This window comes from Sphingobium sp. B10D7B (assembly GCF_025961955.1).
In the GTDB taxonomy this organism is placed as follows: Bacteria; Pseudomonadota; Alphaproteobacteria; order Sphingomonadales; family Sphingomonadaceae; genus Sphingobium.
Map to the genome: position 1 here is coordinate 1,299,172 of NZ_JAOQOQ010000001.1, position 454,511 is coordinate 1,753,682.

Here is a 454,511-nt window from a genome sequence, read left to right on the forward strand (position 1 = left end):
TCGATGTCGCTGGGGCCGCCGCGAACGCGCGCGGCAGGACCTTTCAGCATGCCTCTAGGGAAGGTCGCGGCGATGATCAACTGCCCTGGCCACGCATGAGAGGCTGATGTCGGGCGATTTATACCGCACGGCAGGCCTGTTTGGGCCGGCGGGGATTGTGCCCGGCGGCGGCTCACCCTAAACAGAGCCCATGACAACAGAATTTTCGGGCACGCAGCCGGTCGCGCCTTCACGGACAAGCGTCAAGTGGAGTTTCCCATCGGTTCACCCGGAGGGGCGGCGCTTTGGGGCGATTGCCGCTGCGATTACCCTCATTTTCGCCTTGATGGGCTGGTCGATCCTGGCCTGGCTGATGGTTGGCTTGACGCTTTGGGTGTTCGCCTTCTTCCGCGATCCCATCCGCGCCGTGCCGCAGGACGAGCGCGCGATCATCGCGCCGGCGGATGGGCTGGTGACCCTGATCCAGGTGGTTCCGCCCCCGCCGGAGATGCTCGGACCAGACAAGCTTGGAACCGAACCCATGACACGGGTTTCTATCTTCATGAGCGTGTTCGACGTCCACATCAATCGCACCCCGATCAGCGGCACCATCAAGGATGTCGTCTATATCAGCGGCAAGTTCGTCAATGCGGACCTGGACAAGGCCAGCGAAGACAATGAGCGCCAGCACATTCTGGTCGAGCGCAGCGATGGCGTGCGGGTGGGCTTCACGCAGATCGCTGGGCTGGTCGCGCGGCGGATCGTTCCTTTCGTCAAGCGCGGCGATATCGTCGCGGCAGGCCAGCGCGTCGGGTTGATCCGCTTCGGCAGCCGCGTGGACGTGTATCTCCCTGCCGGCACGGCGCCGCAGGTCGCGCTGGGCACGCATACGGTGGCCGGCGAAACGATCCTGGCGCATCTGGGCGAGAATCAGTCCGCTACGGCTGTGCTGCAATGAGGCCTCGCTCGGTTGGCGCGCCCATTGGCGGACCCGCGCCTGTTTCGGATCTGATATAATGGCGCGACCGCGTCCCATCGCCCGGATGAGCCGCGGCATCACGCTGCGTCAGGTCGCACCGAACGCCATTACGGCGATGGCGCTCTGCTTTGGTCTCACCGCCATTCGCTATGGCATTTCCGGTGAATGGCAGCTTGCCGTCGCGGCGATCATCTTTGCCGGCGTGCTCGATGGCGTGGACGGACGTGTCGCGCGCCTCCTGCGGGCGGACAGCCGCTTCGGCGCAGAGCTTGATTCGCTCTCGGACGCGATTGCCTTTGGCGTCTCGCCGGCGCTTCTTGTCTATCTCTGGTCCTTGCAATCCATGCCGCGCTTTGGCTGGATCGTCGCGCTGGTGCTGGCGCTCAGTTGCGCGCTGCGCCTCGCGCGCTTCAATGCCAGCCTTGATGTGATCGATCAGCCGCGCAAGGCTGCGGGTTTTCTCACTGGCGTGCCTGCCCCGGCCGGCGCCGGCATTGCTTTGCTGCCGCTCTATGCCTGGTTCATCACCGGATTGGACGTGTTCCGCGACTGGCGGCTTGTCGCCCCGTGGATCGTCATTTCGGCCTTCCTGATGATCTCCAGCCTGCCGACGCTGGGCTGGAAGGGGCTGCGCGTGCCGCCGGCCTGGCGCCTGTTCGCCATTCTGCTGGCCGGCATCTTCGCCGCGAGCCTGATGGTTGCGCCGTGGCACGCTTTGCTTCTGCTGTCGCTGGCATACATCGCGCTGCTGCCGGTCGGGCTGGTCAGCTACGCTCGAGTCAAGCGGCGGCTCGTGGCGGCATCGCTATCGCAAGGCTGAGGCCCGTCGCGGCGACGGGCTGTGCCGTGTGCCGCTGGCCGGCCCGCTCGGGCGTCCAACCTTCCAGATCCAGCGTCCGCAGGGCGCGCATCATCGCGCCATGGCGCAGGCGCAGTTCATGGACCATGATCGTCGCCGCCAAAGTCGCCGCAACCGCAAACAAGGCACATCCCAGAATATAGAACATCGTCGTCCCTTTCCTGTGTCCACAGCATCGCCATGGCTTGATGTTCACTATTTGTTCTTGTTCTCGCCGCCTGTCAAGCGTGATGTGCAGACTTGTGCTCCTGTCGGGCTTGGTCTAAGGGCGCGCGTCTAACCCACATGGGATTCGCCACATACCGGTGCCGCTTCGCGGTCACTGAATCCCAGAGGCTCAACCGGAAGGAGATATATTATGGCGGCACCCGTCGTCACCCTGCACCAATTGATCGAGGCCGGCGCACACTTCGGCCACCAGACGCACCGCTGGAATCCCCGCATGAAGCCGTACATCTTCGGCGAGCGCAACGGCATTCACATCCTCGATCTCTCGCAGACCGTTCCCCTCTTCGCCCGCGCGCTGGACTTCGTGTCCGCGACGGTCGCCGCTGGCGGTAAGGTGCTGTTCGTCGGCACCAAGCGCCAGGCGCAGGAGCCGATTGCCGAGGCTGCCCGTCGTTCGGGTCAGCACTTCGTCAATCACCGCTGGCTGGGCGGCATGCTCACCAACTGGAAGACCATTTCCGGCTCGATCAAGCGTCTCAAGACGCTTGAGGAGAAGCTGTCGGGTGACACCCACGGCCTCACCAAGAAGGAAGTGCTCCAGATGACGCGCGAGCGCGACAAGCTCGAGCTGTCGCTCGGCGGCATCCGCGACATGGGCGGCATTCCGGACGTGATGTTCGTCATCGACGTTAACAAGGAGGAGCTGGCGATCAAGGAAGCCAACACGCTGGGTATCCCGGTGGTCGCGGTTCTCGACTCGAACGTCGATCCGTCGGGCATCGCCTTCCCGGTTCCGGCCAATGACGACGCCAGCCGCGCCATCCGCCTCTATTGCGAGGCTCTGGCCCAGGCTGCGACCCGCGGCAACCAGAACGCCGCAGCGGCATCCGGCATGGACCTTGGCGCCATGGACGAGCCGCCGGCTGAGGAAGCGCTCGCGCAGGCCTGATCGGCGCCGTCAAACGCACGCAACAATGTGCGGGCAGGGCGCCGGATCGGGAACGATCCTGGCGCCCGCCTGACATCTGGCAACATTGAATTCGAGATTTGAGGAACAAGAGACATGGCAGAGATTACCGCAGCCGCCGTCAAGGAACTGCGCGAGCGCTCGGGCGCTGGCATGATGGACTGCAAGAAGGCGCTTGCCGAAACCAATGGTGACGTGGAAGCCGCAGTCGACTGGCTGCGCGCCAAGGGCCTTGCCGCCGCACAGAAGAAGTCGAGCCGCACCGCAGCCGAGGGCCTCGTGGTTGTGGCCGTCGATGGCACGCGCGGCGTTGCCGTCGAAGTGAACAGCGAGACGGACTTCGTCGCCAAGAACGATCAGTTCCAGGGCTTCGTCCGCACGGCGGGCGACGTGGCGCTCAAGAACGCCATCGGCGATGCCGAGGCCCTGCTGGCCGCGCCGCACCCGGCCGGCGGCACGATCAACGATGCGCTGGTGACCAATGTCGCCACCATCGGCGAAAACCAGCAGCTGCGTCGCGTGAAGGCTGTGTCGGTCGATCAGGGTCTGGTCATCGATTACATGCACAACGCCGTGGCGCCCTCGCTCGGCAAGATCGGCGTGCTCGTCGCGCTGGAGAGCCTGGCCGGTGCCGACGTGCTCGCCCCGCTCGGCAAGCAGATCGCCATGCACATCGCGGCGGCTTTCCCGGTCGCGCTCAAGGCTGAGGACATTCCGTCCGAAATCCTCGACCGCGAGCGCAAGATCGCGGCTGAGAAGGCTGCCGAGTCGGGCAAGCCCGCCGACATCGTCGCCAAGATGGTCGACGGTGCCGTGGCGAAGTTCGCCAAGGAGCAGGCGCTGCTCTCGCAGATCTTCGTGATGGACAACAAGACGCCGATCGCGGACGTCGTGGCCAAGGCCGCGAAGGATGCCGGCACGACCATCGTCCTCAAGGACTATGTGCGCTTCCAGCTCGGCGAAGGCATCGAGAAGGAAGAGAAGGATTTTGCGGCAGAAGTCGCAGCCGCCGTCGGCGCCTGATCCTTTCCTTCATTTATTACGCACCGGGCGCGCTCGGTGCTTGGCATGGCGGCGCGGGCTTACTAAGGTCCGCGCCGTTCCCGTCTCTGGAATTTGTTAGGCATTCATGACCACCACCGCCCCCAAGCGCATTCTCATCAAGCTCTCGGGCGAGGCCGCGATGGGGGCTCAGAGCTTCGGCATCGACCCGGGCACTGTCGCGCGCGTGGCCGGGGAAGTGAAGGAAGCCAAGGAATCCGGCTTCGAGATCTGTCTGGTGATCGGTGGCGGCAACATCTTCCGTGGCATGGCCGGGGCGGCGCAGGGCATGGACCGCGCCAATGCCGATTACATGGGGATGCTGGCGACCGTGATGAACGCGCTCGCTATGCAGGATGCGCTGGAGCATCTGGGCGTCGCGACGCGCGTGCAATCCGCCATTCCCATGGCCAGCGTCTGCGAGCCCTATATCCGTCGCCGCGCGCAGCGGCATCTGGAGAAGGGGCGGGTGGTGATCTTCGCCGCTGGAACCGGCAATCCCTATTTCACGACGGACAGCGGCGCGGCGCTGCGTGCAGCCGAGATGAGCTGCGATGCGCTCTACAAGGGCACGTCGGTCGATGGCGTCTATGATGCCGATCCCAAGCTCGTCGACTCCGCAAAGCGTTTTGATCGCGTGAGTTACGATCAGGTGCTCACACAAAATCTCAAGGTGATGGATGCCAGCGCCGTGGCGCTGTGCCGCGATAACGCCATTCCCATCATCGTGTTCAACATTCGCGAGCAGGGCAACCTTGCCCGCGTGCTGCGCGGCGAGGGTGTCTCGACCCTGGTCGACAGCGGTCGCTAGGTTCATCGGAGAGGCAAGATGGCAAAATATGACAAGGCTGATCTGGAGCGCCGCATGGCAGGCGCCGTTGAAGCGCTCCAGCACGATCTGAACGGGCTGCGCACGGGCCGCGCCAATGTGGGCCTGCTCGATCCCGTGATGGTCGAGGTGTATGGCGCCAAGATGCCGCTCAATCAGGTCGCGACCGTCTCCGCGCCGGAACCGCGCCTGCTCTCCGTGCAGGTGTGGGACAAGTCCAATGTCGGTCCGGTCGACAAGGCGATCCGCTCGGCGGGCCTTGGCCTCAACCCGATTGTGGATGGGCAGAATGTCCGTCTGCCGATCCCCGATCTGACCGAAGAGCGCCGCAAGGAACTCGCCAAGCTGGCCGGCCAATATGCCGAGAAGGCGCGCGTCGCTGCCCGCAACGTCCGCCGCGATGGCATGGACAATCTGAAGACGGACGAGAAGAAGGGCGAGATCAGCGAAGACGAGCGCAAGCGCGCCGAAGCTGACGTGCAGAAGCTCACTGATTCGACCATAGCGGATATCGATGCGGCAGCGCAGGCGAAGGAAAAGGAAATCCTTGGCAAATAACCCCTCCTTCGACTGCCGAGGGAGAGGCCGGGGGCATCTATGAGCCTTTTGAGGTCCAGGATTAAGCGGAAGATCGCACCGACCCCCGCCCAGACCGGCGGGGAAGGGGCGGTGCCGCGCCATGTCGCGATCATCATGGATGGCAATGGCCGCTGGGCGAAGGCGCGCCGCTTGCCGCGCGTCGCCGGTCATCGCGCCGGCGCCGAGGCCGTGCGCCGTACCCTGCGGGCTGCATCCAAGCTCGGCATCGAATGCGTGACGCTCTATGCCTTTTCGTCTGAGAACTGGAAGCGGCCCGAGGACGAGATTGCCGACCTGACCGGCCTGATGAAGCAGTTTCTCCGCTCGGAAGTGGACGATCTGCACGAGGCTGGCATCCGGCTGAAGATCATCGGCAATCACCATGCCTTCGAGCCGGAAGCGGCGGCCATGGTGGATGCCGCCGTGGCGCGCACCGCCGGAAACACTGCGTCCACGCTGGTGGTTGCGCTCAATTATGGATCGCAGGACGAACTAGCTCGCGCCATGCGCGCTCTTGCCCAGCAGGTGCAGGCCGGCACGCTGGCACCAGAGGCGATCACGCCCGCTGTCATCGCGGCGCAGCTCGACACTGCCGACCTGCCGCCGCTCGATCTGTTGATCCGCACCTCGGGCGAAGTGCGCCTCTCCAACTTCCTTCTTTGGCAGGCGGCCTATGCCGAGCTGTATTTCACCGAGACGCTCTGGCCGGACTTCGATGAGGCGGCGCTGGCAGCCGCGGTGGAAAGCTACGCCTGCCGCGAACGCCGGTACGGAGGGCGATGATGGCCGAACGCGCGCCTCGCTCCGATCTGGCGGTTCGCACCGGCTCGGCGATCGTGCTGCTGGTCGGCGCCGGGCTCGCGCTATGGGCCGATGGCGCGGTGCTGATCCTGCTGGTGGCGCTGGTGAGCGCGCTCGTTTTCTGGGAATGGCGCGGCCTCGTCCGGCGCTTTCCCGATGGCACGCTCGCCCGGATGCTCTGGCTGCTCTTCGGGCTGATCTATATTGGGGGCGCGGCGCTTGCGTTGCTGTCTCTGGGCGCTGCGACCCGCTGGCTGCTGATCGGCATCGTCATCGCGACGGATGTGGGCGCCTATTTCGCCGGGCGGACGATTGGCGGACCGAAGATCGCCCCGGCGATCAGTCCGTCCAAGACCTGGGCGGGGCTGGGTGGCGGCATGACCGCCTCCGGGCTGCTGGTGGCGGTTGTCGCCAGTGTGAGCCTGCAGCCCGGCTTCGTGCTGGTCAGCGCCCTGCTCGGCGCAGCCATCGCAGTGGTGGCCCAGGTGGGCGACTTCTTCGAAAGCTGGATGAAGCGGCGGGCGGGCGTGAAGGATAGCGGCAATCTCATCCCCGGCCATGGCGGCATGTTCGATCGGGTGGACGGCCTGCTGCTGGCCGCCATTCTGGCTGCTCTGGCCAGTGCAGGAGGAATGCTGGGATGATCGCGCCGCGCACCGTTTCCGTCTTCGGCGCGACCGGGTCGGTTGGCACCTCCACGCTCGATCTCATCGCGCGCGAGCCGGAGGCGTTCGAGGTTCTGGCCGTGACCGCCGGGGACGATGTCGACAAGCTCGCCGCGATCGCCGTCACGCACCGCGCCCGCCGCGCCGTCATCGCCAATGAGAGCCGTTATGGTGCCCTCAAGGCTGCGCTGGCCGGTAGCGGCATCGAGGTCGCCGCTGGCAGCGAGGCACTGATCGAGGCGGCGCAAATGGGCGCGGACTGGACGATGGCCGCTATCGTCGGCTGCGCGGGGCTGGCCCCCACGCTCGCGGCGGTCGCCGGGGGCAAGACGGTGGCGCTGGCCAACAAGGAGGCGCTGGTTTCGGCCGGTGACGTCATGATGGCAGCGGTCGCCCGCAGTGGCGCCGCGCTGCTGCCGGTCGATAGCGAGCACAACGCAATCTTCCAGTGCCTCGCAAGCGGCGGCCTCGACGCCGTGCGCAAGATCACGCTCACCGCCAGCGGCGGTCCGTTCCGCACGCTTAGCCGCGAGGCCATGCGCGCGGTGACGCCGGCGCAGGCGGTCAAGCATCCCAACTGGTCGATGGGTCGCAAGATCAGCATCGACAGCGCGACGATGATGAACAAGGGGCTGGAGCTGATCGAGGCTTATCACCTCTTCCCCATCGGCCTTGAGCGCTTTTCGATCCTCGTTCACCCGCAATCGGTCATTCACTCGATGGTCGAATATCGCGATCGGTCGACCATTGCGCAGCTGGGTTGCCCGGATATGCGCATCCCCATCGCCAGTGCACTGGCCTGGCCGCAGCGCATGGAGACGCCCTGCGAGCCGCTCGATCTGGCCACGCTCGGCCGGCTCGACTTCGAGGCGCCCGATGAGGAGCGCTTCCCCGCGCTGCGCCTTGCGCGCGAGGCGATCCAGGCCGGCGGCGGCGCACCGGCCATTCTCAATGCCGCCAACGAGATCGCCGTTGGCGCGTTCCTCGATGGGCGGATCGGCTTTCTTGATATTGGCCGGATCGTCGAAGACGTGCTAGCCCGCAGCGACGCCGGCCGCATCGCTACGCTCGAGGATGTTCAGGCCATCGACAGGTCGGCGCGTGCAATGGCCGAGCAGCTGACGGCGGAGCTCATCAATTGACCGATAACCCCGGTTTCTTCTTCACGATCCTCGCGTTCCTGCTGGTCATCGGCCCGCTCGTGTTCGTTCATGAGCTGGGACATTATCTCGTCGGCCGCTGGTTCGGCGTTCATGCCGAGACCTTTTCCATCGGCTTCGGCAAGGAGGTCTTCGCCTGGCATGACAAGCGCGGCACGCGCTGGCGCGTCGCGGCGCTGCCGCTCGGCGGCTACGTCAAGTTCGCCGGAGACATGAACGCGGCCAGCCAGTCCGACCCGAGCTGGCTGCAACTGCCGCCGGATGAGCGCAACCGCACGTTCCAGTCCAAGTCGGTCGGCAAGCGCGCGCTCATCGTGCTGGCGGGGCCGCTCATCAATCTTCTGTTCGCCGCGATCATTCTGGGCGGCTTTGCTTATGCCTATGGCGAGAATGTCACCCCGGCCGATGTGACGGCGGTGGAAGCCAATTCCGCGGCGGACCGCGCCGGCATCCTGCCCGGCGACAAGATTCGCGGTGTCGATGGCAAGCCGGTGGAGCTGTTCGGTGAGCTGCGCCAGATCATCGTGACCAAGCTGCCCGGCGAGGAGGTGACTCTCGCCGTCGAGCGTGGCGGGGCGGCGCGCCAGATTCCGGTGAAGATCGGCGAGGTCGTGCAGGTCGATCGATTCGGCAATGAGTTCCGTTATGGCGCGCTCGGCGTGCGTAGCCTTGAATCGGTTTCGCGCCCTGTCGGGTTGCTCGAGGCGCCCTGGGTCGGCGTGCGCCGCACGGGCGAGCTGATCGGCATGATGGCGAGCGGCCTCGCCGACATCGTCACCGGGCGACGCTCAGTCGATGAACTGGGCGGGCCGCTTAAGATCGCGCAGATTTCCGGCGAGCAGGCGGCATTGGGGCCGGAGGCGCTGATTGCCTTCGTTGCGCTGGTCTCCATTAACTTGGGGTTCATCAATCTCTTGCCAATTCCTATGCTCGACGGGGGTCATTTGTTCTTCTACGGAATAGAAGCTATTCAGCGCAGGCCGGTCAGTCCACGCTTTCAGGAAATGGCGTTTCGGTCGGGCCTCGCGCTTTTGCTGGGACTGATGATCTTCGTGACTTTGAACGATCTGGCGTCGTTTGGCGTCTGGCGAGGGCTGAGCGGCTTGATTGGCTGATCGGGTTGGGGCAGGGGAGGCAGCGCGGATGCGGCTTCCCCGGATGAAGTGCATTCAGGACATGTCGAGGAATCTGAGTTTGAGCGAAGCAGCACGCATTTCATCGACACAGGGCCGCCTCGCGCCGTTGCTCCTGTGTGGCACCATCCTGGCGGGCTTCGGGTCCGTGCCGGCGATGGCACAGGCCACCGGAAGCGCCACAGCGCAGCCGGCCCCCGCGCTGCCTGCCGCGCCTGCGGTTCAGCCGGTGACCGCCGAAGAGCGCACCATCTCCGCCATCACGGTGGAAGGTGCCCAGCGCCTCGAGGGGGACACGGTCCTCTCCTATACCAAGCTGCGGATCGGCAACAAATACACCCGCGAGACGCTCGACGAGGCGCTGCGCGAGCTTTACGCCAGCGAACTGTTCTCGGATGTGCAGATCCGCGACAATCAGGGCGCGCTCACCATCCAGGTGACCGAGAACCCGGTCATCAATCGTATCGTGCTGGAGGGCAATAAGCGCCTCAAGGACGACAAGATCCTCCCCGAAATCCGCATGGCGCCGCGGCAGATTTACACCCGCTCCAAGGTGCGCGCGGATGTCGCCCGGATCATCGAGCTGTATCGTCGCCAGGGTCGGTTTGCAGCGGTCGTCGATCCCAAGCTGGTCCAGCTGGACCAGAACCGCGTCGACATCGTCTACGAAATCACGGAAGGGCCGAAATCCAAGGTCCGGCAGATCAACATCATCGGCAATGACAAATTCTCCGATGGGCAGCTGCGCAGCGAGATGGCGACCAAGCAGTCGCGGTGGTTCCGCGTCTTCTCGTCCGGCACTACCTACGATCCCGACCGTCTTGCCTATGACCAGCAGAAGGTCCGTCAGTTCTACCTGACGCAGGGCTATGCCGATTTTCGCGTCGTGTCGGCCGTTGCCGAGCTGACGTCGAACAAGCAGGACTTCATCATCACCTATGTGGTGGAGGAAGGCGACCGCTACAAGTTCGGCGACGTGACCGTGCAGAGCGATATTCGCGACCTCAGTTCCGAGGGCCTGTCCCGCTCGCTGCGGATGAAGAAGGGCGACTGGTACAACGCCAAGGCCGTGGAAGACACGGTCGAGCAGCTCAACCAGACCGCCGGTCTGTTCGGCTATGCTTTCGCCGACGTGCAGCCCGAGTTCAATCGCAGCCGCGAAGACCTCACCATGGGCATCACCTTCCGCATCGCCAACGCGCCGCGCGTCTATGTCGAGCGGATCGATATCAACGGCAACACGCTGACGCAGGACAAGGTGATCCGCCGGGAGTTCCGTCTGCACGAGGGCGACGCGTTCAACACCTTCCAGGTCCGCCGCTCGCAGGACCGGATCAACTCGCTGGGCTTCTTCCAGGAGCGTCTGGAGATCGACCAGAAGCCGGGTTCCGCGCCCGACCGCATCGTGCTGGAAACCAATGTCGAGGAAAAGGCGACCGGTGAGCTTCAGCTTTCCGCTGGTTTCTCGAGCCTTGAGCGCTTCATCCTCTCGGCATCGGTCACGCAGCGCAACTTCCGCGGCATGGGCCAGGAACTGCGCACTTCGGTCAATTATTCGAGCTACTCAAAGTCCGTGAACGTCGGCTTCACCGAGCCCTACTTCCTGGACAAGAACATCGCGCTGGGCGGCGATATCTTCCGGCAGGATACGAACTCGTTCAACTACCTGTCCGGTAATGACCGCAACACGCTGTACAGCCAGGTCCGCACCGGCTTCCAGCTGCGCGCCGGTCTGCCGATTACCGAATATCTCTCGCTGGCGCTGCGCTATGGCCTCTCGTTCGAGGACGTGACGCTGGACAAGGCCAACTATTACTCCGACCGTGAGCAGGCCGGCAACTTCCAGTGCGACCCTCTGCGCGCAAGCCAGTATCTGTGCGATGCCATCGGCAAGCGCACCACGTCGTCGATCGGCTATTCGCTAATTTATGACATGCGGGACAACCGCATCCGTCCCACGCGCGGGCACAGCATCACGTTCAGTCAGGACTTTGCCGGTCTGGGCGGTAACGTCCGTTACCTGCGCAACCGTCTCTCTGCCGATAAATACTGGCCGCTCGGCGGCGGCTTCATCTTCTCGGTGAAGGGCGAGGCAGGCTACATCCATTCGTTCGAAGATGGCGCGGGGCCGAATTCCGACCCCGTCCGCCTCGTCGATCGCTTCTTCCTGGGTGAGCCGCAATTGCGCGGTTTCGATATTCGCGGCGTCGGGCCGCGGATCGTGCGCAAGCCTTATCTGTACGACGAGAACAATAACGTCATCGGGCTCAGTGAAAACCGCGACCAGTGGTCCGACGACGCTCTGGGCGGCCGCGCTTACTATCTCACGCACTTTGAGATCGAGATTCCGCTTGGTGCCGGCGCGCGCGACATGGGCCTGCGTCCGTCAGTGTTCATCGATGCCGGTGCCGTCTTCGGCGTCCGTCGTCCGAACTTGATCGACCTGCCCCAAAACATCGATTTCCCCATCCGGGATGCCAGCGGCTTGAGGCAGTGCATCACGCCTGCGACCGACACGACCGCCAGTTCGCTTTCGTCCATTCCCGATGGCGCTAGCTGTCCTTCCGGTACGACGCCTTACGTAACGTCGATTGGCGGCTTCAAGGAAGTCTTCCTCGGCGACAGCCCCAAACCGCGCGTGTCGGTCGGTTTCGGCGTGAACTGGAATTCGCCCTTCGGTCCGTTCCGGATCGATATCGCCAAGGCCCTGGTGAAGGTCGACGGCGATGATACCAAGCTTGTAACCTTCAACATAGGGACACAATTCTGATGCGTAACTCCATCTTTTCCGCTGTTGCGCTCGCAACGGCATCGGTCGCGGCCCTCAGCGTTTCTGCGCCGGTTTCCGCACAGGTCAAGCAGGCGATTGCCGTCGTCAACATCGACGAGGCGATTGGCCAGTCGAGCGCGGCCACCACGGCCAGCCAGCAGATGCAGGTGACCTACAAGTCGAATATCGACCAGATCAACACGCGTCGCACTGCGCTGCAGACCGAGATTCAGCAGAAGCAGACTGCGCTGCAGACCGCAGCGCAGGCCGCTGGCCAGAACCCGCCCGCTGCCACGCAGACCACCCTGCAGAACCAGTATAACGAGTTGCAGCGTCGCGCGCAGGAAGCGCAGGCCGAACTGCAGCGTCTCGAGCAGCCGCTCCAGCTCGCCCGCGCCTATGTGCTCGAGCAGATCGGCGCCAAGCTGCCCGAGGCCATGCGCAACGTGATGACCAAGAACAAGATCGACCTGCTGGTGAAGGCTGAAGCTGCAGAAGCCTTCCAGCCCACGGCGGACGTCACCCGTCTGCTCGTGCAGGAGATCAACGCGCTGGTTCCGTCCGTCAGCATCACGCCGCCGCAGGGCTGGCAGCCCGGTGGTCAGCAGCAGCAGCAGCAGCAGCCTGCCGCTGCAGCGCCGGCTGCGCGCACGCCGACGGCTGGCGAAGGGCGCTAATCACCGATGAGCGAAACGGAAAGCGCAGAGGCTGAACAGAGCGGCGGACTCGATATCCGTGGCGTGCTGGCAGCCTTGCCGCATCGTTACCCGTTGCTGCTGGTCGACCGTGTGGTCTCGATGGTTCCCAAGACCTCGATCCACGCGGTCAAGGCCGTGTCGATGAACGAGCAGTTCTTCCAGGGGCATTTCCCCGGCCGGCCGATCATGCCGGGCGTGCTCATCGTCGAGGCGATTGCCCAGGCTGCCGGCATCCTCGCCGTCGAGTCTCTCGGGCTCGCCGGCACGGGCAAGCTCGTTTATTTCATGACCATTGAGGGCGCGAAGTTCCGTGCGCCTGTCGAGCCGGGGCATCTGCTGGACCTCCATGTCGAGTTCACGCAGCTGCGCGGTTCGGTCTGCAAATTCTCCGGCAAGGCCAGCATCGACGGCAAATTGTGCGCAGAAACAAATTGCGTCGCGATGATCGCCGATCCGCCGAAGGACTGAGCGGGACACAAACCCCGCAGAGCCTTGCCAAGCCGGCCCTTTCCCGCTAAGGGCCGCGCTTCCCTAACGCCCCGGACCGGTCGGAAACCGGTCATTTCAGGAGCCGACACATGAAAAAAGACACGCATCCCGAATATCACCTCATCACCGTGCAGATGACGGACGGGACCAGCTTCCAGACCCGCTCGACCTGGGGCAAGGAAGGCGACACGATGACGCTGGAAATCGATCCGACGTCGCACCCGGCATGGACCGGCGGTCAGCGCCAGCTCGATCAGGGCGGCCGCGTTGCCCAGTTCAACAAGCGCTTCGGTGGCCTCACGCTCAAGAAGAACTGAGCGGGCTCAACCCAAGGTTTCAGAGGAAGGCTCCGGTTTCCGGGGCCTTTTTCTTTGTCAGGAGCGCCGACGGAGGCCTGGCCGCGCCCCCATCATGCTGACCGTCAGCGCGCTGCATCCATCGGGAGCGGCTCGGGCTGGAAAGCTTCCCTTGGCGTCCCATCGACAGCGTACAGGCGCTCGGTCGGCAATTTGATGATCACGCCGGATTTGGGCAGTTCATGATCGTAGATCGCGCCCAGGAGCCCCGCCATCCTGCTGCCTTGCACGCGCGCGCCTATGGCATGCAGGCCTATCGCCAGGCCTTCGCCCATGCTCCCCGTCCAGCGCGACACGCGCACGAGGACCGGGCCGGCATGATGCTTCCCAGCCCGTGGCAGCACCTGCTCGATCCACTGCCGCGCAATGCCGGTCTCGCGCTGTTCGACGGGCAGGTTGTGAATTTGATAGGCGGTGGGCTGGGTGACGAACCAGCCCATGACCGCCCGCGCCACCGTGGTATTGCCGCCGCTGGCTGTGTCAGTCAGGTCGAGGATGATCGGCTTGCCCGGCGTCAGCGCTGCCATGGCCGTATCGAAGGCCGGGATCGTGTCATCGCGCCCGAGGGAATCGTGGAAGCGGATGATCGCCGCGCCGCTTGCGTCCTCGGCAACCGAGAGCGGCGGCATGTCCTGCTGCTTGAGGGCGTACAGGTTGGGTAATTCCACCGTGCGCGGTGACCTGCCGCCGGCCTTCACGGTCAGCTGTCGCGGCCGATCGCGACGGCCCGCGGCGAGCATGCGCGCGGCATAGCCGGCATCGCCTTCGCCCGGCGCGATGCCGAGGTCGGTCCAGAACGCGTCGACCGCTGCCTGTACAGGCGTTCCGGCAATGGCGATCAGCTCGTCGCCGGCTTGCACACCGGCCTGTTCCGCCGGGCTGCCGGCCCGGACCTGCTCGATACGATAGCCAGCGCCGCGCCGCTCGATCCACAGGTCGCCATAGCTTGGGAAAACCGCCCAGCTGTTGGAGAAGGAGGCTCCCGTGATTGCATGATGGTCGGCGAGAACCATGAGGGCGCGTTCTGCAAGGCGGATGAGGCCATCCTCATCGCGCACCGCCTCGGCTTCCGCCTGGAGCCGGGAGGGCAGGCGATATTCGCCGCCTGCAAGGCGCTCGGGATAGGCATAGGTTTCCGCGATGATCCCCGGAAGTGCGCGGGCATCCTCCTGATAGGGATTGGTCTGGCCCCGCGCGCCACTGGCAGAGAGGGCGAGGGCGCCCAAGGTCAGGGCAAGGCAGCAGAGCCTCAGTTTCAGCATCATGTGTCCTGCGGCCAAGGGAGTCGATGCCACAGGATATCGCGTCGGACATCCAAGCAAAAGGCCCGCCGGATCGCTCCGGCGGGCCTCTCTATTTTCTTCCGAAAAGGACCTGATGCTTAGTTCATGTCCTCGGTGGTGAAGTCCTCACCCTGCACCTTGCCGAGCGGATCGTCGCCGATGGCGGCTTCCACGGGCTGGCGCAGCTCGGCCTCATGCTCTTCGGCGGCCGTTTGCGGCGCGACGAGGTGAACCTCGTTGGCGGCCCGCATGGCGGCGCGGAGCGCGGCATCGCGGCTGTTTGCGGCGATCCGCATCCGGTTCATCGAGGAGCCGGTGCCGGCCGGGATCAGACGCCCGACGATCACATTCTCCTTGAGGCCGATCAGCGTGTCCTTCTTGCCCTGAACGGCCGCCTCGGTGAGGACGCGGGTCGTTTCCTGGAAGGAGGCAGCCGAGATGAAGCTGCGGGTCTGCAGCGACGCCTTGGTGATGCCGAGGAGCACGGGCTTGCCGAAGGCCGGCTGCTGGCCGGGCGCGAGGCGGGCGTTCACTTCGTCCATTTCCTCGCGATCGACCTGCTCGCCTGCCAGCAGCGTGGTGTCGCCGCCGTCGGTGATCTCAACCTTCTGCAGCATCTGGCGAACGATCACCTCGATGTGCTTGTCGTTGATCTTCACGCCCTGCAGTCGATAGACCTCCTGGATCTCCGCGACCATATATTCCGAAAGCGGCTCGATGCCGAGCACTTCGAGAATGTCGTGGGGATCGGGCGAACCGCCGATCAGGTTGTCGCCACGCTTCACGTAGTCGCCTTCCTGAACGTCGATCACCTTGCTCTTGGGGATCAGATACTCGACCGGCTCGCCGCCATCCTCGGGGAGGATCGCGATCTTGCGCTTGGCCTTATAGTCCTTGAGGAACTGAACGCGGCCCGAGACCCGTGCGATGATCGCATTGTCCTTGGGCTTGCGCGCCTCGAACAGCTCCGCCACGCGCGGCAGACCGCCCGTGATGTCGCGGGTCTTGGCAGCCTCGCGGGAGACACGGGCCAGCACGTCACCGGCCTGCACCTGCGCACCATCCTCGACCGAGAGCGTTGCGCCCGGTGCCAGGAGGTAACGCGCTGCCTCGCCGGAGGCATCGTCCAGCAGGGTCAGGCGCGGACGCAGATCGTCCTTGGAGCGGGACGGGGCACGATATTCGGTCACCACGCGCTGCGTGATGCCGGTGGCCTCGTCCGCCTGTTCGGTCAGCGTCTTGCCGTCGATCAGGTCCTGATACTTCACGATACCCGGCTTCTCGGTGATCACCGGCTGCGTGAACGGATCCCACTCGGCGATGCGGTCGCCCTGCTTCACCTTGGCGCCATGCTTGAACAGGATGGCGGCACCATAAGGCAGGCGATGGACCGCACGCTCGCGGCCTTCATCGTCGATGATCGCCAGTTCGCCATTGCGGGCCAGCGACAGGTTACGGCCATGCTTGTCCGTGATGGTCGGCATGTCGCGCAGCTCGATCGAACCGTCGGAGACGGCCTCGAGGTTGGACTGCTCGTTGAGCTGGGCGGCACCGCCGATGTGGAAGGTCCGCATCGTCAACTGCGTGCCCGGCTCACCGATCGACTGGGCGGCGATCACGCCGACAGCCTCACCGATGTTCACGGGCGTACCGCGGGCGAGATCACGCCCGTAGCACTTGGCGCACACGCCCATCTTAGATTCGCAGATCAGCGGCGAACGGATCTTGACCGCCTGAACGCCGATGGCCTCGATCTTCGCGACCATCGCCTCGTCCAGCAGCTCGCCCTCGGGGACGATGACCGAGCCATCCTTGCTGTCCACAATGTCCTCGGCCGTGGTGCGACCGAGCACGCGCTCGCCGAGCGATGCGATCACGCTGCCGCCCTGGATGATGGCCTTCATCTCCAGCGCCTTCTGCGTGCCGCAATCCACCTCGACGATGGTGCAGTCCTGGCTCACGTCGACCAGACGGCGGGTCAGGTAACCCGAGTTCGCCGTCTTGAGCGCCGTGTCGGCCAGACCCTTACGGGCGCCGTGCGTCGAGTTGAAATATTCAAGAACGGTCAGGCCTTCCTTGAAGTTCGAGATGATCGGCGTCTCGATGATCTCGCCCGACGGCTTGGCCATCAGGCCGCGCATACCGGCCAGCTGCTTCATCTGCGCCGGGGAACCACGGGCACCCGAGTGGCTCATCATGTAGATCGAGTTGATCGGCTTCAGGCGGCCCGTATCGGGGTCCTGCGGCATCGAGCGAATCTCGTCCATCATGGCGTTGGCCACGCGGTCACCGCAGCCCGACCAGGCGTCGATCACCTTGTTGTACTTTTCCTGCTGGGTGATCAGGCCGTCCTGATACTGCTGCTCATAGTCGGCAACCAGCGCCTTGGTCTCATCGACCAGAGCCACCTTGCTGTCCGGAATGATCATGTCGTCCTTGCCGAACGAGATGCCGGCCTGGAACGCGTGGCGGAAACCCAGCGCCATGATGGCGTCGGCAAACAGCACCGTGTCCTTCTGGCCGGTGTGCCGATAGACCTCGTCGATCACGTCGCCCACGTCCTTCTTGGTGAGCAGGCGGTTGACCGCGTCGAACGGCACCTTGTGGCTCTTGGGCAGGCACTCGCCGATCAGCATACGGCCCGGCGTGGTTTCCACGCGGCGCATGTAGGTCTCGCCATTCTCGTCCGTCTGCGGCACGCGGCTGATGATCTTGCTGTGCAGCGTCACCGCCTTGGCGAAGAGGGCCTGGTGGACCTCCTGCATGTCGGCGAGGATCATGCCTTCGCCCGGCTCGCCGGCCAGTTCCATCGACAGATAATAGATACCCAGTACCATGTCCTGCGAGGGCACGATGATCGGCTTGCCGTTGGCGGGCGAGAGGATGTTGTTGGTGGACATCATCAACACGCGCGCTTCCAACTGGGCCTCAAGGCTCAACGGAACGTGGACGGCCATCTGGTCACCGTCGAAGTCGGCGTTGAACGCGGCGCAGACCAGCGGGTGGAGCTGGATGGCCTTGCCCTCGATCAGCACGGGCTCGAACGCCTGGATGCCGAGGCGGTGGAGCGTCGGGGCGCGGTTCAGCAGCACGGGGTGCTCGCGGATCACCTCATCGAGGATGTCCCAGACTTCCTTGCGCTCCTTCTCCACCCACTTTTTCGCCTGCTTGAGGGTCATGGAGAGACCCTTGGCGTCGAGGCGGGCGTAGATGAACGGCTTGAACAGCTCGAGCGCCATCTTCTTGGGCAGGCCGCACTGGTGCAGCTTGAGCTCCGGACCGGTCACGATGACCGAACGGCCGGAATAGTCGACGCGCTTGCCGAGCAGGTTCTGGCGGAAGCGGCCCTGCTTGCCCTTGAGCATGTCGGAGAGCGACTTGAGCGGACGCTTGTTGGCGCCGGTGATGACGCGGCCACGACGGCCGTTGTCGAACAGGGCGTCAACGGCTTCCTGCAACATGCGCTTTTCGTTGCGGACGATGATGTCCGGCGCACGCAGCTCCATCAGGCGCTTCAGGCGGTTGTTGCGGTTGATGACGCGACGATAGAGATCGTTGAGGTCCGAGGTCGCGAAGCGGCCGCCATCCAGCGGCACCAGCGGGCGCAGTTCCGGCGGAATGACCGGCACCACGTCGAGGATCATCCATTCCGGGCGGTTGCCGGAATCGATGAAGCTTTCCACGACCTTGAGGCGCTTGATGATCTTCTTGGGCTTCAGCTCCGACTTGGTCGTCGCCAGCTCTTCCATCAGCGCCTTCTGCTCGCCCTCGAGATCGAGGTCCATGAGCATCTGCTTGACCGCCTCGGCACCGATGCCGGCGGAGAAGGCGTCCTCGCCATATTCGTCCTGCGCCTCGACCAGCTCGTCCTCGTTGAGAAGCTGATACTTCTCCAGGGGGGTGAGGCCCGGCTCGATGACGATGTAGCTCTCGAAGTAGAGGACGCGCTCAAGCTGCTTGAGCTGCATGTCGAGCAGCAGGCCGATGCGCGAAGGCAGCGACTTCAGGAACCAGATGTGGGCAACCGGCGCGGCCAGCTCGATATGGCCCATGCGCTCGCGGCGGACCTTGGAAACGGTCACTTCCACGCCGCACTTTTCGCAGACGATGCCCTTGTACTTCATGCGCTTGTACTTGCCGCACAGGCACTCATAGTCCTTGATCGGGCCGAAGATGCGCGCGCAGAACAGGCCGTCACGCTCGGGCTTGAACGTGCGATAGTTGATCGTCTCCGGCTTCTTGATCTCGCCGAAGGACCAGCTGCGGATGCGCTCGGGCGACGCAATGCCGATCTGGATCTGGTCGAAGGTTTCCGGCTTGGCCATCGGATTGGCGAAGGTGGTCAGTTCGTTCATGTCTCAATTCCCTGCAGAGGGCTGAAGTTCGTAAAGGGGCGAAGGGGAGGGGCGCCGCGCGAGCAGCGCCCCTTGTCCCATTATTCCGCCGCCTCGGGCAGTTCGTCGTCGCCATCGCTGTCGGAGAGGTCTTCCAGCGCCGCCAGCTCCACATTGAGGCCGAGCGAGCGCATTTCCTTCACGAGCACGTTGAAGCTTTCCGGAATGCCGGCCTCGAAGGTGTCGTCACCCTTGACGATCGCCTCATAGACCTTGGTACGGCCGACCACGTCGTCGGACTTGACCGTGAGCATTTCCTGCAGCGTGTAAGCTGCACCATAAGCCTGCAGTGCCCAGACCTCCATCTCACCGAAGCGCTGACCACCGAACTGGGCCTTACCGCCCAGCGGCTGCTGGGTGACGAGGCTGTAGGGGCCGATGGAACGGGCGTGGATCTTGTCGTCCACAAGGTGGTGCAGCTTGAGCATGTAGATGATGCCCACCGTCACCTTGCGGTCGAACGCGTCACCGGTCCGGCCGTCATAGAGCGTGGACTGGCCCGACGTATCGAGCCCTGCCAGCTGCAGCATAGCGGAAACGTCGGCTTCACGCGCACCGTCGAACACCGGTGTCGCGATCGGAACGCCGGTCACGAGGTTGGAAGCGAGCTCGATGACCTGCTCAGCCGAGCGGGACTTGATCTCGTCCGCATAATCCTCGCCATAGACGGTCAGCAGACGCTCCTTCACCGCTTCCGGCATTTCACCGCCGGTTGCGTTCGGGTTGGCCTCGCGCCAGTCGCGCAGGGCATGCTTGATCTGCTGGCCAAGGCCGCGGGCGGCCCAACCAAGGTGCGTCTCGAAGATCTGCCCGACGTTCATGCGCGACGGCACGCCCAGCGGATTGAGCACGATGTCGACCGGGGTGCCATCCTCCAGGAACGGCATGTCCTCGACCGGCAGGATGCGCGAGATGACGCCCTTGTTGCCGTGACGGCCGGCCATCTTGTCGCCCGGCTGCAGCTTGCGCTTCACCGCGACGAACACCTTGACCATCTTGAGCACGCCCGGGGGCAGCTCGTCGCCGCGCTGCAGCTTCTCGACGCGGTCCTCGAACTTCTCGACGATGACCTTCACGGCCTCGTCATACTGCGTTTTGACCGCTTCGAGCTGCGACTGGCGGGCATCGTCCGCAACCGCGAACTTCCACCACTCGTGACGCTCGACCTCGGAGAGCAGCTCCTCGGTGATGTCGACGCCCTTCTTGACGCCCTTGGGCGCTGCCGTGGCCGTCTGGCCGATCAGCATCTCGCGCAGGCGGTTGAAGGTGGCGCGATTGAGGATCGCGCGCTCGTCCTCGCGGTCCTTGGCGAGACGGTCGATTTCCTCGCGCTCGATGGCCATCGCGCGCTCGTCCTTGTCGATGCCGTGACGGTTGAACACGCGCACCTCGACGATCGTGCCGGCAACGCCCGGCGGCAGACGGAGCGAGGTGTCGCGCACGTCGCTGGCCTTCTCGCCGAAGATGGCGCGGAGGAGCTTCTCTTCCGGCGTCATCGGGCTTTCACCCTTGGGCGTGATCTTGCCGACGAGAATATCGCCCGGCTCCACCTCGGCGCCGATGTAGACAATGCCCGCCTCGTCGAGGTTGCGCAGGGCCTCCTCGCCGACGTTGGGGATGTCGCGGGTGATGTCTTCCGGCCCGAGCTTGGTGTCGCGGGCCATCACCTCGAACTCCTCGATATGGATCGAGGTAAAGACGTCGTCCTTCACGATCCGCTCGGAGATCAGGATGGAGTCCTCGTAGTTGTAGCCATTCCAGGGCATGAACGCGACGAGGCTGTTGCGGCCCAGGGCCAGTTCGCCCAGCTCGGTCGAGGGACCGTCGGCGATCACGTCGCCAGCCTTCACATGCTCGCCCACCTTCACCAGCGGACGCTGGTTGATGCAGGTATCCTGGTTGGAACGCTGGAACTTCATCAGCGTGTAGATGTCGACGCCCGACTTGCCGGCCTCGATCTCTTCGGTTGCGCGGATCACGATGCGGGTGGCGTCCACCTGATCGACGATGCCCGAGCGCTTGGCCGCGATGGCGGCACCGGAGTCGCGCGCAACCGTTTCTTCCATGCCGGTGCCGACGAACGGCGCCTCGGCCTGAACGAGCGGCACGGCCTGACGCTGCATGTTCGATCCCATGAGCGCGCGGTTGGCGTCATCGTTTTCCAGGAACGGAATGAGCGATGCGGCAACGGAGACGAGCTGCTTGGGGCTGACGTCCATCAGCGTGATGTGGTCGCGCGGCGCCATCAGGAACTCGCCGGCCTCACGGGCGGAAATGAGATCCTCGGCGAAGGTGCCGTCCGGGTTCACTTCGGCGTTGGCCTGCGCGATCGTGTGCTTGGCCTCTTCCATGGCGGAGAGGTACACGACCTCGTCCGTCACCTTGTTGTCGATGACCTTGCGATACGGCGTCTCGATGAAGCCGTACTTATTGACGCGCGAGAAGCTCGCCAGCGAGTTGATCAGACCGATGTTCGGGCCTTCCGGCGTCTCAATCGGGCAGATACGGCCATAATGGGTCGGGTGAACGTCGCGAACCTCGAAGCCGGCGCGCTCGCGGGTGAGACCACCCGGGCCCAAGGCCGAAACGCGACGCTTGTGCGTGATTTCGGAGAGCGGGTTGGTCTGGTCCATGAACTGCGAGAGCTGCGAGGAGCCGAAGAACTCGCGCACTGCGGCCACAGCGGGCTTGGCGTTGATGAGGTCGTTCGGCATCACCGTCGAGACGTCGACGCTGGACATGCGCTCCTTCACGGCGCGCTCCATACGGAGCAGGCCGACGCGATACTGGTTCTCCAGCAGCTCGCCAACCGAACGCACGCGGCGGTTGCCGAGATTGTCGATGTCGTCGATCTCGCCCTTGCCGTCCTTGAGGTTCACCAGCTCCTTGACCACGGCGAGGATGTCCTCGCGGCGCAGCGTCGTAATGGTGTCCTCGGCGTCGAGGCCAAGACGCATGTTCAGCTTCACGCGGCCCACGGCCGAGAGGTCATAGCGCTCGCCGTCGAAGAACAGGCCTTCGAACAGGGCTTCGGCAGTCTCGCGCGTCGGCGGCTCGCCGGGGCGCATGACGCGGTAGATGTCCGAGAGCGCGTGGTCGCGGTCCTCGGCCTTGTCGACCTTGAGCGTGTTGCGGATCCACGGACCCGTATTCACATGGTCGATGTCAAGCAGTTCAAGGCGGTCGATACCGGCCGCATCCAGCTTGGCGAGGTTCTCGGGCGAGACCTCGTCGCCGGCTTCGATATAGATCTCGCCGGTGCTCTCGTTGATGAGGTCATAGGCGCTGTAACGGCCATAAACTTCCTCGGTCGGAATCACGAGCGCTTCCAAGCCGTCCTTGGCGGCCTTGAGCGCCGCACGCGGGCTGATCTTCTGCCCGGCTGCGAACACCACTTCGCCGGTCTTGGCGTCGATGATGTCGAAGGTGGGCTTGAGGCCGCGCCAGGCGTCCGCCGTATAGGGGATCTGCCAGCCATTCTCGCCGCGCACATAGGTGACCTTGTTGTAGAACTCGCCGAGGATTTCCTCGCTGTTCAGGCCAAGCGCGAAGAGCAGGGCAGTGACCGGCAGCTTGCGCTTGCGGTCGATACGCACGTTCACGATGTCCTTGGCGTCGAACTCGAAGTCCAGCCAGGAGCCGCGATACGGGATCACGCGGGCGGCGAAGAGATACTTGCCGGAAGAGTGGGTCTTGCCACGGTCATGGTCGAACAGGACGCCCGGCGAGCGGTGCATCTGGGACACGATGACGCGCTCTGTACCATTGACGATGAAGGTGCCGTTGCCGGTCATGAGCGGCATGTCGCCCATGTAGACATCCTGCTCCTTGATATCGAGAACCGAGCGGGTCTCGGTGTCCTGATCGACTTCGAAAACGATCAGGCGGAGCGTGACGCGCATCGGCGCGGCGTAGGTGATGCCGCGCTGACGGCATTCCTCGGTGTCGTATTTGGGATCTTCCAGCTCATAGTGGACGAAGTCCAGCTCGGCCGTGCCGGCAAAGTCGCGGATCGGGAAGACGCTGCGCAGCGTCTTCTCAAGGCCGGACACATAGCCGATTGCGGGATTGGACCGCAGGAACTGCTCATAGCTTTCGCGCTGAACCTCGATGAGGTTCGGCATTTCCACGACCTCGTGGATGTTGCCGAATACCTTGCGGATGCGCTTGGTGGCGCTTTCGCCGGGCTTGATGGGGAGAGCCTTGGTTGCCATGCCAGAGATACCTGACCTTCCTGCGTGTTGTGGTCCCGATAATATTTTTCGCATTGCAGCGAAAATTCAGCCTTTTGCTGCGTCTGCGCACCTCGATTCGAGGGCTGCGAGCACGCAAAAAAGTGCGGGCCGGGGCTGTCCGATCCGCACTTGAGCGTCATATGAACCTCGCCGTCACCCCATATGTGATGCATGTCGTGCGCAACGCGTCATGCTTGCCCGGGTAACGGCAGGCGACTGGCGGGCAGATGCCCGACCAATCCGAATGACCAGCGATATAGGGCCATCGCGCGGCATTGCAAGGGGCTTGCGGCCCGCTGCAATGCCTTTGCGGCGCAGGTCGGAGACGAACCCAGATCTGCGATCAGGATTCCTTGCGGTAGAACACGCCGCACATCACCCGGCCGCCACTATTGCCCGTGGGGTCGGTGCGCATGTCGTCGGCGTCTGCGTGGATCACCAGCGCCGCGCCATCGTCGTCTAGCAGGGTCGCCATGTTGGTGTGCGCCATGAACGCTACCTTGGCAGCGCCGCGTGCGTCAGCGGTCACCATGGGCAGGTCCCCGGCATGGGGGCCTTGCGGGTTCTCGGTGCCGTGCTGCTTGCTCTCGGGGTTGAGATGACCGCCGGCCGATACGAAATCGGGCAGGGTGCATTTGCCAATGGCGTGAATGTGCATCCCGTGCGCACCCGGCGTCAGCCCGCGCGTCACCTCGACGCTGCCGCGCATATGGCCGTCTTCCGGCACCAGCGTCGCGACACCGGTGCGGTTGCCCTGGCCATCATAGAGGATCGCTTCAGCGAAGGGCTCGGGCGTGGGCATCGGCCCCGCCGGGGCCTTGGCGCCGCAGCCCTGCAAGGCCAGGCAGAAGCCGGTGGCGGCGAGGAGGAGGGGGGAAGCAGCAAAATGAGCCATCATGTCTCTCTGTGTTGGGGCGATGCAGTCGGCGCAATCTAGCGTGTTGTCCGGCGAGGTCAAAGCAGGTCGAGCACCCGTTCCATGGCAAGCCCGGCCCGGCGGGAAGCGGCGCGGAGGTTGGCGTGGAAATCCCCGGCACTGTCGGGATTGGCATCGTCCGTCGTCGCCTTGATGCCGCCCCAGGGGAGCCCACTCTGGGCGGCATATTGGGCGAGCGCGCCGGTTTCCATGTCGACGATGTCGGCATCCAGCGCAGCCACGAGATGGGCGGCATAGGCGCCATCCTCGATGAATGCGTCACCGCTGGCGATGCAAGCATGGGGCAGGGCGCTGCCGGGATCGGGCATGGCCGCATAAGGCGTGACATTGGCCGGCCCCATTGGCCAGGCGCCAGCGGGGTAGTGCACGAAGGCATCCGGGCGACGCGCGCCATAATCATGCTGGACGGCGCGGGTGAGCCAGAAGCAATCACCGGCCAGAGCGCTCAGCTTGCCGGCTGTTCCGAGGATCATCAGCAGGTCTGCGTCATGGAGCGCGTGCAGCCGCGCGGCGGCGGCGGCGATGTTCACCTTGCCGATGCCCGTCGTCGCGATGTGGACCACCTGGCGCCCGGTGTCGACGCAGCGCACCAGCGGCCAGTCGCCGTCCAGCCTGTCGCCCACGTCCGGCAGAAAGGCATCGGCCTCCTCGGGCAGGGCGGCGAGCATCAGGATGCGCATGCGGCTCAATGCCCTTCAAAGGTGATGAGGGAGAGGGGCGTGATGCCCACGTCCCTGAGGCGCGCCGCACCGCCCAGCTCGGGCAGGTCGATGACGAACGCCGCCTGATCGACAATGGCACCTTCGCCCCGCAGCAGGGCAGCGCCGGCTAGCGCGGTCCCGCCGGTCGCCAGCAGATCGTCCACCAGCAGCACCCGTTGCCCCGGTCGCACGGCGCCCTGATGCATCTCGATCCGGTCGGTGCCATATTCGAGCGCATAATCAATGCCGACCGTCGCGCCGGGCAGCTTGCCGGACTTGCGCAGCATCAGCTTGCCCTTGCCGAGCTTGTAGGAGAGCCCGGCTGCGACGATGAACCCGCGCGCCTCGATGCCGGCGATGAGGTCGACCTGGGCCGGATCGACCATTGCCGCGATCCGGTCAATCGTCGCCCGGAAGCCTTCGCCATCCAGCAACAGGGTCGAAACGTCGCGAAACTGGATGCCGGGAATCGGATAGTCCGGGACGGTCCGCACCAGCGCTTTGAGGTCGTCATTGTTCGTCGTGGTGAGAGAAGATGTCTCGGCCATGAGGATGGGTCCCTTCGATAATCGGCTGGCGCAGGCCGCACGTGTCGGCGCAAGGATCGGGCGGCACAGGGCGCCTTTTGTCCCTCACGCTTTACATTGGCGCGACGATATGCTGATCGCAGTCTGTCCCGAAATGGGTCGGTGGGGTCATAATGAGATTGCCTGTTGTCTTTCCAGGGATGGCGTCGATCGCCTGCCTTCTCGCCGTGAGTCCGGCGGCAGGGCAAGCGGAAACTGCGTTTGCCCGGGCAAGCTCCAGCCTTCTCGATTTCCAGAAGCTCACCAGCCTGCTGCTCCCGCCTGCCTTCGGGCAGGATAATCAGGTGCGGGCACCGATGCTGATCGCCAATGAGGTGCGGCCCGAGAGCCGGGACCGTCTGGCGCAGCCCTCCGCGCGGCCGGAGTCGCGCGACCGCCTCGCGCGGCCGGTGAGCGAGTTGCCGGCCTATCGCCCGGAGAGCCGCGATCCCTTGGCGCGCTCCTATGAGGATGTGCGCAAGGCGCGCCCGGAGTTGCTGGACTCTGGTTCAAAGGCGGTGGCCCTGGCGCAGGATGTCGCGCCGGCGAATGAGAGCGCTGCCACGGCGCCTTCCATGAATAGCGCAGATGGGCCACCCGTGCCGATCGCGCTGTCAGCAGTGCCGATGGGCGCCGGGCCGGCGGGGCCGACCTTGCAGCGCACGCAGGGCAAGGCCGAGGGCCTCGGTCTGGCGCAATATCTTTCCGCGCCGTGGCAGCAGATCGGCTTCATCGCCGGCCTGGTGCTGCTCGCCAGTCTGCTCTTCTGGCGGCTGGGAATGCGCGGCCGCCAAGGACCATTGGCCCTAACGGACTATGGACGGGCCGAGCGCTCCTCTGCCCGAGAGGAAGGTGACAGGGCACGCTACCCGACGCTGCGCGAAGCCATCGAGGCGATGAAAGCCGAGGCTGCCACACGCCGTTGATCGGCCTCCGGGCGCTCATCGATCACGCCTGATCCACGCGACGATCCCTCAAAGGCAAAAAAGAAGCGCGCCCGGATCGCTCCGGACGCGCTTCTTTTTGTCGGGCGGGAACGGCCGGGCCGCTCCCCTCCCATCAAGCTTACTTGATCTCGACGGTCGCGCCGGCTTCCTCGAGCTTCTTCTTCAGCTCTTCGGACTCCGCCTTGTTCACGCCTTCCTTCACAGCCTTCGGCGCGCCTTCGACGAGCGCCTTGGCTTCCGTCAGGCCGAGACCGGTGATTGCGCGGACTTCCTTGATGACGTTGATCTTCTTGCCACCGTCGTTGACGAGGATCACGTCGAACTCGGTCTTCTCTTCAGCAGCGGGGGCATCGCCACCGGCGCCACCGGCGGGCGCAGCAACCGCGACTGCGGCAGCAGCGGAAACGCCCCACTTCTCTTCGAGAGCCTTCGACAGCTCAGCAGCTTCGAGAACGGTCAGCGCGGAGAGCTGGTCGACGAGCGAGTTGATATCAGCCATGTAATTCACTCCATTTTCTAGCGGGGCCGGGTCTGGCCCAAGTCAATTGATTGCAACTGTCTGCCGGGAGGCGCCTGAAGATCAGGCAGCATCCTTGGTGGCATAAGCGTTGAAGACGCGCGCGAGCTGCGCGGCCGGTTCCTTGGTGACGACTGCGAGCTTGGTCGCCGGGGCCTGAATGAGGCCGATCAGCGTTGCGCGCATCTGGTCGAGCGACGGCATCGAAGCCAGCGCCTTGATGCCATTGGCGTCCAGGAGCGTAGTGCCCATGGCGCCGCCGACGATCTCCAGCTTGTCGTTCGTCTTGGCGAAATCGATCGCAACCTTTGCAGCCGCAACCGGATCGGAAGACGTCGCCAGGCCCACCGGTCCAACCAGCATCTCTTCGATGCTGGCATAATCGGTGTCCTTGATGGCGATCTTGGCAAGGCGGTTCTTCGTTACCTTGTAGGTCGCACCCGCATCGCGCATCTTCTGACGGAGCTGGGTCGACTGAGCCACGCTAAGGCCCAGATTGCGGGTCACGACGACCACGCCCATTTCCTTCAGAGATTCGTGAAGCGCGGAAACGACCTCGGTCTTTTCATTGCGATCCATGCCATTCTCCTCTGCGGCAAGGCCCGGAAGGCCCGGCCGCGTTCACACATGTACCGCGCACGACCCGAGAGGGGCCGCAAGCGGCGAAGCAGTCCGAGGGGAAGGGTTGACTGGTCCAGCACGAGAGTGCGGACAGACCCGGATTGAGCTGCGCATCGAAGCGGAGCGCCGTCCGGCAAGAACTTTTCCCCGTCTCGGCTGGGCATTAAGATGGGCAGATCCCATCACCAGCTGTCTCGGACGGTGCACCGGGACGGACCCGGTGAGCGAAGGCCCGATAGGCGGGGCGGCGGTGAAAAGCAAGCCGTTTCCAATTCCGGCCACGGCGAGGGAGCCGGGGAGGGCGGTGGACGCCTAATTTGTGACCCTTTGGCAACGTCTGTCGGCCATCTGCGCAAAGGTGGTTAAGACGTGGGAAAAGAAGGTTAAAGCGCTTTAATTCTTTCCATCGCAGGTTTAGCACGGGTTCATGGAAAGCTTATCGACAGACTCGCTCCGTTGGGCGCGCCGTGAAATTGAACGGCACCGGGCTTTGATCGGTCTGGCCGTGGTGGCCAGCGCCTTGATCGCAGCCGCGCCGCACAATGAGCGCCGGATGTTCACCATCCCTGAGTTCGCCTCGGCGTTCGTCGCCGTGCCGGCGCCGGAAGAGACGTCGCTGCGCTCTGCGATCATGGGCTATCTTCGCGATGGCTGTGCGCCCGAGTTCGTCAATTCCAAGGGTGACCTGACCCAGCTGGTCAATCGCGCCGATTGCGGTCCTGGCCGTTCGCGCAACCAGGGCAGCAGCCCGTTCGCGCAGAAGCCGACCGCGACGCCGAACAAGTCGCCGGTCGCGCCGACCGCCTTCTTCGCCGAGCCGGAAGCTGCCGATTTCGTATCGAACCTCAACAGCCCGCTGATCGTGACGCAGCCGTCGCTGGAGCCCTCCATGGCCTCCTTCACGCCGCCCACAGGCGGTACGGGCGGTGGCGGCGGGTTCATCCCCGGCATTCCCATTCCCTTGCCCGATTTCGTGCCGCCGGTGTTCGGTTCGGTTCCCGAGCCGTCGACCTGGGCGCTGATGATCGCGGGCTTCGGTCTGGCCGGCACGATGATGCGCCGCCGCAATCCGGTGAAGGTTACCTTCGCCGCCAGCTGATGGCCGGCTTTACACGCGTTTCCCGCTGAAAAGGCCAGTCCGGGGGGACTGGCCTTTTCTTTGCCGATTGCGCGGTGTTGATTGGTCTGGTTGGGCAGCCCGGTTCAGTGGATCGTCAAGGTGTCGCCGCTCAGGGTGACGGTGCCGAGTTGCTGCAGCGCATTCTGGCCCATGAGCGAAACCGGCAGGGCGCCATCGACCACGGCGGCGCTGATCTGTTCGATGCGCTTGCCGGCCATTTCCATCCGCTCGATCTTCGCCCAGCGCATCGCGGACGATCCGTTGACGGTGCGCATCTGCGCGCGACCGGGCAGGCTCTCATAAGTCAGGCCGAGCTTGGCCGCGTCGGCGCGATTGAGCACGACGACCGTCGCGCCGGTATCCACCACGAAGCGGATCGAATGGCCATTGGCCTTCGCCTCGACATAGAAGAGACCGTCGGCATGGCGCTGCACGGTGTTGGCAGGCAGTTGGATGGCCGAGGCGTCCAGAACTGCGGCCTCCGGCACGGCGATGTTTGCGGCGGCTTCCTTCTGGATGTTCTGGTGATCCGTGAACGGGTTGCTCAGCGCGACGGCAATGGATGCCATTGCCGCCATGATGCTACCGAATTCGAGATGGATGCCGATCATGCCGCATCATCACCCCGACTCACCCAAGAAGCCGTTTCGAGATTGAGTTAGCGTGGCATTAAGAAAGGCGGTCAGGCGGGTGCCTGTGCCGTACGGGAGGCCTCGATTTCATCCTCCATCCGCTGCTTCACCCGGCGGCGGCGGCGACCGAAGATGAAGGCGGCAAGGCCGGAGATGAGCGCCGAAATCCCGAATTCGGCGGCAAGGACGTTGTAGCGCCAGGTCAGCTTGTCGAGCCCACTGAACAGTACGAAGTTATCATCCTCGACGTCATAGCCTGCATGGCGATAAAGGTTGACGATCTCGCCCGGCAGGGCCTCGCGCCGCAGAACGCCGTCGAGATAGGGGGTGAAAACGAGGTGCGAGAGGCGGAACCGCCAGACGCGCACCAAATCCTCATCCTTGGGGAAGGTGATGGGATGATAGCCTTCCGGCACATCGTTGCGCCGCACCTCGACAAAGTAGCGCAGCGGCGAGCGGTCGTCCGGCCCGGAGCGAACCGGCGCGAAATAGAGCGAGCGCTTGACCAGCAGCAGATCCTCATTGAACTGCGCCGTCTCGCGCAGATCGATGCTGCCGGTGATGACGGCGCGGCCTTCCACCGGCGCGATCGCATCGGGCGACCCGACGACGATGCTGCGCGGGGTGCCTTCATCGGACGGCAACTGCAGCCGCAGGATCAGCACAATCACCGCCGCAAGCAGGCTGCCGACGCAAACGCCGGCGAAAAAGCCCTGGAGACGGGCGAGGCGGCCCTTCACGATGCGCAGATCGTCCTGCCGGGCAGGGCCGAAGGATTCGGTGCGGCGCTGCCGCGTGCGCAGCAGCCACACGGCAGCAATCAGCGGCGCAGAGAACAGCGCCGTCACTGCGACGAAGGTGAGGGTGGGCCAGTAACGATCGAAATGAAGAAACTGGTATTCGGCCAGTCGCGCGATCAGCCCGCGATAATCGAGCGCCTGAAAGAGGAAGAACAGGCTGACAAGAGCGATCCAGAAGCCGAGAAGGCGAACCGCCAGATTGAGCTGTTTCGACACCCGGTCATAGGCATCCTGTCCAGCAGTTGGATGTCGCTTCTTCACCCCAATTTCCCTGTTTTTCATCTGAGTTCTATCGTCGCGTGCCTCGCCAAGCAATGCCATCGCAGGGTTAACAGGCGCTTTACGAACAAACGCCTAATCAGATCGCCAATTCAGATCACAACATCGGGCAATAAAAAAGCCCCGCCGCGGTGGATACCGGGCGGGGCGTTTTTAGAATTGGGTGAGATCAGGCCGAGGCGACCTGAGCCACGTCCACCTTCACGCCCGGGCCCATCGAGGACGACAGAGCGATCTTGCGGACATACTTGCCCTTCGAGCCCGAGGGCTTGGCCTTCACAATGGCATCGACGAAGGCGTCGAAGTTCTTGCGCAGGTCGGCTTCGGTGAAGCTGGCCTTGCCGAGACCGGCGTGAATGATGCCGGCCTTCTCGACGCGGAACTCGATCTGGCCGCCCTTGGCAGCCTTCACGGCTTCAGCGACGTTCGGCGTGACGGTGCCGAGCTTCGGGTTCGGCATCAGGCCCTTGGGACCCAGCACCTTGCCGAGGCGACCGACCAGACCCATCATGTCGGGCGTCGCGATCACGCGGTCGAAGTCGAAATTGCCGTTCTGGATGTGCTCGAGCAGATCCTCGGCACCCACGATCTCGGCGCCGGCTGCCTTGGCGGCATCAGCCTTGTCGGCGCGGGCGAAGACGGCAACGCGCACATCCTTGCCGGTGCCGGCGGGCAGGGTGACGACGCCACGGACCATCTGGTCGGCGTGACGCGGGTCGACGCCCAGGTTCATCGCGACTTCGACGGTCTCGTCGAACTTGGCGGTGGCGTTCTTCTTGATGAGCGCGATGGCTTCATCGACGCCGTGCAGCTTGTTCGCATCGACTGCGGCGGCCATCGCCTTGGCCTTCTTGGTCAGCTTTGCCATGTTCTTAGCCCTCCACCACGGTCAGGCCCATCGCGCGGGCGCTGCCTTCGATGATCTTCGTCGCGGCCTCGATGTCGTTGGCATTGAGGTCGACCATCTTCGCTTCGGCGATCTCGGCGAGCTGGGCACGCGTGATCTTGCCGGCGGAGACCTTGCCGGGCTCCTTGGAGCCGGACTTGAGGTTCACGGCCTGCTTGATGAGATAGGTTGCCGGCGGCTTCTTGGTGACGAAGGAGAAGCTGCGGTCAGCGTAGACGGTGATGATCGTGGGCAGGGGCGTACCCTTCTGCTCCTTCTCGGTCGCCGCGTTGAACGCCTTGCAGAATTCCATGATGTTCACGCCGCGCTGACCCAGAGCAGGGCCGATCGGCGGCGAGGGGTTGGCGGCTCCAGCGGGCACCTGGAGCTTGATATAGCCCGTAATTTTCTTGGCCATTACACTCACTCTGTAGAAGGCGGGGCCAATGGCGCCGCCCGGTTCAAGCTTAGCGGTCAAACGGCTGACCTTGAGGGGTCGTCCTCCCGCAATGGGCTTCCATCGGGCCTGCAAGACCGTCCGGAAGCCGGCGCCTATAGCGGTGACAGGTGCAAAAGGAAAGAGCGGTCTTCTCGATTCACTTTTGCCCGGCGGTACGCCGCGCCAGCGCATGAAGCTCCGCCTGGGAGAGCAGCAGGGCGAGATCGTCGCGGCTGATGTCGAAACTCTCGTCCATATCCTCCAGCGCCTTGTCGATATCCTCGCTGTGCAGCCCTGAAGCCTCTCGCATCTGCGCGCTCTGGATTGCGGGCGCAGCCGGCTGATGCGGATAGCTGTGACCGGTCATGCGATGGAAGAACATGGCGAGCGACACCAGCGCGATGGAATTGAGGCCAACGGGCGCGAAGGCGAAGGCATAGCCGGCATCGTGAATGCCTTGGCTGCCGATCACGGCGGTCAGCGCCGCCGCCCCGCCGGGCGGGTGCAGGCAGCGGCAGAGCGACATCACGAGGATCGCGCCGCCGACAGCCACGCCGGCGGCCAGCGCCATTGGCGGAATCCAGCGGGCCGCCGCCACGCCCACGAGTGCCGAGAGGATGTTCCCGCCCACCACCGACCAGGGCTGGGCGAGCGGACTGGTCGGCACGGCAAAGACCAGAACTGCCGAAGCGCCAATGGGCGCGACGATGATCGGCAGATCGGCGTAAGCGATCGGGAATTGCAGGCAGAGCACGATCGTCAGCCCGATCCCCGCCGTCGCACCGATCACCGCCAGCAGGCGCGGCATCAGCCGGGCGCCGGCGAGGATCGGTTTGAAGAGGCGCTCTGTGGTCATGGGTTTCTTCGCACCGACTTGGAAGAGAGGCGCGCTATTGGCGCGGCCTCACCCAGAAGACCAGCGAGCATTTCCCCTTGCCGATCAAGCCGGGCTTTTAGGTCGTCGCGCCGCCGCTCATTCCGCCGGCGCGGGCTGTGCCATGTTGAGCACGTCTGCTGGTGCTTTGCGGCGCTTCACGATCATGCCGATGCCGAGCGCGCACAGTGCCAGAACGGCAGGGCACAGCGCCAGAATGGCAAAGCTGCGCACGATCGGCAGGCCGCTCGCCAGCACGAACGCGCCGATGATCGGCCCTGCAATGCCGCCGATCTTGGCTACGGATGTTGCCCAGCCGGCGCCGTTCGCCCGGATTGCGGAGGGATAGAAGACGCCGGCAATCGACAGAATACCGAAATGCGCGCCGCCCACGAAGCTGGTCGCGGCGACCGAGACGATCAGGAAGAGCGTCGGCTCCATCGGCACCAGGCCGACAAGCAGCAGCAGCGGGAAGGCGACGGCCGGATAGACCGCCACCGCCAGCGGCCCCTTGCCATCGGTAAAGCGCATGAGCAGCAGGCCCAGCACCGCGCCGGCGATGCCGCCGATGGACGAAACATAGGCCGCCGTCTCGCGCGAGAATTTGAGATCCTCATAGACGATCGGGCCCCAATTGGCCTTGAAATAGACCGCCAGCGTGCTCGCGATATAGGCCAGCCAGAGCAGCGGCGTCAGCCATTTTAGGTCGCCCTTGAACAGCTTGGCGGCGGTGAAGTTGCTGGTGTCCTGCTTCTCGTCGCTGAGCACGAAACGGTCCTGCGCGGTCGCGCCGAGCGTGGGATCGACCTTGTTCAGCGTCTTGGCGATCAGGTCCGGCTTGAGGTTCTTGCTGGCGAGGAAGCGCACTGATTCCGGCAACCAGAACAGCAGGGCGAATGCGCAGACGATCGTGCCGAGGCCCCCGAAGACGAACACGCCCTCCCAGCCATAGGTCGGTGCGAGCCACACGGTCACCGGCCCGGCCAGCGAAGAGCCGAGGCTGTAGCCGACCATGATGACCGTCACCACGGTCGAGCGGTATTTGGTCGGCACATATTCGATGTTGAGCGCCCAGGCGAGCGGCAGCATGCCACCAATGGCAAAGCCATCGAGGAAGCGCAGGATGAGAAGGGCTTCATAGCTTTGCGCCAGCGCGGTGGCGGTGGTCAAAATGCCGAATGCGAAGGCGGCGCCGATGATCGTCTGTCGCCGCCCGATCCTGTCGCCAATATATGCGAAGGCAAAACCGCCGACCATCATGCCGAACAGGCCGGCGGAAAACACATTGCCCAGCTGGTGCGTGGAGAGGCTCAGCTCATCGCGCATCCAAGGCGCGGTGAAGCTGATCAGCATCATGTCGAACCCGTCGAACACCGTGATCAACCAGGAGAGAACGATCAGCCGGAAATTGAACGGGCCGAGCTTCCGCTCATTGATGAACGTGGCGATATCGATCGAGCGGGGCGCGCTGGCCATGCTGGCTGTCCTCTCCGGCTGTGCCTCGAATCGTTCGTAAGGCAACTATTCTTTTAATGGTTAGCAATCTATCGGGCGGCGGCAAGCGATACCTGCTGCGTCGCCCGGTTCAGATATCGGTCGAAAGCACGAAGCCACGCAAGGCGCGGGCGTCGTGAAGGGCATTATGCGGCACCTGGCTGTTGCGCGCGCTGCTGAACCCGGCGGCATTGACCAGCTCGAAGCGGAGGCCGCGCACGTCGATCATCTCGCCGGGCCCGGTCATCAGCAGGGTGGCGAAATGGGCGATGTCCTCGGGCCAGTCAGCGACGATCATCGGCTCATTGTCGCCGGCGAGATAGGTGGCGACCAGTTCGGACGCATTGGCCCGCTCCACGGCATAATCCAGCCCGGTCGGCACATGGCGCAGATAAGGGATCACATTATGCTCGACCCAAGGGTGGAGCGGTTCTGGAAGCGGCAGAAGCGAGAGATACAGCTCCTGATCGCCATATTCGGGCACGAGGGCCAGGCTGATCAGGGCACCACCAAAACCATTATATTCGGTATCGAGAAAGTAACGCATGAAGCTCCGGGGATTGGATTGGGGGGAGAGTCGCGCCGAGGCATACAGTGCCGGGACCGTTTGCGCGATGCCTCCGGGTCTGCCAGAGGGACGGCTCGGTTGAAAGGAACGATATGAAGCCCCGCGAACATCTCGGCACGGCGAAGGTGCCCGGCGGCGAGGATTTGCGCCTGTTCCGACGCGGCGATGATTTCATGATCGTGCTCGATCGCAATGAATTGATGAACAGCCGGATGAGCGGATCGGAAAAGGCGCTGGCGCTGATGACGCTGGAGCGTCTGCCTTCCCGCGCGGGGCGGCATCTGCTGATCGGCGGCTATGGCATGGGTTTCACCCTGCGCGCGGCGCTGGGCGCGCTCGATGCGCAGGCGAAGGTCACGGTGGCCGAGCTGGTGCCGGAGATTATCGAATGGGCGCGGGGGCCGATGGCCGAATTGGCGGCCGGCTGCCTGGATGATCCGCGCGTGGATCTCGTTCACAGCGACGTCGCGGAACTGATCGAGGACGGGCAGGGGCACTACGATGCCATCTTGCTCGACGTCGATAACGGCCCCGACGGCCTCACCGTGCCGGCCAATGACCGGCTCTATTCCGCGCGCGGCCTCTCCCAGGCGATGCGGGCGCTCAAGCCAGGCGGCATTCTCGCCGTCTGGTCCGCCGGCTCGGACGAAGCCTTCACCCGCCGGCTGAAAAGCGCCGGGTTCATTGTCGACGAGGTGGCGGTGAAGGCGCGGGAGAACGGCAAGGGGCCGCGCCACGTCATCTGGTTTGCCCAGCGACGGGGCTAGGCCGCACGAACTAGCCCCTCATTGCCGCACGGCATCGTCCTGCCAATCCTCATTGCCGCGCGCGATGAGGTAGGCGTGGATCGCCTCCGCCTGTGTCTTGTCCAGCACGCCCTTGAAGCTGGCCATGCCTAGATCGGCCTTGGTGCCCTCCAGCACGATATCGAGGAAGTGCGCGCGCGTGTCGGGCGTCATGTAGCGCAGATCCTTGAGGCCACCGCGCGCATTCTCGCCATGGCAGCGGGCGCAAGTCTCGCCATAAAGTTGCGCGCCCAGCCGCACCTGCGCTTCGGTGGCGCGGAGGAAGGGCGGGCGGGGCAGGGCCGTCGGCGGCGGCAGGGGCGGCAGCGTCACGCCTTTGGCATCCAGCCTGAACACCAGCAACCGCGCCGGTGACACCCGGAAGCCGCCGGGAATCTTGCTCAGCCCCGCGACGATCGATCCGCCCCAGCCGACATTCACTGCCACATATTGCACGCCGTCGATGGCGTAAGTGACTGGCCCGCCGATGGCGACATTGTCGACATTCATGTCCCAGAGCATCTGCCCGGTGTCGGCGCGATACGCTGCGAAGGTCTTCTCGATGGTGCCCTGAAAGACGAGATTGCCCGCCGTCGCCAGCGTGCCACCCGAGCCGGGGAGTGAATAGGGCACCCGCCAGGCTTCCTTCTGTGTCACCGGGTTCCAGGCGAGCAGATAGCCTTTCTCCATGGCGTCCGCCTCTGCCTGCAAGGCCTTCCGCTGCGCGGCCCATTCCGGCGTGGCGCCGGCATAATCGAAGCCGGCATTGTTGCGGAACGGCACGAAGGCGAAATCCTCGTCCCGCTGCCGGGCATAGACGATGGATTGTTCCATGGCCGGGAAATAGACCAGCCCGGTCTTCGGGCTGAACGACATGGGATGCCAGCTATGCGCGGCGAGCAGGCTCGGCGTGATGCGCTGGGGCGTCGTCGTCAGGTGCACGCCCGGATACAGCACCGGCCGCCCGGTCTTTATGTCGATATGGCTGGCCCAGTTGCTTGGCACGAATTTCTCGGCCGAGAGCAATTCCCCCGTCTTGCGGTCGAGCACGTAGAAAAAGCCGTTCTTGGGCGCCTGCATGATGACCGGGCGGGTCTTGCCCTTGATCTTCAGGTCCGCGAGCATCATCGGCTGGGTGCAGGTAAAGTCCCAGTCTTCTTCCGGCACCGCCTGATAATGCCAGCGATAGGCGCCAGTGTCGGCATCCACCGCCACGATGGAGCACAGGAACAGATTGTCACCCTTGCCCGCGCTGCGGAAATGCCAGCTGATCGGCGATCCGTTGCCGGTGCCGATATAGACGAGGTTGAGCGCCGGATCGTAGACGAAGCTGTCCCACGCAGTCCCGCCACCGCCATATTTCCACCACTCCCCGTGCCAGGTCGGCAGCGCGATCTTCATCGCCGCGTCCGAGGCTTCGCCGTCGGGGCCATCGGCGGGGTTGCCGGGCACGGTGTAGAACTTCCATAGCTGTTTTCCGGTCTCCGCATCCCAGGCGCTGACGAAACCGCGCACGCCATAGTCGGCGCCGCCATGGCCGATCACCACCTTGCCATCGAACACGCGCGGCGCGCCGGTGATGGAATAGGGATGCGCGCGGTCGAAGGTCTGCACCGTCCAGACCGCCTTGCCGGTCTGCGCATCCACGGCGATCAGCCGGCCGTCGAGCGCGGCGACGTAGATCTTGCCGTTCCACGCCGCAATGCCACGGGTCGAGGGGCCGCAACAGGCCAGCCGCGCCCATTGCCGCTCGACCTGCGGATCATAGGTCCACAGCTTGCGGCCGGTCCGTCCATCATAGGCGGTCACGATGTTGAAGGCGGAGGCGTTGTAGATCACGCCATCGACCACCAGCGGTGTCGCCTGCACGCCGCGGTAGGTGTTCAAATCATCGTACCAGGCCAGTCCAAGCCGCTGGACGGTCTTGTCGTTTATCTGGGTGAGCGGCGAATAACGCTGCTCGTCATAGCTGCGCCCATAGGCCATCCAGCTGCCGGCGCTGGCGGGTGCGTCCGGCGCCCGCATCCGCTCGCTGGTGACATGGGCTGGCTGCATGCCGCCTGATCGGGCGTCCTGTCCCGCGAGGAGCAGCGGCGCCGTCATCAGCGCCATGCCTGCGATCCACGATCTCCTGCTCCCTGCCACGTCTAATCTCTCCTGATGCGGCACCGTTGCGGTGCTTGCGCAATCAAGGGATTATTCGCCGCGCCAACGCAATCGCCCTGCGCGATGGTCAGGTTGGATGAGGTGGAAGAACGGCTGAGACCGGCGCGGCGCGTTTGTGCCTTTTCGGCGTTTCCTGCCCGTCATTCCCGCGTTCGACACAAGAAAAGAGCCGCCGATCAGGGACCGGCGGCTCGAAAAATTGGCTGTCGAAGGCCTTATTTGGAAAGCTCGACTTCCTCGAAGTCCAGTTCCACCGGCGTCGCGCGGCCGAAGATCGAAACCGAGACCTTCACGCGGCTCTTCTCGAAATCCAGTTCCTCGACGGTGCCGATGAAGCTGGCGAACGGGCCGCTCATCACCTTCACGCTGTCGCCGATCTCGTAATCGACATTGACCTTGTGACGCGGCTGGGCGGCGGCTTCCTCGCGCGCGCCGAAGAAGCGGGCGGCTTCCGCCTCGCTGATCGGCTGCGGCTTGCCGGAATTGCCGAGGAAGCCGGTGACCTTGGGCGTGTTCTTGATGAGGTGGTAGATATCATCGTTCATGCTGAGCTTGGCGAGCACATAGCCCGGCATGTTCTTGCGCTCGACCTGAACCTTCTTGCCGCGCTTCACTTCGGTCACGGTCTCGGTCGGCACCTCGACCTGCTCGATGAGCTGGGCCAGACCCATGCGCTCGGCTTCGGACAGGATGGACTCGCGGACCTTGTTCTCGAAGCCCGAATAAGCGTGGATGATGTACCAGCGCGCCATAATTTTATCGTTTCCTCAATTCGTCTTGGTCGGGAGAGCGGCGATCAGCTCTGGCCCGCGGCCAAACCCAGCAGCGTGCGAACGATCCAGCCAAAGAACGTGTCGATGCCAAAGAAGAAAAGTCCGAGCACCGTGGTCAGGATCACCACCATGATCGTGGTCATCACCGTCTCGCGCGAGGTCGGCCAGGTGACCTTGTTCCACTCGGCCTTGACCTGGTTCACGAATTCGATGGGGGAGGTTTTCGCCACGCTCAGCCTGCTCTTTCAGATGAAACCAGAACTCTTTGAAACACAAGAAAGCGGACCGCACCCGGAGCTTTCTCCGGCCGGCCCGCCGCCTGCATTTCGCAACCGTCCTTGCCTCTACGCGCTCGGGCGCCTCGGGGCAAGTTTTGGCAGGGGCGATAGGATTCGAACCTACGACATTCGGTTTTGGAGACCGACGCTCTACCAGCTGAGCTACACCCCTGTGCCGGTGAAGGCGCTGCCCTTAACGCGACCCGAAGGCGGGCGCAAGCGGTCAACAGCGCTTTCCGCAACTTGTCGTCATTCGTCCTTCGCCGCGTCCTCGAGGAGGATGCGAGTGATGCCGGGGAGATCGTCGTCCCACATCATGTGGCTGGTGGGGAGTTCGTGGACGTCCCAGGCCGGGTCTGCGGTGCAGCGCGCGCGGAACGGCGCGAACGAGCCGAGCGGGCTGGCGGACGCAAAGACGTACGTCCGCCGCGCAACCGCGTCCTCCTCGCCACCAAGCTTGACCGGTTCGAGCAGGGTGAGGAGCGGGTGGCCCGAGACGCGCCCGGCCCGCCCCGGCGGGATCGGGAAGATCGGCTGGACGAGGCCCGGCGTCTGCCGCTGATTCTCGATATACATCGCCCGCGTCCCGTCATCGACGATGTCCCAGAGCATTTCGCCGTCCTTCGGCAGGAAGGCGTCGAGATAGATGAGGCTGCGGATGCGGCTGCCGCGCAGGGCAGAGACACCGGTGATGACCATGCCGCCATAGCTATGGCCGACGAGGATGATGTCGCGCAGGCCCTCGCAATCGATGAGGCCGACAACATCGGCGATATGATCGCTGAGCGTGATGCCGCCATGCGCCAGATGAGCACGCTCCCCAAGGCCGGTGAGCGAGGGCACATGAACCTCATGGCCGGCGGACCGCAGTTCGCGGGCGAGGGGGCCATAACCCCAGCTGCCGCCCCAGGCGCCATGAACCAGCACGAAAATTGCCACAGGCTTGCTCCTCTCCAGACTGTGCCGGATCGCTATCGCCTCCCGGTGGCGCCTGCCAGCCCTTTTTGCCCCAAGGGACGGGCGCGACAAACGCCGGTGGGGATGCTAAAGGCCGGGAATGGCGATCGATTTACCGATCCTGTTGCGCGCTTATGCGGTCGGGCTGTTCCCCATGGCCGACGACCGTGCCGCCAATTCGGTCTTTTGGGTGGAGCCTGAGCGGCGGGCGATCTTGCCGCTCGATGGCTTTCACCTCTCCAAATCCTTGCGCAAGACCGTACGCGCCAACCGGTTCGAGGTCACGGCGGATACCGCGTTCGAGGAGGTCATCGCACTATGCGCGCAGAGCGCCAGCGATCGCCCGACGACGTGGATCAATCGGGACATTGAGGAAGCCTTTGTGCGCTTGCACCACGGCAAGCTGGCGCACAGCGTGGAAGTGTGGAGCCACGAGGATGGCGAGCGCCATCTCGTCGGCGGGCTCTATGGTCTGGCGCTGGGGCGGGCCTTCTTTGGCGAGAGCATGTTCAGTCGGCGGCGCGATGCCTCAAAGGTGGCGATAGCCTGGCTGGTCGCCCGGCTGCGGGTCGGCGGGTTTACGCTGCTCGATTGTCAGTTCATGACCCCGCATCTTGCCTCCCTGGGCGCGGTGGAGATTGACGCGCAGGCCTATTCGGGATTGCTAGGCGCAGCGCTTTCGGCCGGGGCGGATGGCGTTGCGGGTGCTTCTGCCGCGTTCGATGCGCTCGATTCGTTGCCGGATGCGCCGGCCGACCGTGCGCTGCGATCCGCCACGCGCACCGTGTCTGGCCCGGTCTCCGGCCAGCTCATCGCGCAGCTGATCACCCAGACGTCGTAGATCGGGTGCAGCACTACATTACGGTCAGGCCGTTCCTTGAACAGCCAGCCGGAGAAGGTGCGGTGCCATTTGTTGTCGCGGCTTTCGAGCACGTCGAGCTGCACGAATGCGCCGGTTTCCTTGTCCATTTCCCACGGCGCGGTGGTTTCGCAGGCGCGCAGGCGGATGATGGCATTGCCCGAGCGCAACGCCACGCCCGGCTTCATCGTGAATTTCTGGGTGATCCCGTTGCGCTTGTTGAGCAGGCCGATCTCCGCGACGCGCTCTGCCATCGGCGTTCCGGGCAAGCCGGTCTCGACCTTCACGGGGCGCTCGTCCTGCGTGCGCTCTTCCGGCACAACCGCGACATTGCGGGCAGCCTCGGGGTCTCCGCAGGCCGTCAGCGGTCCAATGATGCCGAGCGCGAGCAACCATCGGCCCGGCCGCGCGGACCGGAGAATCGTCACGTATTCGGCGTCCAGGCTTCGTAATCGCCCGTCGCCATCTGGCGGCGACCGCCGGCAGCGATGGCGCCGGAAGGCAGATGGGCCTGCGGCGTGCCGGTCTGGTTGGGCGTGAATTCGGTTTCCCAGATGCGGGGCGGCGGCAAATGGCTCTCAGGCGTGCCGTCGATGCTGTGATGCAGCCAGCCATGCCATTCTGCAGGCACGCGGCTGGCATCATTGGCGCCCTTATAGATCACCCAGCGGCGCGTGAGGCCATTCGGGTCCGTGCCGCCTTCATAATAGACATTGCCCTGATGGTCCTCGCCCACTTTCGTGCCTTTGCGCGAAGTGAACAGCGAGGTGCCGATGGTGGCGCCGTCCCACCAGGTGAAGATCTTGCCGAGCAGTCCCATGGCCAGAGCGCTTAGCCGCACTCACGGGGGATTGGCAACGTGGAATCGAATGAAGACGGCTCAGCGCTGCGACGAGGGGCAGAAGCGATCCGCTCGCCACACGGGCGCGCGACCGGCACCGGCGCCTGCATCCGTGGTACAATCGCCCCATTCGATCCGGTCACCCTTGGCGATGCCGAGCGCCTCTGCACGTCCCTGCCGGATTTCCAGCACCGCCGTCACCGGCTCATTGGCCGCGAGCGGGCGCAGGCTGTTCGGCTCGCCCTGCAGGATGTCGGCAATCGTACCGTCGGTGCGGATGAATAACAGGTCCAACGGCACGCGCGTGTCCTTCATCCAGAAGGATGCCATGTTAGGATAGGCGAACGGAAAGATCATGCCGGCATCGGCGGCCAGCGTCTCGCGGCCCATCAGGCCGTGCTGCTGCGCGTCCTTGTCCACCGCCATTTCCGCGACGAAGCGATGGGTCTGGCCGCTGGACGTGCGAATGCGAACTTCGGTGCTGCCAGCGGGCAGGGCCGCGCTATTGGCAACCGCTGAGGTGTTAGCGCTGTCCTCCGGCGCCGCATGGCAGGCGGACAGTGCGAGCGCTGTCGCCAGCGCGCCGATGTTCAGACCATGCCCGATCCGCCGCCTCTTCGTCATTCCCAATCCTCTGCTGACAGGGTCTCCGGTCGCTCCGGCAACTCGCCGGGCGCGCTTTCGATCCAGTTGCGGGCGGTCTGCATGCTGTGCCCCGCCCGCAAAAAGGTCGCGATCTGCTTTTCCCGCAACGGCCGGTCGGCCGGCTCGGCCGCGAACGGCCCGATTCGTTTGCGGCGGGCGAGGCGCTCGGCCGCATCCCATTGCGCGGCAGCGTCGGGGGCGGCCTGCTCGGATGTCGTCTCGTCGATGCCGTCCTGCCTCAGCGTCTGCGCGATGCGGCGTTGCCCGAGGCCCCGCCGCTGCATCGCCCCGGATTTCATCTCGGCATAGGCCCGGTCGTCCACATAGCCGAGATCGACCAGCTTTTGCGTGATCCGCTCGGTCGGGGGCGGGGAATCGCCGGCCCAGCCACGCTCGCGCAGCTTGCGCGCAAGATAGGCGGCGAGCCGGCCCCGGCTGGTGGCGAAGCGCCCGACATAGTGGATAGCCAGCGCCTCAAGGCTCGCTTCGACGAGCGGTTTTGGCGGCGATTTTTGCGGGCGCGGCGTCATGCGCCATTTTTGTGCCACACTCCCTGTCTTAAAGTAAACGCGCCTAACTCGCGCAAGAACGGGGTAGGGCCAGGCATAGAATGCGGCTTTTCGGTTCAGACAAGCGCAAGCCAGCCAGGCGTAGACGCAAGAGAACAGCCGCCATGCCTTGACTTAAGGGGATGATATCTGGCGGAAAAAGAAGGGTCATTTAAGATGCAGCCAACACCGACGGAAGATCGGCTTGAGCGGCGCTTTGCCGATTTCGATACTTTGGGTGCCGCGCTTGATTATGCGGCGCAGGGTGTTCGTGGAGTTAACTTTCACGATGCCCGCGGCAATCTTGCGCGTCCTTATCCCTTTTCGGAGATGCGCGGCGATGCACTGGCCTGCGCCTATCGGCTGATCGCGCGGGGTGTCCAGCCCCAGCAGCGGATCGCCCTGATCGCCGAGACCGGCCCCGAGTTCGCCCAGTTGTTCTTCGGCATTGTCTATGCCGGTGCCTGGCCTGTGCCGCTACCGTTGCCCACCAGCTTCGGCGGCAAGGAAAGCTATATCGACCAGCTTTGCGTCCAGCTCGACAGCTGCGACCCGATCATGCTGCTCTTCCCTACCGAGCTGAGCGAGATGGCCGGTGAGGCCGCGCGCCGCAAGGGCGTGGAACCGCTGAGCTTCGATGACTTCCTCGCGGCACCCGTTGCAGCCTGTGCGCTGCCGCAAGCCGGTCCGGACGACATCTGCTATCTGCAATATTCCAGCGGATCGACGCGGTTTCCGCATGGCGTTGCGGTGACCCACAAGGCACTGCTCAGCAATCTCGCGGCGCACAGCCACGGCATGGAGCTGATCGCGAGCGACCGCTGTATCAGCTGGCTGCCCTGGTATCATGACATGGGTCTGGTGGGCTGCTTCCTGTCGGTCGTCGCCAATCAGGTCTCGACCGATTACCTCAAGACCGAGGATTTCGCGCGCCGCCCGCTGGCGTGGCTGGATATGATCTCGCGCCATCAGGGCACCGCGATCAGCTATTCGCCTACTTTCGGCTACGATATCTGCGCCCGTCGCATGTCCAGCCAGACGCGGGCATCCGAGCGCTTCGACCTGTCGCGCTGGCGATTGGCCGGTAACGGCGCGGACATGATCCGCCCGGATGTGATGCAGCAGTTCGTCGATGCCTTTGCGGAAGCCGGCTTCTCGCCGAAGGCCTTCCTGCCGAGCTATGGCCTGGCTGAAGCGACGCTGGCCGTGACCATCATGCCGCCGGGTGAAGGCATCATGGTGGAGCTGGTCGAGGAAACCGAACTGTCTGGCGGCCATGCCGTGGAGGATCGCCCGCAGCGCTTCCGCGCGATCGTCAATTGCGGCAAGCCGGTGATGGGCATGACTGTCGAAATCCGCGACGAATTCGGCGGCCCGCTGCCCGAGCGGACCATCGGCAAGGTGTGGACGACCGGTCCCTCGCTCATGGTCGGTTATTTCCGCGATCAGGAATCGACCGATGCTTGCATGGCCGATGGTTGGCTGGACACCGGCGACATGGGCTATCTCTCGGATGGCTATCTGTACATTGTCGGCCGCGCCAAGGACATGATCATCATCAACGGCAAGAATCACTGGCCGCAGGATATCGAGTGGGCGGTGGAGCAGCTACCCGGCTTCAAGCAGGGGGACATTGCCGCCTTCGCCATCACCACCGCTGGGGGCGAGGAAGCACCCGCCGTCCTGGTGCATTGCCGCGTCTCCGACAATGTCGAGCGCGCACGGCTGCGGGAAGAGATTCGCGAGCGCGTCCGTTCGATCACCGGCATGAACTGCGTGGTTGAACTGGTGCCGCCGCGCTCGCTGCCGCGCACGAGCTCGGGCAAACTCAGCCGCTCGAAGGCGCGGACCCTGTATCTGACCGGGGAAATCGTGCCCTATGACATCGCAGCCTGATCGGGGGCGGTTGACGCGGTAAAAGACTGCGAGCGCTTGCTTACGGGTTGATAACCTGCGCGCGATATGACCGCGCCGTGACCAAGCGTTCAACCGTCCCAGACCAGCGCGCAGCGCCCGCCACGGAAGTCGTTTCGCTCGGCTTGTTGTGCGGATTCCGCCCGCTTCCCGGGGCGCAGGGGCGCCTTGTATGCGGGAGCCAGTTGCGCTCCGCCGACCGGATGCTGGGGCTCTTCACCACGATCACGGCCATCTCGGCCATGCTCGTGGGCGCGCGGTTTTACAACCATATCAATATCTGGATGTTCGTTGTCTGGATGTTGGTGCTCGGTATTTCACAAGCGCAGTTGCTGCGGTTGCGCCGGGTCAATGTGGCGTCAGATTATGCCGATGCGACGCGGGCCGCATTGTTGCGACATGGCGCGATCTGCTGGCTGCAGGGCGCCATATGGGTCGCCGCAATGGTGCTCTTCACCGGCGAAGCCAGGCCGGAAGAAGTGGTCACATTCTGGACCATCGCCTGCTGCCTGATGGCGTCGGTGGCCATTTCGTTCCAGTCCACCCCATTGTCCGCCAGTGGCTTCATCCTGTCGATCGGCACGGGCACCGTCTGGATGATGCTGCGACATGCCGATCCCTTTCTGGCGGGTGTCGTGGCGATCTATGCTCTGCTCGCTTTGGCGACGAGCCTCTGGCAGGCGCACCAGTTCGGCGTGCAGGTCTCGACCAGCAAGGCGCTGGCCGAAAAGCGCGAGGTCGTCAGTCTCCTGCTGCGTGAGCATGATCGCGACGGGGCAGATGTGCTGTGGCAGACCGACACCGCCCGGCGTCTGACCGGGGTTTCCCCGGCTTTTGCACGGATGCTCGGCAAGACGGTGGAAGAGGTGGACGGCCAGTCCATCCTCCAGGTGCTGGCAGGATCGACCTGGACGAACGGGGATTTCGACCCGGCCCTTCATGTGCTGGCGGAGAAGCTCAAGGACCGTGTGTCCTTTTCCGACCTGTGCCTGTCCGGCACGGTCGATGGTGCGCGCCGCTGGTGGTCATTGTCCGCATCTCCCCGGCTGGATCAGGCCGGCAATTTCCTGGGCTTTCGCGGCGTCGGCTCCGACATCACGGTGCAGAAGGAGACGAACGAGCGCATTTCGCAGCTTGCCCGGCTGGATACGCTCACCAATCTTCCCAACCGGCTCAATCTGGGTGAGGAACTGGCCAAATCCGTCGAAGACACGCAGACGTGGCAGACACGATGCGCCTTCATGATGATCGATCTCGATCGGTTCAAATCGGTGAACGATACGCTCGGTCATCATGTCGGCGACCAGCTTCTGGCCCAAGTTGCCGAACGTTTGCGCGGCGTCTGCTCGCTCAACGAAGTCTGCGGTCGGCTCGGCGGCGATGAGTTTGCCGTAGTCGTGCGCGAGGTGGCCGATCCCATCTATGTCGACCGGCTGGCGAGCGCGATCATCGAGGTCGTGTCCAGACCCTATGTGCTCGATGGGCAGACGCTGTTCATCGGCGCCAGCATCGGCTCGGCCATGGCACCGCAGGACGGGACGGATGCGGACATGCTGATGCGCAGTGCGGATCTGGCCATGTATCGCGCCAAGGAGGCCGGGCGCGGCAAGCATCTGCGCTTTACGGCATCGATGCACGCCGATGCAGAGGAGCGTCGCAATCTCGAACTGGCGTTGCGCAACGCAATCGAGGCCGGCGAATTTCACTTGGTCTACCAGCCCATCCTCAACGCGCGGTCCCGCCATGTCATCGGCTTCGAAGCGCTCTGCCGGTGGACGCACCCCCAGCTTGGTCCGATTCCGCCCAGCCGCTTCATTCCTATCGCCGAAGATACAAGGCTCATCTCCCGCCTCGGGGCTTGGGTGCTGGAGACGGCGTGCAAGACAGCCTGTCACTGGCCCGACGCGGTGAGCCTCTCGGTCAATGTGTCGGCCCAGCAACTATGCGATCCCGAGATCGTCCCACAGATCAGCGCAGCTCTGGCGCAGTCCGGGCTTCCCGCCAGCCGGTTGGAGCTGGAGGTGACCGAGAGCGTATTCATGCAGGAGGAGACGGGCGCGTCGCAGGCGCTCGATCGGTTGGCGAAAATGGGCATCCGGCTTTCGCTGGACGATTTCGGGACGGGCTACTCGTCGCTCGGCTACCTTTCCCGTGCACGGTTCGACACCATCAAGGTCGATCAAAGCTTCATTCACGGCGCCGCTCGCGGCCAGCGTGAGAGCCTCGCCATCATCAACGCGGTGGTGGCCATGGCCACCAGCCTTGGGCTGGAGACCACCGCCGAGGGTGTAGAAACCGAAGGGGAATATGACATCATCCGGGCGCTGGGATGCTCGAAGATTCAGGGCTATTATTTCGGCCGGCCCATGTCGCGAGACGAGAGCATCGGCCTGTTCGGGCGCTCGGCGACGCAGGTCGCCTAATCCTTTCGCCTCACCCTTTGGCGAGACGGCGCTCGATGGCTTGCCAGATCGTCGCAAATTGCTCGGCCGGCTGGCTCTGGGCGGCATAAGTGGCGAGCGGCGCACGCCGGAAGCCCATCTGCTCGACAAGGCTGGAGTAGCTGACGATCGGCCAGTCTGGATGGGCTTCGAGCGCCTCGGCATGGAGCTTGCGCCGCCGGTCCACCATCGAGAACACCGGCAGGATCGGGGGATGCCATCCGCCGCGCCGGATCAGGATGCTGGCCAGATCATCGAGCGATTTGCGGGCGAGCGGTGAGGGGATCACCGGCGCCACGACAAGATCTGCGCCCCGCAGCACCTGCTCGGCTGTCTCGGTGAGCCCGGGCGGGCAATCCAGGATGACGCGGTCATAACGCTGCGCGAGGCCCGAGAGGAGCTTCGCCAACCGGCGCTTTTTACCCAGATCGAAGAGCAGCCGCTCCAGACCGTGAAGGGACATGTCTGCGGCCAAGAGATCAAGGCCGGGGATGGCGGTGGGCTGGCAGATGTCTTCCGGTTCCAGCTGCCGCGCGAAGACAGCGCGGGCGGCGTCGCGCGTTTCCGTCTGCGCGGCCAGGAGCCAGGTCGCGGCGCCCTGCGGGTCGAGATCCCACAGCAATGTCCGCCGCGCCGAGAGGCTTGCCGAGGCCCATGCCAGATTGACGGCAAAGGTGGATTTGCCGACGCCTCCCTTGAGGCTGAACACCGCGATTGTCTTCATCTCGGGTTGCGCTGCCATGATCCTGTGATGGATCGATGACAGAAATGTTGCAAATTAAAGTCATGCGATGGGCCCGTCCGCGCCATGCGCCGAGCCCTCGCACGCGATCCCCGCTTGCAAGATCGCCCGCCGCTGCGCAAAGGTCACCGGCGAAACAGGAGCAGAATGTCCATGCAATGGCAGTTGCCGGCCCTTGTCGCGCTTGTCGGCTATCTTCTGGGGTCCATCCCCTTCGGCATCATTCTCACGCGGCTGGCCGGGGCAGGGGACCTGCGCGCGATCGGCTCCGGTAATATCGGCGCGACCAATGTGCTGCGCACCGGACGCAAGGGCCTCGCGGCTGCGACGCTCCTGCTGGATGGCGCGAAAGGTGCCGTGGCAGCGATGGTCGGCGCATGGCTGATGCCGGTCGGTGATATGGCCCTCAGCGGCGCCACTATTGGCGGCGTCATGGCCTTTGTGGGGCATTGCTATCCGGTCTGGCTGAGTTTTCGCGGCGGCAAGGGCGTGGCGACGATGCTGGGCGTATGTCTTGCACTGTCCTGGATCGCCGGACTGGTCTTTGCGGCGGTCTGGCTGGCCGCGCTGGCCCTGTTTCGGATCAGTTCGGTGGGCGGCATGAGCGCGGCCATCAGCGCGCCGGTGGCAGCGTTGCTGATTGGCCGGCCCGATCTGGCGGCGCCCATCGCCGGCATGGCGCTCGTGGTGCTGTGGCGGCATCGGTTGAACATCGCGCGCCTGCTGCGCGGGGAAGAACCGCGCGTGGGAAGCTCCCGCGCCGCATGACGACGCTCAACGCAGATCGGTACGATCGCCTGCGGCTCATCCGGACGCCGAATATCGGCCCGGTCGCCTATCGGCAACTGCTAGCCCGCTTCGGCACGGCGGGACGCGCTCTGGAGGCGCTGCCCGATCTCGCCTCGCGCGGGGGAAACCGGCGCTTCAAGCCCTGTGATCGCCACAGCGTCGATGCCGAAATCGCGCAGGTCGAGCGGGTGGGCGCGGATTATCTGTTTCTGGGCGAGGCGGATTACCCGGCTCTGCTCGGTCAGGCCGAAGGTGCCCCGCCGGTGCTCATCGCCCGCGGCAATGCGGCGCTGGGCATGGGGCGCTGTGTGGCCATCGTCGGTGCGCGCAACGCCTCCGCTGCAGCCTGCCGATTTGCGCGAGAACTGGCCCACGCGCTGCGCGAGGCCGGCATCGTCGTGGTCTCCGGTCTCGCACGCGGCATCGATACTGCCGCGCATCAGGGGGCAGGGATCACGCGGACCGTTGCGGTCATCGGGTCTGGCATCGATGTCAATTTCCCTCCGGAAAATGCCGATCTGCAGGAGCGAATTGCCCGCGAGGGCCTGCTGCTCACCGAGCTGCCGCCCGGCGCTGAGCCGCTTGCCCGCCACTTTCCCGCCCGCAACCGGATCATCGCCTGGATGAGCCTGGGTACGGTGGTGGTCGAGGCTGCGCCGCGCTCGGGCTCGCTGCTGACTGCGCGGCTGGCGGGCGAGGAGGGGCGGGAGGTGATGGCCGTGCCCGGCTTTCCGGCCGATCCGCGCGCCCATGGCTGTAATGCCCTTATTCGCGACGGCGCCACGCTGGTGCAAAGCGCGCAGGATGTCGTGGAGGCGATCGCGTCGCTCGATCCCCGCGCGCTGCGCTCGGGTCAGCGCGACTTCCTGTCGCAGCCGCCGTCCGACGATCTGGGGGAGGCGGAACGCCAGCGCGTGACGGGCTTGCTCAGCCTCAGCCCGGTGGCGGTCGACGAACTCATCCGGCAGAGCGGCCTGCCGCCGGCGAGCGTGCAGACGGCGCTGCTCGAGCTTGAGATTGCCGGTCGTTTGCAGCGCCATGCCGGGGGACGGGTGAGCCTTGCCTGAGGTGGCACCGCTTGACATCTTGCCCGCCTGGCAGGCCCGAGGATTGCCCGGTGCGATGATGCGCCGGCTGCTGTCCTTGTTGCTCCTTGCGCTCATCGCGGTGCAGGCATGGCCGGACGGTGCGGCGACGTTCCAGCCGCGCAACGGCTCGGCCTTCAGCGCTTCGACCGTCGACGTCGCGCTGGTTCCGCCGGGGCGGAGCGAGTTTGCCAAGACGGGGCTGCCTCACACGCTGCCGCCGCTCCCTTATGCGCCCGCTGTCGTGGCAGCAGGGCGCACAGTGGCGGTCCCGGAATTCTTGCCGCGGCTGGGCCGCGCAGACCCAACCCACGATCAGGCGGCGCGCCGCAATCAAGGCCCACGCCCGCCTCCCTCTGTCTGAAGCTCGGTAATCGCGCCTTCTCGGCGCCCTATCTCACCCGAACTTCGGACAATTATCATGAAACACCTGACGACCCCCGACTCCGGGGCTGTCGCTGCGCAGGCGCGCATCGACGCATTGATCGCCGCATATCCTGACCTGAGCGAGGACGATTTGAAGCGTCTTCTCCACTGGTATCGCAAGGAGGCCTCCTCCTATGATGTCGCGATGCTGTCCGCTCGCGATGATCTGCGGCCCGGCTATGAGCGCTTCTACAAGGATCATATCGAGCGAATTTCGCCCTTCGGCTACACGGTGATAGCGATAATTGTTCTGCTCTGCGCCATCGGCGTTTATGCGATCATCAACTATTTGCGCTGATGGGTGTTGGGGCAGGGCGGGTCTGCGGGTTGCAGATCCGCCCGTCTTCTAACGCTAACGCGCGCTGGACTGGAGTTTTCAATGCAGGATTGGGTGTTTGATATCGTGGAGAGCACCGGCCTGTTCGGCGTGTTCCTGCTCATGCTTCTGGAGACCGTGTTCCCCCCAATCCCATCGGAGGTGATCATGCCGGTCGCGGGCGTGCTTGCCGCGCGGGGTGGCATGGGGCTGGGCGGTGTGATCCTGGCCGGCACGGCGGGCGCGATGGTCGGCAATCTGTTCTGGTATGCGCTAGCGCGGATGATCGGCCTGCATCGCTTCCGCCCCCTCATCGAGCGATATGGCCGCTGGCTGACGCTCGACTGGCCCGAAGTCGAGCGCGCGCAGGGCCTTTTTCACCGTTTCGGTGGGCCGATCGTGATGATCGGCCGGGTCCTCCCGACCATTCGCTCGGTCATTTCCATTCCCGCCGGCGTTCTGCGGATGCGGCTGGTCCGCTTTTTCGTGTGGTCGACAGTCGGCACTGCGGCATGGAGCTCCGGCCTGGCGATTGCCGGCTGGGTGCTCGGGCGGCGGTTCAGCAACATCGAGCAGTTCCTCGGGCCGCTGTCGACGGGCATCGTCCTGTTGATCGTGCTGATCTATATCTGGCGGCAGGCGACGTGGCACCGTCGGCATGTGGCAGCCGACAAGCCCGATGTCGGCGGGTAAGCATTTCGCTTGACGTTGCGGCCGAGCCGTTTCCAGACTCGCGCGTACACGTAAGGATCGTTAGCGGAACTCTATGCAACTCGTCATCGTCGAATCACCGGCCAAGGCCAAGACCATCGAAAAATATCTGGGAGGCGACTTCCGGGTATTGGCCTCCTACGGCCATGTTCGAGATTTGCCGGCCAAGGACGGCTCGGTCGATCCGGACGATGGTTTCTCGATGGCCTGGGAAAATTACGGCGACAAGGCCCGTCAGCTCAAGGCGATTACCGACGAGGCCAAGAAGGCCGACCGTCTGATCCTCGCGACTGACCCTGATCGCGAGGGGGAGGCGATCAGCTGGCATGTGCAGGAGGTGCTGCGCAATAAGAAGGCGCTGCCCAAGCTGGTCGATCGCGTGACGTTCAATGCCATCACCAAGGCCGCCGTGACGGAGGCCATGAAGGCGCCGCGCGCCCTCGATGAAGATTTGATCGATGCCTATCGCGCCCGTCGCGCGCTGGATTATCTGGTCGGCTTCACGCTCTCGCCGGTGCTGTGGCGCAAGCTGCCCGGCGCCAAGTCTGCCGGGCGCGTCCAGTCGGTCGCGCTGCGCATTATCGTCGAGCGTGAGCGCGAGATCGAGGCGTTCACGCCGCAGGAATATTGGTCCGTCACCGCCGATCTGGAGCAGGCCGGGCAGAGCTTCGAGGCGCGGTTGGTGCGCTGGCGCGGCGAGAAGATCGACCGTCTGACCATCGGCAAGGAAGGCGATGCCAAGGCTGCCAAGGCTGATGTGGAGGCCGGGCGCTTCACGGTCGCCTCGGTCGAGACCAAGCCGGCCACCCGCAATCCACCGCCGCCCTTCACCACCTCCACGTTGCAGCAGGAGGCCGCGCGCAAGCTTGGTCTCTCAGCCAACGAAACCATGCGCGTTGCCCAGCAACTCTACGAAGACGGCGCGATCACCTATATGCGGACCGACGGCGTGCAGATGGATGGCAGTGCCATTTCCGCCGCGCGCAAGGCCATCGCGGACCGCTATGACGGCGGCTATCTGCCGGACAAGCCGCGCATGTACCAGACCAAGGCCAAGAACGCGCAGGAAGCGCACGAGGCGATCCGCCCGACCGAGTTCACGCGCGAGAGCGTGGGTTCGGGCGTTCATGCCAAGCTCTATGATCTGATCTTCAAGCGCGCGCTGGCGAGCCAGATGGCCTCGGCGCGGCTGGAGCGCACGGCGGTCGAGTTCACCGACGGCACCGGCCAGCACGCGTTGCGGGCGACCGGGCAGGTCGTGCTGTTCCCCGGCTTCCTGGCCCTGTACGAGGAAGGCCGCGACGATGTGGCGGATGAGGACGGCAAGCTGCTGCCTGCCATGTCCGCAGGCGACCAGCCGGCCAAGCGCGATGTGCGCGCCGAGCAGCACTTCACCCAGCCGCCGCCGCGCTACAGCGAGGCGAGCCTGGTCAAGCGCCTGGAGGAACTGGGCATCGGGCGCCCGTCCACTTACGCCTCGACGATCCAGACGCTCAAGGATCGCGATTATGTCCGTGTCGAGAAGAACCGGTTTTTTGCCGAGGAGAGCGGGCGGCTGCTGACGGCCTTCCTCGAGCGCTTCTTCGAGCGCTACGTGGCCTATGAGTTCACCGCCGGTCTTGAAGATGAGCTGGACGAGATTTCCGGCGGCCGGGCCCAGTGGCAGGCGGTGCTGGAAGCCTTCTGGCGAGACTTCAAGCCCAAGACGGTCGAGATCATGGATCGCAAGCCGTCCGAGATCACCGCGGAGCTGGACGAATTTCTCGCGCCGATGCTCTTCCCGGAGAGGGCCGACGGCAGCGATCCGCGCGCCTGTCCGCTGTGTGCGGACGGGCGCCTGTCGCTACGCGGCGGGCGCTTCGGAGCATTCATCGCCTGCTCCAATTATCCCGAGTGCAAGTTCACCCGCAAATTCGGCCAGCCTGGAGGCAGCGGCGAGGAAGACACCGGGCCCGAGGAGCTTGGCAAGCATCCCGAGACCGGTGAGCCTATCCTGCGCAAGTCGGGTCGCTTCGGGCCTTATGTCGAAATGGGCAATGGTAAGGAGGCCAAGCGCGCCTCGATCCCCAAGGATCTGCCGGATGGCGAACTGACGCTCGACTGGGCGGTCAAGCTGCTCTCGCTGCCGCGCACGATTGGCGATCATCCCGAAACCGGCAAGCCGATCGTCGCCAGCCTCGGGCGCTATGGCCCCTATCTAGCGCATGAGGGCAAATATGCCCGGCTGGGCTCGACGGTCGAGATTTTCGAGACGGGCATGAATGCCGCCGTTGCGAAGCTGGCCGATGCCGCCAATCGCGGCGGCGCCCGCAAGGCCGCCGAGCCACTCAAGGTGCTGGGCGCACATCCCCGCACAGAGGCCGAGATCAAGCTGATGGAAGGCCGCTATGGCCCCTATGTTACCGATGGCACCACCAACGCGACGCTGCCCAAGAGCGTCGCGCCGGATGCGCTGACGCTGGAGGAAGCGGCTCAGCTTATCGATGCGCGCGCGGCTGCCGCGCCGGCCAAGAAGAAGGGCAAGAAGGCACCGGCCAAGAAGAAGGCCGCGACCGCCAAGGCGCCAGCCAAAAAGGCCGCAGCCAAGAAGCCTGCCGCGAAGAAGGCACCGGCCAAGAAGAAGGCGGCAGAAGAGGCTTAAGGGCCCGCTTCCCACGGGGCAGTCGCAGACCCAGGCGCGACTGCCCAAGCCAAACTGTGGCGGATCGTAGGAAAAGCTTGCTGCACCACCTCTGGTGCTGGGCTAGCAGCGGGACCAGATTAATCGGCCAAGATTGATCGACAATGCCACCGGCCCATCCAGTCCAGGACTTTCCATGACCCGTACGCTCACGCATCTCGAACGCCTCGAAGCCGAGAGCATCCACATCATGCGTGAGGTGGCGGCCGAGGCGGAAAAGCCGGTGATGCTCTACTCGGTGGGCAAGGACAGCGCGGTGATGCTGCATCTGGCGCGCAAGGCCTTCTATCCCGCGCCGCCGCCCTTTCCGCTGCTCCATGTCGATACGACATGGAAGTTCAAGGCGATGTACGAGCTGCGCAACCGCATGGCGGAAGAAAGCGGCATGGAACTGCTCGTCTACCAGAATCCCGAGGCCAAGGAGCGGGGCATCAACCCGTTCGATCATGGCCCGCTGCACACGGACATGTGGAAGACCGAGGGCCTCAAGCAGGCGCTCAATCTCTACGGCTTCGACGTCGCATTCGGCGGCGCGCGCCGCGATGAGGAGAAGAGCCGCGCCAAGGAGCGCATCTTCTCTTTCCGCACCGCCAGCCATGGCTGGGACCCCAAGAACCAGCGCCCGGAGTTGTGGAACCTCTACAATGCGAAGAAGGCCAAGGGCGAGAGCATCCGCGTCTTCCCGATCAGCAACTGGACCGAGCTGGACATCTGGCAATATATTCAGCTCAATCGCATCCCCATCGTGCCGCTCTACTTCGCGCAGCCGCGCCCGACCGTCGAGCGTGACGGGATGCTGCTGATGGTGGACGACGAGCGCTTTCCGCTGCGCCCCGGCGAGGAGCCAGTGATGCGCTCGATCCGCTTCCGCACATTGGGCTGCTATCCGCTCACCGGCGCGGTCGAAAGCGAGGCGAGCACGCTGTCCGAGGTCATCCAGGAAATGCTGCTCACCACCACCAGCGAGCGGCAGGGCCGCATCATCGACAAGGATGGCGGTGCCGCCAGCATGGAGAAGAAGAAGCAGGAGGGCTATTTCTGATGGCCGACGCCACCCTCGAGACGCCGGTCTACCAGACCGATGCCCTCATCGCGCAGGATATCGATGCTTATCTGGAGCAGCATCAGCACAAGTCGCTGCTGCGCTTCATCACCTGCGGCAGCGTGGACGACGGCAAGTCGACCCTGATCGGGCGCCTGCTGTATGACAGCAAGATGATCTTCGAGGATCAGCTTGCCGCGCTGGAGGCGGACAGCAAGCGCGTCGGCACGCAGGGGCAGGAGATCGACTTCGCGCTGCTGGTCGATGGTCTCGCCGCCGAGCGCGAGCAGGGCATCACCATCGACGTCGCCTATCGCTTCTTCACGACAGAAAAGCGCAAGTTCATCGTCGCCGATACGCCGGGTCACGAGCAATATACCCGGAACATGGTGACGGGAGCCTCCACGGCGGATCTTGCCGTGATCCTCATCGACGCGCGTAAGGGCGTGCTGACCCAGACCCGGCGGCATAGCTATCTCGCCAAGCTGGTCGGCATCCGCCACATCGTGCTCGCTGTGAACAAGATGGATCTGGTCGGCTACGACCGCGCCGTGTTCGATAAGATCGTGGCGGATTATGCCGCTTTCGCCAAGGAAATCGGCATCGAGCAGTTCGTGCCTATGCCGATCTCGGGCTTCAAGGGCGACAACATCACGACCCTCTCGGCCAACACGCCCTGGTATCAGGGGCCGACCCTGGTCGATTATCTGGAGACGGTCGAGGTTGATAACAGCGCGGATCAGGCCCGCCCGTTCCGTATGCCAGTGCAATGGGTCAATCGGCCGAACCTGGATTTCCGCGGTTTCTCGGGCCTGGTCGCCAGCGGCGCGATCAAGCCGGGTGATGCCATCCGCGTGCTCCCCTCGGGCAAGACCAGCACCGTCACGCGTATCGTCACGCTGGATGGCGATCTGGACGAAGCCGTTGCCGGCCAGTCGGTGACGCTCTGCTTTGCCGATGAGGTCGACTGCTCGCGTGGCGATGTGATCGCGTCCGCCGAAAACCCGCCGCAGGCGGCCGATCAGTTCGAATCCACCGTCGTGTGGATGTCCGACGATGCCCTGATTCCGGGCCGGGCCTATTGGCTCAAGATCGGCACGCAGACTGTCTCCGCGACGGTCCAGCCGCCCAAATATGTCGTCAACGTCAACACCATGGAGCATCTCGCAGCCAAGACTCTGGAGCTGAATGCCATCGGCGTTGCCGAACTGACGACCGACAAGGCTATCGTGTTCGAGCCTTATGCCGAGAACCGCACGCTGGGCGGCTTCATCCTCATCGACAAGATCACCAATTCCACCGTCGCGGCGGGCATGCTGAACTTCTCACTGCGGCGGGCGCAGAATGTCCACTGGCAGGCGATGGATGTCAGCCGCGAGGCCCATGCGGCGCAGAAGGGCCAGCAGCCTGCGGTGCTGTGGTTCACCGGCCTGTCCGGCTCGGGCAAGTCGACCATCGCCAACATCGTCGAGAAGAAGCTGTTCGCGCTGGGCCGCCACAGCTTCCTGCTCGATGGCGACAATGTCCGCCATGGCCTGAACAAGGATCTGGGCTTTACCGAGGCCGACCGGATCGAGAATATCCGCCGTGTCGGTGAGGTGACCAAGCTGATGGCCGATGCCGGGCTGATCGTGATCACCGCCTTCATCTCGCCCTTCCGCGCCGAGCGGGACATGGTCCGCGCGATGTTGCCGGCGGGCGAGTTCATCGAGGTGTTCGTCGACACCCCGTTGGCCGAGGCGGAGCGCCGGGACGTCAAGGGCCTCTACAAGAAGGCGCGGGCCGGGGAGCTGAAGAACTTCACCGGCATCGACAGCCCCTATGAAGCGCCCGAGAAGCCGGAAATCCGCATCGACACCCAGGCCCTCACGCCCGAGCAGGCGGCGGACCTCATCGTCGAGCGCATCGTGGGCGTGTGGAGCCCGGATCTGTGACGGACGCAGAGCTGGCCGCGCACCTCGCGGAGGAAGCGGGCCGGCGGCTGCTCGCCTTGCGGGATGAAGCGCGCTTCGACGGAAAGGCGCTGGGCAATGAGGGCGATGCGCTCGCCAATGCCTATCTGTGCCAGGTCCTCGGACGCGAGAGACCCGACGACGGCCTGCTCTCCGAAGAGAGCCGCGACACAAAGGATCGGCTCGCCAAGTCCCGGGTCTGGATCGTCGATCCGGTCGATGGCACGCGCGAATATGGCGAGGCGCGGGCGGACTGGGCGGTCCATGTCGCGCTCGCCGTGGATGGCGTGGCGACCCTTGGCGCCGTCGCCCTGCCGGACATGGGGCTGGTGATGCGCTCGGACCGGCCGATCGCCGTGCCGCCGGCACCTGCGACGCCCCGCATGGTCGTCAGCCGCACTCGCCCGGCGCCCGAGGCGCTGTCGGTCGCGCAGGCGCTGGGTGCCGAACTGGTCCCGATGGGCTCGGCCGGCGCCAAGGCCATGGCTGTCGTGCGCGGCGCGGCGGATATCTACCTGCACAGCGGCGGCCAATATGAGTGGGACAGTTGCGCACCGGTCGCTGTCGCGCTCGCTCATGGCCTGCATTGCTCGCGCATCGACGGGACGCCGCTGCGCTACAACCAGGCCGATGTTTACATGCCCGATCTGCTGATCTGCCGCCCCGACTATGCCGACCGGGTGCTGGCCCTGGTCGGCGCGAAGGCGGGGTGACGGGCGGGCTTACCGCTTGATGATCAGCGATTCCGGGCGCTTGCGGGGCACCCATTCGCCCTTGCCGGGGAAGTTCTTCAACACTTCGCCATCCCAAAGGCGCACGGTGCGGCGATGGAACAGCCAGCCCCCGTCCGCGCCCTTGACGGCATGGTCATCATACCAGCCGGCAAAGCGCAGCAGATAAGGCGGCTCGCCCTCGCATTCGGTTACGAAGGCGAAGGAACGCATCTTTACCGATCCGTCCGGCTGCGGCATGAACTGCGTCTGGGTGACATGATGCTGCCGGCCCGGAAAGCCCGGCGCATTGCGATAATGCTCGGCAATGCCGCGAATGCCTTCATGGCCCTCCCAGATGTCGGGATCTTCGAAGACCTCTTCCACCATGCGCGCATCGGGCGTGAAGCAGGCGACCAGCCCATCGACATCGCCGGTATCCAGCGCCCAGCTATAATTGGCGATAAGATCCTGCAGGCCGAGCCTGTCTTCGATCGGCAAAGTCATTGCGCGCCTCTCCTCTTATGTGTGCCATCCCCGCCACGGACGGGGTGACATTTTAGTACAAATTGCAGGATTGAAGGCGGCGGCGGCATTTTGCAATGCGGTCTTGGCGGACACGCCAGAAATGAAGCCGTTTCGCTGTTTGCCATCCTCATCCGGTCGAGCCTCGGCTCTCCCTCGTTCTGAAGGTTTCTATGCCCGCCAACCGACGCACTGCCGCCGCACTGTTCCTGGCGACCTCGTCCTTTGCCCTGATGCCCGCAGCGGGAGCGCAAGAAGCGGATACCCACCTCGATGAGGGCGTGGGGACGGATATCGAGGAGATCGTGGTGAGCGGTCAGCGCGAGCGGGGCGCGGTCATCGGCAATGCCACCCCTGAGTTGCAGCTGCGCCCTGCGGACATCCGGGCCCTGGGCGTCAGCACGATCAGCGACCTGCTGACCGAACTCGGTCCTGAGCTGCAGAGCGCGAGCGGGAAGCCGCCGGTGACGTTGCTTGAAGGGCACCGCATTTCCGGTTTCCGCGAGATCGCCCGCCTGCCGGCCGAAGCCATCGCGCGGATCGATATCCTGCCGGAAGAAGTTGGGCTTCGCTATGGTTACGGCGCCGACCAGAAGGTGATGAACATCGTCCTGCGCCAGCGCTTCCGCGCGGTCACGGCCGAGGTCGACGGCCGGGTACCGACCGCTGGCAATGGCGCTTCGCTGGAGCTGGAGGGCGGCCTTTTCCTGATCCGCAACAGCCAGCGGGTGAACATCAGTGCCGAGCATGAGAGCGTCGATCCGATTCTGGAGAGCGATCGCGGGCTGGACCGTGCAGAGAGCCCGGCGCGCAGTCTACAGGCCGCGCAGGAGACGCTCACGCTCAATGCCAGCTATAGCCGTCCCCTGGGCGAACGCACCAAGGCGACACTGAGCGGCGAGCTGGTCACCAATCGGCGGGACAGCCTCGTTGGCCTTACCCTGCCGGGCGTGACGATTCCCGCCGGAACGCCTTATGCGCCGGGCGCGGACGATGTGCTGTTCTACCCGCAGCTGGCGGGCGCCAGCGCTCTGGGGCGCGCCTCCAAGAGCCAGACGGGCACGGTCGGCCTCACGGTCAATGCCGAGCGCAGCACGGGGCAATGGACGCTGACCGCCAATTATGCGCGCGCCGAGAGCCGCGTCATCACCGGCCGCCCGTTCGATTTGTCAGATTATGCTGACGCGCTGGCGGCCGGCGATCCGGCGGCCGACCCCAGCCTGCCGATCGATGCCGCCTTTCTCAACGCGCCCGCTGCGGACCTCACACGCAGCACCTCGGACACGGCGGATGTCACCTTCATCCATAACCGGCCGCTGTTCAGGCTGCCGGCCGGTGAGGTCATGGCCACGATGAAGCTGGGCGGCGCGCTCACGCGGATCGAGAATATGCGCGAGCGCGATCTGATCCCCTCGGTTCGCGAGCTTGGGCGGGACAGCGCGACCGGGTCGCTCACCGTTGATATTCCCCTTATGCCCGCCTCCTCGGGCATCGGGCGCATGTCCGCCAATGCCACGCTCGGGCTTGATCATTATTCGGATGCCGGCACGTTGCGGAACTTCGGGCTGGGTCTCAACTGGTCGCCTCTCGGCTTCCTGTCCCTCTCGGCCGGTTACAGCGATGAAGACTCCGCCGCGACGGTGGCTCAGATCGGCGATGCGCAGACCTTCACGCCCTTCGTGCCCATCTTCGATTTCGCGCGCGGCGAATCCGTGCTGGTGACGACGATCACCGGCGGCAATCCCAATCTCGACAAGGCGCGGGTGAAGACGTTCCGGCTCGGGGCGGACATCTCGGTTCTGCGCGAGCCGCGCCTGCGGTTCGACATATCCTACAATCATCGCGCGACCGAGGGTGGCGTGTCGGCCTTTCCGGGCGTGACGGCGGACACCATCGGCGCTTTCCCGGAGCGTTTTCTGCGCGATGAAAGCGGCCGCCTCACGCAGGTAGACCTGCGCCCGATCAACATCGCCGAGCAGACGCGGCAAGTGCTCCGCTGGGGTTTCAGCTTCAGCAAACGCCTTGCCACCCCGCAGAGCCAGATCGATGCCATGCGGGCTGCGTTCCAGCGGCGGCAGGCCGAGCGGGCCGCGCGCGGGGAAACGGGCGGTGCGGATCGGCCGGGCAGGGGCGGACAGGCCGGAGCCGAGACGCCACCCGGCGCGGATGGACCCCCTCCGGGCGATGCACCCGGTCCCCGGCCGGGCGGCTTTGGTCCCGTTGGTCCCGGTGGACGGGGCGGTGCAGGCGGTGGCGGCGGCGGACGCGTCGACTTCTCCATCCATCACGAGTGGGCGCTGACCAACACCACGCAATTGGCGCCGAGCCTGCCCGTGCTCGATCTGCTGGATGGCGATACGCTGGGCGACACCAGCGGGCCGTCGCGGCATCTGATCGAGCTGCGCACCGGTGTTTCGCAGAGCGGCTATGGTCTGCGGCTGACCGGCAGCTGGCGCAGCCCCTCGCGCGTGAACGGCACCGCAGGGCTACCGGCCAGCCAGCTTCGGTTCGGAGCGCTGGCCAAGGTGGACGTGCGGGCGTTCGTGAACTTCAATCAGATGCCCGGCCTGATCGAGAAAGCCTCATTCCTGCGCGGTGCGCGGCTCCAGCTTGGCGTCGACAACGTCTTCGATGCGCGCCAGCGTGTCACGGATGGCAATGGCGCAGTGCCCTTCGCCTATCGGCCTGCCTTCATCGATCCTCTGGGCCGCACCGTCCGGTTGAGCTTCCGCAAGCTGTTCTAGGATTACAGGTCGCGGGACCAGAACTGCATCGGGTGGCTGGTCTCGTCCGTCTGGTCGATGTCCTTCCAGCGATATTCCGCCATGATGCGCTCCAGCGGCTGATAGCCCCGCTTGCGCCAGAATGGGCCAAGGTCGCGGGCCTCAGCGGGGCGGAGCGGATGATCGGCAGAGCGAATGACGCCGCAAAAGCAGGTCGCCGTCGCGCCGGCCTCGCGTGCGGCGGCTTCGCGCGCATCGAAAAAGGCGTGGCCAAGGCCGTGGCCACGATAGGCATCGAGCAGCACGGACTCGCCGAAGTAGAAGAGCCGATCCACCTCGATGCCCTGTGCGCGGAATGGTGCCTGCAGCGGTTCGTCCTGCCCATTCATGGGCGAGGCGGTGGCGGCGCCGATGATGGCGCTGCCATCCCGTGCGATGATCAAAGCCGCATCGGCGCCGTCGAGAAACGCGCTCAGATAGCGCTGCTCGTAATCGACCGAGCCGTCATAGAGATAGGGCCATTCGCGAAAGACGGTGATGCGCAGGCGGGCGAGATCGTCGATGGCGGCATGGCGTGCCTCGCGGTCCCGTAGCGTCTCGACGGTCAGGTTGCTCACGCTGGCGCGTCTTCCCGGCTGACCTGCGCGATCCAGTCGGCGAGATTATAATAGACGGTGACGCGGCGGATCAGATTATCGCGCACCTCGAAGAAGGCCGCAGCCGGCAGCACATAGCTTTGGCCATGCGCGGGAGGCAGGCCGTCCTCGCCGACCAGATATTCACCATGGACCACGAATTCCGCCGCAGCGCGACTGCCATCCTCATTCACCATCAGCGCGATGTCGGCGAGGCGCTCGCGATAGGCGCGGTCCATCCGGCCTAGAAAGGCGCGGAAGGCGTCCTTGCCGAATTCCCGTTCGCCCTGATTGATATCATGCACCACATCGTCGGCGAGGCAGGCCAGCATGGTCTCGGCATCGCCGGCATTGAAGGCGTCATAATAGCGCGCGAGGAGGGCGCGGGTCTGGCTTGCTGAGGTCATCGCAGGTCTTTCGTGATCCATGGGAGGCGGATCGCAAACCTATTCACGGTTCAACAATCGAGCGCAAGACATGGCCGAACTGGGTGCGCCTTGGCGTCAGTGGCAATAAGTCTGCTTGAGGGTCACGCCATCGATCATCAAGCCGCCCACGATCATCACCGCGCTGCAGCAGCTGGCGTAGAGCAGATAGCCCGGAAAGCCGGGATAGACCTCGAGATAATGGGCGCCCCGCGCGGTCGCGCCCATCGCGACGCCGAAGATCGCGAGATAGGCCTCGAACTTGGTGCGAATGGTGAAGAGGCGGGCGATCTTGCGCATCTCTGGTCCTGTGCATCGCGAGTCCGAAGGGCGAGATGCAAAGGTAAGGATCGCGTTAACCATGCGCAATCGCAGGCGGCGGGCGCGTGCTGCAGTTGTTTCAGGATGGGACGGTGCCGGCGTGCCTGCCGGCCCCGATTTTTAGAGCAGGTGCGCAAATTCCTGCACGACGGCGCGATAGACCGGGCGCTTGAACGGCACGATCAGATCCACCAGCCGGTCGGACGTGACCCACTGCCACGCCATGAACTCCTGATGCTCGGTGGCAATGTCGATATCGCTATCCTCGCCCTTGAAGCGCAGCAGGAACCAGCGTTGCGTCTGACCGCGATATTTGCCGCCCCACAGCCGGCCCATCAGCTCTTCGGGCAGATCGTAAAGATGCTCTTCGGTCGAGCGGGCGATGATGTCGACGAGATCGGCCGCAATGCCGGTTTCCTCGCCCAGTTCGCGCAGCAGTGCCTGCTCTGCCGTCTCGCCCTTGTCGATGCCGCCCTGCGGCATCTGCCAGGCGTCGCCTTCCTTGGAATCGAGTCGCTGACCTACGAACACCTCGCCCTGACGGTTGGCCAGCATGATGCCGACGCAGGGGCGATAGGGGAGAGAGGCGGGGTCGATCTTGGTCATGACGAGGTCGCGATTTCATCCGTTAAAATATGTTCACGGCCGCGATGGCAAGCCGGAGAGAAAAAGGCAATGCTCTGTCGCGCGCAGCTTTTCTACTTTGCTCGGCTGGGCTCGACGGACTAGGGGCGATGCAACCACTGCATTACTAGAGTCTGAGCATGGCATCTGCCGCACCCACATCGACCATAATTCACAGCAGCGAAGAGGCTGCGCCCGAAGCCGTTGTCGTCCGTTTTGCCGGAGACAGTGGCGATGGCATGCAGCTCACCGGCGGGCAGTTCACCCTGTCTACCGCGCTGGCAGGCAATGACCTTGCGACCTTCCCCGATTTTCCGGCGGAAATCCGCGCGCCGCAGGGCACGTTGTTCGGCGTTTCGGCGTTCCAGATCAATTTCGGCTCGTCCGAGATCACGACGGCCGGCGATGCGCCCGATATCCTGATCGCGATGAACCCGGCCGCGCTCAAGACCAATGTCGTGGATTTGAAGCCGGGCGGCCTCATCATCGCCGACACCGGCGAGTTCAACGAGCGCAATCTTGCCAAGGCGAAATATGAGAGCAATCCCCTGGAGGATGGCTCGCTGGCGCGCTGGCAGGTGCTGGCGTTCGATATTTCCGCGCTCACGTTGGAAAGCGTGAAGCCCTTCGGCCTTGGCAACAAGGAAGCGCTGCGCTCCAAGAACATGTGGACGCTGGGCCTGGCGTTGTGGATGTTCGACCGCAGCCGCCAGCCGATCATCGACTGGCTCAAGGCCAAGTTCGCCAAGGCACCGGAAATTGCCGATGCCAACATCGCCGCGCTCAATGCCGGTCACGCCTATGGCGAGACCGCTGAGCTGGCCGCGCCGCTCAAGCAGCTCCATGTCGCCCCGGCGCCGGCCCCCGAGGGGCTGTACCGCACGGTGACGGGCGCCGAGGCGATCTCGCTCGGCCTCGTGGCCGGTGCGCAGCTGGCCAGCCTGCCGATGTTCTTCGGCGGCTACCCCATCACGCCGGCCAGCTCGATCCTGCATCATCTCTCGCGCCTCAAGGAATATCGCGTGACGACGTTCCAGGCCGAGGACGAGATTGCCGCGATCGCGAGCGCGATTGGCGCGAGCTATGCCGGTTCGCTGGGCGTCACCAGCTCGTCCGGCCCCGGTATCGCGCTGAAGGGCGAGGCGATGGGCCTCGCGATCATGACCGAGCTGCCGCTGGTGATCGTGAACTCACAGCGTGGCGGTCCGTCCACGGGCCTGCCGACCAAGACCGAGCAATCCGACCTCTATCAGGCCGTCTATGGCCGCAATGGCGATGCGCCGATGCCGGTCATTGCCGCCCGCTCGCCCGCCGATGCGTTCGATTGCGCCATCGAGGCCTGCCGGATCGCCATCGAATATATGACGCCGGTGATGCTGCTGACCGATGGCTATATAGCCAATGCGGCCGAGCCGTGGAAAGTGCCGGATATGAGCGGCTACACGCCGTTCGCCGTCAAGTTCCTCGATACGGTGCCGGAAGGCGGTCTCAAGCCTTATGCCCGCAATGAGAAGCTGGCACGGCCGTGGATCAAGCCGGGCACGCCCGATCTCATGCACCGCATCGGCGGCATCGAGAAGGAAGTGAACACCGGTCACATCAACTACGCCCCGGCCAATCACCAGGCGATGACCGAACTGCGCCGCGACAAGGTGCTGGGCATCGCCAAGGGCGTGCGGCAGGAGGCGTCGCTGGGCGAGGAGAGCGGCAAGCTCGTCGTCGTCGGCTGGGGCTCGACCTACGGCCCGATCCATCAGGCGGTCCGGCGCGCCCGGCGCAAGGGGCTGGATGTATCGCACATCCACATCCGCCATATCTGGCCGCTGCCGGAAAATCTGGGCGAGCTGCTCGCTGGCTACGAGAAGATCCTCGTGCCGGAGATGAACACTGGCCAGCTCAAGACCGTGCTGCGCGACCAGTATCTGCTGGATGCCCGCCCGCTCAACAAGATCTCGGGCCAGCCTTTCCGCATCGCGGAGATCGAGGCGGCCATCGAGGGGATGCTCGCATGAACGACATGACCACATTGACCAAGCTGCGCGTCGAGACCAGCCTCAAGGACTGGGAGACCGATCAGGAGGTGCGCTGGTGCCCGGGTTGCGGTGACTACGCCATCCTGAAGGCCGTGCAGCGCACGCTGCCGCAGCTGGGCGCGGACCCCAAGAACACCGTGTTTGTCTCGGGCATCGGCTGCTCCTCGCGCTTTCCTTATTATGTCGAGAGCTACGGCTTCCACACCATCCACGGCCGCGCGCCGGCGGTGGCGACCGGCGTGAAGCTGGCCAATCCCGAGCTGGACGTATGGATCGTCACCGGCGACGGCGACGGGCTCTCGATCGGCGGCAATCACACGATGCACATTCTGCGTCGCAACCTCGATTGCCAGATCCTGCTGTTCAACAACGAGATCTACGGCCTCACCAAGGGGCAATATTCGCCGACCAGCCGGGAGGGGACCAAGAGCCCATCCACGCCCTTCGGTTCGGTCGACCATCCGGCGCGGCCCTGCGCCTTCGCGCTCGGCTCGGGTGCCCGGTTCATCGCGCGGGCCTATGACGTGTCCAAGCAGCTGCCGGACGTGCTCAAGGCCGCCTATGAGCACAAGGGCGCGGCGTTCGTCGAAATTTTCCAGAACTGCATCGTGTACAACAAGGATGTGTTCGCCGACTTCACCGAGAAGAAGAATGCCGATGTCGGCCAGCTCTGGGTAGAGCATGGCAAGCCGCTGCTCTTCGATAAGGGCGCTAAGGGCATCGCACTCGACCGTGACGCGCTGACGCTCAAGGTCGTGGATGTGGTCGATGGGGACTGGCAGGCAGCCGGCGTGATCGTCCATGACGTCACCAACCGCGCCGTTGCGCATATGCTGGTGGAAATGCCCTTCGGCCTGTTCCCGATGGCGCTGGGCGTGCTCTACGATGCCCCCAAGGCGAGCTTCGAGCAGGCCGTGGTGGAGCAGAATGCCCTGCTGGCCAAGGGTAAGACGCCGGACCTGCAGAAGCTGGTGAGCCAGGGCCAGACCTGGACGGTGACGAAGGACGGCCCGGCGCTCTGAGGGCGCCGGTTCCTTTTCTTATCCGGCCCACGCCAAAGAAGGCGCAAGCCGACCTTGTCTCAGGGTGGATTGGCCCGTAATCCACTCCCGTGATTGCCAATGTCCCGTTCTTTCCGCTGATCGTGGGTGCCGTGCTGGCCGTGTGGCTGGTGCTGGCGGTCTGGGCGCTGTTCAACGGCCTCTCGATGCGGCGCAAGGCGGCGCTGGCGCGCACGCACGCCGCGCAACTGGTCGATCTGCTGAATTCCGCGCCCGCGGTACCCTTGCTCATTCGCCCCGATGGCAAGCTGGATGCGCCGGACAGGCTGGCCGCATGGCTCGGCCGTGAGACGGCGCCCACCGACCTTGATGCGCTGCTGGAGGCTGATGGCGGCCTGGAGCCCGATCATGCCCGCGCGCTCGGCACCGAAATTGCAGCGGCGCAGCAGGGCGGCCGCCCCTTCACGCTACCGGTGCGGGTCAACGGGTCGGACCGGATGCTGCTGGTGCGCGGCGGCCCTGTCGGCACGCGGCTCGGCAAGGCCGGCACGGTCGTGCTCTGGGTCTTCGACGCGACCGACAGCTTCGCGCAGATCCAGGAGCTGCGCGGGCAGGTCGGGCAGTATCGCCAGGCCCTCGATGCGCTCTCGGGTGTGATCGAGGCGGCGCCCATGCCGGTCTGGCATCGCGGCGCCGATCATCAGATCAGCCTGGTCAACAGCGCCTATGTGAAGGCCGTGGACGGAAAGTCCGCGCAGGATGTGATCGAGCAGGGCATTGAGCTTGTCGAAGCGGTCGACGGCATTTCCCCGCGCGCATCCGCTGCCAATGCCGCCGCGCGCAAGGCCCCGACCGCCCGGATGCTGCCGGTCACCATCGATGGCAAGCGCCGGTTGATGAAGGTCGTCGATGTCCCGCTTGGCCCCTCGGGCGTTGCAGGTTACGCCATCGACATGCAGGAGCTGGAAGAGGTGCGGGCCGAGCTGCGCCACCTCTCGCAGGCGAACCGGGACATGCTGGACAGGCTGTCGGCCGGCGTCGTCCAGTTCGGTGCCAATCAACTGCTGCAGTTCTGCAATCAGCCCTTCCTCAGCCTGTTCGGCCTGACGCCGGAGACGGCGGCGTTTGACACCCATTTCGACCGGGTACTGGATGCCATGCGGGACAGCGGGCAGGTGCCCGACACGCCGGATTTTCGCGCATGGCGGCAGGAGCGCCGCAACTGGTTCCTCTCGCCCTCCGCGCATGAGGAGCAGTGGCGTCTGCGTGATGGCGTGCATCTGCGCGTCTACGCCCAGCCGCTGCCCGATGGCGGCCTGCTGGTCATCTTCGAGGACCGTACCGAGCATGTCCAGCTGGCCTCGGCGCGCGATACGCTGCTGCGGGTGCGCACGGCCACGCTCGACAATCTGTTCGAGGCGATTGCCGTGTTCGCCTCCGACGGTCGTCTGCATCTGTGGAACAGCCGCTTCACCAAGATCTGGTCGGTGCCCGACACAACCATGGCGGCGCATCCGCGCGTCGATGAACTCATGTCGGCGCTGGCGGATCGCCTGGCGCGACCCGAACAGGCAGGCCTTGTCCATCAACTCATCCGCGCGGCGACGATGGAGCGCCGCCAGCGGGGCGGACGCATCGCCTTTGCCGACGGGCGCTTCTTCGAGTTCGCGGCCATCCCGCTGCCGGACGGCAACGCGCTGTTCACCATGCTCGACACCACCGACAGCCGCCACATCGAGCAGGCCCTGCGGGACCGCAATGAGGCGCTGGAGGATGCGGACCGGGTGAAGACCGCGTTTGTCTCCAACATGAGCTACGAGTTGCGCACGCCGCTCACCTCGATCGTCGGCTTCGCCGAGATGATGGAAGCCGGCTATGCGGGCGAATTGAGCGCCCAGTCGCGCGATTATGTGAATGCCATCATGACGGCAACGACGCGGCTGACGCGGCTGATCGATAATGTGCTGGACCTGACTCAGGGTGCAGCGGGCGGCTTGCCTATCGAGAGGCGCGATATCGATGTGGCCGCGATGGTGCGGCAGGTGGTCGAGGGCCTGAGCGACAAGGCGGACTCGCGCGACGTGACGGTCGACATGTCGTTCGAGCAGGAGCCGGGCACCGTGTCGGGCGACGAGCGCCGGTTGCGGCAGGCTCTCGCCCATGTGGTGGATAATGGCGTGAGTTTCGTGAGCCGGGGCGGGCGCGTGCTTGTGCATGTGCAGCCCGCGCCGGACGTGGTGCGCATCATCGTGTCCGATGACGGCCCGGGCATCGATGCCAAGACACAGGCGCATCTGTTCGATGTTTTCGTGCGGTTCGGGCGCCATGGCGATGGTGCCAATCAGGGGTTGGGATTGCCGTTGGTGCGCCAGTTCGTGGAAGCGCATGGGGGCAGCGTCGATCTCGTCTCCGAGCCGGGGCAGGGGACCAGCGTCACGCTCACTCTGCCGCGTGGAGAATGACGGCGTGTCCGATCAGGCCCTTGTGTTCTCCTCAGCAGACGCGCTTACCGATTTCGGTTCGGCCCTTGGTGCGAAGCTGCGGCCCGGCGATGTGATCACGCTCACCGGCGGGCTGGGCGCCGGCAAGACGACGCTCGCCCGCGGCCTGCTCAGGGGCCTTGGGCATGAAGGCGATGTGCCGAGCCCGACCTTCGCCATCCTGCAGGGCTATGAGCCGCCCGAGACGCGTCTGCCTGTGGGCCATGTCGATCTCTATCGCATCGAGGACACGGGCGATCTCAGCGAACTCGGGCTGGACGAATGGCTCGAAGATGGCGCGCTGGCGATCGAATGGCCCGCCCGGCTGGCGGGGCGCTACAATGCCATTGCCCTTGCCCTGCAGATCGACATTTTGGCGGACGGCACGCGCCGCTTGACAGCGCGGGTGCCGCGCGTTTGGGAGAGCCGATGGCCAGTCACATGATCCCGCCGCCAAGCGCGCGCCCGTTTCTCGATCAAGCCGGATGGGGAGGGGCCGAGATCCTGCCGCTTGCCGGTGACGCTTCGTTCCGGCGCTATTTTCGCGTGGTCGAGGGTGATCGTCGCGCCATTTTGATGGACGCCCCGCCGCCGCATGAAGATCCGCGCCCGTTCATCAGCGTGGGCGAGTGGCTGTGCGAAAGCGGATTCGCGGCGCCCGCCATATTGGCGCGGGATCTGACGCAGGGCCTCGTTCTGCTCGAGGATTTCGGCGATGCGCGGGTGCGCGAGCATCTCGACGCCGCGCCGGACGAGGAAATGGCGATCTACACCCGCGCCGTGGACCTCCTCGCCGATCTTCATGAGCAGCCGGCCCAGAGTGGCCTCGCGCCTTATGACCGCGCCGTCTACCAGCGCGAGGCAGCGCTGTTGACTGAATGGTTCGCCCCGGCAGCCGGGCTTGCGGTCGACGCGGCGGGCTACACCGCAGCATGGGACAAGGTTCTCCCCATTGCCGAGCAGGATGTGGCGCCGTTGGTGACTGTGCTGCGGGATTATCATGCCGAGAACATCATGCTGCTGCCGGACCATGCGCGCTCGCACGGGCTTGGCCTGCTGGACTTTCAGGACGCGCTGGCCGGCCACCCGGCCTATGACCTCGTCTCGCTCCTGCAGGATGCCCGGCGCGATGTGAGCCCCGCTGTGGAGCAGGCAATGCTGGCGCATTATCAGGCGCGCGCGAAAGCTTCGCCGGATTTCGAGGCGGCTTATGCCGTGCTGGGTGCTCAGCGCAATGCCAAGATCATCGGCATTTTCACGCGGCTGTGGAAGCGCGACGGAAAGCCGCGCTATCTCGATTTCCTGCCGCGCATGTGGGGGCTGCTGGAGCGCGATCTTGCCCATCCCGCGCTCGCGCCGGTGGCCGACTGGTTCGCGGAGAATGTGCCCGCCTCGGCGCGGGGCCAGCTGGATGCGGGGCAATCGGCGCAATGAGCACCACGCTTGAGACGGCGATGCTGATGGCCGCCGGCCTCGGCAAGCGGATGCGTCCGCTCACGGCCACAAGGCCCAAGCCACTGATCCGCGTCGCCGGCCAGCCGCTCATGGATCATGCGCTGGACCGTATCGAGGATGCGGGCATTCGCCGCACGGTGGTGAACGTGCATTATCTCGCCGCGCCCATCGAAGCGCATCTGGAGTCGCGCGCCCGGCGGACAGGCGCCAGCTATCCTGTCTCGGACGAGCGCGCTCGGCTGCTGGAGACCGGCGGCGGTCTGGTTAAGGCGCTGCCGCTGCTTGGCGACAAGCCGTTTCTCTGCGCGAACAGCGACAATCTGTGGATCAACGGGCCGTTCGACTCCATCCGTGCGCTGGCGGACCGCTGGGACGATGACGCGATGGACGCGCTGCTGCTGCTCATCCCGCACGCCCGCGCCACCGGTCATCGTGGCCTTGGCGATTTCCACATGGAGGCCAATGGTCGCCTGAGCCGGCGCAAGCCCGGCCGCGTGGCGCCGTTCGTCTTCACCGGCGTGCAAATCCTCTCGCCGCGCCTGGTGCGCGATCCGCCGGGCGAGGTCTTCTCGACCAATATTTTCTGGGACCGTGCGATCGAACAGGGCCGCGCCTTTGGCCTCAGCCATGGCGGCCAATGGTTCGATGTCGGCACCCCGCAGGCGATTCCGCTGGTCGAGGCTGGATTGGCCGATGGCTGAGCGCCGCGCGCCGGCCCTCTTTACCATCCCCGCTCACCGGGCATTTTCGGATGCGCTCGCCGCCGGGTTGCTCGCCCAGCATGGCCGGCGCGATGGCGGGCTGGCGCTGGCACGCGGGATCATATTGCTGCCGAACAATCGCGCGGTGCGGGCGGTGCGCGATGCGTTCGTGCGCGCCTCCGGCAACGGGTTGCTGCTGCCGAGGCTCGTGCCCATCGGCGATATCGATCTCGATGAAGCGCTGGGCAGCGCGCTCAGCCCGATCGGGGCGGAAGCGGATATCCCGCAAGCCATCGCGCCGGCCGAGCGGCTGATGATCCTCACGCGGCTGGTGATCGACCAGCGCGCGCGGCGGGGCGAGCGGCTTGAGACGGGCGAGGGCTGGCGACTGGCGACGGCGCTGGCGGCCGCTTTCGATCAGCTCACCGTCGAGCGCAAGGCGCTGGCCGATCTCAAGGCGTTGCAGCCCGATGACCTCTCGCACCACTGGCAAGCCGCGTTCAGCGATTTCGATGCATTGGCGGCCCAGTGGCAGCAGGAACTGGCCGCGCGCGGGCTGATCGACATGGCCGAGCGGCGCAATCGCCTGCTCGATCATGTTGCGGCCCGCTGGCGCGAGATGCCGCCGGAGCGCTTCGTGGTTGCCGCGGGTATCGTCACCAATGCGCCAGCCGTGGCGGGACTGCTCAAGACGGTCGCCGGCCTGCCGCGTGGTGCGGTGGTGCTGCCCGATCTCGACCAGAATCTCTCGGATGAGCAATGGGATGCGATCGGCCCCGTCGCGCGCCCTGAGCCGGGGCGCGATCTGCCGCCGCCCGCCAATGAATCGCACCCGCAATTTGCGCTCAAGCTGCTGCTGGAGCGGATGGATGCCCACCGCGCCGAGGTGGCGCTCTGGCGCTGGGGGAGCGAGCATGATGCCCGCGCCGCGCGCGGCAAGGCGATCAGCAACGCGCTGCTCCCGGCTTTGCTGACCGGCGGCTGGCCGGATGTGCCGACGGCGCAGCGCTCGCTCAAGGATGTCCGCGCCATCGAGGCGGCGAACCCGGCGGAGGAGGCGCAGGCCATCGCCATCGCCCTGCGCGAGGCGGTGGAGACGGAAGGGCGCACGGCCGCGCTCGTGACGCCGGATCGTGCGCTCGCGACGCGCGTGTCCGCGCATCTGCGCCGCTGGGGAATCGAGGCGGATGACAGCGCCGGCCGCCCTCTCTCCCAGCTTCCGCCCGGCACGCTGCTGCTGGCGCTCGTGCAGGCCGGGGCGGAACAGTTCGCGCCGGTGCCACTACTCGCCCTGCTCAAGCATCCGCTGGTGATGGCTGGTGACGAGCGGCTGGCATGGCTCGAATCCGTGCGCCGCCTCGATCTGGTGCTGCGCGGCCCCCGGCCGGCAGCGGGATTGGCCGGTGTGACTGCCTTGCTCGCGGAGAAGGGCGGCCGGCAGCAGGCGATGAGGGAATCGCTGCGGCCGTGGTGGGCGCAGGTCGTGGCACTGCTGGCGCCTCTGGAGGCCGCCTTTGCCGGAGAGCAGAGTCTGCCCGCCTTGTTCGCCGCCGTCCGCGAGACGGCCTCGGCCCTGACGGAGGAGCGCGCCTGGGCAGGTCATCAGGGTCATGCCGCCGCGCAATGCCTGGGCGATGCGGAAGCGGCCGCGCCGCAAGGGCCGGCGCGGGCGGATGGCGCCGGCTTCGTGGGGATGCTCGCGCAGATCCTCGGCGGGCAGGCCGTGCGTCCCCCGCAGGGCGGTCACCCGCGCCTGCAGATCCTGGGCTTGCTGGAAGCGCGGCTGCAGCAGGCCGATCTGATGATCCTCGCCGGACTCAATGAAGGCGTCTGGCCCGGCCTGCCATCGCCCGACCCTTGGCTCGCCCCGCGCATCCGCCGCGCGCTCAGCCTGCCGGGGCTGGATTATCGCATCGGTCTCTCCGCACATGATTTCGCCAATGGGCTAGGCGCGCCGCAGGTGATCCTCTCCCGCGCGCGGCGGGATGCCTCTGCGCCAACCATCGCCTCGCGCTTCTGGCTGCGGCTCAAGGCCATGACCGGCGCGCGCTGGGTCGAAGATGACAGGCTGATCGCGCTCGCGCGGGCCATCGACCGGCCCGATGCTCCGGCACCGGCCTATCGCGCGCCGGCGCCTCGCCCACGCGCCGACCTGCGCCCGCGCGAGATCGCCGTCACCGATGTCGATCGCTTGCGGGGCGATCCCTATGCCTTCTACGCCGCGCGCATTCTGCGTCTGGCGCCGCTGGACGTCGTGGATGCCGACCCCGGCCCGGCCTGGCGCGGCACCCGCGCGCATGATGTCCTCCAGCGCTGGATGGAAGAAGGCGGGCACGATCCCGCGCGGCTCTCCGCTCTGGCGCAAGAGATGATCGCGCAGGCGCAAGCCCATCCGCTGCTCAAGACGCTCTGGCAGCCGCGTTTACTGGCCGCGCTGGACTGGGTGGCGGGTGCCGTGCGCGATCAGGCCGGGCAGGGGCGCGAGGTGCTGTTCGGCGAGAAATGGGGCCGCATCGAGCGGGCGGGTGTGACGTTGCGCGGCAAGCCGGACCGGATCGACCGGTTCGCGGACGGCACACTGGCCATTGTCGATTACAAGAGCGGCGCGACCGCCTCGGTCAAGCAGGTCAAGGCCGGCTTCTCGCTCCAGCTCGGTTTGCTCGGGCTGATCGCGCAGGCCGGCGGCTTCGCCAAGGAAGCGGGCCTGGCCGCCGGATCGGATGTGAGCGCCTTTGAATATTGGAAGCTCGGTAAGGGCACGGATGGCAATTTCGGCTTCAAGCGTCCGTTGACCGACCCCAAGGGCAGCTACAAGCGGATCATGACGGCAGATTTCCTCGCAATGGTCGCCGGTTTCTTCGATGATGCCGCGACGCGCTGGCTGACCGGGGACGAGCCGTTCGCCGCACGCCCGCACAGCGATGCGCCGGTGTTCACCGACTTTGACCAGCTCATGCGGCTGGATGAGTGGTTCGCGCGGGATCGGCGGGCCGAGCCGCAGCGGGAGGTGAGCCATGGCTGAGGCGGGCGAACTCAACCGGCTGACGCACGAGCAGGCCAGCGCCTCGGACCCCGCTGCCCACCGTTGGGTGCGCGCCTCTGCCGGCACCGGCAAGACCGCCGTACTGTCGGCCCGCGTGCTGCGGCTGCTGCTGAGCGGTGTCGCGCCCGAGCGCATCTTGTGCCTGACCTTCACCAAGGCTGGCGCGGCGGAAATGGCCGAGCGCGTCCACAGCCGGCTTGCCCGCTGGGTGCAGGGGCAATCGGTCGATGTGGCGCGCGATCTCGTGGCGCTTGGCGAGGATCCGCGGCCGGAGGCGATCGCCCGCGCCCGCCTGCTGTTCGCGCGCGTGCTGGATGCGACCGGCGGCGGGCTGCGCATCCAGACCATCCACAGCTTCTGTCAGGCGCTCCTGGCTGCCTTCCCGCTGGAGGCCGGGCTGGTCCCCGGGTTCCGCCCGCTTGACGAGCGCGGGCAGGGCGAGCTGGCCCGCCGCGCGTTGATCGCGATGATCGAGGAGGCGGGGCAAGCGCAGGACGATCCGGTGCTGGCGGCGCTGGAGATGTTGGCCCTGCGGCTGGGCGAGGAAGGCACGCAGGCCTATCTTGCCCGGTGCGTGCCGACGGGCCGGGCGCTTGAGGCATTACCGGACGATCTCGAGTCGGCGTTGCTGGAATTTCTCGACCTGCCGGATGGCGACATCGACGCCCATTTGGCGGATCGCTGCGCCGAGGGCGTGTTTCCGGTGGCAGCGCTGCAGGCTGTTGCGCGGGCCAATGCGGGTTGGGGTGCCAAATCCGGCCTCGCATGCGCCGATATGATCGCCGCCTGGCTCAGCGGCTCCGAGGTCCAGCGCGCCGAGGGACTGGCGGACCTGCTCGGCGTGCTGCTCACCAAGGAAGGGGAGGTCAAGAACCGCACCAACAAGAACCTGCTGGAAGCCGAGCCGGATTATGTCGATCTCGCCGGCACCTGCGGCGCGGCGATCAAGGCCTTGCTCGATCTGCGCAAGCAAGCCGCTTTCGCGCGCACGGCGGCGCAGGGCCTGACGGCGGGCCGTGCTTATGCCCGCGCTTATGCCAAGGCCAAGCGGCAGGCCGGCGCGGTCGATTTCGATGATCTGATCGGCCGCGCGAGTGCGTTGCTCACCCAGCCGGGCATGGCGGACTGGATCCGCTACAAGCTCGATCAGCAGGTCGACCACATCCTCGTGGACGAGGCGCAGGACACCAACGACGCGCAGTGGGACATCGTCTGGTCCATCGTCGAGGAGTTCCTTGAGGTGGAGCCCGACGAGCAGGCGCGGCTGCGCACGCTATTCGTGGTGGGGGACACCAAGCAGGCGATCTTCGGCTTTCAGGGCACCAGTCCCGAGGCCTTTTCCAGCGCCCTGCAGCGTTTCCGCGAGGCAACCGAGCGCGTCGGCCACCCGTTCGCCGAGTTGCCGCTGGCCCGCAGCTTCCGCTCCATGCCGGCCGTGCTCGATGTCGTCGACGCCGTGCTGGATGCGGTTGGGCATGATCGCCTCGGGCTGGAGACGCCCTCCGCGCCGCATCAGGCCGCCCGCCAGCACCCCGGCGAGGTTCTGCTGCTCCCGCCGACCTCATTGCTGCCGAGCCAGAGCGACGAGGACGGCGAGGCCGACGAGTCCGCCGGCGACGGAGAGGAAGACTGGCTGGCCGATCACCAGCGTCGCCACGCCGAAAAGATCGCGCGGCTGGTCAAGAGCATGATCGGCACGCCGCTGGCTACTCAGGGCCGCCCGGCGCGTGCTGGCGACGTGCTGATCCTGCTCCGCAGCCGCAGCGCGCTCTCCCGCCTCATCGTCGCGCGGCTGTATGAGGCGGGCGTGCCGGTAGCCGGCGTGGACCGGTTGCGGCTCCAGGCCCCGCTCGCCGTGCGCGATCTGCTGGCGGCCCTGCGCTTTGCGGTGCAGCCCGAGGACGATCTCAACCTCGCCAATCTGCTGGTCTCGCCGCTCATCGGCTGGACGCAGGATGAATTGCTGGCGCGCGCGGTCCCGCGCGAGGGCTCGCTGTGGAGCCACCTGCGCGCGACGCTGGCGGCGGAGCTTCAGGCCCCGTTGCGCACGCTGCTGGGGCAGGCGGATTTCACGACGCCCTATCGCTATCTCGAGGCCATCCTCTCCGGCGCAATGGACGGACGGCGCAAGCTGATCGCCCGGCTCGGCGAGGAGGCGCGCGATGCCATTGACGAGCTGCTCAATGCCGCCCTGGGCTTCGAGGCGGACGATCATCCCTCGCTGCAGCGGTTCATCGACTGGTTCGACCGTGGCGACGCGGACATCAAGCGCGAACTGGGCGAGGGCGGTGACATGGTGCGGGTGATGACCGTGCATGGCGCCAAGGGGCTGGAGGCGCCCATCGTCATTCTGGCCGATGCCGCCTTTGATCCCAGCCAGCGCCCGCGCGCCGACGCCGTGAGCCTGCCGGTGACCGAGGCCGCCCGCTTGCCGCTCATCCGCCCCGCCAAGGGCGAAGCCGCGCCGGCGATCGAACAAGCTATGCAATCCGCTGAGCGGCTCGACATGGAGGAGCATTGGCGCTTGCTCTATGTCGGCCTCACGCGCGCAGAAGAGCGGCTGATCGTCACCGGATCGCTCGGCAGCCGGGCCAAGGGGGAGCCGCCCAGGGAAAGCTGGTATCAGGCCGTCGATCTGGCGATGCGGACGCTCGGGGCTGCCGATGCGGAGGTGCCCGACTGGGGCAAGGCCCTGCGCTGGTCCGGCCCGGCGGGTCTTGCCCCAGCCAAGCCCAAGAAGGTACGCGAGTCAGACGCCAGCAGCGCAGAGCCCGCGCTGCCCGCCTGGCTGCGCGCACCGGCGCCGCAGGAAGCACGGCCGCCGCGTCCGCTGTCTCCTTCCGCGCTGGTCGAGGATGATGTGCCCAATCCGCCGCCGGATGGCGCCATGCGTGCGGCTGCAGAGCGGGGCCGGCAGCTCCACGCGCTGTTCGAGCGTTTGCCGGATCTGCCCGCCGCCGAGCGCTCTGCCGCCGCCTCGCGCTGGCTGGAGCGGGCCGGCGTGGCCGACGCCGGGATGCGCACCGACCTGCTCGCGCATGTCAGCGCCGTGCTGGACGATCCCGACCATGCTGCACTGTTCGGCCCGGATGCGCTGGCAGAAGCGCCCATCGCGGCCGTCGTAGCCGGGCAGGTGATCGCGGGAACGGTGGACCGGCTGCTGGTGACGGATGACCTCGTTCATATTGTTGATTTCAAGACCGGGCGGCATGTCCCTGACAATGCAGTGGATTTGCCCGTAACCCATGTCCGCCAGATGGCGGCCTATGCCGCTGCGCTGGCCGAGATTTTTTCGGGTCGTCCGCAACGGGTCAGCCTGCTCTACACGGCCGCGCCCCGGCTCATCGATCTGCCGCCAGCCCTGCTTGCCGCGCACAAGCCCGGCTTGCTGGCACAGGAGCACAAGTTGGGCAGCACCGACCTTGAGGCCGACGCTTCGGCAACCTAGATAGACGTTCGATAGAAGGAGTTTCGACGATGGCTACCAAGGCAATTTCCGACGCCAGCTTCCATGAGGACGTGATTGCGTCCGACAAGCCCGTTCTGGTCGATTTCTGGGCGGAATGGTGCGGCCCGTGCAAGATGATCGGACCCGCTCTGGAGGAAATCAGCGAGGAGTTGGGCGAGAAGGTGACCATCGCCAAGCTCAATATCGACGATCATCCCGACGCGCCGACTCGCTATGGCGTGCGCGGCATCCCCACGATGATCCTATTCAAGAATGGCGCGCCGGCCGCGACCAAGGTTGGTGCCGCCCCCAAGAGCGCGCTTAAGGGCTGGATCGAAGGCGAGCTGTAAGGCAATCGCCCACCATTGGCGGTGAGCCAAAGAAAGGGCGCCAAATGGCGCCCTTTTTCTTTCATTTATCGTTATAAAACAGCACGTTATATCGGTTATTGATTAACCGTACAGAACCGCTGCCGCACGATCCCACAGAGCCGGAGACGCCGCCGCAAGCAGGCCGCGGCCCGGATCGGCCGCCAGCCGATAGGGTGAGCCATCGGGGCGCGCGACACGGCCACCCGCTTCGTTGACGAACAGCGCCCCGGGGGCGTGGTCCCAAGGCAAGGTGCGCTCGAACGCAGCGAGATCATGCACGCCCAGCACGATGCGGGGATATTGTTCCCCGGCGCAGCGCGGAATGTCGGCAATGGCGAACTGGCCTTCGACGCGGTCGATCATCGCCTGCCGGTCGGCGGGGTTCAGGAACAGCACGGACAGTCCGGCAACCGGGATATCCGCACCGCTCTCCCTGGCCTCGACCCGTTCGCCATCGATCCACGCCCCCTGTCCGAGCGAGGCCTCGCACAGGCGCCCGGTCAGCGGATCGAGGATCCAGCCCGCCTGGATCACGCCGGCATCGGCCAGCGCGACCATGATGGCAAAGGGCGGCTTTCCGGAAGCGAAATTCGCTGTCCCATCAATGGGATCGATCACCCAGTTGAGACCGGTTTCGAGCTTTGCCGTGAGGCCGGGATCGGCCGCGCAGGCTTCTTCGCCGACCAGGCCCGCCTCGGGCAGGATGCGGCTCAGCCCTTCATTGAGGCGCAACTCGGCTTCGCGGTCGGCAATGGTCACCAGCTCGCCGACCGTCTTTTCCTCCACCTCGTGATTGGCGAGGTTCTGGTAGCGCTGCAGGACGACGTCGCGCGCGACATCGCGCAGGAGCGCGCTCACGGCGCTGCTGAGGCTGTTCATGAGGCTTAGCTCCGGTAATCGGCGTTGATCGAGATGTAGCCATGGGTGAGATCGCAGGTCCACACGGTCGCACTACCCGTTCCCAGCCCCAGATCGACGCCGATGCGGACATCCTGCCCCTTGAGATGCGCTGCCACCGGGGCTTCGTCATAACTGTCCACGGCAAGCCCATCCTGCGCCACCCATTTGTCGGCGAAGCGGATTGCCAGCTTGTCGCGATCCGCCGGCTCGCCGGCCTTGCCGACCGCCATGACCACGCGGCCCCAATTGGCATCTTCTCCGGCGATTGCCGTCTTCACCAGCGGGGAATTGGCGATGGAGAGTCCGATGCGCCGGGCGCTCTCGTCGCTGACGGCACCGGTCACCTCCACCTCGATGAACTTTTGCGCCCCTTCGCCATCACGCACCACCAGCTGCGCGAGCTGGGTGCAGATGTCATTGAGCGCTGCCTGAAACGCGTCGGCGCCGGCATCGTCCATGCTCGTGAGGGGGGCGTTGCCGGCCTTGCCGGTCGCGAAGAGCAGCACGGTGTCGCTGGTGGAGGTGTCGCCATCCACGGTGATGCACGAGAAGCTGCGCCGGTTGGCGGCGCTCAGCATCTGCTGGAGCAAATCGGGCGCGATGGCGGCATCGGTGAAGATATAGCCCAGCATCGTCGCCATATCAGGCGCGATCATGCCCGAGCCCTTGATGATGCCGGAGAGGCGGACGGTCTGGTCGCCGATCACCGCGCTTGTCGTCGCACCTTTCGCAAAAGTGTCGGTGGTGCCGATGGTCTCGGCCGCCTGCTCCCAGGTGCAGGGCGTAGCGGCCAGTGCCGCCTCGACGCCAGCGCGGGCCTTGTCGCGGGGCAGGGGCACGCCGATCACCCCGGTCGAGCTCACAAACACGTCGCTGGCGGCGCAACCCAGGTGCCCGCCGACCTGATCGCGAATCTGGTCCACGGCTTCGCGCCCCCGAAAACCGGTGAAGGCGTTGCTGTTTCCGGCATTGACGATCAATGCGCGCGCCTTGCCCTGCGCGGCGCTTTCGCGGCCAAGCTCGACCTCGGTCGAGCAGCAGACATTCCGGGTGAAGACGCCGGCCACAGCCGTGCCTTCCGCCAGTTCCACATAAGTGAGGTCGTAGCGATCCCACTGCTTGTACCGGGCACGGGCGACGCGCGGGGTCACACCGGCAATATCCGGGAGGGCGGGGAAGGGGCGAGCGAGAGGCGATTGATCAGTCATGCCGCGCGATTAGCGCAAGATGGGGCAGGGGCCAATGCTTCTGGTGCGGCTATCGATGAAGCGTACCCGGCCTGTTGCGTTGTGACGCACCGCCCGGGCATGATGCTGGAACGGAGATGGGGGCATGAACCGCAAATCGCAGGATTTTATATTGGCGCTCGTCGGTGTGACCGGCCTTGGGGCCTTGCTGCTATGGGCTGGGAAAACCGTGCAGATCGACGTTGATTATGCAGGGCATTTCGAGCGAGCCGAGGCGGCGTTCGGCGCCTTGGCGGAAGCTGTGGTCCTCGGCGTGCCCGAAACGATCGAGGACGACTTTGCGCATGTCGAGGTTCCGCCGCCTTATGATCCGGCAAAAGATGCCCTGAAAGCGCCAGCAACGCGGGCGAGGCTGCAGGGAGCCGTGCCAGCCGTCGACTATCCTCTCCTCGCCCGCCGTAACGGCTGGGAAGGCGCGACCATCATCCATTTCACCGTCGATGAGACCGGCCAGCCTTTCGATTGCAGGCTGGTGGAAAGCAGCGGTCATGATGTGCTGGACAAGGCCTCATGCAAGATGATCACGACGCGTGCCCGGTACACGCCGGCGCGCGATGCGCTGGGTCAGCCCGTGATGAGCGGCTTTAATCAGCGTATCCTCTGGCGGCTTGAGGAATGATGCGGCGCGAGGGGCGGCCAAAAAAAGCGCCCGGGTCTCCCCGGGCGCTCATCTCTCCGACTGGTGAGAGAGGGTTGAAACGGATCAGGCGGCGTTCTTGTCGCTTGAGAGGTCGATGACCTCGCCCTTGCCGTTAATGGCGATCTTGCGCGGCTTCATCGCGTCCGGCACCTCGCGGACCAGCTCTACGATGAGCAGGCCGTCGGCGAGGTCGGCGCGCTCGACGCGCACGAAGTCGGCCAGCTCGAACCGGCGCTCGAAGCTGCGGTTCGCGATGCCGAGGTGAAGATAATTGGCGCGCTCGCTCTCCGCGACCTCAGCCTTGCGGCCAGTGATCTGGAGCAGGTTCTGCTGCGCCGTGATGTCGATTTCCTCCGCCTTGAAACCGGCGACGGCGACCGTCACGCGATAGCGATCCTCATCGAGGCGCTCGATGTTATAGGGCGGATAATTGTCCGTCTGCTGCAGGCGCGCGCTGTTCTCGATAAGGTCGAACAGGCGATCGAAGCCGACAGTGGAGCGGCGATAGGGAGTCAAATCAAAGCCACGCATAATCAAATCCTCCATTGGAGCGTGTTTGAACTGCGATGCCAGGCCCGAAGTCGGCGCCCGGTGCATCAGCCGATCCCCATCATGGGCGACCGGACAGGGCAGAGATATGCGCGCGCCATGCCCTTTCAAGAGGGGCAGGTGAGGCGACTGATCATGATTTTTGCACAGCCAAGCGGTGCCGCTCGCGCTGACATCATCCGGCAACAATCCGGTGCTAGGCGTGCAGGGAAGATCGCCACAAAGACTAAGCGCCCAGATCGTTGCCGATCCGGGCGCCCGTGGACGATTAATCGTCTCCCCCTTTGGCGTCGCTTCCGCTCACCTGTCCGGCCCCCTCAAGCGAGTCAGGCGGGATGCGACATCCCTGAACCACGGCCTGCTATGATTGCCTGTGTTTCGCCGCTGACGCTAGGATGACGCACGGCGGCTGTCATCAGGCAAGTTGCGACGCTACGAAATTGTTAAGCACCCTGTGCCATATCCGCAACAGGCGCGCCATGCCCCCGGTCAGGCCGCAGGGCCTTGCCACTCCCTCCCCCGCACCATAGAGGTGCGCAGACTGTCCCCCCGCGAGGCTTCTGCCCCTGCCATGATCCTCAATCGTTACGAACGCATGATCGCCCGGCGCTACCTGCTGCCTGGCAAGGGCGAGGGATTCATCTTCCTCGTCGCCTCCATCAGCCTCGTCGCGGTGATGCTGGGCGTGGGCGCGCTGATCGTGGTGATGAGCGTGATGAACGGCTTCCGCGCCGAGCTGTTCGACAAGATCGTGGGTTTGAACGGCCATGCGGTGGTTCAGGGCTATGGCGGGCGGCTGGACAATTGGGAGGAGATCGCGCGGCAGTCGCGAGCCACGCCTGGTGTGACCAGCGCGACGCCGCTGATCGAGCAGCCGCTGCTGGCGACGTTCAACGGCCGGGTTGAAGCGGCCCTGATTCGCGGCATGACGGAAGCCGATATTCACGACAATGCGTCGCTCTCCGGCAAGGTGCTGGCAGGCTCGCTCAAGGATGTGCGTGCCGGCAGCGGCAAGGTGGCGATCGGCTCCCGCCTGGCCGAGGCGCTTGGCGTGGGCGTTGGCCAGTCAATCAGCGTCATCAATCCGGCCGGGCGCTCGACGCCCTTCGGCACGGTGCCGCGCCAGCTCCCCTATGAGATCGGCGCCATCTTCGAAATCGGCATCTATGATTATGACAAGGCGTTCGTGATCATGCCGATGCAGGATGCGCAGACGCTGCTGCTGATGGGCGACAAGGTCGGCATGGTCGAGCTGCAGACGGAAGATCCGGACCGCGTCGGCGAGATCCTGGCGCCGCTGACCAAGCAGGTGGCAACCCAGGGCCAGGTGATCGACTGGCGACAGATGAATGCCAGCCTGTTCGAGGCACTGCAGGTGGACCGCGTGGTCTCCTTCGTCATCCTCTCGCTGATCATTCTGGTCGCGGTGTTCAACATTCTCTCCTCCCTGATCATGCTGGTCCGCGCCAAGACGCGGGACATCGCGATCCTGCGCACGATGGGCGCGACGCGCGCCAGCCTGTTGCGGATTTTCGTGACGGTGGGCGTGACCATCGGCACTCTCGGCACTGGCGCGGGGCTTGTCCTCGGCTCGGTGATCCTGTTCTTCCGCCAGGGCATTGTCGATGGCGTGCAGATGCTCACCGGCCAGCAGCTCTGGGACCCGTCGATCCGCTTCCTGACCTCGCTGCCGTCCAAGCCCGATCCGGTCGAGATCGGCGCGATCTGCATTATGGCGGTGGGCTTCAGCTTCCTCGCCACGCTTTACCCGGCCTTCAAGGCTGCTAATACCGACCCCGTACAGGTGCTGCGCTATGAGTGAGGTGCTCTCCGTTCACAGCCTGTCGCGCAGCTTCACGCAGGGCGGCGCCAAGATCGACGTGCTGCGCGGCGTGGACCTGAACGTTCAGGCCGGCGAGATCGTAGCGCTGCTCGGCCCGTCCGGCTCCGGCAAGTCGACCATGCTGCAGGCGATCGGGCTGCTGGAGGGCGGCTTTGGCGGCTCGATCCGCCTCTGCGGCGTCGAAGTTGCAAGCGAAGGTAATGATGGCCGCACGACGCTGCGGCGGGAGAAGCTCGGCTTCGTCTATCAGTTCCATCATCTGCTGCCCGATTTCAGCGCGGTCGAGAATGTCATCCTGCCGCAATTGATCCTGGGCAAGAGAAAGGCTGAGGCGCGGGCCCGGGCGGAAAGCCTGCTCACCAGCCTCGGTCTCGGGCATCGGCTGGAGCATAAGCCGAGCCAGCTTTCCGGCGGCGAGCAGCAGCGCGTCGCGGTGGCGCGTGCGCTCGCCAATCGACCGGCGCTGGTGCTGGCCGATGAGCCGACCGGCAATCTGGATGAGCGTACGGCCGATGTGGTGCTGGACGAATTCATCCGTCTGGTCCGCGAGCAGGGCTCAGCCGCGCTCATCGCAACGCATAATGAGCGGCTGGCGGCGCGGATGGACCGGATCGTTCGGCTGCATGACGGGTTTCTCGATTAGCGATTTGTGCCGGCGCGCCATGGTGGCCGGCGGCACGCGACAGGAGACGACTCATGGCAACCATCGTGATCGCCGGCGCCAATCGGGGCATCGGCCTGGAACTGGCGCGGCAATATGCGCAGGACGGGCATGATGTGATCCGCGCCATGCGCGGCGAAGACCGGGCCGACCCCATCTTCGGCACCACCATGGCGCTGGATGTGGCGGATGCCCAATCGGTCAGCAAGTTCGCTGCGGCGCTCGATGGCAGGCCGGTCGACCTGCTGCTTGCCAATGCCGGAGTGATCGGCCCCGAGCGTCAGAGCAGCACGGACATGGACTTCGATGGCTTCCTGCACACGCTCGATGTGAACGTGCTCGGGCCGTTGCGGGTGATCCAGGCACTGCTGCCCAATTTGCGCAAAGCGGCTCATCCGCGCGTGGCGGTGACCTCCAGCCGCATGGGGTCGATGGCCGCGCCGCAGTCGGGCCATCTCGCCTATCGTGCCTCCAAGGCGGCGGTCAACAAGGTCGTCCAGTGCCTCGCCGCCGATCTGGCAGGCGAGGGGATTGCGGTGGCCTCCCTCCACCCCGGCTGGGTGCGCACCGATATGGGTGGCCCCGGCGCGGACATCGACGTCGAGACCAGCGCGGCGGGGCTGCGGCAGGTGCTCGATGGCCTGAGCATGGCGAACACGGGCCGCTTCTGGGCCTATGATGGCGAAGTGCTGGACTGGTAATCGCCGACGCTTTCAGCCTCGCGCCTGAACCGCTCAGGCGCAGCCTATTTTTGAACGGATCGGCGCCTGATTAGCGCCCCAGGCCTTTCAGCTTGGCCATGTCGATGGCAGCGACGGCGGCCTTCAATTCGTCGATGCTGCCCGCGTCGCCCTCTGCCTCGACCATGAAGCGCTTGTCGACCGTGGTTGCGAACGATCCGTTGCCGGCGCCGCGGTCCCACCGCTCGATGACCATATTGTCGTCCACCGTCGTGGTGCGCTCGTAGCTGTCGCCATCCTCACGGTTGGATTCAACGCCCATGGCGCTCGCCATGCCGGCAATCGCGCCCATCGCCGCCATATCGGAGACCTTGAGGGTGAAGCGCTTGCCACCTGCCTCATAGCTTGCCTCGGCCTGGCTGGTGGGGCCGGCCTTGACGCTGCTGATCGCCGTGCGCTGATAGACACCGATGCTGGCAGGCAGGAGCGCCTGCAATTGCGCCGGCGCGACGGCTTCACGGGTCTGCGCGGCTTCCATGTCGCGCGCTGCCTGCTCGATCTTGCCGGTATCGATGTTGCCGACGCCGGGCAGGGTAATCGTATCGCCATCTTCGGTCGTCACCGTGCCGCCGCCCAGGCTTCCCGAGGGCGAGAAGCCGAAGGTGCGGCCCACCGTGGCGGTGATCGCGCCGATGACGATATAGATCACCAGCACGCACAGCACCGTCACGATCGTGTAGGTCAGCGCCTTCTCGGGCGGCACTTTCATCAGCGGGGCCGCGCCGACAAAGAAGAGATAGAAAGAATAGAGGCCGAGAATTCCAAGGAAGCTGAGTGACGGCACGATACTGAAGATGCCGGCTAGCCAACTGGCCGTCATCGAATAGGCGACGAGCTTGAAGGCGTTGCGAGAACTGCCGACGCCGCCGAATTTGGGCGCGAGCTTGTTGGCGATGAAGCTGATGAGGAACAGGCTGACCAGCGCCAGAATGAAGCTCGTCACCGCCATGGAGAGGCCGCCCATCAGCGACGGGCGATAGCTGAAGCCGAACGCGCCGAAGCCGAAGAGCTGGCCGCCGACGAAGGCCGCGATCGGGCTGATCGCCGCCAGTGGCAGGGCGTAGTTGGTGAAGATGTCACCGCTCGGCGTCGTCTCCGCCGCAATCACCGGCCATTCCGTCTTGGGCGTGAGAATGATCGCCTTCGCGCGTTCCATGAGCGATGGCGCCGTGCCACCCGTCGGTTCGATGTCCATAATCCCGTCCCCTGTTTCTGCGACTCATTGAACCATCTTGGGTCCGGGGCGCAAGTCCTTGCAAGATCGGGCGTTCAGGGGGATTGCGGGGATGACCCAGTGCTGGCGGTCTCAGTGGTGCAAAGCCTGTGGGTAACTTGCGCGCGGCCCTTTCCAGATGGGCGCCAAGGCCCCATAACAGCGGTCATGCCGCACCAGCCCTATGTTCCGCTTCGTAACCTGTCGGCCTACACCCTGCTGGAAGGCGCGATTGCGCCCAAGCAGCTTGCCGCGCGGGCCAAGGAGCTGGGCTTTCCTGCCGCCGCGCTAACCGATCGGAACGGCCTCTATGCGGCCATGGCCTTCTCGGATGCGGCGGCGAAGGCCGGCGTGCAGCCAATCATCGGCACGACGCTCGCGGTGGCGCGCCCCGGCCGGCCGGATAATGCACCGGTGCAGATCGACTGGCTTGTCCTGCTAGCGCAGGATGATGTCGGCTACGGCAATCTCTGCGCGCTGGCGAGCCGCGCCCATGTCGAACGCCCTGAAATGGAGGAGGCGCATGTCTCCTTCGAGGCGCTGGAGCGCCATGCCGATGGGCTCATCTGCCTGACGGCCAGCGGCGAAGGCGCACTCGCCCGGTTGCTGGCGGAAGGCCTGCCGGAGGAAGCCGGTCGCTATCTGGGCCGGCTCTCCGCCCTCTTCGGCGATCGCCTCTATATCGAGCTGTCCCGCACGGACGATGCGATCATGGCGGCGGCGGAAGACGCGCTGATCGACCTCGCTTATGCGCGCAATCTGCCGCTCGTCGCCACCAATCCTGCCTGTTATGCCGATGCCGGCTTCCATCCGGCGCATGACGTGCTGCTCTGCATCGCCAACAGCAGCTATGTGGAGAGCGACGACCGCCCGAAAAGCTCGCCGCAAAGCTGGATGAAGCCGGCCGATGCGATGCAGCAGTTGTTCGCTGATCTGCCGGAAGCCATCGCCAACACCCTCGTCGTGGCACAGCGCTGCGCGGTGATGGCGCCCAAGCGCAAGCCGATCCTGCCCAGCCTTGCTGGCGACCGCGACGGTGAGGAGGCGCAGTTGCGCGTCGATGCGACGGCGGGTCTGGTCGGGCGCCTGCGCAAGATCCAACAGCACACGCATGGCGAGGCGGCGGCCGAGCTTGATGAAGCCGCGCTGCGGGAGAGCTATCCGGACTATTTCACCCGGCTCGATTTCGAGCTGGATATCATCATCCAGATGGGCTTTCCCGGCTACTTCCTGATCGTGGCCGACTTCATCAAGTGGGCCAAGGCGCAGGATATTCCGGTGGGGCCGGGGCGTGGTTCGGGCGCTGGCTCGGTCGTCGCCTGGGCGCTGACGATCACCGATCTCGATCCGCTGGCCCTGGGCCTGCTGTTCGAGCGCTTCCTCAATCCAGAGCGCGTCTCGATGCCGGACTTCGACATCGACTTCTGCGAAACCCGGCGTGGCGAAGTCATTCGCTACGTGCAGGGCAAATATGGCCATGATCAGGTCGCGCAGATCATCACCTTCGGTACGTTGAAGGCGCGCGCGGCGCTCAAGGATACCGGCCGCGTGCTGCAGATGGGCTATAATCAGGTCGATCGGCTGGCCAAGCTGGTTCCCAATCACCCCACCGACCCATGGACGCTGGAGCGAACGATGAACGGCTCCGCCGAGTTCGTGGCCGAATATAAGGCGGACGGGCAGATCAAGCGGCTGGTCGATCAGGCGATGATGCTGGAAGGCCTGCCGCGCAACAGCTCCACCCACGCCGCCGGCGTCGTGATCGGTGACCGTCCGTTGTCGGAGCTGATCCCGCTCTACCGTGATCCGAAGTCCGACATGCCGGTGACCCAGTTCGACATGAAATATGTCGAGAGCGCGGGACTCGTGAAGTTCGACTTTCTGGGCCTCAAGACCCTCTCGGTGCTCCAGCGCGCGGTCAAGCTGCTCGCCAAGCGCGGCGTTAGCGTCGATCTGGAAGGGCTGAGCTGGGACGATGCGAAGGTCTACGATCTGCTCAAGCGCGGCGACACGGTCGGCGTATTCCAGCTGGAATCCGAGGGCATGCGCAAGACGCTCGCCGCGGTGAAACCGACCAATTTCGGCGACATCATCGCGCTCGTCTCGCTCTACCGGCCCGGCCCGATGGACAATATCCCGCTCTTCGGACGCCGTAAGAATGGCGAGGAGGCGATTGAATATCCGCACGATTTGCTCGAGCCGATCCTGAACGAGACCTACGGCATCTTCGTCTATCAGGAACAGGTGATGCAGGCCGCGCAGATCCTTGCCGGCTACTCGCTCGGCGGCGCCGATCTGCTGCGCCGCGCCATGGGCAAGAAGGTGAAGGCGGAGATGGACGCCCAGCGCGCGACCTTCGTCGAAGGCTGCAAGGCGCACAACCAGATCGACAAGAAGAAGGCCAACGAGCTGTTCGACTTGATCGACAAGTTCGCCGGCTATGGCTTCAACAAGAGCCACGCGGCCGCCTACGCGTTGCTCGCCTATCAGACCGCGTGGCTCAAGGCGCATTATCCGGCCGAATTCTACGCCGCCTCCATGGCCTTCGATATCCACCAGACGGACAAGCTGACCGTGTTCGTGGATGATATGCGCCGCATGGGGCTGACCTGCCTGCCGCCGGACATCAACGTCAGCGAGGCCGATTTCTCGGTGGAACCGGACCCGGAGGACGCCAGCCGCCATGCGGTGCGCTATGCGCTGGGCGGCCTCAAGGGCGTGGGCGAGAAGGCGATGGAGACGCTGGTCGAGGAGCGGGTCCGGGGCGGCGCGTTCCGCGATCTCGATGATCTCGCCGGACGGATCGAGCCGCGCCTGCTCAATCGTCGGCAGCTTGAGAGTCTGGCGGCGGCGGGCGCCTTCGACAGCCTGGGTCTGGACCGCGCGGTGGTCCATGCCGCGGCCGAGGCGCTGCTGGCGGTTGCCGCCAAAGCCGCCGAGCAGCGCGAGAGCGGGCAGGGCGGTTTGTTCGGCGGGGAGGATGTTTCCCATGCGGATGTGCCGCTGCCGGATGTGAAATGGGCCGCCGTCGAGCGCATGGCGCAGGAGAAGGAGGCGTTCGGCTTCTATTTCTCGGCACACCCCGTGGACCGCTATCGCATCCTCGCGCGCGGCAAGGGCGTGCGCAGCTATGCGGAGCTGTGCGGCCAGTCGGATGGCATTGGCGGCGGCGACCGAACCGGCGCGATGATGGCGGGGCTGATCGAGGATATACGCTGGCGCGAGACCAAGCGCGGCGCCCGCTATGCCTCGGCGACCTTCTCGGATTCAAGCGGGCAGTTCCAGGCCAGTTGCTTCGATGAGGAAAGCTGCAAGCTGCTGGCAACCCTGCACGAGAGCAACGAGTGCGCCCTGCTGACCGTGGAGCTGGATCGCCAGCCCGGTGAGGAGACCCCGCGCGTCACCGTGCGCAACGTCCAGTCCTTCGCGCGCCTCGCGGGCACGGCGCGAATGCGGATGGTCATTTCCGTCGAGGAGCCCGGCGCTATTCCTTCGCTCCGGCAGATGCTGGGCGAACGGCGCGGCGCGCGCTCGACGGTGGAGCTGGACGCGGCGCTACCCGATGGCGGGCGGGCGCGGGTCATCCTCGGCGAGGATTTCCAGCTCGATGCCGAGCTTGGCGAGCGGGTCGAAACGGTGCGCGGTGTGACCAAGGTGGTGCTCGCTCAGCACGGGCCACAGCTGGCGCTGGTCGCCTCCCGCTAGACCGTGCCTGAGGCGCGACGTGCTGCACTGCACCGCGCGGGAGCGCGAACCAACGCGGCTTTCCTCGCCTCGTGAGCACAATTGAACGCAGCGCTATTGTGCGTTTGCGAAATGTTAACCATCGCAGCGGCGGGGGTGCCATCCCGTTCATCGGGTGGCGCCGGGGGCGACTCTTAGGACTTGGGAGTTACCGATGAAAACTATGTACAAACTGCCGCTTGTCACAGCGGCGCTCATGGCCGGAGCCGCCTTGGCGGCACCATCACAGGCCGCAATCATCAGCTTCGATGGTCTCTCCGGATCGGGTGATCCGTTCACCAGCTACACGCAGGATGGGTTTACCTTCGCCAATGTGCTGGGGTCTTCCGTGGTCGATACCGGCTCGGGTAATAGCGCGCCCAGCGTCGGCTTTGGCGGCGGGACGGCGCTCAGCCTGTTCGATCTGACAGCGGGCGGCGCAAGCTTCACGCTCGATAGCTTCGATCTGGCAACCGTGGACAGCAACCTGCTCTACAGCGTGACCGGCTTTGCGGGTCAGGTGCCGGTGTTCAGCCTGCTCTCGACCTTCTCCGGAGATTTCTCCACCATCGCCGGCGCCAGTAATCTGGTCGATCGGGTCGTCTTCGGCTTCGTCGTCGGTGGCGCTTCGGCGAACATCGACAATATTGCCGTAAACGGAACCAACGCTCCGCCGGTGCCCGAGCCGGCTGTCTGGGCCATGCTGGTCATCGGCTTCGGCGCGGTTGGCTACACGTTGCGGGGCCGCAAGGCGACGATGCGCGTGTCCTTCAACTGATCTGACATAGCCGAAGGGCGGTCTGTTCATCGCAGCATGCTGAACAGATCGCCCTGATCGGACGGCGGCACGAACAGATCGCGCCGCAGCGCAAGGCGGCCCTTGCCAAGGCCATGGCGTGCCTGAGCGACACGGAAGCGCGTGCCGATCAGCTCCGCATAAGCCCCGGACCCACGCATGCGCGTGCCGAAATTGGGATCATTGTCGCGCCCGCCGCGCATCGACTGAATGAGGCTCATCACCTTGGCGGCCCGGTCCGGATAATGCGCATCGAGCCAGTCCCGGAACAGCGGCGCGACCTCGAAGGGCAGTCGCACCGGAATAAACGAGACCGATTTCGCGCCCGCCTCTGCGGCCGCCGCGACAAGTGCTTCGATCTCATGATCGTTGATGGCCGGGATCATTGGCGACAGGCTTGCGTGGGTCGGCACCCCCGCCTGGGAGAGCCCGCGGATCGCCGCGAGCCGGCTGGCCGGCGAGGGCGCGCGCGGTTCCAGCTTGCGGTGCAGCCCGGCATCCAGTGTCGTCACCGAAATCGCCACCGCGACAAGCCCCTGCGCCGCCATCGACCCCAGCAGATCGAGATCCCGCAACACCCGGTTGGATTTGGTGGTGATCATCAGCGGATGGCGGCAGTCGGCCAGCACCTCGATGCACGCCCGCGTGATGCGATACCGCGCCTCGATGGGCTGATAGGGGTCGGTGTTCGTCCCCATCGCAATGGTCTTCACCACATAAGCGCGCCTGGCGAGTTCCTGCCGCAGCAGCCTGGCCGCGTCCGGCTTGGCGAACAACCGGCTCTCGAAGTCCAGCCCCGGCGAGAGATCGAACCGTGCATGGCTCGGCCGCGCAAAGCAATAAATGCACCCATGTTCGCAGCCCCGATAGGCATTCACCGATTGTTCAAAGCCAATGTCAGGGGAATTGTTGCGGGTGATGATCGTGCGCGCCTGCTCCAGCGTCACGGTGGTGAGCAGGGGTGGCGCCTGGTCCTCCTCGTCCGCCAATCGCGCATCCAGCCAGTCTCCATCCACCTCGCGCGCGGGCAGGTGGAAACGGCTCGATACTTGATTGGCCGGGGCGCCGCGCCCCTTGATCGCAGTCATGCCTCAATAGAACATATGAAGAACATATCTTCAATAGGCTTTGCGGTGTGGCGATGTCGGCTTCATCGCGATAAGGCCGTGGCCGTAACGAGCAAATGGGGACGACGATGAAGACGACCGCTTGGATTTCGGCTGCAGCATGTGCGCTTCTGATGATGGCGGCGCCCGCTCATGCGGCCGATGAGGAACCGTGCGGCAAGGGGCTCATCTGCGCCAATGCGCCCGAGACGGTGGTGAAGGCGATCCAGGACGCCGGCTACAAGGCCAGCCTGAGCAAGAGCGAGTCGAGCGGCAACCCGATGATCACCAGCGCGGCGAGCGGCTACAACTTCAACATCTATTTCTACGAATGCGAGGATGGCAAGGACTGCGCCTCGCTCCACTTCTCGACCAGCTTCGTGGACGACGGCAAGAACACGCCAGAGCTCGCCAATTTGTGGAACCGCAAGAACCGGTTCAGCCAGATGGCGGTGGACGAGGATGGCTCGCTCGACCTGACTTATGACGTGACGACCTATGGGGGCCTGACCCAGCGCAATTTCGCCGATGTCGTAGACTGGTGGCAGACGATGCTCGGCGCCCTCAACAGCTTCTTCCGCGAGCAGGGCCATATCGAGTGACGGGCTTGCGCTTGTGAGGCGGGGGCGATAGGTTCTCATTTCGTTCCTGTTTTGCCGCGAGTTGCCGTGACCGTCGAAAGCCTCGTTCTTAGTCTGATTCTTCTGCTGGTCGGGCTTGCCGCTGGCTGGCTGATGCGCGCCCGCATGGCTGCGCCGGTTGAGGCTGAGCGCAAGGCTCTCGCCGACCGACTCGCCACCCTTGAGGATATGCGCAACGCCGCGCTGCGCGACCTCGCGGTGGCGGCGAGCCGGGCGGAAGAGACCGACGCCTTGCGCGCGAAACTGGAGGACACCGATCGCGCGCGGGACGAGGCCGAACGGATGCTCGCAGCGGTGCAGGCCGATCAGAAGGCGCGGATGGAGGGCTTCGAGGCCCAAATTCGCGCGCTGGGTGAGGCGCGCGAGCAATTGTCTGCGCAGTTCAGTGAGACCGCCGGCAAGTTGCTGAACGAGGCGCAGCGCATGCTCATCGAGCGAGCCGACCAGCGCTTCCATCAGGCTCATGAGAAGAGCGAGGCGAGCCTCAAGGCGCTGTTGCAGCCCGTCGAGACGACGCTCAAGCGCTATGAGGAAGGCCTCGGCAAGGTCGAGAAGGAGCGGGTGGATAGCTACGCCGCGCTCCGCGAGGCCGTTGAGCAGGTTCGGCTGGGCAGCGCCGAGGCGCGGGTCGAGACGGCGCGACTGGTGAATGCGCTGCGCTCCAGCCCCAAGGCGCGCGGGCGCTGGGGCGAGCAGCAATTGCGTAACGTGCTGGAAATGGCGGGGCTCAGCCAGTTCGCCGATTTCCGCTCGGAGGTCTCCGTCGACACCGCCGACGGCCGGCTGCGCCCGGACGTGATTGTGCGTCTGCCCGGGGGGCGGCAACTCATCATAGACGCCAAATGCTCGCTCAACGCCTATCTGGAAGCGGTCGACGCTGTGGACGAGGTGGTGCGGGTCGGGCATCTCAAGGCCCATGCCGGCGCGATCCGCAACCACGCGCAGCAGCTTGGCGCCAAGGATTACTGGACGCGCTTCGGCGATGCGGCGGACTATGTCGTCATGTTCATCCCCGGCGAGCACTTCCTCGCGGCGGCGCTGGAGCAGGATGACGGCCTGTGGGAATGGGCCTTCGAGAAGCGTGTGCTGCTCGCCACGCCGACCAATCTGGTCGCCATTGCGCGCACGGTCGCAAGCGTCTGGCGGCAGGAGAAAATGGCCGAACAGACCCAGCAGATCGCGGCCCTCGGCAAGGAGATGTATGAGCGGCTGGCAAAGGCAACAGAACATCTCGCTGCGCTCGGGAAAAGCCTCAATGGCTCAGTTACTCACTACAACAAGTTCGTCTCCAGCTTCGAGAACCGCGTGCTGGTCACCGGGCGCCGTTTCAAGGATCTGAGTGTCGAAACCGGATCGCGGGAGATCGACGCGATCGAGCCGGTCGAGGCGCTTGGGCGGTTACCTGCACCGGCACCGGGCGAGAGTGCCCCTCAGGAGGCCGATGCGATGGCCGACGAGCGAGTCACAGGGCGCGCGGACTAACGCCGTTCGACCAGGTGGCCTTCCGCAAGCGAAGCCAGCACGATGTCGCGCACAGCGTGCAGATCCTCGACGATGTGGGCGCACAGGCCCTGCATTTCCGCTGTAGGTGCCATCAGATCCGGCACCATCACCGTCATCATGCCTGCCGCGGCTGCCGAGCGCACGCCATTGTGGGAATCCTCAAGGGCAAGGCAATCGGCCGGCGAGACGCCCAGCCGATCGGCGGCGAGGAGATAGGGATCGGGCGCCGGTTTTCCCGCCTGATAATCGCCAAACGCCACGACATGCATGAACCGATCCGCCAAACCATGATGCGCCAGATGATGCCGGACCTGCTCATGGCCGGAGGATGTCGCGATCGCGCGGGGCAACCCCGCCGCATCGAGCACATCGAGCAGCGCTTCCACACCGGGCTTGAGCGGCAAATCCCGCGCCACGAACTGGTCGAAATGGGCCCGCACGCGATGCCGAAAATCATCGGCCGGAAAATCGCCGCCGAAATGGTCGAGCAACTGCTGGCGCGCCGTCGGCCATGGGCATCCCAATGTGGCATTGAACAGCGCTTCGGTGATCGCATGGCCGCCCTCATCGCGGGCGGCAAACATCGCCGCGCGATAGAGCGTCTCGGTGTCGAACAGCACGCCGTCCATATCGAACACCACGGCTTTTGGGGGTCGGTCCAGCTTCATGCCCGCCTCATAGGCAGAGAGCAGGCGGGTTGAAAGCGCTGCGGTCTCACCGCCCTTCCAAGGCGCGCAAAAGCGCCTATGATCGTGACCATCAAGGGCAAAAGGAACGTCCATGTCTTTCAACGAAGCGTCTAACGAAGCCATTGCGGCCTCCCAGATAGACGCGACCATCGATGCGGCGCTGCCCGAACTGCTGGAGATCTACCGCGACCTGCACGCCAATCCGGAACTGAGCTTCCAAGAAGTGCGCACTGCGGCGACGCTGGCGGCGCGGGTGCGAGCGCTTGGCTTTGCCGTCACCGAGCAGGTCGGGCAAACGGGCGTGGTGGCTGTGCTGGAGAACGGCCCCGGCCCGGTGGTGATGATCCGGGCCGACATGGATGCGCTTCCGCTCGAGGAAAAGACCGGTCTGCCCTACGCCTCAAGGGTCCGGGCGACGACGCGCGACGGCATCGAGAGCCCGGTGATGCACGCCTGCGGTCACGATACGCACATGACGGCCTGGACTGGCGCGGCGCAGGCGCTGATGGCGCTGCGGGCGCGATGGTCGGGGACGCTGGTGATGATCCTGCAGCCGGCCGAGGAGATCGGTCTGGGCGCCAAGGCCATGCTGGCCGACGGGTTGTTCACGCGCTTCCCCAAGCCAAGCCATGTCCTTGCCTTCCATGACAGCGCCGAGCTTGCATCCGGCACCATCGGCTACACGCCGGGCTGGATACTGGCGAATGTGGACAGCGTCGACCTCACCGTGCGCGGTCAGGGCGGTCACGGTGCCTATCCGCACAAGACCATCGACCCGATCGTGATTGCGGCGCGCATCGTCACCAGCCTGCAGACGCTGGTCAGCCGCGAGTGCGATCCGCAGGAGGCGGCCGTGGTCACGGTCGGCAGCTTCGTCGCCGGCGCCAAGCACAATGTCATACCGGACGAGGCAAAGCTGCTGATCACCGTGCGCAGCTATTCCGATGAGACGCGCGGGCGCCTGCTGGGCGGCATCGAGCGGATCGCGCGGGGCGAGGCGATGGCGGCCGGCTTGCCGGAGGACCGGATGCCGATCATGGCGGTGGAGCAGGATTATACGCCGGCCACCTACAACACCCCTCAGTTCAGCGATCATGTCGCGGGCGTGCTGCGCGCCCATTTCGGTGCCGATCGGGTCCGACAGGTGCCCTCGGTGATGGGCGGCGAAGATTTCGGCCAATATCACCGCGCTGACAACAGCATCGAGAGCATGATCTTCTGGGTCGGCGGGGTGGACCCTGACAAGGTGGCCGCGGCGCGGCGCGGAGAGATCAGCCTGCCGTCGCTACACAGCCCGCTCTGGGCGCCCGATCCCCATGCGGTGATCGGCACCGCGGCCAAGGCGCTGACGGTGGCGGCGCTGGATACTTTTGGGAAGTCGTAGCCTGACTTTGCGGGGGCGTGGCTTATGCTTTTCGGTTCGAAACAAGTTGGTCCGAAACAGCAAAATGTGGGCCTTTAGGTCAGACATCAAAATGCTGACCAACAAGCTACTCGTCCCCCTGCTGATTATGGTCGCCGCGGCTTGCTCTAACGCGCCGGCAGATGACCAGCCCACGACTGATGCGCCGTCTCACGCCGCCCAAACGCAGGCGGAAGTCGCACCTATCGGCCGCGTCAATGACTTCGCCAACATCATTCCAGACAAGCAAGAAGCGGCACTTTCCAAGCGTCTGGCGCGGTTTGAGGAGACCACCCGTCATCAGATGGTTGTGGTGACCGTCAAATCTCTGGGCGGGCGGGATGTTTCAGATTTCACCCGTGACCTTGCCAATGCATGGGGGATCGGCCGCAAGGATTATAATGACGGCGTGGTTCTTCTTGTCGCGCCTCACGAGCGGCAGGTGCGGATCGCGGTTGGCTATGGGTTGGAACAAGCGTTGCCCAACTCACTTTGCAAAAAGATCATCGTCGAACGGATATTGCCGCGCTTCCGAGCGGGGCAGATGAGCATCGGGATTGACGCCGGTGTGAGCGCCCTGATTGACATTTTGACAACGCCGCGCTGAGCGGCCGGCCTCCCGCCTCGTCCGTCAAGATCACGCGCGCCTCAATAATGCGGCTTGCCGTCGTCGCCGCCAAAACCGGACTGCGGCGAGAAGTTTTCCGCGTGGGGCGGGGGTGGCGGTGCGGGAACATTCTCGGCGACCGGCTCGGGCAGTGAGACGCGGGCGGACTCCGCGTCCAGCGTCGGGTTGGCATCGAAGAAGGGATCGGTCGATCCGGGCGCCTGTTCCACCATCGGCGGGGGCGGTGCCTGCGCGTCCGGTTCGGATTGAGCTTCGTCCACCAGCGGTTCTGGGGCCTGCCCGCCGTTCGCCACCATCTCTGCCGCCGGGTCTGAGGGCAGGACATTGCTGATGCCCATCACAAGCATCGGGCCACCGATGATGAAGGCGAGGGCGATCAGCAGATAGATGCGGTTGGGCATGAATGGCTCCGGCTCGTCCGGTCTTCGCGGACACGGGCATGATAAGCAAACAGGCTTAGCATCCGGTAAAAATCGGCATCGCGCATCGGCGGTCTGCCGCGTTCAGCATATTTTTGCTATTTCACCATAAGCCGGCTGGGTGTCGGATCATCTTACACTGACCTGTAAAGCGGGATGGCCTGGCTGCGGCGTGGGCGGCGTGGTCTTCACGGCCGCGCGGTCGCCTAGCCGGGGGAGATGCGCATGACTGTCTGGCTGATTGCCGGCCATCTGGGTCACGCGCTCGCGGCGATCCTGTTCGCCACGCTCGCGATCCTGATTTCGCGGCAGCCCCATCGGATCGCCGCGGCGCAGTTCGTCATCGTCGCGCTGGCGCTGACGGCGCTGTGGTCGCTGCGGCACGCCTTTGTCGGCTTCAGCCCGCTCGGCCAATTGAGCGATGGCGTCACCGAGACCATGCGCAACGCGGCGTGGCTGGCAGCACTGGCCAGCCTTTCGCGGGTCTGGCGACCGGGCGGGCGGGCCGGCCCCAAGGTCGTGGTGCTGGCTCTGGCGCTTGTGCTCGCTGTTCAGCTGATTTTCGATCTGCAGATGGGCGAAGGCATTCGGTTTGATCGCCGCATTCTCGTTTATTTCGAAATGACCTGGATGTTGCGCGCCGCCTTCGCTCTGGGCGCGCTGCTCCTCCTGTTCCGCTGGAATACCGGGCGCGGTGACCCGGAATCCGCCCGCCGCGAGGGTTGGCTGGCCGCGGCGCTGGCCTGCATGTGGGCCTATGATTTCAACCATTATCTGCTGGTCTGGTTCGCCGAAGGGAGCATGACCCCGCTCGCGCCGATGCGCGGGTTCGTGATGGCGGTACTGGCGATCATGCTCGCATTGGGCCTGCGCAGCGATGGCACACGCGCCTTCGCGCTCTCGCGCACACTGACGACCCGGCTCGTCTCGGCCGGTCTCGCGCTGTTCTATATTTGCGTCATCCTGCTGCTGGTCGGCTTGCTAAGCGGCATGAGCGCACCCATGGCGCGCATCGTCCAGTTCGCGCTGCTGTTCACTCTCGCCGTCGCGGTGCTGGCGTTTCTGCCGTCGGCATCGATGCGCTCCTGGCTGCGGGGCGAAATCTCCAAGCATGTGTTCGCGCATCGATATGACTATCGCAGCCTCTGGCTCCGCTTCTCCGCCACGATGGATGGCGGAGACACGGATGACACCAGCCTCGATTGCCGGATCGCGCGGGCGATTACCCAGGCGGTCGATGCGCCTGCCGGTGCGCTGTATCTGAGGCAGGATGAGCGTCTGGTCCGCGTCTGCGCCTATGCCTGGCCAGAGGCTAGCGCTGCGCCGCTGACCCTGCCCATCGCCGTCACCGGCCGGATGGTCCCGGCCGGAAAGATCCTCGACATCGCGCGTGAGGGGCATGATCTGGGCGACCTTCTCCCCGCCTCGATGCTGGAGAGCCGTATCGCTTGGGCACTTGCGCCGCTCATCTGCCGCGATGAGATCATCGGCGTGATGCTGCTCGCGGCACCGCCACGCTCTCGCGCGCTCGACTGGGAGGATTTCGACGTTCTGCGCGTCGTCTGCGGTGAAGCTGCCGCTCGCGTCGCGGAGGAGCGCCATCGCGAGGCTTTGGCTGAAGCGCAGCGGTTCGAAGAGTTCAACCGTCGCTTCGCCTTCATCCTGCACGATCTCAAGAATCTGGTCAGCCAGATGACGCTACTGGCCGGCAACGCCCGCCGCCACGCAGACAATCCGGCGTTTCGGGAGGATATGATCCTGACGCTGGAAGAAACTTCATCGCGGATGAACGACCTCATCCAGCGCCTTGGGCGTGGCGGGCGGGCGCGCCCATCCGAGCGCGAGGAACTGCTGCTGGGGCCATGGCTCGGCGATCTCGCCCGCGCCTGGGCCGGCGGCACGCGCAATGTCGTCGTGGAGGGTGCGCTTGACCAGCGGGTTATCGTCGATGCGGACAATCTGCAGCGCGCGCTCACCCATCTGGTGCGCAACGCCATCGAGGCCAGCCCGCACGGAGCCCTGGTGCGGATCGTCGTCGAGCAAGGCGATGCCGGGCTGGATCTTCACGTGATCGATCGGGGCAAGGGGATGAGCGCCGCCTTCATGCGCGACCGTCTGTTCCGCCCCTTCAGCTCCACCAAAGCCAATGGATTTGGCCTTGGCGCACATGAGACACGCGCGCTGGTCGAGGCAATGGGCGGCCGGCTTCTCGTCCAGAGTGTCGAGGGGGAAGGCAGCCAGTTCACGATCCGGCTGCCAGTCACCAGCCCAAGTGAAAACGCAACAGACATGCCGATGCGGAGTGCGATGTGATGGGGGATAGCCGCCCGAAATTGCTGATCGTCGAAGATGATCCGGGCCTGCAGCGCCAGCTGCGCTGGTCGTATGACGGTTATCACATCCTGATCGCCGGCGACCGGGAGGAGGCGATGGACATCCTGCGCGCAGAAGCGCCGCCGGTAGTCACGCTCGATCTGGGGCTGCCGCCGGACCCGGATGGAATCACCGAAGGCATGGCCGCGCTGGCGCAGATCCTTGCCGAAGCCCCGGCGACCAAGGTGATCGTAGCATCCGGTCAGGGCGACCGCGCCAGTGCCCGGCGTGCAATTGCGCAGGGGGCGTGGGACTTCTACCAGAAGCCGCTCGACATCGATTCGTTGGGCCACATCGTTGCCCGCGCCTTCCACGTCCATACGCTGGAGCAGGAGAACCGGCGGCTTGCCGAGGCGGTCCCCGCCGATGCGCGGGTGCTCGGGCATATGATCACGGCATCGCCGGAAATGCTCAAGGTAGCGCGCATGATCGAACGGGTGGCGAGCGCCAGCGTGTCCGTGATGCTGCTTGGCGCCAGCGGCACCGGCAAGGAGCTGCTCGCCCGCGGCCTGCACGAAAAGAGCGACCGCGCAGCCGGGCCTTTCGTTGCGATCAATTGCGCCGCGATCCCCGAGACGCTGCTGGAGAGCGAACTGTTCGGGCACGAGAAGGGCGCCTTTACGGGTGCGGTGAAGACCACGCCCGGCAAGATCGAGCAGGCGCAGGGCGGCACGCTGTTTCTCGATGAAGTGGGCGATATTCCGCTGGCCCTGCAGGTGAAGCTGCTGCGCTTCTTGCAGGAGCGGACCATCGAGCGGATCGGCGGGCGCCAGCAGATCGCGGTCGATTGCCGGATCGTCTGCGCGACCCACCAGAATCTGGAGGAGATGATCGCCCAGAGCCGCTTCCGCGAGGATCTCTATTATCGTCTGGCAGAGATCGTCGTGCGCATCCCGGCTCTTGCTGAGCGAACCGGCGATGCCGTGCTGCTCGCGCGCCGCTTCGTCGCCCGCTTCGCCCCGGAACTGAATGCACAGGTGCGTGGCCTGGCCAGCGATGCCATTGCCGCCATCGATGCCTGGCATTGGCCGGGCAATGTGCGGGAGCTGGAAAACCGCGTCAAACGCGCGGTCATCCTGGCCGAGGGCAAGATGGTCACCGCAGGCGATCTTGATCTGGATGGAGCAGCTGGCGAGGATGGCCCGGTGGTCAATTTGCGCGCGGTCCGCGAAGCGGCCGATCAGGCGGCGATCCGGCGGGCGATCGCCCGGTCCGAGGGCAATATCTCAGGCGCGGCACGCATGCTGGGGGTGAGCCGGCCGACGCTCTACGATCTCATGAAAAGCTATAATCTCCAGAGTTGAGCGGTCAGTGCCGGAGCGACCTCATGGCCACTCTGGCACGTCCAAACTCAAGCGGCAATCAGCGGCAGCGCGCGCCGCTGCGTTCGATTTCCCGACCGAGCAAAGCGCCACCAGCCGCACCGAGCACGGTGCCGAGCGTGCGGTCGCCGCGCGTATCGATGGTTCGGCCGAGCAGTGCGCCACCGGCCGCGCCGATGATCAGGCCCGTCGTACCGTTCGCGCGCTTGCAATAATAGCGGCCATCGTCGCCGCGCCATGTGCGCGTGTCGCGAGTGATCGGGCGGGGCTCGCGATAATAGCCGCGGTCGTCATACATACGGCTGGCGCCGTGCCCGTGCCGATGCTTGCTCTTATGGGCTTCCGCAGGGGCTGCGCTCATCATCACGCCGACAGCGGCGAGGGTAGCAAGGGCGGTCTTGATCATGTCTTGTCTCCGTTCAACCTGATGCGACAAGTCTGGCGAGGCCAATCGCAACGGCAGATGAACGAGGGATCAGACGCGATAGGTCGATGGGCTGGAGCGATGGGCCGTGGTCAGCCGGTGGTCACGCGATCTCGTTCGGTCAGCTCTTCCAGCGTGATTCCAATGCGATGCATCTGCTCGGAGACACCTGGCCAGACCGCACTGAAGAAGCGTTCGCGCTCCATCGCCCGCAAGCGACGCGATGCGCCCGGCGCGACGAACATGCCGACGCCGCGGCGGACCTGCACCAGCCCTTCATCCTGAAAGCTCTGATAGGCTTTGGCGACGGTCAGCGGATTGGCGCCCTGCTGGGCCGCAAAGGCCCGCACGGATGGCAAGACATCGCCATCTGCAAAGCGTCCATCCAGAATGGCGGCGGCAATTTCGTCGCGCAGGCGCAGATAGACGGGCCGGCTCTCATCGATCATGCTGCATCAGTGACATAATACAGTGGATCGGTCAAGGCGCCGGCCAGGAAGCGTGCGGTCAGCCGCCCGACCAGATCGACAACACGTCGTCCAGCTCCGGCCGGGGGCGCTCGTCCAGATCCCGCGAGGGCGTGCCGATGAACACGAAGCCAGCGATCCGCTCCTCGCGCATGGCAAACGCATCGCGCACGGCCTCGTTGTAGGACGGCCAGCCGGTCAGCCATCCTCCCGCAAAACCCATCGCATGGGCGGCGTGCAGCAGGTTCATCGTGGCCGCACCGACGGAGAGCTCCTGCTCCCACACCGGAATCTTGGAAGGCTTGGGCGAGGACAGGACGACGATCAGCGCCGGCGCCTGATGCGCGAATTGATGCATTGCCTCGATTTCCAGCCGGCCGGCCTCGGGCTTCTCGACGAGATAGGCTCGCTCGAGCAGGGCGGCCAGCGCCGCGCGGTGGTTGTCGGGCACGATCACGAACCGCCACGGGGCGAGCTTGCCATGATCGGGGGTCCGCGTCGCGATCCGCACCATCTCGCGTTGCTCATCGAGCGAGGGGCCAGGCGCCGCGAGGTCGCGCGGTTTGCCGGACCGGCGGGATGCGAGATAGGCGGGGATGGAAGAGCGGTCGTTGAACATGCCGCATCGCTAGACAAATCCGGTCGATCCGCCAAGCGCCTTTGCGAATTGATCGCAATGTCGGCGCGGTAGCGGCGGTTTTCGCTACGGCAGGGCCGATGGAGCGGCTCCCATCGAGGCCGGCAGAAAAAAGCGCTTTTCTCAAATGTCAGACTCTCTAAGTCTCGTGGGCATATTGTCGCGGCCGGCGTCTCGCCGTTGCCCGCACCAGGAGACTTTATGGCGACCATTCCAGCCATCGCCCTCATCGCGCTCGTCGTGCTTCTTGCCGGCGGCGCGGTTGGGCTTGTGAGCAAGAAGCAGGAGTTTATCGGCCATCCCAAGGGCCTCTACATTCTGTTCTTTGCCGAGATGTGGGAGCGCTTTTCCTATTATGGCATGCGCGCCCTGCTGATTTTCTACCTCACCAAGCATTGGCTGTTCAGCGACGGGCAGGCGAACCTCGTCTACGGGGCCTATACCAGCCTCGTCTACGTCACCCCGGTTCTGGGCGGCTATCTCGCCGACCGTTATCTCGGCCAGCGCAAGGCCGTGCTGTTCGGCGCGCTGATCCTCACCGCTGGCCACTGCCTGATGGCATTCGAGGGATCGGGCGGACAGGATGATCCCACGATCAACATCTTCTGGCTGGCGCTAAGCTGCATCGTTGTCGGCTCGGGCTTCCTCAAGGCCAATATCTCGGTGATCGTCGGCCAGCTTTACGGGCTTACCGATCCCCGCCGCGACGGCGCCTACACGATCTTCTATGTCGGCGTGAATGTGGGCGCGGCCATCGGCACCATCATGGCCGGCTGGCTCGGCGAGACCTACGGCTGGAAATATGGCTTCGGCGCGGCGGGCGTTGGCATGTTGCTGGGCGCGGCGGTGTTCGTCATCGGCAAGCCGTTCCTGATGGGCAAGGGGGAGCCGCCCAAGCCGCTCACCCTGCGCACGGAATGGTTGCTGTATGCCATCGGCGTCGCCTCCATCGGCGTGATCTGGTTCCTCGTCCAGTATCAGGACATCATCGAGACGCTGCTTATCGTCGCGGGCGTCGCCCTGCTCGGCTATGTGCTCTACGCCGCGATGAAGCTGCAACCCGATGCCCGCGATCGCATCTTCGCGATCGTTTTCCTCGTCGCCCTCAACCCAGTCTTCTGGGGCCTTTTCGAGCAGGCGGGCGGCAGCCTCAATCTGTACACGGATCGCTATGTCGACCGTGGCGGTTTCCAGACCACCTTCTTCCAGTCGCTCAACCCCATCTATATCGTGCTGCTCGGGCCGGTCTTCGCCTGGCTTTGGCTGTGGCTGGGCAAGCGTGGCTGGGAACCGTCAGCCCCGGCCAAATTCGGTCTGGCGCTGGCGCAGGTCGGCTTCTCCTTCCTCATCTTCGTGTGGGGCGCCCAGTCCGCGGGCATGGCGGCGCTGACGCCGGTACTGTTCGTGTTCCTGGTGTATCTCTTCCAGACCACTGGTGAGCTATGCCTTTCGCCTGTCGGGCTCTCCGCGATGAACCGCCTGGCCCCCAAGCATCTCGCCAGCCTCATCATGGGCGCCTGGTTCTACATGTCGGCGGTCGGCAATTTCGTCGCCGGCAAGATCGGCGAGGCGACCGGCGGTCATGATGGCGAGATGACCAAGGAAGCGACGCTCTCGGTCTACAACACCATCGGCTGGTGGACGATCGGCATCGCCGTTGCGGTGCTGGCGGTCTCCCCGCTGGTCAAGCGCCTGATGCACCTCGACACGCTGAAGGAAGAGGATGAACCGGTCGATGACCGCCCGGAGGAAGGCCTGCGGGACCAGACGGCGCCGGTGCGGTGAGCCTTCAAGGGGCTGGCGTTGCCGGCCCCCGATCCGCTAAGCACTGGCGATGACCAGACGCTTCTTCGGCACGGATGGCATCCGGGGCCGCACCAACCAGTCCACGATGACGGCCGAAATGGCCATGCGAGTGGGCATGGCCGCCGGCCGCCACTTCATGCGCGGCAGCCATCGCCACCGCGTGGTGATCGGCAAAGATACGCGCCTTTCCGGCTATATGATCGAGAATGCGCTGGTCGCGGGCTTTACCAGTGTCGGCATGGACGTGGTGCAATTCGGCCCGATCCCGACCCCCGCTGTGGCGATGCTGGCCGCATCGATGCGCGCCGATCTCGGCGTGATGATCTCCGCCAGCCACAATCCTTATTATGACAATGGCATCAAGCTGTTCGGGCCGGATGGATACAAGCTCTCCGACGCCGATGAACTGAAGATCGAGGCGCTGATCGAGGGCGGCGAGATACCGCTGGCTCCGTCCGAAGGCATCGGGCGCGCGCGGCGGGTCGAGGATGGGCGGGGGCGCTACATCCACTTCGTCAAATCGACCTTCCCGCAGCATCTGCGGCTCGATGGGCTCAAGGTCGCGCTCGATTGTGCCAATGGCGCCGCCTACAACACCGCGCCCTACACCTTCTGGGAGCTGGGTGCTGAGCTAGTCCAGATCGGCGTGACGCCCAACGGCACCAACATCAACGATGGCTGCGGCTCGACCGCTCCGCTGCTGCTGCAGGAGACGGTCGTGGCATCCGGCGCCGACATCGGCATCGCGCTCGATGGCGATGCCGACCGGCTGATCGTGGTGGATGAGACCGGCACCATCGTGGATGGCGACCAGATCATGGCGCTGATCGGCACGAGCTGGGCGCGGCAGGGCATGTTGAAGGGCGAGGGGGTCGTCGCCACGGTGATGTCCAACCTGGGGCTGGAGCGAAAGCTCGCTAGCGAGGGCATTCCCCTCATCCGCACCAAGGTCGGCGACCGTTATGTGCTGGAAGAAATGAAGGCGCGCGGCTGCAACGTCGGAGGCGAGCAGTCCGGCCACATGATCCTCTCCGATTATGCGACGACGGGCGACGGCACCATTGCCGCGCTCCAGGTACTCGCCGCGCTGGTGCAGAGCGGCAAGCCGGCCAGCGCCCTGCTGCGCCAGTTCGAGCCGGTCCCGCAATTGCTCAAGAATGTCCGTTTCGCCGGCGGTAAGCCGCTTGAGGCGCAGAGCGTCCAGGCCGTGATCGCCCAGGCGGAAGCGGAGCTTGAAGGGGTGGGGCGCCTCGTCATTCGGCCGTCCGGCACCGAGCCGGTGATCCGCGTGATGGCCGAAGGGGACGATGGCGATCAGGTCGTCCGCGTGGTGGACCGCATCTGCGATGCCGTGGCAAGCGCGGCGGCCGCCCATGCTTGAGATGCGCCCGGATTGCGAGCGCTGCGGCGCCGATCTCCCCGCCGATGCGGGTGGTGCCTTCATCTGCTCGTTCGAATGCACCTTTTGCGCCGAATGCGCCGAGGATCTGGACGATCGCTGCCCCAATTGCGGGGGCGAGCTGCTGGACCGGCCGAGCCGGACTGGCGACGCGCTCAAGCGAAACCCCGCTTCGACGGAGCGCCGCTTCAAGGGCTGAGCGCCCGCGCGACCGGTTTGATCTGGCGCATGGATTGGCGCGCATCACTCCCTAGACTGGCATCGAGCAGTCGGACGGAGAGGTGTGACCATGGATATGATGGACGCAAAGGCACGGCTTCTGGCTATGCGCGATGATTTGAAAGCCCGGCAAAAGCGGCTTGCGGTCGATCTGGACGAACCGCTGAATGCCGATTCAGATGAACAGGCAAGCGAAGTGCAGGATGATCGCGCACTGGAGCAGCAATCTGCACTGGTGGCGCGCGAAATCGGCTCGGTCAATCGTGCGCTCGCGCGGATCGAGGCGGGCGTATACGGCGCCTGCGTGCTGTGCGGCGAGCCCATCGCGCCGGCGCGTCTGGCGGCCCGGCCCGAGGCATCGCTGTGCATCGCCTGCGCCCGTAAGGAACAGTGAGGCGCAGCGCCAGCGGCTCGACTTCCGCGCCGGCAAGGGGCAAAAGCGCCTCATGAGCTATCCTCGAATCCTGATCATCGCCGGCTCGGACTCCGGCGGCGGCGCCGGCATCCAGGCGGACGTCAAGACCGTCACTATGCTGGGTGGCCACGCCATGACCGCGATTACCGCGATCACCGCGCAAAATACGCTGGGCGTGCAGGCTGTGCATCCCGTGCCGACGGAGATGGTGCTGGCGCAGATCGACAGCGTGGTCAGCGACATCGGCGTGGACGCCGTGAAGATCGGCATGATCGGCTCCGCGGAGACGGCGCTGGCGGTCGCCGACCGGCTTGAGAGCATCGGCGCGCCGGTGGTGCTCGATCCGGTGATGGTCGCGACGAGCGGCGGCGTGCTGGCGGACGCAGCCACCATCGAAAGTCTGCACGAGCTGATGGGCTGGGCGTTCGTCACGACGCCAAATCTCCCCGAGCTGGCGGCGCTTGGCGGCGAAGCGGACCTGACCGCGCGCGGCGAGATGCTGCTCATCAAGGGCGGCCACGCCCCCGGCGAGATCATCACCGACCGGCTGGTCGGATCGGAAGGCGAAATCGCCCGTTGGGAAGGGGCACGCATCCATACCGAGGATACCCATGGCACCGGCTGCACCCTGGCCAGCGCCATCGCGACCGGGCTGGGGCAGGGGCTCGATCTCCCGGAGGCGATTGCCCGGGCGCGGCTGTTCGTGCGGCTGGCTCTGCGCACCGCGCCGGGCCTCGGCGGCGGGCATGGCCCGATGGCGCATGGCGCGGTGCGGCTCGATATGGGGGCGAGCGCCCGCCTCAACCAGATTTCCGTGCCGGTCAGCGACTATGCCGCCTCCCGCGATTTTTACGAGGATCTGGGTCTCACCCTGATCGTGGACAGCCCGGATCAGCCCTATGCCCGTTTCGAGGCGCCGGGCGGTGCGACCCTGTCGCTCCATGGCCAGCAGCATGGTGTCTATCTAGAATGCGACGATCTCGATGCCCGGGTGACCGCTTTGATCTCGGCCGGGCTCGTCTTCGATAATGAGCCGGTGGATCAGGCATGGGGCTGGCGCGAGGCCTGGCTGGTCGATCCGGCCCGCAACCGCGTCTGTCTCTATTCGGCGGGCGAAAACCGGCGCTATCCGCCCTGGCGGGTCGAGGGATGATCGCGGGGCTCGACGAGGCCGGGCGCGGGCCACTCGCCGGGCCGGTGGTCGCGGCGGCGGTGGTGCTCTGCAAGCCGCGCCCGTCCGGACTGGATGACAGCAAGAAGCTGAGCGCCGCTAAGCGCGCGGGTCTGGAAGCCACGATCAAGCGCCGCTGCCACTGGGCGGTCGGCGTGGTCGATGTCGCGGAGATCGACCGGCTCAACATCTTTGGCGCGACGATGCTGGCGATGACGCTCGCGGTCGAAGGATTGTGCGCCCGCCTGGGGTGCGACCCGCGCGAGGTGCTGGTCGACGGCAATCTCACGCCGCATGGCCGGCGCCCCGAGTGGCGCTGGTCGGCGCGGGCGATCGTCGGAGGGGATGCATTGGAGCCCTGCATTTCCGCCGCGTCGATCATCGCCAAGGAACATCGCGACGCGCTGATGCGGGAAGCCGCGCGCGACCATCCGCATTATGGCTGGGAGCGGAACAAGGGATATGGCACCGCCGATCACCTTGCCGCGCTGCGCCAGCATGGCCCGAGCCCGCTTCACCGCCGCAGCTTCGCACCGGTCGCGCAACTGGCCTTTCTGTAAGGCGCCCGTTGACGGGAGACGGCCGAGCGCCTAAGGCGCTGGAGTCATCTGGGGAGTAGCCAGCTGCCGGTTTCCGGCAGGCCTGCCCGTCAACATACTCGGTCGAGAGGCCGTGGCGGCAGGGAATCCAAGCATTCTGGCGAGACCAATGACATCGAGCTTCCGTCCAGGCCGGGCGGGAGGCGCGATGTCATTGTTTGTCTTGTTGCCCGGCTGAGGATTTTTCATGGAAGCCCTGTTCACCTCCACCGCCGTCGTCGCGCTCGCCGAAATCGGCGACAAGACGCAGTTGCTGGCCATTCTGCTCGCCACCCGGTTCAAGAAGCCGGTGCCGATCATCCTCGGCATTCTCGCAGCGACGCTGGCCAACCACTTTCTGGCAGCCCTGCTTGGCGCGAGCGTGGCGTCCATCTTTCAGCAAAATTGGTTCCACTATCTGGTCGCAGCCGGCTTTCTCGCCATGGCGATCTGGACGCTGATCCCCGACAAGATCGATGATCTGGAGGACAAGCCGGCCCGCTTCGGCGCGTTCGTCACCACTACGATCGCCTTCTTCCTCGTGGAGATGGGAGACAAGACACAGATCGCGACGGTCGCGCTTGGCGCGCAGTTCCATCAGGTCGGTCTGGTGACGATGGGGACGACCCTGGGCATGCTGATCGCCAATGTCCCGGCAGTGTTCCTCGGGCATGAACTGCTCCGCCGCGTGCCGCTCAAGGTGGTGCGCATCGTGGCGGCCAGCCTGTTCGCGGTCATCGGCCTGTGGTTGCTGATCCAGGGACCGGGCAGCCTCTGAAAATCGATAATGCCGGAGGCTCGGTTAAAATATTTTTCGGCCCATCGCGCCCCTGAGTCTTCGGCGCAACACCACAACATGTTGAGTCCTGCCTGAATCGCAGGACTCCATCCCTCGTGTGGGACTCGTTTCGTTCTCATTTCCGGCGCGGATTCTTCGCGTGACTCCAGTCCGTTACCGCTCTTGACGGTGGACTCGTCGTGACTCACACCGGGCGCACAAACGGGGGTGAGACGACATGAGCGTGATGGAAAAACTGACGAAGCGACCGGTGCGCGCAAAGGTCCTGCCGGCCAACACGCCGCCGATCCTGCCACTCGACACGCTGCTGCAGGGCGACTGCATCGCCATCATGCGCACGCTGCCGACGGCAAGCGTGGACATGATCTTCGCTGATCCGCCATATAATCTCCAGCTCGGCGGCGATCTGTTCCGGCCCGAGGGCGGCCGGGTCGATGCCGTGGACGATGCCTGGGACCAGTTCGACAGCTATGCCGCCTATGATGCCTTCTGCCGCGAGTGGCTGGCCGAAGCGCGCCGCATCCTCAAGCCCGATGGTACGATCTGGGTGATCGGCAGCTATCACAATATCTTCCGCGTCGGCGCGCTGATGCAGGATCACGGCTTCTGGATCCTCAACGATATCGTCTGGCGCAAGGCCAATCCCATGCCCAACTTCAAGGGCACGCGCTTTACCAATGCGCATGAGACGATGATCTGGGCCAGCCAGGGCGAGAAGGCGAAATACACCTTCAATTATCGCGCCATGAAGACCCTGAACGACGAGCTGCAGATGCGCTCGGACTGGGTGCTGCCGATCTGCGCCGGGCAGGAACGCCTCAAGCGCGGCGGCACCAAGGCGCATCCCACCCAAAAGCCGGAGGCGCTGTTGTACCGCGTGCTGCTCTCCTGCACCAACAAGGGCGATGTGGTGCTCGATCCCTTCTTCGGCACCGGCACAACCGGCGCCGTGGCCCGCCGCCTGGGGCGCCGCTGGATCGGCATCGAGCGGGAAGACAGTTATTGCGAGGTCGCGCGGGAGCGTATTGCTGCAGCGCTCCCGCTGGATGAGAGCGCGCTGACCATCATGCAATCTCCCAAGAGCCAGCCGCGCGTGGCGTTCGGCACGCTGGTCGAGACCGGCATGATCGCACCAGGCACGGTGCTCACCGCCAGCAAGGGGCGCTTCAAGGCGCATGTCCGCGCCGATGGCTCGCTGGAGTGCAAGGGCCAGACCGGCTCGATCCACAAGATGGGCGCCACGCTGCAGGGCGCGCCAAGCTGCAATGGCTGGACCTTCTGGCAAATCGAGCACGAAGGCGCCGTGAAGCCGCTCGATGCCATGCGCCAGCTTTACCTGCTCGCGACGGAGCCATAAGGCACGTCGTTGGGGCCCGGACGGCGCGCTCCCACCGCGGGTCGGGGCTCCTGCTTCCGCTTTTGTGCCGGGCAAGCTAAGGCGCGCGGGATGCACAAGGATATCGCCCGATGATGATGGAAACCCCGCCGCCGGACGCCCGCCTCTATCTGCGCCCGATCTGGTTCATCGACACGCCTGTCGGGCTGGACACGCATGAATTCCGCAGGCTCGCCGGTGGATTGATCTGGTTCCAGGGCCTCGAGGTCCGTTGGGCGGGCGCGGAAGGCACCGCCGGCAAGGCCATCGTCCCCGTTGCCATGTTTGAGGACTGGCAAAGCCGCCTGAGCGATGCGCAGGCTGAGCGGATCGCAACGCAAATGCAGGGGCTGACGGCGCCTCGCGCACCGTTGACGCTGGGCGAGCGCGTCATTCGCTTCGATACGCCGCAGGTCATGGGCATCCTCAACATGACGCCGGACAGTTTCTCGGATGGCGGCAAGCTCATCGGCGATGCCGAGCGCGCCGCCGATGCCGGCTTTGCGATGCAGCTGGCCGGCGCCTCGATCATCGACGTCGGCGGCGAGTCCACCCGGCCCGGCGCCGCCACCGTGTGGGAGGGCGACGAGATCGCCCGGACCGTGCCGGTGATCGAGCGACTGGCCAAGAACGGCATCGTGGTCTCCATCGATACGCGCAAGGCAGCGGTGATGGAGGCCGCGCTCGCGGCCGGCGCCGGCATCGTCAACGATGTGACCGGCCTCACCCACGATCCGCGCGGGCTTGAGGTGGTGGCAAAGGCGGGGTGCCCCGTCATCCTGATGCACAGCCCGTCCGCTGGCGACGATCCGCATGGTGGGGCGGTCAAGTACAAGGCCGGCGCCGTTGCCGGCCCGACAGTGGACATGGCCGTGTTCGACTGGCTGGAGGCGCGGGTCGCTGCCTGCCTCGATGCCGGCATCGCGCGGAGGAGCATCATCCTCGATCCCGGTGTCGGCTTCGGCAAGGCGTTGCAGGACGACACGCGAATTATCAACAATCTGGCCATGTATCAGGCGCTCGGCGTGCCGCAGCTGTTCGGCGCCAGCCGCAAGCGCATTGTCGGCGCGCTGACCGATGGTGCGCCGGTCGAGGAGCGGCTCGGCGGCTCGGTCGCCTTGGCGCAGGTCGCGATCGGGCTGGGCGCGCAGATCGTGCGGGTGCACGATGTGCAGGAAAGCGTGCAGGCCGCCCGGGTGTGGCGCGCCTTGCGCGACGCCGCCTTGGTTGCTGCCTGATCGCTGGGGAAGCGGAGGCGCCTCTCATGTTGAACATGGCCATGATCGGCGGAGGCGGGCTCCTGTCTATCGGCCAGACCCACCGCATCGCGGCGGAGGCAAGCGGGCAGATCAGGCTGGTTGCGGGCGTGTTTTCATCGGACCCGGCGCGATCCCGGCAGGCGGGCCTTGCTTATGGCATCGATCCCGCCCGCGCCTATGCCGATGTCCCCGCCTTGCTGGCGGGCGAGCGGGACCGGGTGGATGGCGCCGATTTCGCGACCATCGTCACGCCCAATTATCTCCATTACCCGGCTGCCGTGGCCGTTCTTGAGGCTGGCCTTGCCGTGATGAGCGACAAGCCCATGACCGCGCGGCTCGATGAAGCCCGCAGGCTTGCCGCGCTTGTGAACGAGACAGGCCGCCCCTTTGCGGTCAGCTATCCTTATGGTGGCTTTGCCGCCGTGCGCGCCGCCCGCGCGATGATCGCCGAGGGAGAGCTGGGCGCGATCCGCAAGGTCAGCGCAACCTATGCGCAGGGCTGGCTGGCGGGCGCAGCCGACCATGCGCAGGCGGCCTGGCGGGTAGACCCCGCGCGCTCCGGCGCGGGCGGCTGCATCGCGGATATCGGCGTCCACGCCTTCCATCTCGCCGAGTTCGTCTCCGGCCTGCATGTAAGCCGGATCATGGCTGACCTTGGCAGCGTCGTCCCGGGGCGCACGCTGGACGATGACTGCGCCGTGCTCCTGCGGTTCGAGAACGACGCACGCGGGACGATCCTGGCCTCGCAGATCGAGGCGGGGGAGGGCAACCGGCTTCGCCTGCGGTGCGATGGGGAGGTCGCCAGTCTTGTCTGGACGCTCGATGATCCGCATGCCCTTACGCTGCATCCGATCGACGGTGCCAGTTTTCGGCTCTCATTCGAAGAGGGCGAGCCGGCGATCGCCTGTCCGCCGGGCGTCCACCATGCCGAAGGTTATATGGCGGCCTTCGCCACCCTCTATCGCGATTTCGCGGCGGTTCTTCAGGGCAATGCGGCGCCTTTGCTCCCCGGCGTGCAGGAGGGGTCGCGCGGCATGGCGTTTATCGAGACGGCCGTCGCCGCCTCTCGGGCCCAAAGCGCGTGGGTGGATCTGGCGCTCTAGGCCCGCGCTATCGCCTCAGCTGCTGCAGGTCGAAGCGGTGACGCCTTCATTATTGTAGACGCCCGTGCCGCCATTGCCATTATAGTCGCGGTCGTCGCGCACAGTCATGGCGGCAGTGTCTACAATGACGGTCGTCGGCACGATGCTCGCCGAAATGAGCGGCGTATAATCATAGGCCACTTCAACAAAGATGACCGCGCCGCCATCGGGCGCCGTCACCTGCTTGCCGGTTTCGCCCATCGCCGGCAGATCGGTGTCGCCCTGCACGCCATGGGTCGAAGCCCAGCTTTTGGCGCCGAAGCAACGCTGCCAGTGGATGTGGAATTTTTTGGGTTCGGGATTGGGATTGGCGACCGGCTCCAGGCTGGAAATGATGATCCGCCCATTCGTCGCGAGATCGAGCGCGCCGGACTGCATATTGGCGCCGATCAGTAAATCGTTGATCTGCGCTTCGCTGATCTGCGGCGCGGTGAGCAGGCTGTTGGTGCCGATGCGGGAGGCATTATCGGCGACATGCAGGGCGATCTGGCTCACCTGCATCCGCGTGATCGCAAAATTGGTGAGTTCCGCGCCGGCGAGGAACATCCCAAGGATCACTGGAGCCGTGAGTGCGAATTCCACGGCGGCTACACCGCTCTGGGCGTGCCCTACACGCGCGACGTTGCCAAGCCGAACACCGCAGAGCGCGCTTTTGCGCTTGAGGAGCCTCACCGCACTCATGAGCAATACCGCACAGTTGGCGTGCCATCGGTGCCCTGGTCGCCATAGGGCTGGTTGGAGAGCACGGTTCTGGCCACGACATGCGTGGTCCCATGCCCGCCGATCAGTCTGTCGATCGGGAACAGGCGCGGATAGGAGACCGTCACCGTGAACACGACATTGTCACGCGCGCCCGCGGCGTTGATGGCATTGCCACCGTCGGCATCCCAAACGCCGTTGTTATTGTTGTCCACAAACGGCTCGCCGCCGTCACAAACGCCATTCTTGTTGGGGCCGCTGGCACTGTCCGTAAAGGGTTCGGCCTGGGCAGCGGCGGCTTGCGAAAAGCTGCGATAAAAGCGCCGCTGGACGGAAACCTCCGCGTCATTGTGCAACTGCTTGATCTGACTTTCCACGACGGCGTCGATCGCATCGCGCGAGGTGGCATTTGTGCCCGCGGATGTCTCCAGCGTGCCGTCCCGCGCGGCCTTCTGCACGGCGCCCTGCACGACGCTCTGCATGTAGAGCGTGTGCCCAACATCCAGCGCGCCCAGCAACATGATGAGGAAGCCCGGCAGAATGAGCGCGAACTCGATGATCGTCACGCCGTCCTGCGCCCGCGCGAAACGGCGCAGGACAGGCAGGGCGCGTGCGCCGAACAGATGAGGCGCGCGCCTCATCTCAGTTGGTCAGTCTCAGATCGGCGATTTCAGATGCGATCTGCTTGAAGTTGCTGATCAGCGTTGGCGTATCATCGGCTTTGAAATATTTGCCGGGCGTCGCGCAATTCTCCAGGCGCGCTTCAGTCTCGGTGTCGACACCGCCGCCATAGGAGACCACCCACAAGGTGATGTTGCGGTTGCGGATCGCGGTGCACAGTGCGACGAGCCTGCTGTTGAGGATGTTGGTGAGCTGCGTGTCGTTGGGCGCATAGGTGGTCTGGCGCCGGTCCCACCAGGGAATGCCATAGGCCGTATAATTTGTGTTGTCTGTCATCGTGGCGCCGTCGGTCATGAAGATAATGTGCCGCTGGATGGCGCCGCCAGTGGGGGTCTCTCTGTTTTCGTCAGCAAAGATACCGGTCGGCGAAATGAACCGGGCGCCCCAGATCATCCCGATGTCGTGGTACGTGTTACCGATGGCGCGCAAGGAGTTGACATAGGTTTCAAATCCCCCTGGTGTGTACCAGGTCTGGAGCTTCTTCGCTTCGGTCGAGCAATAATAACTGAATCGGTCCTTGCGGGGATGATAAGGATTCGGATCCGAAGTCACTACAGGAGGATCTACGGTCCAATTGTAGTTATAATTGGTACCCGTGTAGCGCGCCCAGACTACACCAGGCAGCATAGGTTTCCACTGCGTGTCCGGGTTGGAGGGATCGGGCACCGCATCGATGTTCATATCGCGCGCGCCAGTCGGAATGGAATTCCATTCATCGCTCGCATCGCCGTCGCTGTTTAGAACGGTCTTGCGCTCCTCAATACACCCATCCCAAGTGACCTCGGCATTCGCGGCAATATAGAGCGTCGTGTCCGCGTTGGAGCCGGATAGTTTGACCGCTGGAACGGTCGATGTCGCTACCGGCAGTGCGACGCTATTATTCCAGTTTGTACCACCAGCTTTCAAAGCGGAAACGTCGAACGACATTTGTTTATATGTCCAGCCGGTTACGCGTTGCCGGTGTGTAGTCCAAGTGATGGAGCGTGTGCCAGTCGCCGTCTTTGAGCGCGTGTATGTGCGCGCGTTGCTGCTCTGAAGACGGCAACTGCTGTTTGACCATGAGTATTTGTATGCGACGACGACATGGTTGTCGTCCTGCCGATGGGTCCGAACTTGTGGATCTTCCGGATACACCGGAGCTACGTCGGTGGGGTCCTGTAGGCTGCCAGTATCCGTGTAAGTAAGTACCGTCCCGTTCGAGTTGAGGTTGGAGCAGTTTGAAGAGTTCCTGTCGGTGCGCCGATTGCTGTATGATGTGCCGTTGATAGTAGTTGAACTGTTGTTGTTGCTGTTCGTAATATTAGACCAGCCGGAATAGGTGCTGGCATTATTCAGATTCGTCGGAGAACCTGACCAGTTTGTCCACGGGGTCATTGTTTCGGTGCCCGCTTGCCATGAGTAAACTGTTTCAGTTTTTGGCTCGCGCGACTGGTAGATCGCTGTGCTAGCCATCCAGTCATTGTTCAGAAGCTTGCCGACGTTCACGTTTACCGAATAGGGCATGAACCCTAAGCGGATTTGCGCCGTGCCGGCATAAGTGGTGGCTGCAGGGTCGTTGCCGCAGGTCTCCGCGGTGTTAACCCGCAGCAGAGCTTCGTAAAAGCATTTGACGGCGCTCTTCAACCCAACAAGGCGGGCATTACTTGCCGGGCTATTGTTATTGTTGCCGCCCGGGCAGTAGCTGCCATCGGCCGGGCAATTCATCGATCCCGTCACGTCCAGCACGAACATCACGTCGGTATTCGGGATTTCCATCTTGGCGGTGCAGGTTACGTGCATGGTCCGCTCGGTGATGCCGAAGATGCGCATGATGGTCATGGGCACGGAGACGTCCGCAAAGCCGGTGACCTCGCCGTCATCCTCCGAGAAATCGTGGTCGAGCAAGGTCGTGCCGTAGGCGCCATCCGTGAAATTGGCGTTGAACAGTTCGAGCGCGCGGCTGCGGGTGCTGGTGCTGCCCTCTTCGGTCCAGCTCCCCGATCCCATCGCGCGCCGGCCGGCCAGCACGCCGGCGTCACAAGCCTGTTGCAGTCGCGTCTTTGTGAGGTAGAGACGGCTCATGTCCACGCCGCCGCCAATCAGCCCCGCCAGCGGAATGAGTGCCGCTGCCGAAATGGCGATGACGTTGCCGCGCACGTCGCGGCCAAGCCTGGTCATGAAGCTTGCGCCTGCCCGGTTGCGCATTCCTGTCCTCACTGCCCTTGAAGCCACCCATCCGGCGAACGATTGCACCGCCACCGGCCCGATCCTCGCCTTATTCAGAAGTGGTGGACAAATGCCTAATTTGGTTGGTTGATCGTTGGTGAATGCGCCGCCTACCGCGCTCGGTGCCGATCACGAGCCCGCCCCGTTGCAGCGCCTGTTGCTCGCGCACACGCCTGCTGGGGAGCGCTCATGGCATGCGCTGTGCTGGCAATTGGACGCCCGGTTGGCCGAGCTGATCCGTCGGCGGGCCGATCCGACCATCGCCGCCATTCGCCTTGCCTGGTGGGATGCCGTGTTGGTGGAACGGGATGATGCCAAGGGGCGCGGCGAGCCTCTGGTCGATGCCTGGCGCCAGCAAGCGGACGCCGGCGCCAGCGCGGCGGCAGAACGGCTGATCGACGGATGGCGCGTGCTTGCATCGCCCGATCCTCTCAGCGACGAGGATTTGCGGGACTATGCACTTGCCCGGGGCGGCGGGCTGTTTGCCCTGCTGGCCGGAGGAGAGAGCGAGGCGTCCGATCGGCTCGGCGCGCTTTGGGCCTTGTGGGATCTGGCCGGTCACGCCAGCGAGGACGCGCTTGCGCGCCGGAGCCTCGCACTTGCCGCGGATTTTCTGCCTCGGGATGCGCGATCGCCTCGTAGCCTGCCGCGCCCCCTGCGTCTGCTCGCCGCTGTCGCAATGCCGGACGTCCGCGCCGCGCGGCTGCCATCGCGCGGCTTCACGCCCCGCCAGTACAGCCGCTTGCTGATCGCCGCCCTGCGCGGTTAATCTCCCTGCAGGGGGCCTGCGATGGGGCGATTCTTTGCCGGTGTACTTTCCGCGCTGCTGTTCGTGGCGGCGGGGCTGTTCTGGTGGCAGTCCGCCGTGGATGCGGACATGCAGCTGCGCGTCGCCAATGGCGGCCTGCGCGCCGAAGCGCCGCCTTTACCCGCGCCAGGCGATCCCAACGCACGTGGGGCGCCGCCGCCCGACGTCCCGGAAGCCACCGCGCGGACGCGCGAGCAGAAGCGCTTCGACCGCTATGATCGCAATCGCGATGGCGTCGTCACGCGCCTGGAGATGATGGCAAGCCGAACGAGCGCGTTCCGCAAGCTGGATAAGGACGGCAACAACCTCCTCTCGTTCGAGGAGTGGGCCGTGGCGACATCGACCCGGTTCGCGGGCGCCGATGCAAACCGCGATGGCCGTCTGGTCCCAGTCGAATTCGCGACGACCGCACCCCGGCCCAGCGCGACGCGCGCCGGGCCGGTCTGCAAGTGCGAAGAGGATTGAGCGAGCGGGAGCGGGAAGGGGGCCGTAGCCCCCTTGGCCTTACTTGGCGGCGTCAGTCTGCTCGACCAGATCGAGCAGGCCGTTGACGATGCCGCTTTCCGCGCAACCCGGCTTCAGGCGCGAGGACACCACCTCAAAGGTATATTGGCCAAAAGCCGCATCGTTCGGGATGTAGCCCGATGGGCCAAAGCCGTTCGTCAGCGTCGCCATCATCGTGCGGCGCGAGGGCGCCTGCGCCTTGAAGCTGGTCGCGATGGGATTGAACACCTCGCCATTCACGCCGCCGATGAAGACATCGCCGATCTTCAGCATGCTGAGGTGAATGGGGATGTCTGCCGCATCGACATAGGTGCCGGCATAGCCTGCGCGGCCCTTGTCGGTACGCTCGCGGCCGGGGCACACCAGCGTCTTGCTCGCGCCGGCGATGCCATCCACCTTCTCGGGTCGTTCGAGGCGCAGGCGCATGGTCTGCAGCACTTCCTCACCGAGCATCTGGCCCATGGACTGAGCCATCTGCTTTTGCTGCTCCATCAGCTTGGCGACCTGCGGGTTCTTGCGGTCCATGCCGACGCCGCCGGGCGGCATGGCATTGCTGATGTCTTCGCCGCGCTTGGCATAATCGGCGATGCGGATGGCGCGCAGATCGTAGGTCTGCTGGAAGAAGATGGGGTTTTGGTCGCCCGCAGCACCCTCGGACCATACGGCCACCACATCATCGCCCATCGCATTTTCGATATAGCGGGAGGCGGCGCCGGGCAGATCGCCGCTCACCAGATCGAGATTGCCGGTTAGCACGGCATGGACGGCGTAGTTATAATAGATGGCGACCGGCTTTCCGGCCGCATTCTCGAAGCGCAGCACGGCCACGGTCTTGTCGGACGGGCCATCGACATTGGGGCCTTCCCACCAACGACGGTTGTCCGGGTCGATGATGTTGCGGTTCACGTTGATGTAGGATTTGCCTTCGCCGAAGGCGACCTTGCCCGGCTGCATCTTGCCGACCGCTTCGCGCACGGCCTGGACGATCTGGTCCTCCAGCTTGGGGTGAGGACCCCAGGGCACGCTGTGGGTGTGGGTCGCGGTGAGCATGACGCGCTCCGGCGCAATTCCGAGATCGCTGCTCAGGCGAGCGGTGACGCCGCTCCACAGGTCCGTCGGGATTGCACCCACATCTACCGTCACGAGCGCGGCGCGCTCGCCATTGCTCTCCAGCGCGATGGCGCGGACGTAAATGGGGTCGAGGATGCCGGTATAGGGTTCCTTAAGGCTCTTGGCGGCCGGGGTCCAATCAACCTTGGCGGCGCCGACTTTCAGTTCTGCCTGAGCAGGGGCGGCGAGCGCCGTGCCCATCGCCAGCATGGCGGCGCCGGTGATCAAAAATCTCTTCATTTCAAAGCCTCCTCATCCTCGTACGGCTGCGGCGAGTCTCGCATCCAGCGGGTCGATGGGTGGGAGGGGTAGCGAAGCGAGGCGGGCAGGGCCAGTAAAAATGCAATCGATTGCCGCGGGAGTGTCCTCCCTCAGCAGGACTGCGGCGGCGCGATGCCCAGGATCAGGTCAGCAGCCTTATCCGCGATCATAATCACCGGCGCATTGGTATTGCCGCCGACGATGCGGGGCATGACAGAGGCGTCGGCCACGCGCAGGCCGTCAATGCCACGGACCCGCAAGGTCGGGTCGACCACCGCCTGCTCATCGGCGCCCATCGCGCAGGTCGAGGAGGCATGATGGGCGAGCACGCTGCTGCGGCGATTATAGGCGTCGATGTCCGCATCGCTCTGCACGCCACTGCCCGGCATGATCTCGCCTCCGGCAAGGTCGCGCAGCGGCGCGGTGGCGAAGAACTCCCGCAACATGCGCACCGCCCGGCGCATCGTCAGCAGATCCCGCTCGTCCTCATACATGTTGATCCGGATCTCGGGCGCGTCCGCCGGGTTCCGCGAGCGCAGGCGCACGCTGCCCCGGCTTTCGGGCCTCAGCAGCACGGCGAACGCGCTCATGGCATGACCCGCGCCCTTGCGGATGCCGGGGAACCAGACGCGGGCATCGAGCCGGGTGGGGTAGATGTTGGCCTTGATATCCGGCCGTGCCAGCCCGGGCCTCGTCGGCATGAAGCCAAAGGCGGTGACCGGCAATTGCGTCGCCCGGTTCCCCAGGCCGAGGAAAAAGCGTCCCACGTTCAACAGCAGCCGGTCAAAGCGCAGATTGCTCTCGAAGCCGATGGGCTCGGTCAGCGTGTAGCCTATGCCGGTGAGGGGATGCTCCTGAAGATTGCGGCCAACCCCGGGCAAATCGGCTACGACATCGATACCGAGCGCGCGCAAGTCGTCCGCCGGGCCGATCCCGGAAAGCATCAGCAATTGCGGCGAGTTGTAGGTGCCCGCGCACAATATGACCTCGCGCCGCGCGCGCAGCAAAGTCGGCCGGCCTTCCTCCATGATCTCGACGCCCACCGCGCGCCCGGCCTCGATGACGATCCGGGTAACCGTGCAGCCCGTCCGAATGGCCAGATTGGGCCGGTGCGTGACGGGATGCAGGAACTGCCGCGAACTGCTGGCGCGGCGGCCCTTGTCCACCGTTACTTCGGGCGGTGCGAAACCGTGACCGCTATTGGGTCCATGCTGATCGTCGAGGATGGGATGGCCAAGGGCGCGCGCGGTCTGCATCACCGCATCATGCAAAGGCCCAGCCGTTTCGACCGCGCTGATGGTCAGCGGCCCGTCGGCGCCATGATCCGTGCTATCGCCGCGCCAGCTCCGTTCGGAGCGGCGGAAATAGGGGAGCACCTCGTCCCAACTCCAACCGGTGGCGCCGAGTGCCGACCATTCATCATAGTCTGCTGGATGGCCGCGCGCGTAGACCATGCCGTTGATCGAGGAGGTGCCACCCAAAACCTTCCCCCGTGGTAGCCACAAGCGCCGGCCATCCAGCCCCGGCTCCGGCTCGCTCCAATAGGGCCAGGTCAGCGACGGCATGAATTGCAGCTTCATGAAGGCAAAGGGCATGCTGATCAGCGGGTGGCGATCGCGCCCGCCCGCCTCCAGCAGAAGAACGTGGTTTTCCGGCGCGGCCGACAGGCGGTTGGCGAGGACGCATCCCGCCGAGCCCGCGCCGATGACGATATAATCTGCGCTTTCCGATTGCGGCACCGGCGCCTCTCTGAAATAGTATATTCTCGTGCTATACAATCCTCACGCCAAGGTGTCACGACTTTGAATGCTCCGCTGTATCAGGATCGTCTCTTCATCGGCGGCGCATGGGTCGAGCCGCACGGCCGAGAGATCGCGGAGGTTCGGTCTCCCGCGGATGGAACGTTGCTCGGACGCGCGGCGCTCGGCGATGCGGTCGACGCAGATCGCGCCGTCGCCGCTGCCCGGCAGGTGTTCACCTCATGGTCCCAGAGCAGCATCGCAGAAAGGCTGGCCGTGCTCGCCCGGATGCGCGCCGCCTTCGAGGTGCTGGCACCCGCGCTCGAGGATCACCTCATGCGGGAGATCGGCCTGACGCGCATGGTCGCGCAGGGGCAGAGCATGATGTGCCGAGCGCATTTCGACAGCATGGCCGAGATCCTCGCGCACTATCCGTTCGCCCAGATGATGCCCGGCGGCTTCGAGATCGTGCGGGAGCCGATTGGCGTGGTGGTGGCAATCACCAGCTGGAATGCGCCGGTCAACCAGATGCTGTGCAAGGCCGTGCCGGCGATCGCTGCGGGGTGCACGGTGATCGTCAAGCCGAGCGAACATGCGCCATTGTGCGGCGGGCTGCTCGCGGAGGCGATGGCACAGGCGGACCTGCCGCCCGGCCTGTTCAATCTCGTCAATGGTCGCGGCGCGGATTGCGGGCAGCGCCTCGCCGCGCATCCCGATGTAGACATGATCTCGATCACCGGATCGGTGGCGGGCGGCGCGGCGGTCGCGGCGGCGGCGGCACCGACGATCAAGCGAGTGCATCAGGAACTGGGCGGGAAGGGCGCCAACATCCTGCTGCCGGATGCCGATTTTGCGGTGGTCGTCCCGCGCAGCGTGGCGGCATGCATGATGGTGGCAGGGCAAGTCTGCGCCGCGCCGACCCGGCTGATCGTCCCGGCCGACCGCTTCGAGGATGTTGCCGCGCTTGCCGTGGCCGCAGCGCAGGGCCTTGTGGTGGGGCCGCCTGATGATCCCGCGACGAGCTTCGGCCCGCTGATGAACGCGGCGCAGTTCGATCGGGTGCAGGGCCTGATCCGGCAGGCGATCGATGGCGGGCAGCCGCTATTGACCGGCGGCCTTGGACGACCAGACCATCTGCCGACCGGCTATTACGCCAGGCCGACGATTTTCGGCCCGGTCGCGCCGGATGCCGCCATCGCCACGCAGGAAATCTTCGGCCCGGTCCTGTGCATCCTCACCTATCGGAATGTTGACGAGGCCATCGAAATCGCCAATGCCACCGACTTCGGCCTCGCCGCCTATGTGCAGTCGGCTGATCCCGCGTCGGCGCGGGCCGTCGCAGCCCGTGTGCGGGCAGGCTATGTGTCGATCAACTTTCCGCCATGGACGGCGGCGGCGCCGTTCGGGGGATACAGAAGGTCCGGCAATGGCCGGCAATATGGTGTCTGGGGACTGGAAGAGTTTCTAGAGACCAAGACAATCATCGCAAGCTGAGAGGGCAGGAGCAATCATGGGTGTGGTCGTACAGAATATCGAACGTGCTGATCCTGAGGTGATTGACGGTTTGGCGGCGTGCGGTGTTGCGACGGTTCATGAGGCGCAGGGACGCACGGGTTTGCTGGCCAGCTATATGCGGCCGATCTATGCCGGCGCGCGGATCGCGGGCAGTGCAGTGACGATCAGCGCGCCTCCGGGTGACAATTGGATGGTGCATGTCGCCATCGAGCAGTTGAAGGCCGGCGACATCCTGCTGCTGGCCCCGATCAGCCCCTGCGAGGATGGCTATTTCGGCGATCTGCTGGCCACCTCGGCGCAGGCGCGCGGTTGCCGTGGCCTGATCATCGATGCCGGCGTGCGCGATGTGCGCGACCTCACCGAGATGAACTTCCCGGTCTGGTCCAAGGCCGTCTATGCGCAGGGCACGGTCAAGAACACCCTGGGCAGCGTGAACATCCCGGTGGTCTGCGCCAACGCGCTGGTCAATCCCGGGGATGTGATTGTCGCTGATGATGACGGCGTGTGCGTCGTCCCCCGCGCCAACGCCGCCAAGGTGCTGGAAGCATCGCGGGCCCGTGAGGCGAACGAGGCTGGCAAGCGTACGCGCCTTGCAGCCGGAGAGTTCAGTCTCGACGTATTCGATCTGCGCCAGCGGATCATGGACGCCGGGTTGCGCTACGTCTGAGCCAAAGATTCGCTCGGATCGCCCTGCATCCAATATTGGCCTTGCGCGTTAGGCTATCGGGTTCCCGATCAAGCGTGGAGGCAATTGTGGCCGATCTCAGCAACGTCAAAGAGCATATGTCCATCATCGGCGCCGATGGCGTGCATATCGGCACGGTCGACCATGTCGAGGGTGACCGCATCAAGATGACGCGCGCGGACAGCGGCTCGCATGGCAAGCACCACCATTATCTGTCGGGCGGGCTCGTCGCAGAGGTGGAAGGCGACAAGGTGCGCTTGTCCGCAACCGGAGCAGCGGCCCTGCTGTTCGAAGAGGAGCAGGACGGGAAGCCGATTGCGGACATGAATCCCTGAGATGGCGAGCCGCGCGCAGGTCGCCGAGGCATGTTCTGCAGACCTGGCTGACCGCTTCCAATCTGTCCGCTCGCTTTCTGTCGATCTGGCGGCGCCGCTGAGCGACGCCGACGCGACGGTGCAGTCGATGCCCGACGCCTCGCCGGCCAAGTGGCACCTCGCCCATACGACCTGGTTTTTCGAAACCTTCCTGCTGCGCGACCATGTGCCGGGCTATGTCGCGCATGACGAGCGCTGGGCCTATCTCTTCAACAGCTATTACGAAGCGGAGGGGCCGCGACATCCGCGCCCGCATCGAGGCCTGCTCACGCGTCCGACGCTCGCGGAGGTCCGCGATTATCGTGCGCGGGTCGATGAGGCGGTCCTGAACGCGATGCCTCTGCTCGCGGAGGCGTGCCCGGACTTGCTCACCCTCGGCCTCCATCATGAGCAACAGCATCAGGAACTGATGCTGACCGATCTCAAGCATCTGTTTTCGTGCAACCCGCTCGATGTCGCCCTGTGGCCTGCACAACCGCGAGGACATAGCGAGACCCCGGCCGTGCGCTGGATCGAGCGGCCCAACGGCCTTGCCGACATTGGCCACGCAGATGGCGATGCCGCCTTCGCCTTCGATAATGAGCAGCCGCGTCATCCCCATTATCTCGCGCCCCACGCGCTCTCCAATCGACCGATCAGCAATGGCGAGTGGCGCGCGTTCATCGAGGATGGCGGCTATCGCATGGCATCCCTGTGGCTGTCAGACGGATGGGATTGGTGCAATCGGGAAGGGATCGGCCACCCGCTTTACTGGCGGGAGTCGGATGGCGCCTGGGAGCAGTTCAGTCTTTCGGGCTGGCAGGCCGTGGATGATGCCGATCCTGTCACGCATATCAGCTTCTACGAGGCCGAGGCCTTTGCGAGCTGGTCCGGCGCGCGCCTGCCCACCGAGCAGGAACTGGAAGCGGCGGCGCAGGTTGCCGATCCTCACGCTGGTATCCAGCTTGACCGGCCGGGACCAGTCGCGCCGCGATGCCCGGAAGACGGGCCAGGCCTGCTCTCGCTGTTCGGCAATGTCTGGGAATGGACCGGTTCGGCCTATCGACCCTATCCCGGCTTTCGCACCGCAGAGGGCGCGGTCGGCGAGTATAATGGCAAGTTCATGAGCAGCCAGTTCGTTCTGAAGGGCGGGAGTTGCGCCACGCCGCGCGGCCATATTCGCGCCTCGTACCGGAATTTCTTTCACCCCCATCAGCGCTGGCAGTTCACCGGACTGCGGCTCGCAAAGGACTGCTGACCATGGCGACGATGCCCAAACTCGATCTGCTGGACAGCTGCGCACCGGATGAAGGCACCAGTGCATTTTGCGAGGACGTCCTGTCGGGGCTTTCGCAACGGCAAAAGGCCATCCCGGCGCGCTGGTTTTACGATCTTGTCGGCTCGGAACTGTTCGAGGATATCACGCGGCTGCCCGAATATTACCCGACCCGCACGGAAGTCGGCTTGCTCAAGGCCCATTGCGGCGATGTCGCAGACGTGATCGGTGAGGGGCGGGTCGTTGTGGAGTTCGGCTCCGGGAGTTCGCTCAAGACCCCGCATCTGCTGCGGCAGGTCAATCCTTCGGCTTATGTGCCCATCGATATTTCCGGGGAATTCCTCCTCCAGTCCAATGCCGGTCTCGCGCAATTGCTGCCGGATCTACCAATCTATCCGGTCGAAGCCGACTTCACCAAAGCCGTGGCGCTGCCCTCCGCGCTGCGGGGCAGTGCGATGCTCGGCTTCTTTCCCGGCTCCACCATCGGCAATCTCGCGCCCTTCGCCGCGACGGACCTCTTACGCTCGATGCGCGACACGCTCGGCCATGGCTCGTGGCTGCTCATCGGCATCGACCGGGTGAAGCCAATCGATCGCCTGATCGCCGCTTATGACGACGCGCAAGGCGTGACCGCTCAATTCAACCTCAATCTCCTGCACCGGATTAACCGGGAGCTGGGCGCGGACATTCCCGTGGACGATTTCCACCATGTCGCCCGTTGGAACCCCTCCGCGAGCCGGATCGAAATGCATCTTGAGGCGCATCGGGACGTCGCGTTCCAGGTCGAGGACCGCCTGTTCTTCATGCGCGATGGGGAAACCATCCATACTGAGAACAGCCACAAATATACCGAACAATCTGCGCGCGCTCTGCTGGCAGCGGGTGGCTGGACCCCTCGGCAGGTTTGGACCGACGCGAGGGAAGACTTCCTCCTGATCCTCGCCGAGGCGGAGACGATTCCCCTCGCTCCCTGACCTCGCTGGGGGTTCTGGTGCTCAGAAAACCCCATCCGAGTGGACTTTTTCAACGCAAAGCACCGGTTTTGTGACGGATATGTCACACCTCGCCAATGAGGCAGTTAACTCGCGCTAAAGGTGTTGAGGGATCAATTCTCCCTTGATAGTCCGTCATCGTTGTTTTTCCAGCATGTCGAATGGGGGCGGGCATTGTCTTTGCGCGCGCGTCGTTCGGCAATGCTTGTGCCTAGTGCCTGATCAGGAGAGGAGATTGTCCATGTCCCCATTCATTACACGTTCGCGCGTTTTGAGGGCCGGTGCCGGTGCCAGCCTGAGCGCTCTCGCGCTCGGCATGGCTTTTGTCGCCACGCCCGCTTTCGCCCAGGACACCGCGCAGCCGCAGGATGATGAGGCTGGTGAGGCGATCATCGTCACCGGCTCGCGCATCGCGCGCACCGGCTTCGATCAGCCCACGCCCGTCTCCGTCGTCGGCGGTGAGCAGATCGCGCGCCAAGCCGCCGTCAACGTCGCGCAGGTGCTGAACGAGCTGCCGTCCTTCCGTCCGCAGGCGACGCCGAGCACCAACGCGATCTTCGCCAACAACATCGGCGCCTCCACCGCCGACTTGCGCGGCCTGGGCGCCAACCGCACGCTCGTGCTCATCAATGGCCGCCGCGTGGTGGCTTCGACCGTGCAGGGCAGTTCCTTCGCCAATGCCGGCGCGGTTGACCTCAACATCATCCCGACCTCGCTGGTTGAGCGCGTCGACGTGGTGACCGGCGGTGCCTCGGCCGCTTACGGCTCGGATGCCGTCGCGGGCGTCGTCAACGTCATTCTCGACACCAACCTGACCGGCCTCAAGGGCTCGGCGCAGTACGGCATCAATGATGCGGGCGACGGCAAGGAGTATCAGTTCGCGCTCGCCGGCGGCATGAGCTTCGCCGGTGGTCGCGGCCACATCATCGCGGGCGTCGAGTATTCGGACAATAAGGGCACCGATGGCTGCTATTCGCGCGACTGGTGCTCGCTGGCTTACAACACGGTTGCCAACCCGCTTGTCAACCCCGCCAATCGGAGCCTCGGCCGCGTCGGCGCGGGGCTGCCCGCCACGCTGATCCTGCCGAACACGCGCACGGCGACGGCGTCCTACAATGGTCTCATCGTCTCCGGGCCGGCTGCGAACGCGGCAGCCTTCAATGCGTCGGGTCTGCGCGGCATGGAATTCCGGCCGGACGGCACCCTCGTGCCTCATGATTATGGCACCTATTACGGCGTGCCGATCTTCCAGAGCGGTGGTGGCGATGCGCGTCAGGCTTTCTACGAAAACTTCCCGATCGCCGCGCCCGTCGAGCGCCTCAATGGCTTCACCCATCTGAAGTTCGAAGTGGCTGACGGCGTCGAGTTGTTCGCCGAGGGCTCCTACAGCCGCGTCAATGGCTCCACCATCGGGGCGCAGCGTCGCGACCTGGGTTCGCTGGTGATCCGCGCCGACAACGCCTTCCTGCCGGATTCGGTCGCAGCCACCATGGCGAGCGTCGGCCTGCCGTCCTTCAACATGGGTCGCGTGTGGAACGACCTCGGGCCGCAGCGTTCGACCGTGAAGCGCGACACCTACCGCGCGGTCGTGGGTATCAATGCCGAAATGTGGGGCGACTGGAAATTCGATGCTTATTACCAGTTCGGCCGCACCGACTACTGGCAGCGCGGCTACAACACCTCGATCACGCCGCGCCTGCAGTTTGCCATCGACGCCGTCGATCAGGGCGAATTCAACGGCGGTCCTGCCAACGGCAACATCGTGTGCCGCGCAACCCTGCAGGGCAACCCGGCGGCTGCTGGCTGCGTTCCGCTGAACCCGTTCGGTGAGAACAACTTCTCGGCCGCCGCCAAGGCGTGGACGCATGGCACGGTGGAGCAGGACACGCGGATCACCCAGAACGTCGTTGCCGCATCGATGAACGGCACGCTGTTCCAGGGCTGGGCCGGTCCGATCAAGGCCGCAACGGGTGTCGAGCTGCGTCAGGATATCGCGCGGGGTAATGCCGATGCGATCTCGCGGGCGCTACAGTTCTACACGGGCCCGGGCGCGCCGATCGACGGCAAGGTCGATGTGTTCGAGGCCTTCGGCGAACTCGACGTTCCCGTCGCGCCCGGCGTCTATCTGAACGGCGCGCTGCGTTACACGGACTACTCGACTAGCGGCGACGTCATGACCTGGAAGGTCGGTGTCGAGGCTTCGCCGCTGGACTGGCTGCGTGTGCGCGCGACGCGCTCGCGTGACATTCGTGCGCCCAACCTCTTCGAGCTTTTCGGGCCGCTGCAGACCAGCTTCCAGAACGTTCGCCCGAGCGAAGGCGGTCAGGTGCTCACCTCCGTGCTGCTCGGCGGCGATTCCACGCTGGTGCCGGAAGAAGCCGATACCTTCACGGTCGGCGTCGTCCTGCAGCCCGATCTGGGCAGTGCCGGTCGCCTGCGCTTCTCGGTCGATTACTTCGACATCAAGCTTGATAAGGCTGTGTCGCAGCTAGGTGCGCAGGTCATCGTCGATGGTTGCGAGCGCGATGGCATCCAGGAATATTGCAGCCTCATCACCCGCGGTCCGGTCGCTCCGGGGCGCCGTTTCGGTGATATCCAGTCGATCGTGAACACGAACGTGAACCTGGGTAGCTTGATCACGCGCGGTTGGGACATCGAGGCCGCTTACACGCTGCCGGTCAACCTGTTCGGGGGCAGCATCTCGCTGCGCGGCATGGCGACGATCATCGACGACCTGATCACCAACTCCGCCAGCGGTACGGTCGATCGTGCCGGCATGAACGGCTCGCCGGTTTCGCAGCCCTCGGGCATGCCGCGCTACATCATCAACGGCTATGTGACGTTCAATGCGGAGCCTGCCACGCTGCAGGTGCAGGTCCGTCACATCTCCAGCGGCACCTACAACAACTCGCTGATCGGGCCCGGCCAATATGGCTATGACCCGAACCTCGATAACAGCGTCAACGACAACTACATCGCGCCCTGGACCTATGTGAACCTGAACGGCAGCGTCGCGGTCTGGAACCGTGGCGACCAGAAGATGGAAATCTTCGGCGCGATCAACAATCTGTTCGATAAGGATCCGCCGGTGGACGCACCGTCCAGCTTCGGTCCGACCAACAACGTGCTGTATGACGTGGTTGGCCGTTCCTACCGCATCGGTGCTCGGTTCAAGTTCTGATCCGTTAATGATGTGCCCGGCGGTCGAACCGATCGCCGGGCATTTTTAATTTCCAGACGAGAGGATAGTCGATGAGCGATACGGCCGGCTTCACGCTGATCATGCAGGACAGCATTGATCCCACGACAGCACCGGGCAAGCCGCCGCTGCCGCCGATTGCCCATGAGCAGTGGGAAGAGGACGGCCTCCTCATCGACCGCAATATCCAGGTGACGCTGCGCGACGGCGTTCACATCTATGTCGATCTTTATCGTCCCGCCGATGCCGCCCACGGCCCGCTGCCCGTGCTGCTGGGGTGGAGCCCTTATGGCAAGCATGGCCTGTCCGATAAGCTCTTCCCGCCCCATTCGGGCGTGGAGGCCGGTTGGATGTCGCGCTTCACCGCCTTCGAGGCGCCCGATCCTGCCTTCTGGTGCGCGCATGGCTATGCCGTGTGCAATGCGGACTCGCGCGGCATGTGGCAGTCCGAGGGCGAGGTGCGCCACAACGGCCTGGGCGAGGGAGAAGATTGCTACGATCTCATCGAATGGCTTGGCGTGCAGGATTGGAGCAATGGCAAGGTCGGAATGACCGGAGTCTCCTATCTCGCGGCGATCCAGTATCTCGTCGGTCAGCTCAAGCCGCCGCATCTCGCCGCCATCAATCCTTGGGAGGGCTTCTCGGACTGGTATCGCGAGTTTGCCTATCATGGCGGCATTCGCGAGACGGGCTTCCTGCCGCGCGGCAGCAGCAATCTGCGCTTTGGCCATCAGCGCTACGAGGATACCAACGCCAATGTGCAGGCGCATCCGTTGTACGATGCCTATTGGGCGAGCAAGGAAGTCGACCTGTCGGCTATCGACATTCCGGCGCTGGTCGTGGGCAGCTGGGCGGATCAGGCGCTACATACCCGCGGCACCTTCGAGGCCTTCCGCCAGTTCTCCTCGCCGGACAAATGGCTGATTGGCCATGGCCGCAAGAAATGGGCGCACTATTATATGCCCGAGAGCAAGGAGCTGGCCCGCGTCTTCTTCGATCGCTATCTCAAGGGCGTCGAGAGCGGCCTTGCCGACTGGCCCAAGGTGCTGCTCGAAGTCCGCGAAAGCGCGCAGACATGGACCATGCGCGGCGAGCAGGAATGGCCGCTGGCACGTACGGTCTACACGCCGCTCTATCTCGATGCCGCGACCGGCACGATGCAAGGCGAGCCAGTGGGCAATGCAGCCAGCGCCTCCTACGATCCGCTCGATGAAGCCGGCGAGGCCCGGTTCGACATCCGCTTCGACAAGGATACCGAGCTGACCGGCTACATGAAGCTGCGCCTGTGGGTGGAAGCGCAGGGCGCGGACGACATGGACCTGTTCGTCGCGCTGCAGAAGCTCGATGCCGATGGCAATCCGGTGGGCATGACGTTCTACGCCTTTTTCGAGAACGGCCCTGTGGCGCTCGGTTGGCTGCGCGCCAGCCATCGTGCCATGGATGAGGCACGCTCGACGCCGTTCCAACCGGTCCACAGCCATCTCGTTGAGGAGCCGCTGGAGCCGGGCGTTCCGGTGCCTGTCGATATCGAGATCTGGCCGTCCTCCACGCTGTTCCGGGCGGGCGAGCAATTGCGCGTCGTCGTGAAGGGCATGGATATCTATCGCGAGGGCCTGCCGATGCTGCCCTTCGCCCGCCACGAAGAACTGCGCAACGCCGGCACGCATATCATCCACGCCGGTGGTCAGTATGACAGCCACCTGCTGGTGCCGGTCATCCCCAAGGCATGAATGCGAACGCCTGCGACGTGGAGTTTTTCACGTTGCGGGCGCGCTCGCGCACCTAAATGCTAGCGGAACTGAGAGGGTAGGCGGCTGCGCGTTGTTCAGGCTGCCGCGCCCTGATTGGCGGCGCGTAGCGTTTGAATAGCGGGCTGCTTCAGAGGTAGCGTTCCGACCAATTAAATGCCTCCATGCCTTGAAAGACATGATATACCATATCATAATAGTGGCATGGAATTGAACCACGCAGCCACCGCATCTCCCCTCACGCAAACCCGGAGCAGAAACGACTGGCTGGACGGCTTTGCCGTCTGCGCCTCCGTCGCCTGCATGATCCACTGTCTGGGACTGCCGCTGCTGCTGGCAGCCCTCCCGGCCTTCGCCGATCAGATCGATCCGGGCGAGAGCTTCCACGCGATCGTCCTCGCGCTCGCGGTGCCGACCAGCGCCTTCGCGCTGGTGAGCGGTTGGCGCAGGCACCGGGCGCCCGTGCCCTTGGCGATCGGCGCGGTCGGCCTGGCGCTGATGGCGGTCGGCATCCTGTTCGCCAGCCGGGAGATTCTGGAAACGGCGATCACGGTCTCGGGCAGCCTGCTGCTCGCGGGGGCGCACATCGCCAACTGGAGGCTACGGCGTGCGCGGAACCGGTGATGTCCTTCACGACACCCGCAGTGGCTCCCGCCCGACATGCGCAAGGTCGAACGCGGTGGTTTGATAGGCCTCGTTGATCCAGTTGGCGAACAGCAGATGGGCGTGACTCCGCCAGCTGTTCAGCGGTGGACGCGTTGGGTCATTCTGCGGGAAATAGTCGACAGGCAAACAGGCCCCGCCATCGCGGGCATATTCGCGCGCGAGCGTCTCGGTATCATATTCCAGATGATTGAACATGTGGAGCATGTGCCGGGCCTCGTCATAAACCAGACCCGCGCCTGTTTCGGGCGCATCGGCCAAGACCTGCACATGCGGCGCCGTCTCCAGTTCGACCTGCGCCACCTCGGTCCATCGCGACACCGGCACGTCGAACTCGTCGGACATACCCCGCAGATATGGCGAGGTCGGCAGGCGATTGCGATGCGGGAAGATCCCGAACGCCTTCTGCTCCAAGGTGCGCTTGCGCAGGCCATGGAAGTGATAAAGCGCCGCCTGTGCCGCCCAGCAGATCGTCAGGCTGCGGTGAACATGTGTCTGCGTCCAGTCGAAGATGTCGGTCAGTTCCGGCCAGTAGCGTACATCCTCATAATTGAGCCGCTCCACTGGCGCCCCGGTGATGATGAAGCCATCGAACCGCTCATGGCGTACCGCGCACCACGGGCGATAAAAGGCGGCCATATGATCGGCGGACGTATTGCGGGTGGCGTGATCCGTAATCCGCACAAGCGTCAGTTCGATCTGGAGCGGCGTGGCGCCGAGCAGCCGGGCGATCTGCGTCTCGGTGCTGATCTTGTCCGGCATCAGGTTCAGCAGGCCGATCCGCAATGGCCGGATGTCCTGCCGCGTGGCGGTGCCTTCGTCCATGACGAGGACGCCTTCCGCTTCCAGGGTACGGCGGGCGGGGAGGTGGTCTGGTATCTTGATCGGCACGGTGCATCGGTCCTTGTCCGGGTCGACGCTGAGTGGCTTGATCCGCATAATTGCCGTTCGGCCACATCCTCCTTGCGGAGTGCCACCTTGCCCGGATTGGCAGGTTGGCGTTGGGCGTCGCCCCAACTCTTGATGTAACGATTCTGCTAGACGCTCGCGCAGGCTTTGGCAACCGCGCCTGCTATCAGTCTGTGAGATCGATGCCGAAAAAGGCCTCGCCTTCCACCTGCTTGCTATCGACGAACCGCATCGTCTCCAGCGCGCGCCGGGATCGGCCGTTCCGCTGCGCGAGATAATGCACGTCCAGCACCTGTGCCTCGACATCGCACACCGCCGCGATCAGGGTGAAATGCATGTCCGTCGTGGCCGCAAGCGCATCGGACCAATAAGCCCGCAACGCGGCCTTGCCCTCGATAATGGGCGAATTGGCAACCTCCCTGGCCAAGGGACTGATGAAGCGCGCGTCCTCGGCGAAGTGCGAAAGCACCGCCTCCAGATCGCGCGCGTTCCAGTTGGCGATCCACTGGGTCGCAAAGCGCATCATCTCGTCGCGGGTCATGCGCCTATCTCCCTAAATCAGAAACAGCAGGGCGGTGAGCGCCGTCATGATGGCCATGGTCCGCACGAAAAGTGTCATGGCCTTGCGACTTTCGAGCAATTCGCGCGCGCCGGCGCCCATGGCCGCCCAGCCCGCGATGGAGGGCAGGCCGACCAGCGAGAAAGCCGCGACGATCACCGCAAGCTGCAGACCCAGCGGACGGTCCGGCACGGTAAAGGTGGCGATGGCAGGCACGGTGATGGCCCATGCCTTGGGATTGATGAACTGGAAGGCCGCCGCCTGCCAGAAAGTCATCGGATGCGCGCCTTCACGCCGGGCCATGCCTTCGGATTGCCAGAGTTTCACTGCAAGCCAGGCCAGATAGGCTGCGCCCACGATGCGCAGCACCCAGCGCAGGATCGGCCAGGCTTCGAAGATCGCGCCAAGGCCCAGCCCGCTCAAGGCCAGCATCGCCGCACAACCGAAATTGATGCCGAAAATATGGGGCAGCGTCCGCCGGAATCCGAACACCAGCCCGGATGAGGCGAGCATGATGTTGTTAGGCCCGGGCGTGGCCGTGCAGACGAAACTGTAGAGCGCCAAAGGCGCGAGCAGGCTGGTATCCATGATAATCTCCCGCTTGCAGAAATGATCTCGATTGACCCATGTGTCAAATGTGATATTGAACCGGTTCAATCGTATTGAGGATGGTAAATGAAGGGCTGGCGGCCGGAAGTGTCGGGCGACGATGCACCGATGTACGAGCGCCTTGTCGCAGCGCTGGAGCGTGACGTGCGCGAGGGGCGGCTCGTCCCGGGGGATCGCCTCCCGCCGCAGCGGGACCTTGCTCATCGTCTGGCGTTGAGTGTGGGGACGGTCAGCCGCGCTTATGTCGAGGCGGAACGGCGGGGCTTTATCTCCAGCCATGTCGGGCGCGGTTCCTTCGTCGCGGACCGGGCGCGGCCGCAGTCGCCGTCCGAGGCTGGCGGGCCATTGGACATGGCGCGGAACATTCCGCCGCTCGCGCCTGCCGCGCGCTGGATCGGCGAGGGGTTGAGCCGTGTCCGCCAGCGCGCGGATCTGGCGACAGCCGTAAACTATGCGCCGCCCGAGGGGCTTGAATCCATTCGTGAGGCCGGCGCCTCCTGGCTCAGCCGCCGCCATGGCGTTCAGCGCGCCACGCGGGATCGCGTGATCCAGTGCAATGGCGGGCAACACGGCCTTGCGCTGGCCTTCGCAGCGCTGGCGCGGCCCGGCGATACGATCTTGTGCGAGGCGGCCACTTATCCCGGCATCCGGACGCTGGCCGATCATGCCGGCTATCGCTTGCGCGGTGTCGCCATGGACCAGCGCGGGCTCGAGCCTGAGGCACTGGCCCGGGCCGCCCGCGAGACCGGTGCGCGGGTGGTGGTGCTGATCCCGACCTTGCAGAACCCCACCACCATCACGCTCGATGCCGCGCGGCGCGCAGAGATCATCGAGGTGGCGCGCGCGCAGGATCTGATGATCGTCGAGGACGATGCCTATCGTGTCTTCGCGGATCGGGACGCCCCGGAGAGTTTCGCCGATCTGGCGCCGGAGCGCACGCTCATGGTCGCCGCCGTGTCCAAGGCCGTCGCGCCGGGCCTTCGCCTCGGCTTTCTGCTGCCGCCGGAGGATGGCGGGATTCGCGACCGATTGCTGCTCGGCGTCCGCGCCTTTGGTTATACGCCGCCGTCCTTGGGCGGTCTGGTGTTCAGCCAGTGGGAGCAGGATAGCACGGCCGATCGCATCGCCGACGAGCTGATCGCCGAGACGGATGTGCGGACGCAGCTCGCCCGCGACATTCTCGGCAAGGCCATGGCGGTGCCCGGCGCGTCGCGCAGCCTGCATGTGTGGATGCCAATGCCGATGCTCGATGCCGAGCGCCTGAGCGCCCGCGCTCTGCGCGCCGGCATCGCGCTCACCCCGCCCGATGCGCCGGCCGTCGATCCCTGTGCACCTTCGGGCGTGCGGCTGTGCCTCGGCGCGATCCCGTCACGGGATCGTCTGGAGCAGGCGCTTCACGAGGTGGTGGAGATGCTGACGCCGGCCGGCGACAGCGCCGCGCGGGGGCTTGTGTGAGGGGCGATCGTCGTCAGGCTGACGCGTTGGCGCTGATCCTGCGCAGCACGAAATCCGCGCGCTCGTCCGGAGTCGTAAACGGTAGCGGCACGAGATTATATCCAAGGTCGGAATAAACCCGGGCCATGACCTCATGGGTCGTCACGGCTTCTGACCAGTCCTGTTTGCGCTCGGCATCCTGCGCATAAATGTCCGCCCAGGGCGGGGCGATGAAGACGTCGTTATTGTAGCGGCGCGCGCTAGCGGTTCGGTGCAAATTGTCGGGAATGGGAAGGCCGCACAGAGCACGATAACCGATGACATCCGGGATGCCTCGGTCGAAGAGGATCGGGCCGGGCCGTGTCTTCGCTGCCTCATAGGACTTCACGTCGAACGCAAGCATCTTCTCCGCAAACGCCTCCCGGTCGGCCCAGGGCAGGGCGCTGCCGCCTGCGGCCATCTGTTGCTGGATGATCGCGCGCCCGGCCTCGGCCATGGTCGCGATGCCGTGCCGGGCCAGCGCATCGAGCAGTGTGGTCTTGCCCGATCCGGGGCCGCCGGTGACGATGAAGAAGCGATCCACGCCGGCCGCTCAGCGCCCCGCCGCATTCGCGAAGGTCAGGACCAGCGTATCTCGCCACGCCGGCAGATCCCCGACTTCCGACTGGATCGGCGTGGTTCCGTGGCGCACCTGCCCGTCATCGAGGAGCAGCGCCTCGCCGGCGTGCGCGAGCCGGTGTTCGAGCAGGCATGCGCCCGAAACAGTTTCGACGCGGGTCGTGCCGCCGGAATAATTGCTGCCGCCGACCAGCAGGATCAACACCCAATCGCGTCCATCCTGATGCATCCCCTCAGGCGTCGGAAGGCCGGGGAGGTCGGGCAGGGCCTCGATGCGAAACTGATGGGCTTCGACCATCCATGCGTGCTCTTCGCAACCGCTGGCCTGCGAAATGCGCGCCGCAGTATTCCGCATCAGATCGCGCAATAGCGCGCTCTCAGCCTGTTCGTCCGCCATTGGTGCAAACCAGCGTTCGACGCCGCCATTCAAGGGATTGTGATTGCGATCCTGATAATGGGCGCGATGCGGCAGGCGCCCGCAGGCGTCGCCATCGACCTCAAACGCTGCGTAGCGGCGGCGGCGATAGGTTCCGCCATCGGCCATCCACATGTCGTGGGGCAGGTCATCCCAACTCTGCGCGAACGAGCGCCATTCGGGCCGGGTAGGGAGCGCCAAGTCGCCGGGCTGCAGCAGCAGCGCTGTTGGACGAGTCAGGGTCTCGGTGCGTGGCCTCATAGCGTGAGACCGGCGTTGTCGCGAATGCGCATGATTGAACCAATACATTAGTTCGTTTGGTCGGCGGACCTGCTGATACAATGATGCCGGCCTGTGGGCAACCCTGCCGCGTTCGCTCAGCTGGAAAGATTGGCCGCGCGTTCAGTGGGGTCGGTCAAACGGCCTTGTCATCATCTTCCTGCTTGGCTGGCCCGTCATCCTTCTTCGCGATGAAGCTCATTTTGCCATTGGGTTCGAGAATGGCCCAAGCGACCTCGGATATGTTGGCGATACCAGCCAGCCGCATCTCGATTTCAACCTCGGCCCGGGTCACGCGATCGCGGCGCATGTTGGGGGTAATCAGTTCCCCATCCTTGATCAGCACGCGCGGCACGCCTTCCAGCAGCCGTTCGGCGCGCGGGGAAAGATAGGTGATCCAGCTCAGCGCCAGCGCCCAGAAGGCAATAGTGCCAATGGCGAGCGCGGCGCCGGTCATGCTGAGATCATTATGGGTGATGCCCTGCTGTACGAGATCGCCCATCACCACCAGCAGCACCAGTTCGAACGGAGTGACCTGGCTAAGCTCGCGTTTGCCCAGCAGCCGGAGCAGCATGTACATGATGAAGAACATCACGCTGGCGCGCAGGATGATATCCATCAGGGCAAGACCTTGATGTGGACGGGCAGGGCAGCAAGTTCGCGCTCCCCGTCTAGGGCGGCGATCTTGCCGCGCGTGCCGGCGAACAGCGGCGGGTTGATCTGCCCGTCGATCTTGAAGCGGAAGGTCTCGCCGGGCTTCGCCTCGCCGAACGAGAACTGGCGAGAACCGCCTTTATAGCGTTCCTCGCTTGCGGCCGGGATCATCGTGTTGATCGTCATCTCCCGCCAGAGGTCATCCGACACGGCAATCACCAGCTCACCGACCGGTTTGCGCGGCGTCACCTCGACGATGGTCTCAAAAACCATGCCGTTGCGCAGCGTTTCCGGCGTTTGCACGACGAGGGTGATGCGGTCGTTCGAGGTTTTGCGCACGACAGGGGCCTGCCCTGCAAACAGGCCGGTCAGGCCGGCGCCCAAGATCACCGTGAGCAGGACCAGCGGCCAGGGATTGGCCCGCCGGCTGTTGCTCTCATGCTCTTGCGTGATGCCATCGGGTGCCGGGGTCGCCATGGGCGGCCTCACGCGACCTGCTGCGGATCGGCGGCCACCTCGGCGAGCATCTCGCTCAACATGGCAAGCGCCGCGCGCAGGCATCCGATCCTGGTCGCGCCGCGCCCGATGTCGCCGAAGTGATGGACGCTGTGGCGCGTCTCCGCCCGATGCGCGGCGCAGGCGAAATGGACCAGCCCCGGCTCATCGTCGGAGGCACCGGGGCCGGCAAAGCCGGTGATCGCAATCGCCAGTCGCGCTTTGGAGCGGCGCAAGGCCCCTTCGGCCATCGCGCGCGCGACGGGTTCACTCACCGCGCCGCAATCCTCGACAAGCTTATGGCTGAGCCCGAGCAGATCGCATTTGGCATCCTTGTTGTAGACGACGAAGCCCCGGTCAAAGGCGTTGCTGGTGCCCTCGATATCGGTCAGCAGCGATGCGAGCAGGCCCCCGGTGCAACTTTCTGCGGTGGCGATCCCGATCGCCGCCTGCCTAGCGGTTTCGAGCACGGCCATGGCTGCCGCAATGATGTCATCGGGTAGTGCCGGGGATAGGATCTCGGCATAAGCTTCTGAGGGTTTCTCCTGCGGAAACATCATCTCTCGACCTGTTATCCTCATCGCTGGAGAGAAACTTCCATCCGTTCGACATCGTTCCCGGCGCCGGGGGGCTCCGCGAAGAGGCGACCGGCGGTCGCCCCGTCCCTTGACCGTTCCAGTCCAAGCTTGCGTTGCATCTGAGACCGCGCAGTTATTTGGTCTTCTGATGCCTTTGCGCTTCCTCGCCGGCTTCGATCAGGCTCTCGCCCGTGGCAACGGCTGCGTCCGCCGTCATGGTTACAGCGATCCCGCCCGGGCCCTCGAGGATGACATGATCCTCCTCAGCCGTGGCGACGCCGGGTTCGGCATAGGGCTCGATTGGGGAGTGGACAGTCATGCTGGTCCTCCTTGCTGGATATCTGCGCAGGGGGCGAGATACAGATAATCTGATGAAAAATTGCCCCGGCGGGCCAGACCGGCATAATCGCTGATCTGGACCAGTGAGGCGTGCCTCTCGCACAGTCCGGCTTCTCTTAATTGGCGGAGCACCCGATTGGTGTGAACGGTGGTCAGGCCGCAAATCTCGGCAATGTCGCCCTGCGTCAGGGTCAGCACGAAGCGATGTCCGTCCGATAATCCCACTGCATAGAGTCGGGCATTCATCTCGCACAGGAAATGGGCGACACGCCCGACCGCGTCGAGCCGGCCCACCCGGAACAACCAGGCACGATGAAGGGCAGCATCGATGAGCGTCGAGAACCACAGCTTGCGCGCCAGATCGGGTCGCGGGTCGAGCACTTCCTTCAGCGCTTTGTGCGGCACGATGGCGATGCTCGCGGTCGTGAGCGTGCCGATAGCATGGTCCAGCTCCCGCATGGGATAGGCATGGAGATCGACGAATTCGCCAGGCACATGGATGGCGACGAGTTGCCGCAAGCCTTTGCGATCATCGATGTAGCGCGACATGATCCCTTCGACCAGGAAGCTGCTGACATCCACAATCTGACCCGCTTCGACGATTGTCGTGCGGGGCTCAAAGGTGCGAACCTCGAGAATCGTGTCTTCGAGCGCGGCTCGTTCTTCCGGCGTCAGGGCCACGCCGCGGCGGTTTGCAAGGAGGCGATCCATCAACATCGAGTGGCTAACGGATAAGCCGCGCTGGCGATCCAGCCCCGATCGGCTTTCACTATGATCAATGTTAATTCCTAGCCTTAACAGGCAACTGTCATCCGGACGGCGTGTTGGTGAAGCACGAGACGAACTCGTTCACATCCCAGCAATGACAAGGAACCGCGATGGCGAAACAGGCAACGCGTGCGGCGAAAGGCCGTGCGCCGATGAAATCCGATCAGCAGCGGTCATCGGCAAACAGCCCTTCTGCAGATGCCGCCTTTGAGGACATGCCTGTTTTTGAAGGACCGATGGGCGAGGGTGGCGAGACGCGGCAGACCGCTGGCGGTGATGTCGCGACGCTGACGACCGCGCAGGGCGTTCCTGTGTCCGATGACCAGAACAGCCTCAAGCAGGGCGCGCGCGGCCCCGCGCTGCTGGAAGACTTCCATTTCCGCGAGAAGATGTTCCACTTTGATCATGAGCGTATCCCGGAGCGCGTGGTTCATGCGCGCGGCTATGGCGCCCATGGCTTTTTCGAGCTGACCGACAGCCTGTCCGACATCACCCGTGCCGATCTCTTCCAGCGGGTAGGCGAGCGGACCGAGGCTTTCGTGCGCTTCTCGACCGTGGCGGGGTCCAAGGGCTCGTTCGATCTCGCGCGCGATGTGCGCGGCTTTGCGGTGAAGCTCTACACCAAGGAGGGGAATTGGGACCTCGTTGGCAACAATATCCCGGTCTTCTTCATCCAGGACGCGATGAAGTTTCCCGACCTGATCCATGCCGCCAAGCCCGAGCCAGATCGCGCCTTTCCGCAGGCCCAGACGGCGCATGACAATTTCTGGGACTTCATCAGCCTGACGCCGGAATCGATGCACATGGTCATGTGGATCATGTCTGACCGGACGATCCCGCGCTCATTCCGCTTCATGGAAGGCTTTGGCGTCCACACCTTCCGGCTGGTCGATACAGAAGGAAAGTCGACGTTCGTCAAGTTCCACTGGAAGCCCAAGCTGGGCCTTCAGTCGGTGGCCTGGAACGAAGCGGTCAAGATCAACGGCGCCGACCCCGACTTCCACCGGCGGGACCTCTGGGCCGCCATTGAAGCCGGCGATTTTCCCGAATGGGAACTGGGTCTCCAGCTCTTCGATCAGGAATTCGCCGACAGCTTCGATTTTGATGTGCTCGATGCCACCAAGATCATTCCCGAGGAACTGGTGCCGATCCGCGTCGTGGGTCGTCTGGTGCTCGATCGTCTGGTCGATAATTTCTTCGCCGAGACCGAGCAGGTCGCCTTCTGCACCCAGAATGTCGTGCCGGGCATCGACTTCAGCAACGACCCGCTGCTGCAGGGGCGCAATTTCTCGTATCTGGATACCCAGCTCAAGCGCCTCGGCTCGCCCAATTTCACGCATTTGCCGATCAACGCCCCGCGCTGCCCGTTCGCGCATTTCCAGCAGGATGGGCATATGGCGATGCGCAATCCTGTTGGTCGCGCCAATTACGAGCCCAATAGCTGGGGCGCGGAAATCGGCGGTCCCCGTGAGGATCCGCAGCGCGGCTTCAAGAGCTATGCGGAGGCGGCCGACGGCGACAAGCTGCGCATCCGCCCGGAAAGTTTTGCCGATCATTATAGCCAGGCCACGCAGTTCTATGCGAGCCAGACTTTGATCGAGCAAAAGCATATCGGCGATGCGCTGGTGTTTGAGCTCTCGCGCGTTGAGCGCCCGGACATCCGCTCACGGATGGTTTCGCATCTGCTGAACATCGATGCGGACCTCGCGGCAACCGTCGCAGACGGGCTGGGGCTTGCCATGCCGCAGGCGGCGACCGCAGCGGTCCAGCCGCGGACCGACCTGGCCCCATCCGACGCGTTGAGCATCATCAAGCGCGGGCCGCAGAGCTTTGCCGGCCGAAAGCTGGGCCTGCTGGTGACGGACGGCGCCGACGCGACGCTCGTCCAGGCGATCATCAATGCGGTCGATGAAGCCGGTGCGATGATCGAGTTCATTGCCCCCAAGATCGGCGGGGTCACATTGTCAGACGGTAAGATCCTTGGCGCCCACTACAAGGTGGATGGCGGGCCTTCGGTCCTGTTCGATGCCGTCGCGGTCGTCGCCTCGGCCGAGGGCGGGCAGTTGCTCGCGCTCGATGCCACGGCGAAGGACTTCGTGACGGACGCTTTTGCCCACTGCAAGTTCATGGGCCTGAGCAAGGAAGCAGAGCCGCTGCTGACCAAGGCCGGTCTGATGCCCGACCTCGATGAAGGCTGCTTCGCCCTCAAGAGCAAATCCGATGCGACGGCATTCGTCGCGGCGCTGGCGCCGCTGCGGTTCTGGGCACGCGAGCCGCTCGTCGATCTCGATGCCGTTGCCTGAGTTCCTTCGAAAAGGAGATTAATCATGTCCATCATCGATAAGGTCATCGCCGCTGTCACCCCGCCCGAAAGCGAGGAGGCGCGGGGCGAGGCCCGGGCCAAGGCCGAGGAGCTTGCGACGCGCGGCAGCTGGCTCGCTCATATTCTCGATCATCATCGGCAGATCGAGGCTCTGTTCGCAGCCGTGAAGGCCGCAACCACGGCCGAGACGCGTCGCGATGCGCAGGAGCGGTTGGCGCTGCTCCTCACGGGCCATTCCATCGCGGAGGAAGCGGCGATCTATCCCGCGCTGGCCGCGGACAAGCAGGTCGGCCATGCCGAGCTTGCCTATCAGGAACAATCCGCCGCCAAGATGGAGATGGGTCTGCTGGAACGGCTGGACCCGATGAGCCAGGATTATCTCGACAAGCTCGAGCATATCCGCGGCGCGGTCGCCCATCACATCTATTCCGAGGAGGGAACCTGGTTCCCCAAGCTGATGGAAGACGTCTCGTCCAGCGAGCAGGCGATGATCACCCGCCGCTATTCTGAGGAGTTCGTCCGATATGTGGGCAACGGTCCCAGCTGAGACGCGTTGACTGATCATACGCTCACTGAGCCAACCCGCGACAGGAGAAGTAGAATGCCCGATGCGCGCGACGACGCACCGCTGACGACCTCCAAAGATCGCCACGCGGTCGATGAGGCCGCGGCGACCCTGATCGAACCCCACGGCGACAGTCTGGTCGGCCGCTCCGTGACGATCAATCGCTCCCGTGCGGAGTTGTACGCTTATTGGCGCGACTTCACCCTGCTGCCCACCTTTATGGATAATGTCGTGCGGGTCGACATGATCGATGATGTGACCAGCCATTGGGTGGTGAAGGCGCCTGGCGGCCGGACCGTCGAGTGGGATGCAGTCATCACCGAAGAGCAGCCCGACGCGTTTATCGCATGGGCCTCGACCGAGGGTGCCGACGTGCCAAACAGCGGTCGCATCGATTTTCGCGATGCAGGCGCGCGCGGCACCGTGGTCACGGCGACGATCCTCTACGATCCGCCCGCAGGGTTCATCGGCAAGGTCATCGCCAAGATGTTCCAGCGCGAGCCGGCCATTCAGGCCCGGCGCGACCTGCGGCGCTTCAAGCAACTCATGGAAACCGGCGAGATCGCCACGTCGGCGTGGACGCACAAGCAACTGGAAGAGGAGACGGCCTGATGCGCGCGCTCACCTGGCACGGCAAGCATGACGTCCGCGTGGACACCGTGGACGATCCCGAAATCATCAATCCGCGCGATGCGATCATCAAGGTCACATCCACCGCAATCTGCGGCTCGGACCTGCACCTCTACGATGGCTACATTCCCACGATGAAGTCCGGCGACATTCTCGGCCATGAGTTCATGGGCGAGGTGGTCGAGACCGGACCCGGCTCGACGCTCCAAAAAGGGCAGCGGGTGGTGGTGCCGTTCACCATTGCCTGCGGGAGCTGCTACCATTGCGGCAAGCACCAATATTCCGCCTGCGACAATTCCAACCCGGCCGACAATCAGGATATCGCCCAGACGCTCTACGGCCAGCCGATGAGCGGTCTGTTCGGCTATAGCCACATGACAGGCGGCTATGCCGGCGGGCAGGCGGAATATGTCCGCGTGCCATTCAGCGACGTTGGCCCGATCGTCATTCCCGACGGGATCGACGACGACAAGGTGCTGTTCCTGTCCGACATTCTGCCGACGGGGTGGCAGGCCGCGGAGTTCGCGCAGATCGAGCCCGGCGATACGGTCGCTGTCTGGGGATGCGGCCCGGTCGGCCTATTCTGCGTGCAGGCGGCTTTCCTGATGGGCGCCGAGCGGGTGATCGCAATCGATCATTTCCCCCGCCGCCTTGAGCTGGCGGCAAAGTTTGGCGCAGAAACCATCAACTTCGAGGAGAGCAAGACCTACGAGGCGCTGATGGAGATGACCGGCGGCATTGGCCCAGACGCCTGTATCGACGCAGTCGGGCTGGAGGCGCACGGTCTTTTCGCCGACAATGTCTGGGACCAGATCAAGGTCTCCACCTTTACAGGCACCGACCGCACCCATTCGATCCGCCAGGCGATCATTGCCTGCCGCAAGGGTGGCCGCGTGTCCATGCCGGCGGTCTATGGCGGCTTCGTCGACAAGTTTCCGCTCGGCGCCTTCATGGAGAAGGGGCTGACGCTCAAAACCGGTCAGACCCATGTGCAGCATTATCTGCCGGGCCTGTTGAATGCGATCATGGAGGGGAAGATCGATACCACGTTCCTCATCAGCCACCGCATGCCGCTGAGCGAGGCCCCGCAGGGCTACAAGATGTTCCACGATCACCAGAACGAAGTGACCAAGGTGGTGCTGAAACCAGGGCTCGACCGGGTCGCCGCATGACTCATGCAAGGAGACGGATGATGAAACTCTATTTTGCGATACCGTTGGCGGCCTGTGTATTGGCTGGGTGCAGCCAGGGCAGCACACCGGCAAATGATACAGCCATGACCAACAACGACATGGCCATGACGGGCAATGCCACGAACATGTCCGTGGGCGCGCCGCCGCCGGGTGAGATGTCCGCCACGCCAAACGACGCTACGGGCTATGACGCTACGGGCTATCTGGCCAAAGCAGGCGCGGGCGACCTGTTCGAGATTGAATCGTCCCGCGCGATCCTGGCGAAAAATCCGGACAAGCCGGTTGCCGACTTCGCAAACATGATGGTCGATGCGCATGGGCAATCCACCGCCAAGCTCAAGGCAGCGGCTGAGAAGGCTGGCCTGACCGTCACGCCGCCGGCGCTCGACGCCAACCAGCAAGCCAAGCTGGACGCCATCAAGGCTGCAGAGGGCACTGCCGCCACTACGGCTTACCTGACGGCCCAACGCGAAGCCCATGCAGCGGCGCTTGCGCTCCATCAGGGTTACGCCGCCAACGGCGACACGCCCGCGCTCAAGGCTGCTGCGGGCGAGATCGCTCCGGTCGTCCAGAAGCATATCGACATGCTGGCAAAGATGCCGGGCGCATAAGGAGGCATGGGATGGGCGAGAAATTCGCAATCGTCACGGGCGCGTCTACCGGCATCGGTTTCGAACTCGCCCATCTCATCGCGCAGGATGGCTATGACCTGCTCGTCGTCGCTGACGAGCCGCTGATCGACGCGGCCGCGCAGGACTTCAGGCGCCATGGCGGCGACGTGCGATCGCTGGAGGCCGACCTCTCCACGCTCGACGGCGTGGATCGGCTTCTGGCCGCAGCGGAAGGCCGGAGGATCGACGTGCTTTGCGCCAATGCCGGGGTCGGCACGGGCGGACCCTTTCTGGAGCAGGATGTCGCCATGTGGCGACGGTCTGTCGACACCAATGTCACCGGCACCGTCTATCTTCTGCAGAAGGTGCTGGCCGACATGGTCGCGCGCAATGACGGCAAGATTCTCGTCACCGGCTCCATCGCGGGCTACATCCCGGGCACCTTCAATGCCGTGTACAACGCGACCAAGGCGTTCATCGACAATTTCACCGAAGCGCTGCGCAACGAGATCAAGGAGGCCGAGGGCGTTACCCTCACCACATTGATGCCCGGCCCCACGGACACCGAGTTCTTCGAGCGCGCCGGTCTGCTGGATACGCAGGTCGGCCAGCAGGACAAGGCCGATCCCGCCAAAGTCGCACGCGATGGCTGGAAGGCGCTGCTGGATGGCAAGGGGCATATCGTCTCGGGCCTCTCCAACAAGCTGCAGGTCGCCGCCGCGGGCGTCGTCCCGCAGGCCATTCTTGCTGAACAGCATCGCAAGCTGGCTGAGCCCGGCAGCGGAAAGGACTGAGCCATGGCCGACAAGAAATGGTCTCAGGATGTGACCGAACATTCAGACGCGCTCGATCTGGATGAGGGCGTCTTCAAGCAGGACGATCCGGCGAAGATCGCAGCCTCGCTCAAGCGCTCGGCGGAGCATAGCAAGCGGCGCAAGGGCACCGCGCTCCAGTCCGCGATGAGCATGCTCACCTTTTACATCAACCGCGCAGGCGACAATCTCGGCAAGGAGCAACGCCAGATCCTTGAGAAAGCCAAGGATGAGCTGCGCGAGGCTTTTGGCAAGGAGCCAAAGACTGCTGGAAAGGAGCAAGCCCATGGATAAGGATCGCGAGGCGAAGGCCAATCCTCCCAAGGACAAGGGCGAGAAGGGCAATCCAACCGAGATGCCCCGTGGTCCCATGGGCGATGCCCGGCCGGACGCTGCCGAGAATGACAATCGCACCGGCGGTGGTCAGTCTCAGGAGAAGGTGGAAGACCGCCCGATGGTCGGCTCGGTCAAGCCAGAGGATTATCCCGAGCAGCAATAGCCTGTTGCGGGAGGGCGAATACATCGCCTCACTTGGCATTCTGAAGCATTTGCGCCATCATCGCGGGATGAAGATAGCACCGTGTACCATCTGCATCGTGCTTCCGCGTCATTGACGTGAGAAGCTGACGGCGGGCGATCCAGCGATCGCCCGAGCACGTTGTCTTGCGCCAGCGGCCGTCTCAGGCCCTCGAAGCTGGCGATCAAATCTTCAGGCCAGACCAACCATGCAAAATATATTTGAAAGCCCCTTCAAGGGCATCACGCTCGATCGTCTTGTCACGCATCCCAACATCCGGGTCGGACGCCACAGCTATTATTCCGGCTATTATCATGGCCATGGTTTCGACGATTGCGCCCGCTACCTGCTGCACGATGACGGCGCGGACAAGCTCATCATCGGCTCGTTCTGCTCCATCGGATCGGGCGCGTCCTTCATCATGGCGGGCAATCAGGGCCATCGCAGCGACTGGATTAGCACCTTCCCCTTCTTCTGGATGCCGGACGTGCCGGCATTTGCCGGTGCGGACAATGGTTATCGGCCGGCAGGCGATACGGTCATCGGTCATGATGTGTGGATCGGGTCGGAAGCGGTGATCCTGCCCGGCATCACCATCGGGCATGGCGCGATCATCGGCACGCGCAGCGTCGTGACGAAGGACGTCGCCCCCTATGCCATCGTCGGCGGCAACCCCGCCAAGCTGATCCGGCAGCGCTTCGCAGAGGCGGACGTCGCCCGCCTGCTTGAGCTGTGCTGGTGGGATTGGAGCGATGACGACTTGCAACGCGCCATGCCCATCCTGACCAGCGGCGATATCCCGGCTCTCTACGAACATTGGCGCACGAACATCGCTGACGACAGATAAGGGAGAAGCCTCGAGCCGGCGCTGGCGTCAGGGAAGGCGGCAGGCTAGATCACAGCTTGCCGGCGCCGGGGCGCCGCGCTGTCCGCTCGGATGATGGGGGAAGGAACATGGCGGGGCTTTTTACGGCATCCGATGGCGTGGCCCGTTGCGGCTGGTGCGCAGCGTCGGAAGATTACATCGCCTATCATGACGATGAATGGGGCTATCCCCTGTCCGACGATCGGCGTCTGTTCGAGAAGCTGAGCCTGGAAGGCTTTCAGTCGGGGCTGAGCTGGCGAACGATCCTGACCAAGCGCGAGAATTTTCGGGCGGCGTTTCACGGCTTCGATTTTCATCGCGTCGCGGCCTTTGATGAGACGGATGTCGAGCGCCTGCTGCAGGATGCCGGCATCGTCCGCCACCGCGGCAAGATCGAGGCGGTGATTAACAACGCGCAGCGGGTGCAGGATCTTGTGCGCGAAAGCGGCTCCTTCGCAGCCTACGTCTGGAGCTTCGAACCCCGAGACGAGGTTCCGCATCTCGCCTCAACGTCGCCTGCGTCCATCGCCATGTCCAAGGACCTCAAGAAGCGCGGCTGGAAGTTCGTTGGCCCGACCACGGTCCATGCCTTCATGCAGGCCATGGGGCTGATCAACGACCATGCCGAAGGCTGCGCGATCCGGGCGCGGGTCGCCAACACTCGCGCCGGGTTCAAACCCCCGCAGGGCTGAGAGGCCGTGCGGGGCCGGGGCGATCAGTCCGGCGCGCGCCTGTTGGCCTCGATCGCCGAGACCTCAGGGCCATATTCGTTGATCGTCGCGCGGCGCATGTCGCGCTTGTAGCGATAGCGCTCGAATGACGTCGCGCTGTGCATCGTGCAGCGATTGTCCCATACAACCATGTCGCCCGGCCGCCATTTATGCGCGTAGACATAGCGCTCCTGCGTGGCGAAGCGGTAGAGCTCGTCCAGGAAGGTGCGGGCCTCGTCTTCCGGCCACCCTTCGATGCCCACGCCGTGCCAGCCCATGTACAACGCCTTGCGCCCGCTGGCCGAGGTGCGGACCAGCGGATGAGCCATGCGCGGATAATTTTTGCGCATCTCCTCGTCCTCGAACTTGACGCCGTTCAGCTGCAGCGCGCGGAAAAGGTCGTGGTCCACCTTGAGGTCGGCGACCTTTGCCTTCATGTCCTCCGGCAGATCGTCATAGACGGCGCGGGTGTCGATGAACTCCGTATCGGCACCCTGTGGCGGGGTGACATAGGCCAGCAACATCGACCATTTCGTGGGCCAGGAATTGAACGGGCTGTCGGTGTGGAACAGCTCGAAATCGGCCGGTTGGGCGCCATCCGGCTTGGGCTGGATGATCTCGCCCTCGGCCGTGAGATTGCTGATGTCGTAAAGCTCCGGCGCGATCCGCTTGCGCCCGGGCGGTGCCAGTTCCAGCGGGCCGAAGGACCGGGCGAAGGCGATATGATCCTCGTCCGACATGCTGGCATTGCGGATCACGCAGACGGCATATTGCGCCATCGCCGCCTCGAAGAATTCGACGGTCTCGGGCGAGAGGGGGCCGGAGGTATCCAGATCGGTGATCTCGCCCACGAACCGGGGGTGCAGTTGGTTGATCGTCATCGCTCCGCTCATTCCTCATCCCACTCTTTTCTCAGCCTGGCGCGAGCAGGTGCTGCCTGCGCGCCATGCCATTCTTCCTCGATCTGGCATGAGCGCCGGCCCTCAAAATAGTGTGTTCTTTTGCGGGACCGCTTCATGCCTGTCGGGAGGCTGCTTTCATGATGCTTTGGGACCGCAACCAATTCACAGCACTATTTTCGTCCCGCGTGCTTAGCCCAAAGGCAGGTGGACAAGAGAGGATGTCATCGACCGGACCTCGTCTGCGACACGCGAGCAATGCGGCGCAGTACCGGATCGTGCATCCCGAAACAGCCGCAAGGCCGGGAGGGTGAACATGACTGCAGGCCATCGTCTTTCATTCACGTCGCGCGCGCAATTCGCGCTTCTGCTGCTCAGCAGCGCCTCGATGCTGGGGCTGGCCCAGCCGGCCAGCGCGCAAGCTGGCTCGGCGAGCGCGGATGTCGGGGCGCAGGATAGCAATGGCGATAATGAGCGCGCAATCATCGTCACCGGCACCCGCATCGGCGGCGAAGCACCGGTCGGCACGGCGCTCGTCCAGCTGGGCAAAGAGGAGATCAGGGCAACAGGCCTCTCCAGCACTGCCGACATTCTGGGCACGGTGCCCTCCATCCTGCGTCTGGGCGGCGGCGACAATTATGCCGGTGGGCAGGCGCAGCAGGCGAACACGATCAACTCCTTCAACTTCAACAAGTCGCCCAATGTCCGCGGCCTTGGCGTTGGCGCGACGCTCAGCCTCGTGAACGGGCACCGCGTGCCGTATGAAGGCGGCAACATGAACTCGTTCGACGGGGATAATTACCCCGCGCAGATGATCCAGCGGATCGACGTGGTGCAGGACGGCGGCTCGGCCCTCTACGGCGCGGACGCGATCGCGGGGACGGTCAACTATATCCTGCGACGGCCGGAGGACACGCTTGAAGTCCACGGCGGCTATCGCAAGAATGACGGTCAGGATGGCTGGTATGTGACCGGCATCGGCGGGGTGCGCTGGGGCGAGGGCAGCGTGGGTGAGGGCGGCATTATCCTCTCCTACCAGCACTCCTATCAGACCGCCTTCGCGGCCTCGGCACGCCCGGATCTCTATAATGACGATCTCTCGCCTTATGGCGGGGCGCCCTCATCGCTTTACTCGGCGCCGGGCAATGTCGTCATCAACGGCATCTATTACGGCATCCCGGCGGGTCAGGACGGGTCGAAGCTGACTCTCGCAGATCTCAAATCCACGCCCAACTATTTCAATACCTGGAGTGGCATCGAGGTTATTCCGCAGGTTGAGGCAGACCGCTTTGCGATGAACTTCGAGCAGAATGTTACCGATTGGCTCCGTGTGTTCGCGGACGCGCTCTATGTACGGCGCGACTTCACCATTAACGGTCCCAACTCGTCGACCAGCAACCGCGTCACCAATCTTGGCCAGTTGCCGCGCATTCCCAACAGCAATCCGTTCAGCCCGTGCAACCCCAGCCATTATGCGGGCGGCGTCGTCACCGGTCCCGCCAACCTCCTCGCCGCCTGCGCGACGGGCGCGCTCTCCGTGGCCTACAGCACCGTCTACGACATCGGGTCGCCACGCCGCTTCGGCAAAACCGAAACCTGGACCTATGGCGGCGGTGTCGACATCAAGCTGCCCTATGACTGGTCGGTAACCCTGTCGGCTTTCGCCGGCACGCATGATGCGCCCTCGACCACCACGCAGACGGGCGGCGCGCCGGCGCCTGTCTTCGCGACGTTCAACTTTTTCTGCGATCCCACCGCCTTCCAGTGCACCGATCAGGCGACGGCCGATTCCATCAACGCGCGCGGCACCTCGCTCATCAACCGGACCAAATATGACATGCAGGTCTATTCGGCGACCGCGGACGGCCCGCTCTTCTCCCTGCCGGCCGGGCAGGTGAAGCTGGCCGTGGGCGTCGAGCGCTATGAAGGCTCGCTGCTCAACGAGAATAATTTCGGCGGCAACAACTTCAATCCCCGCAGCGTCTCTTCCGTGTTCGGCGAATTGTTCGTGCCGGTCGTGAGCCCGGATGCGGAAAGCCGCCTCATCTACAAGCTCGAGCTCAATGGCTCGATCCGCTATGATGATTATAGCGACGCCGGCACCACGACCAATCCGCGTCTGGGCTTCAACTTCTGGCCGACGCGCGGCCTCAAGATTTTCGGCAGCTGGGGCACGTCCTTCCGGGCGCCGGGCCTTGCCGATAATGATCCCTTCTCGCAGACCGGCGTTATCCCGCTGGTGACGGCGGGCAACCAGCTCTCGCCGGCGATCTGCGCGGCGTGTCAGGGCGTGCCTATGGGCGCGATCTATCAGTCGATCGGTGGCGCCAATCGCGATCTCGCGCCCGAGACCTCCGAGACCTATGCCATCGGCGTCGACTGGACACCGCCCTCGCTGCCGGGCCTCACCATGTCCGCCAAATATTGGTGGCTGAGCTATGAGGGCCAGATCACCACGCCGGCCTTCAACGTCGGCAGCGTGCCGGCGATCAACCAGCAGATCTACAACTCGCAGATCATCTACAACCCGGCCTATTTCCCGACACTGGCCGCGAACAACCCGACTGCCTTCTTTGGCGATTTCCCGACCATCAATCAGGCAAACCCTTTCTGCGCCGCAGCCTTCGGGAAGAATGTGACCACGCAGGCGCTCTACGATGCGATGATCAGCTGCTACAACACAGGCGGGGAGCGGGGCGGTCTGTTCGGTCCGCCGACGGCGCCGGGCAATGTGTTCGCGCTGGTGAGCGGCCGCCGGATCAACGCGGGCAAGACGGTCGGCCGGGGCATCGATTTCAACATCGATTACGCCTTCGATAGCAGCATGGGCCGGTTCAACCTCGGTGCGGTTGCCTCCTACACGATGAGCTGGAAAGTGTCCCCGCTGCCCGGCGCTGAGCTCGTGCAGGAAGTGAACCAGCTCGGCTTCCCGCTCACCTTCCAGGCGCGCGGCCAGCTTGGTTGGCGGCGCGATATCGGGATGGGCGATCTGTTCGCCAGCACCTTCGTCAACTTCCGCAATTCCTATGAGATCGATCAGGCACAACTACCAGTCGGCGTCGACCCGTCCTATGCCAAGATTGGCTCCTACACGACGTTCGACCTGACCATCGGCTTCGACACCGGCGACCGGGGCGGCTCATGGCTGACGGACAATTTCAGCATCGTCCTCAGCATGCAGAACGTCTTCGACAAGGATCCGCCACTGGTCGTCAATCAGGCAGGCCTTGCCGGCAGCGCGATCCGCTTCGACCCGACTTATGGCAGCGCGCTGGGCCGTGTGATGCAGATCCAGGTCGGCAAACGCTTTTGACGCGCGGTTCGCTGGGCGGGGTGGCGGCCTGCATGCTGCTTGCGGCATGCACGGCCTTCTCGGGCGACGGGTCGCCCTCGCTCGCACCGCCCGTGGCTACCGCGAGGGAGGGAAGCGTCGTGCCGGTCATGGGTCACCCTGCGCCACTGTCTCTGCTGGAGGACAAGGACCCGCGCCTGGCCCAGAACAAGCGCCTCGCGTTCGACATGTGGCGCAGCATCGTCAATGCCGGCCATGTCGAGCGGGCAGACGATCTTCTGACGGAAGACTATATCCAGCACAGCCCGGTGCTGCCGAGCGGGCGCGCGGCCTTCAAGCAGATTTTTTCGGCCGTCCCACGCCGCGATATCCCGCCGCTGGTCTCCCCGCCGCTCGTTACCATGGTCGCAGAAGGCGATCTGGTGGTGATGGCCTTGCGGGAAGAGCTGCGCGAGCCGGAGGGGGCCGGGCGCTATACCAGCACGCACTTCAACCTGTTCCGGGTGGAAGGGGATCGTCTGGCCGAGCATTGGCACTCGGTCGAAGCCCCGCCCGGACCAGATCTGCCTTCGCCGGAGGAGGGTGGTCCGCAGCCGGTGACGGGCGCGACTGGGCCGGCCCAACAAGCGCGGCTCCAATCGGACGATCCCGCACTGGCAGCCAACAAGCGGCTCGTGTTCGATGCCTGGCGCCATCTGGTTGATGCGGGTGGCGCGGCCGCCGCTAAGAAATATCTGGCCGGCGACTTCATCGAACATGATCCACGCGCCACGCACGGCGCGCCCGCGATCATCGCCGCAGCCAAGGGTCGCACTGCGGTACCGCTTGCGCAGGCCATGCAGGCCACACTGGTCGCCATGGTCGCGCAGGGCGATCTCGTGATCGTCGTCACCGGCCATGAGCATCCGCATCCGAGCCGGGTAGGGGCCAGCTACACGACAACCCAGTTCAACATGTTCCGCATCGAGAAGGGGCGCCTTGCGGAGCATTGGACCGGCGCGATGAAGCCGGGAACCGTGCCCGGCCCCTATACCGATTGATGACATGCTGCGTGGAGAGACAATTTGACTGACATCGCCGCCGCGCAGCCTGATCCGGATCGCGCCGCCAGCCCCGTTTATCGCCCCCATTATTCGGACGAAGCCTGGCCCGCCGCGCGTCAGGCCTATCATGTCGCTTGGGTGCTGGCCGCCGTGCAGATGTGCGCCCAGCTCAATAACGGCGTCATGACGCTGCTGGTGGAGCCCATCAAGCGCGACCTGCAATTGACCGATATGGAGATGAGCTATCTGCTCGGCTTCTCGGTCAGTCTCTTCTACGTGCTGATCGGCATTCCCGCCGCTCGACTGGTGGACCGGCATAATCGCAAGCATCTGCTCGCGGTATCCGTTTTCCTGTGGAGCCTCGCCAGCGCGGCGTGCGGCCTTGCCCAGAATTTCTGGCAGTTCTTCGCGGCACGCTTTGGCATTGGCGCGGGTGAATCGATCAGCGGGCCGCTCTCCTATTCTCTTATGGCCGACTATTTTCCGCCGGAAAAGCTGCCCCGCGCCATCGCGATCTACAATGTCGGCTTTCAAGGCGGCACGGCGCTCTCGCTGCTGCTGGGCGCGGTGATGATCCATCTGCTTTCCGGGATGCCCGCCATTCACCTGCCCCTGCTCGGTGCCGTGCGCGAGTGGCAGGTGGTGTGGGTGGTGACCGGCCTCATGGGCATTCCGATCCTGCTGCTGGTCGCCACGATCGTGGAGCCCAAAAGGCGCGGGTTCAGTGCGGCGGCGGTGGTGGGGATGCAGCCCCGCAAGGTCGGTCTGCGCGAGACATTGCGCTATCTGCTCGCCCATTGGCGGCTCTACGGCCCGATGTTCCTGGGCCTGTGCTTCACCGCCATGCACATGTTCGGCACGGCGGCGTGGAGCGCGGCCTTTTATGCACGGACCTATGGATGGGCACCGGCGAGCACGGGCCTCTACACCGGGCTTCTCAGCCTCGTCCTCGCCATTCCAGCGCTGTTCGGCGCGGTCTGGCTCAACGATCATTTCCGCAATCGCGGCCATGCCGATGCGAACATGCGGGTGCTGGCCATCGGCTTTACCGCATCGGCGCCCTTCATGATCGCCGCGCCACTCATGCCCAGCCCATGGCTGGCGCTCGGAATGGGCGGCATCGGCACGGCCTTGATGCTGATGGCGGCGCCATCGCTCAACTCGGCCTTGCAGGTGGTGACGCCCAACGAGATTCGGGGGCAGATCACCGCGCTCTATCTGTTCACCATGACGGCGGTGGGCGGCGGGCTCGGACCGACCTACTTCGCCTTCCTCACCCAATATGTGTGGGGGGACGAGGCGCTGTTGCGATATGCCATCGCCACCTCTGCGGCGATTTCTTTCCCGCTGGCGGCGATCACCTATTGGGCGGGGGTGAAGCCCTACCGCCGGCACATCCTGGAGATGCGGGCCCATGGTGCGCCGCTCTGAACCGGTCTGCCGCATCTGCCTATTGTCGCCACTATTTTCGCGCCCGGCGCAGCGGCACTCGCTGGGAAATCAACGGCATGCCTCTTCGGAGAGGCCGCGCCGGCCAAGCTGACACATATCGAGGGAGAGAATGATGGCGGACAAGCGTGGAACGATCGTGATCGTGCATGGCGCGTGGGTTGGCGGGTGGCGCTGGCGCAAGGTGGCCGATCTGCTGCGTGATCGCGGCCATTATGTGTTCACGCCCACGCTGACCGGGCTGGGTGAGCGCGCCCACCTCAGCAGCCGCGACGTCAATCTGGCGATGCATGCGCAGGATATCGCCAATGTCATCCGCTATGAGGAACTGGAGAATGTGCTGCTGGTCGGCCACTCCTATGGCGGCATGCCGATCTCGCAGGCGACCGAACTGATCCCCGAGGGGGTGATCCAGTCGATCCTCTATATGGACGCTTTCATGCCGGAGAACGGCCAGTCGCTGAACGATCTGGTGCCCGGCGAGCCGCACCTCCCGCCCGAGGAAGGGGATTATCTTGTGCCGCCGCCCCGGCTGCTGCTGCAGGGCTTCAATGCGCATATGGACCCTGCGTCCCGCGCGTCTTACGAGGATCGGCGCACGGCGCAGTCCGTTTACTGCTTCTCGCAGAAGGCCGAGCTGACCGGTGCCCGCGACCGCATCCCGCAAAAGACCTATGTGATCGCCACCGGCTACAAGAACGATACGTTCGCCCCCGTGGCCGAACGGTTGCGCACTCAGCCGGAATGGCGCGTGGAGGAAATGCCCTTCACCCATGATCTCCAGCACGTTGCCGTGACCGAATCTGCCGACATGATCGAATCCGCGCTGCCCTGAGGCCACTCGGCTCGGCTCAGCCTTGCAATGTAGGCACTATTTTCAAGCGGGCCGGTCCGCACACTGGCTCGAATTGAACGAAAGGCGGCCCCAGAGGCATTGCCAGACCGGACGGATAGCCCGCCGACTGCGATGCCCCGGCCGCCATGAGGAGAGAGAATCGTGAACAATCAGGCTGCCGCCGTCGCCTCGCGCCCGACCTCGGTCGAGAGCTTCATTCGCTATTCGGAGCGCGCTGCCGATGGGGGCTGGATCGAGAAGAACGGCTCTTATTCCTTCTCGATGGAAGACCATGACGTGACCGTGCACAACGCCCGGCTCGCGGACATCTCGTTCGATGCGCAGGGCTTCACCCTGGTGAAGCACGCCACAGATGTCGATTTCACCGACAAGGATGATTTCGAGCGCCGCTATTATCCCGAGGTGGCGCGTCTGGTGAAGGATCTGACCGGCGCCAGCGAAGTCTTCGCCTTCATGGGCATTTTGCGCGGTGGCGAGGATGCCAAGGGCGGCGGCCCGGCGCTGAGTGCCCATGTGGATTTCAACGGGCCTGCGCTGCAGCAGTGGATCGCGCGGCTCGTGCCCGATCGGGCCGAGGAACTGGCGGCCAAGCGCCTCGTCAACATCAATGTCTGGCGCGGCACCAAGCCGGTCGAGAATTATCCGCTGGCGGTCTGCGACAGCCGCAGCGTCGAGAAGCGCGACTTCTTGAGCGTATCGCTGGGCAAGCCCGAGGGCGGCTTTCGCCAGGGTATGCCGGCCGGCCTCAACATGGCCTACAATCCCCGGCATCAATGGTATTATTATCCGGATATGCAGCCCGATGAGGCGCTGATCTTTCGCCTGTACGATACCGGCAATCCCGATTGGCAGATGACCGGCCATACCGCCTTCGAGGATCCGACCAGCCTGCCGGGTTCCCCGCGCCGGGAGAGCTTCGAGGTCAGGACCATCGCGGTGTTCGACGCATGATGGCGCGGCGCTCTCCTGTCCGCTCCGCCATCCTGCGCGCCGGATCAGCCCGAGGCTGCGCCGGCCGGCGCGCCGATGCGGAAATGGCCTTCCTCCAGCCGGGTCAGCTTCGCCTGTCCGCTCTGCTGCCAGGGGTCCTTCGCCAGTCGATCGAGCACTTCTTCGCGGCTGTCGGCCAGAAACACGAACAGCACATCCTCGGACTCGGCCAGCAGGCCCGCCATGGCGATGAAGCCCTCCTTTTCGAGCGCGCCCATATAGCCGGCATGATCCGCAAAGCCGGGCTGCTCATGCGCTTCCTTGCTGGGGTCCCAAAGGTCTGTTCGCTCGACCAGAGCGACGAATGTCTTTTTCATAAGAACGCCTTTCAAGATTATCGGACTGTCACAGTATAAGTTCAGTATAATAATATATTCAAGAGTTACGTTGGAGAATTAATCATGAAGGTCTTTGTATTCGACTGGACCGCTTATCAAGAGAATGTTGATAAGTATCGCGAGGATGGTGTTCTTCCGCGCTTGGGTGCAAGTCATTTTGACCCGAATGCCGCTGCAAAGACTTACAAGAACCATCTCGAAGCATGGGCGGAGATGGACAAGCAGGGCTTTGATGGCATTGCAATCAATGAGCATCATGGCACGCCCTTCGGTCTGGGCAATTCGCCCAATCTGATGGCGGCAGCGCTGTCGCAGGTGACTGAGCGCCTGAAGATCCTCGTTTACGCCAATCTCCTGCCCATCCACGAGCCGCTGCGTCTGGCTGAAGAGATCGCCATGCTCGATTGCATGAGCAACGGACGGCTGATCTGCGGCGTGGGTCGCGGCGCGCCCCGCGAATATAAAATCTTCAACGTGCCCATGAGTGAATCACGCGGTCGCTTCAATGAGGGCTTCGAGGTGATGCGGCGCGCCTGGACGCAGGACAGATTCTCCTTCGACGGGGAGTTCTACAAGTTCGAGGACGTCTCGCTGTGGCCGCGCACCTTCCAGCAACCCCATCCGCCGATATGGGTGCCGCTCACCGGGTCGAAGGAGTCCATCGAATGGGCCGCCGAGCATGATGCGACCATCACGCCGGGTATCTTCCGCGGGTCCATGCGCGAGGATACCATCCGCTATTTCGCCGAATGCCAGGCCCGCCATGGACGCGAGGTCCAGTCGGACAAGATCAGCATCATGGTCGACTGCTACGTGGCCGATTCCAAGGAGCAGGCCATCGAGGAATATGGCAGCCATCTGATGTATCTGTTCAACACGCTGCTGCGCTACGATCAGGTCTGGCAGTCGGATGTGCGCAAGACGAAATACTATAGCTCCACCGCGTTCGAACATCTGCGCGAGGGCGCGAAAGGCACGCTGGCCGAGGATGACACGGTGTTCAACGAGTGGACGATGGACACGGTCCGTGGCGCAGCCCAGCACATGCCGATCGGCACCGCCGACGAGATCGTCGCGCGCATCATCGATGAGTGCAACGATGCCGGCGCCAACAATGTGCTGCTGGTCTGCAACCGCGGCGACATGCCCCACGACATGTACATGAATCAGGTGCGCCGTATCGGCAAGGAGGTCTTGCCACGCCTGCAGGCGCACAATGTCACCTTCGTTCCCCATGCCGAGCGGCAGCAGGCAGCGGAATAGTAGTCGGTTAACAATACAGTAGAACCGACCGACGAAATGGGGGGTGACGATGGCGACGACGACACAGCATGATCCGGCAGAGCCGCTCGCAGACGAAACGCATCCGCTGTTGCGGCCCGGCTACAAGAAATGGGCCGTGTTCGTGCTGCTGCTCGTCAGCATCTTCAACTTCGCCGATCGCGCGATCCTCGCGGTGCTCGCCCAGCCGATCAAGGAAGACCTCGGGCTCACCGATACCGACCTCGGCATTTTGCAGGGGCTAGGTTTTGCGATCATGTATTCTGTGCTGGGGGTGCCGCTCGGCATGTTGGCCGAGCGCGTCAACCGGACGCGGCTGATCGCCATCTGCGTCGCCGCCTGGTCTGCCATGACCGCGGTCTGCGGCCTTGCGACGGGTTTCACGACCTTGTTGCTGGGGCGCATCGGCGTGGGTATCGGCGAGGCGGGGGTGCAACCGCCGACATCATCGCTCCTGTCCGATCATTACCGGGCCAATCGTCGCGCCTCGGTGCTGGCCGTCATCTCGCTCGGTTCGCCGTTCGGCTTTCTGCTCGGCCAGTCGCTGGGCGGTTGGGTGGCAACGCAATGGGACTGGCGCACGGCCTTCTTCGTCATGGCCGCACCGGGCATCATGGTCTCGCTGCTTGTCTGGTTCACCCTGCGAGAGCCGCCGCGTGGATTGGCGGATGGCCGCATCACCCGCGCACCCGTGCCCTCGCTGTGGACAGTGCTGCGCTTCCTGTTGGCCAAGAAGACCTACATCCACTTGCTGGTGGGGGTGACCATTGCCGGTTTCACCCTCAACGCCATCGCCAACTTCGTGCTGCCCTTTTATCTGCGCAGCTTTGAGATCAACCTAGCGACGCTCGGGGTGATCTTCGGCATCGTCACCTTCACCTCCAACGGCATTGGCATGCTGCTGGGCGGGTTCGGCTTCGACTGGCTGTCGCGTCGAGACATGCGCTGGGTGCTCTGGGGGCCGGCGCTGTGCATGGCGCTGTGCGTGCCCATCTATTTCGGCGCCTTCATGAGCCGCGAACTGTACGTCTCGCTCGCCTGCATCTTCTTCGGCAATATGGCCCTCATCACCTTCATGGCCCCCACGATGGGCACGATGCAGAACCTTGCCGGGCCGCAGATGCGCGCCATGACCGCCGCGATCACCGCGCTGGTCGGCGGTCTGCTGGGTGCCGGCCTCGGACCGACTGTCACCGGGGTGCTCAGTGACTTCTACGCTAGGCGCGCTTATGGCGCGGCTGATTTCGCCACATCTTGTCCGGGGGGCAGGGGGCCAGATGGCATAGGCACGGCTCTCGATGCCGCCTGCCTCACGGCGTCATCGACCGGTTTGCGGTACGCACTGGTCACGGTGCTGGTGCTGTTTTTCTGGGCCGCCCTGCACTATGTTCTCGCCGCGCGCGATCTGCGCAAGGATGTCTACAGGCCCGAGGATGAGGCGGGGGCGGTGTAAGATCGCCGCCTCGCGCGCGATCAGATCGGGCGCGTCGAACTCATGGACAGCATGACGCGTGAGGCCTCTGCCTTGGCCCAGCCCAATTGCGCATCGCCCCCCATCGGCAACCGGTCGAGGAGCATGCGCAGCAGCGCGAAATACTCCGCCTGCTTGTGCGCCGGCAGGCGCTCCAGCAGGAAGGGATGGAACCGCGCCTCATAAGCCGCGAGGCAGCGCGAGAAGAGATCGATGATCGGGCTTCTCGCCAGCTTGGAGACATATTGCACCAGCGCCAGCAGATCATAGCGATCGATGGGGTCGCTGCTCTGTGCGCGGTCGAGGAGCTCCCGCAGTCTTGCTCGCTCCGTCGCACTGGCGCGGCTCACGGCCAGCGCGGGTACGAAGCGGTTCAACTGGAACAGCGTCGTGCCAGCGGTCTGCGGATCAACCTGCCGGCTGATCAGGAAGGCAAGGACAAGCCGGATGCTGCCGGTGCCGCGCAGATCTCGCACGATCAGGCCATTGCCCCGACCCCGGCGGCACTCGACGAGCCCGCTATCCTGCAACTGCCGGATCGCCTGACGCAGCGTGACGCGGCTGACGCTGAAGCGTTCGCACAAGTCCCATTCGGAGCCGAGCCGCTGGCCGGCATTGCCGCTCGGCAGGATTTCGGCCGCCAGCCTGCGGGCGACGAGGAGGGCGAGCGTCCGGTCGGCATCCTGACGGGACGCCTCGATGGTCGGCGGCGAAAGCGGCGCATCGCGCGCGGCCAGCCAGTCGCCAAGGCGCCGGTGAAGCCTGTCGGCCTCTTGCTGTGCGGCCGTCACGTCGCGGTTGGCGACGGCCTGGTTGATCGCTTCGGCTTGCTGCTTGGCCTGCCCAAGCCAATCGCCGTCATGCGATTCAACCCCGGTAAACAGCATCGTCAGTTCGTTCAGGCACTGCACGAACAGCGGCAGGACAGGGTCTCCGCTCATCGCCGCTAGATCGGACCGCACCCGGACATGCCATGCAAGGCCGCCCTCGCGTTCATCCGGCGCGTCCAGTCGCATGCCATGTTCTGACCGGTCGGTCGTGGAGGCCGCTAGCGTCGCCAGCAACGGGTCGACAGCTTCGCGCGCATCCAGCACCTGCTCGCACGTCACGCCAGCCAGTTGGAAGTAATTGGCGAGCTCAAGCCCGATCCGGCCCACGTCGGGCTGCGCCACCATGAAGCCACCGCTCGGTCCGGGACGTAGCCGGCCCAATCCGCGGCGCTCGAGCAGGGCGACCGCTTCGCGCATAGCTGCGCGCCCCACGGCATAATGCTCGCACAGACCCCGCAGTGACCCCATCACGCCACCGACGGGCAAAGGGCTGGAGGCGATATCGTCCTCGATCCTGCGGGCCAGCCGCTCGGCCAGGCGGGCGGTGCCGGCATCCTCGCTGGTGGACGCGCTATATATCTTTTCCGCTGTGTTCATGCGATCCTCTACGGACCGATTGAAACTGTCTGATCCTTGTTATGCAAGCGAAATTCAGCCAGCGACAACTATATTTTCGCTCGGAATTGTTGCCACTATTTTAGTCTGCCCAAGTCCGCCAAGCTCTGGCACACTCGTATCTGTCATACGCATGATGGAACTCAGGAAGATATCTTGAAAAGGCAGCTGCTCGGCGACCTAAGCGCCAAGGTCGTGATCTCTCCATTTCGTCGCAAGCTGCCCCCGCCGCCGGTGATGACCGTCCAAGGTCGCCTCGCGTGACCATTTCCATGCCTGCCCCGGACCCACACATTCTGGGTCGTCGCGCGGATATCGTGCGGGCGATGCAGGCGATCGTGCCGGGGGAGGGCGTCGTCTCCCATCCCGATGGCCTGCGCCCGTTCGAGACCGATGCGCTCACCGCCTATCGGCAGATGCCGCTGGCCGCTGTTCTGCCGGAGACGGTCGCGCAAGTCTCGCAGGTGCTGGCCTGGTGCCACACCCATGATGTGAAAGTCGTCCCGCGTGGGGCAGGGACGTCGCTTTCGGGCGGCGCGCTGCCGCTGGCCGATGGCATCCTGCTCGGCCTCTCCCGCATGAACCGCATCATCGAGATCGATTATGCCAACCGGGTCGCCGTCGTGCAGCCCGGCGTTACCAACCTTGCGATCACCAAGGCGGTAGAAGCGCAGGGCTTCTATTATGCGCCGGACCCCTCCAGCCAGATCGCCTGCTCCATCGGCGGCAATGTCGCCGAGAATAGCGGCGGCGTGCATTGCCTCAAATATGGGCTCACGACCAACAATGTGCTCGGCGTCGAGCTGGTGCTGATGACCGGCGAGATCATCCGCCTCGGCGGGCGCCATCTCGATGCGGCGGATCTGGATCTGCTGGGTGTGGTGACCGGATCGGAAGGGCTGCTAGGTGTCGTGACGGAAGTCACCGCGCGCATTCTCCCCAAGCCGCTGCAGGCACGAGCAATGCTGATCGGCTTCCCGAGCATCGAGACGGCGGGGCGCTGCGTGGCGGATGTGATCGGCGCCGGCATTATTCCGGCCGGCATGGAGATGATGGACCGCGCCGCCGTCGGCGCTGCCGAAGCCTTCGTGAAGGTCGGCTATCCGCTCGATGTCGAGGCCTTGCTGATCGTCGAGATCGATGGCGTCGATGCTGAATGCGATCATCTCGCGGCGGAGATCAGCGCCATTGCGACGGCGAATTGCGCCGTGAGCCTTCAGGTCTCGCAGGATGAGACGCAGCGCCTCGCCTTCTGGGCGGGGCGCAAGGCCGCTTTTCCCGCCGTGGGCCGCCTCGCGCCGGACTATTATTGCATGGACGGCACCATTCCCCGCCGCCACCTGCCGCATGTGCTGCGACGCATCTCCGAGCTGGCCGCAGCGCATGGCCTTGCCGTCGCCAATGTCTTTCACGCCGGTGATGGCAATCTCCATCCGTTGATCCTCTACGATGCCAACCAGCCCGGCGAGCTCGATCGCGCGGAAGAGCTCGGCAATGAGATCCTTCGCCTGTGCGTCGAGGTGGGCGGCGTGCTCACCGGCGAGCATGGCGTTGGAATCGAGAAACGCGATCTGATGCCGGAGATGTTCAGCGGGACCGATCTCGCGCATCAGCAGCGGGTGAAATGCGCGTTCGATCCGGCCTTGCGCCTCAATCCCGGAAAGGTCTTCCCCACTTTGCATCGTTGCGCGGAACTCGGCCGGATGCATGTGCACAAGGGGCAGGTGCCCTTCCCCGAACTGCCGAGATTTTGATGAAGAGCCACATGGTCAGGCCGACCGACATCGCCGAGCTTTGCGCGGTCATCAGCGATGCGGGTCGCGATAGCATGCCGGTGGAACTGCGCGGCGGCGGAACCAAGGCGGATATCGGCCAGCCACACCGGCAGGCGCTGATGGTGGATATGTCGGCTTTTACAGGGATCATCGATTATGATTCCGCCGAGCTTGTGCTCACGGTAGGGGCTGGCACTCGCTTGTCCGCGATCGAGCACATTCTGGCAGAGCAGGGCCAAATGCTGGCGTTCGACCCGTTCGATTATGGTCCTGTCTTTGCGCGCCCATCCGGCGCCTCGACCATCGGGGGTATCGTCGCAGCCGGCGTCTCCGGCTCGCGCCGCCTCTCGGCCGGGGCCGCGCGCGATCATATGCTGGGCTTCGAGGCCGTCTCGGGCCGTGGCGAGGCCTTTATCGGCGGCGGCAAGGTGATGAAGAATGTCACTGGCTACGACCTGCCCAAGCTGATGACTGGCAGCTGGGGCAGGCTGGCCGCGCTCACCAGCCTCACCGTGAAGGTCATGCCCCGCCCGCAGACATGCGCGACGCTGCTGTTGCGCGGACTGGACGACGAGGCTGCCGTCGCGGCAATGGCCCGCGCCATGGGTTCGCCCGCCGATATCGCCTGCGCCGCCCATCTGCCTGAGGCGGGTCTCACGCTGCTGCGCATCGAAGGCTTCGCGCCATCGGTCACTGCGCGCGCCGACATGCTGCGGGCGCTGCTGGGGCAGGCCGATCTGCTCGCTGACGGTGCCGACGAGCCTTTGTGGGCGGCGGTGAGGGGCGGCTGCACCCTGCATGACGAGGCCGTCCTCTGGCGGATCAGCACTGCGCCGTCCCGTGGGCCGGAGGTCTTCAGGGCGCTCCAGCATCTGGGCGCGCGACGCTGCTATGATTGGGCCGGCGGTCTCATCTGGCTGAGCTTGCCGGAAGATGCCGATCAGCACTGCGTGCGCCAGGTCGTCGCGCAGACGGGCGGGCACGCGACGCTGATCCGCGCGCCAGCCGCGCTGCGCGCCAGCATGTCCGCGCTCCATGTCGAAGAGCCTGGCGTCGCCGCACTTTCCGCACGGGTGCGGGCGGCGTTCGATCCGCTGGGCATCCTATCACCCGAACGGTTTGGAGCCGCCCATGCGCACTGATTTCACGGCCGAGCAACTGGCCGATCCTGCGATGGCGAGCAGTGAGCGCGCGATCCGCAAGTGCGTCCATTGCGGCTTCTGCACCGCGACTTGCCCGACCTATGTGCTGCTCGGCGATGAGCGGGATTCGCCGCGCGGGCGCATCTACATGATGCAGGATATGCTCCAGAATGAGCGCGTGCCCTCCAGTGAGACCGTGCGCCATATCGATCGCTGCCTGTCCTGCCTGTCCTGCATGACGACCTGCCCGTCGGGGGTGAACTACATGCACCTCGTCGACCATGCGCGCAGCTGGATCGCGACGCATTATAGGCGCCCCTGGCACGAGCGGCTGATGCGGCGCCTGCTCGGCGCGGTCCTGCCGCACCCGCGCCGCCTGGCCTTGGCGCTGCGCCTCGCACCGTTCGGTCGCCCCTTCGCACCGCTGCTGGCGCGATGGCCGGCCACGCGCCCTCTGGCAGCGATGCTGCGACTGGCGCCGTCCGAACGCCCAACGGCTGCTGGGGTGCCGCCAACCGCGACCGGCAATCTGGGCCGGGTCATTCTCCTGCAAGGCTGTGCAGAGCCGGTCCTGAAGCCCAACATCCGCGCTGCCACGCACCGACTGCTATCGCGCGCCGGCTATGAGGTCTTGTTCGCCAAAGGCGAGATTTGCTGCGGCGCGCTGGTCCGGCACATGGGGCAGGACGCCGAGAGCCTGAACGCCGCGCGTCGGAATGTCGATGCCTGGACTCCTCATATAGACGCCGGCCTGAAAGCCATCATCATCACCGCCTCGGGCTGCGGCACGACGATCAAGGATTATGGTTCCATGCTGCGCGACGACCCGCTTTATGCGGAGAGGGCCGCCCGCCTATCGGCGCTGGCCTGCGATATCAGCGAGTTTCTCGCGAAAATCACGCTTCCGCGGGGACGTCCGCAGGGCATCCGCGTCGCCTATCAATCGGCCTGTTCGCTCCTGCACGGGCAGTCGGTCGACCACGAGCCGCGCGCGCTGCTGGAGCGTGCTGGTTATGAGGTCGCGACCCCCGCCGAGCCCCATTTGTGCTGCGGCTCGGCCGGCACCTACAATATCCTTCAGCCGGAAATCTCCGCACAGCTGCGCGATCGCAAGGTCGCCAATCTGCAAGCTTTGCAGCCAGATGTCATCGCCACGGGCAATATCGGCTGCGCGATGCAGATCGGCAGCGCAACTGACATTCCCGTTCTGCACGTCGTTGAGCTGCTGGATCAGGCGTTGGGCGGGGCGGACGCCAGGTCTATCACCTGACGCCCAAGCCCTTCATTCGCCGCAGCTTCGATCAGTGCGGCGCAAGCCCCATTTCTACGCCGGTTTTGTCGTGCAACGCGAAGCGGTCGACAATGTCGGCGCTGGCGCGGTTATAGCCCACGACCTCGACCTCGCGTCCATCGCGCCGCAGCCGCGCCACGATCTTGTCCAGCGCGCCGACGGCCGAGATGTCCCAGAAATGTGCGCCGGTCACGTCGATGACGACGCGCGTCGCTGTGCCTTCCGATTGGAACGCGCGGGTGAAGCGGTCGACCGACGCGAAGAAAATCTCGCCAGTCACGCGGTAGATGGCCTGCGCGCCGTCCGCAGTTTCGTCACGCTCGACGGCGAACATGCGCTGGACCTTACCGGCGAAGAAGATGCCGGAGAGCAGCACCCCGGCCAGCACGCCAAGCGAGAGATCATGCGTGGCGACGACCACGATGACCGTGGTCAGCATCACCACTGATGATGTCGCAGGATGGCGGCGCAGATTGGGGATGGAGTTCCAGCTGAACGTGCCAATCGAGACCATGATCATCACCGCGACCAGCGCCGGCATTGGCACCCGCCCCACAAATGGCCCGAGGACGGCCAGAAGGAAGAGGAGGAAGGCACCGGCGACGAAGGTCGAGAGGCGCCCGCGGCCGCCCGACGTGACGTTGATCACCGACTGGCCGATCATCGCGCACCCGCCCATGCCGCCAAACAGCGCGGCGACGATGTTGGAGCCGCCCTGGCCGGCGCATTCGACCCGCTTGTTGCTGTCGGTGTCGGTCATGTCGTCGACGATCTGCGCGGTAAGCAGGGATTCCAGCAGGCCGACCGCCGCCATCGTCAGGGAATAAGGCAGGATGATCCGCAGGGTATCGAGGGTCAAGGGCACGTTGGGCAGCGCCAGGCTGGGCAGTCCCTCGGGCAGCTTGCCCATGTCGCCTACCGTGTTGACGGGCAGGCCCATGCTGATGCTGATTGCGCTGAGCACGAGGATGGCGACGAGCGGCGAGGGGATGGCCTTCGTGATCCGCGGAAAGCCATAGATGATGACCAGGCCGCCGGCGACCATGGCATATGTCTGCCACCCGACATTGGTCAGCTGGGGCAATTGAGCCATGAAGATGAGGATCGCCAGCGCGTTGACGAAGCCCGTGATGACCGAACGGGACACGAACTGCATCACCAGATCGAGGCGCAGCAGTCCGGCGATCATCTGGATAAGGCCCATCAGGATGGTCGCCGCGAAGAGATAGTCGACCCCATGCTCGCGGACGAGGGGCACGACGAGGACGGCGACAGCCGCCGTGGCCGCTGAGATCATGCCCGGGCGGCCGCCGATCAGCGCGATGGTCATGGCGATCGCGACGGATGCATAAAGGCCAACGCGCGGATCGACGCCGGCGATGATCGAAAAGCCGATCGCTTCCGGGATGAGGGCGAGAGCGACGACCACGCCCGCCAAGATGTCGCGACGGGCGGTCGGTCCGTCAGTGAACCACTGGCGGCGGTAAGATGTCAGATGAGAGCTCATGCGGATTCCACAACAAGGCACATGGCGCACATTGGGCGCAGAGAAGGTTGCATGTGTGATGTTGTCCGGCGGATCGGCGGCCGGAATAGCCACCCGGGGTTTCACCGGGTCCTTGCGATTGCCCGCCTGCTACACGGCAGAACGCGGTCGGGCAAGGGACTGTTGGGTATCAGCAAGAACCACCGCTTGGCATCGCCTTGGGATCGGCTGCATAGTCCTGACCGCCCTATCGGCGCTCATCGCCCATCGGTCAGCGCAGCCGCGGCGCGGTCAGCGGAAGGATCCACGCTGATTCCCCGCGCTTTGCGTTCGGAATAGCGATCGACCAGTTGCGCCGCATGCGGTCGCATGAGCACGGTGATCCGCACCAGTTCCTCCATCACATCGACGATGCGGTCATAATAGCTGGAGGGCTTCATGCGGCCGGCCTCATCGAACTCCTTATAGGCCATGGCCACCGACGACTGGTTGGGGATGGTGAACATCCGCATCCAGCGGCCCAGCAGGCGGAGCGTGTTGACCGCGTTGAAGGACTGCGATCCGCCCGACACCTGCATGACCGCGAGCGTTCGGCCCTGTGTCGGGCGCAGGCCTTTCATCTCCAGCGGCAGATGATCGATCTGCGCTTTCATGATGCCGGTGATCTGCCCATGCCGCTCCGGGCTGCACCAGACCTGTCCCTCCGACCACAGCGACAGCGCGCGCAACTCGTGCACGGCCGGGTGATCGTCGCCGGGCACCTGATCGGGCAGCGGCAGGTCCGAGGGATCGAAGATGCGGGTTTCCGCGCCGAAGAACCGCAGCAGGCGCGCGGCTTCTTCGACCGCGAGGCGCGAAAAGGACCGCTCCCGGAGCGACCCATAAAGCAGCAGGATGCGCGGCGGCGGCTGATCCTCGCCAATCCCGAGGGCGGGCCTGGGTATCGCATAGGCACGGTCGAGCGCGGGAAGATGGTCAGGCTCGGGCAGGATGCGCACACGGCTCACGAAACGAGGTTCCTTTCATACCAGGGCCGGCTGCGCTTCACGATGGCGACCACGGAGAGCATCACCGGCACTTCGACCAGCACGATCATCAGCCAGATCAGCGCGGCAACGATGAGGTTCACTTGTGCCACTTCGGCCGACGCGATCGCGGCGAAGACACCGGGCACGGCCGTGGCAAGCAGAATCCCGACGACGATGCACAGGGCCACCCAGAGCGAGAGATAGCACTCGAACGTGCCCATCAGCTCACCCGCTGCCCCGCGGCATCGACGACCGGCTCGCCATCCTCCTTCGTGAAGGCGCCGCGCTGCGCATCGGGCAGGATATCGAGAACAAGCTCGGACGGGCGACAAAGCCGCACGCCCAGCGGCGTCACCACCAGCGGGCGATTGATGAGGATCGGGTGCGCCATCATGGCATCGAGCAGCGCGTCATCGCTCAGGCGCTCATCGTCCAGCCCGAGTTCGGCAAACGGCGTGCCCTTTTCGCGCAGCAACGCGCGCGGCGTCAGCCCGGCCCGCGCGATCATCTGGGTGAGCAGCGCCCGTGTCGGCGGGCATTTCAGATATTCAATGACATGCGGCTCGACCCCGGAATTGTGGATGAGTGCCAGTGTGTTGCGCGAGGTTCCGCAATCGGGGTTATGATAGATGACGATGGTGGTCATGATCCCGTCCTTCAGCAGCAGGAGAGTTCGGCAAGCAGCGGCTCGCACAAATCCGCGCGGCCCTGGCAGCAATCCTTGGCAAGAAAGAGCATCAAATCGCGCAAAGCCGCGATATTGGCGCGCTGGATTTGCTGGCGCCCCCGCTTTTCGGAGGTCACCAGCCCTGCCTTCGCCATGACCGCCAGATGGGTCGAGAAGGTGCTCTGCGTCAGCCCGCTCGCCTCGACAAGTTGCCCCGTCGAAAGGCCCTCCGGCTCATGCCGCACGAGCAACTGGAAGGTCGTCAGCCGGGTCGGGTGGGAGAGGGCCGCCAGAATGCCGAGGGCGTTATCGGTGTTCATCCATCGGGAATATTCGATAGAACGGGCGCGCGTCAATATCGAACGGGAAAACCCGATGCTACTTCCAGATGACGAACGGCGGCCGGCGCCGGACGCCTGGAATCTAAAGCGGAAGCAATGTCTCGCTTCGCTCTAGAGACTGAAATTTAGGAGAAAAATGGTGGACGCACTTGGGCTCGAACCAAGGACCCGCTGATTAAGAGTCAGCTGCTCTACCAACTGAGCTATGCGTCCACTTCGGCGGCTCGTTGATCGTTTGATCAACATCCCGTCGGGAGGTGGGCCGTTAACATGGTGTTTTCAGGATGCCAACAAAAAATCCGAGGCGCGGCGAAAAAAGATGCTGCTTTGCGAGAAAACCGCGTGCGGTTCAGTCGGTGTCGCGGGTGCCGGGGCCGACGGGGGCATCGATGTCACCATCCTCGCTTGTATTGGCGCCGTCTTCGCTCCCGGTCTGCGCCGGGGTGGCGGGAGTCGGGGCGGCCGGGGAGGCCGCATTGCCGGGCTCGGGCATGAGGGGCGCAGACTCAAGGCCGCGCGCAATGCGGAAGGCGTTGAGCTGGCGCTCCATGCGGATCTGCGGCGTGCCGCCCCAGGTCGCTTCGAAGCGCTGCAGCTTCTCCATCGCCTTGGCGGGATCGTAGAGATAGGTGATGCAATCGCCCGAGATCATCGGCGCGTCCTGCACCCGGTCCATGTGGCCGCCATGTTCGATGATCGTGGCGATGGCGTAGCGCGGATTATCATGTGGCGCGAAGCCCTGGAACAGGGCGTGATCGCGCAGGCGGAAGGGCTGGCTTGCCGCGCGCTGGCCGCGGGTGCTGATCGCCCCGACCTGCGCCGTGCCGGTCTTGGCGGCGAGCATCACGCCGGGAACATCCAGCCGCGCTGCACGGCCGGTGCCGCCGCCGTTGACCACATCCTTCATGGCATTGCGGATGACCGTAAGATGCTCGAGCGACACGCCCAGCGGCTCGCCCTGATGGCGCTTGCCGTCGACGATGAAGTGCGGATCGAGATCGAGCCCGGTGGCGAGGCGCGCGGCCATCACGCACATCTGCGTCGGGTTCACCAGCATATAGCCCTGGCCGATGGTCGCGTTGACCGTGTCATAGGTCTGCCAGGGCTGGTTGTATTTCTTCATCTTCCAGGCTGGGTCCGGCACGGTGCCGTAGCTCTGGTTGGGGAAAGGCAGGTCGAAGCGCTGGCCGAGACCCAGCCGCCGCGCCATCATGGCGATGGCGTCCATGCCGATCTTCTGGGCGAAGTAATAGAAATAGATGTTGCAGCTCTGCTCGATGGCGCGGTGCATGTTCGTCGTGCCGTGGCCACGGCGCGCATGGCAGTGGAACAGGCGATTGCCCACCCGCAGCGCCCCGGTGCAGTTCACCGTCGCATCCGCTGGCAACCCGGCTTCGAGGAAGGAGAGGGCGATCATCGGCTTGACGGTCGATCCGGGCGGATACAGCCCGCCCAGCGTCTTGTTGCGCAGCGGCACATGGTCGTCTTGCGAGAGCATCTGCCATTCGTGATGCGAAATGCCCTCGGAGAAGCTGTTGGGGTCGAAGCTCGGCATTGAGGTCGAGCAGAGAATGTCCCCGGTTTGGCAATCCATGATCACCACGGCGCCGCTCTGCGTGCCCAGCCGGCGGCCGGCGAATTCCTGCAGGCCAGCATCGATGGTCAGCTTGATCGAGCGGCCCGGCGTATCGGGCCGGGTTTCGAGGTCGCGCACCATCGCCCCGCGCGCCGTCACTTCCACGCGGCGAGCACCGGGCTTGCCGGTGAGAACCGAATTGAGCGACTTCTCCAGACCCTGCTTGCCGAGCTTGAAGCCCGGCGTGATCAGCAAGGGGTCGCGCGATGCATTATATTCCTCGGCTGACGGCGTGCCGACATAACCGAGTAGATGGCCGACTGGCGGCCCAGCAGGATAATAACGCGAAAAGCCTTGCGAGGGCACGACGCCGGGAAAATCGGGCAGCCGCACGGAGAGCGCCGCATATTGCTCGTAGCTCAAGTCATCGGCCACCTGCACGGGCTGATAGCCCGCCGCGCGGTCGAGATGCTCGTTGATGCGGTCCACATCATTGGGCGTCAGGGCCAGCAGCGTGGCCAGCTCGCGCACCACCCGCTCCCGGTCGCGCAGGCGATCCGGAATGATGTCGACACGGAAATTGGTGCGGTTCGAGGCCAGCGCCTGCCCGCGCCGATCCAGAATCCAGCCCCGCCGGGGCGGGGTGATGGTTAGGTTGATGCGGTTGCTGTCGGAGAGGAGCTGGTACTTCTCATTCTCCGCAATGGCGATCCACCCCATGCGTCCCACCAGCAGGCCGCCCACTGCCAACTGCGCCCCACCGAGCACGAAGGTGCGGCGGTTGAAGCTGTAGGCCTGGCTGGCGGGGGTGACGACTTTGTTGGGGAACAGGATCTTGCGGAAGGAAATCACGGAAGCCGCCATTTGTCCAACGCGGCACAAATGCGCACGATGAAGGGGAACAAGGCGACACTATAGAGGAACTGGGGAAGGATTTGAATGATTTCCCCGCCATGGCCGGAGAGATGCACGGCAAACCAGCCACCGGCCAGCGCGAAGCCGATAGCGAGGGAGCCGAGCAGCCAGCCATGCCAGTAATCGCGCCACAGGTTCCGCTGCCCCTCAAAGTCGAAAGCGAGCAGCAGGATCGTCCACAGAAATACCGCGCTGCCGACGGGTTGCCCGTTCATCAGATCATCGACCAGCCCCAGTGGCACGCCGATCCACAGCGGCCAGATGTCCGGACGCAGCACGCGCCAGGCGATCAGCATCATCAGGCCGAACGGCGGGAGCAGGGGGGTCTGCGCGATGACCGGCATGAGCGGCGCCAGCATCGAGCCGAGAATGACGGACGCGACCGGCACGCCGCGCAGGTGCAGCCAGGTCCGCTTGCGGCCGATCCGGTTGCTGTAGCGGCTGTTCATGGCGCGGCGGGCGGCTGCGCGGCATTGCCGGCACGCTCGGCTTCTTCCGGGCGGAAGGGGGCCTGCACGACGACCAACTCCACGCGCGAGGGGTTGGCGAGTGGAATGGCGATGGCCTTCTCGCCTTCGCGCCGCGCGACGATGGCCACAGGGATATTGGAGCGATACAGACCGCCAATGCCGGATGTGACCAGCACGTCGCCGGGCTTGAAGGGATTGCGCTCGGCATTGAGCGCGCGGATTTCGACCGTGCCGTCACCCCGACCGGAGCTGATGCCCGGAATATTGTCGCTCGTGCGCCGCACCGGCACGATATTGCCTTCATCGATGAGCAGCAGCACGTCGGCGGTGTTCGGCCCGGCACGCAGCACGCGGCCAACCAGGCCCTCCGGCGCGCGCACCGGCATGCCCGCGCTCACGCCCTCGCTGCGGCCCATGTCGAGACGCGCCAGGCGGGCGGCGCTGGCCGGTGTAGAGGAAATCAGATGGCCGGCAGCAACGACGCCCTGATCGGTTTCGGTCAGCTTGAGCAGGTCGCGCAGGCGGATATTCTCCTGGCGGATCGCTTCGGCCTCGATGAGGCGGGTGCGGTTCGCTTCTACCTGCCGGCGCAGGGCGGCGTTTTGCGAGCCGGCGTTGATATAGGCCGCAAACTCTTCCTCGATGTTGCCGACGCCGACGACGACCGAGCGCAGGTTGCTGGAGATGGGGCGCGTGACTTCCGCCGCCGCCGACCGCAGGCCAGCAAAGCCAGCGGGATCGGCAATGGAGACGATCAGCATCAGCAGGCCAGTGACCGCGCCGAGCAGCGCGATCACATAGCTGGCGAACAGTCCATATTGCGCTTTCCGGTTGAAGCCGGGGCGCCTGTTGCCGGGTGGCGCCATGCGAACAACCTCGGGCTTAGGCGGTCTGGAGCACGCCGCGGAAGACCGGGTCCTCCATCGCGCGCCCCGTGCCGATGGCGACGCAGGTCAGCGGGTCTTCCGCAACGGTCACGGGAAGCCCCGTCTCGTCGCGCAGTTCCTCGTCCAGCCCCTTGAGCAGCGCGCCGCCGCCGGTGAGGACGATGCCCTGATCGACGATATCGGCGGCCAGCTCCGGCGCGGTGTTTTCAAGCGCGATGCGCACGCCTTCCACGATGGTGCCAATGGGCTCGGCCAGCGCATCGGCGATCTGGCCCTGATTGATCGCGATTTCCTTCGGCACGCCGTTCACGAGGTCGCGGCCCTTGATGTGGATCGTCGCGCCCACGCCGTCGGCCGGCTTCTGGGCGATGCCATATTCCTTCTTGATCCGCTCGGCCGTGGCCTCGCCGATCAGCAGATTGTGGTGGCGACGGACATAGGAGACGATGGCTTCATCCATCTTGTCACCGCCCACGCGCACGCTGGTGGTGTAGGCCAGGCCGCGCAGCGAGAGCACGGCGACCTCGGTCGTGCCGCCGCCAATGTCAACGACCATTGAGCCGATGGGCTCGGTCACGGGCATATCGGCGCCGATCGCAGCGGCCATTGGCTCCTCGATCAGGAAGACCTGGCTCGCGCCGGCATTGCTGGCGGCATCACGGATCGCGCGGCGCTCGACGCTGGTCGAGCCGGACGGCACGCAGATCACGATCTCGGGGAAGCGGGGGAAGCGGCGGTGGCCATGGACCTTGCTGATGAACCATTTGATCATCTGCTCGGCAATGTCGATGTCGGCGATCACGCCGTCGCGCAGCGGGCGGATGGCCTCGATGGATTCCGGCGTCTTGCCCATCATCAGCTTGGCGTCTTCGCCGACGGCCTTGACGCGCTTCACGCCGTTGATCGTCTCCACCGCAACCACGGATGGTTCATTGAGGACAATGCCGTGACCGCGCACATAGACCACTGTGTTGGCCGTGCCGAGGTCGATCGCCATGTCCCTGGAAGTGAACTTGAACCAATTGGAGAAGAACGCCATTGACTGTCCTGTTCATGCCGGTCGCGCCGGTGAGGACGCGGCTTTCAGATGCTCCGGGGAATGCCCGCCCTGCCGACTCCAGCCACCGGAAAAAGGGGTGGCTTTCGCTCGCGTAGGAGGCTCGCTTGGTCTAGTCGCAATCCAATGTCAATACGCCGCCTCCCCGAGTCCCTCGTTAATCGAATTGCCGCCGGAGAGGTGGTCGAGCGCCCTGCGAGCGCGCTCAAGGAGTTGCTGGAAAACGCGCTGGATGCGCAGGCCCGCTCCGTTGCGATCTCGCTGCAGCAGGGCGGCCGCGGTGGCCTGAGCGTCACCGATGATGGCCATGGCATGAGCCGCGACGATCTGCCCCTCGCGCTGGAGCGCCACGCCACATCCAAGCTGCCGGACGAGGCCATTGAGGCGGTCAGGACGCTCGGTTTTCGGGGTGAGGCGCTGCCCTCCATCGGCAGCGTCTCGCGCCTCAGCATCGCCAGCCGCCAGCGCGATGCGGATGGCTGGCGCGTGGTGTGCGACAATGGCGTGCTGGCCACCGCTGCCCCCTGCGCGATGGCGCCCGGCACGAGGGTGGAGATGAATGGGCTGTTCGAGCGCGTTCCGGCGCGCCGCAAGTTCCTGCGCTCGGCCCGGTCGGAATATGCCGCCTGCCTCGACATCGTCCGGCGCCTCGCCATGGCGCGCAACGATGTCGCCTTCGTGCTGGAGCATGACGGACGCCGGGTGTTCTCGTTGCCGGGCGGGCAGACCCGCGAGGATCGCGTCGCCCAGCTCATCGATCGCGAGCTGGCCGACAATCACGTCATCGTGTCGCTGGAACGGGAGGCGGTGACGATCAGCGGCGTCGCCTCGTTGCCCACCTATCATCGCGGCTCGGCCGATCATCAGTATCTCTTCGTCAACGGCCGCCCGGTGCGCGACCGCCTGCTGGTGGGCGCTGTGCGCGGCGCCTATGCCGATTTCATCGCGCGGGACCGGCATCCGGTGCTGGCCTTGTTCCTGAATGTGCCGATGCCGGACGTGGACGTGAACGTGCACCCTGCCAAGACAGAAGTACGCTTCCGCGATCCCGCCTTCATGCGCGGGATGATCGTCAGCGGCCTGCGCCGGGCGCTCGATGATGCCGGGATGCGCGTCGCCAACCGGCCCGAGGCCAGCGCCGCCGATCTGTGGCAGCGCGAAGAGGCGCCGGCACCCGAGGCTCCCACAACTTGGCGGGCGCCGTCATCCGGCGGTGCTTATAGCGCCGCGCCGCTGTTCGCGGACCGCCAAGCCCGTTTCACCGGTTTCGCACCGTCTGGCCGGGCGGAAGCGCCGGTCGCGCAGCCGCCGGCCGAGCATCGCGAGTTTCCGTTGGGCGTGGCGCGCGGGCAGGTGGCGCGAACCTATATCGTCGCCGAAGCCGAGGATGGGCTGGTGCTGGTCGATCAGCATGCCGCGCACGAACGCCTCGTGCTGGAGCGGATGCGGCGGGCTTTGGCCGACGGCGCGGTCGCGCGGCAGGCGCTGCTGTTGCCGGAAGTGGTCGAGCTGGATGAGCCGGCCTGCGACCGGATCGAGGCGCGCGCCGCCGAGCTGGCCGAACTCGGTTTGGAGGTCGAGCGCTTCGGCCCGGCCGCAATTCTCGTCCGCGCTGCACCGGCCCTACTTGGCGCCAGCGACGTGCCCGGCCTCGTCCGCGATCTCGCCGACGATCTGGCCGCGCTTGGCGATGCCGCCTCGCTCAAGGCCCGGCTCGATCTTGTCGCGGCGACCATGGCCTGCCACGGCTCGGTTCGGGCAGGGCGGGTGCTCTCCGTGGCAGAAATGAACGCGCTGCTCCGCGAGATGGAGGTCACCCCCCATAGCGGGCAATGCAACCATGGCCGGCCGACCTGGATCAAGCTGGCGCATGGCGACATCGAGAAGCTGTTCGGCCGGCATTGAGCCGGCGCGGCTTGTTCGCTCTGCTTATTCGCTCTTGCCGGCCGGGATGAATTCCCGCCGGAACACCGCCGAGCGGATGTTGGTGAAGACGTCGCCCACATATTCATACAGCGCGAAACTGTTGATGTGGATGCGGTCGCCCTTCTTGAGTGGGCCGGAGGTGAAATCGGGTGCATCGACCGTGGCCAGAAACTCCGATTCCAGCTCGGCGACCAGCCGCTTGCCATCGGTAAAGACATTGCGGACCTGAATGATGCGCCGCGTCTGCTCGTTCACCTTCTTGTAGAAGGCGACGATGGCATCGTGCCCGATCAGCTCCGTGCCATTGCCGATGACCAGATGCACATCCGGCGCGTAATTCTTCACCAGTGCGGGCCAGTCCTGCGCATTGAACGAGGCGATATAGGCCCGGAAGCGATCTTCCTGTGTCATGCGCTGCGCCCCTTCTGCGGACTGAACCGGGCCGAGCGGACCCGCGTGAACCGGCCATCCTTGATGTCGTACATGACGAAGTTGACGCTCGAGCGCGTGTCGCCCGCCTTGAGCGCGCCGGTCGGCATGTCCGGCCAGTCGGTGTGCGCCACCAGCGTCGTGCGGAGCACCGCGAGGATATGCGCGCCGGACGGATCGCCCACATAGGTCAGCAGATCCACCTTCTCATGCAGATGCTTGCGCACGCCGCGATAGAAATCGATCACCGCCTGTCGGCCGGTTACCTGCGCGGCCTGGCCGAAGAACTGCACGTCATCGGCATAATAAGCGCTGAACACCGCTTCGTCGGCGCGGTTGAACGCGGCCAGATACGCCTCGAACCAGGGCTGCGACGGCACGGTGCCCTCCTGCGTTGCGGCTCTTGCAAGCGCGCTGGTGCTGCCGATGCCGAGTGCTGCCGCCCCGGCGATGAACGTGCGCCGCGATGGTGCGAGCGCTACCGGCACAGCCTTGTCATCCTTCATGATCCTCTCCTTGCCGCCCCCATGGCCGACGCGCGCAGGGTGCAGCAAGGATGTTGAGAGATCAATACATCTTGTGCAGCATTTGTCGCATCAGGCCTGCGGGCGGCGACGATGGAGCACGACGGAGACAAGGCTGAGCACTTCCTGATCGTCCTGATTGAGCAGGCGCGTGCGCCATTTGAGGATGCCCGTCTCCGGCCGGCTGCGCGATTTCAGCTTCTCGACCAGTTCGCTCGATCCGCGCAGCACGTCGCCCGGGAAGACCGGGCGGCGCCAGCGCAGTTCGTCCAGACCCATCGCACCCAGCGCATTGGCCTGCCAGCCGCCGCTATTCTGCCGCGCCCGCACCATCGCGCCCATCATCATCGCGCAGGTCTGCCAGCCGCTCGCCGCGAGGCGACCGAAATGGGTCTTTGCAGCCGCCTCCTCATCGAGGTGGAAGGGCTGCGGATCATAGCGCTCGGCAAAGGCGATCACTTCATCGCGATCCACTTCGAACGGGCCGAAATGCTCGGTGAGGCCAAGCTCCAGGTCTTCCCAATAATAGTCCATGTCTGTGCCTTCGGTTCAGGGATCGGATGGCCGTTTGCCTAAGCGGGGCGGGCGAGAAGGGCAAGCGGTGCTCACCCGGCTTGAACAGGGCGCGAATATGTAACATAATATGTTGCATGAGTCGCAACAGCAGCAAATTGTCCGGCGTCCTCCACGTCCTGCTCCACATGGCCGAGCAGCAGCGTCCGGTTACATCGGAGATGCTGGCCAGGATCATGCAGACCAACCCGGTGGTGATCCGCCGGGTCATGGCCGGCTTGCGGGACTCCGGTTATGTCCGCTCGGAAAAGGGCCATGGCGGGGGCTGGTCCATCGCCTGCGATCCGGCGGCCGTCACGCTGCTCGATATCTATCGGGCCATCGGGGCACCGCCGCTCTTCGCCATCGGCAATCGCAGCGACAACCCCGGCTGCGCGGTCGAGCGGGCCGTCAACGCCGCGCTCGATGCACCGCTGCGGCAGGCCGAGGCATTGTTGCTCGACTCCTACGCCACCGTCACGCTCGCCAGTCTCAGCGCCGGCTTCCACCGTCTCTTGCCGTCCGATTACGGCGCCCAACACAGGATCGAAAATCCATGACCACGCACGACACCGCACCGGACGAGACGGTGGACCCGGACATGTTCATCAAGGCCTTCGATGATCCGGCAGCCACGGCGCGCTATTGGGACGGCCCGCGCCGCTTCGTGCCGGGGCTGGATGCGCTGCACCGGATGACCGGACTGCTGCTTGACGAGCACGCCCCATCGGATGCGCGGGTGCTCGTGCTCGGCGCGGGCGGCGGCATGGAATTGAAGGCGCTCGCGGAGGTACAACCAGATTGGCGATTCGTGGGCGTGGACCCGGCCGGTGAAATGCTGAAACTGGCTGAACGGCAGCTCGGTCCGCTGATGGAGTGCGTCGAGCTGGTGCACGGGCTGATCGATGATGCGCCGGACGGGCCATTCGATGCGGCGGTCTGCCTCCTGACCCTGCATTTTCTCGATCCCACCGAGCGGACGCGCACCGTGCAGCAAATCCACCGCCGCCTGCGCCCAGGCGCACCCTTCGTCGCTGCCCATAGCAGCTTCCCGCAGGACGCGGAGACCCGCAATGTCTGGCTGGACCGCTATGCCGCTTACCCCAAGGCGATGGGCGCGGACCCGGCCGACACCGCCAAGGCCCGCGCCGCCGTCGCCGCCAGCCTCCACTGCCTCTCGCCTGAAGAAGACGAAGCCATTTTGAGAGCCGGCGGCTTTGCGGACATGGCGCTGTTCTACGCTGCCTTCACATGGCGGGGCTGGATCGGCCACGCGTGAAGGGCCACTTTTAGCAGAGGAGGGGTTGGGGTGGTGCAGCAACGCTACGGACGCGCAATCGCTTTCCGATGCTGACGCATCGCCACCACCCCCGACCCCTCCTAGCAGGAGGAGGGGAGGCTGATGTCAGCGCCCCAAGGAAAGCCGCGCGAACAGCGTACAGCCCCAGGGATTATCCCCATAGACCGCATCCAGCGCTGCCGGCTTGGCGTAGAGATTGACGCTACCGCCAAGCGCGAGGTGGACCGGGCCGTCACCAATCGGGGTGTTCCACGCATAGCCGGCCTGCATTTTGGTGATGCGGAACGGCACGTCGTGGAGCGGATCGTCATGATCGGGGATCAGCTCATCATTGGCGACATTCTCGACCCGGCCGAACAGGCTGTGGCGCGGCGTCAGATCGTAATTGATCTCGCCGAGCCAGGCGGTCAGCGTATCGCCGGGGTCGCGGTTCTTGGCGGAGAAGGCCGCGGTCGCCGAGAGGGCGCCGTCCGCATAATGGACGCTCGCCGTGGTACGATGCTCGTTCTGGTCGCCATGAAGCGTCTCGGGATTTTTGAGAAAGCCATGGCTGACCTGCGCGGCCCAGTTTGGCGTCGGCGTCCAGCTCAGCCGCACCGACCAGCTATCGAGCTTGGACGTCTCGATGCCCCAGCGCTCCTCATCCGGCTCACGCCCCCGGAAGGCCGAGCCTTCGAGCTGCCATTGCGGCAAGGCGACGCCCGCAGTCACCACGCCATAAGTGATATGGGTGGAATCGAACCAGTGGTGCGTGATCGGCGGCTCGGGATTATAATGCGCGCTCGCCCGGTGCATGAAGGCCGATGGCCCCAGCGCCGGCTCGCCGACCGGTCCGCCATAGAGGAAGACGCTCGCGCCGGGCGCGATGTCCACGTCCAGCCGCGCGGCCAGCTCCATGAAGAGATCGTGCGGATGCTGGCGGTCGACCAGCGCCGCGCCGCCCGCCGTCTCGCCCGTGGCAAAGAGATTGGGGTAGCCCCGCGCTGACATGGTCGGTTCAAGGCTGAGCATCGAGCGGAGCGCGAGCCGCGCGCCGCCGAGATCCCGCTCCGCCGCCAGCATCAGCATGGAGGTGGCGTAGACCAGATCGTCGCCGCGCGGCCCCTTGTGGTCGGTGTAATTGAGCTGGACATTGCCGTGCGCCATCAACATCCAGTCGCCGCTCATCGCATGAAGGCCGCTCATCGGGCCTTGCGCCGCCGGGAGCCGCGCCGTGCCGGAGCCATCGACATAAGGTTGGGCGGTGTCGGTGGGGTGGATGTGGTTCGGCGCCGAGGCGGGCGCTTCGGCATTGTGCTGGGCGTGATCCATCCCCGAATGATCCATGCCAGAGTGGTTCATGCCGGCATGATCCATCGCGCCATGATCCATGGTCGAATGGTCCATCGTCTCGCCAGCATTTTCGGCGGACGGCGTCACCGGGCTGGCGCTCTGGTGTCCGGCATGGTCACGCCCGGCCATCGGCGCCTGCGCGAAGAGGGCAACGGGCGAGGCTGCCGCGAGCAGGCTCGCAGCCACGTTCAATCGAAAACTCATGATATAAAAGTCCTGTCTGAGGCTGTGTGGGAAAAGCGTTCAGAGGACCTGTCGGGGAGGGGGCGTGTCGGGCGAACCCAGCCAGTCGGTCAGCCGGGCAGGGTTGGGGGACCAGTTCGCCTTGCCCGGCAGCAAGGACAGTCGATCGACCGGGCGGTAGCTCCGGCTGTCGATCGGCGCGACGCAGCCGATGCAATCATGATGCGCCACCGCCGGCTTGGAGCCATCCGGGATGGACGGAGCATGGCCGCTATGGGCAGCGTGATCGCCATGCGGCGCGGCAGTCTGGGCGCTCGCATGGTGCGCGACGCCCGTCCCCTCGCTCCCCGGCGCACACGCGCTGGCCTGCATGGCCGGCAGAGCCAGCAGCAGCGTCAGCAGCGCGCAGAGTAGTCGGCGGGGCAACGGCATGATGGCGAGGTTATCGCACCGATCTAGCTGTGAAGGAAGTGCATCACGTCGCCGTCCTGCACCACATAGGCTTTGCCTTCGGCGCGCAGCTTGCCGGCCTCGCGCGCCTTCGCCTCGCCGCCAAGCGAGATGAAATCGTCGAAGGCGACGGTTTCGGCGCGGATGAAGCCCTTCTGGAAATCGCTGTGGATTTCGCCCGCTGCTTCCGGCGCGCTGGCGCCGCGATGGACCGTCCAGGCACGCGCTTCCTTGGGGCCGACGGTGAAGAAGGTGATGAGGTGCAGCAGATCGTAGCCGGCGCGGATCACGCGGGCCAGCCCGGCTTCCTCCAGGCCCATGGCCTCCAGAAACTCGGCGCGATCCTCGATCGGCATCGTGACGAGATCGGCTTCGATCGCGGCGGAGACCACCACGGCCTGCGCGCCCTCGGCCTTGGCTTTCTCGAACACGCGGGCGCTGAAGGCATTGCCCTCGGCCGCGCTCTCTTCCTCGACATTGCACACATAGAGCACGGGCTTGGAGGTCAGCAGCTGCGCCTGCTGGAAGATGCGCGCTTCCTCCTCGTCATTGATCTCGACGAGCCGCGCGGGCTTGCCCTCGCGCAGCAGATCGAGCGCACGACCGAGCACGGCGGCGGCAATCTTGGCTTCCTTGTCGCCGCCGGTCGCCTTCTTGGCGAAGGCCGGCACGCGCTTTTCGAGGCTTTCAAGGTCGGAGAGCATCAGCTCGGTCTCGACGGTCTCGGCATCGGCAATGGGATCGACGCGATTGTCGACATGCTGGATGTCGTCATTCTCGAAGCAGCGCAGCACATGCACGATGGCGTCCACTTCGCGGATGTTGCCGAGGAACTGGTTGCCAAGGCCCTCGCCCTTGGAGGCGCCGCGCACCAGGCCCGCGATATCCACAAAGGCCAGCTGGGTCGGAATGATCTTCTGGCTGCCGGCAATGGCCGCGAGCTTGTCGAGCCGCGCATCCGGCACCGACACCTGGCCGACATTCGGCTCGATGGTGCAGAAGGGATAATTGGCAGCCTGCGCGGCCTGCGTCTCGGTCAGCGCATTGAAGAGAGTCGACTTGCCGACATTGGGCAGGCCGACGATCCCGCATTTGAAACCCATGGAAATCTGTCCGTTCGATCTGGAAGCACGTGATGTGGCCCCTTAGCGCCCTGTCGCTGCCATGGCCAGCCGTCTCAACCGTAGCGCCCAACAAGAAACCGCCGCGCCGGGGTGGGCGCGGCGGCGATGCATGGTCGGATCGTGAACCGGTCAGGCGCCGACGGGCTTGCCATCCGTCCGGGTGATGACCACGGTCGAGGAGCGGGGTTGCTCCCCGGCGATCGGCCAGTTGCCGGTCGGGTGCTGGATGTTCACGAAGAAGGTCTTGAGATCCGGCGTATAGGCAAGGCCGGTAATCTCGCAGCCCGTCGGGCCGATGAGGAAGCGTTTGCTCTTCTTGCTCGTCTGGTCGATGTAGAACATCGCATTGTGGCCCACGACCTGCTCGATGGTGACGCCGCTCGCGCCCGATGTGCCCGGCACGCTATGGTCTGTCTGCACCCACAGGCGCCCCTGCGGATCGATGCGGATGCCATCGGGGCTGGAGAAGGTGTCGCCATTGATATTGCCGACCAGATTGGTGCCGCCGGCGGCATAACCGGGGTCGCCGGCCAGCAGGAAAAGCTCCCAGGTGAAGCCGGTCGCCAGCGGAGAATCGCCGCTCTCGCGGAATTTGAGGATGTGGCCGTGGCGGTTGGTGACGCGCGGGTTCGCCGCATCCGTGACCTTGCGGCCACTGTTGTTGGTCAGCGTCACGAAGATCGCCTTGCCATCGGGCGAGACCGTGATCCACTCCGGCCTATCCATCACGGTGCCACCCGCAACCCGCGCGGCCGAGGCGCAATTGATCAGCACGTCGGCCTGGCTGTTGAAGCTCACCGGCGTCGGCGCAGGGGCCGTCGTGAATTGGCTGACATCGCCCGGATCGGACGCATTGGCGACAAGACCGTTCTGGCCCTGCACCAGCGCTTTCCACTCGCCCGAGCCGTCCGCATTGAACTTGGCGACATAGAGTGTGCCATAGTCGAGCAGGTTGCTGTTCGCCGCCCGGTTGGTTGTGCTGTAGGCCTGATCCGGCACGAACTTGTAGATGCAGCCCGGCGTCGAATCGTCGCCCATGTAGAAGGCCACGCGGCGATCGCTGTTGGTGAGGTGAGCGACATTCTCGTGGCTGAACCGGCCCATGGCGGTCCGCTTAGTCGCCGGAGCCAGCTCCTGCAGTGGGTCGATCTCGACCACCCAGCCATAATCCCGCTCGGGGCGCGTGGGGTCGAGATAATTGTCCGTCGTTTCCTCGCAGGTGAGGTAGGTGCCCCACGGCGTGCGGCCGCTCGAACAATTGTTGAGCATGCCCTTGATCGTGCCGGAGAGCAGCCCGGCGGCCGGGCCACCCGCGCGGTAATTGGAGTTGCCGGTATAGCGCTTGTTATATTGCGAGCCGGCCTTCACCGCCCAGTTGCCATCGCTGCCCTTGGCGACTTCCACCACGCCGATGCCCACAGCCGAGAGGGCGAGCGCCTTCTGGTCGGCGGTGGCGGTGGCGGCATCGTAATTGCCGTTCATCAGAATGTTGAAGTCGGGATATTCAAAGTTGATCGCCAGCAGGCCGCCCTTGTTGGGGTCAACGCCGGACAGCTCGAAATATTCCATGCCATCATGATTGCCGCCGGCCCATTTCTCGGCCGTGGCAGGCGTCGGGAAGCTGCCGGCATAGCCGGTCACGCCGGCCTCGATCGCGTCGCCCGCCTTCAGCAGGACCTTCACGTCATAGCCCGCCGGCACGGTCACCTTGTCATCCTGATTGGCGGCGACGGAGGTGAACTCGATGGCGTAGCTGACTGCCGGCGTGGGCGTGGGAGTCGGCGTCGGGCTGGGTGTCGGCGTGGGATTGGGAATGGTCACCATCCCGTCCTTGTCCTCCCCGCAGGCCGAGAGCATCGCGGCGATCGGGAAGATCGACAGGCCGAACAGGCCATTCTTGATGATCGTGCGGCGCGAGGGATTGGCCTCGACAATCGCTTCCAGACTGTTGGGATTGGCCTCGTCAGACATCGCGGTCCGGTAGGGCGCGCGGGCTTGGTCGGTAAGATGTGACATGATTTCCCCTGATTTGGTTCCGCCACGGCTCGCGGAAGGTGCATTCGCCGCTCAGGCGAGGCCTGATCGCAGAGGCGCATGACATGATGATTGCGAGGCGATGGCGAGGGGATGAAGATTGCAAGTCAGTTCTGTGACTTAGGTGAGGTGAGAGATGGGGCTGAAAGGGGTGTCGACAGCTTAGAGGCACAAAACGCCGTCATTCCCGCGCACGCGGGAATCCAGATCGACGCTTACATTCGGGACCAACGCTCCAGCTGGATTCCCGCGTGCGCGGGAATGACGAAGGGTGAGCGGCTTGGATAAAATTCAGGGGCATGCGACGTCCGATTTCAGACACAGCCTAGGAGGGTCTGTACGGCTGATTTGGCGTAGAAAGCGGCCGTTGCAACAAGGGCCAAATCCTCTAGGCTGTAGGCGTGGAAATGGACGAGCTACGCAGCCGCTTAGCGGTCATTCTGGCTGTCGAAGAACGAGAGCCAACAGATTGGCTTGAGGTGGAGCGGCTAGCAAGCGAGCTTCAGCAGGAACTGCCAATCGACGCGACGCCGGAGGCCGTTCACCACTATCTTGATGATGCTGACATTCGATCCCGCGACGGCGCATACGGGGCGCGTCAAAGGCAAGCGGTGCAACGGTATGTCGACTTGGGAGATTATGACGATGGCACCCCCATCCCGTGGTGGGGATGCGGTCTGGTCCTCTTGGCTGGCGCGTGCGTCGTGAAGTGGCTGCTGCTATAGTGAGCGATGTCGGCAATGTTGTCGTGTCCGGAATATCTGCATCGCGACGAAAATGCAGGATAGCCGACACTGCCGGAAGCGCCCAGCTTGTGCCCGCCGCCTAGCACGCGACTCATCTCTTCACCGTGGCGGCGCAGTGGGTTAGGGGTAAGGCGATGCTTGCGATCCGCTCTTCCATGCCGCGCGCCTTGCCGGGGCGCTCTGTCTGGCTCGCTCTCCTGGCGGTGCCGGCCCTCGCCGGGTGCGCCAACAGCACCAAATTTCGGCCGGTCAGCGATACGCCGATGCGCATCGGCCCGCCTTATGTGGTGCGGGGCGTCACTTACACGCCGAGCGATGATCGCACGCTGGATATGCTGGGCGATGCGAGCTGGTATGGCAGTGAATCCGGTAACCAGACCGCCAATGGCGAGCGCTTTGTGAAGCACGGCATTTCCGCCGCTCACAAGACCTTGCCCTTGCCGAGCTACGTGGAAGTGACGGCGCTGGATACAGGGCGGACAATCCTCGTGCGCGTCAATGATCGTGGGCCGTTCGCCCGCAACCGGATCATCGACCTGTCGGAGGGCGCGGCAGAACTGCTGGGGATCAGGCAGCAGGGGACGGTGCAGGTGCGGGTGCGCCGCGTCGATCCGCCCGAGGCCGATCGGGCGCGATTGCGGGCTGGCAAACCGGCGATGGCGCGGCCGGACGTGCCGCAACGAACGCTGGCGCCCTGGCGTGCCCGCCTTGCCGCCTATCGCGCCGCGCAGGTGCAGGATGGTGGGAGCCGGTAACCGCGCGCTCGCTCGCCATCAATCCTGCAAGCGGCGCGCGACCTCGTTCATGAAACGCACGTCGTCACCCGCAGCCAGCCATTCCGCCTCGCGCGACATGGCGCCGAGCAGGTCGGCCAGCGGATCGATCTCGATCTTGGCATAGTTGCCGAGCACATGGCCGGTCACGCGGTCCTTGTCGCCGGGATGGCCGATGCCGATGCGCACGCGGCGAAAGTCCTTGCCCAGATGCGCGTCGGTGGAGCGCAGGCCATTATGGCCGGCGGTGCCGCCGCCGCGCTTCACCTTCATCTTCATCGGCGCAAGATCGAGCTCGTCGTGGAAGACGGTGACGTCCTCGACACCGAGCTTGTAGAAATCACAGGCGGCGCGGATAGCGCGGCCGCTCTGGTTCATGAATGTCTGGGGTTTGAGTAGCAGCAGCTTGTGCGGGCCGATGCGGCCTTCGGAAACGAGCCCCTGAAACTGCTTCTTCCACGGCGAAAAGCCGTAGTCTGCGGCGATGACGTCCAGCGCCATGAAGCCGACATTGTGGCGGTGGAGCGCATATTGCGATCCGGGATTGCCGAGGCCAACCCAGAGTTGCACAGATGCGCTCCCCCCGCGCGGAGAGGCTTACGCCTCGCCGGCCTCTTCGCCGTCCTTCGTCGTGTCGCCTTCGCTCGACTTGAGCGCGGACGGAGCAACGATGGTGGCAATGGTGAAATCGCGATCGGTGATCGCCGGCTCGGCGCCCTTGGGCAGCTTCACCGCGCTGATGTGGATCGAATCGCCCACATCGAAGCCGGTGAGGTCAACCGTGATGCTGTCCGGAATCTCGGCGGCATCCACGATCATTTCCAGCTCGTGACGGACGACGTTGAGCACGCCACCGCGCTTGAGACCGGGAGCGGCCTCTTCGTTCTCGAACACCACGGGCACATTCACATGCACCTGGGCGTGTTCGGAAACACGCAGGAAGTCGGCATGGAGCGGACGATCCGTAACCGGATGGAACGCCACGTCCTTGGGGAGCGTGCGGACCTTCTTGCCGCCCACTTCGACCATGACGACCGAATTGAAGAAATGGCCCGTGCCGAGCAGCTTGTTGAGGATCTTTTCCTCAACGTGAATCGACTGCGGCTCTTCATTATTGCCATAAATGACGGCGGGAACGCGGCCCTCACGGCGGAGAGCGCGGGAGGCTCCCTTGCCTGCCCGATCGCGTGCCTCGGCCGACAGCGTAAGCGTATCGCTCATGTGCGTGTCTCCAGAAGCTTAGTGCTAGAATCTCCGCCACGCCTCCAGGGATGACCATGACGGAAGCCGGGGCGCTTAGCGGCAAATTGCGGGGAAAGCAAGCGAAGCGACCGAGCGCGCGTTCATTGCACCCGATCGATGCGCCATCCGCGCGCGGCAAGGCGGGCCTGCAGGCTGGCATCGCCAACCAGATGCCCGGCGCCGACCGCGACGAAGGCTGTGCCGGGTTGGGCCGTCATGGCCGCATCGAGATGCCGCGCCCAGCGCTCATTGCGCCCATCGATCAGTCTTGCGCGCAGAGCCGGCGCGCGGGCGAACGGGGCGATGAACTCGCGCTCCAGCCGGGCCACGTCGCCGCCCGCCCAGGCGGTAAACAGGCTGCGGTAGAGGGCAGGGGCCTGCGCCGCGTCGGTGAGGGACTGGCTGAGCAGCAGCCGTTGCTCGCTCTCCGGCATCCTGTCGAACAGGCCGAGTTGCTGGTCGATGGTCTCCAGCCCCAGAACCGGCCGGGAGGCCTTGTTGAAGCGCTGCTCCAGCACCGCTTCGCCCGCCTCCGCGGCGGTGAGCGAGAGGCCGGAGGCGGCCGCAGCGTTGAGGAGCAGCGCGGCGGCCCAGCTCTCATAGCTGTCCAGCTGATCGAGCGCCGCGCCGTGGTTCGCCTGCAGCGCCCGATAGCGCTCGGCATCCTCAGGCGAGAGGCGCGCGGCGATGGGCGGCAGGCCGGCGCGCCGCCCCAGCCGCTCGAATACCGCCCGGCTCTTGCGCTCACCTTCAAGCCCGGTGACCTCCAGATACAAGCGGTCGCTTTCGTCGGCCGCCTTGGCGATGGCCGGCGAGAGCCAGGCCTCGCCGCGCGGCACGGCATGGATGGTGCCGAACAGCCAGAGCCGCGCCTCGCCCTTGCTGGCCTGCCACAGCGCCGGGCGCGCCGTGACGGCGGCGGGATCGGGCTGCGTCGGCGCGCCGATCCGCCAGCCCAGCCACAAAAGGGCTGCCAGGGAGGCCAGCGCGAGCAGCAGCAGCGGCGCAAGGCGGCGCTTGTTCAAGGCTGGGTGCGGCGCACTCATCGATCAGCCCTTATGCTGCCCCGTCCATCACCGGGGCCATTTCACCCGCTTGGCGGACAGACCGTGCTTTTCCAGCATCGCCTGCACGCTCTTGTCTCCCGACAGATGACCCGCGCCCACCGCCATGAAGACCGTGCCGGGCTGCTTCATCCGCGCGGCGATCCATTCGGCCCAGCGGGCATTGCGGTCGGTCAGCAGGATGCGCTCGATTTCTTCGCTGCTCTCGGTCGTCTCGTTCATCAGCGCCGCGAGCCGTTCTTCGTCGCCAGCGCTCCACGCGGCGACCATGCCGTCGATGGTTTCGGCCAGGGTCGGCAGCTCCGCCAGCGTCTCCTTGAGCAGGGTCAGCTGCACGCCCTCGGGCATCTGGTCGAAAAAGCCGATCTGCTCGCTGGACGTTTCCAGCCCGACCAGCGACTTGCCCGCGCTGACCGCCGCGGCCTTCACCGCCTTGTCGACGCCGCTATCGGGCGAATAGCCGAGTGCATCCAGCGGCAGCACGGTCAGGGTCGTGGCCGCGAACCAGGGCTTCACATGGTCGAACAGCAGGGTCGAGACGCCATATTTTTCCAGCGCGGCGAAATAGGCGGTGCGGGTCGCCTCATCGAGCTTGTTGGAGAGCGGCAGGCCCGGGGCCACCGCCCGCTGCATGATTGCCTCCCGCGTGGCGCCCTGATCCTGATCGATGACCTCCAGCACGACGGTATCCGCCTTGTCGAACGCCTTGCGCACCGGCCCCTCGAACCAGCTGATGCCGGGCTTGAGCAGATGGATGGTGCCGAAGAGGTAGATCGTCGTGTCCCTGTCCCGCACCACCCAAAGGGCCGGGCGCGCCTGAACGGTGGGCGCCTCCGCAGCGGCGGCCGGTGTGGCCGGCGCCTTGGGTTGCTGGGCGAGCGCGGGGCCGGTGAGGGCCGGGGGCAGCAGCAGCGCCCAACCGAGGATCAATGTTTTCCAGTTCATGCACGCGCTCCTCAAATCACCGCCTGCATTGGGCAAGTTGGCGCGCGGACGCAACCCCGCCCGGCCCGGCGCCACCGCGCGGCTTGACCGCGTTAGCCCCATGGGCCAAAGCGCGCGCGTTCAGACGGGCGGCGCACAGCCGCTCAAGCTTAGACGTGAAACGGTTGAACCATGCAGGATAAGGCCTCCAAACCGCTGAGCTTTCAGCAACTCATCCTGACGCTGCATGACTATTGGGCAGCGCAGGGGTGCGTGATCCTCCAGCCTTTCGACATGCGGGTCGGGGCGGGCACCTTCCACCCTGCGACAACGCTGCGCAGCCTTGGGCCGAACCCGTGGAACTGCGCCTATGTGCAGCCCTCGCGCCGGCCGACGGACGGCCGTTATGGCGAGAACCCCAACCGGCTGCAGCATTATTACCAATATCAGGTGATTATGAAGCCGAGCCCGCCGGATCTGCAGGATCTGTATCTCGGCTCGCTCAAGGCGATCGGTATCGATCCGCTGCTGCACGACATCCGCTTCGTCGAGGATGACTGGGAGAGCCCGACGCTCGGCGCCTGGGGCCTGGGCTGGGAAGTCTGGTGCGATGGCATGGAGGTGACGCAGTTCACCTATTTCCAGCAGATGGGCGGCTTCGACTGCAAGCCGGTGGCGGGCGAGCTGACCTACGGGCTTGAGCGCCTCGCCATGTATATCCAGGGCGTCGACAGCGTGTACGACCTTGTGTTCAACGAGGCGGTGGGGGATCGGCCCGCCGTTACTTATGGCGACGTGTTCCTCGAAAATGAGCGCCAGCTCTCCAAGTGGAACTTCGAGGTGGCGGATACGGACAAGCTGTTCCGCTGGTTCAAGGATTGCGAGGAAGAGTGCAAGGCGAGTATCGCGGCCGGCGTTCCCCTCGCGGCCTATGAGCAGGCCATCGAGGCGAGCCATGTCTTCAATCTGCTGCAGGCGCGCGGCGTGATCAGCGTGCAGGAGCGCGCCAGCTACATGGGCCGCGTGCGCGATCTCGCGAAGGGGAGTTGCGAGGCCTGGATGACGCATAATGGGTGGGTGGAATGATGAGCGCTGACTTCCTTCTCGAGCTGCGGTGCGAGGAAATCCCGGCGCGCATGCAGGCCAAGGCCAGCGAGGATTTCGCCCGGCTGTTCAGCGACGCACTGGCACAGGCTGGTCTCAAGCCCGAGGGCCTGACCGTCCATGTGACGCCCCGCCGCCTCGCCCTCATCGCCCGCGCTCTGCCGCTTTCGACGCAGGCCGTTAGCGAGGAATTCAAAGGCCCGCGCACCTCGGCGCCGCCGCAGGCGCTGGAGGGCTTCCTGCGCAAGACCGGCCTGACGCAGGACCAGCTTGAGGATCGCGATGGTGTGTGGTTCGCCACGGTCGAGAAGCCTGGCCGCGCGACGGCCGATGTGCTGGCCGAGGCGATCCCGCAGTTGGTGCGCGCCTTCCCCTGGCCCAAGTCGATGCGCTGGGGCGATGCCAGCCTCTCCACCGAGAGCCTGCGCTGGGTGCGTCCGCTGCAGGGCATTATCGCGCTGCTCGGCAATGATGTGGTGTCCTTCGCGATCGAGGGGATTGCGACCGGGCGGACGACGCGCGGCCACCGCTTCCATTCGAGCGGCGAGATCACCATCGAGAGTGCCGCAACCTATGCGGATCAACTGCGCGCCGCCTATGTCATCGTCGATCAGGAGGAGCGCAAGGCGATCATCGACCGGCGCGCCAACGAACTGGCGACGCAGGCCGGTCTGGAGCTGATCCCCGATGCCGGCCTCGTCGCCGAGAATGCCGGACTGACCGAATGGCCGGTGCCGCTGCTCGGCCGCTTCGACGCCGCGTTTCTGGAGGTGCCGCCCGAGGTCATCCAGCTCACGCTGCGCATCAACCAGAAATATTTCGTGCTGCGGGATAGTGCTGGCAAGCTCGCCAATGCCTTCATCTGCACGGCGAATATCGAGGCGATTGATGGCGGCACGGCGATTGTCGAAGGCAATGGCAAGGTGCTCGCCGCGCGCCTCTCCGATGCCCGCTTCTTTTGGGAGCAGGACAAGAAGACGAAGCTTGAGGATCACGCGAAGAAGCTGTCGCGCATCACCTTCCACGAGAAGCTGGGCACCGTTGCCGACAAGGTGGAGCGGGTCGCGAAGCTCGCCCGCTGGCTGGTGGAAGAAGGCATTGTCCGCGCCGATAACCAACCCGGTGTTCCTGCGAAGGCAGGAACCCAGGGCGATGTCGCCCAGGCTGGCCCTGGGCTCCTGCCTTCGCAGGAGCACAGCAAAGCGCAACTGGCCGACCTTGCCGAACAGGCCGCCCGCCTGTGCAAGGCCGATCTCGTCACCGAAATGGTCGGCGAGTTCCCCGAACTGCAGGGTCTGATGGGCGGCTATTATGCCCGCGCCGAAGGTCTGCCGGATGCGGTCGCCGATGCCATCCGCGATCATTACAAGCCGGTCGGGCAGGGGGATGAGGTTCCGACTGCGCCGGTGACGGTGGCGGTATCGCTGGCGGATAAGCTGGATACGTTGGTTTGTTTTTTTGCAATCGACGAGAAGCCTACGGGTTCAAAAGATCCATTCGCCTTGCGCCGCGCTGCGCTGGGCAGCATCCGTTTGGTTCTAGGGAACCAAATTCGGGGCTCACTTACAATCGCACTTCTGAGCGCTTCCTATAATTGGTATCTCCAAGCCAGAAGTTCAGAACGACGTAGCGCTTTCGCAGAAGCGTATTTTGGATTGGAATCTGCTCTCGGAAAGCCCGCGACATTTCAGCAGGTTGTTGCTTTTGCAGAGGCACGGCTTGGCGTTGATGATCGGCAAGCGGCTCCGGGACATCGCGCTACCAGAGAGCTTCTTGAGTTTACCGCCGACCGCCTCAAGGTCCAGCAGCGCGAAGCGGGCGTGCGCCACGACCTTATCGACGCCGTGTTCGCGCTCGGTGGCGAGGACGATATCGTTCGCTTGCTCGCCCGCGTCCATGCGCTCCAATCCTTCGTCAGCACCGAGGACGGCAAGAACCTCCTCGCCGGCTACAAGCGCGCAGCCAATATCCTCAAGAAGGAACAGCCCGAGGGCGGCAAGCCGCAGAGCCAGCTTGGCGAGGAAGACCCCGGCGAAGCGCTGACCGATCCGGAAATGGCCGATGCCATGCGCGCCCACGAGGCGCAGTTTGCGGCTGAGCCGGGTTACGCGCTGGAGCCGGCCGAGGCTGTGCTGGTCAATGCGCTGGACGAGGCGGAGCCGCGCGCCCAGGCCGCGATCGAGGCGGAGGATTTTGAGAGCGCCATGGCCGCGCTGGCCACACTTCGCGCGCCGATCGATGCGTTCTTCGAGACGGTGACGGTGAACGATGCCGATCCGGTCAAGCGCCAATCACGGTTAAGTCTGTTGACCCGTATTCGCGCTGCGGTGCACAAAGTTGCCGACTTCTCGAAAATCGAAGGTTAGGTTCGCGAGCAATAATCGCGCGTCGGCGGCGAGACCATAACGGCTGCTTGCGCGCGCATTCCAATGCAGGTGGAGTGTCTGAATGACGAAATATGTGTACCGTTTCGGTGGTGGCGTCGATGATGGCGGCAAGGGCGACAAGAACCTGCTTGGCGGCAAGGGCGCCAATCTGGATGGCATGGCCGCCATCGGCCTGCCGGTGCCGCCGGGCTTCACCATCACCACCGCGATGTGCACGCGCTATTATGAGGATGGCGAGACCTATCCCGAGAGCCTGAATGCGGAAGTCGCGGGCGGCATCGCGCATATCGAGGGCGTGACCGGCAAGCGCTTTGGCGACAAGGCCGATCCGCTGCTCGTCTCCGTCCGCTCCGGTGCCCGCGTCTCGATGCCGGGCATGATGGACACCGTGCTCAACCTCGGCCTCAACGATGAAACTGTGGAAGGTCTCGCCACCGTATCCGGCGACGCGCGCTTCGCGTGGGATAGCTATCGCCGCTTCATCCAGATGTATTCGGATGTGGTGCTCGGCCTCGATCACGGAAAGTTCGAGGAAGCGCTGGAGATCGCCAAGGAGGACAAGGGCGCCTTCCTGGATACCGAGTTGAGCGCCGAGGACTGGCAGGCGCTGGTCGCTGAATATAAGGCGCTGGTGCAGCAGCTCTGGGGCAAGCCGTTCCCGCAGGATGTGCATGAGCAGCTCTGGGGTGCCGTCGGCGCCGTGTTCGGCAGCTGGCAGGCGGATCGCGCCAAGGTCTATCGCCGCCTCAACAATATTCCGGGCGACTGGGGCACGGCGGTCAACGTGCAGGCCATGGTGTTCGGCAATATGGGCGAAACGTCCGCCACCGGTGTCGCCTTCACGCGCGATCCCGCGACCGGCGAGAACGCTTATTATGGCGAATATCTCATCAATGCGCAGGGTGAGGATGTCGTCGCCGGCATCCGTACGCCGCAATATCTGACCAAAGCCGCGCGCGAGCGGGCCGGGGCCAAGCCGCTCAGCATGGAGGAGTCCATGCCGGAGACCTATGCCGAGCTGGCCAAGGTCTTCCAGATTCTCGAGACGCATTATCGCGACATGCAGGACATCGAGTTCACCGTGCAGCAGGGCAAGCTGTGGATGCTGCAGACCCGCTCGGGCAAGCGCACCGCCAAGGCCGCGCTCAAGATCGCGGTCGACATGGCCCATGAAGGCCTGATCAGCAATGAGGAAGCCGTGGCGCGCGTCGATGCCGCCGCGCTCGACCAGCTGCTGCACCCGACGCTCGATCCGCAGGCGCCGCGCGATGTGCTGACCAAGGGGCTGCCGGCCTCGCCGGGCGCGGCATCCGGCCAGGTGGTGTTCGATGCCGAGACCGCCGAGCGGCTCAACGAGCTGGGCGAGGCGGTCATCCTCGTGCGCATCGAGACCAGCCCCGAGGATATTCACGGGATGCATGCCGCCAAGGGCATCCTCACCGCGCGCGGTGGCATGACCAGCCACGCCGCCGTGGTGGCGCGCGGCATGGGGCGCCCCTGCGTCTCCGGCGCGGGCAGCATCTCCATCGATACCGCCGGCAAGCTGATGCGGATCGGTGACCGTCTGCTCAAGGAGCGGGAGATCATCACCATCGACGGCGCGACAGGCGAAGTGATGGCCGGCGAAGTGCCGACCGTGCAGCCCGAACTGGCCGGCGATTTCGGTACGCTGATGGAATGGGCCGATCAGGTCCGCCGCCTCAAGGTCCGCGCCAATGCCGAGACGCCGCTGGATTGCCGCACCGCGCGCGAGTTCGGCGCCGAGGGCGTGGGCCTGTGCCGCACCGAGCATATGTTCTTCGATGCCGCGCGGATCACCGCCGTGCGCCAGATGATCCTCGCCGAGACCGAGGCGGGCCGTCGGGAGGCGCTGGCCAAGCTGCTGCCCGAGCAACGCGCCGACTTCACCGAGATCTTCACCGAGATGGCCGGCCTGCCGGTCACGATTCGCCTGCTCGATCCGCCGCTGCACGAGTTCCTGCCGCATGAGGATGTCGATTTCGCCGACGTGGCCGAGGCTGCCGGGGTGAGTGTCGATCTGCTCAAGCGTCGCGCGGCCGAACTGCACGAGTTCAACCCGATGCTCGGCCATCGCGGCTGTCGTCTGGGCGTCACCTATCCCGAGATCTACGAGATGCAGGCCCGCGCCATCTTCGAGGCGGCGCTGGATGTCGCCAAGGCCAGCGGCGATGCGCCGATCCCCGAGGTCATGATTCCCCTCGTCGCCACCAAGCGCGAGCTGGAGCTGATGAAGGACATCGTCGACAAGACCGCCAAGGCCGTGTTCGCCGAGCGCGGTACCTCGGTCGAATATCTCGTCGGCACCATGATTGAGCTGCCGCGCGCCGCGCTCAAGGCCGGCGAGATTGCCGAGGCCGGCGAGTTCTTCTCCTTCGGCACCAACGATCTGACGCAGACGACCATCGGCATCAGCCGGGACGACGCCGGGCGGTTCCTCACCCAATATGTCGACAAGGGCATCTTCGCGCGCGATCCGTTCGTGAGCCTCGATGTCGAGGGCGTGGGTGAGCTGATCGAGATCGCCGTGGAGCGGGGCAGGGCGACGCGCCCGGCCATCAAGCTCGGCATTTGCGGCGAACATGGTGGCGATCCGGCCTCCATCGCCTTCTGCGAGAAGGCCGGTCTCGATTATGTCAGCGCCTCGCCCTACCGGGTGCCGATTGCCCGTCTGGCGGCCGCACAGGCGGCGCTCGCCGCGCGCGGTTGAAAGGACAAAAAGAATGCAAAAAAGGGGGTTGCCACGGACGGCGCCCCCGACTATCTGCGCCTCTCCCACGGCGGCCAACCGGCACCGTGAGATTGGCAAGCGCCCGTAGCTCAGCTGGATAGAGCATCAGACTACGAATCTGAGGGTCGGACGTTCGAATCGTTCCGGGCGCGCCATTTCTCCCCATCGCAAGCGTGATGACCCGCACGGCCCGGCGCCGACGGATGGGGTTAGAGGGCGGTCCAGACCACATAGCCGCCGACGCCGATCACCAACATCGCAAAGCCGCGTTCGAGCAGCTTCTTGTGCGCAGCAAGCGCCGTCCCCGCGCGCATCCCCAGCACCGAGCCCGCAGCACCGCCGGCGATCAGCAGCGCCGTCAGCGGCCAGTCGACATAGCCGGACAGCGCATAGGATGTCGCAGTGGTTAGTCCCAATGCCGTCACCACCACCAGCGAGGTGCCGACGGCCGTGGCGAAGGGCATGGCCGTCGCCGCGATGAGCGCCGGGACGATCAGAAACCCGCCACCAATCCCGAAGAACCCCGCCGCCAGACCCACGCCGGCGCCCATGGGGATCAGCCGCGGCAGCAGCCGCCCGGCGGATTGGCGGGTGAGACGCACGTCGGGATCGTCGGCGCCCTTGCGCCTGCGCAGCATCGCGATACCGACGCCGATCATCAACAGGCCGAACAGCGCGAGCAGCCGCCGGCCGTCCACCGCCTTCCCGATCTCTGCCCCTAGCGCTGCCGCCACGACGCCCGACGCCGCGAACACCAGCGCGCAGGGCCATTTGACCCGCCCCGCCCGCGCATGACCCGCAAGCCCCGTCGCCGCATTGGCCGCAACCGCTACGGCGGCCGTCGCAATCGCGGCATGCGTCGATCCTACCCCGACAACATAGACGAGCAGCGGCACGGCGAGGATCGACCCGCCGCCGCCCACCAGCCCGAGCACGATGCCGATGAGGCCGCCCGAGAGCAGCGCGAGGAGGATCTGCGCGGTCGTCATGGCGTCAGGCCGCCTTGCGACGGTTCCAGGGCATGCGCTGGAGCAGCGTCGCCATGCCGCACCAGCCGGTCGCCCCCGCGAACATCAGGCCCGCGCCGACAAAGGCGGAAAGGCCGAAGAATCCCGGCGCGACGAGGAAGCCGAGCAATACGCCGATGAGCACCAGCCCGCCGGCGGTCAGTTGCACCTGCCGCATGATCTCGAGCGGCTGCCCGCTGTCGATGTGCACATCCAGCCCGGCCTTGCGCCAGGCGTCGATGCCGCCCTCCAGAATGAAGCAGGGGGCATCGCTGGCTGCGGCCAGACGGTCGGCATTGGCCTGTGTCCGCATGCCCGAGCGGCAGTGAAACACGATGGCATTGTTGCCGGCGTCGACCGTGTCGATGCGCTCCAGCGGCACGTTGACGGCCCCCGGAATGCGCTCGCGGGCATGTTCGTCCGCCGCGCGGATATCGATGAGCTTGGCGCCACCCTCAATGAGGCGCTTGGCGTCGGCGGGGGAGAGTGTCTGGATCGTCATGGGGTCATTCCCCTGTGCAATAGAGTTGATAGAGCGTGGCAAGCAGGGTCTCGATCCGGGGATCGGCAATCCTGTACCAGATGGTCTGGCTCTCGCGGCGGGAGGTCACGAGGCCTTCCTCGCGGAGCCGGGCGAGATGTTGCGAGAGGGCCGATTGAGAGAGGCCGACATCGTCCGCCAGATCGCCCACCATGCGCTCGCCATGTTCGACGAGCTTGCACAGCAGCATCAGGCGGCGCCCGTTGCTCAATTCCTTCAGCACCTGCGCAACCTCTCCGGCGCGCGCCTCGAACGTGTCGAGATCCATGGCAGCTTCTAACATCAGTATCCTCTAAATTAGATATTGCTAATGTATAAGGCGTTTCTATATTGTCAAGCATCGAATGGAGGCACTTATGACCCAACCCATCATTGAGGCATTTTTTGACGAGCCCACCAACACGGTGAGCTATCTGGTGGTCGATCCGCAGACGCACATCGCGGCCGTGATCGATCCTGTGTTGGATTTCGATCCAGCCAGCGGCGAGGTCGATACCGGCTCAGCCGAACGCATTCTTGCCCGCGCCCAGGCGCAGAACTGGTCGATTGCCATGGTGCTGGAAACCCATGCCCATGCCGATCACCTCTCCGCCGCGCCCTTCTTCAAGGCGAAGACGGGCGCGAAGATCGGCATTGGCGAGCACATCCGGGACGTTCAAAAGATCTTCCGCCCCGTCTTCGCGCTGGACGATTTGCAGACCGACGGCTCGGATTTCGATTGCCTGTTCGCCGATGGCGAGCGGTTCTCGATGGGGTCGCTGGAGGTCGAGGTGCTGCATCTTCCCGGTCACACCCCGGCAGACATCGCCTACCGGATCGGCGACGCCGTGTTCGTCGGCGATACGCTGTTCATGCCGGATTACGGGACCGCGCGGGCCGATTTCCCCGGCGGGGACGCACGCACTCTCTACCGCTCGATCCGCCGCCTGCTCAGCCTGCCGGACGAGACCCGCCTCTTCATGTGTCATGATTACAAGGCGCCGGGGCGGGATGATTATCGTTGGGAGACCACCGTCGGCCAGCAGCGGACAAACAGCGTGCATGTGCGCGATGATGTCAGCGAGGAGGACTTTGTGGCGATGCGCACCAAGCGGGACGCCGGATTGTCCGCGCCGCGCCTGTTGCTGCCCTCGATCCAGGTCAACATCCGCGCTGGGCGCTTCCCGAAGGCGGAGGCCAATGGCGTGCGCTATCTGCGCATTCCGGTGACGGTGAAGGGCGACGCTGCGATAGGTTGACGCCCGGGAGGGGAAGGGCCGTGCCCCCGCTCAGCCCAACGCTTCCAGCGCGGCGAGCAGCGCCTTCTCTTCGATGGTCAGGCGTTTCTGGAACTTGCGATTGCTCGCCTTCACCCGCTTCATCGCCTCGCGCTGCAGGGCTTCTCCCTGCGGCGTCAGCGTCAGGCTAAGCGATCGCCCGTCAATGGGCGCATCGCTGATGAGGTCGCGAGCTTTGAGCCGGCCGATAAGCGGCGTCAGGTTGGCGCGCTTGATCGCCAGCGCCCGCCCGACATCGCTCTGCCGGCACCCGGGATTGTGGCCGACGAGAATCAGCAAGGAGGCCTCGCCGACGCTCAGGTCAATGGCACGCAGTGCGGCGATGACATCGCCCATCATCGCCATGGAGGCGCGGCGCAGTCGATAACCGAGCGTCCCGTCGAGCGGGCTGGCGAGCGTATTGGCGACCGGGGGTTCAGCCGGTGAATCCAGCGCCTTGTCGCGTCCCTGCCTCTGGTCCCTTGCCATCATGCCCCCGGATGAAAACCAGTCGCCAGCCCCTTGTGAGCCATGGTCGATAATGCTATGGCGCATAGCATAAATTGCCTTGAAGGGAAATCAAATGGCTGAGGAAAATACGTCCATCGAGCGGGAAGAGGATACCGTTCGCGTCGAGATCGAGAATAATATCGCATGGGTCTATTATAATCGCCCCGCTAAGCGGAACGCGCAGAGCCCCAAGCTGAACCGCCAGATGCTCAAGGTTCTGACGGATCTCGAATTCCGGGACGATGTCGGCGTTGTGGTTCTGGGTGGCGAAGGTCCCGCCTGGTGCGCCGGCATGGACCTCAAGGAATATTTCCGCGAGACCGAGGCGCAGGGCCTGGCCGGCACGCGCAAGGCACAGCGTGAGGCCTATACTTGGTGGGAGCGTCTGCGCTGGTTCCAGAAGCCGACCATCGCCATGGTGCATGGCTGGTGCTTCGGCGGCGCCTACGGCCCGCTGTTCGCCTGCGATCTCGCCTTTGCGGCTGACGAAGCGCAGTTTGGCCTGTCGGAAGTCAACTGGGGCATCCTCCCCGGCGGTGGCGCCACCAAGGTGGCCGTGGACCTGATGCCGATGCGCGTCGCCATGTATCACGCCATGATGGGCGAGAACCTCTCCGGTCAGGAAGCGGCCCGTTACAATCTCGTCAACGAGTCGATGCCGGTCGACCAGCTCAAGGCCCGCGTGAAGCAGGTCGCCGAGACGCTGATCGCCAAGAACTGGGCGACGGTGAAGTACACCAAGGACGCCGTCCGCCGGGTCAAGGAAATGACCTACGACAATGCAGAGGATTATCTGATCCGCCTGCAGGAAGGCCTCAACTGGTTCGACAAGTCGGATGGCCGCCATGTCGCGATGAAGCAGTTCCTCGACGACAAGACCTTCAAGCCGGGCCTGGGTCACTACGACAAGACCAAGACCGACGTCTGAGTTGCCGGAGGGGTGGCCTGAACAGGGCCGCCCTTTCTCATGTTTTATCCTTCGCCCCGGCAGCATCGGCCGCCGGGGCGAAAGGTCTGATTGCCACGAGCTGGTTTCGCGAAGGAGAGTTGAGTTATGACGGTTGAGGCCGGAGAGCGCCCGCAGGCGGGAACGCGTGACATCAATCGGTTGCTGCGTCCGCGGTCCATCGCGATCGTCGGAGCTTCCGAAACGCCGGGTTCGCTCGGTGCCAGCGTTCTGGCTAATCTCGTTCGGAACGACTTTGCCGGTGACATCCACCTCGTCAACCCCAAGCGCGAGACGATCAGCGGACGCCCCGCGGTGCCCAGCGTCGAGGCGCTGCCCGAGGGCGTGGATTGCGCGATCCTCGCCATTCCGCGCGTCGCGGTGCTGGATACGATGCGCCAGCTTGCCGCGCGCAAGGCCGGCGCCGCCATCATCTTTGCTGCAGGCTTTGCCGAGGGCGGCGAGCAGGGCATGGCCGACCAGCAGGAAATCGGGCGCATCGCGCATGAAGCCGGCATCGTGGTCGAGGGGCCGAACTGCCTCGGCTCCGTGAACTATCTGGATCGCATTCCGCTGACCTTCATCGACACCGAGATCAAGGCGCCGAGCCCGGGTGGGGTCGGCATTGTCTCGCAGAGTGGCGCCATGGCGGCCGTGCTCGCCGTGATGCTGGAGAGCCGCACGCTCGACCTGACCTACTCGGTCTCCACCGGCAATGAGGCCGGCAGCGGCGTCGAGGATTATGTCGAGTTCATGATCGCCGACGAGAAGACGCGCATCATCGCGATGATCGTCGAGCAGTTCCGTGATCCCGCCCGCTTCCTGGCACTGATGGACAAGGCCCGTGCCGCCGGCAAGCTCGTTGCCTTGCTGCACCCCGGCAAGAGCAGTGCGGCGCGCGAGTCCGCCGCCACGCACACCGGCGCTATGGCTGGCGACTATAAGCTGATGCGCGCCAAGGTGGAGCGAGCAGGGGTCGTCGTCGCCGAGACGCTGGAAGAGCTGGGCGACATCACCGAGATCGCGGCGCGTTGCCCGGCGCTGCCGAGTGGCGGTACCGCCGTGCTTGGCGAATCCGGTGCGCTCAAGGCGCTGACGCTGGATCTGGCTGAAGAACTGGACCTGGCGCTGCCGACCCTCGATGACAACAACGCCCCTGCCTTGCGCGCGGCGCTGCCCGAGTTCGTCCCGGTCAGCAATCCGCTCGATCTGACCGCACAAGGCCTTGTCGATCCCGACATGTATTACCGCACCCTCGCGGCGTTGTTCGAGGATGATCGCGTCGGCACCATCTTCGCCGGGATCATCCAGACCAATCCGGCGACGATCGGCATCAAGCTGCCGCCGTTCCTCAAGGCTGTCCGCGAGCTTAAGGCGACCAAGCCGGTGATCTTCGGCGGCGTGGATGAGGGCGCGCACGTGCCGGCCGACTGGATCGAGCAGCTTCGCGCCGAGGGCATTCCCTATTTCCCGACGACAGAGCGGGCTTTGCGGGCCATCAAGCGGCTCTCGGCCGCCGGTCAGCGCGATGCGACCAAGACGGACGCAGCGCCGGCAAGCGTGCCTGCGCTCGCCAGCGAAAAGGGCGTCGTGCCGGAATACAAGGCCAAGGCCTTGCTCGCGCCGCTCGGCATTCCCTTCCCCAAGGGTCAGTTTGCCGCGACCGTCGAAGAGGCGATTGCCGCGGCCGACGCTATTGGTGGCCCAGTGGTGATGAAGGCGCAGGCTGCCGCGCTTAGTCACAAGAGCGATGCCGGCGGCGTGGCGCTCAATCTGGTCGGCGCCGACGCGATCCGCGCGGCGTGGGACAAGATGTTCACGGACGTGAAGCGCTATGACGCATCCATCATTCTCGATGGCGTGCTGATCGAGGCAATGGGCGCGCGCGGTATGGAACTGATCGTCGGCGCCAAGAACGATCCGCAATGGGGTCCGGTGATCCTCGCCGGCTTTGGCGGCGTGACGGCGGAAATCCTGCAGGACGTGCGCCTGCTCTCGCCGGACATGACCAAGGCGGCCATCGTGGCTGAACTCGGCAAGCTCAAGCAGGCCGCGTTGCTCAACGGCTATCGCGGTGCGCCCGCGCTGGACGTCGAGGCGGTGGCCGATCTTATCGGCGGCATCGGTCGTCTGCTGCGCGGTGAGCCGCGCATTCAGGAGCTCGATCTCAACCCGGTGGTCGTCTATCCCAACGGCCAGGGCGTGGTCGCACTCGACGCGCTGATGCTCGTCGACTGATACCAGCAGGTCCATTCGTCCCGCAAGGACACCGCCTTATAGTAGACCCTCCCGCGCCCGGCGTGGGAGGGTTGCTTGCATTGGGTGCCTGTGCATTCCTGACGTGCAGCAAAATTGCCGTCTGAACTTCGAATTGGTCTGGCCTTGCGCGGCGTTTTCGGGTAGATGAAGTTTTCGTATATACGAACGATTGGAAGCGATGAACGACTCGCCCTCTCTGGCTGTGCCGGTCTTATTGTTGCCGGGCCTCATCTGCGATGCGCGCATCTGGGCGCCGCAGGTCGCCGCCTTGGGGCAGATCATGCCAGTCGCAGCAGTGGATGGATATGGCGAGGCGGACAGCCTCACCGCCATGGCCGATCAGGTGATCGACTCAGCGCCCGCGCGCTTTGCGGTCATCGGCCATTCGATGGGCGGCCGGGTCGCGCTCGAAATCTTCCGCAAAGTGCCCGAGCGGCTTGCCGGCATCGGCCTTATCAGCACCGGTGTTCATCTGCCCAAACCCAATGAGGCGGACGGGCGCTTCGCGCTGCTTAACCGCGGCGTGGAAGAGGGCATGGACGCCCTGATCGATTCCTGGCTGCCGCCGATGGTGTGGGAGCGCAACCGGCTCAAGCCGCAGCTGATGGACATGCTCTGGCAGATGTGCAGCGATGCCGGTATCGACATGTTCGAGCGGCAGATCCGCGCCCTGCTGGCACGCCCCGAAGTCGAGAGCCTGTTGCCGCAAATCCATTGCCCCGCGCTTGTCGCGACCGGCGCGCATGATGCCTGGGCGCCGCCGGTGCAGCATGAGCGAATTGCTGCAGCAATTGCGGGCGCGACTTATGCTGTGATCCCGGATTCAGGGCATATGCTCCCGGTCGAACAGCCCGATGCGATGTCCGCCCTGTTGCGCACCTGGCTCGACCGGGTCGCGCAGCAAGAAGCTGCGGCCACCGCGAACCCCTGACCAATTATAACTGCGTTTCTAACTTCAGTCCGAAGGAGAGTATCATGGCGAAGAATCTTCAAGACGTGCTGGATGGCGCCGGCAATGCCGTCGACTTCCTGCGCAACCAGCAGACCGGTCCGAACGTCTATCCGGGCGTGCCCGCGGAATATTCGAACTGGCGCAACGAGCAGCGCGCATGGGCCAAGACGGCCGTGCTGTTCAACCAGAGCTACCACATGGTCGAGCTGATGGTCGAAGGCCCCGACGCTTTCGAGTTCCTCAACTATCTCGGCATCAACAGCTTCAAGAACTTCAAGCCCGGCAAGGCCAAGCAGTGGGTCCCGGTGACGCCTGAGGGTTATGTCATTGGCGACGTGATCCTGTTCTATCTCGCCGAGAACCAGTTCAATCTCGTCGGCCGCGCGCCGGCCATCGAGTGGGCCGAGTTCCACGCCTCCACCGGCAAGTGGAACGTCACGCTGACCCGCGACGAGCGCACCGCGCTGCGCACGGACGGCAAGCGTCGCCACTATCGCTTCCAGCTGCAGGGCCCCAACGCCATGGCGATCCTGACGGACGCGATGGGCCAGGCCGCGCCGGACCTCAAGTTCTTCAACATGGCGGACGTCCAGATCGCCGGCAAGACTGTTGGCGCCCTGCGTCACGGCATGGCCGGTCAGCCGGGCTATGAGCTTTATGGTCCCTGGGCCGATTACGAAGCCGTGCACAGCGCGCTCGTCGCTGCCGGCAAGAAGCACGACCTCGCCCTCGTCGGCGGTCGCGCTTACTCGTCGAACACGCTTGAGTCGGGCTGGATCCCGTCCCCGTTCCCGGGCTATCTGTTCGGCGAAGGCTCTGCGGACTTCCGCAAGTGGGCCGGCGAGAACAGCTATGGCGCCAAGTGCTCGGCGGGCGGTTCGTTCGTGCCCGAGACGCTTGAGGGCTACGGCCTGACGCCGTGGGATGTGGGCTATGGCATCATCGTCAAGTTCGACCATGACTTCATCGGCAAGGAAGCCCTTGAGAAGATGGCGAACGAGCCGCACCTCGAGAAGGTGACGCTGGCGCTCGACGACGAGGACATGCTGCGCGTGATGAGCAGCTACTTCGCCGAGTCCGGCCGCGCCAAATATTTCGAGTTCCCGAGCGCGGTCTACTCGATGCACCCCTATGACTCGGTGATGGTCGACGGCAAGCACATCGGCGTCTCCACCTGGGTTGGTTACTCGTCGAACGAGGGCAAGATGCTCACGCTCGCGATGATCGATCCGAATTATGCCAAGCCCGGCACGGAAGTCTCGCTGCTATGGGGCGAGCCCAATGGCGGCACCTCCAAGCCGACCGTCGAGCCGCACGAGCAGACCGAGATCAAGGCGATCGTCGCACCGGTGCCTTACTCGGCCGTGGCCCGCACCGGCTATGCCGACAGCTGGCGCACCAAGAAGGCCTGATCGGTCTCAAGAGTTCAAGAGCGGGGCTGCCGAAAGGCGGCCCCGTTTTTTATGGGCTGGACGTCAGCTCAGTGAATAGCGATGAGTTTTGCGCGAATGCCGGCCGTGGAATGACGCGGCGGGCTGGGCAGGCAGCGCGCAAGGGGCGAAGATGGTCGAAGACGAGAAACTCCCGCCATTCGAGCAATCGCTGGCCGCGATCCTGTTGAGCGCCAAGGAAGCGGTGATCGCCCCGATGCGCACCAAGCTCCGCGACTTCGACATCACCGAACCGCAGTGGCGCGTGCTGCGGGTGATCAACGACCGGGGCACCACCGATGCAACCGACTTGGCCGAAGTCGCGCTGCTCCACGCGCCGAGCGTCACGCGCATCCTGCGGGAACTGGAAGGGCGCGCGCTGATCGTTCGCACTGCCGATCCCGATGATCGCAGACGCTCCACCATCGCGCTCTCGCCGGCAGGCGCGCAGATCGTGACAGCGATTTCCGCCCATGTCGCGGCGATGATGCGGGTCTATTCCACCCGGTTCGGCGCGACCCGCCTTGAGGGGCTAGCCGCTGAGTTGCGCGCATTGTGCGCAGCAATCGATGAGGATTGAGCACGCGCGTTGCCGCTTGCGCTTGCGACGATATGCTTATCATGTTAAGTGATTTCGTATGACGCGCGCGATGGTCCTCCAGGGATCTTGTCGCGCGACCAGCATGATCCTTGGGAGATGAGTGAACGATGACCGGCTTTGCGCTTCGCGACCTGATCGACGACCGCCCGGAAGACGGCGTGTTCCGCGTCAACCGTGCCCTGTTCCGCGACCCCGATCTGTTTGATCTGGAGATGAAGCACATCTTCGAAGGCGGGTGGGTGTTCATCGGGCTCGCCACGCAAGCCGAGGATCCCCACGATTATTTCACCGGCTTCATCGGGCGAGTACCGATCATTGTCAGTCGTGATGGCGAAGGCGTGCTGCACTGTTTCGTCAATGCCTGTCCGCACAAGGGCGTGCGCCTCATCCAAAAGCTGTGTGGCAATGCGCGCCGGCACGTTTGCCCCTATCACAGCTGGACGTTCGACAGCACCGGCGCGAACAAGAACATCAAGTGGCAGAAGAGCGGCTGCTACGGCGCCGGGTTCGACGATGAGAACCACGATCTGGCACCCGTTGCAAAGTTCGGGGAGTATCGCGGCTTCCTGTTTGCCAGCCTGAATGCCGACGTGCCGAGCCTCGATGAGCATCTTGGCGAGGCCCGGAAGTTGCTCGATCTGGTGGTCGACAAGAGTCCGGAAGGCGTGGAGCTGGTGCCAGGCCGCGTCACCTTCACTTATGCCGCGAACTGGAAGATGCAGCTCGAAAACTGCTCGGACCAGTATCACTTCACCTCCACCCATCCGAGCTACATCCGCATTCTCGATCAGCGCGCCAAGGAGCAGGCGGAGGATGTCGTGCAGTCCTCGCTGGGGGCCTCCGACTTCTGGCAGGAGGAGGCCAGCGGCACGAGCGGCGGCACGATGAGCTTCGATCATGGCCATGTGCTCAATTGGGGCATCATGCCCGTCTCCTCGGCCATTCCGGAGTTCGAACGGGCCGAACAGCTCGCCCGCGATCATGGCGAGGCCAAGCGCAACTGGATGTTCAACATGCGCAACCTCACGATCTTCCCCAATCTGCAGATCGCCGAGAATGCCTCCAGCCAGATGCGGGTCATCCGCCCGTTGGCCGCCGGCCTCACCGAGATGCAGACCTGGTGCATCGCGCCGCGCGGCGAGAGTGCGCAGGCGCGGACATTCCGCATCCGGCAGTATGAGGATTTCTTCAATCCGACCGGCATGGCGACACCGGACGACACCGTCTGCTATGAGGAAGCCCAGCTGGGCATGGCCGAGCAGGACCGTCCCTGGCTGCAAGGCCACGCCCGCGGCCTGACCGCCTCGAAAGAGGGCGGGAACATGTATGCCGACATGATCGAGCTCAAGCCCGCGCGCAACGTCGTCGCCGATGCGCAGCTGTGCGACGAAAGCCTGTTCGCGAGCTACTATCGCGCCTGGGCGCAGCGCATGGCGGAGGTGATCGCATGAGCCAGCTGAGCCACGCCGACGCCGCGCAACTGCTTTATCGCGAGGCGCTGCTGCTCGACCGTCTCGATCTCGAGACCTGGCTAGAGCTGTTCACCAAGGATTGCGTGTTCTGGATGCCCGCCTGGCGCGACGACGGCACGCAGACCGAAGACCCTGAGGCTGAACTCTCGCTGATCTATTATCGCGGTCGCCGAAACCTGGCGGACCGCATCCAGCGCATCCGCTCGGGCTTTTCGGTGGCGTCCGCGGTCATGCCGCGCGTGTCCCACATGATTGGCAATGTCATCGCCGAGCCGGCGGGCGAGGGGATGGCGCGCGTGAATTCTACCTTCATCGTGAATGTGCACGATGTGCGCAGCAATCGCTCGCACGCCTATTTCGGGCGTTACGAGCATGAGCTGAGACACGAGGACGGCGCGTGGAAAATCTCCCGCAAGGTCATCCGCCTGCTGAACGACCGGGTGCCGACGATGCTGGACGTCTACGGCATCTGATCGTCCTGCAGACGCCCGCTTACATCGCCCGGTAGAAGCGGATGCGGACGGCGCTCACCTTGCCGTCCGCCATCACCGGCTCCAGCGTGCCGAGAAACGCGCTCTGCCCCAGCCACTCATATTTGCCGAGCGGTGCCTCGAACACCGGGTGGGTGCGACCGGGCCGAGGCTTGCCGTCCTTGTCCGGCCCGCACAACGTGCCCTTGTTGACGACGTTGATGATCACGCCATCATCGGTGCGGATCATGTAATCGGCCTTGATGTCCGTGCAGCCATCGCTGCGCCGCAACTGCCAGTCCCATCCGCCGGGGATGATCGTGCCCTTGATGCCCGGTCCCTCAAACGTCCCGCCGGTGATCGGAATGATCAGGCGCTCGCCATAGGGCGTCTTCCCGGCCGGCATGGCCGGCGAGAGCGTGACCATCTCTTCAAAGGCGAACTCCAGGCTGGGCTTGCTGGGGTCAGCGTCGGCGGCTTGAGCCGGGAGCGCCAACACGGAAATCAGCGCGACTGCACAGAGGCCGCGGCTCATGGCTTTTCCTCCACGTCAGGTTGGGTGCAGGTGAAGCTGCTAGCCTTGGTGGCATCGCCGCCGGTATAGCGCGCATATCCCGGGAACGGACAGAGCGGGCGACTGGCCGATCCATCGCGGCGGCTCGCGGTCACGCCTTCCGGCACCTTGCCTTGCTCGACCCAATCCACCACGGCGCCGAGCAGATCGAACTGATCGAAAGCATTGCCGCCGCCGCAATGCGCCATGCCCGGGACCATGTAGAAGCGGCTCGCCTTGTCCCACGCCTCGCCATTGGTTTCGGACGCGCGCAGCCAGTAATCCCACGTATCCCAGGCCGAGAACCAGGGGTCACTCACGCCGTGGAAGAAGAGGATCTTGCTGCCCTTGTCGAGGAAGGTGTTGAGGTTGGTCCAATAGGATGTGTCGGTAAGCCGCTGCTGGGCGTTGTTGCGCACCTCGTTGATGCGGGCATCGAGATCGATCGTGAGGTCGCGCAGTGGTGGGCCGAACACGCCCGGCGCGCCGGTGGTGATGTAGCCGGATACCGGCCCGGAGGTATCGACGATGCCGGTATCAAAAGGCACCGGCGCATAGAGCGGGTAACCGGACTTGTCGCGCGGCCCGGCAAAGGCGCGCTCAAGGGCCTCGACCTGCGCCTTGCTCAGGCACGAATCCGCCTTCGTGCCGGTGCATTGCAGCCGGGCAGGCTGGAAGCGACACTGGCCGACATTCTCGATCATCCCGTCCTTGAGGCCATCGAGACCGTCGCACTGGTTGAGCAAGCCCTTGAGGATGAGTTGGCGGTCCGCCGGCGAGAAGGCCCTGTCGATCAAGGGCGAGCCCTTGTCATCCTTGGGCGCGGCCTGGTTGAACATCACCTGCGCATAGCTCATGCCAAGATTTGAGTTGCCGGTCCGCATGGCCGGCGCGCCGACCACGATTCCATCGAACAACTCGGGATAACGCTGTGCGGCGAGCATGCCCTCCCGGCCGCCGGTCGAGCATCCGGTCATGTAGCTGCGCGTGGCCGATTTGCCGTAGAAGCCCTGTGCGATCGCCTTGCCGGCGAGCGTGACCGTGCGCACCGAACTCTCCGCAAAGTCGAGCGTCGCGCGTTGATCGACCATGAAGGCGTTGTCGAACACCGCGCCTTTGTGGCCGCTGTCATGGCTGAGCACGGCAAAGCCGCGCGCGAGGGCAGGACGATTGCCGGCAGCGACAGGGCCGATCGGCTCGCGAATGCTGCCATTCAGACCACCACCACCCATCAGCAGGAAGCGGCCGCTCCAGTCCTGCGGCAGCGCGAGGGCAAAACCGATGCCATAGGTGTTGCCGCCAGCACCTGTGCGCTGATTGATGACGCCTTCAACGCGGCAATGCTGGGGCAGCACCAAGGTGGCAGGCGGCTCACCTGGTGGCGGCGGCGCCTTGGATGGCCCGGCCGGGACCAGCACGGCGCTGGTGATTTTCACCTCGGCGCCGAAATTCTGGCTGGTGAGCTCCGCACAGCGCTGGGCCGCGTCCTGTGCGGCTGCAGGCGTCGGCGCAAGGGCGGCGCCGGCCAGCAAGGCGGCCAGAGAGGCGATGGATTTGCCGTTCATATATTCTCCCCTGTCTTTGCGTCTTATTGGATCGTCGCCGTCGCGCACGCAAGGCGCTCCGCCTTAGTTAGGTGAGGTCGCTCAAGCCGATCTTTGCGCCTTCCAGCGCGGCCTTGTTAGCGGCCCGGCGCATCCGCTCGACCTCAAGGCGCTCCGGCGGCGCGACTTCATCCGGCAGGGCGGCGAGGCTGGTTTCGTAGATGTCCTTGAAGTCTTCCGCAAATTCGGGGTGGGTGAAGATCAGGCCCCGGTTCTCGACCATGCCGGCAAAAATCTTCTCACCGGCCTCCAGAGGGTCCATGCCATTCTCGAAAGCGGTCGCGAACTGGCGGATTTCCGCCTCGTCCACCGGTGCGAAACCGCTGCCCGAAAATTCGGCCGGGCGCTTGAGCGCGGAGAGCGCCGCATCCGTCGCGACCAGCGCCGGGCAGACCAGCGAGACGCCAATGCCATAGGGCACCAGATTATAGCGCAGGCACTCCGTCAGGCCGCGCACGGCGAATTTGCTGGCGGTATAGATCCCGGCCTGCGGTCCGGAGAGATAGGCCGCCATGCTCGCGACGTTGACAACATGGCCGGCTTCGCCGCTCGCCTTGATCTTGGGCAGGAAGGACACGATGCCGTTCACCACTCCGCCAAAGTTGACGCCCATGATCCAGTCATAGTCGGCAAAGCTGGCTTCATCGGTGGGGCCGAAGACGGAGACACCGGCATTGTTCACCAGCACATGGCAGGCGCCGAAATGGTCGACGACCTGCTCTGCCGCCTGTTGGAACGCCGCCCGGTCGGTCACGTCGAGCTTGATCCAGAGCGGCACTTCCCGCCCGCGCTCCTCGAACCATTTGGTACAGCGCGCGCGCTGCTCTTCATTGCGGTAGGAGAGGGCGAGGCGCATGCCGGCGTTGCTGAAAGCCCGCGCGATCCCGAAGCCGATTCCAGTGCCCGCGCCGGTGATGAACGCGACTTTTCCGGACCAATCCGTGCTGCTCATGATGACTCTTTCCTCTCGCCGGCTATTTGTGCTTTGTTAGCAAAACATACAGTCAAAGAGAGAGGAGTCGATAATGTCTGAGGTGGAATCGCGCCTGGCCAAGCTGGAAAAGAAGGTCCAGGAACTCGAAGATATCAACGCGATCCGTCGGCTCCAATGGGCCTATGGCTACTATATCGACTATAACCGCCCCGAGGAGGTTGCCGGTCTCTTTGCCAAGGAGGGTGTGGTTGTGTTCCTCTCCGGCGAATATGTCGGATATAAGGGCGTGATGCGGCTCTATGGAACATGGTTCCAGAACCTGTTCACCGGCGGACGGCGCGGACCGGTTCATGGCCTGTTGCTCGACCATTTCCAGCTGCAGGATGTGATCACGATTGGCGAGGACGGCCAGACCGCCAAGGGGCGCTTCCGCGGCATTCTTGCGGGTGGCTGGCATGACGACGCGCTGCACGAAAAGCCTGAAGGGGTGCCGCAGCAGTTCTGGGAGTCCGGCATCTACGAGAATGACTATGTCAAGGAAGACGGCGTCTGGAAGATCAAGCGCCTCGACTATATGATGCAGTGGCAGGGCGACTATGAGAAGGGCTGGGCGCACACCACCGCGCACCTGCAGCCGGCGCAGAAACCTTATCCGGAAGATCCCAACGGCCCCGACCGCATCCTGCCCGAGAAGGAAGTCCGCCAGACTTGGCCGCACCGCTACGAAGTGCCGATGAGTTTTGCGCACCCGGTGCTCGGACGCGACTTCATTGTCGAGAATTTCACGCCGATGATGACCAAGCAGCCGCGGGGTAACTAACGGCCCGACACGTCGCCCGGCGGTTCACTCTGCTGGGCGATCCTGCGGGAAATGCACAGCCAGCCAGACGGTCGGCGGTGCCGCCTGCGTCCAGACGACCCGATGACGGACATGAGCGGGAATGAGCAGCGCATCGCCGGGTGACAGCGGGCATTCGCCACGGTCCTCCAGCCAGAGCCGGGCCGCGCCGGCCAGCAGCAGCACCCACTCGTCATGGGGCTGATCGTATGGCGCGACCTCGGGCGTCGTCTGTCCCTGCGACACGATCCGCTCGATCCGGGTGCCGGCCTTTTCGAGGATCAGATCGAAGACTTCCTCCACGCTGGCATCGGGAAGCGGTGCGAGGAGGTTGAGAACCCCCGGCGCCTCGCCCTCATTCGCCGCCAAGAGCCTGCGCCGCCTGCGTGAGTAGAACGGCGGCGCGCTGCTCAAGGTCCGGGGTTGCTCGCGCGACGGGGATGGCGGCGCTGATCGCGCCGACCAGACTCCCGCCCACATGCACGGCATGGCCGATACCGATGATGCCGGGGGTGAACTCTTCAGCAGTGCGCGCAATACCGGTTTGCGCGATCTGTGCCAGTTCTCGGCGCAGCTCTGCTTCGGCAGTGCGCGTCTGTGGCGTGAATGCCGCGCGACTGGCCGCCGCGAAATAGGCGTCCAGCTCCTGCGGATCGAGCGCGGCCAGAATGGCCTTGCCGGCGGCAAAGGCATGGAGCGGGACGAGACGGCCAACCTCGATGGTATAGCGCAGCGCTTGGGGGGCCACTTCGCCCGCAATCGCCTCCATATTCTCGCCATGGCGGACGAAGAAGGAGACGGTCTCGTTGAGTTGCCGCGAGACCGATCGCAGCACCGGATAGACCCGGTCCTTGAGCGGGATAGCTTCCGGGGCTGGGTTGAGACGGGCGAGCGCTGGCCCGGGCGAATGGAGTCGGCCGCTGCGCAGCAGATAGCCGCGCTCGACCAGAGTCCCGAGCAGATAGGAGAGGCTGCTAACGGGAATCGCCAAGGAGAGCGCAATCTCGGCAGCACTGACCGGCCGGCCACTGCTGACGACATATTCCAGAATGTCGAGCGTCCGCGTGGCCGATTTGACCGACGAGGACTCCGCCTTCGCTTCCATGCCGCGATCCCCCAATAGCCGTCGGCGGGCCTGCCCTATTGTGCCCGCCTCACTGCTTAAGCCCGAGCATCTGCCGGGTCTCACCCGGCGTGGCAAGCTCACCGCCGATCTTCTCGAGAATCTCGACGCCCTGCCGCACCAGATCGGCATTGCTCTGCGCCAGCACGCCCTTGCGCAGGTAAATGGTATCCTCGAACCCGACGCGCATATGCCCGCCCAGCAACACCGACTGCGCCGCCATGGGGAAGCTGTGGCGGGAAATGCCGAAGCCGGTGAAAGGCGCACCGCGCGGAATTTGGTTCTTGGAATACATCATCGCCTCCGGCGTCGCGGGCAGACCATATTTGGTGCCGAGTACGAAGGTGAAGGGTGCATTCTTGGGAATTAGGCCCTTGGCCATCAGATCGTCCGCGAAGACGAAATCGCCGGCCTCGAAGCATTCGATCTCGGTCAACACGCCCGCGTCCTGCAACATGGTACCCATCTTGCCGACGATCATCTCCAGATTCATGGCGATGCCGCCCCACAGATTCATGGTGCAGATATCGAGCGTGCACATGTCGGGCTTGAGGTCGAGAATATGCTCGATCCGCCGCTCCGCGGTGAACATCAGGGTCTTTTCGAGGTCCGGCATCGCCGGCTCCTCGGCGCTCTTGGGGAACCACATGCAGCCTGGGCCGGTCGTGACGTTGAGGATCACGTCCGTGTTCTTTTCCCGGATGAGGCTCACGACCTTGCGATAGTCGTCCATCTCCTGGCTCGGCGTGCCATCTTCGCCATTGCGGACATGCACATGGATGATCGACGCGCCGGCCTCGGCCGCGTCCAGCGCTTCCTGCGCCACATGCTCGGGGCGGAAGGGAAAGTTGGGATGCTTGGGCATCGGCGATGCGCCGGTGATCGCGCAGGTAATGAATGTCTTGCTCATCTTTTTCTCCTATCGGACACCGGCGCTCGCCGCTTATGCTGAGCGCAGCATAAGCCTCAACGCGCCCGTTCCACCATGACTTCCAGCAAGCGGGGGCCGCTGCCGGCAAACAGATCCCGGATTGCATCGTCCAGCGCTGCGGGGTCGGAAACGCGCGCACCGGGCACGCCCATGCTCTCACCAAGCTTCACGAAATCGATACCCGGCAGCTTGCTGCCCACCACCTCGATGTCGAACAGCGCACCGAACTGGTCGAGCGCCGCATAGCCGCCATTGTTGACGATGAGGAAGCGCACGTCGAGCTTAAGGTCGCCCGCCGTCCAAAGGCCCTGAATCGAATACATCGAAGACCCGTCGCCCAGCAGGCACAGCACCGTGCGGTTCGGTTGCGCAAGGGCAGCGCCGACCGCAGCAGGCAGCGCAAAGCCCAGCCCGCCGCTGGCGGTGGCCATGAACTCATCCTCGAGCCGGATCGGGAAATGATCGTGCAGCGGTCCGCGCGTGCTCGGCGCTTCCTCGCTGATGATGATGCCCTTGGGACGCAGGGCATCAAGGCGCTGCATCAGATAGGGCTCGAAAATGGCGGCGCCATCGGGGCTTTCGGCGGCATGGCTCGCGGGAGGTGCTGGCGCCTTCCGGGGTGCAGCATGAGATGCAGCATACAGGCGCGCAATCGCGTCCGCGACATTGCCGACGATGGCCGTGCCGACAGGCGTGCGAGCGGCCGTGGCTGGATCATCGACAATCTGGATGATCTGCGCGCCCTCGGGCACATAGGGGCCGAAGCCCTCGACATGATAAGTAAAGACCGGCGCCCCCAGCACCAACACGAGATCATGGCCATCCAGTGCGTCCACAATGGCTTCACGCGAGGCCGGGAGGAAGCCGGCGAACAGGGCGTCATCTTCCGGGAACACGGCGCGGGCAGCCATTGGCGCGACCCACACCGGCGCCTGATGCGCTGTCGCCAGCGCATGGAGCGCGGCGCGCGCATTCTCGCGGCCGACGCCAGCGCCGGCGACGATCACCGGCGATTTCGCGGCGTTCAGTGCGTCCGCGGCGGCACCGATGAGGGCAGGGGACGCCATCGATTCCTGAGAGACAGTCGAGGTGCTGATCGGCTGGCAGGCGCGATCCCAATCGTCGATGGGCACCGAGACGAACACCGGACCGCGCGGCGCCTGCATCGCCATATGATAAGCGCGCAGGATGGCCAACGGCACATCCTCGGCGCGCGCAGGCTCGCAGGTCCATTTGACGAAGGGTTGCGGAAACTCCGTGGCGCTCTCGGCATAGAGGAACGGGTCGTAAGGGAAGATGCTGCGGGCCTGCTGCCCTGCGGTGATCACCAGCGGCGTCTGGTTGCGGAACGCGGTGAAGATGTTGCCAAGCGCATGGCCCGTGCCGGCAGAGGAATGCAGGTTCACAAACGCAGCATTGCCGCTCATTTGCGCGAAGCCGTCCGCCATACCGACGACGACGCTTTCCTGCAGCCCCAGGACATATTGGAAGTCCTGCGGCATGTCGCGGAACAACGGCAGCTCCGTGGAGCCGGGATTGCCGAACAATGTCGTCATGCCCAGATCGCGCAGCAGGCTCATCACGGCATCACGCACCGTCGGTCCTTCGACTGCCTTGGGCTTCTCGACTGCCAGACCCCGCGCCGTCATGCCGCCGCTCCTATCACGTTTGTTGCTGCCGTCATTGTCATTCTCTCTATATATGAAATTATCACATACGCGAACGCATAATCGCGCCTGCGGCCGGGCCGTCAGCCCACGCAAAGTAATTAACATGTTCAGCAAAAGATGGAAGCGGCAACGCTAGCTCGTCACCGCATGGCCGATCCAAGCCACACCCGAAGAAGAACGGGCGCGGCTTGTCGAGGATCAGGCCACCGGTCAGGCGTCCATCACAAGGACGGGCTTCACCACCGCGCCGCTCTCGCCGGCATGGAAGGCTTCATCGATCTGCGCGAACGGGAAGGTCTTGATGAGCCGGTCATGCGGGAAACGACCCGCAAGATGATGGTCGATCAGCTCGGGCAGGAAGCCGAACAGATCGGAATCGCCACCCAGGATGCCCATCAGCCGCTTGCCGCCACCCATGAATGCCGACTCATTGAGTGTCAGATTGGCGGCGGGGTCGGATGCACCGACGATGCCGACGATACCCAGCGGCGCAATCAGTCCGGCGGCGCTCTCGATGATCGCCTTCAGACCCGTCGTATCGAACGCATAGCCCAGCCCCTGCGGGCAGAGTTTGCGGATTTCCTCCTCGGCATTGCTGGTCTTGCCGTTGATCGTGTGCGTCGCGCCCAGTTCGCGAGCCAGCGCGAGGCGATTATCGTGGATGTCGACGGCAATGATCGGGTTCGCGCCCGCGATCTTGGCTGCCATGATCGCGCCGAGGCCGACAGCGCCCGTGCCGAAGACGGCGATGGGCATGCCGGCGCGCACCTTCATGCTGCGCAGCACGGCACCGGCGCCGGTCATGAAACCGCAGCCGAGCGGCGCGAGGGTCGAGAGTGGCACATGCGCGGCGCTTTCGGGCACCTTCACGACGTTGCGGGCATGGCCGATGGCGTGGGTGGCGAAGGAAGACTGGCCAAAGAAATTCGCATTCACGCCCTCGCCATCACGATGCAGCGTGTGGCTGCCGTCCGGCCTCGTGCCGATCCAGTTCTCGGGCACGAAATTGTAGCAATAAGTGGGCTTGTCGACTTCACAGCTCGGGCAGGTGCCGCAGCTGTTGAAGCTCATCAGCACCCGGTCGCCCGGCTTCACATAAGTCACCTCGGACCCGACCTTCTCGACCACGCCGGCGCCTTCATGGCCCAGCACCATGGGGAGCGGAGTCGGGAGTTGCCCATCGCGTGCGGCCATATCGGTGTGGCAGATGCCGCAGGCGTGGATGCGCACCAGCACCTCGTCAGCGCGGGGCTCGTCCAGCGTCACGGCTTCGATTGCGAACGGCGCTTCACCGCCCTTGCAGATGGCGGCCTGTGCGGATGTGGTCATGCGTGTCACTCCTGTTCTGGTCTTGGCTTGAGGCAGCGCGATATTGCTCAGCCGAGCCGGCCGAGCGACATGCCGCCATCGATCATCATTTGCGCCCCGGTTACATAGCTCGATGCATCGGAGGCAAGGAACAACGCCAGCGGCTTGATCTGATAGGTCTCGGCAATCCGCCCCATCAGGGTCGCGTCGTCCCACGCCTTGCGGACGACGGGATCTTTGAGCGATCCGTCCGCGATGTTCGTGACGAAAGGCCCGGGCAAGATGGCGTTGACGCGGATCTGATAGGCCCCCAGCTCCAGCGCGAGGTGGCGCACCATGTGGCTGACCCCGGCCTTGGACGGCATATAGGGCATGGGTACAATCGGCTCGCAGATCACGGCCGCATTGGACGAGGTGGCGATGATCGAGCCGCCTTTACCCCCCTTCTTCATCAGCCGCGCAGCATCGCGCATCGTATTGTAGGCGCCGGTGAGGTTGATCGCGATGATCCTGTCCCAGATCGCCGGATCGTAGGTGTCGATCTGGCCCTGCGGGTCGCGGCCGCCTTCTGGCTTCCAGAAGCCGGGGCCGATGCCGAGCCCGGCATTGGCAAAGGCAATGTCCAGTCCGCCATAAGCAGCCTCGTGCGCATCGAACACCTGCGTGGTGCGGGCGCGGTCGGAGACATCGAGCTGGTCGGCGCGCGCCTCATAGCCTTGCGCGCGCAGGCGTGCTGCTTCCCGCTCGGCGGCGGCACCATCGACGTCCGTCAGCGTGACCTGCGCTCCGGCTTCCGCCATCGCCTCGGCATAAGCGAGGCCGATGCCGTAGGCGGCGCCTGTCACGAGCGCGCTGCGCCCCGCGATGTCGAACTGCTCAAGTGCCTTGGGGGGCTGTCCCGTGCCAGCGTCGGTCATTCTGTGCGGTCCTCTCCGGTCAGGCGCGTTCAGGCCGGTTCTTCGTCGAACACATTCAGTTCGATCTGCACGCCCGTGGGATCGTGCAGGAAGACCTGTGTCATCTTGATCACCTCGACCCGATTCTCCCGCCAGGGCACGCCATGCGCCTCGAGCCGCTCGACTAGCGGTCCAAGGCCGACACACTGGAACGCAACATGATCGAGGCCGCCAGTCGTCCCAGTGATATTGTCGTAAACCCCATGTTCGGACAGCGCGCCGGGCGTGCTGATATGAACGATCGGATCGTCCTTGTGATCGTACATCCACCGGACCATTGTCCGGTCCAGATTGGACGGCGGATCGCGCTCCTCAAGCAGCAGAATGTCGCGGTAGAACGCCACCACCGGCAGCAGGTCACGGGTGCGGATATTGACGTGGTCGAGCCGTTTGATGAGCATGTACGAGTCCTGTTCGTGGGGAGGCAGGCGGTTGGCTTATTGATAGTGTCCAAAGTATCTGCGGCGCAACCGCTTCTGGCCTTTTTGTGCGGCGATTGTGCGCACAATAAGATCGGGAGAGGCGACGGCGCGCGCCTCCCGATCCATTGGCTTGACGAAGCGGTCAGAAACTCCGGCGCACGGAGACCGCCCAGGTCCGCAATGGCGCAGGCACACCCGTCACGACGCCGAGCGACGCGCTGACATCGCTCTTGGTCAGGAAGTAATATTTGTTGAACATGTTCTGCACTTCCAACGAGACGCGCCAGTCTTTGTCCGTCGTGGTGAAGGACAGGCGACCATTGGCGAGGAAGTTGCCCTCCACCCGGCTCCACTCAGAGTTGGATGTCTCGGTGAAGACATCGGACTGATAGGAGCCATCGAACCGCACGCTCACCGTGCCGGGCGTGATCTCATGATCATATTGCAGGCCGAAGCTGTAGGTCCATTCCGGCGTGTAAGGCGTCACCGCATCCAGTGAAATGCCGGACGTGCCGACTTCCTTATACTGGAAGTTGATGTAGCTGAGGCTTCCATCGACGGTGAATCCCGCGAACGGATGAATGGTCGTTTCCAGCTCGAAGCCCTTGACGTCCGCCTTGCCGACATTGGTCGGCTTGAGGCAGGGCACGGATGGGCAGGCCGAGAGCGTGAGGATCATGTCATTATATTTGTTCAGGAACACCGCGCCGTTCAGCCGGACGCGCCGATCGAACAGGTCGGACTTGAACCCCAGCTCATAGGTGGTGAGCGTTTCCGGGTTGAAGCTGCCGAGCTGGTTGCAGGGTGCCGGAGCGACATAGCCCGGTGCCGTGCACGAACCCGCCGAGGGCCCGAAGAACGGCCGGGGATTGACGCCGCCGCCCTTGAAGCCGGTGGCGACCGAACCATAAACCAGCAGTTCCGGCGAGAAACGGAAGTCGGTGGAAATCCGCCAATCCCAGCGATCGCCCTTGAAGCTGTCGCTGACATTGTAGAGGCCGGAGAGCAGGCAGTTGGGCGTGTTGCCGATGCCGGTCGGTCCTGCGGTCGGTGCGCCCTGGAAGAACTCGCAGATTGGGAGGGACGGCAATTGCGCCGGCGTCCAGTTGCCGAACGGAACCGTGCCGTCCGGGTTGCGGCGGAAGTAGGTGTAGGTCTTTTCATCACGCGTGTAGCGCAGACCGCCCGAGATGCTCCATCCTTCCAACGGCCGGATCACGCCATTGGCGAACAGCGCTTTTGAGGTGGACGGCGTGGTGTCAGGACCATGCAGGAAGTCAATGCCGGCATAGTTGAGGTCGACACGGGCGGAGTAGGTGCCCTTCTGATCGAAGTAGAAGCCGCCGAGGGTGAAGTCGGCGAACGTGCCGACCTTACCGTTCAGGCGCAGCTCCTGGCTCCAGGCATGATGGTTGAGCTGGTTATCCAGTTGCGCGACGGGCACTGGGGTCGCGTCCTGATCCTGCCCGAAGTTCGACTGATATTCGCGATAGGAGGAAATCCACACGACATTGAGGCTGTCGCTCAACGTCCACGTCACATTGCCGTGAATGCCCCAGCCCTTGAAGTTCTGGTTCTGTAAGGCCGTGTAGGGCTTGTAGGGGGACTGTGACGTGGGCAGCATTCCATCCACGAAATTGGCGTAGCTGATGAAGCGGCGATCGCCGCCATAGGCCGAGCTGGCCAGGGAGTCGCAGCCATAGGCCCCATAAGGCACGAAGGCGCAGCCTACCGGCACGGGACTGCCATTCTTGCCCGGCAGCCAGGCACCGCCATTGGCATTCGTACCGGGGTTGGGGATGGCCGGGTTGAACGGATTGGGGTTGGTCGAGGTCGGCCCCGGCAGACCGGCCGCGATCAGCACGGTTGGCGCCGGCTCCGACTTATCCGACGTATAGTCCCCGGACAGGTTCACTTCGAGCGCATCGGAGGGCAGCCAGCGGAGCGCGATCCGCCCGGCGACATAGGATTGGCCGCCCTGCGTCCCGACAACGGGATCGGCGCCCCGGTTGTTGCTGGCCGGCACGTTGGAGCCGGGGTGGGTCGCGCCATAATCCAGAAGTTTGAGGTAGCCATCGCGGCTCTTCGCGGCGCCAGACAGGCGGACGAACAGATTGTCCGTCACAGCGAAGTCGGCCATGCCGCGCAGATCGAGACGGTTGTAGGAGCCGTAGGTGGCCTCGAGCGTGCCGCCGCCAGAACCATCGGGCTTGGCACTGAACAGCTTGATGGCGCCGCCGATCGAGTTCTTGCCCGCCAGCGTCCCCTGCGGGCCGCGAAGGATCTCCACCCGGTCCAGATCCATGAGGTCCAGCAGCGAGCTGGAGAGGGTCGGAATGTAGACATCATCAATATAAACGCCCACGCCTGGGTCGAGGGCATAGTTGAAGTCGGTCTGCCCTACGCCGCGGATGAAGGCGATGAGGCCGGCGCCGCCATTTTGCGGTTGTGGCCGCAAGGTCACGTTGGGTGACTGGTTGGCGATGTCGGCAATGCTGGTCTGTCCGCGCTGCTCCAGCAGGGCGGCGTTGACCGCGGTGATGGCGATCGGCGTATCCTGAAGCCGTGTCTCGCGGAACTGGGCAGTGACGACGATATCGCCGGTAACGTCCGTGTTCTGGGTACTTTGGGGCTGTTCGCCACTTTGGGCGTAAACCGGCGCGGCTAGCGCACAGGCCAGGGCATAGGACGCAACGGATCGCGCGCAAAATCTGCGCATGGGCAATCTCCTCTCCATGTTGCCGTTGCTGATTTTCATGTCTCGTAGCGGACATGCAACGGCGTGGCGGCGGCATAACATGAGGGTTTGGGGCCAGCAATATGTGCAATAGTGTGAACAGCGGCGGGCCGGCGGCTGCCCGGGTGATGCTGAGACATCATTGGATATTGTCAACAATGACTGTCTCCGCAAATGGCGGTAAGCCTTGCGTTTTTGGCCCGGCCTCTCTCGGGCTTGCCTGATTGCATCGGTCGTGCGAGGGGCGGCGGCATAGCGTTGAATTGAAGAAAGGGTTGAGTACTGTGATCGCAACGACACATGTCGGAAGTCTGCCGCGCGGGCCGGAGCTTGTTCCCTTGCTGCTCGCGAAGGATCATGGCGAGCCCTATGATGCCGCGCAGTTCGAGACGGTTGTACAGCAGGCCATCGACGATGCCGTTGCCAAGCAGGTCGAGGCCGGAGTCAGCATCGTGTCCGATGGCGAACTCGGCAAGGTCGGTTACTCAACCTATATCATCGAGCGTCTGGAGGGCTTTGGCGGCCACACCGATCGAAAGCCGGCGCTCGACCTCGCGCCCTTGCCGGAGCTGCGCAAGAAGCTCGCCGCGATCATGGGCGATCAGGAGTTCACCCGCGCCTCGTGCATCGCACCGGTGAAGCTCAAGAACCTGCAGCCCTGCCATGACGACATTCGCCGTTTCGATCAGGCGCTCAAGGCGCAGGGCAAGGGCGCACGCGGCTTCATGAATGCCGCGTCGCCCGGCCTGATCACGGCCTTCCAGCCCAATGCCTATTATCCCAGCCACGAGGCCTATCTCGCGGATCTGGTGACGGCCATGCGCCCCGAATATCAGGCGATCATCGATGCGGGCTTCGACCTGCAGCTCGATTGCCCCGACCTCGCCATGTCCCGCCACACCGGCTATCAGGACGTGAGCGACGCAGAGTTCGTGAAGATTGCCGAGGCCAATGTTGAGGCGCTGAATGCCGCCACCGAAGGACTCCCCCGCGACCGGTTGCGGATGCACATCTGCTGGGGCAATTATGAAGGCCCGCATGATTGCGACATCGATCTCGCGAAGGTGCTGCCGACGATCCTGCGGGCCCGCCCCGGCGTGGTGCTGTTTGAATCGGCCAATCCCCGCCACGAGCATGAGTGGACCGTGTGGCGGGATGCGAAGCTGCCCGACGATCTTGTGCTGGCCCCGGGCCTCATCGATAGCTGCTCGAACTATGTCGAGCATCCGGAACTGGTCGCCCAGCGGATCGAGCGCTTTGCGGGCATCGTCGGCGCTGAGCGCGTGATCGGCAGCACGGATTGCGGCTTCGGCACCTTTGCCGGCTATGGCAAGATCGATCCCGCCGTCACGTGGAAGAAGCTGCAGGCCCTGCGGGAAGGCGCCGATATTGCAGCCAAGCGCCTCGCGAGCGTGCCGGCCTGATTTAAAAGCTCCATGCCGGGCCGCGCTGTTCAGATGCGTGGCCCGGCATCGAATCCTGTCAAGGCGCGGCCGCCATCCTGGCGCGTTGCGAGGGGGCGGTTTCGGTGAGGAATATCGCCACAATCCCGCCGAGGATCGCCAGCACCACCATGATCCACAGGGGCGCGGCGAGGCTGGTCGCGTCCGCCGCTACACCGGCCAGCGAAGGCGCGAAGACCCCGCCCAGGATTTCCGCTGATCCCATGGTGAGACCCAGCGCCGTCGCGGCTTGGCGCGGATCGGCGCTTTCCGACGGCACGGTGGCCATGAACAACGGGAAGATCCCGTTCAGCCCCCAACCAAAGAAGAAGATCGGGACCAGTCCCCAGATCGACCCGCTCCAATAGAGGGCGCCCAGCGGCAGGATGATGCCGAGCAGAGGCATGGCGATCATGACGGGCCGCCGCCCGATCCAGTCCGACAGGCCCGAGATCGCGAAGCTGCCGATAGTCGCGGAAATGCCCAGGGTTGCGATCAGCCAGCTCATTTCCGTAGGGGTGTAGCTTCTGACGCTGGTGAGGTAGATCGGCAGGAAGGTCAGGCAGATGACGAAATAGCTGACCATCAGCACGCCCAGCAGCACGCAGACCAGCACATTGCGGGTGCGCAACACACTGAGGACACCTTGGGCTTGGCCATCCTGTGCCTGCGGCCGGGCCGGAGCGGCCGGCTCTTCCAGCGTGAACCAGATCAGCAGGGCACAGATGATGCCGGGAATGGACGCGAGGAAGAAGGCGTTGCGCCACCCGAACTCCAGGCCGAACCACACCAGCAAGACAGGCGCGAGAAAAGACCCCAGCAGGTTGGACCCGAAATTCTGGGCGATCCCCTGCGCGAGGCCGCGACGGCGCGGGTCGACTTCGCTGGCGACCATGGCATGGCTGATCGGCATCACGCCGCCTTCCGCCGCGCCCATCAGCATCCGTGCGCACAGCATGAAGAGGAAGCTTGTCGCCATGCCGCTCAGAAAGCAGCAGAGCGAGAAGCCGAGCGTCGCGCCGACGAGCAGGAGCTTGCGATTCCCTATCGTGTCCGACAGGCGGCCGATGGCGAAGGCCGCAATCGCCCAGGTGAAGGAGAGGCCGCCCGCGAGCAGGCCGATCTGAGCGTTGGACAATCCGAGCTCGGGCTGGACGAATGGCATCAGCACGTTGAGCGCCTGCCGATCGAAAAAGACGATGCCGAAATTCAGGCTGAGCAGTCCGACCAACCATGCCTGATAGCCGCCACTACGCAGACGCGGCGTGCCCGCATCCCCCATCACCATAAGCCCCTCCATGAGTCCTCTTGTTGAGGGCATCATGGCGCAGGCTCTGGCAAATGGATAGCCCTCTATCGAATGGCTGTGCGCCCTCGATAGGTTGGGCAACCTTACGCTCCCGGCAGCGCGAACCGCGCGCGAATGTCATCGGGCACGCGCTCGGCGCGCATCCCGCCCGGGCGTTCGCTGTCCCGCACGGTCCACACCCGCTTCTCTGTGCCGCTCACGCAAACATGCCCGTCTTTGAGCAGGCGATGCCGAATGGTGAAGCTGGAATTGCCGAAATCGGGCGCTTCCACCTCCAGCACCACATCATCGCCATAGGCGGCGGGGCGCTGGAACTTGGCCGACACATCGACCATCGGAAAGCCGACCACGCCCTGGGTTTTCAGCATGTCCCGCTTGCGCACGCCAAGCGCCTTCTCGAACAGCATGATCGTGCTCTCGCCGAACATCTCGAGGAAGCGCGGCGCATAGACGATGCCCGCCGGGTCGCAATGTCCCCATTCGATGCGATAGGGCCGGGAGAGGAACGCCTGGAAGTCATCCGGCTGTGATGCAGGGGCGCCGGTCATGCCGCGAAATCCAGACCGCCGCGCCGTTCTGCAAAACGCCATCCCTCCGGCGTCTTGCGCAGGCGATCGGTATAGGTGCCGATCAGCGGCCCCTTGGGATCGCGCACCGGCAGGCCTCCAGTTTCGCTCGCGACGCCCTGATACAGGACGATGACCGACAGCGCCGTCGCTTCGGTCTCGCTCAAGACGTCCACGACCACGTTGGAAACCACATGGCGCGCCGCACGGGCCGGCCTGCTCTTGAAGGTCGCAAGAATGGCGTCACGTCCCTTGATGGGCTGATCCGGTGCGCTCGGCCGGGCCATCTGGCCATCCTCGGTATAGAGGGCCGCGACGGCATCCCAATCGGCGGCATCGTTCAGGAGCGTGTAGCGATTGATGAGCGTGGTGCAGTCCCACTCGATCGCCCGCCGCATCGCGTCGTCCAGTGTCACGCTCATGCCGCGTCCGCCTCTTCGGGCAGCAATTCGGTATCGATCTGCTTCTGCACCGGTGCGGGATAACGCGCGCCGGCAACGGCGCCAGGCGCGAAAATCGCATCGACGGCCGCGACGGATTCGGGCGTAAGGGTGATGGAGGCCGCTTTCACATTCTCCTCGAGATGCGCGATGGACCGCGTGCCGGGGATCGCGATGATCTGCGGCGCCCGCGCCAGACCCCACGCGAGGCTGAGCTGTGCAGGTGTGATGCCGAGATCGGCCGCTACCGCATTGAACCGCTCGGCCAGCTTGAGGTTATGGCTGAAATTCGGCTCTTGAAAGCGCGGCATGGGGATGCGGATGTCGCCGGGCTTGAAGTCGATGCTGCTGATCGCCCCGGCAAGCATTCCGCGCGCGACCGGCGAAAAGGCGACGAAGGCGATATCGAGATCGCGGCAGGCGTCCAGCACAGCGACTTCCGGATTGCGCACCCAGGGCGAATATTCGGACTGAATGGCCGCAATGGGATGCACGGCATGCGCGCGGCGGATGCTCGCTGCGGACATTTCGGAAAGGCCGATGGCACCGATCTTCCCGGCTTCCTTCGCGCGCACCAAAGCGCCCATCGAGTCTTCGATCGGCACGTTCCGGTCGAGCCGGTGCATGTAATAGAGATCGATAAAATCGGTATCGAGCCGCTTGAGCGAGCGTTCCAGCGATCCCGTGATCGTCTCCGGCCGCCCGTCCAGCACACGCTCGCCATCGATCAGATCGAGCACGCACTTGCTCGAAAGCACATAATCCTTGCGACGATGGCCGACAGCGCGGGCAATCAGGCCCTCATTCTTGCCGCCGCCATACAGCGCTGCGCTGTCGAGATGCGTCACGCCGATGTCGAGCGCATGATTGAGCAGGCGCGCGCCTTCCTCCTCGCTCGGCGGGGCATCATAAGCGTGAGAGAGGTTCATGCAGCCCAGACTGATGGCGGAGACGGCCATGTCGGCGATGCGGCGGGTGGGGAGGGGTGTCGATGGCGAAGTCATGGCCCGGCTTGTGTCGCCCCGGGCATCAAAAATCAATCCTCGCGGCGCTTTTGGCGAGGATTGCGTGCCTATCGCCCAAAGCCGAGGGTGGTTCCGATCCAGCCCCAGAAGTCCCGGGACGCATCCTTCACATGCTGGGATGCGTCGCGATAAGCGATGGGATCGTCCCGAACACGGATGACCGGCCAGTCCGCCTGATTGATGGCATTGCGTGAGCGGAAAGCCGCGAGCAGACGCATAGCCTGCGTCATCAGAGCTGGCGAGGCGAGCAAAAGGGGTTCGCGCTGGAGCGCGGCGCTTACCAGCCCGAATTGCTCGACGAACTGCCGACGGAGCTGGAGCAATTCATGCATCCGCGCCGCTTGCGCGATCGTGCCTAACTGCACGATTTCAGTTTCGGTGGCAGAAAACGCGCGCAGCAGGTCCGCGAGATCTGAACTTAGCCCGGTCGCCACTGACATGCATCTCTCCCGCCGCCTATGGTCTGACGGTAGAGCGGCGCCTTAAACGGCAAAGCTTGAGAAATGACTACGGGCATGACGCCGATGATTGAGCGTCGCCGGAAATGAAGCGGTGTGCAGCCGCGAAACAGGCCGCACACCGCCAGTCTTTATCAGCCGGCCTTGTTGAGCTGAACTTCCAGATCGCCGAGCACGCGATAGCAATCGAGCACCTGTGCGACCGAGCTGTTTGGCTCGCGGCCCTCGCGGATCGCGGCGATGAACTCGCGGTCCTGCAGTTCAATGCCGTTGCTGGAGACGGCGACGCCGCTCAGGTCCACAGGCTCTTCCTTGCCGGTCACCAGATCGTCATAGCGCGCGATCCAGGTGCCATTGTCGCAAATGTAGCGGAAGAAGGTGCCCAGCGGCCCATCATTGTTGAATGAGAGGGAGAGGGTGCAGATCGCGCCGCTCTCGCTCTTGAGCTGGATGGACATATCCATCGCGATGCCCAGCTCCGGGTGCATCGGGCCTTGCACGGCATTGGCCTGCACGATCTTGCCGGCCTGATAGGCGAACAGGTCGACCGTGTGCGCGGCGTGGTGCCACAGCAGATGGTCCGTCCAGGAGCGCGCTTCGCCCTTGGCATTCATGTTCTTGCGGCGGAAGAAATAGGTCTGCACGTCCATCTGCTGGATCGCGAGTTCACCGGCCGTAATCTTGTTATGGATATACTGGTGGCTCGGGTTGAAGCGGCGGGTGTGGCCGACCATGCAGACGAGGCCGGTTTCCTTCTGCGTGTCGATGACCGCCTGGGCGTCGGCCCAGCTGTCCGACAGCGGGATTTCCACCTGCACATGCTTGCCCGCCTTCATGCAGGCAATGGCCTGCTGGGCGTGCATCTGCGTGGGCGTGCAGAGGATCACCGCGTCCACGTCATCACGTGCAAGCGCTTCGTCCAGTTCGGTGCCGCTGTGCTTCGCGCCATATTTGGCGGCGACTTCGGCGGCCTGCTCGGCACGGCGGCTGATGATCGAGACGATCTCCACGCCATCGATGTTCTTGAGGCCGTCGAGATGCTTTTCGCCGAATGCGCCGGCGCCTGCGAGTGCGATTCTCATGAGGGGGAGTCCTTTCTCCAGCTAACCCCTCCCTTTCAAGGGAGGGGCAAGGGGTGGGTGAGAGGTATCTAAACGAACGGCGGGGGCTCAATGCCCCCGAAGTCACTTCAAAAGGGGTGATGACCAGCACCACCCGAACCCCTCCTCTGAAGAGGAGGGGCCTTTGCGCGTGTCAGGCCTTGGCCATGCTGTGGCCGCTCATCACCTTGCGCGGCTCCAGCGGCGCTCCAGCCGTTTCTTCCGGTTGCAGGATCATCGCGCCGAGCGCGGTGTTGGAGGCCGGGATGTGGTAGAAGGTGTAGAGGTCACGCACCTTCTCCGGCAGCGCGCCGCGCATGATCAGCCACATGACCAGCTCAATGCCTTCCGATCCGCTTTCGCGCAGATACTGGATGTGCGGCATCTTGCTCAGCTCTGCGGGATCGCTGATCAGCTTGTCGATGAAGTTCAGGTCGAACTCCTTGTTGATCAGGCCGGCGCGCGGACCCTGAAGCTGGTGGCTCATGCCGCCTGTGCCCCAGACGTGGACATTGAGGTCTTCCGGGAAGCTCTCGACCGCGGCGCGGATGCTGTCGCCCAGGCTGAAGCAGCGCTTGCCCGACGGCGGCGGATAGGTGACCACGTTGACCGGGAAGGGAATAACCTTGCACGGCCACTCTTCCGGCTCACCGAAGATCATCGAGAGCGGCACGGTGCAGCCATGGTCGACGTCCATCTGGTTCATGATGGTCATGTCGAACTCGTCCAGGATCAGGCTCTGGGCGATGTGCCAGGCGAGATCGGGATGGCCCTTCACGTCGGGCACGGGCCGGGGGCCCCAGCCTTCGTCCGCCGGCTTGAAGCTCTCCGCGCAGCCAATCGCGAAGGTCGGGATGATGTTCATGTCGAACGCCGAGGCGTGGTCGTTATAGACGAGGATCACAACGTCGGGGGTGTTGCCCGGCTGCTTGATCCACTCCCGGATCGGCTCATAGCCCTTGAAGACCGGACCCCAATAATCGTTGTCGCTGGTCTTGGTCTGCATCGCCGCGCCGAGCGCGGGAATGTGGCTGGACGTAATGCCCGTGGTAACGCGTGCCATGATCAAAATCCTCCCTTGATCGAGCGCACGCCCTCAGGCGAACGACCACCGTCGATCATCATCTGTGCATATTCTTCCTGCGTCATGCCGGTCATCGATCCGGCAGCGAACTGGAAGCTCTTGCCATCGGTCGAGAAGAGCTTGGAGAGGAAGTAAACATTCCCGCCCTCGTCGATCATGGCATTGTAGTCGCGGGCCAGCACGGCCGCCTTGGCGGCGGGCGTCAGGTTCCACTCGTCGAGATAGGCGCTCTCGTCCGCCTTGAACCGCTCGCGATTCTCGGCCTTCATCAGGCTCATCGCGAACTGGTTGAGATTGTAGCCCCGGCGCGCGCGCTGGGCCGTGAACACGCGGGTGCCGGGAATGTCGTCAAACTCGGCAAGATAGGCGTGAACGTCGATTCTTTCTTTCTTCTCGGTCATGATATCCTCTCTTAGAGCCCGCGGGCGTTCAGCTTGGCGTCGAGACGCGGGAAGACGCGGCGGGTATTGCCCTCAAAAATCGCGTGACGCTCCTCGTCAGAAATGTCGAGCGCATCGATATAGCGCTTCGTATCGTCGAAATAATGACCGGTCGTCGGGTCGATCCCACGCACGGCACCGACCATCTCGCTGCCGAACAGGATGTTCTTGTTATCGATCACGTCGGCCAGCAGGTTGATGCCGGGCTGGTGATACACGCAGGTGTCGAAGAATACGTTGTTCATGAGCAGCGTATCAAGGCTGGGTTGCTTGAGCATGTCCGCGAGGCCCCGGAACCGGCCCCAGTGATAGGGCACCGCGCCGCCGCCATGCGGGATGATGAAGCGCAGCGTCGGGAAATCGGCGAACAGATTGCCCTGCAGCAGCTGCATGAAGGCGATCGTATCGGCCGCCAGATAATAAGCACCCGTCGCGTGCATCGCGGGATTGCAGCTGCCCGAGACGTGGATCATCGCCGGGACGTCCAGTTCGACCATCTTCTCGTAGAAGGGATACCAGAATTTGTCGGTCAACGGCGGCTGCTTGAAGTGGCCACCGCTCGCATCCGGGTTCAGGTTGCAGCCGATGAAGCCCAGCTCGTTAACGCAGCGATCCAGCTCGGCGATCGAGCTGGTCATGTCCGCCTCTGGCGACTGCGGCAACATGCACACGCCAGCGAAGGTCTCGGGATAGAGGTCAACCACGCGGGCAATCAGGTTGTTGCAAGCCTGCGCCCACGGGACCGCCACCGACTGATCGCCGACATGCGGCGCCATGGCCGAGGCGCGGGGCGAGAAGATCGTCATGTCCGCGCCGCGCTCCTTGATGAGGCGCAACTGGTTCTGCTCGATGGTCTCGCGAATGTCGTCGTCAGAAATCTCGGGATAGGGCGGGCAGGGCGTGCCATTCTTGAACGCCGCCTTCTGCTGCTCGCGCCACTCGTCATGCGCCTTGGGCAGCACGGTATAGTGGCCATGGCAGTCGATGATCATCGTCATTCCGTCACCTTCCAGACTTTTCTGTTTCTGTAATTTTGGGCTGCGCAGCGGACACGGGCTTCGCGATCATTTCGGGATGCATGGCATCCAGAAAGGCCAGCTTTGCCTCAAGCCCCTGCGGCATCTCGACCGAACCGAGCAAGGCGCCCATCGCCCGCTGGCGTGTCACTGTCCCGCGTGTCATGGCCGGTTCGATGCCCAGCTCGGTAAGCGTCACGACCACCTCGTCCATCTCGGCGGCGCGCCGTGTGCCGTGCGCCAGCATCCGGTCGAGATTATAATCGATCTTTTCGGGCCAGTCTCCGCCGAGTGAGGCCAGCACATTCTCGGTCACGCCCGCGCGGCGGGCCGCGAGGATCATCTCTGCCGTCAGCGCCTCGATGCCCTTGATCATGACGGAACGGACCATCTTCGTCGCGCTGGCGGCGCCGACCTGATCGCCCGCAATCGCAACCTTGCTGAAGCCGATCGCGCGCAGCGCCGCTTCGCCCTGCGCAGCGTGCGGGCCGCTGATCAGCAGCGGCACAGTCATCGCGGCGGGCTGCACGGGCGACATGACCGCTACATCGACGTAACGACCGCCAGCCTGCTCGATCGCTGCGGCATTGCGCATCTTGGCGCCCGGCGACACGGAATTCATGTCGAAGAACAGCGCGCCGGGGGACAGGTGCCGCGCGGCTGCGGACGCTGCCGCCTCGGTCTGATCGGCGGTGACGAGGCTCAGGATCATTTCCGCGCCGGCTAGCGCGTCCGCCAGAGACTCGCAGCCCGTGACGCCCGTTTCGGTGTAAGCGGCGCGGATTGGGGCGGCCGTCTGCGGTTCGATTGCCTTGAGGTCGAATGCGCGCGCGTCGCTGCGCCATCCGGCGGCACCGGCGAAGGTTCGGCCCGCTTCCCCGAAGCCGATAAGGGCAATTCTCCCGCTCATGATCGACGCTGTGCCGCCTATCGAGCAGAATCGCAAATTTGTTCCCGCTCCGTGCCATAAGCAGAAGCGAATGGTTCCGTCGCGGCCCGGTCCAGCTCGGCGATGAAGGCGGCTTGTGCCGGGGCCGGTCGCCACTGCGCCCGGGTGGTGAGCGCGACCGCGCGGGAGAAGCCCCCGGGCGGGGCGCCAAGCGAGACGAGCCAGCCCGCCTCCTGCTCGACCGAGACCTGATCGGGCGAGAGCAGGGTCAGAAAGTCGGTTTGCATCAGGATCTCGCGGATCATCATCACCGAACCGCATTCGATCGGAACGGGCGGCGGGGCAAGTCCGGCCGTGCGGAACATCTCGTCGAAGCGCGTCCGCAGGGGCGCGCCGGGCGACGGCAAGATCCAGGCATAGCCCGCGAGATCGCTCAACGGGCGATCCCGTGCTGGCCCTGCCTCGGGATGGCCCGCCCGCGCGATGATAATCACCTCATCCTCGAACAGGGGGCGCTGCATGAGGTCCGGGCCGGGCGGCGGATCGCGCATGGCGCCGACCATCATGTCGATGCTGCCGTCGCGCAGGGATTCCGCCAGTTCGCCATGCGATCCTTCCACGATCACGATTTCGATGGCCGGAAATGCAGCGTTGAGACTTGCCAGCGCGCGCGGCAGCACCCGAGCGCGGGAGAGCGGCATCGCCCCGATGGTGATCCGCGCCGGCACGCCGCCGGATTGGCCCAGGGCTTCGTCGAGGCCTGCTTCAAGCTCTGTTCGGGCAAGACGAAAGTTACGGGCGGTGCGCCGGCCCGCGTCGGTCAGCGCGATCCCCCGTCCGCGCCGCTCGACGAGCGACCGCCGGAGGATCAGCGACAGATCGCCAATGGCGCGATGCAGGGTCGGCTGCGAGAGGCCGCTCTGTGCTGCTGCCGCTGCGTAACTGCCGCTGTCCGCCACGGCGAGGAAGGCACGCAGTTGCGCCATGGTCACCCGTCGCGAGCCGATCAGTTCAGAGGCCTGCTCAACGCGCTCAGCCAGCGCCATCGCAGGAGGGAGGGGCGTCATGCCGTCCGTGCGCCGCTCGAATAGCTGCACGTCCATGATGCTTTCCACGCGAGCAATGGCTTGGGTCACAGCAGGCTGGGTCAGATGGAGCGTGCTCGCGGCGGCGGACACGCTTCCCTTGTGCGTTACCGCCGCAACGGCGGCGAGGTGGCGCAGATTGAACGAAAAGGGTGAGAGGCCCGATGCCATGAGGGCCAGACTTAGCAGATGCTTATGATCTGCGCAAAGTTCGGGGTGGATTGACCGGACGCCGTTCCCCTATTCTATACGGGAGCAAGGCTGTTGCCAGTTAATGTTGATCGAGAGGAGCAATCATGGGTGTGGTCGTACAGAATATCGAGCGTGCTGATCCTGAGGTGATTGACGGTCTGGCGGCGTGCGGTGTTGCGACGGTTCATGAGGCGCAAGGGCGCACGGGCTTGCTGGCGAGCTACATGCGGCCAATCTATGCCGGTGCGCGGATCGCGGGCAGTGCAGTGACGATCAGCGCGCCTCCGGGCGACAACTGGATGGTGCATGTCGCCATCGAGCAGTTGAAGGCGGGCGACGTGCTGCTGCTGGCCCCGACCAGCCCCTGCGAGGATGGCTATTTCGGCGATCTGCTGGCGACCTCGGCGCAGGCGCGCGGCTGTCGCGGTCTTATCATCGATGCCGGCGTGCGTGACGTGCGCGACCTCACCGAGATGACCTTCCCGGTCTGGTCCAAGGCGATCTACGCGCAGGGCACGGTCAAGAACACTCTGGGCAGCGTCAACATCCCGGTGGTCTGCGCCAATGCCCTGGTCAATCCCGGCGATGTGATCGTGGCCGATGATGATGGCGTATGCGTCGTCCCCCGCGCCAATGCCGCCAAGGTGCTTGAGGCGGCCCGCGCGCGCGAAGCCAATGAGGGCGAGAAGCGCGAGAAGCTGGCCTCCGGCGTGCTGGGCCTCGACATGTACAAGATGCGCGAGCGCCTGGAGAAGGAAGGCCTGAAATATGTGTGAGGCACGTCGGCCTCGGAATGCATCTCCGTTCGCTTTGAGCAGGAGGCTGTGATGGACGGCATTACCTGCATGTGGATGCGTGGCGGCACCTCCAAGGGCGGCTATTTCCTGGCGGACGATCTGCCCACGGATACCGCCGCCCGCGATGCCTTCCTGCTGCGCGTCATGGGCTCGCCAGACCCGCGCCAGATCGACGGCATGGGTGGCGCCGATCCGCTGACCAGCAAGGTTGGCGTGGTCAGGAAATCGAGCCGCGAAGGGGTCGATGTCGATTATCTCTTCCTGCAAGTGTTCGTCGATCAGGCGATTGTCACCGACGCGCAGAATTGCGGCAATATCCTCGCGGGCATCGGTCCGTTCGCCATTGAGCGCGGTCTCGTGCAGCCAACCGGCGATGAAACCCGCGTCGCCATCTTCATGGAGAATACCGGCCAGGTCGCCGTCGCCACGGTGCAGACGCCCGGCGGCCAGGTTCGCTATGATGGTGACGCCTCGATCAGTGGCGTGCCTGGTACATCGGCGCCCATTCCGCTGTTGTTCCGCGATACCGCTGGCTCATCCTGCGGGGCTCTGCTGCCGACCGGCAATGGCGTCGACGAGATCAATGGCATCAAGGTCACGATGATCGACAATGGCATGCCCTGCGTGGTCATGCTTGCCAGTGACGTCGGCGTGACCGGCTATGAGGATCGCGACACGCTCGACGCCAATGCGGAAATGAAGGCGAAGGTCGAGGCCATCCGCCTCAAGGTCGGCGAGATGATGAACCTTGGCGACGTGACCGAAAAGTCCGTCCCCAAGATGATGCTGGTGGCGCCGCCGCGCGAGGGTGGGGCCGTTACCGTGCGTTCGCTCATCCCGCATCGTGTCCATGCCTCCATCGGGGTGTTGGGTGCGGTGAGCGTGGCGACGGCATGCCTTATCGAAGGCTCTCCCGCCGCCTCCGTCGCCAAGGTGCCCGAGGGTGCGACGAAGACGCTGGGGGTCGAGCATCCGACCGGCGTCACCGAATGCGTCGTGACCGTGGACGCTGACGGACAGCCGGTGGAAGCCGGCATGTTGCGCACCGCCCGCAAGCTGATGGACGGGGTGGTGTTCGGCTGAACATCCCATGCGTCCATGGCAGGCTCCCTGCACCTCGGAGCAAGTCCGTTCGCCCTATACTTGTCAAAGGGCTGTTTCATCTGGAACAACCGAGCGGAAAGTGAGAACCGGGCTTCGACAGGCCCAGCCCGAACGGAACCAATGAGATGATCGAACGCATCCTTTCCTGGCATAGCAACCCGAGCAAGCCCGCCTACACGCCGCCGCCGGGCGCCGTGGATGCGCATTGCCACGTGTTCGGGCCGATGGCGCAGTTCCCGTTCAGCGCGAAGGCCAAATATCTGCCGCAGGATGCAGGCCCGGACATGCTCTTTGCCCTGCGCGATCATCTGGGCTTTTCCCGCAACGTGATCGTCCAGGCGAGTTGCCATGGCACCGACAATGCCGCGACCCTGAACGGCATTGCCGTTTCTGACGGGAAGGCGCGCGGTGTCGCCGTGGTCGATCCCGCGATCAGCGAGGCCGAGCTTGAGGCGCTGCACGCCGGCGGCATGCGCGGCATCCGCTTCAACTTCCTCAAGCGCCTGGTAGACGATGCTCCCAAGGACAAGTTCCTTGAGGTCGCGAGCCGGCTCCCGGAGGGCTGGCATGTTGTCATCTATTTCGAGGCGGACATTCTCGAAGAACTGCGCCCGTTCATGGACGCGATACCGGTGCCGCTGGTGATCGACCATATGGGCCGGCCCGATGTGCGCCAGGGACCGGACGGTGCGGACATGAAGGCCTTCCGCAACCTGCTCGATAGTCGCGATGACATCTGGTTCAAGGCGACCTGCCCGGACCGGCTCGATCCCGCCGGTGCGCCTTGGGATGATTTTGCCAATGCCGTCGCCCCGCTTGTCGCCGATTATCAGGATCGGGTCATCTGGGGCACCGACTGGCCGCACCCCAACATGCAGGATGCCATCCCGGACGATGGCTTGCTTGTGGACATGATCCCACGCATCGCGCCGACGGAAGCGTTGCAGCGCAAGATGCTGGTGACCAACCCGATGCGTCTATACTGGCCTGAAGAACTTCGCGCTGGGTCATAGCCAGTTCGATAACGAGAGACCAAACAGGCCCGAAACCGCAAGCTGACTGGAGAGAAGAATGCCGTTTCCCGCAACGCCGGACTATATGGGCCTCAACACGCCAGTCCGTCAGGAAGTTTCGCTCAAGGGCCTCACGGCATCCGAGGGCACCATTCCGGCGGATGTGCGCGGCGCTTTCTTCCGGGCAGTGCCCGATCCGCAGTTCGAGCCGTTCTTCCAGCCCGATACCGCGCTCTCCGATGATGGCATGATCAGCCGCATCCTCTTCAATGAGGACGGCACGGTCGATTATGACATCAAATATGTCCAGACCCCGCGCTGGAAGGCCGAGAACGCCGCCGGCAAGCGTCTGTTCGGCCGCTATCGCAACCCCTTCACCAATGACGCGTCGGCCGAGGGCGTGGAGGGGACCGTCTCCAACACCACGCCGGTCTGGCATGCGGGCAAGCTCATCATGACCAAGGAGGATGGGCCGGGTCATCAGGTCGATCCGCACACGCTGGAGACCATCGGCGCCTATGATTTCGGTGGCGCGCTCAAGTCGCAGACGATGACGGCCCATGTCCGCATCGATCCCGAGACCAAGGAGATGTTCGTCTATGGCTATGAGGCGGATGGCCTCTGCTCTAAGACCATCGCTTATTGGTGGACCGACAAGGACGGCAAACTTGTCAAGGAACAGTCGTTCGAGGCGCCGTTCTGCAGCCTTGTCCATGACTTCGTGATCACCGAGAACTACGCGATCTTCCCGCTGCAGCCCACCACCGCCGATCTTGAACGCGTGAAGGCGAAGGGCGCGCACTGGGTTCACCAGCAAGATCTGGAATATCACATCGGGGTGATGCCGCGTTATGGCGATGTGTCCGAGATCCGTTGGTTCAAGGGACCGAAGGGCGCCTCCAGCTTCCATATGATGAATGCGTTCGAGACGCCGGACGGCAAGGTCCATATCGATCATCACATCACCGACACCATCGCCTTCCCGCACATCCGCGCGGACAGCGGTATCGATATACAGCCTTGGGAGCTGGGCGGCGGCTTTCAGCGCTGGACGGTCGATATGAAAGGCGACGGTGATGGCGTGGAGGTCACGCCGCTCGGGCCTCCGGGAGACATGCCGCGCATTGCCGATGCCGATCAGGGGCGCCCGTACAAGCGGGGCTGGTATTGCAGCATGAACCCGCAGCCCATGGGGCCACCGCTGATGGGCGGTGTCGTCGGCGCCATGTTCACCGCGCTCCTGCGGAAGGATTTCGAGACCGGCGCAATCATCGGCTATAATCTGCCGCCGGCGCATGGAATGAGCGAGACCGTGCATGTGCCATCGAGCGAGCTCGGTCATGAAGGCTGGCTGGTCGGCGTCGTCGATCATGAGACCGCGCCGGACCAGTTCGAGCACGCGGTGTGGATCTGGAACGCGGGGGATCTTCCGGCCGGGCCAGTCGCCAAGGTGCCCGTGCCCACCCGGATGCGGCCGCAGGTCCATGGCTGGTGGGTGCCGATGGCGGCCTATCAGGCGGCGAAAGCGGCCTGATCCTTTCGCACGCCCAAGGGCGCAGGTGTTAGAGCCTGCCCCCTTGGACGGCGGTGATGTTTCGTCCTACCACCTTGGCGATCAAAGCGTGCTGATCATCCGCACAGTCTCGGCAAACCGTCCCTCGCGCTCCGCCGAGCGAAGGAAGCGGACATTCTCGACGAGAATTTCCTCGGGCGTGGGCACTTGCTGAAAGAGCGCCATCACTTCCGCAGCATAATCATCGAGCGGCATATAGTTTTCCCGGGTGGACTGGCCCGGGGTTAGCTCGGTGCGCACAGCTGGCGGGGCCAGCTCGATCACCTCCACCTTGCCGCGCAGCTGTTCCCGCAGGGAGACCGTCCAGCTATGCAGGGCCGCCTTGCTCGCGCTGTAGCTCGGCGTGCCGATCAGTGGCACGAAGGCGAGGCCGGAGGTCGTGTTGACGATCGCGGCGTCTTCCTGCGCCGTCAGATGCTCGATCAAGGCATTGGTGAGACGGATCGGCCCCAGCACATTGGTGATGAAGGTCTGCTCCGCCACAGTCGTGTCGCCACGTCGCGTCAGATCCTCGCGCTGCATGATGCCGGCATTGTTGAATAGGATGTTGATCGCCGGAAAGCGGGCGATCGCTTCGGCCGCGAATGCTTCGATGCTTCCCGGATCGCTCGCATCGACAGTGAGCATGTGCATGCCCGCGCGACCCTCGATGGTTTCAGCCAATGTCGCTGCGGTCCGCCCCGCGACGATCACCGTGTTGCCGAGCTCGTGGAAATGGCGCGCCAATGCGCGGCCAATACCCGAGCCGCCGCCGGTGATGAGAATGGTGTTGCCAGTGGTCTTCATGCCGTCTGCTCCAAATTCTGCTGGTGGACGACTGCTCATTTAAGTCCTAGCTTTCAGAACGAAAGAAGGCACCGGAAAGATTGATACTCACCGGAAAGAGAGTGTGAATGACAACTCAAGCGAAGCGCCCAAGCGTGCCAGCCAGCCCCGATCGCTACGATCAGATCGATCCCCGCGTGGAAGCGCTGGTCAATGACCTTATCGGCCAGGTCGCGGACAAATGGACCATGCTGCTGATCGAGGTGTTGCATGACCATGGCGAGCAGCGCTTTACACGCATCTTCGAGAAGATGCCCGGCATCAGCCAAAAGATGCTGACGCAGACCCTGCGGCAGATGGAGCGCAACGGTCTGGTCCACCGCACGGTGCATCCGGTCGTGCCTCCTCATGTGGATTATCGGCTGACGGAGCTGGGGGCCAGTCTGGGCGAAGCATTTTGTGGCGTGTGGACCTGGGCGGAGGATCATCTGCAAGACATCGACGCCGCTCGCCTGAGATTTGATGAGGCCCGCACTCGTTAAGTGAGCCGGGCAGGGCGACCGCTAACTCGCCGCATTCTGTTTTCACGAACGAAGTGGCAACGAATCACGCATTCAAGTTGGGGTCTTAGCCGGCCTCCGCCTCCATCGCGGCGGCCGTTCGCCTTTGCCGTGCTTCAAAGATGCACAACCAGACATGTTCCTGCGCTCTTGAACAAGCGCGCTGATGCATAACTCCCACGCCGGGACCAAAAGTTCGGCCATCGCGCTGCCGCCGTCTCCTTTAAGTTGATCCTGTCCGGAATTCCTGCCTATATCAACGAGCCTAAAAAACGGCTCCTGTATGCTCTGCGAGAGGTCGCAAAGACCCGCGCAATGTGAGGCTGCATCGAGCCGCACAGGTGAGGAGAAGATGTGATGAACAGGAAGTCCAGAATCCGCCCATTGCTGTGCGCCGGTTCGGTTACGGTGATGGCCATCGCGGCGGCGACGCCCGCTATCGCGCAGCAAGATGCCGCCCCGCAGGCCGACAGCACCCCCGATATCATTGTTACTGCACAATTTCGGTCTCAGCGCCTGCAGGATACGCCACTGGCGATCACGGCGGTGGATGCGGCGCTACTTGAAGCGCGCAATCAGGATGACATCGCTGCGGTCGCCCGGCAGGCGCCCAGCGTGACCCTCACCCCCATGGGTGGCGCGTTCGGCGATTCCATGGGCGCCTCCATCCGCGGCATCGGGCAGTTCGATTTTAACCCGGCTTATGAGCCGGGCGTCGGCCTTTATGTTGATGATGTCTATTATCCGACCCTCACCGGTGCCAATTTCGACCTGCTCGACCTGGAGCGCGTGGAAGTGCTGCGGGGCCCGCAGGGAACGCTCACGGGTCGCAACTCGATTGGGGGCGCGATCAAACTGTTCTCGAAGAAGCCGGAGGCCGATCCGAGCGGTTTTGCCGAAGTGAGCTACGGCTCGCGCAACCGCGTGGAAGTTCGGGCGGGGGCGAATTTCCCGATTACGGATATGCTCTTCGCCCGCGTTTCCGGCGTCCATAAGAGCCAGCGGGGGTATGTCCAGCAGATCGATTATGGCTGCGCCAACCCCGGCAATCCCGAGGGCATCCTGCCAGCCGTGCCGACCAACACCGACTGCGTGGTCGAGGATCTGGGCGGCATCAATTATTCAGGCGTACGCGGCGCGCTGCGTTATGCCGGCGAGAAGCTCGATATCCAGATCATCGGCGACTATCAGTATTCCGACCGCCCGAGCGCTGCGGAAGTGCCGATCGTCGCGCAGGGCGATGCCTCGAACTTCCTGTGCGGACCGTGGTGCACCTATGCAAGCTGGGGGCTGCCGGCGGGCGGTCAGGCCGGCAACTGGAATACGGGCAATCGTAACAAGTTCCGTGGCTGGGGCGTGTCTGGCCATATCGATTGGGATGTGACCGACAATCTTCAGGTCCAGTCGATCACGGCCTATCGCTCCTACAACAACCGCTGGGGCACGGACGACGATTTCACGCCGACGCTGACGCGGGCCGCTGGCGGCTTCAACGATCTTGATTTCTGGTTCGTGAGCCAGGAGCTGCGGGTCAACGCCAAGCTTGGCGACATGGCCGATTTGACCGTGGGCGGCTATTATTCCGACCAGCGCAGCACCTACTTCACCATTCAGGATATCCGCTACATCATCCCCGGCGTGCCGCTCCAGTTCCTCGGCAACGATCCGATCAATGCGGACAGCAAGGCCGTGTTCGGCACCGCGATCGTCCGTCCGGTTGATGGCATGACGATCACGGGCGGTATCCGCTACACTGAGGAGCATAAGGACTACACGTTCATCCGGCGGAACCTCGACAATACCGCGCCGCTCTTCCCCGATCCGTTCGGCCTCTCGGCTCTCAATAACCTGAAGGCCGTGTACGACGGCAGCCGGGTCGACTGGCGCTTGTCCGTCGATTACCGCTTCTCGCCGGAAGTGTTGCTCTATGGAACCGTGGGCACGGGCTTCAAGGGCGGCGGCGTCACCGCGCGCCCGTTCCTGCCGACGCACGCGACCCAAGGCACGTTCGGGCCGGAGACCGTCACAGCCTATGAGATCGGCCTGAAGACGGATCTGCTGGACCGTCGCCTGCGGGTGAACCTCGCCGGTTTCTACAACGACTATAAGGCGATCCAGCTGCCGCTCTCCGACTGTTCGGCTTATGGCGGCGGGCCCTGCGCGGTCATCGCCAATGCCGGCGACGGCAAGATGTGGGGCTTTGAAGCCGAGGTTTCGGCAACCCCGGTCGACAATCTGATGATCGACGCGTCGCTGAGCCTGATCGGCTCGGAGTACAAGTCGATCTCGCCCGCCGTCGGCAGCACCATCACCGCCGGCAGCCCCATCGTTTCGCCCGAAACACAGTGGAGCGCAGGCATTCAATATGAGATCGACATGGGCGGGTCCGGCTCGATCACGCCGAGGCTGGACGTTGCCTATCGCGGCCGGCAGTTGGCCAGCAGAACGCTGAATGCGGTCAACCCGGACTTCGAATATTTTCCGTCTTACGTGCTCGGCAGCACCCGGCTGACCTGGCGCAATCAGGATCGCGACCTCGCCGTGTCGTTCGAAGTCACCAACCTCTTCGACGAATATTACTACACGTCGCGGTTTGACGCGGTCTACGGCTTCGCGGGCACGGCCTATGCCAATGTCGGCGCGCCGCGCGAATGGCGCGTGTCGATCAAGAAGGACTTCTGAGGCCCTAGGGCGAGATAAACTTGAGGAGGGCGGCCGCGTGGTCGCCCTCATTTCCTTTGACCGCCCCATGATCCCACAATAGCAATAGTCGCCAGAGCGAGAGGCCGCACAGGCCCGCAAGGAGAGGTGAGCGCATGAAGCTAGTTTTACCGCCTGGAATGTCACCCCAACGCTTCGATGCCGCCGTCAAGGCGTTGCAGGCTGCGGTCGGTGCGGGCTGGGTGATGACCAGCGATGAAGATCGCGATGCCTATGCGGATATCTATGCGCCGGGTCCTGAGACACTCTGGACCGCATCGGGCGCGGTAGCCCCGAGCACGGTCGAGGAAGTGCAGGCGGTCGTGCGCATCGCCAATGAGCACAAGCTGCCCCTCTGGACGGTCGCGCGCGGCAAGAACCTTGGTTATGGCACGGCAGCGCCGCGGATGCCGGGCTGTATGGTGCTGGATCTCGGGCGGATGAACCGCATTCTCGAGGTCGATCCGGAACTGGGCTATTGCGTCATCGAGCCGGGCGTCGGCTTCATCGATCTTTATGAGCATATCCAGCGCGAGAAGCTGCCGCTGATGATGTCCGTGCCCGGCAATGGCTGGGGCTCGGTGCTTGGCAACGCGCTCGATCATGGCATCGGCTACACGCCTTATGGGGTCCACGCCAGCAACCTGTGCGGCATGGAAGTCGTGCTCGCCAATGGCGATGTGGTGCGCACGGGCCTTGGTGCCATGGAGAACAACAAGGCCGCGCATCTTTTCCCGTTCAGCTATGGCCCGAGCTGGGACCAGATGTTCACCCAGTCCAACTTGGGCGTCGTGACCAAGGCCGGCATGTGGCTGATGCCGGAGCCGGAAACCTCCGTAGAGCTGAACCTTGAAATCCCGCAGGCCGAAGACATCGGCTGGGTGATCGACACGCTCACGCCCTTGCGGCTTAATCGGATCATCGATCAGTCGATCTTCATTCCGAGTTGGCTTGGCAAGATGACGATCCTGGGGCAACGCAAGGACTTTTGGGACAAGCCGGGCGCCATTCCTGACTGGCGCGTGCAGGAGCTGCTCAAGGAGCACAAGCTCAGCTACTGGAACATGCAGCTGCGCCTCTATGGCGAGGAATCGGTGACCAAGGCCAAGGCGGCTGTCGTGAAGGCGGCTTTCGCGCCGCACCTCAAGACGCCGATCGGCGAGCGCTGGTGGCGCAAGGGGGATGCGACCAATGTGATGGACCTGACGCTCGGCGTACCTTCGGCCGTTCCGCTGCAGATGGGCGATTGGGTCGGCGGGCGCAGCGCGCATATGGGCTTCTCACCGGTCGTCCCGGCCACCGGCAAGCATGTGCTCGACCAGATGCGCCGCAGCCGCAAGATCATCAACGATCATGATGTGGATTTCTATGCCAGCTTCACCATTGGCGGTCGGTTCTGCAACAATGTGAACATGCTCATGTACGACCGCGACAACGACAAGCAGGTCGAGACGATCAAGACGCTGTTCAACGCGCTGATCGCCGACGCTGCCGCCCATGGCTATGCCGAATATCGCACCCATCTCGGCTGGATGGACGCGATCTCCGATACCTTCGGGTTCAACAACCACGCCATGCGGCGGATGACCGAGCAGGTTAAGAACACGCTCGACCCGAACGGCATTCTCTCTCCCGGCAAGAACGGCATCTGGCCCAGCGCCTATGCCGACCAGCGTGGAAAGGCTCTGGCATGAGGATAGGGCAGGTAACGAGCCTCATGACGCTGATGGCAGTCGGCGTGCTGATGACGACCTATGATCTGGGGACAAGGGACGCGCGGGCTGCCCAGCCCGGCGGTGCTCCGGTAGGCGGCCCGCCGCCCCCCTCCGCTTACGGTATGCGGGCGCAAATGGCGCCAGGGGACAGGCAGCATAATGCCAATAGCGGTGAAGCGCTGTTCTCCAATCGGTGCGGCGCCTGCCATTTCGATTGGGGGATGGGCACCAATCTGATCACCAAGCAGCAGGTAATGATGGGGAACCCGCCCGCCATGGGCCTGATCGCCAACCGGGACGATCTGACCGCCGATTATGTGAAGGCGGTCGTGCGCATGGGCAAGGGCGCGATGCCCCGCCAGACGCGCGTGGACATCACCGACTCCGAACTGGAAGCTGTTGCGGCCTATCTGGGGAAGGGTAAATGAGCGGCGTCTCGCGGCGGCAATTGCTGGGCGGCGCGGCGGTGGCAGGGGCTGTCGGCTTATTCGGCGCCCGGGCCGTCGCTGGGCCGGAGAAGGCCGCACGCATCGTTGTCTATGACAGCCGCAGAGCTGCAAGCCGGTCTTTCGCCGGGCAGTTCTTCGGCGTGCAGCAGATCGATCTTGCCGGAGAGCACAGCCGCAACTGGGCCGGCGTCCGCGCGATCCGCCGCAGCGGAGCAATGTCTGGTCCGGTAGCGGGTCTGACCGGGTGGAATGACTATGTCGCCGCCCGGACCTGGCTTGAGGATCGCGGGCTGCGTCTGCGCTCTGAACGGCGCGACGCGACGCATGACCTCATCGTCTGGACGATGGCCTGAAACTGATCGAGAGGAGAGGGCAGCGGCCCGCGTTACGATGAGCAGCAGCAACGACGTCACTTTGTACCATTGGGAGCCCAACGCCAATTCGGGCAAGCCCATGCTTACCCTCATCGAGAAAGGCGTGGCCTTCAACAGCCATTATCTCGACCTGCTCTCGTTCGATCAGCACAAGCCGGACTATCTGGCGATCAACCCGATGGGGACGATCCCGGCGATGACCCATGGCGGCCGGCTGCTCAATGAATCGACCGCCATGATGGAATATGTGGAGGAGGCCTTTCCCGGCCCCTCGATGATGCCTGAAGACCCGGTCGATCGTTGGCGCGTGCGGTGGTGGATGAAATATCTCGACCAGTGGCTTTGCCCGTCGTTCAGCATGATCGGCTGGAGCATCTTCATCGGCCCGCAGGTCCGGGCGCGCGATCCTGAAGAACTCAAAGCGGCGATCGACCGCATTCCCTTGCCGGAGCGCCGCACTGCCTGGCGCAAGGCGATCTACGGCTTGTTCAGCGAGGCCGAGCTGGCAGAATCGACGCGGCGGGTGAAGCTGGGCATCACCAAGCTGGAGGAGGCGCTGGGGCAGCGCGAGTATCTCGGCTCGGATCAATACTCGCTGGCGGATATCAATTGCTTCAATTCGGCTTACGGGCTCCCCTCCATGCAGCCCGACGACGTGAACGACGCAGAAACCCCCAACATCATGCGCTGGCTGCGCGCCATTGCGCGGCGCCCGGCCGTGCGCGAAACCTGGGCCTATAGCCGCGTGCCCCGCTTTGCCGAGCGCATCATTCCCTTGATCGAGGAGGCAGCGTGATGGCGATGACCCTGTATCATGGCGAGCCGACCGGCCCGTCGCTCACAGTGCTCGCCGCGCTGCTCGAGAGCGGTCTGGACGCGGAGCTGCGCCCCATCGATCTTGGCATGGCAGAGCGCCATGGCGGGACCGTGCCGCGCGCATTCGAGGTGGATTACAGCGTCGAAGGGGAAGGCCCGGTGCTCGTCGTCGACGGGCAGGCGCTGTGCGACAGCGTGTTCATCGCCTGCTATCTGGATGATGCCTCGCCCGGTTGTGGCCTGCGCCCGACCGATCCCTATGCGCGGTGGGAAATGATGGCCTGGTGTCGCTGGATGATCGAGCGCGTCGCGCCCGGCGCGGCCGCCCTGGCCAACCTGGCGTGGACGATGCCGCGCTTGGCTGCGCTCGATGAGGCGCGCTTCGATGCGCTGATTGCCCCCATTGCCTCGCAGGATCTGGCCGAGCGCTGGCGCGAGACGCGTAGCGGCCAGCTCTCGGCCGAGCATCGTGCTGCCAGCGAGGCACGGGTCCGTGAGGCCACGCAGAAGATCGAGGGCCGCCTTGAGGCGCGTGACTGGCTGATGGGCAGCTTCTCCATCGCCGATCTGGAAAGCTACGCCTGGGTGGCGCCGATGCGCGACCTTCTTTCCGATGCCTTCGCCGGCAAGCCGCGCCTGGCGGCGTGGCTGGCGCGGGTAGAGGCGCGGCGCAGCGTGCAGCGGGCGCTCGCGCAGGCGCGCGGCGCGCTGCCGGCTCACGTCTTTGCGCCCGGCCCGGAAATCAATCGCTGGGGCTAGGACGGAACGTCCCCCGCGCTCTCTCGTTGGATGATCGGCGGCGCCTCTCGCGCCGCTGAGTCATCGGAGAGGAGCAGCATGAGCACCCAAGCCCGCGACCTGATCAGCTTGCTGACCGTCTGTCTGGAAGACCTGTATGCGGGACGGGTTCTCGCCGCCGAGGCTTTGCCCTCAATCGCCGCTGCCGTCGGCCTGCCGGTCTCCCAGCTTGTCGATGCCCTGGCGCGCAGCTGGGACGATCAGGCGCGTGCGATCAACGCGCTCGAGCCGATCGAGGATCCCGCTGAGAACCTCTGGATGGGTGGCATCGTCAAGGATGCCCACCGCGATACCGAGACGATCCCGCAGGGGTCGTTACGCGACATCGCCATCATTGGCGCCGTGCGAAAAGCCGTGGCGGCCGATGCCGTCTCCCTGGAGACCGCCATCGCCGTTGCGAACAGGCTATCCCATGAGCGTGCGCAGGAGGCTCTGACCGCGATGCGCACGCATGCCCACGCCACCGATGAGCAGTTCCGCACGCTGCTGCTCGATGTGACGCGAGCCGCCGGTTGAACGCTTCTCTCATCTGAACAGCTGGCAGAGGCTGAAAGGCGGCGATGGCATGGTCCTATGTGGGAGGCGTTTGGCCGGTCTTGCCGTCGATCAGCACGGCCTGCTGCCATCGCCCGGGGGCCTTGTCCGTCCGGTGAATGCACCCGGCCCAACAGCAGGGCCGCTTCTTGCCCTCGCGCAGTTCCTCGCAGGTTCGCTGGATCCGTCTTTCGCGGGTCTTCGCCTGTTTAGCGTCCTCCACCCAGCAGATGAATTCGTTCCGGCCGAGCGGAGTCAGCTTCTCCCAGAGAGCGAGCAAATCGGCATCTGCGGTCAGCGCGTGCCGAAGATCGTCTGCGGCCCGATGGACGGTGCCATGCGGAAATGCGTCTGCCGTGTCGCGTGCCAAATCACCCATGGCCGCATGGTGCCCGTGCTGACCGGACAATTCAATGGGATGGAAGGGAAGCGCTGGCTGCGTAGGCGGACGCGCATTTGCGCTGCCCCGGCGCGACCTCGCAATGCGTAGTTTGACGTATTCCCTCCGAGCCCCTCGCAGCGCTCAATCATGGCACTTTCCGGCCGGTTTCGGAGTGCCTTATGACCCAGACTTCCCCCTCACGCCGCCAGTTTCTCGCTGCCGTCGGCAATCTGGCCAGCGCGGCCTGGGTGACCTTGAACTGGCCACAGATCGCATCCGCCGCAGAGCATGTCGGGCATGGTCATGGCGGCGCAGGAGCGGGCGAGGGGCATACGAGCTTTACGACGCTGAACCCTGCGGAAGCGGCTAATGTCGATGCGGTCGCCAACCAGATCGTGCCGGGCGGCGCCATGCCGGGCGCGCGGGATGCGCATATCGTCTACTTCATCGACAATGCGATGGGCAGCTTCTTTGCTGAGCAATGGCCGTCCTTCAAGGCTGGCCTGACCGAGTTCAACGCTGGCTATGCCGCGAAATATGGAACGCAGGCGCCATTCTCCGCCGCGCCGGACGCCCAGCAGATCGCCTGGCTCAAGGAGGTCGACAAGACGCCCTTCTTCCTGGCGGTGCGGCGGCTGACGGTCCTCGGCCTCATCGCCATGCCCAAATATGGCGGCAATTTCGAGGGGGTTGGTACCAAGCTGATCGGCGTGGTCGACAGCCATTATTGGGAGCCGCCCTTCGGCTATTACGACAAGGATTATCCGGGGTTCGAGCCCTATCCCGGCACCAAGCCCTACATGGCCTGACGGAGGCGCCCCATGGATCGCAAGACATACAAGACCAGCGAAACAGTCGATTTCATTGTCGTCGGCTCGGGCGCTTCGGGCGGCATCATGGCGCGGGAACTGGCGCGCGCCGGCAACAGCGTCGTGGTGATGGAGCAGGGGCCTCGGCTGGAGGCCTACGAGTTCGAGCATGACGAACTGAAGTACCGGCACCTGTCCGGCATCACCAACAGCCCGACGGCCAATCCGCAAACCTTCCGCAGCGACCCGAGCAAGCCGGCGCAGCGCATGGATCGTAATGCGCTGACCTATGCGCGCGTCGTCGGTGGCAGCAGCGCGCACTTCAACGCCAATTTCTGGCGACTGCACGAGATCGATTTTATCGAAGGCAGCCGGTGGGGCTCCATTCCCGGCGCCGATCTGGTCGACTGGCCGATCACTTATGCCGAACTCGAACCTTATTATACGATGGTGGAATGGGAGGTCGGCGTGTCCGGCCTCGCGGGAGCCAGCCCGTTCGATCCACCGCGCAGCAAGCCTTATCCCATGCCGCCGCTGCCGGTGAAATCCTCCGGCGTGCTGTTCGAGCGCGGGGCGCGCAAGCTCGGCCTGCATCCGTTCCCGGCGCCGCTGGCGATCAATTCCGTGATCTACAAGGATCGGCCGCCTTGCGCGCAATGCGGTCTGTGCGGCGGCTTTGGCTGCGAGGTGATGGCCAAGTCCTCGTCGGTCTGGACGGTGATCCCCGAGGCCGAGGCGACAGGCAATTGCGAGATCCGCTCGGAGAGCTACGTGTTCCGCATCGGCATGAACGATGCCGGGCGCGCCACCGGCGTCCATTATTTCGACAAGGATCGCAAGGAGCAGTTCCAGAATGCCCGCGCCGTGGTCGTGTGCGCCAATGGTGCGGAGACGCCGCGGCTGCTGCTCAACTCCGCGACCAATGCCTTCCCGGATGGGCTGGCCAATTCCAGCGGCAAGGTCGGTCGCTATCTGATGTGCAACAAGGGCGGCGGGGCGATGGCCCGGTTCGCGCAGCCGCTCAACGAATATAAGGGTGCGAACGTCACCCGCATCTTGCACGATTTCTATGACGCCGACGAGAAGCGCGGTTTCTACGGTGGCGGCGGGTTCGACGCGCGCTCGGGCGGGCCGCTCACCTGGGGGCAGAGCGTTCCCAAGGGCACGCCGACATGGGGGCCGGAGTTCAAGGAATATCTCGAATCCTATACCTATTGGATGAACTGCTCGGGCCACGGCACGTCGCTGGCGCAGGAGACCAACCGCGTCGACATCGATCCCGAACTCAAGGACGAGTGGGGCATTCCGGCCATCCGGGTGACCTACAGGGATCACCCTGACGACACCAAGCATGCGAACTGGCAGGCCGATCGGGCGGTGGAGATCATGGATGCCGCCGGCGCGACGCAGGTCGTCCGCAGTGAAGTGGGCGAAGGGCGCGGCGGCGTCCACCTGCTCGGCACCTGCCGCATGGGGAATAACCCGGAGACGTCGGTCATCGACAAATATCACCGGACCCATGACGTGCGGAACCTGTTCCTGTGCGATGGGTCGAGCATGGTGACGTCCGGGCGCGGTCAGCCCACGCAGACGATCGAGGCCCTGGCCTTCCGCGCGGCTGAACATATCGCCCGGTTCGCGCGGACCAATCAGATTTGATCGCAGCCACAGGGGCCGTCTGACACCAATCAGACGGCCCTGAGCTGACCTAGTAGATGCGTTCGCCCGGCATGAATGGCGGCGATTACGGTTATCGCCAGCCTCCCGCAATCACCCCATCGACTCTCATCATGACTTTGTCCTAAACCTGTCGTCGAGATCGATGATTTGGGTCATGCGCGTTCCTTCGCCGCCAAGAAGCGTCGGAGCGCTCTGGGCAGATGATATGCCCGGCACGCTGAGCCGGGTTCAAAGAGGAGCTGGATGAATGAACCAGATGAGCAACGTGAAGCTCGAGCAATTCCCCTATTCGGAAGCGGCCAAGAAGGCGCTCGCCCGCAAGCCGCAGCTGTTCATTGACGGGCAGTGGGTGGATTCCACCGGCGGTGAGACGCTGGGCGTGATCGATCCCAGCTCCGGCAAGGAAATCAGCCGCTTTGTCGATGCGAGCGATGCCGACGTCGATCGGGCCGTGGCAGCCGCCCGCCGCGCGTTCGACGATGGCCGCTGGTCCGACCTGCCGCCCATCGTCCGCGAGACGATGATGCGCAAGCTCGCCGATATTCTCGGCGCCCATGCGGATGAACTGGCCGAGCTGGAAGCCATCGACAATGGCAAGCCCAAGGGCATGGCCGGTGCCATCGACGTGCCCGGTGCCATCGGCATGATGCATTATATGGCGGGCTGGGCAACCAAGCTGGGCGGCGAGATGATCGAGCCCATGTCCGCGCCGCGCGGTGCTTTCCACAGCTATGTCCGCCGCGAGCCGATTGGCGTCGCCGCGCAGATCGTGCCGTGGAACTTCCCTCTGCTGATGGCGGTGCTGAAGATCAGCCCGGCGCTGGCCGCCGGTTGCACGGTGGTGCTCAAGCCGGCCGAGCAAACCTCGCTCACCGCGCTGCGCCTGGCCGACTTCATCGCCGAGGCCGGCATTCCGGCCGGCGTCGTGAACATCATCACCGGCAACGGTCATACCGCCGGCGATCGGCTCGTGCGGCACCCCGATGTCGACAAGGTGGCCTTCACCGGCTCGACGGAAGTGGGCAAGATCATCAACCGTACTGCGACAGACAGCCTCAAGCGCGTCACGCTGGAGCTGGGCGGCAAGTCGCCGGTGATCGTGCTGCCAGACGTCGACCCCAAGGTCGTCGGCCCCGGCACCGCGCAGGCGATCTTCTTCAATTCCGGCCAGGTCTGCGTCGCTGGCTCGCGGCTCTATGCGCACAAGAGCGTGTTCGACAGCGTCCTGGAGAACTTCGTGGAAGCCTCCGCATTCTGGCAGCCGCGCGCCAGCCTCGATCCCGATGCGCATATGGGGCCGCTGGTCAGCGACGAGCAGATGCAGCGCGTGATGGGCTATATCGAGGACGGCAAGAAGGCGGGCGCCTCTGTCGCCGTCGGCGGCGATGCGCCGGCCAGCGAGGGCGGCTATTATGTCAACCCGACCGTGCTGGTGGACGTGAAGCCGGACATGCGCGTGGTGCGCGAGGAGATCTTCGGCCCCGTCGTCGTGGCCCAGCGCTTCGATGATCTGGATGAAGTCGCGCGGCAGGCGAACGACACGAGCTTCGGCCTTGCGGCGGGCATCTGGACCAAGGATCTCTCGGCCATGCACAAGCTGGCCGCGAAGCTGAAGGCCGGCACGATCTGGGGCAATTGCCACTCGATGATCGACCCCGCGCTGCCGTTCGGCGGTTATAAGGAAAGCGGCCTTGGCCGCGAGCAGGGCCGTCAGGGCGTCGAGGCCTATACCGAGCTGAAATCGGTCATCATCGCCCTTTGATCCACAAATGAGCGCCCCCTCCTCAGCCGGGGAGGGGGGCGAGATCGGTCGAAGGACATGGCGGACCCGGACGACATCCGGAACTTTCTGCGCGTCGATGCGCGGATCACGACGTCCGGGCGACTTCAGTCGGGCGATCCTGCGCGCCTTGCCGAGATTGGCGTGCGCCATGTCATCAATCTCGCGCTGGATAGTCACCCGGAGGCCCTGCCGGATGAAGCCGCGGAGATGGCCGGGGCAGGGCTGCGTTACACGCATATCCCCATCCCCTTCGATGCGCCGGCCGAGCAGCATTATCAGGCGTTCGTCGCGGCGCTGGAGGCCGATGACGCGCCGGTGCATATCCACTGCATCATGAACTGGCGCGTTTCGGCCTTCGTCTATCGCTACCGCCGGGATGTGCTGGGCGTCGCCGAGGAACAAGCGCGGGCGCTGATGACGCAGATATGGGATCCTGCCGACGCGGCGAAGGCCGGGAGCAGCCCGGGCCTGGGGCCGTGGATCGAGATCATCGCGCCGCGCTAGACGGTGCGCAGGGAGAGGAGAGAGGCCATGACAGACTTTGCGGGGCGGCATGTGATCGTCACGGGCGCATCCAGCGGCATAGGACTGGCGACGGCGCGGATGCTCGCCGCCCGTGGCGCGAGGGTTTCCATGCTCGCGCGGCGCAAGGACGCGCTGGCCGATCAGGCCCGGGCCATTGGCGATCATGCCGCTGCCTTCGCCGCCGATGTCGGTGACAAAGCCGCGCTTGAAGCCGCGCTGGCAGAGGCCGTGGGGCATTTCGGGCCGGCTTATGGGTTGTTCGCCAATGCCGGGCTCGCGGGCAACTTCGCGCCGGCGCTGGCCTATTCGCCCGGGCTGTTCGACGAGGTGATCCGTGTCAACCTCACCAGCGTCTTCTGGGCGATCCAGGCGCTCGCGCCGGGAATGGTGGAAGCGAGCGAGGGCAGCATCCTCGTCACCGGATCGATGGCCAGCAAGCGCGGCATGGCGATGAACCCGGCTTATGTCGCGTCCAAACATGGCGTACTTGGGCTCTCGCGCGCCATCGCCGTCGAACTGGCGCCGCAGGGTGTGCGGTGCAACTGCATCGTCCCCGGCTTCATCGAAACGCCGGCCTTTGACCTGATCCCGCCCGAGCAAGCCGCGCGCATCAATCAGCGCGTGCCCCAGCGCCGGATGGGCAGCGCCGATGAACTGGCGGAGGTCGCCTGCTTCCTCCTTTCACCGGCTGCCAGTCATGTGACGGCGCAGAACTGGGCAGTCGATGGCGGCGTGCTCGATACGCTCGAAGTTTAAGGAACCCTCAGGATGACGCTCAAATATTACCACGCCGAGCCACTGGCCAATTCCCTCAAGTCGATGATCCCATTGAAGGAGAAGGGGCTGGCTTATGAGTCGATCTACGTCGATCTCCACAAGTTCGAGCAGCATTCGGACTGGTTCAAGGCGATCAACCCGGAAGGGCAGGTGCCGGTGCTGCTCCATAATGGCGCCGTGATCACCCACACGACCGTCATCAACGAGTATCTGGAAGACGTCTTTCCCGAAGTCCCGCTGATGCCCTACGATCCGCTCGGCAAGACCAAGGTGCGCTACTGGAACAAGTTTGTGGACGAGCATGTCATGAACTATGTCTCCATGCATGGCTGGCACCGGCTCGTCGGCGTGATCGCGCGCAACATCGAGAATGGCGAGTTCGAGAAGTTGCTCGAGCATATTCCGCTCCCCGATCAGCGCAAGAAATGGGCGACCGCGCGCTCTGGCTTTTCCGAGACGGACCTCGCCAACGCGACCGATAAGATCATCTATGCACTGCGCAAGATCGAGGCCCAGCTTGGTGAGACGCCCTGGCTGGCCGGCGATATGTACACGACGGCGGATATCAATTTCTTCAGCCATTGCGGCGCGATGGTGGAGCGGATGTTCCCGGAGCTGGATGTTACGACCAACTATCCGCGGATCGTCGATTGGCGCGAGCGGGTGAAGGCGCGCCCGGCCGTCGCCGAGGCGCTGGCCAGCGAAGACCGTACCGCGCCGGGCCTGCGGACCTGGTCTGGCGACCGCTAGACGCTGTAGCCGGCGACACAGTGAATTGAGATGATTGAAGGAGTTTGACGATGCGTGCATGGCAACTGGCGTCGGGGGCCACCTCGATCGACGATCTTCATCTGGTCGAGCGCGATCAGCCCGCGCCCGGTCCCGGCCAGGTGGCGATCCGGGTTCATGCCTGTTCGCTCAACTATCGCGATCAGGCGGTGGTGCTCGGGCGCTATCTCGGCGGTCCGGTGCCCAACCCCACCATTCCCTTGTCTGACGGGGCGGGCGAAGTCATTGCCGTGGGTGCGGGCGTGACGCAGTTCAAGCCTGGCGACCGGGTAGCCGGCACCTTCTTCCAGAGCTGGGACGATGGCCCGCCCAATCCGGCTGCGGGCCTCGCGCTCGGCGCGGCCGGCGCTGACGGGATGCTCGCCGAAGTGGTCGTTCTGCCGGAGCAGGGCGTGGTCCCCATCGCCAAGTCGCTCAGCTATGCCGAGGCGGCTTGCCTACCCTGCGCCGGTGTGACGGCCTGGAATGCGCTGTTTGAAGGCCCACGGCCGGTCAAACCCGGCGAACGCGTGCTGCTGCTCGGCACCGGCGGGGTGTCGATCCTCGCCCTGCAGCTCGCCAAGGCGGCCGGCTGTGAGGTTATCATCACCTCTTCCAGCGACGCCAAGCTGGAGCGCGCCAAGGCGCTGGGGGCCGATCATCTCATCAACTATCGCGAGATCGAGGACTGGGGTCAGCATGTCTCCACCACGATGGGCGGCGTCGACAAGGTGGTGGAGGTCGGCGGTGCAGGCACGGCGCAGCAAAGCATGGCCGCACTGCGCCACAATGGTGAGGTTGCGCTGATCGGCGTGCTCAATCCCATTGGCGGGCCTAACCCGTCGGGCCTGATGTTCGTCGGCGGGACGCTGCGGGGCATTTTCGTCGGCTCGCGCGGCATGGCGCGGCGACTGGCTGCGGCAATTGACGTCAACGGCATCAAGCCGGTCATCGGCGCCCGTTATGCATTCGAGGATGCCAAGGCGGCCTTCGCACATGGCAGCGGTTCGGAACATTTCAGCAAGGTGGTGATCGACGTTCGCTGAGATCGCGTGGCCCGCTTCATGTTCATACCCGGGGCCTGGCATAGCGGGTCGTGCTTCGACCGCCTGCGCGCGCCCCTGGAGCGGGCCGGGCACAGCATGATCGCGCCGGACCTGCCGGGTGCCGGTGGCGACGCGCGCGCCATGGCGCAGGTCTCGCTGGAGGGCTGGGCGCAGTTTATCGTCGGGGAGGCCCGCCGCCAGGCTGAGCCGGTGATCCTGTGTGCCCATAGTCGCGGCGGCATTATCGCCAGTCAGGCCGCCGAACTGGCGCCGGAGGCGTTCGCGGCGCTGGTCTATATCAGCGGCGCGCTCATCCCCGACGGGCAAAGCCTTTATGACATGATCGGGCGCTCGATGGAGACGGGCCGCTTCGGCGCCGCGCTCAGCCCGGTCCATGCAGGCCTTGGCTTGCGGTTCGATCCAGCGGCAGCGGCGGAATTCTTCTACCAGCTGTGCAGTCCTGAGGACCAGCGGCAGTCGGCCGTGCAGCTCATTGACGAACCGGTGAGGCCATTCGGGACCGCGCTGCGCCTCACTGCGGCTCGCTTTGGCCGCGTACCGCGCCATTACATCGAATGCGCGCAGGACCGGACCTTTTCATTGGACGTGCAACGCGCGATGCAGGCCGTGCTGCCTTGCCGCAGCGTGACCGCGCTCGAGAGCGACCACAGCCCGTTCATGTCCATGCCGGAAACCCTCGCGGGTGCTCTGGCGACCATCGCAGAACAAGAATGAAGAGGAGAGACGGATGACCAGGAAATTTGGCTTCGGCGGCGACATCGGTACCATCTGCCAGATGGCCTATGTGGTCCGCGACATCCATCAGGCGATCGACTGGTGGATCGAGCGGACGGGCGTCGGTCCCTGGTTCGTCCTGCCGAGCTTCGGGGGACCGGATCATGTCTATCGCGGCGAGACCTGCAAGAGTAGCAGCGCCATCGCGATGAGCTTTGCCGGCTCGACCAATATCGAGCTGATCCAGCCTCTCGATGACCATCCGTCGGTCTACAAGGAGACGATCGATCGCGTGGGCTACGGCTTCCATCACTTTGGCGTCGCGCGCGAGGACATCGAGGACGAGGTAGCGCGCCGGATAGCCCGTAGGGAAACACTGGTCCAGCGGGCGCCGGTTCCGACCGGTGGCTCTGTGGCGTTCTTCGAGGGTGGGCCGGGCGCGCCGGGCTTCGTCGAGCTGATTCCGGCAACGGCGGGCATGGATGCCGGCTTCACCGCCTTTTGGGAGCAGACGCAGGATTGGGATGGCCGCGACCCCGTCCGGCCCTTCCTGTGAGCCGGTTTAGGCCCCGCGCGGCCTCAATCATATTGCGCAGCAACATCGCGGTGCCTGATACCGCCCGCCGTGGAAATGGCATGAACCGGCGATCCGTGGGAGCCGGCTCCGATGGGGCCGGAAACTGGTTCGCTGCTGCAGCATGAAGGCGTAGTTTTTTGACGCCGTTGCGAGGTGATAAATCCCTATCAATTCGCTAATTTCTGCGCCGGAGGGTCTGGGCGGCCTTCCAATTTTTCGTTTGTGTAACATACAAAATTTCGTATGTTCCGCCCGTCCATCGATTCGACGTTCTCGTCGAACGCAGACCCTTGTTTCTCGCGATCCAAATGGAGAGGCTCTCTGATGTCCAACCCTACCAATCTTGAGCAAGTGCTCAACGCCGCCGGCAATCCGGTGGAAATGCTGCGTAACAGCCAGATCGGCGCCTATGTGTATCCGGTCGTTGCTCCGGAATTCTCCAACTGGCGCTCCGAACAGTGGGCCTGGCGGAACGCTGCGGTGCTGTTCGATCAGTCGCACCACATGGTCAACCTGTTCATCAAGGGCAAGGACGCGCTCAAGCTCCTGACCGATACGATGATCAACTCGCCCAAGGGCTGGGAAGTCAACAAGGCCAAGCAGTATGTGCCCGTGACGCCTTATGGCCACGTCATCGGCGACGGCATCATCTTCTGGGAAGAGCCCGAAGTGTTCTGCTATGTCGGCCGTGCGCCGGCTGCCAACTGGCTGCAGTACCATGCCGAGACCGGCGGCTACGACGTCGAGATCGTCTATGACGACCGTTCGCCTTCGCGTCCGATGGGCAAGCCCGTCAACCGCAGCTACTGGCGCTTCCAGATCCAGGGCCCGAACGCCTGGGACGTGATCGAGAAGCTGCATGGCGGCAAGCTCGAGCAGCTCCGCTTCTTCAACATGTCCACCATGAACATCGCTGGCCGCTCCGTGCGCACGCTCCGTCACGGCATGGCCGGTGCGCCGGGTCTCGAAATCTGGGGTCCGTACGAAGAGATGGAAGACATCCGCGGCGCCATCGTCGAGGCTGGCAAGGATCTCGGCCTGGTGCAGGTCGGTTCGCGCGCTTATCCCTCGAACACGCTGGAATCCGGTTGGATCCCGAGCCCGCTGCCCGCCATCTACACCGGCGAGAAGCTGAAGGCCTATCGTGAGTGGCTGCCGGCCAAGAGCTACGAAGCCACCGGCGCGATCGGCGGTTCGTTCGTCTCGAACAACATCGAGGATTACTACACCAATCCTTATGAGATCGGTTACGGTCCGTTCGTTAAGTTCGACCACGACTTCATCGGCCGCGAAGCGCTTGAAGCCCTCGACGCTTCGACGCAGCGCAAGAAGGTCACGCTGGCCTGGAACGGCGACGACATGGCGAAGATCTACGGTTCGCTGTTCGATGCCGACGCCGACTCGCACTACAAGTTCTTCGACCTGCCGCTGGCCAACTATGCCAACACCAATGCCGACGCCGTCCTCGACGCCGCTGGCAACACGGTCGGCATCTCGATGTTCACCGGCTACTCGTACAACGAGAAGCGCGCGCTTTCGCTCGCGACCATCGATCACGAGATCCCCGTCGGCACCGAGCTGACGGTCCTGTGGGGCGAGGAAAATGGCGGCACGCGCAAGTCCACCGTCGAGCCGCACAAGCAGATCGCTGTTCGTGCCGTCGTGAGCCCGGTTCCCTATTCGGTGACCGCGCGCGAGACGTACGAAGGCGGCTGGCGCAGCGCTCGCGTCGACGCCTGATCCTGATCCGTTGCGGGCGGCCATCCTCCGGGGTGGCCGCCCCGACGACCTTCTAAAAACACAGTAAGCCCTAATCGAGGCGAGGACTTTTCATGGCTACGGCAACCCTGGACAAGACCGCACTGGCGCGGCTGTTTGAAGACTACTCGCTCGAAATCACGCCCAAGGACGTGGAAGCGCTGCAGAATGCCGCGCACATGATCCCGCAGGGTACGCTCATTTCCTGCACCTTTTTGCCGGGTGCCGAGTTCGAGGATCGCGTCCGCGCGGCTCGGGCCATTCAGGACCTCGGTTTCAAGCCGGTTCCGCACATTTCCGCACGGCGCCTGCTGGTAAAGGAAGACCTCAACCGCTTCCTCGACATGCTCGCCGCACAGATCGACCTCAAGCATGTGTTCGTGATCGCCGGCGATCCCTCCGAACCGCTTGGGCCCTATGATGACGCGCTGGCCGTGATCTCCTCGGGCACGCTCAAGGACTATGGCATCCAGCATGTCGGCATTTCCGGCTATCCCGAAGGTCACCCCGACATCACCAACGAAAAGCTCGTCAAGGCGATGCATGACAAGGTTGCCTCGCTCAAGGAGCAGGGGATCGACTATTCGATCATGACCCAGTTCGGTTTCGATGCCGATCCGGTGCTCGACTGGCTCAAGCAGATCCGCGCCGAGGGCATTGACGGCCCCGTGCGCATCGGCCTTGCCGGCCCGGCCTCGATCAAGACGCTGCTCCGCTTTGCCGCGCGCTGCGGCGTCGGCACCTCCGCCAAGGTCGTCAAGAAGTACGGCCTCTCGATCACCAGCCTCATCGGCAGCGCCGGTCCCGATCCGGTGATCGCCGATCTCGTCCCCGCGCTGGGCGAGGAACATGGCAAGGTCCACCTCCATTTCTATCCGTTCGGCGGTCTGGTGAAGACCAACGAGTGGATCGTGAACTTCAAGGGCAAGCAGGGCATCTGACGCTCCGGCGTCCGCTGCCGCTCAATTAATTCCGGACAAAGACGGTCGGCCCGTTCCGGGCCGTATCATGGAAAGGCTAGGAGAATCATGGCTCAAGGCTCCGACATCGAAATCGCACGCGAAGCGAAGATGCAGAACATCGCCGAGGTCGGCGCAAAGGTCGGCATCCCGCAGGACGCGCTGCTGAACTACGGTCCGTACAAGGCGAAGCTGTCCTGGGACTTCATCAACAGCGTCCAAGGCAATCAGGATGGCAAGCTCATCCTCGTCACCGCGATCAATCCGACGCCGGCAGGCGAGGGCAAGACCACGACGACGGTCGGCCTTGCTGACGGCCTGAACGCCATCGGCAAGAAGACGGTTGCGGCGCTGCGTGAGCCGTCGCTCGGCCCGTGCTTCGGCGTCAAGGGCGGTGCTGCCGGCGGCGGTTATGCGCAGGTCGTGCCGATGGAGGACATCAACCTCCACTTCACCGGCGACTTCCACGCCATCACCTCGGCGAACAACCTGCTTGCCGCGCTGATCGACAATCACATCTATTGGGGCAACAAGCTCGGCCTCGATCCGCGTCGTATCGCATGGCGTCGCGTGCTGGACATGAACGACCGCGCCCTGCGTTCGATCGTCAACTCGCTCGGTGGCGTGTCCAACGGCTACCCCCGCGAGGATGGCTTCGACATCACCGTGGCGTCGGAAGTCATGGCGATCCTCTGCCTCGCTTCGGACCTCAAGGATCTGGAGCGTCGCCTCGGTAACATCCACGCCGGCTACACCCGCGACCGCAAGGCCGTGCTGGCGCGCGAGCTGAACGCCTCGGGCGCGATGACCGTCCTGCTCAAGGACGCGCTGCAACCCAACATCGTGCAGACGCTCGAGAACAACCCCGTGCTGATCCACGGCGGACCGTTCGCGAACATCGCGCATGGCTGCAACTCGGTGCTCGCCACCAAGACGGCGCTCAAGATCGCCGACTATGTGGTGACCGAAGCCGGGTTCGGCGCTGACCTTGGCGCCGAGAAGTTCTTCGACATCAAGTGCCGCAAGGCTGGCCTGAAGCCCTCGGCGGCGGTCATCGTGGCCACCATCCGCGCGCTCAAGATGCACGGCGGCGTCGACAAGGCCGATCTTGGCACGGCAAACCCGGACGCGGTGCGCAAGGGCGGCGTCAACCTTGCCCGTCACATCGAGAACGTCCGTCAGTTCGGCGTGCCCGTGGTCGTGGCGATCAACCAGTTCGTCACCGACACGGCCGAGGAAATGGCCGTCGTTCAGGAGATCGCGGAAGCCGCTGGCGCCGAAGCGGTCGAGTGCAGCCACTGGGCCAATGGCTCCAAGGGCACAGAAGAGCTGGCCCGCAAGGTTGTCGCCCTGGCCGAGGGCGGTTCGTCCAACTTCGCGCCGATCTATGAGGACGGCCTCTCGCTGTTCGACAAGATCGACACGATCGCCAAGCGCATCTACCGCGCCAGCGAAGTGACGGCCGACAGCAGCGTGCGCAACAAGCTCAAGGGCTGGGAAGCCGATGGCTATGGGCATCTGCCGGTCTGCATGGCCAAGACGCAGTACAGCTTCTCGACCGACCCGAGCCTGCGCGGTGCGCCGACCAACCACGTCGTGCCGGTGCGCGACGTGATCCTGTCGGCAGGCGCCGAGTTCATCGTCGCGGTGTGCGGCGACATCATGCGCATGCCCGGCCTGCCCAAGACGCCGTCGGCGGACTTCATCCGTCTGGACGACAAGGGTCAGATCGAAGGTCTGTTCTGATCAATTAAGATGAAGGAGGCTAGCGGCCTCCTGCTTTGAGATTGGCCCGTCGGCGTTGCTGGCGGGCCATTTTCTTTTCCGGTTAACAAGTATTTACCGCGTATTAACCATCGGTTAGACAGTCCTTGTCTGTGGGGGGCAAGCGAACGATGGTGCGCTATAAAGTGATGCTGGTTTTCGGCACGAGGCCCGAAGCCATCAAGATGTTTCCTGTCTATGATGCGCTGAAATCTCTACCGCAGATCGAGACAAAAGTCTGCGTTTCCGCACAGCATCGGGCGTTGCTCGACCAGGTTCTCGATCTTGCCGGGATTGTGCCGGACTTCGATCTCGACATCATGGCGCCGGATCAGACGCTCGACACGTTGACGGCGCGGCTCATCCTCGCCTTGGGCGCCGTGTTCGACGCCGAACGGCCCGACAGGGTGCTGGTCCACGGCGATACCAAGACCGCAATGATGGCTGCCCTTGCGGCTTATTACCGCCGCATTCCGGTTGGGCATGTCGAGGCGGGCTTGCGCAGCGGCGATATTTACAACCCATGGCCCGAAGAGGTGAATCGCCGCATCATCGCCTGCGCGGCCAATCTGCACTTTGCCCCGACGGCGGGGGCGGCGGCAGCGCTGGAAGCCGAGCATACCCAAGGGCGGATCATCGTGACGGGCAACACGGTGGTGGATGCCTTGCTCGCGACTCAGGGCAGGCTGCGGGAGCAGCCTTTTTTGGCGGGCTCGATCGCACCCGTGCTGCGGCGTTTTTCAGGGTGCCGGATCGTTATCGTTACCAGCCACAGGCGGGAGAATCTGGGGCAGGGGCTCTCGAACATTGCCGCCGCCATCCGCGCCGTCGCCCAGCGCGACGATGTGGCTATCATCTGGCCGGTCCATCCCAATCCACAGGTCCGCGCCACATTGGAGCCCGCGCTTTCCCACCTGGAGAATGTCGCGCTGATTGAACCGGTGGATTATCCAGGATTTGTGGGCCTGCTCGATGCAGCCTCCCTGGTGTTGACGGATAGTGGCGGCATCCAGGAGGAAGCGCCCACATTTGGCAAGCCCGTGCTGGTCATGCGGGAGACGACCGAACGGCCAGAGGGCATCGAGGCAGGCACCGCGCGGCTCGTCGGCACCGTCCCCGATCGCATCGTCGCCGAAGTCGCGCGGTTGCTGGACGACCCGCAGGCCTATGCCGCCATGGCCCATGCCCATAGTCCTTTCGGGGATGGCCAAGCCGCCGCGCGCATCGCGGCAGTGCTGGCCGAAGAAGCCGCAGCGCGATGGGTGGTGGTGCCCAGCCTCGGAAACCTGCAATCGGTTTCCCACGTGCCCAGCGCGCCATAGAGCGCGGCTTGGCATCATGATCTCGCCTGCGACCGGGCAAAAACCCGGCGGAGTCTATGCCGTGCGAGTGATCGTCGAAGCCGGGCGAACGGCCTGAATCGCGTTTATCGGCGATTTCTACGGGCTTGCCAGAGCAAGACTGATTAGAATCGCCGACATCTCCTTTCGACGCAGTTCGATTTGTTCTCCTTCGCTCAGTCATCAGGAAAGAGCGGATTACCCAACGATCGACCAGCAGAATCCGACCTAATCTAAAGCAGTTGCATTTGTCTGAGCAATCGATTGCAAAAATGTTTAGACAAAGTGTATTCATTTTCGTAAGCCGATATTGACGATCGACAGTAGGGCCGATCGCGCTGTCATATTGGGGAGGATCATGGCCAAAAATGGCTTCCGGCGCGCATCTGCGCTTGGCTTCGTGTCGTTTGCTGCGCTTGTTGCGTCGCAGGGTGTCAGCGCTCAGACGGGCACCGCACAGACCAATCAGTCCGAGGATGATGCCGCGAACACCGCTGACATTGTGGTGACCGGCACCCAGTTGCGCGGGGTTGCGCCGGTGGGTTCCTCGGTGATTGCAGTCGGTCAGCAGGAAATCCGCGATACGGGGCTGGCCACGACATCGGATATCCTCAAGACCATTCCGCAGGTGTCCGCCTTGGGGCCGGGCGAAGCCACGCTGGGCACCAACGTCAACAGCGCGACGCTCAACAGCACCCGCGCCAACGGCGTTAACCTGCGCGGCCTCGGCACGCAGGCGACGCTCACCTTGCTCGATGGGCGCCGCGCCCCTCCGGGCGGTGTTGCCGGCCAGCTCTTCGATGCCTCGGTGATCCCGGCCATTGCGCTCGAACGGATCGACATCGTGGCGGACGGCGCTTCGGCCACTTACGGCTCGGATGCTGTCGCGGGCGTTGCCAACCTCATCCTGCGCCGCAACTTCGACGGTCTGGAGGCCAGCGCGCGTTACGGCTTTGCCGATGGCTATGACGAATGGCAGGGCAATGCCATTCTCGGTAAGAAGTGGGACACCGGCTCGGTGATGATTGCCGGTGACTATTATTACCACAGCCGCCTGCGCCAAGAAGATCGCGCCGAGCTGTTCCAGTGCGATCAGCGTGCTTTTGGCGGCTTGAACAATTGCGCGTTCACCAGCTCGCCGGGCAATGTGATCGATCCCGCGACCTTCACCCGTTATGGGCTTCCGGGGGGCAGCGGCGAGAATCTGACACCGGCGAATCTGTCTACGACGCCCAATTTCCAGCAAAGCTATGTGAACAATGATCTTCTGCCCCAGCTCACGCGCTGGAGCGTCATTGGCCGCCTCGATCAGGAACTGACGCCCGGCCTCAAAATGTGGGCCAGCGGCTTCTACTCCAAGCGGACCCTGAACCAGCGCGCGGGGTCTCTGACGCTGGGCGCCGCGACGCCCGTACCGAGCAGCAATCCCTATTTCATCGAGTTCGCGCCGGGGCAGACCTCGCAGATCGTCGAATATGCCTTCAACGAATATGGGCCGATCCAGGGCAACATCTACGAAAGCTCATACCAGCTGGCGACCGGGTTCGACTATTCGCTGGATGGCAATTGGCAGCTTTCCATCTACGGCTCCCATGGCGCCACGGAAGGCGGCGCCAAGACGGACGGTTTCCTGAACACCGCTTTGCTCTCCGCCGCGCTGGCTGATTCCAACCCCGCGACGGCCCTGAACGTCTACGGGACCGGGCAGAACAGCCGCGACCAGATCGAGAAGCTCGTCGCCTTCTTCGATGTGACCGGCCTCTACACGGTCGATCTCGTCAACGTGAAGACGGACGGTGCGCTGTTCAACATCGGCGGCGGCGCGGTGCGCATGGCGGTGGGCGGCGAGTTCCACCATGATTATTACCGCAACACCGCTGCCGAGAATATCAACGGGCCATCGCTCTCGCAGATCAACCTCTTTGGCGATACGGCCAGCTCTCGCGACGTCTGGTCGGCCTTTGCGGAGGTGAACGTGCCGCTGGTCGGTGCGGCCAATGCCATGCCGGGCATTGATCGGCTCGAACTCAACATTGCCGGCCGCTATGATCACTATAGCGACGTCGGCGGCACGACCAATCCGAAGTTCGGCATCCGCTACGATCCGGTGCCGGGCGTCTCGGCTCATGCCAGCTACGGCACCTCGTTCCGGGCGCCGACGCTGTCCGATACTAATCCCGCCAGCACGGCGACGGTGTTTTCGATCCCCAATTTCGGCCCGTTCGGCAATGTGATCGAATATGTCGGCGGCAATGCCGATCTCAAGCCGGAGAAGGCCACGACCTGGTCGGTTGGCGTGAAGTTCACCCCGCCGAACAGCGGCTTCACCGCGTCACTGGACTACTTCAACATCGATTATAAGGACGTCATCGAGACCGCGCCGGTCTTCAGCGTGCAGGTCTTCACCGACCCGGCCTACGCGCCGTTCGTGACCTTCAACCCGACCGTCGCGCAGGTGAACGCGATCTACAATCTGCCCTGGGCGCCGCCGGCGATCATTGCAGCCTCGGATGTCGATGCCATTGTCGATGCCCGCCGCAACAATGTTGGCCGCATCAAGATGGACGGGCTGGATTTCATGGCCAACTATGCATTCGATCTGGGCGGCGGATCGGCCAATATCGGCGTCTCCGGCACTTATCTGCTCGGCTATGGACGGGCGACCGGCCCGACCTCACCGACAGTGGACCGGCTGAACCTCGCCAACTTCCCGCTGCGGTTCCGGGGCCGCGCCAATCTCGGGTGGCGGGGCGACAATTTCGGCGCCACGATGTTCGTGAACTATACCAATGCCTACACCAACACGGTGGGCACCATCGCGCCATCGCAGTCCGTCGACTCCTACACGACGGTCGATCTGACGCTGACCTACGACGTGCCCAAGGCGGATGGCGTGCTGAGCGGCCTGTCCTTCTCGCTGAGTGCGCTCAATCTGTTCGACGCCGCGCCACCCTTCGCGGCGATCGCCAACAATCAGGTCTATGACTCGACTGTGGCGAACCCACTCGGCCGGTTTGTCTCGCTGACGGTCCGCAAGGCATTCTGACCCGATGTCACCCGCGCCCTCCAGTAGGGCGCGGGTGGCCGGATTGCTCTCGACGGGCAGGGGCGAGCGCGCTACCCCGCCGACATGATCGACTGTCCCTCATCGCCGCTGGCCCTGCATCTGGATCGTGACGCGCTGATCGCCAATTGGCGCTGGCTGGCAGGGCAGAGTGGGGCGGCAGCCTGCGGGGCAGCCCTTAAGGCCAATGGCTACGGCCTGGGCGCGACCGAGGTTCTTCAGCATCTGCTGGCCGCCGGGTGCCGGGATTTTTTCGTCGCGACATGGCAGGAAGCGGCGGCTCTGCTGCCATTGCTGGAAGGCGCATCGCTCAGTGTGTTGCACGGGGTGCGCGCGGAAGATTTGGCTTTTGCGCTGACAGCACCGGCAAGGCCGGTGCTGAACAGCGCCGCGCAAGTCGCCCGATGGAAAGCTGCAGGCGGCGGCCCGTGCGATGTCATGATCGATACCGGCATGAACAGGCTTGGCCTGCGCCCCGATGAGCTTGGCTCTGGCGTGCTGGATGGGCTGGAGATCGAGACACTCTGCAGCCACCTTGCCTGCGCCGATGAAATGTCCGATCTGAACGCGGTGCAGTGCGCGCGCTTCGAGGCCGTGCGGCAGCAGGTGCCTGCGCGGCGCTACAGCCTGGCCAATAGCGCCGGCATTTTGCTTGGGAGCGACTACGCTTTCGATCTGACCCGGCCCGGGCTCGCGCTCTATGGCGGCCTGCCGACACCAGCTGCGACCGGCCATATCCGCCCGGTCGTGCGTCCCCATGCGCAGATCCTCCAGCGGCGCCGGGTCGAAGCTGACGAAACAGTGGGCTATGGCGCGACCTTCACCGCGAAGGCGCCCGTCGAGACGGCGATCGTCAATCTTGGCTACGCAGACGGCTATCTGCGCGCTTTTGCCGGGGGAGGGGCGATGCTCCATGGCGGAGAGCGGCTGCCGCTGCTGGGGCGCGTCTCCATGGATCTGATCGCCGTCGATGTCAGCGCGGCACCGGATCTGGAGGAAGGGGACTGGCTGGAGGTAGCGTATGATCTGCCCACCGCCTCAGCGCACACCGGTCTGTCGCAATATGAGTTGTTGACCGGACTGGGCCAGCGGTTCGAGCGGCGCTGGGTCTGATCATGAACCGCCCGCCAGCGCGCTCAAGGCAACGCTGACGGGCCTGTTCCTCATTCTGCGGTGTCGGAGGCCTCGCCCTCGGCCGCCGGCATGTCCGCCTCGACCTCGTCCGTGCTTTCCTCAATCCGCGCGGCACTCACGACATGCTCGTTCTGCGCCACGTCGAACAGGCGCACGCCCGCAGAACCACGGCCGATCACCCGAAGGCTGCTCAGCCCCATGCGGATGAGCTTGGCCTGATCAGTCACCAGCATGAGCTGATGCTCGCGGGTCGCCGGGAAGCTCGCCACGACCGGGCCGTTACGCTCGATATTGTCGATGTTGGTGATGCCCTGGCCACCACGCCCGGTGCGGCGATACTCGAAGGCCGAGGAGAGCTTGCCATAGCCATTGGCGCAGACGGTCAGGATGAACTGCTCGCGGGCGCGCAGCGCCTCGAAACGGTCGGCGGCCATCTTCGGCTCGCCCTCCTTCTCGCCCTTCCATGGCGCGAAGCGCAGATACTCCTCGCGCTCTTCCATGTCCTGAATACCGGCACGCTGGAGCACGGAGAGGGAGATGACCTCGTCGCCTTCCTTCAGCGTCATGCCGCGCACACCGGTGGAGTTGCGGCTCTGGAACTCGCGCACATCATCGCCGCGGAAGCGGATCGCCTTGCCCTGGCGGGAGGCCAGCAGCACGTCATCTTCTTCGCTGAGGAGCGCGACGCCGATCAGGCGGTCGTCGGCGTCCTCACCCTCAAACTTCATCGCGATCTTGCCGTTCGAGGGGATATTCGCGAACGCATCCATGCTGTTGCGGCGCACGCTGCCCTTGGCGGTGGCGAACATGACATGGAGCTGCGCCCATTCATTCTCATCTTCCGGCAGTGGCAGCACCGTCTGGATGGTCTCGCCCTCGGCCAGCGGCAGCAGGTTGACCATCGGACGTCCGCGTGTGGCCGGCCCGCCTTCCGGCAAGCGCCAGACCTTGAGGCGATAGACCTTGCCCAGCGTCGAGAAGAACAGCACCGGCGTGTGCGTGGAGGTCACGAACAGCTCGGTAACGACATCCTCTTCCTTGGTCGCCATGCCGGCGCGGCCCTTGCCGCCGCGGTTCTGGGCGCGGAAGGTATCGAGCGGCGTGCGCTTGATGTAACCGGACATGGTCACGGTCACGACCATGTCTTCGCGCTCGATCAGGTCCTCATCCTCGATGCCGTCGGCAGCAGGGGCGAGGGTGGAGCGGCGCGGCGTCGCGAATTCGGCTTCGATCGCGTCGAACTCTGCGCGCATCACTTCGAACAGGCGAACGCGGCTGGCGAGAATCTCGAGATAGCCCGCAATCGCGTCAGCCAGCCCCTTGAGCTCATTGCCAATCTCATCGCGGCCAAGCGCCGTCAGCCGGTGCAGGCGCAGATCGAGAATGGCGCGAACTTGGGCGTCCGACAGATGATAGACGCTGCCCGAGGGCTCATCATCTGCCGCTTCGACCAGCTTGAGATAGGGCGCGATGTCCCCGATCGGCCAGGCGCGCGCCAGCAGCGCCTCGCGGGCCGCCGCCGGGCTGCTGGCCCCCCGGATCATGCGCACGACTTCATCAAGATTGCTGACCGCAATGACGAGGCCGAGCAAGATGTGGGCGCGGTCCCGTGCCTTCGCCAGCTCGAACTTTGTCCGGCGCGTGATCACTTCCTCACGGAAGCGCACAAACGCCTCGATGATGTCGCGCAGCGTCAGCAGCTCGGGCCGTCCGCCACGGATGGCGAGCATATTGGCCGGGAAGCTCGACTGGGCGGGCGTGTGCCGCCACAGCTGATTGAGCACCACATCCGCCGTGGCATCGCGCTTCAGCTCGATGACGACGCGAACGCCCTCGCGGTTGGATTCGTCGCGAATGTCCGAGATGCCCTCGATCCGCTTGTCCTTTGCCGCCTCGGCGATCTTTTCGACGAGGCCGGCCTTGCCGACCTGGAACGGAATTTCGGTGAGGACGATCTGCTGACGGTCCCCGCGCAACGTCTCGATCACATGGCGCGAGCGCATGATGATCGATCCGCGCCCAGTCGTGTAAGCCGAGCGGGCACCGGACTGGCCGAGGATGAGCGCGCCGGTCGGGAAGTCCGGACCCGGCACGATTTCCATCAGCTCTTCAGCCGAGATCGCGCCATTATCCATGTACGCCTTGCAGGCGCGCAGCACTTCGCCGAGATTGTGCGGCGGGATATTGGTGGCCATGCCGACCGCGATGCCGCCCGCGCCGTTGACCAGCAAGTTCGGGAAGCGGGCAGGAAGCACCTGCGGCTCGCTCTCGCTGCCATCATAGTTCGGCAGGAAATCGACCGTGTTCTTGTCGAGATCGTCGAGCAGCGCATTGGCGACCTTGGCAAGGCGCGCCTCGGTGTAGCGCATGGCCGCGGGTGAATCCGGGTCCATCGAGCCGAAATTGCCCTGGCCGTCGATGAGCGGCACGCGCATCGACCAATCCTGCGTCATGCGTGCCAATGCGTCGTAGATCGAGCTGTCACCGTGCGGGTGATATTTACCCATCACGTCGCCGACGATGCGGGCCGATTTGCGATAGGGCTTGTTATAGGTGAAGCCCATTTCGTGGGCGCCGAACAGGATGCGGCGATGCACGGGCTTCAGCCCGTCGCGCACATCCGGCAGCGCGCGGGACACGATCACCGACATGGCGTAGTCGAGATAGCTCGACTTCATCTCATCGACGATGTTGATCGGGCTGATATCCGAGGGTTCGGCGAGGATTGTCTCGTCGCTCAAGCGTTTTCTCTTATGATTACGTGGTGGGAACTCGAAGCGGTGTGACTAGCCCGCGACTGCAGAAAAGGCCAGAGAAAAGGGCAAAATTGCACGCTGCCTCGAACCGGTCGAAGCCGAATGGGGGCGGGAGCGCGACGGCTTGCGGATTTCCCATGCCAACCGGCATCGCGCCCTCATGACAAGCTCCGGAACCGTGGTTATAGCGACATTCAATTCCCGTTCACGCGTGATCCTGCAGTGCAGGGCCATGAAGTCAGCGGGATCCGCGACTTGGGGGCCGAGATCTTAGTTCTGGAGGAATATTTGATGCGTCTGTTCAATACCACTGCTCTTACGATCACCCTGGCCGCGTTTGCGGCGGGCGCCTTCGCAACGGCTCCCGCATCGGCGCAGAGCCGGGATGGCAAGCAGGCCGAACAGAGTTCGGCACCCAAGATTTCGCTGAGCCGCGGCTTCCAGAAGGGAGCGGTCGAAGCCCAGGAGCTGGTCAAGAAGCAGGATTTTGCGGGCGCAAAGGCGAAGCTGGATGAGATCCAGTCCACGGCGACGAAGCCCGACGATCGCTACTTCTTCGGCAGCCTGCTGCTGCAGGTCGGCATCAACCAGAAGGATGAGGCCATCCAGCGCCAGGCTCTGGAAGCGATGATCGACTCCGGCATGACGCCAGCGACCGAAGTGGCGAAGTTCCACTATTTCGTCGGCCAGTTCGCCTTTAACGCCAAGCAATATGATCAGGCCCGCACGCACTTCCAGTCGGCGATCGACGGCGGCTATGGCGGCCCCACGCCGGACGTGCTGATCGCCAACACCTATTTCAACGAGGCGCAGGACCAGATCGTCAACAACCAGTTCACCGATGCCGGCAAGGCGAAGGTGGAGCAGGGCCTGCCGCACCTCAAGCGCGCGATCGAACTGCAGAAGGCATCCGGCCAGCCTGTCGATGCAAGCTGGTACAACAAGGGCCTGAGCATGGCGGTGTTCGCCAAGTCGCCCACGCTCTCCGACTGGACCAAGCTGGCACTGCCGGTCAGCGGCACGCCGGACAACTGGGCGCTGGTGCTGCGGATGTTGCAGGACGAATATCCCAATGCGACCCGCGACGAGAGCATCGACATCATGCGTCTGATGGCGGCAACCAAGTCGCTCAAGAGCGCCTATAACTACAATGAATATGCAGAGGCCGCCAATCGCCTCGGCCTGCCCGGCGAGGTCAAGGCCGTGATCGATCAGGGCCGCTCCAGCGGCGTTCTGAGCGGCACCACGCTGTCCGACCTCTATCAGGTCGCGACCAGCGGGATCACGCAGGATCGCGCATCGCTGGCAACTTCGGAGAAGAGCGCAGCGTCTGCCGCCACCGGCAAGCCCGCCGCAAACACCGCCAGCGCCTTCATGAGCTATGGCGACAATGCCAAGGCCGTGACCCTGTATCGCCTCGCGCTGCAGAAGGGTGGCGTGGACGCGGACGAGGTGAACACGCGCCTCGGCATCGCGCTGGCACGTTCGGGCGACAAGGCCGGCGCTCTGGAGGCATTCGGCAAGGTCAGCGGCACCGGCGTGCGCAAGCGGACGGCCGACCTCTGGACGGTGTGGCTGAACAGCCCCAACGCCTGAACACCTGCGGTTTGATCAAAAAAGTTAGAATGCCGGCGGCTCTGTCGCCGGCATTTTTATTGGGCGTTGGACGGATTGCCTCAGCTCTCGGCCATGCGCGCGCTCAGCGGCCGACCGGCACGCCTGGCAGGTTCTTGGACGTGCGGATCGTCAGCGACGTCTTCACGCTGGCCACATTGGGCGCTTGCGTCAGCTGCGAGGTGAGGAACTGCTGGAAGCTGCGCAGATCCTGCGCCACCACCTTGAGGATGAAATCGATCTCGCCGTTCAGCATGTGGCATTCGCGGACTTCCGGCAGCGCCGCGACATGGGCCTCGAACGCCTGCAAATCCTCTTCCGCCTGACTTTTCAGGCTGACCATGGCGAACACTGTCGTCGTGTAGCCCAAGGCGACCGGATCGAGATGGGCGTGATAGGAGGCGATGAAGCCGCGATCCTCCAGGCTTTTCACCCGGCGCAGGCAGGGCGGGGCGGTCAGGCCGACGCGCCGTGCCAGCTCGACATTGGTCAGGCGGCCATCCTCCTGAAGCAGGTCGAGCAATTTGACGTCGGTCTCATCCAGCGAACTACCGGGCATAGGGGACATTTCCTTTCACGGTAGATGTTCTTGCAGACATATAATGTCGCTGCAACGTAATTGTCCCACAATGCAACGTCCCATTTTTTAACGCTAGGCGGGTCGGTTTACCATCAGTACACGCGGTTCCGTTACAGGGGCCAACTGAATGCGTTTCAACGATCTTCTGCGGACGGTGCTGGCCAATGGCGGCGAGGGCACAGGTGCCGCCGTGACGCGCTGGCGCCAGTGCATGGATCTGCTTGCCCAATATGATGTCTCTGGCGTGGAAACCCAGAAGCTTTCGCCGGACGAGGCGCATACCATCCTGACGATCCTGCAGGAGGCCCGCCCGAAGGTGAGCCTGGAAGGCCGCATCGCGTCCGTCGTGGAGCTTGGGTCCAGACTTCGCTCGCCCACGCTGGTGCAATGGCTGGCGGGCGACCATCCTTCGGTTGTCGTGGCGATGATGAAGTCTGTCCGTCTGACGGGCGAAGACTGGGCCGCGATCATACCCCATCTGGGTCCGCTGGCGCGCAGCGTTCTGCGTCGCCGTCCGGATCTGCCGGATGCCGCAATGGCCGCGTTACGACGCTTCGGCGAAGTCGATCTGTCGCTGCCCGCAGCTGAGGTTCGGCAGGCGGAAGCCGGGACGTCGAGTGCGGACCGGGTTGTTGGGACTGAGGAGCTTGATCGCCCGGGCAGCACGGACGAGGCAAGCCAGATCGGCCGTCTCGTTGCGCAAATCGAGCGGTTCAAGAAGGCAAACCCGTTCAAGGCGGCCGGCGCCGCTGAACCGGTGCCGGATGCGGTCCAGCCAGAGTCTCGGGTCCAGAATACGCCGGACGCCGATGTCGACAGCTTTCAGTTCGAGACCGATGCCTCGGGCCTCGTCCGCCTGACCGACGGCGCATTTCCCGAGGCGATCATTGGCCTGAGCATTGCGACGCCGGGCGTGGATGTCAGCCATGGAGTGGATGGCGCCACGCTGGGGGCATTTCGGCACCGCGCAGCTTTCGAGAATAGCCGCCTGACCTTGCAGGACGGTGCGCTGGCGGGCGAATGGCGCATCTCCGGCGAACCGCATTTTGACCGGCAGAGTGGCCGCTTCCGAGGCTATACCGGCATCGCCCGGCGTGAGCGGCGGTTCGAGGCGCCGGTGCGCCCCATTGAAACGCAGGCGAGCGAGGAGGGCGCCACGCTCTCTGCCACCAGTACGCGGCAACTGATCCATGAGTTGCGCACGCCGCTCAATGCCGTGCAAGGCTATGGCGAAATGATCGAGGCGCAGATCCTCGGTCCGGTCCCCGAGGTCTATCGCGACATCGCCCGCGCCATTCTGGCCGATGCGCGCGCATTGTTGACGACCTTCGACGATCTCGACGCGGCGAGCCGACTGGAGCGGGGAGACCTCTCTGCCCAGCAGGATGATGTCGATCTGACCGCTGCCCTTCACAGGGTGGTGGACGCGGCCGGCTTTGGCCAGACCGTCAATCTCTCGGTCGAGAGCGGTTCCAGCCTTGTGCATGGCGACCGCAACCAGATCGAACGCATGTTGAATCACCTGATCCGCATCGGCCATGCCGGCTTGGCTGCGGGGGAACAGCTTGTCCTGTGCGTCTGCCCGGCGCCGGAGCGCGCCTCCGTGAGCTTGACGATGAGTCGCCCGACGGCCTTGCGCGGCATTGAGGCGCGCGCCTTTCTCGAACAGGGTTATGTGGTCGAGCAGCGCCTCTATGGCGACACGCCGCCGCTCGGCCTTGCGTTCACCCTCAAACTGGTGCGGGGAATCGTCCGCCATCTCGGCGGGGAGTTCGCCATCACGGCACAGGCCTTCGGCATCGTGCTGCCGACCGCGCCCGAGTCCTATCGCGAGCAGGGCCATAACGGCTGATCCGACGCCTGTTCGCTCCGCTCGCCACCATGCATCAAGACTTGCCAAGCAGGATCGCCGCAAGCTAACGCGCCCAGAGCCGGCGCCATGTGCGCTGCGGTGGAGAATGGGGCCTGTAGCTCAATGGTTAGAGCTGGCCGCTCATAACGGCTAGGTTGCGGGTTCGAGTCCTGCCGGGCCCACCATCCATCGAAGAGCCGACGTTGCTGCGCCTTGCGCTCCTCGCCAGAGACGGAGCGACCGCCCGGCTCGGCCGTGGCAATGCCGATCACACTATTCAGAAAATAAGGGAAAAGTGGTCGGGGAGACAGGATTCGAACCTGCGACCCTCTGCTCCCAAAGCAGATGCGCTACCAGGCTGCGCTACTCCCCGATCCAGGGCGGGCCTTAGCTTTCGCTTTGCCCTTGATGCAAGCACAAAGGCCGCGCCGATCCGGATGTGCCCGGTGGAGGCGCAGGGATGATCGCAAGAAGATCACCGGTGCCTGTAACTGGCAGGCACGATCCAAACGGCATTGCCGGTGACCGTACCACCAAATGTAAAGGCGGCGCCGATGATCGACGCCGCCCTTGAACAATGCGCAGAAGCGCAGTCGCAGATTACTCTGCTGCGTTCGCCGCGTTGTTCGAGACGTTGGCGAGGTTGTCCATCGCGTTCGCAGCATTGTCAGCAGCGTTGGCAGCGGCGTCCAGCTCGTTCACAACCAGCTCGTTGGAGACGTTGTTGGTCTCAGCAGCCGGCTTCTCGCCGCACGCTGCAAGGCTCATGAGCGCGATCGCGGCGCCGGCCACAGCAAACTTCTTCATATTATTAGGCTCCCATAGCAAAGGTCGTGCACAGCAAAGGGCACGAGCGGCCCAATTAACGCATGCCGCAGGGAAATCAATAGCCTTATCAACCAAAGTGCTTGGCAATAAGGGACGGTTTTTCGTGTGGGACAGCGCTTTGATAATGATGGCGCGAAGAGCGGCGGAGCGGGACAACCCGGGATTTGCCAATGGACCCGCCGTAAGCTAACCGGGCGCCAATTCAAAGACACTCCATTCCGCTCAAGAGGACCGTTTCCCAATGGCCGTCCAGTACAGCTTCGTCATGAAGGGTCTGACCAAGACCTTCCCCGGCGCAAACAAGCCGCTTTTCAATAACATCCACCTTCAGTTCCTGCCGGGAACAAAGATCGCGATCATCGGCGTCAACGGCGCCGGTAAATCGACGCTGATGAAGGTGATGGCCGGCTTCGACAATGATTATACCGGCGAGGCTTGGGCCGCCGAGGGGATTCGCGTCGGCTATCTGCCGCAGGAACCACAACTCGACCCCGACAAGACGGTGATCGAGAATGTGAAGGACGGCGTGCGGCCAGTCGCCGATCTGGTCGACCGGTTCAACGAGATCAGCGCGATCATGGGCGATCCGCCGGAAGATTGCGATTTCGATGCGCTGATGACGGAGATGGGCGAGCTTCAGGAGAAGATCGACGCGGTCGACGGCTGGACGCTCGACAACCAGCTTGAGATCGCCATGGAGGCGCTGCGCTGCCCGCCGGGCGACTGGAGCGTCGACAATCTCTCGGGCGGTGAGAAGCGCCGTATCGCCCTGTGCCGCCTGCTTCTGGAAAAGCCGGACATCCTGCTGCTCGACGAGCCGACCAACCACCTCGATGCCGAGAGCGTCCAGTGGCTGGAGCAACACCTGATCAACTACACCGGCAACGTGATTCTCGTCACCCACGACCGCTACTTCCTGGACAATGTCGTCGGCTGGGTGCTGGAGCTGGATCGCGGCCGGGGCATCCCGTTCGAGGGCAATTATTCGAGCTGGCTGGACGCCAAGGCTAAGCGCATGGCGCAGGAAGAGCGCGAGGATGCCGGTCGGCAGAAGGCGATCAAAGAAGAGCTGGAGTGGATCCGGCAGTCGCCCAAGGCGCGCCAGACCAAGAGCAAGGCGCGTATCCGGGCGTTCGATGAGTTGGTCGAGAAGCAGGAGAATCGCGCGCCGGGCAAGGCCCAGATCGTCATCCAGACACCCGAGCGCCTTGGCGGCAAGGTGATCGAGGCCAAGAACCTCACCAAATCCTATGGCGACAAGCTGCTGTTCGATGATCTCTCCTTCACGCTGCCGCCGGGCGGCATTGTCGGCGTGATCGGCCCGAACGGCGCGGGTAAATCTACGCTGTTCCGGCTCATCACCGGGCAGGAACAGCCCGATTCGGGCAGCATCGAAGTCGGGCCGACCGTGCGCCTGGGCTATGTCGACCAGAGCCGCGATGCGCTCGATCCGAATCATAACGTCTGGGAAGAAATCTCCGGCGGGCATGATCTGATGACCATCGGCAAGCATGAGTTGCAGACGCGCGCCTATGTCGGCGCCTTCAACTTCAAGGGGCCGGACCAGCAGAAGAAAGTTGGTCAGCTCTCGGGCGGTGAGCGCAACCGCGTCCACATGGCCAAGATGCTCAAGGAGGGTGGCAACGTCCTCCTGCTCGACGAACCGACCAACGACCTCGACGTCGAGACGCTGCGCGCGCTGGAAGACGCGCTCGAGAACTTCGCCGGCTGCGCCGTGGTCATCAGCCATGACCGCTTCTTCCTCGACCGCCTGGCGACTCACATCCTCGCCTTCGAGGGCAACAGCCATGTCGAATGGTTCGAAGGCAATTTCGAGGCCTATGAGGAAGACAAGCGCCGCCGCATGGGCGATGCGGCGGATCGCCCAACCCGACTCGCGTACAAGAAGCTGACCCGCTAACGGAGTCTTGTAGGGAGGGGCAGGGGGCTCGGTGGGTCAGAGACTCATCGCCGCTCCCGCCAGGCCGCTCGGCTGCCCCTACTGCAGCGTTGGAGCCGTTCTGGTGCTGCGGGGGATGGCGTTGACGGACAAAGGGTCACCACCGTTCTGGCGCTTCAGGCCAGCTGGGTCACCAGCGTCCGCCGACTCGGCGCGGATCAACCCAATGTGGCGAGGGCGCGGGATGTCAGCGCGACGCCGGGCTACGCGTTGCGCCACTGGCCGGTGGCGATAACCGGCAGACCCTCGACGCTGCGATTATACTCATAGGTCCAGACCCGGCGCCCACTATCCAGCAGGTCGACCTCGATGCGGCGATACTCTGACGCACTGGGCTTATCGGGATCGTACAACTCATAGACATCCATCTTCTCGAGCAGCAGCGGATCGCGGATGCCGATCAGTTCGCCATGCACCACGCCGGACTCGCCCGTTACCAACCCGGGATACTCCCCCAGATGATAGAGCCGCCCGACCACCCGGTCCGGCCCGATGCGGCGAACGCCGCCCTCCATGCCGAGCGCGGCGAAGCCCGGTCCGCCTGTCATCAATAGTCCGTAGACGAAGAAGGCGACTTCTGTGTCCATCGCCTATTCGAACGGAGCGAAGTCGCCGCTCTGCTCATCGAGCACGTGCAGGACGCCATCCGATATGGCGAAGAATGCGCCTCGGAGCGCCAGCGCGCCGCTGGCTTCCTTTTCCGCGATCCACGGGAAGGTGCGCAGATTGGCGAGGCTGACCTTGACGGCGGCCAGTTCCATCGCCCGGCCTGCCGCGCCGCCATGGTCGCTGCCATGCGTCGCGACGACCTCCGCCCGCGCGTCGTCCAGCAGGGATATCCAGTTCGCGATGAATCCGCCTTCGCCGGGCGCCGCATCGTGCATGGCACGGGTGAGCGCCGCGTTGCAGCCGCCGCACATGCCATGGCCCATCACAAGAATTTCGCCCACGCCAAGGAACTGCACCGCGAACTCGACGGCAGCGGAGACGCCGTGCCGCCCCGGATTGGTCTCGAACGGCGGCACCAGCGCCGCCACGTTGCGGACGACGAAGATCTCCCCGGGACTGGTGTCGAAAATCTGGGTCGGATCGACGCGGCTATCCGAGCAGGCGATCACCATCACGCGCGGGCTCTGGCCCTCACTCAGTTCCGCCCAGCGCGTGCGCTGTTCAGACCAGTCCTGACCGCGAAACCGGCGATATCCTTCGAGCATGTCTGAAAACTGTACCATGGCAATTTCTTTGCCGATGATCGTGGGGGCTGGCAAGCGGGCTTTGCGGTCGCTATCTGGGCGGCATGAACGATCTCTCGTCCGATCCCGCAGGCTTCCGCCCGCGCAAGCCCGACTGGATCCGCGTCAAGGCGCCGGTGAGCGCCGGTTACGAAGCCACACGCAAGTTGATGCGGGACAAGGGGCTGGCGACGGTCTGCGAAGAGGCGGCCTGCCCGAACATCGGCGAGTGCTGGACCAAGAAGCACGCCACGGTGATGATCCTGGGCGACACCTGCACCCGGGCCTGCGCCTTCTGCAATGTGAAGACCGGGATGCCCCGGCCTGTCGATCCGCGCGAGCCGCAGAACCTGGCGGATGCCTGCGCCGAAATGGGTCTTGAGCACATCGTCGTGACGTCGGTGGACCGCGATGATCTGGCCGATGGCGGGGCGAGCCAGTTCGTGAAGGTGATAGAGGCGTTGCGCCGCACGACGCCGGAAACGACGATCGAAATTCTGACGCCGGATTTCCGCAACAAGCATGAGGCCGCCGTCGAGGCCATCGTCGCGGCGCGGCCGGATGTCTATAATCACAATCTGGAGACCGTGCCCCGGCTGTATCCCACGATCCGCCCGGGCGCGCGCTACTATGCTTCGCTGCGGCTGCTGGAGACGGTGAAGCGGCTCGATCCCTCCATCTTCACCAAGTCCGGCATCATGCTGGGTCTGGGTGAGCAGCGCCTCGAGGTCCATCAGGTGATGGACGACATGCGCTCGGCGGATATCGATTTCCTGACCATGGGCCAGTATCTGCGCCCGACGCCCAAGCACGCCGCCGTCGCGGAGTTTGTGACCCCGCAGGCGTTCAAGGCTTATGCGGCTATCGCGCGGGCCAAGGGCTTCTTGCAGGTCGCTTCCAGCCCGCTCACCCGCTCAAGCTATCATGCCGGCGACGACTTTGCCCAGATGCGCGCCGCGCGCGAAACCGCGCTCGCCAAAGCCGCGATGAAAAGCAGCCTCTGAACCCCCATGCCCAAGCATAACGAAACCCGCCATCTGCCTTACTCACCGGAACAGATGTTCGATCTGGTGGCGGACGTCGCGTCTTATCCGGAGTTCCTGCCCTGGGTCAGCGCCATGCGCGTCCGTTCGAACAGCGACACGGAGATGCTGGCGGACATGGTCGTGGGCTTCAAAGGGCTGCGGGAGACCTTCACCTCGCGCGTCGTGAAGGAGCGGCCGCACCATGTGCATGTCGATTATGTCGACGGGCCGTTGCGCCATCTTTCCAACGACTGGCGTTTCCGGCCGGACGGGGAGGGCGGGGTGCTGATCGACTTCGAAGTCGATTTCGCGTTCAAGAGCCGGATGTTCGAGATGTTGGCCGGCCAGGTGTTCGACCGGGCATTGCGCAAGATGATCGGCGCTTTCGAAGAGCGCGCGGCAGCGCTTTACGGCGCCGATGCCTCGGGCAGCAGCAGTTCGAGCGCACATAGCGCCGCCTGAAGCCGCACTTTGGCGCGGCCTTCATCCTCGAATTTCCGCAGGTCAGCGACCGCATCGGCATCCTGCATGCCCTTTTCGGCGCGGGCGAACACGACCGTGCCCACCGGCTTCAGCTCCGTTCCCCCATCGGGACCGGCCACGCCGGTGATCGAGACGGCGACATCGGCGCCCGTCCGGTTGAGGGCACCATGCGCCATCGCCCAGGCGGTGGCGATGGAGACCGCCCCGAAGGCATCGATCACATCTTCGCTCACACCGAGCAGCTTCACCTTCTGCGCGTTGGAGTAGGTGACGAAGCCTGCCTCGAAGACCGCCGACGAGCCCGGTATTTCGGTCAAAGCAGCCGCGACGAGTCCCCCTGTGCAGCTTTCCGCCACCGCCACAGTGCGGCCAATGGCGCGGTTTTCTGCGATAACGCGGCGCGCCAGGGCAACGAGTTCGGGCGGTAGAACGCCATCGGCTTTGTTCAGGGTCGACTCACTCATAATCATCCACGCATGATCGCATCGGGTGGAAAAGCCAACGCCAATATTGATGGCCTCGATGAGCGGGAACGGTGGCGGGCGGGATTTGGTTGCCTTGGCACCGCGTCACGATGCCGCTTCAACATCGTCATTCGGCAGACGCAGGGTGACCACCGCCTGCGCCGCGATGCCCTCGCCCCGGCCGGTCAGGCCCAGTCGCTCGGTCGTGGTGGCCTTCACGCTGATCCGGGCTTCCTGCAACATCATGATCTCCGCCAAGCGGGCGCGCATCGTCCCGCGATGCGGCCCGATCTTGGGCGCCTCGCAGATGATCGTCACGTCGACATGCTCGATCTGCCCGCCACGCGCCAAGACGCGATCGCAGGCGAAGGCCAGGAACCGATCCGAAGCCGCGCCCTTCCATTGCGGATCGCTGGGCGGGAAATGGCTACCGATATCCCCCTCGGCCAGCGCGCCAAGCATCGCATCGACCAGCGCGTGGATCGCCACGTCGGCATCGCTATGGCCGGAGAGGCCATGACTGTGGGGGATCTGTACGCCGCACAGCCAGAGATCTTCGCCTTCCACGAGGCGATGGACGTCGAAACCCATGCCCACGCGCGTGCTCATGCCGGCCGTCAATATTCGCTCCATCCGTTCGTGATCGCCCGGTCCCGTGATCTTCTCAAGCGCGCTGTCGCCTGGCACCAATGCCACGTCGATGCCCGCGCGCCGCAACATCTGCGCGTCGTCGGTCGGTTCTTCGGGGCCCGTCCACTGCTGATGGGCGGCCATGAGCGCAGCAAAATCGAAGCCCTGCGGAGTCTGCACGCGCGCGAGGGTCGACCGATCGACCACCTGGCCGGCCTCGTCGCCACCGGAGCGCACCAGTGTATCGACCACCGGCAGCACGGGAACCACGCATCGCGCGCCATCGACGAGTGCGCCGAGCACTCGGTCGATAACGGCAACCGGAAGCAGCGGTCGGGCGCTGTCATGAACGAGAACATGGGCTGCACCGGGCTCGCTGCGGGCCAACGCCTCGAGACCGGCGAGAACGGAGAGGCGCCGGCTGCTGCCACCTGCAACGATCGACAGACTTTCCGCGCGGTGGCCCAGCAGGCTACGCATCGCGTCCTCGCTGCCCGGCATCACGACGAGCGCCACAGGGCCAACCCCGGGATGGCCGCGCAAGGCATCCAGCGCATGGGCCACAACCGGCTTGCCGGCGAGCGTTCGCAACTGCTTGGGTGTCTCGTGGCCGGTGCGCGAGCCGGCACCGGCAGCGAGCACAATCGCGGCTGACAGGCCTGCGCGAGGGGCTTGATCGGGCATGGAGGGGCGCTTAGCGCACGGCTTGCTTGCCCGCCAGCGTCATTCGCGGTAAGGGCTGCCTGTTTTTTAGGCAATATTCCGGTCATGACGCTGCTCAAACCCATCCAGATCGGTCCCGTGCGGATCGAGACACCGGTCGTTCTTGCCCCCATGACGGGCGTGACCGACATGCCATTCCGCACGCTCGTGCGGCGCTATGGATCGGGCCTTAACGTCACCGAAATGATCGCCTCACCCGCGATGATCCGCGAGACGCGGCAATCGCTGCAGAAGGCCGCCTGGCACCCGGTCGAGGAACCGGTGTCGCTTCAGCTCGCCGGCTGCCAGCCCGCTGAAATGGCTGAGGCGGCAAAGCTCAATGCCGACCGCGGCGCGGCCATCATCGACATCAACATGGGCTGCCCGGTGAAGAAGGTGGTGAATGGCGATGCCGGCTCGGCGCTGATGCGTGATCTGCCGCTCGCTGCCCGGCTGATCGAGGCGACCGTGAAGGCGGTCGATGTGCCGGTGACCGTCAAGATGCGAATGGGCTGGTGCCATGACAGCCTGAACGCACCCGAGCTGGCACGCATCGCCGAGGATTTGGGCGCCAAGCTGATTACGGTTCACGGGCGGACCCGCAACCAGATGTACAAGGGCAGCGCGGACTGGGCGTTCGTGCGGCGCGTGAAGGATGCGGTGAAGTTGCCCGTCATCGTGAATGGCGACATCTGCTCGCTCGACGACGCGCGCACCGCGCTGGCGCAGAGCGGCGCCGATGGCGTGATGATCGGGCGCGGCGCCTATGGCAGGCCGTGGCTGCTCGGGCAGGTCATGCAGGGTCTGGTGAGCGGCCGGACCGTCGAGAACCCCGACATTGCCGAGCAATATGCCGTGATCGTCGAGCATTATCGCGCGATGCTGGATCACTATGGCGAGACGACCGGCGTCAACATGGCCCGCAAGCATCTGGGCTGGTACACCAAGGGCCTGCCCGGCTCGGCCGAGTTCCGCAACATGGTCAATCAGGTGCCGGATGCGGCGACCGTGCTCGATATGCTGGAGCGCTTCTACGCCCCGTTCGTGACGCACCCTGAACGGCTCGATCAGGAACCGGAACAGGCCAGGAATGCAGCCTGAGGCCGATTTCAGGGCTGGGGCGGATGCGAATGCACCGACCCGATCCCTGCCTGCCGCTGCCGAAATCGTCTCCGCGCATCCCGTCGCGACATTGATGATCGATCCGGACGGCCGGATCGTCCTGGCCAATGCCCGCGCAGAGAATCTGCTCAATATGGCGCGCTCGGCACTGGTCGGCAGCGCCATCGGGCGTGTGCTGCGCATTGCCGATCCACGCGTCGATGCGGCGATCTGGATGACGGACAAGCCGCTGTCTGCCTATGATATTCAGGTCCATGCCGGGCGGAATGAAGCGTTGGAGATGGATATTCTCATTCATCCGCTGCTGGAGGACGATCGCTGGCGGATCGTCGCCCTGCATGTCCATGGCCAGTCGCAGGCACTCGGCACGCGGCGCACATCCATGGGCGTGCGCTCGGCGACCGGCGCGGCAGCGATGCTCGCTCATGAGATCAAGAACCCGCTTTCGGGCATTCGCGGCGCGGCGCAATTGCTGGAGGGCGATGCCGGGGAGGCAACCCGTCCGCTCACCAAGCTGATCTGCGACGAGGTGGACCGGATCGCTGCACTGATCGACCGGATGCAGCACTTCACCAGCAACCAGCCGCTCGAATGCCGGCCGGAGAATATCTATCCGCTGCTCGACCGAGCCGTGGAACTGGCGTGCGCCGGGTTCGCCCGCAATTGCACGATCACCCGCACCTATGACCCGTCTCTCCCGTTCGCACAGGTGAATGGCGATGCGCTGGTGCAGATCATGCTCAATCTGGTCAAGAATGCGGTGGAAGCCGTGGATGGCATGGCGGATGGCGCGGTTCAGGTCGCGACGGCCTATCGCCATGGCCTGTCGGTAATGGGCGCTCGCGGGAAGGGGGCCGCACCGCTACAGATCGAGATCCAAGTGGTCGACAATGGCCCCGGCGTGCCGGACAATATCCGCGATGTGCTGTTCAATCCGTTCATATCCAACAAGCGCAGCGGACAGGGCCTTGGCCTCGCGCTTGTCGACAAGCTGGTGCGCGATATGAACGGCCTTGTGCAATATGAGCGCGACAAGGTGGCCGGGCGGTCGATCTTCCGGGTTCTCCTGCCCATGGGAGGGAGCCTATGACGCGCCTGACCGGCAAGGTTCTGGTGGTCGATGACGATCCGGCGATCTGCATGGTCGTCAGCGAGGCGCTCAAGCGGCAAGGCCACATCATCCGCACCGCCGGCTCGATAGCCGAGCGCCATGAGGCGCTGGCGAGCTTCACGCCCGATGTGCTGATCACTGACGTGATCCTGCCGGATGGCGACGGCCTGGACGATGTCGGCAATATTCTCGCTTCCGAGCCTGACCTCAAGGTCATCATCCTCTCCGCGCAGAACACGCTCAACACTGCCGTTCGCGCCACAGGTCAGGGTGCATTTGAATATCTGCCAAAGCCGTTCGATCTGAATGAGCTTAGCCGCGCAGTGGCGGAAGCGCTCAGCGTCCGGGCCAAGGGCAAGCTGGCGGAACCGGCGGCTGGTGAGGGCACGGACGACGGCCTGCCCCTCATCGGGCGCTCGCCGCAGATGCAGGAGGTCTATCGCACGATCGCGCGGGTGGTGGGCAATGATCTCAACATTCTGGTTCTGGGCGAATCCGGCACCGGCAAGGAACTGGTGGCCGAGGCGATCCACAGCCTGGGGCCGCGCCGCAATGAACCCTTTGTGGCGATCAACATGGCCGCCATTCCCCGCGAACTAATCGAGGCCGAACTGTTCGGGTACGAAAAGGGCGCTTTTACGGGTGCCTTCGCCCGAACGGCGGGCCGGTTCGAGCAGGCCGAGCGCGGCACGCTGTTTCTCGACGAGATCGGCGACATGCCGATGGATGCGCAGACGCGGCTGCTGCGGGTGCTCCAGTCCGGCGAAATCACGACGGTGGGCGGGACAAGGCCGGTGCGGGTCAACGTGCGCATCATCGCCGCCACCAATCAGGATCTGCCGACGCTGATTAGCGAAGGCCGGTTCCGCGAAGACCTGTTCTACCGGCTCAATGTCGTGCCGATTCGCCTGCCGGCGCTGCGCGAGCGAACGGGTGACGTCGCGATCCTCGCGCGGCATTTCCTCGATCAGGCGGTCTTTGAGGGCTTGCCGAGCAAGCTGCTCTCCGAGCAGGCCGCAGCGCTGCTCGAGCGCTATGACTGGCCGGGCAATGTGCGCGAACTCCAGAACCTGATGAAGCGCCTGACCGTGCTCACGCGCGATCAGGAAATTCAGGTCCAGCATGTCCGGCAGGTGCTGCGCGTGGAGGATAGCGTGGGCGACCCAGCCGACAGCAGCGCCGCCGATCTGGCGGACGCGGCGCGGCGCTGGGCGCGGGATCACCTCGCGGTCGGCGGCAATGGCAGCCCCTGCGAGCTTTACGACCGGCTGCTCGACGTCATCGAACCTGTGCTCCTGAGCGAAGTTCTCGCCGCAATGGATGGCAATCAAATCCGGGCAGCGGCCACACTGGGGCTCAATCGCAACACCTTGCGCAAGAAGCTCAACCACTATGATATCGACCCCACCATGCCGCTTCGCCATCGCTGATTGCGGTGCGATAGACCGGGGCCGGCCAGCGCCGTAACTTCCGCCATCGCGCGTTAAGCGTGTTTGCTCCGCCACGCTGATGTTGTATCGGTGCCACGATGGATCAAAGATCGACCGTGCTGGACAATGTGAGCGATCCGTCGCGGCCGTTGCGCATCTGGCAGCGGCTCAGTCGTCTGGCTGTTCCGCTCACAGCGGGGGTCTTTGTCGCCACGGCGGGGTTCACCTGGTGGTTGCTCACCCGTCCGCAGGATGATGATACATTGCTCAGCGCCGCCGTGGTGGCGCTGCTGCTGGTCCTCAATCTTCTCCCCGCTATTCTGCTGCTCGTTCTGCTTGGGCAAAGGATCGCCCGTCGGCGCGCCAATCGCAGTCTCGTGGGCGGCAACGGGCGTCTGCACGTCCGCCTCGTCGCCCTGTTCTCGGTGATCGCGAGCCTTCCGCTCCTGCTCGTCGTGATCTTTGCCTCGCTGCTCTTCCAATATGGCGTGCAGTTCTGGTTCTCGGCCGACGCGCGCGGCATGCTCCAGAACGCCTCTGATCTGGCGCGCGGTTATTATCAGTCCAACCTCAAGGAGTTGAGCGACGAGACGGTGACGATGGCGGGAGACCTGCGCAATTATCTCTCCCAATCAAGCATTTCCAGCCCGTCCTTCGCGGAGGGTTATATCTATCAGGTGGTCACGCGGAAACTGAACCGCTCAGCGATCATCGAGATCGGCAAGGATGGCGTCGCGCGGACGGCAGCGACGGTCGATCCGGAACGGCAGACGGCCACGGATATGCTGACGCCGGAGATCATCCGCGATCTGCGCAATGGCCAGCCCGTCGTGGTGCAGGCCAAGCCCAACCAGATCGAAGCCTTTGTGCTGCTCTATCCCGAGTCCAACACATTCCTCTACGCCACCCGCGATTCGGCCGTTTCCGCTTTCAGCGAGATGGAGCGCGCCCAGGCCGTGCTCGCCGACTATGACGAGTTTGCCGCCCGGTCCCGACAGTTGCAGCTGCGCTTCAACATCGCGTTGTTCATCGGCACTTTGATGTTGGTCGGCACGGCGGTTTGGATTGCGCTGGCCGTAGCGGATCGACTCGTTCGACCGGTGGGAGAACTGGTGGATGCCGCCCGGCGTGTGACGGCAGGCGATCTTTCGGCGCGGGTCACCGATTCCCATTCCCGCGACGAGTTGGGCACGCTGGCAAGCGCGTTCAACCGGATGACCCAGCGACTGGAGGCGCAGACCGGCGCGCTCGTTTCGGCCAATAATCAGCTCGCAGATCGGCGGGCGCTCATCGAGGCCGTGCTGTCGGGCGTCAGCGCGGGCGTGGTGTCTGTCGATCGCGATGGGACCATCCAGATCCTGAACAGCTCGGCAGCGGGTCTGCTCGTGCGCCCCGGCGAACAGGCGGTGGGCCAACGGCTTGCCGACGTCTCCGAGGAGTTGGCAGCGCTGATGGAGGCCGGCACCGGTGCCGACATCATCCAGATCCGCGCCCGGGGTGAAGTGCGAACGCTGGCCGTCCGCGTCGTGGTCGAGGATGGCAATCAGGTGCTGACCTTCGATGATATTACCGAGCAATTGCTCGATCAGCGCCGCGCCGCCTGGTCGGATGTCGCCCGCCGCATCGCCCATGAAATCAAGAATCCGCTGACCCCGATCCAGCTCGCCGCAGAGCGGCTGCAGCGGCGCTATGGCAAGGAGATCGAGTCCGATCCCAGCACCTTCCGCCGCCTGACCGAGACGATCGTGCGACAGGTCGGCGATCTGCGCCGTATTGTCGATGAGTTCACCTCATTCGCGCGCATGCCCAAGCCGGTCTTCCGGGAGGAAGCGGTGATCGACATCGCCCGCCATGCGATGTTCCTGCATGAGGTCGCGCACCCCGAGATTACCTTCACCTTCGCCAGCGAGGAAGCCGACCCGGCCTTGGTCTGCGATCGCCGGCAGATCGGCCAGGCGCTGACCAATATCGTCAAGAACGCGGTCGAGGCCATCGAGCAGCGGCATCTTGCGGACGCGCCTAAGGGGGAGGGCGATCAACAGCCCGCCAATGCCCAGCATGGCCATGTGACGATGCTCGTGCTGCGTGAGGAAGGGCAGCTCGCCATTTCCGTGACCGACGACGGCATCGGCCTACCGGAGCAGCGCGAGCGGATCATCGAACCCTATATGACGACGCGCGCCAAGGGCACTGGCCTTGGGCTCGCGATCGTGAAGAAGATCGTCGAGGAGCATTTCGGCTCCATCACCTTCGGCGATGCCGAAAGCGGAGGCACGGTCGTGACTCTCCGCTTCGACGTGGAACGGCTGTCGCGCCTCGCAGAGGGCGACGAGAGGGCCGAGACAATATGAAAGAGACGTTGAATGGCGCTTGATGTTCTGATCGTCGATGACGAAGCCGATATCCGGGAACTGGTCGCGGGTGTCCTCGAGGATGAGGGGTTCGAGACGCGCCTAGCCGCCAATAGTGACGAGACGTTGGAAGCGCTTGCCGCGCGGCGCCCATCGCTGGTGTTGCTGGACGTGTGGCTGCAGGGGTCAAAGCTGGATGGCCTCGAACTGCTCGACATCATCAAGGAGCGAGACCCCAGCATTCCGGTGCTGATGATCTCGGGCCATGGCAATATCGATACGGCCGTCGCGGCGATCCGGCGCGGGGCGGTCGATTTCATCGAGAAGCCGTTTGAATCCGACCAGCTTCTTCACATCGTCAACCGGGCGACGGAAACCGAGCGCCTGCGCCGGGAAAATCAGGTGCTGCGCGCGCGCTTCGGACAGGAAGAGGAACTGACGGGCACCAGCAATGCCATCAACACGGTGCGTGCGACGATCAAGAAGGTCGCCGGCACCGGCAGCCGGGTGCTGATTACCGGACCGGCCGGCGTCGGCAAGGAAGTGGCGGCGCGGATGCTCCACAACTGGTCGACGCGGGCGAGCGGTCCGTTCGTGATCGTCACGGCGGCGCGGATCGAGCCGGAGCGCGCCGAAGAAGCGCTGTTCGGCGTGGAGGGTTCAGACGGGGTGATCCGGCCCGGCCTGCTGGAGCAGGCCCATGGCGGCACATTGTTCCTCGACGAAATCGCGGACATGCCCCTCACCACGCAGGGCAAGATCCTGCGGGTGCTGACCGACCAAAGCTTTACCCGTATCGGCGGGCAGCGGCAGGTGAAGGTCGACATTCGGGTCATCTCATCCACGGCGCGTGATCTCAAGGAAGAGATCGCCGAGCGGCGGTTCCGTGAAGATCTTTATTACCGGCTCAATGTCGTGCCGCTCACCTTGCCGCCGCTGGCAGAACGGCGGGATGACATTCCCGGTCTGGTCGAGCATTATCTGGCGCGCTTTGCCGCCGAGCGCGGCATGGCCTCCCCGAACATGGCGCCCAATGCGATGGCCGCCCTGCAATCGGCTGATTGGCCGGGCAATGTCCGCCAGCTCCGCAATGTCGTGGAGCGCACCGTCATTCTGGCGCCGATGAATTCGGGCGGCGTGATTGAGCTGGAGATGCTGCCGGCGGAGGCCACTGGCGGCGGCGACGACACCGGTATGTCCACCGCGATCATGGGGGCGCCGCTGCGGGAAGCGCGCGAGAATTTCGAGCGGGAGTATCTCCGCATTCAGATCAAGCGCTTTTCCGGCAACATTTCGCGGACCGCTGCGTTCATTGGCATGGAGCGCTCGGCCCTGCACCGCAAGCTGAAGTCGCTCGGGCTGGGAGATGAACGCGATAGTTGAGCATTGAAAACCTTTGTGCAGCGCAACAAGCCGGGGCTGGATTTCTCCCCGGGAATCACATAGCGTGCACCAGTCACCCCACTCATGGGGCATATCGACGCTTTGACAGAGCGCGACGCGGACAGCGAGCCGCCAATAATGGAGTAGAAAATGGCCGAAAAACTCAATAACTTACAGGACATATTTCTCAACAGCCTTCGCAAGAGCAAGACCCCGGTGACCATGTTTCTGGTCAAGGGCGTCAAGCTTCAGGGCATCGTCACCTGGTTTGATAATTTCTCGGTCCTGCTTCGGCGCGACGGTCAAACCCAACTGGTCTACAAGCACGCCATTTCCACGGTCATGCCAGCGCATCCGATGGATCTCGCCAAGATTGAATCCGCTTTCTCATCAAATGAGCGCAAGCCGAAGCTTCTGCAGGAAATTTTCCTGTCGGCGGTCCATAAGTCCGGTGACCCGGTGACCATGTTCCTGGTCAACGGCGTGATGCTTCAGGGTGAGATCGCGGCTTATGACCTGTTCTGCATGTTGCTCCAGCGCGATGGCCTCGTGCAGCTCGTCTACAAGCATGCCATCTCGACCGTTCAGCCCACCCGTCCGCTCGATCTCTCGGGCGAAAATGATGAAGATGAGGACTGAACAGATGGGGATGACCCATTAGTTTTCATCTCGATCAGGAAGAAGTGACGCGTGGAACGCGGGCCATCGTGGTCCACGCCGATCTCGGGCGACGCCAGCGGCGGGATGTGTCGGCCCGGCTGGAAGAAGCCAAAGGCCTCGCGCTCGCCATCGGACTGGACGTGTGCGGGACCGCGGCGTTCCGCGTGCGACAGTCCCGCCCTGCCACGCTGTTCGGCTCCGGGCAGGTGGAAGAAATCGCCGCACTGGCCGCGCGCGAGCAGGCCGAGCTCATCGTCGTCGATAATAATCTGACGCCGGTCCAGCAGAGCAATCTAGAGAAGAATTGCGCCGCCAAGGTCATCGACCGCACCGGCCTTATCCTCGAGATTTTCGGCGAGCGCGCCGCCACGGCCGAGGGACGGTTGCAGGTCGAGCTGGCGCATCTCGATTATCAGGCCGGCCGGCTGGTGCGCAGCTGGACGCACCTTGAACGGCAGCGGGGCGGCTTTGGCTTTCTTGGCGGCCCCGGCGAAACGCAGATCGAGGCCGACCGGCGGATGATCCGCGATCGCATGGCCCGCATCCGGCGCGAGCTTGAGCAGGTCACGCGAACCCGTGGGCTCCATCGTGCCCGGCGCCAGCGCGCGCCTTGGCCGGTGATCGCGCTCGCCGGCTATACCAATGCGGGCAAATCGACCTTGTTCAATCGCCTGACCGGATCGGCCGTGGTTGCACAGGACATGCTGTTCGCTACGCTCGACCCCACAATGCGGCAAATCAGCTTGCCCGGCATCGACAAGGCTATTCTCTCGGATACGGTGGGCTTCGTGTCGGACCTGCCGCACCAGCTCGTCGCAGCGTTCCGCGCAACGCTGGAAGAGGTGCTCTCCGCCGATCTCATCCTCCATGTGCGTGATATCGCGCATCCCGATAGCGACGCGCAGAAAGCCGATGTGCTGGACGTGCTGGCCGATCTGGGGGCCGTCGCCGGTGAGGATGACGAGGCGCCTGCGGACAGCGCCGTGCCGGTGCTGGAAGTCTGGAACAAGGTCGATCTTATCGACGATCCCGACCATCAGGCCGCGATCCGCAACCGGGCCGAGCATGAGCCCGATGTCGCCCTTGTTTCTGCGCTGACGGGCGAGGGGATCGAGGCGCTACGTCGGCGCCTTTCCGATATCCTCGGCAAGAGCCACCGGCGCTACGAGTTCGATCTGAGCGGGCGCGAAGGCGCGGCGCTTGCCTGGCTTCATGCCCATGGCGAAGTGCTGTCCGAAACGGCAGAGGCCGACGGGGGCGAAGTCACCATCCACGTCTCTGTGCGGATGGAGCCGGCCGATTATGATCGCTTCGTGCGCCTGCACGGCGACCAGGCCGGGCTGATCGCCTGAGGCTCGCCCTCAACGCTCGGCGCGCTTGACCTTCTGCCAGAGCTCTTCCTTCTCATCCAGAGACAAGCCGGGAAATGCCTCACCCGCATCGGCTTCCATGGCGCGGAACCGCCGCTCGAACTTCCCGCTCGCCCGGCGGAGCGCCGTCTCGGGATCGACATGATGATGCCGCGCGAGATTGACGGCGGCGAACAACAGGTCGCCGATCTCGTCCTCTAACTCTGCCTGATCGGTGGCCTGTTCGACCTCCTCCAGCTCTTCCAGCACCTTGGCGCGCACATCTGCGATGTCATCCCAATCGAACCCGACGCGCGCGGCACGGTTCTGGATTTTCTCCGCCCGCGAGAGCGCGGGCAGGGAGAGGGCAACCCCTGACAAGGCCGAGCGGTCCTCCGAGGGCTTGCCGGCGCGCTCTGCAGCCTTGATCTCGTCCCAACCGGGCGAGACCGACCCCGGCGCCGCAAAAACATGCGGATGGCGCCGCAACATCTTCTCGCAAACCGCGGAGATGACATCGGAAAGATCGAAGGCCTTTTGCTCCGAAGCCATCTGGCTGTGAAACACGACCTGAAACAGCAGATCGCCCAGCTCGTCCTTGAGCGCCGCCATATCGCCGGACTCGATGGCGTCGGCGACCTCATAGGCCTCCTCGATCGTGTAAGGCGCGATGGTGGCGAAGGTCTGGGCGACATCCCACGGACAGCCATCATCCGGATTGCGAAGCCGCGCCATGATGTCCTGAAGCGGTGCGATGTCTGCGGGTGTCTTGCTCAATGAAGGTTCCGTCACGATAGGATAGCTCGCCAGACGGTAGACAGGTCGATGTCCAAACTCCAGCGTCGACCGGAAAGAGCCCCCATCGGGCAGGGAGCCACCTTAAAAGTGGACCCGATTTTTCTTTTTTTATGAATGCGCTGAGGAATTCCGGGTAACGACGCTCATAGAAAACAGAACAAATGGACCTCTCACGGAGATGGCATAGGTGCAGGATAAATCCGTGCCCGTTTTGGATGACGAACGCGTGTCGCTGCACCGGCGCGCTTTGCATCGCTATTTCAGCAAACGGGTGCCCATCGGCGAGGTTGAGGATCTCGTGCAGGAAGTGCTGGCCAATCTGCACAGTCGCCAGAAAAGCGCGGAAATCGAGAATGTGCAGGGCTATCTCTTCACCATCGCCTCCCATGTGCTGGCGCGGCGGCACCACAAAAATGCCCAGTTGCGCTATGCCGACGAAGAGGTGCCGGATCAGATCGATCCCTTCTCGCCAGAACGCATCCTGATCGGGCAGCAAAGCCTCACCGCCGCTCTGGAGGTGATCCGCACACTGCCTCCGCGCACCCAGCAGGTGTTCGTCCTTCATCGCTTCGAGGAGATGACCTACGCCCGGATCGCAGCGCATCTGGGCATCTCGGCAAGCGCGGTCGAAAAGCACATCATGCAGGCTTTGAAAGCATTGCACGACAATGCCAGGGGGACGGAATGAAGTTTCTGCCTCGCCTCGTTCGGGTCGCCGACCGGCCGACCCCCGTGGATGCCCCCGGATGGGTGGCCCGTGTGCGCTCAGGGACATTGCCTCCGCAAGAGGTTCGCCAGTTCGAGCGCTGGCTGGCCGAACGCGACGAGAACCGACGCGACTATGACGCGCTGGTCGCCCAGTTTCTGGAACTCGACCGCCTCCGCTCCCATCCGGAAATTATGGCCTTGCGCGAAGAGGCGCGCCAGGCGCCTCGGGGCAAACGCCGGCTCGCCATCGCGGCGGCTCTCGGCTTGCTGCTCACCGGCGCCGTGGCGGCCGTCGTTGCGCTCGATCTGCTGCCCACCAGCAGCGAACAGCGAGCGTCCGTCGTCACAGCCTATTACGAAACGCCGGAGGGCAAGACGTCGGCGATCGTCCTGCCCGATGGCAGCAAGGTCTTCCTCGATGCGAGCAGCGCGCTCAAGGCGAGCATGGGCGAGACGACCCGGCGCATCGAGTTGCTGAGCGGCCGCGCCAACTTTGCGGTGGCGAAAGATCGCGAGCGGCCCTTCGTCGTGATGGCCGGTGGTCAGCGGATCAAGGCGCTCGGCACCCAGTTCGACGTCAATCTCGTCGAGCGCAGTGTCGAGCTGACGCTCATGGAGGGCCATGTCGTCGTGCAGGGCCTCAAGACAAAGTCGGACACGGCGTCGACCGTCTTTATGCGCCCGGGCTACCGCCTCGTCGCGGGGGACGGCAATTGGACACTCGCCCCGGTCGATCTGCGCAACGTCTCGCGCTGGCGGGAGGGTGTCCTGATTTTCGACGAGGCCCGGCTCGGCGACATCGTGGCCGAGATGAATCGCTATCTCCCGGCCAAGATCCTCATTGGCACGCCCGCCATTGCCGAGCGGCGGATGAGTGCCGTGCTCCGCGCCGGCGACGTCTCCACATTTCTTTCGGCCATCGATGCCATGGGCGTGGCCCGATGGACGCGGGTTTCCGACGGGGAATATCGGTTGCTGGACATCGCCCGTGAAAGAAATCTGAACGCACGACTGAGGTAAATCGCGCGAGCCGCCTCATCAGGTAGAGAAGTCTAAAAACAGGTGAGGGGATTTTCATGTTCATATCTGGTTTCAACACGCGCGGCGCCTTGATGCTCGGCGCGGCGGTGACCGCGCTGGTCGCTTCGGCTGCGCAGGCCAAGCCGGTCGATTTCGATATTCCATCGCAGCCTCTGCCATCAGCCCTGCGGACGTTCGGGCTGCAGAGCGGCACGTCGATCGTCTTTTCCGCCTCGTCCACCGGCTATGGGCCGTCGGTGCCGATCAAAGGGCAGTATGAGCCCAAGGAAGCGCTGGCCCGGCTGTTGGGAAGCGCCCCTCTGCAGCCGCTGGAGCGCGGCAGCGGCTTCACCGTCGTGCGCATGGAGCCGCGGCCTGCCGCCGCCATGGCCGCACCAGCGCCCGCCGCGCCTGCGCCGCAAGCCATGGCTCAGGCTGAGCCGGCGCCGGAGGCCGAAGAGGGCGATGCGATTGTGGTCACCGGCTCACGGATCGCCCGTTCCGGCTTCACCGCGCCGACGCCTGTCACGCAGCTCGGCAGCGAGCGTCTGGCGAATACCTCGGCGGCCAGCGTTGGCGAGGCGCTTGCCCAGCTTCCCGCCTTTCGCGCCACCACTTCGCCAACCACGTCCGGCGTGACCATCGGCGCCGGTGGCGCCCGCACGGTCGATCTTCGCGGTCTGGGCGCGCAGCGCTCGCTGGTTCTGGTCGACGGGCGCCGGTTCGTGCCCAGCACGATTGCCGGCGCTGTCGACACCAATCTCATTCCCGGCATCCTCATTAATCGGGTCGAGCTGGTGACGGGCGGCGCCTCGGCGGCCTATGGCTCGGATGCCGTGGCCGGCGTCGTGAACTTCATTCTCGACAAGAAGCTGCAGGGCTTCCGGGTCAATGTGCAGGCTGGCATCTCCGAGCGAGGCGAGGATAGCGATCAGCTGATCGCCGCCGCAGCAGGCACCAGCTTTGCCGGTGGACGCGGCCACGTCATCATCGGCGGCGAGTATAACAATAACCGCGGCATGGGCGGCTGCTACAGCTATGATCTTTGTGCGCAGGAATGGCAGGTTCTGACCAACACCGCCTACCGCACCAACGGCCAGGCGGCGCGGATCATCAGCCCGAACGTGCGCACGGCGACACAGACCTACGCCGGCAAGATCAACGCCCCGACCGCGCTCGCGACGATCCAGTTCGACGACGCGGGCAACCCGGTTCCGTTCGTGCGCGGGCAATATGCGACGCTGTTCATGCAGGGTGGGAGCGGGCAGGGGCAAAACGCCTTCCGGTCCGCCGGCGTTCTGAAAGTGCCTGTGGAGCGCTATGCCCTCTACGGACGCACCGAATATGAGCTGGGCGCGGTGACGCCGTTCATCGATGTGTCCTATGGCCGGGTGCGCGTCATCACGCTGGGCGCGCAGACCCGCGACACCAATCTGACCATCAATCGCGACAACCCCTATCTGCCGCGGTCGATCGTCAACCAGATGACCACGCTTGGCGCGCAGACGCTCACCTTCGGGCGCGTCGGGCAGGATCTTGGCGTGGCCGTTGGCGACAATGTCACCAAGACCTTTCGCATCGTCGGCGGTTTCGATGCCGATCTTGGCAATGGGTGGAAGGCGGACGCCTATTATCAATTCGGCCAGACTGACGCGAGCCAGATCGTCGAGAACAACCGCATCACAGCCAACTTCACGCGGGCGCTCGATGCCGTGGACGAAGGTCGGTTCCGCACCGGCGTAGACAATGGCAATATCGTGTGCCGTGCGACCCTCAGCCCCAATGCTGCGGTCCGCGCCGCCGCGACGGGCTGTCAGCCGCTCAACCTGTTCGGCCAGTATCGCTTCTCGGAGGCAGCGCGCGCCTACAGCTTCGGCACCTCCGAACAGCGCACGCGCTTTCAGCAGCATGTGGTCGCCGCCAACCTGCGGGGCGACCTGTTCGACTTCGGCTCCGGCCCCGTCTCCATCGCGGTGGGCGGCGAGTATCGCAGCGAGCGTGTGAGCGGCACGGCAGACCCGATCTCGCTGACCAACGGCTTCTACATCGCCAATGCCTCGTCCTTCGGGCCGGAAACGATCAACATCGTGGAAGGCTATGCGGAAACCGTCGTGCCGCTGCTGCGCGACATGCCCGGCATAGAATTGCTCGAGTTCAACGGCGCGATCCGCCGCACGAATTACAGCACCAGCGGTTCTGTGACGACCTGGAAGCTCGGCGGCATATATGAGCCGGTCGAGGGCGTGCGCTTTCGCGGCACACGGTCGCGCGACATCCGCGCGCCCAATGCCGCCGAACTCTATACGCCGCTGGTCGCCTCTCAGGGCTCCATCTTCGACATCTCGAACAGCAGTCAGGTGCTTGCACGCGTGTTCCGCGGCGGCAACCAGTCGCTGCGGCCGGAAATTGCGGATACCACCACCGCCGGCGTCGTGCTTCAGCCGCGGATGATCCCGGGGCTGCGCTTCTCCGCGGATTATTACGATATCAAGATCCGCGACGCGATCGACCTCGTCGGCGCGCAGGTCATCACGGATCGCTGTAACGCGGGCGGGGCCAGCTATTGCGCGCTGATCACGCGCGACACCGGCCCCAGCGGCCTGATCACGGACGTGGTGGACCAGTATCTCAACGTCAACCAGATCAAGACGCGCGGCATCGACTTCGAGCTGGATTTCTCGAAGCGCTTCGGGGCCGACAATCGCATCGCCATCAACCTGCTGGCGACCCGCGTGTTCGATCTGATCCAGGTGGATGCCACCGGCTCTTTGGACCGCGCCGGGCAGACCGGCCGCCAAGTCGGCGGCCCGATCGGCGTGCCGAAATACACGCTGGATGGGACCTTCACCTTCGAGAAGGGACCGTTCGGTGCCACGGTGCAGGGGCACTACATTCCCAAGGGCAGCTACGACGCGAGCCTAATCGGTCCGGACGATCCCAATTACAGCAACACCCTGGCCAACAGCATCGACAATAATGTCGTGGACGACATGCTGACCTTCAATCTCTCGCTGCGCTACACCATCGGTGGGGCAGGGGATTCCACGATGCAGATCTATGCCGCGATCAATAATCTGTTCGATACGGACCCGCCCATCGCGCCGGGCAACTCGGTGACCAACCCTGTTTTCTTTGACCAGACCGGCCGCAGCTACCGCGCCGGCGTGCGTCTGAAATTTTAAGAGGAGAGAAAGAGATGACCCTGGAACGCAGAGATATTCTGACCGGCGCGGCGGGCCTCGGCCTTGCTGCTATGGCGGGCAGTGCCAGCGCGCAGCGACGCGGCGGCGCGAAAGTGCCTGTCATCGACGTTCACACCCACAATTTCACCCCGCGCTGGGTGGAAATGCTGCGCAAGCACCCTGATGCGGACACGAGCCTCCTCCCGACCAAGCCGGACGAAACGATCTCCTATCGTGGCGCGCCGATCGTGCGGCTGGCGCCGGATATGACCGACCTCGACATGCGCATCGCCGCCATGGACAAGGCCGGGGTCGACATCGCGATCATCAGCCTCACGGCGCCGAACGTGTTCTGGAGCACGCGCGAGGTTGCGATCCAGACCGCGCGCGAGGTGAATGACGACTTCGCGGCGGCGGAGAAGAAATATCCCGGCCGCATCAAATGGATGGCCTCGCTACCGTGGCAATATCCCGATGCCGCCATCGAGGAACTCGCCCGCGTGCGCGGCATGGGCGCCGCTGGCCTCTGCCTGATCACCAACATGGTCGGCATGCTGCCGGACAATGAGCATTTCCATCCGGTCTGGAAGGCGGTGGAGGAATCCGGCCTGCCGGCGTTCATTCACCCGACGGTGCCAATGGTTGACATCAAGAAGTGGGGCGTGGAATCTTTCGGCCTCGCCAACACCATCGGCTTCACCAGCGACACTGCGCTGGTGTATGCGCGCTTCATCCTCACAGGCTTCATGGACAAGTTCGAAGGGTTGAAGCTGATCGCCTGCCACGGCGGCGGCACGCTACCCTACCTCATCGCACGGATGGACAAGATGTGGGAGAACACCACCAGCCGCCGGCTCGTCAACAAGCCGCCGAGCGCCTATTTCCGCAAGTTCTGGTACGACGCGATCGTCTACGACCAGCCCACGCTCGAATTTCTTGTGAAGCAAGTGGGCGAGGACCGGGTGCTCTATGGCTCGGACTATCCCTTCTCCATTCAGGACATGGTCGGCGTGAAGGCAAGGGTGAGCGCGCTGCCGCCCGTGCAGCGGGACAAGATCCTGGGCACCAACGCGCAGCAGCTTTTCAAGATCTGAGCCACCGCGGCGAAAGCAAAAACAGGGCAGGCCGCACCACTGGTTGGTGCGGCCTGTTTCTTTTGGTTTGGGGTCGGCCGGCCTGGCGGCCTCATATCGGCAACCTTGCTGAGCTTGTTCGTTCTGCCGACATTATATGCGCGCTACGGCACACGGATGGCGTAGGCAGAGAAAGCCCACAAGCTGGCGATGGAAGGAGTCCGACATGGCGCATGATCATCACGGTGGTGGGCACGCCCATGATCATACCGCCGGAGCCAGCGCCCGGATGCTGATCCTGGCTCTCATCCTCACCTCGATCTATCTCGTCGCGGAGGTGGTGGGCGCGTTCGTCTTCAACAGCCTCGCCCTGCTTTCCGACGCAGCGCACATGTTGACGGACGTGGCAGCTCTGGGGATCGCGCTGCTAGCCATCCGCATCGGCCGCAGGCCCGCCGATGACAAGCGGACGTTCGGCTATCGAAGGTTCGAAATTCTGGCAGCCGCTTTCAACGCGGTTCTGCTCTTCATGATCGCGATCTACGTCTTCATCGAAGCGATCTCGCGCTTCAACGCGCCCCAGGAGACGCAATCCCTAGGCATGATGATCGTGGCGGCGATCGGGCTGGTGGTGAACCTTGTCTCGATGCGGCTCCTCTCGGCCGGCAAGGACAAGAGCCTCAACGTGAAAGGGGCTTATCTGGAGGTATGGGCCGACATGATCGGCTCAATCGGGGTGATCGCGGGTGCCATTGCCATTCGCCTCACCGGGGCGACATGGATTGACCCGGCCGTGGCGATCGCGATCGGCCTGTGGGTGTTGCCGCGGACCTGGGTCCTCCTGCGCGATACGACCAACATCCTACTGGAAGGCACGCCCCAAGGGCTCGATCTGGGCGAGGTCCGCCGCGTTATCGCTGATGTGCCCGGGGTTGCCGGTGTCCATGATCTCCATGTCTGGTCGATGTCGAACGATGACATCAGCTGTACCTGTCATGTCACCCTGAGCGGGGAGGGGCGGGCCGATGCCGTCCGCATGGCGGTGACAAACGCCATCGCATCGCGCTTCGCCATTCACCATGTGACGGTGCAGACCGAAGCGCCCGATCTTACCTGCGCGGAAGAGCATCGGCACGGATGAGAAGGGGAAGCCCCCGACCCGTCAAAACATCTCCTGATCAAAGACTTTCCTGATCGAGCTCAAAACTCTCTTTTGAATATCATCTGAGCTTTTCTTGCTGCAGACGAACGTAATCCAGAAGGTCGTTTCGTCGTGAGATAATTTCACGATGTCACCACTCTCAACAGCAGAGCGGGCGTGATGATCGAGCAGGAACGTCTTGGCGCCCCTTTCGATAGCTTCCGCAATAATCTGGTCTGAAAAAACCTGAGACTGGATTATGTTGTGATTAAATTCACGGGATTGAATTTCCTTGATGCAAATCTCGTTGACCCCATGATTGGAGCTCGGAGTCACATAAGGCAAATCGTCGATGTTTATTTTTCCATCCACGCACATTTTATAAACGTTCGTAGGAACATAGACCGAGGCCAGAGACTTTTTGAGATAATGAAAATTCACCTGATCATTCTGCTGCACATATAATCTCGCGATGCAGAATGCACTGTGATTTGTGGAGAGACGATTCACGATCTCCGTTGTCGATTCAAGAATCGTCAACCGCAATTTGCTCGGATAAACGGCTTCATTTATAATTTTTATTTTAGGCTTCACGAATGTTTCGAAGAAATATGGCCTCGTTATAAACTCCAAATCCTCTTCGATACCTGCGTTCAATTTTGGCGATTGTATTTGCTTTTTAAGCTGAAGGGTTTCGTTCGCGAGTTTCAGCGTGCGCTGACCGCCGCTGGTTAGTTCCGGCGATTTTCCAGCCGCGCGGTCGAAGAGGGCGGTGCCGCACGCGCGTTCCAGAGCTTTTATCTGCTTGCTGACAGAGGCTTCACTGATGTCGAGCTTATCCGCAGCCCGGCGGAATCCGCCTGCTTCCACCACCGCCAGAAAAATCTCGAGTTGCCTCGTCGTCGCCATACCCACACCATACCGATAACCAATTGGTTATCACGGTGATAGCCCGCCGGTACATTGCTTCTCAAGCGCTTTCCTCCGAACTGACGATCAACCGGCCCGCGAGAGGGGACGGATCAATGTTTATAAGGGGGAGGAATCGTGTCCAAGATTCGCACTTTACTCGTACGGGCCAGCGTCGTGGCCGTCGCATTATCTGCCGTCACGCCTGTTATGGCACAGGGACAAGCCACAACCGACAATAGCGCGCAGGAGGCCGATGGGGGCGTCGGCGATATTGTGGTGACCGCCCAGTTCCGCTCGCAGCGTCTTCAGGACACGCCGATCGCCATTACCGCGATGGATAGCGCGATGATGGAGTCGCGCAGCTATAACACCGTCACTGATCTTACGAACAGCGCGCCCAACGTCGTCTTGAAGCCGACGACCTCGGCCTTCGGCCCTGGCGCGGCGATCTATGTGCGCGGTGTCGGACAGGCGGATACCAACTTCGCTTATGAGCCGGGCGTGGGCCTGTATGTCGACGATGTCTATCATGGCACGGTATTCGGTTCTCAACTGGACCTGCTCGATCTCGAGCGGGTGGAGATCCTGCGCGGGCCACAGGGAACGCTGGCGGGCAAGAACTCCATCGGCGGCGCCGTCAAGCTCTTCACCAAGAAGCCCTCGGGCGAAGGCGGCTTCATCGAGGCCACGACGGGCAGCTTCGACCGCCTCGACTTACGCGGTGCAGGCGATTTCGCGCTCGTGCCGGATCGGCTTTTCGTGCGTGTATCGGGGGCCACGCGCAGCAAGAAGGGTTATCTCGACCGGCTGGATTTCGGCTGCGTCTACCCGAATAACGGGGTGTTCACGGCCTCTGCCGCGGTTGGCAAAGATTGCGTGATCGGACAGGAAGGCGGCACGAAGTACACCGCCGGGCGTGTCGCTTTGCGCTGGATCGCCAGTGACGACATCGAGGTCAATGTGGCGGCCAGCCGTTTGGTGGACGATTCAGAGCCGAGCGCAACCAAGCTGCTCGCGATTACGGTTGCGCCGACGCTGACGCCCGGCATCGCCAACCGCAACGTGTTCATCACTGGGCCGGAATCTTACACAAACTACGCCAATTACACGACGCCCGCATTCACCGATGCTGGCGGTAGCCACAGTACGGTGGTGTGGCAGCCCAATACGCGTCTTCGCACCTGGGAGGTCTCCGGCTCGATCGACTGGAAGCTCGGCCCTGATCTGGCTCTGAAGTCGATCACCTCGTATCAAAGCATATCCGGCCGCTATGGCACGGATTTTGACACGACGCCCTATGGCATCAACACCAACAACATCACCAACACTCACCACCAGTTCACCCAGGAACTGCGTCTCAATGGCACGAGCATTTCGGGGCTGCTGGATTGGACGCTGGGCGGTTATTATTACAAGGCCACCAGCTATATCGAAGGCGGCAGCATCATTGCGCCGGGGGCGGCGACCTCTTCCGTTTTTTATTCGGATGACACCATTCCGGCACGCAGCGTTTCCGGATTTGCCCATGTCACGGCGCATCTCACGGATCGCCTCAACCTGACCGGCGGTATTCGCTACACCGACGACAAGAAGGACTATAACTTCCGCCGCTTCAACCCGTTCAACACGAGCCAGGTGAGCTATACCGCACAGCGCCTCATCGACGGTGCGGTGGGCAGTTACAGCGGCAAGCGCTGGGATTATCGCGCCAATATCGATTATCGCCTGACCGACGATCTGATGGTCTTCGCGCAATATTCCACGGGCTTCCGCGGCGGTGGCGTCAATCCGCGGCCGTTCGTCATTCAGCAGGTGGTGCCGTTCAATCCCGAATCGCTGGAAGCCTATGAAGTCGGCTTCAAGAGCGATCTGCTGAATCGCGCTGTCCGGCTGAACGCGTCTGCCTTCATCAACAATTACAAGGACATCATCTTCTCGAATACGGCGCCAACCGTCGAAAACGGGGTTGTCCTGACACCGCAGAACGCGACCCCCACCAATGCCGGCGACGCCCGATTCAAGGGGTTCGAGGCGGAACTGACCGTTAATCCGCTCCGTGGCCTGTCGTTCGACGGCAGTGTCAGCTACCTCGATTTCCAGCTCACGAAGTTGGGCGCGGCGGGCGCCACAATTGCCGGCATCACGCTCAATTCGATCGCGCCTTTCGTGACCGAGTGGAAAGTCAGCGCTGGTGCGCAATATGAGATCCTCGTCGGGAACGCGGGCACGCTGACCCCGCGCCTCGATCTCGCCTATCAGTCGTCCTTCTACACCAACTCGGACAATAACCCGGCGTCCTTGGTGCCGGCCTATACGATGCTGAATGGTAGACTGACCTGGCAGTCCGCCGATGAGGATTGGAAGGTCTCGCTCGCCGTGACCAACCTCACCGACAAGTTCTACTACCAGAACAAGACACGCCTGCCGATCGGCCTCGTCATCGGGACGCCCGGCGCGCCGCGTGAATGGTCGCTCACCGTCAGGCGGGCGTTCTGATCCGTTCCTGCCGCCCGGACACGCGCCGGGCGGCAGGGCATGTGAAGGTTTCCCTGATGCAACTGATCGCCGGCACAACATTCACAATGGGGTCTGACGATCACGATCCGGAAGAAGCGCCGGCCCGGAGAGTGAGAGTTCGCTGCGCGCGGGATGCGTGAGCCAGAATAAGAGGACTGCCCCAATGTCACCCCGTTCTGCCAAGCTCCGCCTCTCTCTCCTTGTCGCCTCATTGCCGGTCCTGGCCATGCAACCGTCGCCGGCCGTCGCGGCCGATGAGCCGGCGCAAACATGGCAGGCCTATCCCAAGGAGCCGGTCGCTCCCAAGGACGCACCCAATGTGCTGCTAATCATGACCGACGATGTCGGCTTCGGCGCGGCCTCGACCTTTGGCGGACCTGTCCCCACGCCGGCCTTCGATGCCCTGGCGCAGAGCGGACTGCGCTACAATGCCTTCCACACGACCGCGATGTGCTCCCCGACCCGCGCCGCACTGCTAACCGGGCGCAATCATCATGCGGTGGGGAGCGGATCGATTGCCGATGTGTCGCTCGATGCGCCCGGCTACACGTCCGTCATTCCCAAGAGCGCGGCGACTATCGCCCAAGTGCTCAAGATGAATGGGTATGCCACCAGCTTTGTCGGCAAAAATCACAATACGCCCGTGTGGGAAAACACGCCGGTCGGACCGTTCGACAACTGGCCGAACGGCATGGGCTTCGATTATTTCTACGGGTTCAACGCCCCCTATGCCGATCAGTTTAATCCCGCCCTGATCGAGAACCGCAACACGGTGCGGGCGCCAGAGGACCCCGATTATATTCTGGACCGGGATCTTGCCGACAAGCTGATCCACTGGATTGACGTGCAGCATAACCTGCGGCCGGAGCATCCCTTCTTCGCCTATTTCGCCTCTGGCTCGACGCATGCGCCGCACCAGGCACCGCCCGAGTGGATCGCGCGCTTCCGGGGCCAGTTCCATCAGGGATGGGATGTGCTGCGCCAGCAGACCTTCGAGCGGCAGAAGCGGCAGGGCATCATTCCGGCCAATGCCCAGCTCTCTCCGCGTCCGGAGCAGATTCCGGCCTGGGACCAGGTCAGCCCCGAGGTTCAGCGCGCCTACGCAAAGCAGATGGAAGTGGCCGCAGCGCAGCTTGCTTTCTTCGATTTCCAGATCGGGCGCGTGCTCGATACGCTGCGACGGAACGGCCAGCTCGACAATACCATGGTCGTCTACATCCAGGGCGACAATGGCGCGAGCGAGGAAGACCTGCGCGGCAGTGCAGACCTGCTCCGGGTCATTGCCGGCAATCCGACAACGGACCAAGACCTGATTGCCGCGATGGGTGACTATGGTGGCCCAAAATCCTTCGGCACTTACCCGGCCGGCTGGGCCTGGGCGACCAACGCGCCGTTCCAGTGGGGCAAGCGCGTCGCATCGCATCTGGGCGGCCTGCGCGATGGGATGGTGGTGAGCTGGCCGGCGGGCATCAAGAAGGGCGGGGCGATCCGCCAGCAATTCACCCACGTCATCGACGTCGCGCCGACCATTTTCGAGGCCGCAGGCGTCTCCGCGCCCGACGTCGTGAACGGCGTGCAGCAGCAGCCGATCGATGGGACGAGCTTTCTCTACACGTTCAAGGATGCGGCGGCGCCAGAGCGGCATCGCGAGCAATATTTCGAGATGCTGGGCAACCGGGCCTATTACAAGGATGGCTGGATGGCATCGACCCTGCCGGGACGGGCCCCGTGGGATGGGGCAGCCAAGACGCAGCCGGCCGATTTCAAATGGGCGCTCTACAACCTTCGGAGCGACTGGTCGCAGACGGAGGATGTCTCCTCCCAACATCCCGCGAAACTGGAAGAGCTCAAGGCGGATTTCGACGCCGCCGCGCGTCGATACGCCGTCTACCCCCTGAACGCCGATCTTCATACGCGCATGGCGCCCCAGTTCCGGCCGTCCTTGCTCGGGCAGAGGACCAGCTTCACTTACTACCCCGGCGATACGCGGTATACGAACTACGCTTTCCCGACGATCGCGGCCGGCTGGACCGTGACCGCCGACGTATCGACTGCGGGCCCAAGCTCCAGTGGGCCGATCTACGTGCATGGGGACCATTTTGGCGGCATGGCGCTGGTGCTGAACGCAGGGCGCCCCACCTTTATCGTGAATCCCGGCAGTGCCGGGACGCCGGTGGAGATTTCTCCGCGAGATGCGCTGCCAGCGGGCCGTTACAAGATTGCGGTAGATTTCGAACCCGCCCCCGCAGGCGGCACCACCGTACGCCTCAGGGTCGACGGCGCCGAGGTCGCGTCCACGGCGCTAAGCCAGGCCCTCCGCGGCCGTGGCGATGCCTATATCGGGCGCGCCGGTACGGCGCCGCTCTCCTACACCCCGTCCGTGGCGCCAGTCGCAAGCCGCTGCACCTGCGACATCGCATCCGTCACGATCAGCAAGAACGCCCGGTAAACCAGGAAAGACCGATCATGCCCATGAAATCCCGTATCGCCCGCATCGCAGGATCGACGGCGCTCTCGCTCCTGGTTCTGGCCCATGCCGGCGCAGCGATGGCGAAAGAGCCCGCAGATCGCACGCAAGCGCCGGAATGGCGCTATTATCCGAAGGCACCCAGCGCCCCCAAGGGCGCGCCAAATGTGCTGCTGATCATGACCGACGATGTAGGCTTCGGGTCGGCAAGCACCTTCGGCGGCCTGATCCCGACGCCCACATTCGACGCCCTTGCCAAGCGAGGCCTGCGGTACAATGAGTTCCACACGACCGCGATGTGCTCGCCCACCCGCGCGGCTCTCCTCACCGGCCGCAATGCCCATGCCGTCGCTTCGGGCTCGATCACCAACGTCGCCATCGATGAGCCGGGCTATACCTCTGTCATGCCCAAAAGCGCGGCGACCATCGCACGGGTGCTGCGTGACAACGGCTATGACACGGCGTTCTTCGGCAAGAACCACAATACGCCGGTCTGGGAAACCGGGCCCATGGGCCCCTTCGATCGCTGGCCCAATGGGATGGGCTTCGACTATTTCTACGGCTTCAATGCCGCCGCCAGCGACCAGTTTCGCCCCGAGCTGATCGAGAACCGCAACGCCATCGAGCCTCCCAAGGATGGCGATTACATTTTCGACAAGGACATGACCAACCATCTGGTGGACTGGTTGCGGGTGAAGTGGAGCCAGAAGCCCGACAATCCTTTCTTCGTCTATCTTTCCCCCGGCACCATGCACTCCCCGCATCAGGCGCCGGCAGAATGGATCGCGCGTTTCAAGGGGCGGTTCGACATGGGCTGGGATGTGATGCGCCAGCAGATCTTCGACCGGCAAAAGCAGTCAGGCACGATTCCGGCCAATGCGGTTCTGACGCCTCGGCCCGATGCGGTGCCGGCCTGGGACAGCCTCAGTCCGGAAGCCAAGCGGACCTATGCCCATCAGATGGAGGTGGCGGCCGCGCAGCTTGCCTATTTCGATGACCAGCTGGGCCGGGTGATCCGCGAGATTGAGGCCAATGGCCAGCTCGACAACACCATGATCATCTATCTGCAGGGCGACAATGGCGCCAGCATGGATAGCCGGCGCGGCGCGGTGCAGGAGTTGCAGAGCCTGATCGGGATCGAGCCGACCGAGGCGGAACTGATCGAAACGTCGGACCAGAACGGAACCCCGCATAGCTACTCGAACTACAATGCCGGCTGGGCATGGGCGCAGAACGCCCCCTTTCCATGGGGCAAGCAGATCGCCTCGCATCTCGGCGGGCTACGCGATGGGCTGGTCATCAGCTGGCCTCAGCGCATCAAGGCGACCGGGCAGGTCCGTAGCCAGTTCCACCATGTGATCGATATCGCGCCGACGATCTATGAGGCAGCCGGCGTCGTGCCCCCGACGGAGGTTGATGGCGTGACGCAGCAGCCGATCGACGGCGTCAGCATGGTCTATAGCTTTGGGAACGCGACCGCGCCCTCCACGCGCCGGGCGCAATATTTCGAGATGCTGGGCAATCGTTCCTATTACAAGGATGGCTGGCTGGCCTCGACCACGCCGCCCCGCGCGCCCTTCGACCGCTCGACCACCCCGCTGGACCCGTCGACGTTCAAGTGGGAGCTCTACAACCTCACGCAGGATTATTCGCAGTCGCGCGATCTGGCCGCTCAGCATTCCCAGAAGCTGTCCGAATTGCAGAAGGATTTTGAGGAGGCAGCACGGCGCTATCAGGTCAATCCGATCCAGGCTGACCTGATCGGGCGTGTGGGGGCGGGGAAGCGGCCCTCGCTCGTCGATGGTCGCAACCAGTTCACTTATTATCCTGGGCCAACCCGTTATCCGCAGGGGACGTTCCCGGCCCTCGGCATGGACTGGACCATGCGCGCAGCGATCACCACCGCGAGCACGACTGCGAAAGGGCCGATCGTGATCATCGGCGATGAGGCCGGGGGCGGGGGCCTGATCATGCAGGATGGTCGCCCCACCTATCTCTACAACCCGAGCGGGCGGGAAGCCGAACGTGTGCGGCTGGAGGGCGAGCCGGTCTCCGTCGGGCGGCATGATGTCAGCATCTCCGTCACGGCCGCGCCCAAGGTCGGCCCGCGCGCCGCGACGATCGCCATGATCGTGGATGGCAAGGTGGTGCAATCGCAGGATGTCGCAGTCTATTATCCGCTACGGGGCAGCGGTGTGATCGGCCGGTACAATGTCCGCACCCTGCTGGAGAACATGGCCGAGCCGGCCATGTCCGAACTCGCGATCGACCGAGTCACCTTCGAGAAATCAGCCAACTGAACTGAGAGGGAGGGGCGCCGCAGCCAACTGCTGCGTCCTTCGTCCGGGCCGAACTTAGGGTAACAAGCGCATGAAAAAATTCGTCAAAGTCTCGGCAGCCGCTTTCAGGGCCACCACAAGCGCGCTGGGCCTCTCGCTGATGCTGTGGGCACAACCCGGCGTCGCGCGAACCGAAGATGCGCCTAAGGCTCGGCCGAATATCGTCCTCGTCATCCTGGACGATGTGGGCGTTGACGCGGTGTCCGACATGTATCCTGGCATGATCGATCGTCTCGTGGAGCAGTACGGACCCTTGGGGCTCAATCATCAGAATTACCGCGCGATCAAGGGGCGTCCGGCCTCCACCCCCGTACTGGATCGTCTGGCGGGGGAGGGGCGCACCTTCACCAACGCCTGGGCACAGCCCTTCTGCTCACCGACCCGCGCATCCATGCTCACCGGCCTGTACGCCCATAATACGGGACTGCGCGATTATGAGGATTGGCTGTCGCAAAAGCAGCATTCCTTCGTGGAGGATCTGCAGGCCGCCGGCTACACGTCCGCGGTGTTCGGCAAATGGCACATGGCTGGCCTTAACCAATATCCCGGCATGAAGCCCAAGGAAGCCGGTTTCGCGCGGTTCGAAGGCAATTTGAACGGGGCGATCACCGATTACTGGCATCATGATTATCAAGTGCAGGATTCTGCCAGCCCTGACTCGGAATGGCGAACCGAGCCGGCGCCGGTCCGCTCACTCCCAGGCATCGCGCCGACCAGTTTCGAGCCGGTCGTGCGGGCCGCCGATACGCTCAACTGGATCAAGCGCAACCAGGCTGAAGCGCCCGACAAGCCGTGGTTCGCCTGGCTCGCCTTCAACATGGTCCATATCACGGCAGGACCGCAGCCGTCCTTCGTGCCGAACGCAGATACGCTCGATGCGAAGTCCCGCGCCGAGATCGAGGCTTGTGGCGGAAAGTTCGGCACCACCGAGCTCGGCAACTGCTCCCCGCCGGCCCTGAACCGATCCTGGGTCAATTCGACCGATACGGTCCTCGGGATATTCCTCAAGGAGCTCAAGAAGCTCAGCCCGGACACCTATGTGATCATTCTGGGCGACAATGGCACGCCCATGTATGGCCGCCCGGCGGTCGATTTCATCGACAATATGTACCTGACGTCCAAGGGTAGGGCCAAGGGCACCGGCTATGAAAGCGGCATGCGGGTTCCGCTGGTGATGCTGGGGCCGGACATCAAGCCGGGCTATAGCGATGCGCTGACGCACGTTGTCGATATCTACTCGACCGTCCTCGATCTGGCGCATGTGGCCACGCCGCAGCAGGTTCCCAATCGCGCCGGGGACATGATTCCGCTGGATTCAGTGTCCCTCGCGCCTGTCCTCTTCGACCGAAGAGATAACGTCCGGGATGAAGAGAAAGACTTCATCATATCCGAAACCGTGATCCCTCTCAAAAACAGGGAAAGGCAGGTCGCCATCCGCAACAAGCGCTATAAGCTGCTGTATATCAAGTCAGAAACGGGCAATCCCTCCTGCGCGTATTACGACCTCGCGAAAGACCCGCTGGAAGAGTTTCCGATATCCAAGGCCGAGGTCGGCAGCCTGTTCGACGGGAGCATGAAGGGGCTGAACATATCCTGTGAGGGCGGATCGTGATATTTTTTGGCGAACGTGCAGGATGTCAGAGTTTCGTCCTGCACGTTGCCGCGCTTGTCCGAAACCGCTTTGAGCGAGCGGACGCCCGACCTGCGGGTATGACGGAATGGAGCGGATCAGTTCAAATCATCCGGGCGCGCGTGGGGTAGAGCGTACCAGCTCGTGAAGCGAACCCCGCCTCCCTGGCTCAAGTTCGATAATATATATTATGTTAAATTCAAGGAAGGTGCAATCAGGAGTTCGCGGGCAACCAGGTTCCGATCAAGCCCCAACACCGACGCTGTCGAACTCCTTGATCAGCCCAACAGTCTGCTCAATGTTGGCGCGACTGGACGCTCCAAACAAAATCGATTCCACATGCGGCTCGGAACAAATCCACTCTATGGCCTCTCGCGGACGAATGGCGCCTGATCCCAACACGGACATCGCAATTATTCGGGCCGGATGCTTCTCCAGCACCTCACGATAGCCATCAATTCCACCGGACATGCGGAATCCGATCTTGTTATAGTTCGCGCAGACAATCGGATTCTCAATGCCCACGCTTTTCAGCATCGGCAAAAGCTTCGGCACGTTCATGGTGATGAAGCCGGCCTCTGCATTGTAGCGGCTTTTGATGTGATCCGAGAAAACACGGAACGCATCGGCGAAGCCCAAGCCCTGGACGAGATCCGTGACAACGTTCTGGAGGAAAACGACCGGCGTGTGCAGACCACGGAACATCTTCATCTCGGCATCGACGAGCAATGTCATCATGCTCTCGATGTCCTTATTCAACACGGCCTTGGAGCCGCGCATGATCGTGTCGACCAGGCCTTCCTTGGGCAGAAATTTGCGCACGGCATCGAAATAGCCAAGCTCGGTGACCGCATTGGCATATTTGTGAGCATAAGGCATGCCTGGGTAAAATGTGAACCCGCTCCATTTCTCCGGATTGGCCCGGACGTCATCGGCGATCTTCTCGATCTTGTCATGGGTGGTGCACATGAAGCCCCCCGCCCCGGCATGCAGCGCAATCTGCAAAACATCTACGATGGCGTCGATACTCTGAAACCGCATGGCCTGCTGACGCGCTTTCTCCTCCGACATATGATTGATGCCGAAGAACTGATTATCGCCGAAAAGGATACGTTCCATAGTTTTGTAAAACCTCGATAATCTTTGTCAGGCCCGCTCAGGGGCAGAATCTGTTTGGGCACCGGAGCGCGGGGTCGCCGTCATTGGCGAGGGGAATCCAGGAGGGCGATACAGGCCCAGCCAATCGGCCAGAACCAGCCAGAAGAATTCCATCGTTCGTGCATAACGTCGCCAGTAGCGCCTGGGCTCGGTGACCATGCGATAGACCCATTCCAGCCCATTGCGGTTCATCCAAGCTGGCGCCCGCTTTACTGCGTCCGCTTCATAATCGATGACCGCGCCGACCCCCATATAGACCTTCACGCCGGGCATGAGGTGACGGTGCCGATGCATCCATACCTCTTGCTTGGGAGCGCCGAGCCCCACAATCAGACAGGTCGCGCCGGAAGCGTTGATCATATCGATCACCGCAGCGCTCTCCGCCTCGTCATTGACGAAATTGAACGAGGGGCCGTGGGCGCCGACAACAATATCACGTCCCACGAGTCCATTGACCCGTGTAAGTGCTTGCTGTGCAACCCCCGGCCGCGCGCCGAGAAAGAAGATGCGAACATCAGGATTATTGGCGTGGTGCTTGTAGTAAGCCGGAACGATATCGGAGCCTGAGGTCTTACATTTGATTTTCCGACCAATAAGACCGAGCGCCCAGTAGACATATTTGCTGTCAGACGAGACCATCACAGCATCAGAATATGCCGCGGCGAATGCCGGATTGCGCTGAAGGTGATAGAGATGATCGGGATTGAGGGTGAAAAGCATGCCCTCATCCAGTCGATCGATGATCTCAGGGATCGTCAGGGAATCTACCCAGGCGTTGAGAAGGCGTGATTGTTGCCACGTCCCAAAGCCAGGGCGCGAGGCAAGCCGAATCTTATCGCTCATCGGCCGAGTAACCTGCCGAACACCCCGCTGGAGCGTTGCGGACGTGCCGCCATCGATACGCCACTGCTGATACCGCCGAGCGCGGCGGCGCGGATCATCTCGATCGTGGCATCCGTTTCAGCGGCGGCAGCGAGATCGTTCTGGACGTCGACGCCGCCAGCCTTGATCGCCTTGCCGAACGCTTCAAGCTGCGCGCTATACTCCTCGCCGCGCAGGTAGAAGCTGACAGGGGCCTGCAACTCGGTGATGTATTTGACGGTCCATCCTTCCTGATAGCCGTCCGGAATGGGCGCGCCGCCCGTGAGGAACACCTGGAGTTCCTGTCGGTCGGCATAGATCTTCCCCCCCTCGCCCCAGATCGAGAGGCGCGTCGTCATCTTGCGCACCGAGGGATCGGACCAATTCACGGAGAGCTGGGCGGTAGGGCCGTCGCCAAAGGTCAGGCCTGCATAGACTTCATCATCGACCTCCGCAGAAAAGCCACTCTTCAGCATGGCCCCCGTGCATGCGGTTGGACGCCCAAAGTACCAGTTGACCAAATTGAGCGGATGCGCGGCATAATCATAGAGGCAGCCGCCGCCCTGCCCGGCCTTGCCACGCCAAGTCGGCTTTGAGGGCTTGAGCACTACCGGGCCATAGGCCTCCGCTTGAACATGGCTCACGCGGCCCAAGGCCCCGGCTTCAAGCAGCGATTTGATCTGATTGAAAGTGCCGATGAAGCGATTGTGATAGCCGACCTGCGCGACGAGCCCGCGAGATTGAGCAAGCTGGGCGAGAGCTTCGCTCTCTACCGCAGAAAGCGTCAAAGGCTTCTCGCAAAAGACATGCAGCCCCTTCTCCAAGGCGGCCCGGACCATGGGGGCATGCGTGGTCGTGGGAGTGGCAATGATCACCGCGTCCAAGCCGGGTTGCGAAATCACGTCGTCATAACTGGCCACATAGGAGAGCTTGCCGTACTTCTCGATAACCTGCCCAACCAGAGCGGTGGAATCGCAGATTGCGGCGACCTCGAAATCCTCCAACGCATTGACGATGCCAAGATGCGATATGCCCATCTTGCCCAAACCAACGACCGCAACACGAATTGCCAAGACCTACCTCCGAACTGTGCGCCGGGCCTATGGCATCCGGGCATAACGCTAGTCAATTCAACAGCCCGGCAGGAGAAAACTGCAGCCGAAGGCTATAAACGCCCCGTTTTGCGCCGCTTTGGCGACACAAATGGAGCGCTGCTTGTCCTCTCCGATTAGTCGATGCGTGCTTACATCCAGTTAAAGCCGCTGCATTTCGCTCGTGAACGCGCGATAAAGATAACGGTGCCCACCACGACAAGAAGTTTTGTGCTGGGCGTGCGCGTCTGCCTGCCGTGATTGACCCATATGCTTCCGCGCAATAAAGCCATGCCTGCGCGCCCGTAGCTCAGCAGGATAGAGCATCAGATTCCTAATCTGGGGGCCACAGGTTCGAATCCTGTCGGGCGCACCACCCCTCAGCGGCGATCAGTTGACCTGATCGGGCGGCGCGATCGGGATCAGCAAGGGGGCAACGGGCAGCCCCTCTTCCAACATCTCGCGGGTTTCCCTGGCGTTGGCCGTCCCATGGATCAAGCGGCTCTCCGTTTCGCCATAATGCATGGCACGGGCCTTGTCGGCAAAACGTTCGCCAACCCATTCAGATTGACCGATCATTTCTGATTGAGCTTGGGCCAGCGCTGTCATCAACGCACTGATCCGCTCGGCATCCGCCTTAGACATGACTGGAATGGCACCCGCGCCCTCCGGCATGGCGAGATCGGTGCGAGTCGATGTTCTCTGGTTGCCCTTGGCCGCCACGGCGGGAGCCATCACCGCTTTCTCGATCCTGTCATCCCCGCAGGTGGGACACAGCAACAGCCCCCCTCCCCGCTGGGTTTCATAGTCTGCGGATGACCGGAACCACACTTCGAAGACATGATGGTGGCCGCATTTGAGATCGAAGGAAATCACGACAAAACAACGTCCTGAATAGACTTTCTATGAGCCAGTACCGGGATTTTCGAGCGGACCTCAGCAATGCGATCAAGGTCAAGATCCGCGAAATACAGTCCCGGCGCCTCCCCCGCATCGAGCAGCACGGTGCCCCAAGGGTCGACCACCAGACTGTGGCCGTAAGTCCGCCGACCATCCTCATGCAGACCGCATTGGGCGCTCGCAATGACGAAGGCGGCGGATTCAATGGCGCGGGCACGCATCAGCACATGCCAGTGCGCCTCACCCGTTGGTACGGTGAAGGCGGCCGGCACGGAGATAATGTCCGCCCCGGCATTGCTCAGCGCACGAAAAAGGTCAGGAAAGCGCAGGTCGTAGCAGATTGTCAGGCCGATCTTGCCCAACGGCGTTTGCGCCAGAACCGCCTCTTGGCCGCTCTCGTACACACTGGACTCACGCCAGCGCTCGCCGCTCGTCAGATCAACGTCGAACAGGTGAATCTTGTCATAGCGCGCGCGGATCTCGCCGGCGGCGTCGATGACAAAACCGCGGTTAAAGCGCTTGCCGGTTTCCAGATCGCGCAGAGCCAGCGATCCGAGATGCACCCACAAGCCCGAAGCCTGCGCGGCCTCCCGGACGGCGCGGAGCGTTTCGTCCTCATCCTCGGTTGCGAGCGCGGCTTCTGATCGGGTGCGATCCTGATCGAGCAGGCCGCTCATTTCCGGCGTGAACAGCATGGCTGCGCCGCCGGCCGCTGCGTTGTGCACCGCCGTGACCAGTGTCTCGCGATTGCGGGCCGGATCGATGCCGGCATTCATCTGCAAAATGGCGACGCGCACGACGATGGCCCGGGTCAGGCGTTCAGCAACGGGTCGAGCTTGCCGCTCCGTTCGAGCGCCATCAGATCGTCGCTGCCGCCAATATGCTGGCCGTCGATAAAAATCTGCGGGAAGGTGGCGCGGCCATTGGCGCGCTCGATCATCTCGGCACGCTTCTCGCCGCCCATGGTCAGATCATATTCCTCGAAGTCGACGCCCTTCTCTCGCAGCAGCGCCGTTGCCCGCGCGCAATATCCGCAAAAGGCTCGCGTGTAGATTTCGACATGCGCCATGCGTGGCTGTTTCCCTTGTGATAAGTCTCAAGAACGGATGTCGTGCGCATGGAAACGAATGTCAATGTTCGCCCATGCCCACCCGCGTCCAGCACAGCACCTCAATCCGCCGTGCGCCCGCGGACCGCAACACGCGCGCGCAAGCGCTCGCAGTGGCCCCGGTCGTCCAGATATCGTCGATCAGGATCACATGGCGGCCAGCCAAACGCGCAGCCGCTCCGGGGGCGAGCGCGAAGGCGCCCTTCACGATCTTCTGTCGCTCCCGCCGGCTCAGCATATGGAGCGGCGGCGTCGCCTTCACGCGGCGCAAAAGCTCCGGCTCCATCACGCCGCCACTCCGGCGGGCGATATGGCGGGCAATCAGCGCGGACTGGTTGAACCCCCGGGACCAGAGTCGCCAGCGATGCAGCGGGACCGGCAGGAAGAGGGGTGGGTCGGCTGATCCTGCGGCTTCATCTTGCGCAACCAGTCGCGTCATATGCTCTGCCATGACCCGCGCGAGGCTGAGCCGCCGCCCGTATTTCAGGCGATGGGCCACGGTTCGTGCAATCTCGCCATAGGTCATGACGGCGCGCGCGCGATCATAGGGCGGCGGCTCGGATAGGCAGGCCCCGCACGTCATGTCCCCGCCGAGCGGACCCGGCAGGTCGACCCCGCATGTCGCGCAGATCGGCTCGCCGATAAAATCGATGGACAGCCAACAGTCCGCGCAGAACGTCCCCACCGCGCCGACCACGACACCGCAGCCGGGGCATCGCGGCGGCAGCGCATAATCGAGCAGGGGCGCGAGTACGGCCTGCAAAATCGTCCGAACGGCCATAAGCAGCTTGTTCCATGCAGCGGGAGTCGGCACAAGCCCGGCCATGACTGTCCCGGTGATCTTCAACGAGGCTTTGCGGGCCCAGCGCCGCGACCGCGCCGCTGGCAATTTCGCAGCGCATGACTTTTTGTACGCCGCGATGGCCGACGCCATGCTGGAACGACTGGATGACGTGACGCGTGCCTTCGAGTACGCACTCGTCATCGGCTGCCCGGACCGCCGCCTGATCGATGCCCTCGCCGCCCGGGGTTGCTCGGTAACGGCCGCCGATCCGGGCGCGCGGTTCGCGCAGGCCTGCGGTGGCGACATTATTCGGGAGGATGCCCTCCCCTACCCGCCGGAACGCTTCGACCTCATCCTGTGCTGCGGCACGCTCGATACGATCAACGACCTGCCGGGCGCGCTGATTGCGCTGCACCGCGCGTTGCGGCCCGATGGTTTGCTCCTCCTGACGATGATCGGCGCGGGATCTCTGGCGCGGCTCAAGGCGGCGCTGCTGGCGGCTGACGGGGAGCGGCCTGCCCAGCGCATCCATCCGCAGATCGACGTCCGCGCGCTCGGTGATCTGCTCGCCCGTGCCGGCTTCACCATGCCGGTGGCGGATAGCGACAATCTGGACGTGCGCTACGGCTCGATCTTCAGCCTTATGGCAGATCTGCGCGGCATGGGCGCAGCGCAGTGCCTCGCCTCGCCGCCGCCGCCGTTGACGCGCGCAGGGCTTTCGCAAGCGGCTGCGCACTTCGCGCAGGCCGCTGACCCGGATGGGCGGACGCGGGAACGCTTCGTGGTCCTGCATGGCAGCGGTTGGGCGCCCGATCCGGATCAGCCCCGCCCTGCAAGGCGCGGCAGCGCGACGGTGTCGCTGGCGGAGGCTCTGCGCCCCTCCCGCGCCACCGAGAACTAGGCGCTAGAGCAGCGCGTCCAGCATTGCCACGAGCGGTGCGTCGGCGGGGGGCATGTTGAGCGCGAACAACTGGCTCGTATGGAGCCAGCGGCTGTCCGGCGCTTCTGTCGGCTGAACGACGCCCCGCCATTTGCGGCAGACGTACAGCAAGAGGAGCAGTGGTCGCTCGCCGATCATGCCGGTCGCAAAGCTCGCTGGCGCGAGGCAGGCGGTTTCGGTCTCGATCGTGAGTTCTTCGCGAAGCTCGCGGATCAGCGCTGCTTCGGGGGTTTCATCGGGCTCGACCTTGCCGCCGGGGAACTCCCACAAGCCGCCCATCGCCTTTTCATGCGGGCGCTGCTGCACGAACACCCGGCCTTGCGCATCCACCAGCGCCGCGGCGACGACGACCAGTGGCGGTTTGCTTTGGTTCATTCCGGTCATGCTCGGGCGATCATCCTACAAATTGTTAACGGCTTGCGCTTTACACCGCGTTGGACCGACATCTGCTTTCAGGAAAACCCTCGTGCGGGCCTTCATCCACAGCCTTCTCGTATCCCAAAAAGGCGCCACCGCCGTCGAATATGGGTTGATCCTCTCCCTGATCGTGCTGGCGCTCGTCACAGGCGTATCGCACCTTGGTTCAGCGACGACCCGTACCTGGAATGAAGTATCGAACGAAGTGACCAGCCATTAACCACCATTTTTTTACAACAGGGCCCTAGATTAGGAATTTGGAAATCAATCCGCCGTATCGATAGCCTGCTTGCTGACCCCATTCAGTGGCCGGGTGTGATTGATACCAAGGAATTGAGGAGACATCCTATGAAGACCCTTCGCAAGTTGTTCAAGAACGACAAGGGCGCGACCGCCATCGAATATGGCCTGATCGCAGCCCTGATCGCCGTCGCCGCCATCGCCGGCATGAGCGCCATTGGCGGTAGCCTCGGTAACACGTTCAACAACGTGTCGGACGAGCTTGAGACGCCAGCCGCATCCTGACGAGTTATCAGTTTACTGAGGCAGTTTCGACGACTCCCTCATAAGAACGGGTGGCGACCTCGCGGTTGCCACCCGTTTTTGTTTATTCAAACGAGCGCTCAGTAGGTCACGATCTTGACCCGGCTGCCTGCGGCCAAAGCGGTGTTGGACGACAGTCCGTTCAGCACCAGGAACCGCTCGACCTTGTAATCGTCGAACGCCATTAGGCTGGCGAGCGTTTGTACCGTATCGCCCTGCCGCACCTTCACCAGTTGCAAGCGACGCGGTTTGATCGCCGCCGCCTCCTTGTCCGTCATGCGCGTCACGGAGTTGATCAGCGTCGAGAGCGAACCCAGCCCCCGCCCCGCTGGCGTGACCGTGATGAAGTGGTAAGCCGTCGACGGGCCGAACTGATAGGCAACCACCGTCACGTCGAGCCGCGTCCCCTGGCTATTGGCCATGCTGGCCGAGCCCGACGCGACCGGCAGGCCGTTGATGGTGGTGCGCTGGACGCGAATGTCCGGCGCCTGCCCCTGCCCTGCCAGCTGATTGAAGACCGACTGGACGTAGCCGTCGAGATTGCCATTGAACTGCGCCATCGAGAATTGCGCCTGGCCGGATTGGCCGACTACGGCCACGGCGCTGGCGCCGTTCTGGATCGAAAACCCTTGGGGCGCCGTGAACTTCAGCTTCATCACCGGATGCAGGAACTGATTGCCCTGCACGATCCCGTCCTTGGGATCGTCGCCGTAGATCATGCCGCCCAGCTGATTGAGGAATACGTCGCGGTTGCGCAGCGTGTTGGTCGAACGTGTCGCCTGCGCATTGGTAAGCGCGCGGCGCACGCGGGAGGCGGGATCGGGGTGTGTGCTGGCCCATTCTGGCACCGCCGTGCCCTGACCGCGCACCTGCCCGTCCAGCGTGTTCTGTGCCGCCAGCGAGGCGAGCATGGATGAAAGCGCCTTGGGGTCGTAGCCCGCGCTCGCGAGATAGCGGATGCCGAGATCGTCCGCCTCATATTCCTGCGACCGGGAGAATTTGAGGGTCAGCAATTGCGTGCCCGTGCCGATGCCGCGTTGCAGGAGCTGGCCTAGCCCGGAATCGCCCGCGACAGCGCCAACCAGCACCTGCCCCAGCACGCCGAGGATCGAGTTGCGGGTGGCTGCGCTCTGGCGGCGCTGGCCGTGCTGGGCTGCCACGTGGCCGACTTCGTGGCCAAGGACGCCCGCCAGCTCGGCTTCGTCATTCATAAGTGCCAGCAACTGGCGAGTCACATAGACATAGCCGCCGGGGATCGCGAACGCGTTGTTCACCGATGAATTGAGCAGGCTGATCGTGAAATCATTCTGCTGGTTCGACAGGCTCGACTGGACCGCGATGCGCTTGCCGACGCTGGTCACATAGGTGGCCTGCGGACCGTTATAGACCCCGCCGAATTCCGCCAGAAGCTCCGGATGCGCCTTGGCGCCCTGCTGGCGCTCGGACTGGCTCATCGAGGTCGCCGTGCGGATACCGCCCTGCTGTGCCTCACTCGATTGCGTGGTTGCGCAGCCTGCCACGAGGGCGCCGCTCAACCACAGCATCAGATATTTGCGGCCCATGGCCTCCCCTTCTCATTCAGGTCTATTTTGCGACGAACCGAAAATAGACAGACGTTGAGGGAATGCAAATCGCCTTGGGCTGTTCCCGTTGTCAGGCGCCCATGGCCAGAAACTTCTGCGCTCGCTGCGTGCGCAGCGCATTCGAATCTTCGCTGGCGAGGGCACCAAGCTCTTCCAGAATTGCGCCCTTGAGGCTCCCGATGGCCGAGTCGGGCGCACGATGAGCACCGCCCACTGGCTCCGGAACGATCCGGTCGATCACCCCCAGGCTGGCGAGCTGTTGCGCGGTGACCTGCATGGCCTGCGCGGCATCAGCTGCCTTGTCCGCGGTCCGCCAGAGAATGGAAGCGCAGCCTTCGGGCGAGATCACAGAATAGATCGCATGTTCGAACATCAGCACGCGGTTGGCAGAGGCCAGCGCCACGGCGCCCCCCGATCCGCCCTCGCCGACCACGGCCGCGACCAGCGGCACGCCGAGCGTGAGGCAGGCCTCGGTCGCACGCGCGATTGCCTCGGCCTGACCGCGTTCTTCGGCCTGCACACCCGGAAAGGCGCCTGAGGTGTCGACCAGCGTTACCACGGGCAGGCCAAAACGATCGGCCAGCTGCATCAGCCGGATCGCCTTGCGATAGCCATCCGGCATGCCCATGCCGAAATTATGCTTTACCCGGCTGGCGGTATCATTGCCCTTCTCATGGCCGATCAGCATCACCTTGCGGCCCTCGATGGTCGCAAAGCCGCCCTGAATGGCCTGATCGTCGGCAAAGGCGCGGTCGCCGGCGAGCGGCATGAAGTCGCTGCACATGCCCTCGACGAAATCGCGGAAGTGCGGCCGTTGGGCATGGCGCGCGACCTGCGTCTTCTGCCAGGGCGTCAACCGCGCGTAGAGATCCCCGAGCATCGCCGTCGAGCGCTGCTGCAGCTTTTCGACCTCCGCATCGATATCGATGGAATCATTGTCCGCCGTCTCGCGCAATTCGTCGATCCGGGCCTGGAGTGCCGCTACCGGCTTCTCAAAGTCGAGATAACTGATCATGCTCGCGCGCTATACGCCGCGTCGCTTGAGGTCAACGAGCGGATGGCGTGCGTTAACGAGGGCGACCAGTCGCGCGGCGTCGACATGGGTGTAAATCTGCGTCGTGGCGATGTCGGCATGGCCCAGCATCGCCTGCAATGCGCGCAGGTCTGCACCCCCTTCCAGCAGATGGGTCGCGAAGGCATGACGCAAGACATGCGGGCTGACCCGCGCTGGATCGATCCCGGCCTCGGCGGCCAAAGCGCGCACCAGCTGGAAGAGGCGCACGCGGCTCAAATAGGATTTGCCTGATGGGAAGAGCCAGGCACTGTCCTCCGGCACATGCGCCCGCCAAGCGGCCACGGCCGCGCGCGCCCGGTCGGAGATCGGCACGAGCCGCTCGCGCCCGCCCTTACCCCTCAGGATGAGAAAGGGGCGATCGGTCGCCATGGCCTTGGCGGGCAACGAAACCAGTTCGGTCGCACGCAGCCCGGAACCGTAGAGCAACTCGATCAGCGCCGCGAGCCGCAGGTCAAGCGGATTGACCGGCACGCGCGCAATCCGTTCGGCGATCACCGCAAAAATCGCATCGACATCCTGATGAGACAGTATTTTGGGGAGCGGACGCTGCAGGCTGGGCCTTGCCAGAGTCGCGGCCGGATTGTCAGCCCGGACCGCCTCCGCCTCCAGAAAAGCGAAGAAACCTCGTAGCGCCGAAAGTTTGCGCGCGACCGTCGATGTCGCGAGATCCCGCCATGATGCAGCCAGCGAGGTGAGCCGGGTAGCGTCCGCATCTGCCAACCCCTGGCAGCGCGCCGCGGCGTCTTCGAGATCGGTTCGATAGGCGAGCAATGTGTTGCGCGAGGCGCCGCGCTCGGCCGCCATCATGGTAAGATAGCGGCTGATCAGCGTGGCATCGCGCAAACCGATGATCGACTCGCGCTCGTCCGCACCGGCCATCAGAGCCGGGCCATCGCCTCGGCGCCGATCATTCGCGCATAAGCCTCAAGACCGACAGCGTTCAGGCTCGATACGATGTAATAAAGCTGCTCGGGCGTCATGTTGCGCCAGTTGAGGCTCTGCATCCCGACGCCCGCCAGCAGCGCTACCGTGCCCTGTTCCCGACGTGCTGCCGCCGCAACGATTGCCCGGACCCATGGACGCCGCGAAGACAGGTTGACCCCGGCATCCTGCAAAAGCTGCGCCCGCTCGCCAGCAGGCAGACGATTGAGCCCGCCCAGCACGGCGACGAGACTATGACCACGCAACTTGTCTTCTGCCTCATCGGCGTCGACAAAAGCGGCGATACGATTTGCGGACAGGTCTACCGCCGCATTGGGCAGGCCGGTCGCCAACAGGGCCCAGCTGCGCTGCTGCGCATCGCCATCCAGCCCCTCGATCACGCTGCGCCAGCGCGCGGCACTCCGATCATAGCCGCCTGCGAGCATGGCAGCGATCAGCCAGGGCGTATCCTCGCCTGCTTCGGCGTAGACCGGCAGCGCCGCCGCCGCGCGCGCGACAGCGGGCAACGCGCCATAGTAAACGCCACCCGGCCCGGCACTCCAGCCACCTGACGGCTGGGCCTGCCAGAAATCGCGCATCGCGGAAATTCGCGTGCCAGTATCGCCCGAGCCATAGGCCGTCCGCAACCAGTCGACGCGATCATTCGCGGTAGCCTCGGCGGACTCGTCCTCGGCCAAGGCAGCGAAGAAGCCCAATGTTGCGGCGCCTGAGAAAACGCCCAGCTGTGAGGCGACTCCTACGCCGGCCAAACGATCCATCGGCGACAGATTGGCCGCGCGAGCCTGCCAGGCGAGCACCTGCGGCCCGGCTGTCTGGAACAGCGCTGGCGGAATGGCGACATTGGTTGCCGTGGCCAGACCATAGCGCCATGTCGTAAGCTGGCTCACGCCATCCCACTCGATCTTCACCGAGCGGCGGCTGTTCGGCCCGGCGCCGACCACCTTTTCGGCAAGCCGGTAATCGATGCCCCGGGCGATGCCGCGCCGCTGCGCCTGGCTGAGCAACGCGCTCGCCGTGCCCTGATCTGCCGAGAACGACGCGCAGATGGCCTGCGCCATGAACCAGCCCGGCTCGTCGCTCATATCCCGCGCGCGTGGCAGCAGCGGGCAGAAGCCGGCGGGATCAGCGGTAGCAAGTTGCACCTGCATCGCCACGGAATAGAGCCGGCGGCTATACTGATCGGCATCGACCTGCTGAATCAGCAGGCGCGCATTATCCGCCTCGCCCATGCGCAGCAGCAGCCATGCGCGCTCGGCGGCCCAGTCCGCGCCACCGATGTCCGTGGGCGTGGTGACCTGAGAGAGCAACGCCCGGCGCATCAAGATGCTCGCCCAGCGGGACATGACCGGCGCGCGCATCGTGCGCATCACGCCGGCCAGGGCCTGCCCATTGCGTTGCCCGAAGGCACTCTCGCCAAGGCCACCCTGTGCCACCTTGAGGGGACCGATCCGGTCGAGAGACCGGCGTGCGGACGGCGGCAGATCGTATTTCTCGGCGATTTCGTCGGCTGCCGTCTCGTTCACCGCCTCGTCGGCCGCCATGGCATTGGCGGCGCGGTCGACGACGGCGCCGGGCGGCAGCAGCGGCGTGGGCGCGGGTGCGGCCGGCCGCGCGGGCTGGGGTGTCGCCGGCTGCGGCCCGCTGGGCGACGGTGTCGGCGCGGCATCGCCAAATCCGGGCGGCAGCAGCGATGCAGGGCCGCTCTGCGCCAGCACGGGAATGCTGAGCGCCAGCGCGCTCATCCCCGCCAGCAAGCCAATCTGTCTGCCTCGCACTGCCCTGCCCTAACCGGCAAGTTGCTCGGCGGAAACCGGCAGCTCGATCTCGGTGACGGGTCGTTCAGCGCCATTCCACCAGGACAGCACGAGGAGCAGCACGATGACGACCAACAGAATGACGCCGATCAGCGACAGCGGATTGCGCGGACGGCGTGAGCGATAGGACTGTTGATAAGGGTCGCGGCGGCTGAGTTTCATGATGGGGGATCGGGCCTTACCGTTGCAGTGACATATGCCTGATGGCGTTCGAACGCCGTTGCCTCAGACGTTGGCGGCTGTATAGCCGCGCAGATCATGGGGCGAAACGATAAATATCGCGAAGAGGCCATCGCAGGGTCATCCGCAGGACCATCCATCGTCCTGGTGGGCCTGATGGGCGTGGGAAAGTCCACCATCGGCCGTCGCCTCGCAGCCCGGCTCAACCTGCCCTTTGTCGATGCCGACGACGAGATCGAGCGGGCGGCCGGGATGACCATTCAGGAAATCTTCGACACCTATGGCGAGCCGGCCTTTCGCGATGGCGAACGGCGCGTGATTGCGCGGCTGATCGACGGCGTGCCCAAGGTTGTCGCCACCGGTGGCGGCGCTTTCGTCAATGACGAGACGCGGGCGCTGATCTTGGCGCACGCCACGGCCGTCTGGCTGGATGCCGATATCGACATTCTCGTTGACCGTGTTTCCCGGCGCGATGGCCGCCCCCTGCTCAAGGGCCGTGAGCCGCGCGAAGTGCTCAAGAGCCTCGCTGCGGCGCGCACGCCCTTTTATCAGCAAGCCCCCATCCACATCAAAAGCTCGGACTCGCCGCATGAGGCGACCATCGACAAGATCGTGAAAGCGCTCAACCCATGACCACCGTCCCCGTTTCCCTTGGCGAGCGCAGCTATGATGTCCGCATCGAAGCCGGGCTGATGGAGCGCGCGGGCGAGGCGCTGGCGCCTTTTGCCAGCAGCCGATCCTTTCTGGTCGTGACGGACACGCATGTTGCGACGGCCCAATGGCCGCGCCTTGCGGCCGCACTGGAGCGGGCTGGACTGTCGGCCGAGCTGGTGACGCTTCCGGCGGGCGAATCCACCAAGAGTTGGCAGCATCTCGAAGCCCTGACCGACCGGATGATCGCCCATGGCATCGAACGGCGGGACCATGTGATTGCATTGGGCGGCGGGGTGATCGGCGATCTGGTCGGCTTCGCGGCATCCATCGTCAAGCGGGGCTGCAACTTCGTGCAGATCCCGACCACTTTGCTCTCCCAGGTGGATAGTTCGGTCGGCGGCAAGACCGCGATCAATAGCCGGGCAGGCAAGAACCTGCTGGGCGCCTTCCATCAGCCCACACTGGTGCTGATCGACCCGGACACGCTCGACACGCTCGGCCCGCGCGAAGTGCGCGCCGGCTACGCCGAGGTGGTGAAATATGGCCTGATCGACGATGCCGAGTTCTTCGCATGGTGCGAGGCGAACGGCACGGCGCTGATGGCTGGCGATCCGGATGCCCGCGCCCATGCCATTGCCCGCAGCGTCGCCGCCAAGGCCGCCATCGTCGCCGAGGATGAGCGCGAGACCAGCGGCCGCCGGGCATTGCTCAACCTTGGCCACACGTTCGGCCATGCGCTGGAGGCGGAAACCGGCTTTTCGGATCGACTGCTGCATGGCGAGGGCGTCGCGGCGGGCATGGCCCTAGCCTTTGGATACTCCGTGCGGCGCGGCGAATGCCCGCCCGAGGATGCAGAGCGGGTCGTTGCACATCTGCGCGCCGTCGGCCTGCCGGCGTCGCTGGCGGATGCGGGCGTGTCCGCGTCCGGCGCGCGGCTCGTCGAGCATATGCTGCATGACAAGAAGATGAGCAGCGGTACCCTGCCTTTCCTGCTGGCCCGTGGCATCGGCAAGACCTATCTCGCCAAGGATGTCGATCTGGCGGACGTCGCCGCCTATCTCGACGGCGCCTGAAACAGGCAGATCGCCTCAGTCAGCGCGCGCGAGTTGCCAGGCCAACCAGAGCCATCCCAGGATCATCACCAGGCCGCCAATCGGCGTGATTGCGCCGAGCCAGCGCGGGGCACCCAGTGCCATGGCGTAGAGCGTCGCCGCGAACAGCGCGCTGCCGCTCAGCAATGCCCATGAAGGACCATTGCTAACCGGCAGGCGCAAAATGGCGAGCACGGCTACGGCATGGACAAGCTGATAGACGCCCCCGGTCCGTAACCACTCCGCCGCCTGCGGGCTGCTGGCAGCATGAGCGCCGAACGCAGACGCACCAATGGACAAGGCGGCGCTCAGCGCGGCCAGTATGCCGATCATGACGACGTCTTCCCGTGCGCATCCCCTTGCGCGCGAGCGAGGGCGGCGGCCGTCGCCTCGAATGCCAGTCGCATCGAGGGGTGCCGGGCGGGATAATCGCGACCGGCTGCGAGCAAGGCGAGATCCGGCCAGTCCGGCAGGGCATCCTGCTCCCCGGCCAGATAGCCCCGCCATGCCTCGCTCACCGACTCGATGGTTGCGCGATCAGCGCCGATAGCTTGCGCGGCGAGAATCGCAGAGGCCGCCTGTCCCAGCGCGCAAGCCTTGGCATCGACCCCGAAGGCGGTGATGCGGCCGGCCTCATCCACCCGCAAGCTGACCGAGACACGACTGCCGCAGGTCGGCGAGCGCCGCTCTTCAACGAAATCAGCCTGATCGAGCGGCGGATAGGCCGAAATGCCGGCAGCGCGACGCAGCACATCCATGCTGTAGAGCGCGCTGCTCATGCGCCGGTGCCTTCACTGCGCGGCATTGCTGTCCTCACCACTCGCGTTGCTACTCTCAGCGCCATCATCCTCAAGAATGCCGAGCAGGCCGCCGCGCCGGCTGTTCTCCGCCATCCAACCACTCATCGCCGCGCCGCTCGCGCTCAGGAGCGGATAGGAACGGGACAGTCGCATCCAGTCCGGCCGATTGGTCTGCACGCCGTAGATGGCATCATAACCGATCGTGAACAGCACGAAGGCGATGGTCGCCACCAGCAGGCCCTTGATGGCGCCGAAGCCAAGGCCCAGCGTCCGGTCGAACAGGCCGAGCAGCGAAGTCTTGGTCTTGTCGCCGATCCAGCGCGCCAGCAGCGTGCCCAGCATGAAGACGACGCCGAACACCGCGACGAATGCCAGCAGCGCCGCGACATACTCCGCCCCCACAATGGTATCGAGCAGAGCCGTGAATGGCGCGTGGAACAGACGCACCGCGACGATGGCGCCGATCAGCGCCGCAAGCGATAGCGATTCGGTCACGAAACCGCGCAGGAAGCCCCGCACGGCCAAGCCACCGATGAGCAGAAGAACGGCAAAATCCAGCACGGTCATGCCGGCTGGCTAGTCCCGCCCAAGCAGATGGTCAACAAGATCGCCGAGCCGGCGGAATCCGGTCGTCGAAATGCCGCTGGCTTGCGCCGCGCTGGATGCCGGCAACAAGGCACGCCCGAAGCCGAGCTTGGCGGCTTCCCGCAGGCGCAGCGCACTATGGGCGACCGGGCGCAACTCGCCGGACAGCGCGATTTCCCCGAGCATCACCGCGTCATGCGGCACGGGTTTTTCGGAAAGCGCCGAGATCAGGGCAGCAGCGACGGCAAGGTCGGCGGCAGGGTCCTGCAAGCGGTAACCGCCAGCGACATTGAGATAGACCTCGCAAGTCGCAAAGCTCAAGCCGCAGCGGGCTTCGAGCACGGCCAGCACCATGGCCAGCCGGCCGCTGTCCCACCCGACCACGGCCCGGCGCGGGGTCGCGCCGCTGGCCAGCCGCACCGTCAGCGCCTGCACTTCGACCAACACCGGCCGCGTACCTTCAAGCGCGGGGAAGACGGCCGTGCCCGCCACGCGCTCCTCACGGTCGGTCAGAAATAGCGCCGAGGGGTTGCCGACTTCCTGCAGTCCCTCCTCGACCATTGCGAACACGCCGATCTCGTCCGTGCCGCCGAAGCGATTCTTGATCGCGCGAAGGATACGATACTGGTGGCTGCGCTCGCCCTCAAAGCTGAGCACGGTATCCACCATATGCTCCAGCACGCGCGGCCCGGCGATGGTGCCATCCTTGGTGACGTGGCCAACCAGAATGAGCGCCGTTCCACCCCGCTTAGCAAAGCGAATCAACTCCTGAGCGCTCGCCCGCACCTGACTGACCGTGCCCGGCGCGCCTTCGATCAGGTCGCTGTGCATGGTCTGGATCGAATCGATGATGAGCAGATCGGGCTCTTCCCGCTGCCCCAAGGTCGTCAGAATATCCCGCACCGACGTAGCGCTGGCGAGATGCACCGGCGCATCGCCCAGCCCCAGCCGCCGCGCGCGCAGCCTGACCTGATCGGCAGCTTCCTCGCCACTCACATAAACGACGCGACGCCCCGCTTTGGCCATCCGCGCCGCAGCTTGAAGCAGCAGGGTGGACTTGCCGATTCCCGGATCGCCGCCGATCAGATTGGCGGACCCCGCCACCAGTCCCCCGCCAACTGCACGATCGAACTCTGGCAGGCCGGTGGTCATCCGCTCGGGCAGTGCGATATCCGCATCGAGCCCAATCAAATTGATCGCCTGTCCGCCGGCCTGCAGATCGTGCTTGGCCGAGAACGCCGTGGGCGGCGCTTCCTCGATCAAACTGTTCCATTCTCCGCAGTCATCGCACTGCCCTTGCCAGCGGGACGCCACCGCCCCGCAGGCCTGGCACACATATCGACGTTTCACTTTCGCCATGCGCCCTCTTATCAGAACGAAGAGGGAACGCCAGAGGCGAGATCAGCTCTTCATGAGGATCTGTTCGATCTCGTCGACAGGATGGCTGGTGAGCGTCTTGCCGATTTCGCCGGCGAGCCGATCCTTGAGCGTCTTGTGATAATGGCGGCGCATCTCGCCCAGAGTGATCGGTGCCGCGACGATGACGACCTGGTCGAACGAGCCCTCCATGGCGCGCTTGTTGAGCAGCGCAACCGCATCCGCCGCAAACCGATCTTCCGCCTGCTGCTTGAAGTCGGTTTCTTCCATCGCGCTGCGATCCTGGCTGTTGGGTGCCGAAGCGAAGCTGCGCCCGGGCCGATCGGTCGAAAGATCCTGATCCTGCTCGGATTTCTGCTCCACCGCCTCTTCGACCTGAAGGTTGAGAAACTCCTCGTCGCCAGCATTACGGAACAGCAGCATCTTGCTGCCATCGACCACCATCACGAGCGCGTCATGAGCAACTTTCATCATCATCCTCCAAGATTGCGATATAAGTTGAATGGCTGAGCTGGCGCGGAGTTGCCTTTTTCTTGGCCATGGGGTTGCCTTGCGCCCGATAAGGCCAAATCTACGGCGCAATGATCAAGGTCGCTTCCTACAACATCCGCAAAGCCGTCGGCACCGATCGGCGCCGCATGCCAGAGCGCATCATCGATGTGCTGAACGAGCTGGATGCCGATGTGATTGCCCTGCAGGAAGCCGACCGCCGCTTCGGCATCCGTCATGCAGTGCTGCCGGATCGCCTGCTGGAGATGCATTCGGATTATCGCGCCATTGAACTGCCGACGCGAGTCGAAAGCATGGGCTGGCACGGCAACGCGCTCCTTGTCCGGCGCGACCAGAGCCATGCCGATGCCAGCGTGATCCATCTCCCCTGCCTGGAGCCGCGCGGCGCTGTGATGGCCTGTATCGAGATCAAGGGCATCCGCTTGCGGACGGTCGGGATGCACCTCGACCTCTCCGGCCTCTGGCGGCGCCGGCAGGCTGCGGCGGTCCAGCATCATGTCGATATGGTGGATGTCCAGCATCCCGCCGATGCGACCATCCTGATGGGCGATACGAACGAGTGGACCGCCAATCGCGGGTGCCTGCAGGATTTCTCGCGCCACTATGACATCGCACCATGCGGCCGCAGTTTCCACGCCCGCCGCCAGATTGCGGAACTCGACCGGATCATGTGGCGGGGCGGCCTGACGCTGACCGACAGCGGCGTCCATTCCTCCGTGCTGGCCCGGCGCGCGTCCGATCATCTGCCGGTCTGGGCCACGTTCGACCTCCGCTGATTTGCGGATAATCCGTGCAACGGCTCGACAAGCCGGCCGTAGCGCGCCAATCTGCGCTCATGCGGGAGAAGGAACTGAGGCTGGCGCTGGTCTGCTATGGTGGAGTCAGCCTCGCCGTCTACATGCACGGGGTCACCAAGGAGATCTGGCATCTGGCGCAGGCCAGCCGGGATTTCCGCAGCGGTCGGCCGGGCAATCTCGTTTACCAGCGCATTCTGGAGACCTGCCTTGCGGAGACCGGCCTGCGAGTGCGGATTCTACCAGACATCATCGCCGGGGCCAGCGCGGGCGGCATTAACGGCGTGTATCTGGCGCAGGCCATAGAGAGCGGTCAGTCGCTCGACCCGCTGACCGAACTGTGGCTGCGCTGCGCCGATGTCGACATCCTGCTCGACCCTGATGCGCGCCCGCTCTCGCGCTTCACCAAATTCTGGGCCGCACCGCTGCTCTGGCTGCTGCTGCGCCGCCGCAATGACACGGTGTCCCGCACCGTGGCGCCGGAAACGCGCTCGGAGGTGCGGCGCAAACTCTCCAACTTCATCCGGGCGCGCTGGTTCGCGCCTCCCTTCGGCGGCAAGGGGTTTACCGAGCTGCTGCTCAACGCCTTCGATGCGATGGAAAAAGCGCGCGAGACAGAGCCGGAGAAGAGCGGAGGATCGCTGCTGCCCCGTGGGCATCCGCTGGACCTGTTCGTCACCGCCACGGATTTTACCGGCCATGAGGAACGGCTGCGCCTCAATAGCCCGCCGGAAATCAGCGAGACCGAGCACCGGCTTACGATTGGCTTCCATGCCCGGGGCGGGCAACCGCGCACACTCGCCGACCCTGCCGAACTCGCGTTTGCCGCCCGCGCGACGGCCAGCTTTCCGGGGGCCTTTCCGCCGTTCACGGCTCGGGAAATGGACAAGGTGCTGGCCGACCGCGACCGCGCCTGGCCCGGTCGCGATGCGTTTTTGCGCCGCGTACTGCCCGGTCACAGCGCCACCGGCGATGCGGAGGATGCCGTGCTGATCGACGGATCGGTGCTGGCCAATGCGCCCTTTGCGCAGGCAATCGATGCGCTCAAAAATCGCCCGGCGCGGCGGACGGTCGACCGGCGCTTTGTGTTCATCGAGCCGACGCCCAGCGCGCCCGGCTTTCGCCTCACCTCCCCTTCCCACCACGCCCAGAATGGTGAGCGCCCTGTCCCCGGCTTCTTCCGCACGATCTTCGGCGCGGTCAGCGATATTCCACGCGAACAGCCGATCCGAGACAATCTGGAGGCGATTGGCGCCCGCTCCAGCCGCATTCACCGGATGCTGGAAATCACTGAGCGCTTGCGGCCGGACATCGAGCGGACCGTGGACCAGACCGTCGGCCTCAGCCTACTGCTCAGCCGGCCCTCGCCGCGCCGTCTGGCGCATCTGCGCGCGAGGCTGCAGCAAAAGGCCTCGCGGGCGGCGGGCTTTGCCTATCCCGCTTATGGCTATCTCAAATATGCCGGCATCATCGATGAACTGGCCGATCTGCTCAGCCAACTGCGCGATGGCTCTCGCGCGGCCACACGCGAAAGCCTGCGGGAGCGCCTGCCTGCGCAGCTTCATGCGGCGGGCGTGGACCAGATGGACCCGGGATCAGGCGACGGCGCAAGCGCGGCGCTCATTCTGTTCTATCGCAATCACGACATCGCGTTCCGCATCCGCCGGCTGCGCTTCCTTGCCCGGCGCCTCGTCCAGCTCCGTGAGCAGACGGTGGAAGGCGAGAGCGAGGAGGATGAGGGGAACGGCGCCGCCCTCTCCGCCATGCAGGATATGCTCTACGAGGCCATCGGCCTTTATGCCGAACGTCAAACGCCCGCATGGTTTGGCGCGGGCACACGCGAAGCCCTGCGGCCGCATGGCGATGACCTGATGGCGTCCCTTGCGATCATCGCGGAAGCGCGGGGCTTGCGGGATCTGGACCAGCAGATCGACGCGCGTTTTGCGGCCGCTTGTGTGGCGCTCCCGGCCGAGGACCGGCGCACCTTGCTCAAGGCCTATCTCGGCTTCCCATATTACGACATCGCGACCTTTCCGCTGCTGCAGGGAGAAGGTCTGGACGAGTACGACCCCATCAAGGTGGATCGGATATCTCCCGAAGATGCCGTGGCGATCCGCAAGGGCGGCGCGCCGGCGACGCTGCGTGGCATCGAATTCAACTGCTTCGGGGCGTTCTTCAGCCGTGCCTATCGCGAGAATGACTATCTATGGGGCCGCCTGCACGGTGCCGACCGGCTGATCGACATTCTGCTTTCTACCATGCCGCCGGATATCGCCGCCGATGACACGCGGAAGGCGGCCTGGAAGCGCGCGGCGTTCGAAGCGATTCTAGATGAAGAAGAGCCCCGACTGACTCTGATCCCGGGCCAGATCGCAACGATCCGCGCCGAGATCGCGCAGATCGTCGCCTAGCGCTTAATCAGCGTTACTTGCGATACGTCGATGCTCCGCCCTGCGAAACCGCCTTCGCAATACATGAGATAGTAGCGCCACATGTCCACGAACCGCGCATCGAACCGGGCCGGCAGACGCCCTGCGTCTACCACCGCGTCAAAGCGCGCGCGCCACTGTCGCAGTGTCCACGCATAATCGAGGCCGAAGCGAGTCTGGTCTGCCCATTCCAGCCCTTCGCGCTGCGCAAGATCGCGAAAGCGCCGCTCGGCGATCAGGCAACCGCCGGGGAAGATGTAGCGCTGGATGAAGTCGGCCCGCGCGGCATAGGCCGGGAAAATCTCGTCGTCGATGCTGATATACTGGATGGCCGCGCGCCCGCCGGGCTTGAGCAGCCGGGCAATGCACGCGAGGTAAGTCGACCAATAGCGCTCCCCGACAGCCTCGACCATTTCCACGCTGGCAATCGCATCGAACGGGCCGGCACAGTCGCGATAATCCTGCAGCAGGACCTGAGCCCGGTCCTGCGCGCCCAATCCATCGATCCGGCCCCGGACGATCTGCTGCTGCTCAGTGGAGAGCGTAAGACCGGTATAGCCGATATCGGCCCGCGCCAACGCACGCTCGGCCAGTCCGCCCCAGCCACACCCAATTTCAAGCAGTTGCTGACCATTTTTAAGATCGAGCCTCGTCAGAAGCTCGTCGATCTTGCGAATCTGCGCGGCTTCCAGCGTCTCACGCGGATGCGCCGGGCGCGCGCTGGAGTAGGTCAGCGTCTCGTCCAGCCACAGCCGGTAGAAATCATTGCCGAGATCATAATGCTCGGCAATGTTGCGCCGCGCGCCGCGCCGGCTGTTATGCCGCCGCGCCAGCTTCCAGCGGCCCATCAGGCTCGGCAGGCCAGTCGAGCGCGCGGACTTCCCCAGCGAACGGGCATTGGCGCCGAACAGGGCGAACAGCGCAACCGGATCGGGGCTCGACCAGTCGCCATCCGCCCAGGCGCGATACCAGCCGGTTGAGCCGGAGGCCGCCAGCCGGATCAAGGCCCGCCAGTTGGCAAGGTGCACGATCGCCGAAAAGCCCTGCTTGCGCCCGCCGAGCAAGCGCACCGATCCATCCGGCAGATGCAGTTCGAGCGACCCGCGCATCAGGCCCCGGTCGACCCGGACGAGCATCGGCTCGAACAGCCGGGTCGGCAAAGCCCGCCAGAAACGCCCACCCACCTGCGCGCCGGCCCGGCGCATCATGGCGCGCTGGCGGCTGGCTTTGGGATTGTGAATGGTCATGCGCCCATATGAGCGCATTCCTCCCGCAAAGACAACCGGGCCGCGCTCAGCCTTTCACCCGGGCATAAGCGGCGAGCGCCCGCTCTCGTGCGGCGCGATGTTCGATCAGTTTAGCCGGATATTGTGCTGGCCTAACACCCGCGGACTCGGGATCGTGGATCGCGGCATCCTTCATATGCGCCAGCTCTGGCACCCAGCGCCGAATATAGCCTGCCGCGTCGAACTTCTCGGACTGGGAGAGCGGCGCCATGATCCGCACGAACATGTTGGAATCGATCCCGGTGCCCGCGACCCACTGCCAGTTGACGGCATTGTTGCCATAATCGGCATCGACCAGCGTATCCCAGAACCAGCGCTCCCCTTCGCGCCAGTCGATGAGCAGATGCTTGATGAGGAAGCTCGCCGCGATCATCCGCACCCGGTTGTGCATCCATCCGGTCTGCCAGAGCTGGCGCATCCCCGCATCGACGATCGGGTAGCCGGTGCGACCCTCCTGCCAGGCCTTGAGGTCGTCCCGCGCCTCATGGCCCGAGCGCCAGGGAAAGCCATCGAACTGCGCCCGACCGTTGCGGCTGCCATAATCGCTCATCTGCGCGATCACATTCTGGGCATAATCGCGCCAGCCCAGTTCGCGCAGATAAACCTCGCTGGCGCCATCCTCACGGTCGAGCGCGTGCCACAGCGTCGCCGGTGAAATCTCGCCGAAATGCAGATGCGGCGACAGGCGCGAGGAGCCCTCTACGGAGGGCAGATTGCGGCCTTCGTCATAGTCACCGACATGGTCAATAAAGGCATCCAGCCGATCGTGGGCGCCTGCCTCGCCAGGTGACCAGTCATGTGCGAACCCGCCCGCCCAATTAGGCGAAGTCGGCAGCAACGCCCAGTCTTCGAGTTGATCGCTCACCGGCCATTTGGGGGGAGCAGGAACGGTATCAGGCGCCGGCACGGGCCGACCCGGCGGCATCACCTCCCGCAGCGCGCGCCAGAAGGGCGTGAAGATCTTGTAGGGACCGCCGCTGCCCGTGGTCAGGGCGCCCGGCGGCATGAGGTAATTGCCATCATGCAATATCAGTTCGTGAGAGCGCGCAACCGCCTTCTCTGCCTGGCGCCACCAGGGCTCATAATGATGCAAGGCATGGATGCGGGTGGCGCCGGTCTCCGTGGCCAACGCGGCGAGAACCGCCTCGGCCTTGCCCCGGCGCAGGATCAGCCGCGAACCGCGAGCGCGAAGGGCGGCGTCAAGGCTCTCGAGACTATGATGCAGCCACCAGCGCGATGCGCCGCCCATGGCCCGGTGCCGCGCCGTCTCATCATCGAGAATATAGACCGGGATCACCGGCCCGTCCGCACACGCCTGCGTGAGCGCGGCCTGATCGGTCAGGCGCAGATCCCGCCGGAACCATAAAATGCTCGCTACCGACATCCCTCTACCGCAATGCTTGGGCAGGCACCTGCACGGAAAAGCTCGCGCTGGCGCCGCGCCCCGCAAAGCGCTGGTCGGAAATCAGGAGATCGCCATTCTCCGCCCGCTGCGCGACCGGCATCCGCGACCAGAACAGGAAAGCCCGCGCATCCCCATCGCGCTGCCGCGCCCGCTCGACGCCGGGATCGTCCATCCCGGTCGGCATCCCTTCCGCTGCGCCTGCATCGGCTTCAAGCCCGGTGGCGAGGTTGTAGGGAAAGCCGCCGAAGCGCCCGTCCCCGCGCCAAAGCATTTCGCGCGACCAGGGTGCGAACGGACGCGGATTGGCGACCACCAGGTCCGGCTCGCGGCCTTGGGCGCGCAGCCATGCGGCGGCTTTCGCCTCCGCCGAGCCGGTGATCAGTTCGTTGACGAAGATATAGGCGCAGGCGGCCGTCGCGATGATCCGCGCGCGCTGCATCATCGGGGCAGGCCCGGTGCGCTCGCCGCGCCGTGCCCAGAGATAGCCGCCGATCAGCAGCGCCCAAAACCAGATATCGATGATGAACAGCGTATCGCCATGGAACCACTGATCGCTGAACGGCGAGAGCAATCTGATGCCATAGCTGTTGAGCCAGTCGAAGGCGGGGTGGCTGAGCGTCCCGATCTGCGCGACGACCCACAGCCAGACTATGTTCACCGGCGGCCGCGTCTCTGGCCGTGTCCCACGCTTCGCCTGCCAGCGGTCGAACGCGACCATGATTGCGGTGAGGATCAATGGCAGCACGATCATCGCGATCGGCCCGTGCGTCAGCCCACGCCGCAGTGCCAGGGCCTCGGTTCCCAGCAGCGTGCAGGTCGCATCGATATCCGGGATGTTCGCCGCGATGATAATCGTCGGCATGGCAAGGCCGGAGGTGCGCTTGAGCCCGATCTGGCCCAGCACGGCGCCCACCATGCTGTGTGTGAGATTATCCATGCCCCCTGTCTTCACGACCCCACCGCTGCAGGTCAAGTTGCCCGAGAGGGCGGGAACGGATCAGGGGCGCGGCCGGGATCACGAAAAAAGGCGCGGACTTAGCCCGCGCCTTCTCACGTCTTCTCAGCCTTATGCGGCTTAGTAGCGGTAGTGATCCGGCTTGAACGGACCCTCGGGCGTCACGCCGATGTAAGCGGCCTGCTTGTCGGTCAGCTTGGAGAGCTTCACGCCCAGCTTCTCGAGGTGGAGCGCTGCGACCTTTTCGTCGAGATGCTTGGGCAGAACATAGACCTCGTTCTTATAGGCATCGCTCTTGGTCCACAGCTCGATCTGCGCCAGCACCTGGTTGGTGAAGCTGGAGGACATGACGAAGCTCGGGTGGCCGGTCGCGCAGCCCAGATTCACCAGACGGCCCTTGGCGAGCATGATGATCTTCTTGCCATCGGGGAACTCGACCTCGTCGACCTGCGGCTTGATCTCGGTCCACTTCATGTTGCTGAGCGCCGCGATCTGGATCTCGCTGTCGAAGTGGCCGATGTTGCAGACGATGGCCATGTTCTTCATCGCGCGCATGTGGTCGAGCGTGATGATGTCCTCATTGCCCGTCGCCGTCACGAAGATGTCGGCGCGGGTCGCCGCCTCTTCCATGGTCACGACTTCGTAGCCTTCCATCGCCGCCTGCAGGGCGCAGATCGGGTCGATCTCGGTCACCAGCACGCGGGCGCCGCCATTGCGGAGCGAGGCCGCCGAGCCCTTGCCGACATCGCCGAAGCCGGCGACGCAGGCGACCTTGCCGGCCAGCATCACGTCCGTGGCGCGGCGGATGGCATCGACCAGCGACTCCTTGCAGCCATAGAGATTGTCGAACTTGGACTTGGTGACGCTATCGTTCACGTTGATCGCCGGGAAGGGCAGCTTGCCCTTCTTGGCCAGCTCATAGAGCCGGTGAACGCCGGTGGTCGTCTCTTCGGATACGCCCTTGATCGCCGCGACAGTCTTGGTGAGATAGCCGGGACGCTCCGCGAGGAAGCGCTTGAGGGTTGCGACGAAGATCGTCTCTTCCTCGTTGGACGGTGCGAACAGCTCTTCACCGGCCTCGACACGCGCGCCCCAGAGCGCGAACATCGTCGCGTCGCCGCCATCGTCCAGGATCATGTTGCAGGTCGTGTCCTGACCCCAATCGAAGATCTTGATGACATAGTCCCAATATTCCTCGAGCGTCTCGCCCTTGATGGCGAACACGGGGATGCCCCGCTCGGCGATCGCGGCGGCGGCATGGTCCTGGGTCGAGAAGATGTTGCAGGTGGCCCAGCGCAACTCTGCGCCCAGCTCAGCCAGCGTCTCGATGAGCACGGCGGTCTGGATCGTCATGTGCAGCGAGCCGGTGATCCGCGCGCCCTTGAGCGGCTTGGATGCGCCGAATTCCTCGCGCAGCGCCATCAGGCCCGGCATTTCGGTCTCGGCGATCTCGATCTCCTTGCGGCCGAAGCCAGCGAGGGAGATGTCCTTTACGATATAGTCCTGGGCCACGGTCGCCACTGATGATTCTCCTGATTGCCTGAGCCGGGGCCGCTACGCACGCCACCGGCAACACCGCGGCGCCTTACCAAGGCTGTCGCCCCGTCGCAAATATAAAGATATCTTTATGTGATTGGGGTCGGGCGAGAGGGATGAAGGAAGCCAGCCTGCCGCGTCAGGCGTGCCCCATATTGCCGGTCAGCATCGCGGGATCGATGCCTTCGAGCGAAAACGCACCGGCCCAGCGGTTCTCTGGCGCCATCGAGAATAGCCGATAGGGTTGCGCCTTGCTGAGATACCAGCCCGGCGCGGCCAGCTCCGTTTCCAGCTGTCCCGCGCTCCACCCGGCATAGCCCAAGGCGACCAGCCACCGCGCCGGCCCGCCGCCCGAAGCAACGGCATGCAACACCTCCATCGATCCGGTGAGCGCAATCTCGTCATCAATGGGGTGGCTGTCCGCTGTCATCCAGTCCCGACTGTGCAGCACAAAGCCGCGGCGCGGCTCGACAGGGCCGCCTTGCAACACAGGCTCGTCGCCCACCGACTGCGCGTCGATGCTTAACGAGCCAAGCAGAGCGTGCAGTCCCATGCCCTCCATCGGCTCGTGCAGCGCGATGCCCAGGGCGCCGCCCTCGTCATGCACGCACAGGAGAATGACTGCGCGCTCGAACCGCGCGTCCGGCATATCCGGCATGGCCAGCAACAATTTGCCGGCGAGGGAGAGTCTCGGTTGCGCGGGCGCGCTCATGCGATGGGCCTCCTGATCGCGACCATGCCTTGTTGAGGAGCATGCGTCCACCCCGCAGGCGGTTGACCCGTCCGGCTGAGCGGCCATCGTACCGCAGAGCCGCCCGGCCCCGCACAGCATCGACCTTGACAGGCGCAAGCCGAACACCGACTTGCTCGCTGCGCGCTGGTTCACCAGCCGAGCCCTTTCCCCCAGAACAGGAGACACCGATGACGATCAAAGTTGGCGACACGCTGCCCGAAACAACCTTCGTCAAGATGACCGAAAACGGCCCAGAACCGGTTGACAGCAAGAATTATTTTGCTGGCCGCAAGGTCGCGCTCTTCTCCGTTCCGGGCGCCTTCACGCCCACCTGCTCGGCCAAGCACCTGCCGGGCTATATCGAGAAGGAAAGCGACCTCAAGGCCAAGGGCGTCGACGAGATCGCCTGCACCGCCGTCAACGATCCGTTCGTCATGGGCGCGTGGGGCAAGGCCTCGTCGGCTGACGGCAAGGTGACGATGCTGGCAGACGGCAATGGCAGCTTCGCCGAAGCCGTCGGCCTCACCATGGACGGCAGCAAGTTCGGCCTCGGCACGCGCGGCCAGCGTTTCTCGATGCTGGTCAATGATGGCGTGGTCGAGCAGCTCCATGTCGAAGCGCCGGGCGAATTCCGCGTCTCCAGCGCAGATTTCATGCTCGAGCAGCTCTAAGACCATTGCGAGCGGGGCGGCGGCACAGGTCGCTGCTGCCCCGCCCCCCGCCCCTCTTCCGCCTGTCATACAGGCCAGCTATGAAGGGGCATGAACCAAGCTTCCAGCACCCACATCGTCGAAGCGCTGATCGCCGGCTATGAAACCGCGACCGCCAATCTGCGCGAGGCCATTTTCGCTTATGCCAAGGATGGCACCGTGCCTTCCGCCCGCTCGGTGGCGGACCGGGATTTCTGCTATCCATCGCTGATCATCGACTATCATCAGACCAATGACGGCGTGCCGAGCCGCCGCTCGTTCGCGCGCCTCTCTCGCCCCGGCCATTATGTGACGACGATCACCCGGCCGCAGATGTTCGCGCGCTATCTGACCGAACAGCTCGATCTGCTGATGGCCGATTATGAGGTGGAAGTCAGCGTGGGTCGGAGCGATCAGGCGATCCCGTTCCCCTATGTGCTGGATTCGCTGCCCGCCGGCACACTTGCCGCAATTCCGCCCAGCGAGCTGGCGCGTCATTTCCCCTCGACGGAGCTGGCGCAGATCGGTGATGAGGTGGCAGACGGGCTGCTGTTGCCCGGCCCATCAGGCGAGCGACCGCTGGCGCTGTTCGATGCGCTGCGCACGGATTTCAGTCTGGCGCGTCTGCGGCATTATACCGGCACGCCGCCCGAGCACGTCCAGCGCTACATTCTGTTCACCAACTATCACCGCTATGTCGATGAATTCGTTCGCTGGGGCTGCACCGAACTCAAGCGACCGGGCACGCGCTTCACAGCGCTTTCGGGCGCGGGGGGAGTCGAGGTCACCGCCGACACCGCCAATCCGGAAAGCGCGATCGCTGACAGCGCCTGGCGGCGTCACCAGATGCCGGCCTATCATCTGATCGCTCCTGACGGCACGGGGATCACGCTGGTCAACATCGGCGTCGGCCCCGCCAACGCGAAGACCATCTGCGATCATCTCGCCGTGTTGCGGCCCGAGGCATGGCTGATGATCGGCCACTGTGGCGGCCTGCGTCCGAGTCAGCGGATCGGCGATTATGTGCTGGCCCATGCCTATCTGCGCGACGACCATGTGCTCGATGAAATGCTGCCGCCGGAAATTCCGGTGCCCGCCATTGCCGAGGTGCAGGTGGCGATGGCCGAGGCGTGCGAGCATATTCTGGGCGCCAGCGGCGACATGAAGCGCCGCCTGCGCACCGGCACCATCGTGACGACGGACGACCGCAACTGGGAGCTGCGCTACTCGCGTTCGGCCCTGCGCTTCTCCCTATCCCGCGCGGTCGGGGTGGATATGGAGAGCGCGACCATCGCTGCCCAAGGATATCGCTTCCGGGTGCCCTATGGCACGTTGCTGTGCGTCTCCGACAAGCCGATCCATGGCGAACTCAAGCTGCCGGGCCAGGCCAATCGCTTCTACGAGGAAGCCATAGCGGGCCACCTCGCCATCGGCATCGAGACCTGCGAACGCCTGCGCCAGCAGGGCGACCGCCTGCACAGCCGCAAGCTGCGCGCGTTCAACGAGCCGCCGTTTCGCTGACGGCGCGAAGGGACGTCAGGCCGGGCTCTCCTCCGCCAGCCGGCCGGCGACGCAAAGCCGATCGCGGCCCCCGCGCTTGGCCTCATACAGCGCATCGTCCGCCCGGCGCAGGAATGTCGTGCGCCCCTCCGCCTCCGCCAGCGTGGCCGCGCCGATGCTGGCGGTGACCGCCAGCGTGTCGCCATTGGGCAGATCGATGCTGTGGTCGCGCAACTGCCGCAGCAGCCGGTGCCCCAGCCGCGCCGCATCTTCCAGGCTGCTGTCCGGGGTGATGACGACGAACTCTTCGCCACCATAGCGCACCACGATGTCATTCAGGCGCACCTGGCTCTGGATCAACGAACTGACATGCCGCAGCACCTGATCCCCCACCAGATGCCCATAGAAATCATTGACGCCTTTGAAATGGTCGAGATCGATCATCAGCGTGGAAAGGGGGAGGCCCGAGCGGCGGGAGCGGCTGATCTCTTCGTCCAGCCTTGTGTCGAGATAGCGCCGGTTGAACGTGCCGGTGAGCGGATCGCGCACCACGTCGCGCTCCAGTATGGCGATGCGCACGAGATCCTGCGTGGTCAGCGCGGAGAGCCGGGCCACGGCGAGCACGAAGAACCCGCCCGCCAGCAGAATCAGACTGCCAAGCAAATCCGTTGGCTCCGACACCGTGGCAAAGCGGGTGCTGCCGTACACGGCATAGGCCATGATGAAGCCGACGACCAACCAGCGAAGGCGATTCCAGCGGCGGTACAAATCGCCACCTTTGAGGGCCTTGAGGATCGAATGGATCGAGGGAAGGGACGATGCGAGCAAGCCAATGCCGGCCGAGACGATTAACAGGAGAAGCCAGACCATATGCCCACCAGACCATCTAACATGCTGTCAAATAGCATGTTTATCTAAGCATTGCGCGCATTCCCTGCTGCGTTAACCATCATTCGCACGTCCACTCGCCTCGCCCGCGCCTAGCGCATCAGCGGACTATCAAAGCTTCGGTGTAAGGACGGGGCAGAGCGGCTCGCCCTGCCCCGCTGGCGGCTCACCAGCCGCAGCTCTTTCCCTTGTTCTGCCGGTCAAGCCAGGTCTTCAGCGGCGAGAAATAGGCGGCCAGCGCCTTGCCGCTCATCTCGCGCGAGCCGGTGAAGGTCTCCAGCGCATCCGGCCACGGGCGGGAGGCGCCCATTTCCAGCATAGCGTTCAGCTTTTCACCAACGGCCTTGTTGCCGTAGAAGGAACAGCGGTGGAGCGGCCCCTTCCAGCCCGATTGCTTGCAGGCAGCCTCATAGAATTGGAACTGCAGCAGCCGCGCCAGGAAGTAGCGGGTGTAGGGCACGCTCGCCGGAATGTGATATTTCGCGCCGGCGTCGAACGCGTCATCCGGACGGTCCGTTGGCGGAACGATGCCCTGATATTGCAGCCGCATGGCATTCCACGCCTTGTTGTAGTCCGCCGGCTGGATGGAGCCGTCGAACACGCCCCAGCGCCAGCGATCGATCAGCAGGCCGAAGGGCAAGAAGGCGATCTTGTCCATCGCCTGCCGCAGCAGCAGGCCGATGTCCTTGTCCGTGCCCGGCACCTTGGACGGATCGAGCAGGCCGATGTCGACCAGATATTGCGGCGTGATCGACAGCGCGATGGTGTCGCCAATGGCCTCGTGGAAGCCGTCATTGGCGCCGTTCAGATAGAGGAAGCTCTTGTCCTTGTAGGCGCGCTGATAATAATTGTGCCCCAGCTCATGGTGGATGGTGACGAAGTCACCGCTGTCCACCTTGGTGCACATCTTGATGCGGATATCGTCCGTGTTGTCGATATCCCAGGCCGAAGCGTGGCAGACCACTTCCCGGTCGAGCGGCTTGATGAACTGGGTGCGCGTCCAGAAGGTTTCCGGCAGCGGGTCGAAGCCGAGCGAGGAGAAGAAGCCCTCGCCGAACTTGAACATCTGCGTTTCCCACTTGCCCCGCTTGGCGGGGTCGGCCTCGGTCGGGCTGGTTTCCACATAGCCCTTGGCTTTGAGCAGCGCGCCGATGTCATAGCCCAGATCGCCGGCCCCGGCCGGCGCGACCAGCGGGTAGATATTACCCCATTCCTGCGCCCACATGTTGCCGAGCAGATCGGCGCGGATCGGCCCGGTCTTGGGCTGGACCGCGTCGCCATATTTGGCGTTCAGCTTGTCCCGCACATAGCAGTGCAGCGAATCGTAGAGCGGTTTCACATCCTGCCAGAGCTTCTCGGTCAGCTTGGCGAAGTCGTCCGGCGGCATATCGTAATTGGAGCGCCACATCGCGCCTGCATCCGCAAAGCCCAGCTCCTTGGCGCCTTCATTGGCGATGGTTACCAGCCGCTCGAACTCGCCGCGCATCGGTTTGCCGACATTGTCGTGCCAGCTCGTCCACATCTCCCGATATTCGTTCGGCGTGTGGTCGAGATTGCCCATCTCCGCTTCGATATCGCTGCCGTTGATCGGCTTGCCGTCCAGCGTGCCGCGGCCCTTGCCATAATCGGACTGCAGCTTGGTCGCGATGGCGTTCAGCTCGGCGGCAGCGCCGGACGTGGTCGGCGCCGGCAGCACGATGCCTGCCCGCAAGATGTCGAGCTTGCGCTTTGTATCGTAGGAGAGGCCCGGCACCTTCTCGAACTTGGCGGCCTCCAGCGCATAGCGGACCGACATCTCGGTGCCCTTGGCGCCGACGCGGGCGGCAAGCGCATCGGTATCCTCGGTCAGATAGGTCGCGTTGACCCAATAGACCTGATTGGCCTCCAGCGAATAATCGAAGAATTCCTTCTCCGCCTGCGCCACGAGCGCATCGGCCTGAGCCGCCGTGGGCGCGGCCTGCGCCGGAGCCGAATCGGCCTGGGCCAAAGCCGGCACGCCGCAAACGGCCAATGAGAGCGCTGCCGCTACGGCAAGGCGCGAAACGGGATTGAGCATGATTGGTGTCCCTGAACCTGTGGATTGCGGCCAAGCTGGCCTGTCAGGGCTAGGTTCGTCAACCCGCGAGATAATCGGCGATGGCCTGTCCGAATTCCGGTTTGGTGATCGCTGTCATATGGGTGCCGGGGCATGTCCCGCGCTGTGCATTGGGCAGAGCCGCGACCAGCGCATCAGCCGACCCATTATCGTCATCATCCTCGCCGCACAGCACCAGGGTCGGCATCGTCACCTTGGCCAGCACCGCGCGATCCATATCGCTCATGCTCATCAGCAGCAGTCGCAAGGCGACCGGATCGATCTTCATAGTCTTCATGAACTGGATGGCCATATAGTCGCGGTCGCCCGGCCGCACTGTCTCGAAATGATCGAGTGCGTTGAGAAAGAACTGCCGGCGGCGCGTCCACTCCAGCAGGCCTTCCAGGCCCATGCCGCCGAGCACCAGCCTGCGAGGCGTCATGCCCCGGTCGATCAGTCCCAGGCACAGCCGCGCACCCATGGAATAGCCGACGAGATCGAACTGCGTGACGCCCAGCGCGCCGATCACCGCTCCCATGTCGAGCAGCATCACGTCCTGCGGATAGGCATCGGCATCCGTCGGCGCATCGCTGCTGCCATGCACGCGCTGATCGATCATGATCGCCTCGAAACCGGCATCGGCGATTTTCTGGGCCGTGCCATATCGCTGCCAGTTGATTTGCGCGCTGGAACTAAGGCCATGCAGCATGATGACCGCCGGCCCATCGCCGAGCCGATGGACGGCGATGCGCGTGCCGCCATGGCCCTGAAGATGGTCGAGGCGGATCGTCGATGTGTCTGTCATCGCCCGATTGTGGCGGAGATGGGGTCCGAAAGGCAAGGCGAATACGCGGGAAATGAGCGCGCCGTCCCGTCGGCGGGGTACAGAGTCTGGACTTGCTTTTAATAAGCCCGCTTACTAAATGCGCCGGCATTATGGACGGCAATCATCTCGCCTTTGCGATCGGCGACCTCGGACGCCTGTATCGCCGCCGGTTCGACGAGCGCACCCGCAGCCTTGGCATTACCGGGCCGCAGATGCGCGCGCTCGCGCAGATCATGCGCTTTCCGGGCATCAACCAAGGCGCGCTTGCCGAGCGGCTGGATGTCGAGCCGATCACGACCTGCCGCATGGTGGACCGTCTCGAGCAGGCCGACATGGTCGAGCGCCGCCGTGATCCGCAGGATCGCCGCGCCTGGCAGCTGTTCCTGACCGAGGCGGCCAAGCCGCTCGCCGCCGAATTGCAGCAGATCGGCCAGCGGGTTCTGAATGAATCGCTCGCCGGCATTTCAGCGGCGGATCAGGAAACCGTGCTTTCCGTGCTCTGCCGCATCCGCGACAATCTTTCCGGTGATAGCCAGCCTGCCACTGACGAGGCCGCAAAGGAGGCGGCAGTCCATGTCTGAAGCCGATCCTGCCCTGCGTCCGACCGCTCAGGCGCCTGCGCCTGCCGAGACCGTGGCCGCACCCGATGAATCAGCCGCAGCGGAGCCGCGCGGCAAGCGCTTGCGCAACCGCCTGCTCATGATTTCGGTGCCGCTGATCATTCTGGCGGTGGGCGCGTGGTTCTGGGCGACAAGCGGGCGCACCGTGTCGACCGACAATGCCTATGTAAAGCAGGACATCGTGGCAGTCGGCAGTGATGTCGCAGGGCGGATCATCGAGGTGAAGGTTCGCGAGAACCAGATGGTGAAGGCCGGAGACGTGCTGTTCGTCGTCGACCAGCAGCCCTACAAGGTCGCGCTCCAGCAGGCCAACGCCCAGATCGCCAATGCGCAGGTCGCAGTCGGCCGTCTCCGCACGGATTTTCAGGCAACGAATGTCGACATCACCGGTGCGCGTGAGGACGTCTATTACGCCCAGCAGGATCTCGACCGGCAGCAGGCGCTGATGAAGGACGGGTTCACCACACGCGCCCGTCTCCAGCAATCCCAGCAGGCGCTCGACAATGCCCGCACGCGGCTGCGCACGGCGGAAGCCGATGCCGCCAAGGCCAAGGCGGCGCTCGCCAACGGCGCGCAGGTGCCGGGCGTGAATCCTGAAATCGCCGCGGCGCAGGCCCAGCGCGATCAGGCCGCTCTCAACCTCGATCGCACCGTGGTCCATGCCCCGGTCTCCGGCCGGATCAGCCAGGCCAGTCGCCTGCAAGTCGGTCAGATGGCGGTGCAAGGTCTGCCACTGGTCAGCATCGTCGCAAGCGACCGGATCTGGGTGACCGCGAATTTCAAGGAAACCGATCTCGACAGGATGCGCCCGGGCCAGAGCGCGGACATCAAGATCGATGCCTATCCCGGCTCGCATATCCGTGGCCATGTCGATAGCATTGGCGCGGGCACCGGCTCTGAATTCTCGGTGCTCCCGGCCCAGAATGCCAATGGCAACTGGGTGAAAGTGACGCAGCGCGTGCCGGTGCGCATCGCTATCGACGGCCATCCGGAGCGGCCGATGATCGCGGGCTTGAGCGCGAAGGTGACGGTGGACATTCACGCGACCAAGGCCGGCGCCGCAGTCGCCTCCGCCCGCTGACGCAAACCGGCATCATGGCTCCTACGTCGGATCTTCCGCAACTGCAGGTGCGCCACAAGGCGCTGCTGACCATGGCGATCATGTCGGCCATGATCATGCAGGTGCTCGATACGACGATCACCAACGTGGCGCTGCCGCACATGCGCGCTTCGCTTGGTGCCAGTGACGAGACGATCAGCTGGGTGCTCACCAGCTACATCCTCGCCGCCGCCATCGCCATTCCCATCACCGGCTGGCTTGCGGACCGGATCGGGACGCGACGCCTGCTGCTGATTTCCGTCTTCGTCTTCGTGGTGGCCTCCGTGCTCTGCGGCATTGCGCAGAGCCTGACGGAAATGGTGCTGTTCCGCGCCCTGCAGGGTGTCGGCGGCGCCTTTGTCGGCCCGCTGGCACAGAGCCTGATGCTCGACATCAATCGCCCCTCCCAGCACGCCAAGGCAATGTCCGTCTATGGCATGGGCGTCATGATCGGCCCGATCATGGGGCCGGTGGTCGGCGGCTGGCTGACCGAGTGGATCGACTGGCGCTGGTGCTTCTTCGTCAACGTCCCTTTCGGCATCGTCTGCCTGGTCGGACTTTACGCTCTTCTCCCCGAGAAGCCGCTCCAGCGGCGGAACTTCGACCTGTTCGGCTTCGCGCTGATCGCCTTGGGTCTGGCGAGCCTCCAGCTCATGCTTGACCGCGGGCAACATGCCGACTGGTTCTCCTCGACGGAAATCTGGGTCGAGGCCGCTCTGGCCGTCAGCGGCCTGTGGATGTTCGCAGTCCACACGCTCACCGCCCGCAAGCCGCTCTTCGCCCCTGCCCTCTTCGCAGATCGCAATTTCCTGAGCGCCGCTGCGTTCATGTTCATCATCGGGCTGGTGATGTTCGCCGCCATGGCGCTGCTCCCGCCGCTGCTCCAGGGCCTCTATGGCTATTCGGTGGTCGACACCGGCTGGATTCTGGCCACGCGCGGTGCCGGTCTGCTGGCGGCCATGGCCCTTTCCAGCCGCCTGACCAGCCTCATCGATCCGCGCGTGCTGATTGCCGGCGGCTTCTCGGTCACGGCCAGTTCTTTGTGGATGATGACCGGCTGGTCACTGGAGCAGAATTGGGTGCCGTTCGTGGTCACCGGCGTGGTTCAGGGGGCCGGTATCGGCATCGTATTCGTGCCCCTGCAGATGCTCGCCTTCGGCACCCTGCCACCCGGCGCCCGCACCGAGGGCGCCGCCGTGCTCAACCTCACCCGGAACATCGGCTCGTCCATTGGTATCGCGGTGGTGATGGCGCTGCTGGCGCGCAACAGCCAGGTCAGCCATGCCGATCTCACGCAGCATATCTCGTCTGCCCATCTGCCGGTGGACCCGAGCGAGTTGCAGCGCTTCGGCAGCTTCGGCACGACCGTGCTCGCGACAATCGACGGGATCGTGAACCAGCAGGCGACGATGATCGCCTTCCTCGACGATTTCTACGCCATGGCCATCGTCAGCACGCTGATCATCCCGGCCGCCTTCTTCCTGCGCAAGCCCAAGCGGGGGCCAGGATCGCCCCCGCCGCCGCCGATCAGCGAGTGAGGGGACTCCAACGACCAATCGCAGCGCGTGAGATCAGACACGCGAAGCCGCTGCCGATCTGCGCAAGTGCCATGTCCTTCTGCGGGTCACACATGTCGCCTTGCTGGCCGTTATAATAATCGGCGGTATCGCCGGCGAGCATCAGCGTCAGTAGCCACTCGAACACTTCGTAGAGCGCACTAGCCAGACCTACCAACGCGAAGGCGAGCAGCCACGCCGTCCCGCGCCGCAACGCGCCATGCCGCTGGCCGATCTCGGCGAACACTGGCGTGAGGAGTAACCCGAACATAAGGTGGATGAACCGGTCATAGCCATTGCGCGCCGATCCCAGGAGAGCCGCTGCGGCATCGCCAGTGACCCCGGCGATCCAACCTTCGTAAGGCACGTAGGAATAGATATAACGTCCGCCAACCGTGTGCAGCAGCAGGAACAGCCAGATCAGTCCCACGCTGCGCACGGTGAGCGGCCAGCGGCGCAGCAGCCAGGGCGCCACAATCACCAGCAACACCGTCGGCGCATGTTGAAGCGGCGCCAGCGCCGGAAAGGGCTGATCGATATTGGCGAGCCCGACGGCAGAGAGCAGCGATCCGAGTAGCCCCCATTGCAATGCGGGCAAGGCTTCGCGCGCTCGAGCCCGGCCCATTACGGTCAGCCCTTCTGCAGGTGCTTGCGGCCGAGCAGTTCGGCGATCTGCACCGCATTCAGCGCTGCGCCCTTGCGCAGATTATCCGAGACGCACCAGAGCGACAGGCCGTTCTCGACGGTCGAATCCTCGCGCACGCGGCTGACGAAGGTCGCATAATCGCCTACGCACTCGACCGGGGTGACGTATCCGCCGTCCTCATGTTTGTCGACGAGCATCACGCCCGGCGCCTCACGCAGGATCTTCTGCGCTTCCTTCGCGCTGATCTCGTCCTCGAACTCGACGTTCACGGCCTCGCTGTGGCCGACGAATACCGGCACGCGCACGCACGTCGCCGTGACCTTGATCTTGGGATCGAGGATCTTCTTGGTCTCGACCACCATCTTCCACTCTTCCTTGGTGGAGCCATCGTCGAGAAACACGTCAATGTGGGGAATGACGTTGAAGGCGATCTGCTTGGTGAACTTCTTGGGCTCGGCGGAATCGCCGACGAAGATGTTGCGGCTCTGCTCGAACAGCTCGTCCATCCCCTCCTTGCCGGCGCCCGACACGGACTGATAGGTCGCCACCACCACGCGCTTGATCTTGGCGGCATCGTGCAGCGGCTTGAGCGCCACGACGAGCTGGGCTGTCGAGCAATTGGGGTTGGCGATGATGTTCTTGCGCTTGTAGCCCTCGATGGCCTCGGGATTCACTTCCGGCACGATAAGCGGCACATCCGGGTCCATGCGGTAGAGCGAGCTGTTGTCGATCACCACGCAGCCAGCAGCAGCGGCCTTGGGGGCATATTCCTTGGTCGGTCCGGAGCCGGCGGCGAACAGGGCCATATCCCAGCCCGTGAAATCGAAATGCTCGATATTCTTGACCTTGAGCATCTTGCCGGTCTCGCCGAATTCGATCTCGTCGCCGGTCGACCGCGCGCTGGCGACGGCCGCGATCTCGTCGATGGGGAACTCCCGCTCGGCAAGGATGTTGAGCATTTCGCGACCGACGTTGCCGGTGGCGCCTACGACGACGACACGATATCCCACAGGGGCTTCTCCAGCGGTTGAATGAGGGGAACTGCGGGCCGGATACCGCAAAAGGGCCGCAGAGGCAAAAGCGCAATCTTGTGGCGGGTACTTGTGACCCGCCGGTGAAGCGTCAGGGCTTTTCTGGTGGCGGCGCGCCGGTCAGCGCGCGCATATCCTCGTCTTTCCACGGTGCCGGCAGGCTGCTCTGCGGGCAGTAGCGCGCCTTGTTGGCCCAGCCGCTGTCCGATTGGGCCGCATAATTTTCCGCATCGGTCACGTCGTAGGTCCGGGTGCTGGTGCGCACCTCCTGCCGGTTCGCGATGGCATCGCCTTCGCCGCATGTCTCGGTCACCCGATAGGTGGTGGGTCCGGTTTTCTCGATGGTGCCGAAGGTGCAACTGTAGCGCGCGCCGCTATAGCCATTCCGGCCGATCAGCGTGACCGTGGCTTTGGAGGCTGACTCACACGCCGTTTCATTGGAAACATAATAGCCCAGCCGCAAGGGCAGGCCGCCGACGAGCACTTTGCCGGGTTCTGCGCTATTCGCCGCGCTATTGCCGGCGCTGTTCATCGCATTGGCTGCCTTGGCTTGCGATCCGACATCGCCTTCCAGCACGTTGAGGCTGTTCGAGACGTCCTCCGAGAGATTTGACCCGGATTGGCCGCAGGCAGAAAGAAGCGCCAGTGCCGCCACCAGGGTCAATCGTCTCATCATGCCTCCTCCATCTCATCAGCTTCGATAGAGAATGGGCGTTGGGGGCCGCAGTGACAACCCCGCGCGGCTGCATTTTTCCGCGAAACATGGACTTCGCCGCCTCGCGCGCCTAAATGCGCCGCATGTCTGCCAACCCCGCCCTTCTCTCCTTCGCCAAGATGCACGGCCTCGGAAATGACTTCGTGGTCATCGATGCCCGCGAGCGACCTGTCGTCATGACCGAGCAGCTGGCACGGGCCATTGCCGACCGTCGGACCGGGGTGGGATGCGATCAGCTGATCGTCGTCGGTGCCTCCGAGCGCGCCGATGTCTCCATGCGCATCTTCAACCAGGATGGCAGCGAGGTCGATGCGTGCGGCAATGCGACCCGCTGCGTGCCGCTGTTCGTGGGGCGGGACGTGACCATCGAGACCAATGCCGGACTGCTGGAGGCGCATCGCCAGGGTAATTTGGTCAGCGTCGACATGGGCGAGGCGCGGACGGATTGGGAGCAGGTGCCGCTGGCTTATGCCATGGACACGCTCACCATGCCGGTGAGCTGGGACGATCTGCCGGCGCCGTCCGCGGTGAGCATTGGCAACCCGCATGTGGTGTTCTTCGTCGATGCGCTGGATGATGTGGACATGGCGCGCCTCGGGCCGCTGATCGAGCATGATCCGCTGTTCCCAGCCCGCGTGAACGTGAATTTCGCGCAGATGCTCGCGCCCGACCATATTCGGTTGGTGGTCTGGGAACGCGGAGCTGGCTTCACCCAGGCCTGCGGGACCGGCGCCTGCGCGACGGCAGTCAGCGCGCTTCGCCGGCGGATCGCGCAAGGGCCGGTGCGGGTCAGCCTGCCGGGCGGCGATCTTCTCATCAATTGGGCGCCCGGCGGCCATATCAGCATGACCGGCCCGGCTGCCCATGTGTTCGATGGCACGCTCGATCCGACTGAGTTCGCACCCGCCGCATGACCGGCCCCGAGGTCATCACGCTCGGCTGCCGGCTCAACATTGCCGAGAGTGAGGCCATTCGCCAGCAACTGGGCGGGCGGGACGATCTTGTCGTGGTGAACAGCTGCGCGGTCACCGGCGAGGCCGTCCGCCAGACCCGCCAGGCCATTCGCCGCGCCCACCGCGCCCGGCCGGAAGCGCGCATCGTCGTCACCGGCTGCGCGGCGCAGACCGATCCGGCCATGTTCGCTGCTATGCCGGAGGTTGCCGCCGTGATCGGGAATGGCGAGAAGGCGGACTTTGCAGAGCATCTCCGGACCTCTCCGTTCGTATCGAGCGAAGTCGAGATACGGCCAGGCTCGTCCTCTGGTGTCTCGACTTCGCTCGACACGAACGGAGGGGAGATTTCATCGCCCGAGCGGGTCCGCGTCGCCGATATCATGACCCTCGAACATCAGGCGCCGCACCTGCTGGCCGCCTTTGCCGAGCGGGTCCGCGCCTTCGTGGTGGTGCAGAATGGCTGCGATCATCGCTGCACCTTCTGCATCATCCCCTTCGGCCGTGGACCGAGCCGGTCGGTGCCCGCCGGCGCCGTCGTGGATCAGGTCCGCGCGCTGGTGGATGAGGGCGTACAGGAAATCGTGCTCACCGGCGTCGACGTGACGAGCTATGGCCCGGACCTGCCCGGCACGCCCAGTCTCGGGCTGCTGGTCGAGCGCATCCTGCGCCATGTGCCCGATCTGCCCCGCCTGCGCCTCTCCTCGCTCGACGGCATCGAGATCGACGACCGGCTGTTCGACCTCATCTCCGGCGAACCGCGGCTCATGCCGCATGTCCATCTCTCGCTGCAGGCAGGCGACGACATGATCCTCAAGCGGATGAAGCGTCGGCATAGCCGTGCCCAAGCCGTCGATCTGGTCGAGCGCTTGCACGCGCGGCGCCCGGAGATCGCCATCGGCGCGGACATCATCGCCGGCTTCCCGACCGAGGATGACGCGATGTTCGAGAACAGCTTGGCGCTGGTTCGTAATTGCCGCATCGTTCACGGCCATATTTTCCCTTACTCGCCGCGTGACACCACCCCGGCTGCGCGGATGCCCCAGCTCGACCGGGGCGTAATCCGCGAGCGCGCCGCGCGGCTTCGGGCCGCCTGTGAAGCGGGACGGATGGCATGGCTTCGCGCCCTCGTCGGCTCCACCCAGAGCGTGCTGATCGAGACCAGCGGCCTCATCGGCCATGGCGAGAGCTTCGCGCCGGTCCGCTTTGCTACCCCACAAAAGCCCGGCGAGATCGTCCGCGCCCGCATCACGGGGCTTGAGGGAAACACGCTCATCGCGCATGGAGCCGTGCATGGCTGAACTTTCCTGGCGCGATCGCCTTTTCGGCGGCTTCAAACGCACTTCCGACCGGCTCGGCGAGAGCATTTCCGGCGTCTTTGCCAAGGCGGCGCTGGATGAGCAGACGCTCGATGAGCTGGAGGAAGCGCTCTACACCACCGATCTCGGGCCGGCGATGGCCGCGCGCATCCGTGACCGGCTGGCCGAGGGGCGCTTCAACAAGGAACTGACCGAGGAATATCTGCGCGAGATCCTCGCCGAGGAAATCGAGAAGGTGCTGACCCCGGTAGCCAGGCCCATCGAGATCGAGGCTTTCCCGCGCCCGCAGGTCATCCTGGTCATCGGCGTCAACGGCTCGGGCAAGACGACGACCATCGCCAAGCTCGCCCATCTGTTCCAGGAGCAGGACTACAGTGTGATGCTGGCGGCCGGCGACACCTTCCGCGCCGCAGCCATCGGCCAGTTGCGCATCTGGGCCGAGCGGTTGGGCGTGCCCATCGTCACCGGGCCGGAAGGCGGCGATGCGGCAGGCGTGGTGTTCGACGCGGTCAAGCAGGCGACCGCGCAGGGCACGGACATCCTTATCGTCGATACCGCCGGGCGGTTGCAGAACCGCACCGAGCTGATGGACGAGCTGGCCAAGATCCGCCGCGTGCTGGGGCGCCTCAACCCCGCCGCGCCGCATGATGTCGTGCTCGTGCTCGACGCGACGACCGGCCAGAATGCGCTGTCGCAGATCGAGATTTTCCAGAATGTCGCCAATGTCACCGGGCTGGTGATGACCAAGCTGGATGGCACGGCGCGGGGCGGCGTTCTGGTCGCGGCGGCCGAGAAATTCGGCCTGCCCATTCACGCCATCGGCGTAGGCGAGAAGATCGACGATCTGCGCCCCTTTGACCCCGGCGAACTCGCCCACGCCATTGCAGGAGCGGCTTATGCACGCTGACGACAAAGCCCCGCCCCGCGTGGACGCGACCATCGATTCCGCGCCGATCGCACCCGGCCCCAAGGGCGAAAGCTGGCTGCCGATGGCGCTTGATTTCGGGCCGCTGCTCGTCTTCTTCCTCGCCACCAAGTTCATCGGCATGTTTGCCGGCACCGCCGCCTTCATGGCCGCGATTGCGGTGGCCGTCGTGGTCAGCAAGTGGCGGCTGGGCAAAGTGTCGCCGATGCTCTGGCTCTCGGCGATCCTCGTCCTCTTCTTCGGCGCCCTGACGCTGTATTTCCACGATCCGGCCTTCATCCAGCTCAAGCCGACGATCATTTACGGCTTCTTTGCGCTGATGCTGATCGGTGGCTGGATGGGTGGCCGGCCATTGCTGCGCTACCTGCTGCAGTCGGCCTATAGCGGGCTGGATGAAACGGGCTGGCTCAAGCTCTCGCGCAACTGGGGCTTCTTCTTCGCGGCGCTCGGCGTGGCGAATGAACTGATGCGGATGTCGCTCGATTTCGATACCTGGCTGCTGGTCAAGGTCTGGGGCGTTACCGCTGCCTCGATGCTGTTCGCCATGGCCAATGTCCCCATGCTCATGAAGCACGGTCTGGAGCTGGGCGACAAGCAGAGCGGCCCAACAGCCTAAGACAAGCGCGCGATAAGAATTGGTGTCGGCCGAAGAATTTTAGCAATATTCTTCAAGGCTTAAGAAACGACCTTGCGCGTCGCGCGTTAATTTGTCACGTCAAAGAGAGGGAAGTCCGGAAAGTGACCGCAACGACGTTGGCAATGTCTCCCAAATTTTTGTTCCTTCAACAGTTCATCCGCCATCCGCGGATGGTAGGATCGGTGATCCCCACGTCCGACATCGCCATTCACGCCCTGCTCGATCCGGTCGATTGGCAGGATGTGCGTTGCGTCGTCGAATATGGGCCGGGCACGGGCGTGTTCACCCGGCGCATTCTTGAGCGGCTTGGGCCGGACGCGCGGCTGATCGCCATCGATACCAATCCCATGTTCGTAACCCACCTGCGCCAGCACATGGCGGACCCAAGGCTGATCTGCGTGGAAGGATCGGCCGCCGATGTGGAAGCCATTCTCGCACGTGAGGGTTTCGAGGCCGCGGATTACATCATCTCCGGCCTGCCCTTTTCCACCCTGCCCCCCGCTGTCGCCGACGACATCGCTGCCGCAACGGCGCGCGCCATCCGTCCGGGCGGGCAGTTTCTCGTCTATCAATATTCGCGCTTCGTGCTCTCACGCCTTGAAGCCAATTTCGCGAATGTCGCGCAAGGCATGGTGTGGCGATGCATTCCCCCTGCCCGCCTATTCTGGGCCCGCAAGGGAAACGAAGCGGGCGCGGCGCTTAGCGACGCCGAAAGTTTAGCCGTCGCGTAACGGTATAGTCGGCCACGCCGACCAGAAGATAATCAATCCACCAGCGAAACCGACTGAATGGACTGGCGAGCGCCGCATAAGTGCGGCCGTCGATGACCGTGCTGTCCTTCGCCATCGTGTCGACCAGCGCGCGCGCGGCGCGGGCAAATTCGGCATCCTCGATGCGCAGCATCAGCTCCAGATTGAGGAACAGGCTGCGCATATCGAAATTGGCTGATCCCACATAGACGACGTCATCGATGACGATCAGCTTCATGTGCAGCTTCTGCGGCTGATATTCCATGATTTGCACCCCGGCCCGCAGCAGCCGCCGATAAAGGTGGCGGGCAGCACCGACCGTGGTGGTGTTGTCGGATCGCTCAGGGGTGATGAGCCGGGCGCTCCCGCGCTGGGCGATGCCCGCTATGCGGCGCATGATGCCGGGGCTCGGGGAGAAATAGGCCGCCACCAGATCGAGCGTGCAGCCATGGTGCAAATCCGTCTTCACACACTTGGCCCAGCTGTTTAGAAAGCGCGTCGGTCCCCCGATCAGCCAGCGCGCCTTTCCTTCGCCGGGCTGCCAGGTGCGGACCAGCCGGCGCAGATGGCTGAACCGCTGCCGGCTCTCCAGGCTCCACTTCGCCAATCCCTCATACCATCGGCCGAGATCTTCGACGAGCGGTCCTTCCAGCGTGAGGCCGAGGTCGCACCAGCCGTCTGCGTCCTCGGGGCCGGCGAAGTAGCTGTTCTCGCAATTGAACCCGCCGATCATCGCCCGGCGGCCGTCGCAGATCACGATCTTCTGATGATTGCGGATCAGGTAGCGCATGGATCGGCGCGCGCCGAACCGGGCGAAACGCCCGCCAGCACAGATGAAGGCATCGAAGAAACCATCGGGCGTCCGCGCCGATCCGAACGCGTCGATCATCAGTGTGACAGCGACGCCGCGCTTGCAGGCCTCGACCAGAGCGTCACGGATCAGCCTGCTGCAGTCGTCGGACGCGAAAATATAAAAATAGAGGTCGAGCGTCTCGCGCGCGTTGCCAATCAGGTTGAGCAGCGTATCGAGCCGGTCCTGCCCGCCGGGCAGCAACCTAAGCTTGTTACCGGCCACCTCGTGCAGGCGATCATCCTGCACACGCGGTGCCAGCGTAGAGACGTTGCCTGTCATGCCCCCCTCATGCGTCAACCACCCTGCCTTGCCAACCATCACGCGCATCCCACCCTTTCAATGCCGGATGGACGCTATTGTTTCCATGATCGCAACGCCGCGAGCCTCCCATCGCCCCTGCGATTTTCTTGACTTTCGCTCCCTCGACTGTTAGCCGACAGCCTTTCCCGCATTCTCCTTAATCTGTTCAGGAGCCAAGCATGGCGCGCGTTACTGTCGAAGATTGCATCGACAAGGTTCCCAACCGGTTCGACCTCGTTCTCCTGGCGGCGCAGCGCGCCCGGACCATCTCCGGTGGCGCCGAACTGACCGTTGATCGGGATCGCGACAAGAACCCGGTCGTGGCTCTGCGCGAGATCGCCGAAGAGACGATCATGCCGGACGACCTCAAGCACGACCTCGTCGGCTCGATGCAGAAGATGCAGATCGACGACGACGACACGCCGGACGAAATCGGCTCGATCGCACGCTCTGCCGAGGCGCTGCGCCTCACGGCTGCGACGCCGCCGCGCTCGCACAGCCTGGGTGCCGATTACGACGGCTAAGCCCCCAGAACATCAGATTGAAAGGCGGTTTCGGCACAGTCGAAGCCGCCTTTTTTGATGCGGCTAGGGACTGAATTCGATGTCAATCGTGCCTTGCCGCGACCGGATGCGGCGCGCGGGGTGCCGGCCTGTGGCGCAAATCGCTGGTTTGCAGCACGCCGCCTGCAAGAAAGGGTTCGACGATCGTCTCGATCCGCGCGGAGCGGCCAGACCGGATCGCGATGTTGTAGAAGCTGTTGGCGACGACATCGGCGATCTGCACCCCGGCCGAGCGCCGGCTGTCGATCATCTGCGCGCTGCCGCATCGCGCGAGCCTTTTGGCAATGTCGTGCCGCACGGATTCCAGCACCAGCGTGTCATAGCGACCCGCATCGATGAAGACCTGCAGACAATCCTCCTCCGCGTCCGGTCGCCATTCGTCCACCAGTTGGGTGAGCAGGGCGACATAGACGTCGAGGTCTTCGGGACGGCGTCCGGCGTCTTGCGGGTCGGCGCGGATGATGCAAATCTTGGCCCGGGCATCAAACCGGTCGAGCAGTTCGAAGAAGAAGGCGCGTTCGACAAGGCCGATCCGGCTGCCCTTGAGCTCACCGCGCAAACCCACAACCGCACGAAACCGAGCCAGCAGCCGGTCGGCGGCATCCGCCTCGATCTCGACGCCAGCCATGATCATGGCGCCCGCGGGAAGACTGCCGCTTTCGTCAATATAGATGGGCATCCGTCCTCCTGCGCCGCTTCTTGAAATGGCCGCCTGTTGAAATGAATGTCGCCGCAAAGCCCGTGGGCTCGCGGCGACAATCAGTCTTTCGTGTTCACCCTCATGAGGGTCAGACGTTTTGCGGCGTCGGATCGCTGATCGGGCCTTTGCGCTTGCCCGTCTTGGGGATCGACGTGCCCGTCACCGGGACCGGAGAGGGCCGGATCTTCTCACCACTCGGACGCACGAGTTCGCCCTTGTCGATCAGAGTCTTGATCTCGTCGCCCGAGAGCGTTTCGAACTCCAGCAGCGCATTGGCCAGCAGGTGAAGCTGGTCGAGATGATCGCTCAGCACCGTCTTGGCCCGATCATAACCGGATTCGACAACCTTGCGGATCTCCGCGTCGATCTTCTGCGCGGTTTCATTGGACATGTGCACGCGCTGGCTTTGCGAGTAACCGAGGAAGGTCTCGCCCTGCGGCTCCTCATATTGCAGCGGCCCCAGCTCGTCGGACATGCCCCACTGGGTGACCATGTCGCGCGCGAGCCGCGTGGCGTACTGAATATCGCCGGACGCGCCGGACGACACCTTCTCGTGACCGAAGATCACTTCCTCAGCCACGCGCCCGCCCATGGCGACCGCCAGATTGGCGTGCATCTTATCGCGGTGATAGCTGTAGCTGTCCCGCTCGGGCAGACGCATCACCATGCCCAGTGCGCGACCGCGCGGGATGATGGTCGCCTTGTGGATCGGATCGGACGCCGGCTCGTGGATCGCGACGATGGCGTGACCAGCCTCATGATAGGCCGTCATTTTCTTCTCGTCCTCGGTCATGACCATCGAGCGCCGCTCGGAGCCCATCATCACCTTGTCCTTGGCCGCCTCGAACTCGGCGCTGGCCACAAGACGCTTGCCGCGCCGCGCGGCCATCAGCGCCGCCTCGTTGACGAGATTGGCGAGGTCGGCACCGGAGAAGCCGGGCGTACCACGCGCGATCGTCCGCGCGTCGACGTCCGGCGCCAGCGGCACCTTGGCCATATGCACTTCGAGGATCTTGATACGACCCTCGATGTCCGGACGCGGCACGACGACCTGACGGTCGAAACGACCCGGGCGCAGCAGCGCCGGATCAAGCACGTCAGGCCGGTTGGTCGCGGCGATGATGATGATGCCTTCGTTCGATTCAAACCCATCCATCTCGACCAGCAGCTGGTTCAGCGTCTGCTCGCGCTCGTCATTGCCATTGCCCAGGCCCGCGCCACGATGGCGGCCAACCGCGTCGATCTCGTCGATGAAGACGATGCAGGGTGCGTTCTTCTTGGCCTGCTCGAACATGTCGCGCACGCGGCTTGCGCCGACGCCCACAAACATTTCGACGAAGTCAGAACCGGAAATGGTGAAGAACGGCACGCCCGCCTCGCCCGCGATCGCGCGCGCCAGCAGCGTTTTGCCGGTGCCCGGCGAGCCGACCAGCAGCGCGCCTTTTGGGATCTTGCCGCCCAGTCGCGCAAACTTGCTCGGGTCCTTGAGGAACTCGACGATCTCCTGAAGCTCCTCACGGGCTTCATCGATGCCAGCCACGTCGTCGAACGTCACCCGGCCCTGCTTCTCGGTGAGCAGCTTGGCCTTGGACTTGCCAAAGCCCATCGCGCCGCCGGCGCCGCCACCCTTCTGCATCTGGCGCAGAACGAAAAAGGCGATGCCGAGGATCAGGATGAACGGCAGCGACTGGTAGAGCAGGATCATCCAGAAGTTCGGCTGTTCTTCGGGCTGGCCGCTATATTTGACCTTATGCTCGTCCAGCAGCGCCGTGAGCTGCGGGTCCGGCACGGCGTAGGTGACGAAACGCTGATCGTTCTTGAGCACGCCACTGATCCGGTCCGGACCGATCGCCACTTCCTTCACCGCATCGGCGGAAACCCGGTCGCGGAAATCGGAATAGGCAATCGCGGTGCCGTTGTTGCTCATGCCCTTGCTGTCGAACACCGTCACGAACATCAGCAGCGCAAGAAACACGCCCGCCAATATGAGGGCGCTCTTGATCCATGGATTGCCTTGCGGCTCTTTGTTATCGTTCATCAACCACTCGCTTTCGCGGTCCAAAATAGGACTTCCTGCCCGGAACACAATGCCCGGAACGGCTTTGGGCTCAGCACGACCTGCGCGGTGGTGCCCGCCGCATCGTCCATCGCGCCCCTCCGGTGACAAGGCAGTCCGCCAAGGTGACGGTCTTACCATCGAAAAGTTGAACAAGCGCTTGATCCAGCGATGGCCCACGCGGTTTTTCTGCCTGCGGATTGAGATGGGCAATCATGCGCAAGATCAGGCGGCGAAGGAGCTCGGGCGGCAGGTCTGTTCGGTTGAGCTCGGCGCGATCCTCGGCCAGCATGAGGTGCTCGGTGGTGAGCCGGTCCAGCATCCAGGCGACGGCGTCCTCCGCCTCGCCCAGCGCTTCCAGCGCGCGGTTCATGCCACTGGGGTCAATCAGATTGCAGGCAGCCAGCGCCTGCCGAACTCTTACGCGGTCAAACCGCTGGTTCTCATTGCTCGGATCGTCGATGAACGGGACGTTTTCGCTCTTGCACCACGCGCGCAGATCAGCGCGGCGCTCATTGAGCAGCGGCCGCAGCAATGTCCCGCGCCGGGCCCGGATGGCTGACAGTCCCGCCACCCCTGCCCCGCGATTGAGCCGCAGGACCAGCGTTTCGAGCTGATCGTCCGCCTGATGCGCCGTCATCAGCCAGTCGAGGCCCCGCGCCCGCTGCCAGTCCTCCAGCAACGCATAGCGCGCCGCACGTGCCGCCGCCTGAAGATTGCCTTCGAGGGACTGTGCGACCGTCAAAATCGCGTGGGGGACGCCCTCGTTTTGGCACCAGCGGGCCACCATGGCTGCTTCCGCTGCGGAATCGGCTCGCAATCGGTGATCGACTGTCGCCGCCTCAACCTGCCCGGGCCAGCAACGCGCAGCCAGCGAGAGCAGCGCCATGCTGTCCGCTCCGCCCGAGACTGCGATGCCAACGCGCTCGTAGACTAGCAAAGCGCGCCCAAGCAGGTGCCGAACCGCCTGGGGCAATCGCTGCGCGAGCGTGTCAGCCACTACATTTGGCGCGGGTCCGGCCCTTGGTCATCATGTCGCGGACACTGGCCGGCATGTTGGCGCCGAACACTTCGTTCAGCTCGTCATAGGCGAGGCACGCGTCCTTCAGCCGGTTGAGCTGAATGAGCGACTCACCGACCCAGGCAAGGCTCTCCGCCGCGCGGTCGCCAGCCGGGCGCTGCCGGTAATTTTCGTAGAAGATCTTGGCCGCAGCCGCCGGCTTCTTGTCATCGAGAAACGCACGGCCGAGCAGATTATGGGCGCGGCTAGCGACCGGGTCCTTGCCATATTTGTCGACGGCCTGCTGCAGCTGCACCTGCGCCTCGGGGTAGAATTTCGCGGTCCAAAGGCGGAAGCCATAGGTGTAGCTATCCAGCGCGGCATTGCCGGTGCTGGGCCGCTCGACCGCCGCCACCGCCTCGGTGCGGGCCACGAGGGACGGCTGTGCGGCCGGACGCGGGGTCGCCGCCGGCGCAGCCTGGGCCGCGCGGTCGGGCAGCGGCGCGCTGGGCGGACCAAAGGGACTGGCCGGATCGACCGCCGGAGCAGCCTGCGCGGCGCTCATCGTCTTGAAATTCTCTTCCAGCTGACGAAGCCGGTGCTCATTCTCCTCGACCTGACCCGTGAGGCGAGCGAGTTGCGCTTCGACGGCGTTGATCCGCGCCGTCAGATCGGCAATCGGCGTCGTCGCGGGCGCGCCGGCTGCGACACCGGGCGTCGGCGCAGGCGGCGTGACTTCCGGCGCCATGATCTGGCCCGCCCCGCCGGGGAACACCTTGCGCTGCACGGCCCGCATTTCCTGCTCGAGCCGATCGACGCGGCCTTCCACCGTGCGCTGGGCGCTTGCCGGGGCACTGAAGAGCAGCGGCAAGCCGGCGCCGGCAAGGAGCAGGGCGCGGACAATCCCGCCGCCGGTCCGTTTACTGGTCATCTCGTGGGGGGAAAGCTCTGCTGCCATGGTGAAATTCCTGATATGTTCAAATCATGTTGGCCGGTGGCGGAGGCGCAATGAGCGCTCCCCCATCCGTTGGCGAGGCCGTGCCTGCTAGCATCAACCCGCCGGCGGTGCATCACCATTGCTGGTCTGCGATGCCGCCGGATCGGTGTCTGTGGGCTGAACGCGCCGTTCAAGCAAAGCCGCAGCCGTCAGCGGAACGTCCGATATCGTCCGCTCGGCAGTCCCGAGTGGCGGGATGGCCTGCCCGCCAACGGTCACCGCCAGCGCATCCGGGCGTCCGGTGAGGATCATCGGGTCCTGCGCCTCGGCCGGGACGGTGAAGCTCTTGTCCTTCTCCAGCGTCCCTTCGAAGAGACGCTTTCCGTCCGGCTGATAGATGCGCAGCCAAACCTCGTTTACCGCGGTCAGGACCACCGGGCCGTTTGGGCGTGCCTGTGCCGGGCTCTGCGCGGGCGCCGCCGATTTGTTGCGTGGATCGGCGATACGCGGCTCGGTCCGCTGCTCGATCGCAAGCTGGTCGTCAGTCGGCGGCGTGATGTACTGCGTCCGCCAGATCGCATAACCGCCCGCAAACAGCAGCGCGATCACGGCCGCGGCGATCACCAGATAGCGCGGTGGAACGCTGCTGGGATCGACCGGCTCCTCAATCTCATAAGGGTCCTGCTCGACGCCCATTTCCGCGATTTCTTCACGCACCTTGCTGACAAGGGCATGTTCGTCGATGCCGACCGCGCGGGCATAAGCGCGCGAGAAGCCCGCGCAATAGGTCGTTCCGGGAAGGGCCTGATAGTGACCGGCTTCCAGCGCGGTGAGATGGCGCAAGGTGATCCGCGTGCGGTTCGCAACATCATCAAGTGACATGCCCGCAGCCTCACGCGCCTGCCGCATCTGCCCCGATGCACTCAGTCCGCTGCGCGCGACCGTCTCTTTTTCGTTCGCATCTTCGCGCATTGAGGCCTTTTTCCGTCTATTTTCGGTCTTTTTGCCAGTTCCTTTGTTTCATCAGTCGCTATGCGGTGTCAACGCGCGAATTCGCTGGCGCAGCACCGCACAGGCTCTCAGCCGAGATCGACGCCGTTATCGTCGGCCCATTGCGACAGCGGCTCGCGAAGGTTGGCAACCCCGCCTTTTAGCAAATCGACCGTGACCTGCGACAAGGCCGTGAGGTCCACCGAGCGCACCATTGCCTTGACCGGGCCTATCGAGGCTGGCGTGATCGAAAGGCGGCGGATGCCAAGGCCGAGCAGGGCCATGGCTTCCAGCGTGCGTCCGCCCATTTCGCCACAGACCCCCACCGGCACCCCATGTTCGGAGCAGGTCCGCGTGACGCGTGCGAGAAAGCGAAGGATCGCAACGCTCAGCCAATCGTAACGCTCAGCCAGTTTGGGGTTGGCGCGGTCGGCAGCGAAGAGGAACTGGGTGAGATCGTTGGTGCCGATGGAGAGAAAGTCCAGGTCCGGCAGCACGAAGTCGAGCGCCTCGGCGAGCGCCGGCACTTCCAGCATCGCGCCATATTTGACGCTCTTGGGAAGCTTGCGGCCTCGCTTGGCGAGCCAGTCCTTCTGCTCGCGAAACAGCGTCATCGCTTGCGTCAGTTCCCATGGCTCGGAGATCATCGGGAACATGACATGCAGTGTCCGCCCGGCCGCGGCCTCCAGCAATGCCCGCGCCTGCGCCTTCATCAGGCCATCGCGCTCCAGCGCGAGGCGCACCGCGCGCCAGCCCATGGCGGGGTTTTCCTCATCGTCGGAATCGCTCTTGCGCAGATAAGGCAGCGCCTTGTCCCCACCGATATCGACCGTGCGGAATATGACCGGGCGGCTGCCCGCCGCATCGAGCACTTCCTTGTAGAGGCGCTGCTGGCGCTCGCGCTGCGGCAGGGTCGCTGAGACGAGGAACTGGAACTCGGTGCGGAACAGGCCGATCCCGTCGGCGCCCGTCACGTCCAGCGCGGCGACATCGTCGCGCAGGCCGGCATTCACCATCAGCTCGATGCGCTGGCCGTCCTTCGTCTCCGCCGGCAGATCGCGCTGGCCGGCATAGGCCGCGCGCCGCTTCTGCGTGAGCGCCAGGCCGCTCTCGAACGCCTCGTCCATCGGCTCGGAGGGGCGGATGTAGAGGCGGTTCTGATTCACGTCGAGCAGCAGCAGATCGCCCTCGTTGATCAGCGCCCGGGTGTTCTTGACCCGGCCCAGCACCGGCACCCCCATGGCCCGCGCCACAATGGTGACGTGCGCGGTCAGCGAGCCTTCCTCCAGCACGACGCCCTTCAAACGCCGCCGGTCATATTCCAACAACTCTGCCGGCCCCAGGTTGCGCGCGATCAGAATTGTGTCCTGCCGCAGCCCCAGTTGCGCAGCCGTGCCAAGCTGTCCCGCCACGATGCGCAGCAGGCGGTTGGAGAGATCCTCCAGATCATGCATCCGGTCCTGCAGCAGCGGGTCGTCGATCTGCCGCATCCGCATCCGGGTGCGTTGCTGCACCCGCTCGATTGCCGCCTCGGCCGTGAGGCCGGAGTCGATCGCTTCGTTGATCCGCCGCGACCAGCCTTCATCATAGGCGAACATCTTGTAGGTCTCGAGCACCTCCTTGTGCTCGCCGTCCATGCCGAACTCGGCCTGCCCGGCCATCCGCTCGATCTGCTCGCGCATCTTGGCGAATGCCGAATACACGCGCTGCCGCTCGACCTCGACATCCTCGGCAACGGTATGCTCGATGGTCACGCGCGGCTGATGGAACACCGCGTGACCGCGGGCCATGCCCATCACGAGCTGCAGGCCCGAGAGGATGCTCGCGCCCGTTTCGAGCGGGCGATCTTCGCCGGGATTTTCATCGACCAGATTGGCGTTATTGATCAGCTCGGCGAGCACCATCGCCACCGTCTGCAGCGCCTCGATCTCGACTTCTTCATAGCCGCGCGGGTCGAGATGCTGGACGCACAGCGCGCCAATTGCATTCTCACGACGCACGATCGGCACGCCGGCGAAGCTGTGGAAGCGCTCCTCGCCCGTTTCCGGCCGATAGGCGAAGTCGGGATGGCCCGACGCTTCCTCGAGATTGAGCGTTTCGACATTCTGGGCAATCGTGCCGACAAGCCCCTCGCCCGGCGCCAGGCGCGTGACGTGAACGGCCTCCTGCTTGAGGCCGCGCGTCGCGAACAACTCCAGCATGCCATCGCGCAGCAAGTAAATCGAGCAGACCTCGCTCGAAAGCTCCTGTCCGACGATCTCGACAACCTTGTTGAGCTTCACCTGGGTTTGCGTGCGCGCCGCCATCACCTCGTGGAGGCGAGAGAGAATTCTGCGCGCGGCTGTGGCCGCACTGCTCGATGGGGATTCCGGGCGCCGCGTTTGATCCATGCGTTCCTGCTATCAGAAACTGCCGCCGGGAACCAACCTCGTCTCGATCTTTCCGGGCGAGAAACCCGGCAAAGACGATGATGGAATGGTGAGCAGCAGAGGAAGAAAGCCAGTCGGAAAAGAAGGAGACCCGGCAGACACGCAAGCAGGCGTTGAAACGCGCAAAAATGCGCCCCTCATGCACCTGTCATTTGACGGGCCCTTCAGCACGGCACCTCTCCCGACGTCTTGTTCTTTTCGACGGTCGCACCAGTCGGCGCGTTCGCACCGCTGTAAACAGAACGCCGTGATATCGCTACCCGTTAACCAATGACCGACAGGCTGTCTGCGAGAGCAGCGCCGCGATCAGCCGACCCGGCGGGTCAAGGCTGCCCGCGCCTCTGCCATCAGGGTCGTGATGATCTCGGCGACGGGTTCTTCCTTCGTCACCATGCCCACGGACTGGCCGGCCATCAGCGAGCCATTTTCGATGTCGCCATCGATCACCGCCCGCCGCAGGGCACCGGCCCAATAATGCTCGATCTGGAGCTGCGCCTCGCCCATATCGACCTGGCCGTCGTCGAGCAGTTGCGCGACTTCGCGCTGCTTGGCGGTGAAGGCGTCGGTTCCGGCGTTGCGCAGGGCGCGCACGGGGATCACCGGTAGCCGCGAATCGATCTGCACGCTGGCAATGGCATCGCGCGCCGAAGCCCGGAAGAACGCCTTCTTGAAGTTAGCATGGGCGATGCTCTCGCTGGCGCAGGCAAAGCGGGTTCCGAGCTGCACGCCGGCCGCGCCCATGTCGAGATAAGCCGCGATCGCCTCGCCATGGCCGATGCCGCCGGCAACGAAGACCGGCAGCTCACTTGCCATCACCGGCAGGATTTCCTGTGCGAGCACGCTGGTCGCCACGGGGCCGATATGGCCGCCCGCTTCCATGCCTTCGATGACCAGCGCATCGACGCCCGACCGGTGCAGCTTCTTGGCCAAGGACAAGGCTGGGGCGAAGCAGATCACCTTGGCGCCGCTCGCCTTGATCGCCTCGATGCTGCCCTTGGGCGGCAGGCCGCCGGCCAGCACGATATGCGTCACCGAATGGCGGGCGCAGACTGCGATCAAATCGAACAGCTGCGGGTGCATGGTGATGAGGTTCACGCCAAAGGGCTTGTCCGTCATCGCCTGGGTCGCCGCGATCTCGGTATCGAGCAGATCCGGGGTCATCGCGCCGCACGCGATCAGGCCGAAGCCGCCGGCATTGCTGACAGCGGACACCAGATGCCGCTCGGACACCCAGCTCATCGCGCCACAGATGATCGCGGTCTCGCTGCCGAGAAATGCGGTGCCGCGGGCCATGAGGGAAGAAAGACGGTCGGTCATCACGATACCCAATCTGACCTTCCCACCGGGAAGTGACGGCAAAGAGGAGATCAGCAGCCGACCGAATGCCGGCACGCTGCCTCGGAGCCTCTCCCCAATGGAAGCGGCTCCAAATTGATCAAGCGGGCGCCTGCTCCGCGTCGAGACCGTAGGCGGTGTGGAGCACGCGAACGGCCAGTTCGGTTTCGTCCTCGTCGATCAGCACCGAGACCTTGATCTCGCTGGTGGAGATCGCCTCGATATTGATGCCACGCTCGGCCAGCGTCTTGAACATGGTCGCCGCGACGCCGGCATGGCTGCGCATGCCAACACCCACGACGCTGATCTTGGCGACCTGATCGTCGGTGATGATGCGACGAAAGCCGATCTCGTTCTGCAGCTTCTCCAGAATGTCGACGCTGCGCGCGAGGTCGGTACGGGGGACGGTGAAGGTCACATCCGTCTCCGCATTATCCTTGCTGTCATTCTGGATGATCATGTCGACATTGATGCTTGCGTCGGCCAGCGGGCCGAAGATGCTGGCAACCGCACCGGGTTTGTCTGGCACGCGCGTGACGATGATCTTGGCTTCGTTCTTGTCATGAGCGATGCCGGTGATGAGCTGCCGTTCCATGTCGCTTTCCTCAATTTCTGCTTCGCTGACGATCATCGTGCCGGGTTCGGGATCGTCCCCTGGCGCGTCGAAGGAGGAGAGCACCTGCACGCGCACCTTCTCCTTCATCGCCAGCGCGACGGACCGCGTCTGCAGCACTTTCGAGCCGACACTGGCCAGCTCCAGCATTTCCTCATAGGTGACCTTGTCGAGCTTGCGGGCCCGGCTGACGATGCGCGGATCGGTCGTGTAGACGCCATCGACATCTGTATAGATATCGCACCGATCGGCCTGCACGGCGGCCGCGACCGCCACGGCGGAGGTATCAGACCCGCCACGACCCAGGGTCGAGACCCGGCCGCTCTCCATCTGCCCCTGAAAGCCCGGAATGACCGCGACCTGCCCGGCGGTCATCGCCGCCAGCAGGCCTTCGGTCTCGACCGTGTCGATCCGCGCCTTGCTATGTGCCTCGCTCGTGCGGATCGGCAACTGCCAGCCCAGCCAGCTGCGCGCATCGACGCCCAGCGCCTTGAGCGTCATCGCCAGCAACCCGGACGTCACCTGCTCGCCGGCCGCGACAACCACGTCATATTCGGCGGGGTCGTAAAGCGGGCTGGCTTCCTTGCAGAAGTTGACCAGGCGATCGGTCTCGCCGGCCATCGCGGAAACGACGACGGCGACCTCGTTGCCGAGGCCAACCTCATGCTTCACCCGAAGCGCAACGTTGCGGATTCGCTCCATGCCGGCCATCGACGTGCCGCCAAATTTCATCACAATACGCGCCATGGACTTGCCGCGGACCTTTCTTGGACTATCAAGGGGGCATGAAATGCCGACGGATCGGTATTCACCGGCCTTCGAGCCGGCGCCCTATTAGTCAGCAGGATCGGCAATGGCAAGCGAACCGCACAGCAGCACCATCGACCCCAAAGAAGCCGCGCATTTCGGCGCGCACGCGGCCGATTGGTGGGACCCCAGTGGCTCCAGCGCCATGCTCCACAAGCTGGGGCCGGTGCGCCTTGGCTTCATCCGCGCCGCTATCGACGCGCACTGGGGTGGATCGGCCCAGGATCTGCGCCCGCTGGCCGGCAAGCGCGTTCTCGATGTCGGCTGCGGGGCCGGGCTGGTCGCCGAGCCGCTCGCCCGCATGGCCGGCGCCGTGACGGCCGTGGATGCGGCGCCAGAGAATATCGCCGTCGCCCGCGACCATGCCGCCGCAATGGGCCTGCCCATCGATTATCGCAATTGCGGGGTGGAGACGCTGAGCGATCCGCAATTCGACCTGATCACGGCGCTGGAAGTCATCGAGCATGTCATCGATCCGGCGATGTTCCTCTCCGCCATCGCGCGGCTGCTGAAGCCCGATGGGCTGCTGATTATCTCGACCCCAAACCGGACGCCGCTCTCCAGACTGATGGTGGTGACGCTGGCAGAGGGCTTCGGCCGCATCGCCAGGGGCACGCATGACGCAGCCCGCTTCATAACCCCGGAGGAGATGGAAGCGCTGCTGTCCGACCGTGGCCTGCACGTCACGGCGACCAAGGGACTGATGGCCGATCCGCGATATGGCTTCGTGCTCAGTGACAATCTGTCCGTGAACTACATTCTCTCTGCGGCGTTCTCATCGCACGACATCCCCCAATCTGCGAGCACGCCAGCCTGATGACTGCTGCCCCGACGACAACTTCATCCCACGCCAATCCCCTCCGCGGTCTCGAACATGCCATGACATGGCTGGGCGAGAACTGGATCGAGGTGGCGATCGCCGTGGCCATCGGCATCGCCATCTATTTTGCGCTGGGGCTGCTCAAGCGGATCGTGCAGCGCCTGCTGCTCAGGGCGGCACACAGCGCACCGATCATGGGCGTCGCGGCCAGTACCGTCGGGAAAACCGGGCATCTGTTCATGATGCTCATCGCGGCGCGCCTCGTCGTCAATTATTTCCCGGTGCCGCCGGCATTGTTCAATGCGATCAACTTCCTGTTCATCGTGGTGACGGCCTGGCAGATCGCGGTCTGGGTGCGCCACATGGCGCTCGGCTTCATCCAGATGCGCTCGGATCCGGAACTGGGCGGCAGCGAGGCTTTGGCCAATGCCAGCGGCCTCATCAAGGTTCTGCTCTCCATTGCGATTTTCGCCGTTGCGGCCATCGTCGTGCTGGACAATCTCGGCGTCAACGTCACGGGTCTGGTCGCCGGTCTCGGGATCGGCGGCATTGCCATTGGTCTTGCCGCTCAGGGCATTTTCTCGGACCTGTTCGCGTCGCTGTCGATCATTTTCGACAAGCCCTTCAAGGTCGGCGATGCAATCAATTTCGGTACGCAGACCGGCGTTGTGGAGCGCATTGGCCTCAAATCCACCCGCCTGCGCGTGGTGACGGGCGAACGCATGATCGTCTCCAATGCGCAATTGCTCAACAAGGAGATCACGAGCTACACCGGCCTCGATCGCCGGCGGGTCAAATTCGCCATCGGCGTCATCTACCAGACCGCACCCGCTGAAGCAGCGAAGATTCCCGATCTGCTGCGAGAGATCGTCAACGCGCATGGCGGCGACTTCGTGCGCTCGGGCTTCATCGGCTTTGGGGCCAGCTCACTGGATTTCGAGCTGGAGTTCGATGTGCACTCGCATGATTGGGATGAGGTTTACATGATCCGCCACGCGATCGGCCTCGATATTCTCGGCCGCTTCAATGATCTGGGGCTGGAATTTGCCTATCCCACGCAGACCACATTTACCGCCGATCCGTCCGGCAGGATGATCATGCCCTACCCTGTTCTTCACGAACTGCCGGGCGCTCTGGCCCCGCGCAGCGTCGGCAGCGCCGATCAGGCCACGTCGGAATAATAGCCGGCCCAGACATGGTTCTGCTTGCGCTCGATCCGCATGAGCGCAAGCACGGCGACCATCATCGCGAGCAGCGCCAGCGCGGTGAACACCGGCCAGACCGATTCCGGCGACACCATCAGGCTGAGCACGGCGCTCGCCATCAGCAGCGGCACGAACAGAACCGTCGCGAGCGCGGCGCGCTTGCGAGCTTTCTTGCGCTTGGGTGCCGTGCGCCAGAACCAGAGGCACAGGCCGACGCCAATCGCCGCAGGGACGATCTGCAGCCAGGCGAAGGGCATGCGATAGAGGAAATAGGCCGACACGCCGACAGTCGCGAGTACCACCAATAATGCGAGAATTCGTGCTAGGCGCACGTACAGCCTCCTCCAATCGCGACCCGGCAACTGCCGGTCCTCGGCCTTTACGACCGCTTCAAAACCCTATTGTCGTTCAACTTCGTTGAGCATCCGTTATAATCGCCTCGCCCCATAAAGTTCCGGGCGAAAGATATCCGTTGGCGACTTTCATGGCGCCCTCGCGATCATGAGCTAGCAGCAAGGCGCCGTCGAGGTCCACCCAATCGGCGAACTGTGCAAGCAGAAAGGCAGGCGCAATGCCGAGCGAGCTTGCGAGCATGCAGCCGACCATGATGCGCTTCCCCGCTGCCCTCGCCGCATGCGCCATGGCGAGCGCCTCGGTGAGTCCTCCGGCCTTGTCGAGCTTGATGTTGATTGCCTGATAGGCCCCAAGCCGCGCCAGATCAGCCAGCGACTGGCAACTCTCGTCCGCGCAGATCGGCACCGGCAGAGCCAGCCCGGCCAGCGCCGCATCAGCCTGTGCCGGCAAGGGCTGCTCGATCAATGCGACGCCCAGATCGGCCAATGCACGGGCTTGCGCCTGCACGTCCAGATCGGCCCAGCTCTCATTGGCATCCACGATCAGGTCGACATCCGGCGCACCTTGCCGCACCGCTTCGATACGAGCCCGATCGCCCTCGCCGGTTAGCTTGCACTTGAGCAGCGTGAACCCCCGCGCCCGCGCGTCTGCGGCTCCCCGCGCCATCTTCCCCGGCGTATCGAGGCTGATCGTATAGGCTGTCCGCACAGGCTGGGGCGCCTCCAATCCAGCCAGCGCCCAAACCGGCTTGCCGGTCCGCGCTGCCTCCAGATCCCACAGCGCGCAATCGAGCGCATTGCGTGCGGCGCCCGGTGGCATCAGGGTGCGCAACGCCTCGCGGTCGGGCACGCCGCCCTGCGCCTGCACGAGCGCCTCAATCGCCGCCGCACATCCTTCGGCCGTCTCACCATGATAATAGATCGGCGTGCCCTCGCCTCGGCCGATGAACATGCCGTCCGTGACCACGCACACGACCACATCCACGAACGTCTTGGCGCCACGGCTGATGGTGAAAGCGTCGCGCACGGCGAAGCGCTCGACCGCGACTTGCTGCAGGCCAATGTCGATCACTGCGAATCCGACCTCATGAGAACGGGCGATCAGCCGCGCGGCAGATCATCGTGGCGGGCAATCCACGCCTCGACCACTGGCGCAATGCGATTGCGCCATTTCGAGCCATTGAAGATGCCGTAATGGCCGACCGTTTCGGCGAGATAATATTGCTTCATCTCGTCCGGCAGGTTCGGGGAAATCTTGAGTGCCGCCCTGGTCTGGCCGATGCCAGAAATATCGTCATTCTCGCCTTCGACGGCGAGCAGCGCGACATCCGTGATCGCCGCGGTGTCGATGCGCACGCCACGATGCATGAACTCGCCCTTGGGCAGGCTGTGCTTCTTGAAGACTTCATTGACGGTCTGCAGGTAGAATTCGGCGGTCATGTCGCAGACCGAGCGATATTCCTCGTAGAACTTCTTGGTCGCGTCCGCGCTCTCGTCATCGCCCTGAACGAGGTGACGGAACATCTGCCAGTGACTCATCAGGTGGTTGCCGAGGTTCATGGTCATGAAACCGGCCAATTGCATGAAGCCGGGATAGACCTTCCGCCCGGCGCCGGGATAATTGAATGGAACCGAGGTCACGACATTCTGGCTGAACCAGCTCAGCGGCCGCTCCTGCGCCAGCTGATTGACGGCCGTCGGCCCCTCGCGAGTATCGATCGGGCCGCCCATCATCGTCAAGGTGCGCGGACGGCACGGATGTTTGGACGCGGACATGAGGCTCGCGGCCGCCAGACAGGGCACCGACGGCTGGCAGACCGCCAGCATATGTGCGCCCGGTCCGATATGCTCGAGCCACCCGACGAGATAATCGACATAATCATCCAGATCGAACGTCCCGTCCGAAAGCGGCACATCACGGGCATCGCGCCAGTCGGTGATATAGACGTCATGCCCCGGCAGCATTCGGGCCACCGTGCCGCGCAGGAGCGTCGCGAAATGGCCGGACATGGGCGCGACGATCAGCAGCTTGGGGTGCCGTCCCTCCTGCCCTTCCCGCACGAAATGACGCAGCTGGCCGAAGACCTGGCGCGCCTCGATGACTTCGTGCACCGCTACGGCCTGCCCATCCACCTCGGTGGTCGGCAGATCGAAGGCGGGCTTGCCGCGCGGCGCCGCGGCATGCGCGAACACATCCAGCGCGGAGGCGAGCATCGGACCGCCACCGAAATAAGCAAAGGGATTTGCGGGATTTTGGAGCAGTTCTACGCTCGCGGTCGCCATGGCACTGGCGCTTGCCAGAAAGCTGCGCTGAATTTCATAGGCACTGTAGAGCATGTGTTTCCTTACTCGGGGCCATCTGTCTAAACCAGCACATCCAACGCCCTGACGCCAGCGCCGATGCCGGGCTTAGACGCATTAAATAGTGCCGGCGCGTCTCCTTTGCCACACCAGGAGGCACAGCGCAGGTGCAAAAGCCCTCCCCTTGGTTGCAAAGTTGGTCTAGGGCGCGGCCATGGCTACCTCAGCGTCCACCACAGACAATGACGATCGGCGCAAAGCGGGCGATCTTGGCAATCTTCGACTGATCTGGCGCGCCGCGCTCCGCTACCCCGGCCGCATAGCCGGCGCCGGCTTCGCCCTAGTTCTCGCCTCTGCAGCAACGCTTGCCATCCCCAGTGGTTTCAAGCTGGTCATCGATCGCGGTTTCGCCTCTGGTCTGGATGGGGACATCAGCCGCTGGTTCCAGTATCTGCTGCTGATCGTGGTCATCCTGGCCTTTGCGACCGCCATGCGCTTCTACTTCGTCGCCTGGCTGGGCGAGCGCGTGGTGGCCGATCTGCGGATTGCGGCGCAGGCCAATCTGCTGCGCCAGGAGCCGGCCTTTTTCGAGCATAATCGCCCCTCCGAGATCGCTTCTCGCATGACGGCGGATACCGCGATCATCGAGCAGGTTGTCGGCTCGACGGTCTCGGTGGCGATGCGCAATCTGCTCACCGGTTTTGGCGGCATCGTCTATCTGTTCATGCTCGCGCCGCGCCTTACGGCGATGCTGCTGTTCGGAATTCCCATCGTGCTCGGGCCGATCATTCTGGTCGGTCGGCGCCTGCGCGCGCTCTCGCGCAACAGTCAGGATCGGCTGGCTGCGGTCGGCAGCATCACCAACGAAGTGCTGAGCGCCATGAAGATCGTCCAGGCCTTCGGTCAGGAAGAACGCGAGGCCGGACGATTCCGGCGCGCGGTCGAGGACAGCTTCCGCACGGCCCGCCAGCGCATCACCCTGCGAGCGGCCATGACCGCGACGATCATTCTGGTGATCTTCGGCTCCATCACGCTCATCATGTGGCAGGGCGCGCTTGACGTCGCAGCGGGCCGGATGTCCGGCGGCAGCATCGCAGCCTTCGTGATGACGGGCGGCCTTGTCGCAGGTGCCTTCGGCGCGCTCACCGAGGTCTATGGCGATCTGCTGCGCGGGGCCGGCGCCGCCACCCGGCTGAGCGAATTGACCAGCGCCATCTCCGAAATCCGCCAACCGGCCCGGCCGGTCGCCATCCCGCAGCCCGGTCAGGCGCGACTGACCTTCGAAAATGTGGCCTTCCGCTATCCGACGCGGCCGGATTTGCCGGCGCTCACGGATTTCTCGCTGGATGTCGCACCGGGCGAGACCGTGGCCATTGTCGGGCCATCCGGCGCGGGCAAATCCACGCTCCTTCAGCTTGCGGAGCGGTTTTACGATCCGTCCCACGGGCGGGTGCTCCTCAACGGCGTCGACCTGCGCGAGGCAGACCTGCTGGGCCTGCGCGGCATGATCGCGCTGGTGCCGCAGGAAACCGTGATCTTTGCGGCCAGTGCGCGCGACAATCTGCGTTACGGACGCTGGGATGCCACCGACGAGCAGTTGATGGAGGCCGCGCGCGCAGCCAATGCCGACGGCTTTCTCAAGGCGCTGCCGCAGGGCTTGGACACCGAACTCGGCGAGAGCGGCGCCCGCCTCTCCGGCGGCCAGCGCCAACGCGTCGCGATCGCCCGCGCGCTGCTCAAGGATGCGCCGCTGCTGCTTCTCGATGAAGCGACCTCCGCGCTGGACGCAGAATCCGAGAGCCTGGTGCAGGATGCCCTCGCCCGGCTGATGAAGGATCGCACGACTATCGTCATCGCCCATCGCCTGGCGACCGTCCGCGCCGCCGACCGCATCGTCGTCCTCGATCAGGGCCGGATCGCGGACATCGGCACCCACGCGGACCTGATCGCCCGCGGTGGCCTCTACGCCCGGCTGGCATCATTGCAATTCGACGAACCGGCCTGATCGCCGGAGAGTTGACGGACGTTTGCGCGGTGATCAGTTGTTGCTGATGCGGCGCTGGCTCTTAGCTGTGCTCGCGCATGTTTGGCCCGGCAGCCGCGTGGCCAAGTGAAGGACGCTCAAACATAAGTCGGCTGGGTAGTGTTCAGGGTCTCAACTGGAAGCACCGAGACCGGCAACGCGCCCATGCGCAGCACGAGCACTTCCAGGCCCCGATGAACGCGCCCGGGATGGCATCGAAGCATCAACACCTCCTTAGCAGATCCGCGAGCGACGCCCGTCGATCTCGAACCGAGAGCCCTTTCGGAGCCGGCTGTTGTCTACAGCAAACCGGCAATGGATATGGAGCGACACAGAACTGACCGAGCGTCTGGGGAGCAAGTTAGCGCGCCCACTTGCCGTTTTCCCGGGGAAGCGGACCATTTGCCGAGCCCGCGCCCTTGATTGGCCCGATGTCGTCAGTCCGCCTCAGCGCCGCGAACGATGTGATCGAAAATCGCCGGATGCATCGGTGTCTCGAACTCGCACCCCGCTTCATGGTCGCACACCCAGGTGACGAACGCCTTGCGCCCTTCAAAACCGGCGAACATCACCCACACTTCCATACCGACCTGAAGCTTCACATAGCTCATCAGGCGGAAGCCGGTGAGCGACATGTCCGAAATCCGGCTCTTGAACCAGCTCTCGCCCTTGCGGCGCACACGGACGCCAATCAACACCGACTGCCGCGCTGACGAACGAGCGGACGACTCATTCATTCTGTCTGGAACTGCGCCCATATCGACCTGCCTGCCTCGAACATCGCACGATATGACAGGGAAGCTTACCATCGTCCTAATCATAGGAAGTCCGTCCGACCCAGCAGATGAGGACTCTAAGACCTAGGACTACCTCGACCGGCGACCACTTCTCCATCCTGACCGCTTGCAATCTGCAGCGCTGCCTCAGCGCCCGAGCCGAGGGCTAATGGCATCACCGGGGCCGTTGAAAGGTCCAGAACCGCCAACTGGCTTGCGTGTTTGTCCGCTAGTCGCGTGCTGGCGTCCCAGCACAATACAACTATGCTCGCACGCGCAGCGCAGGATCGTGGTCTTGAGAGCCGCTAATCCGGCCCACGCTTGGGGCGAACCCTGCCCCCCAAGACGCCTTCCACCTTAACTCGAGACGCCTCGCTCTGAAGCTCAATAAAAAAGGGGGCCGAAGCCCCCTTTTCCAAACATATCCAGTTCCGCGACGAAGCGCGTTTCCGCTATGATCAGAATACGCCGCCGTAACGGTCGTTGCCGACGAAGCCCAGCTTGGTCACGCCAGCGCGCTTGATGATGGCGAGCACCTCATCAACCACCACATAACGAGCCGACTGGTCAGGCTCGAACTGCAGTTCAGGCTCCGGGGCCATACGGCTGGTCTGATCGAGATACTGGCGCAGCGTCACCCGGTCGACCGGGGCGCCATTCCAGTAGATCGTGCCTGCCGGATCGATGGTCAGACGATTCTTGACCGGATCGATCGTGTTCTGCGGCGCGTCCGCATTCTGCGGAAGGTCGATCTTCACCGCGTGGGTCTGGATCGGGATCGTGATAATGAACATGATGAGGAGCACGAGCATGACGTCGATCAACGGCGTCGTGTTCATTTCCATCATCGGCTCGCCGTCGTCGCGGCCACCACTCATTGCCATGGGACTGGTCTCCTAAACTTGGGCGTCAGAGGCGACGGACGGAAATCGAAGCCGGGTCGGGCTCGGAAATGAAGCCAACCTTCGGATAACCAGCGCGCTGCATCGTGAAGATCGTGCCGCCGATGCACCGGTACGGCGTATCGATGTCTGCACGGATGTGCGCTTCGGGCAGATCGTCGGGGTTCATGTTCTCCACGCCACCGGCCTTCTCGATATCCGCTTCCAGCTTCTTGACAGCGCGGTTGAGAAGATCGCCGGCCGTGACCTTGGTCACGTTCCAGTACACTTCGCACTGCCCATCCACTGCGCGAACCGTAAGGCTCACATTTTCCGGCTTCGTGGTCGTTGGCTCGAAGGCGATCTTCGGCAGCTTCACGTCCACTGTCTGGATCACCACCGGAATTGCGATGAGGAAGATGATGAGAAGCACCAGCATGACGTCCACGAGAGGCGTCGTGTTGATGTCCGACATCGGGGTGTCATCACCACCACCCCCAGAGCTAATTGCCATCGATCAAAATCCTAACTCTTGGCTTTGGAAGCACGCACGTCCTTGCGGAGGCTTGATGTGGCGACCGCTCGAGGATCGCCACACCTGCTTCATTTGATAGCTCAGGCCTTGGCGGCAGCCGGCTTGGCAGCGGGCGCGGCCGGTGCAGCAACCACGGTCGGACGGACCGCACCGTTGGACACCATGTAGCCAAGCAGGTCGTTGTTGAAGCCGCTCAGGTCTTCAGCAATCGACTTGTTACGACGCTGCAGCCAGTTGTAGGCAAGCACCGCCGGAACGGCCACGGCCAGACCCAGCGCGGTCATGATCAGAGCTTCACCGACCGGGCCGGCAACGGCGTCGATCGAGGCCTGACCGGACGCACCGATCTTGATGAGCGCGCGGTAAATACCGATAACCGTACCGAACAGACCGATGAACGGCGCGGTCGCACCGACGGTCGCGAGGAACGCGAGGCCACCGCCGAGCTTGGAGTTGATGGCAGCTTCCGAACGCGCGAGCGAAGCGTGCATCCAGTCATGCGCCTCGACCGGATCGGTCAGCTTGGCATGCTGTTCCTGCGCCATGATGCCGTCGTCGACCAGCTGCTTGTAGGCGCTGTTCTTCTCGAGCTTGGCCGAACCCTCCTTGAGGGTCGCCGAACGCCAGAACGTGGTACGGACCTTCTTGGCCTGGCCGATCACCTTCTGCTGCTCGATGAGCTTCGAGAACAGAATGAAGAACGAGAACACGGACATGCCGCAAAGAATGATGAAAACGGTCCAGGCGATCACGCCGCCCTGCTCGAGGGCTTCCATGAGACCGTAAGGGTTATCGGCCGGCGCAGCGGCTGCGGACAAATAAATCAACATTCGTGTATTCCTCTCAAACCAGTCGGTGAATGGGCCGTCCCTCGCCCCGGTTCGGGACGGCCGAAATCAGGATTAACGTTCAAGCTTCCAGACCACGCGGCGCGAGCTGCTCGACTTGATCGGATTGCCGGCTTGATCGAGCGCGGGAGAATAACGTCCCCGGCGCGTGATCAGGCTGCAAGCGGTTTCGTCGAGGTCCTTGCGGCCGCTCGATGCGGTCACCCGGCAATTTTCGACGCGCCCCTGGGCATTGATATCCCAAGCGATCGTCACCGAACCCTCGGCCTCGTCACGACGAGCACCGGCAGGATAGTCGTCAGACGTAATCCAACTCGCAGGGTTACCCCTGGCACCAGCGGCCTTGCTGACAACCGGCGCAGGCGGCGGCGGTGGTGCAGGCGGAGCCGGCGGCGGCGGCGTGGGAGGCGGCGGCGGCGCCAGAACCGGAGCCGTGCTCGGCAGCGAAATCATCGGCGGCGGCGCTGTGGGCGGCGGCGGCGGTGGCGGCGGCATGTCTGGCGGAGGCGGAGGCGGTGGCGGCGGCTCCTCCTCTGGCGGCGGCGGCTCCTCTGCCACGTCGATGACGTTCAGCTGTTCTGCAGCCTGCTTGACATACTTGATGCCAAGCCCCGTCACAAACGCATAACCGAGGATCGCGTGAATGATTGCCACGATGATAAGAGAAACCGTCCTACCGGACGATTGTGACTGGTCAGCATAGGCCATTCAGCAATGACACTCCCTAGCTCGATACAGCGCTGACAATCAGACCACGAATCGACGAAATGCCGTAAAGCACGACGTCTTCCGTGCGATACTGATCGCTCGGGCTCCTAAATTCCGAGGCATGTCCTATCGTGGCAAAACGTGTGAAGCAAACGCTTTGTTGACGGTGGTCACCTCTGCTTAACCCCCTATGTTAGAGGCTGAGGAAGGCCTATCAGGAGAATTGCGTATGACCGACACAATCCGACGCCAAAAGGCCCGGTTCAAACTGGCGGCAATCGGTTGCAGCGTCCTGTTGACGGCCGCTTTCCCCTTTATTTCCACTTCCGCTACGGCACAGGTGGCAGAATCGCCAGAGCCGGCAAGCTTGAGTTACGCGCGGATGGCCGAACTGGCATCGTCATCCCCCACGGTGGCGCGCATTACCGTGCGTTCTATCGTCGCCCTCAAGCGCGAGCGCGCGCCCGATCTGCCGGAAACGCGGAGCCGTTTTTACGTCCAGGCTGAAACGCTCGGCTTGATTCGCAGCGATGGCGTGATGTCCAAGCGAATCTCTTTCCTTGTGGACGGGTCCGCGGAAAATGCCCGACGCCCCAACCTCAAGAGCAAGATTTTTCTCGCTTTCGGCAAAGTCGGCCAGCAGGTGAGCGAGTTCCAGTTGAGCGCGAGCACGGCGCTCGTGCCCTGGACCCCCGCCAACGAGGCGCTGGCCCGAAAGGTCATCGAAGATCTTTACGCGCCGGGCGCACCAGGTCCGATCACCGCAATCACCTCTGCCTTTCATGTGCCGGGCGCGATTGTGGGTGAAGGAGAGACCCAGATCTTCCTTGGCACGGCGGACGGCTCGCCGATTTCGCTGTCAGTGATCCGCCGGCCGCAGGAGCAGCCGCATTTCAGCGTGTCGCTGGGCGAGGTTGTGGACGATTCGGCGAAGCTCCCCGAGCGGGACACCTTGCTGTGGTATCGCCTCGCGTGCAGCTTGCCCGATCAGCTTCCGGCCCTGGCCCTCACCGAACTGGCGCGCAACGATGCGGAAGCCGCCAGTCGCGATTACAACGCATTCCGGGCCGCACTCGGGCCATGTGACCGCACCCAAACGCCGGTCATTTAGGCAGAGGGCTCTTTCCTGTACGGGATTACCCGCTATGAGCGGCGGCGGACCTCCGTGCGACCGCCGCTCACACATTTTTGCAGGACATGACCATGACCGACGCCTCTTCCCGCCCCCTTCGCCTCGCCATCGTCGGCTTGGGAACCGTGGGCGCCGGTGTCATTCGCCTGCTGGAGACCAACCGGGATCTGATCGCCCGGCGTGCGGGCCGCCCGATCGAGGTGGTCGCCATTTCCGCGCGGGACCGCAGCAAGGATCGCGGGCTCGATCTCTCCGCCTATGAATGGGTCGACGACATGGCGACCCTCGCGCAGCGCGAGGACATCGATACGGTCGTCGAGCTGATCGGCGGCGCGGATGGCCCGGCCCTGACGCTGGCCCGCCAATGCCTGAGCCAGGGCAAGCCCTTCGTCACGGCCAACAAGGCGATGATCGCCCATCACGGTCTCGATTTGGCACATGAAGCCGAGCGGAGCGGCGTTGCGCTGAAATATGAAGCGGCCGTCGCGGGCGGCGTGCCGGTCATCAAGGGCCTGCGCGAGGGCGCCGCTGCCAATCGCATCATGCGGGTCTATGGCATCCTCAACGGCACCTGCAATTACATCCTCTCCACCATGGAACAGCATGGCAGCCCGTTCGACCAGGTGCTGGAGGAAGCGCAGGCCAAGGGCTATGCCGAGGCTGACCCTACCTTCGACATTGACGGTATCGACGCCGCCCACAAGCTGTCGATCCTCGCCAGCCTCGCCTTCGGCACGGAGATCGATTTCGGCTCGGTGGATATCACCGGCATTCGCAATGTCATGGCAGCCGATATCCGCGAGGCCGCCTCGCTCGGGTTCAAGATCAGGCTGGTCGGCATGGCGGAATGCGAGGCGGACGGCAGCGAGAATGTCGGCCTCTTCCAGCGCGTCCACCCCATGCTCGTGCCGCTCGATCATCCCCTTTCCCATGTCGATGGCGCGCTCAACGCGGTCGTGGCGGAGGGCAATTTCGTCGGCCGCCTGTTCTTCCAGGGCGCCGGCGCCGGTGAAGGCCCCACCGCTTCCGCCGTGGTCGCAGACGTTATCGACGTGGCGCGCGATGAATATGGCCCTGCCTTCGCCATGCCGGCGGAGTGGCTGCAGCGCCAGGTCAAGGCCGATGCCGGCCAGCGCACGGGCCGCGCCTATCTGCGCTTCCAGGTTCAGGATCGCCCCGGCGTTCTGGCGGAAATCACGGCGGCGATGCGGGATTCGGGCGTGTCGATCGAAAGCGTGATCCAGCGTGCCGCCACCGCGGACGAGGGCGTTCTGGTCGCCATCGTCACTCACCCGGGCGCCCTCTCCGCCATCGACGATCTGCTGCGCAGGCTCGGCGGATCGGACAGTCTGTTGGGCGCGCCGATGCTGATGCACATCCTCGACTGAGAGGCGGCGACCCCGCGCTTACAGGCCGGGATGCGATATGCGCCCGGCCGCACCGGTAAGACGCTGGCTCATTATCGACATTGCAACAATCCTCGCCTATCGCGTCCCATCAATTCAGCAAAGGATGTCGCAGGATGGGGAAGTCGAATACCGTCGAAGCCAGTTCCGTACTCGATCGGGTACTTGTTCTTGAGATGGTGCGCGTCACCGAGGCCGCCGCGATCGCCGCGTCCAAGCTCGTGGGGCGCGGCGACGAGAAGGCCGCGGACGCTGCTGCCGTTGAGGCGATGCGCAAGGCCTTCGATGGCCTGTACATGGATGGCACGGTGGTGATCGGCGAAGGTGAGCGCGACGAAGCCCCCATGCTGTACATCGGCGAGAAGGTCGGCGGCGCGCCGGGCCGTGGCCCCAAGATCGACATCGCGCTCGATCCGCTGGAAGGCACGACCATCACCGCCAAGGCCGGCCCCAATGCGCTCGCGGTTCTCGCTGCGGCCGAGGAAGGCAATCTGCTCAACGCGCCGGATGTGTACATGGAGAAGCTGGCGGTTGGCCCCGGCTATCCGCCGGATATCATCGACATGCGCAAGAGCGCGACGGAGAATGTCGAGGCCGTCGCCAAGGCCAAGGGCGTAAAGCCCTCCGAGATCATCGTGTGCGTGCTGGATCGCCCCCGCCATGAGAAGCTGATTGCCGAACTGCGCGGCATCGGCTGTGGCGTGGTGCTGATCGGCGACGGCGACGTAGCCGGCGTGATCGCCACGACGGACCCGGACACCACCATCGACATGTACATGGGCTCTGGCGGTGCGCCCGAGGGCGTGCTGGCCTGTGCGGCCCTGCGCTGCGTCGGCGGCCAGTTCAACGGCAAGCTCCTGTTCCGCAACGAGGACGAGAAGGCCCGCGCCCGCAAATGGGGCATCACCGACCTCGACCGCATCTACAAGCTGGAAGACCTCGCCAAGGGCGACTGCATCTTCGCTGCAACCGGCGTCACCGATGGTTCGCTGCTCGAGGGCGTCAAACTCCTGCGCGGCGGCAAAATGACCACGAACAGCGTCGTGATGCGGGCCTCGTCCGGCACTGTCCGCTGGGTCAAGGGTGAGCATCGCGCCCGCGACTGACCCACCGAGTATTCAGAGACTGAACGCCCGCCTGCGTTCGCGCATCGCGGGCGTTTTGGTATCTGACGCCCGTTCGCTCTACTTCTTGAGGCGATATCCGGTCTTGAACATCCAGGCGATCACCGCGAGGCAGATGACCAGCATCGCGCTGACGAATGCCACGGAGACGCCCATCGCGACATCGCCCTTCCCGAAGAAGGTCCAGCGGAAGCCGCTGATCAGATAGACCACCGGATTGAACATGGTGATCGTCCGCCAGGGTTCGGGCAGCATATGGATTGAATAGAACGCGCCGCCCAGAAAGGTCATCGGCATGACGACGATGAGCGGGATGACCTGCAACTGCTCGAAACTCTGCGCCCAGATGCCCAGGATGAACCCGAACAGGCAGAAGCTGATCGCGATCACCATCATGAACAGGATCATGGCGAGTGGGTGCGCGATCGGCAGATCGACGAACAAATGCGCGGTCGCGAGAATCACCAGGCCGATGATCATCGACTTCGTCGCTGCAGCACCCACATAGGCGATGATCGTCTCCAGCGCGGAAATGGGCGCAGAGAGCAACTCGTAGATCGTGCCGCTATATTTGGGCATGTAGATGCCGAAGCTGGCGTTGAAGATGCTCTCTGTGAACATCGACAGCATGATGAGGCCCGGCACGATGAAGGCGCCATAGGGAATTCCGTCGACCTCCGTCATCCGCGAGCCGATGGCGCTGCCGAACACCACGAAATAGAGCGTGGTGGTCAACGCCGGGACGACCAGCCCCGTCATCAGCGTGCGCTGGAAGCGGTGCAGCTCGAACAGATAAATCGCGCGGATCGCGTGGATGTTGATGCCGCTCATGCCGCCTGCTCCGACCGGGCCGCGGGCTTGTGGACAAGATCCACGAAAATGTCCTCCAGCGAGCTTTCCTTGGTGTTGAGGTCCTTGTAGCCGATGCCAAGGGCGCTCAGCTGGCCGAGCAGCGCCGAGATCCCGGTGCGCTCGGCCTGGCTGTCGAACACATATTCAAGCTCGGCGCCGTCGCTCTCCAGAGTCACGCGCCAGTCAGACAGGGCAGCAGGCACAGCCGACAACGGCTCATTGAGCGTGATCCGCAGCGTCTTCTTGCCCAGCTTCTTCATCAGCCGGGCCTTGTCTTCCACCAGAATCAGCTCGCCGCCGGTGATGACGCCCACGCGATCGGCCATGTCCTCGGCTTCCTCGATATAATGGGTCGTGAGGATGATCGTCGCGCCATTGTCCCGCAGCTGGCGAACCAGTGCCCACATGTCGCGGCGCAGTTCCACGTCGACGCCGGCAGTGGGCTCATCCAGAAACAGCAAGCGCGGCTCATGGGCGAGCGCCTTGGCGATCATCACTCGCCGCTTCATGCCGCCGGAAAGCTCCTGCAGCTTGGCGTGGCGCTTGTCCCACAGCGTCAGATCGCGCAGCACCTTCTCGATATAGGCATCATCGCGTGGCTTGCCGAACAGGCCACGGCTGAAGCGCACCGTATCGATCACGCGCTCGAACTGATCGGTCGAGAGTTCCTGCGGCACCAAACCGATGGTGGCGCGCGTCTGGCGATAATCCCGCACGATATCGTGCCCGCCGACATGCACCGTCCCGCCACTGGCGCGCACAATGCCGCAGATGATGGATATGAGCGTCGTCTTGCCAGCGCCATTCGGCCCGAGAAGCGCGAAGATCTCACCCTCCTCCACATCGAGATCGACGCTGCCGAGCGCCTTGTGACCGCTGGCATATTGCTTGGTGACGCCGCGGAGCGAGAGGATTGCCGTCATGATAGCGCAGCTACTCCATCGGCCGGGTCTTGCAAAGAGCGGCGAGCGGATAAACGCAGTTTCGCCCGAAAGACGCCATGCGCAAAATGATGACATCTCGGACGATATCTCCGTTCGTCCTGAGTAGCTGCTGAGCCTGTCGAAGCAGCGTATCGAAGGATTGACGATACTTCGATACGGCTCCTCGTTACGTGCCTGCGGCGCACCTCAGACCCTACCCAGCACGCGGCGAAGACTAACCCGCCCCTATCACGACGCTCCTATCCTTTCCCCCATAAGCTCGGCTAAGGTGGCGCCATGCGCTTTGCTCTGGATATCGATCGCTCGCTCACCGGCCGTGCCTGGCGTTGGCGCGGGCCTGAGCCATGCGGCAGCGGCGGCAATCTCGTGGACGATCTGCTGCGCGCGCGGGGTTGCCCGCATGACAGCCTGGAGCGCGAGCGGGCGCCGACCATCCGCAGCTTCCTGCCCGATCCGTCCATCTTCCAGGATATGGACCGCGCCGCCGAGCGGCTCGCCGCAGCCGTTATCGATCGGGAATCGGTGACTATCTTTGGCGACTACGACGTGGACGGCGCGACGAGCGCAGCGCTGCTCGTCCGGCTGCTGCGCGAGCTCGGGCTCGATGCCGGCGTTTACATCCCCGACCGACTGATGGAGGGCTATGGCCCATCCGGTGAGGCGCTGGTAGCGCTGGCACGCAGCGGTGCCAGCCTCGTCGTCACGGTCGATTGCGGCGCCCAGGCCTTTGCCGCGCTGGAGGCCGCACGCGCCGTGGGGCTGGATGTCATCGTCGTCGATCACCACAAATGCGCCGCCTCGCTCCCCCCTGCCCTTGCGCTGGTCAACCCCAATCGGCTCGATGAGGCCGACGAGGCCGCCGGCCACGGCCATCTCGCCGCGGTCGGCGTTGCCTTCCTGCTCGGCGCCGCGCTGGTGCGCACCTTGCGCGCACGAGGGTGGTTCGCCGCCCGCCCGGAACCGCGTTTGCTGGATCTGCTCGATCTGGTCGCGCTGGGCACCGTCGCAGATGTGGCGCCCATTCGGGGCCTCAACCGCGCCTTTGTCGCCCAGGGGCTCAAGACGATGGCGCGGCGCGGCAATATCGGCCTCAACGCCCTGCTTTCTGCGAGCCGGCTGGAGCGTGCACCGCAATGCTCGGACCTCGGCTTTGCCTTGGGACCCCGCATCAATGCCGGCGGACGCGTGGGCCGCTCGGATCTGGGCGTGCGCCTGCTCACCACCGCCGACCCCGACGAAGCCGCCATGCTCGCCGCGGAGCTCGATCAGCTCAATCAGGAGCGGCGCGCGATCGAAGCAACCGTGCAGGAGGAAGCCGAAGCCCTTCTCGCAGAGCTGGGGGAGCGCTCCGTCGCCGTGATCGCCGGCGATCTGTGGCATCCGGGCGTAATCGGCATTGTGGCCGGGCGCCTGAAGGAAAAGATCACCCGCCCGGCCATCGTCATCGCCATTGACGAGGACGGCATCGGCAAGGGCTCGGGACGCTCCATTACCGGTGTCGATCTGGGCGCGGCCATTCTGGCCGCCAAGGACCATGGCCTGCTCGTCGCCGGTGGTGGGCATGCCATGGCGGCCGGGCTCACCGTTCGCCGCGAGCATGTGACCGCATTGGCGGAGTTTCTGGAGGAGCGGCTGCGCGAGGATGTCGCCCGCGCCGCCACCGCCCGCGCCCTCCTCATCGACCTGCTGGTGGCGCCGGCAGGACTGACACCGGAGCTGATCCAGTCGATGGAGCAGGCCGGCCCCTTCGGCAATGGCTGGCCCGCGCCCCGTGTCGCGCTGGGGCCGGTGCGCGTCGTGCGCGCCGATATCGTCGGGACGAGCCATGTCCGCGCCATCGTGGCGGGCGAGGATGGCCGCTCGCTCAAGGCCATGGCGTTCCGTCAGGCAGAGACCGAACTCGGGCAGATGCTGCTCTCCTCCCGCGCCGGCACGCGATTCTGGCTCGCCGGCCGCGCAAAGATCGACGACTGGGGCTCCCGCCCCGCCGCGGAGCTGCATATCGAGGATCTTGCCATCGCCTGAGCAAATGGCCTTGACCGCGCCAGACCATCCCCGTAAAGGCGCCCTCTCACGGCAGCGATACACATCGCTCGCTCAGTGGCCCCTTCGTCTAGCGGTCAGGACGCGGCCCTCTCACGGCTGAAACACGGGTTCGATTCCCGTAGGGGTCACCAGCCTTCCCGGCTGGCAGGCTTGGAAAAGCCCTTCATCTCAACATAGATTTTCGGTGTGCGATCATCCCTTCGATGATCGGATGTGCGCATGTATGGCTCGCGATCGCGAAATTTCGCGCGACGCCAGAGGGCAGGCTACAAGGGAAAAAACACGGCCGCCAAACCCCTTCCCTAGTGTGGGAAGAGCGAAATCATCGCTATTTGGGGGTGTCAGAAAAATGGTGCCCAGAAGAGGACTCGAACCTCCACGACCTTGCGATCGCCAGCACCTGAAGCTGGTGCGTCTACCAATTCCGCCATCTGGGCACGGGGTAGGACCGGCGCTTTAGGGGGGCTGTTCGGGGGTGTCAACAGCCTCAAACAGATAAGATGGGATTGATGCAAAATATTGTGTTGGGGTCAGCCAGTGAGGCCGCGGAAGGCCAGAACGACGATCCAGACAGCGGCGAAAATCGCGATCCAGACGAGGATCATCTTCACCAGATGGTGGAGCGGAAGGCGGCGCAGGGCCAGGCTGCTGCCGACGAGGACGAAGGCCAGGACGAACCAGAGGCTGTGCGCAATCATATCGGCCATGGCCAACTCTCCTGCTGGAACGTGCACCCGCGAAGGGCGATCAGATCAGGGCGGTCAGACCATCGTAGCCGGGCTCGACGCCTTCGGGAAGCATGGTGCGCAGAGGTACATAGTCCATGCTGTTATCCATGTGGGTGAGGATGGCACGGCCGGGACGTATCCGCGCGATCGCCTCCAGCGTCAGCGCCAGATGGGCGTGGGTCGGGTGCGGCCGCTCGCGCAGCGCATCGATGACGAGACAATCCACGCCCGCATAGAGCGAGACCATCGCATCGGTCATCTCGTGAAAATCCGTGGCGTAGGCCAGCGACCGGCCGCCGCACGAGAATCGGAAGCCGCTTGAGGAGATGAAGCCATGGGGCTGATCGACATGGGTGACCGCGATGTCACCCACCGTCACCCCCTGGTCGGGCAAATCATGGCCCGCGATGGTCGCGCGATAGCCCTCTCGCCCGTCGAACGCATAATCGAAACGGCTGCGCAACGCCGCCATGGTCGCCTTGTGACCATAGCCGGGCACAGGGGTGCCGCGATGATGCATGATCTGGCGCAGATCATCGATGCCGTGGCAGTGATCGGCATGGTCGTGGGTCCAGAAGACGGCATCCAGATGCACGACATCGGCCGACAGCATCTGCGCGCGGAAATCCGGGGAGGTATCGACCAGCAACCGCGTGGTCGCGCTCTCGACAAGGATCGAGACGCGGGTGCGACGATTGCGCGGCTCGGCGGGATCGCACTGCCCCCAATCATTGCCGATGCGCGGAACGCCCGAGGAGGTGCCGCTCCCCAACATGACCAGCTTGAGCGTCATGGCGTCACGCGACCGGCGCGGCGCGGGAGAAAAGGGTGAAGAAGTTGCGCGTCGTTGCCTGCGTCAGCGCCTCCAGAGGCTCGCCACGGAGATCGGCCAGGAAGCGCGCGGTATCGGCGACGAACGCTGGCTCGCAGGGCCGTCCGCGGTGCGGCACCGGCGCGAGGAAGGGCGAATCCGTCTCCACGAGCAAGCGGTCGGCCGGGATGCGCGCCGCCGTCTGCTGCAACGCCTTGGCGTTCTTGAAGGTCACAATACCGGAAATGCTGATGAAAAGGCCGAGGTCCAGCGCGATATCGGCAAAGGCATCGCTGGCGGTGAAGCAGTGGATCACCCCGGTGAACGCGCCCTGCCCCATTTCGTCCCGCAGAATAGCGGCGGTGTCCGCCTCGGCATCGCGGGTGTGGATGATGATCGGCAGACCGGTCTCGCGCGCGGCGGCGATATGGGCGCGAAAGCTCGTCTGCTGCTGGGCGCGATCGCTATGGTCGTAATAATAATCCAGCCCGGTTTCGCCAATGCCGATGACGCGGGGATTGGCCGCAGCGGCCACCAGCTTGGCGGTATCGACATGGGCATGGCTATCCGCCTCATGCGGATGAATGCCGACGCTCGCCCAGACGTCCGCCTCGCGCTCGGCCAGTCCGATAATCGCGGCCCACTCGCGCTCACGGGTGGAGATGTTGAGCATCGTGCCCACCCCCGCCGCACGGGCACGGGCGAGGACGGCGGGCTGATCCTCCACCAGCCCCTCATAATTGAGGTGACAATGGCTATCGACGAGCATCAGGCCTCCGCGGCGGGGAGTTCAAGGCGGGGGAAGAGCGGCTGCTGCGCGCCGACGACATGGCCGCTCGCGCGCAGCGGCGTGTACCAGTCCGTGCCGATGGCGCTGAAGGTGCGCGCATCCTGGGGCAGCCCCAAGCGGTCGAGCAGTTCTTCTGCGCTGCAGGGGATGACCGGCAGTGCGGAGACGGCCAGCATCGCAATGCTGACATAGAGCGTCGCCAGCACGGCCTCCATGCGGGCGGGATCGGTCTTGCGGAGCGCCCAGGGCGCCTGCGCATCGACATAGGCATTGCAGGCATAGGCCGCGCGAAGCCAGGCCTGGATCGCCTCGTGCGGGGCGAAGTGCTCGAAAGCACCCGGAACATCCTGCGTGGCGATCTGCCGCACCTGCGCCAGCAAGGCCTCATCATCGGCATTGGGCGCAGGGGCGGGCACACAGCCTTCCAGGTTCTTGGCAATGAAACTCAGCACACGCTGGGCAAGATTACCGAAGGCGTTGCCAAGCTCAGTATTCGATTTATGAACAATAGCTTCCGCACTATAGCTGCCATCATTGCCGAAGCCGACCTCGGCCAGCAGGAAGTAGCGCAGCGGATCGACGCCGAAGGCCTCGGCCAGCTCGACCGGATCGGCAACATTACCCAGCGACTTGGACATTTTCTCGCCGCGATTGAGCAGGAAGCCGTGGCCGAACACCGTTTTCGGCAAAGGCAATTTCGCGCTCATCAGGAAGGCCGGCCAGTAGACCGTGTGGAAGCGTACGATATCCTTGCCGATGATGTGGACGATATCGCCCCCTTCCGCCCAGTAGCGCGCCATGCGTTCTGGATCAGAGGGATAGCCGCAACCCGTGAGATAGTTGGTGAGCGCATCGACCCACACATACATGACGTGATCCGGCGAGCCGGGGACCTTCACGCCCCAATCGAAGCTGGTGCGAGAGACGGACAAATCGCGCAGCCCGCCCTCCACGAAACGGAGAATTTCGTTGCGGCGGCTCTCGGGCTGAATGAAGTCCGGCTGATCGAGATACAGCGCGAGCAGGCGGTCCTGATAGGCCGAGAGGCGGAAGAACCAGCTTTCCTCCACGGTCCACTCCACCGGCGTGCCCTGCGGAGAGAGCTTTTCCCCGCCATCGCTGACACTTAGCTCGCTTTCATCATAATAGGCCTCATCGCGGACCGAGTACCAACCTTCATAGCGATCGAGATACAGGTCGCCATTGTCGACCATCGCCTGCCAAATGGCCTGGCTTGCGACATGATGGGCAGGCTCACTAGTGCGAATGAAGCGATCATAGCTGATGTTCAGAAGATCATCCATCTCCCTGAAATAGCCTGACATCTCATCGGCCAGGACGACGGGCTCAACGCCGCGCGCACGGGCGGCCTGCGCCATTTTGAGGCCATGCTCGTCGGTGCCTGTCTGGAAGAACACGTCCCGCCCCATCATCCGGGCCGCGCGGGCGAAGGCGTCCGTCGCGATTGCTTCATAGGCATGGCCGATATGCGGGCGGCCATTGGGGTAACTGATCGCCGTGGTAATGGTGAAGGGTTTGGGCATGATGTCCTGCTGGATAAGGGCCGTCTGAGGCGCGGCCTTCGCTTGCGGCTTCTCTAGCGGGGTACAGTTAGGATGCCTAGACTCCTCTCCACCCCGCAGCACAGCGCCGCACGGAAAGCCGCAACCTATAGCAGCGAGCGGATCTGATCCACGCACAGCACCGCAAATAGCAGCGAAGCCAGCCCCAGCATCAGGTTCGACCACCAGCCCGAGCGCCATTGCGCTGGCACGGCTTTCGAATTCAGCAGCCACATGAGCGTGACAGCGAGGAAGGGCATGAAGAAGGCACCGAACGCGCCGTAAGCGATGATGAGCGCAAAAGGCTGGCCCAGAAACAGCAGGAGCATGGGTGGGAAGGTGAGCCAGAGGACGTAGAAGCGGAAAGCCGGCGTCCGGTCCAGCGTCGCCGCGATGGCCGGATCATGCACGGCAGTCTCCCCCGCCCGCTCCGCCCGGATACTGCGGACGAAATCCGCAAACAGCAGCGACACGCCTTGCCAGACGCCGAGCACGGACGAAAAGGTCGTCGCCGCGAACCCGATGAGGAACAAGGTCGCCACGGTGCGCCCGAAGCGCGCTTCCAGCACCGCGCCCAGGTCGAGCAGGCCCCGGTCGCCACCGGAAAGCGCGATCTGCGCGGTGTAGAGCAGTTCGGCACCGACGATGAGCATCGCGATGACGAACACCCCCGTCGCGATATAGGCCACGCGATTGTCGAACCGCATCATCGGGATCCAGGCTGGGGAGCGCCATCCCTTGGCATTGACCCAATAGCCATAGGCCGCGAGCGTAATCGTGCCGCCGACGCCGCCGATGAGGCCCAGCGTGTAGATGGCCGAGCCCTCCGGCAGCGTGGGCGCGAGGCCGATCAGTGCTGCGTCGAGATCGGGCATGACGAGGATCGCAAGCCCGACAACGACGACGAACATGACGCCGATCAGCAGCTTCATCACGGCCTCGAACACCGCATAGCGATTGAACAGGACGAACAGCGCGCCGGCGAGGCCCGACGCCATGCCCCACGCCCAGAATGGCAATAGGCCCGGGAACATCGCGGCGAGCGGCAGCGCGGTCGCGCTCATCGCCGTGCCGCCATACACGAAGCCCCAGATCAGGATGTAGATGCCGAAATACCAGCTCGTCCAATGGCCGAGCGAGCGCCAGCCCTGCAGCATCGTCGAACCGGTGGCGAGATGATAGCGCCCGGTCGCCTCGGCCAGCGCGATCTTGATGATGCAGCCGATGACGGCGGCCCACAGCAAGGCATAGCCAAAGCGCGCGCCGGCAACGAGCGTGGCGACAAGATCGCCCGCGCCGACGCCGGTCGCGGCCACGACGATGCCGGGGCCAAGGCGTTTCCAGCGGTCCAGTCCGACGGGCGGGGTCTCGTCTATCGGTGTGGAAGGCAGGTCGGGCGCATCTCGGGTTTGCCTGTGCTCGCTCGCCATCCTGTCAGTCCCCCACGCTCACTGTCCCGCGAGGGGTATAGCGCGATTTTGGCGGGGTGGTGATTTTCCTGTACGGGGGCCGATGATGTAGGGCTGGATGTGCTCCTGCGAAGGCAGGAGTCTGAGGCGGTTAGGTCCGTCGGTTGGGCCCTGGGCTCCTGCCTTCGCAGGAGCACCCTATTCAGAAAGGCCAGCGAGCACCTATCGCCCGACTCGCGCCACGGTCTCGCACAGGGTGTAGACCAGCGCGCCGGGCTCGAGCTGCAGCGGGGTGACAGCGCCGGCGCCGAGGCGCTGCGCTTCCTCATAGGCGGCGATGCCCGGCCCGAGACTGGGTGCGGGCGCACCCCGCAGACGGCGGGCAATGTAGCGCGGCACAAGATCGACAAAGGCTTCGAGGCGGGGGCGTGCCGCGACACCCGAGAGCGCGCTCATCAGGCCGGCGCGGGCGCCCTCCCCGCCGCGTCCACCCTGCGCGATCGCATCCAGCGCGCGTTCCAGCCCGGGCAGATCCAGATCGCGATTGGCGATCGCCTGCCCCGGCGATCCCTCGGCACTGGCCGCCAGCGCAGCGCGCTCAGGCTCTGGCACCTCCGGCAGCGCGGTCGCCAGCGCCTGCGCCATGCTCGCATCATCCAGCGGTGCGAAGCGCAGCACCCGGCAGCGCGAGCGAATAGTAGGCAGCAGGCGACCGGGCCGATGCGCCACGAGCAGGAAGATCGCGCCCGTCGGCGGCTCTTCCAGGCTCTTGAGCAAGGCATTGGCCGCGCCAGCCTCCAGATCGTCCGCGCTGTCGATCAGCACGACCCGGCGGCTGCCCATGGAAGGCGCGCTGTGCAGCAGGCGTGAGAGGCTGCGCACCTGATCGACGGTGATGTTGCGGGCGAGTGCCGCGCTGTCAGTCTTGCTGTCACGCTCAAGTCGTTCGAGCCGCATGAAATCGGGATGGGCGCCGCCGTCGAACAGGCGCATGGCCGGGTCTGTGGGGTCCGGTGCAAGCCGATCCGACGGAACGGGACGTCCCGCCCCGCTGACCAGCAGCCGCCGGGCGAAATCATAGGCGATCCCGGCCTTGCCCAGCCCTCGCGGCCCGGCGAAGATCCAGCCATGATGAAGGCGCGTCGTCGCGCTGGCCTCAATCAGCGTCGCGATCTGCTCGTCATGGCCGAGCCAGCGCGTCATGGCAGCCAGTCGGCGAGCGCAGCCAGCAGCCGATCGCGCACCGTCTCCATCGATCCGCTGGCATCAATGTCCCGGAAACGCGCCGGTTCAGCGGCTGCGAACCGGCGGAAGGACTCGGCCACATCGCGATGAAAACCAGCATCGCGCCCGCCGATCCGATCCACCGCCCCGGCATCCCGCGCGCCGGCCCGCTCGCTGCTCTCATCGAGCGGCAGGGCGAGGAGCAGGGTGCGATCCGGCAACAGCCCGCCCGAGCCGATGCGGTGGAGGGTCAGAATGTCGTCGTCGCTCAGCACGCCGCCCACGCCCTGATAGGCACGGCTGCTGTCCAGAAACCGGTCGCAGATCACCCATTTGCCGGCCTCCACGGCCGGCAGAATGGTGCGCTCGGCATGATCGGCCCGTGCCGCGGCGAAGAGCAGCGCTTCAGCGCGCACACTCCAGCGATCCGCCGCACCGGAGAGCAGGAGGCCGCGAATGGCCTCGGCGCCTTCGCTGCCACCGGGCTCGCGGGTCAGCACTGTCTCGATGCCGCGCGCCTCGAGCGCGTCCGCAAGCAGACGGGCCTGCGTGGACTTGCCGACGCCCTCCCCGCCTTCCAGCGTGATGAAGCGGCCGCGCGTCATGTCGGTACTCAGCTAAAGAAGGAGAGGAAGCCGTTCCACAGGCGCGCGAAGAAGCCGCCTTCTGCGACAGCTTCCTTGGCTACAAGCGGCAAGGTCTGCGTAGTCCCGTCACCGGCATCCACCACGAGCTGCGCGATCTCCTGCCCCTGCGCGATCGGCGCCTTGATCGGGCCGCGATAGACGACACGCGCCTTGATCTCGCCATTCGCCGCCGCAATTGGCACGGTCGCGACGAGATCGCGCGGAGTCACCAGATCGACCGAGCGTGCCCAGCCGCCCTGGACCTGCGCCTGCCCCAGGGTAACGCCCTTCTTGGCCAGCGGTTTGGACCGCCAGGCCTTGAAGCCCCAATCCATGAAGCGCACCGATTCCTCGACACGGCCATTGAAGCTGGTGAGGCCCGCGACGACCATCACGAGACGGCGGCCATTCTGCTGGGCCGAGCCGGTGAAGCCGTAGCCTGCCTCCTCGGTATGGCCGGTCTTTAGGCCATCCGCGCCATCCACACGCCCGAGAATCGGGTTGCGATTCGCCTGGCTGATCTCCGATCCGCCCATGGTCTGGCCCCAGGTGAAGGACTTGACCGTGTAGAATTGCTTGTAGAGGTCCGGCGTCTCTTCCAGCGTGTTGCGGGCCAGCGTCGCGAGATCGCGGGCGGTGGTGTAGGTGCGGCCTTCGTCGGGCCAACCGGTGGTGTTCGCAAAATGGCTGTTGGTCATGCCCAGCCGCTTGGCTTCGGCATTCATGAGATCGGTGAAGGCCTCTTCCGAGCCGGCAATGCCCTCGGCCAGCACCACGCAGGCATCATTGCCCGAGAGCGTGACGATGCCGTGCAGCAGGTTCTCGACCGAGACTTCCTCATTGACGGAGAGGAACATGGTCGAGCCCTGGCTGTGCCACTTGCGCCAGGTTTCCGGACGGACGGTGAACTTCTGGTCGAGCCGCAGCTTGCCCTGCTTGATGAGATTGAACGCCACATGCGCGGTCATCATCTTGGCCATGGAGGCCGGCGGCATCCGCCGGTCCGCATCCTTGTCGAACAGCACCCGGCCGGACGACAGATCGACCATATAGGCGACGGAGGCCTCGGAGGTGTAGCTTGGCGTGTTCGCCTGCGCGGCGGACAGGAAGAGCGGCAGAACGAGGGCAATCGGCAGAAGTGCGCGCATGAGAAAATCCGGTCGTTGACAGGTCATCGCGCGCCCTGCGGGCATCGCGGCTTCGCTCCGTCCTTAGCCATCCGCCATGGCTCTGCCTAGCCCCGGATCAGGGCCGGACCGCATCAGCCAGTAGGCCGACGGACAGCGCGTAGAAGTTCGAGCAGTTATAGTCGAGGATCACGCGGTAATTGCCGGTGAGCAGATAGGCCGTCTTGCCCGGGCCATCCGGCTCGATCAGCGTCGCCTGAATGCTGCCATCCGGCCAGGAGCCGCCCTCCGGCATGATTCCGAGCGCCTGCCACTCGCGCATTGAAAGCCAGCGACTGTGGCGACCGAACACGCGCGGGCAGCGAGTGGGATTGAGCGTGCTGGTGATCCGGCCTCGATCGAACCCGGTCGGCAAGCGCACCGCGACGCCCCAGGGCTCGCCTTTGCGCCAGCCGGCGCGCTGGAAATAATTGGCGATGGAGGCCAGCGCATCGGGCTCGCTCGACCAGATATTGGGCGTCCCGTCACCATCGGCATCCACCGCATCGCGCAGATAGACGCTGGGCAGGAACTGCGGATAGCCGAACGCGCCAGCATAGCTGCCGACCAGCCGCTCACGCGGCACGCCGCGCTGCATCATCGCCATCACGGCCAGCAGCTCCGGCTCGAACAGCGCACGCCGGCGCCCTTCATAAGCCAGCGTCGCCAGCGAGCGGAGCAGGTCGAAATCGCCGCTGATCGTGCCGTAATTGGTCTCATGGCCGTAAATCGCGACCATGATCTCCTCCGGTACGCCCGTATCGCGCTCGATCGCCACCAGCAGCGCGCGATTGGCATTATAGACCGCGCGGCCGCGGGCAATCTTCCGCGCATCGATATGGCGCTGGCGATACGGCTCGAAATCGGGAATCGGGGCATTGTCGGCTGTCGGCAAATTGCCGCGATCCAGCGCCGCGACGCGCGGATTGAAGCTCAGCCCGGCAATTGCACGGTCGAATGTCGCATCGCTCACGCCCTGCGCCCGCGCCTTACCCCGCAGGCTCTCCAGATAGCCGGTGAACCCGGCCGCCGTCTGCGCATCCACCGGATCATTCGACGATGGCAGCGCCTGCGCATTTGCAGGAACCTGCTCCGCGAGGGAAAGACCAAGAGCGAGACCGCATAGCGGCAGGAGCCGACGGCGAAGCGAGTGCGTTGTCATCGGTGCATATTGGCAGAGTTAACGCAGGACGCGCAAGGCAAGCCTCCGCAATTGGACGCATCGCCCCTGCGACGAACCGCCCGCGCAACAATCCCTCGCTCGCGCGGGCTTCCTTTGCCGAACAGTTTCGATTAGGGCGCGGAGCAACGGACAGGTGGCCGAGTGGTTTAAGGCAGCGGTCTTGAAAACCGCCGTGGGTGGAAGCTCACCGTGGGTTCGAATCCCACCCTGTCCGCCAAATCTTCTCACGCGGGCTTTCTCTTCCGGTCGCTAGTCTTTCGCGGCAATGGATCGTGCGCCACCCCGATTCCCCACATGTCCAAAAGTTCATGCAGGCGCCATGCTCCGGTTCGGTGCGCGGGGCCATAAGGGGCTTGCGATCCACGAAGGGTCGCTTGTTGAAGGAGATACTCTCATGAACCGTCGCCTGATCATTGCCGGCCTGGCATCCCTCGCAGCCATCGCCCCGCCGGTTGTCGCGTCGGCCAAGACGGCACCGGCGAAGGAGAGCCATCACAAGGTGGCCAAGCCCGCCAAGCCCGCCAAGAGCACGACGACTGCATCGCTCGCTGCCCCGGCCAAGAGCACGACCGACAAGAAGTGACCCCCGTCACCGGAGCCATGCCGTCCCTCCCCTTGCCCGCATGGCTCCGGTCGACCGCTTCATCGAACAGGCATGATCCTGTCGGCAGCGGAAGCAGACCGAAGGCCGCTCAGCCTCCCACGCCGATGAGAATTTCAACCGCGAACAGACCATGGCGGCGGGTGAAACGGACCTGACCGCCATGCATGCGCGCCACGGCCGCGACGAGCGATAATCCAAGCCCTGCGCCCGCCTGCCCGCGCGCGGCATCCAGCCGACCAAAGCGCCGCAGGGCCTCTGCTTCCCGATCCGGCCCGATGCCCGACCCTTCATCGGCAAGGCCGATGATCACGTCTGCGCCCTCGCGATCCAGATACAGCGTCATCGCACCCGCGCCATATTTGAGCGCATTGTCGAGGAGGTTGGCGAGCGCCTGACCCAGCAATTCGCGATGAACGCTGACCTCGACCGGCCGCTCGATTGCGATGGAAAGGCTGCGGCCTTGCTCCTCAACCAGCGGCGCGTACAAGTCTTCCAGATCGGCGAGCATCTCGCCCAGCAGTGTGGGCCGGAAGCGCTCGCGCCCGATGCCCGCTTCCGCGCGGCTGATCTCCAGCGCGGTGGTGAGCATGGCAAGCAACTGGTCTGCCTCGCGGCTGATGCCCTCGATGGCCGTGCGCATCGCGGCCGGATCGTCCGTATCCAGCGCCCGGTCGATTCGTGCGCGCAGGCGGGTCAATGGCGAACGCAGATCGTGCGCCATGCTATCGGTGACCGTGCGCAGTTCGCCGATCAGGCTGCCGATCCTGTCCAGCATCCCATTGATCGCCTCCCCCAACCGGTCGAAGCTGTCCCCGGAACCGTGCAGCGGCACGCGCTGCTCGATATCACCCGCGCCGACGCCCTCTGCCGTCGCGGCGATGTGCCCGATCCGCCGATCGATGATCTGCACCACGAACCAGGCGCCGGCGAGGGCGAGCGGCAAGGCGAGTGCCAGCGCGGTCAGCAGGGCCTCGTGGACGGTCTGGCGGATTTGATCGCTGGCCTCGGCGCGGCGGCCGACGAGCAAGCGGCGCCCATCGCCCAGCCGCGCGGCGGTGATGCCGAAGGGGGCCGGCTCTGCATCTCCCAGCCGATAAAGCTCGGCGCGCGTCCAGCCCGCCTCGGCCGTGACATTGGGCGGCCAGTCCGAGAGGTTTCCCGCCACTTTGCGCCCGTTGCGATCCACGAGCAGAATGAGGGCATCGTCATCTTCCGCCGTTCGCTCGGCGATCGCCCGGTTCAGCGCCTGCGCACCTTCGTCCCGGCCGATCATCAGCAGGCTGTCGCGATCCTCAACGGCGATGCTGCGGTCGGCCGCCGCGAGGTCGGCGCGCACGAACTGCGTGACCGAGGCCAGCAATGCCGCGCCGAAGACCAGCTCCAGCAGCAATATCCAGCCCATGAAGCGGACATGCGACGAGCGCAGCCAGCGCAGGCCCGCTCCGGATGCGACACCCGGTCGACTCATTCGCCCAGCCGGTAGCCCGCGCCGCGCACGGTGTGGATCAGCGGGACGTCGCCCTCGGTATCGATCTTCCGTCGCAAGCGGCTGACATGCACGTCGATGACGTTGGTGCCGGGGTCGAAATGATAATCCCACACGCCTTCGAGCAGCATCGTGCGGGTGACGACCTGCCCTGCGTAGCGCATCAGATATTCGAGCAGCCGGAATTCGCGCGGCTGAAGCTCGATGCGTCGGCCGCCGCGCTGAACGGTGCGCTTGAGCAGGTCCATGTGGAGATCGCTGCAGGCAAGCGTGGTCTCCACCGATGTACCATGGCCGCGCTTGCGCATCAGCAGTTCCAGCCGGGCGAGCAGTTCGGCAAAGGCGAAGGGTTTGACGAGATAATCGTCGGCTCCGGCCGTCAGCCCCGTCACGCGGTCATCGACGGAGCCGAGCGCGGTAAGCAGGATCACCGGTGTTTCAATGCCGGCAGCACGCAGCGCACCCAGCACGGCCATGCCATCCATGCCCGGCAGCATCCGGTCGAGAATGATCGCGTCATAGCCGCCATCGGTCGCCATGAAGAGGCCGTCGCGCCCATCCGCGCTATGATCGCCGACATGGCCATGTTCGCCCAGCCCCTTCAAGATGAACTCGGCCGTCGCACGATCATCTTCGACCAAGAGTATTTTTCTGCCCATTCCACCGTCCCTGCCGCCATTATTTGCCGCATCGTCGAGCGCGGGCCTCATATCGCACGGCGCCGTGCGCCAGCGATAGCGGAATGTCGCAATGGTCGGGATCGTCGATCATATGCCGCGCCACGCCGAGCCTTCGCACCGCATGCCCATCCACAGCGCGCAATTGATCGCCCACCGCGATCGGCCCGCCCCCTGCCTGCCCGTCCCGCAGGCTGGTCACAACGATCCGGCCAGCCTTGTCCTCGCCCAGCGTGAACCCGGCATGCGCAGCATGGCGAGGCGCGGCCGCGGACGGGGGCACGAGATGAGAGGACAGCAAGGGTGGCGCTCCCGCCAGCGGAACGAGAAAGAAGTAGAGGAGGCGGTTCGAGAGGCCCATGACATCCCGCCTAGACCATCGGGAATGGCGGGCGGCTGACCGCCACATGACATGAAGTTCATGAAGCGGCCACCGCGTTGACCGGCTGTCGCTGCCAGAGGATAACACTCAGACGATCATGGACATGAGAGCAGCATGACGAGGCGCGGAGGACGGATGCGGAAGACGGCAATCACGCTCGCGGCCCTCACGGCTCTAGTGCTCATGGCGTTCGGCTGGCTGGGCTATCTGGGCAGCGACCCGTTTACGGTCTTGCGGCCCGCCGGCTACCAGCCCCGCGCCGGTGCGCCCGTGGCGGTCATCTTTTCCGGCGACATGGGCTTTCGCGTCGGCATGGGCCCCAAGATCGCGCAGCGCCTTGAGGCGGTTGGCATCCCGGTGGTGGGCGTCAACAGCCTCACTTATTATCGCCAGACCCGCACCCCATCCGAGGCTGCTGCGCTCATCATCCAGGCGCTGGCGCAGGCGCGCGCCGTGAACCCGCAGGGGCGCGTGGTGCTGATCGGCCAGTCCTTTGGCGCGGATATGCTCCATGTCGGCCTCGCCAACCTGCCGGAGGCGCAGCGCCGCGATATCGCGCTGGCCGCGCTCTTCGTGCCCGGCGCGACGGTCGAGTATCGTGCATCGCCGAGCGAGGTGCTGAGCTTCTGGGAGACCGAGCATGATGCCCTGCCTACCGCGCGCACGCTCAGCTGGCTGCCCCTGCTCTGCGTCTACGGCAAGGAAGAACCGCAAAGCCTCTGCCCCCAACTCCACCTGCCTAATTTGCGCAGTCATGGCCTGCCTGGTGGGCATCAACTGAACTGGGATGTCACGGCGGTCACGGGACTATTGTTCGACGCGATGACCTCGGCCGGGATCAATCCTCATGGGTAAGCTGCTCGCGATAGCCGTTGCCGCCATGATCGTCGCCTTCACGCCGGCTCATGCCGAGAACGCCATTGCCGGGCATTGGATCAATCCGCGCGGCACGGTGGTCGTCACCACGGGCGATTGCGACGGCGGCCTGTGCGGCTGGGTGAGCTGGGCGAACGCGACCGCCCTTGCCGATGCCGCAGACGCTGGGGTCTCCAGGCTGATCGGGACCAAACTCCTGCAGGATTATCATGCCAAGTCACCGGGGCATTGGGCGGGCCGCGTTTATGTGCCGGACCTTGGCCGCACCTTCTCGTCCACCATCGAGCAGCTCGACCGGGATCGGGTGAAGATTTCCGGTTGCCTGATCGGCGGCTGGCTGTGCAAAAGCCAGATCTGGGTCCGCCAGGTTCAGGCCGATTAGCGCCCGATGGCCTCCGGGGGGCAGATGAAGACCATGACTCAGCGCCATCGCACGATCCTGACCATCGGCGTTGCCTTGCTGTTGGCCGTGCTCGGCTTCGTGGCGCTCAGCCACTTGCTGCGCGAGGTCCATCTGCGCGACGTGCGGGCGGCATTCCACGCCTTGCCTCCCCTCGCCTTTCTGGCTGCCGCGCTCCTCACCGCGTGCAGCTATGCCGCGCTGACGCTGTATGATGTGATGGCTCTGCGCACCATTGGGCGCCCGCTGCCTTACCGCACCGCCGCGATCGCCTCGTTCACCAGCTACACGCTGAGCCACAATCTTGGCCTCTCGCTGCTGACCGGCGGGTCGGCGCGATATCGGGTGTACAGCGCCGCTGGGCTCGGCGCCGGGGATATTGCCCGCGTGATCCTGATCGCCAGCCTCACCTTCTGGAGCGGCGTGTTCGTGCTCTCTGGTGCCATGCTCGCCTGGCGGCCCGAAGCGCTGGCTTATGACGGGATGGTCGCCCCGCCCGCTTTGCTGCGTGCGATCGGGTTCGTTCTGCTGCTCGCCACCGCTGCAGTCCTTATCTGGTCCGGGGGACGCGGACGGACGCTTCATGTCCGTCGCTGGTCTCTCCCCTTGCCGCCGGCCAAGCAGATCATCGCGCTCATCGGGATCAGCGCGCTCGATCTTGCAGCGGCCAGCGCGGCCTTGTTCGTGCTCATTCCTGGCATCGAGATCAGCGCCTGGCCGGCCTTCTTCATCGGCTATACCCTGGCAATCGTCGCCGTACTCATCACCCATGTTCCGGGCGGCATCGGCGTGTTCGAGGCGATCATGCTGATTGCCCTGCCGAATGTGGACCGACCGGAGCTGGTCGCCGCCCTGCTGGCCTATCGCCTCATCTACTATGTCGCCCCGCTGATTGTGGCGGCCATTCTGATCGTAGCGCAGGAGAGCGCGCGCTGGCATAAGCCGATCGGGCGAACGCTGCGCGGCGCTCAGGTCGTCGCCTCCGGCATGGCGCCACTGATGATCTCCGCTCTGGTCTTTTTCGGTGGCACGGTGCTGCTGATCTCCGGATCGCTGCCGACCATCCCCTGGCGCGCCAACACCGTGTCCGACATTGTGCCGCTGCCGTTCGTGGAGCTGTCCCACATGGCCGGGAGCCTGATCGGTGCGGCTCTATTGGTGCTTTCCGCCGGCCTTTACCGTCGCCTCGACGGGGCCTTCTGGCTCACGCGGCTCCTGCTGCTCGCCGGCGCGGTCTTCTCGATCGTTAAGGGACTGGATTATGAGGAAGCGGGCGTCATGCTGCTGATCGCGGCCGCGCTGCAATGGTCCAAGCCCGCTTTCTACCGGCGCACACGCCTGCTGGCGGAGGCCTTCTCGCCCGGCTGGCTGGCGACGATTGCGGTGGTGGTCGGCCTGTCGATCTGGATCGGGCTGTTCGCCTACCGCCATGTGGATTATCAGAACGATCTGTGGTGGCGCTTTGCCGAGCGGGCCGATGCCGCGCGGTTCCTGCGCGCCAGCCTTGCTGTCGCGGTGCTGCTCGTGGGCGTCGGCCTGGCCCGCCTGTTCGAGCCGGCCCGGGCCGAACGCGCCGTAGAAGCTGGGGTAGATGAGCCGTCCCCCGCCGCTCTCGCGCTGGCGGATCGGACCGACGCAAATCTTGCCTTCACCGGAGACAAGCGCTTCCTCCACTCGCAAAGCGGCCGCGCTTTTTTGATGTATCAGATCAAGGGAGCGAGCTGGATCGTGATGGGCGATCCTGTTGGCGCCGAGGACGAATGGTCCGATTTGCTCTGGGACCTGCGCGAAAAGGCGGACGCGGCGCAGGGACGCCTGCTGCTCTACCAGATCAGCCCGGTCGCCCTGCCGATGGCCATTGAGCTGGGCCTGCGCATCACCAAATACGGCGAGGAAGCCCATGTGGACCTCGCGACATTCTCGCTCGATGGCCCCAGCGCCAAGTCGCTGCGCCATGCAGAGCGCCGGGCGACGCGCGAGGGCGCGACGTTCGAAGTCATCCCTGCCACCGACGTGCCCGCCCATATGGGCGAACTCGAGCGCGTCTCCGATTTCTGGCTCAAGGCCAAGGGCCAGCGCGAGAAGGGCTTTAGTGTCGGTCGTTTCGATCGTGCCTATCTCGGAAGGTTTGATTGCGCCGTGGTGCGAAGTCAGGGGCAGATCGTCGCCTTCGCCAATATCTGGCCGACACAGACCCGCTCGGAACTTTCCATCGACCTCATGCGCCATGACGACGCCGCACCTTATGGCACCATGGACTTTCTGTTCATCCGCCTGATGCAATGGGGGCAGCAGCAGGGCTATCGCTGGTTCAACATCGGCATGGCGCCGCTCTCCGGGCTGGAAGCGCGCCGCCTCGCGCCTTTGTGGTCAAAGCTTGGGGCGTTTCTCTATCAGCATGGCAATGCCTTTTACGGCTTTGAGGGGCTGCGCGCCTATAAGGAGAAATTCTCGCCCGAATGGGAGCCGCGCTACATCGCAGGGCCTCAGGGCATCTCGCTCGCCCGCGCACTGATCGACCTGCAGAGCCTCATCGGCGGCAGCCCCCAGACCTGATCCATCGTCAGCGCTTCAGGGGCGCTTGCGAGCGAGGATGATCTGCGCCAGCAACGCCGCATTGCTATCGAAATGATGACCGCCCGGAACGACATATTGCTGGGCGAGCCCCTGCGGGATCTTGCCGCAGGCGCTCTCGTCTTCATCCTGCCCGCGCACGCACTGGACCGCCAGGCCGCGCAGCCGCGTAATCGCCGGAATTGTCGGCAGCCCGCCGCTATCGCCCACATCCAGCCAGCTGCTGAGGTGAAACTGGAAATCCGCCGTGCTGCTCAAGCCCAGCAGGGACACGCGCTCGATCTTGCTGCGGATGGCCGGCGGCAGAGCATCGACCATGAATGGGAGGGCATCCGCGCCGAAGCTGTAACCGATGAGCAGAACCCGCGCACGCCCCCAACGTTCGCTAAACGTCTCGATGAGCGCCGCGAGATCGCGCCCGGCCCCGGCGGGTGTGCGCGCGGTCCAGAAATATTCGAGGCTGTCCACGCCGACCACCGGTATCCCTGCCGCGGCGAGTTGGCTCGCCACGTCGCGGTCGATGCTCGCCCAGCCGCCGTCGCCCGAATAGATGATCGCCATCAGATCGCGTTGCGTCGGCGTCGTTGCCGCCTGCACCAATGTGAGCGGCATGGTGAGGTGCGGGAGCGCGCCGGCGGGAGGGCGCGGCTGGTCGCGCGGCAGCAGTGCCATCGTCGCATCAGCGATGGCTTGCGGCCATGCCTGCGCGGCTGAGGGCAGCGTTCTCTGGTTCGCGCCCGGCACCGCGCGCACGAAGGATTGCGTCCGGCTAACTTGCGCCGCCGTGCCCATGACGAGCCAGGGCACGCCAATCTGCCTGTTCGGTTTCAACGACCAGCGGCCGGTCTGCCCGACTCGGACAAAGGACGCGCCGCCGGTCGCGCACCATGGGCTGGCGCTGGTCACCTGCGGCGTGAAGCCGATCGAGATCACCCCACGGTAGGGCGCGTTGGGCCATTGAGAGAGCGCGGCATAAGCAAGGGCGGCCCCCGCACCCTGGCCGATCAGCACGGGCTTGAGATAGGCCTCAATTCCCGCACGATGCTGGAGATCCTTGGAGAGATCGTTGATCGGCGCATTCAGGTTGAGGCAGCGTTGATGCCAAGCCTGAACGGTCTTGAGCAATGTAGCGGCCGAAACCGTCGCAACGAGGAGCCCGCGCTGGCTCAAACCGCGCGCGATGGGCGCGGCAGTCGGCGAATCCGAAAGGAAGATCACGACACCCTGCGGCGGACCGGCCGGCCGGTCGACATGCACGGCGCCAAAGGGCGCCAGCCGATAGGATGCGCTCGGCGCGGCGACGGATGTCCGCCCCTGCGCAGTCGCGCTGACCGCACCCAGCAATCCCAACGCCAGAAAGCTGAGCAGTTTCTTGCGCATGTTTCTACCTCGCCTTCGATCCGACCGTCGGCGACCGCGTCGCCCGATGCCTGCAGCGGGCCGGGATACTACAGCGTCCACTGCTCTGCGAGACGCAAGATGGGCTCGTCGCAAAAGCGATCACTCACCCCTCTTGACGTGCCCTCTGCCCCGGCCGACTAGAGCGCGGCGAGGATGGAGCAGAGCATGACCGGCAGAGCAGTTCAGATGGCGGGATGGCAGACCGAGCATGTCATCGGATTTCGCCCGACCATGTCCGCCTTCCTGCTCAAATCCTTCAAGGGCTGGCTGACCTTGGCCGGATCGGTCCTGCTGCTCGGGATTCCGTTTATTGCCGTGGGCGTGGTCGCGCTGCGCTATCGCATGACATGGTACGAGCTGAGCGGCGAGCGCCTGTTCATTCGGCAGGGCATCCTCGCCCGGACGGAAGAGGAGATCGAACTCTACCGCATCAAGGATGTGCGCGCGGATTTCTCGATCATCCAGCAATTGTTTGACGTCGGCAATCTGCAGATCATTTCCTCGGACCTGACCGGCGAAGGCGTCGATCGGCGCACCGTGCTGCGCATCAGCAACCTGGAAAATGCGCGCCATATCCGCACGGAGCTGCGCAACCGCGTAGAGCGCGCGCGCAGGATTAAGGGCGTGCGCGAAATCGACATGTAAGCGCACCGGGCGCGCTGCCGGACCGGCGAGAACGGCGCGCACAAAAAAGCCCGGCCGTTTCCAGCCGGGCTTCCTTGAAATCGAGCGTTCGACTCAGGCGAAGCTGACAGTCGTGCGACGACGACGCATCATCGTACCAGCAATCGCAAACCCGCCGATCAGCATCATCCACGTTGCCGGCTCAGGCACGGGCGCCGCAACCGGCGAAACGCTGCCGGACAGGGCGAAGCGCGTGCCGCCATTCCACTTCACGACGGTCTCGTTCGAGAGCGCCAGCGACGTGCCATCAGCCGTCAGCGGGCTTTCGAAGACCAGCGCGATCGCCGAGATCGGCGAAACGAAGGTAGCGCCCAGACCGAGGGTGGACGACCAGGCGACGCTCGTCGCATCCGCAAGCGTGTAGGTGTCACCCGGGAAATTGCCGAAGAAGCCGTAATTATTTGCCGTGGTGCTGATCGAGAAATCGAGCAGTGTCGACAGATCGTCGCTGGTGGTGAACGATCCCGTCAGCGCACCACCGCCGATGAAGTTCACGTCATCCAGCGTGAAGGTGATTGCTGCAGAGGCAGGCGCTGCCGCCAGCAGCATCGCACCGAGCGAAGCCGCCGCCAAAAGTGATTTACGCATGATAATCTCCCACATGTGTCGCTGCGACTCTGCAGCTGACAGCGAGCGACATAGCAGACCTTTAAAATTGATTAACAACGATATTAACCATTGCTGTTCTAAAATGGGCCACTCTTTATCGCTTCGATGGCCCAGCGCGGTAAGGCTCACGCCGGGCCGATCAGGCATTCCTGAGAAAGCCCTGGCCTCGTTTGACTTGAATTATCCCGCCACTTATGGACGGCGCCAAAGATCAACTGCTTGGCTGCATCTGCTGCGTCGCGGTCCTTAAAGAGCAGACGGCTCTATGAGGGCATTCCACCTGGGAGAGATCAAGCGCGACGCGCGCGACCGCCGGGCATGGGATCGGGACGAACAGCAAATGGGCCGACATCACAGGCCGCATCAGAAAGGCAGGACCGCGTGAACGCTCTCGCAACGGACAATCGGCCAGTTGGCGGCGCCAAGCTGATCGACGGCAAGACCGTCGCTCTCAAGATGCGCGACGAGCAGCGCGCGCGGGTCGAGGCACTTCAGGCGCGCGGCGTGACGCCCGGTCTGGCGGTTGTGCTGGTTGGTGAGGACCCCGCATCCGCCATCTATGTCAGCCGCAAGGTGAAGGCCTGCGAGGCGGTCGGCATCAAGTCGATCAGCCATCGTCACCCGGCCACCATCACCAATGAGGAATTGCTGGTGCTGATCGGCAAGTTGAATGCCGATCCCAATGTCCACGGCATTCTCGTCCAGCTGCCCCTGCCCAAGCATATCGACATGGAGAAGGTGCTGGAGACCATCGCGCCCGAGAAGGACGTCGATGGCTTCCACCTTTACAATGTCGGCGCGCTGGTGGTGGGGCGCCAGGTCTTCCCGCCCTGCACGCCTTATGGCGTGATGAACCTGCTCAAGCATGAGGGCATCCCCATCGAAGGGCGCAATGTCGTCGTGGTCGGCGCATCCAACATCGTCGGCAAGCCGATGGCGCTGATGCTCATGGCCAATGATGCGACGGTCGCAATCTGCCATGCCAAGACGCGGGATCTCGGACAGTGGACCATCCTCGCCGATATTCTCGTCGTCGCTGCGGGCGTGCCGAACCTGATCGTGCCGCAGATGGTGAAGACCGGTGTGGTGGTGATCGACGTCGGCATCAATCGCCTGCCCGATGGCCGCGTGGTCGGCGATGTGGATTTCGAGGGCGTTTCCAAAAAGGCCAGCCACATCACGCCCGTGCCGGGTGGCGTCGGCCCGATGACCATCGCCATGCTGCTGGAGAACACCATCCAGTCAGCCGAGCGCATCGCGGCCAATAAGGAAGGCTGATCAGCCTTTCAGCGCACTGGCGGATTGCCCGCTGGTGCGCTCCGCATTCATCAATTAGCCGACGCGCCGCGCTTCAATGGCCGCATAACGGTCGTCGATCGGGGTGATGCCGGTCATGTCGAGCCCGGTCGCGCTCAACAAGGCGCGATATTCAGCCTCCGTTCGCTCCTTGCCGCCAACGCTCAGCATGATCAGATCGCCCCGGATCACGTCTTCGTCGCCCGGCCCGACACGCTCGGGCACGATCCGCTCGATGATCAGGATGCGCCCGTCCCCAATCGCATCCCGGCATTTGGACAGGATTGTCCGACACCGCGCGTCGTTCCAATCGTGCAGAATGAATTTGAGAAGAATAAGGTCCGCGCCGGGCGGAATGGCATCGAAAAAGCTGCCGCCGAGATAGGCCATGCGATCTCGAACGGGCTGCCCGTCCTGCCAATTGAGCGCAGCGTCGCCGAGCGTGGCCAGATCAAAAATTTCGCCGCGCAGATGGGGATGGGTTTCGAGCAAGCCGACAAGCAGTGCGCCATAGCCGCCGCCGACGTCCCGCACCGTCTTCACGTCGGAAAAGTCATAAGCCCGCGCGAGAGCCCGCCCGACACGCAGGCTCCCTTCTGCCATGGCGCGGTTGAAGACATCCGCCCGCGCCGGATCAGCCTGCTGCTGGACGAAATGATCAGGGCCGGACGGCACGGAGGGCTCCCCGCTCATCACGCTGACACCCAGATTGGCGAAGCTGTTCCACATCCGCTCATTCCAATGTCCGCTCATGCCATAAAGCGAATCCGGCGCGTCCTTGCGCAGGCAGTCCCCGAGCGGCGTAAGCGAGAAGCGATCCGAGCCCTCATGCGTGACAAGGCCAAGCACTGCCAGTGCGCGCAGCAGGCGCATGACCCCGTCCTCATCGGCACCCAATGACTGAGCGATAGTCGCGCTATCGTGGCGTCCGGCCGCGAGCGCCTCAATGAGGCCCAGCCCAACCGCCTCGCCAATCACCTTGGTCTTCCAGGCCGCCGTAATCATATCGATTAGCCGATGCCGCTCTTCACGGTCGATTGTGCCGTCCATCCTCTTCCTCCCTTATCGGATGCCATGATGGCAGAGCCGCCATTAGCGCTCAACCGCCCCCATCATCGACGATTGACTTGTGCGGACACGCAGCGCCAAGAGAAGCGCCATGGCTGAACCGACCCGCCCGCCTGAAGCGGCTCCCGTCCTGTTCTTCGATTCCGGCGTGGGGGGGCTGTCCATCCTGCGCCCCGCAACGGCCCTGCTGCCGACGATGCCCATCGTCTATGCCGCCGACAATGCCGGGTTTCCCTACGGCATCAAGAGCGAGGCGGAGATCGCGGCACGCGTCCCGGCGCTGCTGGGCCGGCTGGTGGAGCGCTATCGCCCCCGCATGGCCGTGATCGCCTGCAACACCGCTTCGACCATCGCCCTCGCCTCGGTGCGCGCGGCGCTCGATATTCCCGTCGTGGGCACAGTGCCGGCGATCAAGCCGGCCGCTCTGGCCTCGAAAACTCGAGTCATCGGCGTGCTCGGTACCGATGCCACGGTGCGACAGCCCTATGTGGATCGGCTCGCCCGCGAGCATGGCGCGGACTGTACGGTCTTGCGGCATGGCAGCGCCGCTTTGGTCGCTTATGCCGAGGCGCGGCTGCGCGGTGCACCGGCCGACCCGGAAATTCCGGCTACTGCTCTCGCCGGCCTGCTCGAGCAGCCGGGCGGAGACCGGATGGACATGGTGGTCCTCGCCTGCACGCACTTTCCGTTGGTGGAAGCTGAACTGGCCGAGGCCGCGCCGCACCCCATCACCTTTCTCCACGGTGGCGACGGAATCGCGCGGCGGATCGCCTGGCTGAATGGTGAAGCGCCCTGGCCGGCCGAGCCGGCGCCGGGCAAAGCCGTCTTCACCGGCCCCTCACCGGACATCGACGCACTCAGCCCCGCGCTGCAGACTTACGGCATCACCAAAACCGAACTGCTTTGAGGCAAATCAAAGCGTAGCGGCGCCACATCATTAGACGCCAATATCGACTTGCAAGCCATTATCAGTGGAATTGCGAGCCATAGACCGCTAGAGGCGCGGTATCGAGACGGGACAAGCTGCCGACCATGAATTATCAGCATGTTTTCACGCAGGCGATCGAGCGTCTGCATGGCGAGGGCCGCTACCGGGTCTTCATCGACATTCTGCGGAACAAGGGCGCCTTCCCCAATGCGCGCTGCTTTGCCGGGCATAACGGCCCCAAGCCGATCACCGTCTGGTGCTCCAACGATTATCTCGCCATGGGCCAGCATCCCAAGGTGATCGCGGCTATGGAAGAGGCGCTGCACGATGTCGGCGCCGGCTCCGGCGGCACGCGCAATATCGGCGGCAATACCCATTACCATGTCGATCTAGAAGCCGAGCTTGCGGACCTGCATGGCAAGGAGAGCGCGCTGCTCTTCACGTCCGGCTATGTCTCCAACGAGGCGACGCTCGCCACGCTGGGCAAGCTGCTGCCCGGCTGCATCATCTTTTCCGACGCGCTCAACCACGCCTCGATGATTGCGGGTATCCGCAATTCGGGCTGCGAGAAGCGCGTGTTCCGTCACAATGACGTGGCGCATCTGCGCGAACTGCTGGCCGAGGCCGATCCGGATGCGCCCAAGCTGATCGCCTTCGAGAGCGTTTATTCGATGGACGGCGACGTGGCGCCCATCCACGACATCTGCGACCTTGCCGATGAGTTCAACGCCCTCACCTACTGCGATGAAGTGCATGCTGTTGGCATGTACGGTCGGCGCGGCGGCGGCATCACTGAGCGGGACGAGGCAGCGCACCGCATCACGATCCTCGAAGGCACGCTGGGCAAGGCCTTTGGCGTGATGGGCGGCTACATCGCGGCTGACAAGGTGATCATCGATGTGATCCGCAGCTATGCGCCGGGCTTCATCTTCACCACCTCCCTCTCGCCGGTGCTCGTTGCCGGCGTTCTGGCGGCCGTCCGGCATCTCAAGCAGAGCCAGGTCGAGCGGGACGCGCAACAGGCCGCAGCGGCGTTCCTCAAGGCCGAAATGGCCAATGCCAATCTGCCGGTCATGCCGTCGGTCACCCATATCGTGCCGCTGATGGTTGGCGATCCGGTGAAGGCCAAGCGGATCAGTGACATTTTGCTCGCCGAATATGGCGTGTATGTGCAGCCCATCAACTTTCCCACCGTGCCGCGCGGTACGGAGCGGCTGCGGTTCACGCCCGGCCCGTCCCACAGCGAAGAGATGATGCGTGAGCTTGTGTCCGCGCTGGTCGAGATTTGGGATCGGCTGGACCTGGAGTTCCGCAAGGCGGCCTGATCGGCGGCACGGGAAATCGGGCGAGCGGTTCCGATTTCCCACCCATTTTTTGCCAGCTGTGTTACACTTCTCGCGTTGAGGCGGGGAGTTTCGCTGTTTATCATCGAGTCGGCTGTGCATTGCAGCAGACGGTGCGCGGAATTCCGCTTTGCCCCTCGATAGGAGGGACATCCGATGAGAAAATTAACCGACGAATGCACGGACATGGCGAGAGCCATGCTGGATGCCGAGCTGTACGCAATCGCGCGGCGCGCGGCTGCGCGCGAGTCGAATACGCCGCTGCAACAAGCGGTGAACACCGAAATTGCCCGTCGTAATCTGCCCTTCCGGGGTGAACTGCGTTACGGTTGAGCTGGCCGCGCTAGGTGGCGGGGCGCTGGCTCGTGCGCACGAGATCGGCGAGCTTGTCGCTGGCGATGGCCGGTGAACGCAGAAAACCCTGATAACAGGTGCAGCCCGCCCGCGCGAGAAGCGCAAGTTGCTGCTCGGTTTCCACACCCTCGGCAATCACGCCCAGCCCCAGCGAACGCCCCATATCGATGATCGCCCGGACGATCACGCGATCACGCGCAGTGCCCTCGATATCGCGCGCGATGCTCCGGTCGATCTTGAGATAATCGAGCGGCAGCGCCTTGAGATAGGCAAGGCTTGAATAGCCGGTTCCAAAGTCGTCAACGGCAACCTTGAGCCCCGCCTCACGCAATTGCGTGAGCAGCAGCGAGGCGCCGGCGAGATGCTCGACCAGGCCGCTTTCGGTCAGTTCGACGGTCAGACGCTCGCGCGCGAAGCCCGATGCATCGACGGTCTGGAGGAAGTTCTGCAGGAAATCCGGCTCGGAAATGTCGGCCGCCGTCACGTTGATCGCTAACCGCAGATCGCGCAGTTCCTCCGGCCATGCCGCCGCCTCCGCCAATGCCCGCGCATGAATATGGTCGGAGAGCGGCAGCATGAAATCGGATCGCTCGGCAATGGCGAACAGTGCGCCGGCGCCGATCTCGCCATAATGTGGGTGCTGCCAGCGCGCGAGCGCCTCGACCCCGACAATGCTATCGTCCTCCATCGCATATTGCGGCTGGAACAAGAGCTGGATCTGTCCGGAATCGAGGGCGTGACGCAGATCGTTCTGCAAGCGATCGTCATCCACGATGCGGCTGGCTTCGTCCGCCACCCGGATGCGGATGCCGCCCTGCGCACTGCCGCGTCGGGCGTCCGCGAGCGCATTGCTTGCGCGGCGCAGGATCGTCTCGGCCGCATCGCCCGATTGACCGGGCGCAAGGCCGCAGCGCGCCGTCAGGCGAATGAGATAGTCGCCTGCGTTGAAGGGCCGACTGATTTCCGCGACGATTTGCTGCGCCAGCAGCGTTGCCCGCTCGACGGAGGGCAGCGCGGTTTCAGGCCCACCCAGCACGGCGATGACAAACTCTGTGCCGGTGATCCGCGCCACCAGCGAGTCGCGCGGCGCCATGGCATCGACGAGCCGCTGGAGGCGGATCGCGACGCGAGAGAGCATCGCATCGCCGACCAAGCGCCCATAAGCGCTGTTGACCCGGTCGAAATCGCCAAGCCCGATCAGCAGAACCGCCGGCAGCCGCCCTTGCGCCAAATGATGGCCGAGCCAGCGGATCGCGCCTTGGCGGCTGGCAAGGCCCGTCATCGGGTCCCGATCCCGCCGGTTGGCGCGATGATGCACATCGAGTTCCTCGACCTCACCGCTAAAGCCCTGCGCGTCCGGATAGAGATGCTGGACCAGCCGTCGATCCGGCTGGGACGGGACGGCATGGGCAAAGGCGGAGGGCATCAGGTCGTCAACGGCGCGGCGGATCGCGGCCACGGCCCCTGCCCGGTCCGCCCGATCGAGCGCGCGGACCAGATCGGCAATGCCAAGCCGGGCATGATCGGCATCCGGCACCATGATCCGCAGCAGATCGCCCAGCGCCGGGCTGATCGCGAGCGTCCGCTCCGCCCCATTCCAGCGCCAGAACAGGCCATCGCTGCGTGCGACGGCATGGCGGTTGCCCGCCGCGGCAAGACTGCCGATCAATCGCTCGGCCAGCTTGTCGGCGGTGCGCAGCGCGATGGTGAAGCGGGCCTCGTCGATCTCGCCATCCAGCAGATGGGTGGCGCCGGCGGCGATCAGCCCGGAGACGTGCGGCGCCCCGACATCTTCAACGAGCAGCAGCAAGGCGCCGCCGGAGGCCTCGACGGCGGCAGCAAGGGCTTTCACCATTTCGAGGGCATCATCCGGCGCCACGCCGCGCAGATCGATGACCGCGATGCGCGCCAGGCTCCCGAGATAGCGGCTCTCGGCCCTGTCCAGCCGCCGCGCCGCGATCGGCTTCCACCCGGCCCGCGCAGCGCAGGCGGAAAGCGCATCACGGTGTGCGGCCGAGAGAATGAACAGCGGCAACCCGCCCATATCCCCGGACAGGCCGGAGGACTGGTCGCCCTCTTCATGGGACCGGGCTGCGGCAGGCTCTCTCACAATGGTCGCGATCCGTTCAGGCTTGTGGATTAGCGGACGGGATCAAGCGCAACCGACGCGCGATGGTTGCGCCTTCCCCCCGCATCGCCTAGCTAATGCGTATGGCGAACGCAATCGACAGCCTCCCCGACGCTGCTCCGGCCATGCGCGACAGTCACGGTCGCCGCATCGACTATCTGCGGATTTCGGTGACGGATCGCTGCGATCTGCGCTGCCGCTACTGCATGAGCGAGACAATGCAATTCCTCCCCCGGCGGGAAATCCTCACGCTGGAGGAAATTGCGGTCATCGCCGAGCGCTTCATTGCCCGGGGCGTCCGCCGGATTCGCCTGTCCGGCGGCGAGCCGCTGGTGCGCCGTGATTTCGGCGATCTCGCCCGTGCCCTTGGCCCCCATGTGAAGGCCGGTCGGCTGGACGAACTGACGCTGACGACCAACGGCACGCAACTCGCGACCTATGCCGACATGCTGTTCGATGCCGGCATCCGGCGCATCAACGTCAGCCTCGATGCGCTCGACCCGGAGATTTTCGCGCATGTGACGCGCGGTGGCGATATCGCCAAGGTACTCGGCGGTCTTGAGGCCGCGCGGCAGGCGGGCCTCAAGGTCAAGCTCAACACCGTGGCGCTGCGGGATACCAACGAAGGCCAGATACTGCCGCTGCTCGATTATTGCGCGGAGCAGGGCTTCGATCTCACCCTGATCGAGACGATGCCGCTTGGCGAAGTGGCGGAGGATCGCTCGGATCGCTTCCTGCCGCTGATCGAGGCAATCGCTCCGATTCGCGAGCGGCACGCTCTCATCCCGCTGGATGACCGCACCGGCGGGCCGGCGCGCTATTTTGCCCTCTCCGGCCTCAAGACCCGGCTCGGCCTCATCACCCCGCTCTCCCAGAATTTCTGCGCCGATTGCAACCGGATGCGCCTCACCTGCCAGGGACGCATCTACATGTGCCTGGGGCATGAGGATCATATCGATCTCAAGGCCGCATTCCGTGAACAGGGTGTCGCGGGAATCGATGCCCTGCTCGACCGGGCGCTGGCTGCCAAGCCTCTGGCACATGACTTCAGCGTCGCGGCTGGCGCGCAGCCTGCGACGCGCCGCCACATGAGCGTGACGGGCGGATAACGCCACCTCATGGCCGATCGCAAACTTGCCCTGCTCGCCTCGCCCACGGACGCTGCGCAGGAAGCCGCGCGGCGGCTGCAGGCGGTCATTCCGTTCGTCAGCCTCAACGAGGCCGATATCATCATCGCGCTGGGCGGCGACGGCTTCATGCTGCAGACGCTCCATACGCTGCTGGAGAGCCATCGCCGGGTGCCCGTGTTCGGCATGAACCTCGGCACCGTCGGCTTCCTGATGAACGAATGGCGGCAGGACGGGCTGGACCAGCGCCTCGACAAGGCCAAGGCCTTCAAGGTTAACCCCTTGCGGATGCACGCCGTGACAGTGAGCGGCGAAACCTTCGCGATGCCCGCGATCAACGAAATCTCCCTGCTGCGCGAGACACGCCAGACCGCCTGGCTCGAAGTTTCTGTCAACGGGCGAGTCGTGATTCAGGAACTGGTCTGTGACGGCGCGCTGGTGGCCACGCCAGCCGGCTCCACGGCCTATAATCTATCGGCACACGGGCCCATTCTCCCGCTCGACTGCGGCCTCGTCGCGCTCACGCCGATCAGCCCCTTCCGCCCGCGCCGCTGGCGCGGCGCGATTCTTCCGGAGCGCAGCAAGATTCGCCTGCGCGTGGTCGACCCCGTCAAGCGTCCGGTCTCCGCCGTGGCCGACCAGCGCGAGGTGCGCGATGTCTCGCAGGTCGAGATCGCCGTGGATTTCGCCATGCCGCTCACGCTTTTGTTCGATCCCGAGCACACGCTGGACGATCGAATCGCGGCTGAACAATTTATCTCATGAGTGCTCTTGCGTTTCTTTCAAACCCGCTGCTATAGGCGCGGCCTCGCCGGACGAAAGCCCGGCTGCTCCCCGATAGCTCAGCGGTAGAGCATTCGACTGTTAATCGAATGGCCGTAGGTTCGAATCCTACTCGGGGAGCCACTACACCGCAAAGTTTCGGTGAAATTCAACATATTACCCCCATCATCGCAATTTGAGGCCCCCTGCGAGGCCCCCGTTTCAGTTTGAAGCGCCGTCTTTCGATTCACGCGACACGATCCAGGCCTCGACCTCCGAACGGCGCCAACCGACGCGATTCCCCCCGAGATCCCTGCGTTGCGGAAAAGTGCCCGCGTCCATGCGGCGATAAATCGTCGCTCGAGCGAGGCCGGTGGCCTCACTGACGCGCGGGAGGCGCCAGAGCGCCTCGCCGCTGTGGCTGTAAGTCGTCATGATGCTCCTCCCTCTTTTGCCGGCGGTGGAAGCAAGGCCGGCATGTCTCCCGTTTCGTAAGCCTGCGCGATTCGCGGCCGCACCAACTCGCCAACGAGCTGGCCGTCGGGCATCACGATGTTCGCCAGGAACTCGCTCTCAAATGTGCTGATGCCGACCTCGACCGCTTCGAGCTTGGCCTTGATGACGAGCAGCAACGCCCGCCATCGGGAGCGGCACGCCTGCTCCCATTGCTTGTGCGCCGCATCGGCCGTGCGAAGGCGCTCGTAGCCATGGCCATCCCGATAGGTCGTGAAGGCCTTCTCGGCCGCGTCAGGCAGCTGCAGGTGAAAACGCACCTGCCGATCCGCCATCGTGAACCCGATGAACGCCCGCGTGGCGTCGTAGCCGCTCATATACTGAGCGGCCCCGTAACGCCCGACCAACTCCTCGATCTCCACGCGCGTCTTCGCGATCGGCACCTCGGTGCGCGCTGCATATCTAGCGGACATGGCGCGGCACCTCCTCGGCGAATGGCGCCTGATGTGCGCAGCCGACATCGCCGCGCACCGCGCAGCGCGGGCAAGGTTCGCGGCTCCATGCCGCGCGCCGGGGCGGCGCGGGTCGGCATGCAGCCCGACGCGCGCCCGCCATATGGAGGGCAACCATCATCTTCTCCTCAAATCGTCGAGCAGCACCGCATCAGCGGCAGCAGCAGGCGGGCAGCGACGGCCGCAGTCGCGGTCGCCGCTGCGCGATCTCCGATCACGGGCGTGTCCTCACGGGTAAGTCCGGAAGCTGACGCAGGACTCGCAATCGTCGTTCTCGCCGATCTCCTCGCCGCATTCATCGCAGACGGGCGGCGGAATGCGGCTGAGCCAGGCGATGCCGGCGGCGGTGACCGCCACGGCAATGACGAACCAGATCATGCCCGGCTGTCCTCTCTCGAAAGACCTGGCCTGGACGCATGACGCCCTCGCCTCGGCCTGGTGGTCGCAGGCAGCAGCAGTTGCTGCCCCTGCCCTGGAAAAGCACGATCGAGCGCAAGGCACTCTGCGCAGCGGCAGAAGGCGGCGCGCGGCATTATGGCTGGATCTCGAGCTGGCTTATGTGAACGAGCTTACCCAGCCCGCCGATCTTTCCGTATAGAACTTCGTCGTCGAGGGGCGTGCGCTCACGAAGCGCATAGTCAATGCACGCTGGATTGCCGTCGCAGAACTTCCACGATTTGCCCGCAACGCGGTCCCACCAGTCCTCAACATGGAAGGTGAATCCGCTCAAGGCGCCAGAGCTGATGCGGAGATGATGGCCAGCGTAGGGCGAAGGCTCGGCGTGCATCATTCCATCCCCAGCGCCGCGAGATAGGTCTGGAGGATCGCCTCCATCTCCTGACGATCATGCTTGGGTAGCTTCCGCAGGCTGACGATCTGCCGCATGATCTTGACGTCATAACCGGTCGCCTTGGCCTCGCCGTAGACGTCCTTGATGTCGTCTCCGATGCCCTTCTTTTCTTCCTCGAGGCGCTCGATGCGCTCGATGAGCAGGCGCAGCTGGTCGGCGGCAATGTTGTCGCTCATGTTCAAACTCCGAAGATCGATAGGATGCCCGGCCCGCCAATCGCGAGATCGAGGAGCCAGGCTGCGCCGAGGCCCAGGCCCAGGCCGATGAGGGTGAGGCGCGCCCAGTGGTTGAGGGCGCGGATGGCCTCGGCCGTGCGGTGCGGATCGCGATGCTCGCAGTGGCAGGCGATGGGGTGGACGCGCGCGGGGCGCGGGCGCGGCGCTTGCGCGCTCAGCGGCACTGCGCGCTTCATGCTGCGGCCGACCCGGCGGTGGTCGCCAGCGCGCCATGATGCGCGGTGGCGAAGCGCAGCTCTTCCGCACAGCGGGTGCAGAGATCGTCCTCCGCCCACCCGCATGTCATGTCGCCGTCGCGGCAGGCATCGTGCTGGGTGCAGGCGCAGACCCGGCAAATGGCCGGCGGCGCCTTCTGCGGGTTGTCGATGCATACGCAGAGCTGGATCAGCACTTCGCCGTCGAAGGGATAGAGCTGCTGCAGCGCGACGGCCGTGCCGATGGTCAGCGGAGAAACATCCTGCTCGATGTTGCGCAGCCAGGCCACGCGATCGCGCAGGTTCATCGGATAGGGCGTCGTCTCGATACGGAGCGCGACGTCCTCGACTTCGAGGCCGGCAGCAGCGCGGCGGCGGGCAAGATAGGTGCCGGGGCTCATGGTCATTTGCAGGCTCCAGACAGCAGAAAGCCGCTCCCGGAAGCGATGCTACGGGACGGACGGTGGACAGGATGCAGTGGACGGTGAGCGGCGCTTAGGGCGGTGCGCGCGACTGAACGGCGCCGATGGCATCAGGCGCCTGCTTGGCCCTCTCGACGTGCTCGAGCAGCGGGAGAATGTTCTTCAGTTCATCAAGAGCCTCGATCACTTCCCGCTGCGCGGCACGCCGATCGGCTTCAGTCGCACCGGGGAGAGACAGGCGCACCAACGCGGCCTTCGCCTCCCCTGTCTCCTTCACCACGTTGATGACGCGGCGGAGGATCTCGAATTGGTCGGTGTAGGCCTCCGCGACAGCGGCGCCGAGCATCAGACCATAAACGTCGTAGATCGGGCGGCCCTCGCCGCCGTGCTTCTGGTACAGCAGATCGAGCTTGATGGCAGCAGGCACATTGACCTCGCCATCCTGATCCTCATCGCCCCATTTGCGGACGGTGCGCTCCTCATAACCCACGGCCTCGCCCATGGCCTTCCAGCCACCGGGAACCTGACCAGCGATGCGGGCCAGGGCAGCATCGATGCTGAGCGGGCGACGGATCTTCGTCATGCCGGTGCCTGCAGTGCGCAAGCCGGCGCCAGTCCCTTTGTTGTGGGAGCCGGAGCGCAAGGGCGCCCCTTGCCGGACTGGCGCCGGTCGCGCGACGGACAGCCGGGAGAGCGACCGCGCGCATGGAATGTCATTTGAATGCCGCCAGTCGCGCCGAAACGCGACATGGCAAAAGCCGCGACAGTCTGCCCGATACGGGCACGCGCGAATGGCGTAGCTTTGCCTCCGGAGGTCGGGACGGAAACGCCCCGACCTCGTTCGGCCATCGCGGCTTCGCTGGGGGGGATGCCGCGAAAGATCATCCCCGGACGCCTTCAATCCGCTCAGGCGCAGCACGCAGTGGCTCGCCGGGCGGAGGAACGTCCTCTTTTACTCCGAGGGCCACCGCGATGCGATGGGATTCACCACGAATACAGCGGCGCTTACCGGCAAGAACATTGTGGACCATGTTTGGGCTGAAGCCGTGCTGATTGGCCCATTCGGTGATGGATACGCCCGACGCGTCGAACTGCTGGCGCACCGCGCTGATGCGCTGCGCAAAATTTTCGGGACGCGAGACTCCGGGCACCGTCATGTGGCATGTCACCTTTGCGAGAATCTGTGAGGATAATTCACAATTGGCTGTGAAATGTCAAGCCGAATTCGGAAATGGCTATGAAATTGGCGAGCGACTGCGCGCCACGAGGAAAGAGCTCGCGCTTAATCAGACCGAAATGGCGAAAGTCGGGGGCGTTACGCTCAATACCCAAAGCCGTTATGAATCAGGCGGTTTGCCCACCCTAGATTATTTGCAGCGTATCGCAGGCGTTGGCGCCGACTGGTTTTGGATCATCACAGGCCAGCGAATAGAAGCCGATCCACTCGATTCGCAGACCGCCCAGCTCGTCCAGCTCTTCAAGCCGCTACCGGACTTCGTCAAGTCGATCGCCCTCGCCCAGGTGCGCGTGTTGGCCGATCAAATACCTCCGGAAAATCTAGACACGCCGCCTCCGCCTGATAGCGAGCAGCAGCAGGCGACCATGCACGATCAGCGGCAGGATTATCGACACCAGTAATCATATTGGATCACGAATTGGGGGGCGTGCCGGGGGGCATGAAGAACAGATTAGTCGTTCCAATCGCTGCGGCGGCAGTGATCTCAATCGTGTGCTTGGCGTTAGGTGTTGGCGCCTATCTGGGGGCAGTGAGCGCGGCAAGACTGACCGAATTCACGCTGCTCAGGGATGCAGGCGTAGCATTGCCTGCCAGCGATGCCATGCGCGCTGCGAGAGACCTCGCAGCGCAAGAGGACATGGCACGTTGGGCATTATTGATGCTTGCAACATCGATGATCGGCGTAGCGGTGACCGTAGCGGGAACGGGCGCGGTGGTTATCCAGATCGGTTTAACTCGAAAAGCCCTCGACGCTGCCGAAAGCGCAAATGTAACTAGCAAGGAAATCGGCGAAGCGCAGGTGCGCGCTTATCTAGCCCTTTCAGATTGCACGGTGGTCCTCGAACACGGCAAAGTCAAAGTGCGCTTCAAAATGACGAATGCTGGGCAATCCCCTGCGAATGGCATCGTAAATGAGGTGACTATTTCCATCCACCACCGCAACGGCGATTGGAGCTGGCAAACTTCAAAACGCACTTCGCCAGTCGATATCAGCGCAAACCGAACTGAAGGAATGATCTGTCGTTCTACCGCACAAATTCCTGCTGATCACGCCGCACACTTTCTACAGCCGAGCGCTGCAATAATTAGGGTACAATGTAGAACATACTACAGCGATGTCTTCGGTCATCCGCAGGAGAGCGATTGGTTTTTCGCTACAAAGAAGGAATTAGTGGGGGAAAAAAATACCGTCAAATTGGGACGAATTGTTCCGCCTTCGAAGCCGTGGTTCCCTGTCAACGCGCTGGAAATAAGCGCCGTCCAAGCATCCGAAGGGGATGCGACAGTCTAAGGGTTGTCGCGACCGAAGGGCGGATAACTGCTTTCCCAGCAGCTCAAAACGTAAAACAGGCGAAGATCATTGAATAGCAAGGGATTACCTTTTGGAGTTTTGCGGAAGCGCTTTCGCCGGAAGGTGAGACAAAGAGAAAAAGCGCATCACAGCAGGCGAGGGCAACGCACTTGGTTCGCGGCAAGACCGCGTACGAGCAGCGATTTTTTTCGCTTAACAGCGCCGGTCAAGCTATCTCTCGCAGATGGCCCTCATCGACGGGCGACCCTCGCCTTCTGCAAGCGAATGCGCCAAAAGTATCTGTCGGATCAACGCAATGTGGTCTTGGACTTTTCGCGCACTCGGTACCTCGATGCGACGGGTACGCTAGCCGTCATTGCAGAGATTGATCGTACCCAACGAATGGGCCGATCCGATCTGAGATTCCGAACCAAGTTGCCCGAAGAGAGCGATAAGGAAACGCGGATTGTAAGACAGACCCTCGATCAGATCGAGCTTCTCGCTCGAACGGGCCACCCGCCCATTTACACAGATGAAGAACGGCAGGAATTCGACTCAACCGTCATTAATTGGCGCTACGCAACCGGCACCCGTGTCGACGATCGTCCCAGCGACGTCCTTTACGAGCATGAGGGTCGCCTTGCCCCGGCCCTCCTCAAAGATATGCAAATCGGCCTGACTGAGGCATTGCTGAATTCATTGCATCATGCCTATCAGGGTAGCCGGGATGATGGCTGCCGGGAGTTTCGAGAACGCCGCTGGTGGATGTTCACGCAAGAAGAAGCTGGGATGCTACATGTGATTGCATGCGACCTCGGAATCGGTATCCGGCGAAGCTTGCCAAGAACCTGGGATCGCGGCCTGCTGAAACGAATTACACAGTTCTTCGATCATGAATGCCCTGACGTACGAGCAATTCAAGCAGCTCTTATTTTAGGAGAATCTTCTACGGGAGAGCAACATCGCGGGAACGGGTTGCCCCAAATTTGGAACGCCGTCCGATCCTCGAATGTTGGTGTGGTTGGAATCCATACGGGGAATGGCCATTTAAGTTATAATGCGGACGTTGGCACGCCGGTGACTGGCTACTTTGATAGCGAGTTTTTGGGAACCATCGTGGCCTGGACGGTCCCAATCGAATCGAATCTGCACGAGTGACCATGGAAAAAGCGATGATCAGCATAGCTCAGGATTTTTCGCGCTCTCCGGCGGGGCGCTTCATCAGCGATGGCCCGAACTCAGGCGAGCGGTTTCGTGAGAAATTCCTGGTGCCACATCTAGAAAAGTCACGACAGATAACTGTGGAACTCGATGGCACCCGTGGCATGGGGTCCTCATTCCTCGAGGAGGCGTTCGGCGGCTTAATTCGGCGCGGATATTCACCCGAATTTTTGAAGGATCATATCATCTTGGAATCGCGCGATCGCTCGCTCCAGACCGAGATCCAAGGATATTGGTTCAAGCGGTAGCATGGCAACGCCGCCATCAGGCGTGGTTGACTTGCCGGCATTAGGCTTTGTGGTCACGTCAATCGTTACAGTCGTCGGCTGGTTCACCGTCGCGAAGATGACCGACGCCCGCGATTTCCGTAAGGAAGTTCGAGAGCTAGTCAGCGACTGCCGCGGAAATATCCTTGATGTGATTCAATCCGCGAGGGATTACTGGTTGGGCAATGTCGCTGACGACCGCGCATCTCATGCCGTGTCCTTGAAGGCCAATCTCTTAGCTTTGAGCCGCCAGTTGGAATTGCTCGAGCATGTGGGGCTGGCTGTCGACACCGGTTTACTCGTAGCGGTCCGCCAAGCCGCCACTAGCGGAGACTTTGAGAAAAAGGGTCGGCGCAAGTCCGCTGCAGATACGGTTAGGATTGGAGAGCTTGCATATTGCGCTCAAGATTTAATGAGCGCGATCAACCTAGCATTTTACTATAAATACCCCCCACCTAGCAAAAGTTCGAGATGGCTGCGTTGGATACCCTTCGGAGGGATATTTTTGATGCCCTCAGACAGCCGTTAGCGCCTCCAGACCGGCTTTGCTCCAAGACGCCCGCCAATGTTGCGTGAGGTTCCGCGCCGCAATACCCCGATAGAGGCGCCGATGATCGCGCGGTCATTTTCACCCTTGCCACCTCAGCGGACTCGGTGAACATTGCGTAAACCTTGTGGGGGGGGTTATCGTGAAAAATAAGAATCGTCTTCGCGAGCAGGTCGTCATTGCGGCGCTGCTCATTTTGACAGCATGTGCAGAGCAAAAGGCGCCGGACAATAACGCCGCAGGTAGCGCCGCGGGCAGCAGCCAGGACGTTGCGGCCGCGGCGCCGGCGACGACGCCTGATGGCCGGTCCTATGCCTCTGCACAGACCATGTTCGAAAAATTCAAGAACGGCGTCCTGTATTGCTATGCCCCTGGGGTCGGCGACAGTTGCGAGAGCGTGCAATATGCGGAGACCGTGGTCGGCCCTACGCAAGTGAACACGATGGCGATCTATAAGTGGAACGACGTCGAGAAGCAGGTCATGCGGCACCAGCAAAAGCTGAAGGGCGATGCGATCTGTGTGACAACCGACGAGTGGTCAGTCGAGCGGGCAAACTATTACACCTCATTCGACAATGTGGCAAAAATTCAGTCGACCGACATCAGCGCCGAGCCTGACGGTCTCGAGCGGTGGCGCAAGGATTTGCGGGAGCGTTGGAGCGGCATCATGGGCCATGAATTCTGTTATCGCTATGCGCTGCGACGCGATGAAAAAGGCGAAACGCACGGTGGCGAGTTTGAGGAGTTCAAATTCTCCGGCGGCGTTCTGCAGCCCACTGAAGAACCGGTTTATCTCAACACCTATGAACACAAAGACTTGGGAAATCTGACGCTGCGGCCACAGAATTAAGCGCGCGGGCCGGCGGCCCAGAGACGTCGGAGGGAGAATCATGACGACAGCTGTGTCTTGCAAGCTTTGTTACGGGAATGGATACCGGTCGTCTGGATCGATTTGCGAGGGCTGCGGTGGAGCGGGGTCTGTACACGTCCTCGAGCCCGCCACACCCTGCAAGCTGTGCTATGGCAATGGGTACAGATCGTCGGGATCCGTTTGCGAAGCCTGTGGCGGCTGCGGCTATGCGGGCCGCATTGGCGGATCAATCGCTGCGCCAGCAGCAACTGCGGTACCGGGGCAAATTCTCGCTACCGTGGATAATTCCGAGATTCTGACGGAGCTGCGGGCGATCAGAAGCGCCACCGCCAACTCTGCGCAGCAGATCGCGGAGATGAGCTCAATCGCCTATTTTGTCGGCGTGTTCATATCGATGGGCATGAACTTCGCCATCGGAAACGGCTTGGGCGCGCTGCTGATCTGCTGGCTATCGTGGTTGAATGTCGGATTTGTCGCCGTCGGCCTAGCCACTGGAACTTACGTGAATCCGACCGCTGGCAGTTAGGCTGCCGGTCCGCATCGAGCAGAAAGCGACGAGTTGCACGTTTGGGATGTTCCCAATCTGTTCTCTTTGGCGTTATGTGAGCTGACGAGCCAGGGAATCTGATCATGCTGCTGCCAATCGCGCAGCCGGTCCCGCTCGCCGACATGGCGCCGGGCATCCGGTTCAAGCCGATCGGCGTGGCGGGAGCCGGCTTTCCAAGCCCCGCCCAGGACTGGGAGGAGGATGCCATCAATCTGGCGGAGTTGCTTCGGCTCAACCGGGCCGGGAGCTTCGTCTTCCGCATTGATGGCTCCAGCATGATCGACGCCGGCATTTCCGACCGCGATGTCGTCGTGGTGGATCGCGACGTGACGCCGCGCAACGGCCATATCGTCATCGCGATCGTCGCCGGTGGCTTTGTGTGCCGCCAGCTCGTCTATCGCGGCGGCGTGCCCTATCTGGAAGCGCGCAACAGCCGGCAGAGCTATGCCAATCACGTCGCCGACGAATCGACGGAGATATGGGGCGTGGTGCGCGCCGGCGTGCGCGATTATCAGCGGTGAGCTGGGCGATCGTCGACGTGGAGAACATGTATGTCTCCAGCGAGCGGGTGTTCGACCCGCGCCTGCGGCGGGTGCCGGTGATCGTCCTCTCCAACAATGACGGCTGCGCGATCGCGCGCAGCGCCGAGGCCAAGGCGCTGCACATCAAGATGGGCGATCCGGTGTTCAAGATCCGCGACGTGATCAAGCGGCACGGTATCGAGCTGCGATCCTCCAATTACGAGCTCTATGCGGACATGAACCGCCGGTTCAACGCGGTGATCGGCGAGCATAGCGACCTGGTGGAGATCTACTCGATCGATGAGAGCTTCTATCAGCTGCCGACGCTGGCCGACGGCCGCGGCGATGTGGCGGCGGCGCACGCGCTGCGCGCCGCGATCCTGCGCACGGTGGGCCTGCCAACGCGGATCGGCCTGGGGCCGACACGCACGCTCTCCAAGGTGGCCAACGCACTCGCCAAGGCCACGGAGAAGATATGGGGCGGCGTCTTGGATCTGCACGATACCGAGCTGCGCGCGCGGCTGTTTGCGCAATGGCCGGTGACGGAGGTGTGGGGCATCGCGCGGGCGCTGGCGGCGCGGCTGCAGCCGCTGGGCGTGCGCACCGTGGCCGATCTGGTCGCCCTGCCCCCGGCGGTGTCGCGCTCGGTTGGCACGGTCGTGCTCGAGCGCCTGGTGCTGGAGCTGAACGGCATCGCCTGCGACGACTTCAAGCCCGAGCCGGAGGCGCGCAAGGCGACCGCCGTGACGCGCCAGTTCGGCGCGCCGGTCACTGATCTGAGCGAGCTGCGCGAAGCCATGGTGCGGCGCGCGGTACGCGCGGCAGAGAAGCTGCGGGAGCAAAGCCTGATGGCGACGCGGCTGATCGCCTTTGCGCATGGATCGCGGTTCCGCGCCAATGCGCCCTCGGCGAGCCGGCAGACGCGCCTGTCGCCCCCGAGCAACGATCCGCGCATCATCGCCGCCCTCGCCGGCAAGATGATGGAGGCGATGCATCAGCCGGGTGCGGTCTATACCAAGTGCGGGGTGTTGCTCGAGGAGCTGGTGCCGGAAGGGACAGGCCAAGGCGATCTGTTCGTCCAGGCCGATCCGCGCGCGCGGGGCCTGCTGGCGGCGATGGACGGGCTCAACGACCGGTTCGGCCGGGGCACGATCCAGCTGGCCGCGCAGGGTTTTGGCGGGCGGAGCTTCGACACCAAGCGGGGGCAGAAGAGCCCATCATGGACGACGGATATTCGGCAGATCCCGGTGGCGCGGTAGAGCGCATGTCGGTCATTCGGTCTGGTTGGCAGCGTCTGCCGCTTGTTGAAGTTTCCTGCGTCGGCGGAACGCGAGGAGCGTGAGCGGGCCGCCGACTGCAAATCCTAACATGAAGCTCTCGATAAATGTCTTGCCGGGGGTCCTTGATTTACTGAACTCCGACATGCGCTTCAGATAGCCGAGTTGCTCTTGCTCGCTCAGGATCACGCCATTTTTGTCGGCGGCGCTGATGATCAACCAGTGCTTTTTATAGTCTACCAAGGTCAGTTTGACCCGTAGCGGAAAACGCTCTCGTGGAAGGCAATCGGTGTCTCTCGTGCGCGGTCGCGCGGCCTCGCAGCTTACTCGCCGAGTACCATTGGGCATAGTGAGCTGCATCCAGCGGCTCGGAATTCCGATGTCGTCTACCACCCCTTCCCGCACGAAGCGCGGCGCCGACCGGGCAACATCGTACATGTCCGCCCGGTCATTGCCAGGGTCGAGATAACCAATCGAGGCGAAGAGCAAAGGACCCCATAGCCACCATGTTGCGAGCCAGCGCTTGTTCCAAGCAGAGAACTTACCCACTCCGCTGCGGAAGCCGGACCAATCCAGAGATTTCAGTTTCATCTGCCCCGATCTGCGCGACGCGCCGAACACCCCGGCTCGGGAATACAATCTCGGCCGCCCAGCGCAAGCCGACGTCACGCCGAACATCGCGCGCAACCTCTTAACTTCCTCGCATTTTTTGCCTGTTCCCTTTATGTCTACAGGCGGAGGGTGAGGTTCCACTATGCACGATGTTCCCCGGCTCTCGCCCATGATGGCGAGCCGCAAGCTGCAGGCGCTCGCATTCATCGAGCAGTTCTTTGCCGCGCGCGGCATCGGCCCCAGCCTGTCCGAGCTGGCCGCTGCGCTGAACTCGAACCGATCGCGGGCTCAGGGGCATGTGCGCCAGCTCGCGCGTGAAGGGCGCATCCGGTACTTCCCGGGCGTGCCGCGCGGCATCCGCCCGATCTCGGCCGAAGAGGAAGCGCTGCGCCGCCTGCAGGCGGCCGGTTATGTCGTGACAAATGCGGGCCTGCTCCCGCCTGCTGTGCTGGACCATGATCCGAGCCGGCATGGCAAAACGCAAAAACAGGAATCGAGCGGCACTGCGCCTCACGCCCGGCACTGAGCAAAAGACGCGCAGCAAGCTGGAAAAAACGCTCGACGCGCGCGCGGCGGCAATCAAGGTAGCATGGGCCGCGCGGCATCCCGAACGCGCCGCCGAGGAGCGCCGGCTGCGCAAAGCCAATCTCGCGGCGCGGGCGCGCTGGGCGCACAAGCGCAACGGCACGCCAGAAACCCACGAACATGCGAGCCGCGTGCGCCAGGGCGCGCTTGCGCGGCTGTACATGAGCGGCGCCATCGATGCCGAGCTGCTCGCGGCCGGCACCGAGATCGCAGCCGCCTCAACGCTCATCATGCGCGATGTGGCGGTGCGAACAGCCAGCCTCGAAACCCGGATCGACAACAGCCCGCATGGGGAGGTGTTCCACGAGGCGCTCGGCCGCGTCTGGATGGAGGCTGCCTATAGCCAGTGGCGCGCCGATCCGCGCGTGCATGGCCCGCTGATGCTGAGCGTGGTGCATGAGGACCTCGGCATCGCGGCTGCAGCTGCGCGGCACCACATGGCGGCTCGGCGTGCCCGGGCGCTGGTCGTAGCGGGCCTGCAGATCTGGATCGACATGTTCCGACAGACCCGGCGCGAGATCGACGAGGAAGCGCTTGCGCGTGCGCAGGCGGCGATCCTGTGACCGAGCGACGCGGGCACCTCGGCCCGGATCTCGACCTGGGCGAGCCGCAATGGGCGGTGTGCTTCGGCGATGGGGAGGCGCACTGGTATGTTGTTCACAGGGACAACGCCCACCGCGTCGTCACGACGTGCGGCCGGGCAATCATCAAGCCCCTGCTCTATCACCCGGGCAGCTTCCCGCTGTGTCGGCATTGCGCCTCGCGCCATCGGGCGCCCAGTCGGCGGTTTCTGAGCAATGGCGTGATCGACTGGTTGAGTAGGCCGGCGGCGCCATCGTGGGCAGATCGTGCGATCAGCGCACCGCGGCGCCCAAGGTAATTACACGGCCGGGAGCCTATGCGGCGTCTCGTTCGCAGTGGTTGAGCACGTAGATTTTCTCCAACTGGCCCGCGCGGTAACCTAGCTTCACTTGCACGCGTAGAACGCCTTTCACATTTGCTGCCTCGGTGTACGCGTTGGGTACAATGTCAAAAGCTGGATCTCGCACGTCGGCCGACAGATAGGTGCCTGGGGCGTCTGGATTCTCGACATTCAGCTTTTTCGTGTGGTGGACGAACCCGTCTATTCTTAGCTCCGTTTCCTGTAGTTCCGTGACTTCGAGTTCTCCTTTCGCGCGAATCGCATCGGCAGTAGGTAAATCGATCACGAACGGTGGCAAGGACGCGCCCAGCAACTCAGCGCGGTCGACCGAGGGGCCGATCGGAGCCACGGCTTTAATTGCCGAAGGCACGAGCCGCGCCGTGAGCGCGAAGAGCTGATCCCGCCATGCAGCTTCGTGTTCGAGCCAGCGTGCTTCGCTTTGAGCCTTTGCAGCCAGCTCCTGTTCTCTAGCTCGTGATAATGCATCGAGCGCCATCGCTGCCTCGTTTGTTCTGCCCGACAACTTTGCAAACACGTAGGTGAGCCAGCCGCCGACAACCTCAGTCGCCCCTGTTTGCAAGAGCCACCACCCGAAAGGCAAAAGCCCGAGTGATTGCGCGATCTGAAATGGGATCTCAGTCGAACCAATCGCAGGCCCTTGAGCCTTAACAACCAACTGATGGCGTTCACGGCGCCTCGGCAGGCGGTCGTTGCCCATGAATATAAGACCATCCGAGATGATCTTTTCAAAGCCGATCAGTGAAAGGCCAAGCGCTCGCATCTCGATGGTGTGACTTATTGCATCCCCACCGTCGTATTTTATGACTAACTGCCCCTCGACCATAGCAATCCCCCTCAACTTCGAATGCTACGTTGGTGTGGGGAGGCATGTCAAAAACGTAAAGCTGCGATGGCGGCAATCATCTCGAGGTATAGGAATCACCTAGCCTCGATGCGGATCCGCAATCCTAGCGCCGGCAGCACCTTCAGCATCGTCTCCAGCGTCGGGTTTCCCTCGGCGCTGAAGGTGCGATAGAGCTGCTGGCGCTTGATGCCGGTTTCGTTCGCCAGCTCGCTCATGCCGCGCGCGCGGGCGATGATGCCGATGGCGCCGGCGATGACCTTCGCGTCTCCGGTGGCGAGCGCATCGGCCATGAGCTCGGCCTGGTCCTCGGCCTCGGTAAGATGCTCGGCCGCATCGAAGCGGCAGCATCTTCGTCCTCCAGCCATGACTATTGCCCGTTTAAGCCGTTAGCACGTCTCATAGCCGTGCGTCGGGTCAGGCGACATCGCACCAAAGCCCGTATATTCTGCGATTCTTTTTGCAATCGAGTTAGCGCGGGCTTCATTGGCAGCAAATTCCGGACTCTGCGGATATGACGCCACAAGCTGCTCCTGAGTTTGGCCTGGGTTCTGCGCCACATATTGCTGCCAGAGCTGGTTATTATATTGCTGCATACTGTTCAAAGAATGAGCAACTTCGTGTGCGACAAGATAAAGCGCGCCGTTTGGCAAATCGGTGTACAGCTTCGCCATTTGCGCGTTGATTAGTACGGGCACATTATTGCCGTCGGATCCGACATGGTTCTCGCCAGCTCGGCCCGGCCCGAAATTCGATGAGACCAGTCGAAAGTTAAGATTTTTGACATTTGCCATGATCTCGTTGAATGAGTAATTTCCTGAGCATGGTACGTCTAGACTAGTATTGGAATAAGCATTTACGCCAGATGCGCCGCCAATGCCGATAAGCGCATTCTTTATTTTCTGCGCAGTCACGACAATTTCAGGTGTGTTCACGTCATCATCTATTCGGACGTTGTCTTTCATCATGATGTCATTCATGACCAATTCAGCCCACACTAGCCCCGGACCAGCAGGAGACCCACCACCCTGAAAATCATAGAAGTCGGTCTGCAGGAAAACAGCAAACGGTCGGGCCGTTACGACGATTTCGCTTGGCATAACACTCTCCTTGTTTAACTCGGTGCGAGACAAGCCTAAGGTCGATATCCAAATACTTCAATATCTTAGTTGGATCAGAGTGGGTTGGGTTAACGGCGTTCCTGTGGTACGATCACGTAAAATGGAGAAATTGTGTGAGGCTTCAAATGTCGCTTGGACGAGCCGTTGCCGTTGCCACCCTACTGCTCTCGGCAACACCAGTCCTCTCGCAGCTGCCGCCGCCACCGGCACTCCCCCAACAAGCGGCGCTAGCAGGTCAGCTTGTCTCAGCGATCGAGAGCAAAGATTTAGCTAAGTACGGCGCCTTGCTTGACGACAATTTGCAAGTGTTTGAGGATGGCAAACAGATTGCCAGAAGCAAAAAAGACTGGATCGACCGTTTCGGTCGCAAGCTGACCGCCGGGGGCGTCATCTTTAGGATGACGCCAGGGTTTGCGTCCAACGGTAGACTGCTTTTCATCGAGTACTTTAATTCGATGGCAAGTTGGGGAAAAGCCACCCCATCTCATTGTTGCTGGTCCTATGACGCCGTTAGCTATGACATCGCCAGCAACGGTAAGATCGTCACCATCAGGCGCTTGCGTGGAGGCGACCAGAAGATCCCCGACGTTGATCGCCAGGCCAAGTGACTTGCAGCCAAACTCTCCAGAACTGAAAGCGCTCTCCGGATCTGATTAGGCGCCTCACTCACGAAGTGTTCGAGCCGTTACAAAAGCGGGCCTGCCAAACGGTCATGAAAGCAAGCAAACCGACCCCGCCACAATTGTGTCCGGAGCCCATGGCCGTATGTCCCCCCGGCCATGGGCTCCAACGGGGAACACCCATGTGATCAACCGTGAAGACGTTCAGATCGCCGCCGATATCCGATTGATGGCGCTCTCGCTGCGCAAGCTGTGCGGCGCCAGTCGCGACAAGGCCTCAGTGATCAGCTGCATGACCCGCGTGATCCGGGAATGCGACAACATCATCGCCGCCGGACCGAGCGAGTTTCACCACATCACCGCTGAAGCGGCTAGCGCCGAAGTCATCGCCCATGAGCTGCGCACCATGGCCTTTGGACGGGGTCGGGCTGAATTAGGCGGGCAGGCGGGAGGCAGGCCGTGATCGACATTGATAAGCTGCGGAAGGAGGCGCGCGACAGCCATGAACAGGTTGGTGTGACGCGACGCTGGCTCAAGGCTGTGCTGGTCGAGCTGGAGCAAGCACGCAGCCGCGTGGCTGCTGGTCTGCTCGACCACGATCCGTCTGGCGGTATTACGCGATGAGCGAGCTGGCCGATCCGATCCGCGTCATCGATGGCGCCCGCTATATGGTCAACGCCGATGGCGGGTTGATCCCCGAGAGCGTGGTCAAGCCGGTGGACAAGCTGCAGGACGAGCTGGTCCGCAAGATCATTGGCTTCGCCCTCCCCCTGTCGGCGCAGGTGGCCCGCTTCCGCCAGCACAGCTTCGATGATGTCGATGGCTTCGTCTGCCTGCTCGAGCAGGAGTATGGCGCACGTCGTGGCGGGTCGAAGGGCAACCTGACATTCACCAGCTATGACGGGCCTCTGAAGATCGTCGTGCAGGTATCTGAGCACATCGTGTTCGGACCAGAGTTGCAGGTGGCCAAGGGCATCATCGATGAGTGCCTCGTGGAATGGTCCGCCACTAGTGGACCGGAGATCCGCGCAATCATCAATCGCGCCTTCGACGTGGACAATCAGGGGCGCGTCAATCGCAATGACCTGCTCTCCCTGCTCCGCCTCGAGTTCGCCGATGAGCGCTGGAAGAAGGCGATGCAGGCGATCCGCGACAGCTTCCGCGTGGTCGGCTCGAAGCGGTACATCCGCTTGTATCGGCGCGAGACGGGCGATGGCCAGTGGCAGTCGATATCGATCGACGTGGCGGCGGGCTGAGCCGTCGAGGCTGCGCGACCCTCCCCCCACCCCCCCTCGCGGGTCCTTCCGGCGCAGCTGGCTATACGGGGGGCGAAGGCGCGGGAGTTGTCTAGATACAGGGATTTTCCCTACTTCATCATCCTAGGGCGCTAAACTCATGAATTTGGCTGAATATCGGCCAACTTTGAATGAAGTTGCCAAATTGGTGGGGAAATCCTCCCGCTGGATCGCCAACCTCCGCGCTGAAGGCGAATTGCCCGGCGATGGCGCCACGCTGACCGAATGGGTCCAGGCCTGGACAAGTTATCAGGTCGGCGCCGGCAAGCCGAAGGAGAAGGAGGTCAACGAAGCGCGCATCCTCCGCGCCCAGGCCGACATTGCCGAGGCCAAGGCGCAGGAAATGAGGAAGCAGCTGCTGCCGCGCCATGAAGTCTCGAGCGCTGTTCAATCCGCCTTTGCCCGCGTGCGGGCGAAGCTGCTCAGCCTGCCCGCCAAGTGCGCCCCTCTCGTCCATGCCAAGCCGACGATCGCAGCCGTGCAGGACAAGCTGACGGAGCTGGTGCATGAAGCGCTCCTCGAGCTCGCGTCGACGAAAATCGCCACCGCTGATCCCGACCATCACGTCGATGGTGGTGGCGAGCGCGGCGATGGCGGCCACGGTGGCGACCTGGTGGCCGGTCCTGACGCCGCCGCCGAAACTGACGGTCAGCCAGTGGGCGGACACAAACCGGCAACTCAGCGCCGAAGCAAGCGCCGAGCCGGGTAAATGGGACACGTCCCGCGCGGAGTTCCAGCGCGGGATCATGGATGCGGTCAGCGATCCGCTGATCCAGGACATCGTCGTGATGAAGTCCGCCCAGGTCGGGTGGACCGAAATCATCGGAAACGTGGTCGGCTATTTCGTCGACCAGGATCCGGCGCCGATGCTGGTCATGCAGCCGACGCTGGAAATGGGCGAGGCCTGGTCGAAAGACCGGCTCGCACCGATGATCCGGGACACGCCGTGCCTGACGGCGAAGATCTCGGACAGCAAAGCGCGGGATAGTGGCAACACCATCCTGCACAAGAAGTTCGCCGGCGGTCATTGCACCATCGCCGGCGCCAACAGCCCGGCTTCGCTCGCTTCGCGTCCGATCCGGGTGGTGCTGGCGGATGAGGTTGACCGTTACCCGGCATCGGCCGGCGCCGAAGGCGATCCACTCAGCCTCGCCTTCAAGCGCACCACGACGTTCTGGAATCGCAAGCGCCTCGCTGGATCGACCCCGACCGTCGCCGGCGCCAGTCGGATCGAGGCAGCCTTCGAGCTGTCCGACAAGCGCTATTACTTCATCCCGTGCCCCAAATGCGGCACGAAACAGCGGCTCAGCTGGTCGCAGGTCAAATGGGAGAAGGACGAGGCAGGCAAACACCTGCACGAGACCGCCTATTACGAATGCGCGGCTGCAGATCCTGAGACGGGCGAGCTCTGCCAGCACCACTGGACCGACGCCGAACGTTGGGAATCGGTCCGCAAGGGCGAATGGCGGGCAACGGCACCGTTCAACGGCATTGCCGGCTTCCATATTTGGGAGGCTTACTCCTCCTGGGTGAAGCTGGCCGACACGGTGAAGGCCTTTCTGGATGCCAAGGGCAACCCGGAAACGCTGAAGACGTGGACCAATACCGCGCTCGGCGAGACATGGCAGGAAAAGGGCGAGGCCCCGGACTGGCAAAGGCTCTACGACCGTCGATCGAGGGAGCTGGTGTTGGAACAGGTCCCGGAATGGGCCGGCGCCATTACCGCCGGCATCGACATCCAGCGCAATCGCATCGAATGCGATATCTGGGCCTGGGGGCCTGGCCTCGAAAGTGCCCTGGTCGACCACATCGTCATCGATGGCGATCCGGCCAAGGCCGAGATCTGGGAGGAAATGGACGCGCTGCTCGGCGGCGAGTGGGAAACCGCCTCCGGACGCCGCTTGCGGCCGCTGCGCTGGGCGATCGACACCGGCGACGGTTATTCGACCACCACCGTCTATGCCTGGGCACGAAAATATCCGCGCCACGTCATGGTGATCAAGGGCACCGGCAAGTTCGACAGTTCATCGCCAGTCACCGGCCCGACCTGGGTGGATGCCACGGTCAACGGCCGGAAGCTACGCCGCGGCGTGCAGCTCTGGACGATCGCCGTCTCGGTGTTCAAGTCCGAGACCTATGCCTGGCTGAACCTTGATGCTCCGGTGGACGGACAACCGCACCCGTCTGGTTACATCCACCTACCGCAGGGCACGAACGAGACCTGGATCAAGCAGCTGGTCGCCGAGCAGCTGGTGAGGGTGAAGAGCAGATCCGGTTTCGGCCGGCTCGAGTGGCAAATCACCAGCGGCACCCGCAACGAGGCGATCGACATGCGGGTCTATGCCCGCGCAGCGGCCTATGCGGTCGGTATCGATCGATGGACAGCCCGACACTGGGCAAGGGTTCGCGGCCAGATCAGCGAGCCGGGCGCAGTCCCGCAAGCAAAGCCGGCCGAACAGCCGGCCCAACCGACTGAAACCCCTCCAGCGCAGTCCCAACAAGGCAGCGACTGGATCAACGGCGGCCGCTCTGACGGCGGCAGCTGGCTTTAGGATTTGAGCATGGCCTTGCAGCAGAGCGATATCGACGCCCTCAAATCAGCGATCGCGACCGGCGCCACGCGCGTGCGCTATCCGGACGGCCGCGAGATCCAGTACCGGACGCTCGACGAGATGCAGCGGATCCTCCGCATGGCCCAGGAGGACATCACCGCTTCATCCTCCGCTGGCCGCCCGGCGAGCCGCACCAGCGTGGCAGGGTTCTGACGTGAACTGGCTCGATCGCTCAATTGGGTGGGTTTCACCCACCTCGGCGTTGCGGCGTGTCCGCGCGCGTGCAGCGCTGCAGCTCGCCACCCGGGCTTATGACGCTGCGCGGCGCGATCATCGCACCATGAGCTGGAAGGCGGGTGGCTCCGACGCCAACACCGAAATCGGCGCGGCCGAGGAGACTGTGCGCAACCGTTGCCGGGAGCTCGCGCGCAATAGCGGCTATGCGGTTCAGATCCTCGACACGTTCGCGGACAATGTTGTCGGGACCGGCATCGTTGGCGCACCGACCGGGCTGTCCAAGCGCAACCAGAAGATCGTTGCGGGCCTGTGGACCGGCTTCAAGGACGAGTGCGACTGGGACAACGACCACGATCTCGACGGACTGCTCTGGTTGGCGTGCAAAGCCATGGCGGAATCGGGCGCAGCGATCATTCGGTTCCGCCGGCAGCGTTTCGACGCCAGCACGACCCGCACGCCGCTCAAGCTCCAGCTGCTCGAGCCCGATCTGATCGACGTCACGAAAACGACCATGCTGGCGGACGGCTATATCGACCGCGGTATCGAATACGACAGCGAGGGGCGCGTTCGTGCGTGGTGGCTCTACCCGGGCCACCCGGGGAACATGGCGAGCTGGCGCAGCCGCGCCATGACCAGCGAGCGGATTCCGGCGAACGAAATCGTGTATCTCTATGACAAGCTGCGGCCGGGGCAGGATCGCGGAATGCCGTTGCTGGCGCCGGCGGTCATGCCGCTGCACGATCTGCGCGGCTATTTCGATGCGGAACTGGTCCGGAAGCGGATCGAGAGTTGCCTTGCCGCCTTCATCAAGCCCGGCCTCGATGGCGCCGACGCGCCCATCGGCACGCAGACCGAGGCGGCCCGGCCCGGCAAACTCGCCGAGAAATTCGAGCCCGGGATGATCATGCGCCTTCGCGATGGCGAGGAGGTGACAGTCAGCACGCCGGGCAGCTCGCAAGGGGTGGAGGAATTCGCCACGCTCTACCTGCGCGAGATCGCGGCCGGCGCCGGCGTCATGTACGAGCATGTGACCGGCGACTTCAGCCGCGTGAACTATTCCAGCTGGCGCGCCGGCGGCCATGGCTTCCGCCGTCGCATGGAGCGCAAGCAGTGGCACATCATGATCCATCGCGCCTGCAAGCCGATCGGCGCGCGCTTTCGCGAGGCGAGCCTGGCCGCCGGGCTATTGCCCACGCAGGATTTCAGCATGCGCTGGACGCCGCCCGGATTCATCTCGGTCGATAAGTACAAGGACGCCCAGGGCGACCTCCTCGACCTTCGCCTGGGCAAGGTGACCCCGAGCCAGCTCGTCGAGGCCAATGGCTACGACTATCTCGAATTCCTGGGGCAGCTCTCCCAGGATCTGGCCGCAGCCGACAACGCACTCGGTCCCGGCGTCCATTTCGACGGCGACCCCCGGAAGGCCGCCCCCAACCAGGCCAGCGCCAACAGCGACGGCAATCAGGACAGCGGCAAGAAGGCCGCCTGACCCCGGAAAGGATCGACATGCCCCAACGCAATACAGGCGCGGATCCCGTGCCGGCGCAGGAGACGCGCACCCACGATATCCCGATGGTCACCCGGGAGCTTCAGCTCCGGACCGATACCTGGAACGAGGCCGAGCGGACGATCGAGGTGGTCTTCACCACCGGGGCGCGGGGCGCGCGGTTCGACTGGAATCGCTGGGAGTACATTGACGAGGAGCTCGCGACCGAGCCGGCCAATGTTCGCCTCGAGCGGCTCAACAACGGCGCGCCTGTCCTCAACACGCATGCCCGTTACCAGCTCAGCGATCAGATCGGCGTGGTCGTGCCGGGCAGCGCCCGCATGGAGAACGGTCAGGGCATCGCCACGCTGCGGCTTTCCGATCGGGCTGAGGTTGCCGGCATCGTCGCCGATATCGCCGCCGGCATCATCCGCAACGTCTCGGTCGGCTACATCGTCCACACCTACGAGATCACCGAGCGCGACGGCCAGCGCGCGCTCTACCGGGCGATCGACTGGGAACCCTCCGAAATCAGCTTCGTGCCGGTGCCGTTCGATCACGGCGCCCAGTCGCGAAGCCAGACAACCGCGCAGGGCGGCTCCCCCTGCACCTTCCGCCGCATTTCGCCGGCACCCACCGTGGAGAATGAATCCATGCCTGCACGCAACTCGCAGGCCGGTAACGAGCCGGCCAACCAGAACGACCAGACCCGAAACGCGCCGGAGGGCGGCGACCAGGTCAATCAGAGCAATTCCAACCAGGAGCGCAGCAACGAGGATGACGCCGGCGCGCCGGCTCCGGAAGGGCAGCGCGCGGCTGTTCTGACCTCAGCGACCGTCCTGACACTGTGTCGCAACGCCGGCCTCGATGCCGACGCACAGACCGCCCTGGTCGACGCGCATGTCGCGACGCCGTTCACTCGCGCAGCTCTCATGGCCGAGCTTGGCGAGCGCTTCGTGGCGCGCGACGCCGGCGCCCCGACCAACGGCCGCGTGCCTGCCCGCGCGGGCAGCGGCGTGACGATGGTGCGTGCGATGACCGACAGCCTCGTCCATCAGATGGCGCCCAACGCGCAACTGAGTGAGGCCGGCCGCGAATTCCGTGGTCTGTCCATGTATCGCATGGCAGAGGAGATCCTCGCGCAGTCCGGCGTGAACACGCGCGGGCTCTCCCGCCTCGAGATTGTCGAGCGCTCGCTTCACAGCACCAGCGATTTCTCGGCACTGATGGGCGAGACGCTCCGTCGCCGGCTGCGCATGGCCTATGAGGAGAATCATCCGACCTATCGCATCTGGGCGCGCCGGGCGCCGAATGCGCCTGATTTCCGCAAGGTCGACGTCGTGCAAATGTCGGCCATGCCCGAACTGCTGCGGACCAACGAAGCGGGCGAGTTCAAGTACGGCACCGCCTCGGATGGCAAGACCAGCTATGGTCTGCTGACCTACGGTCGCATCATCGGCGTATCGCGGCAGCTGCTCGTGAACGACGATCTGCGCGCGCTCGAGCGGATCACCGTCGGTTACGCTGCAGCGGCCGCGCGGCTCGAGAACCGCACTGTCTACGCGCAGCTGACGTCCAATCCTGCCATGAACGATGGAACTCCGCTGTTCCATGCCGACCATGGCAATCTCGCTGGCTCTGGCGGCGCGATCTCGGAGACGACGCTCGGTGCCGGCCGCACCCGCATGCGTCTGCAGAAGGGCATGCAGAAGGAGGAGCTCAACCTTGCGCCTGCCTATCTGATCGCGCCGGCGACGCAGGAGCAGAAGGCCTATCAGTACACCAGCGCGCAATATGTCCCGGCGAAGGCAGCGGACACGAATGAATTCCGTGCCGGTGGCCGCACGTCCGTGGAACCCGTCATCGACGCGGTTCTCGATGGGGTCAGCACCACGGCCTGGTACTTGGCCGCGAGCAATACCGCGGTCGACACGATCGAGTACACCTATCTCGACGGCGCCGAGGGCGTGCAGCTCAGCTCGCGGCCGGGCTTCACCGTCGATGGCATGGAGTTCAAGGCCAGCCTCGACTTCGCGGCCTCCACCATCGACTGGCGCGGCCTCGACAAGAACCCGGGCGCCTGATCGGACGGCTCGATTGATCAGCGACCGGCTTCTCTGGCCGCTGATTTCTTTCCCCTCATATTGATGGAGACACCGTCATGAAGAATTTCGTGCAGGATGCCGAGACGATCGAAGTCCCGGCCCCTTATGACGTCGCATCTGGCGGGGCCTTCCTCGTCGGCGCGCTCTTTGCCGTGGCCCTCGGCGCGGCCAAGTCCGGCGAGCTCGTGCGAGGCAAGCGCCGCGGCGCGATCACCCTCCCCAAAGCCACGGGCGCGGCCTGGGCGATCGGCGACAAGCTGTATTGGGACAACACCAACAAGGTGCTGACCAAGACAGCCACGAACAACACCCTGGTCGGCGTTGCGCTGGCCGTGGCCGCGTCCGGCGACGAGAGCGGCCTTGTGCTGCTCACCGGCCAGATCGCCTGATCCCACAACGACTAGGCGGCGCCGCATCGCTCCGATCGGCGCCGTTGTTCTTCAGCCAGCGTGGAGATCGCCATGGGCCTGCCAACCGCCGGTCTGGCGACCATCCATCGCACCCTGGCCGATCCCATTACTTACACCGGCGCCGGCGTCGTGGAGAAACCGATCACCGGCATCCATAGCGACGTGCCGGCCGACACGTTCACGGGCGCCGGCGCCACGGCCCGACATGTCTCTTTCGAGATCCAGTATGTCGAACTGCCCGGCATTCCGGCCAAGGGCGACGTGATTGTCCACTCCACGGGACGCTGGGCCGTGATCGATCGCGGCAAGGACAACAGCGTCAGCGCGTGGATCCTATCGGTGGCGGCCGCATGATCGCCATTCGCGACCAGATCATGACCGATGCGGAGGCGTGCCTGCAAGGCAAAGCCGCCGAGATCGAAGTCATGCCGAGCGGCGATCCGATGCAGTTCGCTGCGCTCCACATTTACGATGACGGGCAGCGGCCGGACCAGCGCACCGAAACCGGGACGCAACGCCAAGGCATGACGCTCAGCATCGAAGGCTTTGTCGAGGACGCCGGCGGCCGCGCCGCGCTCACCCGCCTCAATGCGCTCTATGCCGCAACCGTGACAGCGATCTTTGCGATGGCCGACGCCTCGTTGCTGATCGAGGACATCGAGGAAGGCGACATGCGGATCAATCGCGTGCCGCTCGGCAGCACCCACCGCCTCGCCTTCTCGATCGACTTCCTCATCACATTCCCGACCCGCCGCGGCGACCCGACCGCAACCTGACCCTCCGACCAGAAGCGAGACACCGACATGGACCAGACGATTCGTCCGGCCAACAGCGTGATGCTGTTCAAGCTGGAAACCAATGAGGGCGTTGACGCAGGCCCGACCGCCGCGAACGCCTTTCCCTTCGAGGCCGATGGCTTCAGCTACAACACGCCGTTTACCGAGGAGCAGAGCAACGAAGCCACCGGCAGTCTGGTCAGCGGCGCGCCGTTGATCGTCGGGCAGCCGGCCGAGGTGACGATCCGCTTCCGGATGAAGGGCGCAGCTGCTGCATACACGGCGAGCGTCAAGCCGCCGCATCATGATCTCCTGGCCTCGTGTGGCCTGCGGGGGGTGTTCCAGGCCGCGATCGCGGCGGCAGCTTTGACCGCCGGCAGCGCGACCAGTGCGACCCTGGGGACGGGCTTTGCGACCACCGCGCAGCTCTATCGCGGCATGCCGCTGGTCCTCTCCGGCGGACCCGGCGACGGCCGCACGACCCTGATCGCCGATTACACGAGCAGCAAGGTCGCTACGCTGGTCGACACGTTCGACACGCCGCTGACCACAACCACGCAGGCCGCGATCCCGCCGAACTGGACCTACGCCGGCACCTCTCCGGCTGACGCGGCCGCACGGCTTACGGACCATCCATCGGGCACCCTCTATCTTTACGAGGACGGCGTGCTGCTGAAGTTCGTCGGGTGCCGCGGCATTGTCCAGGAATGGGGTGGCGACACCGCCAAGCCTGGCTTCATGACCGTCAAGCTCATGGGCGTATTCGCCGGGCGCATGGATGCCGCGGTGCCGGTCGTTTCGGTGGCCGCACATGCCGCGCCCATGCTCGTGCAGGGGGTCAACCAGCCCAATCCGGCCTTCCTCATGAACCGCAAGGGCCTTCCGATCGACCGCTGGTCGATCAACCTGCAGGCCGAACAGGAATCGCCCGGCGACCCGAACACCAATTATGGCTTTGGCCCTTCGATCCTCGGCAAGCGCACCGGTCGCCTCGAGTGCGATCCGAAAGCGACGCTGGTCGCAACCCGGGACATCCTGGCCGAGATCCAGAACTCAGCGGTCTACAATGGCGTGATCCGCGCCATGGGTAGCGCCAACAATCGGTGGGCCGTAACGCTTCCGCAGCTCACGCCCGTGGGCGCCCAGCCCGGCACCAGCGGATCCCTGCGCACCTTCCAGGAGCGTCGTGCCATGACGACGCCTGGCAAGGACAGCAACGGCCGCGACGGCGACTTCATCCTCTGTTTCTGGTGATCTCATGACGATTGTGACATCGACTGCGGCCTCTGCCGCCCTGCGCTACACCCCCGAATGGCTCAAGCAGGAGGAAAGGCCGCCCATCTTCCTGCTGCGCGCCGGTAACGTCCTCGAGCGCGAGCTCATGGAAGCCGAGCTGGCGAGCGAACATCTCGCCGGCACCGTCTGGCCGTGGGAGCTGGAGGACGCATGCGTCACGGGTTTGCGCGAGCTTGGCGGCGAAGGCAGCGAGGAGCTCATCCTGCTCGCCCAGACCGCCCATAGCGGCGAAACGATCAGTGACCGCGACCAAGCCGTCCTGTCTGAGGCCCTGGCGCTGCTCGCGCTCCACTGGCCGCCCTACAAGCTGCTGCTCGCCCAGCAGCAGCGCCGCAGCCAGATGATTCCGATCGTCGCCTTCCGGCGCTTCTGCATCGGTTGGGAGAATATCGCGACGCCCTTCAAGCGCGGCATCGACAAGCTGGTGGAGCTCGACTCGCTCGCAGGCATCCCGTCCACCACCCTGCGGGCCGCCGGCGCGCAGGCCTGGCGGCTACAGCATGGAGCGGTCGAACGAAAAAACTCCGATGCGCCCTCGAAATCCGCCGACGACCCGGGGACTTCGAATTCGGGCGCAGATACCCCGGCGGATGGGTCATCGACGGACAGCATTACGCCGAAAACCCTCGACTGACAGTCCCGCGCTGGGCGCTGTTCGTGGTGGACCTGTGGCTTCGCGCCCGCATGCAGACCGCCTTCGGACCGTTCGGCATGCGCGGCGCCGCGCCGCTCCCCTGCACCGGCGGATGGCAAGAACAGCCAGCGGCCCTGATGGACTGCTTCGCGGCCCTCGATGACATGACCGCGACAAAGGATTGAGCCCATGCCCTCGATCGAACTCAGGCTAGATCAGCGTGAGATCGACCGTTCGGCCGACCTGGTCGTGCGTGCAATCCTTACCCAGGCAACGGCCGCCGTCCGCGCCGAGACGCGCGGCCTCGAACGCGACCTGGAGGACCTTACGCGCGAAGCCGCCGGCGGCAATCTCTGGCGCGCATGGAAGAGCGCCACCTTCCCGCGCGGATCCCGCCTCGCTGCCTCGCCGGCGGGCGAGGTGTTCGTCAACGGTGGATCCCGCACCCGGGGGGCGATGACCTTCTGGTCGCAGGCGGGCGTCAACAGGTCCAAGGGCGGATTCTATCTCGCGATCCCAACCGAGCATGCCGGCGTCAACACCCGCTCCCGGGATCTCTCGCCAGGCGAATGGGAGCGGCGCAATGGCCAACGGCTCGTCTTCGTCTACCGCGGCGGGGGCAAGCCCTCGCTTCTTGTGGCCGAACACCGCTATCGCGCCCGCAACGGGCGGGGATCCCGCGCTGCTACATCACGCCGACAGGGCGGCGCCTACAGTGGGGCCGCAACCGAAACCCTGCCGATCTTCATCCTCATCCCAGCCCAGCGCTTTGCCAACAAATTCTCGATCGAGCCGGCCGTCGAGCGACGCGGCCGCATGCTCCGCGACAATTTCACGCGGCGCATGAACCGCCTGCGCACCGCCATCGATGGCACGCGCGAGAGCTGATCCGGAGGCCCCATGCAGTTCGACATCAATGGGCGCCTGCAGCTGAATGGCGAGGCGCTGTCCTCAAGCGTCAAGAAGCTGACTGCCGGGCTCGGCCCCGCAATGGAGGCCGCCGGCGCCGAAGCCGGCGCCAAGCTTGATCGCGCGCTCGATCCCGGTCTGCGCGCCGTCGAGCGCAAGATCGAGAACACCTTCAAGCGCGCGCTGAAGGTCACGCCCGACGCCGGCATCCTCGACCTCGATCTGCCGGGCCTTCGCGCCGGCGCAGTGGCGATGGAGCAGCAGGCGACAAAGGCCCGCGCCCTCGCTGCAGCGAAAGAGGCGCTTAACCGCGCCAGCGGGGTCGTGACGCGCGCTCAGCAGCTCGAGATTGCCGCAGCTCAGAACGTGGCCACAAAGTATGAGCGGCAGGCCCGTGCCGCGCGCGAGGAAGTCCAGGCGCTGGAGCTGCTGCAGGCAGAGCTGGGCCAGACTGCGGACGCCCAGCGCGATATGGCGCAAGCCTCCGGTGCGCAGCGCAACGGCCTCCAGCAGGTCGGCTTCCAATTCCAGGATTTTTGGGTGCAGGTTGCCGGCGGGACGAGTGCGATCCGCGCGGCCTCCCAGCAGCTGCCCCAGCTGATCGGCGCGCTGCAAATGATGGGGAATGGCGCGGAGAGCGCTAATACGAAGTTTGGCAAGTTCACCCGATTCTTGGGTGGCGGCTTTGGCGTCGCTCTTGGCGTTGCCATTCCCATGGTGGGGATGTTGGTCGAAGGGCTGTTGAGCTCGGGCGACGCAGCGGAGGAAGCGCGCAAAGGCGCTCTCGATCTGACCCAGGCTATCGACTTCCAGAGCATGAGCGTGCGCGACCTCATCGCCGCGATCGATGAGCTCGAGGCAGCCCAGCGTAAGCAGCTGGTGAGTGCGAGAGCGATGGAAGAACAGGCCGTTCGCAATGCCGCTCGGGCAGTCGAAGCGGCGAAGGCGCAGCGCGAGCAGGCAATCGCAACCCTCGAAGCGCTGAAGGCAACAGAACAGTCCAACTTCGCTGCCTTGACCGGCGGCATCGGTGCCGACTCTGCTCAGTTCGCCCTTCGCCAGTCGATGGGCAATGTTGATCAGCAGATCAAGGACCTAGCGAGCGCACAGACGAAGGCAGAAAAGCTGCTCCGTCAAACCGAGATCCCTGTGCTTCGGCGACAGATCGACGCGCAAACAGATCCTCGAAAGGCGGCGGATGAACGCCGGCAGGCTGCGCAGGACATGCTGGATCAGCAGTACCAGCTGGGCATCATCCGGCAGGAGCACTATGCTGCGGCAAGTACGGCCGTGGCCAAAGCGCACGACCGCGAGATCGAGGCACTCAACAAGAAGACGCCGGCGATGCGAAACGCGGCAGCTGCGACGCAGCGCCTGGCCGAACGCGGCGAGGACGCAGCGAAGCGGATCGCCAACATCACCGACCGTTTCACCGACATGCCGAGCGAGCTGCAGCAAACGCAGCGTGCGCTGCGCGAGCTCGACGACCTGGCCAATGATTTCGCACTCAAGAAGCCTCCGAATTACGAGCAGCTACTGGATCAGATCGAGAAGGCCCGCGATCTCATCAGCAATGCGCCAGGCCGCCGGCCACAGAGGGAGTTGGACGAAGAGCTCAAGCACATGGAGGAGGCCGCGCGCCTGGAGGAGATCCGCGCGCGGCATGGCGAACATGCGGCCGATGCAGCAGCCGAGTATCTGCGCATCGTCCGCCAGTTTCCGACAGCCACGCCCCAGCAGCTCGCGCCATTGCAGCAGGCGATCGACAAGCGCCGCCTCCAGGCAGAACTCAAGGATCTGGCCAACGAAATCTCGGTCGATGTCGGCATCCGCGTCGACAAGGCCAATGAGGAGCTTGGTCGGCTCGCCACCGAGTTCGAGGATCTGTTCAGTAACGGCGTGGACTCGATCTGGGAACGGTTTGAGCGGATCGGCATGGGGTCGATCGCCAAGACCGCTGCAGAGCTGGCGATGGGCAAATGGGATAGCCTTTCCGACAATAGCAAGGCGACGCTCCGCGAGATCAGCGGCAATGCCAGCGTGGGTGCGGCGACCGCGCGCATGGCCGGCGGCAACAGCCTTGGCGGTGCATTCGGTGGCGCGATCGGCGGGGAGATCGGCAAGCGGCTCGAGAAGCCGCTGACGGACGTGCTCGGCAAGACCCTCAGCTCGATAGCAGGGCCGCTGGGGTCGATCGCCGGCGGGCTGCTGGGCGGCGTGATCGGCGGGCTATTCAAAAAGACGCCGATGGGCTCGACCACCGTGACAGCCAACACCACGAACCCGGTGATTTCCGGCACCAAGGACGCCGGCGTCATCGATTCCCTCACGGGCATGTCGAAGGGGCTGCAGCAGAATATTCAGCGCATCGCCGACCAGCTCGGCGCCGAAGTGGGCCAATACGCCGTCAGCTTTGGACAGCGCGGCAGCTATTACCGCGTTGCCGGCACCGCGACCAATGCGGTCGGGAACAAGCACCCGTCACGCACACCGGGAATCGAGCTGCTCTACGATGGCGAGGATCCGGAGACGGCCATGCGGCTCGCGGTGCTCAACGCCCTGCAGGACGGCGCGATCAAGGGCGTCCGCGAAGGCACCCAGAAGCTGCTGCGAGAGGCTGGAGATATCGAGACCGGCCTGAGTAAGGCGCTGAGCTTCGAACAGGCGTTCAAGGATCTGAAGCGCTACACCGACCCGGTCGGCGCCGCGCTGGACGAGGTAAACCTCAAGTTCAAGCAGCTGGTGAAGATCGCCAAGGAAGCCGGCGCAACCGACGAGGAAATGCGGCAGCTCGAGCAGCTTTACAAACTGCAGCGCGACGAGGCGGTCAAGGCGGCCGGCGTCGCCACCGATGCACTGAAGGACTTCCTGCAGTCGCTGAAGGCAGGCAGCAATTCGCCCCTGTCGCTGCGCGAGCAGCAGGCCAATGCCCGGGCCGCGCTGGATCCGTTCATCACTGACATCAACGCCGGCAAGAACGTCGACACCGCCAAGTTCCAGGAGGCCGCCCAGACCTTCCTGCAGATCGAGCGGGACATCAACGGCTCGACCAAAGAGTATTTCGCCCAGTATGACATGATCACCAAGCTCACCGAGCAGGCGATCAGCGCGATCGACAAGCAGAACGCCAACACCGGTACCGGCACCGAAAACCCGTTCGAGAAGGCGATCGCGAAAAACAGCGAAGCGACCGCCAACATCCTCGAGCAGCAGAGCTCCATGCTGGCCGAACAGACCCAGTTGCTGAAGCAGATCGCCGGCGGCGGCGGCAACCTCGATGCCTGGTGGCAAGCCCAACGCGGATATTGACGAGGATCCATGGCCGCACTTCCTGAAGACGTCGCCGCTTCATCGCGGGCGGCGGCGATCGTCATCGTGTCCGACACCGCGCTGCTGGACCGCTTTCCCACGGCTCGGGACGGCCAGAAGGCGCCGGCCGAGGGCTATTGCGACAGCGCAGCCGACACCGAGACAATCCTCAATGCGCGGGCCGCGCTGATCGGACAGCAGGGGCGCCGGCGGTTCGCCGTCAAGATCGCCGCGGTCCTGGACGTCAGCCTCGATGGCGGCGTGCCCTGCTTCCGCCTGACCGATGACGAGCAGCTGGTCGACACCACGATGATAGTCGGCCGCCTCGAGATCGATCTCGAGGAAGAGATGAGCACCCTGGAGCTGTTCGGATGAAGGCGACCGTCTGCAGGATCGATGCCTGGTCGGGTGCGACGCCGACTACTCTGCGGCTTTCCAATGTCGACGACGAACGCGTCTGCCATCTGGACGGTGCCAGCTGGCGGCCGGCGATCGCGCGTCTCCCCAAGCTGCGCTACGATATCTTCGACGGTTCATTTGGCAGCCAGCTGACGGCACCGACTGGCGAGCTCGCCGTCCAGCTCGCAGCTTGGCCCGAATTGCCCGCGCTGGACCTCTACGATGGCCGCGTGCGCCTGTGGCAGGGCGAGATCGGCGCCTCCTGGAGCAGTTACACGCTGATCTTTGACGGCCGCGTGCGCGAGCAGCCTCCCAGCGGCGAAGGTGCCGTACCCTTGTCGATCGGCTGCGATGACGCTTGGCTGGATGAGCCCCTGCTCGATACCTATGCCGGCACCGGCGGCGTCCAGGGCAGCATCGAGCTCAAGGGCAATGTCATCCCCTGGCTGATCGGATCGCCGCGCTTCGTCGAGGGCGTCCTGATCGACCCGGTCGACAATATCTACCAGCTCAGCGGCGGCAGCATGGCGGGCGGCCAGATGGCGTTCGACCGCCTCAGCCGTCTCGGACCGCCGGCGGCCAACTATGCCAGCTTTGCCGCGCTTAAGGCGGCGACGATCGCCAATGGCGACTGGGCCACGTGCGCGACGCTCGGCCTGGTCCGGCTCGGCGCACCGCCGGCCGGCCTGCTCACCTTCCATGCGCTGGGCGATAATGGCGGCGCGCGCGCCTGGGTGCGCCGGCCCGGGTCGATCATCTATCGCATCGCCGAGCGCCTCGGGAAGCTGGACCGCGTCGTGGTTGCGGATCTCGACGCCCTCGATGCCGCCTGCCCCTACAATTTGTCCCTGGCGCTCACCTCGCAGACCACCGCCCGCGATGTCATTCTGAGCATTGCGCAGAGCGTCAATGCCACGGCTCTGATCGACTGGCTCGGCCGCCTGCGCGTGAAGGCGGTGCAGATCGGGACGCCGATCGGCACGCTCGCCTCGGATGGCAGCAGCTGGCCGCCGGTCGCAACGGTGGAGCAGATGTCGGTCAGCACGCCCTATTGGCGCCTGGCGCAGAAGGCCGCGGTGACCAATCGCGTTCACACCCTTGGCGAAATGGCACTGAACGACCCGGCACTGGCCGCCGCGATCGCGGCCCAGGAAGCAGCGGACGCAGCGAGCGTGCGTATCGGCCGCATCACGTCGGACGGATGGCTGACCGCCGGCGCCGACAAGCAAGGCCTCACGCGCGAGCATGACTCGCTCACCACCCGATTCACCGCCGCCTATGACAAGGCTGCGGATCTCGGCGTGGCAGCATCCGAACGCGCTACCGCACAGGCCGACATGGAGGCATTGCTCGACTTCCTCGAGGCAATCACGCCCGACTGGGATAATTCCGGCGTCGACAGCCCCGTAAACGGGCCGGAACTCGATGCGCTGTTCTACGCTGCGAGCGTGACTGTCGCGATTCTGGAGAGTGCGGTACGTGGCCTTCCGGGCGATCCCGGGCCAGAGGGGCCGCCGGGCGTCGACGGTTACAATACAGCGGTCGTGTTCCTCTTCAGGCGAGCGTCCAGCACTCCTCCTCCCCCGTCCACGGTCGCTACCTACACGTTCGCGACCGGTGTTCTCACAGGTCATAATAACGGCTGGTCACAAGAGCCGCCGCCAGGCGACGAGCCGCTGTACATGATATCGGCGACCGCACGCTCGAAGCTCGCAACCGATACGGTCGAGGCCTCTGACTGGAGCACGCCGCGCATTCTCGCCCAAAATGGGGCGCCCGGCGCCGCTGGACCTGCCGGCGCTTCGGCGATCGGCTTCGTGCAGGATGACCATCCAGGCTCTGGCCAGTTCGTCTCACAGACCTGGTACCGCCCAACGTCAAAACAATGGTTCCGGTGGACGGGCGGCGACTGGGAGCGGATCCTCGGCGCCATTTCAGCGCTCGACGTCGTCGCTGACAGCGCATTCCTCGGCAACGCCGTCGTCGTGAACGCGAAAATCGGCAACCTCGAAGTCAACACCATCAAAATTGCCGGGAATTCGGTGACCGACAAAGGCTCAGTCCAGATGGTGTCGGGCGTGACGGTGGCTCGCTTTGCTACGCAAACCTTGATGACGCTCACCAAGACGAAGATCGAATCCGCATCTGACCTCGACTTTGATGTCACGTTGTTCGTTCAGACCAATGACGATCTGAACGGCACTGTTGTTCTGCGCACCGCAGCAGAAACCTTCGACCCGTATTTCGGTTATAATGTGCCACTCTTTCAATATGTCGTGCCGATGCGAGCTGGCGGAACGGGCCCCGGATTTGGGATGCCGTTCAGCTGGGGCATCAGCCTGGGCGGGTTCGCTGCCGGCACCCACACGTGGCAGCTCCTCTACACGAACAATGGCGGCGACTTCGTCAACGCGCTCACCGTTCTGGGCGGATCCAATCTTCGTTATGGAGAGGTGAAAAGATGACACCGGAGCGAGAGTTCTGGCTCGTGTGGTCCGATGCTTCTGGCAGTGTCGTGAGCAAGGGACACGGCATATCAGGCGACTTTGGAAGCCAGCAGTTCACGGATGGATTAAAAGGGGTTCCGGTCGATCAGTCTGCCTGGATCAAAAACGCAAACTGGACGGCTGAGGACGTTCGCGATGCCTTGCTTGCACAGCTGTCGAGGCAATTTGCGCTGGAGGTTGAGGCCGGCTGTCCATCGCCGCTCGGCCGGATTTGCTGCGATGATCAGGCGCAGTCTCGCGTCGACAGCACCCTGCGATATCTGAACGGCGCGATCAGGCGGGGCGAACCGGTACCTTCCGTCAACTGGACGATGTGGGACCGATCGCAAGTGCCGCACAGTCTCACAGAATTGGAAGACATGGGCTACGCAATGGACAGGGGCTTCCAAGCCAAAATGGCCGTCCGACAAGCTAAGGAAGCTGCCCTGCGTGACCCTGGCGCGAGTTTCACAGCCTTGATGGCAATCGACATTTTCGTCGGTTGGCCGCCGAGCGAATAAGCCTCCGAAAACGCACCTCTGGCGGGAGCGATCCGCAATGCCGGGATCGCAGCGACCTGCCCTACCACCTCCCCTAAGCAAACATCGCGAGAACCGACCGATGAGCAACGCAATGATCATGCGGCCGCTGCCGGTCGCCGTCCTGAGCGGGACGAACAGCCTACCCGGGTATCAGCCATCCAATATCGCCAACGACTGGCTCGGCATGGTGTGGAAGGGGCAGGCGGCCGGGGCCGCCAGTCAGTCCTTCATCGTCGACCTGCGGGAAGATCTACCGGCTGACACTATTGCCCTGCTGGGCCTCTCCGGCGCGGCAAGCAACTGGCTGCTGCAGGTGAGTGCCGCGACCAACGCACAAGGTGCGTTTACCGGCGCCAGCCACGCTTGGCCGGCGGTTCCCCTCCTCGCCGGCAGCGTCATGTTCCCGAGCGGACGTGGCCGCGCCTATTGGGAAAAGCCCGCGACCGGACCTAGCGCAGCTCGCTACTGGCGCGTCACGATCACGACGCCGGCGAACAACACGCCGGTTACGGTTGCACGCGTGGTGATCGGGCAGCGCCTGCAGCCGGAGCGCAATTTTTCCTTCGGCGCCGCGTTCGGCATCCGCGATCACGGCAAGGCCGAATGGTCGACCAGGGCGGTTCTTCTTCGTCGCCGTGGCCTGAAGCTGCGCAGCACAGGCCTGTCCTTCGCCTCGTTGTATCGCGACGAAATCGAGAATCTCATCGACCCGATCCTTGCGGCGGTCGGCGCGACCGATCCAATCCTGCTTGTGACCGATCCGGATCCGCATGCGCAACGGCAGAACAGGATCTACTTCGGGCCGCTGATCGGCGACATCGGGACCATATGGGCGCGCGCCAATGCCGGCTTCCAGTGGCAGGCGAATGTCGTCGACCTGGAGCCGATCGGCGACGTCGGCGCCAGCTTCACCCCGCCCACCCCGACACCGGCGCCGAGCTGGACAAGTCCGCCCACCGTAAGCGGCGCTGGATCCCCGCCGCGCGTCGGCGATGTGCTGACCGCCACCGGCGGAACAATCCTCAATGGTGATCATGCCGGATGGCGCTGGCTCAGAGACGGCGCGCTGATTTCCGGCGCAACAGGAGTGACGTATGTGCTGACGATCGACGATCTCGGAGCGCTGGTCGGACCGCGCCAGCTAGCGTCTGGACCGGGCGGTAGCGGCTCCAACGACGGCAACCCTGTCGGGCCGGTCAACCCCACGGTGCCGGCGGTCATTTCCGGGCTTGCTGCGGCGGCAGGCAATGGCCAGGCCGTGCTTTCCTTCGACGCGCCTTCAGATGGCGGGTCGCCGATCACAGACTATGTCTATCAGTACAAGCTCGCCGCTTCGTCGACCTGGACGACATTCGCAGATGGCACTTCCGGCGTCACGGGAGCCACAATCACCGGCCTAGCGAACGGACAGGCGTATAATTTCCGCGGCGCAGCAGTGAACAGTGTCGGCCAGCAGACCACGTGGTCGAACGTCGCCAACGCTACGCCCGTTGCGCCCGTTGCGAGCTATACGGCCGGGTTCATTCTCTCTCAGTTCCCGGCCTATGACGACAAGCGCATCTATCAGCGCACCACGACAGCGGGCGGCGGCCAGGGCAAGGGCGCGGGCACGATCCGCGTGCCGTTGTCCGGCACGGTGACGGCGGGTACGATCGGTGCGCGCATCCGCTCTGCGGCTGACGGCACGACGATCCTTCAAGCCGAGTGGACGGCCGGCACCATCGCCAACGGTGCCAGCTACATCGACGTGAGCGGTATCGACGCGCGCCTTGGGTGGTTTTTCGTCGATCTCAAAGGCGCCGACGGCAGCTGGCAGCTCGGCAGTGTGCAGGTGGGCATGGGACGCCTTGTCGGCGGCGCGGGGCAGTCCCTCATGGCGCGCATGCTCGGACGGCAGGACGGCCAGTCAGCAACCTATGCATCGCTCGGCGTCACGATCGATCCGAACACCGCTGTGCTGGCATCCTATTCGGAGGGCAACAGCTATATGCCTGCGCCCGCAACCGCGCCCTGGCAGGTTCCGGGCGACTTCGCCAACGGCGCCGGCCCGAACTCAGTGGGCTGTGGCGAGTTCCTCCGCCGACAAGTCGCACTCTTCGGTGTGAATTGCGGTATGATCGGCCACAGCCAGGGCGGCACGAGTCTCAACTCATTCCTATCCGGCGGCGGCAACTACACGCAGTTCTCCGGTATGTTGGCCCGAGCTGGCGGCGCCTTCGAAGCCTTCATTTGGGGACAGGGGCATTCGGATGCGAACTCGGGCGTGCCGGCTACGGGGTATGCCACTGGTCTCGACATGCTGTTTTCAGGGATCTCCGCTCTCAATAGCCGTGCCGGCTATGCGAAGTACATCTGGACCATCCCGACCATCAAAAACTCGACGTGGGGGACGCCATATGAGCGCAACCGCGTGCGAAAGGGAGCGGTCGACTGGTGTTCTGCGAACAGCGCCACCTATGTCCACATGGAAGATTTCCAGCAGGTGGATGGCGTTCACCAATCGCAGGCTGGGGCAGTCACCATGGCGCGCGCGATGCACCGAGCGACCCGACCAGAAGTGGGCGCATCGGGCGCTAACGGCCCCGCCATTCTCTTGGCCTCGCGGAGCGGGACGACGATCACGGTCACGCTGAGCGATGTCGGCCAAAGCACGCTCGTGCTCACCGGGACGCCGGGCAACAGGATCAGGGCGTTTGTGGCGGGATACTGCGACAATGACGCCAACCCTGGCGCCAACGCCTACCCTATTTCGGCTGTCAGCGTCGTCAACAAGACCACCTTGTCGATCACATTGGCGAACGATCCCGGCGTGGGCCAGCTGCTCGATCTGTATATGTATTGGCCCAACGATCCGAACGATGCGACGGCCGACAACATTCGCGATGATCGCACCGATGGGGACGGCATCACCGTGGGCCGAACGGTGGTGCCCAATCAGGTGCCGGTCCTCATTGCCGCGCCGACACCGGGAGGCGCCACCAACGCGCCTCCCGGCGGCTATGTCGCTATTGCCAGCCCATTCGACCTCGTTCCGACCGGTGCGACATATGGCGCCGGCGCTGCAAGCTTCGGCAACGAAATGACCGGCGGCACCGCCTTGTCCGGGAACGGCAAGACGCCATACTTCTCGCCGATCACGGTTGAAGGCTTCTTCACCTGCCCGAGCCTGCCAGGTTCCACCGAGGTCTTGGTCGGCGGTTTGGGGTCCAACTTCATCGCCCTCAGCAGCAGCGGAAAAATCGTGACCGGCGCTGGCGGTCCCGGCGCCACGACGCTGGTGCCAGGGCGCCGTTACCATATCGCTTGGCAAGCTGGCCCGAACGGGCTCGCGATCTATCTTACCGACATTACGTCAGGCACAGCCGGCGTGCGTGATTACATCAGTGCCCCTGCAGTTCAGATCCAGCCCCAAGGCGGTCGCTTCGGGCTGCGAACCCATATGGGGAGCTTCAATCTGACCGGCGGCGCCGTGGACGAGTGGGCGGTATGGGAGATCGAGCGCTACAGCGGATCGTCCTACACCTGCCCGACTGCGCCGCTCTCACCCACCTCGCCTGGCCTTGTCGCGCTCTATCGCTGCGATGGAAACGCCAACGATGCGGTGGGGCGATGAACATGATCGACCGACACGACGTCATCAAGCGCGGCTTCGACGCCGGCGCGATCGCCACCGCCTTTGGAGGCCTTATCGAGATGCTGCCAGCCATCGCCACCAGTCTCTCGATCATCTGGATGGCGCTGCGGATCTACGAGATGGACACCACCCAGCGCCAGCTCGGCCGCGCCCGCGCCACGATCGCGCGGCTCAATGCCTGGCTGAGGAAAGGACGATAGATGGCAGACGCAAAGATGCTCGCGACTGGCGTGGCCAGCGCCATGCTGGCGATCGCCGTGCCCTTCGGGATCAGCTGGGAGGGCATGAAGCTCAACCCCTATAAGGATCTCGTCGGGGTCTGGACCGTCTGCGGCGGCGCCACGCACGTTCCCATGCGCCCCTACACCGAGGCCGAGTGCCGTGAGATTACCCTCGCCCAGTACCGGGACTTTGGTGAGGGGGTGCGCGCCAGCGCGGCCGGGATCGATCGCGAGCCTTGGCAGTGGGCTTCGCACACCACATTCGCGTCCAACATCGGGATCTCGGCCTATGCGCGCTCGAGCGTGCGGCGGCTGTTTGTCGCAGGGCGCTATGTGGAAGCATGCCGGGCGATGCGGCTCTACAAGTACGCCGGCGGCAAGATCGTCGCCGGTTTGGTCTATCGCCGCGAGGGCAAGGACCGCCGCATCGGCGAGTATGAGCTTTGCATGGTCGGCGCGGTACCAGCCGAGCTGGGAGGCGCTTGACCATGTCTTTCCTCATCCGCGCGCTGCCGCATGTCCTGGGCGTCAGTGCGATCCTGGGCGCGCTCTGGTGGCTCGATAACCGCGGATATGTCCGCGGCCAAGCCGACGCCGAACGCGAGCGCATGATCACCGCCGTCATGTTGACGCGCAGCGCGCGCGAGACCGAGCAGGCGATCGGCGAGCAGATCAACGCTGCAAGCGCGCGATACGAGCAGGGACGCTCCGCCCTGCAGGCGACCAGAACCATCATCCAGCCCACCGTCACGAAGGAGATCATCCGTGAGCCGCGTCTTTCCGATCCTGCTGCTGGCCTCACTGACGGCCTGTACCGCGAAGTCAATCGGGCCCGGGGAGCGGTTGGCGCCTGTGCCTCCACCCCTGCCGGCGGCATTGTCTGCCCCCTGCCCGGCGCCGGCGCAGCTGACGGACAAGAGCATTGGTGAACTGGCGCAGGGCGATATCAACGCGATCCTGGAATCACATGACTGCCGCCTGCGCCATGCCGCGACAGTCAACGCCTATGTGGCGGCCCGGCAGGCCTCGATCGACTGGAACCAGGCGAAGCAGCTGAACGGAAAGCCGCTCAAGGCGCCGGCGGCGCGTAACGGCCAATCGACATCAACTGGCTCGGATAAGGGGCCGCGAGACTGAGCGCATCGTCCAGATCGGTGCGGAGCCACCGGTCATAGTCCTCGGGGTGAAGGATTACTGGGCAGGCCTTCGGATGGATGGCGCCCACAACATGCGTCGCTGGGTCGCCCTCATAGCCGCAGGTGAGAAAGGAATAGACCGGATCGGCTTCGGTCGGCCGCCAGATGCCCGCAAAGGCAAATGTGGGCTGTGAGGGCACCGTGAACCAATAGGGGCGCTTCTTGCCCGTCTCCGGGTCCGCCTGGACGCTCCACTCCTGGAATTCATTGACCGGGACGAGGCAGCGCCGCGCGGGATTGGCCAGCGCCGATTTCCAGAATGGTGAGGTGTAGTTGCGCACGTTGGTGACCGGCTTGCCCTGGAAAGGGAAGCCCCAGTTCATCACCGAGAGAAGGCGCTCGCCATCTTGCTCACGCACAACGTAACCCGGCTTGCCCGCGGCCACATAATCCTTCTCGACAACGAGGCGATCCGCAGGATCCGGCAGGGCGTCAAACCGCGCGAGATAGTCCTTCAGCCCGACTTTGACGCTGTACAGATTGCACATTGGTGCCCTCCTACCCCCTGAACCGATTTGCGGCGCGTCGCCATTCGCTTTTCGGAGGAAGCGGTGGCTGTTCGCCAGTCGGGTCCTCACGCGTCAATCTGACCTGTATCTGCTTAGAGCGGCATTGGGTGCAGCGAAAATGTCGCCCGAGCTGCTTTAGATGATCGTTCCAACCCTTGCGCTGAAACAGCCACCAGAGAGCGTGGGGATCGTAGATCTTCAAATGACCGCAATGCCGACAACGGATCGTGACGGTGTACTGGAACGCAGCTGCCTCGAAAATGCAATCAGGGCCGGTGTGCAAGGGCATGAACGAATAGAGAACATCTAGACTCCGAGTCGGTCAATAGTTGGGGTACCGATTGGGGTATCGGCTCGTCGCAAAGCGCCGAAATGAGCGACCGGGGCGGAGGGGATATCCGTCATTGCGGCGTCGTGTTAGGTCAGGTCGCGGGGGACAGCACGAATGGAAATTTTGGTCGATATCGCATTCTTCCTTGGTTCTCGGCCCGCCGAATGGTTCAGAGCCGCTCTTTATGACTGGCAAACGCTGATCACTGGCGTGCTTGCGGTAGTCGCAGCAATTTTTAGTATACGCCAAGTAAGACAGCAAATCGATCAAACCGCTCAATTAGAAGTCGAGCGACGAGCAAGGTCGTTTTCTGCTGCACGGGCCAGAATGCCGGCTGCACTAGATAAATTGTCGGGTTACTGTGAGGAAATTGGCAACCTCATGATAACAATCTGGCCCAATGCCGGCATTCGCCGGCCTTTATATTTTTCATCTGAAATAACGATACCGAAAGCCCCGGAATCAGTTATCAACGATCTAGCGTCTCTCATTGAGACTACAGATAATGAAGCGTTTGCCGCTTTCCTCGCAACATTAATCAGCAAAATTCAGCTGATTGACGCGCGAATGCGAGATAGCCGGCTTCTCGAGAAAATTTCGTCGAGCAAGACGACTGTCTACGATAGAGTACTAGATGTTGCAGAGCTCAATAGCTTTGTTGACACCGCGTTCGCATTTGCGCGGCATGAAGTCGACGTTCCACCGGGCGACAATGAACCCTATCGGATCTCACTGGCACTTAGCCGGTACGGCTTTGATATGGGTGGCCACAGAGACTTACACGCCCGATGCGCGAAAAAGTTCATGCCTGATCACGCCTTGAACACAGCGCTCAACCCGCCGTCCTAAGGCCCCTTTACGGGAAAATCATGCTCACCAACGCAGCGGTCAAGGCCGCGCGGATCCAGCCGCGCGCCTACAAAATGTTCGATGAGCGCGGGCTCTTCCTGTTCGTCGCGCCCAGTGGCCTCAAGTCCTGGCGGCTCAAGTACCGCGCCGGCGGAAAGGAGCAGCTGCTCTCCCTGGGCCGTTGGCCCGACATGTCTCTGGTCGAGGCCCGCGATGGCGCCGATCGTGCGCGATCGCTGATCGCGGCCGGGCTTAATCCTCGCGATTGCGACGCCGCGGCGCATTCCGACCAGTTCGAGACAGTCGCCCGAGCATGGTTCGAGGACCGCCGCGGCCGCTGGTCGGCCGAGCATGCCCGCGATGTGATCCTGAGCCTTGAGCGCGATGTTTTTCCCTTCCTGGCGAAAAACCCCATCGGCGGAATCGAGGCCGTCCAGCTCCTCGAGCTCGTGCAGTCGATCGAGGCGCGCGGCGCCATCGAAACCGCGCGTCGGATCCGGCAACGGTTGGACGCGATTTTCTCATACGCGATTGTCCGCGAGCTCTGCACGACGAACCCGGCTGCAGCGCTGCGCGCAGAGCTGGCGCCGCCGCCGAGCGTGCAGCGGCACCCGGCGCTGGTCGACATCGAGCAGCTGAAGGCGCTGCAGGTCGCCGTCGACGCGCTGGACGCGGCGGTGCGCGTCAAGCTGGCCTCACGGTTCCTTGCCCTGACAGCCGTGCGCATCGGCGCGCTGCGCCTCGCGCGCTGGGGTGAGATCGAGGAGCTGGACGGCCCTGCCCCGCTCTGGCGGATCCCGGCCGCGCACATGAAGCTGACCCGCGTGCGCAAGGCGGACGCGGCCAATGATCATCTGATCCCGCTGAGCCCGCCGGCGGCCGAGCTGCTCCAATCGATGCGCAACCATATCGGTGATGCCAACGATATGATCTTCCCGATCGGCGCCGGCGCGATCGGCGATCTCTACAATCGGGCCGGCTATGGCGGCCGGCATGTCCCCCATGGTTGGCGCGCGAGCTTCTCGACCATCCTCAATGAGGAGTGCCCGACCGAAAAGGACGTCATCGACCAGGCGCTTGCGCATGTGCCGACCAACAAGGTCGAGGCTGCCTACAACCGCGCCGAGCATCTGGCGCGCCGGCGCGATCTGTTCTGCCGGTGGGCAAATCTGCTGCTTTGTTGACGGGGTTTGAGTGGTTCAGGCCCGGCCAGCGTAGGTCGGATGAGACAGCGCCTCCGCTGCGCGATCATTCACCGGTTCAACCCATGCGTGACCATAGGCTTCGATGAACGGCTCGATCTCATCTTCTGAGATCTCGTCGCCCCAAGCGAGAACTTTTCTCTTGCCGTCGACAACCGCAACGACCCGCTGGGTGCTGATGCCATCATAACCGAATGTGGACACGTCGCCGCTCCGAACCAATGTGGCCGTGACCTAACTCGCCGTTCGACCAATTGCCAGTCGATCGACAATCTTCGTCGCCTGTGTCTAGGCCAGGCGGGGGATCCGGGTAGCCGCCCGGAGAGCCGACGAGTAGCAGCTCGCCACGACCTTAGCTGGCCAAACCGGCCGTCCCGCCACCCGTGCATCGGGCGGGGCCATGTGGATCAACAATCGTTATGGAAAGCCTAAATTTTTGCCCCTCGGCCAAACCAATTGCGCCTTATATCGGCGGCAAGCGCAATCTGGCGCGCCGCCTTGTGTCCGTCATCGATGCTGTAGACTGCACCACATATGCCGAGCCGTTCATCGGCATGGGCGGCGTTTTCCTGCGCCGGCGCCGGAAGGCGCGCGCGGAAGTGATCAACGATATCAGCGAGGACGTCGCGACGCTCTTCCGGATTCTGCAGCGCCATTATGTCGCATTCATGGATATGCTGCGCTTCCAGCTCACAACCCGGGCAGGATTCGAGCGGCTGAAGAAGACGGATCCGTCGACGCTCACAGACCTCGAGCGCGCGGCCCGGTTTCTCTATCTCCAGCGGACCGCCTTCGCCGGCAAGGTCACCGGCCGGAACTTCGGCGTGTCTACCGATCGGCCGGCGCGGTTCGATGTCACGACATTGGCGGCCGACCTGGAGGCGTTGCACGAACGCCTGGCTTCCGTGACGATCGAGCGCCTGCCCTATGCGGAGTTCATCCGCCGCTACGATCGGCCGGCCACGTTGTTCTATCTCGACCCGCCCTATTACGGATCCGAGGATGACTATGGCGCGGCCGTCTTCTCGCGTGATGATTTTGACCGCCTTGCCGAGCAGCTCGCCTGCATCGCCGGCAAGTTCATCCTTTCCATCAATGCCACGCCCGAGACGCGCGAGATCTTCAGCCGCTTCACGGTCCTCGATGTCGAGACGACATATACGATATCGACGAAAGCACAGGCCGCACGCGAGCTGATCGTCGCCAATTTCGACATCAGCGCCAGCTAGCTCGCGTCGCGCGCGCCAGCCCGCCCTGGCACAGTTCTTGCCCCGCTATCCCCCTGGATAGCCCCCGGGCAGGCCAAAGCCTGCCCGGCCCCTCCGGTGCGCCGGAGAGCTGATTGTGCCTATGGGCGGGATCTGGCGTCGGGTTTCCCTCATCGGGGCCCCGCGAAGCGGGGTTGGAGCATCGAGCGTAGCTCGATTCCTTATCCCTTGTTCTTACACGGCCTGATTCTGACCGTCTGGAGGACTCGCACCCTCCAAAAGACGACGCATGCGACGGAACGTCGAACGAAGCCCTTCGTCGGCGATCGTCGCCAGCTGCTCGTCAGGCGTCATGGCGTTGAACTGGTCGAGGAATTGGCGCTGCTGCTCGGCACGGCGGCCTTCCTCGGTCGGCCGGCGCATGATGCGACGCACGAGCTCGGCCGCCTTGCGGGGCAGCGTCAGGAAATAGGCGTTGGAGATCTGCTGGACATATTGCCCGCCCGGCTCGGGATCCTCAACCGGGGCGGTGCGCCGGCGCCAGTCCAGGAAGCCTAGCTCCTTCAGGCGAGCCAGGGCGTTGATAACGGCCGAGCGCGCACGCCGGACTTCGGCCGCGATTGTGTTGATCGCATAGTCCAGGCGGCCATTCATTCGGCCTCGCCGCCGTAGCAGGAAGCGATAGACGTCCATCTCGATATCGCCAACAATGCCCCGGCGCCGGCCGGGCAGCTTGGTCGACCGCATCAGCTGCTCGAGTTGCTTCAGGCGGGCATTGTTCTCCGATCGGGGGAACATGTTCTCGCGCTTCCAACGCGCCTGCTCATATTCGCCGGCATAGGGGCTATTGCGGCGCACCGGCTGCAGCGTGCGGCGGCCGAGGCGACGAACGCCGGCGATGCTGGCGGCGAGATCGCCGATTGAGCGGGCCGTCATGCCCGCGCTCCGGCGAGCTTGTTCAGTCGATCGGCAGCAGCGATGCTGCGGGCGGCGCGTCCTTCAGGAGCATGTCCGCCCAAATCTGCGCCAGTTCGCGCCGGCGGGGCATATAGGCGGCCCGATTGTATGCGGCTTCGACGTCGCCACGCATGTGGGCCAGCATCAGGTCGATGATCGCGCGGTCGAGGACGTTGTCGTTCTGCGCGGCCATTTCGTTCATGATCGTTGAGAAGGTCGCGCGCCAGCCATGCGGGACGTGTCGCCCCTGATAACCCGCATCCCGATAGATTTTGCTCAGCGTGCTGTCTGATATCGGCTTGGCTGCCTTGACCGTGTTCGGGAAGAGATAAGGCCGGCCGTCCGAGACAACAGCAGCGGCCTTCACCACATCGACCGCCTGTTTCGCGAGCGGCACGACGAACTGATATGCCGCGTCGGCCTTGCTCTCGCGTGACAGCTTCATTTTCGCGGCGGGAATGCGCCAAAGTGGCGCAGGCCCGTCGAGATCCTCGAACTCGCCCGGCTCGGCCAGCCGCAACACACCGGGGCGCACCGCTGTCAGCGCCAGCAGCCGCGACGCGAGCTTGGTCCCCACATAAGCGTCGGTCGTCGCCTCCACCGCGGTGATCAGGGCGCGCGCTTCCTCGATCCTGAGCACGGCAGGACGCAACGTGCGCATGCGCGGTTTCAGCGCCGGCTGGATGACATTCGCTGGATCCGTCTCGGCCAATCCGGCACCAATCGCGAAGACGAAGATCGACGAGATATGTTGCCGGACGCGCTGGGCCATTACCAGCGCATCGCGCGCTTCGATCGACCGGATGACTTTGAGAACCGTCGCTGCGGTGATGTCGGCCAGTGGCATGGCGCCGATGGATGGGAATACGTCCGTCTCTAGCCGGTCGAGGATCTGGCCGGCATAACGAGGCGCCCGGACAAGAGACTGATGCTTGTGCCAGTCCCGGGCAACCTGCTCGAAGGTCGGCAGCGCTTCCGGTTGCGCCGACTTGGTGCCCGGGTCGCCCCCTGCCCGCAATGTCCTGCGCGCTTCGTCGCGCAGCTCGCGCGCCTTCGCCAACGACACCTCGGGGAATTGGCCGAACGAAAGTTTCTTCTCGACGCCGCCAATACGGTACTTCCAACGCCAACTGCGCGTCCCTGAAGGCAGGACGTGCAAATAAAGGCCGTTCGCGTCCGCAAGCTTGTATGGCTTCTCCCGCGCCACGGCATTTCGGCACGCCAAAACTGTCAGCAAACAGGCCCCCACTGGCCCCCAACGGAGCCCCCAATTCGACAGTGCTGCACCGGGACAGCCCGAGACAGCAAGGGAGGGCGAATTGCCTAATTTCATGCATTTGGCAAGAGTTGTGAGAAACTGTGGGAAGAGAGGAGCAGGCCCCGATGCTGCTACTCGGGGAGCCACTTTCCACACATTGCCGGCCTGCTGGGCCGGACCTGCTGGCCGGCGTTACCGCAAAAAGGGTTAGCCGCGTTGACAGGCTCGCCTCTCCGCTCCCATGAGCGGTCGGCCATGAAACTTGCTTATCTTCTCAACATGTATCCGCTGATCAGCACGACGTTCATCCGTCGCGAGATCGGCGCGATCGAGGCGCTCGGCCAGCCGGTCGAGCGCTATGCCCTACGGCACTGGGATGGTGAGCTGGTCGACCCGGAAGATATCGCCGAGCAGGCGCGCACCCACTATATCATCACCGGCAGCAAGGCGGCGCTGCTGTGCGACGTGCTGCTCACCTGCCTGCTACATCCGGTCAGGACGCTGCGGGTGCTGCCGCTCTGGTGGCGGGTGTGGCGCAATGCGGGGCGAAACCTTGTCGCCCATGTCGCCTATCTGCTGGAGGCCATGGCTTTCACCCGTCGCGCCAATGCGCAAGGGATCGATCACGTCCACACCCACTTCTCCACTAACGCAACCACCGTGGCGATGCTGGCGCGGCGGCTAGGCGGGCCATCCTACAGCTTCACGGTCCATGGTCCCGATGAGTTGGTGCCCGGCGAGCCGGCCCGCCTCTCCATCCGCGAGAAGGCACGCGATGCGGCTTTCATCGTCGCCATCACCCGTTACTGCCACGATCGCATCGTAGCGGAGGCCCCAGAGGCGGCCCAGAAGGTCCGCATCGTCCATTGCGGCATCAACCTCGCCGACTTCCCCTATCAGCCTGCCCCGCCCGAGAGCAGCCGAGTGATCTGCATCGGCCGCCTGTGCACCAACAAGGGCCAGATTCATATTCCGCCCGCCGTCGCCGCCGTGATCGGGGAGTTTCCTGATCTTGTGGTCGAGCTGATCGGGGGTGGCGACGACGAGGCAGCGCTGCGCGCAGCCATTCGCGCACATGGCGTCGAGGATCATGTCATTCTGCACGGCTGGGGCACCGGTGCCTATGTGCGGGAGCAATTGCTGGCCGGTCGCGCCATGCTGCTGCCGAGCTATGCCGAAGGCCTGCCCATCGGGATCATGGAAGCCTTCGCCATAGGCCGTCCGGTGCTAAGCACGACCATTGCGGGCATCCCCGAGTTGCTGGACGAACGCTGTGGCTGGATTTTCGCGCCTGGCGATGAGGACGCCATTGCCGAGGCGTTACGCGGGATCATGCGCGCCACGCCCGAGCAGCGGGCTGCGTTGGGCGCCGAGGCGCGGCGCCGCGTGGAAGAGCGGCACGACCTGTTCAAATCGGCCCAGACCTTGCTCGATTATTTCACGGCGGAAGCGGCCTCGGGCCGGCAGCACTAAACCAAATAAAAGGGCGCCGGACCCGATGGTCTGGCGCCCCTTTTTTAGAAGGCCGACGGTTAGACGGCCATCCGATTAGCCGACGATTTCTTCCGGCTTGAAGAAGTAGGCGATCTCGATCGCGGCATTCTCTTCGCTGTCCGACCCGTGAACGCTGTTGGCTTCGATCGACTCGGCCAGTTCCTTGCGGATGGTGCCCGGCTCGGCATTGGCGGGGTTCGTGGCGCCCATGATATCGCGATTGCGCTTCACGGCGTCTTCGCCTTCCAGGACCTGCACGACGACCGGGCCAGAAATCATGAACTCGACCAGCTCGCCGAAGAAGGGACGCTCCTTGTGCACTGCGTAGAAGCCCTCGGCCTGCTCGCGGCTCATGTGGATGCGCTTGGATGCCACGACGCGCAGGCCGGCTTCCTCCAGCATCTTGGTAACAGCACCGGTCAGGTTGCGACGGGTCGCGTCGGGCTTGATGATCGAGAAGGTGCGGGTCGCCGCCATGAGAAATGCTCCGGTAAAGAAAACGAAAGAGTTGAGGTCGCGCGCGCTCTACCCGCGAAGCGACGGCCGATCAAGAGCAGCAGGCGTCCACGGGTTACGATCAATTAAGCGCTTTGAGTTCACATTGTTACAGTTTGCCATGGTTGGGTGCGCAAAGGGGGAATGGGAACATGCAGGGCGCGGAGGCGAAGGAATCCATTTATCGGATCGACAGGCATGATGACGGGTCGCTGCGCTTTCACAGCATTGCACCGGGACAGCAGCGCTGCTTTCCGGATCCGGCGACGGTAACGACGCCCTGCCTGACCTTACCAGCAGAGGCGACGGAGCCGGCACTGGCTCGAGGCGCCGCGCGCAAAAGCTCAACCTGCAACCGGGCCTCTCAATATCCTGCCATTTGCTGGCCGGAACTCGGACCGGGCGAGAGCCTGAATGCCTTTGGCATGTTCTGGAAACGCGAACTGGTGTCCTGGTCCGGACAACCCCTCCTTCTCGGCCGGCGCACCAAGGGGGCGCCATTGTTCAACTTTGCCCGTCAGGTGGGCCTCTACCTCCTACAGGATGGCGCGCGGACCGTCTATGTCGGGCGTGCGAGCAACGATCTCTATGCGCGACTCAAGACGCATACGACCGACCGACTTGCCGGCCGGTGGAATCGCTTTTCCTGGTTCGGCCTGCGAGACGCCAGTCAGCATTTGCCTTTCGCGCAAAGCGCGTGCTGGAGCGAAGCCAATATGCTCAGGACCATGGAAGCGCTGTTGATCGAAACGCTCGAACCGCCGCTCAACCGACGCGGCGGAGACGGGCTGAGCGGCCGTGAATTTCTTCAGGCCAGCGCACCGACGTCCCTCAAGAGTCGTCATGCAGAAGCGCGCGCCGATACCAGCAAGCAACCGCGTCACATGCGGTGAGCGAATCCGGCGCGCCGGCGGTGCCTCAAGGCCCTTGGCGCCACCGCCCGCCATCCTGCTTCCAGAAGCGCGGCGTGATGCCCTCGGATCGACTCAGCGCCTTCCAGGCCAGCCGCGCACCGCCCACCGTCGCATCGTCGAAAAAGTAAAAGACCCGATCGAAGCCCAGCGCTTCATCCCGCCACAGGCCATCGGCCAGCGCGACATGGCGCGCGCCATTGGCTGCATCGCAACTCGGAGCGAGGAGGATCGGCTGGACCTGCGGCATGGGTGCATCCGCATGATCGTTGGCCAGATAGCTCTCCGGTCCAGCACTCCACAGACCCTCGGAGATACGGTCGAGCTGGTCGCGCTCGGCGGAAACGACCAGCAGTCGCCCGCCGCCATCGAGCACCCTGCGCGCGATGGCGGGCACCGTCGCCTCGACGGGGTCCCGGCTGAGCTGATAGAAATCCACCTGCATGTTGCGGCTCTAGCGCTATCCAGCCCGGCTGCGAAGGCCGGGCCGAAATTTGCGCAAGATCTCAACCGGCCTGATAGTGGTCGCGGATCAACTGGTCGAGCAGGCGCACGCCATAGCCGGTAGCGCCCTTCTCCCATGTCGCGCCGGGCTTGTCGGCCCACACCATGCCGGCAATGTCCAGATGCGCCCATTTGACGCCATCCTGCACATAGCGCTTGATGAACTGCGCCGCCGTGATCGAGCCGGCATAACGCGGCCCGATGTTCTTCATGTCGGCAATGGGGCTGTCGATCAGCTTGTCATAAGCGGGCGACAGCGGGAAGCGCCACAATTTGTCACCGCTCTCGCGACCGGCCGCGAGGAGCTGTTCGGCAAGGTCATCGTCATTGCTGAACAGGCCGCCATGCTCGCTGCCGAGCGAGATCAGCATCGCCCCGGTAAGGGTTGCAAGATCGATCACCGTCTCGGGCTTGTAGGTCTGCTGGGTCCACCAGATCGCATCGCACAGCACCAGACGCCCCTCGGCGTCCGTGTTCAGCACTTCCACGGTCTGGCCGGACATGGTTTTGACGATATCGCCGGGACGCTGCGCGCCGCCGTCCGGCATATTCTCGACCAGCCCGCAGATGCCGACGACATGCGTGGGCGCCTTGCGCAAGGCCAGCGCCTTCATCGCACCGGCAACTGCCCCAGCGCCGCCCATATCCCACTTCATGTCTTCCATGCCCGCACCGGGCTTGAGCGAAATGCCGCCAGTATCGAAGGTGACGCCCTTGCCGACCAGCGCCAGCGGCTTGGCCTGCGCGCCATTGGTGCCGTCCCAACGCATCGCAAGAATGCGCGGCTTGCGCACCGAGCCCTGTGCAACGCCGAGCAAGGCACCCATGCCGAGATTGGCCATATCCGTCTCATCCAGCACGCTGATTTCAATGCCGAGATCGACCAGATGGCGACAGCGCTCCACGAAGCTCTCGGGATAGATGATATTGCCTGGCTCGGCGACCAGTTCGCGCGTGAATGCAACACCTTGTGCGACGGCTTTAGCATCATCCACGAGCGCCGCCAGCTCGCCGGACTCATGAACCAGCGTTACGGTTTCGAGCGTCGGCTTGGCCTTCTCCGCCAGCTTCGTGCGATAGGTGTCAATGCGCCATGCGCGCAATTCCGCGCCCAGCGCGATCCGGGCGAGCGCGTCGGCAGTAAGCTCCGCGCCGTCGATCGCGACATGCTTGACGCCGGAGGTCTGCAGCCGTGCCGTCACCGCGCCGCCTGCCTTCTCCAGATCGGCCGGCGTGCCCTCGCCCGTTCCGACGAGCAGGACGCGGAGAGTCTTGCCCGCCTCGGCTACGAACAGTTCCACCACGGCGCCTGCCTCGCCGCCAAAGCGCGATGCCGCCGCCGCCTGCGCCGCCAGAGCCTGCGCCTCGATGCCCGGCGACACGGCGGCGCCCTTTGCGACCGGGAAAACGAGGCAGTCCATGTCGGCAGGGCGACTGGCGGAAATGGCGATGTGCATGGATACAAGCTCCTGGAAAGGAATTATGTGGCCAGATGACCTGGTGTGAATATGGAAGCGGAATAGCGCCTTGCCAGGGGGTATGCCACGGCAAAGGGACCGTTAAGCGCGATTTCACGCTTGGGAAGGCAATTGCGGAGCGGGCGCTGCAGTGCAATAGGGCAGCGTTGCACACGGCGCGCGCAGACCGCGAGCCGCGCTGGGAGAATGACGATTGGTTGCCACGATGAGCCGTGACGCGCGCGAGCGGACCATGATGCGCGTGCGCCTGTGCATCAGCGCGCCAGCTCTGATTCTGGCGATGGTCATGGCGGCGCCGGCCTACGCCCAGACGCAGGGCGAGCCGCCGACGCAGGGCGAACCGCCACTCACCATCGACAATGTGGCGCCGCAGGATATCCCCGCCGGCGCCGAACCGGATTTTCAGGACCGCCCGGCCAAGGAAGAGGCCGAGGCCGTCCCCATGCCGGCAGCGCCTGTCTCCAAGAACGAGATCAATTTCCAGGCCGACCGGATCGATTACGACAGCAATGCCGATATCGTGCGCGCCTCCGGCAATGTCCGCGTTGCCCGGCAGGATGCCAATCTGTCCGCCGATCAGGTGGAGTGGGATCGCAAGGCCGGCACCGTCATCGCGCGCGGCGATGTGCTGCTCGTCAATGAGCGTGGCGACCGCGCTTATGCCGACGAGATGGACGTCACCGAAAGCCTGCGGGACGGCGTCATCGAAAATCTGCTGATCGTCACCAACAGCGAGAATCGGCTGGCGGCGGTGAAGGCCCAGCGCACCGACAACATCTACGTGCTGGACAAGGCGGCATTCACGCC

General features: G+C 64.2%; 434 protein-coding genes, 10 tRNA genes, 2 pseudogenes, 2 riboswitches and 1 other annotated feature (1 of these 449 running past the window's edge). Of the genes and pseudogenes, 241 read left to right on the plus strand and 205 right to left on the minus strand.

What is annotated here, in order from left to right:
* Positions 1-190: 190 nt before the first annotated feature.
* Both M2331_RS06115 and M2331_RS06120 read left to right on the plus strand, forming a co-directional pair.
* Positions 191-937: a phosphatidylserine decarboxylase gene (locus M2331_RS06115; protein WP_181559451.1), complete on the plus strand. Its 747-nt coding sequence runs from the start codon at positions 191-193 to the stop codon at positions 935-937.
* Between the two features lie 58 nt (positions 938-995).
* Positions 996-1,778, plus strand: a complete 783-nt coding sequence (locus tag M2331_RS06120) for a CDP-alcohol phosphatidyltransferase family protein (protein WP_181559452.1) — start codon at positions 996-998, stop codon at positions 1,776-1,778.
* On the opposite strand, the gene M2331_RS06125 is transcribed toward M2331_RS06120, so the two are convergent.
* Positions 1,738-1,965, minus strand: a complete 228-nt coding sequence (locus M2331_RS06125) for a hypothetical protein (protein WP_181559453.1) — start codon at positions 1,963-1,965, stop codon at positions 1,738-1,740. The genes M2331_RS06120 and M2331_RS06125 overlap by 41 nt on opposite strands.
* A gap of 210 nt (positions 1,966-2,175) precedes the next feature.
* Here M2331_RS06125 and rpsB point away from each other — a divergent pair, with 210 nt between their 5' ends.
* The 12 genes from rpsB to rpmE all read left to right on the plus strand — a co-directional run bounded on the left by rpsB (position 2,176) and on the right by rpmE (position 13,434).
* Positions 2,176-2,934: a 30S ribosomal protein S2 gene (rpsB, locus tag M2331_RS06130; RefSeq protein WP_181559454.1), complete on the plus strand. Its 759-nt coding sequence runs from the start codon at positions 2,176-2,178 to the stop codon at positions 2,932-2,934.
* 114 nt (positions 2,935-3,048) lie between these two features.
* On the plus strand, positions 3,049-3,975 hold the full coding sequence (gene tsf, locus M2331_RS06135) for a translation elongation factor Ts (protein ID WP_181559455.1): 927 nt from the start codon (positions 3,049-3,051) through the stop codon (positions 3,973-3,975).
* A gap of 106 nt (positions 3,976-4,081) precedes the next feature.
* Complete coding sequence (pyrH, locus tag M2331_RS06140; protein ID WP_181559456.1) at positions 4,082-4,804, plus strand: UMP kinase; 723 nt, start codon at positions 4,082-4,084, stop codon at positions 4,802-4,804.
* Between the two features lie 18 nt (positions 4,805-4,822).
* Complete coding sequence (frr, locus tag M2331_RS06145) at positions 4,823-5,380, plus strand: ribosome recycling factor (RefSeq protein ID WP_181559457.1); 558 nt, start codon at positions 4,823-4,825, stop codon at positions 5,378-5,380.
* A gap of 39 nt (positions 5,381-5,419) precedes the next feature.
* The gene (locus M2331_RS06150) at positions 5,420-6,184 is read left to right on the plus strand and encodes an isoprenyl transferase (protein ID WP_181559458.1); all 765 of its coding nucleotides are present in this window, start codon (positions 5,420-5,422) and stop codon (positions 6,182-6,184) included.
* Complete coding sequence (locus M2331_RS06155; protein ID WP_264570124.1) at positions 6,181-6,846, plus strand: phosphatidate cytidylyltransferase; 666 nt, start codon at positions 6,181-6,183, stop codon at positions 6,844-6,846. Before M2331_RS06150 ends, M2331_RS06155 begins: the two co-directional genes overlap by 4 nt.
* Entirely contained in the window at positions 6,843-8,009 is a 1,167-nt protein-coding gene (locus tag M2331_RS06160; RefSeq protein ID WP_181559459.1) for a 1-deoxy-D-xylulose-5-phosphate reductoisomerase, read from the plus strand. Before M2331_RS06155 ends, M2331_RS06160 begins: the two co-directional genes overlap by 4 nt.
* On the plus strand, positions 8,006-9,142 hold the full coding sequence (locus M2331_RS06165; protein WP_181559460.1) for a M50 family metallopeptidase: 1,137 nt from the start codon (positions 8,006-8,008) through the stop codon (positions 9,140-9,142). Before M2331_RS06160 ends, M2331_RS06165 begins: the two co-directional genes overlap by 4 nt.
* Positions 9,143-9,317: 175 nt before the next feature.
* Positions 9,318-11,930 carry an outer membrane protein assembly factor BamA gene (gene bamA / locus M2331_RS06170; protein WP_413716081.1) on the plus strand — a complete coding sequence of 871 codons (2,613 nt, stop codon included), beginning with the start codon at positions 9,318-9,320 and terminating at the stop codon, positions 11,928-11,930.
* Complete coding sequence (locus M2331_RS06175; RefSeq protein ID WP_181559462.1) at positions 11,930-12,607, plus strand: OmpH family outer membrane protein; 678 nt, start codon at positions 11,930-11,932, stop codon at positions 12,605-12,607. The genes bamA and M2331_RS06175 overlap by 1 nt, the downstream gene beginning before the upstream one ends.
* 6 nt (positions 12,608-12,613) lie before the next feature.
* The gene (fabZ, locus tag M2331_RS06180) at positions 12,614-13,096 is read left to right on the plus strand and encodes a 3-hydroxyacyl-ACP dehydratase FabZ (protein WP_181559463.1); all 483 of its coding nucleotides are present in this window, start codon (positions 12,614-12,616) and stop codon (positions 13,094-13,096) included.
* Positions 13,097-13,206: 110 nt separating this feature from the next.
* Positions 13,207-13,434: a 50S ribosomal protein L31 gene (gene rpmE / locus M2331_RS06185; protein ID WP_181559464.1), complete on the plus strand. Its 228-nt coding sequence runs from the start codon at positions 13,207-13,209 to the stop codon at positions 13,432-13,434.
* A gap of 104 nt (positions 13,435-13,538) precedes the next feature.
* Here rpmE and M2331_RS06190 read toward each other — a convergent pair whose 3' ends face one another.
* From M2331_RS06190 to M2331_RS06215, 6 genes are all read right to left on the minus strand, one after another.
* Positions 13,539-14,738 carry a S41 family peptidase gene (locus M2331_RS06190; protein WP_181559465.1) on the minus strand — a complete coding sequence of 400 codons (1,200 nt, stop codon included), beginning with the start codon at positions 14,736-14,738 and terminating at the stop codon, positions 13,539-13,541.
* Between the two features lie 116 nt (positions 14,739-14,854).
* On the minus strand, positions 14,855-19,111 hold the full coding sequence (rpoC, locus tag M2331_RS06195) for a DNA-directed RNA polymerase subunit beta' (RefSeq protein WP_181559466.1): 4,257 nt from the start codon (positions 19,109-19,111) through the stop codon (positions 14,855-14,857).
* 80 nt (positions 19,112-19,191) lie between these two features.
* Positions 19,192-23,364: a DNA-directed RNA polymerase subunit beta gene (gene rpoB / locus M2331_RS06200; protein WP_181559467.1), complete on the minus strand. Its 4,173-nt coding sequence runs from the start codon at positions 23,362-23,364 to the stop codon at positions 19,192-19,194.
* A gap of 364 nt (positions 23,365-23,728) precedes the next feature.
* Positions 23,729-24,283, minus strand: a complete 555-nt coding sequence (locus tag M2331_RS06205; RefSeq protein WP_181559468.1) for a superoxide dismutase family protein — start codon at positions 24,281-24,283, stop codon at positions 23,729-23,731.
* A gap of 56 nt (positions 24,284-24,339) precedes the next feature.
* Positions 24,340-25,002 (minus strand): purine phosphorylase, encoded by a 663-nt coding sequence (locus M2331_RS06210; protein ID WP_181559469.1) that lies wholly within the window; start codon positions 25,000-25,002, stop codon positions 24,340-24,342.
* Positions 25,003-25,007: 5 nt separating this feature from the next.
* A complete protein-coding gene (locus M2331_RS06215; protein WP_181559470.1) occupies positions 25,008-25,571 on the minus strand; it encodes an adenine phosphoribosyltransferase in 564 nt (187 codons plus the stop codon).
* A 206-nt stretch (positions 25,572-25,777) separates the two neighbouring features.
* Here M2331_RS06215 and M2331_RS06220 point away from each other — a divergent pair, with 206 nt between their 5' ends.
* Entirely contained in the window at positions 25,778-26,515 is a 738-nt protein-coding gene (locus tag M2331_RS06220) for a hypothetical protein (protein ID WP_184117304.1), read from the plus strand.
* A gap of 139 nt (positions 26,516-26,654) precedes the next feature.
* Here the strand turns inward: M2331_RS06220 and rplL are convergent, their stop codons facing one another.
* Both rplL and rplJ read right to left on the minus strand, forming a co-directional pair.
* Positions 26,655-27,035, minus strand: a complete 381-nt coding sequence (gene rplL / locus M2331_RS06225) for a 50S ribosomal protein L7/L12 (protein ID WP_181559472.1) — start codon at positions 27,033-27,035, stop codon at positions 26,655-26,657.
* A gap of 81 nt (positions 27,036-27,116) precedes the next feature.
* Positions 27,117-27,632 carry a 50S ribosomal protein L10 gene (gene rplJ / locus M2331_RS06230; protein WP_181559473.1) on the minus strand — a complete coding sequence of 172 codons (516 nt, stop codon included), beginning with the start codon at positions 27,630-27,632 and terminating at the stop codon, positions 27,117-27,119.
* 550 nt (positions 27,633-28,182) lie between these two features.
* On the opposite strand from rplJ, the gene M2331_RS06235 reads away from it, so the two are divergent.
* Positions 28,183-28,773: a PEPxxWA-CTERM sorting domain-containing protein gene (locus M2331_RS06235; RefSeq protein ID WP_264592312.1), complete on the plus strand. Its 591-nt coding sequence runs from the start codon at positions 28,183-28,185 to the stop codon at positions 28,771-28,773.
* A 104-nt stretch (positions 28,774-28,877) separates the two neighbouring features.
* On the opposite strand, the gene M2331_RS06240 is transcribed toward M2331_RS06235, so the two are convergent.
* The 7 genes from M2331_RS06240 to M2331_RS06270 form a co-directional block, all read right to left on the minus strand.
* A complete protein-coding gene (locus tag M2331_RS06240; RefSeq protein WP_181559475.1) occupies positions 28,878-29,405 on the minus strand; it encodes a TIGR02281 family clan AA aspartic protease in 528 nt (175 codons plus the stop codon).
* 71 nt (positions 29,406-29,476) lie between these two features.
* Positions 29,477-30,508, minus strand: coding sequence for a hypothetical protein (locus M2331_RS06245; protein ID WP_264592313.1), 1,032 nt, complete (start codon positions 30,506-30,508; stop codon positions 29,477-29,479).
* Positions 30,509-30,674: 166 nt separating this feature from the next.
* On the minus strand, positions 30,675-31,373 hold the full coding sequence (rplA, locus tag M2331_RS06250) for a 50S ribosomal protein L1 (RefSeq protein WP_181559477.1): 699 nt from the start codon (positions 31,371-31,373) through the stop codon (positions 30,675-30,677).
* A gap of 4 nt (positions 31,374-31,377) precedes the next feature.
* On the minus strand, positions 31,378-31,809 hold the full coding sequence (gene rplK / locus M2331_RS06255) for a 50S ribosomal protein L11 (protein ID WP_181559478.1): 432 nt from the start codon (positions 31,807-31,809) through the stop codon (positions 31,378-31,380).
* Between the two features lie 178 nt (positions 31,810-31,987).
* On the minus strand, positions 31,988-32,686 hold the full coding sequence (locus M2331_RS06260) for an HPP family protein (RefSeq protein ID WP_181559479.1): 699 nt from the start codon (positions 32,684-32,686) through the stop codon (positions 31,988-31,990).
* 117 nt (positions 32,687-32,803) lie between these two features.
* On the minus strand, positions 32,804-34,180 hold the full coding sequence (locus M2331_RS06265; protein WP_181559480.1) for an MFS transporter: 1,377 nt from the start codon (positions 34,178-34,180) through the stop codon (positions 32,804-32,806).
* Positions 34,181-34,289: 109 nt separating this feature from the next.
* Positions 34,290-34,745, minus strand: a complete 456-nt coding sequence (locus tag M2331_RS06270) for a hypothetical protein (protein ID WP_181559481.1) — start codon at positions 34,743-34,745, stop codon at positions 34,290-34,292.
* 113 nt (positions 34,746-34,858) lie between these two features.
* On the opposite strand from M2331_RS06270, the gene M2331_RS06275 reads away from it, so the two are divergent.
* Positions 34,859-35,533: a spermidine synthase gene (locus tag M2331_RS06275; RefSeq protein ID WP_181559482.1), complete on the plus strand. Its 675-nt coding sequence runs from the start codon at positions 34,859-34,861 to the stop codon at positions 35,531-35,533.
* Positions 35,534-35,551: 18 nt separating this feature from the next.
* On the opposite strand, the gene M2331_RS06280 is transcribed toward M2331_RS06275, so the two are convergent.
* From M2331_RS06280 to M2331_RS06300, 5 genes are all read right to left on the minus strand, one after another.
* A complete protein-coding gene (locus tag M2331_RS06280) occupies positions 35,552-37,663 on the minus strand; it encodes a PQQ-dependent dehydrogenase, methanol/ethanol family (protein ID WP_181559483.1) in 2,112 nt (703 codons plus the stop codon).
* Between the two features lie 269 nt (positions 37,664-37,932).
* Positions 37,933-38,469, minus strand: a complete 537-nt coding sequence (gene nusG, locus M2331_RS06285) for a transcription termination/antitermination protein NusG (RefSeq protein ID WP_181559484.1) — start codon at positions 38,467-38,469, stop codon at positions 37,933-37,935.
* A 44-nt stretch (positions 38,470-38,513) separates the two neighbouring features.
* Complete coding sequence (gene secE, locus M2331_RS06290) at positions 38,514-38,720, minus strand: preprotein translocase subunit SecE (protein WP_181559485.1); 207 nt, start codon at positions 38,718-38,720, stop codon at positions 38,514-38,516.
* Positions 38,721-38,864: 144 nt separating this feature from the next.
* Positions 38,865-38,940: transfer RNA gene (locus tag M2331_RS06295), tRNA-Trp, on the minus strand.
* Between the two features lie 77 nt (positions 38,941-39,017).
* Positions 39,018-39,707, minus strand: coding sequence for an alpha/beta fold hydrolase (locus M2331_RS06300; RefSeq protein ID WP_181559486.1), 690 nt, complete (start codon positions 39,705-39,707; stop codon positions 39,018-39,020).
* A 118-nt stretch (positions 39,708-39,825) separates the two neighbouring features.
* On the opposite strand from M2331_RS06300, the gene aat reads away from it, so the two are divergent.
* The gene (aat, locus tag M2331_RS06305; RefSeq protein ID WP_181559487.1) at positions 39,826-40,566 is read left to right on the plus strand and encodes a leucyl/phenylalanyl-tRNA--protein transferase; all 741 of its coding nucleotides are present in this window, start codon (positions 39,826-39,828) and stop codon (positions 40,564-40,566) included.
* A 35-nt stretch (positions 40,567-40,601) separates the two neighbouring features.
* Here the strand turns inward: aat and M2331_RS06310 are convergent.
* The 4 genes and pseudogenes from M2331_RS06310 to M2331_RS06325 all read right to left on the minus strand — a co-directional run.
* Positions 40,602-40,838 (minus strand): annotated as a pseudogene (locus M2331_RS06310) (DUF2155 domain-containing protein); the annotation flags it as partial.
* A gap of 170 nt (positions 40,839-41,008) precedes the next feature.
* On the minus strand, positions 41,009-41,404 hold the full coding sequence (locus M2331_RS06315) for an NADH:ubiquinone oxidoreductase subunit NDUFA12 (protein WP_181559488.1): 396 nt from the start codon (positions 41,402-41,404) through the stop codon (positions 41,009-41,011).
* A gap of 60 nt (positions 41,405-41,464) precedes the next feature.
* Positions 41,465-42,049, minus strand: coding sequence for a DUF192 domain-containing protein (locus tag M2331_RS06320; RefSeq protein ID WP_181559489.1), 585 nt, complete (start codon positions 42,047-42,049; stop codon positions 41,465-41,467).
* Complete coding sequence (locus M2331_RS06325) at positions 42,046-42,600, minus strand: regulatory protein RecX (protein ID WP_181561397.1); 555 nt, start codon at positions 42,598-42,600, stop codon at positions 42,046-42,048. Before M2331_RS06325 ends, M2331_RS06320 begins: the two co-directional genes overlap by 4 nt.
* A 195-nt stretch (positions 42,601-42,795) precedes the next feature.
* Between M2331_RS06325 and M2331_RS06330 the strand changes: the two genes are divergently transcribed.
* Both M2331_RS06330 and M2331_RS06335 read left to right on the plus strand, forming a co-directional pair.
* Positions 42,796-44,514: a fatty acyl-AMP ligase gene (locus tag M2331_RS06330; RefSeq protein ID WP_181559490.1), complete on the plus strand. Its 1,719-nt coding sequence runs from the start codon at positions 42,796-42,798 to the stop codon at positions 44,512-44,514.
* A gap of 77 nt (positions 44,515-44,591) precedes the next feature.
* Positions 44,592-46,955: a putative bifunctional diguanylate cyclase/phosphodiesterase gene (locus M2331_RS06335; RefSeq protein WP_181559491.1), complete on the plus strand. Its 2,364-nt coding sequence runs from the start codon at positions 44,592-44,594 to the stop codon at positions 46,953-46,955.
* Positions 46,956-46,965: 10 nt separating this feature from the next.
* On the opposite strand, the gene M2331_RS06340 is transcribed toward M2331_RS06335, so the two are convergent.
* Positions 46,966-47,715: a ParA family protein gene (locus tag M2331_RS06340; RefSeq protein WP_181559492.1), complete on the minus strand. Its 750-nt coding sequence runs from the start codon at positions 47,713-47,715 to the stop codon at positions 46,966-46,968.
* A gap of 147 nt (positions 47,716-47,862) precedes the next feature.
* On the opposite strand from M2331_RS06340, the gene plsY reads away from it, so the two are divergent.
* From plsY to M2331_RS06385, 9 genes are all read left to right on the plus strand, one after another.
* On the plus strand, positions 47,863-48,483 hold the full coding sequence (gene plsY / locus M2331_RS06345) for a glycerol-3-phosphate 1-O-acyltransferase PlsY (RefSeq protein ID WP_181559493.1): 621 nt from the start codon (positions 47,863-47,865) through the stop codon (positions 48,481-48,483).
* Entirely contained in the window at positions 48,480-49,571 is a 1,092-nt protein-coding gene (dprA, locus tag M2331_RS06350) for a DNA-processing protein DprA (protein ID WP_181559494.1), read from the plus strand. The genes plsY and dprA overlap by 4 nt, the downstream gene beginning before the upstream one ends.
* A gap of 55 nt (positions 49,572-49,626) precedes the next feature.
* The gene (locus M2331_RS06355; RefSeq protein ID WP_181559495.1) at positions 49,627-49,953 is read left to right on the plus strand and encodes a hypothetical protein; all 327 of its coding nucleotides are present in this window, start codon (positions 49,627-49,629) and stop codon (positions 49,951-49,953) included.
* 57 nt (positions 49,954-50,010) lie between these two features.
* Positions 50,011-50,313 carry a hypothetical protein gene (locus M2331_RS06360; protein ID WP_181559496.1) on the plus strand — a complete coding sequence of 101 codons (303 nt, stop codon included), beginning with the start codon at positions 50,011-50,013 and terminating at the stop codon, positions 50,311-50,313.
* Between the two features lie 81 nt (positions 50,314-50,394).
* Positions 50,395-51,024 (plus strand): DedA family protein, encoded by a 630-nt coding sequence (locus tag M2331_RS06365; RefSeq protein WP_181559497.1) that lies wholly within the window; start codon positions 50,395-50,397, stop codon positions 51,022-51,024.
* 73 nt (positions 51,025-51,097) lie between these two features.
* A complete protein-coding gene (topA, locus tag M2331_RS06370; protein WP_181559498.1) occupies positions 51,098-53,683 on the plus strand; it encodes a type I DNA topoisomerase in 2,586 nt (861 codons plus the stop codon).
* Positions 53,684-53,858: 175 nt separating this feature from the next.
* Positions 53,859-54,764, plus strand: a complete 906-nt coding sequence (gene cysD / locus M2331_RS06375; RefSeq protein ID WP_181559499.1) for a sulfate adenylyltransferase subunit CysD — start codon at positions 53,859-53,861, stop codon at positions 54,762-54,764.
* The gene (gene cysN / locus M2331_RS06380; RefSeq protein WP_181559500.1) at positions 54,764-56,698 is read left to right on the plus strand and encodes a sulfate adenylyltransferase subunit CysN; all 1,935 of its coding nucleotides are present in this window, start codon (positions 54,764-54,766) and stop codon (positions 56,696-56,698) included. Before cysD ends, cysN begins: the two co-directional genes overlap by 1 nt.
* Positions 56,695-57,429, plus strand: coding sequence for a 3'(2'),5'-bisphosphate nucleotidase CysQ (locus M2331_RS06385; RefSeq protein ID WP_181559501.1), 735 nt, complete (start codon positions 56,695-56,697; stop codon positions 57,427-57,429). The genes cysN and M2331_RS06385 overlap by 4 nt, the downstream gene beginning before the upstream one ends.
* 9 nt (positions 57,430-57,438) lie before the next feature.
* On the opposite strand, the gene M2331_RS06390 is transcribed toward M2331_RS06385, so the two are convergent.
* A complete protein-coding gene (locus M2331_RS06390; RefSeq protein ID WP_181559502.1) occupies positions 57,439-57,933 on the minus strand; it encodes a nuclear transport factor 2 family protein in 495 nt (164 codons plus the stop codon).
* A gap of 191 nt (positions 57,934-58,124) precedes the next feature.
* Between M2331_RS06390 and M2331_RS06395 the strand changes: the two genes are divergently transcribed.
* Positions 58,125-60,695, plus strand: coding sequence for a TonB-dependent receptor (locus M2331_RS06395; protein ID WP_181559503.1), 2,571 nt, complete (start codon positions 58,125-58,127; stop codon positions 60,693-60,695).
* A gap of 2 nt (positions 60,696-60,697) precedes the next feature.
* Here M2331_RS06395 and M2331_RS06400 read toward each other — a convergent pair whose 3' ends face one another.
* The 4 genes from M2331_RS06400 to M2331_RS06415 all read right to left on the minus strand — a co-directional run bounded on the left by M2331_RS06400 (position 60,698) and on the right by M2331_RS06415 (position 62,661).
* Positions 60,698-61,291 (minus strand): GNAT family N-acetyltransferase, encoded by a 594-nt coding sequence (locus M2331_RS06400; RefSeq protein WP_181559504.1) that lies wholly within the window; start codon positions 61,289-61,291, stop codon positions 60,698-60,700.
* On the minus strand, positions 61,288-61,716 hold the full coding sequence (locus M2331_RS06405) for a ketosteroid isomerase-related protein (RefSeq protein ID WP_181559505.1): 429 nt from the start codon (positions 61,714-61,716) through the stop codon (positions 61,288-61,290). The genes M2331_RS06400 and M2331_RS06405 overlap by 4 nt, the downstream gene beginning before the upstream one ends.
* Before the next feature lie 96 nt (positions 61,717-61,812).
* A complete protein-coding gene (locus M2331_RS06410; RefSeq protein WP_181559506.1) occupies positions 61,813-62,034 on the minus strand; it encodes a hypothetical protein in 222 nt (73 codons plus the stop codon).
* Positions 62,035-62,175: 141 nt separating this feature from the next.
* The gene (locus M2331_RS06415) at positions 62,176-62,661 is read right to left on the minus strand and encodes an RNA pyrophosphohydrolase (protein ID WP_181559507.1); all 486 of its coding nucleotides are present in this window, start codon (positions 62,659-62,661) and stop codon (positions 62,176-62,178) included.
* Between the two features lie 158 nt (positions 62,662-62,819).
* Between M2331_RS06415 and M2331_RS06420 the strand changes: the two genes are divergently transcribed.
* From M2331_RS06420 to trxA, 9 genes are all read left to right on the plus strand, one after another.
* Complete coding sequence (locus M2331_RS06420) at positions 62,820-64,691, plus strand: 2-oxoacid:acceptor oxidoreductase subunit alpha (protein ID WP_181559508.1); 1,872 nt, start codon at positions 62,820-62,822, stop codon at positions 64,689-64,691.
* A complete protein-coding gene (locus M2331_RS06425; protein WP_181559509.1) occupies positions 64,688-65,734 on the plus strand; it encodes a 2-oxoacid:ferredoxin oxidoreductase subunit beta in 1,047 nt (348 codons plus the stop codon). The genes M2331_RS06420 and M2331_RS06425 overlap by 4 nt, the downstream gene beginning before the upstream one ends.
* 92 nt (positions 65,735-65,826) lie before the next feature.
* The gene (locus M2331_RS06430) at positions 65,827-68,175 is read left to right on the plus strand and encodes a PAS-domain containing protein (RefSeq protein ID WP_413716082.1); all 2,349 of its coding nucleotides are present in this window, start codon (positions 65,827-65,829) and stop codon (positions 68,173-68,175) included.
* 4 nt (positions 68,176-68,179) lie between these two features.
* Positions 68,180-68,638, plus strand: a complete 459-nt coding sequence (gene tsaE, locus M2331_RS06435; protein WP_413716068.1) for a tRNA (adenosine(37)-N6)-threonylcarbamoyltransferase complex ATPase subunit type 1 TsaE — start codon at positions 68,180-68,182, stop codon at positions 68,636-68,638.
* The gene (locus M2331_RS06440) at positions 68,635-69,627 is read left to right on the plus strand and encodes an aminoglycoside phosphotransferase family protein (RefSeq protein ID WP_181561399.1); all 993 of its coding nucleotides are present in this window, start codon (positions 68,635-68,637) and stop codon (positions 69,625-69,627) included. The genes tsaE and M2331_RS06440 overlap by 4 nt, the downstream gene beginning before the upstream one ends.
* Positions 69,624-70,349 carry a nucleotidyltransferase family protein gene (locus M2331_RS06445; RefSeq protein WP_181559511.1) on the plus strand — a complete coding sequence of 242 codons (726 nt, stop codon included), beginning with the start codon at positions 69,624-69,626 and terminating at the stop codon, positions 70,347-70,349. Before M2331_RS06440 ends, M2331_RS06445 begins: the two co-directional genes overlap by 4 nt.
* On the plus strand, positions 70,342-73,371 hold the full coding sequence (gene addB / locus M2331_RS06450; RefSeq protein ID WP_181559512.1) for a double-strand break repair protein AddB: 3,030 nt from the start codon (positions 70,342-70,344) through the stop codon (positions 73,369-73,371). The genes M2331_RS06445 and addB overlap by 8 nt, the downstream gene beginning before the upstream one ends.
* Entirely contained in the window at positions 73,364-76,840 is a 3,477-nt protein-coding gene (gene addA / locus M2331_RS06455; protein WP_181559513.1) for a double-strand break repair helicase AddA, read from the plus strand. The genes addB and addA overlap by 8 nt, the downstream gene beginning before the upstream one ends.
* Positions 76,841-76,869: 29 nt before the next feature.
* Positions 76,870-77,190: a thioredoxin gene (gene trxA / locus M2331_RS06460; RefSeq protein WP_181559514.1), complete on the plus strand. Its 321-nt coding sequence runs from the start codon at positions 76,870-76,872 to the stop codon at positions 77,188-77,190.
* Positions 77,191-77,292: 102 nt separating this feature from the next.
* On the opposite strand, the gene M2331_RS06465 is transcribed toward trxA, so the two are convergent.
* Positions 77,293-78,090: an inositol monophosphatase family protein gene (locus M2331_RS06465; protein WP_181559515.1), complete on the minus strand. Its 798-nt coding sequence runs from the start codon at positions 78,088-78,090 to the stop codon at positions 77,293-77,295.
* Between the two features lie 5 nt (positions 78,091-78,095).
* Positions 78,096-79,319, minus strand: coding sequence for a bifunctional glutamate N-acetyltransferase/amino-acid acetyltransferase ArgJ (gene argJ / locus M2331_RS06470; RefSeq protein WP_181559516.1), 1,224 nt, complete (start codon positions 79,317-79,319; stop codon positions 78,096-78,098).
* Between the two features lie 124 nt (positions 79,320-79,443).
* Here argJ and M2331_RS06475 point away from each other — a divergent pair, with 124 nt between their 5' ends.
* Complete coding sequence (locus tag M2331_RS06475) at positions 79,444-79,977, plus strand: energy transducer TonB (RefSeq protein WP_181559517.1); 534 nt, start codon at positions 79,444-79,446, stop codon at positions 79,975-79,977.
* Between the two features lie 84 nt (positions 79,978-80,061).
* Here M2331_RS06475 and M2331_RS06480 read toward each other — a convergent pair whose 3' ends face one another.
* On the minus strand, positions 80,062-80,529 hold the full coding sequence (locus M2331_RS06480) for an Hsp20 family protein (protein ID WP_181559518.1): 468 nt from the start codon (positions 80,527-80,529) through the stop codon (positions 80,062-80,064).
* 589 nt (positions 80,530-81,118) lie between these two features.
* Between M2331_RS06480 and M2331_RS06485 the strand changes: the two genes are divergently transcribed.
* The 3 genes from M2331_RS06485 to M2331_RS06495 are packed head-to-tail and all read left to right on the plus strand — an operon-like array spanning position 81,119 to position 83,752.
* A complete protein-coding gene (locus tag M2331_RS06485; RefSeq protein WP_181559519.1) occupies positions 81,119-82,369 on the plus strand; it encodes a lipoprotein-releasing ABC transporter permease subunit in 1,251 nt (416 codons plus the stop codon).
* A complete protein-coding gene (locus M2331_RS06490; protein ID WP_181559520.1) occupies positions 82,362-83,033 on the plus strand; it encodes an ABC transporter ATP-binding protein in 672 nt (223 codons plus the stop codon). Before M2331_RS06485 ends, M2331_RS06490 begins: the two co-directional genes overlap by 8 nt.
* Positions 83,034-83,086: 53 nt before the next feature.
* Complete coding sequence (locus M2331_RS06495) at positions 83,087-83,752, plus strand: SDR family oxidoreductase (RefSeq protein WP_181559521.1); 666 nt, start codon at positions 83,087-83,089, stop codon at positions 83,750-83,752.
* Between the two features lie 70 nt (positions 83,753-83,822).
* Here the strand turns inward: M2331_RS06495 and M2331_RS06500 are convergent, their stop codons facing one another.
* On the minus strand, positions 83,823-84,986 hold the full coding sequence (locus M2331_RS06500) for a Yip1 family protein (protein WP_181559522.1): 1,164 nt from the start codon (positions 84,984-84,986) through the stop codon (positions 83,823-83,825).
* 186 nt (positions 84,987-85,172) lie between these two features.
* Between M2331_RS06500 and dnaE the strand changes: the two genes are divergently transcribed.
* Positions 85,173-88,709, plus strand: a complete 3,537-nt coding sequence (dnaE, locus tag M2331_RS06505; RefSeq protein WP_181559523.1) for a DNA polymerase III subunit alpha — start codon at positions 85,173-85,175, stop codon at positions 88,707-88,709.
* Between the two features lie 193 nt (positions 88,710-88,902).
* On the plus strand, positions 88,903-89,505 hold the full coding sequence (locus M2331_RS06510) for a PEPxxWA-CTERM sorting domain-containing protein (RefSeq protein WP_181559524.1): 603 nt from the start codon (positions 88,903-88,905) through the stop codon (positions 89,503-89,505).
* 26 nt (positions 89,506-89,531) lie between these two features.
* Here M2331_RS06510 and M2331_RS06515 read toward each other — a convergent pair whose 3' ends face one another.
* Positions 89,532-90,611: a PA0069 family radical SAM protein gene (locus M2331_RS06515; protein WP_181559525.1), complete on the minus strand. Its 1,080-nt coding sequence runs from the start codon at positions 90,609-90,611 to the stop codon at positions 89,532-89,534.
* Between the two features lie 107 nt (positions 90,612-90,718).
* On the opposite strand from M2331_RS06515, the gene M2331_RS06520 reads away from it, so the two are divergent.
* A complete protein-coding gene (locus M2331_RS06520) occupies positions 90,719-91,231 on the plus strand; it encodes a YbjN domain-containing protein (protein ID WP_264592315.1) in 513 nt (170 codons plus the stop codon).
* A 66-nt stretch (positions 91,232-91,297) separates the two neighbouring features.
* Positions 91,298-92,752, plus strand: coding sequence for a DNA recombination protein RmuC (gene rmuC, locus M2331_RS06525; protein WP_264592316.1), 1,455 nt, complete (start codon positions 91,298-91,300; stop codon positions 92,750-92,752).
* Here the strand turns inward: rmuC and M2331_RS06530 are convergent.
* The gene (locus M2331_RS06530) at positions 92,749-93,441 is read right to left on the minus strand and encodes an HAD family hydrolase (protein ID WP_181559526.1); all 693 of its coding nucleotides are present in this window, start codon (positions 93,439-93,441) and stop codon (positions 92,749-92,751) included. The two genes, rmuC and M2331_RS06530, sit on opposite strands and share 4 nt — an antisense overlap.
* Before the next feature lie 112 nt (positions 93,442-93,553).
* On the opposite strand from M2331_RS06530, the gene M2331_RS06535 reads away from it, so the two are divergent.
* Together M2331_RS06535 and M2331_RS06540 are read left to right on the plus strand one after the other, a co-directional pair.
* Positions 93,554-94,846 carry an amidohydrolase gene (locus M2331_RS06535; RefSeq protein WP_181559527.1) on the plus strand — a complete coding sequence of 431 codons (1,293 nt, stop codon included), beginning with the start codon at positions 93,554-93,556 and terminating at the stop codon, positions 94,844-94,846.
* A 91-nt stretch (positions 94,847-94,937) separates the two neighbouring features.
* Positions 94,938-95,471: a TPM domain-containing protein gene (locus M2331_RS06540; RefSeq protein ID WP_181559528.1), complete on the plus strand. Its 534-nt coding sequence runs from the start codon at positions 94,938-94,940 to the stop codon at positions 95,469-95,471.
* A 41-nt stretch (positions 95,472-95,512) separates the two neighbouring features.
* On the opposite strand, the gene M2331_RS06545 is transcribed toward M2331_RS06540, so the two are convergent.
* Positions 95,513-95,893 carry a hypothetical protein gene (locus M2331_RS06545; RefSeq protein WP_181559529.1) on the minus strand — a complete coding sequence of 127 codons (381 nt, stop codon included), beginning with the start codon at positions 95,891-95,893 and terminating at the stop codon, positions 95,513-95,515.
* A 243-nt stretch (positions 95,894-96,136) separates the two neighbouring features.
* Here M2331_RS06545 and prsK point away from each other — a divergent pair, with 243 nt between their 5' ends.
* Positions 96,137-98,224 carry an XrtA/PEP-CTERM system histidine kinase PrsK gene (gene prsK, locus M2331_RS06550; protein WP_181559530.1) on the plus strand — a complete coding sequence of 696 codons (2,088 nt, stop codon included), beginning with the start codon at positions 96,137-96,139 and terminating at the stop codon, positions 98,222-98,224.
* Positions 98,224-99,588 (plus strand): PEP-CTERM-box response regulator transcription factor, encoded by a 1,365-nt coding sequence (prsR, locus tag M2331_RS06555; RefSeq protein WP_181559531.1) that lies wholly within the window; start codon positions 98,224-98,226, stop codon positions 99,586-99,588. The genes prsK and prsR overlap by 1 nt, the downstream gene beginning before the upstream one ends.
* A gap of 58 nt (positions 99,589-99,646) precedes the next feature.
* On the opposite strand, the gene M2331_RS06560 is transcribed toward prsR, so the two are convergent.
* The 3 genes from M2331_RS06560 to M2331_RS06570 form a co-directional block, all read right to left on the minus strand.
* Positions 99,647-100,012: a glycine zipper 2TM domain-containing protein gene (locus M2331_RS06560; protein ID WP_181559532.1), complete on the minus strand. Its 366-nt coding sequence runs from the start codon at positions 100,010-100,012 to the stop codon at positions 99,647-99,649.
* Between the two features lie 110 nt (positions 100,013-100,122).
* Positions 100,123-100,479 (minus strand): GntR family transcriptional regulator, encoded by a 357-nt coding sequence (locus M2331_RS06565; RefSeq protein ID WP_181559533.1) that lies wholly within the window; start codon positions 100,477-100,479, stop codon positions 100,123-100,125.
* A 58-nt stretch (positions 100,480-100,537) separates the two neighbouring features.
* Positions 100,538-101,116: a nitroreductase gene (locus tag M2331_RS06570; protein WP_181559534.1), complete on the minus strand. Its 579-nt coding sequence runs from the start codon at positions 101,114-101,116 to the stop codon at positions 100,538-100,540.
* Between the two features lie 219 nt (positions 101,117-101,335).
* Here M2331_RS06570 and M2331_RS06575 point away from each other — a divergent pair, with 219 nt between their 5' ends.
* The 10 genes from M2331_RS06575 to M2331_RS06620 all read left to right on the plus strand — a co-directional run bounded on the left by M2331_RS06575 (position 101,336) and on the right by M2331_RS06620 (position 111,258).
* Positions 101,336-102,919 carry a peptide MFS transporter gene (locus tag M2331_RS06575; RefSeq protein ID WP_181559535.1) on the plus strand — a complete coding sequence of 528 codons (1,584 nt, stop codon included), beginning with the start codon at positions 101,336-101,338 and terminating at the stop codon, positions 102,917-102,919.
* 49 nt (positions 102,920-102,968) lie between these two features.
* On the plus strand, positions 102,969-104,321 hold the full coding sequence (gene glmM / locus M2331_RS06580) for a phosphoglucosamine mutase (protein WP_181559536.1): 1,353 nt from the start codon (positions 102,969-102,971) through the stop codon (positions 104,319-104,321).
* Positions 104,314-104,538: a DUF1272 domain-containing protein gene (locus M2331_RS06585; protein WP_181559537.1), complete on the plus strand. Its 225-nt coding sequence runs from the start codon at positions 104,314-104,316 to the stop codon at positions 104,536-104,538. Before glmM ends, M2331_RS06585 begins: the two co-directional genes overlap by 8 nt.
* 90 nt (positions 104,539-104,628) lie before the next feature.
* Positions 104,629-104,952: a TraR/DksA family transcriptional regulator gene (locus M2331_RS06590; protein ID WP_181559538.1), complete on the plus strand. Its 324-nt coding sequence runs from the start codon at positions 104,629-104,631 to the stop codon at positions 104,950-104,952.
* 52 nt (positions 104,953-105,004) lie between these two features.
* On the plus strand, positions 105,005-106,126 hold the full coding sequence (gene thiD / locus M2331_RS06595) for a bifunctional hydroxymethylpyrimidine kinase/phosphomethylpyrimidine kinase (RefSeq protein ID WP_181559539.1): 1,122 nt from the start codon (positions 105,005-105,007) through the stop codon (positions 106,124-106,126).
* On the plus strand, positions 106,123-106,704 hold the full coding sequence (locus tag M2331_RS06600) for a ribonuclease HII (protein WP_181559540.1): 582 nt from the start codon (positions 106,123-106,125) through the stop codon (positions 106,702-106,704). The genes thiD and M2331_RS06600 overlap by 4 nt, the downstream gene beginning before the upstream one ends.
* Positions 106,705-106,741: 37 nt before the next feature.
* Positions 106,742-106,927, plus strand: a riboswitch (yybP-ykoY riboswitch).
* Between the two features lie 3 nt (positions 106,928-106,930).
* A complete protein-coding gene (locus tag M2331_RS06605; protein WP_181559541.1) occupies positions 106,931-107,500 on the plus strand; it encodes a TMEM165/GDT1 family protein in 570 nt (189 codons plus the stop codon).
* A 238-nt stretch (positions 107,501-107,738) separates the two neighbouring features.
* Positions 107,739-108,878, plus strand: coding sequence for a site-specific DNA-methyltransferase (locus M2331_RS06610; protein ID WP_181559542.1), 1,140 nt, complete (start codon positions 107,739-107,741; stop codon positions 108,876-108,878).
* Between the two features lie 113 nt (positions 108,879-108,991).
* Positions 108,992-110,134, plus strand: a complete 1,143-nt coding sequence (gene folP, locus M2331_RS06615; RefSeq protein WP_181561402.1) for a dihydropteroate synthase — start codon at positions 108,992-108,994, stop codon at positions 110,132-110,134.
* 26 nt (positions 110,135-110,160) lie between these two features.
* Positions 110,161-111,258, plus strand: coding sequence for a Gfo/Idh/MocA family oxidoreductase (locus tag M2331_RS06620; protein ID WP_319800983.1), 1,098 nt, complete (start codon positions 110,161-110,163; stop codon positions 111,256-111,258).
* A 15-nt stretch (positions 111,259-111,273) separates the two neighbouring features.
* Here the strand turns inward: M2331_RS06620 and M2331_RS06625 are convergent, their stop codons facing one another.
* Genes M2331_RS06625 through M2331_RS06635 form a run of 3 tightly spaced genes read right to left on the minus strand, consistent with a single transcriptional unit; the run spans position 111,274 to position 114,834 of the window.
* Positions 111,274-111,978, minus strand: a complete 705-nt coding sequence (locus M2331_RS06625) for a TadE/TadG family type IV pilus assembly protein (RefSeq protein ID WP_181559543.1) — start codon at positions 111,976-111,978, stop codon at positions 111,274-111,276.
* Positions 111,975-112,637: a TadE/TadG family type IV pilus assembly protein gene (locus tag M2331_RS06630; RefSeq protein ID WP_181559544.1), complete on the minus strand. Its 663-nt coding sequence runs from the start codon at positions 112,635-112,637 to the stop codon at positions 111,975-111,977. Before M2331_RS06630 ends, M2331_RS06625 begins: the two co-directional genes overlap by 4 nt.
* Before the next feature lies 1 nt (position 112,638).
* Positions 112,639-114,834: a TadE/TadG family type IV pilus assembly protein gene (locus M2331_RS06635; RefSeq protein ID WP_181559545.1), complete on the minus strand. Its 2,196-nt coding sequence runs from the start codon at positions 114,832-114,834 to the stop codon at positions 112,639-112,641.
* Positions 114,835-114,979: 145 nt separating this feature from the next.
* On the opposite strand from M2331_RS06635, the gene M2331_RS06640 reads away from it, so the two are divergent.
* Entirely contained in the window at positions 114,980-115,651 is a 672-nt protein-coding gene (locus M2331_RS06640) for a hypothetical protein (protein WP_181559546.1), read from the plus strand.
* 21 nt (positions 115,652-115,672) lie between these two features.
* The gene (locus M2331_RS06645) at positions 115,673-116,155 is read left to right on the plus strand and encodes an EF-hand domain-containing protein (RefSeq protein ID WP_181559547.1); all 483 of its coding nucleotides are present in this window, start codon (positions 115,673-115,675) and stop codon (positions 116,153-116,155) included.
* Between the two features lie 39 nt (positions 116,156-116,194).
* Here the strand turns inward: M2331_RS06645 and M2331_RS06650 are convergent, their stop codons facing one another.
* Positions 116,195-117,544: a neutral/alkaline non-lysosomal ceramidase N-terminal domain-containing protein gene (locus M2331_RS06650; RefSeq protein WP_181559548.1), complete on the minus strand. Its 1,350-nt coding sequence runs from the start codon at positions 117,542-117,544 to the stop codon at positions 116,195-116,197.
* Between the two features lie 131 nt (positions 117,545-117,675).
* Positions 117,676-119,304 carry a GMC family oxidoreductase gene (locus tag M2331_RS06655; RefSeq protein ID WP_181559549.1) on the minus strand — a complete coding sequence of 543 codons (1,629 nt, stop codon included), beginning with the start codon at positions 119,302-119,304 and terminating at the stop codon, positions 117,676-117,678.
* 63 nt (positions 119,305-119,367) lie between these two features.
* On the opposite strand from M2331_RS06655, the gene M2331_RS06660 reads away from it, so the two are divergent.
* The 8 genes from M2331_RS06660 to M2331_RS06695 all read left to right on the plus strand — a co-directional run bounded on the left by M2331_RS06660 (position 119,368) and on the right by M2331_RS06695 (position 129,696).
* Complete coding sequence (locus M2331_RS06660) at positions 119,368-120,798, plus strand: aldehyde dehydrogenase family protein (protein ID WP_181559550.1); 1,431 nt, start codon at positions 119,368-119,370, stop codon at positions 120,796-120,798.
* A gap of 13 nt (positions 120,799-120,811) precedes the next feature.
* Positions 120,812-121,486, plus strand: a complete 675-nt coding sequence (gene ligK, locus M2331_RS06665; RefSeq protein WP_181561404.1) for a 4-carboxy-4-hydroxy-2-oxoadipate aldolase/oxaloacetate decarboxylase — start codon at positions 120,812-120,814, stop codon at positions 121,484-121,486.
* Between the two features lie 86 nt (positions 121,487-121,572).
* The gene (locus tag M2331_RS06670) at positions 121,573-121,839 is read left to right on the plus strand and encodes a DUF2171 domain-containing protein (protein ID WP_181559551.1); all 267 of its coding nucleotides are present in this window, start codon (positions 121,573-121,575) and stop codon (positions 121,837-121,839) included.
* Between the two features lies 1 nt (position 121,840).
* Positions 121,841-123,115 (plus strand): ergothioneine biosynthesis protein EgtB, encoded by a 1,275-nt coding sequence (gene egtB, locus M2331_RS06675; RefSeq protein ID WP_181559552.1) that lies wholly within the window; start codon positions 121,841-121,843, stop codon positions 123,113-123,115.
* A gap of 2 nt (positions 123,116-123,117) precedes the next feature.
* The gene (gene egtD / locus M2331_RS06680; RefSeq protein WP_181559553.1) at positions 123,118-124,107 is read left to right on the plus strand and encodes an L-histidine N(alpha)-methyltransferase; all 990 of its coding nucleotides are present in this window, start codon (positions 123,118-123,120) and stop codon (positions 124,105-124,107) included.
* A gap of 259 nt (positions 124,108-124,366) precedes the next feature.
* Positions 124,367-127,306: a TonB-dependent receptor plug domain-containing protein gene (locus M2331_RS06685; RefSeq protein ID WP_181559554.1), complete on the plus strand. Its 2,940-nt coding sequence runs from the start codon at positions 124,367-124,369 to the stop codon at positions 127,304-127,306.
* Between the two features lie 71 nt (positions 127,307-127,377).
* Positions 127,378-129,054, plus strand: coding sequence for a CocE/NonD family hydrolase (locus M2331_RS06690; protein ID WP_181559555.1), 1,677 nt, complete (start codon positions 127,378-127,380; stop codon positions 129,052-129,054).
* Between the two features lie 222 nt (positions 129,055-129,276).
* Positions 129,277-129,696, plus strand: coding sequence for a MerC domain-containing protein (locus M2331_RS06695; protein ID WP_181559556.1), 420 nt, complete (start codon positions 129,277-129,279; stop codon positions 129,694-129,696).
* A 6-nt stretch (positions 129,697-129,702) separates the two neighbouring features.
* Here M2331_RS06695 and M2331_RS06700 read toward each other — a convergent pair whose 3' ends face one another.
* The 3 genes from M2331_RS06700 to M2331_RS06710 form a co-directional block, all read right to left on the minus strand.
* Positions 129,703-130,626, minus strand: a complete 924-nt coding sequence (locus M2331_RS06700) for a homoserine O-succinyltransferase (protein ID WP_181561405.1) — start codon at positions 130,624-130,626, stop codon at positions 129,703-129,705.
* Positions 130,627-130,662: 36 nt separating this feature from the next.
* Positions 130,663-130,767: riboswitch (SAM-I-IV-variant riboswitch) on the minus strand.
* A gap of 43 nt (positions 130,768-130,810) precedes the next feature.
* Positions 130,811-131,185 carry a nuclear transport factor 2 family protein gene (locus M2331_RS06705; protein ID WP_181559557.1) on the minus strand — a complete coding sequence of 125 codons (375 nt, stop codon included), beginning with the start codon at positions 131,183-131,185 and terminating at the stop codon, positions 130,811-130,813.
* A 12-nt stretch (positions 131,186-131,197) separates the two neighbouring features.
* Entirely contained in the window at positions 131,198-131,791 is a 594-nt protein-coding gene (locus tag M2331_RS06710; RefSeq protein WP_181559558.1) for a LysE family translocator, read from the minus strand.
* A gap of 87 nt (positions 131,792-131,878) precedes the next feature.
* Between M2331_RS06710 and M2331_RS06715 the strand changes: the two genes are divergently transcribed.
* The gene (locus M2331_RS06715; RefSeq protein WP_181559559.1) at positions 131,879-133,267 is read left to right on the plus strand and encodes a PLP-dependent aminotransferase family protein; all 1,389 of its coding nucleotides are present in this window, start codon (positions 131,879-131,881) and stop codon (positions 133,265-133,267) included.
* A 13-nt stretch (positions 133,268-133,280) separates the two neighbouring features.
* Here M2331_RS06715 and M2331_RS06720 read toward each other — a convergent pair whose 3' ends face one another.
* The 7 genes from M2331_RS06720 to M2331_RS06750 form a co-directional block, all read right to left on the minus strand.
* Positions 133,281-133,829: an AAA family ATPase gene (locus tag M2331_RS06720; RefSeq protein ID WP_181559560.1), complete on the minus strand. Its 549-nt coding sequence runs from the start codon at positions 133,827-133,829 to the stop codon at positions 133,281-133,283.
* 9 nt (positions 133,830-133,838) lie between these two features.
* Positions 133,839-134,540, minus strand: coding sequence for a 2OG-Fe dioxygenase family protein (locus M2331_RS06725; protein WP_181559561.1), 702 nt, complete (start codon positions 134,538-134,540; stop codon positions 133,839-133,841).
* 154 nt (positions 134,541-134,694) lie between these two features.
* A complete protein-coding gene (locus tag M2331_RS06730; protein ID WP_181559562.1) occupies positions 134,695-135,177 on the minus strand; it encodes a DUF421 domain-containing protein in 483 nt (160 codons plus the stop codon).
* Positions 135,177-135,689 carry a hypothetical protein gene (locus M2331_RS06735; RefSeq protein ID WP_181559563.1) on the minus strand — a complete coding sequence of 171 codons (513 nt, stop codon included), beginning with the start codon at positions 135,687-135,689 and terminating at the stop codon, positions 135,177-135,179. Before M2331_RS06735 ends, M2331_RS06730 begins: the two co-directional genes overlap by 1 nt.
* Before the next feature lie 8 nt (positions 135,690-135,697).
* Positions 135,698-136,267 (minus strand): CinA family protein, encoded by a 570-nt coding sequence (locus M2331_RS06740; protein ID WP_264592317.1) that lies wholly within the window; start codon positions 136,265-136,267, stop codon positions 135,698-135,700.
* A gap of 151 nt (positions 136,268-136,418) precedes the next feature.
* Positions 136,419-136,604: a hypothetical protein gene (locus M2331_RS06745; RefSeq protein ID WP_181559564.1), complete on the minus strand. Its 186-nt coding sequence runs from the start codon at positions 136,602-136,604 to the stop codon at positions 136,419-136,421.
* Entirely contained in the window at positions 136,601-137,341 is a 741-nt protein-coding gene (locus tag M2331_RS06750; RefSeq protein ID WP_181559565.1) for a Crp/Fnr family transcriptional regulator, read from the minus strand. Before M2331_RS06750 ends, M2331_RS06745 begins: the two co-directional genes overlap by 4 nt.
* A 266-nt stretch (positions 137,342-137,607) precedes the next feature.
* Here M2331_RS06750 and M2331_RS06755 point away from each other — a divergent pair, with 266 nt between their 5' ends.
* The 10 genes from M2331_RS06755 (at position 137,608) to M2331_RS06800 (ending at position 145,600) form a co-directional block, all read left to right on the plus strand.
* Positions 137,608-139,695: a catalase gene (locus tag M2331_RS06755; protein ID WP_220128528.1), complete on the plus strand. Its 2,088-nt coding sequence runs from the start codon at positions 137,608-137,610 to the stop codon at positions 139,693-139,695.
* A 24-nt stretch (positions 139,696-139,719) separates the two neighbouring features.
* Complete coding sequence (locus M2331_RS06760; RefSeq protein ID WP_181559566.1) at positions 139,720-140,262, plus strand: hemerythrin domain-containing protein; 543 nt, start codon at positions 139,720-139,722, stop codon at positions 140,260-140,262.
* A gap of 54 nt (positions 140,263-140,316) precedes the next feature.
* Positions 140,317-140,892: an SRPBCC family protein gene (locus tag M2331_RS06765; RefSeq protein WP_181559567.1), complete on the plus strand. Its 576-nt coding sequence runs from the start codon at positions 140,317-140,319 to the stop codon at positions 140,890-140,892.
* A complete protein-coding gene (locus M2331_RS06770; RefSeq protein ID WP_181559568.1) occupies positions 140,892-142,082 on the plus strand; it encodes a zinc-dependent alcohol dehydrogenase in 1,191 nt (396 codons plus the stop codon). Before M2331_RS06765 ends, M2331_RS06770 begins: the two co-directional genes overlap by 1 nt.
* Positions 142,083-142,186: 104 nt before the next feature.
* On the plus strand, positions 142,187-142,714 hold the full coding sequence (locus tag M2331_RS06775; RefSeq protein ID WP_181559569.1) for a DUF4142 domain-containing protein: 528 nt from the start codon (positions 142,187-142,189) through the stop codon (positions 142,712-142,714).
* An 11-nt stretch (positions 142,715-142,725) separates the two neighbouring features.
* On the plus strand, positions 142,726-143,508 hold the full coding sequence (locus M2331_RS06780; RefSeq protein ID WP_181559570.1) for an SDR family NAD(P)-dependent oxidoreductase: 783 nt from the start codon (positions 142,726-142,728) through the stop codon (positions 143,506-143,508).
* Between the two features lie 3 nt (positions 143,509-143,511).
* Positions 143,512-143,820, plus strand: a complete 309-nt coding sequence (locus tag M2331_RS06785) for a DUF3175 domain-containing protein (protein WP_181559571.1) — start codon at positions 143,512-143,514, stop codon at positions 143,818-143,820.
* Positions 143,813-144,025, plus strand: coding sequence for a hypothetical protein (locus tag M2331_RS06790; protein ID WP_181561598.1), 213 nt, complete (start codon positions 143,813-143,815; stop codon positions 144,023-144,025). Before M2331_RS06785 ends, M2331_RS06790 begins: the two co-directional genes overlap by 8 nt.
* Before the next feature lie 226 nt (positions 144,026-144,251).
* Positions 144,252-144,890, plus strand: coding sequence for a type B chloramphenicol O-acetyltransferase (catB, locus tag M2331_RS06795; RefSeq protein WP_181559572.1), 639 nt, complete (start codon positions 144,252-144,254; stop codon positions 144,888-144,890).
* A gap of 107 nt (positions 144,891-144,997) precedes the next feature.
* On the plus strand, positions 144,998-145,600 hold the full coding sequence (locus M2331_RS06800) for a DNA-3-methyladenine glycosylase I (protein ID WP_181559573.1): 603 nt from the start codon (positions 144,998-145,000) through the stop codon (positions 145,598-145,600).
* Positions 145,601-145,623: 23 nt separating this feature from the next.
* Here M2331_RS06800 and M2331_RS06805 read toward each other — a convergent pair whose 3' ends face one another.
* Entirely contained in the window at positions 145,624-146,499 is an 876-nt protein-coding gene (locus tag M2331_RS06805) for a TauD/TfdA dioxygenase family protein (RefSeq protein ID WP_181559574.1), read from the minus strand.
* 334 nt (positions 146,500-146,833) lie between these two features.
* Between M2331_RS06805 and M2331_RS06810 the strand changes: the two genes are divergently transcribed.
* The 5 genes from M2331_RS06810 to M2331_RS06830 all read left to right on the plus strand — a co-directional run bounded on the left by M2331_RS06810 (position 146,834) and on the right by M2331_RS06830 (position 154,108).
* Entirely contained in the window at positions 146,834-149,830 is a 2,997-nt protein-coding gene (locus M2331_RS06810) for a TonB-dependent receptor plug domain-containing protein (protein WP_181559575.1), read from the plus strand.
* A gap of 32 nt (positions 149,831-149,862) precedes the next feature.
* Positions 149,863-150,849, plus strand: a complete 987-nt coding sequence (locus tag M2331_RS06815; protein ID WP_181559576.1) for a nuclear transport factor 2 family protein — start codon at positions 149,863-149,865, stop codon at positions 150,847-150,849.
* A 24-nt stretch (positions 150,850-150,873) separates the two neighbouring features.
* On the plus strand, positions 150,874-152,283 hold the full coding sequence (locus M2331_RS06820; RefSeq protein ID WP_181559577.1) for an MFS transporter: 1,410 nt from the start codon (positions 150,874-150,876) through the stop codon (positions 152,281-152,283).
* A 130-nt stretch (positions 152,284-152,413) separates the two neighbouring features.
* Complete coding sequence (locus M2331_RS06825; RefSeq protein WP_181559578.1) at positions 152,414-153,136, plus strand: alpha/beta hydrolase; 723 nt, start codon at positions 152,414-152,416, stop codon at positions 153,134-153,136.
* A gap of 162 nt (positions 153,137-153,298) precedes the next feature.
* Entirely contained in the window at positions 153,299-154,108 is an 810-nt protein-coding gene (locus M2331_RS06830) for a CmcJ/NvfI family oxidoreductase (protein ID WP_181559579.1), read from the plus strand.
* A 44-nt stretch (positions 154,109-154,152) separates the two neighbouring features.
* Here the strand turns inward: M2331_RS06830 and M2331_RS06835 are convergent, their stop codons facing one another.
* The gene (locus M2331_RS06835; protein WP_181559580.1) at positions 154,153-154,464 is read right to left on the minus strand and encodes a hypothetical protein; all 312 of its coding nucleotides are present in this window, start codon (positions 154,462-154,464) and stop codon (positions 154,153-154,155) included.
* An 84-nt stretch (positions 154,465-154,548) separates the two neighbouring features.
* Between M2331_RS06835 and M2331_RS06840 the strand changes: the two genes are divergently transcribed.
* Both M2331_RS06840 and M2331_RS06845 read left to right on the plus strand, forming a co-directional pair.
* Positions 154,549-155,748: an LLM class flavin-dependent oxidoreductase gene (locus M2331_RS06840; RefSeq protein ID WP_181559581.1), complete on the plus strand. Its 1,200-nt coding sequence runs from the start codon at positions 154,549-154,551 to the stop codon at positions 155,746-155,748.
* A 49-nt stretch (positions 155,749-155,797) separates the two neighbouring features.
* Entirely contained in the window at positions 155,798-157,219 is a 1,422-nt protein-coding gene (locus tag M2331_RS06845) for a spinster family MFS transporter (RefSeq protein WP_181559582.1), read from the plus strand.
* A 20-nt stretch (positions 157,220-157,239) separates the two neighbouring features.
* Here M2331_RS06845 and M2331_RS06850 read toward each other — a convergent pair whose 3' ends face one another.
* Positions 157,240-158,664 carry a FadR/GntR family transcriptional regulator gene (locus M2331_RS06850; protein WP_181559583.1) on the minus strand — a complete coding sequence of 475 codons (1,425 nt, stop codon included), beginning with the start codon at positions 158,662-158,664 and terminating at the stop codon, positions 157,240-157,242.
* Between the two features lie 278 nt (positions 158,665-158,942).
* Here M2331_RS06850 and M2331_RS06855 point away from each other — a divergent pair, with 278 nt between their 5' ends.
* The 3 genes from M2331_RS06855 to glcF are packed head-to-tail and all read left to right on the plus strand — an operon-like array spanning position 158,943 to position 162,869.
* On the plus strand, positions 158,943-160,436 hold the full coding sequence (locus M2331_RS06855) for an FAD-linked oxidase C-terminal domain-containing protein (RefSeq protein ID WP_264592318.1): 1,494 nt from the start codon (positions 158,943-158,945) through the stop codon (positions 160,434-160,436).
* An 11-nt stretch (positions 160,437-160,447) separates the two neighbouring features.
* Positions 160,448-161,599 (plus strand): FAD-binding protein, encoded by a 1,152-nt coding sequence (locus M2331_RS06860; RefSeq protein ID WP_264592319.1) that lies wholly within the window; start codon positions 160,448-160,450, stop codon positions 161,597-161,599.
* Positions 161,589-162,869 (plus strand): glycolate oxidase subunit GlcF, encoded by a 1,281-nt coding sequence (gene glcF, locus M2331_RS06865; protein WP_181559585.1) that lies wholly within the window; start codon positions 161,589-161,591, stop codon positions 162,867-162,869. Before M2331_RS06860 ends, glcF begins: the two co-directional genes overlap by 11 nt.
* Positions 162,870-162,900: 31 nt before the next feature.
* On the opposite strand, the gene M2331_RS06870 is transcribed toward glcF, so the two are convergent.
* The 10 genes from M2331_RS06870 to M2331_RS06915 form a co-directional block, all read right to left on the minus strand.
* Positions 162,901-164,397: a SulP family inorganic anion transporter gene (locus tag M2331_RS06870; RefSeq protein ID WP_181559586.1), complete on the minus strand. Its 1,497-nt coding sequence runs from the start codon at positions 164,395-164,397 to the stop codon at positions 162,901-162,903.
* Positions 164,398-164,456: 59 nt separating this feature from the next.
* Positions 164,457-164,512: a sequence feature (sul1 is cis-regulatory element that is thought to sense ions involved in sulfur or methionine metabolism; They are found in Alphaproteobacteria), on the minus strand.
* 121 nt (positions 164,513-164,633) lie between these two features.
* Complete coding sequence (gene arsH / locus M2331_RS06875) at positions 164,634-165,383, minus strand: arsenical resistance protein ArsH (protein WP_181559587.1); 750 nt, start codon at positions 165,381-165,383, stop codon at positions 164,634-164,636.
* Complete coding sequence (locus M2331_RS06880) at positions 165,380-165,625, minus strand: hypothetical protein (protein ID WP_264570231.1); 246 nt, start codon at positions 165,623-165,625, stop codon at positions 165,380-165,382. Before M2331_RS06880 ends, arsH begins: the two co-directional genes overlap by 4 nt.
* A complete protein-coding gene (gene arsC, locus M2331_RS06885; RefSeq protein ID WP_181559588.1) occupies positions 165,625-166,050 on the minus strand; it encodes an arsenate reductase (glutaredoxin) in 426 nt (141 codons plus the stop codon). Before arsC ends, M2331_RS06880 begins: the two co-directional genes overlap by 1 nt.
* A gap of 11 nt (positions 166,051-166,061) precedes the next feature.
* On the minus strand, positions 166,062-166,391 hold the full coding sequence (locus M2331_RS06890; RefSeq protein ID WP_181559589.1) for an ArsR/SmtB family transcription factor: 330 nt from the start codon (positions 166,389-166,391) through the stop codon (positions 166,062-166,064).
* Between the two features lie 158 nt (positions 166,392-166,549).
* Positions 166,550-166,625, minus strand: a tRNA-Lys gene (locus tag M2331_RS06895).
* A gap of 136 nt (positions 166,626-166,761) precedes the next feature.
* Positions 166,762-168,852 (minus strand): penicillin-binding protein 2, encoded by a 2,091-nt coding sequence (mrdA, locus tag M2331_RS06900; protein WP_181559590.1) that lies wholly within the window; start codon positions 168,850-168,852, stop codon positions 166,762-166,764.
* Positions 168,837-169,352, minus strand: a complete 516-nt coding sequence (locus M2331_RS06905; RefSeq protein ID WP_181559591.1) for a rod shape-determining protein MreD — start codon at positions 169,350-169,352, stop codon at positions 168,837-168,839. Before M2331_RS06905 ends, mrdA begins: the two co-directional genes overlap by 16 nt.
* Positions 169,349-170,239 carry a rod shape-determining protein MreC gene (mreC, locus tag M2331_RS06910; RefSeq protein WP_181559592.1) on the minus strand — a complete coding sequence of 297 codons (891 nt, stop codon included), beginning with the start codon at positions 170,237-170,239 and terminating at the stop codon, positions 169,349-169,351. The genes M2331_RS06905 and mreC overlap by 4 nt, the downstream gene beginning before the upstream one ends.
* A gap of 16 nt (positions 170,240-170,255) precedes the next feature.
* Positions 170,256-171,299 carry a rod shape-determining protein gene (locus M2331_RS06915; RefSeq protein WP_181559593.1) on the minus strand — a complete coding sequence of 348 codons (1,044 nt, stop codon included), beginning with the start codon at positions 171,297-171,299 and terminating at the stop codon, positions 170,256-170,258.
* A gap of 144 nt (positions 171,300-171,443) precedes the next feature.
* On the opposite strand from M2331_RS06915, the gene mutL reads away from it, so the two are divergent.
* Positions 171,444-173,222 carry a DNA mismatch repair endonuclease MutL gene (gene mutL / locus M2331_RS06920; RefSeq protein WP_181559594.1) on the plus strand — a complete coding sequence of 593 codons (1,779 nt, stop codon included), beginning with the start codon at positions 171,444-171,446 and terminating at the stop codon, positions 173,220-173,222.
* 24 nt (positions 173,223-173,246) lie between these two features.
* Here the strand turns inward: mutL and M2331_RS06925 are convergent, their stop codons facing one another.
* The 3 genes from M2331_RS06925 to M2331_RS06935 all read right to left on the minus strand — a co-directional run bounded on the left by M2331_RS06925 (position 173,247) and on the right by M2331_RS06935 (position 174,730).
* Entirely contained in the window at positions 173,247-173,654 is a 408-nt protein-coding gene (locus M2331_RS06925; RefSeq protein ID WP_181559595.1) for a nuclear transport factor 2 family protein, read from the minus strand.
* Positions 173,651-174,178, minus strand: a complete 528-nt coding sequence (locus M2331_RS06930; protein WP_181559596.1) for a nuclear transport factor 2 family protein — start codon at positions 174,176-174,178, stop codon at positions 173,651-173,653. Before M2331_RS06930 ends, M2331_RS06925 begins: the two co-directional genes overlap by 4 nt.
* 90 nt (positions 174,179-174,268) lie before the next feature.
* Positions 174,269-174,730 (minus strand): MaoC family dehydratase, encoded by a 462-nt coding sequence (locus M2331_RS06935; RefSeq protein ID WP_181559597.1) that lies wholly within the window; start codon positions 174,728-174,730, stop codon positions 174,269-174,271.
* Between the two features lie 116 nt (positions 174,731-174,846).
* Here M2331_RS06935 and M2331_RS06940 point away from each other — a divergent pair, with 116 nt between their 5' ends.
* Positions 174,847-175,308 carry an Rrf2 family transcriptional regulator gene (locus M2331_RS06940; protein ID WP_181559598.1) on the plus strand — a complete coding sequence of 154 codons (462 nt, stop codon included), beginning with the start codon at positions 174,847-174,849 and terminating at the stop codon, positions 175,306-175,308.
* Positions 175,305-176,027 (plus strand): class I SAM-dependent methyltransferase, encoded by a 723-nt coding sequence (locus M2331_RS06945; protein ID WP_264592320.1) that lies wholly within the window; start codon positions 175,305-175,307, stop codon positions 176,025-176,027. The genes M2331_RS06940 and M2331_RS06945 overlap by 4 nt, the downstream gene beginning before the upstream one ends.
* A gap of 126 nt (positions 176,028-176,153) precedes the next feature.
* Here M2331_RS06945 and M2331_RS06950 read toward each other — a convergent pair whose 3' ends face one another.
* The 4 genes from M2331_RS06950 to M2331_RS06965 form a co-directional block, all read right to left on the minus strand.
* Complete coding sequence (locus M2331_RS06950) at positions 176,154-177,584, minus strand: hypothetical protein (protein WP_220128529.1); 1,431 nt, start codon at positions 177,582-177,584, stop codon at positions 176,154-176,156.
* Positions 177,585-177,623: 39 nt separating this feature from the next.
* Positions 177,624-177,995, minus strand: a complete 372-nt coding sequence (locus M2331_RS06955; protein ID WP_181559599.1) for a hypothetical protein — start codon at positions 177,993-177,995, stop codon at positions 177,624-177,626.
* A 23-nt stretch (positions 177,996-178,018) separates the two neighbouring features.
* Positions 178,019-179,116: a redox-regulated ATPase YchF gene (ychF, locus tag M2331_RS06960; RefSeq protein WP_181559600.1), complete on the minus strand. Its 1,098-nt coding sequence runs from the start codon at positions 179,114-179,116 to the stop codon at positions 178,019-178,021.
* Positions 179,117-179,266: 150 nt separating this feature from the next.
* The gene (locus M2331_RS06965; RefSeq protein WP_181559601.1) at positions 179,267-181,153 is read right to left on the minus strand and encodes a PhoX family protein; all 1,887 of its coding nucleotides are present in this window, start codon (positions 181,151-181,153) and stop codon (positions 179,267-179,269) included.
* A gap of 425 nt (positions 181,154-181,578) precedes the next feature.
* Between M2331_RS06965 and M2331_RS06970 the strand changes: the two genes are divergently transcribed.
* On the plus strand, positions 181,579-181,896 hold the full coding sequence (locus M2331_RS06970; RefSeq protein WP_184117305.1) for a hypothetical protein: 318 nt from the start codon (positions 181,579-181,581) through the stop codon (positions 181,894-181,896).
* 155 nt (positions 181,897-182,051) lie between these two features.
* Positions 182,052-182,672, plus strand: coding sequence for a septal ring lytic transglycosylase RlpA family protein (locus M2331_RS06975; protein ID WP_413716069.1), 621 nt, complete (start codon positions 182,052-182,054; stop codon positions 182,670-182,672).
* An 18-nt stretch (positions 182,673-182,690) separates the two neighbouring features.
* Here the strand turns inward: M2331_RS06975 and pth are convergent, their stop codons facing one another.
* From pth to M2331_RS06995, 4 genes are all read right to left on the minus strand, one after another.
* The gene (pth, locus tag M2331_RS06980; protein ID WP_181559603.1) at positions 182,691-183,260 is read right to left on the minus strand and encodes an aminoacyl-tRNA hydrolase; all 570 of its coding nucleotides are present in this window, start codon (positions 183,258-183,260) and stop codon (positions 182,691-182,693) included.
* Between the two features lie 27 nt (positions 183,261-183,287).
* Positions 183,288-183,911, minus strand: coding sequence for a 50S ribosomal protein L25/general stress protein Ctc (locus M2331_RS06985; protein WP_181559604.1), 624 nt, complete (start codon positions 183,909-183,911; stop codon positions 183,288-183,290).
* A 122-nt stretch (positions 183,912-184,033) separates the two neighbouring features.
* Positions 184,034-184,978: a TraB/GumN family protein gene (locus tag M2331_RS06990; protein ID WP_181559605.1), complete on the minus strand. Its 945-nt coding sequence runs from the start codon at positions 184,976-184,978 to the stop codon at positions 184,034-184,036.
* A 27-nt stretch (positions 184,979-185,005) separates the two neighbouring features.
* The gene (locus tag M2331_RS06995) at positions 185,006-185,941 is read right to left on the minus strand and encodes a TraB/GumN family protein (RefSeq protein ID WP_181559606.1); all 936 of its coding nucleotides are present in this window, start codon (positions 185,939-185,941) and stop codon (positions 185,006-185,008) included.
* Positions 185,942-186,112: 171 nt separating this feature from the next.
* On the opposite strand from M2331_RS06995, the gene M2331_RS07000 reads away from it, so the two are divergent.
* The 4 genes from M2331_RS07000 (at position 186,113) to M2331_RS07015 (ending at position 192,315) form a co-directional block, all read left to right on the plus strand.
* The gene (locus M2331_RS07000; RefSeq protein ID WP_181559607.1) at positions 186,113-187,006 is read left to right on the plus strand and encodes a glycine--tRNA ligase subunit alpha; all 894 of its coding nucleotides are present in this window, start codon (positions 186,113-186,115) and stop codon (positions 187,004-187,006) included.
* On the plus strand, positions 187,003-189,390 hold the full coding sequence (gene glyS / locus M2331_RS07005; RefSeq protein WP_181559608.1) for a glycine--tRNA ligase subunit beta: 2,388 nt from the start codon (positions 187,003-187,005) through the stop codon (positions 189,388-189,390). Before M2331_RS07000 ends, glyS begins: the two co-directional genes overlap by 4 nt.
* A gap of 82 nt (positions 189,391-189,472) precedes the next feature.
* Positions 189,473-192,139 carry a pyruvate, phosphate dikinase gene (ppdK, locus tag M2331_RS07010; protein WP_181559609.1) on the plus strand — a complete coding sequence of 889 codons (2,667 nt, stop codon included), beginning with the start codon at positions 189,473-189,475 and terminating at the stop codon, positions 192,137-192,139.
* 99 nt (positions 192,140-192,238) lie between these two features.
* Positions 192,239-192,315 (plus strand) — tRNA-Arg (locus tag M2331_RS07015).
* A gap of 54 nt (positions 192,316-192,369) precedes the next feature.
* Here M2331_RS07015 and M2331_RS07020 read toward each other — a convergent pair.
* From M2331_RS07020 to M2331_RS07030, 3 genes are read right to left on the minus strand one after another with little or no spacing between them, the layout of a single operon-like run.
* Positions 192,370-193,149 (minus strand): sulfite exporter TauE/SafE family protein, encoded by a 780-nt coding sequence (locus M2331_RS07020; RefSeq protein ID WP_181559610.1) that lies wholly within the window; start codon positions 193,147-193,149, stop codon positions 192,370-192,372.
* Positions 193,150-193,153: 4 nt separating this feature from the next.
* Positions 193,154-193,669 carry a rhodanese family protein gene (locus M2331_RS07025; RefSeq protein ID WP_181559611.1) on the minus strand — a complete coding sequence of 172 codons (516 nt, stop codon included), beginning with the start codon at positions 193,667-193,669 and terminating at the stop codon, positions 193,154-193,156.
* A gap of 4 nt (positions 193,670-193,673) precedes the next feature.
* Complete coding sequence (locus tag M2331_RS07030) at positions 193,674-193,991, minus strand: ArsR/SmtB family transcription factor (protein ID WP_181559612.1); 318 nt, start codon at positions 193,989-193,991, stop codon at positions 193,674-193,676.
* A 73-nt stretch (positions 193,992-194,064) separates the two neighbouring features.
* Between M2331_RS07030 and M2331_RS07035 the strand changes: the two genes are divergently transcribed.
* The gene (locus M2331_RS07035; RefSeq protein ID WP_181559613.1) at positions 194,065-194,946 is read left to right on the plus strand and encodes an MBL fold metallo-hydrolase; all 882 of its coding nucleotides are present in this window, start codon (positions 194,065-194,067) and stop codon (positions 194,944-194,946) included.
* Positions 194,947-194,976: 30 nt separating this feature from the next.
* Here M2331_RS07035 and M2331_RS07040 read toward each other — a convergent pair whose 3' ends face one another.
* On the minus strand, positions 194,977-195,519 hold the full coding sequence (locus M2331_RS07040) for a MarR family winged helix-turn-helix transcriptional regulator (protein WP_181559614.1): 543 nt from the start codon (positions 195,517-195,519) through the stop codon (positions 194,977-194,979).
* 28 nt (positions 195,520-195,547) lie between these two features.
* On the opposite strand from M2331_RS07040, the gene M2331_RS07045 reads away from it, so the two are divergent.
* From M2331_RS07045 to M2331_RS07075, 7 genes are all read left to right on the plus strand, one after another.
* The gene (locus M2331_RS07045) at positions 195,548-196,402 is read left to right on the plus strand and encodes a p-hydroxycinnamoyl CoA hydratase/lyase (RefSeq protein ID WP_181559615.1); all 855 of its coding nucleotides are present in this window, start codon (positions 195,548-195,550) and stop codon (positions 196,400-196,402) included.
* Between the two features lie 126 nt (positions 196,403-196,528).
* The gene (locus M2331_RS07050; protein WP_181559616.1) at positions 196,529-198,658 is read left to right on the plus strand and encodes an acetate--CoA ligase family protein; all 2,130 of its coding nucleotides are present in this window, start codon (positions 196,529-196,531) and stop codon (positions 198,656-198,658) included.
* A 199-nt stretch (positions 198,659-198,857) separates the two neighbouring features.
* Positions 198,858-199,610, plus strand: a complete 753-nt coding sequence (locus M2331_RS07055) for an alpha/beta fold hydrolase (RefSeq protein WP_181559617.1) — start codon at positions 198,858-198,860, stop codon at positions 199,608-199,610.
* A 44-nt stretch (positions 199,611-199,654) separates the two neighbouring features.
* Complete coding sequence (gene desA / locus M2331_RS07060; RefSeq protein ID WP_220128530.1) at positions 199,655-201,043, plus strand: syringate O-demethylase; 1,389 nt, start codon at positions 199,655-199,657, stop codon at positions 201,041-201,043.
* A gap of 151 nt (positions 201,044-201,194) precedes the next feature.
* Complete coding sequence (locus M2331_RS07065) at positions 201,195-201,641, plus strand: MarR family winged helix-turn-helix transcriptional regulator (RefSeq protein ID WP_181559618.1); 447 nt, start codon at positions 201,195-201,197, stop codon at positions 201,639-201,641.
* A gap of 128 nt (positions 201,642-201,769) precedes the next feature.
* Positions 201,770-203,113 carry an aromatic ring-hydroxylating oxygenase subunit alpha gene (locus tag M2331_RS07070; protein WP_181559619.1) on the plus strand — a complete coding sequence of 448 codons (1,344 nt, stop codon included), beginning with the start codon at positions 201,770-201,772 and terminating at the stop codon, positions 203,111-203,113.
* Positions 203,110-203,607 (plus strand): aromatic-ring-hydroxylating dioxygenase subunit beta, encoded by a 498-nt coding sequence (locus M2331_RS07075; protein ID WP_181559620.1) that lies wholly within the window; start codon positions 203,110-203,112, stop codon positions 203,605-203,607. Before M2331_RS07070 ends, M2331_RS07075 begins: the two co-directional genes overlap by 4 nt.
* Before the next feature lie 19 nt (positions 203,608-203,626).
* Here M2331_RS07075 and M2331_RS07080 read toward each other — a convergent pair whose 3' ends face one another.
* The 4 genes and pseudogenes from M2331_RS07080 to M2331_RS07090 form a co-directional block, all read right to left on the minus strand.
* Positions 203,627-204,139: a DUF3237 domain-containing protein gene (locus M2331_RS07080; RefSeq protein WP_181559621.1), complete on the minus strand. Its 513-nt coding sequence runs from the start codon at positions 204,137-204,139 to the stop codon at positions 203,627-203,629.
* Positions 204,136-204,633, minus strand: coding sequence for a tannase/feruloyl esterase family alpha/beta hydrolase (locus M2331_RS16615; protein ID WP_413716083.1), 498 nt, complete (start codon positions 204,631-204,633; stop codon positions 204,136-204,138). The genes M2331_RS07080 and M2331_RS16615 overlap by 4 nt, the downstream gene beginning before the upstream one ends.
* 36 nt (positions 204,634-204,669) lie before the next feature.
* Positions 204,670-205,722: pseudogene (locus M2331_RS07085) on the minus strand (tannase/feruloyl esterase family alpha/beta hydrolase); the annotation flags it as partial.
* 67 nt (positions 205,723-205,789) lie between these two features.
* Positions 205,790-206,713, minus strand: coding sequence for an SDR family oxidoreductase (locus tag M2331_RS07090; RefSeq protein ID WP_181559623.1), 924 nt, complete (start codon positions 206,711-206,713; stop codon positions 205,790-205,792).
* 73 nt (positions 206,714-206,786) lie between these two features.
* On the opposite strand from M2331_RS07090, the gene M2331_RS07095 reads away from it, so the two are divergent.
* Entirely contained in the window at positions 206,787-207,515 is a 729-nt protein-coding gene (locus tag M2331_RS07095; protein WP_181559624.1) for a nuclear transport factor 2 family protein, read from the plus strand.
* Between the two features lie 24 nt (positions 207,516-207,539).
* Here the strand turns inward: M2331_RS07095 and M2331_RS07100 are convergent, their stop codons facing one another.
* The 8 genes from M2331_RS07100 to M2331_RS07135 all read right to left on the minus strand — a co-directional run bounded on the left by M2331_RS07100 (position 207,540) and on the right by M2331_RS07135 (position 216,662).
* Positions 207,540-207,902 (minus strand): cupin domain-containing protein, encoded by a 363-nt coding sequence (locus M2331_RS07100; protein ID WP_181559625.1) that lies wholly within the window; start codon positions 207,900-207,902, stop codon positions 207,540-207,542.
* Positions 207,889-208,638 (minus strand): IclR family transcriptional regulator, encoded by a 750-nt coding sequence (locus tag M2331_RS07105; RefSeq protein WP_181559626.1) that lies wholly within the window; start codon positions 208,636-208,638, stop codon positions 207,889-207,891. Before M2331_RS07105 ends, M2331_RS07100 begins: the two co-directional genes overlap by 14 nt.
* Positions 208,639-208,687: 49 nt before the next feature.
* Complete coding sequence (locus tag M2331_RS07110; RefSeq protein ID WP_181559627.1) at positions 208,688-209,566, minus strand: 3-keto-5-aminohexanoate cleavage protein; 879 nt, start codon at positions 209,564-209,566, stop codon at positions 208,688-208,690.
* 56 nt (positions 209,567-209,622) lie between these two features.
* On the minus strand, positions 209,623-211,236 hold the full coding sequence (gene mdlC, locus M2331_RS07115; RefSeq protein ID WP_181559628.1) for a benzoylformate decarboxylase: 1,614 nt from the start codon (positions 211,234-211,236) through the stop codon (positions 209,623-209,625).
* A gap of 231 nt (positions 211,237-211,467) precedes the next feature.
* Complete coding sequence (locus tag M2331_RS07120; protein ID WP_181559629.1) at positions 211,468-212,586, minus strand: NAD(P)-dependent alcohol dehydrogenase; 1,119 nt, start codon at positions 212,584-212,586, stop codon at positions 211,468-211,470.
* 47 nt (positions 212,587-212,633) lie between these two features.
* On the minus strand, positions 212,634-213,482 hold the full coding sequence (locus M2331_RS07125) for an SDR family NAD(P)-dependent oxidoreductase (RefSeq protein ID WP_181559630.1): 849 nt from the start codon (positions 213,480-213,482) through the stop codon (positions 212,634-212,636).
* 29 nt (positions 213,483-213,511) lie between these two features.
* Entirely contained in the window at positions 213,512-213,922 is a 411-nt protein-coding gene (locus M2331_RS07130) for a VOC family protein (RefSeq protein ID WP_181559631.1), read from the minus strand.
* Between the two features lie 163 nt (positions 213,923-214,085).
* Complete coding sequence (locus tag M2331_RS07135) at positions 214,086-216,662, minus strand: TonB-dependent receptor (protein ID WP_181559632.1); 2,577 nt, start codon at positions 216,660-216,662, stop codon at positions 214,086-214,088.
* Positions 216,663-216,964: 302 nt separating this feature from the next.
* Between M2331_RS07135 and M2331_RS07140 the strand changes: the two genes are divergently transcribed.
* Complete coding sequence (locus M2331_RS07140; protein WP_264592321.1) at positions 216,965-218,104, plus strand: cobalamin-independent methionine synthase II family protein; 1,140 nt, start codon at positions 216,965-216,967, stop codon at positions 218,102-218,104.
* 58 nt (positions 218,105-218,162) lie between these two features.
* Here the strand turns inward: M2331_RS07140 and M2331_RS07145 are convergent, their stop codons facing one another.
* From M2331_RS07145 to M2331_RS07195, 11 genes are all read right to left on the minus strand, one after another.
* On the minus strand, positions 218,163-219,410 hold the full coding sequence (locus M2331_RS07145; RefSeq protein ID WP_264592322.1) for an MFS transporter: 1,248 nt from the start codon (positions 219,408-219,410) through the stop codon (positions 218,163-218,165).
* 104 nt (positions 219,411-219,514) lie between these two features.
* Entirely contained in the window at positions 219,515-219,979 is a 465-nt protein-coding gene (locus M2331_RS07150) for an acyl-CoA thioesterase (RefSeq protein ID WP_181559634.1), read from the minus strand.
* Entirely contained in the window at positions 219,976-220,419 is a 444-nt protein-coding gene (locus tag M2331_RS07155) for a nuclear transport factor 2 family protein (RefSeq protein ID WP_181559635.1), read from the minus strand. Before M2331_RS07155 ends, M2331_RS07150 begins: the two co-directional genes overlap by 4 nt.
* On the minus strand, positions 220,416-221,441 hold the full coding sequence (locus tag M2331_RS07160) for an aldo/keto reductase (RefSeq protein WP_181559636.1): 1,026 nt from the start codon (positions 221,439-221,441) through the stop codon (positions 220,416-220,418). The genes M2331_RS07155 and M2331_RS07160 overlap by 4 nt, the downstream gene beginning before the upstream one ends.
* Before the next feature lie 68 nt (positions 221,442-221,509).
* Entirely contained in the window at positions 221,510-221,902 is a 393-nt protein-coding gene (locus M2331_RS07165) for a hypothetical protein (protein WP_181559637.1), read from the minus strand.
* Positions 221,903-222,054: 152 nt separating this feature from the next.
* Positions 222,055-223,002 (minus strand): Gfo/Idh/MocA family oxidoreductase, encoded by a 948-nt coding sequence (locus tag M2331_RS07170; RefSeq protein ID WP_181559638.1) that lies wholly within the window; start codon positions 223,000-223,002, stop codon positions 222,055-222,057.
* 172 nt (positions 223,003-223,174) lie between these two features.
* Entirely contained in the window at positions 223,175-224,083 is a 909-nt protein-coding gene (locus M2331_RS07175; protein ID WP_181559639.1) for a class III extradiol dioxygenase subunit beta, read from the minus strand.
* Positions 224,084-224,085: 2 nt separating this feature from the next.
* A complete protein-coding gene (gene ligA, locus M2331_RS07180; RefSeq protein WP_181559640.1) occupies positions 224,086-224,505 on the minus strand; it encodes a protocatechuate 4,5-dioxygenase subunit alpha in 420 nt (139 codons plus the stop codon).
* Positions 224,506-224,516: 11 nt separating this feature from the next.
* Positions 224,517-225,542, minus strand: a complete 1,026-nt coding sequence (locus M2331_RS07185; protein ID WP_181559641.1) for an amidohydrolase family protein — start codon at positions 225,540-225,542, stop codon at positions 224,517-224,519.
* Between the two features lie 4 nt (positions 225,543-225,546).
* Complete coding sequence (locus M2331_RS07190; protein ID WP_181559642.1) at positions 225,547-226,470, minus strand: NAD(P)-dependent oxidoreductase; 924 nt, start codon at positions 226,468-226,470, stop codon at positions 225,547-225,549.
* Between the two features lie 17 nt (positions 226,471-226,487).
* A complete protein-coding gene (locus M2331_RS07195) occupies positions 226,488-227,705 on the minus strand; it encodes a LysR family transcriptional regulator (RefSeq protein WP_181559643.1) in 1,218 nt (405 codons plus the stop codon).
* A gap of 122 nt (positions 227,706-227,827) precedes the next feature.
* On the opposite strand from M2331_RS07195, the gene ligK (M2331_RS07200) reads away from it, so the two are divergent.
* The 4 genes from ligK (M2331_RS07200) (at position 227,828) to M2331_RS07215 (ending at position 232,174) form a co-directional block, all read left to right on the plus strand.
* On the plus strand, positions 227,828-228,502 hold the full coding sequence (gene ligK, locus M2331_RS07200; RefSeq protein WP_181561414.1) for a 4-carboxy-4-hydroxy-2-oxoadipate aldolase/oxaloacetate decarboxylase: 675 nt from the start codon (positions 227,828-227,830) through the stop codon (positions 228,500-228,502).
* A gap of 51 nt (positions 228,503-228,553) precedes the next feature.
* Entirely contained in the window at positions 228,554-229,606 is a 1,053-nt protein-coding gene (locus M2331_RS07205; RefSeq protein WP_264592323.1) for a 4-oxalomesaconate tautomerase, read from the plus strand.
* Between the two features lie 146 nt (positions 229,607-229,752).
* The gene (locus tag M2331_RS07210; protein ID WP_181559644.1) at positions 229,753-230,640 is read left to right on the plus strand and encodes an amidohydrolase family protein; all 888 of its coding nucleotides are present in this window, start codon (positions 229,753-229,755) and stop codon (positions 230,638-230,640) included.
* A 58-nt stretch (positions 230,641-230,698) separates the two neighbouring features.
* The gene (locus M2331_RS07215; protein ID WP_181559645.1) at positions 230,699-232,174 is read left to right on the plus strand and encodes a carotenoid oxygenase family protein; all 1,476 of its coding nucleotides are present in this window, start codon (positions 230,699-230,701) and stop codon (positions 232,172-232,174) included.
* An 81-nt stretch (positions 232,175-232,255) separates the two neighbouring features.
* On the opposite strand, the gene M2331_RS07220 is transcribed toward M2331_RS07215, so the two are convergent.
* A complete protein-coding gene (locus M2331_RS07220; protein WP_181559646.1) occupies positions 232,256-232,999 on the minus strand; it encodes an SDR family oxidoreductase in 744 nt (247 codons plus the stop codon).
* Between the two features lie 107 nt (positions 233,000-233,106).
* Here M2331_RS07220 and M2331_RS07225 point away from each other — a divergent pair, with 107 nt between their 5' ends.
* From M2331_RS07225 to M2331_RS07260, 8 genes are all read left to right on the plus strand, one after another.
* Positions 233,107-233,520 carry a winged helix-turn-helix transcriptional regulator gene (locus tag M2331_RS07225; RefSeq protein ID WP_181559647.1) on the plus strand — a complete coding sequence of 138 codons (414 nt, stop codon included), beginning with the start codon at positions 233,107-233,109 and terminating at the stop codon, positions 233,518-233,520.
* A gap of 375 nt (positions 233,521-233,895) precedes the next feature.
* A complete protein-coding gene (locus M2331_RS07230; protein WP_181559648.1) occupies positions 233,896-236,220 on the plus strand; it encodes a TonB-dependent receptor in 2,325 nt (774 codons plus the stop codon).
* 158 nt (positions 236,221-236,378) lie between these two features.
* Positions 236,379-237,932 carry an FAD-binding oxidoreductase gene (locus M2331_RS07235; RefSeq protein WP_264592324.1) on the plus strand — a complete coding sequence of 518 codons (1,554 nt, stop codon included), beginning with the start codon at positions 236,379-236,381 and terminating at the stop codon, positions 237,930-237,932.
* Between the two features lie 23 nt (positions 237,933-237,955).
* Positions 237,956-238,381: a c-type cytochrome gene (locus M2331_RS07240; RefSeq protein ID WP_184117306.1), complete on the plus strand. Its 426-nt coding sequence runs from the start codon at positions 237,956-237,958 to the stop codon at positions 238,379-238,381.
* The gene (locus M2331_RS07245) at positions 238,378-238,755 is read left to right on the plus strand and encodes a twin-arginine translocation signal domain-containing protein (RefSeq protein WP_181559651.1); all 378 of its coding nucleotides are present in this window, start codon (positions 238,378-238,380) and stop codon (positions 238,753-238,755) included. The genes M2331_RS07240 and M2331_RS07245 overlap by 4 nt, the downstream gene beginning before the upstream one ends.
* Positions 238,756-238,792: 37 nt before the next feature.
* Positions 238,793-239,572: a glutathione S-transferase family protein gene (locus M2331_RS07250; RefSeq protein ID WP_181559652.1), complete on the plus strand. Its 780-nt coding sequence runs from the start codon at positions 238,793-238,795 to the stop codon at positions 239,570-239,572.
* Positions 239,572-240,351 carry a glutathione S-transferase family protein gene (locus M2331_RS07255; protein ID WP_181559653.1) on the plus strand — a complete coding sequence of 260 codons (780 nt, stop codon included), beginning with the start codon at positions 239,572-239,574 and terminating at the stop codon, positions 240,349-240,351. The genes M2331_RS07250 and M2331_RS07255 overlap by 1 nt, the downstream gene beginning before the upstream one ends.
* Before the next feature lie 78 nt (positions 240,352-240,429).
* Entirely contained in the window at positions 240,430-240,906 is a 477-nt protein-coding gene (locus M2331_RS07260; protein WP_181559654.1) for a DUF892 family protein, read from the plus strand.
* Between the two features lie 55 nt (positions 240,907-240,961).
* Here M2331_RS07260 and M2331_RS07265 read toward each other — a convergent pair whose 3' ends face one another.
* The gene (locus M2331_RS07265) at positions 240,962-241,303 is read right to left on the minus strand and encodes a YdeI/OmpD-associated family protein (RefSeq protein ID WP_181559655.1); all 342 of its coding nucleotides are present in this window, start codon (positions 241,301-241,303) and stop codon (positions 240,962-240,964) included.
* 182 nt (positions 241,304-241,485) lie between these two features.
* Between M2331_RS07265 and M2331_RS07270 the strand changes: the two genes are divergently transcribed.
* From M2331_RS07270 to alr, 15 genes are all read left to right on the plus strand, one after another.
* The gene (locus tag M2331_RS07270; protein ID WP_181559656.1) at positions 241,486-242,115 is read left to right on the plus strand and encodes a gluconate 2-dehydrogenase subunit 3 family protein; all 630 of its coding nucleotides are present in this window, start codon (positions 241,486-241,488) and stop codon (positions 242,113-242,115) included.
* A 12-nt stretch (positions 242,116-242,127) separates the two neighbouring features.
* A complete protein-coding gene (locus M2331_RS07275; RefSeq protein WP_181559657.1) occupies positions 242,128-243,774 on the plus strand; it encodes a GMC family oxidoreductase in 1,647 nt (548 codons plus the stop codon).
* A gap of 268 nt (positions 243,775-244,042) precedes the next feature.
* Positions 244,043-245,557, plus strand: coding sequence for an aldehyde dehydrogenase family protein (locus M2331_RS07280; protein ID WP_181559658.1), 1,515 nt, complete (start codon positions 244,043-244,045; stop codon positions 245,555-245,557).
* Between the two features lie 57 nt (positions 245,558-245,614).
* On the plus strand, positions 245,615-246,082 hold the full coding sequence (locus M2331_RS07285) for a protein tyrosine phosphatase family protein (protein ID WP_181559659.1): 468 nt from the start codon (positions 245,615-245,617) through the stop codon (positions 246,080-246,082).
* A gap of 27 nt (positions 246,083-246,109) precedes the next feature.
* Positions 246,110-246,859: an SDR family NAD(P)-dependent oxidoreductase gene (locus M2331_RS07290; protein WP_181559660.1), complete on the plus strand. Its 750-nt coding sequence runs from the start codon at positions 246,110-246,112 to the stop codon at positions 246,857-246,859.
* A gap of 12 nt (positions 246,860-246,871) precedes the next feature.
* Positions 246,872-247,630 carry a glutathione S-transferase family protein gene (locus M2331_RS07295; protein ID WP_181559661.1) on the plus strand — a complete coding sequence of 253 codons (759 nt, stop codon included), beginning with the start codon at positions 246,872-246,874 and terminating at the stop codon, positions 247,628-247,630.
* 50 nt (positions 247,631-247,680) lie between these two features.
* Positions 247,681-248,694 carry a zinc-dependent alcohol dehydrogenase family protein gene (locus M2331_RS07300; protein ID WP_181559662.1) on the plus strand — a complete coding sequence of 338 codons (1,014 nt, stop codon included), beginning with the start codon at positions 247,681-247,683 and terminating at the stop codon, positions 248,692-248,694.
* 18 nt (positions 248,695-248,712) lie between these two features.
* Positions 248,713-249,429: an alpha/beta fold hydrolase gene (locus M2331_RS07305; RefSeq protein WP_181559663.1), complete on the plus strand. Its 717-nt coding sequence runs from the start codon at positions 248,713-248,715 to the stop codon at positions 249,427-249,429.
* A gap of 13 nt (positions 249,430-249,442) precedes the next feature.
* Entirely contained in the window at positions 249,443-249,985 is a 543-nt protein-coding gene (locus tag M2331_RS07310) for a VOC family protein (protein ID WP_181559664.1), read from the plus strand.
* A gap of 345 nt (positions 249,986-250,330) precedes the next feature.
* Positions 250,331-251,746: a vanillate/3-O-methylgallate O-demethylase gene (ligM, locus tag M2331_RS07315; RefSeq protein WP_181559665.1), complete on the plus strand. Its 1,416-nt coding sequence runs from the start codon at positions 250,331-250,333 to the stop codon at positions 251,744-251,746.
* Positions 251,747-251,838: 92 nt separating this feature from the next.
* Complete coding sequence (locus M2331_RS07320; RefSeq protein ID WP_181559666.1) at positions 251,839-252,705, plus strand: methylenetetrahydrofolate reductase; 867 nt, start codon at positions 251,839-251,841, stop codon at positions 252,703-252,705.
* Positions 252,706-252,792: 87 nt separating this feature from the next.
* The gene (locus M2331_RS07325; protein ID WP_181559667.1) at positions 252,793-254,469 is read left to right on the plus strand and encodes a formate--tetrahydrofolate ligase; all 1,677 of its coding nucleotides are present in this window, start codon (positions 252,793-252,795) and stop codon (positions 254,467-254,469) included.
* A gap of 149 nt (positions 254,470-254,618) precedes the next feature.
* Positions 254,619-255,809: a non-hydrolyzing UDP-N-acetylglucosamine 2-epimerase gene (gene wecB / locus M2331_RS07330; protein WP_181559668.1), complete on the plus strand. Its 1,191-nt coding sequence runs from the start codon at positions 254,619-254,621 to the stop codon at positions 255,807-255,809.
* 376 nt (positions 255,810-256,185) lie between these two features.
* Positions 256,186-258,873 carry a TonB-dependent receptor plug domain-containing protein gene (locus M2331_RS07335; protein WP_181559669.1) on the plus strand — a complete coding sequence of 896 codons (2,688 nt, stop codon included), beginning with the start codon at positions 256,186-256,188 and terminating at the stop codon, positions 258,871-258,873.
* An 84-nt stretch (positions 258,874-258,957) separates the two neighbouring features.
* A complete protein-coding gene (gene alr, locus M2331_RS07340; protein WP_181559670.1) occupies positions 258,958-260,004 on the plus strand; it encodes an alanine racemase in 1,047 nt (348 codons plus the stop codon).
* A 50-nt stretch (positions 260,005-260,054) separates the two neighbouring features.
* Here alr and gyrA read toward each other — a convergent pair whose 3' ends face one another.
* Complete coding sequence (gyrA, locus tag M2331_RS07345; RefSeq protein WP_181559671.1) at positions 260,055-262,766, minus strand: DNA gyrase subunit A; 2,712 nt, start codon at positions 262,764-262,766, stop codon at positions 260,055-260,057.
* Positions 262,767-263,072: 306 nt separating this feature from the next.
* Here gyrA and M2331_RS07350 point away from each other — a divergent pair, with 306 nt between their 5' ends.
* Positions 263,073-264,377 (plus strand): hypothetical protein, encoded by a 1,305-nt coding sequence (locus M2331_RS07350; protein ID WP_181559672.1) that lies wholly within the window; start codon positions 263,073-263,075, stop codon positions 264,375-264,377.
* A gap of 103 nt (positions 264,378-264,480) precedes the next feature.
* Here M2331_RS07350 and M2331_RS07355 read toward each other — a convergent pair whose 3' ends face one another.
* Complete coding sequence (locus M2331_RS07355) at positions 264,481-264,954, minus strand: Lrp/AsnC family transcriptional regulator (RefSeq protein WP_181559673.1); 474 nt, start codon at positions 264,952-264,954, stop codon at positions 264,481-264,483.
* 148 nt (positions 264,955-265,102) lie between these two features.
* Here M2331_RS07355 and M2331_RS07360 point away from each other — a divergent pair, with 148 nt between their 5' ends.
* Positions 265,103-266,827 carry a HAMP domain-containing histidine kinase gene (locus M2331_RS07360; protein ID WP_181559674.1) on the plus strand — a complete coding sequence of 575 codons (1,725 nt, stop codon included), beginning with the start codon at positions 265,103-265,105 and terminating at the stop codon, positions 266,825-266,827.
* 109 nt (positions 266,828-266,936) lie between these two features.
* Positions 266,937-267,012 (plus strand) — tRNA-Ile (locus tag M2331_RS07365).
* A 111-nt stretch (positions 267,013-267,123) separates the two neighbouring features.
* Here the strand turns inward: M2331_RS07365 and M2331_RS07370 are convergent.
* Together M2331_RS07370 and M2331_RS07375 are read right to left on the minus strand one after the other, a co-directional pair.
* Positions 267,124-267,200 (minus strand) — tRNA-Pro (locus tag M2331_RS07370).
* A gap of 227 nt (positions 267,201-267,427) precedes the next feature.
* A complete protein-coding gene (locus M2331_RS07375; protein ID WP_181559675.1) occupies positions 267,428-267,634 on the minus strand; it encodes a hypothetical protein in 207 nt (68 codons plus the stop codon).
* Between the two features lie 262 nt (positions 267,635-267,896).
* Here M2331_RS07375 and ettA point away from each other — a divergent pair, with 262 nt between their 5' ends.
* A complete protein-coding gene (gene ettA / locus M2331_RS07380; protein ID WP_181559676.1) occupies positions 267,897-269,576 on the plus strand; it encodes an energy-dependent translational throttle protein EttA in 1,680 nt (559 codons plus the stop codon).
* Between the two features lie 242 nt (positions 269,577-269,818).
* Here the strand turns inward: ettA and M2331_RS07385 are convergent, their stop codons facing one another.
* Complete coding sequence (locus M2331_RS07385) at positions 269,819-270,202, minus strand: gamma-glutamylcyclotransferase (RefSeq protein WP_181559677.1); 384 nt, start codon at positions 270,200-270,202, stop codon at positions 269,819-269,821.
* Between the two features lie 3 nt (positions 270,203-270,205).
* Positions 270,206-270,847 carry a carbonic anhydrase gene (locus tag M2331_RS07390; protein WP_181559678.1) on the minus strand — a complete coding sequence of 214 codons (642 nt, stop codon included), beginning with the start codon at positions 270,845-270,847 and terminating at the stop codon, positions 270,206-270,208.
* Between the two features lie 65 nt (positions 270,848-270,912).
* Here M2331_RS07390 and lipA point away from each other — a divergent pair, with 65 nt between their 5' ends.
* Both lipA and M2331_RS07400 read left to right on the plus strand, forming a co-directional pair.
* Positions 270,913-271,851, plus strand: coding sequence for a lipoyl synthase (gene lipA, locus M2331_RS07395; RefSeq protein ID WP_181559679.1), 939 nt, complete (start codon positions 270,913-270,915; stop codon positions 271,849-271,851).
* A gap of 6 nt (positions 271,852-271,857) precedes the next feature.
* Entirely contained in the window at positions 271,858-272,334 is a 477-nt protein-coding gene (locus M2331_RS07400; RefSeq protein ID WP_181559680.1) for a type II toxin-antitoxin system RatA family toxin, read from the plus strand.
* Here the strand turns inward: M2331_RS07400 and M2331_RS07405 are convergent.
* Together M2331_RS07405 and M2331_RS07410 are read right to left on the minus strand one after the other, a co-directional pair.
* Positions 272,280-272,819 carry a CinA family protein gene (locus M2331_RS07405; RefSeq protein ID WP_181559681.1) on the minus strand — a complete coding sequence of 180 codons (540 nt, stop codon included), beginning with the start codon at positions 272,817-272,819 and terminating at the stop codon, positions 272,280-272,282. The genes M2331_RS07400 and M2331_RS07405 overlap by 55 nt on opposite strands.
* 105 nt (positions 272,820-272,924) lie before the next feature.
* Entirely contained in the window at positions 272,925-274,133 is a 1,209-nt protein-coding gene (locus M2331_RS07410; RefSeq protein WP_181559682.1) for a bifunctional 2-C-methyl-D-erythritol 4-phosphate cytidylyltransferase/2-C-methyl-D-erythritol 2,4-cyclodiphosphate synthase, read from the minus strand.
* A gap of 84 nt (positions 274,134-274,217) precedes the next feature.
* On the opposite strand from M2331_RS07410, the gene dusB reads away from it, so the two are divergent.
* The 7 genes from dusB (at position 274,218) to hflX (ending at position 283,560) form a co-directional block, all read left to right on the plus strand.
* Complete coding sequence (gene dusB / locus M2331_RS07415) at positions 274,218-275,252, plus strand: tRNA dihydrouridine synthase DusB (protein WP_181559683.1); 1,035 nt, start codon at positions 274,218-274,220, stop codon at positions 275,250-275,252.
* Positions 275,242-276,363: a two-component system sensor histidine kinase NtrB gene (locus M2331_RS07420; protein WP_181559684.1), complete on the plus strand. Its 1,122-nt coding sequence runs from the start codon at positions 275,242-275,244 to the stop codon at positions 276,361-276,363. Before dusB ends, M2331_RS07420 begins: the two co-directional genes overlap by 11 nt.
* The gene (gene ntrC / locus M2331_RS07425; protein ID WP_181559685.1) at positions 276,360-277,814 is read left to right on the plus strand and encodes a nitrogen regulation protein NR(I); all 1,455 of its coding nucleotides are present in this window, start codon (positions 276,360-276,362) and stop codon (positions 277,812-277,814) included. The genes M2331_RS07420 and ntrC overlap by 4 nt, the downstream gene beginning before the upstream one ends.
* A 98-nt stretch (positions 277,815-277,912) precedes the next feature.
* Positions 277,913-280,165: an ATP-binding protein gene (locus M2331_RS07430; protein WP_181559686.1), complete on the plus strand. Its 2,253-nt coding sequence runs from the start codon at positions 277,913-277,915 to the stop codon at positions 280,163-280,165.
* A 12-nt stretch (positions 280,166-280,177) separates the two neighbouring features.
* Entirely contained in the window at positions 280,178-281,548 is a 1,371-nt protein-coding gene (locus M2331_RS07435) for a sigma-54-dependent transcriptional regulator (RefSeq protein WP_181559687.1), read from the plus strand.
* A 150-nt stretch (positions 281,549-281,698) separates the two neighbouring features.
* Positions 281,699-282,187 carry an RNA chaperone Hfq gene (gene hfq, locus M2331_RS07440; protein WP_181559688.1) on the plus strand — a complete coding sequence of 163 codons (489 nt, stop codon included), beginning with the start codon at positions 281,699-281,701 and terminating at the stop codon, positions 282,185-282,187.
* 44 nt (positions 282,188-282,231) lie between these two features.
* On the plus strand, positions 282,232-283,560 hold the full coding sequence (gene hflX, locus M2331_RS07445; protein ID WP_264572852.1) for a GTPase HflX: 1,329 nt from the start codon (positions 282,232-282,234) through the stop codon (positions 283,558-283,560).
* A gap of 9 nt (positions 283,561-283,569) precedes the next feature.
* Here the strand turns inward: hflX and mazG are convergent, their stop codons facing one another.
* Positions 283,570-284,334: a nucleoside triphosphate pyrophosphohydrolase gene (gene mazG, locus M2331_RS07450; protein ID WP_181559689.1), complete on the minus strand. Its 765-nt coding sequence runs from the start codon at positions 284,332-284,334 to the stop codon at positions 283,570-283,572.
* A 223-nt stretch (positions 284,335-284,557) separates the two neighbouring features.
* On the opposite strand from mazG, the gene M2331_RS07455 reads away from it, so the two are divergent.
* The 5 genes from M2331_RS07455 (at position 284,558) to M2331_RS07475 (ending at position 291,479) form a co-directional block, all read left to right on the plus strand.
* Positions 284,558-285,043: an RNA polymerase sigma factor gene (locus tag M2331_RS07455; protein WP_264572854.1), complete on the plus strand. Its 486-nt coding sequence runs from the start codon at positions 284,558-284,560 to the stop codon at positions 285,041-285,043.
* On the plus strand, positions 285,040-286,083 hold the full coding sequence (locus tag M2331_RS07460; protein WP_181559690.1) for a FecR family protein: 1,044 nt from the start codon (positions 285,040-285,042) through the stop codon (positions 286,081-286,083). Before M2331_RS07455 ends, M2331_RS07460 begins: the two co-directional genes overlap by 4 nt.
* Before the next feature lie 56 nt (positions 286,084-286,139).
* Positions 286,140-289,265 carry a TonB-dependent receptor domain-containing protein gene (locus M2331_RS07465; RefSeq protein ID WP_181559691.1) on the plus strand — a complete coding sequence of 1,042 codons (3,126 nt, stop codon included), beginning with the start codon at positions 286,140-286,142 and terminating at the stop codon, positions 289,263-289,265.
* 14 nt (positions 289,266-289,279) lie between these two features.
* Complete coding sequence (locus M2331_RS07470) at positions 289,280-290,359, plus strand: amidohydrolase family protein (protein WP_181559692.1); 1,080 nt, start codon at positions 289,280-289,282, stop codon at positions 290,357-290,359.
* A 205-nt stretch (positions 290,360-290,564) separates the two neighbouring features.
* On the plus strand, positions 290,565-291,479 hold the full coding sequence (locus tag M2331_RS07475) for a cation diffusion facilitator family transporter (RefSeq protein WP_181559693.1): 915 nt from the start codon (positions 290,565-290,567) through the stop codon (positions 291,477-291,479).
* A gap of 21 nt (positions 291,480-291,500) precedes the next feature.
* On the opposite strand, the gene M2331_RS07480 is transcribed toward M2331_RS07475, so the two are convergent.
* Complete coding sequence (locus tag M2331_RS07480) at positions 291,501-292,388, minus strand: LysR family transcriptional regulator (RefSeq protein WP_181559694.1); 888 nt, start codon at positions 292,386-292,388, stop codon at positions 291,501-291,503.
* A gap of 138 nt (positions 292,389-292,526) precedes the next feature.
* On the opposite strand from M2331_RS07480, the gene M2331_RS07485 reads away from it, so the two are divergent.
* The 4 genes from M2331_RS07485 to M2331_RS07500 all read left to right on the plus strand — a co-directional run bounded on the left by M2331_RS07485 (position 292,527) and on the right by M2331_RS07500 (position 301,326).
* Entirely contained in the window at positions 292,527-294,887 is a 2,361-nt protein-coding gene (locus M2331_RS07485) for a TonB-dependent receptor (protein ID WP_181559695.1), read from the plus strand.
* A 247-nt stretch (positions 294,888-295,134) separates the two neighbouring features.
* Positions 295,135-297,357, plus strand: coding sequence for an arylsulfatase (locus tag M2331_RS07490; protein ID WP_264592325.1), 2,223 nt, complete (start codon positions 295,135-295,137; stop codon positions 297,355-297,357).
* Positions 297,358-297,374: 17 nt separating this feature from the next.
* Complete coding sequence (locus M2331_RS07495; RefSeq protein WP_181559697.1) at positions 297,375-299,675, plus strand: arylsulfatase; 2,301 nt, start codon at positions 297,375-297,377, stop codon at positions 299,673-299,675.
* A gap of 70 nt (positions 299,676-299,745) precedes the next feature.
* Positions 299,746-301,326, plus strand: a complete 1,581-nt coding sequence (locus tag M2331_RS07500; RefSeq protein WP_181559698.1) for a sulfatase — start codon at positions 299,746-299,748, stop codon at positions 301,324-301,326.
* Positions 301,327-301,587: 261 nt separating this feature from the next.
* Here the strand turns inward: M2331_RS07500 and M2331_RS07505 are convergent, their stop codons facing one another.
* Genes M2331_RS07505 through M2331_RS07515 form a run of 3 tightly spaced genes read right to left on the minus strand, consistent with a single transcriptional unit; the run spans position 301,588 to position 304,436 of the window.
* Entirely contained in the window at positions 301,588-302,463 is an 876-nt protein-coding gene (locus M2331_RS07505; RefSeq protein WP_181559700.1) for a hypothetical protein, read from the minus strand.
* A gap of 27 nt (positions 302,464-302,490) precedes the next feature.
* Entirely contained in the window at positions 302,491-303,345 is an 855-nt protein-coding gene (locus M2331_RS07510; protein ID WP_181559701.1) for a WecB/TagA/CpsF family glycosyltransferase, read from the minus strand.
* Complete coding sequence (locus tag M2331_RS07515) at positions 303,342-304,436, minus strand: Gfo/Idh/MocA family protein (protein WP_220128532.1); 1,095 nt, start codon at positions 304,434-304,436, stop codon at positions 303,342-303,344. Before M2331_RS07515 ends, M2331_RS07510 begins: the two co-directional genes overlap by 4 nt.
* Before the next feature lie 317 nt (positions 304,437-304,753).
* Between M2331_RS07515 and M2331_RS07520 the strand changes: the two genes are divergently transcribed.
* A tRNA-Arg gene (locus tag M2331_RS07520) sits at positions 304,754-304,830 on the plus strand.
* 14 nt (positions 304,831-304,844) lie between these two features.
* Here the strand turns inward: M2331_RS07520 and M2331_RS07525 are convergent.
* From M2331_RS07525 to M2331_RS07540, 4 genes are all read right to left on the minus strand, one after another.
* Positions 304,845-305,330, minus strand: coding sequence for a DUF1178 family protein (locus M2331_RS07525; protein WP_181559702.1), 486 nt, complete (start codon positions 305,328-305,330; stop codon positions 304,845-304,847).
* A complete protein-coding gene (locus M2331_RS07530; RefSeq protein WP_181559703.1) occupies positions 305,327-306,151 on the minus strand; it encodes a carbon-nitrogen hydrolase family protein in 825 nt (274 codons plus the stop codon). The genes M2331_RS07525 and M2331_RS07530 overlap by 4 nt, the downstream gene beginning before the upstream one ends.
* Before the next feature lie 14 nt (positions 306,152-306,165).
* Entirely contained in the window at positions 306,166-306,423 is a 258-nt protein-coding gene (gene grxC / locus M2331_RS07535) for a glutaredoxin 3 (RefSeq protein WP_181559704.1), read from the minus strand.
* A gap of 61 nt (positions 306,424-306,484) precedes the next feature.
* Positions 306,485-307,243 carry a ComF family protein gene (locus M2331_RS07540; RefSeq protein ID WP_181559705.1) on the minus strand — a complete coding sequence of 253 codons (759 nt, stop codon included), beginning with the start codon at positions 307,241-307,243 and terminating at the stop codon, positions 306,485-306,487.
* A 43-nt stretch (positions 307,244-307,286) separates the two neighbouring features.
* Between M2331_RS07540 and M2331_RS07545 the strand changes: the two genes are divergently transcribed.
* Positions 307,287-308,147: a class I SAM-dependent methyltransferase gene (locus tag M2331_RS07545; RefSeq protein WP_181559706.1), complete on the plus strand. Its 861-nt coding sequence runs from the start codon at positions 307,287-307,289 to the stop codon at positions 308,145-308,147.
* Between the two features lie 3 nt (positions 308,148-308,150).
* On the opposite strand, the gene M2331_RS07550 is transcribed toward M2331_RS07545, so the two are convergent.
* A complete protein-coding gene (locus tag M2331_RS07550; protein WP_181559707.1) occupies positions 308,151-308,561 on the minus strand; it encodes a (deoxy)nucleoside triphosphate pyrophosphohydrolase in 411 nt (136 codons plus the stop codon).
* 91 nt (positions 308,562-308,652) lie between these two features.
* Between M2331_RS07550 and M2331_RS07555 the strand changes: the two genes are divergently transcribed.
* Together M2331_RS07555 and M2331_RS07560 are read left to right on the plus strand one after the other, a co-directional pair.
* The gene (locus M2331_RS07555) at positions 308,653-308,823 is read left to right on the plus strand and encodes a Flp family type IVb pilin (RefSeq protein ID WP_264592326.1); all 171 of its coding nucleotides are present in this window, start codon (positions 308,653-308,655) and stop codon (positions 308,821-308,823) included.
* A 128-nt stretch (positions 308,824-308,951) separates the two neighbouring features.
* Entirely contained in the window at positions 308,952-309,128 is a 177-nt protein-coding gene (locus M2331_RS07560) for a Flp family type IVb pilin (RefSeq protein WP_181559709.1), read from the plus strand.
* A 98-nt stretch (positions 309,129-309,226) separates the two neighbouring features.
* On the opposite strand, the gene M2331_RS07565 is transcribed toward M2331_RS07560, so the two are convergent.
* The 5 genes from M2331_RS07565 to M2331_RS07585 form a co-directional block, all read right to left on the minus strand.
* The gene (locus M2331_RS07565; RefSeq protein WP_181559710.1) at positions 309,227-310,708 is read right to left on the minus strand and encodes a M48 family metalloprotease; all 1,482 of its coding nucleotides are present in this window, start codon (positions 310,706-310,708) and stop codon (positions 309,227-309,229) included.
* A 91-nt stretch (positions 310,709-310,799) separates the two neighbouring features.
* Positions 310,800-311,744: an acetyl-CoA carboxylase carboxyltransferase subunit alpha gene (locus M2331_RS07570; RefSeq protein WP_181559711.1), complete on the minus strand. Its 945-nt coding sequence runs from the start codon at positions 311,742-311,744 to the stop codon at positions 310,800-310,802.
* 9 nt (positions 311,745-311,753) lie between these two features.
* Positions 311,754-312,683, minus strand: a complete 930-nt coding sequence (locus tag M2331_RS07575; RefSeq protein ID WP_181559712.1) for a tyrosine recombinase — start codon at positions 312,681-312,683, stop codon at positions 311,754-311,756.
* On the minus strand, positions 312,683-314,488 hold the full coding sequence (locus tag M2331_RS07580) for a hypothetical protein (protein ID WP_181561419.1): 1,806 nt from the start codon (positions 314,486-314,488) through the stop codon (positions 312,683-312,685). The genes M2331_RS07575 and M2331_RS07580 overlap by 1 nt, the downstream gene beginning before the upstream one ends.
* Positions 314,489-314,530: 42 nt before the next feature.
* The gene (locus M2331_RS07585; protein ID WP_181559713.1) at positions 314,531-314,722 is read right to left on the minus strand and encodes a hypothetical protein; all 192 of its coding nucleotides are present in this window, start codon (positions 314,720-314,722) and stop codon (positions 314,531-314,533) included.
* 96 nt (positions 314,723-314,818) lie between these two features.
* On the opposite strand from M2331_RS07585, the gene M2331_RS07590 reads away from it, so the two are divergent.
* Positions 314,819-315,373, plus strand: a complete 555-nt coding sequence (locus M2331_RS07590) for a shikimate kinase (RefSeq protein WP_181559714.1) — start codon at positions 314,819-314,821, stop codon at positions 315,371-315,373.
* Positions 315,370-316,467 (plus strand): 3-dehydroquinate synthase, encoded by a 1,098-nt coding sequence (aroB, locus tag M2331_RS07595; RefSeq protein WP_181559715.1) that lies wholly within the window; start codon positions 315,370-315,372, stop codon positions 316,465-316,467. The genes M2331_RS07590 and aroB overlap by 4 nt, the downstream gene beginning before the upstream one ends.
* A 15-nt stretch (positions 316,468-316,482) precedes the next feature.
* On the opposite strand, the gene M2331_RS07600 is transcribed toward aroB, so the two are convergent.
* From M2331_RS07600 to M2331_RS07620, 5 genes are read right to left on the minus strand one after another with little or no spacing between them, the layout of a single operon-like run.
* The gene (locus M2331_RS07600) at positions 316,483-316,818 is read right to left on the minus strand and encodes a DUF423 domain-containing protein (protein ID WP_181559716.1); all 336 of its coding nucleotides are present in this window, start codon (positions 316,816-316,818) and stop codon (positions 316,483-316,485) included.
* A complete protein-coding gene (locus tag M2331_RS07605) occupies positions 316,815-317,264 on the minus strand; it encodes an iron-sulfur cluster assembly scaffold protein (protein WP_181559717.1) in 450 nt (149 codons plus the stop codon). Before M2331_RS07605 ends, M2331_RS07600 begins: the two co-directional genes overlap by 4 nt.
* 12 nt (positions 317,265-317,276) lie before the next feature.
* Positions 317,277-317,852: a CvpA family protein gene (locus M2331_RS07610; protein WP_181559718.1), complete on the minus strand. Its 576-nt coding sequence runs from the start codon at positions 317,850-317,852 to the stop codon at positions 317,277-317,279.
* Positions 317,853-317,861: 9 nt separating this feature from the next.
* Complete coding sequence (radA, locus tag M2331_RS07615) at positions 317,862-319,229, minus strand: DNA repair protein RadA (protein ID WP_181559719.1); 1,368 nt, start codon at positions 319,227-319,229, stop codon at positions 317,862-317,864.
* Between the two features lie 42 nt (positions 319,230-319,271).
* Positions 319,272-319,724 (minus strand): host attachment family protein, encoded by a 453-nt coding sequence (locus tag M2331_RS07620; RefSeq protein WP_264592327.1) that lies wholly within the window; start codon positions 319,722-319,724, stop codon positions 319,272-319,274.
* A 104-nt stretch (positions 319,725-319,828) separates the two neighbouring features.
* On the opposite strand from M2331_RS07620, the gene M2331_RS07625 reads away from it, so the two are divergent.
* Both M2331_RS07625 and M2331_RS07630 read left to right on the plus strand, forming a co-directional pair.
* Positions 319,829-320,533 carry an endonuclease/exonuclease/phosphatase family protein gene (locus M2331_RS07625; protein ID WP_181559721.1) on the plus strand — a complete coding sequence of 235 codons (705 nt, stop codon included), beginning with the start codon at positions 319,829-319,831 and terminating at the stop codon, positions 320,531-320,533.
* A gap of 59 nt (positions 320,534-320,592) precedes the next feature.
* Positions 320,593-322,962 carry a patatin-like protein gene (locus tag M2331_RS07630; protein ID WP_181561420.1) on the plus strand — a complete coding sequence of 790 codons (2,370 nt, stop codon included), beginning with the start codon at positions 320,593-320,595 and terminating at the stop codon, positions 322,960-322,962.
* On the opposite strand, the gene M2331_RS07635 is transcribed toward M2331_RS07630, so the two are convergent.
* From M2331_RS07635 to M2331_RS07655, 5 genes are all read right to left on the minus strand, one after another.
* On the minus strand, positions 322,959-324,227 hold the full coding sequence (locus M2331_RS07635; RefSeq protein WP_181559722.1) for an SAM-dependent methyltransferase: 1,269 nt from the start codon (positions 324,225-324,227) through the stop codon (positions 322,959-322,961). The two genes, M2331_RS07630 and M2331_RS07635, sit on opposite strands and share 4 nt — an antisense overlap.
* A 46-nt stretch (positions 324,228-324,273) precedes the next feature.
* The gene (locus tag M2331_RS07640) at positions 324,274-325,650 is read right to left on the minus strand and encodes a cryptochrome/photolyase family protein (protein ID WP_181559723.1); all 1,377 of its coding nucleotides are present in this window, start codon (positions 325,648-325,650) and stop codon (positions 324,274-324,276) included.
* Positions 325,651-325,654: 4 nt separating this feature from the next.
* The gene (locus M2331_RS07645) at positions 325,655-326,608 is read right to left on the minus strand and encodes a metal-dependent hydrolase (RefSeq protein ID WP_181559724.1); all 954 of its coding nucleotides are present in this window, start codon (positions 326,606-326,608) and stop codon (positions 325,655-325,657) included.
* 138 nt (positions 326,609-326,746) lie between these two features.
* Positions 326,747-328,147, minus strand: coding sequence for an adenosylhomocysteinase (ahcY, locus tag M2331_RS07650; protein ID WP_181559725.1), 1,401 nt, complete (start codon positions 328,145-328,147; stop codon positions 326,747-326,749).
* A 154-nt stretch (positions 328,148-328,301) separates the two neighbouring features.
* Positions 328,302-328,874 carry a YqgE/AlgH family protein gene (locus tag M2331_RS07655; protein WP_181559726.1) on the minus strand — a complete coding sequence of 191 codons (573 nt, stop codon included), beginning with the start codon at positions 328,872-328,874 and terminating at the stop codon, positions 328,302-328,304.
* 209 nt (positions 328,875-329,083) lie between these two features.
* Between M2331_RS07655 and M2331_RS07660 the strand changes: the two genes are divergently transcribed.
* Positions 329,084-329,566 carry a peroxiredoxin gene (locus tag M2331_RS07660; protein ID WP_181559727.1) on the plus strand — a complete coding sequence of 161 codons (483 nt, stop codon included), beginning with the start codon at positions 329,084-329,086 and terminating at the stop codon, positions 329,564-329,566.
* A 90-nt stretch (positions 329,567-329,656) separates the two neighbouring features.
* On the plus strand, positions 329,657-331,105 hold the full coding sequence (locus tag M2331_RS07665; protein WP_181559728.1) for an AMP nucleosidase: 1,449 nt from the start codon (positions 329,657-329,659) through the stop codon (positions 331,103-331,105).
* Positions 331,106-331,120: 15 nt separating this feature from the next.
* Here the strand turns inward: M2331_RS07665 and M2331_RS07670 are convergent, their stop codons facing one another.
* From M2331_RS07670 to M2331_RS07680, 3 genes are all read right to left on the minus strand, one after another.
* Positions 331,121-331,954, minus strand: coding sequence for a GGDEF domain-containing protein (locus M2331_RS07670; RefSeq protein WP_181559729.1), 834 nt, complete (start codon positions 331,952-331,954; stop codon positions 331,121-331,123).
* Positions 331,955-332,138: 184 nt separating this feature from the next.
* Positions 332,139-334,028 (minus strand): M2 family metallopeptidase, encoded by a 1,890-nt coding sequence (locus M2331_RS07675; RefSeq protein ID WP_181559730.1) that lies wholly within the window; start codon positions 334,026-334,028, stop codon positions 332,139-332,141.
* A gap of 58 nt (positions 334,029-334,086) precedes the next feature.
* Entirely contained in the window at positions 334,087-334,851 is a 765-nt protein-coding gene (locus M2331_RS07680) for an alpha/beta fold hydrolase (protein ID WP_181559731.1), read from the minus strand.
* Between the two features lie 131 nt (positions 334,852-334,982).
* On the opposite strand from M2331_RS07680, the gene M2331_RS07685 reads away from it, so the two are divergent.
* Genes M2331_RS07685 through M2331_RS07695 form a run of 3 tightly spaced genes read left to right on the plus strand, consistent with a single transcriptional unit; the run spans position 334,983 to position 338,129 of the window.
* Positions 334,983-335,453 carry a MarR family winged helix-turn-helix transcriptional regulator gene (locus M2331_RS07685; protein ID WP_181559732.1) on the plus strand — a complete coding sequence of 157 codons (471 nt, stop codon included), beginning with the start codon at positions 334,983-334,985 and terminating at the stop codon, positions 335,451-335,453.
* Positions 335,446-336,573 carry an HlyD family secretion protein gene (locus M2331_RS07690; protein ID WP_181559733.1) on the plus strand — a complete coding sequence of 376 codons (1,128 nt, stop codon included), beginning with the start codon at positions 335,446-335,448 and terminating at the stop codon, positions 336,571-336,573. The genes M2331_RS07685 and M2331_RS07690 overlap by 8 nt, the downstream gene beginning before the upstream one ends.
* A 14-nt stretch (positions 336,574-336,587) precedes the next feature.
* Complete coding sequence (locus tag M2331_RS07695; protein ID WP_181559734.1) at positions 336,588-338,129, plus strand: DHA2 family efflux MFS transporter permease subunit; 1,542 nt, start codon at positions 336,588-336,590, stop codon at positions 338,127-338,129.
* Here the strand turns inward: M2331_RS07695 and M2331_RS07700 are convergent.
* The 3 genes from M2331_RS07700 to M2331_RS07710 all read right to left on the minus strand — a co-directional run bounded on the left by M2331_RS07700 (position 338,119) and on the right by M2331_RS07710 (position 340,500).
* Complete coding sequence (locus M2331_RS07700; protein ID WP_181559735.1) at positions 338,119-338,772, minus strand: DUF2238 domain-containing protein; 654 nt, start codon at positions 338,770-338,772, stop codon at positions 338,119-338,121. The genes M2331_RS07695 and M2331_RS07700 overlap by 11 nt on opposite strands.
* Before the next feature lie 5 nt (positions 338,773-338,777).
* A complete protein-coding gene (locus M2331_RS07705) occupies positions 338,778-339,803 on the minus strand; it encodes an aspartate-semialdehyde dehydrogenase (protein ID WP_181559736.1) in 1,026 nt (341 codons plus the stop codon).
* A 112-nt stretch (positions 339,804-339,915) separates the two neighbouring features.
* Positions 339,916-340,500 carry a hypothetical protein gene (locus tag M2331_RS07710; protein ID WP_181559737.1) on the minus strand — a complete coding sequence of 195 codons (585 nt, stop codon included), beginning with the start codon at positions 340,498-340,500 and terminating at the stop codon, positions 339,916-339,918.
* Positions 340,501-340,622: 122 nt separating this feature from the next.
* On the opposite strand from M2331_RS07710, the gene dapF reads away from it, so the two are divergent.
* From dapF to M2331_RS07735, 5 genes are all read left to right on the plus strand, one after another.
* Positions 340,623-341,453: a diaminopimelate epimerase gene (gene dapF / locus M2331_RS07715; protein ID WP_181559738.1), complete on the plus strand. Its 831-nt coding sequence runs from the start codon at positions 340,623-340,625 to the stop codon at positions 341,451-341,453.
* On the plus strand, positions 341,450-342,790 hold the full coding sequence (mtaB, locus tag M2331_RS07720) for a tRNA (N(6)-L-threonylcarbamoyladenosine(37)-C(2))-methylthiotransferase MtaB (RefSeq protein WP_181559739.1): 1,341 nt from the start codon (positions 341,450-341,452) through the stop codon (positions 342,788-342,790). The genes dapF and mtaB overlap by 4 nt, the downstream gene beginning before the upstream one ends.
* Complete coding sequence (gene ftsY / locus M2331_RS07725) at positions 342,783-343,715, plus strand: signal recognition particle-docking protein FtsY (RefSeq protein WP_181559740.1); 933 nt, start codon at positions 342,783-342,785, stop codon at positions 343,713-343,715. The genes mtaB and ftsY overlap by 8 nt, the downstream gene beginning before the upstream one ends.
* Complete coding sequence (locus M2331_RS07730; RefSeq protein ID WP_181559741.1) at positions 343,705-344,349, plus strand: inner membrane-spanning protein YciB; 645 nt, start codon at positions 343,705-343,707, stop codon at positions 344,347-344,349. The genes ftsY and M2331_RS07730 overlap by 11 nt, the downstream gene beginning before the upstream one ends.
* 143 nt (positions 344,350-344,492) lie before the next feature.
* Positions 344,493-345,101 carry a class I SAM-dependent methyltransferase gene (locus M2331_RS07735; protein WP_181559742.1) on the plus strand — a complete coding sequence of 203 codons (609 nt, stop codon included), beginning with the start codon at positions 344,493-344,495 and terminating at the stop codon, positions 345,099-345,101.
* Here the strand turns inward: M2331_RS07735 and M2331_RS07740 are convergent.
* Positions 345,070-346,251 (minus strand): phospholipase D-like domain-containing protein, encoded by a 1,182-nt coding sequence (locus M2331_RS07740; protein ID WP_181559743.1) that lies wholly within the window; start codon positions 346,249-346,251, stop codon positions 345,070-345,072. The genes M2331_RS07735 and M2331_RS07740 overlap by 32 nt on opposite strands.
* Positions 346,252-346,451: 200 nt before the next feature.
* Between M2331_RS07740 and rpoZ the strand changes: the two genes are divergently transcribed.
* Entirely contained in the window at positions 346,452-346,796 is a 345-nt protein-coding gene (gene rpoZ, locus M2331_RS07745; RefSeq protein ID WP_181559744.1) for a DNA-directed RNA polymerase subunit omega, read from the plus strand.
* A gap of 82 nt (positions 346,797-346,878) precedes the next feature.
* Here the strand turns inward: rpoZ and M2331_RS07750 are convergent, their stop codons facing one another.
* The 8 genes from M2331_RS07750 to M2331_RS07785 all read right to left on the minus strand — a co-directional run bounded on the left by M2331_RS07750 (position 346,879) and on the right by M2331_RS07785 (position 357,642).
* On the minus strand, positions 346,879-347,514 hold the full coding sequence (locus M2331_RS07750) for a DUF3800 domain-containing protein (RefSeq protein WP_181559745.1): 636 nt from the start codon (positions 347,512-347,514) through the stop codon (positions 346,879-346,881).
* Positions 347,515-347,623: 109 nt separating this feature from the next.
* On the minus strand, positions 347,624-349,573 hold the full coding sequence (ftsH, locus tag M2331_RS07755; protein WP_181559746.1) for an ATP-dependent zinc metalloprotease FtsH: 1,950 nt from the start codon (positions 349,571-349,573) through the stop codon (positions 347,624-347,626).
* Between the two features lie 70 nt (positions 349,574-349,643).
* The gene (gene tilS, locus M2331_RS07760) at positions 349,644-350,531 is read right to left on the minus strand and encodes a tRNA lysidine(34) synthetase TilS (RefSeq protein WP_264592328.1); all 888 of its coding nucleotides are present in this window, start codon (positions 350,529-350,531) and stop codon (positions 349,644-349,646) included.
* Between the two features lie 52 nt (positions 350,532-350,583).
* Positions 350,584-351,522, minus strand: a complete 939-nt coding sequence (locus M2331_RS07765; RefSeq protein ID WP_181561421.1) for a tetratricopeptide repeat protein — start codon at positions 351,520-351,522, stop codon at positions 350,584-350,586.
* A 120-nt stretch (positions 351,523-351,642) separates the two neighbouring features.
* On the minus strand, positions 351,643-352,500 hold the full coding sequence (locus M2331_RS07770) for a helix-turn-helix domain-containing protein (protein WP_319800984.1): 858 nt from the start codon (positions 352,498-352,500) through the stop codon (positions 351,643-351,645).
* Between the two features lie 107 nt (positions 352,501-352,607).
* A complete protein-coding gene (gene ptsP, locus M2331_RS07775) occupies positions 352,608-354,908 on the minus strand; it encodes a phosphoenolpyruvate--protein phosphotransferase (RefSeq protein ID WP_181559749.1) in 2,301 nt (766 codons plus the stop codon).
* A gap of 345 nt (positions 354,909-355,253) precedes the next feature.
* On the minus strand, positions 355,254-356,264 hold the full coding sequence (locus M2331_RS07780; protein ID WP_181559750.1) for an NAD(P)H-dependent flavin oxidoreductase: 1,011 nt from the start codon (positions 356,262-356,264) through the stop codon (positions 355,254-355,256).
* A gap of 118 nt (positions 356,265-356,382) precedes the next feature.
* Entirely contained in the window at positions 356,383-357,642 is a 1,260-nt protein-coding gene (locus M2331_RS07785; protein ID WP_181559751.1) for an aspartate kinase, read from the minus strand.
* Between the two features lie 106 nt (positions 357,643-357,748).
* Here M2331_RS07785 and ubiG point away from each other — a divergent pair, with 106 nt between their 5' ends.
* Together ubiG and M2331_RS07795 are read left to right on the plus strand one after the other, a co-directional pair.
* A complete protein-coding gene (gene ubiG, locus M2331_RS07790) occupies positions 357,749-358,519 on the plus strand; it encodes a bifunctional 2-polyprenyl-6-hydroxyphenol methylase/3-demethylubiquinol 3-O-methyltransferase UbiG (protein WP_181559752.1) in 771 nt (256 codons plus the stop codon).
* Complete coding sequence (locus tag M2331_RS07795) at positions 358,519-359,703, plus strand: mechanosensitive ion channel family protein (RefSeq protein WP_181559753.1); 1,185 nt, start codon at positions 358,519-358,521, stop codon at positions 359,701-359,703. The genes ubiG and M2331_RS07795 overlap by 1 nt, the downstream gene beginning before the upstream one ends.
* Here M2331_RS07795 and M2331_RS07800 read toward each other — a convergent pair.
* The 3 genes from M2331_RS07800 to M2331_RS07810 form a co-directional block, all read right to left on the minus strand.
* Entirely contained in the window at positions 359,685-360,059 is a 375-nt protein-coding gene (locus M2331_RS07800; protein WP_181559754.1) for a hypothetical protein, read from the minus strand. The genes M2331_RS07795 and M2331_RS07800 overlap by 19 nt on opposite strands.
* Before the next feature lie 76 nt (positions 360,060-360,135).
* Complete coding sequence (gene dgcA / locus M2331_RS07805; protein ID WP_181559755.1) at positions 360,136-361,152, minus strand: N-acetyl-D-Glu racemase DgcA; 1,017 nt, start codon at positions 361,150-361,152, stop codon at positions 360,136-360,138.
* Positions 361,153-361,181: 29 nt separating this feature from the next.
* Entirely contained in the window at positions 361,182-362,417 is a 1,236-nt protein-coding gene (locus M2331_RS07810) for a polyhydroxyalkanoate depolymerase (RefSeq protein ID WP_181559756.1), read from the minus strand.
* A 178-nt stretch (positions 362,418-362,595) separates the two neighbouring features.
* Between M2331_RS07810 and M2331_RS07815 the strand changes: the two genes are divergently transcribed.
* Positions 362,596-364,386 (plus strand): ABC transporter transmembrane domain-containing protein, encoded by a 1,791-nt coding sequence (locus tag M2331_RS07815; protein WP_181559757.1) that lies wholly within the window; start codon positions 362,596-362,598, stop codon positions 364,384-364,386.
* A 455-nt stretch (positions 364,387-364,841) separates the two neighbouring features.
* Here M2331_RS07815 and M2331_RS07820 read toward each other — a convergent pair whose 3' ends face one another.
* The 5 genes from M2331_RS07820 to M2331_RS07840 form a co-directional block, all read right to left on the minus strand.
* Positions 364,842-365,162, minus strand: a complete 321-nt coding sequence (locus M2331_RS07820) for a PilZ domain-containing protein (RefSeq protein WP_181559758.1) — start codon at positions 365,160-365,162, stop codon at positions 364,842-364,844.
* A 476-nt stretch (positions 365,163-365,638) separates the two neighbouring features.
* On the minus strand, positions 365,639-366,064 hold the full coding sequence (locus tag M2331_RS07825) for an ExbD/TolR family protein (protein ID WP_181559759.1): 426 nt from the start codon (positions 366,062-366,064) through the stop codon (positions 365,639-365,641).
* Positions 366,065-366,089: 25 nt separating this feature from the next.
* On the minus strand, positions 366,090-366,575 hold the full coding sequence (locus M2331_RS07830; RefSeq protein ID WP_181559760.1) for an ExbD/TolR family protein: 486 nt from the start codon (positions 366,573-366,575) through the stop codon (positions 366,090-366,092).
* Between the two features lie 101 nt (positions 366,576-366,676).
* Positions 366,677-367,426, minus strand: a complete 750-nt coding sequence (locus tag M2331_RS07835) for a MotA/TolQ/ExbB proton channel family protein (protein ID WP_181559761.1) — start codon at positions 367,424-367,426, stop codon at positions 366,677-366,679.
* 72 nt (positions 367,427-367,498) lie between these two features.
* The gene (locus M2331_RS07840) at positions 367,499-368,152 is read right to left on the minus strand and encodes an energy transducer TonB (protein ID WP_181559762.1); all 654 of its coding nucleotides are present in this window, start codon (positions 368,150-368,152) and stop codon (positions 367,499-367,501) included.
* 229 nt (positions 368,153-368,381) lie between these two features.
* On the opposite strand from M2331_RS07840, the gene M2331_RS07845 reads away from it, so the two are divergent.
* From M2331_RS07845 to glpX, 3 genes are all read left to right on the plus strand, one after another.
* The gene (locus M2331_RS07845) at positions 368,382-369,263 is read left to right on the plus strand and encodes a hypothetical protein (protein ID WP_181559763.1); all 882 of its coding nucleotides are present in this window, start codon (positions 368,382-368,384) and stop codon (positions 369,261-369,263) included.
* Positions 369,264-369,355: 92 nt separating this feature from the next.
* The gene (locus M2331_RS07850) at positions 369,356-370,672 is read left to right on the plus strand and encodes a homoserine dehydrogenase (RefSeq protein WP_181559764.1); all 1,317 of its coding nucleotides are present in this window, start codon (positions 369,356-369,358) and stop codon (positions 370,670-370,672) included.
* 134 nt (positions 370,673-370,806) lie between these two features.
* The gene (glpX, locus tag M2331_RS07855; protein WP_181559765.1) at positions 370,807-371,796 is read left to right on the plus strand and encodes a class II fructose-bisphosphatase; all 990 of its coding nucleotides are present in this window, start codon (positions 370,807-370,809) and stop codon (positions 371,794-371,796) included.
* A 78-nt stretch (positions 371,797-371,874) separates the two neighbouring features.
* Here glpX and M2331_RS07860 read toward each other — a convergent pair whose 3' ends face one another.
* Together M2331_RS07860 and M2331_RS07865 are read right to left on the minus strand one after the other, a co-directional pair.
* Entirely contained in the window at positions 371,875-372,645 is a 771-nt protein-coding gene (locus M2331_RS07860; protein ID WP_181559766.1) for an ABC transporter permease, read from the minus strand.
* Positions 372,642-373,589 (minus strand): ABC transporter ATP-binding protein, encoded by a 948-nt coding sequence (locus tag M2331_RS07865; protein WP_181559767.1) that lies wholly within the window; start codon positions 373,587-373,589, stop codon positions 372,642-372,644. The genes M2331_RS07860 and M2331_RS07865 overlap by 4 nt, the downstream gene beginning before the upstream one ends.
* Before the next feature lie 297 nt (positions 373,590-373,886).
* On the opposite strand from M2331_RS07865, the gene recJ reads away from it, so the two are divergent.
* Both recJ and M2331_RS07875 read left to right on the plus strand, forming a co-directional pair.
* Entirely contained in the window at positions 373,887-375,635 is a 1,749-nt protein-coding gene (gene recJ / locus M2331_RS07870; RefSeq protein ID WP_181559768.1) for a single-stranded-DNA-specific exonuclease RecJ, read from the plus strand.
* Between the two features lie 77 nt (positions 375,636-375,712).
* A tRNA-Glu gene (locus tag M2331_RS07875) sits at positions 375,713-375,787 on the plus strand.
* A gap of 219 nt (positions 375,788-376,006) precedes the next feature.
* Here the strand turns inward: M2331_RS07875 and M2331_RS07880 are convergent.
* The 10 genes from M2331_RS07880 to M2331_RS07925 all read right to left on the minus strand — a co-directional run bounded on the left by M2331_RS07880 (position 376,007) and on the right by M2331_RS07925 (position 385,134).
* A tRNA-Leu gene (locus M2331_RS07880) sits at positions 376,007-376,093 on the minus strand.
* A 93-nt stretch (positions 376,094-376,186) separates the two neighbouring features.
* Complete coding sequence (locus M2331_RS07885) at positions 376,187-376,363, minus strand: hypothetical protein (protein WP_181559769.1); 177 nt, start codon at positions 376,361-376,363, stop codon at positions 376,187-376,189.
* A gap of 40 nt (positions 376,364-376,403) precedes the next feature.
* Positions 376,404-377,177: an MBL fold metallo-hydrolase gene (locus tag M2331_RS07890; protein ID WP_181559770.1), complete on the minus strand. Its 774-nt coding sequence runs from the start codon at positions 377,175-377,177 to the stop codon at positions 376,404-376,406.
* A gap of 4 nt (positions 377,178-377,181) precedes the next feature.
* Entirely contained in the window at positions 377,182-377,964 is a 783-nt protein-coding gene (locus tag M2331_RS07895) for a TatD family hydrolase (protein WP_181559771.1), read from the minus strand.
* The gene (gene metG, locus M2331_RS07900) at positions 377,964-379,529 is read right to left on the minus strand and encodes a methionine--tRNA ligase (RefSeq protein WP_181559772.1); all 1,566 of its coding nucleotides are present in this window, start codon (positions 379,527-379,529) and stop codon (positions 377,964-377,966) included. Before metG ends, M2331_RS07895 begins: the two co-directional genes overlap by 1 nt.
* Positions 379,530-379,654: 125 nt before the next feature.
* Positions 379,655-380,977, minus strand: a complete 1,323-nt coding sequence (locus M2331_RS07905; protein ID WP_181559773.1) for an Nramp family divalent metal transporter — start codon at positions 380,975-380,977, stop codon at positions 379,655-379,657.
* Positions 380,978-381,178: 201 nt separating this feature from the next.
* Complete coding sequence (locus tag M2331_RS07910) at positions 381,179-382,159, minus strand: DNA polymerase III subunit delta' (protein ID WP_181559774.1); 981 nt, start codon at positions 382,157-382,159, stop codon at positions 381,179-381,181.
* The gene (gene tmk / locus M2331_RS07915) at positions 382,156-382,785 is read right to left on the minus strand and encodes a dTMP kinase (RefSeq protein ID WP_181559775.1); all 630 of its coding nucleotides are present in this window, start codon (positions 382,783-382,785) and stop codon (positions 382,156-382,158) included. The genes M2331_RS07910 and tmk overlap by 4 nt, the downstream gene beginning before the upstream one ends.
* A gap of 8 nt (positions 382,786-382,793) precedes the next feature.
* Positions 382,794-383,954 carry a D-alanyl-D-alanine carboxypeptidase family protein gene (locus tag M2331_RS07920; RefSeq protein WP_181559776.1) on the minus strand — a complete coding sequence of 387 codons (1,161 nt, stop codon included), beginning with the start codon at positions 383,952-383,954 and terminating at the stop codon, positions 382,794-382,796.
* Positions 383,955-384,051: 97 nt separating this feature from the next.
* Positions 384,052-385,134 carry a lytic transglycosylase domain-containing protein gene (locus tag M2331_RS07925; protein WP_181559777.1) on the minus strand — a complete coding sequence of 361 codons (1,083 nt, stop codon included), beginning with the start codon at positions 385,132-385,134 and terminating at the stop codon, positions 384,052-384,054.
* Positions 385,135-385,282: 148 nt separating this feature from the next.
* Here M2331_RS07925 and M2331_RS07930 point away from each other — a divergent pair.
* Both M2331_RS07930 and M2331_RS07935 read left to right on the plus strand, forming a co-directional pair.
* Positions 385,283-385,372 (plus strand) — tRNA-Ser (locus M2331_RS07930).
* Between the two features lie 177 nt (positions 385,373-385,549).
* Positions 385,550-385,738 carry a hypothetical protein gene (locus tag M2331_RS07935; RefSeq protein WP_181559778.1) on the plus strand — a complete coding sequence of 63 codons (189 nt, stop codon included), beginning with the start codon at positions 385,550-385,552 and terminating at the stop codon, positions 385,736-385,738.
* Positions 385,739-385,847: 109 nt separating this feature from the next.
* Here M2331_RS07935 and M2331_RS07940 read toward each other — a convergent pair whose 3' ends face one another.
* Genes M2331_RS07940 through M2331_RS07950 form a run of 3 tightly spaced genes read right to left on the minus strand, consistent with a single transcriptional unit; the run spans position 385,848 to position 388,283 of the window.
* Positions 385,848-387,227 carry a sensor histidine kinase gene (locus tag M2331_RS07940; RefSeq protein ID WP_181559779.1) on the minus strand — a complete coding sequence of 460 codons (1,380 nt, stop codon included), beginning with the start codon at positions 387,225-387,227 and terminating at the stop codon, positions 385,848-385,850.
* The gene (locus tag M2331_RS07945) at positions 387,224-387,904 is read right to left on the minus strand and encodes a winged helix-turn-helix domain-containing protein (protein ID WP_181559780.1); all 681 of its coding nucleotides are present in this window, start codon (positions 387,902-387,904) and stop codon (positions 387,224-387,226) included. The genes M2331_RS07940 and M2331_RS07945 overlap by 4 nt, the downstream gene beginning before the upstream one ends.
* 19 nt (positions 387,905-387,923) lie before the next feature.
* Positions 387,924-388,283, minus strand: coding sequence for a hypothetical protein (locus M2331_RS07950; RefSeq protein ID WP_181559781.1), 360 nt, complete (start codon positions 388,281-388,283; stop codon positions 387,924-387,926).
* Between the two features lie 156 nt (positions 388,284-388,439).
* Here M2331_RS07950 and M2331_RS07955 point away from each other — a divergent pair, with 156 nt between their 5' ends.
* The 3 genes from M2331_RS07955 to mprF are packed head-to-tail and all read left to right on the plus strand — an operon-like array spanning position 388,440 to position 392,136.
* Positions 388,440-389,159 (plus strand): virulence factor, encoded by a 720-nt coding sequence (locus M2331_RS07955; RefSeq protein WP_264592329.1) that lies wholly within the window; start codon positions 388,440-388,442, stop codon positions 389,157-389,159.
* Positions 389,152-389,562 (plus strand): DUF2147 domain-containing protein, encoded by a 411-nt coding sequence (locus M2331_RS07960; protein WP_181559783.1) that lies wholly within the window; start codon positions 389,152-389,154, stop codon positions 389,560-389,562. The genes M2331_RS07955 and M2331_RS07960 overlap by 8 nt, the downstream gene beginning before the upstream one ends.
* Positions 389,563-389,586: 24 nt before the next feature.
* Positions 389,587-392,136, plus strand: coding sequence for a bifunctional lysylphosphatidylglycerol flippase/synthetase MprF (mprF, locus tag M2331_RS07965; protein ID WP_181559784.1), 2,550 nt, complete (start codon positions 389,587-389,589; stop codon positions 392,134-392,136).
* A 15-nt stretch (positions 392,137-392,151) separates the two neighbouring features.
* Here the strand turns inward: mprF and M2331_RS07970 are convergent, their stop codons facing one another.
* A complete protein-coding gene (locus M2331_RS07970) occupies positions 392,152-393,534 on the minus strand; it encodes a virulence factor family protein (RefSeq protein WP_181559785.1) in 1,383 nt (460 codons plus the stop codon).
* Positions 393,535-393,720: 186 nt separating this feature from the next.
* On the opposite strand from M2331_RS07970, the gene M2331_RS07975 reads away from it, so the two are divergent.
* Positions 393,721-394,200 (plus strand): PH domain-containing protein, encoded by a 480-nt coding sequence (locus M2331_RS07975; RefSeq protein WP_181559786.1) that lies wholly within the window; start codon positions 393,721-393,723, stop codon positions 394,198-394,200.
* A gap of 93 nt (positions 394,201-394,293) precedes the next feature.
* Here M2331_RS07975 and M2331_RS07980 read toward each other — a convergent pair whose 3' ends face one another.
* On the minus strand, positions 394,294-394,827 hold the full coding sequence (locus M2331_RS07980) for a PEPxxWA-CTERM sorting domain-containing protein (protein WP_181559787.1): 534 nt from the start codon (positions 394,825-394,827) through the stop codon (positions 394,294-394,296).
* Between the two features lie 402 nt (positions 394,828-395,229).
* Here M2331_RS07980 and folD point away from each other — a divergent pair, with 402 nt between their 5' ends.
* On the plus strand, positions 395,230-396,126 hold the full coding sequence (folD, locus tag M2331_RS07985) for a bifunctional methylenetetrahydrofolate dehydrogenase/methenyltetrahydrofolate cyclohydrolase FolD (protein WP_264578979.1): 897 nt from the start codon (positions 395,230-395,232) through the stop codon (positions 396,124-396,126).
* A 54-nt stretch (positions 396,127-396,180) separates the two neighbouring features.
* Here folD and M2331_RS07990 read toward each other — a convergent pair whose 3' ends face one another.
* The gene (locus M2331_RS07990; protein ID WP_181559789.1) at positions 396,181-397,194 is read right to left on the minus strand and encodes a methyltransferase; all 1,014 of its coding nucleotides are present in this window, start codon (positions 397,192-397,194) and stop codon (positions 396,181-396,183) included.
* 109 nt (positions 397,195-397,303) lie between these two features.
* On the opposite strand from M2331_RS07990, the gene murI reads away from it, so the two are divergent.
* The 3 genes from murI (at position 397,304) to M2331_RS08005 (ending at position 399,816) form a co-directional block, all read left to right on the plus strand.
* Entirely contained in the window at positions 397,304-398,119 is an 816-nt protein-coding gene (murI, locus tag M2331_RS07995; RefSeq protein WP_181559790.1) for a glutamate racemase, read from the plus strand.
* A 125-nt stretch (positions 398,120-398,244) separates the two neighbouring features.
* A complete protein-coding gene (hemA, locus tag M2331_RS08000) occupies positions 398,245-399,465 on the plus strand; it encodes a 5-aminolevulinate synthase (protein ID WP_181559791.1) in 1,221 nt (406 codons plus the stop codon).
* A 174-nt stretch (positions 399,466-399,639) separates the two neighbouring features.
* A complete protein-coding gene (locus M2331_RS08005) occupies positions 399,640-399,816 on the plus strand; it encodes a hypothetical protein (RefSeq protein ID WP_181559792.1) in 177 nt (58 codons plus the stop codon).
* Between the two features lie 10 nt (positions 399,817-399,826).
* On the opposite strand, the gene M2331_RS08010 is transcribed toward M2331_RS08005, so the two are convergent.
* The gene (locus M2331_RS08010) at positions 399,827-401,947 is read right to left on the minus strand and encodes a putative bifunctional diguanylate cyclase/phosphodiesterase (protein ID WP_264592330.1); all 2,121 of its coding nucleotides are present in this window, start codon (positions 401,945-401,947) and stop codon (positions 399,827-399,829) included.
* Between the two features lie 95 nt (positions 401,948-402,042).
* Between M2331_RS08010 and moaA the strand changes: the two genes are divergently transcribed.
* The 3 genes from moaA to M2331_RS08025 all read left to right on the plus strand — a co-directional run bounded on the left by moaA (position 402,043) and on the right by M2331_RS08025 (position 403,998).
* Positions 402,043-403,074: a GTP 3',8-cyclase MoaA gene (moaA, locus tag M2331_RS08015; RefSeq protein WP_181559793.1), complete on the plus strand. Its 1,032-nt coding sequence runs from the start codon at positions 402,043-402,045 to the stop codon at positions 403,072-403,074.
* Positions 403,075-403,083: 9 nt separating this feature from the next.
* On the plus strand, positions 403,084-403,857 hold the full coding sequence (locus tag M2331_RS08020) for an NAD kinase (RefSeq protein ID WP_181559794.1): 774 nt from the start codon (positions 403,084-403,086) through the stop codon (positions 403,855-403,857).
* 66 nt (positions 403,858-403,923) lie between these two features.
* Positions 403,924-403,998: transfer RNA gene (locus tag M2331_RS08025), tRNA-Asn, on the plus strand.
* 78 nt (positions 403,999-404,076) lie between these two features.
* Here M2331_RS08025 and M2331_RS08030 read toward each other — a convergent pair.
* The 9 genes from M2331_RS08030 to M2331_RS08070 all read right to left on the minus strand — a co-directional run bounded on the left by M2331_RS08030 (position 404,077) and on the right by M2331_RS08070 (position 407,678).
* Positions 404,077-404,289, minus strand: a complete 213-nt coding sequence (locus tag M2331_RS08030) for a helix-turn-helix transcriptional regulator (protein WP_181559795.1) — start codon at positions 404,287-404,289, stop codon at positions 404,077-404,079.
* Positions 404,286-404,780 carry a hypothetical protein gene (locus M2331_RS08035; protein WP_181559796.1) on the minus strand — a complete coding sequence of 165 codons (495 nt, stop codon included), beginning with the start codon at positions 404,778-404,780 and terminating at the stop codon, positions 404,286-404,288. Before M2331_RS08035 ends, M2331_RS08030 begins: the two co-directional genes overlap by 4 nt.
* Before the next feature lie 267 nt (positions 404,781-405,047).
* Positions 405,048-405,197: a hypothetical protein gene (locus M2331_RS08040; RefSeq protein ID WP_181559797.1), complete on the minus strand. Its 150-nt coding sequence runs from the start codon at positions 405,195-405,197 to the stop codon at positions 405,048-405,050.
* A 154-nt stretch (positions 405,198-405,351) separates the two neighbouring features.
* The gene (locus tag M2331_RS08045; RefSeq protein ID WP_181559798.1) at positions 405,352-405,609 is read right to left on the minus strand and encodes a hypothetical protein; all 258 of its coding nucleotides are present in this window, start codon (positions 405,607-405,609) and stop codon (positions 405,352-405,354) included.
* Positions 405,606-405,845, minus strand: coding sequence for a DUF2312 domain-containing protein (locus M2331_RS08050; protein ID WP_181559799.1), 240 nt, complete (start codon positions 405,843-405,845; stop codon positions 405,606-405,608). The genes M2331_RS08045 and M2331_RS08050 overlap by 4 nt, the downstream gene beginning before the upstream one ends.
* Before the next feature lie 2 nt (positions 405,846-405,847).
* Complete coding sequence (locus tag M2331_RS08055) at positions 405,848-406,081, minus strand: hypothetical protein (RefSeq protein ID WP_181559800.1); 234 nt, start codon at positions 406,079-406,081, stop codon at positions 405,848-405,850.
* Positions 406,078-406,506: an XRE family transcriptional regulator gene (locus M2331_RS08060; RefSeq protein WP_181559801.1), complete on the minus strand. Its 429-nt coding sequence runs from the start codon at positions 406,504-406,506 to the stop codon at positions 406,078-406,080. Before M2331_RS08060 ends, M2331_RS08055 begins: the two co-directional genes overlap by 4 nt.
* Positions 406,507-406,594: 88 nt before the next feature.
* Entirely contained in the window at positions 406,595-407,104 is a 510-nt protein-coding gene (locus M2331_RS08065; RefSeq protein WP_181559802.1) for a hypothetical protein, read from the minus strand.
* A 298-nt stretch (positions 407,105-407,402) separates the two neighbouring features.
* Positions 407,403-407,678: a DNA-binding protein gene (locus tag M2331_RS08070; RefSeq protein WP_181559803.1), complete on the minus strand. Its 276-nt coding sequence runs from the start codon at positions 407,676-407,678 to the stop codon at positions 407,403-407,405.
* Between M2331_RS08070 and M2331_RS08075 the strand changes: the two genes are divergently transcribed.
* From M2331_RS08075 to M2331_RS08115, 9 genes are all read left to right on the plus strand, one after another.
* Positions 407,677-408,159: a helix-turn-helix domain-containing protein gene (locus M2331_RS08075; protein WP_181559804.1), complete on the plus strand. Its 483-nt coding sequence runs from the start codon at positions 407,677-407,679 to the stop codon at positions 408,157-408,159. The genes M2331_RS08070 and M2331_RS08075 overlap by 2 nt on opposite strands.
* A gap of 38 nt (positions 408,160-408,197) precedes the next feature.
* Positions 408,198-409,049 (plus strand): hypothetical protein, encoded by an 852-nt coding sequence (locus tag M2331_RS08080; protein ID WP_181559805.1) that lies wholly within the window; start codon positions 408,198-408,200, stop codon positions 409,047-409,049.
* Between the two features lie 285 nt (positions 409,050-409,334).
* A complete protein-coding gene (locus M2331_RS08085; protein WP_181559806.1) occupies positions 409,335-410,207 on the plus strand; it encodes a hypothetical protein in 873 nt (290 codons plus the stop codon).
* 2 nt (positions 410,208-410,209) lie between these two features.
* On the plus strand, positions 410,210-410,518 hold the full coding sequence (locus tag M2331_RS08090; RefSeq protein ID WP_221266481.1) for an STAS-like domain-containing protein: 309 nt from the start codon (positions 410,210-410,212) through the stop codon (positions 410,516-410,518).
* Between the two features lies 1 nt (position 410,519).
* Positions 410,520-411,065 carry a hypothetical protein gene (locus tag M2331_RS08095; RefSeq protein WP_181559807.1) on the plus strand — a complete coding sequence of 182 codons (546 nt, stop codon included), beginning with the start codon at positions 410,520-410,522 and terminating at the stop codon, positions 411,063-411,065.
* Between the two features lie 160 nt (positions 411,066-411,225).
* Complete coding sequence (locus M2331_RS08100; RefSeq protein WP_181559808.1) at positions 411,226-411,933, plus strand: hypothetical protein; 708 nt, start codon at positions 411,226-411,228, stop codon at positions 411,931-411,933.
* Positions 411,934-412,231: 298 nt separating this feature from the next.
* Positions 412,232-412,480 (plus strand): hypothetical protein, encoded by a 249-nt coding sequence (locus M2331_RS08105; RefSeq protein WP_181559809.1) that lies wholly within the window; start codon positions 412,232-412,234, stop codon positions 412,478-412,480.
* 104 nt (positions 412,481-412,584) lie between these two features.
* Complete coding sequence (locus tag M2331_RS08110) at positions 412,585-413,022, plus strand: LexA family protein (protein WP_181559810.1); 438 nt, start codon at positions 412,585-412,587, stop codon at positions 413,020-413,022.
* On the plus strand, positions 413,019-414,281 hold the full coding sequence (locus tag M2331_RS08115) for a Y-family DNA polymerase (protein WP_264592332.1): 1,263 nt from the start codon (positions 413,019-413,021) through the stop codon (positions 414,279-414,281). The genes M2331_RS08110 and M2331_RS08115 overlap by 4 nt, the downstream gene beginning before the upstream one ends.
* 12 nt (positions 414,282-414,293) lie before the next feature.
* Here the strand turns inward: M2331_RS08115 and M2331_RS08120 are convergent, their stop codons facing one another.
* Positions 414,294-414,890 (minus strand): hypothetical protein, encoded by a 597-nt coding sequence (locus M2331_RS08120; RefSeq protein ID WP_181559811.1) that lies wholly within the window; start codon positions 414,888-414,890, stop codon positions 414,294-414,296.
* Between the two features lie 163 nt (positions 414,891-415,053).
* On the opposite strand from M2331_RS08120, the gene M2331_RS08125 reads away from it, so the two are divergent.
* Together M2331_RS08125 and M2331_RS08130 are read left to right on the plus strand one after the other, a co-directional pair.
* On the plus strand, positions 415,054-415,437 hold the full coding sequence (locus tag M2331_RS08125) for a LexA family protein (protein WP_181559812.1): 384 nt from the start codon (positions 415,054-415,056) through the stop codon (positions 415,435-415,437).
* The gene (locus M2331_RS08130) at positions 415,382-416,059 is read left to right on the plus strand and encodes a hypothetical protein (protein ID WP_181559813.1); all 678 of its coding nucleotides are present in this window, start codon (positions 415,382-415,384) and stop codon (positions 416,057-416,059) included. Before M2331_RS08125 ends, M2331_RS08130 begins: the two co-directional genes overlap by 56 nt.
* A gap of 333 nt (positions 416,060-416,392) precedes the next feature.
* Here M2331_RS08130 and M2331_RS08135 read toward each other — a convergent pair whose 3' ends face one another.
* The 3 genes from M2331_RS08135 to M2331_RS08145 form a co-directional block, all read right to left on the minus strand.
* A complete protein-coding gene (locus M2331_RS08135) occupies positions 416,393-417,262 on the minus strand; it encodes a hypothetical protein (RefSeq protein ID WP_181559814.1) in 870 nt (289 codons plus the stop codon).
* Between the two features lie 95 nt (positions 417,263-417,357).
* Positions 417,358-417,648, minus strand: a complete 291-nt coding sequence (locus M2331_RS08140; RefSeq protein WP_181559815.1) for an addiction module antidote protein — start codon at positions 417,646-417,648, stop codon at positions 417,358-417,360.
* A gap of 21 nt (positions 417,649-417,669) precedes the next feature.
* Complete coding sequence (locus M2331_RS08145; protein ID WP_181559816.1) at positions 417,670-418,380, minus strand: hypothetical protein; 711 nt, start codon at positions 418,378-418,380, stop codon at positions 417,670-417,672.
* 134 nt (positions 418,381-418,514) lie between these two features.
* Here M2331_RS08145 and M2331_RS08150 point away from each other — a divergent pair, with 134 nt between their 5' ends.
* The 16 genes from M2331_RS08150 (at position 418,515) to M2331_RS08225 (ending at position 430,700) form a co-directional block, all read left to right on the plus strand.
* On the plus strand, positions 418,515-419,009 hold the full coding sequence (locus M2331_RS08150; protein ID WP_264592333.1) for a hypothetical protein: 495 nt from the start codon (positions 418,515-418,517) through the stop codon (positions 419,007-419,009).
* Between the two features lie 196 nt (positions 419,010-419,205).
* Positions 419,206-419,484: a hypothetical protein gene (locus M2331_RS08155; RefSeq protein WP_181559818.1), complete on the plus strand. Its 279-nt coding sequence runs from the start codon at positions 419,206-419,208 to the stop codon at positions 419,482-419,484.
* Positions 419,481-419,645 carry a hypothetical protein gene (locus M2331_RS08160; protein WP_181559819.1) on the plus strand — a complete coding sequence of 55 codons (165 nt, stop codon included), beginning with the start codon at positions 419,481-419,483 and terminating at the stop codon, positions 419,643-419,645. The genes M2331_RS08155 and M2331_RS08160 overlap by 4 nt, the downstream gene beginning before the upstream one ends.
* A complete protein-coding gene (locus M2331_RS08165; RefSeq protein ID WP_181559820.1) occupies positions 419,642-420,277 on the plus strand; it encodes a DUF3164 family protein in 636 nt (211 codons plus the stop codon). The genes M2331_RS08160 and M2331_RS08165 overlap by 4 nt, the downstream gene beginning before the upstream one ends.
* Positions 420,278-420,416: 139 nt before the next feature.
* The gene (locus M2331_RS08170; RefSeq protein WP_181559821.1) at positions 420,417-421,025 is read left to right on the plus strand and encodes a hypothetical protein; all 609 of its coding nucleotides are present in this window, start codon (positions 420,417-420,419) and stop codon (positions 421,023-421,025) included.
* A 37-nt stretch (positions 421,026-421,062) separates the two neighbouring features.
* Complete coding sequence (locus tag M2331_RS08175) at positions 421,063-422,868, plus strand: phage terminase large subunit family protein (protein WP_319801506.1); 1,806 nt, start codon at positions 421,063-421,065, stop codon at positions 422,866-422,868.
* Positions 422,869-422,877: 9 nt separating this feature from the next.
* On the plus strand, positions 422,878-423,081 hold the full coding sequence (locus tag M2331_RS08180) for a phage head-tail joining protein (protein ID WP_181559823.1): 204 nt from the start codon (positions 422,878-422,880) through the stop codon (positions 423,079-423,081).
* Between the two features lies 1 nt (position 423,082).
* The gene (locus tag M2331_RS08185; protein ID WP_181559824.1) at positions 423,083-424,594 is read left to right on the plus strand and encodes a phage portal protein; all 1,512 of its coding nucleotides are present in this window, start codon (positions 423,083-423,085) and stop codon (positions 424,592-424,594) included.
* 17 nt (positions 424,595-424,611) lie between these two features.
* Entirely contained in the window at positions 424,612-426,675 is a 2,064-nt protein-coding gene (locus tag M2331_RS08190; RefSeq protein ID WP_181559825.1) for a prohead protease/major capsid protein fusion protein, read from the plus strand.
* A gap of 77 nt (positions 426,676-426,752) precedes the next feature.
* Entirely contained in the window at positions 426,753-427,085 is a 333-nt protein-coding gene (locus M2331_RS08195; protein WP_181559826.1) for a DUF2190 family protein, read from the plus strand.
* Positions 427,086-427,157: 72 nt separating this feature from the next.
* Positions 427,158-427,460, plus strand: coding sequence for a hypothetical protein (locus M2331_RS08200; RefSeq protein ID WP_181559827.1), 303 nt, complete (start codon positions 427,158-427,160; stop codon positions 427,458-427,460).
* Positions 427,433-427,882, plus strand: coding sequence for a hypothetical protein (locus M2331_RS08205; RefSeq protein ID WP_184117234.1), 450 nt, complete (start codon positions 427,433-427,435; stop codon positions 427,880-427,882). Before M2331_RS08200 ends, M2331_RS08205 begins: the two co-directional genes overlap by 28 nt.
* A gap of 27 nt (positions 427,883-427,909) precedes the next feature.
* Positions 427,910-429,136 (plus strand): hypothetical protein, encoded by a 1,227-nt coding sequence (locus M2331_RS08210; protein ID WP_181559829.1) that lies wholly within the window; start codon positions 427,910-427,912, stop codon positions 429,134-429,136.
* Between the two features lie 4 nt (positions 429,137-429,140).
* Positions 429,141-429,812, plus strand: a complete 672-nt coding sequence (locus M2331_RS08215; RefSeq protein ID WP_181559830.1) for a hypothetical protein — start codon at positions 429,141-429,143, stop codon at positions 429,810-429,812.
* 50 nt (positions 429,813-429,862) lie between these two features.
* On the plus strand, positions 429,863-429,997 hold the full coding sequence (locus M2331_RS08220; RefSeq protein ID WP_264592334.1) for a hypothetical protein: 135 nt from the start codon (positions 429,863-429,865) through the stop codon (positions 429,995-429,997).
* A gap of 4 nt (positions 429,998-430,001) precedes the next feature.
* Positions 430,002-430,700, plus strand: a complete 699-nt coding sequence (locus tag M2331_RS08225) for a DUF6441 family protein (RefSeq protein ID WP_181559831.1) — start codon at positions 430,002-430,004, stop codon at positions 430,698-430,700.
* A 63-nt stretch (positions 430,701-430,763) separates the two neighbouring features.
* On the opposite strand, the gene M2331_RS08230 is transcribed toward M2331_RS08225, so the two are convergent.
* A complete protein-coding gene (locus M2331_RS08230; RefSeq protein ID WP_264592335.1) occupies positions 430,764-431,336 on the minus strand; it encodes a hypothetical protein in 573 nt (190 codons plus the stop codon).
* Between M2331_RS08230 and M2331_RS08235 the strand changes: the two genes are divergently transcribed.
* The 8 genes from M2331_RS08235 (at position 431,337) to M2331_RS08270 (ending at position 442,241) form a co-directional block, all read left to right on the plus strand.
* Positions 431,337-434,030 (plus strand): hypothetical protein, encoded by a 2,694-nt coding sequence (locus tag M2331_RS08235; RefSeq protein WP_264592336.1) that lies wholly within the window; start codon positions 431,337-431,339, stop codon positions 434,028-434,030.
* Between the two features lie 9 nt (positions 434,031-434,039).
* On the plus strand, positions 434,040-434,405 hold the full coding sequence (locus M2331_RS08240; RefSeq protein ID WP_181559834.1) for a hypothetical protein: 366 nt from the start codon (positions 434,040-434,042) through the stop codon (positions 434,403-434,405).
* On the plus strand, positions 434,402-436,894 hold the full coding sequence (locus M2331_RS08245) for a hypothetical protein (RefSeq protein WP_181559835.1): 2,493 nt from the start codon (positions 434,402-434,404) through the stop codon (positions 436,892-436,894). Before M2331_RS08240 ends, M2331_RS08245 begins: the two co-directional genes overlap by 4 nt.
* Positions 436,891-437,436: a hypothetical protein gene (locus tag M2331_RS08250; protein WP_181559836.1), complete on the plus strand. Its 546-nt coding sequence runs from the start codon at positions 436,891-436,893 to the stop codon at positions 437,434-437,436. The genes M2331_RS08245 and M2331_RS08250 overlap by 4 nt, the downstream gene beginning before the upstream one ends.
* A 112-nt stretch (positions 437,437-437,548) precedes the next feature.
* Positions 437,549-441,070, plus strand: a complete 3,522-nt coding sequence (locus M2331_RS08255; protein WP_181559837.1) for a fibronectin type III domain-containing protein — start codon at positions 437,549-437,551, stop codon at positions 441,068-441,070.
* A gap of 2 nt (positions 441,071-441,072) precedes the next feature.
* Complete coding sequence (locus tag M2331_RS08260; protein ID WP_181559838.1) at positions 441,073-441,291, plus strand: hypothetical protein; 219 nt, start codon at positions 441,073-441,075, stop codon at positions 441,289-441,291.
* Complete coding sequence (locus M2331_RS08265) at positions 441,292-441,798, plus strand: glycoside hydrolase family protein (RefSeq protein ID WP_181559839.1); 507 nt, start codon at positions 441,292-441,294, stop codon at positions 441,796-441,798. It abuts the gene before it with no gap.
* A gap of 2 nt (positions 441,799-441,800) precedes the next feature.
* A complete protein-coding gene (locus M2331_RS08270; RefSeq protein ID WP_181559840.1) occupies positions 441,801-442,241 on the plus strand; it encodes a hypothetical protein in 441 nt (146 codons plus the stop codon).
* A 140-nt stretch (positions 442,242-442,381) separates the two neighbouring features.
* Here the strand turns inward: M2331_RS08270 and M2331_RS08275 are convergent, their stop codons facing one another.
* Entirely contained in the window at positions 442,382-442,996 is a 615-nt protein-coding gene (locus tag M2331_RS08275) for an SOS response-associated peptidase (protein WP_181559841.1), read from the minus strand.
* A gap of 466 nt (positions 442,997-443,462) precedes the next feature.
* On the opposite strand from M2331_RS08275, the gene M2331_RS08280 reads away from it, so the two are divergent.
* Together M2331_RS08280 and M2331_RS08285 are read left to right on the plus strand one after the other, a co-directional pair.
* Entirely contained in the window at positions 443,463-444,197 is a 735-nt protein-coding gene (locus tag M2331_RS08280; RefSeq protein WP_181559842.1) for a hypothetical protein, read from the plus strand.
* 20 nt (positions 444,198-444,217) lie between these two features.
* Positions 444,218-445,381 (plus strand): tyrosine-type recombinase/integrase, encoded by a 1,164-nt coding sequence (locus M2331_RS08285; protein WP_181559843.1) that lies wholly within the window; start codon positions 444,218-444,220, stop codon positions 445,379-445,381.
* A 15-nt stretch (positions 445,382-445,396) separates the two neighbouring features.
* Here M2331_RS08285 and M2331_RS08290 read toward each other — a convergent pair whose 3' ends face one another.
* On the minus strand, positions 445,397-445,603 hold the full coding sequence (locus M2331_RS08290; protein ID WP_181559844.1) for a hypothetical protein: 207 nt from the start codon (positions 445,601-445,603) through the stop codon (positions 445,397-445,399).
* A 215-nt stretch (positions 445,604-445,818) separates the two neighbouring features.
* On the opposite strand from M2331_RS08290, the gene M2331_RS08295 reads away from it, so the two are divergent.
* Entirely contained in the window at positions 445,819-446,628 is an 810-nt protein-coding gene (locus tag M2331_RS08295) for a DNA adenine methylase (RefSeq protein ID WP_181559845.1), read from the plus strand.
* A 213-nt stretch (positions 446,629-446,841) separates the two neighbouring features.
* Here the strand turns inward: M2331_RS08295 and M2331_RS08300 are convergent, their stop codons facing one another.
* Positions 446,842-447,543 carry a hypothetical protein gene (locus tag M2331_RS08300; protein ID WP_181559846.1) on the minus strand — a complete coding sequence of 234 codons (702 nt, stop codon included), beginning with the start codon at positions 447,541-447,543 and terminating at the stop codon, positions 446,842-446,844.
* Positions 447,544-447,565: 22 nt separating this feature from the next.
* A complete protein-coding gene (locus M2331_RS08305) occupies positions 447,566-448,813 on the minus strand; it encodes a tyrosine-type recombinase/integrase (protein ID WP_264592443.1) in 1,248 nt (415 codons plus the stop codon).
* Between the two features lie 264 nt (positions 448,814-449,077).
* On the opposite strand from M2331_RS08305, the gene M2331_RS08310 reads away from it, so the two are divergent.
* The gene (locus tag M2331_RS08310; RefSeq protein ID WP_181559848.1) at positions 449,078-450,295 is read left to right on the plus strand and encodes a glycosyltransferase family 4 protein; all 1,218 of its coding nucleotides are present in this window, start codon (positions 449,078-449,080) and stop codon (positions 450,293-450,295) included.
* Between the two features lie 75 nt (positions 450,296-450,370).
* On the opposite strand, the gene ndk is transcribed toward M2331_RS08310, so the two are convergent.
* A complete protein-coding gene (ndk, locus tag M2331_RS08315) occupies positions 450,371-450,793 on the minus strand; it encodes a nucleoside-diphosphate kinase (protein WP_181559849.1) in 423 nt (140 codons plus the stop codon).
* Between the two features lie 170 nt (positions 450,794-450,963).
* Between ndk and M2331_RS08320 the strand changes: the two genes are divergently transcribed.
* Complete coding sequence (locus M2331_RS08320) at positions 450,964-451,704, plus strand: GIY-YIG nuclease family protein (RefSeq protein ID WP_181559850.1); 741 nt, start codon at positions 450,964-450,966, stop codon at positions 451,702-451,704.
* 25 nt (positions 451,705-451,729) lie between these two features.
* On the opposite strand, the gene M2331_RS08325 is transcribed toward M2331_RS08320, so the two are convergent.
* Positions 451,730-452,167, minus strand: coding sequence for a DNA polymerase III subunit chi (locus tag M2331_RS08325; RefSeq protein WP_181559851.1), 438 nt, complete (start codon positions 452,165-452,167; stop codon positions 451,730-451,732).
* Between the two features lie 61 nt (positions 452,168-452,228).
* Positions 452,229-453,683 carry a leucyl aminopeptidase gene (locus M2331_RS08330; RefSeq protein ID WP_181559852.1) on the minus strand — a complete coding sequence of 485 codons (1,455 nt, stop codon included), beginning with the start codon at positions 453,681-453,683 and terminating at the stop codon, positions 452,229-452,231.
* 226 nt (positions 453,684-453,909) lie between these two features.
* Here M2331_RS08330 and M2331_RS08335 point away from each other — a divergent pair, with 226 nt between their 5' ends.
* Positions 453,910-454,511: the beginning of an LPS-assembly protein LptD gene (locus M2331_RS08335; RefSeq protein WP_181559853.1), read on the plus strand. Its footprint extends 1,759 nt past the window's final position; the window shows 602 of its 2,361 coding nt (coding positions 1-602); the start codon lies at positions 453,910-453,912; the stop codon falls past the right edge of the window.

Bases quoted from the DNA above. Each gene is read 5' to 3' on its own strand.
- M2331_RS06115 (WP_181559451.1), top strand. From the start codon at position 191: ATGACAACAGAATTTTCGGGCACGCAGCCGGTCGCGCCTTCACGGACA.
- M2331_RS06120 (WP_181559452.1), top strand. From the start codon at position 996: ATGGCGCGACCGCGTCCCATCGCCCGGATGAGCCGCGGCATCACGCTG.
- M2331_RS06125 (WP_181559453.1), bottom strand. From the start codon at position 1,965: ATGTTCTATATTCTGGGATGTGCCTTGTTTGCGGTTGCGGCGACTTTG.
- rpsB (WP_181559454.1), top strand. From the start codon at position 2,176: ATGGCGGCACCCGTCGTCACCCTGCACCAATTGATCGAGGCCGGCGCA.
- tsf (WP_181559455.1), top strand. From the start codon at position 3,049: ATGGCAGAGATTACCGCAGCCGCCGTCAAGGAACTGCGCGAGCGCTCG.
- pyrH (WP_181559456.1), top strand. From the start codon at position 4,082: ATGACCACCACCGCCCCCAAGCGCATTCTCATCAAGCTCTCGGGCGAG.
- frr (WP_181559457.1), top strand. From the start codon at position 4,823: ATGGCAAAATATGACAAGGCTGATCTGGAGCGCCGCATGGCAGGCGCC.
- M2331_RS06150 (WP_181559458.1), top strand. From the start codon at position 5,420: ATGAGCCTTTTGAGGTCCAGGATTAAGCGGAAGATCGCACCGACCCCC.
- M2331_RS06155 (WP_264570124.1), top strand. From the start codon at position 6,181: ATGATGGCCGAACGCGCGCCTCGCTCCGATCTGGCGGTTCGCACCGGC.
- M2331_RS06160 (WP_181559459.1), top strand. From the start codon at position 6,843: ATGATCGCGCCGCGCACCGTTTCCGTCTTCGGCGCGACCGGGTCGGTT.
- bamA (WP_413716081.1), top strand. From the start codon at position 9,318: ATGGCACAGGCCACCGGAAGCGCCACAGCGCAGCCGGCCCCCGCGCTG.
- M2331_RS06175 (WP_181559462.1), top strand. From the start codon at position 11,930: ATGCGTAACTCCATCTTTTCCGCTGTTGCGCTCGCAACGGCATCGGTC.
- fabZ (WP_181559463.1), top strand. From the start codon at position 12,614: ATGAGCGAAACGGAAAGCGCAGAGGCTGAACAGAGCGGCGGACTCGAT.
- rpmE (WP_181559464.1), top strand. From the start codon at position 13,207: ATGAAAAAAGACACGCATCCCGAATATCACCTCATCACCGTGCAGATG.
- M2331_RS06190 (WP_181559465.1), bottom strand. From the start codon at position 14,738: ATGATGCTGAAACTGAGGCTCTGCTGCCTTGCCCTGACCTTGGGCGCC.
- rpoC (WP_181559466.1), bottom strand. From the start codon at position 19,111: ATGAACGAACTGACCACCTTCGCCAATCCGATGGCCAAGCCGGAAACC.
- rpoB (WP_181559467.1), bottom strand. From the start codon at position 23,364: ATGGCAACCAAGGCTCTCCCCATCAAGCCCGGCGAAAGCGCCACCAAG.
- M2331_RS06205 (WP_181559468.1), bottom strand. From the start codon at position 24,283: ATGATGGCTCATTTTGCTGCTTCCCCCCTCCTCCTCGCCGCCACCGGC.
- M2331_RS06210 (WP_181559469.1), bottom strand. From the start codon at position 25,002: ATGCGCATCCTGATGCTCGCCGCCCTGCCCGAGGAGGCCGATGCCTTT.
- M2331_RS06215 (WP_181559470.1), bottom strand. From the start codon at position 25,571: ATGGCCGAGACATCTTCTCTCACCACGACGAACAATGACGACCTCAAA.
- rplL (WP_181559472.1), bottom strand. From the start codon at position 27,035: ATGGCTGATATCAACTCGCTCGTCGACCAGCTCTCCGCGCTGACCGTT.
- rplJ (WP_181559473.1), bottom strand. From the start codon at position 27,632: ATGGATCGCAATGAAAAGACCGAGGTCGTTTCCGCGCTTCACGAATCT.
- M2331_RS06240 (WP_181559475.1), bottom strand. From the start codon at position 29,405: ATGATCGGCATCCATCTCGAATTCGGTAGCATCATGGCGGCAATGGCA.
- M2331_RS06245 (WP_264592313.1), bottom strand. From the start codon at position 30,508: ATGAAAAACAGGGAAATTGGGGTGAAGAAGCGACATCCAACTGCTGGA.
- rplA (WP_181559477.1), bottom strand. From the start codon at position 31,373: ATGGCAAAGCTGACCAAGAAGGCCAAGGCGATGGCCGCCGCAGTCGAT.
- rplK (WP_181559478.1), bottom strand. From the start codon at position 31,809: ATGGCCAAGAAAATTACGGGCTATATCAAGCTCCAGGTGCCCGCTGGA.
- M2331_RS06260 (WP_181559479.1), bottom strand. From the start codon at position 32,686: ATGACCACAGAGCGCCTCTTCAAACCGATCCTCGCCGGCGCCCGGCTG.
- M2331_RS06265 (WP_181559480.1), bottom strand. From the start codon at position 34,180: ATGGCCAGCGCGCCCCGCTCGATCGATATCGCCACGTTCATCAATGAG.
- M2331_RS06270 (WP_181559481.1), bottom strand. From the start codon at position 34,745: ATGCGTTACTTTCTCGATACCGAATATAATGGTTTTGGTGGTGCCCTG.
- M2331_RS06275 (WP_181559482.1), top strand. From the start codon at position 34,859: ATGAAGCCCCGCGAACATCTCGGCACGGCGAAGGTGCCCGGCGGCGAG.
- M2331_RS06280 (WP_181559483.1), bottom strand. From the start codon at position 37,663: ATGGCGCTGATGACGGCGCCGCTGCTCCTCGCGGGACAGGACGCCCGA.
- nusG (WP_181559484.1), bottom strand. From the start codon at position 38,469: ATGGCGCGCTGGTACATCATCCACGCTTATTCGGGCTTCGAGAACAAG.
- aat (WP_181559487.1), top strand. From the start codon at position 39,826: ATGGCGATCGATTTACCGATCCTGTTGCGCGCTTATGCGGTCGGGCTG.
- M2331_RS06315 (WP_181559488.1), bottom strand. From the start codon at position 41,404: ATGGGACTGCTCGGCAAGATCTTCACCTGGTGGGACGGCGCCACCATC.
- M2331_RS06320 (WP_181559489.1), bottom strand. From the start codon at position 42,049: ATGACGAAGAGGCGGCGGATCGGGCATGGTCTGAACATCGGCGCGCTG.
- M2331_RS06325 (WP_181561397.1), bottom strand. From the start codon at position 42,600: ATGACGCCGCGCCCGCAAAAATCGCCGCCAAAACCGCTCGTCGAAGCG.
- M2331_RS06330 (WP_181559490.1), top strand. From the start codon at position 42,796: ATGCAGCCAACACCGACGGAAGATCGGCTTGAGCGGCGCTTTGCCGAT.
- M2331_RS06340 (WP_181559492.1), bottom strand. From the start codon at position 47,715: ATGGCAGCGCAACCCGAGATGAAGACAATCGCGGTGTTCAGCCTCAAG.
- plsY (WP_181559493.1), top strand. From the start codon at position 47,863: ATGTCCATGCAATGGCAGTTGCCGGCCCTTGTCGCGCTTGTCGGCTAT.
- dprA (WP_181559494.1), top strand. From the start codon at position 48,480: ATGACGACGCTCAACGCAGATCGGTACGATCGCCTGCGGCTCATCCGG.
- M2331_RS06355 (WP_181559495.1), top strand. From the start codon at position 49,627: ATGATGCGCCGGCTGCTGTCCTTGTTGCTCCTTGCGCTCATCGCGGTG.
- M2331_RS06360 (WP_181559496.1), top strand. From the start codon at position 50,011: ATGAAACACCTGACGACCCCCGACTCCGGGGCTGTCGCTGCGCAGGCG.
- M2331_RS06365 (WP_181559497.1), top strand. From the start codon at position 50,395: ATGCAGGATTGGGTGTTTGATATCGTGGAGAGCACCGGCCTGTTCGGC.
- topA (WP_181559498.1), top strand. From the start codon at position 51,098: ATGCAACTCGTCATCGTCGAATCACCGGCCAAGGCCAAGACCATCGAA.
- cysD (WP_181559499.1), top strand. From the start codon at position 53,859: ATGACCCGTACGCTCACGCATCTCGAACGCCTCGAAGCCGAGAGCATC.
- cysN (WP_181559500.1), top strand. From the start codon at position 54,764: ATGGCCGACGCCACCCTCGAGACGCCGGTCTACCAGACCGATGCCCTC.
- M2331_RS06390 (WP_181559502.1), bottom strand. From the start codon at position 57,933: ATGACTTTGCCGATCGAAGACAGGCTCGGCCTGCAGGATCTTATCGCC.
- M2331_RS06395 (WP_181559503.1), top strand. From the start codon at position 58,125: ATGCCCGCCAACCGACGCACTGCCGCCGCACTGTTCCTGGCGACCTCG.
- M2331_RS06405 (WP_181559505.1), bottom strand. From the start codon at position 61,716: ATGACCTCAGCAAGCCAGACCCGCGCCCTCCTCGCGCGCTATTATGAC.
- M2331_RS06410 (WP_181559506.1), bottom strand. From the start codon at position 62,034: ATGCGCAAGATCGCCCGCCTCTTCACCATTCGCACCAAGTTCGAGGCC.
- M2331_RS06415 (WP_181559507.1), bottom strand. From the start codon at position 62,661: ATGACCAAGATCGACCCCGCCTCTCTCCCCTATCGCCCCTGCGTCGGC.
- M2331_RS06420 (WP_181559508.1), top strand. From the start codon at position 62,820: ATGGCATCTGCCGCACCCACATCGACCATAATTCACAGCAGCGAAGAG.
- M2331_RS06425 (WP_181559509.1), top strand. From the start codon at position 64,688: ATGAACGACATGACCACATTGACCAAGCTGCGCGTCGAGACCAGCCTC.
- M2331_RS06440 (WP_181561399.1), top strand. From the start codon at position 68,635: ATGATCCCGCCGCCAAGCGCGCGCCCGTTTCTCGATCAAGCCGGATGG.
- M2331_RS06445 (WP_181559511.1), top strand. From the start codon at position 69,624: ATGAGCACCACGCTTGAGACGGCGATGCTGATGGCCGCCGGCCTCGGC.
- addB (WP_181559512.1), top strand. From the start codon at position 70,342: ATGGCTGAGCGCCGCGCGCCGGCCCTCTTTACCATCCCCGCTCACCGG.
- addA (WP_181559513.1), top strand. From the start codon at position 73,364: ATGGCTGAGGCGGGCGAACTCAACCGGCTGACGCACGAGCAGGCCAGC.
- trxA (WP_181559514.1), top strand. From the start codon at position 76,870: ATGGCTACCAAGGCAATTTCCGACGCCAGCTTCCATGAGGACGTGATT.
- M2331_RS06465 (WP_181559515.1), bottom strand. From the start codon at position 78,090: ATGAACAGCCTCAGCAGCGCCGTGAGCGCGCTCCTGCGCGATGTCGCG.
- argJ (WP_181559516.1), bottom strand. From the start codon at position 79,319: ATGACTGATCAATCGCCTCTCGCTCGCCCCTTCCCCGCCCTCCCGGAT.
- M2331_RS06475 (WP_181559517.1), top strand. From the start codon at position 79,444: ATGAACCGCAAATCGCAGGATTTTATATTGGCGCTCGTCGGTGTGACC.
- M2331_RS06480 (WP_181559518.1), bottom strand. From the start codon at position 80,529: ATGCGTGGCTTTGATTTGACTCCCTATCGCCGCTCCACTGTCGGCTTC.
- M2331_RS06485 (WP_181559519.1), top strand. From the start codon at position 81,119: ATGATCCTCAATCGTTACGAACGCATGATCGCCCGGCGCTACCTGCTG.
- M2331_RS06490 (WP_181559520.1), top strand. From the start codon at position 82,362: ATGAGTGAGGTGCTCTCCGTTCACAGCCTGTCGCGCAGCTTCACGCAG.
- M2331_RS06495 (WP_181559521.1), top strand. From the start codon at position 83,087: ATGGCAACCATCGTGATCGCCGGCGCCAATCGGGGCATCGGCCTGGAA.
- M2331_RS06500 (WP_181559522.1), bottom strand. From the start codon at position 84,986: ATGGACATCGAACCGACGGGTGGCACGGCGCCATCGCTCATGGAACGC.
- dnaE (WP_181559523.1), top strand. From the start codon at position 85,173: ATGCCGCACCAGCCCTATGTTCCGCTTCGTAACCTGTCGGCCTACACC.
- M2331_RS06510 (WP_181559524.1), top strand. From the start codon at position 88,903: ATGAAAACTATGTACAAACTGCCGCTTGTCACAGCGGCGCTCATGGCC.
- M2331_RS06515 (WP_181559525.1), bottom strand. From the start codon at position 90,611: ATGACTGCGATCAAGGGGCGCGGCGCCCCGGCCAATCAAGTATCGAGC.
- M2331_RS06520 (WP_264592315.1), top strand. From the start codon at position 90,719: ATGAAGACGACCGCTTGGATTTCGGCTGCAGCATGTGCGCTTCTGATG.
- M2331_RS06530 (WP_181559526.1), bottom strand. From the start codon at position 93,441: ATGAAGCTGGACCGACCCCCAAAAGCCGTGGTGTTCGATATGGACGGC.
- M2331_RS06535 (WP_181559527.1), top strand. From the start codon at position 93,554: ATGTCTTTCAACGAAGCGTCTAACGAAGCCATTGCGGCCTCCCAGATA.
- M2331_RS06540 (WP_181559528.1), top strand. From the start codon at position 94,938: ATGCTGACCAACAAGCTACTCGTCCCCCTGCTGATTATGGTCGCCGCG.
- M2331_RS06545 (WP_181559529.1), bottom strand. From the start codon at position 95,893: ATGCCCAACCGCATCTATCTGCTGATCGCCCTCGCCTTCATCATCGGT.
- prsK (WP_181559530.1), top strand. From the start codon at position 96,137: ATGACTGTCTGGCTGATTGCCGGCCATCTGGGTCACGCGCTCGCGGCG.
- prsR (WP_181559531.1), top strand. From the start codon at position 98,224: ATGGGGGATAGCCGCCCGAAATTGCTGATCGTCGAAGATGATCCGGGC.
- M2331_RS06560 (WP_181559532.1), bottom strand. From the start codon at position 100,012: ATGATCAAGACCGCCCTTGCTACCCTCGCCGCTGTCGGCGTGATGATG.
- M2331_RS06565 (WP_181559533.1), bottom strand. From the start codon at position 100,479: ATGATCGATGAGAGCCGGCCCGTCTATCTGCGCCTGCGCGACGAAATT.
- M2331_RS06570 (WP_181559534.1), bottom strand. From the start codon at position 101,116: ATGTTCAACGACCGCTCTTCCATCCCCGCCTATCTCGCATCCCGCCGG.
- M2331_RS06575 (WP_181559535.1), top strand. From the start codon at position 101,336: ATGGCGACCATTCCAGCCATCGCCCTCATCGCGCTCGTCGTGCTTCTT.
- glmM (WP_181559536.1), top strand. From the start codon at position 102,969: ATGACCAGACGCTTCTTCGGCACGGATGGCATCCGGGGCCGCACCAAC.
- M2331_RS06585 (WP_181559537.1), top strand. From the start codon at position 104,314: ATGCTTGAGATGCGCCCGGATTGCGAGCGCTGCGGCGCCGATCTCCCC.
- M2331_RS06590 (WP_181559538.1), top strand. From the start codon at position 104,629: ATGGATATGATGGACGCAAAGGCACGGCTTCTGGCTATGCGCGATGAT.
- thiD (WP_181559539.1), top strand. From the start codon at position 105,005: ATGAGCTATCCTCGAATCCTGATCATCGCCGGCTCGGACTCCGGCGGC.
- M2331_RS06600 (WP_181559540.1), top strand. From the start codon at position 106,123: ATGATCGCGGGGCTCGACGAGGCCGGGCGCGGGCCACTCGCCGGGCCG.
- M2331_RS06605 (WP_181559541.1), top strand. From the start codon at position 106,931: ATGGAAGCCCTGTTCACCTCCACCGCCGTCGTCGCGCTCGCCGAAATC.
- M2331_RS06610 (WP_181559542.1), top strand. From the start codon at position 107,739: ATGAGCGTGATGGAAAAACTGACGAAGCGACCGGTGCGCGCAAAGGTC.
- folP (WP_181561402.1), top strand. From the start codon at position 108,992: ATGATGGAAACCCCGCCGCCGGACGCCCGCCTCTATCTGCGCCCGATC.
- M2331_RS06620 (WP_319800983.1), top strand. From the start codon at position 110,161: ATGTTGAACATGGCCATGATCGGCGGAGGCGGGCTCCTGTCTATCGGC.
- M2331_RS06625 (WP_181559543.1), bottom strand. From the start codon at position 111,978: ATGAGTGCGGTGAGGCTCCTCAAGCGCAAAAGCGCGCTCTGCGGTGTT.
- M2331_RS06630 (WP_181559544.1), bottom strand. From the start codon at position 112,637: ATGAGGCGCGCGCCTCATCTGTTCGGCGCACGCGCCCTGCCTGTCCTG.
- M2331_RS06635 (WP_181559545.1), bottom strand. From the start codon at position 114,834: ATGACCAGGCTTGGCCGCGACGTGCGCGGCAACGTCATCGCCATTTCG.
- M2331_RS06645 (WP_181559547.1), top strand. From the start codon at position 115,673: ATGGGGCGATTCTTTGCCGGTGTACTTTCCGCGCTGCTGTTCGTGGCG.
- M2331_RS06650 (WP_181559548.1), bottom strand. From the start codon at position 117,544: ATGAAGAGATTTTTGATCACCGGCGCCGCCATGCTGGCGATGGGCACG.
- egtB (WP_181559552.1), top strand. From the start codon at position 121,841: ATGGCGAGCCGCGCGCAGGTCGCCGAGGCATGTTCTGCAGACCTGGCT.
- egtD (WP_181559553.1), top strand. From the start codon at position 123,118: ATGGCGACGATGCCCAAACTCGATCTGCTGGACAGCTGCGCACCGGAT.
- M2331_RS06685 (WP_181559554.1), top strand. From the start codon at position 124,367: ATGTCCCCATTCATTACACGTTCGCGCGTTTTGAGGGCCGGTGCCGGT.
- M2331_RS06690 (WP_181559555.1), top strand. From the start codon at position 127,378: ATGAGCGATACGGCCGGCTTCACGCTGATCATGCAGGACAGCATTGAT.
- M2331_RS06695 (WP_181559556.1), top strand. From the start codon at position 129,277: ATGGAATTGAACCACGCAGCCACCGCATCTCCCCTCACGCAAACCCGG.
- M2331_RS06705 (WP_181559557.1), bottom strand. From the start codon at position 131,185: ATGACCCGCGACGAGATGATGCGCTTTGCGACCCAGTGGATCGCCAAC.
- M2331_RS06710 (WP_181559558.1), bottom strand. From the start codon at position 131,791: ATGGATACCAGCCTGCTCGCGCCTTTGGCGCTCTACAGTTTCGTCTGC.
- M2331_RS06715 (WP_181559559.1), top strand. From the start codon at position 131,879: ATGAAGGGCTGGCGGCCGGAAGTGTCGGGCGACGATGCACCGATGTAC.
- M2331_RS06725 (WP_181559561.1), bottom strand. From the start codon at position 134,540: ATGAGGCCACGCACCGAGACCCTGACTCGTCCAACAGCGCTGCTGCTG.
- M2331_RS06730 (WP_181559562.1), bottom strand. From the start codon at position 135,177: ATGGATATCATCCTGCGCGCCAGCGTGATGTTCTTCATCATGTACATG.
- M2331_RS06735 (WP_181559563.1), bottom strand. From the start codon at position 135,689: ATGGCGACCCCGGCACCCGATGGCATCACGCAAGAGCATGAGAGCAAC.
- M2331_RS06740 (WP_264592317.1), bottom strand. From the start codon at position 136,267: ATGATGTTTCCGCAGGAGAAACCCTCAGAAGCTTATGCCGAGATCCTA.
- M2331_RS06745 (WP_181559564.1), bottom strand. From the start codon at position 136,604: ATGACTGTCCACTCCCCAATCGAGCCCTATGCCGAACCCGGCGTCGCC.
- M2331_RS06750 (WP_181559565.1), bottom strand. From the start codon at position 137,341: ATGTTGATGGATCGCCTCCTTGCAAACCGCCGCGGCGTGGCCCTGACG.
- M2331_RS06755 (WP_220128528.1), top strand. From the start codon at position 137,608: ATGCCTGTTTTTGAAGGACCGATGGGCGAGGGTGGCGAGACGCGGCAG.
- M2331_RS06760 (WP_181559566.1), top strand. From the start codon at position 139,720: ATGTCCATCATCGATAAGGTCATCGCCGCTGTCACCCCGCCCGAAAGC.
- M2331_RS06765 (WP_181559567.1), top strand. From the start codon at position 140,317: ATGCCCGATGCGCGCGACGACGCACCGCTGACGACCTCCAAAGATCGC.
- M2331_RS06770 (WP_181559568.1), top strand. From the start codon at position 140,892: ATGCGCGCGCTCACCTGGCACGGCAAGCATGACGTCCGCGTGGACACC.
- M2331_RS06775 (WP_181559569.1), top strand. From the start codon at position 142,187: ATGACCAACAACGACATGGCCATGACGGGCAATGCCACGAACATGTCC.
- M2331_RS06780 (WP_181559570.1), top strand. From the start codon at position 142,726: ATGGGCGAGAAATTCGCAATCGTCACGGGCGCGTCTACCGGCATCGGT.
- M2331_RS06785 (WP_181559571.1), top strand. From the start codon at position 143,512: ATGGCCGACAAGAAATGGTCTCAGGATGTGACCGAACATTCAGACGCG.
- M2331_RS06790 (WP_181561598.1), top strand. From the start codon at position 143,813: ATGGATAAGGATCGCGAGGCGAAGGCCAATCCTCCCAAGGACAAGGGC.
- catB (WP_181559572.1), top strand. From the start codon at position 144,252: ATGCAAAATATATTTGAAAGCCCCTTCAAGGGCATCACGCTCGATCGT.
- M2331_RS06800 (WP_181559573.1), top strand. From the start codon at position 144,998: ATGGCGGGGCTTTTTACGGCATCCGATGGCGTGGCCCGTTGCGGCTGG.
- M2331_RS06805 (WP_181559574.1), bottom strand. From the start codon at position 146,499: ATGACGATCAACCAACTGCACCCCCGGTTCGTGGGCGAGATCACCGAT.
- M2331_RS06810 (WP_181559575.1), top strand. From the start codon at position 146,834: ATGACTGCAGGCCATCGTCTTTCATTCACGTCGCGCGCGCAATTCGCG.
- M2331_RS06815 (WP_181559576.1), top strand. From the start codon at position 149,863: ATGCTGCTTGCGGCATGCACGGCCTTCTCGGGCGACGGGTCGCCCTCG.
- M2331_RS06825 (WP_181559578.1), top strand. From the start codon at position 152,414: ATGATGGCGGACAAGCGTGGAACGATCGTGATCGTGCATGGCGCGTGG.
- M2331_RS06835 (WP_181559580.1), bottom strand. From the start codon at position 154,464: ATGAAAAAGACATTCGTCGCTCTGGTCGAGCGAACAGACCTTTGGGAC.
- M2331_RS06840 (WP_181559581.1), top strand. From the start codon at position 154,549: ATGAAGGTCTTTGTATTCGACTGGACCGCTTATCAAGAGAATGTTGAT.
- M2331_RS06845 (WP_181559582.1), top strand. From the start codon at position 155,798: ATGGCGACGACGACACAGCATGATCCGGCAGAGCCGCTCGCAGACGAA.
- M2331_RS06850 (WP_181559583.1), bottom strand. From the start codon at position 158,664: ATGAACACAGCGGAAAAGATATATAGCGCGTCCACCAGCGAGGATGCC.
- M2331_RS06860 (WP_264592319.1), top strand. From the start codon at position 160,448: ATGGTCAGGCCGACCGACATCGCCGAGCTTTGCGCGGTCATCAGCGAT.
- glcF (WP_181559585.1), top strand. From the start codon at position 161,589: ATGCGCACTGATTTCACGGCCGAGCAACTGGCCGATCCTGCGATGGCG.
- M2331_RS06870 (WP_181559586.1), bottom strand. From the start codon at position 164,397: ATGAGCTCTCATCTGACATCTTACCGCCGCCAGTGGTTCACTGACGGA.
- M2331_RS06880 (WP_264570231.1), bottom strand. From the start codon at position 165,625: ATGGGCACGTTCGAGTGCTATCTCTCGCTCTGGGTGGCCCTGTGCATC.
- arsC (WP_181559588.1), bottom strand. From the start codon at position 166,050: ATGACCACCATCGTCATCTATCATAACCCCGATTGCGGAACCTCGCGC.
- M2331_RS06890 (WP_181559589.1), bottom strand. From the start codon at position 166,391: ATGAACACCGATAACGCCCTCGGCATTCTGGCGGCCCTCTCCCACCCG.
- mrdA (WP_181559590.1), bottom strand. From the start codon at position 168,852: ATGGCGGCTTCCGTGATTTCCTTCCGCAAGATCCTGTTCCCCAACAAA.
- M2331_RS06905 (WP_181559591.1), bottom strand. From the start codon at position 169,352: ATGAACAGCCGCTACAGCAACCGGATCGGCCGCAAGCGGACCTGGCTG.
- mreC (WP_181559592.1), bottom strand. From the start codon at position 170,239: ATGGCGCCACCCGGCAACAGGCGCCCCGGCTTCAACCGGAAAGCGCAA.
- M2331_RS06915 (WP_181559593.1), bottom strand. From the start codon at position 171,299: ATGGCGTTCTTCTCCAATTGGTTCAAGTTCACTTCCAGGGACATGGCG.
- mutL (WP_181559594.1), top strand. From the start codon at position 171,444: ATGTCAATACGCCGCCTCCCCGAGTCCCTCGTTAATCGAATTGCCGCC.
- M2331_RS06925 (WP_181559595.1), bottom strand. From the start codon at position 173,654: ATGACACAGGAAGATCGCTTCCGGGCCTATATCGCCTCGTTCAATGCG.
- M2331_RS06930 (WP_181559596.1), bottom strand. From the start codon at position 174,178: ATGAAGGATGACAAGGCTGTGCCGGTAGCGCTCGCACCATCGCGGCGC.
- M2331_RS06935 (WP_181559597.1), bottom strand. From the start codon at position 174,730: ATGGACTATTATTGGGAAGACCTGGAGCTTGGCCTCACCGAGCATTTC.
- M2331_RS06940 (WP_181559598.1), top strand. From the start codon at position 174,847: ATGAGTCGCAACAGCAGCAAATTGTCCGGCGTCCTCCACGTCCTGCTC.
- M2331_RS06945 (WP_264592320.1), top strand. From the start codon at position 175,305: ATGACCACGCACGACACCGCACCGGACGAGACGGTGGACCCGGACATG.
- M2331_RS06950 (WP_220128529.1), bottom strand. From the start codon at position 177,584: ATGAGTTTTCGATTGAACGTGGCTGCGAGCCTGCTCGCGGCAGCCTCG.
- M2331_RS06955 (WP_181559599.1), bottom strand. From the start codon at position 177,995: ATGCCGTTGCCCCGCCGACTACTCTGCGCGCTGCTGACGCTGCTGCTG.
- ychF (WP_181559600.1), bottom strand. From the start codon at position 179,116: ATGGGTTTCAAATGCGGGATCGTCGGCCTGCCCAATGTCGGCAAGTCG.
- M2331_RS06965 (WP_181559601.1), bottom strand. From the start codon at position 181,153: ATGTCACATCTTACCGACCAAGCCCGCGCGCCCTACCGGACCGCGATG.
- M2331_RS06970 (WP_184117305.1), top strand. From the start codon at position 181,579: ATGGACGAGCTACGCAGCCGCTTAGCGGTCATTCTGGCTGTCGAAGAA.
- M2331_RS06975 (WP_413716069.1), top strand. From the start codon at position 182,052: ATGCTTGCGATCCGCTCTTCCATGCCGCGCGCCTTGCCGGGGCGCTCT.
- M2331_RS06985 (WP_181559604.1), bottom strand. From the start codon at position 183,911: ATGAGCGATACGCTTACGCTGTCGGCCGAGGCACGCGATCGGGCAGGC.
- M2331_RS06990 (WP_181559605.1), bottom strand. From the start codon at position 184,978: ATGAGTGCGCCGCACCCAGCCTTGAACAAGCGCCGCCTTGCGCCGCTG.
- M2331_RS06995 (WP_181559606.1), bottom strand. From the start codon at position 185,941: ATGAACTGGAAAACATTGATCCTCGGTTGGGCGCTGCTGCTGCCCCCG.
- M2331_RS07000 (WP_181559607.1), top strand. From the start codon at position 186,113: ATGCAGGATAAGGCCTCCAAACCGCTGAGCTTTCAGCAACTCATCCTG.
- glyS (WP_181559608.1), top strand. From the start codon at position 187,003: ATGATGAGCGCTGACTTCCTTCTCGAGCTGCGGTGCGAGGAAATCCCG.
- ppdK (WP_181559609.1), top strand. From the start codon at position 189,473: ATGACGAAATATGTGTACCGTTTCGGTGGTGGCGTCGATGATGGCGGC.
- M2331_RS07020 (WP_181559610.1), bottom strand. From the start codon at position 193,149: ATGACGACCGCGCAGATCCTCCTCGCGCTGCTCTCGGGCGGCCTCATC.
- M2331_RS07025 (WP_181559611.1), bottom strand. From the start codon at position 193,669: ATGACGATCCAGACACTCTCCCCCGCCGACGCCAAGCGCCTCATTGAG.
- M2331_RS07030 (WP_181559612.1), bottom strand. From the start codon at position 193,991: ATGTTAGAAGCTGCCATGGATCTCGACACGTTCGAGGCGCGCGCCGGA.
- M2331_RS07035 (WP_181559613.1), top strand. From the start codon at position 194,065: ATGACCCAACCCATCATTGAGGCATTTTTTGACGAGCCCACCAACACG.
- M2331_RS07040 (WP_181559614.1), bottom strand. From the start codon at position 195,519: ATGCGCCATAGCATTATCGACCATGGCTCACAAGGGGCTGGCGACTGG.
- M2331_RS07045 (WP_181559615.1), top strand. From the start codon at position 195,548: ATGGCTGAGGAAAATACGTCCATCGAGCGGGAAGAGGATACCGTTCGC.
- M2331_RS07050 (WP_181559616.1), top strand. From the start codon at position 196,529: ATGACGGTTGAGGCCGGAGAGCGCCCGCAGGCGGGAACGCGTGACATC.
- M2331_RS07055 (WP_181559617.1), top strand. From the start codon at position 198,858: ATGAACGACTCGCCCTCTCTGGCTGTGCCGGTCTTATTGTTGCCGGGC.
- desA (WP_220128530.1), top strand. From the start codon at position 199,655: ATGGCGAAGAATCTTCAAGACGTGCTGGATGGCGCCGGCAATGCCGTC.
- M2331_RS07065 (WP_181559618.1), top strand. From the start codon at position 201,195: ATGGTCGAAGACGAGAAACTCCCGCCATTCGAGCAATCGCTGGCCGCG.
- M2331_RS07070 (WP_181559619.1), top strand. From the start codon at position 201,770: ATGACCGGCTTTGCGCTTCGCGACCTGATCGACGACCGCCCGGAAGAC.
- M2331_RS07075 (WP_181559620.1), top strand. From the start codon at position 203,110: ATGAGCCAGCTGAGCCACGCCGACGCCGCGCAACTGCTTTATCGCGAG.
- M2331_RS07080 (WP_181559621.1), bottom strand. From the start codon at position 204,139: ATGAGCCGCGGCCTCTGTGCAGTCGCGCTGATTTCCGTGTTGGCGCTC.
- M2331_RS07090 (WP_181559623.1), bottom strand. From the start codon at position 206,713: ATGAGCAGCACGGATTGGTCCGGAAAAGTCGCGTTCATCACCGGCGCG.
- M2331_RS07095 (WP_181559624.1), top strand. From the start codon at position 206,787: ATGTCTGAGGTGGAATCGCGCCTGGCCAAGCTGGAAAAGAAGGTCCAG.
- M2331_RS07105 (WP_181559626.1), bottom strand. From the start codon at position 208,638: ATGGAAGCGAAGGCGGAGTCCTCGTCGGTCAAATCGGCCACGCGGACG.
- M2331_RS07110 (WP_181559627.1), bottom strand. From the start codon at position 209,566: ATGAGCAAGACATTCATTACCTGCGCGATCACCGGCGCATCGCCGATG.
- mdlC (WP_181559628.1), bottom strand. From the start codon at position 211,236: ATGACGGCGCGGGGTCTGGCAGTCGAGAAGCCCAAGGCAGTCGAAGGA.
- M2331_RS07120 (WP_181559629.1), bottom strand. From the start codon at position 212,586: ATGACCACATCCGCACAGGCCGCCATCTGCAAGGGCGGTGAAGCGCCG.
- M2331_RS07125 (WP_181559630.1), bottom strand. From the start codon at position 213,482: ATGACCGACGCTGGCACGGGACAGCCCCCCAAGGCACTTGAGCAGTTC.
- M2331_RS07130 (WP_181559631.1), bottom strand. From the start codon at position 213,922: ATGCTCATCAAACGGCTCGACCACGTCAATATCCGCACCCGTGACCTG.
- M2331_RS07135 (WP_181559632.1), bottom strand. From the start codon at position 216,662: ATGCGCAGATTTTGCGCGCGATCCGTTGCGTCCTATGCCCTGGCCTGT.
- M2331_RS07145 (WP_264592322.1), bottom strand. From the start codon at position 219,410: ATGGTGATGGGGGATGCGGGCACGCCGCGTCTGCGTAGTGGCGGCTAT.
- M2331_RS07150 (WP_181559634.1), bottom strand. From the start codon at position 219,979: ATGACCGGCGCCCCTGCATCACAGCCGGATGACTTCCAGGCGTTCCTC.
- M2331_RS07155 (WP_181559635.1), bottom strand. From the start codon at position 220,419: ATGAGCGTGACACTGGACGACGCGATGCGGCGGGCGATCGAGTGGGAC.
- M2331_RS07160 (WP_181559636.1), bottom strand. From the start codon at position 221,441: ATGACTTCGCCATCGACACCCCTCCCCACCCGCCGCATCGCCGACATG.
- M2331_RS07165 (WP_181559637.1), bottom strand. From the start codon at position 221,902: ATGTCAGTGGCGACCGGGCTAAGTTCAGATCTCGCGGACCTGCTGCGC.
- M2331_RS07170 (WP_181559638.1), bottom strand. From the start codon at position 223,002: ATGAGAATCGCACTCGCAGGCGCCGGCGCATTCGGCGAAAAGCATCTC.
- M2331_RS07175 (WP_181559639.1), bottom strand. From the start codon at position 224,083: ATGGCACGCGTTACCACGGGCATTACGTCCAGCCACATTCCCGCGCTC.
- ligA (WP_181559640.1), bottom strand. From the start codon at position 224,505: ATGACCGAGAAGAAAGAAAGAATCGACGTTCACGCCTATCTTGCCGAG.
- M2331_RS07185 (WP_181559641.1), bottom strand. From the start codon at position 225,542: ATGACGATGATCATCGACTGCCATGGCCACTATACCGTGCTGCCCAAG.
- M2331_RS07190 (WP_181559642.1), bottom strand. From the start codon at position 226,470: ATGAGCGGGAGAATTGCCCTTATCGGCTTCGGGGAAGCGGGCCGAACC.
- M2331_RS07195 (WP_181559643.1), bottom strand. From the start codon at position 227,705: ATGGCATCGGGCCTCTCACCCTTTTCGTTCAATCTGCGCCACCTCGCC.
- M2331_RS07205 (WP_264592323.1), top strand. From the start codon at position 228,554: ATGGACGGCATTACCTGCATGTGGATGCGTGGCGGCACCTCCAAGGGC.
- M2331_RS07210 (WP_181559644.1), top strand. From the start codon at position 229,753: ATGATCGAACGCATCCTTTCCTGGCATAGCAACCCGAGCAAGCCCGCC.
- M2331_RS07215 (WP_181559645.1), top strand. From the start codon at position 230,699: ATGCCGTTTCCCGCAACGCCGGACTATATGGGCCTCAACACGCCAGTC.
- M2331_RS07220 (WP_181559646.1), bottom strand. From the start codon at position 232,999: ATGAAGACCACTGGCAACACCATTCTCATCACCGGCGGCGGCTCGGGT.
- M2331_RS07225 (WP_181559647.1), top strand. From the start codon at position 233,107: ATGACAACTCAAGCGAAGCGCCCAAGCGTGCCAGCCAGCCCCGATCGC.
- M2331_RS07230 (WP_181559648.1), top strand. From the start codon at position 233,896: ATGAACAGGAAGTCCAGAATCCGCCCATTGCTGTGCGCCGGTTCGGTT.
- M2331_RS07235 (WP_264592324.1), top strand. From the start codon at position 236,379: ATGTCACCCCAACGCTTCGATGCCGCCGTCAAGGCGTTGCAGGCTGCG.
- M2331_RS07240 (WP_184117306.1), top strand. From the start codon at position 237,956: ATGACGCTGATGGCAGTCGGCGTGCTGATGACGACCTATGATCTGGGG.
- M2331_RS07245 (WP_181559651.1), top strand. From the start codon at position 238,378: ATGAGCGGCGTCTCGCGGCGGCAATTGCTGGGCGGCGCGGCGGTGGCA.
- M2331_RS07250 (WP_181559652.1), top strand. From the start codon at position 238,793: ATGAGCAGCAGCAACGACGTCACTTTGTACCATTGGGAGCCCAACGCC.
- M2331_RS07255 (WP_181559653.1), top strand. From the start codon at position 239,572: ATGGCGATGACCCTGTATCATGGCGAGCCGACCGGCCCGTCGCTCACA.
- M2331_RS07260 (WP_181559654.1), top strand. From the start codon at position 240,430: ATGAGCACCCAAGCCCGCGACCTGATCAGCTTGCTGACCGTCTGTCTG.
- M2331_RS07265 (WP_181559655.1), bottom strand. From the start codon at position 241,303: ATGGGTGATTTGGCACGCGACACGGCAGACGCATTTCCGCATGGCACC.
- M2331_RS07270 (WP_181559656.1), top strand. From the start codon at position 241,486: ATGACCCAGACTTCCCCCTCACGCCGCCAGTTTCTCGCTGCCGTCGGC.
- M2331_RS07275 (WP_181559657.1), top strand. From the start codon at position 242,128: ATGGATCGCAAGACATACAAGACCAGCGAAACAGTCGATTTCATTGTC.
- M2331_RS07280 (WP_181559658.1), top strand. From the start codon at position 244,043: ATGAACCAGATGAGCAACGTGAAGCTCGAGCAATTCCCCTATTCGGAA.
- M2331_RS07285 (WP_181559659.1), top strand. From the start codon at position 245,615: ATGGCGGACCCGGACGACATCCGGAACTTTCTGCGCGTCGATGCGCGG.
- M2331_RS07290 (WP_181559660.1), top strand. From the start codon at position 246,110: ATGACAGACTTTGCGGGGCGGCATGTGATCGTCACGGGCGCATCCAGC.
- M2331_RS07295 (WP_181559661.1), top strand. From the start codon at position 246,872: ATGACGCTCAAATATTACCACGCCGAGCCACTGGCCAATTCCCTCAAG.
- M2331_RS07300 (WP_181559662.1), top strand. From the start codon at position 247,681: ATGCGTGCATGGCAACTGGCGTCGGGGGCCACCTCGATCGACGATCTT.
- M2331_RS07305 (WP_181559663.1), top strand. From the start codon at position 248,713: ATGTTCATACCCGGGGCCTGGCATAGCGGGTCGTGCTTCGACCGCCTG.
- M2331_RS07310 (WP_181559664.1), top strand. From the start codon at position 249,443: ATGACCAGGAAATTTGGCTTCGGCGGCGACATCGGTACCATCTGCCAG.
- ligM (WP_181559665.1), top strand. From the start codon at position 250,331: ATGTCCAACCCTACCAATCTTGAGCAAGTGCTCAACGCCGCCGGCAAT.
- M2331_RS07320 (WP_181559666.1), top strand. From the start codon at position 251,839: ATGGCTACGGCAACCCTGGACAAGACCGCACTGGCGCGGCTGTTTGAA.
- M2331_RS07325 (WP_181559667.1), top strand. From the start codon at position 252,793: ATGGCTCAAGGCTCCGACATCGAAATCGCACGCGAAGCGAAGATGCAG.
- wecB (WP_181559668.1), top strand. From the start codon at position 254,619: ATGGTGCGCTATAAAGTGATGCTGGTTTTCGGCACGAGGCCCGAAGCC.
- M2331_RS07335 (WP_181559669.1), top strand. From the start codon at position 256,186: ATGGCCAAAAATGGCTTCCGGCGCGCATCTGCGCTTGGCTTCGTGTCG.
- alr (WP_181559670.1), top strand. From the start codon at position 258,958: ATGATCGACTGTCCCTCATCGCCGCTGGCCCTGCATCTGGATCGTGAC.
- M2331_RS07350 (WP_181559672.1), top strand. From the start codon at position 263,073: ATGCGTCTGTTCAATACCACTGCTCTTACGATCACCCTGGCCGCGTTT.
- M2331_RS07355 (WP_181559673.1), bottom strand. From the start codon at position 264,954: ATGCCCGGTAGTTCGCTGGATGAGACCGACGTCAAATTGCTCGACCTG.
- M2331_RS07360 (WP_181559674.1), top strand. From the start codon at position 265,103: ATGCGTTTCAACGATCTTCTGCGGACGGTGCTGGCCAATGGCGGCGAG.
- M2331_RS07375 (WP_181559675.1), bottom strand. From the start codon at position 267,634: ATGAAGAAGTTTGCTGTGGCCGGCGCCGCGATCGCGCTCATGAGCCTT.
- ettA (WP_181559676.1), top strand. From the start codon at position 267,897: ATGGCCGTCCAGTACAGCTTCGTCATGAAGGGTCTGACCAAGACCTTC.
- M2331_RS07385 (WP_181559677.1), bottom strand. From the start codon at position 270,202: ATGGACACAGAAGTCGCCTTCTTCGTCTACGGACTATTGATGACAGGC.
- M2331_RS07390 (WP_181559678.1), bottom strand. From the start codon at position 270,847: ATGGTACAGTTTTCAGACATGCTCGAAGGATATCGCCGGTTTCGCGGT.
- lipA (WP_181559679.1), top strand. From the start codon at position 270,913: ATGAACGATCTCTCGTCCGATCCCGCAGGCTTCCGCCCGCGCAAGCCC.
- M2331_RS07400 (WP_181559680.1), top strand. From the start codon at position 271,858: ATGCCCAAGCATAACGAAACCCGCCATCTGCCTTACTCACCGGAACAG.
- M2331_RS07405 (WP_181559681.1), bottom strand. From the start codon at position 272,819: ATGAGTGAGTCGACCCTGAACAAAGCCGATGGCGTTCTACCGCCCGAA.
- M2331_RS07410 (WP_181559682.1), bottom strand. From the start codon at position 274,133: ATGCCCGATCAAGCCCCTCGCGCAGGCCTGTCAGCCGCGATTGTGCTC.
- dusB (WP_181559683.1), top strand. From the start codon at position 274,218: ATGACGCTGCTCAAACCCATCCAGATCGGTCCCGTGCGGATCGAGACA.
- M2331_RS07420 (WP_181559684.1), top strand. From the start codon at position 275,242: ATGCAGCCTGAGGCCGATTTCAGGGCTGGGGCGGATGCGAATGCACCG.
- ntrC (WP_181559685.1), top strand. From the start codon at position 276,360: ATGACGCGCCTGACCGGCAAGGTTCTGGTGGTCGATGACGATCCGGCG.
- M2331_RS07430 (WP_181559686.1), top strand. From the start codon at position 277,913: ATGGATCAAAGATCGACCGTGCTGGACAATGTGAGCGATCCGTCGCGG.
- M2331_RS07435 (WP_181559687.1), top strand. From the start codon at position 280,178: ATGGCGCTTGATGTTCTGATCGTCGATGACGAAGCCGATATCCGGGAA.
- hfq (WP_181559688.1), top strand. From the start codon at position 281,699: ATGGCCGAAAAACTCAATAACTTACAGGACATATTTCTCAACAGCCTT.
- M2331_RS07460 (WP_181559690.1), top strand. From the start codon at position 285,040: ATGAAGTTTCTGCCTCGCCTCGTTCGGGTCGCCGACCGGCCGACCCCC.
- M2331_RS07465 (WP_181559691.1), top strand. From the start codon at position 286,140: ATGTTCATATCTGGTTTCAACACGCGCGGCGCCTTGATGCTCGGCGCG.
- M2331_RS07470 (WP_181559692.1), top strand. From the start codon at position 289,280: ATGACCCTGGAACGCAGAGATATTCTGACCGGCGCGGCGGGCCTCGGC.
- M2331_RS07475 (WP_181559693.1), top strand. From the start codon at position 290,565: ATGGCGCATGATCATCACGGTGGTGGGCACGCCCATGATCATACCGCC.
- M2331_RS07480 (WP_181559694.1), bottom strand. From the start codon at position 292,388: ATGGCGACGACGAGGCAACTCGAGATTTTTCTGGCGGTGGTGGAAGCA.
- M2331_RS07490 (WP_264592325.1), top strand. From the start codon at position 295,135: ATGCAACCGTCGCCGGCCGTCGCGGCCGATGAGCCGGCGCAAACATGG.
- M2331_RS07495 (WP_181559697.1), top strand. From the start codon at position 297,375: ATGCCCATGAAATCCCGTATCGCCCGCATCGCAGGATCGACGGCGCTC.
- M2331_RS07500 (WP_181559698.1), top strand. From the start codon at position 299,746: ATGAAAAAATTCGTCAAAGTCTCGGCAGCCGCTTTCAGGGCCACCACA.
- M2331_RS07505 (WP_181559700.1), bottom strand. From the start codon at position 302,463: ATGGAACGTATCCTTTTCGGCGATAATCAGTTCTTCGGCATCAATCAT.
- M2331_RS07510 (WP_181559701.1), bottom strand. From the start codon at position 303,345: ATGAGCGATAAGATTCGGCTTGCCTCGCGCCCTGGCTTTGGGACGTGG.
- grxC (WP_181559704.1), bottom strand. From the start codon at position 306,423: ATGGCGCATGTCGAAATCTACACGCGAGCCTTTTGCGGATATTGCGCG.
- M2331_RS07540 (WP_181559705.1), bottom strand. From the start codon at position 307,243: ATGGCCGTTCGGACGATTTTGCAGGCCGTACTCGCGCCCCTGCTCGAT.
- M2331_RS07545 (WP_181559706.1), top strand. From the start codon at position 307,287: ATGACTGTCCCGGTGATCTTCAACGAGGCTTTGCGGGCCCAGCGCCGC.
- M2331_RS07550 (WP_181559707.1), bottom strand. From the start codon at position 308,561: ATGAACCAAAGCAAACCGCCACTGGTCGTCGTCGCCGCGGCGCTGGTG.
- M2331_RS07560 (WP_181559709.1), top strand. From the start codon at position 308,952: ATGAAGACCCTTCGCAAGTTGTTCAAGAACGACAAGGGCGCGACCGCC.
- M2331_RS07565 (WP_181559710.1), bottom strand. From the start codon at position 310,708: ATGGGCCGCAAATATCTGATGCTGTGGTTGAGCGGCGCCCTCGTGGCA.
- M2331_RS07570 (WP_181559711.1), bottom strand. From the start codon at position 311,744: ATGATCAGTTATCTCGACTTTGAGAAGCCGGTAGCGGCACTCCAGGCC.
- M2331_RS07575 (WP_181559712.1), bottom strand. From the start codon at position 312,683: ATGGCCGGTGCGGACGAGCGCGAGTCGATCATCGGTTTGCGCGATGCC.
- M2331_RS07580 (WP_181561419.1), bottom strand. From the start codon at position 314,488: ATGAGCGCGCTGGCGCTCAGCATTCCCGTGCTGGCGCAGAGCGGCCCT.
- M2331_RS07585 (WP_181559713.1), bottom strand. From the start codon at position 314,722: ATGAAACTCAGCCGCCGCGACCCTTATCAACAGTCCTATCGCTCACGC.
- M2331_RS07590 (WP_181559714.1), top strand. From the start codon at position 314,819: ATGGGGCGAAACGATAAATATCGCGAAGAGGCCATCGCAGGGTCATCC.
- aroB (WP_181559715.1), top strand. From the start codon at position 315,370: ATGACCACCGTCCCCGTTTCCCTTGGCGAGCGCAGCTATGATGTCCGC.
- M2331_RS07600 (WP_181559716.1), bottom strand. From the start codon at position 316,818: ATGATCGGCATACTGGCCGCGCTGAGCGCCGCCTTGTCCATTGGTGCG.
- M2331_RS07605 (WP_181559717.1), bottom strand. From the start codon at position 317,264: ATGAGCAGCGCGCTCTACAGCATGGATGTGCTGCGTCGCGCTGCCGGC.
- M2331_RS07610 (WP_181559718.1), bottom strand. From the start codon at position 317,852: ATGACCGTGCTGGATTTTGCCGTTCTTCTGCTCATCGGTGGCTTGGCC.
- radA (WP_181559719.1), bottom strand. From the start codon at position 319,229: ATGGCGAAAGTGAAACGTCGATATGTGTGCCAGGCCTGCGGGGCGGTG.
- M2331_RS07620 (WP_264592327.1), bottom strand. From the start codon at position 319,724: ATGATGATGAAAGTTGCTCATGACGCGCTCGTGATGGTGGTCGATGGC.
- M2331_RS07625 (WP_181559721.1), top strand. From the start codon at position 319,829: ATGATCAAGGTCGCTTCCTACAACATCCGCAAAGCCGTCGGCACCGAT.
- M2331_RS07630 (WP_181561420.1), top strand. From the start codon at position 320,593: ATGCGGGAGAAGGAACTGAGGCTGGCGCTGGTCTGCTATGGTGGAGTC.
- M2331_RS07635 (WP_181559722.1), bottom strand. From the start codon at position 324,227: ATGACCATTCACAATCCCAAAGCCAGCCGCCAGCGCGCCATGATGCGC.
- M2331_RS07640 (WP_181559723.1), bottom strand. From the start codon at position 325,650: ATGTCGGTAGCGAGCATTTTATGGTTCCGGCGGGATCTGCGCCTGACC.
- M2331_RS07645 (WP_181559724.1), bottom strand. From the start codon at position 326,608: ATGGATAATCTCACACACAGCATGGTGGGCGCCGTGCTGGGCCAGATC.
- M2331_RS07655 (WP_181559726.1), bottom strand. From the start codon at position 328,874: ATGAGCGCGCCCGCGCAACCGAGACTCTCCCTCGCCGGCAAATTGTTG.
- M2331_RS07660 (WP_181559727.1), top strand. From the start codon at position 329,084: ATGACGATCAAAGTTGGCGACACGCTGCCCGAAACAACCTTCGTCAAG.
- M2331_RS07665 (WP_181559728.1), top strand. From the start codon at position 329,657: ATGAACCAAGCTTCCAGCACCCACATCGTCGAAGCGCTGATCGCCGGC.
- M2331_RS07670 (WP_181559729.1), bottom strand. From the start codon at position 331,954: ATGGTCTGGCTTCTCCTGTTAATCGTCTCGGCCGGCATTGGCTTGCTC.
- M2331_RS07675 (WP_181559730.1), bottom strand. From the start codon at position 334,028: ATGCTCAATCCCGTTTCGCGCCTTGCCGTAGCGGCAGCGCTCTCATTG.
- M2331_RS07680 (WP_181559731.1), bottom strand. From the start codon at position 334,851: ATGACAGACACATCGACGATCCGCCTCGACCATCTTCAGGGCCATGGC.
- M2331_RS07685 (WP_181559732.1), top strand. From the start codon at position 334,983: ATGGACGGCAATCATCTCGCCTTTGCGATCGGCGACCTCGGACGCCTG.
- M2331_RS07690 (WP_181559733.1), top strand. From the start codon at position 335,446: ATGTCTGAAGCCGATCCTGCCCTGCGTCCGACCGCTCAGGCGCCTGCG.
- M2331_RS07695 (WP_181559734.1), top strand. From the start codon at position 336,588: ATGGCTCCTACGTCGGATCTTCCGCAACTGCAGGTGCGCCACAAGGCG.
- M2331_RS07700 (WP_181559735.1), bottom strand. From the start codon at position 338,772: ATGGGCCGGGCTCGAGCGCGCGAAGCCTTGCCCGCATTGCAATGGGGG.
- M2331_RS07710 (WP_181559737.1), bottom strand. From the start codon at position 340,500: ATGATGAGACGATTGACCCTGGTGGCGGCACTGGCGCTTCTTTCTGCC.
- dapF (WP_181559738.1), top strand. From the start codon at position 340,623: ATGTCTGCCAACCCCGCCCTTCTCTCCTTCGCCAAGATGCACGGCCTC.
- mtaB (WP_181559739.1), top strand. From the start codon at position 341,450: ATGACCGGCCCCGAGGTCATCACGCTCGGCTGCCGGCTCAACATTGCC.
- ftsY (WP_181559740.1), top strand. From the start codon at position 342,783: ATGGCTGAACTTTCCTGGCGCGATCGCCTTTTCGGCGGCTTCAAACGC.
- M2331_RS07730 (WP_181559741.1), top strand. From the start codon at position 343,705: ATGCACGCTGACGACAAAGCCCCGCCCCGCGTGGACGCGACCATCGAT.
- M2331_RS07735 (WP_181559742.1), top strand. From the start codon at position 344,493: ATGTCTCCCAAATTTTTGTTCCTTCAACAGTTCATCCGCCATCCGCGG.
- M2331_RS07740 (WP_181559743.1), bottom strand. From the start codon at position 346,251: ATGACAGGCAACGTCTCTACGCTGGCACCGCGTGTGCAGGATGATCGC.
- rpoZ (WP_181559744.1), top strand. From the start codon at position 346,452: ATGGCGCGCGTTACTGTCGAAGATTGCATCGACAAGGTTCCCAACCGG.
- M2331_RS07750 (WP_181559745.1), bottom strand. From the start codon at position 347,514: ATGCCCATCTATATTGACGAAAGCGGCAGTCTTCCCGCGGGCGCCATG.
- ftsH (WP_181559746.1), bottom strand. From the start codon at position 349,573: ATGAACGATAACAAAGAGCCGCAAGGCAATCCATGGATCAAGAGCGCC.
- M2331_RS07765 (WP_181561421.1), bottom strand. From the start codon at position 351,522: ATGACCAGTAAACGGACCGGCGGCGGGATTGTCCGCGCCCTGCTCCTT.
- M2331_RS07770 (WP_319800984.1), bottom strand. From the start codon at position 352,500: ATGCGCGAAGATGCGAACGAAAAAGAGACGGTCGCGCGCAGCGGACTG.
- ptsP (WP_181559749.1), bottom strand. From the start codon at position 354,908: ATGGATCAAACGCGGCGCCCGGAATCCCCATCGAGCAGTGCGGCCACA.
- M2331_RS07780 (WP_181559750.1), bottom strand. From the start codon at position 356,264: ATGACCGACCGTCTTTCTTCCCTCATGGCCCGCGGCACCGCATTTCTC.
- M2331_RS07785 (WP_181559751.1), bottom strand. From the start codon at position 357,642: ATGGCGCGTATTGTGATGAAATTTGGCGGCACGTCGATGGCCGGCATG.
- ubiG (WP_181559752.1), top strand. From the start codon at position 357,749: ATGGCAAGCGAACCGCACAGCAGCACCATCGACCCCAAAGAAGCCGCG.
- M2331_RS07795 (WP_181559753.1), top strand. From the start codon at position 358,519: ATGACTGCTGCCCCGACGACAACTTCATCCCACGCCAATCCCCTCCGC.
- M2331_RS07810 (WP_181559756.1), bottom strand. From the start codon at position 362,417: ATGCTCTACAGTGCCTATGAAATTCAGCGCAGCTTTCTGGCAAGCGCC.
- M2331_RS07815 (WP_181559757.1), top strand. From the start codon at position 362,596: ATGGCTACCTCAGCGTCCACCACAGACAATGACGATCGGCGCAAAGCG.
- M2331_RS07820 (WP_181559758.1), bottom strand. From the start codon at position 365,162: ATGGGCGCAGTTCCAGACAGAATGAATGAGTCGTCCGCTCGTTCGTCA.
- M2331_RS07825 (WP_181559759.1), bottom strand. From the start codon at position 366,064: ATGGCAATGAGTGGTGGCCGCGACGACGGCGAGCCGATGATGGAAATG.
- M2331_RS07830 (WP_181559760.1), bottom strand. From the start codon at position 366,575: ATGGCAATTAGCTCTGGGGGTGGTGGTGATGACACCCCGATGTCGGAC.
- M2331_RS07835 (WP_181559761.1), bottom strand. From the start codon at position 367,426: ATGTTGATTTATTTGTCCGCAGCCGCTGCGCCGGCCGATAACCCTTAC.
- M2331_RS07840 (WP_181559762.1), bottom strand. From the start codon at position 368,152: ATGGCCTATGCTGACCAGTCACAATCGTCCGGTAGGACGGTTTCTCTT.
- M2331_RS07845 (WP_181559763.1), top strand. From the start codon at position 368,382: ATGACCGACACAATCCGACGCCAAAAGGCCCGGTTCAAACTGGCGGCA.
- M2331_RS07850 (WP_181559764.1), top strand. From the start codon at position 369,356: ATGACCGACGCCTCTTCCCGCCCCCTTCGCCTCGCCATCGTCGGCTTG.
- glpX (WP_181559765.1), top strand. From the start codon at position 370,807: ATGGGGAAGTCGAATACCGTCGAAGCCAGTTCCGTACTCGATCGGGTA.
- M2331_RS07860 (WP_181559766.1), bottom strand. From the start codon at position 372,645: ATGAGCGGCATCAACATCCACGCGATCCGCGCGATTTATCTGTTCGAG.
- M2331_RS07865 (WP_181559767.1), bottom strand. From the start codon at position 373,589: ATGACGGCAATCCTCTCGCTCCGCGGCGTCACCAAGCAATATGCCAGC.
- recJ (WP_181559768.1), top strand. From the start codon at position 373,887: ATGCGCTTTGCTCTGGATATCGATCGCTCGCTCACCGGCCGTGCCTGG.
- M2331_RS07885 (WP_181559769.1), bottom strand. From the start codon at position 376,363: ATGGCCGATATGATTGCGCACAGCCTCTGGTTCGTCCTGGCCTTCGTC.
- M2331_RS07890 (WP_181559770.1), bottom strand. From the start codon at position 377,177: ATGACGCTCAAGCTGGTCATGTTGGGGAGCGGCACCTCCTCGGGCGTT.
- M2331_RS07895 (WP_181559771.1), bottom strand. From the start codon at position 377,964: ATGCTCGTCGATAGCCATTGTCACCTCAATTATGAGGGGCTGGTGGAG.
- metG (WP_181559772.1), bottom strand. From the start codon at position 379,529: ATGCCCAAACCCTTCACCATTACCACGGCGATCAGTTACCCCAATGGC.
- M2331_RS07905 (WP_181559773.1), bottom strand. From the start codon at position 380,977: ATGGCGAGCGAGCACAGGCAAACCCGAGATGCGCCCGACCTGCCTTCC.
- M2331_RS07910 (WP_181559774.1), bottom strand. From the start codon at position 382,159: ATGACGCGCTGGCTCGGCCATGACGAGCAGATCGCGACGCTGATTGAG.
- tmk (WP_181559775.1), bottom strand. From the start codon at position 382,785: ATGACGCGCGGCCGCTTCATCACGCTGGAAGGCGGGGAGGGCGTCGGC.
- M2331_RS07920 (WP_181559776.1), bottom strand. From the start codon at position 383,954: ATGCGCGCACTTCTGCCGATTGCCCTCGTTCTGCCGCTCTTCCTGTCC.
- M2331_RS07925 (WP_181559777.1), bottom strand. From the start codon at position 385,134: ATGACAACGCACTCGCTTCGCCGTCGGCTCCTGCCGCTATGCGGTCTC.
- M2331_RS07935 (WP_181559778.1), top strand. From the start codon at position 385,550: ATGAACCGTCGCCTGATCATTGCCGGCCTGGCATCCCTCGCAGCCATC.
- M2331_RS07940 (WP_181559779.1), bottom strand. From the start codon at position 387,227: ATGAGTCGACCGGGTGTCGCATCCGGAGCGGGCCTGCGCTGGCTGCGC.
- M2331_RS07945 (WP_181559780.1), bottom strand. From the start codon at position 387,904: ATGGGCAGAAAAATACTCTTGGTCGAAGATGATCGTGCGACGGCCGAG.
- M2331_RS07950 (WP_181559781.1), bottom strand. From the start codon at position 388,283: ATGGGCCTCTCGAACCGCCTCCTCTACTTCTTTCTCGTTCCGCTGGCG.
- M2331_RS07955 (WP_264592329.1), top strand. From the start codon at position 388,440: ATGCGGAAGACGGCAATCACGCTCGCGGCCCTCACGGCTCTAGTGCTC.
- M2331_RS07960 (WP_181559783.1), top strand. From the start codon at position 389,152: ATGGGTAAGCTGCTCGCGATAGCCGTTGCCGCCATGATCGTCGCCTTC.
- mprF (WP_181559784.1), top strand. From the start codon at position 389,587: ATGAAGACCATGACTCAGCGCCATCGCACGATCCTGACCATCGGCGTT.
- M2331_RS07970 (WP_181559785.1), bottom strand. From the start codon at position 393,534: ATGCGCAAGAAACTGCTCAGCTTTCTGGCGTTGGGATTGCTGGGTGCG.
- M2331_RS07975 (WP_181559786.1), top strand. From the start codon at position 393,721: ATGACCGGCAGAGCAGTTCAGATGGCGGGATGGCAGACCGAGCATGTC.
- M2331_RS07980 (WP_181559787.1), bottom strand. From the start codon at position 394,827: ATGCGTAAATCACTTTTGGCGGCGGCTTCGCTCGGTGCGATGCTGCTG.
- M2331_RS07990 (WP_181559789.1), bottom strand. From the start codon at position 397,194: ATGGACGGCACAATCGACCGTGAAGAGCGGCATCGGCTAATCGATATG.
- murI (WP_181559790.1), top strand. From the start codon at position 397,304: ATGGCTGAACCGACCCGCCCGCCTGAAGCGGCTCCCGTCCTGTTCTTC.
- hemA (WP_181559791.1), top strand. From the start codon at position 398,245: ATGAATTATCAGCATGTTTTCACGCAGGCGATCGAGCGTCTGCATGGC.
- M2331_RS08005 (WP_181559792.1), top strand. From the start codon at position 399,640: ATGAGAAAATTAACCGACGAATGCACGGACATGGCGAGAGCCATGCTG.
- moaA (WP_181559793.1), top strand. From the start codon at position 402,043: ATGCGTATGGCGAACGCAATCGACAGCCTCCCCGACGCTGCTCCGGCC.
- M2331_RS08020 (WP_181559794.1), top strand. From the start codon at position 403,084: ATGGCCGATCGCAAACTTGCCCTGCTCGCCTCGCCCACGGACGCTGCG.
- M2331_RS08030 (WP_181559795.1), bottom strand. From the start codon at position 404,289: ATGACGACTTACAGCCACAGCGGCGAGGCGCTCTGGCGCCTCCCGCGC.
- M2331_RS08035 (WP_181559796.1), bottom strand. From the start codon at position 404,780: ATGTCCGCTAGATATGCAGCGCGCACCGAGGTGCCGATCGCGAAGACG.
- M2331_RS08040 (WP_181559797.1), bottom strand. From the start codon at position 405,197: ATGATCTGGTTCGTCATTGCCGTGGCGGTCACCGCCGCCGGCATCGCC.
- M2331_RS08045 (WP_181559798.1), bottom strand. From the start codon at position 405,609: ATGATGCACGCCGAGCCTTCGCCCTACGCTGGCCATCATCTCCGCATC.
- M2331_RS08050 (WP_181559799.1), bottom strand. From the start codon at position 405,845: ATGAGCGACAACATTGCCGCCGACCAGCTGCGCCTGCTCATCGAGCGC.
- M2331_RS08055 (WP_181559800.1), bottom strand. From the start codon at position 406,081: ATGAAGCGCGCAGTGCCGCTGAGCGCGCAAGCGCCGCGCCCGCGCCCC.
- M2331_RS08060 (WP_181559801.1), bottom strand. From the start codon at position 406,506: ATGACCATGAGCCCCGGCACCTATCTTGCCCGCCGCCGCGCTGCTGCC.
- M2331_RS08065 (WP_181559802.1), bottom strand. From the start codon at position 407,104: ATGACGAAGATCCGTCGCCCGCTCAGCATCGATGCTGCCCTGGCCCGC.
- M2331_RS08075 (WP_181559804.1), top strand. From the start codon at position 407,677: ATGTGGCATGTCACCTTTGCGAGAATCTGTGAGGATAATTCACAATTG.
- M2331_RS08070 (WP_181559803.1), bottom strand. From the start codon at position 407,678: ATGACGGTGCCCGGAGTCTCGCGTCCCGAAAATTTTGCGCAGCGCATC.
- M2331_RS08080 (WP_181559805.1), top strand. From the start codon at position 408,198: ATGAAGAACAGATTAGTCGTTCCAATCGCTGCGGCGGCAGTGATCTCA.
- M2331_RS08085 (WP_181559806.1), top strand. From the start codon at position 409,335: ATGCGCCAAAAGTATCTGTCGGATCAACGCAATGTGGTCTTGGACTTT.
- M2331_RS08090 (WP_221266481.1), top strand. From the start codon at position 410,210: ATGGAAAAAGCGATGATCAGCATAGCTCAGGATTTTTCGCGCTCTCCG.
- M2331_RS08095 (WP_181559807.1), top strand. From the start codon at position 410,520: ATGGCAACGCCGCCATCAGGCGTGGTTGACTTGCCGGCATTAGGCTTT.
- M2331_RS08110 (WP_181559810.1), top strand. From the start codon at position 412,585: ATGCTGCTGCCAATCGCGCAGCCGGTCCCGCTCGCCGACATGGCGCCG.
- M2331_RS08120 (WP_181559811.1), bottom strand. From the start codon at position 414,890: ATGAAACTGAAATCTCTGGATTGGTCCGGCTTCCGCAGCGGAGTGGGT.
- M2331_RS08125 (WP_181559812.1), top strand. From the start codon at position 415,054: ATGCACGATGTTCCCCGGCTCTCGCCCATGATGGCGAGCCGCAAGCTG.
- M2331_RS08130 (WP_181559813.1), top strand. From the start codon at position 415,382: ATGGCAAAACGCAAAAACAGGAATCGAGCGGCACTGCGCCTCACGCCC.
- M2331_RS08135 (WP_181559814.1), bottom strand. From the start codon at position 417,262: ATGGTCGAGGGGCAGTTAGTCATAAAATACGACGGTGGGGATGCAATA.
- M2331_RS08140 (WP_181559815.1), bottom strand. From the start codon at position 417,648: ATGGCTGGAGGACGAAGATGCTGCCGCTTCGATGCGGCCGAGCATCTT.
- M2331_RS08145 (WP_181559816.1), bottom strand. From the start codon at position 418,380: ATGCCAAGCGAAATCGTCGTAACGGCCCGACCGTTTGCTGTTTTCCTG.
- M2331_RS08165 (WP_181559820.1), top strand. From the start codon at position 419,642: ATGAGCGAGCTGGCCGATCCGATCCGCGTCATCGATGGCGCCCGCTAT.
- M2331_RS08170 (WP_181559821.1), top strand. From the start codon at position 420,417: ATGAATTTGGCTGAATATCGGCCAACTTTGAATGAAGTTGCCAAATTG.
- M2331_RS08175 (WP_319801506.1), top strand. From the start codon at position 421,063: ATGGATGCGGTCAGCGATCCGCTGATCCAGGACATCGTCGTGATGAAG.
- M2331_RS08180 (WP_181559823.1), top strand. From the start codon at position 422,878: ATGGCCTTGCAGCAGAGCGATATCGACGCCCTCAAATCAGCGATCGCG.
- M2331_RS08190 (WP_181559825.1), top strand. From the start codon at position 424,612: ATGCCCCAACGCAATACAGGCGCGGATCCCGTGCCGGCGCAGGAGACG.
- M2331_RS08195 (WP_181559826.1), top strand. From the start codon at position 426,753: ATGAAGAATTTCGTGCAGGATGCCGAGACGATCGAAGTCCCGGCCCCT.
- M2331_RS08200 (WP_181559827.1), top strand. From the start codon at position 427,158: ATGGGCCTGCCAACCGCCGGTCTGGCGACCATCCATCGCACCCTGGCC.
- M2331_RS08210 (WP_181559829.1), top strand. From the start codon at position 427,910: ATGGACCAGACGATTCGTCCGGCCAACAGCGTGATGCTGTTCAAGCTG.
- M2331_RS08215 (WP_181559830.1), top strand. From the start codon at position 429,141: ATGACGATTGTGACATCGACTGCGGCCTCTGCCGCCCTGCGCTACACC.
- M2331_RS08220 (WP_264592334.1), top strand. From the start codon at position 429,863: ATGCAGACCGCCTTCGGACCGTTCGGCATGCGCGGCGCCGCGCCGCTC.
- M2331_RS08225 (WP_181559831.1), top strand. From the start codon at position 430,002: ATGCCCTCGATCGAACTCAGGCTAGATCAGCGTGAGATCGACCGTTCG.
- M2331_RS08235 (WP_264592336.1), top strand. From the start codon at position 431,337: ATGATGGGGAATGGCGCGGAGAGCGCTAATACGAAGTTTGGCAAGTTC.
- M2331_RS08240 (WP_181559834.1), top strand. From the start codon at position 434,040: ATGGCCGCACTTCCTGAAGACGTCGCCGCTTCATCGCGGGCGGCGGCG.
- M2331_RS08245 (WP_181559835.1), top strand. From the start codon at position 434,402: ATGAAGGCGACCGTCTGCAGGATCGATGCCTGGTCGGGTGCGACGCCG.
- M2331_RS08250 (WP_181559836.1), top strand. From the start codon at position 436,891: ATGACACCGGAGCGAGAGTTCTGGCTCGTGTGGTCCGATGCTTCTGGC.
- M2331_RS08255 (WP_181559837.1), top strand. From the start codon at position 437,549: ATGATCATGCGGCCGCTGCCGGTCGCCGTCCTGAGCGGGACGAACAGC.
- M2331_RS08260 (WP_181559838.1), top strand. From the start codon at position 441,073: ATGATCGACCGACACGACGTCATCAAGCGCGGCTTCGACGCCGGCGCG.
- M2331_RS08265 (WP_181559839.1), top strand. From the start codon at position 441,292: ATGGCAGACGCAAAGATGCTCGCGACTGGCGTGGCCAGCGCCATGCTG.
- M2331_RS08270 (WP_181559840.1), top strand. From the start codon at position 441,801: ATGTCTTTCCTCATCCGCGCGCTGCCGCATGTCCTGGGCGTCAGTGCG.
- M2331_RS08275 (WP_181559841.1), bottom strand. From the start codon at position 442,996: ATGTGCAATCTGTACAGCGTCAAAGTCGGGCTGAAGGACTATCTCGCG.
- M2331_RS08280 (WP_181559842.1), top strand. From the start codon at position 443,463: ATGGAAATTTTGGTCGATATCGCATTCTTCCTTGGTTCTCGGCCCGCC.
- M2331_RS08285 (WP_181559843.1), top strand. From the start codon at position 444,218: ATGCTCACCAACGCAGCGGTCAAGGCCGCGCGGATCCAGCCGCGCGCC.
- M2331_RS08295 (WP_181559845.1), top strand. From the start codon at position 445,819: ATGGAAAGCCTAAATTTTTGCCCCTCGGCCAAACCAATTGCGCCTTAT.
- M2331_RS08300 (WP_181559846.1), bottom strand. From the start codon at position 447,543: ATGACGGCCCGCTCAATCGGCGATCTCGCCGCCAGCATCGCCGGCGTT.
- M2331_RS08310 (WP_181559848.1), top strand. From the start codon at position 449,078: ATGAAACTTGCTTATCTTCTCAACATGTATCCGCTGATCAGCACGACG.
- ndk (WP_181559849.1), bottom strand. From the start codon at position 450,793: ATGGCGGCGACCCGCACCTTCTCGATCATCAAGCCCGACGCGACCCGT.
- M2331_RS08320 (WP_181559850.1), top strand. From the start codon at position 450,964: ATGCAGGGCGCGGAGGCGAAGGAATCCATTTATCGGATCGACAGGCAT.
- M2331_RS08325 (WP_181559851.1), bottom strand. From the start codon at position 452,167: ATGCAGGTGGATTTCTATCAGCTCAGCCGGGACCCCGTCGAGGCGACG.
- M2331_RS08330 (WP_181559852.1), bottom strand. From the start codon at position 453,683: ATGCACATCGCCATTTCCGCCAGTCGCCCTGCCGACATGGACTGCCTC.